This window comes from Paenibacillus wynnii (genome assembly GCF_000757885.1).
Lineage (GTDB): Bacteria > Bacillota > Bacilli > Paenibacillales > Paenibacillaceae > Paenibacillus_AQ > Paenibacillus_AQ wynnii.
On the sequence record NZ_JQCR01000002.1, the window covers coordinates 1,728,439 to 2,189,811 of the forward strand.

Below are 461,373 nucleotides of genomic sequence, written 5' to 3' on the forward strand. Positions count from 1 at the left end.
GAAATGGCCTTCGGGTAATAGAGCTTGTTCACATACCGGTACAAATTGCTTACAAAATCCCTTAACGCTTGAACGGGGCGCATTCTTTCCAGCAGTCCGCTCTGGGAGCGGGTGGAATCCAAGTCGGTCAGGAAAATCCGACCGCTCTCCCGGGAGAATTGGATATTCTCCCAGCCTCCGGAGTGAATGAACAACCCTGATTCCGACAGGCCCCTGACAGCCCTTCCGAACTGCTCCCCGATCTTCTGGGACATTCGCAGCTTCGTTGAAGCCTCCCGGAGATCTCCGCTAATGCCTAGGACCTCCTGAATCTCCTTATAATATTCCAGAACATTCGCGTCAACATAACGATTATCCCAACCCAGAAACAACAGGCGGTAGGGTTCGGCTTCCGAACATAGGCTTAGCACCGCTCCCATCGTTTGGCCTTTGAACAACAGGTCCGGGTACTCTATCACCAGATATGGAAGAATGGAAGGAACTCCATTCCGGCATAGAATTTCCGCATTCTCATATTCCCGTATGGCACGATGATGGCATATCCCCCCATAGGGAGCATCTTCGGAGTAAATTTCTTTCAGGGTTCCATCCGTGTGGAAACCGAAATGAGCTGCCTCCCGCATGTAGACACGGTCGGTCGGCGGGATAGGAACCTTCTGGAATTCGTCCGCATGCCTGCCTTCCGGATTCCATACGCCGACACCCTTCATTTTAACCGCCTTTACCGTAATTCCACCCTCAACGGCAACAGGCTCCTTCAGCTTATACCAAGCTGTCCTGCCCTCCGTCAGAAAGGTCGGCGTTTCCTCCCAACCGGCTAAACGGAGAATCGCCTCAACGTCTTCTTCCGGCAACCGGATCTGTTCATTCCTATGGGTAATTTGATATTGCAGAGACACTTTTTTGCCCTCCCAGCTACCATATGATTTAGAAGAATACATCGAACGCGTCTTGCTCCAAGCCCACGTTCGTTTCCCTCAACTGCGCCCGAGACTCTTTAATCCGAAGCTCCAATCCATGGATCTCCTCCCGGAAAAACTGCTTCAGCTGCATTTCATAACTGGCTTCCCCGCAGATTTCAAGCCCTTTGCGATAACAATGATACGCCTGGGAATCGTAATAGCGGCGCTGATCCGTAACCCACTCCAAATCCGAATAAGCCAAATCCCCTTTCATTACGGCTTTCTCAATCACTCTGTATTTATCCCGCTCCAGAGTATAGAGCTGATAATAACGGGATAGCCAATGATGGAAAAGAGCAACCTGCGGGTCCTTGAAATATCGCTTTCCGGAGAACTCCGGAAACTGTGCAATGATCTTCAAATAAATCTGCCGGTTGTTATCGAAGAGCTCCAGCCGCTTCACCAGCTTCTTGTAAGTGAAATTGTAACGTTCAAAGGCTTCTCCTGAGACTTTCAAACTGTCCAGCCGGGAGAGAGGATGAAAGTTAATATATCCGTAACGGAAACGGTGGCGGGACTGAAAATCAGTTGTGTAGCCCGAAGCCAGCACGGATTGGATCGTCTCTTCCACTTCCGCGCCGGTATAGTTTCGGCCATAGAGCTGCAGGTCCCTGTCGTTCACGGATTCGATGCCCATGAACATGCGGGTCATCCCCGCTTCCTTCAAGGTCTGAAGCAGCGGCAGAGATACATATTCCGGCCGGAACTGCATGAAGAAAGTGATGTTCAAGCCCCTGACAGCCAGCTCGTCCCTTAAAGCCTGTGCCCTCCGCAGGGCCTCCTTCCGGTCGGGAGGGAAGAAATTATCGTCAACGAATTCAAAATCGGTCACTTGAAACCGATCCGTCAACCGCTGGATTTCATCGACGATGCTCTGAACGGATCGGGTTCGATACACCTGCCCCCCCTGTTCCTTCAGGTAATCCGGAGTAGAGCAAAAGCTGCAATGCATGTAACAGCCTCTGCTTCCTTGAATTTGCGGAGAGATGTACTTCTTACTGTATTTCTCGCTGAAGCTCTGATAAATCTCTCTGCTGGGAAACGGGAGGGAGTCCAAATTCCCGATTAGTTGCCTTTGAGCCGTCTTTACTTGATGCCCGTCCGAATTCGTACAGGCGATTCCCGGAATGCTTCTCCAATCGGTTCCGCTGCACAGCTTCTCCGCAAGCTCCAGGAAAGTCACCTCCCCTTCTCCGATAACCGCCGAATCCGCTCCCAGGCCCAGGAAAACCCGCCAATTGGTCGTCGGGCCGTAACCACCAACGGTAATGTGCCCCCAGGCGCCGCCTTTTCGCATTAAATGAATGGTGTCCCGCAGCTCCTTATGGTAATAATCGCTGGCGGTAATCCCGATCATGCCATAGTCATGCAGGCTCGGAAGGAGGGACGCAACGGTCTCCTCCAACCCTGTGCCTTGAATCCGGGGATCGACCAAATCCACTGAAAACCCTCGATTACGAAGAGCTGAAGCAATATAGCAGAGCCCAAGGGGCTCCGTCAGTTTGTAGCTCTTGTAAGCCGGATGAAGCAATAATACCTTCACTCGCTCTCCCCGCTTTCGTGAAAGGCTTGCTGCCACTCCAGCGCCAATAGGTATGGAAAAGAAACTTGATCTAGAACCGGGGTAAGCACATATTCAGCAGCGGCCTTCACTGGATCCAGCCCATACTCGCTTATATCATCCCGGAAGGTTCTGCCCGCAACGATACTGTCATTTAGAGCCGGGAACCGTTCATAGCGGATGAAGGGAACCAGGGAAGAATCCATCCTCACCCCCGGCCAAGGCTGAAAAATATGCAGGAACCTTTTATCGGGATTCAACTGCTCCATCATTTCCAAGGTCATCCTGGCGGTTTCCATCGTTTCATGTGGAATCCCAAGCATGGCGTTCAAGGATAACTTGATTCCGTACTTTCTCAGCAGAGCACTGGCATCCAGAAACTGCTGATCTGTTTCCCCCTTCCGTAGCACTTTGTTCCGCAACCATTCGGAGCCGCTCTCCAGCCCCATCTTGACCAATCGACAGCCCGTCTCCTTCAGGAGCTGAACCAATTCCTCCTCCATTACATCCGCCCTGATATTGACGGTATAAGGCAGCCCTATTTCTTCCGAGTACATAGGCAGGAAAACCTTGGCCCACTGCAAATCCCTTTTGCCGATCACCAGGGGGTCGCGGAAGTGCACCTTCTTAGCACCGCATGTCTTGGTTAATTCTTTGATGGTCCGGATCGAGCATTCCATATCCTGTCTCGGCTTCGTTCTAAGCCCCGTCAATTCTCTGATCTCCTTGTTGCAGCAGAAAGCACAGCCATATTCACATGTGAAGGAGGTCCAATAATCCAGTTTGTTCAGAGATCTCCGGTGTTCCGGGAGCTCGTCCCAGAACAGCCGGTAATCTAATTCTCCGGTCGGCCGGGAAGACCATCCCTTGTCTACCACTGATGAGGATCCGGGGTACATGATATTAACAGCGGGATGTATGCCACTGATATACTGGAGCAGTCCTTCCACCCCTTCTCCAACACATACCGCATCCACGCCTTCTATGCTGGCAGCCAGGTTCCTGTCCAGAATCGGGAACACTCCCCCGAGCAGAACCGGCGCTTCCGTCGCCGACTTTAAGAACTTGGCCAGCTTCCTAACCTGCTCTACAGCCATATGCGTTGCAGATATACAGATGAAGTCGGGATCAAAGTGACGGATCATTCCGGTAAATCTCTCTTCATCGTAATAAAAGTAAGGCTGCAGCTTCGTTTGATACCCATTAGCCTTCAAGGCTGCTGACAGTACCGCCACTCCGGGATGTACTTCGATATCCAGCTTATTGTAAAAAGAGAAGAACAAAATTTTCTTCATGAAACAAGAACACCTTCGTATGCGTCAACCTGAACCTTCATCCCATCTTGAAGCGCCAGTGAACTTCCTCCCAAAGAAATAGCCGGTACACCTGCCTCCCTTAAGATAAGGGACAGGTGGCATAGGTTGGATGCGTTCCGGAATACGATTCCCTTCACCATATGCTTGAAAGGCGCCAAGAAAAGAAAGGGCAAATCCGCATATAGAATGATATCCCCTTCTTCCGACCAACCCTCGAGTAATTCCTTGATCTCCCGTAGCCGGTTCACCTTGGTGCAATCAAATTCGGAATCCCCAACGGAAATGGAGCTGAACATGTTCAGTTCCTTCAATACCTGATCTTCAAACACCGGCAGTCGGCGCAGCGTCCCTTCCGCTTTTCCCTGGGAAATGACAACGGAGCTGTTCCGGGATCCACCAGTCTTCAATAAGGACATATCCGCTGCGTACAAGGTATTGCCCCAAATCCACCATTCCACGCTGCAGTTCTCGAACCGGTCCGCAAAACGTTTGGTCTTCTCGTAGATCTCCCGGATCAATTCCGGCGGCAGTTCCACCCGTTCCTTCTTACCCGCCGGTATCGAATCGATACGACTCTCGTCAAAAACGTATTGCTCCTGCTCACTCACATAAGATTCCAACACATACCCGTCCGCGTCGAGCAGATACCTAGTCGGCTCGGTTAAGCCCGCATTTAACAGGAACATTTTTCCGGTGATGCACTCAATCAGCATGGTTCCGTCTTCATTCAGGTTAGAGATAGCGGCATGTTCGTTAGGCAAATATTCCCGGAAGCTCACGCAGTACTGCTGATCCGAATAAATATCCGTAAAGTGTTCCAGCACTTTAGGTATTTGGCCGATGTGATGGTAACATACCGACTGTCCGTTCAAGTGATAGCATACATATGGTGAATCGTAATCGTGGAAAACCCAGGAATAATCGAAATCCTTCAAATGGTCCTTGTTGAAAACAAACAGCTTCCACTTGTTCGTCTTTATGCCGCTCTGCTCGCAGAAATCGAAAAACTTTGCTTTCTTGGCCCAGCGGGGGTACCTTCTTTGCAGAAATCCCAAGCGGGGATACGTCTCCTCATTCAGTCCGGACATGGAGAATACTTCGGGCCGGTCAATCATCGGCTTCGGTTGAATCGTCGTAATCGGTCTACACTGCAACAAATATATCCGGTTATCCTTCCATGACCACTCGATGTCTACCGGATGCCCGAACGCCTTCTCCGCTTTCACGGCTTGCTCCCGGACCTGCTCCAACATCTCCTTTAGCGATGCTTTTTCTGCTTTGACAGCTCCTTCTCTGGGCAGTAGGTAAGAATTCGCTTTGGACAGGCCCGATACCAGCCGGTCTCCGAGCCCTTCAACCGCTTCCACCCACACCGTTCCCGGGTCCCCGGTCGCAGGATCTGACGAGAATGCCACACCGCTCCACTCCGGTTCCACCATCTCCTGCAGCACGATTCCCATGAAATAGCGGTTGGGATGAAAATCTTGATTCGGGAAAGATAATAAATTCTTCTCGTTATACAATGAACAAATCACATACCTGACGGCATCCATCACACCATCAGGTTCCACCTGCAGCTCTGTGTGGAACGCCCCGGCGGACGATTGCCGTTCCCCGTCTTCTACCGAAGCCGAAGAACGTACGGAAATGGGGAAGCTCAACCCTTGTACCGTATCCTTAATCCTGTTCCCAATCACCGCAGGTATCTCGTGTTTAAGAATTGCGTTTCGAATGGATTCGAACACCCTCATCAGCCAGGCACTCTTAACAGATACCATTTCCGTCTCCTCATAAACGCCGATGGATCGGAGATAATCCTCGAAGAAATCCCGGTCCAACATCCGAAAAGCAGGGACCCGAAAGCCATTCTCCTGCAGCTTCAGCAAACCCTCCGCCTTATTGCCATAATTCATATATATCCTCCTCTGATCACACTTCCCAGCAAGATTAGAAATGACAGGAATCCATGATTTGATATACAGTTTTCTCATTCAAATGATTGTTTCCAGTATGGAAGAACTCTTTCTTATTCCAATCCTCCAAATTGATCCGCTCTAATTCCTCCACGGGCAAATCTCTTAACCTATAAAAAGGGGTAAATGTGGAAGGGCGTACCTTGACGTTATATTTCTTGAGCAACTCCAGCGTGTACTCTACGTCAATCAACTGTTGGTCTTTTAGGCCAAGCATGACAAATCCTTTGTAACGGATGGGAATATGTTTGATTTTGGACATGATATTTTCGAATTCATTCACAGCCACCTTGAAGCCCCGCTGCCGGTCCTGATAAAATGTCTCGATCCCGAAGCCCAGCCCGTAGCAGCCTGCTTCCGCGCACAGCTCCAGCAGTTCAGGCTCCAAGGAATTCAAGCAAACCGTGGATTTCCATTTCACCTTCACGTTCCGGCGCAGCATCTCATGACAGAACTCCCTTACCCATGTTTTGTCCGCGAATAAGTCAGCAGAATGCAGCTTGAATCTGTCAAAGCGGTGCTGATAGGCTTCGAGAAACTCTACCGTATCCTTAACGCTTCTTCGGCGATCCACATAGCCCTCACGTGGACCGCACAGGCAATATGCGCATCTTTGGGCGCAGCCCTTAGATACGTACACCGAACATGCATATGTTGAGTCTTTGAACTCTCTGCTGAATTTCTGATATTCTTCAATCGGAAGCTTATCGATAGGAGGAAGCACCCATTCGCTGGGGTCAATCCTGATATCCGTGGGATAATCTTTGGATTCCCCATTGGCATGAACAACACTGACTCCCTTGAGAACGCCTTCTTCTCCGGTTCTTACGAACTCGATATAAGAATGAATCGCCGCTTCCTGATCACCGCATAGATGGGCTGCATGGAACGGAACCCTTTTGAAATATTGGGGAATTGCCAATGTGGAGTCTCCGTAAATCAAAGTTTTGGTATTTGGACTGATGTAGGAAATTACCTCACACATTTTTCGCGCCATAGCAGCATCGGTGATATCCGTATAAAGAACGATTACGTCGTAGCCTTCTGTAAATTTTCGGTAGAGGCTCCGCATCGTACTGCCGGGAATGGAAGAATCCATGATCGTTACTTCAACATCCGCATGATGTTGATAGGCTTTCATAATATATTGGGCCGTTTCCCCAAAATCCGTACAGCGGTCATGCAAATTTCTGTCATAAACGACTCGCGGGAGAGTCATGAACAAAATCGCAAATTTCTCTTTTCTTCTCACAAAAACCAAAGCCCCTTTCCTTTTTTACTATTCGGATCAACCGAGTACAAAAACCTTGAAATTTGCGCAAACGTTACCACAAATGTGTGCAGATACTGTAAAACCATTTAATCCTGTAATTATGAAATTATGTAATTCACAACCTGCTAAAAAGGGTAAATATCAAACTTTCCGTCTCTGGCTGGTTCTACTATATAGATACAACCGTTGATGCAGTCAAAAACGGCTTGATCATTTTGTGCAAACGTTTGTAATAAAATCCGAAGGAAACCCCCGTGAGTAACCGCTGCAACCACTTGTTGATCATAAGAGCATAAACCTACCTGCATATTCCGCGCCCGCTTCCGGACATCGGGCAAAGCTTCCCCTCCTACTACGGAATAATCGTACCCGTTCGCTCTAAGCAGCTCCAATTCTTTGGTGAACCGCCGCTCCCGTTCGCTTTTATCCAGGCCCTGCAGGAGTCCGTGATCTACTTCCCGAAGCAAGGGTTCAGGAGTTATGTCGCTTCCGTTACCCAATTCAGCCGCGATCAGTTCAGCTGTCTCCTTCGCACGCAAGAGCGGTGACATCAGCAGAAGATCCGGCTTGCACACCTTGATCCGTTCCCCGCATGCCTTCGCTTCTTGCCTCCCCTGCGGGGTAAGGCCGAATGCATCCCACATTCCTTGCTTAATGCCGCGCAAATTCCCTTCACTCTGTCCGTGCCGAATGAGGATCAACTGCTTGAACATTTAAATGATGCCCCTCACAAAGGTCAGTTCCCCGTTTTGTTCAACTAACCTTTTCGCTTTGCTATAGATCTTCTCAATATGCACCAGTACGGCTGCTTGCGGATTGATATTGGGCCTTCCACTCTGAACCCACTGAACCGTTTCCTCAAAAATTTCTCCCTCGAGATAAACGCTCGCCTTTCCCTTCAATTGAAATGATCTGTTATTGTCGGGATTATACAAGGCAATGGATACATTCGGGTTCTTGTTTAGATTTCTCATAGTTTTGTAGAATTTATTGTTCGCGATCAGCAGGGTTTCGTCATCATATACCTTTAGAAAAGTAACAAAAATCAAGTTCACGCTTGATTTTCTTTCTTCATCCGCTTCGCAATCGCAGGTTGCTATCGGAATGGGATTCAATGTTCCTATGAGTTTCTTAATTTCGTCCGTCATTCTCATGAAACAGCATCAGCTCCTTTTGTCATTATGAGATTTTTTTCACATACTTCTTCTGCTTATAGAACCTCCCCTTTTCCCCTAATCCGGATTACTATCGCCGGAAATCTCACATCCAAATCCATTTCGCTCCGATGCTCCTGATTGGCCCATAAACGCTGATATGAATCGCTTTCAACTCTGTGCAATAATTCTGCTTGTAACCTTCATCTTTAGTGAGAATTACATTTAATGAACATGTTAATAAATATTCAAATATTTTACTATGCCATCGAGATCCAAATTGTTACAATTTATTTACAATAAGTTCATTTTAATCCTAAACATAGAGGATTTACTCTAACAAGTAAACTAAAGTAGTATATACAACCATTTGACTCCAATAGTAAGTTTAAGTTAGCTGTGGATATTTAGATAAAGAGGAGTGGAGTCCATGCAAGGATTGTCAGTGGTAATCTGCACGAGGAATCGGGTACAGGATCTGACACGGTGCATTTATTCTATGACTAATCAAAACCTAAGTGCACACCACAACATTGAAGTTATCATCGTAGATGACGGTGAACTACCCATGCAGCAACTTGACGAGTATGAGTCTATCTTAGATGAGAAGGGTTATTCTTTTATCTATTACAGCAAGACGGACCCGGGATTGTGGCTGTCCAGAGTCAAAGCGGTGGAATTAGCCACCATGGATACAATATTGTTCCTGGATGATGACGTTGAGATTCCGGACCATTATTTCTCCACCTTGCTTCAGACCTACCGCGATCATCCGGATTGTGTAGGTGTTGGGGGCGTAGCCATTGGAATGGAGAATAGCTTCCTGGGCACTATTAGATGCCTTCTCTCTTTCCAGCAATCCCTATTCAGCGGAAAACTATCCTTAAGCGGTCAAGCCGGTTCCATGTACAACTGGCACAAGGCGAGAAAAACCTTCAAGACTGAATTTCAGCACGGCTGCAATATGTCTTTTAAGAAAGAGGCTATTCAAGATCTGAAGCCGGTCCCTTGGTTAAAGAGTTACAGCGTCGGCGAGGATATCTTCATGTCCCGAATCGCGTTGAATAAAGGACAGCTCTATATCAACCCTGAACTTAAGCTCATTCATCATGAATCCCCGGCTTCCAGAGATAATCTGGAGGATGTCGCATACACCCGGGTGCTTAACCACGTCCATCTACTCAAAGATAAACACTCGGGACCCATAGGGTACCTCGCATTGTTATGGACAACACTCTACTTGATTCTCAGAGAGCGGCCTAAGAAAAATTATCCTGCTATCAAAGGCTACAAAAAAGGCCTAAAACAAATATTCTCAAGACAACTGATTTAAGGTAATCAAAGAAAGGAGTGTTCAAGTGAATTTAACCATTGTGGTTCCTGTGTACAATCTGGAAAGTCATGTGGCCCCGATGCTGGATTCACTCCTTCACCAAAGTGAGAAGCAATACGAGGTCATTATTGTCGATGACGGATCTACGGATCAGACGTATAACACGATCAATGCCTTTCTGACCGTTCACCCTTCCCTACAGTGCAGGATCTTAAGAACAGACAACCACGGAGTAAGCGCTGCCAGAAATAAAGGCTTATACGCCGCTTCCGGGAAATATGTGATGTTTCTCGACGGTGATGATTACGTTTCAACAGATCTGGTGCAGACCCTCCAGACGAATGTAACAGACCGGGAGCCTGACATTATTTGCTGGGGATATAATCTGGTTAGAGAGGATCAATCAACGATTGTCAGCTTTACTTCAAATTTAAACCACATCTCGGGAATTCAAGCGCTAGAGAAGATTTTTGTCGAAAAAAGTTTGCGGATTTGGACCGGAAGTATTGCTTACAAGAGAGACTTCCTGCTGAAGCATGAAATCCAATATACCGAGCAGTGTATAAACGGCGAAGATCAGGAGTTTATTTATAAAGCCTTATCCAGAGCGTCCAAGGTAACCTCCCTGCCTGAGGTACTATCCTTTTACCTGCAGCGGGGCTCTTCGATCTCCAACAGCTATAATGTCAAAAAATTCGATGTTGTGGATGCCTTTAAGCGGGTGGATGCGTATTTCAGGACCCATTTCTCAGGCGAACTAGAACCCATATCTGATTTACTGCTGAACAGGGAAATGACAGAGAACTACTTTTTCAACCTAAATACCTGTCTCAGCAACACTCAAGGCGTACGGATACAAAAATTACTACAGGATATCGATCAGACCTATCCTAAGCTCACGCAAGAAATGCATGGAATCATGAAGCATTATAACGGAACCGACAAGAAGCTGTCCTTTCAGATCAAGGCCTTCCTGTTCTCCCCCGGGTTATACCAGAGGTTTATTCATTGGGATCGAAGCATTGTTCATCTAAAAAGCAGAATCAAAACAGTGCTCAAGGTTCAAGCAAACAGCTAGGGTGAATGGAGCTGGAAAGGAAATGGAGCGATGAAAAAAATATTAATTTATGCCTATACGGAGTTCAATTTGGGTGATGATTTATTCATTAAGGTTCTGTGCGAGCGATACCCGGATACCCCATTTGCCATCCTCGCCCCGGGGAAGTATAAGCTTTCCTTCAAAGACCTGAAGAATCTCCGGGTATACGCTTCGGATTCCATCTGGATCAGAGGCATTAACTTTCTGTTCAAAAAAATAAAGCAGCCCGATTTCATGCAAAGGTTTCTAGTGAAGCATAGTGATGGAATCGTGCATATCGGCGGCTCCATTTTCATGCAGGGGGAGTACTGGAAAGAGTATTTCCACAAAGCAGAATCGATCCGGAACCCATCGAAGCCCTACTTTTTACTGGGTGCGAACTTCGGTCCCTTTACAGATAACGAGTATTATCAGACACACAAGGAGCTCTTCGCGCAATATACGGATATATGCTTCCGGGAGAAATATTCCTATCAGCTGTTTGAGGATTTAAGAAATGTACGATTGGCGCCAGACATTATATTTCAGCTCACTCCACCGAAAGAACAGGCTAAGGAGAATTACGTGGCTATATCCGTGATCAAGCCGTCTTCCAAGGGTTTGGGCAGTTACGACCTGCTCTATTATGAAAAAATGAAAGATGTTGCAATGTATTGCATTCAACAAGGCTTTGAGGTACATTTCCTGTCCTTTTGTGAGCATGAAGGGGATCATGAAGCGATTGAACACATCGTGAACCGACTGCCGCAGGAGTTCGTTGGTCGAACCCGAACACATTTGTTCACCACAAACATGGAGGAAATTCTGTCCGTGCTTGCCGGGTCAAGCTTTGTTGTAGCCTCTAGGTTTCATGCGATGATTCTAGGCTGGGTATACGAGAAACCTGTCTTCCCTATTGCCTACAGCAACAAAATGGTCAATGTTATGCAGGATGCAGGCTTTACTGGCTTATACACCGACTTCAAAGGCTTGGAAGACCTGCAGCCGGAGCAGGTTTTTAACAGCTTCCATACCAACGGAATTGATGTATCGAAACAAGTTATAGAAGCAGAGAGACACTTTGAGAAGCTGGACTCGTATTTATCGCTTCTGGGCAGGAGGACTTATGAGAGCCAAACGGAGTATTCTTAACTTGTCCTTTGGGCTGGGAAGTCAATTGATCACCATCTTTCTCGGTTTCTTTATTCCTAGGCTGATTATGGTCAACTATGGCTCGGAGGCCAACGGATTAATTGCTTCGATCGTACAGATCATCAGTTATTTGGCTCTTCTGGAAGCGGGTGTCGGGGCAGCCTCTCTACAAGCGCTATATAAACCGATAGCCCAGAATGACCGGAGCCATATTAACTCTATTCTGGCAGCTACCTCTAGCTATTATAAAAAAACAGGTGTGTACTACTTTTTTGCGGTAGTATTGATCGCTATTGTGTATCCGCTGGTGATCCATTCGGAGATTAATAAGCTCAGCATTATGTTCATTATTTTACTAACAGGGCTGGGCGGGGCGATTAATTACTATTTTCAAGGAAAATTTAGAATTCTCCTCATCGCTGAGGGAAAAAGCTATATCGAAACCTCCATCGTTACCGCAGCCAATGTCCTGAACAACGTGGTGCGCATTATCCTGTTATTGCAAGGCGTCAACATCATCGCGGTTCAAGCTTCCTTCTTCGTGCTGACCCTGCTGCAAATTGTCGTATTTTATGTGTATATGAAAAAGAATTACAAATGGATCGATTTAAGTCTAAAGCCTGATTTTGCAGCGATTGGACAAAAGAACTCGGTATTGGTTCATGAAATCTCCTATTTGGTGTTCAGAAATACAGATGTGCTTATCCTAACCCTGCTCACCAATTTAAAAATTGTCAGTATCTATGTCATGTACAACATGATTTTTACAATCGTCGACAACGTCGTTCAGACCGTAAATGGCAGCATGAAATCGGCCCTTGGGCAAAGCTATCACGAGAGCAAAGAGGCCTTCCTTAAGCTCTATGATGCTTTTGAGGTGTATTTCATGGGATTGATCTTTGCTATTCTTACTGTGGCTTACATCCTAATCCTGCCGTTTATGCGGTTGTATACCGCCGGTGTAACCGATGTGAATTATATCAACTTCTGGCTGCCTGTGTTGTTCGTAGCGATTAAGCTGCTGACCAATGTCAGAACTTCTGCCAACAATGTGATTACGATAGCCGGACACTTCCAGAAGACGCAGAATCGTTCGATTCTCGAATCGGCCATTAATTTAATAGCCTCGATTGTATTCGTTCTATTCTTGGGGATATACGGAGTATTGCTCGGGACCATTGCGGCCCTGTTATACCGTTCTATTGATATCGTCATCTATGCTAATAAAGTACTGCTGGACCGGAGCCCATGGGTAACCTTCAAAAGATGGTTCACGAACATAGGCGTCTTTTTAGTTATTATTGCGGTTACCACAACGATGAATATGAACATTACCTCCTATATTGAACTTATCGTCTGGGGGGCGGTTCTGGGGATCGTGATTCTCCCTATTTATTACTTGATCTCCTCCTTGATGGAGAAATCGGTCTTCCTGTATGCTTGGGACCATTTCAAAGGGTATCGAGCGAAATTAAAGCGTAAGGTGAATTCCGGATCTAAAGTAAGCGTGTAGGAGGATTGATTATGAATCATAGCGAAATTTGGCAGCAAGCGTATGACGAGTTACTGGATCAGCTAACGGATACTCTTAACCCTTCTGCGACTGACTTAGAGACTTTATCCGGGGTTGTTCAAGCTTTTTTATGGGGGAGAGCCTCAGAGGATGCCTTGCTTTACTACCTGTCAGAGCAGTTCCATGTGGAGAAAGTGCAGCTTCCTGAGCTGGTGATGGGTCTTGTGGACATGAAACGTAACTTCCCTCCCCCAGAGAGCAACCCACCGGTAGCTAGTCTTGATGCTGAACTTCCGAAAGTCAGTATCATTATAACCACATACAATCGAAAAGAGTTCCTCCAGCAAGCGATTCAAAGCATTCTCATGCAGGACTATCCCCGTAAAGAAATCATTGTGATAGATGATTGTTCTACGGATGGTACAGATATTCTTATGAAACAAAGTTTTGGCGAAAACTCGCGTGTGATCTATATGCGTAACGAAACGAACCGCGGGCCGGGCCATAATCGGCGTTTAGCCTTTGCTGCACATGCTGATGGGGAGTATATCCTCTTTTTGGATGATGACGATTATCTGATTGACCGGAGTTATTTAAGCCAAGCGGTGGATTTCCACATGCTCCATCCTGGAATATCCTTTGTGGCCGCAAATGTATTTCTTAAATACTCGCAGACCGAGCAGTTGAAGATCTCCAGTCTGGGACTTAGTGAACTCATCAACAAACTGGACTATTTCATGAATTTTGAGCAAAAAGGGTTTCCTAAGCCTGCTTCCACCCTAACCACCGTCTTTAAGCGTGAAGCTTTGATCCAAATGGATATCCTGAATATGAATATGGTCAATGACGCCTCCATTTATCTACGTTCATTACTTATTGGAGATGCCGGGTTCATAGATGTGATTGCAGGTGTCTATCGAATTCACGGGAACAATATTACGTTCAACTTAAGTCAAAGTTTTCTCATTGAGAATTTGGAAGAGAAAATGCTTATTAAGAATATGGCGGTTGAACAATACGGCTATAGCGCAAAGAAAATGAATCAGTGGTTCAACCATAATGTCTACGATACCATCTATTATTACCTCATGAATTCCGCCAAAAGCTACAAGGATTTCGAGGCGATGTATGGTTGGGCCCACACCCATTGCCCGGGTATCTACGATAGGTTAAGACGTGAATTCCGCGTGAAATTAATGAAAAAGCAATTGTTAAGGGTGTCTCTAATCCGTACTTTGCTTAAAAAATAAAGAAATACTTCCATTATATTGCCATATAATGGTCACCGTGTTAAAATCGTTTTAACTACAAGGAACGGAGGGGTTAGGTGTGATAGATTATATCCGAGTTAGAACTTTTCGCGGCTAAACAAAATAGCGCTAGAAGCTCTGCCACTGTGCAGAGGACTCAGGATTGGTCTATCCATTTAACCCCATAGAAGCTTACGAATAACCTGCTGCTCGCCGGTAAGATCACGTATGATCTTGCCTTTACGAGCCTTTCTTTGGTGTATTCCTTCTATGTGAATTTCTGAGTCCTCTACAGATACTGTAAGCACAGGCAGATGACCTGTGCTTTTTTGGGTCTACTTTTCAGTACCGAGAGGATGAATAATACTATGGAATCTATACAACAAAAAGCAGTAATTGTGGGTGTCCAGCTCCAAAATGATACCAACTTCGCTTATTCAATGGAGGAACTGCGTAATTTGGCTGCCGCCTGTGATCTAAGGATAGCGGGAGAATTAAGCCAAAAGGCCAGCCGAGTTAATCCTTCCCATTATATTGGAACCGGTAAAATCCAGGAGTTGTCTGCGCTCTTGGAAGCGGAGGATGCCCCCATTGTTATATTTAATGATGAGCTTACTCCTTCCCAGATTCGCAATTTAGAGTCTGCATTAGATCGACAGGTCATTGACCGGACGATTCTAATCTTGAATATCTTTGCGGAACGGGCCAAAACCAAAGAAGCCCAGCTCCAAGTCGAAGTGGCCCAATTGCAATACATGCTGCCCCGCCTGACCGGGCTACGTGAATCTTTGGGCAGACAAGGCGGCGGTGCCGGATTAAAGAATAAAGGCGCAGGTGAAACGAAGCTGGAGCTGGATCGCAGAAGAATTGAAGAACGGATCACAGCCCTTCAAGTGGAGCTTCAGCACCAAGTGTCCAGACGTCAGATTCAGCGGAAGCAGCGCCGCAAGAATGAAGTGCCGGTCGTCTGTCTAGTAGGTTATACCAACACGGGCAAGTCCAGCTTAATGAATGTGATGGTAGAAACCTATCACCCAGGCTCCCATAAACAAGTGTTCGCCAAGGATATGTTATTCGCGACGCTGGAGACATCTGTGCGCAGCATTATGCTGCCCGATCACAAAACGTTTCTGCTGACAGATACCGTCGGATTCGTCAGTCAGCTTCCCCATCATCTAGTTAAAGCCTTTCGCTCTACACTCGAAGAGGTGACGGAAGCGGATCTGCTGATTCACGTAGTCGACTATGCCGATTCTGAGTATAAGCAGCATATGGCGGTAACCGATGAGACTTTAAAGGCGCTGGGCGCGGATCAAATTCCGACGATCTATGCTTACAATAAGGCCGATTTAACGGAGCAGCCCTATCCGCTTATCCAAGGAGACTCTGTCTATCTCTCCGCCAAAGAAAAAAGCGGAGCCGAGGAGCTTACTCAAATGATCCGAAGTCATGTATTTAATGACTATATTCAGTGTGAGATCCTGGTTCCGTTCGACCGCGGCGCAGTCGTCTCCTATTTCAATGAGCATGCCCATGTACAATCGGCCAGCTATGAAGAAGAGGGAACCCGGCTTACATTAGAATGCAGGGTTGCCGATTACGAGAGATTTCGGAACGATTTCATTGAGATTTAAAACCGCTATGGACCTATAAAATTAGAAGAGAGCATTCCTTCGGCCGTACATCGGCTTAGAATGCTCTCTTTGATTTGTGGTCTCATCGTTTCAAATGATGAATATAGCTTTGGGTACCAATTCTGGAGAATATCGTAGACTCCAAATGCCTAGGATCTACTGGTGAAGGCTCTCTTCCTAGAGACAGTGATTGCAAATACGCAAAATCTGGGTGCAAAGCTTCATTGGTCAGATAAGCCGAAGTTAGACTTCCGGGATATCTTTCTTGATTAAGGGAATCAATGATCACCTCTGCGGGTGCTATGCCAATTCCATGCCCGTAATACAGCCCGTCTTCAAGCATAATTGCATTCTCCCCTTGCCATTCGACCTTATCGGGGGCATGGTCAGGATTTTTGAAATACACCACATCTCCGGGGGAAGCTTCAGATATATGATGGGTGGCGATTAACCGCAGATTACTATGATAGTGCCAATCCCACAGGAACAGATCTTGGAAATACGTGTTAAACGCATTCTCACCTATAACCTCAAGCGTGGCCATGTACAATACAATTACCATTGCAGTCCCACACTCAAAGGCATATAAATGCCCATTTCGAAAGATATCGGAAATCCCAACCGAAGGGAGAACTCCCTTCCTCAGCTGCAAACCTCCGTTAGCTGTACGCGTCCATAACTGCGGATTCCCACGGGAGTCTTCATAAACGGCGAAATCTGCTCCGCTCGCATTCAAAGCAGCAGCTGCCTCCATAATGGCAGCCCTCATCTTCCGCTCAAATCCCACCGCACCAGGATGTTGATAATAATACGACACCGCAATTCCCCCTTCATGATGGAGTTCTCTCACTATAGGTTAGTGTACGTGTCGGGCTTTAGGTTGGTGCGGAGTAATAGTTACTTATGGCGTCCATTGATCATGGATAATACCTACAAGTATATGATCTTGGCCGATTTTTTCAAATACCAATCGCAGGCTGCGCCAATCCATCCCTTCGACCTTAGGATCAATTCCAGCAATATGATACTCAACGAAGTCGTAGCTGTCCTTAGGGTACACTTCATTTAAATTATTGATTGTTGTGCCTTGTCCAAGCCCCTTGTTTAATGAAATCTTAGCATCCTTTATAAAATCTGCATCATAGACGAACCGTTTATGGTACTCCGCATACGGAATCTTAATCAGCTCCCCCGAGCCAGCGAACGTCCGCCACACATGGTCCTTTGGATCCTTCAGCAAACCCTCTACCTCATCTCTGGTAAATACGAGATCGGTTTTGGTATCGACATATGCATAAGGAGAAAACCTAACACCCTTATCCCGGTGCACCCAGGATGCAAGTGTGCTCATGTCACCCTTCTTTAGAGCTGAGATTACAGTTTTCGCTGCTTCCAGGGCTGTAGGCGGCTGCCCTTCCTCCGGTGCTTCCTCAGTCTCTTGAGGCTCTACAGTTTTTGAAGGCTCAACAGTTACTTGTGGATCTACAGTTACTTGTGGCTCGGCCGTTGCCTCCGTCACTTCGGGTTGCTCCTGTGTTTGTCCCGTCGGTTCCGGTGTTGCATTTGGCGTTCCGTTGCAGGCAGCAAGCAGCAGTATGATGATTCCCAAGAAAATCCATCCACTTTTTCTCATTCTGTACATGACCGTGCCCCTTTCCCTCACTTTATCTTACCTTTTCAAACGTATATTACCCTAAAAGGTTGCAACCTAATAAGATGTATTCACCTAAGAAGGGGCTGAATTCTTGTATGTTCTACAACTTAAAATCGGGAAATAGTCCCATGAAGCTAAATTGTTGTATGAAATGCAATATTCGGTGCGATAGAGGCATTTTTAGCGAGCGGAAATTGTATTCTATACAACATTTCCGCATTGGAAGACGGGTATGACTTAGGAATGTTGTATTCTATACATCAATTCTCGTTGAAGCAGGAAAAGCCCATCCTTCTTCAGGATGGGCTTTCTCAATGTATGGGTTACAACCGAACCTTCTAGAGTTATTGCATCGACTGTAAATGCTCTTCAAGACGATCCCAAGTTTCCGCAATCCCTTGTTCCATCCCCATATTCATAACGGTTTGGAGTGCTTCTGGAGATGAGTATTTAGACCGGCTGATAAGCTTTGTCTGGCCATCCTGCTCTTCAAAAATCATCGTAATATGCGAGGAAGGCATACCTTCCGTCTCATTGCCCTCTGCATCCGAAAAGTAGTCCACATAAACGACCTTTTCACCCTCCACGATCTCCTCGTAGACAGCCTTCCCCCAAGACTCCATTCCGTAAAATTCACCTTGCTTCTCATCTATACACTTCATGCAGTAATGCCAAATACCTCCGGGGCGAAAATCAACGTTGCAAACCGGAAGGATCCAGCCACGCGGCCCCCACCATTGTTTAAGATGCTCCGCCTCTGAGAATGCCTTGAATACGAGCTCGCGCGGCGCATTAAATACCCGCTCCAGAATCAATTCCTGTCCTTCTACCGTAGTGATCATTTTGTTCGACATCACAAATTCCTCCTGAAAATCGATTTGTAAATCAATGATTCTCTTTGGATTGCAGCTTCTGCAGATAGTCCTCCAGATTGTCAAATCGTTCATTCCAGACCTTTCGGTAGGTTTCTAGCCATACATCAAGGGCTTGAAGCGGCTCAACTCGAAGCTTGTAATTCCGGCGATTGGCGACGGCCTCTACTTCCACTAATCCGGCCTCCAGCAGGACACGCAGATGTTTGGAAGCTTGAGGCTGCTGTAACCCTAGACGATCTGCGATCTCCCCTACAGTCAAGGGACCCTTAACACTAAGCAAGAGCTCCATCATTCGTAAGCGATTTGGTTCAGCCAGTGCACTAAATGTTGTTGTTTCCATGAGTTTTATGTTCCTTTTAACCATACTGTTTTACCCTAAAGTACTTACTTGCAAGTTAAATATACTACTCAAGGAATATTCCAGTCAAGGAATATTAATATCTTTTTATCTCTCTCATCGACTTCCCCTTTAGTCTCCCCTCAACCGCCGATACAAAATATCTTTTCTTTACTAAAAAGTATTGGAGTATAATAGTTACAATACTTTAGGGGGAAGGAAAGTTTGTAACTATGTCGAAAGCAAGGATTTTCGATTTTTTGTTATTTTTCATTTCCATAGCCATTGCCTGGAATTCAGGGCCCATTACGATCCCTGGCAACACTTATCTGATAGCTCTGCTGGTATACTGGGTTTTTTCCAGTATTTATTATCACCTACGCATAGTAAGCACCAACCGCAACTCAAACATAGAATATGGCATTAGCTACACTGCCTCCTTGGGCATATTTTCCGGTCCGCTAGGCGTCTTTATATTTGAATCTCTGTATAGGGTCACTGTATATTTGTATAAAAAACTCACTAAAACAGATGATCCCGAGGAATTTCTGGATACCTTTTACAATATAGGCTCCTTCGCCTTAACAGGTTCGATTTCCTATTACTTGTACCAATATTTGGGCCCTGGTTTTTCAAGCTTTCCATTTGGTTTCTGGCTGCTAATCTTTCTGCTAACTGTATTATCCAGCATGCTATCTTCTACTTTTATTTCGATAACTTGTTGGATCTCAAGAGATATCACTACACGCGGGGAAGTCATTCACCTTTACATTGGAAACAGAAGTTTGCTGGATATCGGGAAAATAGCCATTTCAAACGGACTGCTGCTGTTATTCCTCCAAGAGGGCAATTGGGACAGGCTCATTAGCGTATTCCTGTTGAATTACATCGTTAGCCGTTCCTTTTACTCCAAATCTCAAAGTGTTCAGAACAAGTTCGAACGGGACAAATTCGAGCAAATGGCTTATCAGGATTTCTTGACGGGAACCTTCAACCGTTCTTACATGGATAAAACAATGAAAGAACTGGAACAAGGTGATGAGTGGATTGGCGTTGCAGTCGCAGATATTGATAAATTCAAAAAGATTAATGATGCCTATAATCATGCCGTAGGGGATCGTGTCATCCAACATTTTGCCGATACCTTAACTTCGTTCCTAAATGATGATGATTTCTTATTTAGAAGCGGCGGTGAGGAATTTACTCTTTTTATGAGAAATAAAAGCTATGAGCAAACCCTCTTTTTAGTAGAAGAGATTCTGCATAAAATTGAAAAAAGCACAGTCAAAGCCGAATATAAAGATCAGAATATAGACATTACCTACACAGCCTCTTTCGGTTTATACTACTATAAAATCAATTCAAAGGTATCCATAGAGAAGGCTTACGTCAATGCAGATCAGCTGCTGCTGGAATCCAAGGTGCTTGGCAGAAACCGGGTTTCGTCGAAACTCGAGACTGTAGAGTAGTGCAGCGTTAGGGCTTTTAACAATAAAAGGCGATAGAACCACCTCCGTTAACCGGCTTTGTGGTTTTATCGCCTTTTTAACTATTCCCTGTTTTCCACAAACCACTCGTTCAACTGCCCGGTCTCCTCTGTCAATAGATCCAAATACATCGAGGTTCGGTAATCCGTGTCCTTCAGGCTTTTGCCTGTAATCTCAGCGATCCGGTTCAAACGATACATCAGCGTGTTGGTATGGATATGCAGAAAAGAGGCTGACTCTTTTAGATTGCCGTTTAGGGATAAGTAGACCGCCACTGTTTTTAAGAAATCACTCTTATGCTCGCGGTCATGTTCCTTCAGAAGATGCAACAAAGGGCTTTTACGGGTCTGAATGCGTTTATGGTCCAAAATGGCCGGAAAATAAGCCCATAATCCGATTTCCTCATACAAAAGCAAATCCCGGCCGTGAAAGGGCAGCAGCTTCTTGATTTCAAGGATAGAGACCGCTTCCCGGTAGGCATGGGCAACTGATGTATATTCGTCATAATCAAGACTGCAGCCGGCCAACATAGGACAGCCTTCACTCTTAGATAGGTCCTTCACAAGCTTACTCATAAACGAGGAAAGGGCATGCGTACCTCCGACAGGAAAGGTGAAGGTAAACAGAATAATTAAGCGGTCGTGCTCTGCTGTAAGCAGCAGCAGACGAAGCCCGGCATAAGAGGCCACGGCTTGCCGAACCTTGTGAACTAAGGCATCATTATATACCTTGGTAGTCTCGAATACAGCGATGTAATAACTATTCGGCAATAGGATCGACCATGCCTCCGCTTCCTGCTTAATCGCCGGCTCTGAATCATAATGCGAAGTCAGCAGCTTCCAAAAAAAATCCTCCTGCGTTTTCTCCTGCTTAATCTTCCAGCCCCGCTGCTTCAGCAGATAACGACCAGCAATACCCGCGGCCTTTTCGATAATACTCTCCGCATGTCCTGCTTCTAAATTCCCTGTATCGACTACCCATATGTAACCAAGAATCTCCTTATGATTCTTGATACATATCGCCAGACGAGGACCGAGTCCCACCTCCATAACCGCAGGAATTCGGATCGCATGCGCGGCGGTCTCAAGCTGCTGCATAACACCCTTTTTGCGTAAGCCGATAATCACATGGTTAGGCACACGCTTGCCGATAATCGTAGAAATTCTTGCCGGATCACTTTCAAATTGATGAGAACTATATCCGATGACGTGGTGGTTACTGTCTTCTATGGTGACTTGGGACTGGAGTGCTTCACTGATGGTATCCGCAAGGGATTCCATGCTGTCAAAAAAACGATCAAACGATGGATCTAGTCCTGTCAAATGTCCCCACCCCAACCTGAAGAATAGCCGAATCTCGTATTAAAGAGTGATTTTATTATAGTACGATTTATCCTAAGCTGACTATATGACATGAAAAAAAGAACAGCCCACGTTATGATTGGACTGTTCCTAAGTTACCCTCTTATTCTCTTCTATTTATATTAAAGTAGGCTCTTGCTCCAAGGCCTGCTCTACCGTGTAATACTCTTCCCCAAGAGCTTCTGCCACGGCTTCGCAAGTGATCTTCCCATTAGCTACATTAACACCGCTTTTCAAGCCTTCATTGTCTTCAATAGCCTTAACCACGCCTTTATTAGCAATTTGCAGCGCATATGGAATCGTAACATTCGTTAAGGCAATGGTCGATGTTTTGGCAACTGCACCCGGCATATTGGCTACCGAATAATGAAGTACACCGAATTTCTCGAATACCGGATGATCATGTGTAGTAATTCGATCGATCGTCTCCACGATGCCGCCTTGGTCAATCGCCACATCGACAATAACGGAGCCAGGTTTCATACTCTTGACCATTTCTTCGGTAACCAGTTTAGGAGCCTTCGCACCCGGGATCAGCACAGCGCCTACCAGCAGATCAGCTTCAGCAACCGCTTTGGCAATGTTGAAAGGGTTGGAAATCAGCGTATTGATTTGTGATCCAAAAATATCATCCAGCTGGCGCAGTCTCTCCGCACACAGATCAACAATAGTCACATCTGCTCCCAGGCCGATGGCCATTTTGGCTGCATTAGTACCCACGACACCGCCGCCGATAATGCTGACTTTACCTCTGCTAACCCCGGGAACACCGGAGAGAAGAATGCCTTGTCCGCCGTAATTCTTTTGCAGAAACTGCGCTCCCAGCTGTACGGACATGCGTCCTGCAACTTCGCTCATAGGTGTTAACAGCGGCAAAGTACGTCCATCCACCACCGTTTCGTAGGCAACACCGATCACCCCATGCTGTTGAAGCGCCGCTGCCAGAGCAGGCTCGGGAGCAAGGTGCAAGTAAGTGAACAATATCAGGCCTGGACGGAAATACTCATATTCGCTCTCCAGCGGTTCTTTTACCTTAATGACCATGTCGGAAGCGCCCCAAAGTGTTCCGGCATCCTCAATTAGCTTGGCTCCGGCCAATTCATACTCTTCATTCGGGAATCCACTGCCCAGACCTGCGCCTGCTTCAATCAGAACCTCATGCCCTGCTCTAAGAAGAGTAACTACACCCGCCGGTGTTATGCCTACACGGTTTTCGCTGTTTTTAATTTCTTTAGGAACTCCAATAATCATCCTAATCTCTCCTGTCTTGTGTGTGTCTCTTATGTAAAGAATCATAACATATGAGTCTTTTATTCAATTTGTTAAAAAAGAAAAACATTATCTGTCATGATTGTGTTTTTACACAACGGGACTATTTATCACAAATACTTAAACAAAAATGGATGTCCGGTAACTAGTCGTAACTACGGAGAATGTTTGGACTTTCGGTCGCTGTTGTCTCCATATTTCCTGATTGTACCGCTATCTGCGGTAGAAATCCGGAGACAAAGGCGAACGCTGGCGCTCCTACAGTTCCAAAATTCCCCTTCGCTACTCTTCACCTAGAACCTTTGTTTAAGTATAAAAAGACAAACAACCCGCTCATTGAGCGGGTTGTCGGCAGAACTGAAGCAGCACAGTATTCCTGTGCGCAAAGGTAACATCAAGTTAATAATAAGGTGGATGAGGGTATGTTTAGTTTCACAAACATAACATTAAAAATGGACGGTATCCGTTTCTCATAGAAATATATAAAAGTATACTGAAGACTTATACTTTCTTTTATTTTAACAAACACAGTACCGTTTCCAGCAGGATATTTACACCCTTTTCACAATCCTCATAGGAGGTGAGCTCTTCCTCACAATGGCTTTTCCCTTTAACACTAGGTACAAAAACCATAGCGGATGGAAGAAAACCGGCCACGAACTGCGCATCATGACCCGCACCGCTGGCCATTTTTTTATGAGAATATCCTAAGCTTAATGCTGCTTGCTCTACCCGGTTGCAAATGTTGGGATCAAACCATACCGTATCACGGCCCCACAGCTTGGTTGTCGTAACACCGCACTCCCCTTGCAGCACCGGTAAGCTCTGAATGATAGCTTCAACTTCGCGAACCACACCCATGTCCTTATGTCTGGCTTCCACCGTAAAAATCACTTGATTAGGGATAACGGTATGAATATTAGGCAGGACGTTCATTCGGCCCATGGTATAGACCAGTTCGGAATCGAGCAACCCAAGCTTATTTCGAAGTTCTGTAATAAGGTCGTTCGCCGCGAACAAGGCATCCTTCCGCATCTCCATAGGTGTTGTGCCCGCATGATCGGATTCACCGGTCACTTCAATCTCATAACAAGCCATGCCGACTACACAATCCACTATCCCGATGGATAAATCCTCCCTCTCCAAGACAGGACCCTGCTCAATGTGAAGCTCCAGATATGCGGTGGCTTCCTGAATTCGATTAGCGGCATCACCTGCAAATCCGCTTGCCTCTAGTGCTTCTTGAAACGTAGTCCCTTCCGGATCTTTTTTGCTCATCATTACGGCCTTATCAAACTTTCCGGACAAGACACCAGACGCCATCATCGAAGGTTCAAACCGAGCACCCTCTTCATTGGTGAAATTCATAACGGTAATTGGAATCTCAGGGGTAATCCCTTGATCGACCAGAGTCCGTACGATCTCCAATCCGGCGATAACCCCGAGCACACCATCGAACCGTCCACCTTTTTTGACGGTATCCATGTGTGATCCAATCACGATAGGCGGTTTCTCCTTGGCCCCCGCAAGTGTTGCATACATCGTGCCCATATCATCAACCCTAACGTTCATCCCCAACTCTTTGCAGCAGGAACGGAAGTAACTCCGGACTTTGAGATCTTCTTCTGATAATGATAGCCGTGTCACACCATTGTTGTCCGTACGGCCAAAATCCGCAAAGGTCTCGATGGTATTCTTCAGTCGCTCGCCGTTCACGGTTAATTTTCTCAACTGCATCACATCATCTCCGTTCGAACAATTAGGTGGATTAAAAACAAATAACTGCTTTCTATATATGTTATACCAATAATAAATATTTTCACTTTACATAATGTAATAATTATTTTTTAGAATAAGGTACTTTGTGTTACACGCTGGCGTTTGTGTAACCATTCGGCTCCTCGGGAGCGGTAATGTTGCACGAAGTGCAGGATTTAGTGCGTACTCGGTGGGTTGGGAGCTGTATTGTTGTATAGAGTGCAGGATTTGGTGCGCAATCGGTAGGCAGGGAGCTGTATTGTTGTATAGAGTGCAGGATTTGGCGGGTAAGCGGTGGTTTGGGGGTTGTATTGTTGTATGAAGTGCAGGATTTAATGAGTAATTAGTTGGTTGGGAGCGGTAATGTTGCACGAAGTGCAGGATTTAGTGCGTACTCGGTGGGTTGGGAGCTGTATTGTTGTATAGAGTGCTGGTAGAATAGGATCAATAAACAAAAAGAAAGGGAGTACATTAATGATTACAACTTTAAAAAGTTCAACTGCGACCGCCCAGATCAAATCCATCGGCGCAGAGCTCATCAGCTTCAAAAAAGAAGAAAACGGCGTTGAGTACATTTGGAATGGAGATGCAGCGTATTGGCCAGGCCATTCTCCGGTGCTTTTTCCGATTGTGTGTGCAGTTAATAACGGAGAGATAAGGGTAGACGGCAAATCCTATCCATTAAAAAATCATGGTTTTGTGAGGCATAATGAATTCGAGTTAGTTGAAGCGAGTGAATCACGGGCGATTTATCGTCACACTTACAATGAAACTACATTAGCAATATACCCCTACAAGTTTGATCTATATATTACATACACGCTCGAAGGTAATAAACTGGAGATCGACTATCGGGTGAATAATATCGATGAGCAAGAAATTTTCTTCCAGTTGGGCACACATCCTGCCTTTAATTGCCCGTTAGAAGAGGGGGGTCATATTCAGGATTATTACTTGGAGTTCGAACAAAAGGAAACGCTTGAGCGGCTATTCATGAACAAATCCAATCAACTGGTTAGCGGAAAGTCCGAGGTTATTTTGGAGAATGAGCAGATCCTGCCCTTATCCTATGAAATGTTTGAAGAGGGCGCGTTAGTGTTTCGTAACATCAACTCTCAAAGAGTTGCCTTAAAAAGCAAGGAATCCACTAAAAGTGTAGTTCTGTCCTACGAGAATTTCCCTTACATGGGCTTATGGCAGCCTAAAAATGCCCCTTTCATCTGTGTAGAGCCTTGGCACGGCATTGCGGATGCAGACAATTTCACGGGTGAACTCAAGGATAAGGAAATGATCATCTCCCTGAACCCGGGAGAGAGCTTCAAAAGTTCGCTAACTATCGAGGTTAACTAATATTCTTCTATTAAAAGAAAGGCACCTAGCTAAATTTTCTAGGGTTCCCTTTTGAGGTGCAGAGCATTTGGGTGATTTTAAAATGGGCATGTAAACTGATCAAAGTTTGCATGCCCATTTTTCTTTCTTAATACATAAAGGATCTATTATGCTAATTTACTATTCTTTTTTATATAGTAGTCATCAAAAGGTATAAAGGTGTTATTTTCTATTTTGACAAAATAATTATCCTCTAAGGCTTGAATTCTTTGGATATCATCTGTTGTGGCTTTCGTAATTTCCAATTATTTTATTTAGCTGCTTATAACTTACACTCCATCGAATATAAAATCCGTCGTCAAATTCTTTTTGCCATCCACTAATCCCTTGGCTAACAATATCTATACTGCGACAATCCCATTCGCCACCGCAATTATCATTATTCATATGACCTTTCGTTATCGGGTCGGAATAACATTCAAAGATTTCCTCCCCTAAATCTTGGGTATCTTCAACGTTTGTCTACTTTTTGAGCTTCTCTTATCTTCTCATCCAGCTGTTTAAAAGCTTCGCGCAACTTCTCTTTAGGCACCCCTGCATACCGATCCCCGATACTGGCCTCATAATAGCAGGAGGTTGTTCCTTCGATTTCTCTCAGCACCTGTGTAAAACCAATTCCGGTCGACTCATAAATGGCAATTAGTATAGGCATCAGCTTTTCCTTTGGCAGCTCAAAATGGACATGGAACATGTTGGATACCGGTTCTACAGGCAAGGTGGATACCGCCTCACTCTGATTAAAGAAACTGGCAAGCTCCTTGGCCTCTTCGTAGTACTGCCCCATTTTATGTACTCTCTGTTTGAAATAGTAATCAGCAGCAGTTATGTAAGGATACAAACTGATTAAATCTCCGCCATGCCGCCTTTTCCATATTTTTGATTCCTGTGTGAAATCCTCGCTGCCCGCCAATATAGCTCCGGCAATCCCGCCGATTCCTTTATAAAAAGACACATACACGCTATCAAACAGCGCACAGATTTCAGCAGCGGTTTTCTCATAATAGGGCAGGACTTCAAAGAGCCGCGCACCGTCCAAATGCAGTAAGATCCCTTGTTCACGGCAATACGCCGAAATCGCTTCAAGTTCTGTGTAGTCCGGCAGCTGCCCGCCAATCTCGCGCTGTGGTAATTCAAGCAATAAACAGGCCACTTCCTTATCCATGTTCAAGACGTCTTCTAAATGAATCAGGCGATTCTTATCGGCAAGTAAAACAGGTTCGAGATGATGCAGTTCCTTCAAGCCATCCTGTTCATGGATTTCCAAATGGCATAAGGGATGATAAGCGACCTTTTTGAAACCTTTTCGATCACACCATATCCTTAAAGCAATTTGCTGCGCCATCGTCCCGCTTGGAAAAAATACTGCACTTTCTTTCCCCAAAAACTCAGCCATTTCGGCTTGAAAATCCTCGATCAGCTGCCCTGAGCCATATATATCACTGTCTAGATTCTCATCCACATCCTGAAAAGCTTCCTTTAATACTTGAATGCTTCTTCTCCCATGACCCGATAATGGATAGGTAGTCCGATTAAATGCCTCAACCAGCAATTGATATTCGTTCATCTAAGCTCCTCTCCTGATACCTATGTATTTACCTACAAAAAGTATATCACAATCCACAATATGGAGATTAAGGCTTAGCCTAGCGTTATTATTCCGAATATTGACGAATTTCAAAAAATATTATGCTTTGTTGCCTAGCTGACGGTGTAAAAGTGTACAGGCTATGCTACAATATTGGAATTGCAAAAGCAGTCATTAGGGAGGGTTATTGAAACACCATGCTCATTATTGGTATCGCCGGTGGCACCGGTTCCGGAAAAACTACAGTTGCCCGTTCCGTCATTGATCGTCTTGGATCGAGTAAGGTGACTTTCATATCTCAGGATAACTACTATAAGGACCATTCGCATCTTAGTATGGCTGAACGGGGATCCATCAATTATGATCACCCCTTCGCCTTTGATAACGAATTGTTAATTGAGCATCTCAAATGTCTAAAAGAAGGCAAACCCGCTCAGGCTCCGGTATATGACTTCACAATTCATGCCCGTTCTACTGTTGATTCGGTGAATTTAGAAGCGAATAATATCGTCATTCTCGAAGGACTTCATGTTCTTTCTGACGAAAACCTTCGGGCGCTGCTCGACATTAAGGTATTTGTCGACACCGATCCTGATGTGCGTATCCTTCGCCGGGTACTCCGGGATATTGAAGAACGCGGCCGCACAATTCAATCGATCCATCATCAATATTTAACTACAGTTAAACCGATGCACGAAGCATTCATCGAGCCTTCTAAGAAATACGCCGACCTTATCCTTCCTGAGGGCGGACAAAATGCTGTAGGGATTGAACTCCTTACGGTGTTGACCGAAAAGTACTTAACAGGTGACCAAAAGTGGGCCGAGGTTTAATCGTCGGTATTATAAAGCACCGTACTACGCAGAAGCAATTCTGCAGAGTACGGTGCTTTTGTATGTAGCCCTATCCCCTTCTAATGCATAAAAATACCCTCTCACGATCAAACTACCTTTTAGCGTTCCAGTGAGCGCATTAAATGACCCAGGGGGCGACAACTAATGGCTAAACCGGACAATCGGGCAGATAATGTAGAACATTTGCAGCAGCATATTCAGGATACGATTGAGAACCTGCGTGAAGGGGAAGAATATTTGAACGAATTCTCCTCAGAGATCAGCAGCGAGGAACGCAATCAAATCGAAGAAAAGAATGATCGTCGTAGAGATAGCATCCAAGCTTTCCGCGAAGAAGTTAAAGATGAAGCCGCGCACCAACGCTCCGAAGAATAGGTAAATCGTTTAGCTAATACTCGAACCTATGAAGCGGCCTAGTCCCGGAAAGTGGGGCCGGGCCGCTTTTATTCGTTCATTCTTCAATAAGTTTCTTTAACAGATTCTTCAGACAAATTCTACTGAATATATCCTCAGAATCAGAAGCAAGATATAAACCTGACCACATCACAGATAAGGAGGGTATTTGATGCAAAACCAGCGGGATGAACAGCAGCAGCAACCTATTTTCTCTCAACCCCCTAAGGTTATCACCACTAAAGACACGCTATATTTAAAGGATCAGTTGTCCTGGCAACTGATTGCTATGAAGAAGTGCTACCATTTTGCCCGCGAATGCTCAGACTCTGATATCAGCCATGCCATTGATCAGGCCGGCCAAATGCACCAACGTCATTTCGAGCTGTTGTTAAAACACCTGCAAAACGACAACACCAGTGAAATGAAGACCGTGCAGAAAAAGCTGCAACAATAGAAAGGAGTGACCTGACGCCATGAGTTCAAATGAAAATAAAAATATCATTAAAAATCCAAAGCCTCCTTATGAACCTAAAGTAAAGGGGCCGGAATTAAATGACCGAGATCGTGTAAATGACATCCTTGCTATGGAGAAATACTTAACCGACAGCTTTAATATTTCTGCCAGAGAAGCGAGCCATCCCGAACTTCACGATGACATCCTGACCGTTCTGAACGAGACCCACCAGTGTCAGTATGGGATGTATGAGCTAATGTTCCAGAAAGGCCATTATAAGCTGGAGGCCGAAGAACAAAGAAAACTGGATCAAGCCTACAAGCAATTCGACAACTACTCTAGCCAATTCCCTTACAGCAGTACAAATATCCATTAATTTTATTTAACACAAATGAGAAAGGCACCTACCGTTAATGGTAGGTGCCTTTCTCATTGTCTACACCACGAATACACAAATTTCAACTCTCAAGGATATCACCTTTGTTTTAAACTTGATCATAGTGGGTAAAGAGAACTAATCTTTCATTAAATTAATTTTGCTCTATTTTCCTACGCAAAAATTTTGTATAGTAGTTTTAAAGTGTTCTTTATAACGAAGGGAGGTGGAAAATATGGCTAAAAAGACCTATATCGCTCCTGCAGTTCTAGAGCAACAAGAAATTGTGTTTGAAACGAAGATTTCAGGTCAAAACAACGGTTTGCATAACGGTAACGGTAACGGAAACGGCAATCATTCCGGCGGTCCTAACTTGGGAACCAACCCAGGCAAGGGTAATAAATAAGGCGGCATGAAAACAGGTAATGTACTCAGATGAAGGCGGGGTGTCCCATGGTTTATTCTTTTCTTCAACAGCTCTACATAATGAATGAATTACCAAGAGCAGATGAAACGATGTACCGGGACTATCTCGCCTACATCGAATTACAGGGCCTCTCCCCTCTAATTTATCAACTGCTTACCGATAGCGGGCAGCTTGAACGCACGCCGCAGTTTTTTCAGGAACGGCTGCAGGCCGGGCGTAAAGAAGCTTTGTACCGCAATCTGCTGCTAAAAAAAGAAGGCTCGCTACTATTTGAACGTCTGGATGCTGCCAAGATTGGAGCTATACCTTTAAAGGGAACTCTTTTCGCCGAAACCTATCTCGGTCATTTGGGTGCTCGTTTCACTTCCGATATCGATATTCTGGTACGACCTGAAGATGTAGAGGCCACCATCGCTCTAGTGCATGAAATGGGCTATGATCTGGAAGACCCCATTAATCCGGACCATTTTCACCGCGTCTTCTATAAACAGAGAACATCAGCAAGCCTGCCCTCCATGATTGAAATTCATTGGAATCTAATCAAGAGCAGCAGCGCAAGCCTAAATACCGAAAACTTGTGGTCAGAAGCCCATTCCCTTCACCCCTATACATATATCAAGCAGCTGTCTGTCAGGCATACTTTTTATACCATTTGCCTACACGGCGCCAATCACAGCATGGACTCCGCCAAGCATGTACTGGATATTGCGCACCTGCTGTTCAAACGCGGCGATGAATTGGATTATTCCGAACTATTTAAGCAAGCCCGAGAGGACTTCACTCTAAAAAGAGTCCAAGAAGCTCTAGCTATTGTCTATGAGTTCTTTCCGGCACTTCATAAGGTCAAACCGCTGCCCTTTATACCTAAGATAGGGAGGTTCGCCTCTTGGAACAACCGTTTAATCCGCAATTCAATTCATGTGGAAAATGCAGTTCACTGCTTCATCTTCGCTTGGCGGACAGTAGATCACGGGAAGTACAGACTTAAGCTCGTTCTGAATCTAATTCTGCCCTATCCTTCACTTGCTGTGTATTCCCTAAGACAAGAGCGGAATAATACCTCCGTTAAAGCCATGATTTATATGAAGCTATACCGCCAGCGGATAGGCAGACTTTTCAGATTTCTTACTAAAAGGATAGGAGTCAAAACAAATGGTGGAGCTTAAGCTGGTTATCGCTGAGCAACGTTTGCTCACACATACTTCTGTCCCTTGGATTGCGGAATGGTTGCAAGCCTTTTTCCCCATAGACGGAGCTGATCCCACTGGATTCAGAACCGAACCGCTAATGCCTGCAATGAATGTCCACATTCATGAGGGTGGCTCACCCTTTAATGGAAGCTTTCATGTTGATAAGAGTAAATCTGAAGACGGCTTACTTATTTTTACCCGTCAGGATTATCTAATAACGGTTGATCCTTCTTTTATAGAAGCAGAATTGACTGTGTATGATTCCTTTGCCTTGAAGCATGCCATGATGCACCTGTACAGCTTATACATCGTCCATCTCGGCTGGGGACTGCTCATTCACTCCTCCTGTGTGATCGACCAGGGCAAGGCTTTCCTATTCTCAGGACATTCCGGCGCTGGAAAATCAACGGCTGCCCGCCTGTCTAGTCCAAGGCAGCTGCTCTCGGATGAAGCGAGCATTGTTCGGATTACAGCAGACGAAGTTTCAGTATTTGACTCCCCGTTTCGAAGTGAACTGTTATCCGAAAGAACTTCCGGAAGCTGTTCATTGGCGGGAATATATTTGCTGAACCAATCCGAGCAGATCTACACCCAAGCGATTGCAGACAAAGATGCCTTTATCCGTATTCTTGACAAGGTTTTTTATTGGTCCTACGATGCTGCCGAAACGATGAAAATCATGAAGCTTGGGAAAATGCTTGCTGAGCAAGTTCCTTTTCACGAGCTGTATTTTCAAAAAAATAATTTATTCTGGGAGAAGATATCATGATCATATCAGACAAAATAAAACGCAAACCCGGTCTGGACTTAACGCAAATGGACGGTGAATGGATACTGCTGGACGCAGACCTTTGTGTAGTTACAAGGTTGAATGAAACAGGCGGGAGAATTGTTGAGCTTCTGGATCAGGAGCTGACTCCCGGGGAATTGGCTGAACGACTTGCCTCAGAATATGAGATTACCCTTGAGCAGGCGCAGGCGGATCTGAAGAGATACCTTAGTACTCTGAGCGAAGCAGGACTGCTCGATAAACGTTATGAAGGCTGAATATTATAGCGCTGCAATCTGCCGGGCCATGGATCGTCTAGGTTTCATTGAGCTCCGATCAACGGGTACAAGCATGTTTCCGTTTATCCATGAGAGAGATACCTGCTTCTTTCGCTCATTCGAACCGACGCATGTTAAACCAGGAGATGTACTGCTATTCATCAATGATGAAGGTGCCCTTGTCTGTCACCGGGTCATCAAGGTAAATAAAGAACACAACGAAGCCCCTGCCTTTATCATTTGCAAAGGGGATACGAATCTTCTACCGGATCCACCAGTGCCTTCCGGGCAAGTGATCGGCAAACTAACGCATATACGCAAAAGATGGCTGACTCTATCCCCGGATAACGGTTTAGGTCGGCTGTGGGGCAAACTGATCATCGGTATGCCCCCTTTTGCTTATATACTTCATCGAGTCGCCAGATTGTATCGATGGCGGTCGAACTATTTATCCACCCGCCCTTAAGGGCCGGACCAAGGAGCCAGCCTATATGCGCATCCTCTCTCAAATTACAGCCGGCTTTGCGAAAGCCCTTCCAGGTATACAGGAAAGCCGCCGTTCGTTCGGACGCTTGTTCCCCTACCTTTGGCATTATCGCCGTGCCTATTCCGCGCTCTTTATGACGCTGCTGTTCAATGTGGGCATGACACTGTTCTCAGCATGGATGCTTAAACATTTAACCGATGCTGCATTGAATCGCGACACGGATCTAATTAAGCGGATACTTCTGCTAGGGATTGCCGTGTCTCTGTTACATATAATACTGCAGTATATCCAGGTTCTGCTGCAGAACCGCACGGTGAACCGGATCGCCTTGGACTTAAGGAACGATGTCTTCGCAAAGCTGATGGAAGTAAAGTTTAATTTCTTCGGCACGATGCACACAGGTGAGCTTGTCTCCAGGGTGACCCGCGATGTCCAGCAGACGTGCGGGGCTGCCGGCAGCTATCTGCTCCATTTATTAATAATGCCGATCAGCATTGCCGCGACTTTTGTATATTTACTCTATATTGATTGGAGACTTTCTCTGGTCTGTCTGCTCCTTGCTCCTGCCGCCGGGCTGGCAGGCGGAGTGTTCAGCTTAAAGGTTCGGCAGAACAACAAGCCGATGGGAGAGCTGTTCGGAAGAATGCATGCTTTTCTGCAGGATGCTTTATCCGGGTACACCGTGATTCGCAGCATAGGACTGGAACGTCATATGAAGGGAAAACTGCGTACCTATGGCGAACAAATTATCGGATATGAAGACCGGGAAGCACGCCTCCAAGGCGGATTGTACGCAGGTTCGGCCCTCATCGGGACTTCTTCCTTTCTGGTATGCATCGGCGCCGGATCATTCCTTGTAGCCAATGGTTCCCTCACGGTGGGCTCCCTACTTGCGTTCGTTAGCCTAATGCAGGTTCTGGTCTCTCCCTTCTCCGGTCTGGCCAGCCAGCTTGGCGGACTGCAACGTTCGTTGATCGCCGCTGACCGCCTCTGGACCCTCATGGACCAGCCGGTCGATGAGCCTGCGCTTACCGGAAATGACAAGTCAGCCCCTTCATCCCCAGCGATCGCATCCGAGAGTGTAAGTATCCGGCGGCTTACTGGAATGATTGAATTCGATAACGTCTCCTTCTCCTATCATGACGGAGACGATAATGTGCTCCGCGACATCAGTTTTTCAGTACCCTCCGGTCATACTGTTGCGCTGGTCGGTCCAAGCGGTGCCGGCAAAACAACGCTGTTTCATTTAACCCACGGCTTCCAACAGCCGAAATCGGGACGAATATTCATCCAAGGGCGCGATCTCGCTCTTATGGAACGCACCGAGTCCCAAGCCATGTTTGCTTATGTTCCTCAGGAGACGCATCTGTTCGAGGGAACGATTCGGGATAACATCGCTTTGGGCAGCCTGAATGCATCCAATACCGATATCATCGCAGCGGCTGAAGCTGCCAACGCCGCCCCATTCATCAACGGTCTGCCGAACGGCTACGATACGGACGTTGGAGAGAATGGGTCCAGCCTCTCCGGCGGGCAACGGCAAAGGATCGCCATTGCTAGAGCCATACTGAAGGACTCGCCCATCCTGCTGTTGGACGAGGCTACTTCCTCATTGGACAGCGAAGCCGAGTTCCTTATCCGGGGTGCCCTTCGCCAACTCATGGAAGGACGGACGACTCTGGTCATCGCCCACCGTCTCTCAACGATCCGCCACGCGGATACGATTCTGGTGCTCAATCAGGGACAGATTGTGGAACAGGGACGGCATGACGAGCTCCTTCGCCGTAACGGCCTCTATGCACGAATGTATCGGCTGCAGTCCGATGACCTGCAATGGGCAGAAGGATCTCTGATACCCTTTTAACGAACTAGGGAATAGAATCATCCCAATATGTGAACTGACAAAGAGCAGTAACACGGAATTCTGTGTTACTGCTCTTTCTATGGATCAACCTCAAAATTGGATCAACCTCAAAATCAGCGCTTGACTATGTAGCCAATTCCACTATCCGAGGGCCATTCAATTGCACTTTTACATCTCATTTAGCCAATTCCACTATCCGAGGGCCATTCTTGTTTTGAGCCCTTTTTATTACGCTCTTATTTTTTAGCCGCTAAGAACTCTTTGAACTGCTTAAGGCTTGTCTCCTTTTCCTGGTAACCTACAATAAATCATAGGCAAAACAAGGACGTCCTTATATAATAAATAACGGTAAAAATAAATAATTATGCAGCTTTGGCTGATTGAAGGGGGCATTATCTTGATTGTAATAAGCATTGTTATCTACATGCTCGGCATGCTGGTCATTGGGTACTTTGGTTACAAACGCACCTCCAGCTTATCCGACTTCATGCTTGGCGGCAGAAGTCTTGGACCGGTGGTTACCGCACTAAGTGCAGGAGCTTCGGATATGAGTGGATGGCTGCTGCTCGGTCTACCGGGAGCTATGTTCGCTCAAGGACTTAGCGCATCTTGGATTGTAATCGGACTTACTCTCGGGGCTTACGCCAACTGGCTTTATGTTGCACCGCGTCTGAGGGTGTTTACCGAGGTTGCCGGTAATGCCATGACTATCCCTGAATTTTTCCAGAACCGTTTTGAGGACCGTTCTAATATTCTGCGACTGGTCTCAGGTATAGTCATTCTTGTGTTTTTCACCTTTTATGTCTCGTCCGGTATAGTATCAGGTGCCGTCTTGTTCAATAATGTGCTTGGGTTTGAGTATAATACCGGCTTATGGATCATTACAGGAGTCGTTGTCGCCTATACCTTATTCGGCGGATTCCTGGCCGTGAGCTGGACAGATTCCGTGCAAGGCACCCTCATGTTTCTGGCTTTGATCATTATCCCCGTAGTCATACTAGCCAACACGGGAAGTCTTCCGGTAACGATTGACCGGATTGAACAGATTGATCCTACTCTTTTAGATTTATTCAAGGGTACGACATTTCTTGGAATTGTCTCTCTGTTTGCATGGGGTCTAGGCTATTTTGGCCAGCCTCACATTATCATACGGTTTATGGCTATCTCTTCTGTGAAGGAAATGAAGAAGGCCCGCCGCATCGGTATGGGCTGGATGATTTTTTCAATCTGCGGTGCCATGTTCTCAGGTCTTATTGCCATTGCCTACATGGATAAAAACAATATTTCATTAAAAGACCCTGAAACGGTTCTTCTGGAGCTTAGCAAGCTGTTATTTCATCCACTCATCGGCGGTCTGCTGATGGCAGCTATTTTATCAGCAGTAATGAGCACCATTTCCTCTCAGCTGCTGGTAACATCCAGTTCACTTACAGGTGATTTGTACAAAGCCTTCTTCCGCCGCTCCGCATCTGAACGGGAATTGATGCTTGCGGGACGTCTGTCTGTTCTTACCGTAGCCGTAGTTGCAACAGCCTTGGCTTACTCCCGGAATGAGACGATTCTATCCTTAGTGGGTTATGCCTGGGCAGGCTTCGGCTCTGCCTTTGGTCCGGTAGTCCTGCTCAGCTTATTATGGAAACGAATGAATAAGTGGGGAGCACTGGCCGGTTTGATCGCAGGTTCAGTCACCGTTATCGGATGGAATACATTCGGTCTCAGTGATGTGTTGTATGAGATGATCCCGGGGTTTATTGCCGGAATTCTGGCCATTATCGTCACAAGTCTCATGACCCAGAAACCTACAGCTGAGATGCTGGATACTTTTCAAGAGTATCGTCAATCCCTATAATTTAATTCATAGAAAAGGACCCCTGCATCAATGTAACGGGTTCCGTTTTGAGGTAGAAAGATAACAACTGACATTAAAAATGACACTGTATTTGTCGCAGTAATATTCAAAAGGACAGCCAATAATTGCTGTCCTTTTGACATTTGAACTGGCAAAAAAATGTTCGCTTCTTTTTCAATATGTAGTAATATGTACTGAAATAGGACAGGGGCGATATTCGATGCAAATTGAGGATGTGTTCGGAGATTTTCCGACTTTAGAAACTGAGCGTGTAATCTTAAGGAAGCTGACCATGGATGATGCAGAAGATATGTATGAATACGCTTCAGACTCAGAAGTTGCAAAATATACGACTTGGGAAGCGCATAATTCAATTGAAGATTCTGTCGGTTTCCTAAACTTTCTGATTCAAAAATATAATAATAAGCAACTTGCTCCATGGGGAATTATGTTGAAGAGTAATCAGAAAGTTATTGGTACTTGTGGGTATATGAATTGGATTCCACAAATTAACCGAGCTGAATTGGCTTATGCATTATCAAGGGAGTTTTGGGGCAAAGGAATTATGACCGAGGCAGCCAATGAAATCCTCGAATTTGGTTTTGATAAAATGAAACTAAACAGAATAGAGGCTTTTTGTTTATCTGAAAATGCTGGTTCAAAAGCTTTAATGCGTAAAATTGGAATGAAACATGAAGGAACACTACTTGAATACATTTACTTAAAGGGTGCATATCGTGATGTTGATATCCGAGCATTGTTGCGAAGAGATTATGTAAAACTATAAAATTAGGGCTTGGCAATGGTGCCGAGCCCTTTCATTTGAAATAAACGATATCCATATTTTTTTCTGCGATTGAACTTTGAACAACTTCTAAGTCATCATACCGAAGGTTACCCATTCCCCGCTTAATACGTTTCGGAGCCGATTTCAAGTATTTCGCATGTACGCTTCCTTTTTTTTATATCTAATCTCGCCCTGAGAACTGCAATTATCTTTTTACCACATTAAAATTCTCCTGAATAAGCAGCCAATTTTGCGGAAAAGGGAGTCCTAGCTTCCAGTAGCTGATGCCGCGGAGCCCCAACTCTTTGATAAGATCAAATTTAGCCTGAATGGATCTGGCATCCTCAAACCATACCTTATGGGACTTACCTGAGTCATCCGTATAATTAAAATGTGGAGCTTGATCTTTAGTATCATACTGAATCGCTGCATTTCTATTCCTCGCCAAATCAATCGCTGCTTGCGGACTAAGCGCTCTAGCATAGGCCCCACCTGCAACATAAGGCAAGGTCCAATCATAACCGTATAAATTTTGCCCCATCATGATTTTGGAAGCTGGCATTTCAGTTATGGCGTACTCCAGCACTCTACGCACAGGACCAATAGGCGAGACCGGCATCGGCGGACCTCCGCTGTATCCCCATTCATACGTCATGATGATCACAAAGTCGGCAACTTGCCCGTGCACTTTATAATCATGCGCTGTATACCAGGCTCCGACTTGTGCCGCACTTGTCTTGGGTGCCAAAGCGGTGGATAATAGGAAGCCTTCTTGATGAATGCGGGTCGCTGCTCTTCGCAAGAAGGTGTTGTAAGCTTCACGGTCTTCAGGCCGGAGAAATTCGAAATCAAAATGGATATCTCTGAAATTCAACCTCTTTGCTTGCGCGATAATATTGTCCAACAACCTAGTCTGAACAGCCTGGTCATTTAATATAATCCGCCCCAGCTCTGAGCTAAACTGAGCATTCTCCAGATTGGTTACGACCATCATCAGGGTTACTTGATTCTGCGCAGCAATTGAAGCCAAGTTACCTAAGGGAGGGGCTGCAAGAGAACCGTCCCGCTGGACTTGAAAGCTAAATGGAGCAAGATAAGTGAGGTTCGGTGCAGCTTCTGCCGCAGCATTCCTTAAGCTTGGAGAGACCGTCTCCCCTCTTGGCTCTATGTAGGCATTAATCTCTGCATTCCGCTTCGGTCTAGGCGGAATATACAGACGAAGCCCTATACGCAAAGGCTGATCTAAGGGCACCTGATTAACTTCTGCAAGAGTGTTGACGTTCATCCCGAACCTTTGGGCGATACTATACAAGCTGTCCCCCGAGACCACCCAATAATACATACCGACTATCGGAATAACCAACGTTTGCCCGACCACTAACTGGCTTGGTGCAGACAGTTGATTAGCCTCGGTAATCTCATCCATGGAGATCCCATAGGCATTAGCAATCCCGAATAGAGACTGCCCTGATTGCACAACGTGAATTTGCATAACCCCTCCTCCTCATCCGTCCGTAAACAACGAATATGCCTTATTTTATTCGGATAAATTGGAGGTATGCTAAAAAGACACCCCTAAGGGTGTCTTTGAATTGGAGTGACGAAGATGTAAAATTTCATTAACAGTTCCTTTAGATCAGCCGATGCTGATACCACTTCTCCCCTAGGAAACGCCGTAGGAAAATCACTCCCCGGATGCCCCATTCACAGTTCATTGCTAACCAGAACCCAAGGAGCCCCATATCTAGAACAATCCCCAGAATGTACCCGAGCACTACGCGGAACAGCCACATCGACAGCATGGAGACCATCGAAGTATATTTGGAATCCCCGGCCGCTCGAAGTCCAGAAGGCATGATGAAACTAATGGCCCATAGCGGGATTTGAGCAATCGCGTTAATAAGCACTATGGTGAAAATTTCCCCAACAATCTCCTTAGGCGGATGGAACAACGAAAGAATCGGATGGAACAGAGGCATGATCAGCAGTGCCATCAACACGAACGAAAGTGAGGTCAACCATACAAATGACTTCACGAATTTCCGGGCATCAGCTACATTCCGGCGCCCCATACATTGACCTACGACCGTAATGAGTGTAAGCGACAGCGCACCCGCGGGAACCTGCATTAATCCGGCATAAGTTGAGGCTATTGCATTGGCGGCTATCGCATAGGTACCGAGACCGACGATGAAGATTTGGGTCAGAATTTTGCCTCCGTTGAAGAAAACCTGCTCTGCCGCAAACGGTACGCCGATAAACATTATTTTTTTGAGCATAGAGACTTTAACAATCAATAAATCGCGAAGACGGATATGTAGACTACTGTCCATTCGGAATAGATAAAACAGAGCGCACAGGGCACCCATATACCGGGCTGCATTAATCGAAATAGTCATGCCTAGAACACCCATGTTCAGCAAATTGATAAATACCACATTTAGAATGACATAAGCCAGATTCATTATCAGTGAAAGCATAAGCGATGCTCTTGTTCTTCCAATCCCGCGCAGGGCGCCGCATACCGCCTGTACCACGGCAATCCCCAGGTAGGATACACAACTCCCGATCAAATACGTCCGGGCATTGTCCATAACCTCCGGTGAAGCGGCTCCGAACAACAGACTCAATAGTGGATTATGAAATAAAATACCTAATAAGCCGATAACCAGGGCTATCAATGAGACCGAGGACACCGCCCCGGCGGTCGCATTAGAAACCATAAGATGGTTCCCGCTGCCTTTATACTGAGCGACAACTACCGTTCCTCCGGTTGCAACAGCCACAAATATACTGATCAAAAAAATATTAAGGGAATCAATCATGTTCACCGCACTGATCGCCGCCACTCCGGACGAGCTAATCATTGCCGTATTTACGAGATTCAGCCCCACGATAAATGCCTGATCGACCAAAATGGGGATAAACAACGCGATAATCTCGCGGTAATCCATAGATTCGCCGGAAAAATATTTATCCAGAAAACGGCTGTTCCGCTTCACACGTACGGCGGGTTCCATCATTCTATCACTTCTTTTACATTAGATTTGGACACCTTGTAACATGGGTATGAAAAAGAAAAAAGGCTCTTCGGGCTGAAGAGCTGCAAAATTATTGATATAATCGAGAGTCTATCCCTCACTGGGAATTAGACCCAAATATTACACAAGTTAAATTAAAATATATCACGTTGCCGTTGAAAGAACAACACTGGATACGACTGTTTAATATTGTCACGTAGAGTCACATTAGACTTGAATTGCAATAGGCTGCTGCTCGTTATTTGCCAAATTGTAATATCCTGCGAGGTTTTTATTATATAGACGTTCAATCTGCTGATGAATATAATGTTCTTGCAATGAAAGGAGAGGTCGAGCTCATGTATAAGACAATAGATTTGCAAGGGTTATGGAATTTTCAATTAGATGAAGCCATGCAGGGAGTAGAACTGCCCTATGAAGATACCATCACACTGCCCGGCACCACCTCATACGCTAAAAAAGGAAAACCTAACGATACAGCTGAGACGGGATTTTTAACCGATCAATACAAATTCGAGGGAAGTGCCTGGTTCTCTAGAGAGTTTACGATTAATGAAGAGAATTCGGACAAGAACGGTTTTCTATACTTAGAAAGAACCCGCATAACGACCGTTTGGATCGATGGGAGCGAGGTCGGCACCCAAGACAGTCTGAGTACTCCGCATGTGTATGACGTCACAAAATATATGTCGCAAGGTACACATACCCTTACCATTCGAGTGGACAACACTGGTTATCCGACCAAAGGTGGCCACCTAACGTCCCCTGACACGCAGACGAATTGGAACGGCCTCACAGGCAGAATCGAGCTGCAATTGTACAATCAAGCCTATCTGAGCGATGTTCAAATTTTTCCGAATATCCGCAAAAAGACTTTCACAATCCACGCCAAGGTGCTTGGCACGGATCAAGGGCTTTTATCTGTTTCCGCAGCCTCCTTCAACCTTGCACATGAGCATAAACCTGAACCTATGGATGTTCCTGTTGCACCAGGTGACATTACGGTTACCTACCCTATGGGTGAGGACGCCCTTTTATGGAGTGAATTTGAGCCGAATTTATATAAGCTGAGTCTGAACCTAGTCCTTCAGGGCTCCATAGTGGATACACAGGAGATCATTGTCGGCTTACGTGATTTCCAGGCACAAGGTGATAAATTCACGATAAATGGAACGGCCACTTTTCTTCGCGGCAAGCATGACGGCTTGATTTTCCCATTGACCGGCTTTGCACCCACTACAGTGGAGGAATGGTTCAACGTATTGAGCATCTCAAAATCCTATGGAATCAATCACTACCGCTTCCATACCTGCTGTCCTCCAGATGCTGCTTTTACCGCAGCGGATCTGCTTGGCATTTATATGCAGCCGGAACTGCCGTTCTGGGGCACTATTACCGATGACAAAGATGCAAACCATAATCAGGCGGAACAGGATTATCTGATTCGCGAGGGTTTTGAGATGATGAGAGTCTTCGGGAATCACCCCTCCTTCGCCATGATGTCTCTCGGTAATGAGCTTTGGGGCAGTCAGGAAAGAATTAATGCCATTTTGAAGTCCTACAAGGAAGTTGATAGCCGCCATCTTTACACGCAGGGATCCAATAACTTTCAGTTTGTACCCGTCATTCTGGAGCATGACGATTTCTTCTCGGGCGTCCGATTCTCCAGAGACAGACTGATCAGAGGTTCCTACGCCATGTGCGATGCACCTCTTGGGCATATTCAGACCGATAAACCAAGCACAATGAAAGACTATGATGAGAATATTTCGCCCACACAAAGCGTTGATCTATTGGAATTCAATGCCGAAGGAACGATCCAGATTCAATTCGGTACGGAAACAAAAACAGTGAATGCTTCGGAAGGTCAAGAGTTACTCATCCCGAATATCCCTGTCATTTCTCATGAAATTGGACAGTATCAAACCTTCCCTGACTTCCGGGAAATCGATAAATACACGGGTCCCTTAAAAGCACGAAACTTTGAACTATTCAAACAGCGCCTTGAGGAAAAAGGCTTGGATCATCTGGCTCAATTGTATTTTTCAGCCTCAGGAAAGCTTGCTATGGAATGCTACAAGGAAGAACTGGAGGCCGCATTCCGATCCCGGAAGATGGCGGGGTTCCAGCTGTTGGATTTACAGGACTTCAGCGGACAAGGTACTGCTTTGGTCGGAGTCTTGGATGCATTTATGGATTCGAAGGGGCTTATTTCAGCAAAAGAATGGTGCAGCTTCTGCTCAGATGCCGTACTTCTAGCTAGATTCGACAAGTACAATTACACGGCCGGGGAAGCTTTTCACGCACAGGTCGAATTAGCTTATTACAGACAAGTACCTCTGAACAACTTCAAGGTTTTGTGGAAGCTAACGAAAGATAACGGCAGTGTATATAAAAGCGGAGAACTCCATGTTTCCAATCCTGAAGACACCAACTATCTTGAGATCGGCGAGATTAACATCCCTATGCCGAATCTAGAATCCATGACCAAACTCAGGTTTTCCCTAGAGATAGAAGGACTGGACGTGGAAAAAACTTACGATTTATGGGTGTATCCTGCGGAGGTATCCTTAGACAAAACAGGTGTAAATCTGTTCAATCATTTATCTGAAGAAGCAGTTGCCCAGCTGGAAAAGGGGGAGAATGTCCTCCTTATTCCTCATCTCGGAGATTTAGCCAACTCCATTGAAGGCTTCTATAGTTCAGACTTTTGGTGCTATCCTATGTTCCGGTCCATCTCGGAGAGCATGAACAAGGAGGTTCCCGTGGGAACCATGGGCTTACTGATTGATAATGAGCATCCTGTATTTAAGCATTTTCCTTGCGAGGAGCATTCTACGTACCCATGGTGGAGCATCGTTTCCAACTCCCGATCCATTATTCTAGATGACACTCCAAGGGATTTCCGCCCGATCGTCCAGACGATAGATAACTTCGAGAGAAACCATAAGTTGGGTCTTCTATTTGAGTGCAAGATTGCCAAAGGAAACTTGCTAGTGCTTACTTGTGACATGGAGCAGATAATCCATACACCTGAAGGGAAGCAGCTGTTCTCTAGTATTTTGACTTATGTAAACTCAGAGGACTTCAAGCCGGCGACAACCTGGAGCGTATCTCTATTACAGTCTTATTTTAAGCAGAACGACCTTTAGTCCATTTCTTAATTTTTCTTATATTTTGAAAAAAAACTGGCGCCGATGCTGTATCGACGTCAGTTTTTGCATTTTATTCTTAATTAAAGTAAACAGCTTTGCCTGTACGCGCAGATTCATAAAGGGCCTCCAAAATCAAGGAAACCACATACGCCTGTTCAGGTTTGACCAGCGGATCTTTATCCTGATCAATAGCATCAATCCACTTTCGCATCTCCAAGTCAGGTGCACTTTCCTCATTGCCGTCATAGAAAGCCACTCCACCCGCACTCAGCTCAATTTCATTTGTATACAAGCGTCCAAACTGTTCACCATTAATACGTAAACCATTCTTCATGTCTGCGCCAGCTTCCGTTCCACTCAAGCTGCATTTGGCCTCATCCACTTCTAGAGAATTGAGAGCCCAACTGGATTCCAGCATGATCGTAGCGCCATTCTCCATGACAATCATTCCAAAGGCCGAATCCTCAACCTTGAACTTCTCGGGATCCCAAGGCCCCCATGCATTGGCGGCATTTTCTCTTTGAGACAGCTCATGATATTTGGTTCCCAAGACAACCTTTGGCTTATAATTGTCCATCATCCATAAGGTCAGATCAAGCGCATGGGTTCCGATATCAATCAAAGGTCCTCCGCCTTGCTTTTCCTCATCAAGGAATACGCCCCAGGTCGGTACTGCTCTTCTTCGAATGGCATGGGCTCTCGCATAATAAATATGGCCTAGCTGACCTGCCTCACAGAGTTTTTTCAGATACAAGCTGTCTTCTCTGAATCGATTGTTATAACCAATTGTTAATTTCTTTCCGGTTCTTTCAGCGGCTTCTAGCATTTTTTTGGCATCTGCTGCCGTCTTAGCCATCGGTTTCTCACACATCACATGCTTGCCAGCTTCTAAGGCGGCGATGGAAATTTCGGCATGAGATTCGTTCGGAGTCAGTACATGAATAATATCAATCGTACCGTCTTCAAGTAATGCTGTGTAATCTGTATAGACTTTGGCGTTCTCGCCCCCGTATTGTTTGGCAGCCACTTCAGCCCGTTCCTCCACAATATCGCAGAAGGCAACGATTTCAATATTCTTTAGCTTGCTTAAGCTTGGAAAATGCTTTCCGTTTGCGATTCCACCGCAGCCAATAATCCCTAGACGATAGACTTTACTCATATTATTCATCATCCTCACTTTGTAGTGTACTTCCCGTTACGATAGGTAGCCGGTGTCATGCCTAACCGCTTGCGAAAAACAATATGCAAATAATTTGCATTCGTAAATCCTTCAGATTGAGCAATCCGCTCTATGGAGAGAGCGCTTTCTAATAACTTTCGGCATACGCCTTGCAACCGAATATCTTCAAGAATTCGAGAGAATGTTTGTTCAGGGTTCACCTTTTTAAAAATCCTCTGCAGCTGTCTGGAGCTGATATTCAGTTTCTCCGCTACATTGTCCAAAGTGACCACACCGGAAACATTCGCCTTCATGTATTGAATTGCATAATGGTACCTGTAGTTCAACATATCCCGCGCCGGTGCTTCTGTAACCACTCCACCTGAGTCATAAGCTCTCACTGTCTTCAACAGAATACTGATCACCTGGTGCTTAATAGAGGTATAATATCCGGTTAGCTTCCCATCACACGCCTTATAAGCTTCAAGAAAACATTCCATGGCATAATGACGATCAGGGATTGGAATGAGGGGCAGTTGCCGCAGCTTTTCAACACATTCCTCAGCTTCAGCCACCTCCCAGGGGTCCACTCCATCTCTAAGTTTCTCTTTGATATCGATATGCAGGCAAAGTTCGTCCATGGACTCTTCGCGATCCGCTTCCTGATAGTGCATAACACCGGGGCCGGTTAAATAAAGCATACCCTCCGTTAATGCATACTCCTGCTCACCCAGAATTACCTTCCCCTTGCCTTTGGGGATAAAATGAAATTCATACTCGGAGTGATTATGGAAATCAATAATTCTTCCGGGTGGAAAGGATGTTAGGTGAAACCTGAATACTACAATTTCATAATGTCCCCACTGAATTGAAATATCGAGCCTCTCCAGCATATCTTGCTTTTGAGACATCATTTGAAAGTTCAAGGGCGTACCTCGGATATTGACAGGACACGTCCCTCTTTTGCCGAACGATTCGCAGCTTCCATTAATACTGTAAGTTCAACAGCCGTTTGGATATTCTCCTCAGCGAGTGTATTCAATTGTATATGATTGACCCATTGATGAAAGGCGCTTTCCCGATTGTTTTTCAATTGGATTTCTGTCCAACTATTCGAGGCCTCCGCCAATTTGTTGGTCTTAAGCAACAGCTTCTCCTCCGGTGTTCCGAATAAAAGAGTCCCTTCCGTTCCATGAACTTCGATGGTAAACGGCGAGTGGCTATTCACAAATCCAGCCTCCACCACGCCGATAGCTCCTGATTTCGTAAAGAGAGTGGCTACTGCATTGTCTTCCACTTCTTTGCCAGTGACATAACCAAAATTCGCACTTACACCCGTCACTTCCTGACCTAAAAATAGCCGGGTTAAATACATCGGATGACAACCCAGATCAATCAAAGCGCCGCCTGAGCATTGCTCCAGGTTATAAAAGTGCTCCGGTAGCCAGCCCGCAACAGCTCCATTATGAGATAATCGAACTCTGACATACGTAATTTCACCGAGCAAGCCCTGACTAAGCAGCTCTTGAATGGACAAAGTATATCCGTCATTTAATCGGGGTAAGGAAACGGTCAATTTTAGCTGCTTCTGATGAACCTCCGACAGGATTTCATCAACCTCCCTCACCGTTGGAGCAATAACCTTTTCTGTGAAAATGTGTTTGCCTGCTTGGGCAGCAGCTATCAGTACATCTCTATGCATGTTGGTCGGCGCATCTACGATTACGGCGTCAACATTCTCCTGCGAAAGAAGCTCATCGAGTGAGGTGAAAAAAGGAACACCCATCAATTCAGCAGCCTTCTTTCCACGATCAATATCCTCGTCCCACACCGCCGCTATATACGTATCCTCATGCTCCTGAACTTGCTTAACATAGTCCCATGCATGCACATGCCAAAAGCTGATCACACCTATTCCGATGCTCATTATGTTTACCTCCAACATATATTATTCTGACATCTATCTATAAATTAACACATTTCTCTTAGACATTTTAGTAGGTAAAGAAGACATTATTTATATAAGATTACGACATCCAAACTCTATAAGCGTAATTATACTCCTAAGGATAAGCCAATAGAAACACTTGAGTTCCATCAACAAAAAAAGTGTTCCGCTGCATCCGAAGATGACAAACGGAACACTTTTTTATGTTAGTGTTGCGGTAAATTTAAAATGCCAGAAAGTTTAGGACGCCAGACCCAGCATACGGAAGATAATAACCGCTGCTTGAGCACGGTTGGTGATGCCCTTCGGTCCGAATTCGTCAGCATCAATTCCGTTAATAATCCCAAGGTCAGTCAACTGTGCTACAGATTCCTGTGCGTAGGAGGCAATTTCACCCTTATCGGCAAACTTCTGGAGTGCTGCGTTATGGTTGCCAGACTGCAGAAGTCCCTTAAACTTCAGAGCATTTGCGACCATAATGGCCATTTCTTCACGGGTGATTTCGCGGCCCGGTTCAAACTTACCGTTTCCAGAACCTTTGACGAGCCCGGCATTTACGCCGATGGAAATCGCATCAGTATACCAAACACCTGATTTCACATCACTAAATGTAACTGGTTTACCAGCGGTACTCGGTAAATTCAACGCGCGAACCAGTATAGTTACAAATTCAGCACGTGATACATTTTGGGCCGGCGCGAAATTGTCTCCGCCCACACCTTTGAGAATACCTTGGGCTGCTAGGGCCTTAATGGCTGATTGAGCCCATACCACCTTACCGAGATCCTTGAATTCCACTACCGGTGCAGCAGTCGGAGCCGGTGTAGAACTTGGCGCCGGTGTTGCCGAAGGCGTCGCGGTTGGACTTGGTGTAGGAGTCGGGGCAACAGGTCCCGGATTATATGGCGCTGGCGTTTCTACAGGTGAGGTCGAATTGTTAATACGGCCCTCAATACTCGCCGTAATTACTCCACCCTTAAACATCTTGACGATATAATCGTAGAAAACGTCTAGATCAATCGGTCCAGGTACAGAAGTACTGGCTTGTGTCAGTACGGCGTAGTTATCTCCGCCGGCAGCCATGAAGTTGTTGACAACAGCCGTATAACTTTGGGTCGGATTAATCGGTGTTCCATTCGCAAGCGTTAAGCTTGAAATACGGGTAGCTACCGGAGCTTCCAGATTCGCCGTATACTTCAAGCCTGATATTTGCAGCGTTTTGATATCGTATGTTCCATCAGGTTTCACGAACCATTGCTGTTGGAGCAGGGTTTTAATCTGTGCGCCAGTGAGCGTCAGCTTCACTAAGGTGTTACCGAACGGCTGAATTTTAGCCAGATCACCAAAGGTCACATTCCCACTTGGAAGATCGGCACGAATTCCGCCCGGATTCATGAAGGCAAAGTCCGCAGGACCTTTACCATCGCCAAAGTCGGAGCTGCGCATCGCATCGGCGATTAGATTACCAAGTGAAGATTCCTTCGTGTAAGCATCTGTTCGTGTAATCTTTCCGTCCGTTGTCCCAACGGGTTTGGTCAACTCCGGATGTGAATTCAGATAATGGTTGACCAGAGCAACCGTATCTGCGTCCGGGGTCACACCTTCATGAAATGTAGAGGTAATGACAGCAGATTTGCTCAACACATCACCAGTCTTAGGGTCAATGAGAAGCTTAATGTCCTCAAATGCTGTTCCATAGGAGTACGCTTGAACAATAAGCTTCCCGTTAACTACTCCATTAGCCAGTGCGTGATTGTCACCCGCAACGATTACATCAACAGGAGAGTTCGCCGGAAGTGCAGTTGCCAGATCAGCAGCTTCTCCCGTAGTCACACCACTCCTAGTCGAAGCTGGATCATGCGCCAGGATGATAATGGTTTGAACTCCCTTATCCTGAAGTTCCTTGGCGTAAGCTTCAACCGCAGCAACTTCTTCCTGCGGTGTCAGGAAGCGCACACCTGCTGTGCCTGAAGGAGATACCTTACTTGGCGTAGACTTGGTGACAAGACCGATAAATCCGATCTTCACACCGCCCACTTCCTTAATTACATAAGGGTCGATAATGGGTTTGCCAGTGGTGCTGTCTACAGCATTAGCATTAATGTATGGGAAGTTTACGCCTTCATGGGTTACTTTCGGATCTTTGGGATCTACTCCGCCCTTAAGCTGAGACATCAGAGCCGCAACCCCTTGGTCAAACTCATGGTTACCCAAGGAACCCACATCGAAGCCCATCATATTCATCCATTTCAATGTTGGTTCATCCCGTTCCAGCGAGGATACCGGAGCAGATGCACCTACAGAGTCACCGTTATGGAAAAGCACTGAATTTTCATAGATGGCCCGAGCTTGTTTCAAGTAGGTCGCCAAAATAGCCGCCGTTCCCGCTGGCTTATTACTAACGGTAGATACCGTGTCGAGCTGGCCATGGAAATCGTTGATACCAATTAGGTGAACTTCAACGGGAATATTCACTTTGAAGATGCCGAAGCCTTTAATGTCCTTCTCATTGGTATAAGTCATATTGTTTGGAAGTACACCCTCTGCCTCCGGTGCCGAGATGAAGGTGGTATTAACGTTCTTATTAATAGACAAGAGCGACCAGTTATTATCCGCCGTAGGATTAATTGTTCCTACTTCGGAAATATAATCCATCAGAACCTGCCGGTTCTCTTCCTGAGAATCAATGATCATTTGTGAATCTTTGACACCGGGAAAGTTACCACCACCGCTCGCGCGATAGTTATTCGTAACTACGATGAAATCCATTTTCAGATCCAACGGTTTATTATTATAGGTTATATTCGTCACACGGCTCGAGTCCGCGTTCTTAATGACTCCTTTCGAGTCGTATTTCGCCTCTTTCGTCACATCAAATTTATACTTTATTCCGTCAATCACATCAAAGTTATATACGGCAAAAGAAGGATCAAGCAATGATTGCGGTGTTGTAAGAGTTGGATCAATCTTGTTGAATGCACCCGCACTCATTTCAAGCCATTCTTTTACGGTAGAACCTTTAACCTTGATCGCTTTCAGCGTATTGTCGTACAAGTACAGGTCGCTTGCACTTCGGATCGTTAGGTCACCCGCGGCAATGTTTGTATACTCAGTAGGACCGTTGCGTCCGGCTTTAAAGGGTGCAGCTACACTTAGAATCGGGAGATCCTTGTACTCTGGGAGATTGGTGTTGATATACTTCTCTGCATACCACTTCTGTGCTTGCGTTACGATTTGGACGGTAGGGTCATCCTGAACCATCGCAAAATAGCTGTTCATCGGTGCCGTTGTCACGCCCAGCTTCTGCCCAGTGTAGGCGATAGTAGCGTTATGAGCAGTTTCAACCGCTGCAAATACGCTTGAATCTCCCGTAACCCCAGAGATGGATCGGTTGGAAGCCTTGGTGTTTTCCTTATCCACCTTCCACCCACTGCCATCCTGAACAATCTTAATGTCGATCAGACCCAGATTGCCGCCGCCATATCCGGCTTGAACAGCTGGGGTACCGTTAATGTGCCCATACACATTATCCACAACAGATACACTGCTGTTGTTGTAGGGCAATCCCGTTGCAGGATCTTTGAATGAGACGTCCAATTTGTCGTTGTCGCCCGTAGGGAATACCTTGTGTGTATGCGAGAATGTGATAGCATCAATGCCAGGCACCTTGCTCAGTGCATTGATATCATTCTCGGAGCCATCCCCTTGAACAGCACCTGCATCAAACCCGGTGTGTGCCATGGCGATAATGACTTGCGCTCCATCGGCTTGCATCTCTGGCACGAACTTCGCTGCGGTTTCAGCGATATCCTTAGTAATTACCTTGCCTTCCAGGTTAACCTTATCCCACTCCATAATTTGTGGAGTGACAAGACCGAGCAGACCGACTTTAATCGTCTGATCAACACCATTGCTATCCTTTACTGTCTTATCAATAATAGTGTAGGGTTTGAACTGGTTTGTGAGTCCATCGGTTTTATAAATATTGGCGTTCAAATACTCAAAATTCGCTCCGGTATTTGACTGTCCACTGCCTTTAATTGTTCGATCTAAAAATTCCAGACCATAGTTAAACTCGTGATTACCAAATATCGCCGCATCATATTGCATGGCGTTCATAGCAGCCATCATCGGGTGAATCATGGTTGGAGAATCTAGCAGTCCGGATTTCTTCGCCATATAAGTACCTAGCGGAGTTCCCTGAATTAGATCCCCATTGTCTAGGAGGAGGTTATTTACTTGTTCTGTTCTGGCTTGCTTAACCAGTGTTGCCGTTCGGTCGAGACCGACCGTTGCCGAGGGCGCATTTTTGAAATAATCCCAGCCGGTGACGTTGGTGTGCACATCCGTTGTACTCATAAGCCGTAGATCAATAGTTGACGCAGCAGCGGCAGCCGCTTTTTCAGCAACCCCTATAGTGCCCAAGAAAGTTCCGCCCAAGACCTGCGCAGAGAGTACAGCCGTAGTCAACAAGGAAGCAAAAGGCTTATTCCATCGTGATTTCCATCCCATAAAGTGATTATTCCTCCCTATCATTTTGTTAGTTCCGTGATATTATATCATACACAAATGGTAGAATATCAATAATTTCGTTAAATTAAACCAAAGATATGTAAGGTAACTTTACATAAATACTCATTTATTTTGACATTCACTTAATATATTCATAAATAGAGTCCAATATGTTAATTGTATGTTAAGTTATTCATCAAATATAGATCCCATATATAATCACACCATTTTTCTTCAGCTGAAACACCAATATGGCTGGTTATTAAATAAATTTTCCCAAATAATATATCCGCTCCTATAACTCTCGATTTAATCTATCACTATATAATCAGAGTAATTTATGGGGAAGCAGGCAATGGAGTAAACGGGAATTATCAACCAATTTATGAGGCTGACTCGTGGCAAATAAAGGTTAAAGGGGAAGTTTCCCTTTAAAGCCTATATCTCTGCTCCGCATGAATCGCCACTCACTCCCCTCTTGATGTACGAACACGCGTGAATACTTGCTCAAGATTCATCCGTAAGCTTAACGGACCCAGTGGACGCTATTTACTCCATTTACCTGACTTCCTTATCTATGCTGACTCAGAAGGCCTTATTTACAAAAATCCGTCTATAAATAGCCCATTATTTATAAATAACTGCATCTCTGTCCGCATAACTTATTTATCGAGCAATTTATAGACAATAAGGGATCTGTAGTCCGCATAGAGTTCTTAACCCGATCTACCTTAATATATGTATTTACTTTAGCTGCTGCTATTTGGCTCAAGCTTAATTGCTAGTTTTCACGTATATATGCTGAACAACAGAAAATAACAAAAACCGAAAACTGTAGGAACGATAGCGACCGAAAGCTTTTTACTAGGAAAGCTCGCTTCTAAAGCATAAGCTATATCCGGATTTCAACGCGGCCGGAAGTCCGAATCTTCACTGTAGTGACCCCATATAATCAGGTAGAACAAAAAAGGACACCCCTAGGGGTGTCCTTTCACAATCCGTTTCTATACCTACACTTGCTTAAATTCGATCCAGTCGATCTGCAAGCCGGGTTTGACGAAATCTAGTTTCAATTCATACAGGCCTGCTTCCAGCGCGATCTTCACAAGCTTCTGTCTGATCCATCTACCTTCCGTTCCATTCGTTTGAATGGTCGTCATCAAGTGATCATTTAATGTCACATTACAAGCACTTTGAGCCAACTCAGGTTCTGGAGACATGATATTGACAATGACCCGGTATTGTCCGGCCTGATCCACATTCATAAAGGTCGAACCAGTTACCGAAGGTTTTACCTGTGCATTTTGAGAGAGTGCTTGTGCTTGCTCCACCGAAAGAGATGGGTTCGCTTTAAACGCTTCGACCGTCTCCACAATCTCCTGCTTTCTGGAGAATACCGGTGCGTTCATGATGAATTCGCAAATATTCATAGCGGACCGCTGAAGTTCGCCTCGGGTTAAGGAACCATTTTCTAACGAATCCAAGGTATTGTCTTCATAAGCATTGATTTCCGCCCCATAGTTACTGACAACCATATAAAGATCATTTTGGGCGCGAACCATCCAGTTCGTATACTTGCGATCCGCTGGGCCTCCATGGACAACATCGTTCATAACTGCCCACCAGTCCGTCATCACAATGCCTTTGAAGCCCCATTCCCCGCGAAGAATCGTGGTATTCAAGTCATAATTGGAAGCCGCCCAATGTCCGTTAACGGGATTATAGGAGGTCATAATCGAATTCGCACCGCCTTGCTTCACCGCAATTTCAAAGCCTTTCAGATAAATTTCCCGAAGGGCGCGCTCGGAAACGACCGCATCTACCTTACTCCGATACTTCTCCTGGTTGTTACAGGCGAAATGCTTCAGCGTGGCGTTAGAGCCGCCTTTCATAATTCCCCGAGTGCATGCTGCTGCAAATACCCCGGAAATCAGCGGATCTTCTGAAAAATACTCAAAGTTACGTCCATTAAGCGGACTGCGTCGGATATTCAAGCCGGGTCCAAGCAAGGTATCTACGTTGTTTCTTAATAATTCCCGGCCTTCCATGACATAAAGCTCTTCAACCAGTTCCGTGTTCCACGTTGCCGCCAACAGAGTTCCGATTGCAACCTGGGTCGCTTTTTGCCCGCTATCCATGCGAATTCCGGAGGGTCCGTCTGACGTACAAGCAACAGGGATTCCGTAATTGAACAACTGATCGCTTACGCCTCCGAACGCTGATGCCGTACCCGGTGTCACGAGCGGACTGCTCATGCCTTCTCCTCTGACAATCGTAGCTAAATCCTGATCGCTAAGCTGGGCGATAAAAGCTTCCATGCTGACTTTCTGTTCAAATACATCTCTTAATTTATAGCCTTGATTACCGGTTTGCTCCAACGTTTCAGGAAGACATTGTTCGATTCGATTCGCTAAGGATATCTTTCGCTTAGGTACTTCTACAGAGATGAGTTCATACGAACCATCTTCCTTCCGAACGCCCGGCTTCATTCTTGTAAAGCTTTCGGTCGGCGCCATCGCCTCTTGCAACTGCTCCACAACCTGAAGAGTTTCCACGTTGTAACCGTCTTGTCCTTCCGCGGTTATTTCAACCAGACTTTTGATACTGGATCCCGCATAAAAGCGGTATGTTCCGGCTTCCAGCACATATGCGGATGGATATCCTGTCACCCCGGCGTCATCGTAGGAGGCCATAGAATGAACAGAGAAGCTCACAGTAAGACGCTGAGATTCACCCGGTTGCAGGACTTTTGTCTTCCCGAATGCTGCCAGTGCTTTAGCCGGCTGTCCCAGCTTTCCTTGCGGCGCTTCGTAATAGACCTGTACGACCTCTTTTCCGGCAAAAGCGGTTCCAGTATTGGTTATAGTAACGTCGATTTCAACGTAGGGTTGTCCTTCTTTGGTAGTCAGCTTGGCTTCCTCAGGCTCTATAGTAAAGGTGGTATAAGATAGACCATAACCAAATTCATACTGAACCTTATCCGGAGAAAACGTCTCAAAATAACGATATCCCACATAGATATCTTCCTGATAAAGGTTTTTAAATTCATGGCCGTAATTGCGGGTAGACGGATAATCCTCGATGGAATAAGCGATTGTATCCGTTAATTTGCCACTAGGCGTTACCTCACCAGCCAGAACGTCAGCAATCGCATTGCCCCCTTCCATCCCGCCTTGCCAAGAGTAGATCGCGCACGAAATCGGGTGCACATAACTTTCATCATTCATCCAACTCATATCTATAATATTAGATACATTCAGCACAACGACAGTTTGTTCAAAAAAGGCCGTTACCTGCTTCAGCATTGCTTTCTCATCAGCGGTTAATTGGTAACTCCCCGGCGCATCCGCATTATCCTGATCTTCTCCCGCCGTACGTCCGATCACAATGATCGCCTTGTTCGACTTGTTTCTTGCCTTCGAGACCAGCTCATCAGTTAAAGGCATTTCCTTCTGGTGCCACGGTTCAGCAGCCCAACCTCCGCCACCATTATCAAATGGATTTTGCTCAATCCACTTCTCATAGACAGCCGCCAGTTCTTCATTGACGGTAAGGTTCTTTTTACTGCGAAGACCGTCCAATAGGTTGGTTGTATATGCAACATGGACGCTTCCGCCCGATCCTGTACCGCTTCGGTAGTAATTCACTTGGGTTCTGCCAAATACTGAAACGTTCTCACCGTTTCCCAGCGGAAGGACCTGTCCTTCATTTTTTAACAGCACCGCACCTTCTGCGGCTACCGTTCGACTAAATTCAGCAAAACCTTCTAATGGAACTCCCACATTCTGTGTGCTCAATTTGTTTCCTCCTGATTGTCATATGCATACATGACTCTTCTCTAAATAATCAAAGCGATACTATTAATATACAAGTACTACTCTTAAAAAAGCAAAATATATCCCGTATGACACGAAAAAAGACACCTATTAAAGTGTCCTTTAGTGCCCTATCGGAAGATAACAGCGTCAATTTCATTTGCGGCGGCGGGGCTTCGTCATTCTAGTATACATCACCAAGGCGACAATTATCATGGCGAGTATACCGAGATTACTTGCTGTGTCAGGCGTCATCCCTAGTAGGCTGCAAACGTTGGAAACCAAACTGTTAGTAAGAAACGCAACCGCAATCAGCATCAATGGACGCCAAATGTTATATCCTCTCATCCTGCCACACTCCAGACTCCATTTTCCATCTAGTGTCCATTATATCATCTATCTATTTCAAAATCCTATTCAACTCATCAGCATTTTTCTTACTGCTAACTCTAGCGTAAAAGTAAAAAGCGAGGGTATGCAATACAACGGACAACAACAGCATTCCAGGCCACCAAGGTATTATGTAATGGAACATATCTATTGAGAATAACCATACAACAATAAGCCCGCCTAAGATACTAATCGTTGAAGAAATAAAAATATTCCAAATGGGTTTTAACGTGTAATAATTCCAAAGCGCATTATACATAATTCCGAATAATACGGCAGAAATAACAGTGATCCCCACAATATTCCACAGATATAATACACTGATGGTTTGATCCTTCATAAAAACAGTGAAAAGCAAAGTTACCCATAAGAAAGTCATTGTAAATACTTGAAAAAAAGAGTTTCTTAATTGGTTAATCATTTCAGGTTCCCCCTAAAGTTTTTTAAGTAGAAGCGACTGACAAAGTAGCTGGAATCATCTGTTAATATCACTTTAATTCTTGCATTATCTGTTGATGAGAACTCCTTAATATAGCTTGTGTTAATGATGGTTTGATTATTGATTTTAATAAAATGATTTGAATCAAGGCTTTCTTTAGCTACCTTCAACCGGTTATTCAGTAGATACATTTCACCCGTAATGACACGCACGCTGCACATTCGGTCTTCCGATTCTATGACCACAATGGAACTTAGCGAAATTTGAACACTGCGATTATTTCTAGCGTTGATGACTACCATCTTTTTTTCAGAGTTATCAAGCACTTCTTTGATATGTCCCCAGTGTTCTTTCTCAGCTGGATGGGTTGTTATCTTTGCTACCCTTCGATTTAATTCTGAGTTAGCTTCGAATATAATTTCCAATGTACGCCGCCTCCTTTCACAACTCATATTATAAGCAAAACGTTACTAAAACTACTTTAATTCGTTTTCCTGCATGAACTTGTAGGTTTGTTGCAATGGGTGTGGGATTGTCACCAAATAAAAGCAAAAAAAGCACCTATTAAGGTGCTCCCTGTGGATTAAACCTTAGACTTGCTCCCTCAGCTCATCAAAACCGTGCGATTGTTTGACCATATGAAACGGGACCAGAAAAATAATGAATACGATCCCCAAAACACATCCTATCGGGATCATAATGGTATCTGCTGCTATATTGGTATTCACTTTAAATATGGCACCCAAGGTTATGGTAATCATAAAGATATACAGCCCTAAAGATAGGAACAAGCTTAACAAGAGTGCAAAAATAGACTTCATAGTTAGATATTTATACAGAAATCCTTTGCCTATGCCTAGCGCCCTTATAATTACAGATTCCTTATGTTCATTTAAATAATTCATATAGATGATATTGAGATTGAATAGAATGGAAGAGAAAATACAGATCCAGCATAACCACTTAAAGATGCTCAGAAAATCCTGCATTCGCTTCATGATGGACATGCCCATTATACTGATATGCATCAGTGAGACATTGCTCAAACTGTCTTTAAAATTACTGGAATTGGCCTTTACGAGGAACAATGAACTCCCTTGAGTTTCATTAACTGCAGGCCTAAGAATAAAAGTCTGATTCACTTGACCCGCCTCATAGATTCCTTTGACTCTGTAGTTTTCCACGGATCCGTTTAGCTCCATCTTGAGCGTCTCGCCTAACTTTACTTGAACCTGATCACTGAAGGCAGCGGATATTAGCACGTCATTAGCCGAACCCTCGAATACATCTTCTCCCTCCAAAATTTTGAACTTAATCTTATAGTCACTTTCGTTAATGTCGCAGATTTGAGCGGACTTCAGTGAATCCTTATTATTCAGGATTGTTCCCGCGTGACGGTACAACTTGGTATAGCCTTTAACCTCAGGTGACTCCTTTAGAGCATTCTCCAGTTTAGCCGGCTCATCGCTAACTACTAGATAATTATAATTTACTTTTTGCTCAATGCCGGCGGTGTAGCTGTCGCGGACGGTTTTTTCCAAGGTATAACCTATCAATAAGAAGAGGCTCGTTAGAGTCAAGCTTAATATCGTGATTACAAAAGCATAGCGGTTTGCTTTGATACTTTTGGCAGTGTACATGAACAATTTATTCTTAATAGGAAGGGATGACAGCAGTTGGATACAAAGTAGCGTAACCACAAAAAAAACGGCAATACATACAACAATCAATATGCTGCTGAGCAGCGCTGATCCTCTACCTAAATAGATTGTGTAAATGACCATGGTCAGGAGGGAAAATAAAACGGACAACCAGGCTATCTTCCGCTTAGACTTCTTCCAGGAAACAGCATCACCGCGAATAACAAACATAGGGCTTATGGCTTCCAGAGCCTTGGTAGCTATATTGATAAAAATAAAATAAATCACCAAATATAATAAAAACCCGGCAAACACTTTACCCATCACGGCAGAATCAATAATAGTGTTCCGAATTCCATTCGACAGGAGCAATTGTCTGGCCATAGGAATACTTGCGGCACTGCCAAGCAAAACCGGAAACACAAACACTAAATAGAGCTCCATTCTCAATGCCTTTTTAATTGATTTCATACGGATGGAGAGCATTCTCATAATAGCGATATCCTGCTGACGGTGAACAATAATCATAAAAATACTGCTGAGTACCGACAAAATCGTCATCATATAACTCATCGTATTGAGAATATTCAAGGTAGCGGCATTTGTATTGAGTTCTTCTTGAATAGCTTTTTTCTTATCGTCAATGGTGAAGTATGTATAACCCGGCTCAATATTCTTCAATTCTGTTTTGACCTTGTCGATATCCTTACCATTAATTAAAGTTAAGATTATGCTTGGGATTTCATTGCTGAGTTGATAATAGGACACCTTTCCGTAGCCGATCATTTCCGACTGTCCGTCGACACCCTTTGCGATGTTCTCAATGTCTTTCACCGTGTAAGTTTGGCTACCAATACTGACTTGGTCACTTTGTTTAATGTTTAATTCATCCGCCAAACTCGCGTACAGAATGATTTCATTCTCTTGCAAACCAAAATCACCAATGATTAAGCTGCCGAAGACCTGCCCGTCACCCTGCTTAAAGTTGGTCGAAAATGCACTTTGCTTGTTAACCTGCAGTCCTTTATCTTTCAGTTCATCTAATTTTTGATCAAATGCACTGGAGGCATAAGTGGCCTCAATCTTTAGATCAGCACCATTTAATTCTTCTACTTGTCCCGTCAAGTATCGGTCCGTTTCTGATATGATTTGCGGAATGGCCAACGATATGCTTACGGCTATAGCGACCGAGAGCATAACAAACAGATAGAGTACAAGATTGTTTTTTTGCTTACGACTATTATACAGCTTGAAAATCGTTTTCCACTCCAAGGATTTCACCTCCGCGTAAAACGATTTTCCGCTCCCCTAGATTCCCGATCTCCTTGTCATGGGTCACAATTACCAGTGCACATTGGGTCCGCTTACGGGTTTCGAGTAATAACTCCATCACCTTGCTGCTGTTGTCACTATCGAGTGCCCCCGTAGGTTCGTCACATAATAGTACCTTAGGATTGTTCACAAGTGCTCGGACGATAGCCACCCGCTGCGCTTCCCCCCCGGAAAGTGATTTGACGTTATTCTTCGACTTGTTGCTGATTCCGACCATATCCAGCAACTCCAAAGCTGTGCTTTTTTTCACTTTGTTGCTTAAGCCAGAATTCATCGGTAGGATAACGTTCTCAAGGACGGTCAAACAATTAATTAAATTTGCGTTCTGAAATATCAATCCAATCTTATTTCTTCGCAACTGCTCCAGGCTTTTTTCCTTCTTGAAGTTAACTAGCTGATCATCAAAGTAAACACTGCCCGAAGTAGGCTCCGTTAATAAAGCGGCAATGTTCAACAGAGTGGATTTTCCGCAGCCTGAAGGCCCCATGATCGTAGTAAATTCATGATCATGGATCGTTAGATTGATCCCCTGAAGAATTCTGTTCTCTCCCTCACCATCCACAAAGGTCTTATGTAAATCCATTATCCTTATCATGGTTTTGCTCCCTGCCTATTAGTTGTCTTAGAAAATTAATGACTATCCGGATTAACATATATAAGGTTTATAGATTAGGCGTTTTATTTAGTTAATAATTACAATTATGTATCGTTATAGTACATCATCATTGTTCAATTGTATGTGGAAACTTTGTGAATCAAATAACATATTAAGTAAAATGATGTGAAACTTTATAATATAAACGGGAGAGACCAAGGCTTTCTAAAAAGAGTACCCATTAAGGTACTCTCCCTTACAAATCCAAGCATCGCGATCAAGTTTTGGACATCTATTAAACAGACATCAGACTTCACTACAGCGAGGAAGCAAAAAAATAATTTTATGTAGTATGATATATTTGAAGTGGCTTCTCTTTTATATTAAACAAGGATGTGTGTGCTATTGAAACGTTTACTTACTATAATGTCTCTAGTTCTAATTGTATTTATAGCTGTGTCTTGCACTTCGCAGAACAATATTACAAAAAAAGATCAGGTTGAAGATACTATTCTTAAAAAGATTCAATCATATACACTTAATGAATTAAATTATCTTCTGTTTGTGGAGAGCCCCACAACGGCTAATAAGAAGATCACTCTTTTCCTGCCCTATTCTGTAGACAATATGAGTATTAAGGAAATTTCTCTTATTCAAGATAATGAGCAGGTCACCAATAAAACTACTGTTAATTCTCCTAACACTCTTGATAATGGAGAAACAGTTATAATTAATACGGGTCAATATATTTTACAAAAGTATGTATCACAAGAAAACATACCCGAAAACAAACTTAAGTTCCTTGATTCACTTCAGGTTCATTCAGCACATACCGGATTGCCATCTGTCCCAGTGTGTCCGGGTCGCCTGCTAGCTCAATAAGTCTTTGTCGAACTACGGATAACTCCTCACGGCTATAATCTAGATAGTCTCGTTCTGCCTTGTTCGCCCCTCCAGACGTTAAGATGCCACCTGCAAGCGGACCCCGTGCAATTAAGCCGATCTCATGCTCCATCAGTTGCGGAAGCACCTCCTCCTCAGGACGCCGATCAAGCATACTGTACTGGCTCATCAAGCTTGTAATACTCGAACGATTGACATATTCCTTAATGACATTCGGACGTATGGATGATATCCCGTAATAGCGAATCAACCCGTCTTTCTTTAACTCCTCAAAGGCTTCAATAGTCTCCTCAATAGGATCCTCAATCGTTCCTCCGTGCAACTGATACAAATCAATATAATCTGTGCCAAGTCTTCTGAGACTTTCCCTTACTGCCGACAGAATATACGATTTAGAAGGGTCCCATGTCGAACCCTCTTTGCCCGGTAGTCGACGATTACCAACTTTTGTTGCCACGATAACATCGGAGCGGTGGTTTTTAATCGCTTTTCCGAGAAGCTCCTCGTTTCGCCCATGATCATATAGATCAGCAGTATCGAAAAAATTGATCCCGAGCTCTAACGCTTCTTGAATAATAGATATGGCCTTGGTTTCGTCAGTCCCAACAGTCATACAGCCGAGACCAACTTCACTTACATTAAGGTCCGATTTTCCTAGGCGATTTTGTTTCATCTACATTTCCTCCTTGTAAGCTCCGAGTAGCCGCTTGACTCAAGGTTACAAGTATATCAAAGAAACAATAGGTTCCATAACTCTGCTAAATAGCGAATTGAGGCTACCGTAAAAAGAAAAGACACCCTAAGGTGTCTTCAGTGATATATTAAAAGTCCAAGCGATTTGTTCGTCTGAGCAAGAAAAGCACACTTATCACACTAATTAACGCAAGAATGAATCTAATATTAGATGTACTAAAGCCCGGAATTTGAAGGCTAATCTGACTCGCCCAGAGGACCGCCATAACTAAAGAAGCTATAATGGTAGTCGAAGTTGAGTAACCCCTCATACCAAACGAAACTGACAGTAAAGATGTAATACCAATGTAAATTGCATTCAAAGTTACCAATTCGATAAAAGGTGCAGAAAAGTGGGAGGAAAATGACATTCCTTTCTCAGCATAAGCCATATAGGGTGCTAATATGATTAGTAAGAAGTTTAGAACGAGAGTAGACAGGAGTGTTATGAGCATCCCGATACTCAGAATCAAGAAAAGTTTGACCAAAACGATTCTGTTTCGATCAATCCCGCATACCCAAATGTTCATCATCGTTTTACTTCTAAACTCTTCCACAAAGATTTTGGATGCCCAAACTCCAGTAAATATCAGGCAACTTGGCCAAATGATCGAATTATTGATCTCCCGAAGGGCCGTGGTCATATTTGGAAACATCACCTGTCCACCCGCACTTAGGCCCAATATGGATAGAAAGGCGAATAGGGTCAGAATAAACAGGAGGGAAACCACTGCCATTCTGCCTCTTTTTAATTTCACATTCTCAATACTGAACAGATTCATCCATTTCCTACCTTTCATCTGATATTGTATTCATATAATAATCCTCTAGGTTATCACCTGAAGATTTGAATTCTGTAAATTCAATATCATTATTAATTAAGATCTTAATAGCATCAGTATCCCTAAGGTTAGCTGCTGAAATTTTCACTGTATTTTTGACAATATCCACAACACTAAACAATTTTTCTAATTTTGCAGTCTGTATTTCGATATGGTTAATCTTAATTTCATAGAAGCGAGCGACCGATTTATGAATGTCTTCAATCTCGATTTCTTCGTATAATATTCCTTTACTCATGAACCCTATTTTTTCAGCGATCTGTTCAATCTCATTTAAAATATGACTTGATATAACAATGGTAGTCTTTTTTTCTTTCTTCAAGTACAGAAGCAATTCGCGGATCTCTTTAATTCCTGTAGGATCTAATCCATTAATTGGCTCATCTAAAATAAGCAACTTGGGGTTACCTATAATTGAGCGTGCAATTCCAAGTCTTTGCTTCATTCCCAATGAAAACTGCTTTACACTTTTTTTCCTATGGTCATAAATACCTAACATATTTAAATATTCGTCAATCTCCCCCAAACCGACATTTCTATACCTGCAATGAATTCTCAAATTTTCCTCCGCACTTAGGGAATTATAAAAAACAGGTGTTTCAATCATTGTCCCTACCTGAAGTAATAAATGACTATTCTCCTCCAGTTCCTTGCCGAATAACCGTACCTTTCCCCGCGAGGGCTTTGTAAGTGTTGTAAGCATTTTCATCAGAGTTGTTTTTCCGGCGCCGTTTTCTCCGAGTAGTCCATAAATTTCGCCCTTCTTTATACTTAATTTAGCATTGTTAACGACGGCTTCATCTCCATAGAACTTGGTCAGTCCCTCGGTTTCCAAAATATACTCCATTGTTACCTCAACCTTTCTTTTTATGCCCCACTGTAATTAAGTACATAGAATGTTCGATGATCCCATCCACTTCTATCAATTTATTGATTTCATCATCCACAAACCCCATAAGACAGCAAGAACCCAGATCATACGCAGTGCACATCAAGTGAATATTCTGAGCTAAATGGCCGCAGTCCAACAAAATGACTCGATAACCGCGTTCATGATACTTCCATTGGTTCCTCCAAAAGTTCGCGGCTAGAATAACAGTAAACGCGGCATTCTCAAGCATAACTGAATAACCGCTAACTTCTTTGGAAATATCCTTTATATCATTGTCATTTACCCTAACCAATTGATGATATAAAGGATCATAATAGTAGATGCCAGGCTCCAAGTTATCCACATGATTAATAGATAAGAAAATATCAATCGGATATAATCCACCACCGGATGGTACCGCTCGCAACTCCAGATCCGTGTTTTTCAGCCTCCCCGTTACACCATAGGAGTAATGCAATATATTGCTTAATGTTTGCATATCAATCATTTCCTCCGCATAGTCCCGGAGCGATCTTCTGCGGGCGGCTACCTCCTCAATAGAATAACTGCTCTGTTTAGTAGGTATAGGAAGGGGAATTGATTGTTTATGCATAAATACCTTTCTGCCTCTACTCGTCAGTTTTTTAATTTCCTCATCCATTTCATCTAGTGGCTTCATGAAATCACCCTGTTGATGAAACGAATGCAGCTTCGTGTTTTCATGATACAATCGAGTTAACTGGGTTTCACCAGACAATTCCTTTTCTACAATGTTATGGTCATCCAGCAACAGAACTCCAGGATTTGCTAACGAAAATAAATTGGAGGCCCACTCCATATCCTTAGCCGGCTGTCCTAATACACTTTCTTCCAATTGTAAAATTAGAGCCCCGTACGCTAACTGGGTATTGCTATCCATCATCATTACAATGTCTTCATTTCGTTTCAGCAAATATCTTTGCTGTTCCTCAAGATTGTTCTCACTTCTCAGTAAAAATATAGGCAAGCCGCCATGTGCTGTATCCGTTCTAACGATCTCCAACTTCCTTATTGACTGCTCAATAATATGATTAATATCTTCCATTTCCATATCTTCATTGTAATTTTTAAGAAGACTATATATAAAATTTGCGATTCGAATCGCTTTTTGCCCATTATAAATTTGATGAAATCGTAGTGTCTTTTCTACATTATTCATAGCTCCAAACTGCCCCTCGTTCTCCACCTCTGTTAGAATGGGCAATCTCCGGTCTTTTATTTTTACAAATTGAATGGGCTTTCCTTCCTGTCCCACATTGATGTAATGTTTTCTGCTTTTGTTCATTTCTCCCCATCCCATCTTTTTATATAGAACGCTTTTGGATAACGTGGCAGATAATATACCTTTTCCACATCAAGCATTTTGTCGACGGAATTAAATATAATGGCCCTACCATAGCTGGTTTTGATATTTAACTTCGTAAGAGAAGTAATGATTTCAAGCAGCAGTTCATTAATTCCCATATTTTCAAGCAGCATATTTTTAGATATTCCATGTTGTCCCTGTGGCATTTTGATTTGATCTTTCATACAGGAGTATCCAATATAGTTTTTTTGGTTCAGAATCGGACTAATCATATATGAATCACTGTAAAACAACACAAAGGACCACAGGCATCCTTCCTGATCTCGTACAATCTCATTGATTTCATCCAAAATGTGCATCCGTGTTGAATCCACACCAACCAGCAAGAAATCAGCTTCTGTAAGTTCTGCCAGTTGATCCTTAGCTGTGAGTTTATATTGAAGTCCCAAGGACCCCAATAGCTCTTCCATGATTCTCGTGTAATCTCCGTGAGCGTATATGCAGAAGGTGATATTTTTTAACTGTTCCAAATATTTATGCAAGCTATTTGTATATTGCGATAAGAGTAAGATTAATTTTCTCTCAGGCTCAGCAACAGGTGTTTCAGATAAAAAAATAACTTCATGTTTGTCTAAGAACATTAAGATATCTTGTATTTTTTCTTCACTTAATTTATTATTAAAATGAGCCAAAACAGTTGAAAAAATCGTGTTATCTTCGATAAAAAGTAACAGCTTTTGAACAATGGAGAATAATTCATTATTTCTCATTGTGAATGAACTTTTTTGTGTAATGATTTCCACTTGGTTGTTTGTGCCCGCTTGTTCTTTTATCATGTGTGGCAATGCATAGATATAATTGGGGATCATAATATGCTCCTCTCTCTAATAACAATTTCAAGGTATAAAAAGCGGTAACTTTTTATACCTTGAAATTTAAAGTTGATATTTGTTACTTGATATTATTTGTTATGATTGCCATCTAACTCGATATCATTGACGTCCACAGAAGTACATGTGCATCCGAAGAAACAGTTTTCTTCGTCCACCATGTTTTTGTGGTTTTTTTCTGCTACCACTTCCAGTTCGATATCATTGACGTCCACAGAAGTACATGTGCATCCGAAGAAACAGTTTTCTTCGTCCACCATGTTTTTGTGGGCTTTTTCTGCTACCACTTCCAGTTCGATATCATTGACGTCCACAGAAGTACATGTGCATCCGAAGAAACAGTTTTCTTCGTCCACCATGTTTTTGTGGGCTTTTTCTGCTACCACTTCCAGTTCGATATCATTGACGTCCACAGAAGTACATGTGCATCCGAAGAAACAGTTTTCTTCGTCCACCATATTTTTGTGGGCTTTTTCTGCTACCACTTCTAGTTCGATATCATTGACGTCTACAGAAGTACATGTGCATCCGAAGAAACAGTTTTCTTCGTCCACCATGTTTTTGTGGTTCTTTTCACTCAGTACTTCCAGGTTCATGTTTTTTTCATTCATTTTAAATTCCTCCATTAAATTTAGTTTTTTTTAATATTTATTATTAAAAATGTTATTGAAAACATGGTTAAGCACCCTCCGAATGCGTAGAAATTTGTCTTCAAAAAACATATAATAATCCCTGTTAAATAATCCAATCATTGCAATTATGGGAATGGATGTGGATAATTGTTCAATTCCACCTGCCATCCGTATTTCTTCCTTATTCGATCCATCCGCTTCTCATTTAAGTATCTGAAAGCATGAGCACCATGCAGAGGCTGCAAGCCTGGAATGATCACTCTTGAGGCCCAAGCTCCCAATGGCTCCAACTCTCTACTGGTCAAATCCACATAATACGCGCGAAATCCTGCCTTTTGAAGCGTACTGAGCGCCAACTGTAACTGTTCTTGATCGTTTAATTTTGTAGAGTCAATTTCCACAAACCCCGATTTCCTAATAGGCTTAAATTCATAGTTTTCATCGAGTAAATATTCCACTTCTTTTTTCAACTCTGGATGGATGGAATAAAATGCGGCATGTTTCTGAAATGAATTAATCTTATTAAAATCAGTTGCCAGACCATGGTCTTTATATTTGCTAGTCAGCATATTGACATAAGAAATCCCTTGAGCTGCTTCCAAAAACGCTTTCCCTATTGCCTGTTCGGTATTAAACCTGGTAGCGGCGCCTATCATAATATGATCTGAATGAAGGTCATGTATAGTCACTACAACTGTAGTAAACAAATCATCCACGGTGATATCATAGGCATTACATAAATAGTGTTCTTGATCGTTGTGAGCGAAATTCAAAATATAATCTTCTATTTTCAATTTACGGTTAGGAGTCAATTTTAAAAACCATCCCAATGAAAAAGCGTCTCTTTCTACCACTTCAAAGATGCTGCTAATTATTGATTGTTCCCTGCTTCTCCCTAAGGACAATCCCGTAGAAATCGCTGGCGTTATTCTGGATTCTCCTGAAACGGATCTATAAGGCAATTTAACAAAAGCTGAAGGAATATACGATGCCAAGCCGTCTGCTAGATTATACGATTTTATCCAATTAACTCTGGTATCCTTCGTGAACGGCTGATAAGCGAATTTAGCACTGTTATACTGTTCCTTTGAGAATAGAATAAATTCATCAGGAGATACTCCCTCATCCGATAGCTCACTCCAAGTGGCCAAGTGCTCTTCACCATTGAAGCATCCCGCAGCTAACCGCTCTATGCTTTCGCCAACTGCAGAATACTCGGAACTTTGTTTGTTAAACCCCGCTCCGCTATTTGATTGTGCTAACAAATCAGGACGATAAACGGAATAATCGGTTGTCGAACTGACGGAAACAAATAGCTCTATACCTTTAAAGAATATCGATTCCGTTCGAATATCAGTTATAATTCCAAGTTTGCTATCGACAGCGTTCATCAGATCTTTTTTGACCGGTGACCCGAACTGTTCGGATTCAAAGCCAATAAAGGTATGGCGACACGCTTGCCCTTGATCGATAATCCATACGATGTTCGATGAATCTTCTGTCAATAAGCTTTGTATAGCCATTGTGACCTTCTGTCTATGATCACTGAGTATCTGATTATTGAAATAAAGAATCTCTGTTTTCCCTATATCCAATCCAATCTTAATCTTATCGGCAAGCATCGGATTATTGGCCGCTGCTCTCTTAATAAAGTTTTCATAAGCATTACCGTCTCCGGATAAAGGCCCGATATAAATGGTGTCTCCACTAACTAGAATGGGAATAATCTTCTTATCCGGATACTCGGAAATCATTCTTTGGATATGTCTTATTTCATATGGAGATATAATCACTGGTAAAATCCGGGCGTCCTCTGTCCCTTCCATGAACTCAAAACTCTCGGTGTAGAGGCTAATATCTTGATTCAATTGCATGGTATCCTTCAGCTTCGCCCAGTATAACGACTCATTGGAATCTAGTGTTGCCGAATGTTGTTTTAATTTCCCCACTATGTTCAGCAGAAAGGGACTGTGGTTCATCCCCCATATCTTGTCTTTCGTATCGAACAGGAAGCTGTCTTCTTTAGTCAATACATAGCTTAGCATTCTCATATTCCCTCCAAACCAAAAATATTAGTGCTAGAATCTATCATTTGTGAGATATATGTTTTTAAGGTGTCTGGTTGAATTATGCTTAACTCGGCTTCATAATTGAAGAAGGATTCGGTATTCGTGTGATTAAGCAAATAAGCAGACAAATAGATAAACCTCTGCGCTAAGCTGTCATTAATCCGTTCCCTTCTAATCCTTACCTTCTCTTTAGCCATCTCAATTCTGGGCATATCGAGATTCCGCCGAAGTTTATTCAGCATCTCTCTAAACCTCGGTCCAATCTCATACTTCAATCCAGAATCGGAACAGTGAACATATAGTATTCGGTATCCGAAATGATACAGCTCCCTTGGAAAAAAAGTATGACTGTACGATTTCGATTGTTCTAATGTAAACTCGCGAAACATCTCACCATCTATCCCGGCGATCATAGACCACAGGGTATGTGATAGGTATTTCTGCGGAGAGAATACACTTGAACCAGGCCAAACTTCAATATATTCTGTTGCAAGGAGCAGCGAAGCAATGCTGCGCTCTTCCGTTCGATTCAGAGGAACTTCTAAATCAGTCAAGTGATTGGGTTGGTCATCACTTAGATGTCCCATGAAGTAAGACTTATTGTTTATACTGGTGACAATGGAAACCCCTTCTCTGATCTGTCGAGTTAAACAATTGAGTAGTTCTTGGGAAGATATCACTACAGATTGGCTATAATCCTGTATACTATCGCTGTGTAAGAAATGATCACATATCAGACTCAAACTATGTCCACTTACCCGTTTATCTGATCCGTTATGGAAAAAAGATTGCGCTTCTATGGTGTTAAATTGGAGTATCTTATTGACAGCTTCCATTACTTGGTTCGCCGTTCCGCTAATATACACGCTGATAAGTCCAATCTCACAATTCACTTTTATATCTGCAGGAGATACACTATGTAAATAACAGAGAAGGTTGTTGGTAACCCCCTTTAACCGCTTACGAATCCAACGATCAGGTAAAATACTCACCGCGGCAAAATCAGAAAAATTATCCATGTTCTTAATCAGGCACCAACGATGATTTCCCACTACTCCCATATCTTTAATAGGATTAAAGTCCAGATTATTGGGATGAGAAGTCACATTTATCATTATTTGATTTAGTAGCGCGAAAAATTCCTTAAGCAGAAATTCTGGGTTCCCGTTAATCAGTGTCTCGATCAAATCTTTCTTTATGTAAGGGTTACCCGGAAATACCTTAATGGCATCAATAATTTGCCGCTCGTGTAAATTTATTAGCTGTTGTCTGGCAGGAAAACTCAATTTTAATCTACCTATCGAGCCATAGTAATCAGCTTCTACGTGCTTAATATTATTTTCTTTAGCAATATAAGTCACAAGGGAATACAGAACTTTCTGATATTCATCACCTGACACCATAACCCTATCATTTACAAACTCCGCTGTCAGTTCTTCTAATTTCTCTCTATCTGCCGGATCATTATGAATAAGCATAATCTCGGGGTATGAGAGAGTAAGACTTTTTAATTGAGATGTCAAATCATCGACGCTAATCACTTCTAGACTTGCTTCACTACCTAGAACGGAGTGTTCCAGTCGGGTCCATTTCCACCTTTCCGCAAAATATTCCACACGTTCGTGACGAGAAAGCTGATCGAATTTAAATTTCATCTCACTTCTAATTACACTTTTCTCCTTCATTAGGAAATCATCATTAAGATCAATATATTCCCCTAACAATGCCATGAATTTCACAAAACTCTCATAGAACCGGATAAATTTCCAACGACTTCCCTCAAATTCTAGACAAAGATATTCTTTCGATGTCATTGCTCTCACTTCGAAGCCGAATGTACTACTTAATTCAATTAAGTTACATCCTTTCACATTCGCTTTCATCACAACATGCTCCAACAGGTGAGTAAGACCTTCCTTTCCGTTTGGGTCGTCTTTGCTCCCAATAGGAAAAACTATTCTTAACGAAGAAATCCCTCCTTGACTACCCATCGAGCACACATCGAGTCTTTAGATGTTCCAATAAAGCAGCTATAGTCGAATACTGGGAATGCTGCCACTGCCGCTCTTGTGCATAAGGGTAGTTCCAAACACCGTTATTGTAGGCTTGATGAATATACTCACCTAGAGCATGCATAACTTCTCCATCGTAATTAAAGTAATTTAATCCCCAGTATAATTCTGCTACTAGATCACCCAAGTTAGAGTGGAGCGCATACTCGCAATCCTGTATTAAGGAATCTATATTATTGGTCCTAATCTCTTTAGTAAAATAATCTGATTCTACTAGAAAGAAGTGCGTGTTTACATAAATTTCATCTACTCGACTGCCGATTATATTTTGGACAGAAAGCGGTTGTTTTACATCAATGCCCAGTTTTTCACAAAAGAAATTTACCATATAATCGTAGATTAAAGAGTATCCTTTGACTTTATGAATGACACGATTCAACTCAGCCTCGAATTTCGGGCTTATATCGAACTCAACTTCACTTACTATCTTTCGATAATATTGAAGACCTAAATAGGAAAAGAGAATCTGGCTTCGGTCATAAATCCCTAGTTGATGAAGCTCGCTCACTTTATCATCCATGTCTTTTTTTAGCATGATTTCCAAAGCGTTACGCCTTAACTTCAGTTGATCCAGTCCCTTAGGCAACAACAAATCATTTAATTCCCTACTGTAACGGGTGAGTATGACATGTAGGAAAAACAGTTCATCAAATTGATGTTCTGGGTCATGAATTAAGCTGGTCCTATCTATATAGTGACGAAGTCCACTTGCAAGCCTCTGCTTAATAACGTGGATGATTTCATCTACAGGCTGCAAAGTCATAAAGCATTCCCCTTTCTTCATTGCTATACCTGCAGTACATACTGTGTCATGAGTTTTCCTTCTTGATCAGTGGCTATGACCATCCAAACACCCGAGCACATGTCTTCTAATAAAAGACTACTCTCAAATACGTTATCACTGTTCCTTTGTGCAGATAGCAAAACATGCTGCCCCACATTCTGCCATATATGATTGATTTTAAATTGCTCATCTGGGACAGTTGGCCCAGTAATTGTCTTGAATACTAGCCTCCCATCACTTTCCTTAATCTCGCTACGGATTGAATAAGGTGAAATATCCTTCTCCATAACGGGGTAAGCGACTATATTACTAGCATTGAAGACATAGGTTGTGGAGCTAAAAATATATCCATTTTTATCAGAAAGAACCAGATTGAAATATTCTTTGGGTTCTCTTTTTTCGCATACAAACTCAATGGTGTAGATAGATGACTGCTTGATAAATTCGATTGCATATTTCCTCTCCGGGAAATACACCGTAGCCTTAGATAACAGGTCTTCGTTTCCTTTTGCCGAATGTAGATTAAGACAGCCCTTAACCTTAATGATCTCTGGGCCCATTTCACTAACATCGAATGTGCAGATAACCTCCGTTCCATAATTACTCATGGAGGTCTGCTCGAACGCGCTCATTAACGCGCATCTATCTCCTAGATCCTTATTCTCCAACTTGTGCAACACCTGCATATTTGCGCACACCCTTCTTCTTTTTTCCTTTGATCAACCAAGCAACCCCAAGCAGAAAAAGTATTAGGAAGATCCCCAAAGCGCCAAGATCGCCAGATAGTCTTGCTCCTTGCTTAAATAAGGCCTCCGTCCAGAGATTGTTTATATAATACAGCGGTGAGAATCGAGACAGAATTTGAAGCAATCCGGAACTTTTGTCGATCGGATAGAATACTCCCGAAGTCCCTATGAGCAAAAAATAAATAGCTTGCGATAATCCCAGAGCTGCATTTTGTTTTTTGACAATCCATCCACAGAAAGTCGCAAGTAGTAGAAACACAAACATTGATAATCCAAAGGACAGAACCAGCACTCCCCAATTAACCTGTAGTGTCAAACCCAGTGAGAGTGCTCCCAATACAATCACCAACACGATCTGAACGGTGAGAATAACCACTCTGCTTAAGTAAAATCCGCTCAAAAGTTTAACGGAACTTCCCTTTTGCCTAATAAGAGAGAGTATTCCTTGTTCATTAAATTGGGCCAGACGGTAAGGGAGAGAGAAAATAATACTTTGAAGAAAAAACAAGCTAACTAACCCTGGAAGGATAAACTGGGAGAACTCCTGTGATTTTATAAACAGGCTGAATGCTAATATCATAATCAGTGGAAAAAACCAATCCCAAAACATCAGCTGAGTCATCCTTAAATCAGCTCTTAAAAAATTGATTGTAAGTTTCTTCAAATGTCCTCACATTCCTTTTCCAAGTATTCCATTATCTTATCTTCATTCATATCCATAAGCTCCGACGGCAACGTTATAGGATCATGTTCGTATAACTTTTTATTTGATAAAAAACAAATTCGATCTGCATACTTCAGACCTTCACTGACATGATGGCTGATAGCAATTACGAGTTTTCCGTTAGCTGCGTTTTGCTGCAGAACCTCGGTATAATACATTTTTCGTGAGACAGCGTCCAATGCTGCATCAGCTTCATCATAGAGCTGAATATCATCATCGCTCATCCCCGTGATAGCCAAATATAGTCTTTGTTTCTCTCCACCCGATAGTTTTCTAGCCACTTTGTTTTCAATCTCATCTAATTGGTATTTAGCTTTAAGGTCGGCGTATTGCACATTCGTGTCCAACAGTTCCAAAAAACTTTCTACATTCTCTTTAACCGTCATATCCTCGAAATAAATGGGATTCTGCCTATGCAGTATGATCTCTCCACCCAGCTGAATACTTCCTGTGTCTGGCTTCAAATCCCCGCTTATCAATTGGAACAAGGTACTTTTTCCAGCTCCGTTCTTAGCCAAAAGAAAGTACAATAAACCCGGCTTAAAGCTGAAATTAACGTCCTGCAATATTTCGGTAGAATAGCCAAAACTAACATTTGCAATGTTTAGCATTCTTCTGCTCCTTTAGACGAATAGATTGGACCTTCCTCCTGACAAGAGGTTACATCGGCCATTCGCCTTTCATTGTTTCAATTAATTTGTACACGTTCGTCTTCGACGATTTTTCGAACATTATTTTAAATTTTTCAAACACAGCAGGATCGGCACTCATTTGGATATCGGCTAGTGCAAGAGTACCACCCTTCATTCCCTGTACCCACTGCCAAAGTTTATCGGACATTTCTATCATCGCCTTCGTTTTCTTAAGTTAAATATACGTTAAGAAATCGAAGTTGAAATGAGTATATTGTGCAATAGTACACCACTAATATTTACATTTTTAAAAAATAGTAAACATAACTCTATTATCAACATAAACAAATCAGAAATAAGAGAGTGGCAGCAGCCACCCTCTTATGTTTTATTATTTATTTATATTCAATACTGGAACCATTTGGATTTTCTATGCTCTGTACTTAGTCACATTTTGTATTTCAGCTTCACAATTCCCAATTCAATCCCCCGTACAATAGCAGCAACAGTAGAGTTTACACTGAACTTCTCATTAATCGTTTGTATGTGGTTGTTCACCGTTCTTCGACTGATATAAAGTTTGTCTGCTACCTCTTGTTGCTTCAATCCTTCCGCTGTTAATTGCAGGACTACTTTCTCACGATCAGTTAGCGGCTCAGTTACGGAATCATATTTTGGAAATATCATTCCTCCCCCAGCAACCCATTTAATTTGCTCGACCAATTCATGAATAGAAATGTCTTTATTAATGAAGCCTTTAGCCCCCATCTTGATTGCTTCATTATGGTATTCAATAAAATTGTATCCGGACAAGAATATGATTTTATAGAGCGGATATTTCTTCAAAACAACTTTGGCTAGTTCCAGTCCGTTATATTCTCCCATATGTATATCCATAAGTATGATATCCGGTTGCTTTTTCTCCAATATTTCCATCATATTCTCGGACGATGAGTAGGTTTCAAATTTGCTAACACTGCTTTTCATGGAAATCTCCATACTTTTAGCAAAAAGCTTGTGGTCATCAAACAACATGATGTGCATATTCTTCTCCTGTTCCTTTCATCGGAATTTTGATTTGTATATGTGTACCAGATAATAGGTTACTCTTGATGGAGAATTCTCCGTGCAACGTGTTAATTTCCTGCTTGGCGGACAGCAGTCCGATATGATTGGTATATAGCTTTTCTTCAAGCATATTAACCCCTATGTCGAAACCTTTCCCATCATCAATGACATCAATCAAGAGGATTCGGATATCAGACACCTTGAGTGAAATTATAATCTCAGAAGCCTCTGCGTGCTTAATGGCATTTTGCAGCAGTTCCTTCACAGTTCGAAATACCGTGTACTGCAATTCTTTATCGACCTCTAAATTATAATCCGATTCGAGTCTTATTTTTAAATCAGGCTGCTGAACCGCTTCAATATTCAACTTTTTACATAATATGCCGAGACTTTGATAGAGTCCGAGATCTGTCAATGTGGTCGGGTAAATGTCAAACATTTTGTCTCGTATAGAAGTATTCAAATCACTGAACGTGTTCAAAATAAGTTCTTGAATATCTCTCTGAGGAGTTTGCAATGCCTCCGTCATGTTACGCATTGCAAGAATCGATTGCAGAATATCGTCATGAAGATATAGAGCTAAGCTCTTGCGGATTCCCTCCACCTTTTGTACAAATGAGACATTCAAATAATCTTCATACCTAATATTGGGTAAATGAACATACCGCCGCTGACTCTCATGAAGTATTTCCGTCGTTTTTAAGATCTCACAGATAGTATCAGCCAGAATAATCATTGTGTTCATATCTTCCGATGTGAACTTGTCTTTATCGCTTTTTTGTCCTGTAATTAACCAGCCGTTAACAATTTTTTTATATTTTAAAGGAAAGGAAAAACAGCTCTTTTGCTCAAAAGTAATTGTATCAATCCTTTCTTTTAATTGAGACTGATCAAACTTTTTCAGCGAGAAATGCTCAAAAATTCCGCTTTGCTCCAGAATATAGCTTCTATTGTTCTCCACCCAAATAATCAATGTGCCATTTAAGGAGATCGTTTTATCGATAAATTGCTTGATTAAATTGCTCAAAGTGGACAAATAGTGGTCATACGTCATCTTCTGCAAAATTTCCAGCCGTTCCTTTTCCAGTTTTTCTTTCGTTTGAGTTAATATATATAGTTGTCTGGTGGATAAATGCCTTTGAAACAATAAGTAACAGTAAAAAATAATATAAGCTACAAGCAGTAGTAATAGAGATCGAATTAATGAAATACGAATGACATAAAGGGAAAAGGATAAAAAGAGGGACGTTCCAGCCAAAGCAAGCAACGCAAGTTTGCCTAGAAAAAAACCATCGATACTGGTCTGAAGTCCGTTTCGTTTAATCAGGATATATCCAACGGCGACGGGAAGCGCAATCAAAGTGTAAATGGAATATAACTTTATGGTATCAGGAAGAAATTGTCTCAGGAAAGTATTCGTAATGACAAACGGCATGAATGATATCGCTATTGAGACGTTCAAGATCATACGATCCCTGCTTAGGATTTTGCGCTGTTTGAAATTGTAGTAGATTGAAATCCAACCGCAGCAGAACGCAGCGAATAACAGGTGGAAGAAAAAGGCGTAGCTCAGATAAATTCTAAAACTAAGGAGTGCAAGTGAGGTTGCCAGTGCAGAGAGAAGGAGCAACGAGCTTAATTTATAGTAGAGACGCTTTAGGGGAAGGTTGGTAAAGTGTATGAAAAAAATAAACAATACATTCGGGGCCAGACTCATAAAAACACGACCTATACCGAAATAGAAACGGGATGGACCGTTTAACAGCAAAAGAATCCAAGCCGTCATGTACATTAATACAATAAACCATTTAGCCGATGGTACAGCTGAAGTATTTAGATAAACAACAGTCCCTACACCTGTCAGCAGGCAAGTGAAAACAACATCACTGGCAAACCCAACTGTATTAAAACTGCTAAAATAAACTACGCATACGAACAATAAAAGAGCATTAAATAGAATAAAACTAATCCACCTTTTGTTAATCATACTGTCACCAAGCCAAGATACATTAACAGTCCTGCATTCAAATTCACATTTTCCGGAAAACGCTCGTAAAGCATCTGGCTACATTTATCCTTGCAGAGTTCGCGTGTCAGTATACAGTATTCCAAAGATCCGCTGGCTATGATTGCCTCTCTAAGTGCTGCTATGGAGATGCCTCCTGCCGCATAGGACACAAGAGTCATTTTCATCTCAGCCTTTGTATTTTCATCGGATATCTCCAGCATTTTAAGCAAAGGAAGAGTTGGTTTCAGCTTGGGCAGATCGCTCTTTGTATCATTAAATACAGCGTGCAGATCGTTGGACAGCTGCATCGCAGTCCCTGCATAGGTTAAAAATTTTTCCCAGAAAACTTGCTCCTCTGGATCCGCAAAAGCCGCTACCAATTTCAAAATAGCAACGGTTTTGGGGAGGATCTGATTCAAATACTGCTGCTCGGTAATCCCGTCAATCACCGTTTTATTTACATCCATCCACTCTCCAAGCATTGCACTTTGCAAGTGAACATAGCCACGTTCATTGGATGAATGGGTATGAAGCCTACTAAGAGATTCAATGAGTAAATCAGCAAACAAAAAAATGACATTATTATTGCCAATAGATTCGGCGATTGCCGGTTTATCCTCATCCAGAAGATCATCTAGTATCTTCGAAGATAAACACAGCATTTCAATATTTGCAGCGAGCGTGATATCCTCTTTCACAATCGGTTTATTCCTGAAAGAATATATGTATAAGTATAGTAATCCCCAGCTAAATTGTTTCAGCATATGTCTAAGATCTATAACTTGTAGTATCCCAGCTTCAGAACCATTATTGTATTTATCAAACAACGTCCTCTCGTTGATTTCAGTGAAAATTTCCTCAATTATGGTCTCCGTATTCATAACACCCTCCGTCATGAGAAGTATCTAATTCGTACGTTTAATTACTCCATTTTTTACATATATTTTATTATTAATTGAAGGCATTGTAAATAAATTGTTTGAGTTTCCATTTTCCTTCTCAATGAAATGTCGACTACCGGTTCAGGTTTACCGACCTTGTTACAGTAGCCTTTGAATTCCTCTTAGGTTAGTTGTCTATTTAATATACTTTGATGATTCCTTGCTTCTTCCACAAAGAGACAACGTTACCGAGTAGATTTGAACCACTTAGATTGTTCGACTGTCCGCCGCACCAAAAAAGACACCCTAAGGTGCCTTTTCTCTTTACTCATAAGAGACTACTCATTAAAAGCCTGGTTTCCCAATGATCTCGATTTGAGCGATAAACCTGCATGGTGTTAATATGCGCCCAATATCTCTTTTGCCATTTGGATGGTTTCTTCATCCGGTGGCTTGATATGAAGAAGCGGGTATTTAATACCAAGCTGTTCGTACTTATACTTTCCCATTTCGTGATAAGGCAAGACTTCAACGCGCTCTACATTTCGCAAGGTCTTGATAAAGTCGGCCAGCTTCCGAAGATCTGCTTCATCATCCGATATGCCGGGAACAAGAACATGTCTGATCCATACTGGAATGTTAGCCTCTGAGAGAAAACGGGCAAAGTCGAGAATATGATCGTTTGGCTTACCGGTTAAGTCGAGATGCTTCTGCGGATCCATTTGCTTCAAATCAAGCAGAACGAGGTCGGTAACCTGCATCAATTGCTGTAGCGTCTCAAAGAAATGGCCGCGCCTGCTAAAGCAACCACCTGAAGAATCGATTGCGGTGTGAATGCCAAGTTCTCGTTTTAAAGCCTGGAACAGAGTAAGAAGAAAATCAGTCTGCAATAGAGGCTCTCCGCCACTGACCGTTACTCCACCCCCGGAAAACTGCAGAAAGGGGAGATACCCGCGAATTTCTTCAACCAATTCCTGAACGGTTACCAGTTGGCCTTCTCCAATCGTCCAGGTATCAGGGTTGTGACAATATAGGCAGCGCAGTAAGCATCCCTGCATGAACACAACGAATCGAATACCCGGCCCATCTACCATACCGGATGTTTCAATGGAATGAATGCGACCTTGGTGCTGTTCCATAGCGCTTCCTCCGTTAGATTTTTTCGTGAAAGGTTCTGTTGATGACATCGAGCTGCTGCTCTCTCGTCAATTTGATGAAATTAACCGCATAACCCGACACTCGTACCGTGAGCTGCGGATACTGCTCCGGATGATCCATCGCATCCAGCAAGGTTTCTTTGTCGAACACATTAATATTGAGATGATGACCATCCTTGACTGTATACCCGTCAAGAATCGCCGTCAGATTACGGATTCGATCTTCATCGTTTTTCCCAAGGGCCCCCGGTATAATCGAGAACGTATTGGAAATGCCATCCAAGGCGTATTCATAAGGAAGCTTAGCCACGGATGCCAATGAAGCAATTGCACCTTTCCGGTCCCTGCCGTGCATCGGGTTGGCTCCTGGAGCGAACGGCTCACCTTTCTTTCTCCCATCCGGGGTATTCCCGGTCAGCTTACCGTATACCACATTGGAGGTAATGGTCAGCACCGACATCGTGGTCTTGGCCTCCCTATAAGTCGAATGTTTCTTCAACTTGCGAAAGAACCGTTTGACGAGGTCAATAGCGATATCATCCGCACGGTCATCGTTGTTGCCGTAAGCGGGATATTCCCCTTCAACGATATAGTCAACTGCAAGTCCATTTTCATCTCGAACCGGCCGAACGTTAGCATATTTAATGGCGCTGAGCGAATCGGTTACGACCGACAGCCCGGCAATCCCGGTTGCCATCGTTCGCATCGTTTCCTGATCGTGAAGAGCCATCTCGATACGTTCATAACAGTATTTATCGTGCATGTAGTGGATTATATTCAAGGTGTTAATATAGAGCTCCGCAAGCCATTCCATCATATAGTCAAAGGCGTCCATGACTTCGTCATAATCCAGTTTTTCCGACAGAATAGGCCGCATTGGCGGGGATACTTGCACATTCATTTGTTCATCCATTCCGCCGTTAATTGCATACAGCAGAGCTTTGGCCAGATTTGCCCGAGCGCCGAAATACTGCATTTGCTTTCCGATACGCATGGCAGACACACAGCAGGCAATTCCATAATCGTCACCAAAATAAGTCCGCATTAAATCATCATTCTCATACTGAAGTGAGCTTGTCTGAATCGTCATGCGCGCACAATATTCCTTGAACTGCTGTGGGAGCCGATGGGACCAAAGTATGGTCAAATTCGGTTCTGGCGATGGCCCAAGCGTCTCCAGCGTATGCAGGAACCGGAAGGTGGTCTTGGTGACTAATGGACGACCGTCCAAACCGATGCCTCCGAGCGACTCGGTGACCCATGTCGGATCGCCGCTGAACAGCGCGTTATATTCTGGTGTCCTTGCGAACTTTACCATACGCAGTTTCAGGACAAATTGATCGACGAGCTCCTGTGCCCCTTGCTCCGTTAGCCTCTGCTCCTTTAGATCACGCGCTATATAGATGTCCAGAAAGGTGGAGGTGCGGCCAAGACTCATAGCTGCTCCATTCTGTTCCTTGATTGCGGCAAGATACCCGAAGTACAGCCATTGAAAGGCTTCCTGCGCGGTCTCTGCTGGCTTCGTAATATCGAATCCATAACTGGCCGCCATCTGCTTCAGCTCCGTAAGTGCGCGAAGCTGCTCCGCAATTTCTTCACGTGCCCGAATTACATCTTCAGTCATCGTGCGTTCGTCGAAGAAGGAGCGCTCGTTTTTTTTGCTTTTGGCTAGAAAATCCGTGCCATATAAGGCAACGCGCCGATAATCGCCGATAATTCGTCCCCGGCCATATGCATCCGGAAGCCCTGTAATGATGCCCGCTTTTCTGGCGAGACTCATGGCAGGTGAATAGCCGTCAAATACGCCTTGATTGTGAGTTTTCCGGTAAGTGGAGAAAATATGCTCGATTTCCGGATCCAGTTCATAACCGTAAGATTCACAAGCATTTTTGGCCATTCGGATCCCGCCGTAAGGTTGAAGTGCCCGCTTGAACGGTTTGTCCGTTTGAATACCCACGATTACCTCAAGCTCCTTATTCAAATAGCCGGGTCCATGCGAAATAATGCTGGAAACCACCTCAGTATCCATATCCAGAACTCCGCCTTGTTCACGTTCTTTCTTTGCGAGTTCCATGAACTGCTCCCAGAGTTGCTGCGTGGCTTCCGTGGGACCCACCAGAAAAGACGAATCTCCTACATACGGTTCGTAGTTGAGCTGGATGAACTGGCGAACATCGATCTCTTCCTTCCAGCTTCCTGATTTAAAGCTTTCCCATGCCTGCATCGCGTTGTTCCTCCTTTATCACCTTCGTCATGTATACGAGATGTGCTTAGTATGATCCGTCTTAGCAAATATAAAGGAGGTACATAAATGGGTAATTTGGGGGATATCACCACTTTTAAAAGTATCGTATCGGCAGAGACTGAAAGCGGGATAATAAAACGAAATCAGGAAAAACTGTACTTGTTTATAACGACTTTTATGGCAGGGAGGAAAAATGATGGCTGTCAAACCAATCCAGGCAGATGGTAAGGAAAGCACCACAGAGAAAAATCGTTCCGCAGAGGATGAGGTCAACCGTTTGGTTACCCGTGCGAGGGCTTCACTAGAAACGTTCCTTTCTATGAATCAAGAACAGATTGACCGCATTGTCCAGGCGATGGCACTTGCTGGATTAGACAAGCATATGCTGCTTGCGAAAATGGCGATTGAAGAAACCGGACGCGGCGTGTACGAAGATAAAATCACGAAGAACCTTTTTGCAACAGAATACATTTATAACAGCATCAAACATGACAAAACTGTCGGAATTATTGAGGAAAATCCTTATGAGAATTACCAGCGGGTAGCCGAACCAGTTGGCATTATCGCTGGTGTGACACCCGTGACGAATCCAACCTCCACCACCATTTTTAAAACGCTGATTGCTACGAAGACGCGAAACCCCATCATTTTTGCTTTCCATCCGTCTGCGCAGAAATGCAGTTCCGAATCGGCAAAAACACTGCTCGATGCAGCAGTAGCAGCAGGTGCGCCAGAACACTGTGTGCAGTGGATTGAGAATCCATCGCTCGAAGCCACACAGTTGCTCATGAACCATCCGGATGTAGCTTTGGTTCTCGCCACGGGCGGCTCGGCCATGGTAAAAGCCGCTTATAGTACCGGCAAGCCTGCGCTTGGTGTCGGTCCGGGTAATGTTCCGTGTTTTATTGAGAAAACGGCTGATCCGAGACAAGCGGTCAACGATCTTATTCTTTCCAAAACATTCGATAATGGCATGATCTGCGCTTCCGAGCAAACCGTGATTATTGAAGAACCGATTTATGAGCAGGTGCGGGAAATGATGACGGACAACGGTTGCTATTTTCTAGATAAACCGGAAATAGATGCGGTATCCAGTTTGGTGATTACCGGGGATAGATGTGCCGTCAATGGTGCTATTGTCGGACAATCTGCTTATAAAATTGCTGAGATGGCCGGTCTTCAGGTGCCTAAGGACACCAAAATTCTTATTGCCGAATTAGAAGGCGTGGGAAAGGACTTCCCGCTGTCCGCCGAGAAGCTAAGTCCCGTTCTGGCGTGTTATAAGGTAGCATCAGCCGAACAGGGCATTGATCGTGCATCGGAAATCGTCGCTTTCGGCGGTTTGGGCCACTCTTCTGTCATTCACTCCGAGGACAAATCGGTGATCGAGGCCTTCGCGAAGAGGTTACAGACTGGACGAGTAATTGTTAATTCCCCTTCGACACAAGGGGCTATCGGCGACATTTACAACACCAACTTACCGTCCCTAACTTTAGGCTGCGGTTCCTACGGTAAAAACTCGACGACCTCCAATGTATCTGCCGTCAACCTGATCAACATCAAACGTGTCGCATACCGGACGGTGAATATGCAGTGGTTCAAAATTCCGCCTAAGATCTACTTTGAAAAAGGGTCTACGCAATATCTCGAGAAAATGCCTAATATCTCCAAGGTGCTTATTGTTACCGACGCAATAATGGTGAAGCTTGGCTATGTCGAAAAAATTGAATATCACCTAAGAAAACGTTCGGAGCCGGTTACTATCGAAATCTTTGCCGATGTCGAGCCCGATCCGTCTGTGGAGACGGTTGAACGCGGGGCTCGGATGATGGAAAACTTCAAGCCGGACTGCATTATTGCGCTGGGTGGCGGCTCACCTATGGACGCTGCGAAGGCAATGTGGTTATTTTACGAATACCCAGATACGAGTTTCCATTCGTTGAAGCAGAAATTCCTGGATATCCGCAAACGGGTCTACAAATATCCGCGATTAGGCGTAAAAGCCCAATTCGTCGCGATTCCGACAACGTCAGGGACGGGTTCAGAAGTGACTTCATTCGCGGTTATCACGGATAAAAAAGATGGACATACCAAGTACCCGCTTGCGGATTACGAATTAACGCCGGACGTTGCGATCATTGATCCGGAGCTTGTGTTTTCCCTTCCGAAAACGGCAGTTGCCGATACCGGGATGGACGTGCTGACGCATGCCATTGAAGCCTATGTTTCCGTCATGGCGAGTGACTATACCGATGGTTTGGCACTCCATGCCATCAAGCTTGTATTTCAGTACTTGGAGAAATCGTTTCATACGGGAGACCCCACTGCTCGTGAGAAGATGCATAATGCTTCAACGATCGCCGGAATGGCTTTTGCAAATGCCTTCCTCGGCATTAACCACAGCTTGGCGCATAAATGGGGCGGAGAATATCATACGGCGCATGGACGTACGAACGCGATTCTGCTGCCACACGTCATTCGTTACAATGCCCATAAGCCGTCAAAATTCGCGTCATTCCCGAAATACCGCTATTTTATCGCCGATGAGCGTTATGCGGATATTGCTAAAATGCTGGGAATGCCCGCCAGCACTACGGAAGAAGGGGTTAACAGCTTAATCATAGCTATTCGCAAGCTGAACCAATCGCTCGACATTCCCGAAAAGTTCCAAGATCTCGGCTTCAATCCAACCGATTTTGAATCAAAGGTCGACTTTCTGGCCGACCTCGCCTTCGAGGACCAATGCACAACAGCCAATCCGCAAATGCCCCTAGTCATAGAACTTGCAGAAATATATCGGAATGCGTTTTACGGTAGATTTTAGTAAAAATGATAAAAAGCCTCTCCTAAGAATGATTGCACGAAACAATCATTTACCAGGGAGAGGCTTTTTTGATTTTCGAATCCAGGTTTAAAAATCCATCCAGAAAAATTGAGAGACCGCAAGCAAGAGCCCAATAACATTCACCACGATGAAAAACCACTTTTTGGCCCTTCGGCTTACCGGCTCTCCAGATAACAACGTCCAAAATAAAATTCCATTTAACACAACCATAATAATGAGAGCCAACCACCAATTAGCTGCCATCCAATTTCACCCCCACTATCTGAATCTTACCCCTAGAATAATAATATTACTGTTTACTAACAAAGATGTTGAAGAGGTATTTAAGAATTATTACTCATCGGTGAATCGTGTAACAGTTTGCTCTGGTTACTGTCCGAATTGCATTCCGTTCCTCTGCTGAAAGAGATGTGTCTACCGGATCGCGGTTTGTGCCAGTGTACGAGTATCGCCTACCAGCTCAATAAGCTTTTGTCGAACTTCGGATAACTCCCCACGGCTATAATCGAGATAGTCTCGTTCTGCCTTGTTCGCCCCTCCAGAGGTCAAGATGCCGCCTGCAAGCGGACCGCGTGCAATTAAGCCGATTCCATGTTCCATAAGTTGTGGAAGCTCCTCCTCAGGACGTCGATCAAGCATACTGTACTGGCTCATCAAGCTTGTAATATTCGAGCGACGGACATATTCCCTAATGACATTCGGACGTATGGAAAATATCCCGTAATAACGAATCAGCCCTTCTTTCTTTAGCTCCTCAAAGGCTTCAATCGTTTCCTCAATTGGATCCTCAATCTTTCCTCCGTGCAGCTGATACAAATCGATATAATCTGTACCAAGCCTTTTTAGGCTTTCCTTCACCGCAGATAAAATATGTGCTTTGGACGGGTCCCATATCCAGCCCTCTTTACCCGCCTGCCGGCGATTACCGACTTTTGTGGCAACGATAACGTCAGAGCGGTGGTGCTTGATTGCTTTGCCGAGCAGTTCCTCGTTTCGCCCATCTTCATACAGGTCAGCAGTATCGAAAAAATTCATCCCTAGCTCTAACGCTTCTTGTATGATGGAAACAGCCTTAGTTTCGTTCGTTCCAAGAGACATACAGCCGAGACCGATCTCACTGACATAAAGATCCGAAATTCCTAGGCGATTTTGTTTCATCTACATTTCCTCCTTGTAAGCTTCTCATCTTGTTTTTGGGGTCGTTGAAAGACGCTTCTTGTAGAAGATTATCCTCCAAATCATCAGCGTTAAAATACTGCCAACGGTCAATAATGATATCATGAGATTGCTCCAAACGATAATCAACCTACCCTCACATTCAAAGCTTAAATAGCCCAAGCAGGAACGTCTTGCTCGCAATAAGATATTACAAACTGCTAAATTGAAACCTGTTTAGGAAATGTTAAAAAGGAGTGAACTTCCAATGACATTCCCCAGCCCTTATATAGTCCTGTGGAAAGGACCCATTAACAAACCCTCTGGTCTTGGAATTGCCAGCAGAGAATATGTTAGGGCGTTGAGACAACTTGGAGTAAACGTTGCGATCAGCGCAAAGAGCGCCGCGCCATTTTCAAAGAAGAATAAGGTGTTAATTTATCATCACTCCCTTAATTCTTTGAACATAAAGAAGGAGAGAAAACATTTCAAGACCATTATCATTAACACGGTATGGGAGACAACTCGTATCCCTAAACGATGGATCGGGCAGATTAACCAAGCCGATGCCGTTTGCGTGCCTTCCTATCAGAATAAGCAGGCGCTGCTCAATAGCGGAATTAGAATCCCCATATTTATTGTTCCGCATGGTGTGAATGCTCGGATGTATACCCCTATGACGAAGCTACCTTTGAAAAAAACGAATCGTACATTCACTTTTATCTCCGTATTCGGCTTTCAGCACCGCAAGAATCCTGAAGCTTTGCTAAAGGCTTATTGGGAAGAGTTTTCTGCTGCCGATAATGTTCAACTGATCATCAAAACAAATGGATATGCCCCATATGAGAATGAACGCTGGATCCGAAACCGAATCCTGGCCTATAAACATAGACTGAACATTAAAAAGAGTGTAACTCCCCCCATTCAGCTCATTACCCAACATTTGAATTCCCGCGCTCTCAGAAGTATTTATTCACGAGGAAATGCCTTTGTTCTTCCTACACGGGGTGAAGGCGTAGGTTTACCTTTTCTAGAGTCAATGGCCAGCGGTGTGCCCATAATAGCAACTGGCTGGGGTGGACATATGGACTTCTTAACAAGTAAAAACTCATTTCTTGTTCCTTATAAATTACGCCCCCCTACCACCAGTATGAATCGAAAATCCTCTATCTCACGCCAATTTCGCCATTTGTTTGCGGAAAAGGGACAGCTATGGGCAGAACCCGACATTGGAAGCTTGAGAAAGCAGATGAGAAGAGCGTATGAAAATCCTGGCCTATGTAAACTAAAAGGTCAACAAGCTAGGCACGACGCTCTTCATTTGTCTTGGAACCGGGCGGGTCTATCCTTCAAGAAAGCGATAGAAAGTACGATTAGGTTTAAGAAATAATGTGTATCTAAACTGATGAGATCATAAGAAATACGTGAAAAAGACACCCATTAAGGTGTCTTTTCTTCTCCATATGGAGCGGAACGGTGGCTTGGCAAATCCACAATCCGCCGTCGCCGTGATGCTGTTGCCGCTCACTTAAATTTGGACGGAGCAAAACTTATTTTTGTACTGAATGCTCCTGAAGAATACTCGTAATCTGTTCAAAGGAACACTCGCCTTTTGCAATATCTACTATAAACTCAACAGCAAAATAACGTTCCATTTTTTAACTATATAACATTATAACTGTACATACATTTTGCCAAAACCGAACGAGAAGTCAACAAAAAAGACACCCGTTAAGGTGTCTTCACTGATACTCCATATAGAGCCAAGCTTACACTGTTGATAACCCTGTCAATCCTTTTTGGATCACAATACTAAATCCCTCTACAACCTTGGGTCAATCTCTTTCTCTTTAGCAACCTCGAACAGCAGGTTTGCCGCGATTTGCTTGTAGGTGTCGTTCTCAGGTGCAATGTCGTTCAGCCTCACTTCAAGCATTCGCTTGCCCAGCCGGTGCTCATTTGCAGAAGTGCGCAGTTTGGGGAGGATATTCTTCTGCTTCATCAGCTTTCCATACTTATGTGGAAACTTGTAATCGTATCCGTAGATTATCGACAGGTAGCCGGGATTACGGACCTTCAAGTAAGGGACCACACCCCGCTGCTCTTGCTCCGGTTTAATAACAATGCCCTCCATATGATTCTCCACCGTTAACCTTGAAAAATACTCCTCGGCCCTGATGTATGCATCGGCCTCTTTCAAGTCGAGAACCAAACATTCGTCGTCATTTAAGAAACGGTATTGCTCGGAGGTTGTGCCGGCAGGGAATCGTTCTTCACCATTCTCTAGCACTTCCTTGAGAATTGTAAATGGCTTGTATGCTAATTCCGCATCACCCGCATACCATTCCAATTGCTGCTTGTATACAAGGTAAGCTTCATCACGTTGGTCAAGGTCTACATACGATTCTCTGATCCCTCGGACATGCTTGAAATTTTGATACACATGAGATCCATAGTTGTTGCTAAGCGCCTCTTTCGACAAATGGTGCTGATCCTTTTCAAAGCCGCTTTCTTCAAACTCCTGAACAAGCTTACCAAGTGCCTCCTCAAAGCCATTTTGTCTTAAAAATTCAAGCTCTGTCTCCAACGCCTTTCCAATCGGTCGGAACTGACGCTCAATTAACCCGTCTCCAAGCGCTTTCCAGGGCAAAAGTTCCCCATCCAGAAGGAGCACACTTAACCCTTGTTCAGCCATATAGGTTCCAAATTTGTGAAGCAATTGCTCGTAGATGGGAGTCAAATCGACAGCCTTAACCTTATAACCATTTCGACTAACCGAATAGCACTGCTCTATCTCCCGATAAAGGTACACATTACAGCGTGACCCCATATATTTGGGCTGCAGCACAACTTCTGATACGCCGCGTTCAGCAAAATAATCCAGACCTTTTCTAAGCGACTCTAGTTCTCCGGCAGCCTCATCCTTATCCGCCGGTGACATCGTCCCGGAGATGAAATTGACCCGATTTTTCGAGCAATATTGCAGTCTGCGCACAGCCTCAACATCCAGATCCTGCAAGGATACAGTTTTCTCTTCCCGGAACAGGATCGGAAGTTCTTCCTGCACCGTAGCAACTTGTGACTTATAATTTTTGTAAAAAGGTTTAAACGATATCCGAACAGCAGTCAGCATATTCCCATGCGCACTTCCCGTGTCGAGGTGGATTTTATTCTTGATCCGAAAAGTCTGCTTGGCCGCAATATGCCCGAACAGATGAAAAGGGTGATTAGCCACAGCCTCTTGCTGAAGAAAATCAAGTTGTTCCTCAAAGACAGCCTCACGATCCATCCGAAAGTTACGTTGGTGCCGCAACGAATTCGTATCCAGCTTGCCAATATATTTATTACGGCATGGAGCGTGCGTTACATAAAATGAAGGTCCTTGCATGCCAACATAACGGTAAAACGGCTTAGACATCTCCACCAACACTGAAAATTTACTAAAAAGCGTGGAATCCTCCTTAAGCACTTGAGTCGAATCAAAGTACGTTCGCAGCAGTTCAGGATCCGTACCTTGAATCTCTCCCCTTACGTACTTGTAGACAAAGTTCTCATGATTGCCCATAACAAAGAGGAAATGCTCACGGTTTTCATATAGGAACTCAATCGTCCCGCGTGTTTGCTTACCTTTATCAATCCAGTCCCCGGCAAGAATGATTTTCGTGTTGCTGAGCTTATCCGTTGCGGTCAACTTACCTTCGTCCATCCGGTATCCATAATCACGCAGCAGTCCCTGCAACTCCTGAACACACTCGTGCACATCTCCAACTACAATATACTCTTGTTCTTGCGGAAGTATCGCGGCTACATAATTCTCTACATCTTGAACCACCACCCGATAGTCCGCATTAGGTTGCCCTTCTTCTGGCAGGTAGAAATCCTTAGCGCGTACCTTATAAATTTTGCCATACCCTTCCCGTGACAGAACAGGCAGAACGTCTTTTCTCAGCCGATTCAGATGATTCGAGATCAGTTTCTTCGACCGTTCCGAGTTGTAGTAATCCTCCCGTTTGCGGTAATCAAACAGAATAACCTCTAGATTGTAATGATTTATTTGAGCGATCTCGCGAACCTTATTACGGTAATCTTCAGAGAGTCCAATGGTATCCATCACCACAAACTCTGCATTAATGGGAAAAGAGGTGACCAGCTTCAGCCGCTCAAACAACAGTTGAAAGGCCTGCGAGCTCGACTCCAGCATCACCTGATCATACTTATCGTAGTCATAGCCCAGTATTGCCTGCCGGATTCCATCTGAGGACAAATACTGCACATTCATCCGCAAGCCCCTGGAGGCATCCTCAAATTTCAGCTGTGGAATCAGCACTTCTTTTGCAAAAGTCGACTTCCCGCATTCCGTAGCCCCTACGAGCATAAATATCGTATGTACACGGGTTTGAATTTCCACTGTCTAATCCCCCTTTCTTCGCACAACGGCGCATTGTGTCGTACGGATCTCATCAACCCGGTCACCAACCATCACATACTCGAACTCTACCGCCAGACCTTGGACCGTATCCGCAAACCATTGCTGGAACGTTTCCTGCCCCATTTCCCACTTGTGATCTTCATGCCGGAATCCTTCCAGCTCATAGTAATGGTTAAAATCAGCATTCGGCGTCGTTACAATAAATTGTTCGAAATCAACATGGCTGCACACTTGCTGGACGAGCTTCGCGGCTTCCCCCTCACTCATGTGCTCGATAACTTCCGTTAAAATCACATCAACCTGCTCCCCATTGTACGATTCCAGAAAATGATCCAGAGAATGAGAAGTAACAAGGTTATCAATTTCCTTAGCTTTTGCTTTCCGATTCACGACCTCCAGCAGCTCCTCAGCTACATCCACGGCGTAATAGGTACTGTCTATTTTTGCAGCATACGGAATGGCATAGAATCCTTCGCCGCACCCAATATCCAAGATCGGCTTATTAAATGGAAGCATACTTGATATGAAACTACGCCGCTGTATTGCGGTACTCCCATATTCTAGCCCGATAGAATAGCGCTCCGTTTGTTCAATGTATGCCTTATATTTCTTAAACCGTTCTCTGGAGGTCAGGAAATTCCTCGCAAATAGACTCCGTATATAAAAGGGTGCATCAATCACGTTAAGACTTCGAATATATTTATCCAAAATGGCATCCGAAATGTCGATGTACTCATCTCCAAACATGGACAAGAACAAGCACAATACACTCACAACATGCAAGAGGTGATACAAGCTTTTATGAGTGGTAATAGTCAGCGAATAGCTTTTATGTGCCTGATGCTGCAAGGAAAAGGTATAGTCTTTCAAGTGCTGTTCGAAAAACCTGATATAATGTACCCGCTCCACATGAACCAAGTTGATAAAAAAGGAGTGCTCATACCCTTCCTCGTCCCGATCGTCCTGAGCCTTAAAGGGTGTAGAGAAAAACTCATTCACCGCATTAAGCGCAAATTGGGGTGTATTAAATCGGGATACATTTAGGTATTCAAAATTCTCGCCGTCATTCTGCTTGTAGGATATATCGTTATCCGCATCCTTGAAATATACGTTATAAGTTGCGTCATCCGAATACCATCCGTAAGCCAACCCTTGACGAACCGGACGAAGCTGCATTCCTGTCACTGGATTTTTTTTAATTAAAAAAGTGAAGCTTGGATTCGTAGATTTCAGTTGTACAATAGCCAATGCCCTCTTCCTCCCATCAATCTTTCTACAGGGTCAGTCCCCATACTTCCTGCAAAGCTTCCCGAAACAAGGCATCCAACTGATCATCCCGTTTGTCATCCTTAGCACTTAAGGACGCTGCTGCCTCATCCAACACAACAAACCGCTCTTCTAAGTAAGTATTGATAGCAGATAGTCGTGGCTCGTAGTCCATCTCTTCACCGGCTTTTTTTCGTGACAGTAACTGCTGTATGACTTCCCATAACTCTTCATCCTTTGGAATAAGCCGATCCACCAGTACATCGAACGCCATCGGTGCCATCTCTTCATAACGGTTAATCCACTCGCAGGCCAGAACGGGACGAAGCACATAAAAGTATTTCTTGATCTTGACCTGCTCGCCCTGCAAGTAGTCACGGTAGTTGCCCTTAGCCATGTTCAAATAATGATACATACAAGACTTTGGTGAAAAGGTGTACGGTGAAATCCCTCTAAGTTTCTCGGCTACACTGAATTTCTCTTTATATTGAATGGGCGATTGCAGCCATTCCAGTAACGGAGGATTAGACTTGCGGAATAAATTTAATGCTTTTCGCAAATCCCAGCCGTTGATATCAAGACTATCGTTAATAGGTCGTTCAATGACATCTCGCTTATCAAAAATGGATAAATACCATTCCGGTTTTTGAACATAAATGAACCGTACATCGTAATCGCTATCCTGCGACGGGAATCCCCACGCCCGGCTGCCTGATTCACAGGCATACAATATAGTAACTTGCTCCTCTTGTTCAATCCGGTCTAGCTGTTCACGGATAACCTTATTTATAGGATCCATCATCATCCCTCCAGGTCCATCATTTCAATCTTCTCTACCATCGAACCATAACCCTTTGCTGACTGCGCAATGTAGCTGAGTACGGTATCACTCCATCCATAGATATAAAAGGTATTGCGGTCTGGCTGCGGAACCATCGCATTGCGGTAAGGGGCAATATCGATAATATACGCTTTCACATTAGGGTTTACCTTCGAGCGGTATTTTTGTAAGGCTTCATAAAAAGGGCTGCCGTGGTTCTGCTGTTCGTCCGTGATCATGACGATCTGGTCGACCTTACGCCGCTCATTGAGCAGCTTCCGCACGGGCGCCCCTGTATCCGTGCCGCCGCGGGCTTGAATTCGGTCAGCTTGGGATAAAATACTGTCTCGACGGGACGGTCTGGCATCCTCTACCTCTGTATCAAACAACCAGAACAGGGAGTTTCCTTGCGTTTTCTTGTACAGGGCCAAAGCAAACACCGATCCAATCTGCAAATACTCTCCATTCATTGAGCCTGAAATGTCCAGAAAGATGGCCGTCTGATCCTCCAGATCCGGCAAATTATCAAACGTATATTCGGCTGCATCCCGCAGGGCGTCCTGCAGTACAGGATGTTGTACCTGCCGAAATGCTGCAGCGAATCGGAAAGGTAAAATCTTCGACTTTTTCAATGCCCGCTGATCTGTTAAGCGTTCTACTGCAATCGCCAGATTGTAGCGATCCTCGAAAACACCTGCTCTATCAAGGGCGTTCAAGTGGCGAAGCAGCGCAAATATCGGCATTTGATGCAGAAGCGCCTCCCACACCGCCTTTGTGGGTTTAACCGCTCCTGTTACCACTTCATGCGGTAATTTCCCCGCTTCGATCCACATTAATTGTTCCGCTTCGGAACCCGCACGTTTCAACTGCTCCAGCGCCTCCACTTGTGGAAGCAAAGACAGGTTAGTCTCTTGGCCGATCAAATAACGATATAACGCTTGCTGCTTAAGATCGGCAGGTTTCGGGTGGGCCGTTGCAATCGCATCGCCCAAGCTGTATCCGCGACCTCGGCCGTTGTACTTAATTGCCCAGTACTCGGATATACCTGCCAGAAAACGATTCACTTGCCGTTTCACCGCACGCCCACCTTCGCCGCGACCCAAGCCCTTCAAGATCGTAAGGAAATCCGTCAAATCAGAAGGGATTCGTACGACATTCAAGAAGATCTGCGAAAACAAGTCTGGACGATAAGCCGACAGAATAGCCAATCCGAACAAAGGCTGCAAGCGCATATAGCCTTCATTACGCGCATAGACAATGGCTTTTGCCATAAACAGCGGGTTGACTTGCGCCATTTCCCGGTGTATCTCTTCCGCTTCCGCCAAAAGCTGGCGTTGATCCGCGTAGAAAGTGTTGCCCAATGTGTTGGTTACCAGAGTCTGTATATATTGCTCCTCAGCAGAGCGGGTGTAGGAGGGGTAACCCTCTTTATTTGATGTAGTTGGCCGTAGGGTTGAGAATAATTTTTTAGCAAAGCTCATGGTTATAACCTCCTAGATTTAAAAACCGGCGAAGAAAAAGCAGGGAAGGTTCACTGCAGGACTCGAACCTGCCATAAAGCCCGGGTAAATCTTTGTTGCGCATCAGTAGCGAAGAAACCCTCCCCGGCGCCTCGCCGGTATTCAATTATAATGGTGCCAGGAAAAAGTTAGAGAAGGCATCGGTACAGCGTATATACGCTCATTACCGTCCTTTTTGACGAAGTAGCCCTCTCTGGCGCCTCGCACTTTAAAAAATATGATTGTTGATGTTATGTTGAGGAAAAGGTTCGGAAAGGAACGTGCTGCTCTACCTTCTGAGCTACCTCACCCTGCGGTGAGAGTTGGACTCGAACCAACGACAAGCCGATTAAAAGTCGAAGTAACCCTTCCATGCGCCTCAACAGGATCAACTGCCTCATCCGTATTGAACTCAGCTTCATGGATCTATCTTCGCTCATCCTTACCCAGACGAACAGGGCGGAAGTATGGCGGGAACAAAAAAACTTCCATTTTCTTCAACTGGGTCGCTTGATATAATAAGAACTATAATTTCTAAAGGATTCTCTACATGCTGGAGGAATGCAAATGGCTCGGGAAAGTTTCGATAAGGAGATTCAATTTCTTCGCATGCTGGCTTTAGCTGGGGGCGCCTACAGCAGACAACAATTCGCCGATCGCCTCGGCATTTCTGTACATACGTATGACAAAACGCTGCGTAATCTCAAGGGAATGGTAAGTATTCTGCAACAAGGCCTCCCTGCAGAGCAAGGAAGCGAACTCTCCGATTGGCTCCGCTATAACTACTATGAATCTGCCGATCCACTTCTCCTCTTCTTGTTCCGTGCAAAATCACTTAAAGAAACGGAAAGTATTAGGCTTTCGATATTATTAACAGCACTACAAACGCAGGAGCTAACCGCTAAAGATCTACAGGATGTCTGCAGTGAACAAATGCCAGCTGATGGCCCGCAGCCAGATGAAAAGACCGTCCGGGGGGATTTGAAATACCTCGAGGAGGTTGGCGTTATTTTGCGCGTTAACGAGGGGCGTCCATACCGGTACAGGGCTGCTAACGATCTCATTGACCAATTATCCGACGATGAGCTCTTGGATCTTTACGACTATGTTGATGTCATCGCCAATACGCAGACTCCATCCGTGCAAGGTTACCTGTTGCGCGACACCTTAAAGAAGGTTTTACGTAAGCGGGGCTATCATCCAGAGGCTGCGGAAACCCATCGATACAAGTATAATTACCATTCACGTATACTTGACGAGGCGCATCTCTACACCATATTTGGAGCGATTCAGCAACGAAAAAAGCTAAACTTTCTTTATCTTTCTCCTAAAAAGGGTAAGAATTACGCTTCTCAGAACACAAATCCCCTCTTTGAGCGGGAAACCAAAGGTGTTACAGAAACGGTTCTCCCGATCCGAGTCGTCTATGACCATCAATACGGGCGATGGTATTTAATCGGACATCATTCACGTATGGGAATCATGAAATTCCGTATGGAGGGACTTACTCAGATTGAGGAAGGCGACGCCGTGGAAGAGGAAGAGTTTGCCCAGAAACTAAGCAGTGTAGAAGAACAAATGAGAACCAGTTGGGTTACAGATACCACTCGTAAGATAAAAGTGGTCGCTAGATTTTATAACCCCGGTCGATCCAATGCTAATTTTATTCGGGAGCGGGTGGAGGCGCAGGGACAGTGGGGAATCATTACGGAGAACTCGGATTCTACCTTCCTTTACGAGATTATGGTGAACGGAATTTACGAAATTAAACCTTGGTTACGGAGCTTCGGTTCGAGCTGTGAGGTATTAGAACCCCCTTGGCTTCGTAAGCAATTTATTGCGGAATGGAAGGAGATCCAGAGCTATTATGAATCCATTCGAGAAAATATTTAACTTTCAAATCATTTCCCGCCTCGACGAGATGGGTTCATTGGCTCTGACCTCTCAGGAGCGCTCATGGCTGAAAACGATGCTGATGCACCCGGCTTCCACTGAAGCCTTTACACCGGATACCTTGACTAAGTTGAACTCCTTATTGAATTCTGAATCGTCCACAGAGGTTCGTGACATCATTATAGAGAAAGCCAAAGCTCGGGAGCGGCAAGTCTATCATCCAATACTTCGCACGCTCCGCCGAATAATTATGCAGGATCATGGAATCCTTTTTTCTTATTGCAATAAGCATGGAGAAGTTAAACCCAATCAGTCCGGATTCCCCCACAAGCTGGAATACAACATGTTTAAGAGAGAGTGGTATCTGATATGGTACAATACCCGCCATCATTCCCTCATGTCTACTAAACTCAAAAACATCGTATCGGTCGAAGAAACCATTCTGCCTACCGATCGGGTTGCAGCTTTGAAGGTAACGTTAGAGCGCTTGTTGGAGGAATGGAAAGAAACCGCATGGATTCAAGTCATACCGGCCTTTAATGCTGAGCTGTCACGAATTCTTTACGCCTTCTCCTGTTTTGACAAGTCAGTGACCTTTGATGAAGACTCAGGCATCTACCGAATCAAAGTCATCTACATGAGAAATGAAAGCGAGTTTCTGTTGTCAAAAATCCGTTTCCTTGGGCTGCGAGTAAAAATTGTTGAGGGCGAGCACCTTAAGAGGCGCATGCTAGAATCGGCTTCAAGGGCGCTGGCTCGTTATGCTGATGATTCGGTTGCAGATTAAGCCTTTTAGGAATCTATTCACCTGAAGCGTACATCCAGCAGTTTTGTTTCCGGTAGCTGGAGGGAGAGAGTTCGGTATGCTTTTTAAACATTCTCCAAAAATGAGTGGTGTTGTGAAAGCCGACGCGCTCCATAATCTCCGAGATCGGAAGCAAGGTATCTCTCAGTAATGTGGCGGCTATTTGCACACGGTACTTGATCAAATAGTCAATGACAGACAAATTGGTGAGCTGGGAGAACTGATGGTTCAAGGTGGTCCGGTTAACATGAAACATTCGGCTTAATTCATTCAGCGATATTTTGTTCGAATAGTGGGTATGTAAATAAATCAAAATATCGTTTACCCTATCCCATTTATCAGCATCCTTCTCCTCCGTTAGACTTTTCTCCTGATCGATCAGCTTCGAGAGGAGAATAAGCACTTCCAGTAAGAGCGAGCGGGAGCGACAGGGCCAATTAAAGTCGCTTTGGGCCACAAGCGTGTGGTTCATTTGCCACAAGAGCTTAGAGATATGTTGCGCATTTGCAGTATCTATTGTGAATATGCGGGGATATTCCAGACTCCTCCTAACGAATGGCTGCAGTAGGTAAAGGTCCTGCTCTTCCGTGTCAGAGAAATTAGGGTGAGGATAGTGGACATTCTCGAAGTTGAATTTGCTATTCACAACTAATGGATCAAAATAAACTGATTTCATGGAGATATCCGAGGATACGACAATCTTCACATATTCATGTTCATTGATACACACGATCACAGGCGAAGTAAAAGGTGTTTGCAATCCTCCGCAGGATAGGATGCCTGATCCCTTCTCGATTAGCACAAAGCTCCATCTGCCATAAGTCTGAGTATCTTCTATACTAAATTCATTTTCAGTGAAATATAGAGGCAGGCGGTATCCCGGATGTACTTCTCTACCCATTGTTATAAACTCCACAGCATTCACCTCAGTTGGCCATTGTAAGACATTTTTAAATCCATTTTATAACACCTTTGGTTTGTATGATATACCTACAGCCATTCGAATGTACATGCCAACTTGTATAAAAGCAAACAACTGTTGCGGATACACCATTCTCGCTGCAAACCAGATCAGGTATGATGCCCCTGTAACATAAATCGTTTGAGGGGAGTCATACTATGAAGCTTGAAGCAAGAACTAAAAGAGCGGCTGTATTCCTTACTATAGTTATGTGTTGTACTCTGTTGGGGGCATGTTCGAAAACGGACACAACAACTGATAAGCCTAACTTGGAACCCGCCAAGAATGGTTCCATGACTATCAAATACGTGGGAAATTCCTGCTTCTATTTGACATTTCCTGATGGAACAACCATCTTGACCGATCCATACCCGGCGAAATTAGAAGCATTCTTTGGTCCAGCCCCTGATATGGAGGTGGATGCCTACACCGTCTCTCATTACCATGAGGATCATACTCCGGATATGAAGCAGCTTAAGGGAAAACCCACAACCATTGTCCCCGCTATGATGAAAGAGCCCCTTAAAGTCGGTGATGTAGAAGTAACTGGGTTTCCCTCCAAACATGTATCCACTTTAGGAGAGAATGAAATATTCGTATTTCGCTATGGTGATTTGAAAATCGTACACATGGGGGAGACGGATAAGATAGAGTCCCCAGAGGCACTGGAGGCCGTAAAGGATGCGGATGTTGTGCTGACATATACGGGAGAATACGGTCCGCAAACGTTGGATAATGGCGATATTTTTCAATACCTATATGATCTGAACGTAAAGGTCTTAATTCCACAACATTTCAGTAACCATCCTGAAGCAATATTCTATGGTGAGCCGACAATAGATCAGATTCTGAAAGAAGTACCCCAAGGTATCGAAACAATCAAGTTGGATGAATTGGTTGTGACGAAGGATATGAAAAAACAGTTTGTAGCACTGTCTCAAATGAATGCTAAATAAGGAAAATGTACTGGAGAAAGACGACTTCTGATTTATTTTCAGGGTTGTCTTTTTTTGTTCCATATAGAAACTCTTTTTATGCAGAGAAGCCTCCATCCCCTCCATTAATTAGTGGGTTTTGGAAGCTTCTTCACACATCGTTACTATTAAACTCTATTTCCGGTCGGTATCACCGTAGAACAATAAATATTGTTCAGCCTGGCTGCTCCAATAAGCATCATCGTGATGTCCGCCTTTGATCAAATGGAATTCATACGATTTCGTTTTCTTTTGGCTCAGTACTTCATTCAGCTTCTTCGCTGGGATTTGGAAATCATCCTGATCACCAACGTCGATGTAAATCTCTAGCTTAGCTAAGCTTTGGCTCTCGGCCAAATAAATCGGATCGCGTTCCTTTCTTAACTCATCGGTCGGGAAGATCTCATCTTGAAGTGGCTTCCACATTTTATTACCAAGAAATAATGCAGGAGCGTGTCCACCTACTTTACTAAATAATTGAGGGTTGCGGAAGGCTATGTGCAGAGCAGCAAAGCCCCCCATCGACGCACCGCCGATATAACGTCCTTTTCTGGATGGTATTGTACTAAAGTGCGTATCCACATAATGGATTAAATCTTGGGTAAGATAACTCTCATACAACCCCTCATGCCATGCTTTCGGATCTTCTGGATTACCATTCCAAATACCCGCCTTTTTCGCTGTATTGATTCCCCAGCTGTTGTCAAATTTCGGGGATATGATGATTATAGGCTCTATTTTACCGGTAGAGATTAATTGATCGGCTTTCTCGGTTAATTTCAATGCTTTGAACCAATGATCTTCATCGAATGGATACGCGTGCAGCGCATACAGTACTGGGTATTGGGTATTTTTGTCGTACCCAGGGGGTAAATACACGTTTACGTTCATGTTTTTCTCAAGAGATTCACTGTAGAAGGTTGCCTTCATCGTGGTTGAAGCATCCTTTCCTCCGTACGGTGCTGCTACTACGATTTGCTGCACAAGCAGCAGCAAGGCAACGAGCACAAACAACATCTTTCTCCATTTCATAAAATGCCTCCATTCGTCTATTAACCGCTTAAGTAAGGGGTGATTTCCCTCCTACCTAATGTAACTTGAAATGGATTGGATGTGCATAGCAGATCTACAGCGATTCCCTGCAAATCCGCAACATTACGTGGCTCAGCAAATCCACAATCGCAGGCTGGCAAAAGGATTGGAATAATGTCCGGCCCTCGAATTATACAGATGAGAATTGGGGCAAGCTAGTTATTTCGAATGACTTGAACCCTCAGTTCACTGGAACTGAGGGTTCTCTTGTTTATGTGGCAATAAGCCTACCGGGAAACAGTATTCAAATGAGCCTCAACGAATGGGTGGGCAAGTAACACATCGTAGATCTCATCTACCGGATTATATTCAATAATCACTTTTGTAAAGAAGTCAGAATTTCAATTCCCATGACAGTTGCCGGAATTCTATAACTTGGCGACAAATTTGATAATATCACTACAGCAATTTGATTTTCCTTATCAAATCCAACATAGCTGTTATAATTCCCTGTTCCACCATTATGCCAAATAATATTATTTTCATTATCAATCATCCAGCCAGCACCAACAGCATCTATATGTATTCCCATTTTTCTATAACTTGCAGATGAAGCCTTTACTTCAGCCAATGCTTCATGTGCCATAGATAAATATTCTGGTCTTTCAAGCATATGTATCTGAACATACTGCATCATATCAGTAATGTTAGATAATATTGCACCAGCTGGCATATATGCATCTGATTCAGACCATGCCCAATAATTCTTCAAATCACCAGAACCATCTGAAATTTTTGTATTTGTAAGTCTAAAGTCTTCTATAATATAATCATTCAACAATTTCGTAAAGTCCTCACCATATATTTGTTCAAGCACAGCTCCTACGGTTGCCATGCCAAAGTTAGAATACTTATATGAATAATCAGAATCATCCATATCAATTTTTTCGAGTCTTTTAATCAGCAATTCCTCAGATATTCCATTAAAATCGTTTTCTCTATGCAAAAAGTTAGATATCATAGGCTTTTCAAAATAGTATCCTTTATATCCAGACGTGTGCGTCACTAATCTTCGAATTGTTGGATAATAATCCTTTTTTGGAAGATTTAAATACTCGTCAATAGAATCATCGAGGTTAATTCTGCCTTCACTTATTGCTTTACAAAGCAATGATGTCGTAAATGTTTTTGTAACAGATCCAATTTCATATATATGCTCTTCTGGGGATAATATAGTGCCATTCTCACCATAAACGTTGTATATCATTTGGTCGTTCTGTATAACTCCTACTGTGATGACCGCATCTTTATTATCTTTTGTTGTATGTTTAAGCATTTCTTCAAATGTCATGCTTGATAGTTTATTGATTTTATATAAACCATAAGCACAATAACCACCAAATCCAGCAGCAATAACTAAAACTATTATTAAGATAACAATCAGTATTTTCTTAATGTTCCATATGCGCTTTTTCATTACTATCCCCCTAATCCTGTATTTCACATGCATTTTCAATTGCCTTTAAAATTACTTTTCTATTAACAGGTAGCAGCGAAAACAGCATCTACATGCAATGACCTAGCTTTTACAACCTCGTCAAGAACTGCTTCAGCTGCTGCATCCTTTTCGTTATCATGCTTAATAAGGTCAAATTCAAGAAATTTGATGTGCTTTTATCGACACGGCAACCTCAGCGCTTACCGGGAACAATTCAAAGTTTCCTGCATAAGTAACAACAATAACAACATTATATATAATTATTCTTTTTCTCATAACAACTCACTCTAATTGTTTCCATTCGTTTAATCAATCCTCCTGTTCACGTTGTTCCATTTTTGCTAGATTAGACATCATTCTATGAAGCACAACTCTTGCCTTTGACATTTCATCCTCCTCAATACCCATAAATAGAGCCGCTGTAAAGGTTGCAGCTTTTACTTGTATCATTTCTGAAAACTTATATCTCTCCTCCGTCAGTCTTATTCTTTTAACCCTAGAATCCTTTTTATCCTTTTCTAGGAAAATAAATCCCTTTTGTTCAAGTTTTAAAGCTATTTGCTTTACATTTTGGTGAGAACTTCCCATTGCCTTAGCTGTTTCTTTTAAGGTTGGGGGGGTATCAAATGTGTTTTCTATGACAACCGTCAAGAACCATTGTTTAAACGTTATGTCAAATTCTTTAAGTTCCCTTTCTAGTAAAGTCTCTTTTTTATTCGCTACTATTTGTATTGATCCAAAGACAAATTTCTCGTCCTTCATCAAATCCATTTTATTCAACACATTACCTCCTTTAATTTTACGTAACACATTACTTATATAGATAATATATTACCTTATTTTAAAAAGTTCAATACATTTTCATTAAAATAAACTTCTAAATAACAGCTGCAACCGGAATGCGGGTTTTTCAGGAGAAAAGTACTAGCGACTTATTAGTGTTGATCAAATTAGGTTTAACTTCATTGTAGACAACTCGTCTACGACATTGCAGGAAATCCCGCTAGTAAAATTCTTTCGTCTATAATACGTCTACAATATTCCAAAATGGTTTTGGCACTGGTGAATAGTTTAACGATCTTATCAGGGAACACTTTCGAAGAGGTCTTATTTATATCTGTGTTCGTTTCGCCATATTTCAGCGCATTCACCAGCCAAAGCATGCATCTATGAATCCATGAAGAAATGTAAAGACCTTGGTGCTGATATCGTCTTTGTTGCCCCTGATGAAGAACCTTATCGATGGTACAAAAGTATAGGCTTCAAGCAAATATCGAAGAGTTACTGTTGGTGTAAGTCTTTTTAAGTAAAAGTAATGCTAAGACTCATATTAATATATTTTTATAATAAAGACTGTCCTGGGTTTATACTTCGTCAACCACAGGATAAAAACTAAAACATTAAACAGCCTTATTTCGATACCACATCGGACTAAGGCTATCAGGCAAATCAATAAGGTATATACCCAATGAACGCCACTATCTATTCGTTTTGCTGTTTCTCCAGCTAACATAGATATTGAGTTTGTCTCATTAACTTGTGATATTATATGACCTTTTTCATCTTCAATGTGAAACATTCGCTTTCTATTAGTCACTAATCAAACGGTAAACCAAAGCTTTGGAAATTGAATTTTCTTATTAGAGGTTTGAAGTCAATATGAAAAATAGCAAAACAGTTATTATCTATAATTTTTTATTAAAAATTATATATTTACCATATTTTTCTTTACTTTTAATGGAAGTTAATCTATCGTATTAATAGGATGCGCATCCAAACCTAAAATTTGGAGCTGATAACTTGAAACAATTACTTAAATATTTATCAATATCATTCTTATTATTAGTATTTACTATTACCAATACTTCAGTAGTTTTTGGTTCTGACAAAAGTGAAAATGGAAATGAATTAAATTCCAAAACCTATTCTGCTGAAGTTTTGGGAAGTAAATCTAGTCGCGATACTATAAAGAATACAAGTATTGTCCTAAAGGATGTACTACTTTCTCAATCGAAGGTTTCAGTAGTAGGAGATGTTTATTCAACTGGTGTCCTTAAGTCTTTTAACTTAACAGGCAAATTAACCAAAGCGGAATACCCCGGTAAATTAATAGGAGATGTAGTTGATAACACTAATAACTTTGAAGTTATTTATTTGGGAATTGAAAAAAATCCTGAGAATAATATAACCTTTTTTGGTAATAAAAAGGGGAAAGCAACTTTAAAGATATACCTACTTGAAAAAGACACAAAAAATTTAACAGTATATGAAGATACAGATATAACAAACAGAATAGAAGTGGATGCTATATTTAATAGCAATGATTATGAACTCGCTAATCATGAGAATGAATTCTGGTATGGTAAAGTTTTTAAACCGGTTTCAGCAGAAACTTCAACTGGTTTTTCTACTCTAGCGTTAGCAAGTGGACATTCAGATGCTACTCACACTCTTTCATATAACATAGGTGGTTTGATAATATATGAGGATATCACTTTACGGGCATATATTGAAGGTCCAACTGCACTTGATAATTCCGGGGGAACTTTCACTACAAAATTTTATGTCTTATCAGAAGGAACACACTCAACAGATTACCCTAGTGCGAACTCTAGTCAAACAAATTTCACTATAGGATCTGCTACACCAACCAAAATTGAGGCCTATACGGAACCGGGGGATTACTTTAGATATGTTCAATGGGATGGGAGTTATTATCAAAGCGGCAGCTTAAATTTTACAGTCAAAGTTTCTTATAAAATTCCTGGCACTTTGGTTTCATTTAGTACAGGATATACAAGTTCACAAACCTTTCCTAGCAAGTCCCTCAAAACCTTTGATAACAGTGGTACTAATAAAGCAAGAATTGCTGATGTAGAATATGCAAAGGGTATGCAATTAAAAGATGTTGGAAATACATTTGACACTATCTTTGCGGTTGGACATTATGATACTAATAAATCTAAAAAACTCAATATTAGATGGACATATGATGTATTTAATTCGCAAAACTATTTAGCATTTGGAACACAAACTAAAAATATGTACTTTTCCTATACTTCCCAATAACAGATTAATAACAGTAACAGGGTGAATATTTCCATCTTCAACCCTCTTACACTCCTATCGATAAAGACAATCAATAGAAACAGCTATTAACTAGCATAAGAGGTGATTAAATGTATTTTTTACTTATCTTAATTGTTATTTTATTTTCGATTGTTTTTATAATAAAGGATGAAAATAATCAAATACTAAAAAATCTTTCGTTATTAACAACTATTCTACCTTTAATACTTGCCATTCTTATGTTAATTTCAGTAACCTATGATTCTGGTGTTGTAGGATTTGTATATTTGGGAGTTTTTGATGTCAAAGTAATGAATGTTCCCACGATAATAAAGACGTTCACAACCATTTCACTGATATCATTAACACTCTATTTTTACTCACATACGAAACAAAAATAATCCATGGCCTTCTCCAATTTGCTTTCGGAAAAGGGATTCCTGTATGCTTCTGCAGGATCGGGAATGAGTGATTACGGCACCCAAAAGCATCCTGTGCAGTTAAATGGTTTAGCTTATCTGCCCATCGCAGATGGCCCTACTGCTCCGGAAATACGAGCCTATGAAATACGTTATGAATCGACCGATTTAGCCAAAAAGCCCTACTTCTTCGGATGGACATTAGGAGAATTCCTTCTGGCAGCCTCCCGTATGCAAGATACAGCAGGCTGGCAAAAGGATTGGAATAATGTCAGGTCCTCGAATTATACAGATGAGAATTGGGTGCAAATCTATGAGACCAGCGATGCTACTGTCCAATCCTTCTATGTAACCACTCATGGACTGTTTACCCAAAGTCTGTATAGTAACATCATCAGTGATTATTGGGGCAAGCTGGTTATTGCGCCCTGTAATGTGTATGGAGACAGCAAAGTGAGCTTCGGTAATGTGCATAGCCTATTAGGGTTAAAGCGAGCGGTGAGATAACGGGTCTAGTCGCATCGGTAACCATCGAAGCCTGGAAGGATTGTGAACTGGAGGTCCATGGACATCATCTAAAGCTTCATAAAGGAGAACAAAAGGCGCTGGTACTCCATCTGACGCGCAATGAATGAAAGTTGAAATCAGAGTCACTCAGCCAACTGCGCGTCTGATCCAACGGTTAGAACCATGCACGAAAATCGGTACATGCTTGCAGCATTGAAGAATGACTTGAACCCCCAGTTCACTAGAACTGGGGGTTCTCTTGTTTATGTGGCAATAAAGCTTACCGGGAAAGGTAGGACATTGGCTGTGAATTCTGAGTTGCTGTCCATAATGCACGTGACCTGTCGTGTTTGGCTTTAATCATTACCGCTAATAGGTTTGATTACTGCTAAATTGTAAACACACCTTATATCTATTTTCGTTCTTATGGTGTGATATCATTTTGACTTAAAAACTTCAATAAATCGTTATTAAGCTGCACAATTTCGTTGTGTGCATTATTCGCATATTCCGGCAACAGCATATCCTTCACTATTTTAGTCCGCAGCCACATCATAAAGACGAAATCCAAAATCAAATCTGGACATTTAAGTACAATTTTAAATACAGATGGATTAATGGCAACGCCGGCTTTTTGTATTGCCCTTAAATACATTTTTAAAGTGAAGGTTATTCGGTGTGCCGTTTTTCTGGTTCTAGCTGTTTTTTCGTCAATGATCTTATTTTCAAAATGTAAAGCGCCAACCAATGCAATGTCCGATATTGAATGTGTTATTAGATACGCCTTCATATCCTTATTAATGGCGTAGGGAAGCTTTGCTGTTTTAAATAATTGCGCGAGGTTTTCTACACGTTCTGTCACTAAGCCGCTGATTTCTCCAAACATAGCAGCCATTAGAGCCTTGGGTGGAAATCGGGCATACAAAATTCCCTCTTTAATCTGTCCGCCGGCACCGGGAAAAGCTGGTAAAAGTCTATCTCCAATAATATTCAGCCACGAAGAAAATCCAATTGAATTATTAGTCATTGTAACAATATTTTTGCTTTGATTGTCTTTTAGTGCTAACAACGCTGGTTCGGATTGATCGTAACGAACGGTGACGAAAATAAAATCATACACATCATCATTTCCAAGCGTATCAATGACCTTTACTTTTAAAGATTTGACCACACCTTTTTCATTATATTGCAGGCCATTTTCTTTCAATGTTTTAAATTTATTAGAACGCGCAAACATAGTAACGTCGATCCCTGCTTCAATGAATTTGATTGCGTATGCGCTCCCTATAACACCTGCACCAAAAATTAAAATTCTATTATGTTTTACTGACATATAAATCGCCCCTTTTTTGACATATGTCGATTTATCAACTAACGTCTTGTATAATTATAATCAGAACTCTTAGTTTCCCTCAATGTGTAAACCGTTTGGATTTGTTGATTATTTAACATAATCATCCTATGTGTCTATTAAAGGAGCAAACAATGGATAGACGAATACAAAAAACCAGAAACGCTATTAACGAAGCATTTATAGGACTAATGGCAGAAAAGAATTTTGAACAAATAACGATAAATGAAATTGCAGACAGGGCTGATGTACACCGCGGTACTGTTTATTTGCATTATGTGGACAAGCATGATCTTCTAGAAAAATGTATTGAGATGCATTTAAATCAATTATTTCAGAATCAGTGTCCTCCTGGTGGAGACACCGAACATTTTTCTTCAAAAGATTCTATGCTCCATATGTTCGAGTATTTAGAGCAGCATGCTTTTTTCTATTCCACCATACTAACCAATAAAGGTATCCCTGCTTTTAGAAAGCGACTACTAGATATGGCTAAGAATAGCCTGAGTGAACAAATTAATAAGAGCGGCAGCAATCAAAATATTCAAAATGAGGTACTTATACAATTTTTAGCATCAGCAGGGGTTGGTGTAATAGAATGGTGGATTACGAACTCTATGCCTTATCCCGCGAAGGATATGGTAGAAGAATTCTGGCAACTTCTAGAGCGCTTTCAGCTATGAATAACCTCATTGTGCCACCCCTCCACATAGTGAAATGAAAATGTTTCAATTAAGATGTAATATCTAAATGAACAACAAAAAAGCGCTGAGGGTTTTCTCTCATCGCTTCTTTTTAATTACTATAACCACGCTTTCTCTGGCAGAGGGTAAAGTTCAAGCACTCACTCGCCCTTATAAGCCTTATGCAATGCGGCAAGGTCGAATTTCTTCATCTGCGAAAAATCCTTCGTAACACGTGCAATTTGCTCCGGTGTTCCCTTCTCCAGCATCTCGTCCATCTCGGTCGGAACAATCTGCCACGACACACCAAACTTATCGGTCAGCCAGCCGCATTGTTCAGCCTCGGGAACTGCAGAAAGCTTCTCCCAGTAGTGATCAATCTCCTCTTGCGAATCGCATTTCACCATAAAGGAGATGGCTTCGTTGAAATTGAATTTATGATCGTGCGCGCTGTCCATTACGGTGAACCACTGCTTCTCCAGCATGAAGTCAGAGAACATAATGGTTCCTTCCTGGTCAGGCTCCGAGCCTTTAGGATAACGGGCAATCATTCCCTGCTGCGAGTTGCCAAATACCGATAAATAGTGAGTCATGGCCTCTTCCGCCTTACCACACTTATCACCGACAAACAGTAACGACGGTATAATAGCCGGCCGCTCCTCACCTTCTGGATTTGTAAGGATCAGCTGCCAGGACACGCCATATTTATCCTGAATCCAGCCGTACCGCTCACTGAATGGATACTTGTCTAGCGGCATTAAAGCTTGTCCACCTTCTGATAATTTGTTCCAGACCTCATCTATTTTCTGTGCTGCATCTTTGTCGCGTGACGGATCAAAATTAACGAAGAAAGACACTGACGGATTTAACTTAAAATACGGCCCTGCACTGATGGCCATAAACTTCTGTCCCCATATTTCAAATGAAACTTGATCACAGTCACCTGACGGGGTGTCATGAATTGTCGTAACACTCGTAACCTTGGATTCGGGGAAAACAGAAGCGTAAAAATTAGCTGCTTCTACCGCTTCTTTGTCATACCATATATGCGGCACGATTGTCTGATTCGCGTTTGTCACAAGTCATTCCTCCTCAGCTTCCCTGTCCATCCGGAAACAGTAGGCTGTATTGTGGGGCAGAGTGAAAACTGCATTTAGGTTATCCCTGCGGCGGTTCCCCTGGGACATTCACTTGAAAAGTAACGCCGAACCTGTCCTTAACAATCCCATACAAAGGGCTCCAATCCGTCTTCTGCAATGGCATGACCACTTGACCACCGTCTTCTAGTGCGGCGAAAATCTCCCGTGCAATTGCCTCTTCTGTAGGATGGATGGCAATCTGAACCGTATCACCGTCCGCCTGATGCGACGTACCCGGAAAAGTATCGGAGAACATGAGATCTGCATTACCAACCTTCAAATGCGCATGCATCACAAGAGTTTTCATCTCATCGGTCAGTGGATGATTCGGATCTTCCGGCAAATCCCCGAACGTCATGATCCCGACCACGCTCCCGCGCAGCGCTTTTTCATAAAAATCCAGAGCTTCCCTCGTGTTTCCATTAAATACAAAATACGGGTTCAAACGGATTGACATCATTTTCATCCCCTTTAGAACAAGTTGGACAATCAACTTTATTATACACAAAAATTGAAGGAAATAAACGCTTTTTTACGAACATATGAGCCCCTATATCAACCTGGCTCGGTCATCTCCAGCACCTCCTATTGAGATGTATGATGGATTGTTTGTCGAGTGGATCGTCTTTATCCGTATATGGGTTCATCAATATGATTTCGGTCAATAACTTCAGAAATGAAAAAAGACACCGGTTAAGGTGTCTTTTAGTTTACTCCATATGGAGCCGAGGCGTGGACATGCAGAGCCACAATTCGGCGGGGGTTGCTGCTGGAAATGTACGCAATAGCCGTTTAGCAAACGTTGATTTTCAGTTGTATTTCTCCAGTGTCAATCTCCATGCCATAATCCATGTTTCCGATTTCTACTTGAAATTCCTCAAGCGTCGCATCACCAACTATAATGGAATCCAGGTACTTAGTGTACACATACTCCATACCACCAACACCCCGTTCATCTAGGCCTCACGATCTTTGGAGCTCTTTTATATAGCGGTATCCTTCCAGAAATCCTATCACAAAAGTTTCCTCTTCTTCGAGATCCGGTTATGTGCTGATATGTGTTCGAGAATGTTATTTTCCAACAGATATTAAATGAACTTATGCCAAAATGGATTGTGATGAAGAAAATGAATACCTTTCAGTTCAACCCACAGTTGGAAAATCAACCTCCATACTCATCTTGGTATAACTGGTATTTTTATTTCATGCTCATATAATTAAAGTAACGACGGTCGTAATACAATTTCAGGAGATGTAACTATGTTGAGCAATGAAAAAGTAGGAACCAGGATTTCCACTCTCCGTAAAGAAAAACAATTATCGCAGGAACAATTGGCAGAACAATTAAATGTTAGTGCACAAGCAGTTTCCAAGTGGGAGACAGGTAAATCTTTGCCCGAAACAGCTACTCTTCCTTTGCTTTCTGCTGTACTGGGTCATTCGATTGACAGCATCTTGATACCTCAGCGATTGGTTGTTCTAAATGCAGTATACACAGATGGTCATGAAAGTCATGATGTTACTCATTTTGTTAACCAGTTCGTTGCCGGGAATCATCTGACATTAACTGTAAATGATCAGACTTTCCCTAATCGTATCAATAGTAAGCGAATAAAGCTGCTACTGATCAAATATCAGATACCTTCGGGGACTTATATGACTTTTGTTTTGCAGGATCGCCTATTAATGCTTGATCTTACTATTGAGGGCTACATGGCACAGCCAAAAGAACTGGAATTTGTCTATGCTTCATACGGCAATGAACAGACGAATCGAAATGTTTTAGGCAAAATGAGACATTATCAATATTTTAAGTGGGAGCAGTTCACCGCCAATCACGAACTGTTCCCAAGCCTTATCGACAACCACGGAGACGATTACCTTTTGCTGGTTTATGTAAATGCCACAGGTATACATGCAATGAGCTGCCCGGAAGGAGACAGAATTCATTATACCCCCGACCGAACCCATTTTTTTAGAAGCAATGCCTTGAATGATCACTATATTGTCAAGAACATAGGACGTCTGGGTTTTGGTCAAGGAATGGATTGTTCCTGGGCAGGTGCTCTTTATCTTTCACTAAAAACCATGGGACATGAGACAACCTATGAAACGGTGATGGGTGTTTCCGGAGCGTGCTGGAGAATCGCTTTTACCCCTGTTTGGGATTATAGCTCTGCTGATGCACTTGTAGCTTATGACTATGCCAGCCTGGCATTCAAAGCATACGGACTTCAGGCTAGCTGGGCAGACCGCATTACACCAGAGCAACGTAAATTAGAGATGAAGATGGTTATGGCCAGCATAAAAAAACATCAATTGCCAATAGCTATCAACCTTCGAGTTGCTCCCGAGTGGGGAGTGATTACGGGCTATTTGGATGGCGGAAATACTTTGCTATGCCGAAGCTATTTTGACGAAGAAACCTTTGAAGAGCTTAAAGACAACCCTGAATTCCAGGAGCACATGAAAATGAGCAAGGGGTATCTGAATGTGGATCAATGGCCCTACCTCCTCATTCGTTTTGACGGCGAACCGGTTAAGCCATCCGCTCTGGATAGTCTTTATGCTTCGCTTCAAACCAAAGTGGACTCCATGAACGCCCAAGAACATAGTGAATATAAACTGGGATATCATGCCTTGCAAGAATGGCAAGAAGGATTGCTGGACGATCAGTGGTATCAACATGCGGACGATCAGGATTTTTCCCGGAGGCTCGGCGTCAATCACTTCTGCATAATGGCTCTGACCGATGCTAGAAGAAGTGCGGTAGTTTACTTAATCGATTCCTGCTTATCCATGGGAACATCCGCCACCACCGAATATTTAAGCCAAATGACAGCTGTCTACGAAGAAATGTATTCTCAACTTCAAAACTTCCAAAACAGTCTGACCGCCCCAAATTCTGTGGCAACCTTTAGTTCCCCCAAACAAGCTTGGACAAAGGAACAACGACAGCTGCAGGCCGATTTATTGCAATCTATCATTTCCCTGGAGCATCGTGGAGATGAGTTAGCCAAGAGAATCTTGGAAGTTAGAGAAAATCAATAAGAGATCTAGGGAGGAGCTGTCATCTCAGCTCCTTTTTTTGTCAATATAGGTACTCCAACCTTGGTGGATAGCATTCCCCAGGTGATCACAGGTTGCTTCGCGGCGCCCCTGTCTTCACATAGCCTCAGTGAAACTCACTGTATCATTAACAGCAAGCCTCAAAAACCGTGTCATAACAGGCTTATTTACCACTACGTATAGCCCAAAACAGCCGCTAAAATGAAAAAAGACACCATTTAAGGTGTCTTCACTGATACTCCATATGGAGCCGAGGGGAGTCGAACCCCTGTCCGAAGATAACGGCACATAAGCTTCTACGAGTGTAGTCACAGTTTTGATGTCACCCGAGTATCGCCCCGTAACCGGCTATACGTTGGGTCAGCCTGATTATCTTCTTCAGCTCACCCCAGGCGGAGATGAGACAGCGTATTCCACTATTAGTTAGCCCCTAGCCCTGTCACATGGACGATGCAGAGTAGAAGCACGCACACAGTTTCTTAGGCTGCGAAAGCGTAGTTTGTTTGTGTTTTGCCGTTTAATAGGCTTTAGCGTTGATGAAGCGGACGCGTCCCCACTACTCGCTACTCATGCTCGAACTACCCCCGTCGAATCCAAGAACGGCCCCTCATTAAAAGGGCTTCTTCGGATCAAGCGGACCTCAAGCACATAAAGATCCAATCCACAGCTACTTCATCAGAAGAGGCTGTTCAGAAGTTAAGCATTAAGCTTTTACTTAAACATTATATCACATTTATCAATACTTTAACACGAGGGTTAAAGGAATTGAAGGTTGATTCTGGAACCTTGCGATTTGGTGATCCAGTTTATCTGGCGATCTTTTGCTTATCACGCAGTACACGTTGAATATCGCGCTGTGCATCTCTTTTTGCAGCTGTATCCCGTTTGTCGTACTCTTTCTTACCTTTACCCAGACCGATTAGTAACTTTGCATATCCGTTTCGCACATAAATTTTCAGTGGCACGATAGTGAAACCCTCACGCTTGGAGTGTCCAAGCAGCTTGAGAATCTGCACCTTATGCATCAGTAGCTTGCGCGTACGCGTGGGGTCATCCGGGTTCGCTCGATTGCCCTGTTCAAAAGGACTGATGTGCATATTGTGAATGTGAATCTCGCCGTTCCGAATGGTGGCAAAGGCATCCCCAATGTTAGCACGCCCATTTCGCAGCGACTTAATTTCCGTTCCCGTCAGTACCAGGCCAGCCTCATAAGTGTCCTCGATAAAATAATCATGGGAAGCTTTTTTGTTCTGAGCGAGCACTTTCCCATCTGCTTTTTTGCCCATGAGAATCACTCCTTGAATCAAATTCAGAGCTCTAATTGATAAAAATCCAACCTTTAGGGTTATTAGAACATCAGATCTATATTGTAACAAATGAATTCGAAGTAACGCAAGGACGTCAGCCGTTGAACTCCCCTGTCCTCTTAGGTTTCCTAACCCTTTTTGCTCGCTTCCGCTACTTTAAATGCACTCCATACAACTATTTCCGCATTTGCCTGCCTCAAATACCAGTTAGTTGCACTTCTTACATCTATTTTTGATGGTGGAGGCTCTTTTAGAGGGTGTTGGTAGATTTTAGTTGTATAAAGTGCATCTAAACCGCTAATTTGTTAAAAAGAGAGTCGTTTAGTTGTACAAAGTACAATTAAATCGGAGTCGGGACTTCCGTAGTGGCACAATGGGGAGCGATATGAGTGGTGTGGGCGGTTGGAATGGGAGTGAGCCCTTCAGTAATATTGAAAAGAGCACTGTTCCCCTTGAGAAGGGAAACAGCGCTCTATATTTAGAAGCTCTACGTTACTTTTTCTTCCTACGTCCGTCGCCGTTGCCGCCTGGGGCATCTTCGCTCCGCTTAGCAGCAGCTGGATTGTCGGTATTTTCTCCGTTGCCCGGTGTTACGGACTGGCCGATGAAGACACCGCCGTTCTGGGGTTTCTTCTTGCGGCGGACTTTTCCGCCTTCTGTACCGCTGTTGGCACGTTCAGGGGTTCCACCACCGTTGGGTCCACGATCCTCACGGCTGCGGAATCTGGTGTTACGGTCAAAGCCGAGGGATTCTTCCCCGCCCGGACCTCCGTATCCGCCCTTGCCGGAGCCGAAGCCGAAGTTAATGCCACGGCCTCCGTTGGCACCGGAGCCGTTCGTCGCCGGCACGCCGGCACGCTCACGCGCCGCCGCCGGTCCAGTGCCGCGCTGCGCGCCTGCGCCTTCTATGCCGGGCAGTTGCGCCACGGCACCGCTTGCGCCCTCGCCGGCGCCTTGCACGCGCTTGCGCTTGCCGCGGCCGCCCGGCGTACTGCCTGCGGCGCCACCGGCCGCTCCGCGCGGCCCTTCACCGACGCGGGCTTTGCCCCCCGCGTCCGCTCTGCCCGGGGCTGCGGCCCCGGGCTTGCCCTTACCGCCGCGGCCCTTGCCATTGCCGCCGACTTTACTTCCAGCGGTGGCCTTGCCGTTACCGCCGCCGTTGCGACCGCCATTACCGTTCCGGCCGCCATTACCGTTGCGACCGCCATTGCCCCCGCGGCCGCCGTTAAAGCCACCGCTACGGTGCTCGCCCTCCGCACGCGGTTTCATGTCGACCAACTCGAAGTCTATCGTGTGCTCGTCCATGTTGACCTTAGCGACTCGGATCTTAACCTCGTCCCCAATGCGGAACACCTTCGAGGTGCGCTCGCCTATGAGCGCCATATGAGCTTCGTCGAAGTGGTAGTAATCGTCTGTCAGCGCGCTGAGACGAATGAGTCCTTCGACTGTGTTATCCAGCTCGATGAACATCCCGAAGCTGGTCACACTGCTGATCATGGCATCGAATTCCTCGCCTACCTTGTCCTTCATGTATTCGCACTTCTTCAGTTGCTCTGTATCCCGCTCAGCTTCTACCGCAACACGTTCACGTTCGGATGATTGCTGGGCAATATCCGGCATCCGGCTGGACAAGTACTCGTGCCGCTTCTCGGTCAGAGCACCGCCATTCTCAATAACCTCACGCATTACACGGTGGATCACCAAATCGGGATACCGCCGGATCGGAGAAGTAAAGTGAGAGTAATATTCAGCAGCCAATCCAAAATGGCCTGTACTCTCGGCATCATACTTCGCCTGCTTCATTGAACGCAGCATCATCGTGCTGATAACCGTTTGCTCTTTAGTACCTTGAATCTGTTCCAAAAGATCCTGCAAAGCCCGTGGATGAACCGAGTTGCCCCGACCCTTGACGTGATAGCCAAAGTTAGCGGCAAAGGCCATAAAGTTCTGGAGTTTCTCTGGATCCGGGTCTTCATGTATCCGGTATAGGAATGGAACCTTCAGCCAGTGGAAATGCTCTGCTACCGTCTCGTTAGCTGCAAGCATGAATTCCTCGATAATCTGCTCCGCGACAGAACGCTCACGTTTCACAATATCAATGGCCTTGCCGTTCTCATCTACGATAATTTTGCTTTCTTCAAAGTCAAAATCGACAGCCCCGCGCCGCATTCGTGCATCGCGCAGCTTCATCGCTATCTCCTTCATCAAGCGGAAATCCTCAATTAGCGGGCTGTAGCGTTCCAACAGCTCAGGATCTTCATCCTCCACAATCTTGCGGACATTCGAGTAAGTCATTCTTTCTTTAGTACGAATCACGCTCGTGAAGACATCATGCTTCACAACCTTCATATGTTCATTAAATTCCATCTCACAGGACATCGTCAGCCGATCTACCTGCGGATTCAAGCTGCATATCCCGTTAGACAAACGGTGCGGCAGCATCGGAATTACGCGGTCAACCAAATACACGCTGCAGCCGCGGTCATAAGCTTCTTTATCCAGTTCCGAGCTCTCACGAACATAATACCCAACATCCGCAATGTGAACGCCCAGCTTATAATTTCCATTCTCCAGACGATCTACGTTAACCGCATCATCCAGATCCTTGGCATCTTCGCCATCGATAGTAACAATGTTAAGGCCGCGTAAATCACGCCGTCCCTGTTGAATAATTTCTTCATCCGTAATGGAGTCCGGGGCTTGGTTCGCCTCATTCATGACCTCATCCGGGAATCCCTCCGGCAGTTGGTGCTTACGGATAATGGATAGAATATCCACACCCGGGTCATCCTTGTGCCCTAGAATTTCAACAATTTCACCTTCCGCTGCCGAACGGCCCTCCGGATAATTCACGATTCGGACAACGACCTTCTCGCCGTCTACCGCACCCTTGAATGACTCCCTCGGGATAAAAATATCACGGTTAATCCGCTTGTCATCCGGCAGTACAAAACCGTAGGTCTCAAAGCTTTGGAATACTCCGACGGTTTGCAGCACTCCTCTTTTAACAATCCTTACCACTTCGCCTTCCATCCGGCCACCGGACGGACTTTTACCGGTCACTCGCACTAATACGATATCACCGTTCATCGTTCCTTTTAAATCATTGGCATGAATGTAGACGTCCGGGTGATCCCGATCGTCAGGAATGAGAAAAGCAAAACCTTTGGCATGAGCCTGCAGACGCCCTCTCACTAAATCCATGCGTTCTGGAACACCATAAGTGGCATTACGGGTCAATACAATTCGTCCATCCTGTTCTAGAGCAATCAACAGCTCTTCGAACGCCTTGAACTGAATATCGTCAGTAAGAGCAAAGTGGCTCACCAACTCGTCATAAGGCATTGGCTTATAAGCGGTTTCCCGCATAAAATCAAGTAGTATTTCTTCTGTTATCATGTTCGCACCTCGGCCTCCATGGCAGCTTTAAGCCGCCAGCATATATGTATGTCTTGTCCTACTTCACAAAAAAACCTACAAGCAAATTTTACCTTTATAATACTTCATACCCTAGTATACACGAAATCAATCTCCGGCATCCCTGTTCCTGCAATCTTAAGATGAATCCTTACAAAATTACAACAAAAAAACCTTCACCCATTTCATAAAGAAGAGAGCGAAGGTTTATTTAAATATGAATTAGTCGATAAAAACAGCTGCAAGGATTGCCGTAATAAAAAATCCTGCTGCCAGTCCAACTGTTACACGTTGCAGTACGAGTTCCATACCGCGTGCCTTAGATTTACCGAAGAGATGCTCAGCACCGCCGGAGATGGCGCCGGAAAGACCCGCGCTTTTCCCTTTTTGCAGAAGAACGACCGCAATAAGACCAACGGAAAAAACTAGGAGCATTACTTTCAAAAAGATATCCATTCACTTCCACCTCCTACGCCTAAGCATCAATATCTATGCTAATTTTGATTTTCACGATTCATAAACAGCATTTTTATTTTAACATAAGAAGGAAGGTATTACAACAGCCTAACTACCGATGCTGTCTATAATTTCTCGTAGAAATATAAGCAAGACCTTATATTTTGAAAAAAAAGGCCTGCCGAAATCGGCAGGCCTTTCATAGGCTTTAGTTAAGAAAGCCTATTATCTTTTGAGGTTGTAGAAGGATTTCATGCCGTTGTATTGAGCCAATTCACCCAGTTCGTCTTCGATGCGAAGCAATTGGTTGTATTTAGCAACACGGTCTGTACGGGAAGGAGCACCAGTTTTGATCTGGCCAGCATTAGTCGCAACTGCGATGTCAGCGATTGTGCTATCTTCAGATTCACCTGAACGGTGAGAGATAACTGCTGTGTAACCGGCACGTTTAGCCATTTCAATAGCATCGAAAGTTTCAGTCAATGTACCAATTTGGTTAACCTTAACCAAGATGGAGTTACCGATACCTTTTTCGATACCTGTTGCAAGACGCTCAGTGTTAGTAACGAACAAGTCATCACCAACCAATTGGACTTTGTCACCCAATTTTTCAGTAAGCAGTTTCCAACCATCCCAGTCGTCTTCGGACATACCGTCTTCGATTGTGATGATTGGGTATTTTTCAACCCATGAAACAAGAAGGTCAACATACTCGGCGGAAGTGTAAGATTTACCTTCGCCAGCAAGTGTGTATTTACCGTCTTTGTAGAACTCAGTGGAAGCAACGTCCATACCCAAGAATACGTCAACACCTGGTTTGTAACCAGCTTTTTCGATAGCTTCGATAATTGTAGTGATTGCTTCTTCATTCGAACCAAGGTTCGGTGCGAAACCACCTTCGTCACCTACAGCTGTGTTCAGACCTTTGGCGCTGAGTACGGATTTCAAGTTGTGGAAGATTTCTGCACCTATGCGAAGAGCTTCTTTGAAACTTGGAGCTCCTACAGGAAGAACCATGAACTCTTGAACGTCGATGTTGTTGTCAGCATGCTCACCACCGTTGATGATGTTCATCATTGGTACTGGAAGAGTTTTAGCGTTGAATCCGCCCAGGTATACGTACAAAGGAATATCCAAAGCTGCTGCTGCAGCACGGGCTACGGCCATGGATACTGCCAGGATTGCGTTAGCGCCCAGCTTAGCTTTGTTAGGAGTACCATCAAGAGCGATCATCAATTTGTCGATACCCAGTTGGTCAAGAGCATCCATACCGATTACTTCTGGAGCGATAACTTCATTTACGTTCTCAACAGCTTTCAGAACGCCTTTACCCATGTAACGGGATTTGTCGCCATCACGAAGCTCTACAGCTTCATGAGCGCCAGTGGAAGCGCCGGAAGGAACGATAGCGCGGCCTTTAGCACCGGATTCAAGATAAACGTCAACCTCTACAGTTGGGTTACCGCGGGAGTCGAGGACTTCGCGAGCATACACATCAGAAATAATAGTCATGTAATTTAGTCTCCTTTTAACTTTTGTTTTATTGGTATTGATTGATGAAGCCTATAGGAATTTACTTGCGGCTGGCAATCATGGATTGTCCGGTCATTTCCGCAGGTTGCGGAAGTCCCATCAGATCCAGAATCGTCGGTGCTACGTCTGCAAGAATACCGGAATCGCGCAGTACAACATTCTCAGATGTAAGAATGAAAGGAACTGGGTTAGTAGTATGAGCCGTGAACGGACGACCGTTCTCGTCAAACACCATATCCGCATTACCATGATCCGCGATAATGATTGCAACGCCGCCTTTAGCGACTACTGCATCTACTACCATACCCACACATTCATCCGTAACTTCAACTGCCTTAATTGTTGGCTCCAGCATACCGGAGTGTCCAACCATATCAGGGTTAGCAAAGTTCAGGATAATAGCATCTTGTCTATCCGCTTCGATTTCTGCTACGCAGGCCGCCGCCACTTCGTAAGCACTCATCTCTGGCTGCAAGTCATAAGTTGCCACTTTAGGAGAGTTGATCAGGATGCGAGTTTCACCAGGAAGTTCCTCATCACGTCCACCGCTGAAGAAGAAGGTAACATGCGGGTACTTTTCAGTTTCCGCGATGCGCAACTGCTTCTTGTTCTGCTGTACAAGTACTTCACCTAATGTGTTGTCCAGATTCTTCGGTGAGTAGGCAACGTAGCCTTGCACCGTTTCACTGAACGTGGTCAAGCATACAAAGTGTAGATTTTGTGGGAACAGGGGTCCACGTTCGAAACCGCGGAAATCCTGGTTGGTGAATACTTGCGACAGTTGGATGGCACGGTCAGGACGGAAGTTGAGGAAAATCACGGAATCACCGCTCTCAACTGCTGTTACTGGCTTGCCTTCACTGTCTACGATGACACTTGGCTCAACGAATTCATCGTACACAGAATTCTGATAAGAAGAAGTGATCGCCTGAAGGGCATCGGTATATTTCGGGCCTTCGCCATAAACCATAGCGCGGTAAGCTTTCTCAACACGTTCCCAACGTTTGTCGCGATCCATCGCGAAATAACGTCCGGATACGGTAGCAATTGTTCCTACGCCAATTTCCTCAATCTTGTGAATCAGATCTTGGACGAACTTTTGCCCGCTGTCAGGAGCCACGTCGCGGCCATCCATGAAAGCATGGATATACACTTCATGCATATCTTCTTTCTTGGCAAGATCAAGCATGGCGAACAAGTGTTTAATATGGCTATGTACCCCTCCGTCGGATACAAGCGCATACAGGTGAAGCTTTTTGCCGGTTGCTTTGGCATTTCTTACTGCAGCAACCAGTGTTTCATTTTCAAAGAACTCACCGTCACGGATAGATTTGTCAATGCGAGTCAAATCCTGATATACGATTCGTCCTGCTCCAATATTCAAATGGCCCACTTCGGAGTTGCCCATTTGCCCTTCAGGAAGACCAACAGCTTCACCGCAAGCAGTAAGTGTTGTGTTAGGATATTGAGTCAAATAACGGTCGTAATTAGGTTTGTTAGCTTGGGCAACTGCATTGCCTTCAGCTGTGTTACGCAATCCGAAACCATCCATAATGATTAAAGCAACGGGTCTTGGTGCTGACATCCTTACTTCGCCCCCTCAACTAGTGAAACGAAGGAAGCAGGTTGCAGACTGGCACCGCCAACAAGCGCGCCGTCGATATCGCTTTGGCCCATATATTCAGTTACGTTCTCAGGCTTCACGCTGCCGCCGTATTGAATACGAACAACTTCAGCTGTCGCTTCATCGTACAGACCTTTTACAAGGGTACGGATGTAAGCAATAACTTCGTTAGCATCTTGAGAAGTAGAGGATTTACCTGTGCCAATAGCCCAGATCGGCTCGTAAGCAATAACTACTTGTGAAGCTTGTTCAGCACTGAGTCCTGCGAATGCAGCTTCAGTTTGAACTTTACACACATCTTTAGTCTGATCAGCTTCACGCTCTTCAAGCTTTTCGCCTACACAGACAATTGGAGTGATGCCGTGACGGAATGCCGCATGCATCTTTTTGTTCACGATTTCGTCAGTCTCGCCAAAATAGGCGCGACGCTCGGAGTGTCCGATGATAACATAATCCACACCGAGATCCTTCAGCATTACGCCGCTAATCTCGCCTGTGTAGGCGCCGTTATCTTCGAAGTGTAGGTTTTGTGCGCCAACCTTGATGGTTGTGCCTTTTACTGCTGCTACCAAAGCTGGCAGGTTAGTGAATGGCGCGCAGATTACAGTCTCTACGCCTTCTACTTCTGCTTGGCCTTTGATTTCAGAAATAAAGCTTTCGGCTTCCGGAACCGTTTTGAACATCTTCCAGTTGCCTGCGATAATTGGTGTTCTCATAACTTGATAGCCTCCTTCTACGTCTTACTTGTCGTTCAAAGCTTCTACGCCAGGAAGCGCCTTGCCTTCCATGAACTCGAGTGATGCGCCGCCGCCAGTGGAGATATGATCCATTTGGTCAGCCAGGTGGAATTTTTCTGCTGCAGCTGCGGAGTCTCCGCCGCCGATAACAGTGTAACCTTCAGTAGTTGCACAAGCTTTAGCTACTGCAATCGTACCTTCGGCAAAAATGTCGATTTCGAACACACCCATAGGTCCGTTCCAAACCACCAATTTGGAGTTTTTGATAACATCGGCATACATTGCTGCAGTTTTTGGACCGATATCCAGACCCATCCAGCCTTCTGGGATATCTGCTACATCAACTACTTTAGTGTTAGCATCCGCGCCAAATTTGTCAGCAATAACTGCATCTACTGGAAGCAGGAAGTTTTTGCCGAGTTTTTTCGCTTTTTCAATAAATCCAAGAGCAGTATCAATCTTGTCGTTATCTACAAGGGAATTACCGATTTCGTGACCTTGAGCTTTGGTAAATGTAAATGCAAGGCCGCCGCCAATCAGAACATTGTCAGCCAAAGTCAGCAGGTTATCGATAACATCAATCTTGTCTTTAACTTTCGAACCGCCAATGATAGCCGTGAAAGGACGCTCCGGGGTGGAAAGAGCTTTACCCAGAACAGACAATTCCTTCTCCATCAACAGACCGGATACAGCTGGTAAGAAATGAGCGATACCTTCTGTCGAAGCATGAGCACGGTGAGCTGCGCCGAAAGCGTCATTTACGAACAGATCAGCAAGCTCAGCGAATTGCTTAGCCAGTTCAGGATCATTCTTTTCTTCACCTGGGTAGAAACGAACGTTCTCAAGAACGATTACATCGCCTTCGCCAAGTTCAGCGATTTGAGCTTTTACAGCTTCGCCAATAGCTTCATCAGCTTTAGCTACCGGTTTGCCCAGAAGTTCAGACAGACGAGTTGCTGCAGTTGTCAAACGCATGGAATCTACGAATTCGCCTTTAGGACGGCCCATGTGGCTTGCAAGAATAACCTTTGCACCGTTCTCGATCAAAAATTTAATCGTTGGAAGGGTTTCGCGGATACGTGTATCATCGGTGATTTTGCCATCTTCTACAGGTACATTAAAATCCACCCGTACGAAAACGCGTTTACCCTTAACTTCTACATCACGAACACTTTTCTTATTCATGTCTATTTCCTCCACACCCAAAATTTATACGGTCAGGAATCCAAAGAATGTACTTTCAAGAAATATAAGCAAAGTATGAAGTCAACCTTATACTTTGCTTATTTTCTCAGAAAGAGCGGAAACAAGGACGTTCTGTTTCCGCTCTTGAACTGGACTTATATAAAATCAATATTACTTAGCGATTTTTGCAAAGTGCTCTAAAGTACGAATCAATTGTGCAGTGTAGGACATTTCATTGTCATACCAAGCAACTGTTTTAACCAGTTGTTTGTCGCCAACAGTCAATACTTTAGTTTGTGTAGCATCAAACAGGGAACCGAAAGTGATTCCTTTGATGTCGGAAGATACGATTTCATCTTCAGTGTAGCCATAAGATTCGGAATCAGAAGCGGCTTTCATAGCTGCATTGATTTCTTCAACAGTTACATGTTTCTCAAGAACAGTTACCAATTCAGTCAGGGAACCAGTTGCTACTGGAACACGTTGAGCTGCACCGTCCAATTTGCCTTTAAGTTCAGGAATAACCAAACCGATTGCTTTAGCAGCACCAGTTGTGTTAGGGATAATGTTCTCAGCTGCTGCACGAGCGCGTCTGAAGTCGCCTTTCGCGTGTGGAGCATCCAAAGTGTTTTGGTCGCCAGTGTAAGCATGAATTGTTGTCATCAAACCTTCAACAATACCATAGTTGTCTTGAAGAACTTTTGCCATAGGAGCCAGGCAGTTCGTTGTGCAAGAAGCACCGGAGATTACAGTTTCAGTACCATCAAGAATGTCATGGTTTACGTTGTAAACGACAGTTTTCATATCGCCAGTAGCAGGTGCAGAGATAACTACTTTTTTAGCTCCGCCTTTTAAGTGTTTCTCAGCAGCTTCTTTAGTTGTGAAGAAACCTGTGCATTCCAGTACGATATCAACGCCGAGCTCGCCCCAAGGCAATTCTTCAGGGTTGCGGTTCGCAAGAACCTTAACTTCTTTACCGTTTACTTTGAAGAAACCTTCATGAACTTCAACATCACCCTTGAAAGTTCCTTGAGTTGTATCATATTTCAACAAATGTGCAAGCATCTTAGCATCAGTCAAGTCATTGATTGCTACCACTTCGATACCTTCTACATTTTGAATACGGCGGAATGCAAGGCGTCCAATACGTCCAAAACCATTAATACCAACTTTAACACTCATTGAATAGTTCCTCCTAGAATTCGTTTTATTTATTCAAGACAGGCCGTTAAGCTTGTCAAGACAACAACGTTAAGTATAATGCAAAAAAACAGATTGCGCCCCCCACAAAATGGAAGCTAGTGCACTAATTGTACATGTTCATCAATTTCTCTGCCTATTTCCACTGCAGCCGCCTCGTCCGTCACAAGAATATCCTCTTGCCCAAACCGGAGCATGGCATGAATGGCTTTGGATTTGCGTTTACCCCCAGCTATACCGACTACGACTTCCGTGCGAATGATATCCTCAAGACGCAGTCCCATCGTAAGCATAGTGTGAACAACCTGCCCATCTTCATTAAAATAATAACCGAATGATTCGGCTACCGCGCCTTCTTCCTGAATCTCCAAGACCGTTGCCTCATCCAGCTTCCGGCGTCGAGTCATTTCGATGGCGTCTCCAATTCCGTGAACAATAATACGTGAACGACGGATGATCTGCACAATCTCCCTTGTATTGGAATCCTGGGCAAGGGACTGGTATGCATCCTCACCAAGCAGATCTGGAACATGCAGCAAGCGGTATTGCGCTCCAACTCGTTTTGCCATTGTTGAGGCAATCGTATTGGCTTGTATCTCCATACTTTCTCCTAATCCTCCACGAGCCGGTACGAACCAGGCATCCTTGTAAGATAGAGGTAGCGGCGGTGTAAGCTGATCCGCCATTTCGGCCAATGTGGAGCCGCCAGTTACAGCAATCGTGTCATCGCTCCGAAGCACACTTAGCAATGCTTTGGCACCTGCGCGCCCAAGCTCACGTTTGGTGAACGGGGATGTTTCACAATCACCAGGGACAACAATTACTTTACTCAGACCGTACGTTGACCGTATCTTCTCCTCCAGATCGTCTAGACCAAACAAGCTCTTAGCGATTGGCTCCAACAGATCCAGCAAGCTGCGGCCAGCATCACTGGTTCGCATACCCACACTGTCGATCTCGATAAGCCCCTGCGATTTCAGAAGATCCGTCTCGGCACGCAAGGTGCGCTCCGTCATGTTCAAGGAAGCGGCAAGCGTTCTGCGCCCAATAATATCGGACAGCATGATCTGATGAAGAATCGTATACCGTCTCTTAAGGGTTTCCATGAGATCAGGCAGAAGCTGCTTTTGTATTTCTAATAAGTTACGCATGCTTTCACTCCTGCAACTTCGTCTTTCTCTATTCCCTTTGTCATGGTCTCAAAATGTCCCGGGCTAACTTTTTAAGTCCCACCCATATCTTACCCAAATTTTGCCCTGAAAGCAAGTCTTCCGAGAGTAGAATTCACAACCGCCTTTCTTCTTATACATTAATAACATTAAGGGGTCTCTTATATAGGGTAGTTATCAGCGGATAAGGCTTCTTTATAAAAGACAGCCATCATGTTACTGCTAGAGGAGCACGGAGATATTCCTTGCTTTTGCATCTCATTCGTATTATAATAATTTCTGTTGCGCCCGTGGTCCAATGGATATGACGTAGGCCTCCGAAGCCTGAGATCCAAGTTCGATTCTTGGCGGGCGCGCCATTATTTTTAATAATATGTATTTTTTAGCAACGCCTATAATATGATTTAACCAAAGTGCCAATGAATGGCTCTTTTTTTTTGCAATAAGTTTGACTTTCTTTGACTTTTTGTTTGAATTTGTTTATCATGTGGTTATTACGGTAAGAGTAACTAAGAAAGACATTCTAACAGCCAATCTCAAGGAGGTTTTCCACGTGAGTTATATTCCTATGGTCGTAGAACAAAGCAACCGCGGCGAGCGCGCTTATGACATCTATTCCCGCCTGCTGAAGGACCGCATCATTTTCCTTGGAACAGAGGTTAATGACGTGGTAGCCAATTCCATTATCGCGCAAATGCTATTTCTAGCTGCCGAGGAACCGGATAAGGACATTCATCTATATGTGAACAGTCCGGGTGGTTCCATTACTGCGGGTATGGCTATATTTGATACAATGCAATACATTAAACCTGATGTATCTACCATCTGTGTGGGTATGGCAGCTTCTATGGGAGCCTTCCTGTTAAATGCTGGTGCCAAAGGTAAACGCTTTGCATTGCCGAACAGTGAAATTATGATTCACCAGCCTTTGGGCGGTGCTCAAGGTCAGGCATCGGACATCGAAATCCGTGCACGCCGCATTCTTAAGCTTCGCGACAAGTTGAACCGCATTTTGTCCGAGCGTACCGGCCAGCCGATAGAACGTATCGAGAAAGATACAGATCGTGATTACTTCATGACTGCTGCTGAAGCAGCTGAATATGGTATCGTTGATAAGGTTATTGAGAAAACACTGCCAGTCGGTGTATAAGACACTTGAAATGAATAAGACCCCGTATCTGCCTCAAACGCAGATACGGGGTCTTTTATTAGCAGAATCTTTCATTACAACATACCGTAACCCAGATGGTTTAGCTTCTCGGCAATTACATAGTAACCCCGTTTATTAGGATGAATATGATCTAAGAATAACAATTCTCTTTCATTCCCCGCAAAACTATTGTAAATGGATGCAAACCCACAACTCCGGCTATTGTACTGTGAGGCATGCCGATTGAACTGCATGACCCAATTAGACGCTTCATCAAGTCTTGGATAGGGATTATACAACCCAACAATCCGGATAATATAAGGGCTTGCCGAATTCCTTTTCAACTGCCACAATGTACCCATAATTCCGTCGAAGTTCTTCTGACATTCCTGCAAGGCTTTTCGCAGCACAACCGGGGTACTCCCTTGCTGTCCCGCTGAGGATTTAGCCGCACGAATGAGGTCGTTCCCACCAATAGATAGAGTGATAAGATCAGCTTCCTGAAGTGCCTGACGGTACATACTATTTCCGCGTAATCGCTGTTCCAGTTCTCCTGTTGTTAACCCGTTCACGCCTAGATTCGTATAGACAACCTTGGAGCGAAGCCTCGCCTCAGCCATCCTGCTGTACACCGGCACGAACCCATTACCGGGCAGCGCACCAAATCCTGTTGTCAGTGAATCCCCGATCGCAGTATATCGGTACCTCATGATTCTCCCCTCCCCATTCATATGCTAAATTCATAATTTAGGATATGAGCTGGAGCCGTAATAGGTAACGGGGAGATGTCCATAGCTGGTGCTGAAATTTAACCTTATTTCAACTTGGCAAATGGGCTGGTTCCATCCGGCAGTAGTTCGGTGAAATTGAATGTGTAGGTTGGGAACCCTTGAGCGTAGGCTGTATATTCATATAACTGAAAGAAGATGACGACCTTGCCCTCTTTTAAGTAAAAGTATTTCTCGGTATTCAGACCATTGAATCCACCCAGATAGCCACCCTCAGCCTTAATCAGCTTACTAAGCTTGGCATTAAGCTCTTTCTTGTAGTTGGAATTGGCTCCGAACAGATCACCCAGCAACAGACGCTTGCCATCCTTCAGTGAGAAGGTGAAGGCGTTGCGATAAGTCATTCCGTGGGCGCCGCCTGTATAACTAAACTGCTCCGTAACCAGACTCAAGATGCCATTTTGGTTGTACGTAACTATATAATTACTTTCGAATTCGTATGGGCGATCCTCTTCTGTTTTATTCGCAATTTCTTTCTCAGCTGCCACCGCAAAACTCATTATAGTCTGCTTCAAGGTGTCATTAATCTTCTTTTGCACCTCAGGATTGCTTAACCCGTTGATCTGCGGATACTCCAGTTTGATGTCGGCGCCTTCTTTTAACTTCACATAGCTCCCCGTTGTAACGTTCAAAGCATTTTGCGGTCTGGTGAGTACATTAAGTCTACCGGAAGCTGCATTCCAATCCCCCTGATACCCCAAATAATCACTCAAAAGTTCAAAAGGCACATAGAGACGATTATTAAGGTTCTTTCCTTCATACTCACGGATAAAATAATTATTCACGGCAATGGAATTCCCATATGTGGACACCATGAGCTTGATTTGCTTAATTCCTGATCCTATCGTATAGGTATTCTCCGTCTTATTATAAGAAACCGGCATATGAAGGGTGTCTCGCATAAAGCTTATAGGAATCCATACCTTCCCTTCACGAAAAATACCTTGCTGCGGGGCTATAGTCCCGTTTGATTTTAAGATCACCTGTGAGCTATCGACTTTCTTGACTTGTGCCGTTGAGGATGCCGCTAAGCTTGGTTCTGTTCCCAGAAGTCCTCCTCCAAGTACAATCCCTGCGGCTATCAAACTAACGCCCCATTTGCGGCTGCTTTTCCATGAATAATCCATGATCCATTTCTCCTTTTCGCTGGTGCATTCAATACTTCCTATTATAATGAACCGGCGTAGCCCGGATGTTACAATCCGCTTTACAGTTTCTTAGTAATTTGGAGCTAGATCAAATCATCTTATTACAATACTTTAAACAAAATGAGAGGTTTAACTCACATTCACAGGAAAGGGAAATAAAAAAGGAGGTTCGCCCCGCTATATCAGCAGAAGTAAACCTCCCATCTCACTACGTTCCCTTATGGGTACTTACGATATTATTTCAATTCATAGGTTACGCTAAGCACAGTTGTTAGCTTTACCTCACCCGGTTGTACAGTGGTGCCGCCGGCATTATCCGCCGCAGCCGACTCCATTTTCATATTGTCATAGTAGACAGGGTTGTTGCTTACATCACTTTGAGTAACAGTGACCACTTGACCAAGACTCCGTTTGGCTGCTGTAGCAATAGCTCCTGCTTTAACATCCGCATTGGCCATGGCTTTATTGATAACCTGTGCTTCAAAAGCAGAGGAATCTTCAACCGAGAAGCGGGCATTCCCGATATTATTTGCTCCCGCTGCGGAAGCAGCATCAAGCAGTGCGCCAACCTTGGACAAGTCACGGTAAGCAATTTGCAAGGTATGGTGGGCATTATAGCCTTTAATCTGTTGGCCTTCTTTTTCACTATAGCTGTAGTTAGGTTGTACATAGAACTGAGTGCTTTGAATGTCCTTATCTGCAATCGCCCAAGTCGTCTTGAAAAGCGTTGTCAGCTTCGTGATCTTTGCACCATTACTTTTTTGAGCTTCTTGGGCGGTTGCCGCCGATGTATCCACCCCAATGGACAGGTACACAATATCCGGCTTGATCGATAACTCTCCTTTACCTACTACGTTTACTATATTTTTCTGCACATCCTCGGCAAAAGCCTTTTCAGGACCCTTAAACGCTCCGCTCAGGCCGATCCCCCCCATAATTAAGCTTCCTGCCAGCAGCACCGATCCAAATGATTTAACCCAATTCTTCACACTTGCCATCCCCTTTCACTCTTTTAAAATGTTTGTATTCTCTAGACGAGACCCCCTGGGAAAAGTTGCAGCATTTCTTCATTATATTTAAATATTAAAAAAAGCCCATAAAGGGCTTTTGGTCAATCACAAAGTAAGGCCTTACAATTATTGGTTCTCCAGCTCTTCCTTGCTGACGAGACTCGTCAATGCCGTTACAGCTTGCTCCGCGTCGGCGCCATCTGCACTGATGTAAATCTCCGTGCCCGAACTGATCGCAAGACTCATAATCCCCATGATGCTTTTTGCGTTTACTTTTTTATCGTCTTTTTCCACGAAAATCTCAGACGAAAACTTATTTGCTTCCTGCACGAATAATGCTGCAGGCCGAGCATGGAGCCCCGTCTTTAACCGTACAACTACCGGGTGCTTTGTCATGAAACGCTTACCCCCTATTTGAGATCTTCCCAAAATTTTCACATTAAATTTTATAATATTATATCATTATAACGTAATCCACACTAGAAAAAAAATATTAGCTGCCCCGAACCTTGTCCGCCAGCTCATCAATTTTCCGAAGTCTATGGTTTACGCCTGACTTGCTAACCGTCCCTTTCAGCATCTCCCCGACTTCCTTGAGGTTGATATCAGGGTGGGCCAGTCTAACTTCAGCTACTTCACGCAACTTATCCGGCAAGCTCTCCAGTCCAACTTCTCTCTGCAGCAGCTTGATATTCTCAATCTGCCGCACAGCAGCACTGATGGTTTTGTTCAGATTGGCTGTCTCACAATTAACGATGCGATTCACGGAGTTGCGCATGTCGCGCATAATCCGCACATCCTCGAATTTGAACAGTGCCTGATGCGCCCCGATCAGACTCAAGAATTCGATGATCTTCTCGCCTTCTTTAATATAGAGAATGAAGCCTTTCTTGCGTTCAATACAACGGGCGTTGAGGTGAAATTCACCAGCCAGGTCCACCAGCGCCTTGCAGTGCTCCTCGTACATGGAGGAAATCTCCAGATGGTACGAAGAACCCTCCGGGTTGTTCACTGACCCGCCCGCCATAAAGGCACCACGCAGATATGCGCGTTTACAGCAGTTTTTGCCCACGATTGCGTCGTCAATACCGTCTGTAAAGATAAAGCCCTCGGAAACAATTCTGAGGTCGTTCAGAATTTCCTGCACACGGGAAGGAATCCGAACGATATAAACGTTATTTTTCTTCAAACGCATTTTTTTACGCACGAGAAGCTCAATATGGACCTGGTAATATTTCTTAAGCAAGGAATAAACCCGCCTTGCAATCGCGGCATTCTCTGTCGAAATGTCCAGAACTACCTTTTTGCTTGAAAGCTGCACCGATCCGTTCATCCGAATCAGTGCCGACATTTCCGCTTTCTCACAGCAGGGCTGGCTCTCGACCATCGTCAGCTCTTTTTTTGTCAGTGCCGCAAAAGACAAGGGTCTCACCTCTTTCTAAATCCTGTAGATTTGGCAGGGTTATCTAGATATCCAATCGGTTACGAGCTGAAAAATATGATTGCTTAGTTTGTCTGTATCATGCCGCAAGTATGTCTTAAACAAGACCAGTTTATCCGCAATAACCTTATATCCGGTTCCCGCTAGAGCTTCCCGGTCAAGGCGTACCGGGCGGGCACCCTTCTCCGCATATTTACTCTGCACCTGCGGCGGAATCTCTCCGTCATTGACAATCACATAATCGAACAGATGCAGTCCGATATGGTCATACACTGCTTGCAAATGATCGCTTACGGTATAATTATCTGTTTCACCGGGCTGAGTCATTACATTGCAGACAAAAATTTTGATTGCTTTAGAGGAGACAACCGCTTCTGCCAGCTTCGGCACAAGTAAATTAGGCAGAATACTTGTGTACAGGCTGCCCGGACCAATCAGTATTGCATCTGCATTCTGGATGGCTTCCAGCGCCTCCGGCAGTGGTTCTATATCCGCCGGTTCCAAAAACACACGCTTGATGATACCGCCGGCTTCAGGAATCTTAGACTCCCCTGTTATAAGCGTGCCGTCGGACATTTCCGCGTGAAGCACTACAGCCTCCGCAGCAGCGGGCAGTACCCGTCCGCGAACGGCGAACAATCGGCTCAGTTCACGGACAGCTGTGACGAAATCACCCGATATGTCGGTAAGTGCTGCAAGAATCAGGTTGCCGAGGCTGTGCCCGGCAAGACCTTCACCGCTGCTGAAGCGGTACCTCATAATGTCAGCCATCAACGGCTCTACGTCAGCCATTGCGGTCAACACATTGCGGATATCGCCCGGAGGCGGCATTTGCAGCTCGCTCCTCAAGATGCCGGAGCTGCCCCCGTCATCAGCTACCGTCACGATGGCTGTAATATCCAGCGGCTTTTCCTTCAATCCGCGAAGCATTACAGACAATCCAGTACCCCCGCCCATAACAACGATACGCGGCCGCTCTCTTAGTTCTTCAGCCACTGTAATCCCTTCTCTCGTTAGTGCCGATCGCGTTCGGCATCCCGATGACTAACCGTTACCGATTCTGTCTCGCTGACTCCCAGCATTTTGCCTAAATATTCAGAAATGGCTACAGAGCGGTGTTTCCCCCCTGTACAGCCAATACCGATAATAATCTGGGACTTGCCTTCTTTACGATACTGCGGGATCAGAAAATGAAGCATATCGAGCAATTTAGTCAGGAACGCCTGCGTTTCGGGCCATTTCATCACATATTCATAGACATCATTTTCTTGTCCCGTCTTTGGCCGCAGGTGATCCACATAATGCGGGTTAGGTAAAAAGCGGACATCGAATACAAGATCTGCATCAATGGGTATCCCGTACTTGAATCCAAATGACGTAATATTAACGGAGAGTGTACTTTTGCCTAGATGGGAAAAGCGGGATACAATCTTCTCCTTAAGCTGTACCGGCTTCATGCTGCTGGTGTCCATGACCTGGGTAGCCGAGTTCTTCAGCTCCTCCAGCATCTTGCGCTCCAGCCGGATTCCGTCCAGCGGCATACCCTTCGGCGCGAGCGGATGATGACGACGGCTCTCTTTATAACGTTGTACAAGCACGGAGTCCGTAGCATCCAAAAACAAAATTTCGCAACCTATCGTTGATTCATCCTTAATATAGGTAAGCGATTCCGATAGGGCGGTAAAGAATTCCCGTCCTCGAAGGTCAATCACAAGGGCTACCTTGGCGATTTTCCCTTTGGACTGTTCGATGAGTTCTGCGAACTTAGGGATGAGCACCGGCGGCAAATTATCGACGCAGAAAAAACCAAGATCCTCCAGGCTTTGTACTGCAATCGTTTTTCCTGCTCCAGACATTCCCGTAATAATGATCAGGGTTGCCCCACCGGGCTGTACAGTGTCCAACTCGGTCATAAAAGCGTCCCCTCCCCAAAGTTAGTATATGAATATATAATTTCGTTGTTCGTTCTAAGAACGAAGCAGCAAGCCTGCAGCGCCTACAATACCTGCATCATTACCCAACTTAGCCGGGATGATAGTTACACCCATTTGAAGAGGAGCCGGTGCCAATTTAGCAAATACACGACGAACCTCATCGAACAGAATATCGCCCGCTTTGGATACGCCACCACCTACGATGAATACTTCAGGGTTAAGCACTGCAGCTACTGCCGCCATGGATTTACCCAAGTAAAAAGCCGACCGGTTAATAATACGGATCGCTACCTCGTCGCCCTCTTTTGCCGCATCAAAAACTTCCTTCGCTGCAATCTTTTCTACTAGAGATAGAGTGGTCCGGTCGCCGCGCGCAACTGCATCATTAGCCATACGAATGATACCCGTAGCTGAGGAAACGGTTTCTAAACAGCCCATATTCCCACATCCGCATTGAATCGCTTCCAGATCCGGTACTACAGAGATATGACCCAGTTCACCAGCTAGACCAGCGAAACCTTGATAGATTTTACCGTTGATAATAATACCGCCGCCAACCCCGGTTCCCAGTGTATAGCAGACACAATTATCTATGCCCTGTCCCGCACCGCTCCACGCTTCACCCAGTGCAGCCACATTTGCATCGTTATCTATTTTGACTGGCTTATTCAGTCGTTCCTCCAAAATGGAACGGATCGGCACATCTCTAAATCCTATGTTAGGCGCAAGTATGATGATTCCTTCACGGATATTCGTAAAGCCGGCCACTCCCGCTCCCACGCCAGCAAGCTGGTCCCATGAATAAGGAGAGTCCTCCACAATTTGACGTACATACTTTTCGATGTTATCGATAACGGTATCGACGCCGTCCGCTGTTCCTGTAGGCCCTTCAAACGTATGCAGCAGGTTCCCTTCGGCATTGCAGATTCCAACCTTGATTGCGGTTCCACCCAAATCCACGCCAACGTAGATATTTTCAGACATGTAACAAGCCACCTTTTTCTATGCTAAAATAGTTAATCCTACGTTCCCACTATAATAGAAGCCCACCCTGCGGTCAAGGAAAGGCGACACACCCGGACAAGCATTATTTAATAAGTTTTTGGAAGAGTAAACAGGCTCGGCTCCGCACAGAAAAAACTCCCCTGCCCGACAGGCAAGGAAGTCCATAAAGTCTAAAAACCAATCTATTCCGACAAAATACGTTTTTGTCCCTCTAAAGCGCGGATCGGAGCGATATTTTGCGTAAACTCCAAGGTGCCCATGTAACGTCCTTCCGCATCACGAACTGCAAAGTAACGAATATAGATGAACTTATCTTTGATAGCGATCCAGAAATCCTCAGCATCCTTGCGTCCTGCCTTGAAATCCTCCAAAAGTTTCTCTACGACATGCACGCTTTGCGGCGGATGACAGTTCTGAACGGTACGGCCAATAACGGCTTTTGTCCGGGCAAAAATACGTTCTTTACCATGGGAGAAATAACGCACCACATCATTCTCATCAATAAACGTGAGGTCAACGGGTAAATGGTTCAGGACAGTCTCCAACTGATGAAGGGACAAAAGGCCTGTCTCAAAGCGGATAAAGCCTTGCGGAACCGTTCCAGCTTCTTCTTCCGTCTCCTTGGTTTCTACGGCACCTTCCGGCTCACCCGCACGCTCTGGAACCCACTCCTGATCCGGAGCTGTCAGGCAGAAACCAATCTCATCGCTCTCCCGTGCAATCTTAACCCATTCATCCTCAGTCAGCTTATCCAGCGCCATGGGCAGAAGAATATTCTCTTCCTTGAAAATCATCTCATTAACCTCAGTAATAATAAGTGCCAGAGCTTCACCAATCTCTGTTTTGTTACCTTGATAATCACTTAACGTCGTCTTGGCGGACTTAATCATATTCCGAATACCGTCATCCACGCCCCACATGACCTTGGTAGGTCCATAGATGCCGTACTTTTCGAGGTAAGGAAATACCAGATTTTCTTTCCGGCTATAATGTTTATCGAGGTCCAGCAACAGACTCAAGTCTTCTAACAGCTTGAAAATAATTTCTTCGCTGTCGTTCTTCTGGAACTTATCGGCATGCAGCGCCAGACGGAAATTCACGAGACGTTCGATCTCACGGTTCTCCAGCTTGAAGGTGTGCACCGGGTGACCTGGCTGCTCCTCCGGCTTGGACGAGCGGTGAATCTCCTCAATTGAGCCTTTGAAAATCGCTGTATGCACCGAGCACAAACGCTGTACCTCAGAGACAGGAATGCCTTCCTCTGTCATTAGAGAGTGCTCCATCGCAGAAATTTCAGCCACAGTTACGTCCCCTACCGCTTCTGCAAAACGAGCCTTTACTTCATCCACACTTTTGCCTGCATGCAGCTCCTTAATAATCTCTCTGAGCATAGCTTGCCGGCGGTTTTGTTCCGGTACATCTACTTCACGGTTGTTTATCAGTTCGCTCATTTTATGTCTCTCCTTTTATATATATCAGATCATCTATTCAACAACTTCAAAGCCGTAACTCTGAAACGTTAGCTTAACGGTGTCCATGTTCATTTTTTTAAGCTTGATGCCATTAGACAAGGTCATGAAGCGCCCAGCAGTCTGCAGCATACCCGGTTTGGCGATATCTCGGAATCCTAGCTCTACCATAATGTCGAGCGCTTCTGGATGCCTGCTTACCAGTTCCAAAATGGTCTCTTCCAGCTTCAGCACTTTTTCCATTAGCTTCACTCCTTTGTCATGAGAACTATTCTCAATCTCAGATTATCATAGGCAAAATAGGGGGATTGTGATTCTAGTCACTAACTCAAAAATGATGCACAAAAAAGACTGCCCCTTCGCCTTAATGGCTTGGTAGACAGTCTTTGTTCAAATCATATCACATGCAGCTTGTTATTTATCGAGTGATTCGCTCCAGTCATGTACCATCGTGCCTTCAAGATACTTCTCGGCATCCATGGCTGCCATACAGCCTGTTCCCGCTGCAGATATGGCCTGACGGTAACGGGTATCCTGTACATCTCCGCAAGCGAATACACCCGGAATATTGGTCTCTGTCGTACCAGGGTTTACTACAAGATAACCGTTGGCATCCGTTGTTAGCTGTCCGCCAAGGAAAGACGTGTTAGGCGTATGACCGATAGCGACAAAGACTCCGTCCGCCTCAACAAGCTCTTCCGTTCCTGTCTCATTGTTGCGTACTTTAAGACCATTTACACCAGTATCCCCTACGGAAACCTCAAGCGGTGTGCGGTTAAGCGCCCAAACCACCTTGCTGTTATCGCGCGCACGGTCCTGCATGATTTTGGAGGCACGCAGTTCCGGACGTCGGTGCACCAAGGTAACGCTGGAAGCAAACCGCGTAAGGAAGCTGGCTTCCTCCATGGCAGAGTCTCCTCCACCCACTACGATAATCTTTTTATTACGGAAGAAAAAACCGTCACAGGTAGCACAAGTGCTGACTCCGCGGCCCACATTCTCTTGTTCTCCTGGAATTCCGAGGTATCTAGCGGAAGCGCCTGTCGAGATAATAACAGACTCCGCCTCTAATACTCCTAATCCATCTACAGTTACTTTAAACGGCCGCCCAGAGAAATCCACGGAGTCCACCCAACCATTCTTGAACTCGGCACCGAATCGTTCCGCCTGCTTGCGCATGTTATCCATGAGATCAGGACCTAGAATTCCTTCAGGAAAGCCTGGGAAATTCTCTACTTCAGTCGTAGTTGTCAGTTGTCCTCCTGGCTCCAAACCTTCAATCACCAGCGGACTCAAGTTGGCACGGGCCAAATAAATGGCTGCCGTCAGCCCGGCAGGACCTGTTCCGATTACAATTGTTTTGTACATAGCAGTGCCTCCTCACATGGGTTTTATATATTTTCAGTAAAAGGCGGAAAACTGTCGGTCATGCTTGCTTTAACGTCGCATTCATCCTCAATACGCCGCACGTAGCGGCTTACCATGGAAGGCGATACTCCATAACGCTGTGCCACTTCACGGTAAGTTACCGGTCGATTATGCAGCTTTGCAGTTAAATACTCCAAGGCAGCACACCAACCATCCACATGACGGAAAAAAGGAACATCCGGATATAGATTGCCCACAAATTGCTTCCATAGTAATTCTGCAGCTTTCTTCTGGGCTGAATCGTATCTTCGATCCATTATACCGAGGGTCTGATCGATAATTCGCTGCCAGTCCTCTTTCCATTCCGGCTGCACTTTATGGCGTGGAGGAGAGATTGACTCCTCTCCCAACAGGGGTTCTGTCTCCGTATTCTTACCCGTTAGTCTCTGCAGGCTAAACAGGGCTGCTTCTTGAAGCTTATCTTCCTGGATAGGCTGCTCTTCAATAATTGCTCGTAAGACCTCGGACATCTCTTCGTCCTCAATCCATCGCAATGCCTGTGTAACCTGCAGCTTCGTATTGGAATCCCCGTAGCGGAGTGCCCAGAAGAAGGAGGAACGAATCAGAGGATTGCTCCGAACTTCATCAGAGAAGCTGCCTTTGTTATCTTTCCAAAGCTTCAACTGCTCTTGGAATGGGAGCTGATAGTTATAGCTCACCGGGGGAATCGGCTGGTTGTCTTTCAGCGCTTGCTCCAGCTGTGCCAGATAGAACCGGGGCACCACCGATTCTGGATCCAGCTTGCCGACCTGTCGCCAGCACCGCTCGGCTTCTGTGTATAGTCCGCTGTTGCTGGCAGCTGCCGCACAGTAATGATAGAGACCGGCATCGCCGCCGACCTCTTCATCCTTCAGCAGGCGGCGGAAATGACCGTAAGCTATTCGATGACGGCCCAGAATACCCATTGTAGTCGCCAGCTTAAATACATGCTCCTGATGGAAGGGAATCGTCGCTTCGAGCATTCGCAGCAATCTATCCAGCGATTGGTTATCCCCTTCGTATTGCAGGAAGATGGCCAAATTGCAAAGCGCATGCAAATCACCCGGAGCAAGGTCTAGTACCCGTTCGATAGACTCCTTAGCTTTGGCGAACCGCCCCATATAAAAATATGCCAGCGCCAAGTTGTTATGCGCCGCTAAGAAATCAGGCGTGTTCTTCACGATTTCCTTCAGCAGCTTCACTGCTTCCGTGAACTTGCCTTCCTCAAGAAGCGCCCGGGCACGGTCATGCTCCACTACACCTTCACGGCTTCTGATCCGATGCAGAGGGGCCGGCCGATCAAGCTCATAGTTCAGGAGCTCCATCAGCTCCTCCGATTCCATAAGGAAATCACCGTTGAGATCCTCTTCAAGGTACTTTACCAAAGAACGCTCAGCTTCCTCAAAGTTATCCATATTAGCGTAATTATTAGCCATATAGAAGTGACATTCTGTTAAAGACGAATCAATATTCTCAAGCACATGGGTCAAAATTTCGTTCGAAGCCTCATAATTGCCCATCTCTGAGAATATACCCGCCACATTACAATGATTGACCGGATTGTCCGGCTCATACTCTGCAGCTTTGCGAAAATTTTTTAATGCCTTATCATATTGAAAGCGATCCAGTGACCGGACGGCTCTTTCAAAGAAAAAATTGGCATTCAAAATGATGGGAATAACATTGCCGTTGCCCACATCATTATCTGAAGATCTCTCAATCATGGAAGCAAGGCACCTCCTTGTAAGCTTCCTCCTCACGAAAAATAGGAGGTCGGTGCCTTTCGGCTGCCGGTTCTCCAAACTTTACGCTGCACCGCTTCCATTTTTGGCTGCGGCTGTATTCACACAGTATACCACAAGTGTGGGCAGGATTCTCCAATGCAAGGCTGCATTATGCACACCAAATTCAGAGAAAAAAGCTGTAAACAAAAAAAGACGGGGAATCTTAAATTCCCGCGTCTCTGAACAGCTTGTCTATTGAACCGCCTTCAATAATGATACGTGTAGCTTGCGCCAGCATCGGTGCAACGGATAATACGGTAAAGCGACTTGAATGATCTTCGGGCAGCATGATGGAGTCTGTAATAACGACCTCATCAATGGCCGGATGCTCCAACCGCTCCAAGGCAGGTCCTGAGAACAGTCCATGTGTTGCACAGACAATACTGTTCTTGGCTCCTCTTTCCTTTAAACTCTCTACAACGTTTACGATGGTTGTACCGGTATCGATCAGATCCTCAATAATAATGGGGGTTTTTCCCTCAACATCTCCGATAACATGCGTAATCACCGATTCATTATGGGCAGGTCGGGTCTTAATCATAATCGCAAACGGCGAATTCAGCCGATTGGCTAGCTTCTCAGCCATAGAGGCGCGGCCTGCATCCGGGGAAACAACGACCAGATCGTTTAGACCTTTTAGCTTCAGGTGACCGCTGATCAAATCCAGCGCTGTCATGTGGTCAACTGGAATGTTGAAAAATCCTTGGATAGCGGCAGCATGCAGGTCGAGAGTAATGACCCGGGTAGCCCCGGCTGTGGTTAATACATCGGCAACCATTTTGGCGGAGATAGGCTCCCGCGGTGCAGATTTGCGTTCCTGTCTGGCATATCCATAATACGGTACAATAATGTTGACCGTTCTTGCCGATGCTCTTTTTGCCGCATCAATCATGACCAACAGCTCTACGAACATCTCATTGATGGGATGGGAGAGGGATTGCACCAAAAATACGTCACAGTTCCGGATGCTCTCTTCGTAATGCACATAAATCTCGCCGCTCATGAATCGGGTTAACTTAATTTGCCCCAATTCCACACCTAGCCGCGTCGCAATATCTGCGGCTAGCTTCGGATTCGACGAACCGGAGAAAATACGCAGTTGATGATGCACTATAATGCCCTCCTATAGTTATATTTTATAGCTCAAACGGAACAGTGGTACGGCGGCGGCCTTCAAAGACTGACAACTCTCGAAACCCCGTCTCCCACAACTGCCTGCGGGCTTCCGGCAGTCCCTCACCCAGCTTAGCTGGGTCATGCGCATCGGATCCAAGGGTAAGCGGTATACCTAGCTCCAAGGCCTGCTTCAACACATGTGTTGCCGGGAACATCTCTTTGCATGGCTTCGTTAACCCTGAAGCATTCAGTTCCATAGCAATTCCACTGCTTGCTATCGCTTTCAAAGCGCCAAGCTCAAGCTCTCTAACCTCAGCTTGACCCTCTTCAGTGACCGGACCATATCCAAAGCGTTTGATAACGTCTATATGTCCTATAATATCATATAATCCCGACGCTGCAGATTTACTTACAGCCTCATAGTAACGCCGATATACCTCCAGTACATCCTTACCTTCCCAGCCCTGGACCTGCCGGTAATCCGTAATATCCCATTCTCCCAAGAAATGAACCGACCCGATGAGATAATCCCATGGATAGGGGGCTAGCAGGTCACGGATCACCTCTTCGTAGCCTTCAATATAATCAGCCTCAAGCCCTACCCGCAGGTCAATTACCCCTCGGTATCGTTCTTTCAGCGCGAGACATTCCTCCACATACCGGGGAAGCTCTGCAAGCGGCATAGCCATCTCCGGATAATACTGAGCCGGGTCGACATGAATCAAAGGAAGATGGTCGGACAGCCCCAACTGCTCCAAACCCAGCTCAATGCCGCGCTGGATGTATTCTTCCAGCTTACCTATGGCATGACCGCAGCGCTCATGATGAGTATGATAATCGATATGCATGAAAGAGGCCCCCTCCGTTCTGCTCTAGTCGCGGCGCGGCCGCTCGTGGCGAGCACTAAGCTCTGTCATAATGTCGTCCAGCGGAAGCTTTCTTTCTTGCAGAAGGACCAGTAAGTGATAGATAAGATCGCTGATTTCCAGGCGCAGCTCGGCATTGTCTTTATTTTTAGCGGCAATGATGGTCTCTGACGCTTCTTCGCCTACCTTTTTCAGGATCTTATCGACACCTTTATCAAATAGATAAGTAGTATAAGCGCCTTCGGGACGTTCTATTTCACGCTCAGCGATAACCCGCTCCAACTCACCCAGTACCGCAAAGCGTTCGCTGTCCGATTTGTTCGATGATTTTGCCGAAGTCAGTTCGCCGTTTAAGGGAATCTCTCTATAAAAGCATGAGGTCTCTCCCGTATGACATGCAGGTCCCTCAGGCTTAACCTTAACCAGCAGCGTATCGCTGTCACAATCATAATATACGGATGTAATGGCTTGTGTGTTGCCCGAGGTGCCGCCCTTATTCCACAGTTCACTTCTCGACCGGCTCCAGAACCATGTTTGTCCGCTCTCCAGTGATAACTGAAGTGATTCAGCATTCATATAAGCGAGCATCAGTACTTCAAGACTACTGTCATCCTGAACAATTACAGGCACCAGACCCGCTTCGTTCCAACGTATTCCTCCCAGAATCTCTTCCTGGCTCAGGGCTGTATTCCCTCTCTCTTGACTCATCGGATCTCCACCCCTTTTTGCTTCAAATCTGCTTTTAGATCGTGTATAGCAATTTCTTTATAGTGAAAAATCGTAGCCGCTAATCCGGCATCCGCTTTACCCTTCGTGAATACATCATAAAAATGCTCCTTCTGCCCGGCTCCTCCGGAAGCTATAACCGGTATACCCAGCAGATCACATACAGCCGATGTCAGCTTCAGATCAAAGCCGTCCTTTGTACCGTCCGCATCCATACTGGTCAACAGAATCTCGCCTGCACCTAATTTTTCAGCCTCTTTGACCCAAGTTAGCGCACGTAACCCAGACGGTTTACGTCCTCCGTGGGTGTACACTTCCCACTCGCCCCAACTCTCATTATATTTGGCATCTACCGCTACGACAATACATTGTGAGCCAAAACGGCGCGCGCCTTCCAGAATGAGCTGCGGATTGTTTACAGCCGCTGTATTAATGCCGATTTTATCCGCACCGGCACGTAAAATTCTCTTCATATCCTCAGGTGTCGATATGCCTCCACCAACCGTAAAAGGAATGGCGATTTCGCCCGCTGTCTGCCGTACTACTTCGACCATTGTCGCCCGTCCTTCAACAGATGCGGATATATCCAGAAACACCAGCTCATCGGCACCTTCACGGTCATAGATCGCTGCTAGCTCCACCGGATCCCCGGCATCGCGCAAATTTACAAAGTTGACGCCCTTAACGACCCGTCCATCCTTCACATCTAGACAAGGTATAATGCGTTTTGCCAGCATAAAATCGCTCCTTTCCATGTGTTTTCGACGAAAAACCTTTTCGATCCCCATAAATCCCCCTTAGCCAAGGGGGACCCCAAGGGCCCCGGCCCTCTGGACACCCGGAACATGGGTGTATGCGGGACAGAGGCGCTCCTTAGTTACAAACGGCTATGATCGCTAATCCCTGCGGGACCGCTTGAACTGTCGTGCTCCTGCAAGACGTACATTACAAAACATTACAAAACATTACAAAACATTAAAAAACCTTACACAACCACAAAGACAAAATTCAAACCCAGTAGACCCTCGTGTTACACGTTTTTGGCCCCTTCGGGACGACAAGCTTGCGCTGTCTGCGATAACAATAGGAACCTAGCCCTTATCTTTAATTGCACAATTTACATCTATTTGACCATTTAAACGAGGAAAACGTACTTTAACTGTATTTCGTACAACTAAATCCATGAAACTAGCTCCAAATCAGCTGTTCTCCTGTTTATAGCTGCAGAAAGTACAACTATATGAGCTGGAGGGACCTATTCGGTGTAAATAATTGTACGAAATACAACTAAAACTAACTAAAATTACTCCTCTTAAGGTTTATCGCTGGTGTTACTTTGACCCCAATGCCTGCAATGCTTCGGCAAGGTCGATATTTCCCGTATACAGCGCTTTGCCAACAATGGCTCCGCCAATCCCACTGGCACTATGTACATTTAGGCGCAGCAGATCGTCCAAAGTGGTCACGCCGCCGGAAGCTATCACCGTTTTGCCGCTGGTAGCTGCCATGGAGAGGATACCCTCCACATTCGGGCCCTGCATCATCCCGTCACGGGAAATGTCCGTGTAAATAAAGGTCTCAGCACCTTTGGAAGCCAAATACTTTGCAAGATCCTCTGCTCGGGTCTCCGAAGTGTTCAGCCAACCATGGGTAGCCACGTAACCATTACGGGCATCAATCCCGATGGCAACCTTATCTCCATACTTGGCTAATACAGCCTCCGTAAATTCACGATCGTTGATAGCGGCTGTTCCGATAATCACACGGCTGACTCCGAGTCCGAGCAGCTTTTCGACATCTGCAAGACTGCGCAGGCCGCCTCCTACTTGAACAGGAACATTAGCGTTCGCAGCAATTGCGCCGATAATGGCATCATTGACCGGATAGCCGGCTTTTGCACCGTCCAGATCCACCAAGTGAATAAATTGTCCTCCTTGCTCTTCCCACGATTTTGCCACTTTTATAGGACTGTCGTTATAGACCGTTTCCTGATTGTAATCCCCTTGCTTCAATCTAACGCATTTTCCATCCCGGATATCAATTGCCGGATACACAATAAAAGAAGACATCAACGTTCCCCGCTTTCGTATGCTAACTTTAATAGGCGGTGTGCTTTAACTTTTTGATCCGCCGTATAATTTATCTGAGGCCTTAAGCTTCCTTAAGCTTACATATCAGGCCTTAATCTTCAAAAAATTCCCGAGCAGCTTCATCCCGAGCTCCCCGCTTTTTTCCGGGTGGAACTGCATACCGAACACGTTGCCCCGTCCGACAATCGCTGTAACTGGATATCCGTAATCGGTCACGGCAATCAAATCACTCTCTTGCTCAACAAGCGCGTGATACGAATGGACGAAATACACATGACCCTCTTCAAGACCCTCCAGCAGCGGACTATCACCCTTCATGAAGGTCAGTCTGTTCCAACCCATATGAGGAACCTTGAAGCCCTCTCTTGGCTCAAAACGGACAACCGAACCCGGCACGATCCCCAGCCCTTCATGGGTTCCGTATTCTTCACCGCTGCTGAACAACAGCTGCATACCCAGACAAATTCCAAGCATTGGCTGCTTCCCGGCGGCTACTTTTTTAACTACAGCATCCAGTCCGGTACTGCGAAGATGCTCCATAGCATCGCCAAACGCGCCGACACCGGGCAGAATGACGCTTTCAGCTGCCAGAATCTGCTCCGCATCCCCCGTTACCAGACACTCATAGCCCAGGCGCTCTATCGCTTTGCTTACACTGTGCAGATTGCCCATGCCATAATCAACGATTGCTACAGCCATGCTACAGCACTCCCTTCGTAGAAGGCACACCCTTCACACGAGGATCAATAAGAGTAGCTTCGTCCAGTGCGCGACCAAGGGCCTTGAACACGGCTTCTATCATGTGATGTGTGTTCGTGCCGTAGTGAACGATGACATGCAGTGTAATCCGTGCTTCGAGCGCGAACTTCCACAGAAACTCATGTACCAGCTCCGTCGAGAAGCTTCCCACCTGTTGAGAAGGATACTCGGCACGATACTCAAAATGCGGCCGGTTGCTGATATCAATCACTACCTGAGCCAAAGCCTCGTCCATCGGCACAAATACGCTAGCGTAGCGCTTAATTCCTTTTTTATCACCTAACGCTTCTCGGAGAGCTTGACCCAGACAAATGCCGATATCCTCTACAGTGTGGTGATCATCGATTTCGATATCTCCGCGCGCTTGTACATTTAGATCAAACTGACCGTGCTTCGTGAACAAATCCAGCATATGATTCAAAAAAGGGACATCCGTCTCCAGCTCCGAAACCCCGCTACCGTCTACTGATAAAGACAGCTTGATGTCCGTCTCGTTCGTGGTACGACTAATTCCCGCCTGACGCACCACCTGCTCATTATTGTTCTCCATGGCTGTCTCCACCTTTCCCTTCGTTTTCTAATCGGATTTCAATAGCCCGAGCATGCCCTTCAAGGCCCTCACGTCTTGCCAATTCAATAATACTATGTCCATCACGCAGCAGCGCTTCCTTGCTGTAGTAGATAAGGCTAGACTTCTTAATGAAGTCATCCACATCTACGGGCGAGGAGAAGCGCGCAGTTCCGTTCGTGGGAATAATGTGATTCGGTCCGGCAAAATAGTCACCAACAGGCTCTGAGCTGTAGGGTCCAAGGAATATAGCCCCTGCATTCTCGATGCTCCCGAGGAGCCCCATCGGGTCAGCTGTTACAATTTCCAAATGCTCCGGCGCCAGCCGGTTCACAACGGAAATTCCCTCTTCTATATCCTCTACGATGATGATCGCTCCGTAAGCCTCTACCGAAGCTCGGGCGATACTCTGCCGTGGCAATTCCAGTAGCTGCCGCTCCACTTCCGCGGCTACTGCATAGGCAAGCTCATGCGATGGAGTCACGAGAATGGCTGACGCCATCTCGTCATGCTCCGCCTGAGAGAGCAGGTCCGCTGCGACATACCCCGGCTCGGCAGAATCATCTGCCAGCACTACAATCTCACTCGGACCGGCGATGCTGTCTATGTCCACGGCACCGTATACTTCACGTTTGGCTAACGCCACGTAAATGTTCCCCGGTCCGCAGATTTTATCGACAGGCTCGATGCTTTCAGTACCAAAAGCAAGCGCGGCAATGGCTTGTGCTCCTCCCACGCGGTATATCTCGTGCACACCCGCTTCTGCGGCGGCAACTAGAATGTAAGGATCAATTCCCGCTTTACCACCGGTTGCAGGCGGGGTGACCATTACGATCTCCGGAACACCGGCGATCTGGGCGGGAATCACATTCATCAAGACAGAAGAAGGATATGCCGCTTTCCCGCCGGGAACATATACACCGACACGTTTGAGTGGACGTATGATCTGTCCGAGAATCGTACCGTCCGGTTGAAGGTCCATCCATGAGTTGCGTTTTTGTCTCGCATGGAACGAACGGATGTTAACCGCTGCTGCACGGATAGCCGTCACGAAGGATTCCTCTACGCGGCTGTAGGCTGCCTCGAGCTCCTTGGGTGTCACCCGTAGTGCATCAGGCGTCAATGTAACGCCATCAAACCGCTCTGTGTAGCGGAGGAGCGCTGTATCCCCTTCTTTTTTGATCGCGGCTACAATTTCCTTAACGGTCTGATTCTGCTCCGGTGTCCCGTACTCCACTTCCCGCTGGAGCTTGAATTCACTGCTTGATTGCACTTTCACGACTGTTCCTCCCTAGTCTCTATATCAATCTACAGCTTCGGTACGCTGATAACACTCTGCAAGCGATCGCATAGCTGTTGTATTTCTGCATTCTTCATCCGATAACTGACACGGTTGGCGACAAGGCGGCTCGTGATTTCAAATATGCTTGTCATTTCTACGAGTCCGTTATCACGCAGCGTCTGCCCCGTCTCCACCATATCGACAATACGATCAGCCAAGCCAATCAGGGGAGCAAGCTCAATGGATCCGTTCAGCTTAACGACCTCTACCTGTTGACCCTGTTCCCGGAAATAACGGGAGGCTACATTGGGATACTTCGTTGCAACGCGCTGCTGAATGCCGGGCTGCCAATTCGGCAGACCGATAATTGACATGCGACACCGGGCAATCCCGAGATCAAGTAGTTCGTACACATCCCGTTCCTCTTCCAGCAGGACATCCTTACCTACAATTCCTATATCAGCCACGCCATACTCCACATAGGTGGGAACATCTACGGGTTTGGCTAGTATAAATTCCATGCCTGCCTCAGGCAGCTGAATCACCAGCTTGCGGGAAGCCTCCCCGTCCGGGGGGATAGGAAGACCTGCGGAGCGGAACAGCTCTGCAGCCTTATTGTATATGCGGCCTTTCGGCATTGCTACCTTCAAAATCTGCGCCATTTCAATCGTCTCCGTTTCCGTTACATATATCTATCTAGGGTTCAGGCACAGCCTCAACCGTGCTCACTGATGAATGTGACGAAGGTAAAAATTTCTCCAAAACGTTCGCCTTCGGCTTCTAGCGTACCATTATCCAAACGCTTCACGACCTTCAGATCCTCCGGACCGGCTGTTAAGCGGGTAACTACAGCATGCCCTTCTTCACGCAGGCGTGATGCCTCTTGCAGTCCCTCCCGGCGTCTAGGAACATCATACTGAATCAGTATCGGAAGCTCTTCCTTCTCCGGTGTTCCAGATACACCGTCAAGGATTCGGTTGGTCTTCAGCGAAAAACCTGTCGACGGAATCGGCCGTCCAAACTGCTGGAGCAGATTATCATATCTTCCTCCGCTGCATACCGGGAAACCCAGTTCAGCAGCATATCCCTCAAAGGTCATTCCAGTATAGTAGGAGAAATCACCAATCATCGTAAGGTCAATCAGCACATGCTCTGACACTCCGTAAGACTCCAACACTTCCCACACCTTGCACAGATGCTCTATAGAAGTCCGGGCCAAAGGATGTCTGCTAAGCTCCAGGGCCTGACCGCAGATTTCTTTGCCGCCTCGCAGCCTAAGCAACCCATTCAGTTCACTTTTTTGAACTTCAGGCAGATTGAGCGCTCGCAGCGTTTCACGGAAGGAAACATAATCCCGACTGAGCAGATGGCTCTTGAGCTCCTCTTGGGCTTCCGGTAGCCCCGGTACTGCTTCTTGAAATAGTCCGTTTAGGAATCCGACATGCCCCATAGCTATCTTAAAAGATTTGACACCCGCCGCCTGAAGCGAAGCAATTGCCAGCGCAACCACTTCGGCATCCGCCTCGGGTGAATCATCTCCCACCAATTCTACACCTGTCTGGAAAAATTCAGCTTCACGTCCGGCTTCTTCCTCTATGGCGCGGAATACGTTGGCGTGATAAGACAAACGCAGAGGAAGCGGCTCTTCTTTAAGCAGAGAGGAGACTACCCGTGCCACCGGCGCGGTCATTTCAGAACGAAGCACCAGTGCTTGGCCCCTATTATTCAGCAATTTATATAACTTTTGATCCGATGTAGAACTAGCTACACCAACCGTATCGTAATACTCCAGAGTCGGAGTAATCATCTGGCGATAACCCCAGCGGCTCATACAGTGCAGCACATCATTCTCAATCTTACGCAGCTTCTTCACCGCATGCGGTAGATAATCGCGTACACCCGCCGGCTTCTCGAACCCTTTCGGTTTGGACATGTTCATGATTCACCTCGTCAAATGATCTACAGATCCTATCTATACTTTACTATGGTAAAGTGGTAGCAAACTAAAGCTTTTGAAACATCGTACCATGGACAGTTCTTTTTCGTCAATTGTTACCCTCTAACAGAATAGCATTTATTACTATTGTTAATAATATACCTGTTCTACACTAGGCACGTACAGTTTGTCATGGAGGTTTATGGAACGCTTACAAGTTACTCTTTACAAATTAAGGTGAGCAGGAGTAAGATACAAACTAAGTTGTCGACAAGTATACATTAATGCAAGTGAGAACATTAGAGGAGTGAGTGCTAAATGAAACTCGGTATGATTGGTCTCGGAAAAATGGGCTTTAATCTGGTATTAAATTTGCTAAGTCATGGGCATCAAATTGTGGTAAGTGATCTCAATTTGGAGAGAGGAGAACAGCTCGCTCAGCAGGGTGCATTTCCGGCCTCTAGTGTGGAAGACTTGGTGGCTAAGTTGGAACGGCCCCGAATGGTCTGGGTAATGGTTCCCGCTGGGCCCGTGGTAGAAGGTGTAATTGACACTCTTGCCGGGCTGTTGGATGAAGGCGATATTATTATAGAAGGCGGGAATTCTCATTATAAAGAATCTATCGCCCGCGCAGAACGGCTGGAACCTCTGGGAATCCATTTCTTCGATGCAGGTACTTCCGGGGGAACGGAAGGAGCAGAATTTGGCGCCTGCTTCATGATCGGCGGAAACCGTGAGATCTTTACCACGATTGAGCCTCTATTTAGAGATTTGGCGGTAGATCAGGGATATCTGTATGCAGGAACCAACGGCAGCGGGCATTTCCTGAAAATGATCCATAATGGTATTGAATACGGAATGATGCAATCCATAGCAGAGGGATTTGAGCTTTTAGAAAAAAGCAGCTTTGACTTCAACTATGAAGACGTAGCCCGTGTATGGTCTAACGGTTCCGTGATTCGAGGCTGGCTGATGGAGCTTGCCCAGAGTGCCTTTTCCAAGGATCCGAAGCTGTCCGGCATAAAGGGTGTCATGCAAAGCTCTGGGGAAGGTAAATGGACGGTACAGACTGCACTGGATTTGGAAGCCAGCACGCCGGTCATCGCCCTCTCTCTTCTGATGCGGTATCGATCTTTAGAGGAAAATACGTTCCACGGGAAGGTTGTAGCAGCACTTCGCAATGAATTTGGCGGTCACGCTGTAGTGCCGGATAACTGATTCACTCAGGCTAGTAAAATACTCCGGGAAGAGTGTCGACTCTCAAACCGTTGGAACCGTGAAGACATAGTATGCTAAAATCGATGGAGAACTACATCTTTTGCAGTATACATACCCATCACGCATAGAGGAGTCGAGTCAAAATGCAATACCCTTCCGCCTGGCTTCAAGGATCCTCTCTCGGAGAATCAATCGCCTGTGAGCTCAGGCTGCAAATTATAAATGAAAAGATTAAACCCGGAGAGATTCTATCGGAGAATCGAATTGCTGCAGATTTCGGCACTAGCCGCTCCCCCGTTCGGGAAGCGCTTAAATCATTATCCATAGAGGGATTAATCCGTCTGGAGAGGATGGGTGCTGTGGTTATCGGGTTGAATTTGAAGGATGTTGAGGAACTTTATGATGTACGGTATCTTATTGAAAGCTTTGCACAGCAGAGGCTGGCAGAAGGCAATCATGAAGCATTGATCTCACAGCTTGAGCAGAGTATCGACAAAATGAAGCTCGCCGTTAAGCATAATAATTTTGTGGATTTTGCGCATCAAGATTTTTCCTTTCATGAAGCCATCATTACGGAAGCTAATCATTCACGGATCCTGCATTTATGGAACAGTATTCGCCACATTGTGATGACGGTCATTCTAATTACAACCGAAAAAGGATTTGAAAACGGTGAGGATCGTATGAACTGGGTCGCTGACAAACATCAGACGGTTGTCGATGGACTTCGTTCCAGAGATGCCGAAACTATTCGCAGGGTTGTCCAGGAGTACTTTGCAGACTCTGGGGAAACACTCATTCGCAGTCTGCCTTAACAAGGGCAGGTGTATGCGTAAAGCGCCCTACTTTACCTATAATAACATCTCTTTTTTCAAATTTAGTTGTCGACAAGTATACGATTTACCATTACCGGGTAATCCCTCTTCGTATTGGTAATTATAGCAGTCAAAATTAGATGTAGGAGCGGGACCGCTGAGTTGTAAGGCTGACCCGTACAGCTACATTTGTGAAAGAAGGCTGACGGATGAATCCACCCTATATGATTGGCGTTGATATTGGAACTACAAGCACAAAAGCTGTTTTATTTGAGGAGAATGGAAGTATTGTTGCCGGGGCCGATGAAGGCTACCCGCTCCATAAACCTTCACCATCTATCGCCGAGCAGGACCCCGAGCAAATTCTGCAGGCGGTCATAAATACCATCTCAAAGGTCGTACAACAAAGCGGCTCCCGGGCTGAACAGATTAACTTCGTCTCTTTCAGCTCTGCAATGCATAGTGTTATCGCCGTGGATCAAGAGGGAAATCCCCTTACCCCTTGTATTACCTGGGCAGACAATCGAAGTGCAGAATGTGCCCGGCGCTTGAAGAATGAGCTTAACGGTCATGAGCTTTACCTTCGTACCGGTACACCCATTCATCCTATGTCTCCTATCACCAAGCTAATGTGGCTCCGGGAAGATCAGCCGGAACTTTTTCATAGAGCCTATAAATTTATCTCCATTAAAGAATACGTGTTTGCCAAGCTGTTCGGTGAATATGTAGTGGATCACTCCATTGCATCTTCTACGGGTATGCTCAACCTAGTGAATCTGGACTGGGATGTTGAAGCGTTGGAGATTACGGGCATTACAGAAGAACGTCTCTCCAGGCTCGTGCCCACTACCTACGTATTACAGGGATTATTGCCTGGAAAGGCAGAAGAGCTCGGATTGCTGCCTTCTACAAAATTTGTAATAGGCGCAAGCGATGGTGTCCTCTCCAATCTTGGAGTAGGAGCTATTAAACCGGGTGTTGTAGCAGCTACCATCGGCACAAGCGGTGCTATTCGTACCGTTGTAGACCATCCGGTGGTCGATCCGAAAGGCCGAATCTTCTGTTATGCACTAACGGAGAACCACTGGGTCATTGGCGGACCGGTTAACAACGGTGGAATGCTGTTTCGCTGGGTTCGTGATGAATTCGCTGCCTCCGAAGTGGAGACAGCCAAACGGCTTGGTATTGATCCCTACGATGTCTTGACGCGGATTGCGGAGCAGGTATCCCCAGGGAGTGAAGGACTACTCTTTCACCCCTACCTAACTGGGGAAAGAGCGCCCTTGTGGTACCCCGATGCACGCGGCTCCTTCTTCGGACTAACCATGAGTCACCGGAAGGAGCATATGATCCGCTCCGTACTTGAGGGTGTAATTTTTAATCTATACACAGTCCTCTTGGCCATGGAGGAGCAGATCGGACGGCCTAAGCAGATTCTGGCTACAGGCGGCTTTGCCCGTTCCGCGTTATGGCGGCAGATGATGGCGGATATTTTTGACCAAGAGGTAGTCGTTCCTGAGAGCTTTGAGAGCTCTTGCCTAGGGGCAGCTGTACTCGGAATGTATGCAACCGGAATGACAGATACCCTGGAAATCGTATTTGATATGATCGGGTCCACCCATAAACATGAACCCATCGAGGAACATGCCACCGTATACAAACAACTGCTGCCCATATATATATCCGTTTACCGCAGCTTAGAGAGCCAATATGAAGCCATTGCCAAATTCCAAAGAGACTTCGCCAAGTCATAAAAGAAGCATGAAGAAATGGCTAAGTATACTGAAAACTTGTACTTTCATATATTTACACAAAAAGCGTCAGCTCCCCCACTCAGGCGGAAAGCTGACGCTTTTTGTGTAAATGACCTAATGATTAAATATCAACCACGTATAAACTGTTCCCAACCTTATCCTTGGGCTTTGACTGACATATCCGTAACTATTCTCTTCACCCCGGACTCCGGTTTCGGAGGAACGGATCCGAACAGGATCCAAGAGAGCTTCACATAACGGAAGGCCAAGGCTACAACTAGCCATGAACCGAACAGCGCAACAAGCCAGCCCCCTGCAATCGCGGCCGTATAGGCGAGAGAGCCTCCGTGAAATGGGATTTCTCTATAGAAATAGAGCAGTGCCGGATGCAGCAGATAAATGCCGAAGGAGCAGGCGCCTATTGAGCTTAACCATACAGACAACCTACTCCGTCCGTAACCATATAGAAGAAATGAGAGTTGCATTAACACCAGACATGACAGAAGAGCGTGTACATTCGAAAATGCCTCGTACCACAAGCTGTTAATGACTGTACCCTTTGTATAGCTTCTATACCAGAGTTCAACATGCACTACCCCTGCTACAACCCATGCTGTCCACAGGCTGATCCAGGCCAATCCTTTTCCTGAGCGCCATCCTTCACGCGAGGGGATAAGCCATTTTTTCAATGAGGAATAGTAAATAGCAATGGCAGCCCCCAACAGGAAATAAGAAAAATACGTAATGGCAAGACTGCCCTTAGACAGCTCCCAATAGCCATTTCTAGTCATATATTTATTTAGAAGGACAAATCCCCATTGAAGCAGCAATCCGATTAAGGGCGCCCAAGCGGCAACCCGGCGGCTCTTTTGCATACACCATAAGAATAAGGGAAACAGCACATAGAACTGAAAAATAATAATGACGTAATACAAATGCGTATACGCAGTCCCTTTTAACAAATATTTGCCCAGCTTGTCGATCTGTTCTTCTGCAGGCAGATTCCATGTGTTCCCTGCATACATTTTCAATATAAAATACAGCAGTGAGAAAACAACATAAGGCACGATAATATAAAGCAACCGTTTACCATAGAACTTACCCAGCATTTTCCCATTCAATGGCCGATCTATATAATTGTAGAATAAGACAAACCCACTCAGGAAAACAAAAGAAGGTACAGCAAACTGGTTGAACTTATTAATGAAAAGAAAGGGATGAAATAAAGACGTATCCAGCATCTCACTTAATGTACGCGAGGTGGCATGGATAGCAAGCACTGCTAGAATAGCGACCGCCCGAAAAATATCCAACTGCGGAATCCGTTCTTTTTGACTCAAAGTTCCTTCCTCCTGCTCCACTCCGCATCTGAAGATGAAAGTTTAGTAAATTTAGCTCTTATCCACCAAGTGTTCTCTTAGACCCCTCATCCGTTGCGGGTCCGACACTTCGCTTTTCCTCACCCAGTAATTCAGGTGCCGGCTTACCTCTAGGAGAGGGAGCCAGTGAATGGGGTACACTCCCGAAGATTATCCACGCCGGACGGATCCGACGGAACGCAAACTGCACCATCAGCCAGCTCCCGCCAAGCGCAACCACTAATCCCCCATACACAAAGAGCACATAGGTCAACGAATCTGGGGAGATGTTATAGCGGAAACGCCGGTATATTGCTAACAATAACGGATGAATGAGATAAATAGCAAAGGATAACTCTCCCAGACGTGTTAGAAAAGCAACGAGAGCACGTGGAGCCTTACGGTGAATAAGAAAGGTTAGATACAGTAACACCAGCGCTGACAGCATTGTGTGTACATTCCATAACAGCTCGTACCATAACGAATTGGTCCATACCCCATTATGGCGCCCCTCATACCATAACTGCATATGTATAAAAGCGGCGATTAGCCAACTAGAAAAAAGCAGGCATGTGAGACTCTTTTGCAACTTAGGCAGTTGTCCCCAAGGAGTGAAGAGCCACTTTTTTATCTCTTCGAAATGAATGGCAATATAAGCCCCCATCATGTAATACGCAAAGTACGAAATAGCCAAGCTGCCCTTTTCCACAATATGAAGCTGGTACTTGTTCCATATTATGAATCCCCACTGAAGCCCGAGTCCAATAGGAATCACCCAACGGGTGAGCGGACGCGAACTTTGCAGAAGCTTAAGCACCAGCGGGAACAGTACATAGAACTGGATGCTTATAAACACAAAATACAAGTGGGCATACGCGTTCCCTGTGAACAAAGCTTTTAGAAATCGAAGCAGGTTCTCCCCCGCACTCCATGACAATTGACCGTTTACATATAAAGTTAGCCCATAATAGCCTATAGAAGCTAGTAAATAGGGTAATAGAATAAACATCAGGCGGCGGCGATAAAAATTAGCTATGAGGCTTCGCGTAACAGGCCGACCGTAATAATTATAAAACAAAACAAAGCTGCTGAGAAAAATAAAAGAGGGTGTACCAAACTTGAAGAAGATATTAATAGCATTAATCCAGTAATAATAAGGCGATTGCAGTGCTTGCTCCCCGGCGGCAAAGGAGGAAGAGTGCACATGAAGCACTCCCAAAATGGCTAATGCTCGATAAATATCCAACTGGGGCAGTCTTTCTTGTTTCACAGAATTCAATTAAATTCCCCTTCTCTACTAAGGTGTCCGTTCATAGAGACGTTAATCGGAAGTTGATCTGTTATCAGGAAGCCTGCCCGTGATGAATAACACTCTGATAGTCTGATGTAAGCTGCTACGAGAACCCGCGATTCTATTATGATATGTAAGACGTCAAAAAACCTGCAGGAGTTGCGCTCCAACACGCAAAATAACCTGCAGGGAAGTAAACGTTTCACAAGTCTTCCACATCTTCGTTGGATGATCCTGCTCTTAGTTCACGCAAGGGATTTCCACCGACAAAAGCTCCAGCGGCAACATCCTTATGGACCACCGAACCCGCAGCTACAATCGCACCGTCTCCAATGGTTACCCCGGGGAGTATGGTACAGTTGGCGCCAATCAATACATTTTCACCAATAAGAACCTCGCCCAAGCGATATTCCTTGATCAGGTACTCATGTGCCAGGATAGTTGTGTTATAGCCGATAATTGAATTGTCTCCAACCGTTATTTTCTCCGGAAAAAATACATCAACCATCGCCATCAATCCAAATGCCGTATGCCGCCCAACCTTCATCCCCAGGATCCGGCGGTATATCCAATTCTTCACCGATAATATCGGGCAGTAGCGGGCAATTTGGATGAAAATAAAATTCTTAACACCCTTCCAAGGACTGACCGTGCGGTAGATATACCACAAGGAATTATGGCCTTCTACAGGATAGCGGGTTACTTTTCTCACTATTCATTCGTCCCCTGCTCTACGATAGCTAATATCTCCGCCATATCATGGATGATATAGTCGGGCTCATATTTACGGAGGATCTCCTCACCTTTGAGCGACCAGGCCACACCCGCAGCAACAACACCGGCACTCTTTGCCGATTGGATATCAACAGCGCTATCACCAACCATTAGTGTTTTTCGAAGATCCACTCCCAGGTTATGGACCGCAGTGAGTACAGGCTCGGGATGAGGTTTGGGCTCTGTTACATCGTTAACCGTTACAATGGTATCCATGTACTGCATCAAATCGAACATCTCCAACGCTTTAATCGTTGTCGGGCGAATCTTGGTCGTTACGATGCCCATCTTAATTCCACGCCGGCGCAGCTCTTCCATGGTTTCATTGACCTGCGGAAACGGTCGGACCAGAGCATCGTGATGTTCATAGTTAAACTCACGGTAGGACAGTTCGAGCTTACTTACATCCTCAAGACCTGAAAAAGCTCTCATCTGCTGCTGAAGGGTCGTTCCCATATGGGGGATGATCTGCTCCCGGCTAAGAAGAGGAAGGGAATTCTGCTTCAACGCATGCATGAACGAATTTATAATCAGTTCGTTCGTGTCAACAATGGTTCCGTCCAGATCAAAGAGAACGCATTCTATCATAATAATTTACTACTCCTTTTTGTCTTCCCCATCCGGTTGCTTAGTCTCAGTAGGGCTGTTAGGTAGAACTTTTCGTTGTGTATTTTCCGCACCTTCAGGCATCAATGTATCTGAAGCAGGAGTTTTGGAGCTAATAATCGGGTCTGAGTAGTGCGCCTTGGCCTGTCCAGTAACCCGACGGATAATAATTAGAGCAATAGCTACTAGAATAATGAGCAACGATAACAGTTGGGAAATACGAACATTACCGTAAGCCGGATCCAGATAGCCTTGCTCGAAGCCCAACCATTTCATTGGAGTCCAAAGACCGTTTATAAGAGCTTCCACGCCGCTGTTTCCATTAAACGCCAGGCTGTCTGTACGTAAAGGTTCAATGAAGAAACGCCCGATGGAATACCAGATGAAGTAGGACAGGAACAACTCTCCCGCACGTAAAAATCTCTGGCGCCGCAGTACCAACAGCAGTATGATTCCGATTAGACTCCATAGAGATTCATACAAAAAGGTCGGATGACGAAAGGCTTCCCTTAAGCCATCATTTATGTACATTTGGTTTACGATGAAGTCAGGCAAATGAAGCTTGTCACGCAGGAAAGACTCCTCGACAACTCCGCCGTATGCCTCTTGATTGATAAAATTTCCCCAGCGGCCGATCATTTGCCCTGCCAGCAGTCCAGGTGCACAAATATCAATTATTCGCCAGAAAGGGTATCCTTTGTATCGGAAATAGATAATTCCACAAATGATCGCACCGATTAATGCCCCGTAGATGGCTATGCCACCGTTCCAGATTTTAAATACATCCAGAGGGTTGTCCTTATATTCATTCCATTTAAAAGCTACGTAGTAAATCCGTGCCCCAACAATCGCTGAGGGAAAGCCAAGAAGCAGCATATCCATGAAAAATTCCTGTGGAATACCGTAACGTCTGCCTTCACGGATTACAAGAAATAATCCCACCAATGCGCCAAAACCTAAAATCAAACCGTACCAGTGAACGGGTATTGATCCAACTGAGAAAACAATCGGATCTAAAGCCAGTGGAAACATTCTCTCACTCTCCTAATCCATATCGTCCATATCTTCAGAAATGGTGGCAGTTAGCTTATTGGTAAATTGCAAAGCTGCATTAAAGCCCATTTGCTTCAAGCGATAGTTCATCGCTGCTACTTCAATAATAACGGCAAGGTTACGTCCTGGACGTACAGGAATAGTAACCAACGGAATATCCGTATCAATAATACGTGTAGTCTCTTCATCCAGACCCAGACGGTCATATTGTTTATCTTGCTGCCAGGCTTCCAGTCGAACCACAAGCGTAATACGTTTATGATTACGAATGGCCCCTGCACCAAACAAGGTCATCACATTAATAATACCCACCCCGCGAATTTCCAGCAGGTGGCGAATCAATTCAGGTGCCGTACCATGCAGCTGGTTGTCAGAGGTTTGGCGGATTTCTACCGCATCGTCCGCAATTAGGCGGTGGCCGCGTTTAACAAGCTCCAATGCAGTCTCACTCTTACCAATCCCACTACTTCCTGTAATCAACATACCTACACCATATACGTCACAGAGTACGCCGTGAATAGTGGCTGTTGGCGCTAATTTACCTTCCAGAAAGCTAGTCAGACGGCTGGAAAAAATTGTAGTAGCCATTGCGCTCCGAAGTACAGGCAGGCCCTTCTCATTACTTATATCTATTAACTCCTGCGGGACTTCCAAAGAACGGGTAATGACAATACAGGGTGTATTATCATTGCAGATCCCCCGAATTCGGCTAATTTTTTCTTCCTCTGGCAGCATAGAGAAGAACGCTAGCTCCGTCTTACCGAGCAACTGGACACGTTCTTCTGGATAATATTCAAAATAACCAGCCATCTCCAACCCGGGACGATTCAAGTCGTCAACTGTAATAAGTCTCTTGAGACCCTCCTGTCCGGAAATGACTTCTAATTGAAAATGTTGTACCAATTCAGATACTTTTACTTTCTTAGCCATGTATATTCGTCCTTTCGTCACCTGCGGTTGATGTCCGCTTCTCCTGCACCCTGATCGTGAAGTATCACCAGTCTGTCGGAGGTAATTCTTCTGCTATCTTAATTGATAACGACTATGAATGCAATCATAACGCCCTTTGCTCCGGAGTTCCCGGTTCATTATTCATCCTTCACATTCATCAAAAAAAGCCACCCTTTCGGGTGGCTTTCTGAAAGGAGAAAAGACGTAGGGTCTTATCCCAATAGAATGTTAAGTTCGGAAGTTTTGTCGAAGAAATGTACCTTGTTCATGTCGACTGCCAGCTTAGGCTTGCTACCTTCGCGAGTAGTAGAACGACCGTCTACACGGGCAATAACAGTGCTGTTGCCAAGACCACTCAAGTAGAGCAACATTTCATGACCGAGGTTTTCAGTTACATCAACCAACGATGTGAAGATTGTGTTTGGTGAAGCTTCCAAGAATACTGGTTCTTCATGAATATCTTCTGGGCGAACTCCCATAATAACTTCTTTACCGATGAAACCTTTGCTGCGAATGATTTGAGCTTTTCCGCCCGGCACTTCAACATCAAGGTTCTCTGCGCGGAAACGAACGCTTCCGTTAGCTTCGGACAATGTACCATTGATAAAGTTCATTGTTGGAGAACCGATAAAGCCGGCTACGAACAAGTTTGTCGGTTCATTGTAAAGCACTTCAGGAGTAGCTGCTTGTTGAATGATACCATCATACATAACTACGATACGGTCACCCATTGTCATAGCTTCTGTTTGGTCATGCGTTACATAGATACAAGTAGTTTCAAGGCGCTTAACCAGTTTAGTGATTTCAGCACGCATTTGACCACGAAGTTTAGCATCCAAGTTGGACAAAGGCTCATCCATCAAGAATACTTGTGGATCGCGGACAATCGCACGTCCCAAAGCTACACGTTGGCGTTGACCACCGGAAAGAGCTTTTGGTTTACGCTCAAGCAAATGCTCGATATCGAGAATTTTTGCAGCATCGCGAACCTTTTTATCGATTTCATCTTTTTTAACTTTGCGCAATTTCAAACCAAACGCCATGTTTTGGTATACGCTCATATGCGGATAAAGGGCATAGGATTGGAATACCATCGCGATATCGCGGTCTTTCGGTGCTACGTCATTAACAACGCGGTCGCCGATGAACATTTTACCTTCGGAAATTTCCTCCAAGCCAGCGATCATCCGTAGTGTTGTTGATTTACCGCAACCGGATGGTCCTACCAATACTAGAAATTCCTTATCTTTAATATCAAGATTGATATCTGCTACTGTTGCTTTATCAGAACCTGGGTATTTTTTTGTAATGTGCTCTAAACGTACGCCTGCCATTTAATTTTCCCCCTCGGATCAATTATATTAAAGTTTGTAAAGATTGTATGATTTCGTTTCCGTATACCTATCTTACCTCACACACTGTGGGCTGGCTATTTGTAACCTTCACAAAAAAATTATTTCCTTTTCGTCACTTTATACAAAAGCATGGTCAACTTCACAATTGCAGCATCTCCAAAGCTTCGTACATCCGCACCTGTCTCCTGTTTGATCTTGTCCAGACGGTAAAGCAACGTGTTTCGATGAATATATAATTTCTTAGCGGTTTCGCTTACATTGCATTCCATTTCAAAAAAAGTCTCTAAAGTCTGAAGCATTTCTTTATCCGATAAAACGGACGTGTAATCTCCAATCTGTCCAAGTAACTGTCTACGCCGTGCATCGGGAATACTATTAACCAATCTCTCCAAATGAAGTTCCCATGGCAAATGAATGTATTCCCCCACTTGAAAAATACGGCCCAATATTATAGTCTCACGTAAAAGTGCTACTGCTCCGGTCAAGCCTTTAACAGGTACAATTGCAGGTGCTACTGCCAGATGGAATACACCTACCCACTCATTGGCAATCAGTTCGTGCAGACCCATGCTGGTCTGTGACAGCAGATCATCTTCACTTTCTTCTTCCTCTTCCTTATCATCTCCGTCTGTTAGCAGTTCCTTGCGCGCTAGAATGAGCCACTCCTTTTCCTGCAACGGGATAAGAATAACCGTACTATCAAAATAACTGCGTAGAAGCTTCATCAATGAACGATAGGAGATCGGCGCATTATGTACATTTTCACTTATCAGTAAAAAGGGAATCATGTCCCCAAAAAGTCGGCTTTTCAATGCAATATCATCTGGAAGCTCGGTGTCTTCCCTTTCCTGCTCAAGCTGTAGATTAAGCCATTTGCTCAGCTGAAGGGCCTCCATCTCGCCTTCTTCCTTAACCCCTGTAGCCTTGAGCGCAGTAGCGAAGCTTCTCACGGCAAAATGGACCAGTTGCACCTCCATAGCAGATAAGCCTTCCATCTCCACGGATACAGCGGTAATACGCCCATCGTTCTCATATAATGGCGTCCAAATATTATCATCGAGGATAACCGGCTGATCACTCTCTTGTGAGCCTAGCCCGAATAGAGATTTTGAATCCTGTCTTCCAAATTGCTTAATCCCGGCTTTCTTCCCAGTAAGTTGCTCTAACTTTTGACGTAATATCTCGCTCTCTATAGTCACAATAGTCCACCACTTTTGTTTTTTTGCTTATTTTATCATATTTTTCATCTTCATGCGGACTTGCCTAATTTCTGAGGGGTAAAAGTACTTAATACAACAAAAAAGCCATTACCCTAAGGTAATGACTTTTTCCTAAACGTATGAGCCATGAAGGATTCGAACCTTCGACACCCTGATTAAAAGTCAGGTGCTCTACCAGCTGAGCTAATGGCTCATAGAAAATGGTGGGGGATGATGGATTCGAACCACCGAACACTTACGTGAGCAGATTTACAGTCTGATGCGTTTGGCCGCTTCGCTAATCCCCCAAGAAAAGTGGCTCGAGACGGATTCGAACCGCCGACACGAGGATTTTCAGTCCTCTGCTCTACCGACTGAGCTATCGAGCCATATAAAGTTGCATAAAAATAAAGCGGTAAGTCATACACTTCCCACTTCGTTTGGTGGAAAAAAATGGCGGAACCGACGGGATTCGAACCCGCGATCTCCTGCGTGACAGGCAGGCATGTTAGGCCAACTACACCACGGTTCCTCACTTAATAATAATGGTGCCGGCGAGAGGACTTGAACCCCCAACCTACTGATTACAAGTCAGTTGCTCTACCAGTTGAGCTACACCGGCACGGTGTAAAAAGGACCTAAAGTTTGAAAATGGTGGAGGCTGAGGGGTTCGAACCCCCGACCCTCTGCTTGTAAGGCAGATGCTCTCCCAGCTGAGCTAAGCCTCCGGGTATGTATGGTAGCGGCAGAGGGGATCGAACCCCCGACCTCACGGGTATGAACCGTACGCTCTAGCCAGCTGAGCTACGCCGCCACAATAACAAGGTAATGAATGATTTGAAATGGCGGAGAGAGAGGGATTCGAACCCTCGCACCGCTAACGCAGTCTAACCCCTTAGCAGAGGGTCCCCTTATAGCCACTTGGGTATCTCTCCAAATCAAATTAATCATTCAGGCTTAATCGCCTGAAAACTGAATCCGAAACAAATCTGCGTTTAGATATTTGGATAAGCCCTCGACCGATTAGTATTGGTCAGCTCCATGCATTGCTGCACTTCCACCTCCAACCTATCTACCTCGTCGTCTTCAAGGGGTCTTACTAATTGGGAAATCTCATCTTGAGGGGGGCTTCACGCTTAGATGCTTTCAGCGCTTATCCCGTCCGTACGTAGCTACTCAGCCATGCTCCTGGCGGAACAACTGATGCACCAGCGGTACGTCCATCCCGGTCCTCTCGTACTAAGGACAGCTCCTCTCAAATTTCCTGCGCCCACGACAGATAGGGACCGAACTGTCTCACGACGTTCTGAACCCAGCTCGCGTACCGCTTTAATGGGCGAACAGCCCAACCCTTGGGACCTACTTCAGCCCCAGGATGCGATGAGCCGACATCGAGGTGCCAAACCTCCCCGTCGATGTGGACTCTTGGGGGAGATAAGCCTGTTATCCCCAGGGTAGCTTTTATCCGTTGAGCGATGGCCCTTCCATGCGGTACCACCGGATCACTAAGTCCGACTTTCGTCCCTGCTCGACTTGTAGGTCTCGCAGTCAAGCTCCCTTATGCCTTTGCACTCTTCGAATGATTTCCAACCATTCTGAGGGAACCTTGGAACGCCTCCGTTACTCTTTAGGAGGCGACCGCCCCAGTCAAACTGCCCGCCTGACACGGTCCCCGTACCCGATTAGGGCACTAGGTTAGAACCTAGATACGATCAGGGTGGTATCCCAACGTCGCCTCTGCAGAAGCTTGCGCTCCTGCTTCTCTGGCTCCCACCTATCCTGTACAGATCGTACCCAAATTCAATATCAAGCTGCAGTAAAGCTCCATGGGGTCTTTCCGTCTTGTCGCGGGTAACCTGCATCTTCACAGGTATTAAAATTTCACCGGATCTCTCGTTGAGACAGCGCCCAAGTCGTTACGCCATTCGTGCGGGTCAGAATTTACCTGACAAGGAATTTCGCTACCTTAGGACCGTTATAGTTACGGCCGCCGTTTACTGGGGCTTCGGTTCACAGCTTCGGATTGCTCCTAACCGCTCCCCTTAACCTTCCAGCACCGGGCAGGCGTCAGCCCGTATACTTCGCCTTGCGGCTTCGCACAGACCTGTGTTTTTGCTAAACAGTCGCTTGGGCCTTTTCACTGCGGCCCCCTCGTGCTATTCACACTACCGGGGCACCCCTTCTCCCGAAGTTACGGGGTCATTTTGCCGAGTTCCTTAACGAGAGTTCTTCCGCGCGCCTTAGAATTCTCTTCTCGCCTACCTGTGTCGGTTTGCGGTACGGGCACCTTCTCCTGGCTAGAGGCTTTTCTTGGCAGTGTGAGATCATGACCTTCGCTACTACAATTTTCGCTCCCCATCACAGCCTGGCCTAATAATGTGCGGATTTGCCTACACATTAGCCTCACTGCTTAGACGGACACTTCCATCAGTCCGCGTCACTACCCTCCTGCGTCACCCCATCGCTCATAGCGGATTACGGTGGTACAGTAATTTCAAACTGTTGTCCTTCGACTACGCCTTTCGGCCTCGCCTTAGGTCCCGACTTACCCTGAGCGGACGAGCCTTCCTCAGGAAACCTTGGGCTTTCGGCGGATCAGATTCTCACTGATCTTTTCGTTACTCATACCGGCATTCTCACTTGTATACGCTCCAGCACTCCTCACGGTATACCTTCAACGTATATACAACGCTCCCCTACCCCAGATACAATGTATCTAGCCATAGCTTCGGTGGTGTGTTTAGCCCCGTTACATTTTCGGCGCAGAGTCACTCGACCAGTGAGCTATTACGCACTCTTTCAATGGTGGCTGCTTCTAAGCCAACATCCTGGTTGTCTGTGCAACTCCACATCCTTTCCCACTTAACACACACTTGGGGACCTTAGCTGATGGTCTGGGCTGTTTCCCTTTCGACAATGGATCTTAGCACTCACTGTCTGACTCCCGGCAATAAGTATATGGCATTCGGAGTTTGACTGATCTTGGTAACCCTTGCGGGCCCCGCAACCAATCAGTGCTCTACCTCCACTACTCTAATACCGAGGCTAGCCCTAAAGCTATTTCGGGGAGAACCAGCTATCTCCGAGTTCGATTGGAATTTCTCCGCTACCCCCACCTCATCCCCGCATTTTTCAACATGCGTGGGTTCGGGCCTCCAGTGCGTGTTACCGCACCTTCACCCTGGACAGGGGTAGATCACACGGTTTCGGGTCTACGTCCACATACTCAAATCGCCCTATTCAGACTCGCTTTCGCTGCGGCTCCGTCTTCTCGACTTAACCTTGCATGTTAAACGTAACTCGCCGGTTCATTCTACAAAAGGCACGCCATCACCCATAGATAGGGCTCTGACTTTTTGTAAGCACACGGTTTCAGGTTCTATTTCACTCCCCTTCCGGGGTGCTTTTCACCTTTCCCTCACGGTACTGTTTCACTATCGGTCGCCAGGTAGTATTTAGCCTTAGCAGATGGTCCTGCTGGATTCATACGGGGTTTCACGTGCCCCGCACTACTCGGGATCCGTCTCGGAGAGAACACAGTTTAGATTACAGGGCTTTTACCTCTATCGCGGGCCTTTCCAGACCTCTTCATCTACTGTATTCCTTTGTAACTCCATGTGAGACGTCCCACAACCCCAAGGGGCAAGCCCCTTGGTTTAGGCTGTTCCGCGTTCGCTCGCCGCTACTGACGGAATCACTATTGTTTTCTCTTCCTCAGGGTACTTAGATGTTTCAGTTCCCCTGGTCTGCCTCTACATACCCTATGTATTCAGGTATGAGTAACTGCGAATTACCACAGCTGGGTTTCCCCATTCGGACACCCCCGGATCAAAGCTTGCTTACAGCTCCCCGAGGCAGTTTCGTTGTTCGCCACGTCCTTCGTCGGCTCCTGGCGCCTAGGCATCCTCCGTGTGCTCTTATTAGCTTAACCAACGCTTCGATGTTTCGTTTGTTTACACAATCGAAAATCTCCGCTAAGCCATAATTTCACTTCACTTGTTTGCACAAGTTACAGTAATAAGATGTTCTAAAACGCAAATTCGTTTCGGTATCCAGTTTTCAAGGATCAAGTTTTATCTCATCCGGCTTTAACCCCGGAAGAAGATCATATCATTTTCCGTAACTACTTGGCTACAAGTAAGTTTTGGAAATTAATAAATGAAGTTTTGGTGGAGCCAAGCGGGATCGAACCGCTGACCTCCTGCTTGCAAGGCAGGCGCTCTCCCAGCTGAGCTATGGCCCCATAATGGGATATAAAGGTTTGAATGGTGGGCCTTAGTGGACTCGAACCACCGACCTCACCCTTATCAGGGGTGCGCTCTAACCAGCTGAGCTAAAGGCCCTTATTCAATCATTGCATCTTATGAGAGAACTCATAAGGTTGCGCTTGGCGGCGTCCTACTCTCCCAGGACCCTTCGGTCCAAGTACCATCGGCGCTGGAGGTCTTAACGGTCGTGTTCGGGATGGGTACGTGTGGAACCCCTCCGCTATCGCCACCAAACGCATACGAAAGAGACTTGCTCTTTCAAAACTGAACACGAGTGAGTGTTTTGAACCCGAAGGTTCTATAGAAGCTTACGCTTCTGTTCGAATGTTTCCGTTACAGGAAACGATTCTCCATAGAAAGGAGGTGATCCAGCCGCACCTTCCGATACGGCTACCTTGTTACGACTTCACCCCAATCATCTACCCCACCTTCGGCGGCTGGCTCCCTTGCGGGTTACCCCACCGACTTCGGGTGTTGTAAACTCTCGTGGTGTGACGGGCGGTGTGTACAAGACCCGGGAACGTATTCACCGCGGCATGCTGATCCGCGATTACTAGCAATTCCGACTTCATGCAGGCGAGTTGCAGCCTGCAATCCGAACTGAGACCGGCTTTGTTGGGATTCGCTCCACCTTGCGATTTCGCAGCCCGTTGTACCGGCCATTGTAGTACGTGTGTAGCCCAGGTCATAAGGGGCATGATGATTTGACGTCATCCCCACCTTCCTCCGGTTTGTCACCGGCAGTCTGCTTAGAGTGCCCACCATAATGTGCTGGCAACTAAGCATAAGGGTTGCGCTCGTTGCGGGACTTAACCCAACATCTCACGACACGAGCTGACGACAACCATGCACCACCTGTCTCCGATGCTCCGAAGAGGGGCACTATCTCTAATGCTTACATCGGGATGTCAAGACCTGGTAAGGTTCTTCGCGTTGCTTCGAATTAAACCACATACTCCACTGCTTGTGCGGGTCCCCGTCAATTCCTTTGAGTTTCAGTCTTGCGACCGTACTCCCCAGGCGGAGTGCTTACTGTGTTAACTTCGGCACCAAGGGTATCGAAACCCCTAACACCTAGCACTCATCGTTTACGGCGTGGACTACCAGGGTATCTAATCCTGTTTGCTCCCCACGCTTTCGCGCCTCAGCGTCAGTTACAGCCCAGAAAGTCGCCTTCGCCACTGGTGTTCCTCCACATATCTACGCATTTCACCGCTACACGTGGAATTCCACTTTCCTCTTCTGTACTCAAGCCACCCAGTTTCCAGTGCGACCTTAGGTTGAGCCCAAGGTTTAAACACCAGACTTAAATAGCCGCCTGCGCGCGCTTTACGCCCAATAATTCCGGACAACGCTTGCCCCCTACGTATTACCGCGGCTGCTGGCACGTAGTTAGCCGGGGCTTTCTTCTCAGGTACCGTCACTCCGGTAGCAGTTACTCTACCGGACGTTCTTCCCTGGCAACAGAGCTTTACGATCCGAAAACCTTCATCACTCACGCGGCATTGCTCCGTCAGGCTTTCGCCCATTGCGGAAGATTCCCTACTGCTGCCTCCCGTAGGAGTCTGGGCCGTGTCTCAGTCCCAGTGTGGCCGTTCACCCTCTCAGGTCGGCTACGCATCGTCGCCTTGGTGAGCCGTTACCTCACCAACTAGCTAATGCGCCGCAGGCCCATCCCCCAGTGACAGATTGCTCCGTCTTTCATTCTCTCCTCAGGTGAGGAAAGAAATTATCCGGTATTAGCTACCGTTTCCGGTAGTTATCCCAGTCTAAGGGGCAGGTTGCCTACGTGTTACTCACCCGTCCGCCGCTAAATGATTTTGAAAGCAAGCTTTCAAAATCACTCCGCTCGACTTGCATGTATTAGGCATGCCGCCAGCGTTCGTCCTGAGCCAGGATCAAACTCTCCAAATTGTATTTAGAAAGAGCGATTGCTCATTTTGAAACATCTGACGAGAATTAAAAAATTCTCTGATCATGGTCTTCAAGAAGTCCATGATTTTGGATTTTACTCTCGTAAAATCCCACTCACTCGTTGTTCAGTTTTCAAAGATCAATGTCTCGTTTGTCGCTCATTTTGTCTCAGCAGCGACCTTTATAATATATCACAGCACCCTCGTTCTAGTCAAGCGTTTTTTTAATTTAACTTTTCGCTTTACCATCTTGGCAAGTTATTCGAGAACAACTTGTCCAAAGGGCCGAAAACTAATATATCATATACTTCGAACTCTCGTCAACCCTTAAAACAATGATATTTTAAGTCCCAATAACATAATAACACCGGGCAAGCCAAGAATAGTCACTGTGCCGATGGTTACGGGGTTCAAAGGTACATATACCCCACTGATTAACCCCGAGAAGTTCACCACATAAAGAGCTAAAGCCGCCAGAACCAAGTGGGTGCCAAAGAGGCTGATCCAGCCCCACCCCAACTTTTTTTTCATTACTATAAATATTAGTAAGGCCGCCGATATAATCAATACAGCCATCGCCGCTAACTTCACGTGTGTCCCCCCCTTTAATAACTACCGTTCCTCCGACTGCATTTGACTGCGGTTCAAACCTAACAACTTGGCATGCTTTAAGTGGATCTGATATTTTCGTTCAGCCGCTTCAAGAATATAGATTGCGTAATCAATCTGATCCTCTCCTGCAGCCTCATCAAACATTAGACGGGCTCTTTCCCACTCCCATTGAGCTTTTTGTACTTCTAAGTATGCCCCCCAGTTATCGTCAATCATATGCTTCTGGGCTTCTCTACTACTTCTACGCTTATAACTCCACCAGCCCATTTCGATACCCCCTTCAGATTGAACTCAACGATACTTGCATCGCTAATCTCATTCATATCGGGAAAGGGACAAACTTAGAACCAAAAAAAAAGAAGCCCAAACCGGGCTTCTTTACACACTTAATGGTGAAAGCTTTTTAAGAAACATATCTTTCAGTGAAATTCAAAGTAGCAAGACAATCTCACACTACCCGATAATACCTATTAAAAAAGCTCACGGCGACCTTCCAATGCCTTGGACAATGTAACCTCATCCGCATATTCAAGATCGCCCCCAACGGGCAATCCATGAGCTATTCTGGTAATTCTAATCTCAAAAGGTCTGACAAGCCGGGAAATATACATAGCTGTAGCCTCCCCTTCAATGTTAGGGTTAGTCGCCATGATAAGTTCCTTCACCCTTTCATCACTTAGACGGGCCAGCAGCTCCTTTAGACGGATATCATCAGGTCCAATACCCTCCATTGGGGATATAGCTCCTTGTAGAACGTGATAGTACCCGTTAAATTCCTTAGTTCTCTCTATGGCAACAAGATCTTTGGAATCCTGAACCACGCAAATAACGGAAGGATCACGAGTCTTGTCCTGACACACACGGCAAGGATCCGTGTCAGTTATGTTACAGCAGACCGAGCAATAGTGTAGATTACGCTTAACACTTACGAGTGCCTTGGCAAAATCAATAACCTCGTCCTCTTTCATGTTCAGCACATGAAACGCTAGCCGGGCAGCCGTCTTTGGACCAATCCCCGGCAAACGTGTGAATGCATCGATCAGCTTAGCTAGCGGTTCGGGATAATACACTGTGGTGGTTCTCCTTTGGGTATAGCTTTATTAAGTACGGATTAGAATAATCCAGGGATTTTCATGCCGCCAGTGAATTTGCCCATGTCATTATTAGCAAGCTCTTCCGCCTGGGTAAGCGCATCGTTTACAGCGATAATTACTAGATCTTGCAGCATTTCTACATCTTCCGGATCAACAGCCTCAGGCTTAATTTGAATGGAGAGCAGTTTTTTATGACCATTTACTTGAACTGTTACAACTCCGCCGCCAGAAGTTCCTTCGATTACCTTGCCACCAAGCTCTTCTTGGGCTTTAAGCATTTGCTCTTGCATTTTTTTAACTTGCTTCATCATCTGGTTCATATTATTCATACATCATCTCTCCTCTGGAATACGCATTCGCGTGATAATATATTTTTACTCTTTTATGATAACAAGGTCTTCCCCAAACAGCTGGATCGCCTCATCAATCCAAGGTTCTGATGTTCCGCCTGCCACTTCATGCTCATTTTCCAGCCGCAGTTCTTCCTTACTTGCTTGACTCACAGACTTAAGTGCAGCCTCGTTCCAATCCCGAAGCATTATTGTTACAAGTCGGTATGGTTTGCCTAAACGAGCCGCCAGCACTCCTTCAATAACCTGTCTGTTGACAGGCTTCTCTGTAGTGTCACGGTGAATCGTATTTTTGAAAGCAACGAGGACTGCATCCTCTATAACAGAAACGGGTTCGCCATCCACAAACCATGCATGAACGGTTACCTTCTCCTCTTTCACAGCCTGAAGCACAAAGCTCCACTGCTTATAAACCGCAGCAAAGTCAGGGCTATCCTTGCTTGCAATGAAAAGATCCATATGAGGCGGCATCTTACCAGGAGCAGATATACGAGGAGCCAGGCTTTGTGCAGCCCCTGATCTCGAAGAAGAAGCCCCCGCTTCACGCCCTCCGCCAGAAATGCTGCCGGACTGCATAGCTTGTTCGAGCTTTTTCTCCAACGCAGCGATCTGTCTCTTCAGAATAACCAATTCGCCCTGATCAACAGCCGGTAGTCCGGCTGTTACAGCGACCGAGGCAGATGAATCCATCGTAACTGGGCGATCACCCTGCCGCATACTGCAAAGCTTCATAAGAGCCACCTCAAACAAGGTCTGCGGGTGAGTCGCATATTTCATCTCACCAAGATAACGGTTCAGCGTATCGACGATCTCGAAAAGCCGCTCCCGGGAGAAAGCTGCCGCCATATCCTTGAACTCTGCAGGATTTAAGACTCGGTCTGTTAGTTGATCTGCCCCCGGAACCATTTTGATCATAAGTAGATCGCGGAAATAATGGAGCAAATTCTCCAGACATTTATCGGCACTTTTACCTTCATGCATAAGCTGCTCCACCAACTCCAGGAGAAGCCCCATGTTACCTTCCAGTATGGCCGAAGCCAACCGGGCAAATTGCTCTGCAGGTATCCCTCCTGTCATACCGAGTACCTGCTGATAAGTTACATGTCCATCCGTAAAAGAGGATATCTGATCCAATATACTGAGTGCATCACGCATACCGCCATCTGACAGACGGGCAATATACTGTAATGCGTCAGGGTCCGCTTCAATCCCCTCTTTTTCGCAAATCTCACTAAGCAGACCTGTCTGCTCCTCAAGTGATACTCTACGAAAGTCAAAGCGCTGACAACGCGAAATAATCGTTGCCGGCAATTTATGGGGTTCGGTTGTCGCCAGAATAAACATTACATGCGGTGGCGGTTCTTCAAGAGTCTTAAGAAGAGCATTGAATGCTTCTGTAGTCAGCATATGCACTTCATCAATAATATACACTTTACGGCGTACCTCGGTTGGGGCATATTTCACCTTGTCCCGCAAGTCGCGAATTTCTTCTACACCCCGGTTAGATGCAGCATCTATTTCCTGAACGTCCATTACATTGCCCGCAGTAATCCGCAGACAAGAAGGGCATTCATTACAAGGCTCCGAACCTTGCTGGCGCTCACAGTTAACCGCCTTAGCCAATACCTTCGCAGCACTTGTCTTACCGGTTCCCCGCGGACCGCTGAACAGATAGGCATGCGAAACCCGCTGTTCACGAATAGCATTCTGCAGCGTTTGGATAATGTGCCGTTGTCCTACCATGTCTTTAAACGACTGTGGCCGCCAGGCACGATACAACGCGATATGTTCCACTATGCTTTACCCTCTTTCAACTGCCGCATTCCCGGCGTTTGTCGCTTACTTATTATACTATAATCCTTAGGCTTTGACCAAAAACAAAAAGCATCTTCGCTTATCGCAAAGATGCATTAATTATAAGTATAAACCGTGCACCTGTTATTGATAGCTGCGATCCAAGCGGCAACCCTACGCGACTGCTCGGACTAGGCAACCCTCCGGCACAAGAGTAACTTACTTATGGCTGCTTCCTTCCGGACCTGACCAGGTTCATAAGCACTCATTGCGGAGGACCCAGTCGTCAACACAGCACGTAGGGACCAAGGCCTCACATCGACAGCACCTCTAACAGGAATTCAACCTCGCTACAGCGGATTGCGAGTTACAGGGCACCGCTACCTCCCCGTCTAGCACGGCGAACTCAAGTATAGCTCACACCTAAATAAAAATCAACCATATTGAGCAATCCAAAAACCCCCAACTATAAAAGTCGGGGGTTTGTGTTATCAAGCCGCAAAACGGCTAATTAAATTAGATACCGTATTTCTTCTTAAATTTATCGACACGACCACCAGCATCCAGGAACTTCTGCTTACCAGTAAAGAAAGGGTGGCAGTTGGAGCAGATTTCGACGCGAAGCTCTTGTTTAACAGAGCCAGCTTCAAAATTATTGCCACATGCGCAGGTTACCTTAGTCAAGTTATACTTTGGTTGAATTGCTTCTTGCATTTGAATTTCACCTCTTTTGCCCTGGGCCTCATGCGAGCACAGAGTTATAATGAACAGATATTCATATTCTACCACGAAATAAATGAATCGGCAATATGTTTCAATTTTACATTTTTTGAGTGTTAAATATGGACGTTTCCTGATTTGATACGTGCCATATTAGCCGGCGGAATATGAGTATATGAGCCGATAACGACATCCGGTAGTTCCTCACGAAAAATATCAAGCATGGTTTTCATCCCCAGTATTTCACCTTTGGCCGGAGGAATTAATCCCAAATAGCTCTCCGGGTCAATATTCAGGTTACGCATTTGGATTAGCTTCAGTTCTGTACGTCTAACAAATTCGACCATAGCCTCAATCTCTTCTTCCCGGTCCGTTACTCCCGGAAACACCAGATAGTTAATTGAAGTATAGACACCCTGAGATACAGCGTACTTCAGGGACTTCTCGACATTAGCCAGTGTGTATCCACGCGGCTTGTAATAGGCATTGTAATGGTCATCCAATGCACTTATTGTGCTGACACGCATCAAATCAAGACCCGCATCAACAATTCCGCGGATATGGTCACTTAAACCGGCATTGGTATTGATATTGATATATCCCATATTTGTAGTGGCTCGAACTTCACGCATAGCTTCAATAATGATCTTGGCTTGCGTAGAAGGTTCGCCTTCACAGCCTTGCCCGAAGCTGACAATGGATTCCGGTGTCTTCAGGTGCTCCAACATAACTTGTACCAACTCATCGACTCTTGGACGAAAGTCCATCCGTGTCTGCGGTGAGACAAATCCGCTATCCTCCGGCTGATCGGAAATACAGCCAAAGCAGCCTGCATTACAGGAATGGGAGACAGGTACAGCACCCTCCCAGCGGCCTAAAAAGCTATTGGAAGACGTAAGACATTCATACTCAAGTGCACAGTTGGAGAGATGCTCGTAGAGGCGGTTCTCTGGGTATTTGGTTAAAAGCTCGCTAACACCAGCTTTTACATCCTTAGTATCACAGTTGAGCGGATTCCACTTTTCAGGGTCATCCGTAAGTTCCGCTCCTACGTAAAAACCCCCGTCCTTCCATACAACCGCAGAGTATCCGAACAGTGGAAGCTTATAAGATTTATCCGTCTTCACGTAACCGGGAAGGCACAAGCGTGTAAATCCTTGCGGCAAAAGCGCACCCACAGCCTGAGATCCTACCGGCAAGGGTAGCATTTCACCCGTCTCAGGATTCATGCCTGCCGCCCGTGTATTCGGCAATCCTACAAGCGTAGCACCTTCCGGCAGCGGAATTAACTCTTCTTCTAATATTTCAACAATCATATCTCCACTGCGGGCCAAGCCGTACAGTTCGGGATGATCAAAGACATTTCCTTGCTCATCAGCATATACCAAATACATGGTTAGTCACCTCTTATCATTCTAAGTTGTCGGTATAGATGGGGTCTTTGGTCGTGTAGTCCGTCGTGCAGCCGCACCGCTATTGGAGGTTCCTCCATTGCTGGCGGTTCCGTTTGAAGATTCCTTGGAACCGGCAACATCAAAGGATGCCAAGAATTCAGCGTTCGTCTGGGTGTCACGCAGCTTTTTGATAAACCCTTCCACAAAATCGTAGGATTCATTCATATTTTTACGAATAGTCCAAATTGTATCGAGTTCTTCCTTAGTAAGCAGTACCTCTTCACGACGCGTACCTGAGCGGCGAATATCTATAGCAGGGAAAATCCGGCGTTCGGCCAGTTTGCGATCCAAGTGGAGTTCCATGTTTCCTGTGCCTTTAAACTCTTCATAGATAATATCGTCCATACGGGAACCCGTATCGATTAGTGCAGTTGCCAAAATTGTCAGACTTCCGCCTTCCTCAACATTCCGAGCCGATCCAAAGAAACGTTTAGGCCGATGAAAAGCTGCCGGATCAATACCACCACTTAGTGTACGGCCAGACGGCGGAACCACGAGATTATAAGCACGGGCTAAACGGGTTATGCTATCAAGCAGGATTACGACATCCTTTTTATGCTCTACTAGACGAAGGGCGCGTTGTAAGACGAGCTCGGCCACTTTGATATGGTTCTCAGGAAGCTCATCAAAGGTGGAAGCCACGACTTCACCCTTCACAGAACGTTGCATATCCGTTACTTCTTCAGGACGTTCATCTATAAGAAGCACGAACAATTCAATCTCAGGATTATTAATGGAGATACTGTTGGCAATTTCTTTCAGAAGGAGCGTTTTTCCCGCTTTGGGAGGTGCTACAATTAAACCGCGCTGCCCCAGACCTACAGGAGCAAGTAAATCCATTATTCGAGTAGATAAATGGGTAGGGGATGTTTCGAGCGGCAGCTTAATTTGCGGATAAAGAGGTGTTAGTGCTGGGAAATGGAGACGTTCCGCTGCAGTGGCAGGATTCTCGCCATTTACGGCATTGACCTGTAATAGTCCAAAATATCGTTCATTTTCTTTGGGTGTCCGGCATTTCCCGGAGACAAGATCTCCGCTTCTGAGATCAAACTTACGAATTTGAGAGGCTGAGATGTAGATATCTTCAGCACTGGGCAAATAGTTAATCGGTCTTAGAAAACCATACCCTTCAGGTAGAATTTCCAATACACCTTCCATAAACATAAGCCCACTTTGCTCCGCTTGGGCCCTTAGGATCGCAAAGATCAGTTCCCGCTTCTTCATCTGGCCGTAGTAGGGAATCTGGTATTTTTTAGCCAGCGTATACAGATCGGTCAGCTTCATTACTTCCAAATCGGAAATTTGAAGATCCATGTAATAACCACCTATTCAATTTTTTATATGAGTTCATCTAGCAATCAATACATATTAAGAGTCCAGTAAAATCCTCATTAGGATAGGATTACCCAAAAAAGAAGGAGATATGCAGTAAGTATGCAAATAAACTCCTCCTCTCTAACAGGGTATACGAATTTTATTCGTTCTCACGCCATACTTCAGCGCCTAGCTGACGAAGATTAATGACCAAGTTGTCATAACCACGATCAATATATTCCACACCCGTTACCTCGGTAATACCATCCTCAACTGTCAACCCGGCAATAACAAGCGCCGCGCCAGCCCGCAAATCAGTAGCTTTAACTTTTGCAGCATTAAGCTTATTGCCCTCAATGATCGCAGACCGGCCCTCAACACGGATCTTAGCGCCCATACGTACTAATTCAGGTACATGCTTAAAGCGGCTACTGTAGACAAAATCACTTAGTACACTAACACCTTCCGCCTGAGTTAGCAAGCTTGTCATAGGGGATTGCAAGTCGGTGGGGAATCCTGGATAAATTAGGGCTTTAACGTCGACATGTTCATATCGAGCCTTACCGATTACACGAATGCTCTCGTCCAGTTCTTCGATGCCCACACCCATCTCAAGCAGCTTTGCCGTTAATGCTTCCAAATGCTTAGGAATTACGTTATCTATAACCACGTCACCGCGTGTCGCTGCAGCGGCAATCATATATGTTCCAGCTTGAATCCGGTCAGGAATAATAGAGTGACGGCAACCGTGCATCTCCGTGACACCCTCGATTCGGATAGTTTCAGTACCGGCGCCCTTAATAACAGCGCCCATAGAGTTTAATAGGGTAGCTACATCTATAATCTCAGGCTCTTTAGCCGCATTTTCAATAATTGTAGAGCCTTTGGCCCGTGAAGCAGCCAGCATAATGTTAATAGTGGCACCTACGCTGGATACGTCCAAATAAATCTTCGCACCGCGCAGTTCTTTGGCATAAAGGTGGATTGATCCATGTTCATTGGTAACTGTAGCACCCAGCGCTTCAAATCCCTTGATGTGCTGGTCGATCGGACGGGGCTCAAAGTTACAGCCGCCGGGAAGACCTATGGTTGCTTCCTTGAATCTTCCTAGTAGTGCCCCCATCATATAATAAGAAGCCCGAAGTTTCTTGACGGGCCCGTTGGGCATAGGAATCGATAAAATACGTGAGGGATCAATTCTCATCTGGCTGCCTGACCAGGATACACTTGCGCCTAACTCTTCAAGGATCTCGGAATAGACGGCAACATCGCTAAGGTTTGGCAAATTATCCAGAATAACTTCAGATTCGGCTAAAATCGCCGCAGGAATAAGCGCGATCGCACTATTCTTTGCTCCGCTAATGGTTACAACACCCTGCAGTGGACGTCCACCGTCAATCATTAATTTTTCCATATATTATCTGGTTCCCCCTACGTGTATTGCAACTGATCAACAATACGTGCTGTGGCTTTTTTGGTGATGAAAATGGAAAGACACCGTCTAGGCGGTGTGCTTTCCAAATGATACTATTTAATTAGACTGAGTTAAAGGACGTTTCCTGTGCATACAGACAGTTCTGTGTATGTATCCTGTGAGTATGTTCACTAGGATTAATGTGAAACTGAGTAAAATCTATTACGCTTGGTTGTTAGAACCAAACTCACGAATTTTACCAATAACGGTTTGTTTGATCGCTTCACGACCTGGTACGATGAATACACGTGGGTCATAAGCATCCGGTTTTGCAGCAAGAACTTCGCGAACAGCTTTTGCAAACACGATTTGGTTCTCAGTGTTTACGTTGATTTTGGAAGTACCCAGGGAGATTGCTTTTTTGATGTCATGAGTTGGGATTCCTGTACCGCCGTGAAGAACCATTGGAATGTTAGTAGCGTCACGAATTTCTTCCATTTCTGCGAAGCCCAAGTTAGGCTCTCCCAGGTAAGGTCCGTGTACGGAACCAAGTGCTGGAGCCAGGGTGTCGATGCCGGTTTCTTTTACGATACGTACGCACTCTTCCAGATCAGCATACATGATGCCGCCGATTACGTCGTCTTCTTGTCCACCAACAGTACCTACTTCGGCTTCAACAGAAACGCCTTTAGCATGAGCATATTCAACGACTTTTTTAGTCATATCAATGTTCTCTTCGATTGGGTGGTGGGAGCCGTCGATCATTACAGATGTAAATCCAGCGTCAATTGCAGCTTTACATTTGTCAAAGCTTGAACCGTGATCCAAGTGAATAGCAACTGGAACAGTTATTTTCATATCTTCAATAAGGCCTTCTACCATCTTTACAACAGTGTTGAAGCCGCCCATGTGACGTGCTGCTCCTTCAGAAACTCCAAGAATTACTGGTGACTTCTCTTCTTCTGCTGCACCAAGAATCGCTTGTGTCCACTCCAAGTTGTTGATGTTGTACTGACCTACCGCATATTTTCCTTCAAGTGCTTTTTTTAACATGTCTGTCATAGATACTAATGGCATGGTTTCAATCCTCCTAAGAATGTTGGGTTAATTCTATTTTTAAGCCGACATCACATACAGGATTATTATAACACATCCTGTCTCAAATACTAAATAGGGTCAGCAAAAAAATGTCCCGGTGGGACGTTATTTACCCAGCCCCCTCCGAAACCGGCCTGTATCAATGCAAATCCCCCTAAGTCTGTTAACAAGTAGGAGGATTAAATCGGAAGTCTATTTCATTAATTCGCAGAATCCTGACTTAGCTGCACTGATCAGCCTGCTTGGCATAGAGATGCATATTAACAGCTACCCGCATTTCATCGATATCAAAAGGTTTGGTGAAATGCATAAGGGCCCCTAAGTTTGTCGCTTCCTTAATCATATCGAGCTCACCGTAGGCAGTCATCATGATGACTTTAATAGCAGGATCAATTTCCTTCAGATGCTTCAAGATCTCCAGCCCGTCCATTCCGGGAATCTTCATATCAAGAAGAACCAGGTCAGGTGATTCTGTACGCATAATCTCTAATGCCAATTTACCGTTAGCTGCTTGGAAAGTTGTGTATCCCTCACTGTTGAACACTTCCATAAGTAGAATGCGAATTCCGTTTTGGTCATCAACAATCAACACTTTCTTTTTCATACGCTAAACCCCCTAGAAATTTACGGTAAATTGATTGCACCGCGCTCCCAACAGCTAACGGCTCTTCGGCAATTAAATCCATATCAGAACTATAATTCGTGATTTGTATGCATATTCCTCCTATTTGGATAAAATTGCATAAATAAAAAGAGCCTCCAAAAGGAAGCTCTTCAAGGTGCAGTATTAGGAGTTGTTCTAAAAAATTACAATTGTTCGGAATGTGTCAGCGAAGCCTTGACGAATTCACGGAACAAAGGCTGTGGACGGTTAGGACGGGAAGTAAATTCTGGATGGAATTGTACGGACAAGAACCACGGATGACCCGGCAGCTCAACAATTTCCACCAAACGTCCGTCCGGGGAAGTCCCCGAAATAACCAGGCCTGCTTTTTCGATTTCGTCACGGTATGCATTATTGAACTCATAACGGTGACGGTGACGTTCGTATACAAGCTCGTCTGCATAACACTCCATAGCTAAGGAGTCAGGCAAGAGTTTGCAAGGATACAATCCTAAACGCATCGTCCCACCCATATCTTCAATATCTTTCTGCTCTGGAAGCAGATCGATTACAGGATACGATGTAGTCGGATCAATCTCGGAGCTGTTCGCACCTTCAAGACCCACAATAGAACGAGCATATTCAATAACGGATACCTGCATACCCAGGCAAATCCCAAAGAATGGTATAGACTTCTCACGCGCATAACGAATCGCTGAGATTTTACCTTCAATCCCCCGGTCACCAAAGCCTCCAGGAACCAGAATACCGCCGATACCGCGCAGCATCTCATCTACATTCTCATCGGTAATTTCCTCAGCATTCACCCAACGGAGTTTGACCTCGGCATTAGAGGCGAAGCCGGCGTGAGATAAAGATTCCACTACACTCAGGTAGGCATCATGCAGGGCTACGTACTTACCGACAATTGCAATCTCAACTGTTTTTTCAAGCTTTTGGATGCGTTCCAGCATACTTTCCCATTCCCGCATATCCGGTGCTGGAGTGGTAAGCTTCAGATGATTGACGACAATCTCGTCCAATCCCTCATCACGCAGGTTCAGCGGTACCTCATACAAGGTAGCAGCGTCACGGCATTCCACTACCGCATTAGCGTCAATATCGCAGAAAAGGGCAATTTTCGCCTTCATGTCGGCAGACAACTCATGCTCTGTACGGCAAACAATGACATTGGGTTGAATACCGATGCTGCGAAGCTCTTTAACACTGTGCTGGGTAGGTTTGGTCTTAACTTCACCTGCAGCCTTGATATAAGGAATCAAGGTAACATGGATGTACATCACATTCTCGCGACCAATGTCACTCTTGATTTGGCGAATAGCTTCCAGGAACGGAAGACTCTCTATATCGCCAACGGTTCCGCCGATTTCAGTAATCACGACGTCAGAGCTGGTTTCGCGTCCAGCACGGAATACGCGCTCCTTAATCTCATTGGTAATATGAGGGATGACCTGAACAGTCCCGCCCAAATATTCACCGCGTCTTTCTTTGCTGATTACGGATGAGTAAATTTTACCTGTTGTTACGTTATTGCTTTTTGACAAATTGATGTCAATGAACCGCTCATAGTGACCAAGATCAAGATCGGTCTCGGCACCATCGTCTGTCACAAATACTTCTCCATGCTGATAAGGACTCATCGTTCCGGGGTCAACATTAAGATACGGATCGAATTTTTGAATCGTCACCTTTAAACCTCTGTTCTTAAGCAACCTGCCCAAAGAAGCGGCAGTGATGCCTTTGCCAAGAGAAGACACAACGCCACCCGTTACAAAAATATACTTTGTCACTGTAAAACCCTCCTAATAAAGTTCCAGAAATTCAGGCGACGTTTGAGAAAACCGCGGCTAAATGCCATTTAAAAAAACAAAAAAGTGACACCCGTAGACCCGGGGCACTTTTTATTGTTAGAAAAAAATATTAACCATCATCATAAGCCCATGCAATAGTTTACTCTGACGCTTTCCCTCTGTCAAGGGCAGAATTATGCCATTGGAAAACTACTTTAATTATAGGTGGTCCTCGTCTTCGGCATTCTCATCGACGCCTTCGTCCGAATCTTCCTCATCGTCTCCGTCTCCGTCAATGTCTTCATCATCAATAACGACATCTTCGTCAACTTCCTCTTCGCTGTCGTCGTCAGAATAGAGGTCGTCACGATCGTCATCGATCACATCGAAATCCTCTTCTTCAGCAGCGTAATTCTCTTCTTCTTCAGCAAAGTCGTCATCTTCTAAATCGTCATCTTCATCGTTGATAATACGCGGACGTTTAGAGTTACCAACTGGATCGTCAGAGCGTTCCAGAGGATACCAGCGTTTCAATCCCCATAGGTTGGTGCCGACACAGGCAAAACGCCCGTCAATGTTAATCTCGGTATATAGCTGGGCGATAGTATTGTTAGTTTGTTCTTCAGTCATACCGCGCAGCTTGGCCACCTCGACCATCAAATCACGGTAATAATACGGCGTATTTGCCGCCTTGAGCACCAGAAAAGCCAGATCCACCATCGGCATTTCTTTAAGTTTCTCCGGTTCAAGCTTTAAATTGAGTGGCGTACTCACTAAGGACACTTCCTCTCACACAATGTTCACTTTACTACATTTTAATTCAATATATCCATTAACAAACCTAAGTAAAACCTATTTGGCTACAAATTGCAAGTCAAAAGCAATAAGTAAAGGACTGTACATGGTCAACGGTTATCGTGTTGTAAAGAACAGAACGGCTTGATCCGGTATTCAACACCCCGCAACGTGAAAAAGGCGGAGGAAAATCCTCCGCACATGACTGTATCCACGCCAAGGATCGGCTCCTTACGGGATTGCAAAGAGAGTATCGATCTCTTCTGTTTATTTTATGTGTTCCGCTGTCTTTTGACACGATGGGGTGCCTATTTCGATAAAAAAGGGCAAGTTCCCATTCGTCTCCTCCTCTTCATTCATACAATATGGCACACGGCACCAAGGAGGGGACGGCGAAAAACATGGATTATTACGGATTCTGGCAAAGTCTTCTGGAGGAGCTGTCAGTTGCCCCCAAACGTGGAGAGCGGCGCATCGTTACTTTTTATGATGCCCGTGAGTATGCCGCAGCACTATCAAAGTGGAAATCCTTAAAAACAAAACAACCAGAGCTCCGAAGGGTACAAATATCCCCGATGATCCGGGCTTTTTTTGTACCTGCTGCAGGAGCTGAAAAGCTGATTCGAAAATTCTCAGACACTATAAGTATCGAAGAGGATTTAAGAATGCAAATCCACACCCTTTCTGGTGAGAAGACTGGAACGGTCATGCCTTGGGGGGTGAAAGCGATTCATGCTCCGCAGGCCTGGTCGAAATCAACAGGTGTTCATGTCAAAATCGGTGTTATTGATACCGGTGCTGATTACCGCCATCCGGATTTACGGCACTCGTTGGCATCAGGTATAAACCTGCTGCATCGGGGGATGCTGCCGCTCGATGACAACGGACACGGCACCCATATTGCCGGTACACTGGCGGCCGCCGGCGGCTCCCGAGGGATGATGGGCGTGGCTCCACGGTCCCTTCTGTATCCTGTCAAAGCGTTTGACCATACCGGCTCAGCATATGTCTCCGATATCGTACTTGGTATCGACTGGTGTGTTCAAAATAGAATTGACCTTATCAATATGAGCTTCGGGATGAAAACCAGAAGCAAAGCCCTGCATAATGTTGTTCTTAAAGCCTATCATGCAGGGATTGCCATCATCGCCTCATCCGGCAATGACGGTAAACGGGGCGGTGATTACCCCGCCCGTTATTCTGAAGCCATCGCCGTAGGCGCTGTCGACAAAAAGCGCCAGGTCGCCGGCTTCAGTAATCGCGGCCCGTATATTGACGTATACGGGCCTGGCGAGGGCGTTCCTTCCTGCTGGCTGAGGGAAGGGTATAAAGAGATGAGCGGCACATCCATGGCGACCTCCCATGTGACGGGAGCCGCCGCTCTGCTGCTCGCCCTGCGACCAGGCCTCACGCCACGGGAGCTGAAGCTGCTCCTGCGGCGCACCGCCTCCCCAGTGCGGCTGCGCAAAGGGCAGCGTCGCGCTACGCTGGGAGGCGGAGCAGCGGACGCGCTACGCTTGCTGCGGGCAGGGTCGCGAAGCCAACCGAAACCGCTCAAAGCAAAATCCGCCCCCCGTTAACGGGGGGCGGAGGCTTTGGTGGCTAGGTTAGCTGCTGATTTAACAGCCGCTTACATCTTGTCCGGTGAAGTTACAGCAATCAGACGCAGTACATTGGCAATCGTTGTACGCGTTGCGCCAAGCAATGCCAAACGGGCTAATGTCTGGGCACCATCCTCAGTAATGACACGCTCTGCTTTGTAATAGCTGTGGAAGAGCGCAGCCAAATCATAAACATAACGAACCAAGCGGTGCGGAGCATAACCCTCTGCCGCAACGGCAATCTCGGATGGAAGCTCCCCGATTTTGCGAAGCAAATCATATTCATGAACTGCTGTCAGCTTGGTGTAATCTACCTGAGATAAGTCCGGCAGGGTTATGCCTTGCTCCTCAGCCTGACGGAATATGCTGCAAATACGCGCATGCGCGTATTGTACATAGAATACCGGGTTCTCATTGGATGTTGAAATGGCAAGGTCCATGTCAAAGTCAAGATGAGAGTCCATGCTCCGCATCGTAAAGAAGTAACGGATGGCGTCAATTCCGACCTCTTCCATTAACTCTTCCATCGTTACCGCTTTGCCGGTACGTTTGGACATTTTAACCTTTTCGCCGTCCTGAAACAGGCTTACCATTTGGGCAATCAGCACAACCAGCTTGTCAGGGTCGTTGCCCAGTGCAGACATGGCTGCCTTCATCCGCGGGATATAGCCGTGGTGATCTGCACCCCATATATTAATCATTTTATCGTAGCCGCGGCCGTATTTGTCGCTGTGATAAGCAATATCCGGCGTAAGGTAAGTGTAAGTGCCGTCATTCTTGATGAGTACGCGGTCCTTGTCGTCGCCGTATTTAGTGGTCTGCAGCCAAGTGGCACCTTCTTGTTCATACACTTCTCCGCGTTGACGCAGTTCGTCCAGCGAGTTCAATACTTCTCCATTTTCGTAAAGCGAAGTTTCGCTGAACCAGATATCAAAGGAAACACGGAATCGACCCAAATCACGTTTGATTTTGTCGAGTTCTTTCTCCAGTCCGTAGGTGCGGAAGAAAGCAGCACGGTCTCCCGGAGTCATAGCTAGCAGGGAATCACCCTTTTCAAGTACGAGTTCTCTCGCAAAGCCTTTAATATCCTCGCCATGGTATCCATCTTCAGGCATTTCAGCCGGTTGACCAAGCTCCTGCAAATAACGCGTCTCAATGGATCTGCACAGATTAGCCACTTGGTTGCCCGCATCATTAATGTAATATTCGCGGCTAACCTTATATCCGGCAAAATCCAGTACGTTACACAGGGCATCACCCACCGCCGCACCGCGGGCATGTCCCAAATGCAGACTGCCTGTAGGGTTAGCACTTACAAATTCCACTTCTACCTTTTGCCCTTGTCCTATGTTGATACGGCCATAATCTTCTCCCTGTTCGGCCACAAGGCTGATGACAGGATACAGATAATGCTTGGACAATGTGAAGTTAATGAAACCCGGCCCGGCAATCTCCGCTTTTTCAATTACAGCATGGCTTGAATCCAAATGTTCTACAATGGCCTCGGCAATCTGGCGCGGATTACGCTTGGCAATCTTGGTTAGCTGCATGGCAGCATTTGTTGCCAGGTCTCCATGGGCCTTATCCTTAGGGACTTCCAGTGTAATCGCTGGGAGCTCTTCGCGTGTGACCAGACCGGCAGCAATTACTGCATCGGCAATAGCCTCTTTCACCCGTTCATTAATTAGCTCTAACGGATTTTGAATCTTTGTCATGATTTTGGTTCCTCCTGTATATGCAAACTAATAGCGAACTTTCCAGATAACTCTTCGTAAACGTACAGATCATAATCCAGGGATACCTTCAGGGAACGTCCATCACGTGTAATATCAAGCTCCCGGGTTTCAGTGGCAAGATTAAACTGGGTATAGGGAGAACGGTAAAATCCCGGCAAACGCCGCCCTTCTTGAAAGCTCTGCTCAGATTCTACACCACCATGTCGGATAATCTTCAGCTCATTACCTGCTATCTTTAGGGTTGTTCGAATAGAAACGTCATCTCCCTGTGGTCCCTGCCCCGGTTCAACATACCGGATAAACAACTGGGATTGCTTGGCTATAGCTTCCCCGGAAACGTTCAGAACACTTGATTCGCCTTCATGAAGGCTTACGAGCGAAACGGAGACGCTATATTTGTCAGACGATAATTCAGGCATACTATGCTCCTCAATTCTGCAAGCCTCTGCACAAGAAGAAACGGCTGCACCATCCTTACAAGGCTGCATCCGTCTCTCGGAAAAATATACGGATACAAGTATATTTTTGAGCAAGGGCGTATTCGCTTTCCATTGTACTACTATATCCAGTTCATGCGAGCAATTCAATTCTTATTGTTGATTTTTCCTGCTTTTCGAAAGCGAACTTAATGTCTGATTGAATATCCCGACCCTTCCTTCCCCATAATGAAAGTAGAAAAGACAGCCCGGCTTCTGCAGGTTCATACCATTCATTGTCCGTTTTGAAAAGCGAGAAAAGGAGCATGGTGCCATGACGCGTCATTCAAATTCACCCTTACCTAAACGCCGCTTCCCGCGGATACTCCGACTGCTGGCTACCTTAATTGTTCTATTCCTGCTGGCAGCGGGGGGCTTGCTGGGGTACTTGTATCAAAAAGAGCTTCCGCCTGCCTCGGACGATATCCGCTCCAAGCTGTTAGACTCCAGAGGCAACGTTCTAGCCACCTTTTCCCCGGATGGGAGAAGTCGGGAGCCGGTAGATCTCAAAGATATCTCTCCGCTAGTTATCCAGGCAACACTAGCTGTAGAGGATCGGAAATTTTATGATCACTCCGGATTCGATCTTAAGGGCATGGGTCGTGCCGTACTGGTTAATCTTGAAAACGGAAGCCGCACACAGGGAGCTAGTACGCTAACCCAACAGCTAGCACGGAATCTCTATCTCTCTCATGAGAAAACGTGGACCCGGAAAGCTAAGGAAGCAGTCTATACACTGCAGCTAGAGATGAAATACAGTAAGGATGAAATTCTCCGCATGTATCTTAATGAAATCTATTACGGTCACGGTGCCTACGGGATCGAGGCGGCATCCCAGATGTACTTTGGCAAATCGGCTGCTGATTTGAATCTGGCTGAAAGTGCTATGCTGGCCGGTATTCCGAAGGGCCCCACCTATTATTCTCCTTACAGCCATTTGGACAACGCCAAAAAGCGCCAACGAATTATTTTATCAGTCATGGCTGAGCTAGGGGAAATCACAAAAAGTGAAGCAGAACAGGCCTCAATGGAGACGCTGAACTTGAAGCCTCAGGGAAAGAAGGACACCCTAGTTACTGCACCTTATTTTCGCGACTATGTCCGTGGCCTTACTACGAATCTTCTCCATATCACCAACGATGAGCTGGATCAGGGCGGACTAAACGTATATACAACGCTAGATCAAGATATGCAACGTGCAGCAGAAACCGCAGTAGAGAAAGAAATGGATGGGGATGGGGAGCTTGAAACCGCGCTGGTATCCGTCGATCCTCGGAATGGCTATCTAAAGGCTATGGTTGGGGGTAAAAACTACCGGACGAATCAGTTTAATCATGCACTTTCTTCGACACGTCAGCCCGGCTCGTCTTTTAAGCCGATTATGTACTTGACCGCTTTATCCACCAAGACAATGACCGGCCTATCCGTATTCAACAGTCAGCCGACGCTTTTTCATTATGATAACAACCGAAAGACCTATCAGCCCCGCAACTTTGGGGACAAGTATCTTGGAGAGATTAATATGCGCCAGGCGATAGCAGCCTCGGATAATATATATGCTGTAAATACGATTATGAAGGTAGGGGCGGATAAGGTAGCTGAAATGGCTGCTAAAATGGGCATAGTCAGCCCGCTCCAAAGTGTACCTTCTCTTGCCCTTGGCACTTCACCGGTCAGCCCGCTGGAGATGGCCTCAGCCTTTGCGGTGATTGGAGGCGGGGGAATCCAGACACCCCTCACTGTAATCCTGAAAGTTACTGATGCCAGAGGCGATACTCTCTATGAAGCCCCTAGTCCACAGGGTAAGACTGTGGTGGAGCCGGCAGCAGCCTATGTATTGACTCGATTAATGGAAGGTGTATTTGAAGCAGGGGGTACCGGGAACCGAGTAGCTCCCATTATTAAACGCCCTGTAGCCGGTAAAACTGGAACGACCGACACCGATGCATGGATGGTGGGCTTCACCCCTGAACTTTCCACTGCAGTGTGGGTTGGCTACGATAAGGGGCGCAATATAACTACGGCTGATGGGCGGCGGGCGGCTCCTATTTTTGCGCAGTTTACTGAAAAGGCACTTGAGAATGTACCGCCTAAAATTTTCCCCATTCCTGACGGTGTTGTCAGTGTATATATCAATCCTGAGTCCGGCAAATTAGCCACATCCGGCTGCCCTACAAAGGAGCTGGATACCTTTATCAGCGGCACAGAACCCACTGAATATTGTGATCAGCATGGAAGTGACAGCCCAAACTCCGAGGGAGAAGGCTCTACTACACCTATCGATCCCACCAAGGAGGATGGTTCCCTCTGGGATGATATTAAACGCTGGTGGCTGAACTAGTCTTTGTTGCCAATCGCGTCTGCCGTGGGATACCATGAGACCAACCCACGAGTGGGTCATCTTATACTCATGAACGAGGGGGAGACTGCCATGAATGCCGACAACCATCCCGTAAAAGATCTGCTAACCCCAACCTGCCGCTGCCCCAATCATTCTATAACTATACCGCTCTTGAAGCCGCCCCGCGTCTGTTAGGGCAGCATTTAATCCGCCGTACAGAAGAGGGAGACATCGTTTGCCGTATCGTAGAAACCGAAAGCTATGGCGGGATTGAGGATAAGGGGAGTCACGCTTACGGAGGCCGACGCACAACCCGCACAGAGATTATGTTCAACGCTGGTGGTGCAGCGTACATCTATTTAATTTACGGGATACATTACTGCCTTAATGTGGTGACCGCTGAGCAGGATAATCCCCATGCGGTGCTCATTCGGGCGGTACAGCCGCTCAGTCCCGCTGATGCAGAATATATGGCCGTTAATCGTAATATCAAGATTAAGAGAGCTTCTGACTTGTCCGGTGGGCCGGGTAAGCTCTGTCGGGCACTAAGAATAGATAAGAGTCTTAACGGCACACGTCTTGATGCTCCTGGAGGGTCGCTATGGCTTGAACAAGGTGACGATCCTGCAACTCTTGATATTGTGCAGGCACCCCGCATCAACATTCCTTATGCCGAAGAATATGCTATTCAGCCCTGGCGTTTCTATATTAAAGACAACCCCTACCTTTCTGTAAAAGAGAAAAATGAACAGGTTTTTACATGGACTTAAATTCCACTTTGTGGTTTCGGATCTTAATAATTGGGTATAAAAATAGAGAACCCTAATAAACCTCTCTCGCTGGAACTTATGCTGGAGAGGTTTTCTATGCTTGGTAGAATACCATGGAAATTCTAAATATGTATGCGCTTTCTCCTATACCTTAAATTACATTTACTGTATAATCATTTACGACCACCAAATCTTAAGATTAAATGAGGGACATGGAATGAAGGATACAGGCATGATCCGGAGTTTAGACAGTCTTGGACGAATTGTGGTTCCCGTTGAAATCCGCATGACACGCAATATTGACATTGGGGATCCTATAGAGTTTTTTGTTCTGGATGAGAGCATTATTGTACTAAGAAAGTACACATCGACCGAATGTACGTTTTGCAGAAGTCTGGATAATGTCTCTTACTACAAAGATCAGTTTATTTGCAGCCATTGTCTGAGTGAGTTGAGTCTTCCAGAGCGTCATTTAGAGGATTCTGCACCGCCTCCTAACGCAGGAGAACCTGCCTACGAGGCCAATAGGAAGAAAAGAGCCCGAACCGAAGAGATGAAGGTTCTGCTGGAGCAGGCCATAAAAGATTATCCTCATGCAAATCAAAAAGAGATTGCCGATAAGCTCGGCATCAGCCAGGCAAGAGTAAGCCAGCTTAAAAGAAGGCTTAACCTTTAATATTATAGGATGATCTACTCGTATGTTAAAAAAGGCTACGCTCTTCCTTCATCAGGAGAGCGTAGCCTTTCTATGTTTTATTTAACAGTACCCTATGATACAGATACTACTTTTCACTATTTCTTTAGTCTGAAAGTGCTGCTTTCAGCTCTTGAGGTGAAGCTGCCCACCATTCTGCATTATGAGCTATAAGCAGAGATTGCAGCGCGGCCTTCTCCACATGGCCCAAACCCTCTACAATTACCTTCCGCTTCAAGGAAGCATCGAGCTTATTCACATGATCGGCAAGAATCTTCCAGCCCCGCCGTGCCTCTGTATCTATCCACATTTCACAAGCAGTCAATCCGGCATAGAACTGGCCTTCCACTGTGCGATCTACAGCTACCCATACAAGCCACACTTGTCTGCCTGCAGGAACATCTTCGCGATTCGTTGAGAACTTAATGCCCTTCTCTACCTTACTCTTGGCGTGCATAGCACCAATATCTATTACTGCCTCGCCACCATCGATAATAACAGGCGATACATTGTTCAGATCAATAGAGCCTGCTCCGAACCCTTTATGTTTGCTCTTGGCGTTCACAATATTCAAAGCAATCTGCTTTTTGCCCTCCGGCTGTACGTTATCCATGCTGCACGTCCCTTCTCCTGCGAATAATTTAATTTTAGCTAATAATACAGCGAATGCAAACATATACATCCCGTAGATGCTTGTCAACGGGAGGAATCACAGTATGAAGCTATGGTCACTACGGTTCAAAATCATGACAGGGACTCTGGCAGCCCTCTGTCTGCTGGGAGGAGGAATGTGGGCATTCTCCGGGCATAACCCCTTAAATGAAAACACCTTTGCTCCAGAAAAGGCCAAGTCCCCCATTACCGCCAAAAAAGGAACTCCTGCAAGCCCAATCACCCCGGAGCGAATACCACCTAAGAAAGCTGAAGCCATGAGCCATAGAGTTGTAGAATATCACATTAATGTGCGGTTTGATCCGGATACAAGTGCTTTAAAGGCATCTGAGACGGTGACCTGGACTCACCCGGGCTCCAAACCTGTCAATGAATTGTACTTCCATCTTTACCCTAATGCCTTTTCTTCCATGGATACAACCTTCATGAAAGAGTCGGGAGGCAAGCTGCGCAGTGATTCAATGCCTTCGAACGGATTCGGCAGTATGACTCTAACCGATCTGCGTACCACTGAGGGGGTTTCTCTGCTTCAAAGAATGCAGTATGTACAGCCTGATGATGGGAATGTAAACGACAAATCCTTGGTAAAAGTACATCTTCCACAGTCCGTAAAGGGCGGTCAGAGCATCACGCTTAAACTTCAATACGAGGTAAAGATGCCGAAAATATTTGCACGCATGGGGACTTCTGGCAATTTCGTTATGGCTGGACAGTGGTTCCCCAAGCTTAGTGTTTACGAACCGACGGATACACGCGGGGTCAGAGAAGAAGGCTGGAACTTACATCAATATCACGGCACTTCAGAGTTTTACAGTGACTTCGGTATCTACAATGTAGCCATTTCCGTTCCATCCAACTACACCGTAGCCGCTACTGGTTTTCCTATAAAAAACCCCAAGGTTGTTCAAAACTATAAAACCTATCAGTTCTATGCAGACGATGTACATGACTTTGCTTGGGCGGCCTCTCCTGACTTTGTGGTTGCCCAGCAGGCCTTCTCCTCGCCTGAGGTTCCAGGGGTGCGAATCAAGCTCTACCTTGATCCGCTGCACAAGGACTTACAAGAGCGATATTTTCAGGCTGCCAAAGCGGCTCTAACATATTTCAGTAAATGGTACGGACCTTATCCCTACTCTTCGTTATCTATAGTGGTTCCGCCTGAGCTGGGTAACGGGGCCGGAGGTATGGAGTATCCAACTCTCATTACAGCCTTCGGAGCCAACGGAACATCACCTGACACCTCACTTGAGCGAACCGTCATTCATGAAATCGGTCATCAATACTTCTACGGCATGGTTGCTAACAACGAGTTTGAGGAGGCCTGGCTGGATGAAAGCTTCACCTCCTATGCTGAAGATAAACTGATGGAGAAGGAATATGGTATTGCGCCTAACCTGGCCCTACAAGCAAGCCTCGTAGAAAAGCCGGAGCCGCTGAACCTGGAAACCTGGAGATATAAAGGAAAGGGCGTATACACCCAAAATGTATACATAAGGGGTAAATTGGTGCTGAAGGACATCGAGCTCAGAATTGGCTCCAAGGCGATGGATGCCGTTTTGTCCACGTACGCCAAAAAGTACCGCTTCGGCCATCCCTCAACCTATGATTTTCAAAAAACGGTTGAAAAGGTGACCGGACAGTCCTGGGAAAGTTACTTCGAGCACTATATCTATAGCGGAGGTGCCCCTGACTTTTCGCTTGATCATATATCAAGCATCCGTAAGGAGCTCCAGAACAAGAATGACTCTTACCTTTATGAATCACAGGTGAAGATACGCAATAAAGGAACTCCATATTCAAATGTAAGTCTGAAATTCACCTTTACTGACGGACATACCATGCAGCGGGTATGGGACGGACAGGGTGCAGAGGCTACTTTTCAGTTACTATACAGCGCCCCTCTTCTGTCAGCTGAAATTGATCCCGAGCATTCCATATTGCTTGAGAATAAACATATTAATAATTTTAGATTGGCCGAGCTTGAACGGGATACCGTTTCCCGGTGGACGCTCACTGCAACAAAACTTATAGAGACTGTGCTTGGAACTCTGTCCTGGTGAGGTGAATGATCTTGAGAGTATCGATAACCCGCGGCTTTCACAGCATGAAAGAGCAGTTTTATATTCTAATTTTGTTGTTCATATATCGGTTACTCTGGGGCTACTCTATGTATGGATTCGTGCGGCATGCTATTGTACCCATTCTGCTGCGTTATCCCAACGAGCAAGCTGGCGGCAGTGGAATGAGCAGACTGCTGTTCTACATCGAGGGTCAATTCAGCCTCAGCAGCGATCCTGACGTACAGCGTTGGCTGTGGATGCTGCTGGCCATAACCATACTAAAGTTGCTGCTGTCGCCCTTTATTCGGGCTGGACTGATCCATGAACTGCATCAGGAGTCCAAAGGTGTGCGTGGTCTTTTCTTCTTCCCCGGCATGAAGCTCTATGGCTTACCTGTTCTGATCTTCAGCCTTGTAGAATGGCTACTGGCTCTTGTGCCTCTATACTGGTTGGCCCCGAGAATATACAAGCTGCTCTTGTCCTCATTTCTGGACTATTCGTTGCTGTTAAAGATCAGCCCTTATCTCTTAGTGTGGCTAATTTATATTTTTATCATCCGGTTGTGCCTGTTATATATGCAATTCGGTTACACCAGTGATACGGGCATGTTCTACTCCCTTATTCTCTGTTTGCGGCATATCATCCCTGCACTAGTCACTGCGGCTATCCTAGGGGCAGGCGGATTGCTCATCCTGCTCTTATGTGGATTGACGGGCATCTTTTGCCCCGGATTACCAGCACTCCTTATTCGGCAGATTTCCCCTCTTCCCTCTACCTTCTTCAAAATGTGGGGTTTGGCGGCCCAGTATCACCTGTGGCAAAGCAAGCTTCCAAGTAATAATTAAGATGACCTATGGGCATATATAAGGAGTCTTCGTTCCTAGAACTAGGAGCCGAGACTCTTTTTTGATTAAATATGAATAGAACGTTTGCAAAACAGTAAATCCTTTGTTACAATGATGCCTGTACTGATAGTAACAAGTTTGTAATCTTTTAAGAAATTTCGTAACTATTCAGTACAAAATTGGAGTACCTGTCGCTGTTGTTATGTTACGATTTAGGTGCACAAAACGCCAAATTCCTGAGCACCAGGAAGTGGGGGAACCATATTTTGGGTGAATTGATCTCCTTACAGAGGGATCATAGGGGGCCTTCCACCGAACCCTTAAGCTAACCTCGCCGGCACTAGGAGGAATACATCTTTGAAAAGTCATAACTTTAAGAAAAAATGCACCGCAGCCGCATTGGGGCTTGTGATGGCATTCACCCTTGGTAGCAGCAGCGCTTTTGCTGACTCCAGAATGGATACAGTCATTGCTAAAACCATAGGAACGACGTATAAATTCGGTGGCACCAGTACAGCCGGCTTTGACTGTTCAGGGTTCACCAAATATGTATTCACTAAAGTAGGTCTTACCTTACCCCGTACTTCAAAAGCTCAATTCAAAGTAGGGACTCCCGTCCCGCGCAACAAGCTCCGTTCCGGTGACTTGATTTTCTTCAACACATTCGGAAAAGGCGTGTCCCATGTTGGTATTTATGTCGGCAATGGAAAATTTGCACAATCTTCTTCATCACGCGGTGTAAATATTAGTTCGCTGAGCCAGTCCTACTGGGCCAACCGCTACGTTGGCGCTAAAAGAGTTATGAGTACTACAGCATATAAAGCTGTTGCTTTTGATTGATCTATCCTAGCTAAATAACTAAATACTTAATCGAACATATAGCCCGGAACATGATTATTGCCGTAATCATTTTCGGGTTTTTCTTTATTTCCTTATTCTACCTTTTACACGTATTGAACGATGCTGAAACGCTTTTTTGGATAAAAAATGAAAAAAAACTTAAAAACTTGTCCATTTAGCGCCGCAACAGGATTTAACAGGCTATATAGCTATCAAATATCTCAATATTTTCACATTAATATGTTATAAGTGATTGCCAACTTGGGCTCTGTTTGTTACAATAATCGCAGTGAGTTTTTAGTAACATTTTTGTAATGAATAGCCCGTCCTTTTTGAACCTTTTGTCATGTGTTTCAGATAAGTTTATCTGCATCATCAGTACGTGCCGAGTTTCCTTAATAAAACAAGGAAAACGGGGGAACCACTTTGGGTGAATTGACCTCCTATTCTAAGAGGGGTCATAGGGGACCTTCAACCGAACCCTTAAGCTAACCTCGTAGGCATTTGGAAGGGGTTTACACTTTTGAAGAAAAAGTTAGCAGCCGCAGTACTTAGCTTTTCCATTATTTTTACCGCAATCGGAGCAGGAAGCGCTTTCGCGGATTCCAAGATGGACAAAGTAATCGATAAAGCTATCGGAACTAAATATGTAGCCGGTGGAGTATCGACAAACGGCTTTGATTGCTCTGGTTTTACCATGTACGTCTTCGACAAGATCGGTATTGATTTGCCACACCAATCTGGTTCTCAGTATCAAATGGGTACTGCAGTTTCCCGTAATGAATTAAGAGCTGGAGATCTTCTATTCTTCAATACCAGTGGAAAAGGCGTTTCACATGTCGGCATTTATGTCGGCGATGGTAAATTTGCACATGCTTCATCTTCACGCGGTGTAACCATTAGTACGCTGAGTGACAGTTACTACGTCAACCGCTACGTTGGCGCCAAACGAATTATGAGCACAAGTGCTTATAAGACCGTTGCAAGTGATGTTCAAGAAGACAATGACGATGTACAATAAGTAATACCGATAAGCTCTACTCCGCGATTTTTGCCGAAATCCTGGAGGGGGCTTATTTTTTTTGTCTTATTTTTTCGCCATACTTATTTTTACCCTTCTCATCAACCGTAAAACATCAAATCGCCCCTTAAATCGTTATTTAATAAATTATTTTTTTGTAAATTTTTTCCTTCAATAAAGTTCTTGAGTCGATTATGGCTCTTTTTGTATATAATTAGATATAGATTACTTCCCTGAAAGGAGGTCTTTGACCTATGATTAGTTCTCCTGTAACCTTCCGTGTGGTTCCGATGGAAATCACACATGCAGAAGAGATCTGCCTTTGGAATTATGAACCCCCCTATAACATTTATGGTTGGCAACGCTGGGATCAAATGCAGGCGCTGGGCATAGAATTCGGAGACCCAGAGATACGAAGTCATCAATATGTATCTGTGTTAAATGATCAGGATGTATTTTGCGGTTTTGCTCAGCTCTTCCCAATGGAAGGTGTTGTCAGGCTAGGCATAGGCATGAACCCTGATTTTTGCGGACATGGACTAGGAAAGCTGTTCGTGGATTCTATAGTTAAGGTAGCGTTGAAACGTTATCCTGAATGGGAAATAGATCTCGAAGTCCTCACTTGGAACCAACGTGCTATCCGAACCTATCGCAAATGCGGTTTTACGATTACGGACACCTATGAACGGCGGACACCCACTGGAGATAAGCCATTTTATTGCATGGTCTATGATAAATAGCACCTTAATTTCCACCTTTTTAAGAATAGGCTCTAAATCCGTTCATTTTTTTGCCACAAGTGCTATGATACCGCTTCACCTTCCGTTATAATATAGGAAATAGCTTACATAGAAGGGACGATTGCGGATGCAAAAATGGATAATGAGCGGTTTATTCTTTGCCGCCTGCGCCTTTGCAGTAATACTGATGTTCACTCTACCAGGTAAAGAACAGGTAGCCGAGCAGAACAATCCTACAATGCCCGTAGTCCAACTGGACTCGGCAAAGGCTGAAGCAACAGCACAAAAGGCCCAATGTATCACTTGTCACGGAGACCAATTACAGGGTGGAGTTGGCCCTAGCTTGCAGAACATAGGCAGCGAGCATGATGCTGAAGAAATTTTTAGCATTGTGGCCAAAGGCAGCGGGCAAATGCCTTCCTTTAAGGAAAAACTTGCGCCGGAAGAAATTGCGAACATCGCGATGTGGCTATCGGAAAAGAAATAAACTAACCATCTGAAATCATACTTTCCTTATCGTCCATACAACAAATACGCCTGTGCAGAGGAGCTTTTCTCCTACATGCACAGGCGTATTGTGTGTTCGGGCTTTTATTTTTGGTCATACGGTTACCTAACGGTTCTTCTCAAAGGCTTCATTAAATTGATGGGCTTCACGAATATCAACAGAAGTAATTCCGCCTTCATTATGGGTTGTAAGCCGAAGGGTTACAGCTTTATAGTCAATCGTAATATGAGGGTGGTGGTTAAATGCCTCTGAGATCGTGGCTACTTCATCCACAAATGCAATTCCCTTCATGAATTCATTGAACATGTATTTACGTACCATCGATTCATTATCCAGCTTCCAACCTTCGATCTTGCCTACCTGTTCAAGCAACTCTTGCCCCGTAAATAACAATTTTTGTTTCCTCCCTTATTAAAGGTAGCTTATAAGCAAACATCCCTTAGTTTCTTAGTCCAAGGGATGTACCAAAATCATGGCAATTTTCAGTTAGTGTATTCTTCCCTTGCAACAAATATAACTGAACTAACATTAATTTTACCATGGACTGGGAGCCTCAGGCAACTTAGCACCCGGCTTGCAGCGTCCTTAAACGAGTGGGACGGAGGCTAGATCTTCTTCCCCGACCAAAATATTGATGCGGTGTGTCTCCTTGTCATACATAACAACTCCGCCGCCTACCTGAATCACCGGTTCTTCACCAAGAGCAAAGAATAGATCCTCAGCCAAAGCCTCCCAAACCTCAAGCTTTGATTCCTCAGGCAGCTCCTTCCATTCATCAGATTCCATCTCAAAAAATAGATAACCGTCCGAAATACGTCCTACTGCTACCGTTAATTCATTCAAAATATCAGCGTAATCTCTACCATGCTTTACACCCACAACAATCACTCCGTTTTCTTCACAGATGGATAATTACTTACTTATCTATTATAGCCGAAAAAATGACTTCACAAAAAAGGGAATCCTGTCGATAAATAAGAATATACGTTGGTCGTATCGTGCAAGTGTCCCACCGCCGTTCAAGGATGATAAAAGCGGTATAGTCGGATCACTTCTTAAAACTCATGGACGAGGTGCATAATGGAAATTTCAACAATAATCGGTATAGTTCTCAGCTTGATCGCAGTATTATGGGGGATGGTCCTCAAAGGCGCCCCTCTTTACAGTTTATTGGCCCCGGCAGCTTACGTAATTATCTTGCTAGGTACTGCAGCGTCACTGTTCATGGCTTTTCCAATGAACGAAATGAAGAAGATTCCCAAGCTATTCAAAATCGTTTTTGTCAGCCAAAAGTTAATCAAAAAGAATGATTTAATCACTATGTTTATGGAGTGGGCCTCCATTACACGCCGCGAAGGCTTGCTGGCTCTAGAATCCAAGGTTGATGAAATAGAGGATGCTTTCCTTCGAAACGGTATGCGGATGATCATTGACGGTAATGATCAGGAGTTTGTCCGCGATGTTCTTATGGAAGATATCCATGCTACAGAAGATCGGCATAAAGCAGGAGCACTTATTTTTTCTCAAGCAGGTATGTATGCTCCGACTCTAGGGGTTCTTGGAGCCGTTATCGGTCTGATTGCGGCCATGGCGGATATGGGTGAGATGGAGAAGCTGGCTCATGCCATCGGGGGAGCTTTCATGGCCACAGTGCTTGGTATCTTTACCGGGTACGTGTTATGGCATCCGATTGCAACAAAGCTAAAGCGTTTGTCTAAACGCGAGATTGAAATCCGGCTAATGATGGTTGAAGGCTTGCTTTCCATTCAATCCGGTGTTTCCACAATTGCGATTAATCAAAAGCTCTCCGTATTCCTCACTCCTTCAGAGCGTACCAAGATGAACGAGAAGGAGGCTGGCTCGGGTGAGCAAAAAGATTAGGCACGAGGAACACGAGGAGCATGCCGACGAATCTTGGCTGCTCCCATATTCCGATCTAATGACGCTACTTGTCGCCCTGTTCCTTGTTCTGTATGCCATGAGTGCAACCGACGCCAAAAAGTTCGAAGAGATGAGTCAGGCATTCAGCTCCGCCCTTAATGGTGGAACAGGTATTCTAGACAAAAGCTCTGCGACACCCACAGATAGCAGCCTTGATCAGGGTAAAGGCAAGAAAATGGATAATATCATCCAAGAAAATACCGGTGAGGCCGAGATTGCTAAGCTCCGGAAGCAGGAACAGCAAGATCTTGAGAAGCTTAAGAAGCAGTTCGATCAATACATTAAGAATAACGGATTAACCGATCTTTTGAACACTAAGCTGAATCAATCTCAGCTTATGATTACTATCAGCGATAACGCTTTATTCTCCTCGGGACTAGCCCTTGTCAAAGACGATTCCCGTCAATTAGCAAAATCTATATCAACTATGTTGCAGCAATTCCCGGATTATGAAGTACTCGTACAGGGGCATACCGACAATATCCCTATTTCAAACAGCAGCTATTCTTCCAACTGGGATCTTAGTGTGGACCGGGCACTACATTTTATGAAAATATTATTGTTGAACACTAACCTAAACCCTAGGAAATTCAGTCCTATAGGCTATGGAGAATATCATCCGATCGCCGACAACACAACCGCTGATGGCCGTGCCAAAAACCGACGTGTAGAGGTCTCCATCCTTCGGAAGTACCAGGATCCCAATGCGGTAAATACCGTTGAGGCTTCCTCCAAATAATCAAACTGGTAAAACAATAAGAGCTGTCCCAAAGGTCTCAATAGGCCTCGTGGACAGCTCTTTTCTTTTATTTATTGAAGCTCATAATTCAGCATACTTCCAAGATCGGCCTTCTCTTCCGGCGTCAAATCACGCCATTCTCCCATTTGGAGCGCTCCCAGCCTGATGTTCATAATCCGGATACGCTGGAGCTTTCTGACCTCATAACCAAATGCGCTGCACATACGGCGAATTTGCCTGTTTTTACCCTCTGTTAAAATAATACGGAATACCCGGTCTGTAATACGTGTTACTTCGCAGGGCAGGGTTTTCTCTCCCATGATCTTGACTCCCGTTGACATACCGGCAAGAAAGGAGGATGTAATGGGCCTATCGACGGTAACAACATATTCCTTCTCATGTTGCCCCTCCGCACGTAATATTTTATTAACGATATCTCCATCATTGGTTAATAGAATCAATCCTTCGGAATCTTTGTCTAGCCTCCCGATAGGGAATATACGTTCATGATGACCTATAAAATCAACTATGTTCCCTCTAATATGCTCTTCTGTGGTTGAGGTAATACCGGTAGGCTTGTTGAGTGCAATGTAAACGGTCTGGCTCTCCGTCTCCAAGGTCTGGCCGTCTATTCGGACATCATCTCCCGGAACAGCCTGGCTTCCGAGTACAGCGCGTTCTCCGTTTATGGTGACTCTACCTGCATCCACCAGCTTGTCCGCTTCCCGTCGCGAGCAATAGCCCGTCTCACTGATGAATTTATTAATTCTCACTCTATTTTCACTCCGTTCTCCATTAAATACTCTCCTGTGGAGCAGCTTGCCCGCTGGATGGTATTTTAATTGTAATCTCAGTCCCGCGGCCCACTTCACTTTTAATCTCCAGACTCCCTTTATGGGCCTGAATGATACGCTGGCTAATCATGAGTCCCAGCCCAGTGCCGGTCTCTTTATTCGTAAAAAACGGCTCTCCAAGCTTAGGCAGCATTTCCTTGGATATGCCCTCTCCTTCATCCGTAATAACAATAACTACAGAATCAGGATCATTATATTGCTCAATTAAAATGGTTCCCCCAACCGGCATCGCTTCTATTGCATTCTTGACGATATTAATAAATACTTGCTTCAGTTGATTCTCCTCGCAGTGAACCGAGGCTGGCTGTTCCGACAATTTACTCTCAAACTGAACCCCGCATAGATGCGCCTGACTATCTAACAAAGAAATAACATCACTTAAAATATACCGCAGATCCTTTTGTTGAAAACGTACCGCCTGAGGCTTAGCCAGTATTAAAAATTCACTGACTATTAAGTTAATTCGTTCAAGCTCGGATAACATCAAGTTGATATGCAGTGGTATAAGTAGCTTCTTCTCTTGCTGAAGCTGCAAGAATCCCCGAAGGGTTGTCAGCGGGTTGCGAATTTCATGGGCTACACCGGCTGCCAGCTGGCCTACAGTAGTTAGCTTCTCGGAACGTCTTAGCAACTCTTCCATTCGGTTTCGCTCCGTCATATCGCGGGAGACGTGAATGAAAGACAGCGGATTCCCTTCCTCATCACGAATCACGGAGGTACTGACGCTGACTTCAACAACCGACCCACCTCGCTTAAGTCTAGCTGTCTCAAGCGGCGGAACAGCCCTGCCCTTCTTCAACTCATTCAGCCGGTCCTCTTCCTGCTGCAGGGCCGGAGCGGGTATCAGATAGGGCGCCTTCCCTACCACTTCGGCACCACTCCACCCGTAAAGCTCTTCGAAGGCACGATTAATGCTGATAATCCGTCCATCCATATCCATGGTGTGAATGGCATCGGATGTACCGTTAATCACTGATTCAAGATGCTCCTTCACTGCCCGGTTCTCTTCGAGAGTCTGCCTCAAACGGTTGGTATGCTGCATAAGATTATGAGTCATCGCGTTGATTCGGAGGGCTAACAATCCCAGCTCATCCCGACTGCGTACCACCAAGGGCGGTTCAAACTCCCCCCGGGCTACATTATTAACTTTATTTAGAATCTCCTGAATAGGACGAATTATAAATCCGGCCAATACATGACTCCCTAGTAAAAAAGCTACTAACAGCAATAAGGAAATAGAAAGATTATTTAGAAGCTGTTCTTTGATCACTGAGGAAATAACAGAGTAATCCATCACAACACTAATCACATAAGATCCCATATCAGGCTGGGTAACGGGTATGAAGCTTTTAAGTACTCTTTTGCCAAGAATAACTGTATCTATAGTAACTGGTTTTCCTCGATTCAGAGCATCTGCTATTGCTAATCTGTCTCGTTCCACATTACCATAGATATAGGTCCCGTATTTAATCGGACGGTTCCGAAGCTTTATATTAACATCGTCACTTCCGTCAGGCTTCATTGTTACTGAACCAAATGTGTTTGGATTAAAGCCTGTGACTTCGAGAATTCCGGGATTAACGCCTTTGGTCTGCTCTACAATCTCATTGGGGCTCATTATTTTCACATAGTCACTGACTGAGGTACTGCGGATATAGGGATCAATGATGTAATTACTGCGCCCATCATAATAGTATCCCCATTTCTCGATAAATTCAGGATTAGAGGAAGAGTATTCGAAAGGCCCTGACCAAAAGTTGCCCATCTTCTGCCCTTGAGCTACGGAGACTGTACGTCCTTCGAACAGATCTAAAAAAGCGGTATACCAATATCCCCACTCTTTTGTAGATAAGCCCAGTTCTTTAGGATCGGATGATTTAGCTACTACAACATCATCTTCCGTCTTAACCAATAACGATATATTAGAGATCTCCAGCTTAGCAGCCAGATCCTTAAGCTCGGCATTTCCGATATTGTTAATATCCCGATCTAACTTTTGAGAGATAAGAACCGCGGCCATTCGTAAGTTTCGGGCAATTTGATATTCGACATAGTTGGAGCTATATCTGCTCTGTTCTACAGAAACAGCAATCTGCATAGCAACCATTTCCATATTGCTTTCACTCGATTGGCGCAAATTATCACGGGTAGCATATAGGTTAAGTGTCTGATTCAGCGCAAGAATAAGCACGACTGAACCAAAAATAATACCTGAAAGTTTTGTTTGAATGGACAACCTAATTATTCCCCTCTTATCCGCTGGTAAATCCTAGCGAAGCGTTCAATAATTATCATACCTTCTGCCCACCCATTTGGAAAGACAATTATAGGAAGCCATATTACAAGAAAGATTGATAATTAAAATGTCTTTCTCTACAATATATAAGGAATCATCCACACGTTATGCACATATAAACAAATTATCAAAACGCGATGTGCACAAAATTGTGCATAAGTCGGCTGTTATCCACAGACTTATGCACAATTTGTTAAGAGCGAATATTTGTTCGTTGGACAATAGTTAATATAGAGGAGAAGATTACTTTGAGTAATGTTGTAGATAAATCGGTTAGTGACGATGCCTTGCATGAGTTTTGGATGAGGGAAGCTATTGTAGAAGCACGCAAAGCTGAAGCGCTGGGTGAAGTTCCTATAGGAGCAATCGTAGTCTGCCAAGGGAAAATTATCGGTCGTGGATATAATTTACGTGAAACTACAATGGATTCCACTGCCCACGCAGAGATGGTTGCTATACGGGAGGCAAGCAAAACGCTCAACTCATGGCGTTTACTCGGTTGTCGGCTCTATGTAACCCTTGAACCCTGCCCGATGTGCGCTGGGGCCATTGTACAATCAAGAATACCGTTGACGGTTTACGGTACACCCGATCCAAAAGCAGGCTGTGCCGGGACGTTGATGAATCTTCTGGAAGAACCGCGTTTTAACCACCGTACCGAAGTTATACAGGGAATCCTGCAAGAGGAATGCGCTGAGCTCCTAACTACATTCTTCAGACGCCTACGGCAGAGAGGTAGGGAAATCTAATGCATTTAACTCTATTTAATACGCCCGTAGGCATATACATTTCCCAGCTGTACATAGAGGACGCGGAGCAGCTGCTGGCGATGCGCCTCCGTAACCGCATGGCTCACCAACGGTATGAACCCATACACGATGAGGATTTTTATACACTGGAAGGACAGCGGCAGCTTCTTGACCGCCGCACACTGGAGGCTCAGCAAGACAAAGCTTATATGTTTGGAATTTATCTTCTTGATGGCAGTCTAATCGGTCAAATTACTATTTCCAATATTGTTAGGGGTGTAGGGCAGTTTGCTGATATAGGCTACTTTATGGATCAGGATGTGCAGTCTAAAGGGTATATGACAGCTGCTGTAGGATTAATACTCCAATTTGCCTTCCGCTCTCTAGCGCTGCATCGTGTTCAGGCTGCTATTCTTGTTGAGAATGCTGCATCACGCCGGGTGCTGGAGAAAAATCATTTTCAACCCGAAGGGACGGCCCGTGGCTTTATCAAGATCAATGGGGAATGGCAGGATCACCAAACCTATGCCATTTTGGTTAACGAGGTTCTATAGCATCCATTATATTAATTGAAAAAATCCCGTTTGGGCGTAAACGCTACGCTCAAACGGGATTTTGCAATTATAAAAATTAATATGAACCCATAACACCGAACTGTTCCTGCAGCTCTTCCATACTCACTACATCATCACCTTTAGGAATACCAATCTTAAACACTGGCTTCTCATTGATCTTGCTGTACTGGTTGCTGCCGGTCATTGATATTCCTACATTTGTGCCCTGTTCCGGATCACTCACTTTAATATCCATCACTATATCCTGATAAACCGGAAAATCATCCTTGTTGATAGCTGTATTGAAATGGAATTGATTAATCGTCAAGTATTTACCAAGATCAGCAAGCCCTTTATCCAGCTCAGCTCTGGTATCACCGGACTGCAATTCAGTTTTGGCTTCAGCTAGATCAGCAGCGTCAATCTGAAGCATTTCCTTGTATTCTTCCTTACCCACTATATCGATGATTTTTGGCAAAGCATTGTTTATAAGGATGGTGATTGCTTCTTTAATATTGTCGTTAGTCACTTGGAATTGAATGACCTGTTTAGCATCGACACCCTCTGGCAGTTTAGCATCCTTAACGTCAATATTCTTAAAGTACTTCGCCTCATCGTATTCAGCCATCAAGGTGTCTAGCACCTCATTGGAAAGCTTCTGAGCTTTTTGAGTATCCAATGTGGCCGGGTTAAACTCTGTTCCTTCCTGTTCAGCCAGCGCCTTCAAATCAAGCTCCAGAAATTTACCCACAAGGGTTTCAGGAAGAGGGACTAGCGGAATTGAAGGTATTTTGATAAAAACCTTCTCCGGTGTAATAACCATAGGTACGGTGAAACTCATGGCCATATCGCCCTTCAGGTTCAATACCATTGTCGCTTCTGTCTGCATCGGTTTTGCTTGATAGACACCGTCTACAGTAATCTCAGCATTCTTCATCATGCTCAGAATCTGAGTCGTCATTCCGTCCGCTTCACTAGCACCCTCGTCTATAGTCAGGTTATTCATAACAAATTTACTCTTCATCTCATATGAAGTCATCGTTGTTGCTTTGGTAGCTGCTGCCTTCAAGGCCTCCTTAGGCTCTTGCTTGCTTGAACAAGCCGGTAGTATTACAGCTGCAGTTAACAGCAAGGCTGCTGCAGAAATCCCCCATTTTTTAAACATTATTGATCTCCTCTCCCATGTAAAAAAATATCTCTCCTCCTTAATGATAAACCATTTGTCAAAATAGGGAAACAAATTTAGAAAGAATTTTTTATTTTTCTTTTTTAACCTTCAGGATTAAGATGGCTTACATGGTTGTCCTGTTTCACCTTTTTCGACCCAGAAAGCGGCTCCGGCCCAGGTTTACGGTCTCTCTTCTGATTACCTCCTGAGGGTTGAGCCTCTGGAACAGGTATGGTTTTTGGTTTGCTCATATTATCTCACGCTCCTAGGGATTAGTTAGGCCTTGAAGGGCCTGTGCACACTCATGAATCTGCCTGGTATATTGCTGCGCCAGCCCCTGTACAGTATCCGTACGTTCATCCGTTTGATGTCCACTTTTCTCCACATCGATCAGATCAACGGAAACCTCGCGGCTATCTACATAAGTACAGCGAAAATCAAGTGAGTATTTTTGACGACCCGCTGCATTGAAATGAATAAGCAGTGTCTGCTCATCGGCTTCATCAGCCTGCACTGTAAAGCTGTCTCCATCGTTCATTAAGGCAGGTAGCTGTTCTTTCCAAGCATTAACAAGACTCTCTTGGTCCAATTGCATTTGTCGTTCCATATTATCATCAGCCTCCTTCCCCATTACATTGCGGAGAAAACAAGCTTTTTATTCCCTGTTGGTTCAGGATCTCTATACAATTACGCCTTTTTAGTGTTCTAGAAAATAAAAAAGCCGCTCCCCGAAGGAAACGACTCTATATCTAATTTAAGTATATTTAGGATATGGCGGAGAGGGTGGGATTCGAACCCACGTGAGCTTGCACTCTAACGGTTTTCAAGACCGCCCCGTTATGACCGCTTCGGTACCTCTCCAATGCATCAAAATTTCACATGCAAGAGTATTGTACCATACAACAAAAGTATTGGCAAGTGAATTATAAAGATTTAAGTTGAATGCTTTTCACATTGCGCATATACGGTTGCAAGACTTCCGGAATTAAGACACTTCCATCTTCCTGCTGATAATTTTCAAGGATAGCGGCCACCGTACGACCAACTGCAAGTGCTGATCCGTTCAATGTATGAACGAACTCCGGCTTAGCCTTAGGCTCCGAACGAAAACGAATATTGGCCCGGCGTGCTTGGAAATCCTCTGTATTAGAGCAAGAGGAGATTTCCCGGTACATGCCGCTCTCTGGCAGCCAAACCTCTAAATCATAAGTCTTTGAAGAGGTAAAGCCCATGTCACCAGTACATAGACCCAGCACACGGTAAGGCAACTCCAACAATTGCAGCACACGCTCTGCATCTGCCGTCATTTTCTCCAACTCCTCATAAGAGGATTCCGGTGTTGTGAGCTTAACCAGCTCTACCTTGTTGAATTGATGCTGACGAATCAGTCCGCGAGTATCACGGCCCGCTGAGCCGGCTTCAGAACGAAAACAGGAGCTGTATGCCACATGATACTTCGGTAGATCAGCAGCAGTCAGAATTTCTTCCCGGTAATAATTCGTTACCGGTACTTCTGCCGTAGGAATCAGATAATATTCGGTATCACGCAATTTGAAAAGATCCTCTTCAAACTTAGGCAGCTGTCCTGTGCCATACAGGCTGTCCTTGTTAACGATGTAAGGAGGCAGCATCTCTTCATAGTTATGTTCACCACTGTGTAGGTCCATCATAAAATTAATAAGAGCCCGCTCAAGTCTGGCTCCCAACCCTTTATAAAAAGCAAACCGGGAACCCGTTACTTTGGCAGCGGCTTCAAAATCTATAATGTCCAAATTTTGAGCAAGCTCCCAATGGGACTTAGGTGTGAACCCAAATTCACGCGGATTCGACCAGCGGCGCACTTCCACATTCTCTTCTTCTGATTTGCCTACAGGTACAGAAACATGAGGAATATTCGGAATATTAAGCGTCAATTCGGAAATCTTAGCCTCCAGATCACGCACCTCATCATCGAGCTCTTTAATCCGATCGGATACACTTCGCATCTCAGTGATTAGTTCTTCTGCAGGTTCACCATTCTTCTTACGCTTTGCCACTTCTCCAGAGACGGTATTTCGACGATTCTTCAAGCCTTCCGTTTCCTGCAAAAGCTCACGGCGGCGAAGATCCAATTGTGGGAATTCCGCGATTAAATCAAGCGATTTACCTCGGTTTGCCAATGCTTGCTCCACCCGGGCATAATCACTACGCAATACTTTAACATCTAACACAAAGGGTTCCCTCCTGAAAACAACCTTAACTCTTTCAAGTTGCCGGTAACAGCTTTGAAAGAGTAAGGGTGTCCTTATATGCAGTTCTATTAAGCGGTAGTACCGCTGGCTTCTACCATATCGGTAAAATATTGATGCAGCCGGAAATCATCTGTCAGTTCCGGGTGAAATGATGAAACCAGTAGATTGCCTTGCCGTGCGGTTACTATCTCGTCTTTGTAAACGGAAAGCACCTCGACCTCCGAACCCACTTCATTAATCAGTGGGGCACGGATGAAGACTGCCCGAATCGGCTCCTCAATCCCTTTTACATCCAGATCGCATTCAAAGCTTTCCCGTTGGCGGCCAAAGGCATTTCTGGCTACGGTGATATCCATCAGTTCCAAATGTCCAGTTTCGCCGCCAGCAATTTGCTTGGCTAACACGATCATACCGGCACAGGTTCCGAATATCGGCTTACCCTGATTGGAGAAATCACGGATTGCCTCGATAAAGCCATACTTGCGCATAAGCTTACCGATCGTTGTGCTTTCTCCACCTGGGATAATCAGTCCTTCAACCTCTTCTAGCTGCTCCACGCGCTTGATAGCGAGGCCTTCAGCTCCGGTCTTCTCTATACTGACAATATGCTCTGTTACAGCGCCTTGCAGCGCCAGCACTCCTATTCTCATCCGGTAACCTTCTCTCTATTAACGGCCACGCTCCGACATGCGTTCAGCCGGTGTCAAAGTCGCAATATCAATACCCTTCATTGGTGTACCTAGATTCTTGGATACTTCCGCAATTAATTTGTAATCCGTGTAGTGAGTTGTAGCTTCTACAATCGCACGGGCAAATTTCTCAGGATTGTCCGATTTAAAAATACCAGAACCAACGAATACGCCGTCAGCTCCCAAATGCATCATTAATGCAGCATCAGCTGGAGTAGCTACGCCGCCTGCAGCGAAGTTAACTACCGGCAGTTTGCCGAGTTGGTGCACTTCAAGCAGAAGATCATAAGCAACACCCAAATTTTTTGCTTCATTATAAAGTTCGTCCAAAGACATATTGGTTACTCGGCGGATTTGGCCGTTAATGACACGCATATGACGGACTGCCTCCACAATATTTCCGGTTCCTGGCTCACCTTTTGTACGGATCATTGATGCTCCTTCGCCAATACGACGCAGGGCCTCTCCAAGATCCTTAGCTCCACACACAAAAGGAACGGTGAACTCTCGTTTATTGATATGAAACACTTCATCAGCCGGTGTAAGGACTTCGCTCTCATCCAGATAATCAACACCCAGTGACTCCAGAACTCTCGCTTCTACGTAATGCCCAATACGCGCCTTGGCCATAACAGGAATGCTAACCACTTTGATAACCTCTTCTACAATAGTAGGATCGGCCATCCGTGCTACTCCGCCAGCTGCCCGAATATCGGAAGGTACGCGTTCTAGAGCCATAACGGCTACTGCACCCGCAGCCTCTGCAATTTTTGCTTGCTCAGCATTCATGACGTCCATAATGACGCCGCCCTTTTGCATTTCTGCCATACCTCTTTTAACTCGCGATGTTCCTGTTTCCATGTCCAAGCCTCCCGATTGATCTATCTGAATCTAACTTGTAATTTTACCGCAAGGCGGCTAAATATACAACCCATTTACTCGGAATTTCTACTGTTATCGACAAAATGGCCGATTAAAACAAGTTTTTGATTCCGTTAAACAGATCGCCTAAAAATTCTCCTATCGCTCTAAAGAACAGCTTAAACCAGCCAGCCTTTTCCGCTTCATCTGAAGTGACCAGATTCACCGTCTTTTGCTGTGCTTGTGACATACCTTCAGCCTTGTAGGAATAAGTAACCTTGCCTACTTTTGAGCCTTTAGCAATAGGAGCAACCAGAGTTGCTGGATCATTGATTTGGGCCGTGGCAGTGATTTGAGGAGATGTAGTTCCTTTAGGTACGATAAAAGTAACACCTGCATCGGTAACTACGGAAACCTCTTTTTTCTTGCCTTTCAATACCGGCACCGTTTGATTGCTTTCTACAACGGACTTAGGTGCAATAACCTGCTTGATCTCAAAATTAGTGAACCCATAATCAAGCACCTTTTTGGTTTCTGTAAAGCGATGGGCTTCTGAATCAGCTCCCATAACGACACTAATGAGACGCACTCCATCACGAACTGCTGTACCTGTAAAGCAATTGCCTGCGCTGGCGGTATGCCCGGTCTTTAGACCATCCAGACCCGGATAAGCATAGGCCTTAAAGTTAACGTTATTCTTGTTGGCTTCCAACATCCAGTTATAGTTAATCATCGGAGCTTTATCCCGTGGACGGAATTTGTACGATTGAATGGTTGTGAATTTTGTAAAATCAGGGTGATCTGTAACAATAAATTTAGCAAGAATAGCAGCGTCCATTGCAGACATTACCGTTTCTTTATCTATATCCGGGCGAAAATCAGCAGGCATATCCTCGCGGCTTAGTCCTGTAGAATTGACAAAATAGGCTGTTTTCATTCCCATCTTCTGCGCGGTATCATTCATCATGGCCACAAAGGCCTCTTCGGATCCTCCAACCAGTTCTGCAAGAGCTACTGTGGCATCATTTGCAGATCCAACAGCCATCGCTATGTACAGTTCCTCAACCGTATGTTCGTCCCCTTCAGCAAGAAAAATACGTGAGCCGATTTGCTCAGAAGCATTCTTCTGAACGATAACCTTTTGATCCCAGGCAATCTTACCGGTCTTCACGGCATCGGCTACAATATATTCTGTCATCATTTTCGTCATACTTGCGGGAGGTAAAGGCTCATCTGCATTTAAGGATAATAGCACTTGCCCTGTTGTAGGCTCAATCAGTACCGCTGATTTCAATTCTAAGCCAAGAGATTCCACTGAAGGGATCTTTACGGCAGTTCCTTTAGCTGTAGCTGGCGCTACTGTCCCTGCCTCTGTAGTAGCAGGTGTTTTTTCTCCTTCGGCCATAGCCGGAATAGCAGAAAACATTAGCATATTTATAAGAAGACCTACTGTAGCTGTCTTAATCACGAATTGTTTACTGGTAGATTGCTGCTTGTACTTCAATTGATTTATACTCTCCTTTTAAACTTCATATCCATTGCTTGTTCTATTCTAACACAGGGGTACCTGCAAAAAAAGACAGACAAGGCGAAATTCGTCCTGTCCGTCCGTAAATTAGTGCTAAAGGTCGATTACAAAGAATAATTGGGTGCTTCCTTTGTAATTTGTACATCATGCGGGTGACTTTCACGCAATCCTGCCCCGGTAATACGGATGAACGAAGTGTCGTTTTGCAATTCCAAAAGTGATTTCGTACCGCAATACCCCATACCTGAGCGGAGACCACCAATTAACTGATGAACCGTATCAGAAAGTGGTCCTTTAAAAGCAACACGACCTTCGATACCTTCAGGAACAAGCTTCTTATCGTCATCCTGGAAGTAGCGATCTTTACTTCCTTGCTTCATGGCACTCATGCTGCCCATGCCACGGTAGACTTTAAATTTCCGGCCTTGATAAATCTCAGATTCACCCGGGCTTTCTTCTGTACCTGCAAACAAACTTCCCATCATCACGGCGTGAGCACCTGCAGCAATAGCTTTGGTGATCTCTCCTGAGTACTTAATTCCGCCATCAGCGATGATTGGAATACCGTATTCGCGAGCAACCGTTGCACAATCATAAATAGCTGTAACTTGAGGTACACCGATACCGGCGATTACACGCGTAGTACAGATCGAGCCCGGACCTATACCTACTTTGACTACGGATGCACCGGCTTCAATCAACTCACGAGTCGCATCACCAGTAGCCACGTTACCAGCAACAATTGTCAGGTCTGGATAGAGCTGCCGCAGCTGCCGTACAGCCTCTATAATGTTAATATGGTGACCATGTGCAGAATCAACGGTGATAAGATCTACACCAGCCTGAACTAATGCCTCAGCCCGTTCGAATGTATCCTTAGAAATACCGATAGCTGCCCCTACAAGCAATCGACCTTGAGAATCCTTAGCTCCGTTAGGGAACTGAATAGCCTTCTCAATATCCTTGATCGTAATAAGTCCCTTAAGAATAAAGTTCTCATCTACGAGTGGAAGTTTCTCGATTTTATGACGCTGCAGAATACCCTCTGCTTCATAAAGAGTTGTACCCACAGCAGCAGTAACCAAGTTCTCATGCGTCATAACTTCACTGATACGTATGTTATAGTCATGGATGAATCGCAAGTCTCTGTTAGTCAAAATACCTACCAATTTATTATTCTCGTCAACGATAGGCACGCCTGAAATGCGATACTTACCCATCAGTACTTCAGCATCAGATACCCAGTGGTTTGCGGTAAGAGAGAACGGATTGGTAATGACTCCACTCTCGGAGCGCTTCACGCGGTCCACCTCTTCCGCTTGCTGCTCCACGGACATATTCTTGTGAATGATACCAATGCCACCCTCACGCGCGATAGCAATCGCCATGGCTGCTTCTGTCACCGTATCCATACCTGCACTCATAAGTGGAATATTAAGCTTCACATGCTTACTCAGAACAGTTGTCAGGTCCACTTCCTTCGGTAAAACCTCGGATTTACGCGGCACCAGCAGTACATCATCAAAAGTTAGTCCCTCTTTACCAAACTTATCTTCCCACACCTGGGTCATTCCTCCTCTAATATCTATTTCCGTAGGCCCACAAACTTTATAAAAGAAGAAACTCCGAGTCCAGTCCATTCACGACAGACAATTATAAGAGACGTTGAAGTTGTATCTAATCGTATCTTCATTAAAGGTTTGAGATGCTTGTCCAAAAATATATTATTGCCATCTTAGCAAAGGCTTTTTGCACTGTCAAGAATATTACACGTAGTAGTAAGGTATTCCGTAAACCTTTAACACGAAAGCGAATTCTTGGACTAAAGTCCACCTACGACGGACACCTTTGGTCATTTGAAATATACAAAAAACCACTGTTGAATGAATCAACAGTGGTCTCATGTGCTTGGCAACGTCCTACTCTCCCAGGACCCTTCGGTCCAAGTACCATCGGCGCTGGAGGTCTTAACGGTCGTGTTCGGGATGGGTACGCGTGGAACCCCTCCGCTATCGCCACCAAACGGCAGGCTTAATCGCCTGAAAACTGAATCCGAAACAAATCTGCGTTTAGATATTTGGATAAGCCCTCGACCGATTAGTATTGGTCAGCTCCATGCATTGCTGCACTTCCACCTCCAACCTATCTACCTCGTCGTCTTCAAGGGGTCTTACTAATTGGGAAATCTCATCTTGAGGGGGGCTTCACGCTTAGATGCTTTCAGCGCTTATCCCGTCCGTACGTAGCTACTCAGCCATGCTCCTGGCGGAACAACTGATGCACCAGCGGTACGTCCATCCCGGTCCTCTCGTACTAAGGACAGCTCCTCTCAAATTTCCTGCGCCCACGACAGATAGGGACCGAACTGTCTCACGACGTTCTGAACCCAGCTCGCGTACCGCTTTAATGGGCGAACAGCCCAACCCTTGGGACCTACTTCAGCCCCAGGATGCGATGAGCCGACATCGAGGTGCCAAACCTCCCCGTCGATGTGGACTCTTGGGGGAGATAAGCCTGTTATCCCCAGGGTAGCTTTTATCCGTTGAGCGATGGCCCTTCCATGCGGTACCACCGGATCACTAAGTCCGACTTTCGTCCCTGCTCGACTTGTAGGTCTCGCAGTCAAGCTCCCTTATGCCTTTGCACTCTTCGAATGATTTCCAACCATTCTGAGGGAACCTTGGAACGCCTCCGTTACTCTTTAGGAGGCGACCGCCCCAGTCAAACTGCCCGCCTGACACGGTCCCCGTACCCGATTAGGGCACTAGGTTAGAACCTAGATACGATCAGGGTGGTATCCCAACGTCGCCTCTGCAGAAGCTTGCGCTCCTGCTTCTCTGGCTCCCACCTATCCTGTACAGATCGTACCCAAATTCAATATCAAGCTGCAGTAAAGCTCCATGGGGTCTTTCCGTCTTGTCGCGGGTAACCTGCATCTTCACAGGTATTAAAATTTCACCGGATCTCTCGTTGAGACAGCGCCCAAGTCGTTACGCCATTCGTGCGGGTCAGAATTTACCTGACAAGGAATTTCGCTACCTTAGGACCGTTATAGTTACGGCCGCCGTTTACTGGGGCTTCGGTTCACAGCTTCGGATTGCTCCTAACCGCTCCCCTTAACCTTCCAGCACCGGGCAGGCGTCAGCCCGTATACTTCGCCTTGCGGCTTCGCACAGACCTGTGTTTTTGCTAAACAGTCGCTTGGGCCTTTTCACTGCGGCCCCCTCGTGCTATTCACACTACCGGGGCACCCCTTCTCCCGAAGTTACGGGGTCATTTTGCCGAGTTCCTTAACGAGAGTTCTTCCGCGCGCCTTAGAATTCTCTTCTCGCCTACCTGTGTCGGTTTGCGGTACGGGCACCTTCTCCTGGCTAGAGGCTTTTCTTGGCAGTGTGAGATCATGACCTTCGCTACTACAATTTTCGCTCCCCATCACAGCCTGGCCTAACAATGTGCGGATTTGCCTACACATTAGCCTCACTGCTTAGACGGACACTTCCATCAGTCCGCGTCACTACCCTCCTGCGTCACCCCATCGCTCATAGCGGATTACGGTGGTACAGTAATTTCAAACTGTTGTCCTTCGACTACGCCTTTCGGCCTCGCCTTAGGTCCCGACTTACCCTGAGCGGACGAGCCTTCCTCAGGAAACCTTGGGCTTTCGGCGGATCAGATTCTCACTGATCTTTTCGTTACTCATACCGGCATTCTCACTTGTATACGCTCCAGCACTCCTCACGGTATACCTTCAACGTATATACAACGCTCCCCTACCCCAGATACTAAGTATCTAGCCATAGCTTCGGTGGTGTGTTTAGCCCCGTTACATTTTCGGCGCAGAGTCACTCGACCAGTGAGCTATTACGCACTCTTTCAATGGTGGCTGCTTCTAAGCCAACATCCTGGTTGTCTGTGCAACTCCACATCCTTTCCCACTTAACACACACTTGGGGACCTTAGCTGATGGTCTGGGCTGTTTCCCTTTCGACAATGGATCTTAGCACTCACTGTCTGACTCCCGGCAATAAGTATATGGCATTCGGAGTTTGACTGATCTTGGTAACCCTTGCGGGCCCCGCAACCAATCAGTGCTCTACCTCCACTACTCTAATACCGAGGCTAGCCCTAAAGCTATTTCGGGGAGAACCAGCTATCTCCGAGTTCGATTGGAATTTCTCCGCTACCCCCACCTCATCCCCGCATTTTTCAACATGCGTGGGTTCGGGCCTCCAGTGCGTGTTACCGCACCTTCACCCTGGACAGGGGTAGATCACACGGTTTCGGGTCTACGTCCACATACTCAATCGCCCTATTCAGACTCGCTTTCGCTGCGGCTCCGTCTTCTCGACTTAACCTTGCATGTTAAACGTAACTCGCCGGTTCATTCTACAAAAGGCACGCCATCACCCATAGATAGGGCTCTGACTTTTTGTAAGCACACGGTTTCAGGTTCTATTTCACTCCCCTTCCGGGGTGCTTTTCACCTTTCCCTCACGGTACTGTTTCACTATCGGTCGCCAGGTAGTATTTAGCCTTAGCAGATGGTCCTGCTGGATTCATACGGGGTTTCACGTGCCCCGCACTACTCGGGATCCGTCTCGGAGAGAACACAGTTTAGATTACAGGGCTTTTACCTCTATCGCGGGCCTTTCCAGACCTCTTCATCTACTGTATTCCTTTGTAACTCCATGTGAGACGTCCCACAACCCCAAGGGGCAAGCCCCTTGGTTTAGGCTGTTCCGCGTTCGCTCGCCGCTACTGACGGAATCACTATTGTTTTCTCTTCCTCAGGGTACTTAGATGTTTCAGTTCCCCTGGTCTGCCTCTACATACCCTATGTATTCAGGTATGAGTAACTGCGAATTACCACAGCTGGGTTTCCCCATTCGGACACCCCCGGATCAAAGCTTGCTTACAGCTCCCCGAGGCAGTTTCGTTGTTCGCCACGTCCTTCGTCGGCTCCTGGCGCCTAGGCATCCTCCGTGTGCTCTTATTAGCTTAACCATCACTCCGGTGTTTGGCTTGTTTACACAATCCAAAACCTTCGTTTCCAGCTAATAACTAATTTACTTGTTTGCACAAGTTATAGCTAAAAGATGTTCTAAAACGCAAATTCGTTTCGGTATCCAGTTTTCAAGGATCAAGTTTCTGTTAATTTTGGGTCGATCACGAATGTGTCGATCAAAATTACAGACAAGTTTAAAAATGAGAGCTTAAACTCTCAAAACTGAACAACGAGTGAGTGGTTCGAACCTTCAAGGGTCCTTATAGAAGCTTAACGCTTCTGTTCGAATGTTTCCGTTACAGGAAACGATTCTCCATAGAAAGGAGGTGATCCAGCCGCACCTTCCGATACGGCTACCTTGTTACGACTTCACCCCAATCATCTACCCCACCTTCGGCGGCTGGCTCCCTTGCGGGTTACCCCACCGACTTCGGGTGTTGTAAACTCTCGTGGTGTGACGGGCGGTGTGTACAAGACCCGGGAACGTATTCACCGCGGCATGCTGATCCGCGATTACTAGCAATTCCGACTTCATGCAGGCGAGTTGCAGCCTGCAATCCGAACTGAGACCGGCTTTGTTGGGATTCGCTCCACCTTGCGATTTCGCAGCCCGTTGTACCGGCCATTGTAGTACGTGTGTAGCCCAGGTCATAAGGGGCATGATGATTTGACGTCATCCCCACCTTCCTCCGGTTTGTCACCGGCAGTCTGCTTAGAGTGCCCACCATAATGTGCTGGCAACTAAGCATAAGGGTTGCGCTCGTTGCGGGACTTAACCCAACATCTCACGACACGAGCTGACGACAACCATGCACCACCTGTCTCCGATGCTCCGAAGAGGGGCACTATCTCTAATGCTTACATCGGGATGTCAAGACCTGGTAAGGTTCTTCGCGTTGCTTCGAATTAAACCACATACTCCACTGCTTGTGCGGGTCCCCGTCAATTCCTTTGAGTTTCAGTCTTGCGACCGTACTCCCCAGGCGGAGTGCTTACTGTGTTAACTTCGGCACCAAGGGTATCGAAACCCCTAACACCTAGCACTCATCGTTTACGGCGTGGACTACCAGGGTATCTAATCCTGTTTGCTCCCCACGCTTTCGCGCCTCAGCGTCAGTTACAGCCCAGAAAGTCGCCTTCGCCACTGGTGTTCCTCCACATATCTACGCATTTCACCGCTACACGTGGAATTCCACTTTCCTCTTCTGTACTCAAGCCACCCAGTTTCCAGTGCGACCTCAGGTTGAGCCCAAGGTTTAAACACCAGACTTAAATAGCCGCCTGCGCGCGCTTTACGCCCAATAATTCCGGACAACGCTTGCCCCCTACGTATTACCGCGGCTGCTGGCACGTAGTTAGCCGGGGCTTTCTTCTCAGGTACCGTCACTCCGGTAGCAGTTACTCTACCGGACGTTCTTCCCTGGCAACAGAGCTTTACGATCCGAAAACCTTCATCACTCACGCGGCATTGCTCCGTCAGGCTTTCGCCCATTGCGGAAGATTCCCTACTGCTGCCTCCCGTAGGAGTCTGGGCCGTGTCTCAGTCCCAGTGTGGCCGTTCACCCTCTCAGGTCGGCTACGCATCGTCGCCTTGGTGAGCCGTTACCTCACCAACTAGCTAATGCGCCGCAGGCCCATCCCTCAGTGACAGATTGCTCCGTCTTTCATTCTCTCCTCAGGTGAGGAAAGAAATTATCCGGTATTAGCTACCGTTTCCGGTAGTTATCCCAGTCTAAGGGGCAGGTCGCCTACGTGTTACTCACCCGTCCGCCGCTAAATGATTTTGAAAGCAAGCTTTCAAAATCACTCCGCTCGACTTGCATGTATTAGGCATGCCGCCAGCGTTCGTCCTGAGCCAGGATCAAACTCTCCAAATTGTATTTAGAAAGAGCGATTGCTCATTTTGAAACATCTGACGAGAATTAAAAAATTCTCTGATCATGGTCTTCAAGAAGTCCATGATTTTGGATTTTACTCTCGTAAAATCTCACTCACTCGTTGTTCAGTTTTCAAAGATCAAGTTCTCGTTGTCGGCGGTTAATGTCTCACCAGCAACTCTTATAATATATCATATCCAACCGTGTAATGCAAGCTCTTTTTTCAACTTCTTTTTCGAGCTCGGCATCAACATTTCTTGGCCGGAATAAGAATATATCATGTATAGAAATCAATTGCAAGCTTTTTTTGAAAGTAGATGTATATTATTCGATATTATTGGTTATGCGCGCGACCTTCAACGTTAGCCAAGGGAAATCGCCAAGTGAGCGATCCCTTCCCTTGGTTGCAGTTGTGGTCTTATTAGTGTTCGGTACGGTTACGCATATGCGGGAATAACAATACGTCGCGAATGGAAGCCGAGTTAGTAAGCAGCATAACCAAACGGTCAACCCCGATACCTAGTCCGCCTGTTGGAGGCATCCCGTATTCTAGAGCACGAATGAAATCATCATCCATCTCATGGGCTTCATCGTTGCCTTGCTCTTTCTCATTAATCTGGGCTTCAAAGCGTTGACGCTGATCAATCGGGTCATTCAACTCACTGAACGCATTAGCATGCTCGCGTGCCACGATAAACAGCTCAAAGCGGTCTGTAAAGCGTGGGTCCAGGTCGTTCTTCTTAGCCAATGGTGAAATTTCAACTGGATGACCAGTAACAAAAGTAGGCTGAATCAAGGTCTCCTCAACGAACTGCTCGAAAAAGGCATTAAGGATATGTCCGAAGGTCATATGCTTTTCTACGGGCACACGGTGTTCTTTTGCCAAAGCCTGAGCTTCTTCATTCGTCATTTGAACACTGAAATCAACGCCTGTAACTTCCTTAACCGCATCTACCATGGATACACGGCGCCATTGTGGCGTTAGGTCAATCTCTTGGCCTTGATAATTCACTTTTTGCGTACCAAGTACTTCCTGGGCGATATGAGCGATCATACTCTCAGTCAAATGCATAATATCCTTATAGTCCGCATAAGCCTCATAGAGCTCAATCATCGTAAATTCCGGATTATGTCGGGTTGAAATGCCTTCGTTACGGTATACGCGTCCGATTTCATATACTTTTTCCAGACCGCCAACAATCAGACGCTTCAAGTGAAGCTCAATCGCAATCCGCATGTACAGCTGCATCTCAAGGGTATTGTGGTAAGTGATGAAAGGACGGGCAGCAGCACCGCCGGCAATCGCATGAAGAGTTGGTGTTTCTACTTCTAGATATCCCATTGAATCCAAATAGCGGCGCATCGATTGAATAATACGTGAACGGGCAATAAAGGTCTGTTGAACCTCAGGGTTAATAATAAGATCAACATAACGCTGACGATATCGCAGTTCTACGTCTTTCAGGCCATGGTATTTCTCCGGAAGTGGAAGCAGAGATTTGGACAACACCTCAAGATTATGTACCTTAATAGAGGTCTCACCCGTTTTTGTTTTGAAAAGAGTTCCTCTTACGCCGATAATATCGCCTAAATCCAAAATATTAAACCCAGCATACTGGGCTTCTGGGATACTGTCCTGGCGAACGTAGATTTGAATTCTTCCGCTTAGGTCCTGCAGATGGGCGAAGCTCGCTTTACCCATGACCCGTTTTGCCATAATACGACCAGCTATACTAACTTCAAGTGCCAGTTCGTCGATTTCCTCTTTGTTTAGCGCATCATACTTTGCAATGAGATCTCCGGCATTAGCAGTACGCTCATATTTCTTACCGAAAGGATCAATCCCTAATCCCCGCAGCTCGTCCAATTTCGCACGTCGGATTTGCAGCAGCTCACTTAACTCTTTCTCCTGATGATCCGCGTTATTCACTTCTTCAGTCATGCTTTACATCCCCTTTTATTAACTCAGCGTTACGTGAGAAGAAACGGAATCATCGTTAGAAGACAATCCCGTTCCATTTAAACTATATTTACCTTGTACATCCTTTAACTTTGAAAAAAGCTTCCCTAAGGAAGCTTTCCCAAAACGTCCTTCAACTGCGCAGGTAACCCAGAGGAAGGTTAATGATTACTTCATCTTAATATCGATGATTTTATATTGAATAACGCCAGCAGGTACACTTACATCAACAACGGTTCCCTTTTTCTTACCGATAATAGCTTTGCCTACCGGACTTTCGTTGGAAATCTTATTGTTAAGCGGATCGGATTCAGCGGAGCCGACAATCGTATATTCCATGATATCGCCATACTCCATATCCTGAACATTTACGGTAACACCGATGCTCACCACGTCGGTAACGATCTCGCTGCTATTAATGATACGAGCATTGCGAAGCATCTTCTCTAGAGTGATGACGCGGCCTTCAATAAAAGCCTGTTCATTCTTAGCGTCTTCATATTCCGAGTTCTCACTGATATCACCGTAACCAATCGCAACCTTAATCCGCTCAGCCACCTCGCGGCGTTTAACGGATTTGAGGGTCTCCAATTCATCTTCCAGACGTCTTAGACCGTCCGGTGTAAGGATGACTTCTTTATCGCTCATCTCAACCGATTCTCCTGTCGTTATACATTTATTGAAAACACCATAACTATATGCGAATCTGGAGGGATAAGAACCCTCCTTGCTGCATTGCTGTTACTGTAACGGCGATTTTATACTGAGAAATTATATTGGAACCGCTACAAAATGTCAATGATACCCCATATAATGATTGGTATAATTCAGAAGAACCCGCTTTGGCGTCCTCAAAGCAAAGGAATTAGGTTATACACTCGATAAGACCGCTCCTGTGTCCTCAATACCTTTTTCCTCATCGTAATTCAGTTGTTCGGCAAAATCACTCAAAATCCGCACCATTTCATCGCGCTTGGTTTCTTCCATAATAACATCCTTCACGCGTGCGGCTGCTTTCATGCCCTTCAGGTACCAAGCCAGATGCTTGCGCATTTCACGTACAGCAACGGCCTCACCTTTGAGAGCCACCAGACGGTCCATATGGAGGATAGCGACTTTGATTTTCTCAGCTACGGACGGCTCAGGCACCAGCTCACCCGTGCTCAAATATTGAATTGTACGATACAGCATCCATGGATTTCCGAGTGCGCCGCGCCCGATCATTACACCGTCGCAGCCCGTCTGATCCAGCATGGCCCGAGCATCCTCCGGCGTATTGACATCACCGTTACCGATAACCGGGATAGAGACAGCCTCTTTAGCCATTTTGATATAATTCCAGTCCGCATGACCTGTATACAACTGCTCCCGTGTCCGCCCATGAACACTTACAGCTTGGCCCCCGGCGCGTTCAACTGCACGTGCGTTCTCCTCAACAAATATATGCTCGCTGTCCCAACCGATACGCATTTTTACAGTCACCGGTTTATCTACAGCATCTACTACAGCCGAGACCATCTCGTAAATCTTGTCAGGATCGAGCAGCCATCGAGCCCCTGCATCACATTTGGTTACCTTAGGTACAGGACAACCCATATTAATATCAATGATATCGGCATTGGTCTCTTTATCGACAACTTTAGCTGCTTCGACTAGAGACTCACGGTCACCGCCAAAAATCTGCAGACTGAGCGGTTTCTCACGATCGTCAACAAACAGCATTTCTCGTGTACGTTTATTCCCATGAAGAATCGCTTTATCACTAACCATTTCCGCACAGACCAATCCTGTGCCGAACTCCTTGGCAATAAGTCTGAACGCGGGGTTACATACACCAGCCATCGGAGCCAGAACAACCTGGTTCTTCATCTCAATGTTGCCAATCTTCAACATACCTTTCACTTCCTTTGCTTTATAAATGTTATATAGTCGGGTCTGCCAGCTCTTGGGTTGAAACCTCTAAAACACTCGCAATTTTATTTAAAATTTGATCTTCTAGCCGTCTATTTCCCCTCTCGACTGCGCCAAGCACAGCCAAGGAAATACCGGTACGATCCGCTAGTTCCTGTTGAGTATATCCCTTCAGTTTACGGAATGCCCGAACCCGTCGTCCCAAACGCTTGTTGTCCAAAGCTGAATTCCATCCTTTCCATCTATGTCCTGCAGCGCTGACGTAACGATACTGTGGAGCCCAGAACCTTCATCCTGCGGCACGATATCGCTTAGAGGAAAGAGTACAAATGCGCGCTCCAGCATACGCGGATGCGGTAGCGTTAAATGCGGGGTGTCCATTGACCGCCCTTCCATCCACAACAAATCTAAATCTACCGTTCTCGGGCCGTAACGAATATCGCGTGTACGCCCAAGCCCGTTTTCAATCTCAAGCATGATTTCCAGCAAGGCTTCCGGTGTAAGTACCGTTCTGACTGCTGCCGCCATATTTAAAAACTGCGGTTGATCCAAATAGCCAACCGGCTCTGTCTCGTAAACACCCGAAGTACGAACCACACGGATGGCTTCATGGCTGTTAAGCCGTTTCAAAGCTTCAACCAGTGTGCCTTTTCGATCACCTAAGTTGGCCCCTAAAGCAATATAAGCCTCTGATTCTTCAGAGGTAGAATGTATAGTCATGGGTTAATTCTCACTTTCTAGTTCTGCGCAGCTCAACAGTCACTCCCTGAAAATGAATATCAAACGGCGGATGCGGCTTGGTCACTTGGACCGTTACTGCATTTATAACAGTATAAGTGTCCAGTACAGAGGATGCAATATATTCTCCTAAAGCTTCAATGAGCTTAAAGGACTTTTTTTCGACAATACTTTTGACAAGCTCATGCACTTCGGCATAATTCACCGTAAGTGTCAGATCATCACTCAGGCCTGCTCCTTGCAAATCCAGCTCCAGCTCCAAATCAATGTAATAGCGCTGGCCCAGTTTACGTTCTTCTTCAAATACCCCGTGATATCCGTAATATTCCATTCGGTGCATCTTCATTTTGTCCATCGGAACAACCGCCTTTTCGAAGTATGTTGTCTTATAACTTCACTGCTGAAGATTCCGCATATAACATGGCATCACTCATAACAGTAGTTCGCTTAATTAGGGCTACATCGTGCACGCGTACAATTTGACAGCCTTGGGCTATTCCAAAGGCCACTGTTGCTGCCGTACCTTCCACTACATCATCAACGGGAAGATTCAGCGCTGTGCGAATGAATTTTTTGCGGGATGTGGCTAGTAGAAGCGGAAATCCAAGTCCGGCTAAGGTGTCCAGATTCATCATTGTCTGGAGGTTCTGATGATAATCTTTGGCGAATCCAATCCCCGGATCCAAGATAATGTTCTCATGCCGCACACCTGCGGCTAAAGCCAGGTTGATGCTTTCTTTTAAATCAACGACGATATCGGGTATTAAGTTAATATAATTACGAATATGCCTATTGTGCATCAATATAACGGGGCAATCGGCTGCTGCCATCATGCCTGCCATTTCCGGATCCGCTTTACCGCCCCACACGTCGTTAATTATATGTGCTCCAGCCGCGATGGCTTTGCGTGCAACTTCTGCTTTATAGGTATCTATGGATATAGGAATATGAGGTGCAGCGGAGTGGATACTTTCAATGATAGGCAGTACACGTGCCAATTCCTCATCTAAGCTAACCGGATCATGACCGGGACGAGTGGATTCTCCCCCGATATCAATAATATCCGCTCCCTCAGCAGCCATTCTTAATGCATGCTCTACCGCCCGATCCCGATTATTCCATAAGCCTCCATCCGAAAACGAATCGGGGGTTACATTAAGGATACCCATAATTAAGGTCCGCTTCCCTAACGCAATCTCTGCATCATCGCCGAATCTGTACGTTCGGTTGTATATAGTCGGTTTCATGTGAATATACCCGCCCTTCCCCTATACAGTAAAATCAATTGAGTGGTCACAGGTCCAGACCTTCCTCCACTGACAACGTGCTGTACCTCTTTCTCACAAAGCAAGGTGACAGGCACTATTTCTTGAATGGAATTGGTCAGGAATATCTCATCAGCCGCTTTTAGTTGCTCCCAAGAGTAGCGGCCTTCCTCTACCTGAAGCCCTGTCTGGACGGCGAGTGCTATCACCATTTCCCGGGTAATGCCGGGTAGGATGCCTGTTGATACGTCAGGCGTACAAAGCACATCGTTTTTTATAAAAAAAAGATTGCTGACTATACCCTCCGCTACAACACCCTGAGGAGTTAACATCAGCCCATCTGCCCCACGAGCAGCGGAAGGATAAGTGGAAAGCTCCCGTTTGGCCAATATATTATTCATATAGTGCAGTGATTTAAAGCGAATCGAACCTTCCGGGGTATTACGCGGGAGGTCCAACAGTTGCAGTTCTTTACCATGCGTATAAAGCTGCTCCCGTAATTCAGGCAGCGCTTTGGCATAGAGAATGTGATTGGGATGGGTGTAGTCTCCCGCAGGTAATCCAAGGATATCCTCGCCAGCCGTTACCGTATATCGAATATAGGCTTCCTTTAGTCCGTTTTTTCCCATCAGTCGCTTAATCCAATCCAGCAGCTTCTCGTGGTCCATGTTAAAAGGGATACCTAACTGCTGGCAGCCCGCTTTCATGCGGTCTAAATGCTGATTAAGCAGGAAGGGCACTCCCTCGTAAGTCCTGAATGTCTCAAACAGGCCCATCCCATACAAAAGGCCATGGTCCAAGACAGAAACCACAGCTTCCTTGGCATCAATGACGCCTTCATTCATTCCTATATAATTCATGCCGTTTCTCCGGCTCTCCGTTTCAGGAAATTGCTTAACATGGTGTGTCCATGCGAGGTGATAATAGATTCAGGGTGAAATTGCACGCCTTCAATCGGATAATCCTTGTGACGCAGTGCCATAATCTCTCCCTCTGCAGTCTCCGCTGTGATTTCCAGACAATCCGGCAGACTCTCACGCTCTACAAGCAGGGAGTGATACCTTGTAGCTGTAAATGGAGATTCCAGACCTTCGAATACGGATGTCCCCTTATGATGAATCGGTGACGTTTTGCCATGCATCAATCGCTCTGCACGAATCACATTCCCCCCAAAGGCTTGTCCAATGGCCTGATGACCGAGACAAACACCAAAGATCGGAATGATACCCTTAAAATGATGCAGTACTTCCAAACTTATGCCCGCCTCATTAGGTGTACAAGGCCCTGGAGAAATGAGAATATGATCCGGTGCCAGCTTTTCAATCTCTTCAATACTAATCTCATCATTGCGGTATACCTGTACCTCTTCTCCCAGCTCACCCAAATACTGAACAAGGTTATAGGTAAAGGAATCATAATTGTCGATGACTAAGATCATGGTGTTGCTCCTCCTTCGGCGCCTTCGGTGATCCGGTATTCCTGCGCATGTTCACTGCAGAGTACAGCCTTCACTACCGCTTTGGCTTTATTGTGGCATTCACGGTACTCACGATAGGGATCAGAATCAATAACAATGCCGGCACCTGTCTGGATATATCCAATGCCGTCTTTAACAGCGAGTGTTCTTATAATAATATTTAATTCCATATTGCCGTTATAGTCAATCCAGCCCATCGAACCCGTATAGGGTCCACGACGAACCGGCTCCAGCTCTTCAATAATCTCCATCGTTCTTACCTTCGGCGCTCCTGTAATCGTCCCCCCCGGGAACAAGGCTCCAATAACATCGTATGTGTCCTTGCCTTCCGCGATCTTGCCTTCTACCTGGGAGACTAGATGCATGACATGCGAGTAACGTTCCACAGTCATCAGCTCCGGCACCCGGACGGAGCCGTATGCAGCGACACGGCCGATGTCATTGCGCTCCAGATCGACAAGCATGATATGCTCGGCGATCTCTTTATCGCTCCCGCGCAGCTCCGCCTCCATGGCGGCATCCTCCGCGGGAGTCAGTCCCCGGCGGCGGGTACCGGCGATAGGCCGAGCGCTCACCCGGTCCCCGTGCAGCTTAACAAGCAGCTCCGGCGATGCGCTGCACAGCGTAAAGCCTGGCGACCGCAGAAGCCCCATGTATGGGGACGGATTGAGCTTGCGCAGCCACTCGTAAATATCCTCCGGCGAAGACTTCAACTGCGCCTCCTGACGCAGGGAAAGATTCACTTGGAATACATCCCCTTGGCGAATGTATTCCTGCACTTCAAGTACGGCCTTTTCGAATGGCTCCCGGGAGAAAGCCGAGGTCATACCGGGCCATTCTCCCGAGGCGTCAGTATACAAATCGGAAATTGCCGGCTCTGCCTCCTGCATATTAGAAGGAGCTGTAGATAACAGTTTCCATTCTTTCAGCATTTCTTCGCTGCGTACTATAGCTGTATGATATAGCTTTTCCAATTCCCTTGGTTGATCTACAGGGATTGGAACATGCTGCGCGCAATAAAGCCTGTCTTCCGCATGATCATATATCCATGTTTCTTCCATTCTCATAAAAAGGAAATCCGGAAATCCGGGATTATCCTCGGCGAGATTCGGCAATCGTTCCAGGGAACGCACCACATCATATCCCAGAAAACCGAAGCAACCGCCTGTAAACGGGGGGATCCTCGTCGACTGTATACGCGGAGACGTGAAGGGGGACATCCATGCCTCCAAAATATCCAGCGGTTGTCCATTCAGTCTTGATATCTCCTGTACCCTACCGGTTTCATCGCCAAGCGGTTCCAGAATTACGGCAGTTGTATCCTTTCCTTCAAGAATAGATACCGGAGTTAGACCTAAGTAGGTAAAGCGCCCGCCCTTGCCGCTCTCCAGCACAACAGAATATGGAGAAGCTATTTCCCATGCTTTTTTCCATGAGGAAGGCAACCCTCCCTTTCCCCGCTCCGATTCTATAATAAAGGGCAGCATAGTCCAGCCTTCTGCGGCCCACTGCTCCCATTGTTGCCTTGATGTTAGAATCTCCAAGTCCATCCCCCTAAAACAAGATGTTGTCGCCATTAGTATATTGCCTGTCAGTATACTGTACCCTAAGTACTTTTGAAAAGCCTTATTGCTGAAAGAATCCTATTCATTTTCATTTTTTTCCTAAAAAAGCCCCCGCAGCCACTTATTAGTGATTGCGAAGGCTCTTATTAAACATAATTGCTGTAGTTAATCCACGGGCAATTACACTTCAAAGTTGTACAAAGGTGTGCTCAGGTAACGTTCTCCGTTACTTGGAATAATCACGACTACACGTTTGCCGGCGCCCAGTTCTTTAGCAACCTTGATTGCTGCAGATACTGCCGCTCCTGAAGAGATCCCTGTTAAGATACCTTCTTCTTTGGCAACTCGACGCGCCATTTCGAAGGCTTCATCGTTCTCCACATGGATGATTTCATCATAGATATTCTGATTCAGAATCTCAGGGATGAAGTTAGCACCAATTCCTTGAATCTTGTGAGGTCCCGGCTTGCCACCCGCCAAAATTGGAGATGCAGCAGGTTCTACAGCATAGATCTTCACGTCAGGGAATCTCGCTTTCAACACTTCACCAGCCCCGGTGATAGTACCGCCTGTACCAATACCCGCTACGAAGGCATCCAGTGTTCCTCCGATAGATTCAATCGCTTCCACGATTTCTGGTCCAGTCGTTTCGCGGTGAATCTTAACGTTGGCAGGATTCTTAAATTGTTCAGCAATAAAGAAGCCAGGATTCTCGCTCAGAATTTGCTCTGCTTTCTTAACAGCACCGTTCATACCTTCAGATCCTGGAGTTAGTACCAATTCAGCTCCATAAGCACGCAGCAGATTACGACGCTCCAAGCTCATCGTTTCTGGCATAACAATAACAACTTTATAGCCTTTGGCTGCAGCTACGAGAGCCAAGCCAATTCCTGTGTTACCGCTAGTGGCTTCCACAATGGTGTCGCCCGGTTTCAAGCGTCCGTCTTTCTCCGCTTCTTCGACAATGCTAATTGCGATACGGTCTTTAACGCTGGAGCCCGGGTTCTGATATTCAAGCTTCAGATAGATATCCGCCGCTCCTTCGGGTGTAACCCGGTTTAGGCGTACAAGCGGTGTACCCCCAATCAGTTCTGTTACATTGTTAACGACTTTAGCCATGAGCAAAAACCTCCTTGAAATGATAAATGGGTATAAGTACGTAACTTGTGACGTCGTCTTCAGCATGTGAGTCCGGGTGTATAAAAAAACGGCTTATCCCTCTATATAAAGGATATTATCACCAGGATATTCAATACCGCAGCACACAAGTTGGAGCGCTGCACAGCGGTTGAAGTAACCGGCCGCCGTTGTTATTTCCGAGTAAATCAGTAGGTTTTAGATTAATATCATATTATCAATCTTGTGGACGATTGTCAATATATATTGCCGCATCGTATTTGGCTCGTAAATCACTTTCTACCTGCTGCAAAGGAGCCGCCTGCTCAAGGGCCATTTCACGGCGAATCTGTGCCTTGATTTCTTCATCACTTGGTATTTCCGGCGATGTAATAAGCTCAACACGAATGACGGCGTAGCTGTCATCGTCCTGAAGCGGACCCGCTATATCCCCTGCATCGAGACCCGCAGCTGTCGTGAGCAACTCTTCCGGCCAAAATGGATCATCCTCCTCGACGGCTCCCAGGCTTCCGCCCCGCGCGCCGCTTTCCTCATCGATAGAAAGCTCTTTTGCCAGCGCAGAGAAATCTTCACCACGATCCAGCCGATCCATGACCCCTTCCGCCTCTGCATAGGTTCGGACCTTGATCATGGAGAGATCGATTATTTTTTTAGGACGAAAACGATCCTCGTTCTGCTTCTGATACTCGTTAATATCCGAGTCATTAATGACAATACCAGCAGTAGCAACGGCTTGCAGGGTAAGACGGTAGACCCTTTCTTCGCGAACCTCCTGCCGAGATAATCCTAACTCAGATTGCATTTGAGCGTAGTATTGCTGTTCCGAGCTATAACCGGCCATGGTATTTCTAAGTGCCTGATCAATTTCTTTTGCCGTTACGCTTATTCCCAGTGCCTTGGCTTCCTTTTCAACCGCTATACGGTTCAGTATACCCAATAGCACTTCATCACCATGCTTATTCCTAAGCTCATCCATCCACTGCTGTTCACTAACCGATTGGCCCCCGATGGAAGCAACCTCTACAGGTTCACCGCTTTTTCGGCTATTCTCTTTGTCTCCACCCGCTCGCAAGCTCCAAATAAGCAGTAACCCAAGCAGGAGAGTCGCAGCAGCAAGTATTAGCACCGCCTTACGCAGTGTTCGTTCCTGTCTCGTCATCATCCCATACCCTACGATTTTGCTTGGTCGAGAATGACCTGCATTTCATCCTTATTAAATACATAAGCTTCGTTGCAAAAGTGACATACCACCTCAGCTTGTTCATCCTCTTCAATTAACCGTTCCATTTCCTGCTTACCCAGGCTGACCAGTGTCTGCTCTACTCGTTCACGTGAACACTGACAAGCAAAACGAATATCCAGCTCTTCCATTACAACAGCATCCGGAAAAAGAAACCGCAGCATATCCTCCGGCTCAAGACCTTGATCCAGTAACGTCGTTACCGAAGGCATGGTGCTTATAGTGTGTTCAATCTCTGTAATCTCAGCATCTGTCAGTCCCGGAAGCAGCTGGATGATAAAGCCTCCAGCAACGATAACGGAGTTGTCCGTATCCACAAGCACACCCAAACCAACCGCAGCCGGAGTCTGCTCGGAAACAGCAAAGTAGTACGTGAAGTCATCGCCAAGTTCTCCAGAAATGATAGGAACACTGCCTCTGTAGGGTTCTTTCATTCCAAGATCCTTAACTACATCCAAGTATCCTTCTGTTCCTACGGCGCCTGCCACATCCAGTTTACCTAAGCTGTTGCTTGGCAAATGAACATGCGGATGATGTACATATCCCCGTACTTCTCCCAAAGCATTGGCATCCGCTACAATTTGTCCAAGCGGTCCATTGCCTTTAACTATTATATTCAGCTTTTCTTCACCCTTGAGCATGGCTCCCATTATGGCCGCAGCGGTAACTGTACGGCCGAGGGCTGCTGTAGCCGTCGGGTACGTATCATGTCTGCGCCGCAATTCATCGACGAGCTCTGTTGTACGGACGGCAAAAGCTCTAACCTTACCATTTAGCGCCGTTCCCCGGACCAGCCGATCTTTCTTTTTATCCATGGACCCATACTCCTCCTATTCCTTGTATCTCTAGTGTTCTTTATCTTTATTTATTGCGGTCATAAATGATGCGCAAACCCTCAAGTGTAAGCATTGGATTCACTTCATCTATACTTTCTGTTTCACCGGCAATCAATGAGGCGAGACCTCCTGTTGCAATTACTTTCAGATGCGGAGCATTCATTTCCACCTTTATTCGTCTTACAATGCCTTCGACTTGGCCTGCATAACCAAAAATAATCCCTGCCTGCATGGCATGTACGGTGTTGCGGCCGATAACCTTCTTAGGTTTCTCCAACTCAATGCGCGGCAGCTTGGAAGCCCGTTGGTATAAGGCTTCTGTAGAGATACCAAGCCCGGGAACAATAGCACCGCCGAGATAATTGGCACCCGCATCAATACAGTCAAACGTTGTTGCTGTCCCGAAGTCAACAACAACGAGCGGGCATTTATATTGTTCGATAGCGGCTACTGCATTCACAATTCGATCAGCACCCACTTCCCGTGGATTCTCATAGCGAAGGTTAAGCCCTGTCTTAATTCCAGGCCCTACAAGCAAGGGGTCATGACCAATATATTTTACACACATATCCACGATCACCTGAACCAGCGGGGGAACAACCGAAGAGATAATAACCCCTTCTATATCCTTAGTGGAGAGATCTGACATATGAAATAGATTATGAATCAATACTCCGTATTCATCTACGGTTGATTGACGTGCAGTACTCAGCCGAAAATGATGCAGCAGCTCACGCCCCCGATATACACCGAGCACAATATTCGTGTTGCCGATATCGACTGCGAGCATCATGATAGCGGGCCCTCCTTCTTCTCATTCAGATCCAGACTGATATCCAGGCTGGAGAAAGAATAAGTAAGCCGCCCCACAGAGATGACATCCACTCCTGACTCAGCCATATCGCGTACCGTTTCCAGTGTCACATTTCCCGAAGCCTCTGTTTTAACATGAGGAGCTTTGGCTTTAATTCTTTTGACGGCTTCTCTCATCATATCGGGAGACATATTGTCGAGCATGATGATATCTGCTCCGGCAGCTATCGCCTCTTCAACCTGTTCCAGACTTTCAGTCTCAACTTCAATAGTCATTGTATGCGGAATATTGGCACGGGCACGTCCTACGGCCTGACGGATACCGCCCGCTCCCTTAATATGATTATCTTTGATCATAACGGCATCATACAATCCGAACCGGTGATTAGCTCCACCGCCGACTCGTACTGCATATTTCTCCAGCCTCCTGTGACCCGGTGTTGTCTTACGCGTATCAACCAATCGTGTAGGCAGTCCATCGAGTGCCTGAACGAAAGAGGACGTCCGTGTGGCAACGCCTGACAATCGCTGCATTAGATTAAGCGCAAGCCTTTCCCCGGTCAAAATAGCATGTGTACTGCCTTCTACCTCAGCAAGAACTGTGCCCTTGGCAACCATCTGACCCTCTTGAACCATAGCTGTAAAGGTTAAGGTTGGGTCCACTACCTCGAAAACCAGCTCGGCTACGGGAAGTCCACAGATGACTCCGGCTTCCTTCGCATGAATAATTCCTTTGGACTCATGTCCAGCAACAATTGTAGTTTGGGTAGTCACGTCTCCGGATCCCACATCTTCCTGCAGCCAGCCCTTGATGGATTGCACTAGTTCTTCATTATATCCGTTAAACATCATCGCTTAATTCCTCCACTATTCCCAGATCGCGAATTTGGAGCAAATGCTTACGCCACTGCGTATCATTACGCTGCGGAAAATCCTCACGGTAATGGGCTCCGCGGCTCTCCTCACGCGCCAATGCCGACTCCGTTACCAGTAGACAGCAGGTCAGCATATTTGCAAATTCGTATTCTTCACGTTTTGTCAGTACTGACCCGAAGATCGGCAGCTGCCTTTTCAATTCTTCAAGTCCTTTGGTGAGCATTTCTTCATTACGGCGCAGTCCGACATAGCGGACCATAATCTTTTGCAGCTTCAGCCGCCGTTCCACAATGGCTTGGGTCGGGTGTTCGGTTCGTGCTTCTATGAAGTCAGTCGAGAAGCTGTTACGCGTAAGCGGGGGAAGCTGTCTCACACGTTCAATGATACGACGACCAAATACAATGGCCTCTGAAAGTGAATTCGAGGCCAGACGATTGGCTCCATGTACCCCAGTAGAGGAGACCTCTCCGCAGGCAAAAAGCCGGGAGATGTTGCTCTCTCCGTTCAAATCCGTCTTGATGCCACCCATCATATAATGCGCAGCGGGAGCGACAGGAATCCAATCACTTGTAATATCAAGGCCATAACTCATACATGTCTCATATATAGTCGGGAATCGATGTTTCACCATATCTGGAGATTCGTGCGTTATATCCAAATACACAAACGTGGACTTGGTTATTTCCATCTCACTAACGATAGCTCGAGCGACGATATCGCGCGGGGCCAGCTCCAGCAATTCATGATATCGATCCATAAATCGCTCACCGTGGATATTACGTAACACAGCACCTTCTCCCCGTACCGCCTCCGAAATCAGAAAACGCGGGGCTCCGGGATAACTTAATGCTGTTGGGTGGAATTGAATAAACTCCATATCCCGAATATGAGCTCCAGCCCGGTAGGCAATAGCAACCCCGTCACCGGTGGCCACCTCTGGATTAGTAGTGTAACGATAGAGCTGTCCTGCTCCGCCTGAACAAAGAATGGTTGCATCTGCTTGGAGGAATAAACGGCCTCCTCCGGGCTGCTGCATCAAGACGCCTCTGCATTCGCCTGCATCGGTAATAAGATCAATCACATAGTGATCATCCCATATCTCAATATTGTCATTCTCCTCGACCTGCTCCGCCAACGCCCGGACAATTTCATACCCGGTTGCATCCCCGTTGGCATGCAAAATACGACGGTGGCTATGTGCCCCTTCCTGGGTCAACGCCAACACGCCGTCTTCCTGATCAAATAATGTGCCTAAACGGATAAGTTCATGCACGCCCTCCGGCCCCTCATTAACCAGGACATTAACTGCAGCTGAAGAACAAAGTCCTGCTCCGGCCATTAACGTATCCTGCCGATGATACTCCGGTGAGTCATCCTCAGCTATAACGGCTGCAATTCCCCCCTGTGCGTAACGGGTATTGCTCTCCATTACAGATTTCTTGGTAATCAAAATGACACGCCGATCTCGGCTAGCCTTAATAGCTGCGAATAAACCGGCAATCCCTGAACCGACAATAATACAATCCGTATTAATGGTAGGAATCTCCTGCAGGTCGAAATCTACCAGATATTGTGGAATCATGACCGCTTTTCACCTGTTTCAACGAAAGAGTAGCGCATGCTACCGTACTTGTAGCATGCGCTCTAGGGAAGTTCTGGCTTTGTCGGCGACAGCAGGCGGAACGTAAATTTGCGGTTTCATCGTCTCCAGGCATTTCACCAGTTTTTTTAGATTATTAACTTTCATATTAGGGCATACAAGGAACTTCGTGGCAAAATGGAACTCTTTATCCGGGCTGTCTTTACGCAGTTGGTATCCAGTACCGTCTTCTGTTCCGACGATAAACTGCTTACGGTCCGATTTACGGCAATATTCAAGAATAGATGTAGTGCTCCCCACATAGTCCCCCATAGCAACAACCTCTGGGCGGCATTCAGGGTGAACCACAAATTCTGCTTCAGGATACTTTGCTCTCATCTCATTTACATCCTTGACGGTAAGCATATCATGGGTATTGCAGTAGCCTTCCCAAATGATCAGCTTTTTGCCGGTTTGATCTTGGACATATTGTCCGAGATTTTTATCCGGTACCCATATAATTTCTTCAGCATCCAGCGACTCGATGACTTTTACAGCATTCGCAGAGGTACAGCAAATATCAGTCTCTGCTTTGATTTCAGCCGAGGAATTGATATAGGTAACCACTTTAGCATTAGGATGCTGAGCTTTCAGCTTACGCAAGCCATCTACATTGACCATATCAGCCATAGGGCAGCCTGCACGCTCATCAGGAATGAGCACTATTTTATTAGGTGCAAGAATTTTAGCACTCTCACCCATAAAATGAACACCACAGAACACAATGACTTCTGCATCGGTCTCAGCGGCTTTTTGAGCTAACAAAAATGAGTCACCCCTAAAATCGGCAACCTCTTGAATTTCATCCCGTTGATAATAATGAGCCAAAATGATAGCATTGCGTTCCTTCTTAAGCTGTTCCAGGCGTACACGCAGTTCCCGATTCTGTTCCTGCTTGCGCTCCAGCGCTAGAGCTTCCACTGTTCATTTTCCCCCTTATATCTTCGCCGCAGTTACGCCAGCGCATCATTTAAAATGTAACTAATATATTAATCATTAATGTACACAACGATCTTCGCCCTGTCAATGTAAACGGGTGTGGCGTTAAGCTTAGAATTTTGCCAATTTATAGAGACTAAAAAACCGGAGAACAGTTATGTTCTCCGGTTTTGTGTTCCTGCACATGAGGGATGAGGCACTTTAGACCAGGCTTCCGCCGCCGCCTTTATTGCCGTCTTCTGGATCGTTCTCGCCATCCGTCTCCGATTGGCCAGGAATGTCTTTGGTCAAATCTCCAAGTGGGGACGGGTTCTCGCCAGTCTTACCTTGAATACGAACCCGTACATCGCCGATGGTGTCGATGGTCGCTTCTCCAACCTCAATCGCAACCCCTTCGCCTTCTAGCGAGACACCGTCTTCATTCAGAAATCCTTGCTCAATCAGCTCTTTAATCTGATCTAGTTCAAGAGTTTCTTTCTCTAACAAGGTGTTCGCAATCAGGTGCATTTCTTTGGAATGCTTGATCAGGAGATCTTTACAACGCTCGTAGCTTTGACGAATGAAGTTCTGCATTTCTTGATCAATTTCATAAGCGATAGAATCACTATAGTTCTGTTCATGTCCGATATCACGACCAAGGAATACTTGACCTTGGGATGTGCCGAACTGCATAGGACCAAGCTTCTCACTCATACCATATTCCATAATCATCGCCCGTACAATACGGGTTGCTTGCTGGAAGTCACTATATGCGCCTGTGCCGATTTCACCGATGAATAATTCTTCGGCTACCCGGCCACCCAGGAGACCTGTTACTTTATCAAGCAGTTCCTGCTTGGTAACGATCATCCGATCTTCCTTCGGCAGCATGATTACATATCCACCAGCGCGTCCGCGCGGAATGATAGTTACCTTGTGTACGATATCGGCATGCTCCAGGAAATATCCTACGATAGTATGACCCGCTTCGTGATAAGCTACGATGCGTTTCTCGCGGTCACTAATCACGCGGCTGCGTTTCTCAGTACCTACGATTACACGGTCAATGGCTTCGTCGACTTCTTTCATGGAGATATCCTTACGATTACGACGTGCTGCAAGCAGCGCGGCTTCGTTAAGAAGGTTCTCCAGATCCGCACCCGTAAATCCGGTAGTACGCTTAGCAACAACATCAAGTCTTACATCGTTCGTAAGCGGCTTATTGCGGGAGTGAACCTTAAGTACAGCTTCACGGCCCCTCACATCAGGGCGGTCAACCGTAATTTGTCGGTCAAAACGTCCTGGGCGAAGCAAGGCAGGATCGAGAATATCAGCACGGTTAGTTGCAGCAACGATAATAATACCTTCGTTACCACCGAAACCATCCATCTCAACGAGCAACTGATTAAGGGTCTGCTCGCGTTCGTCATGTCCGCCGCCGAGTCCGGCGCCGCGTTGACGGCCTACTGCATCAATTTCATCGATGAAGATGATACAAGGTGCGTTCTTCTTGGCATTCTCGAACAAGTCGCGAACACGTGAAGCGCCGACACCAACAAACATTTCCACAAAGTCAGAACCTGAGATACTGAAGAATGGAACACCAGCTTCACCTGCTACCGCACGGGCCAGCAATGTTTTACCGGTTCCGGGAGGACCCACAAGCAGTACACCCTTAGGTATACGGGCACCAACAGCAGCAAATTTACGCGGATCCTTTAGGAATTCCACGACCTCCACAAGCTCTTGCTTCTCTTCATCAGCCCCTGCAACATCCTCAAAGCTGATTTTCTTCTTCTCTTCATTATATAACCGGGCTTTGCTCTTGCCGAAGTTCATTACCTTCCCGCCGCCGCCCTGTGTCTGATTGAACAAGAAGAAGAAGAGGGCAAACATAATGACGAGCGGGATAATCGAAGAAAAGAATGTCAGCCAAATGCTGTCACCCTCCATTTTCTTCTGGGTGTATTGCACATTGTGTTCTTCACTGGTTTTAACCAGCTCATTGATAGCGGCATCTGTAGGAGGAATATATGTGGAGAAGCTTTTCGATTTAGAGTCAGCAGGCGCCTTTCTATATTCACCAGTAACCAAAAAGGCATTTTGCTCGAACTGGACCGTCAATTTCTCCACATTGTCACTCTTAATTTCCTGCCTAAGTTCGTCGTATCTAGGGAAATCGGCGGCTTCGTTCCCATTACTTACAAATTGGACTATGCCCACCACGACTAAAAATAAAATCAAATAAAAACCAGAATTCCGGATGAACCGATTCATCCCCTACCTCCTCTCACACGCTTAAGTTATTGTACCATAGCCTGTTGGGACACCTCAAATAGTGGACGTCCCGTTATTAGATCCATATGATCAAAGGCTGTCTATAGGTCACTTGGAATAAATCTCAGGCTTTAGTACTCCGATGTAGGGGAGATTCCGATATAACTCGGCATAATCAAGACCATAGCCCACTACGAACTCGTCAGGAAGAACAAAACCAGTGTAATCCGCTTCGAGATCCACCGTACGTCCAGCTGGTTTATCAAACAGAGTCACCACTGAAATCGAAGCCGCATTGCGGTTGCGAAGCAGTTCAATTAAATAGCTGAGCGTAAGACCGCTGTCGATAATATCTTCAACAATCAGCACGTCGCGTCCTTCAACCGGCACATCTAGATCCTTAATGATCTTAACAACACCGGAGGATTTGGTTGATGCTCCATAACTGGATACGGCCATAAAATCCATTTCAACAGGTACCGTAATAACTTTAACCAAATCGGCCATAAAAATGAATGCTCCCTTTAATACACAAATGACCAAAGGGGTACGTCCCACATATTCTGCACTCAGCACTGCACCGAGCTCTTTAATTCTTTGTTGTATTTCCTCTTCGCTGATCAAGATCTCTTGAATATCGTTCTGCAACTTGCGAACCTCCTAAGTTATACTATGAAAGATTTACTTCAACCATTACGATCCTTCTCCATCTGCCTCTTCAAGGGACAGGAGAAGCACGTCCTGCGTTTGCCGCCCTACTGCGGCATGGATTGAGCGTCTTATGCCCGGAATCCAGACGATATTGCCCACACCATCACAAACCAAGGGAATAAGAGAGCGTTCGGAAGAAGGTATTTTATCATCAATGTAAATATCTTTTACCTTTTTGCTTCCGTTTAATCCCATGACTTTTATGATATCTCCGGGCAGTCTGGAACGAATCGTCAGCGGAAAAACCAGTTCACGAACGTCGAACCATGCCGACATCTTTCCTGAACCTTCCCCTTGAACCAAAAAGCTTTCTCTCTCCAGCACAGTCATCGTCAACACTTTCCCAATTTCACTTAAATTAAGCTGAGATTCGGGTAAAGAAAGCCGATATGTATAGCTTGCCTGCTGCTTCGGAGGCTTGGACGAGAACAAAATGGTGTCATATTGCCGCATACAGGTCAGGCCACCGCCTAAGTCAAGACTCCATGAAGTGGGATGGTCCTGCAGCGCTCCCCGGCGTACAGCTTCGATTTTATTAAAATCAAACACTGGATGGTCCGCCGACAGATAATTTAATATTAGTTTAATCAAACGCCGTTGTAAAGCGGAGGGCACGGGGGCAAAAGAAGCCCTGTCAAAGGCATATTCACCTTTACCGGTTCTGACCAGTTCTTGAAAGCATTTTGCGGTGGCTGCTTCCATAAATTCATCTTCGGCTCCGACAATCTCTGCCAGTTGCGTAAGTGACTGATTCAGTCTTCCGTTATACCTTTCCAGAAAAGGCAGCACCTCAAGCCTGACGGCATTTCGTTTATATTTTACCTGTCTATTACTGGCATCCTCGGCATAGGGAAAGCCGTGGCTCTGACATAGCTCTATAAGAGCTGTTTTGTTAATACGAAGAAAAGGGCGGATGAGTTCCACCTTTTTTTCGGTTCTTTTCCATCGCATACCGGCCAACCCTGACAGACCGCTTCCGCGCAACAAACGCATTAGCACAGTCTCTGCCTGATCATCAGCATGATGTGCCAAAGCCACAGATACCGCTCCGTATTGCTGAGCAGTGTCTATAAGGAATTCATAACGCTTCTTGCGTGCCGCCTCCTGAGCGCCCAATCCGCTCTTCTTAATGTAATCTGGGATATCAAATTCGGCCATCTCAAAAGCAATGCCCAGCTCCTTAGCCAGTTTACGGACAAATTCAGCCTCCTGACGGGACTCCGCTCTAAATCCATGATTCACATGGGCACATACTAAGGTTAAGGGTGTCCTATTTAAGGATATTTCGTGCAATACATGCAAAAGAGCCACAGAATCCGGACCTCCGGAAACTGCGACTACAATGGTATCGTGCGGCTCCCACAGCCCATGCTCCGCTGCAGCGTCAATTACTGCATCCACTAATCCATTCATTTGTTCCATATCCGGCTCCCTTTCCTGAAATATAAGAATATGAGTTTGTTTAACTCTGTGGATTATTCTTATACTTTTTATAATAGATCAGCATACCGGCTGTATGTATGAGTTCTTAGAAACGAATCACCCAATAAATTGTAAAGACCAGTACAAAGAGCGAAAATGCAAAGCTGTTCTTAAGCCAGCGCGGAGTCTTCATGCCCGTCGGCTTAACGGCTCTGGAGTTATATACGTGTTCCTTCCAAACGTCACATGCTTGTTTCGAATCTGAAAAGCCACTCTGCAATGCAAGGTTTAGCCAGGAGGCCAGCTTTCGATTCGGAAGATGTCTGGTCAGCTTAAGCAATTCCTCCACGCTTCGAGTCTGCGGCAGCTGAGAGGCAGCGGTCTTTAACCCGCCCTCATCCAGCAGGCGTAGACACAGCACAGCAAAGGAGAACAAATCATAAGCTTCATCCGCTGTACGGCTTCCTGCGTTCCAGAAACCACGATCATGCCACTCTGTAAACTGCTTCACACTTTTACCGAGGGGACTTACCCCGCCAAAATCAATGAGCTCTGCTTCTCCATAATCGGATACCATGACATTCTCCGGCTTCAAATCTCCGAATACAAAGCCACACTCATGCAGCCCGCGCAGCTTATCCAGCAATTTAAGTCCCACAAGTCCGATCCATGAGGGGCCGTGCTTGGACAGAAAATGATGAAGAGGCCTGCCTTCTATATAGCGCATGACATAAAACGGGACATTGCTGCCATCACTGAAATCATCCGCTTCCAGTAAATAAGAAGATAACGGCGTTTCCCGCCGGGCATGATATTCGTTCCGCTTTCTGCATGATTGCAGCGAGGTCAGCGCATTGATCTCCGATTGCAAATCAAGCGTATCGTATCCAATTTTTAGGGCATATCGATCCCGTCTTCCTTCTCGCTGCACTAGATATACGGTTCCGTTCGCACCTTTACCCAGCACCCGTTCTACAAGATAACGGTTTCCCCGCCACTTGCCTTGAATAACGGTACCGGTTGGATAAGGCGGATTAGACGACATACCCACCAAGCATCCCTTCTCTTTCGCCCTGGCCTTCCGCCAGATAGCGGCCTTGATGTTCATTCAGTGTATCATAACGATAGTGTTCAAGCACCTTGAAAATAGCCGGTCCTGTCGGCGTTGCACCCCTCATCCGTAAACGGGAGAACAGCGAGCGGATGCCTGACAAATCAGAAGTCCAATTCGCATCAAGCACAGCGTCCTCTTCACTGCTGCGTCCAGGGAAATGAAACACGGCAATCTCACTGGTTCCTTCCCGCGCTTCAAGACTCAGCGCCAGATCGCGAATAGCATCTTCTACAGCACCCAGCTTTGGCTTCATGCTTGCACTCGCGTCAATAAGCAGGGCAATCCGCAGGTCTGAAGTTTCTGTAAGATCATCTACTACAGTAACCACCTTTGAACGCTGGATCGGGGGTAAATCCTCCAAGGTGCCTTCACCCAGTATTTTTTTTACCTCTTTATTAACCGCTTGCTGGATCGTCTGAACCACCGTCTTGCGCGTCATCATCTGCATGGTTTGGGCTAGCTGGGGTGTACCGACTATGCGACTAAGTCCGCCACCTGCCTTAGCGATATCTGCGATTTCCCGGCTTCCAAGCTCACCGATGGTACCGTAATCAACCACGCCAACTACATTAACTGTGATTCCCTCCTGCAAGGCATGCGCAGCCGCCATTACCGGACTCTCGCCGACATTGGAACATCCGTCAGTAATAAGCAAGATTTGCTTCATCCGTTATCCACTCCCCTTGGCTCGTTTTGAAATCCTCTATCTCTATCATTTCCAGATATGAGAGATTTCAAACGCCGCTTAGCGGGAGCATAAAAGATTTATAGATCCGTGAATAACCACCACTGCGATAAATACTGGACTTGCGATCGCTGTTGTCCCCAGATTTCCTGAATGAATTTTACAAGGTAGAAATCTGGGGACAAAGGCGAACGCTCACGCTTCTACAGTTCCAGTATTTCTCTTCGTTACGTTATCACATTATAATTTCAAACCTATTATCAGACCGCTAAGTCAGCGGCTTTTGAAACGGGAGTACACAAAATTTTAACTGACGGTACGAGGCCGTTCCATCCGTGAAAGACCCGGTACATGCAGGTTAGACCATTCCGGACGGAAGTGATCCACCCGGCTAACTACTATGGTCATGTCATCCTGGATGTCATTGCCCTGATATCGAATAACCTTGTCAAGCAGGCTATCCGCCATTTCTTGTGGATCATTTCCTTCAAGTTCCTGGATTAATCTTTTCATCCATATTTCTTTATTAACGGCATAACCGGGCGCATCATATATACCATCGGTCATCATAATCAAAATATCACCGGGCTGCAGCTGCATACTCACCAGATCAACCTCTATGTCCTGAATGATCCCTATTGGGAGATTGCTCGCCGATACAGGGATAACTTCACTGCCACGTCTGATAAAGCTTGGAGCCGAAGCAATCTTCATAAACGTAGTCTGGGCGGAATACTGATCAATTAGCGCCATGTCTACGGTTGCATAAAATTCCTCCGGTGAGCGAAGCAGCAGGATTGAGTTCACTGATTTCACTGCCAGCTTCTCATCCATACCCGACTGCAGTAGCTTTTCTAGCATCCCGAGTGCTGCACTGCTCTCCATACGTGCTCTTTCCCCGTTGCCCATCCCGTCGCTAATAGAGACGGCAAATGTGCCATTACCAAGCTCCACCGTGCTGAAGCTGTCTCCTGACAGCATGTCTCCCCCTTTGGCAGCACTCGCCACTCCTGTACTAACTTCGTAAGCCTTAGCAGACCCGAAGATGACCATGGACAACCCTTCGCGGGGATGGACGGAAACTTCACTCGTTACGGCAATATTCTCCTCTAAAATATCAGATAGGAGCGGTGCAATCATTTTTCGGCATTCATCAAAGCCCCTTGTATAAGCATGCATTACTTCAATTTCCACATGCCCAGGGTCCAGGCTTATGATGTCTATGCTGTGAATGGAAAGCCCCAGCTTCTCCAGAGCCTCGCGAATTTGGCCTTCCTGACGATACATGGCCTGACCTTCGCGCTTGATTTCCCGGGCCAGATCCTCCATGACCTGTGATACTCCGGACAGTTGTTCCGCCACAAATTGGCGGCTGTCGTATATTTGTCTTTTCCATCGCATATCATGCTGATATAGACCATATTGACTCTTCATCACATCAAGCACTTCCCCCGTCTTGCCGCAAATCCGGCTCCACTCCGGCGGAAGATTGGTTGCCGTTATATCCGGGCACTCCTCTACAGTGGTCATCATATCTGTCATATATCTATAGGTCTGATAGAACTTTGAATCCCAGCAATGCGAGCGCCGAATACAGCCCGTGCAGGCTTCTTCGGTGACCGCATTCATGAAATGCTCCATCTCCCGATCCGATTTACCCGCCTCTCCGGCACGAGGGATCTGGCCGAAGCTGCTCGATAACTGCTTGAACACCTGAGAGAACTGGGTAACTCGCTCCGCGGTCAGATCCCTAACCCGCCTTGCATATTCATGCTGGGAACGGCTATGGTCGACCGTACCGGGGACATATTTCGCAATGGTAGAAATGAGAACCCGTGGAGTCAGCAAAAACAGCACTACCGCGACGCAGGTCTCCCACGTTGAGGCCATCATATCGCTAGGTCCCGTGAAATACACTGAAAGAATGGTTGACCCCAGCAGCATCCCTATAGATACAGCACCTTTCCGCCCTCCCTGCATCATACCCGCCAGCATCCCTGAAAAGGCCAGGAGACTCATTTGATAAATTGCACTTATATCAGCCAAACTTAGAATGAGTCCAGTTATCACACCGACAGAGGCTCCCAGCGGGGCACCGCCAGCCATGGCAAACAGCAGGATCAGATAGCGGGATAATATATGCTCCAGTGAAAGGCCGTTTACCGTCCAGCCTACAAGTCCGGTCATAACAGATGCCAGTAGAATAATTAAACAAAGAATCTCCTCATTTCGCAGCACCCGGCTCTTCTGCCGATACGTAAGCAGTGGAAGCGCCTGTAAAAATACTAGGGTAAGCACAAAGCCGAGAAGAGAATCCAGCGTCATCATCAGGAGAGGATACCACGATAGAGAAGGACCGATTACCGTCTGGAATAGACCTACCATAAACGAAGCCACAAACACCATCATCGGTGCGTAAGAGAGATCTATCCGTTGGAAGCTCTCCAACCCTTTATAGAGCAGAATAAAAATGATAAGTTCAGCTGCAATAACCAACCCTCCAGGGAATGGAGTAAAAAGACTTCCTGCAATGATGGCAACAGCCACCGGCAATACGGAGTCTCTGCGCATAAAGACAATGATGGCAAAATAGGCTGCAGCAAACGGCGACAGCTCGTCCAATATCATCGCTCGACCAAGAAAGAAACCCATAACAGTAAGCAGCAGCATCCATTTCTTTGAGGCGATAATCTGAAGCATGTGCTGTCTTTGGCTCCAGCCTTTAATACGCTCCCCAAAGGTTTTTTTCACTTCCTCATCTCCGCTTGCTACTCTTGTCCACTCCGGTAAATTAACCACATTGCTTTTGTTCATTCCCCTAAGCACCACCCGTTTGGAATTTATGTTTCCCATTATATAGCGGTTGGTTTGCTAAAGTTTGTCAAAACAGGAGGGGAAGTAGGAATAAATTTCCGACAAAAAAGCCTTCGCCGACATCTCTCGGGAAAGGCTTCTTAACCCTTGCGGGGCAGTTGGTTGAACTGCTTCGAGAGCGATTAGCCGTTAATGAACGACTGCTCACGGTGTACCCATTCGTCAGCGATTGCCCCAATGTTATGTGAAAATACACAGGATGCTGTCGGCAAAAAAATATGAATAGACAAAAAAACCGCATGAGGCCAAAAGCCCCAGCGGTTATTTATGATGTGCTAGATTAGGTTTAATCGCGTTTGGCGCCACGGCCTCCACGCTTACCTTCCGTGTTCTTCTTAATCGAAGATATCCGTTCTTCACTGTCTTTCAGGAAGCGTGACATTTTATCCTCGAATGAAGGTTTACCGGCTGCAGGCTTAAATGCACGCCCTCCCCGTTCACGATTAAATCCACCGCCGCCGCCGCCTTCACGACCGCCACCGCCACCGCCACCGCCGCCACCTTCACGACCACCGCCACCAAAACGGTCTCCACCGCTTGGACGATCTGGTCTTGGAGCTCTAGGGGGACGTACTTCTGACGCGGGCTTGTCAACAGCCTGCTTAATGGAAAGTCCGATCTTACCGTCCTTGTCAACGTTGATCACCTTGACTGTTACGACATCACTAATCTTCAGATGATCATTAACATCCTTAACGTAATTATCGGCGATTTCCGAGATGTGAACGAGTCCTGTGACACCTCCTGACAGATCCACAAATGCTCCGAAATGCGTGATGCCTGTCACTTTGCCTTCTAACTTGGTGCCCACTTCAATTGCCATAGAATAAAATGATCCTCCCTTAAAAATATACAGACGAATATAATGTTCATATAGTCTGCGGTGATTTGATTATACAGTATAGAGCATAGCAAGGCAACAGATTGGTACGTCTTTTAGCCCCTTATTTACTCTGATTGTTCCGTTCGAATTGGCGTTTCGCCTTTAGGATAAATATTATACCATTTACGCGCTAACTGGCCTATATACTCGGTATCATTCAACCTCGATACTTCATATTTCAGCTGCAGCAAGGATTTAGAAACATTCTCATTGGTCGCCTGCTTTTTTGCCAGCTCGTCCTTCTTGTCCGCAATAAGCGCACTCTGAGCAAAGAAAGTAAATCCTGCCCAACCCAAAAACACAGCTACAAAAAGAATCCATATGAACTTCCGCCTCTTGGTTCCAGCGGCCGAAGACTTTATGTAATTATTCTTCTCTTCGGTAGAGAATCTACTCATCTTAGCCCCTCCACTTCAAGGTCAGCGTCTCCATATTTTGGTTAACCATTTAGAACCTTTCACAACCCAGGATCTTGCTTTCAGCCAGAGCAGCCATGCAGAAATCCATCTTGCAGGCAACACCCATAATGGCTTAGTCAGCCACCGCAGTATTTTGAGTACAGACAGAAACATCCGACCCAGCAGGCGAAGAATTCCTACAAAAAGATTCCAAAGCCATAGCAGCGGTAGTCCGATAACGATTACAATCAACCGCCATACCAAACTACATACATATTGAACCGATTGAATTAACATTACCACAAAACGCCGTACCGTAACACTGAAGATCAAAAAATAGATCCATACTCCTAGAAACAAACCCAGGAAGGCATAGAACCGCAGTTGGCCCTGGTTGCCGGCATATAGCATCCGGAATACAAAAAGCGCAGCTGCCATCCAATAAAGCAGATCGAGTGCGGCATTTAACCCTTTGGAAAAATGCAGCTTAACGGAAATCACCCGGTAGCTGTCATAAGCCAGTCCCATCACACTGCCCGCCAGCAGCATATACAGCAGCGTTACCCACTGAACAACCGGGTTCATTTGAACAGCTTCCCGAGGAAGCCTTTATTTTTACCCTGTGTACCGGGATCGAGATAAACTAACGAGTGAACATTCCCCTCCAGAGACAGAATTCCATTCTCCAGACTTAAGTTTTTGATATGTAAATGGGTTCCACGGATGGTAAGATGGCCAAGCTCGGTCTGCAACAAAAACTCCTCACTATCGAAGCTCTCTACATTTTGAATCCCGGTGAGTTCCAACTGCTTGCGGCTGTGCATATGAAGATCATGCTGCTTGTTGACTTTAATCGGTTCGATCATAGCATGTACCCCTCCTCCCTAGTCCTAATCTATGCAAGAAGGGATTCCATTAGAACACAAGAGTAGAAGAATACCTGATATAGAGGGGAATCAAGAAGAAACGGCTTTGCCGTCCTTAATGGGAGCCTATGCTTCTGAAGCAACGATACTCCGTATCGCTTTCAGCCATCCGTTTCTCGTAGAAATATATATTTTAAAAAAGCGCACCTCTACATAACGTAAAGGTACGCTTCTCTTAATCTCTGGCTGTCAACTATTACCAGTCTAGGCCGGTGCTTTTGGCGATCGGCTCTTCCCGTAACAGTGTATACATGCCGGCTGCTTCATCCTTGCGGGTGGTTTCAACCAGCTTTTCCACTTTGACCGTTACCAGCTTCTGACCGAATTGAACGGTAATCTCGTCACCGATCTTTACCGCACTACTCGGCTTGGATTCCCGTCCGTTAATCAGCACCCGGCCTTGTTCGGACACATCCTTGGCAACCGTACGGCGTTTGATCAAACGGGAAACTTTCAGAAATTTATCAAGACGCATTAGTTAACTGCTTCTTTAAGCTTGTTCCCAGCCTTGAAGGCAGGTACTGTAGATTCCGGAATTTCAATGGTTGTGCCCGTTTGTGGATTGCGGCCTGTACGTCCAGCACGTTTACGAGTTTCGAAGGTACCAAAGCCGATCAGTTGAACCTTGTCTCCACCCGCCAAAGCTTCGGTAATTTCGCCCAGAAAACCGTTCAATACGGCTTCTACATCTTTCTTTGCCAATCCGTTTTTCTCGGAAATGTTGTTGATCAGATCTGTCTTGTTCATAATTTAAAGTTCCTCCCAGGATACAAAAAATAAATGAAACGCTAATTTGCAGCCAAGTTCTGCCACTAATCATCATTTCGTCTTTAAGATATTCTTGATGCCGATCCATATTCCTGCCACAACCCGTCATTTTCTACAAGAAAAACGAGAATTTACGTATTTCTTGATCGCTGGACAGAGATTATCCCGATGTAAGTTAGGCACTATTACATTATAAACCTGTAATACAACTTTAAATCAAGCAGTCTAACAAGAAGGGACAATTTCATAGCTTGAGTTGTAGCCCGTTAGAACCCGTAATCTGAAAGGCAGGAATCTCTGAAGCCATATCGAGGCATCGCCAGATCATATCTTCAAGCTCGGAGGCATTACCGGGTTCGATAAAATTGTTCCATAATGGCTCACCAGTTCCGAATATACGTTCGAGATGCGCTTCCATCAAAGATTTATCATTATGGATCGGCATTGCAGTGCACACTTCAGAAGGATATAAGCGGGGATACAGAAATTGCCCGACACTGCATACTACTCCCTTCGATGCGTGTGGAATAATCCTCTTGAACAATTTTGGATCGAAGGCCATTTTATGATCCGTAGACCAAAGATCGTCTTCGGCTGCGGCAATCCGATCTGATAAGTGAAAGGCCGAAACGAGCTCCGGATGCTTCGAAAGTGTACCCAGCCCCAGATGCGGATAGTCAGGCCACCCCGATGCCATAATCTTTCCCTGCTCTGCCCAAAGGAACGTTTTATCCCCGCTCATAAATAAATAGCCATTATTGCTGACCAGTTCCAGAAGCATCGTTGACTTGCCCGCACCTTTAGGCCCGATAATTAAAGTAGCCTGGTCATTTTTGTACGCGCATGCGGCATGGAGAACTGTAACGCCGTGATTCTCTTCGTTTTTTAATATGAGGTCCCTGATAAGTTCGATGTATACTAACTCCTCATGCCGGACATCTACTTCCTGCGTGCATATCAGGATGTCTCTCTTCTGTCTGTCAAAGACAAGAATGGTCTGGGATTTTGTACAAAAAATGAATTCCTTTCCGTCTTTATTAACCCTTATGCCCGGAATTGTAAAAAATTCGGAAGCGCTCATGCGCAAATACATCTCTTCTCCCGATGAGAAATCGACATCATTCACCAGCGACTGATTTTGAGTAATCGTAATATTGGCAACAGCATCCCCTTCCAGTCCTTCTGTTAACGTAAAATGACTTGAAAAGAAATCGAATATGGCTGAAAACGAGATTTGAGGCTCAATGCAAAGTGTTATTTTGGAATGCAGGAACTCAAAGTATACAATTGATTCTGGTTATAACCGTCCACAGCAATCCCCCTTCCTTTTCCTGACTCGGCTTCACAACGTATTACCATTCGTAATAATGCTACCAAGCGTTTCTGCATGCTTGATGGAGCTAAGCAGCCATGGTTCGCATGGATAACCATTCTGGTCCCGAGTTACAAGCTATAACTTGTTAAAATTTAAAATAAAAAAATGAATTTTTTCTATTATCTGGATCTAGATTATAATATACCAGTTTGTAAATCATGGTAAGTAGCGGTAATTTAAGTAGAAACAGAAATCAAAAAAACAGCCTTTCGGCTGCCTTCTGTTGTATATGAATAACTGGCTGTTAAGCCCGTTCTTTATGCTTAGCTTCCTGCCACAATGCTTCCATCTCCTCAAGATTGCTCTCTTCGAGACTGACACCCTTATCCTTAAGGCTTTGCTCAATATACTCAAACCGCTCCACAAACTTGCGGTTAGTGCGTGTTAAGGCTTCTTCCGGATCGGCTCCGATGAACCTTGCAGCATTTGTTGCGGCAAATAATAGATCACCCAGCTCCGAAATTTGCTCCTCAGCCGGTGCGCCTGCATCAATTGCTTCCTGCAGTTCATCTATTTCCTCACGAATCTTGGCAATCACATCCGTAATGTTATCCCAGTCAAAACCAACCTTAGATGCCTTCTTCTGAAGTTTATAAGCCTTCATGAGCGCGGGCAGATCACGCGGAATACCGCTGAGAGCCGATTGAGTCTCAGGCTTCACACCTTTACGGCGCTTCTCCTCTGCCTTCATGCCCTCCCAGTTCTGCAGCGCTTCTTCAGCGTTCCCTGCATTGGTATCCCCAAAGACATGCGGATGGCGGAAGATCAGCTTGTCATTCAACCCCTGAATTACATCAAACACATCGAAGGTTCCAAGCTCCTCTTCCATTTGGGAATGAAGCATGATCTGTAGCAGAAGATCGCCCAGCTCCTCCTTCATGTGCTCCGGGTCATCTTCATCTATGGTTTCCAGCACCTCATAGGTTTCCTCAATCAGGTTCTTGCGCAAAGACTCATGAGTCTGCTCCTGATCCCACGGACAACCTTCCGGGCTGCGCAAAATTCCAACAATCTCATGCAGACGGGAGAAGGTGCGCTTCCGGATATCCCCCTCACGGTTGGCCGGGATATAAATAAGAGACAGATTGCCATAGCCCTCCAGACGATCCAATTCATATAAGGGGACGGTCTGGATGCTCTCTTCGTTCTCCACACCAAGAGCATGTCCGACAACTACCTCGTAATCCGCCGGATACAGCTCCATCAGGCACAGCTTGGTCTCTGAGGCCGTAAAGGTATCATAAACCTGACCAATCAACGTGTGAAGCTCAGGCTGTAGTTGGGATCTGCGAATACCGGACGCGTCCAGCAGTTGGAAGCCTTCGATCGGGTCAAAGCCCAAACGCACAAAGGCTTCGTCCAGAAAGCTTTCTCCACCCAGTACATGTAAGGTTATTCCCGCTGAAGGACAACGCTTTCGGAGTAATGAGACCGCAGATTCCGCGACCATCGGGTGTCCCGGAACAGCATACACGATCTGCGTTCCATCTTCTGCCGTACGAGCCTCCTCAATCAGTCTTGAGGTAATGGCTTCATACACCTCCGGGAAAGAGGACAACGTCTCATACAATCCATCGAAGGATTCTGAGGCGATTCCAAGCTCCGTAAGAGCCGCCATAACCGGATGCTCCTTCGTACGGACATAAACTACGGAGGCCTCCTTCAGCTTTTTAACTATTCCTAATGTCAGCCTGTCCGGATTACCCGAACCAAGACCCACAACGGTTAATGTTGCACTCATGCCTGTTCCTCTTCTCTGCCCGCCTCTACCCTAGTAAGACCGCGGGGCTTGTTATAGGTGCTAATGTGAAGCTAAGTTGTTCCCACCCTTAGGGGAAGAGGCGAAGTTTCTTCATTAGCTTCGCCAAGGAGGGGCCGATGCCCGGCAGCCCCCGCAGCTCATCCTCGCTGAGCATCCGCAGGGCGATAGCGCCTACGGCAAAGACGGCGCAGCCCGCGCTCACGCCGAGCAGGCTCTGCGCCAGGCTTGCGGCGCGTCCGCCGGCCAGGCCGGCTGCTGCCAAGCCAGCGTCAGCGCCCCAGCTGACAGCGGCGGCGGCCAAGCCTAAGCCCGCGACCAGCAGCGCGGGCTTGGCCAAGACATCTGCGAGGCGAAGCCGCAGATGGGCTTTACGGTGCAGCAGCAGCACGTTGAGGGCTGCTGCGAAGAGATGCGCGGCCACACCAGCGATGGCCGCGCCGGTAATGCCCAGCTGCGGGACGAGCAGCAGGTTGAGAGCCGCCTTCAGCAGCGCGGCGGCCAGCAGGTGCAGCGCCGGCGCGCGCACATGCCCCAAGCCCTGCAGCAGCGCGGCAGAAATGATACTGATCGTGCCGCCGGCGGCTGTGAACGCGATCCAGGTCATAGTGACGGTGCCGGCAGCATTGCCGTACAAGGCCACGTTGATCGGCTCAGCAAGCACCGCTAAGCCAGCCGAGGCTGCGAGACCCAGCAGCCAGAACCAGTGAAGAGATTGCTGACAGCGTACTTCTATCAGCTTAGTATCTCCCCTGTAATTAGCCTCTGCCAGTGCCGGGATAAAAACCACCGATAGCGTCGTAGCCAGCATCGTTACAATCTGCACAAGGGGTAAGCCGCGGTTATATACGCCAAACTGTACCATCGCACCACTTTCGGTTGCACTCGCAGACAGCAGGCGGGGCAGTGTGAACACATCCACCAGTCCAATAAGAGGTATAGCAAGGGCTCCCAGCATTACAGGGACTCCGTAAGACAACAGACGTCGGGTATGGATGGCCGCCGGTTTTTCGGCAGGAGCCTTTATAGATACCGAACGACTTCGATGACGCCGCCAATAGAGCAGCATGATAATGAGCCCAGCAGCACCGCCACCGGCTGAGCCGAGCATAGCACCCGCAGCGATAGTCTCTGCACCGGCTCTTCCTGAACTTAAATACAACAGTAGAGTGATCATGACAGCAACACGTACGGACTGCTCTACAATTTGTGACACCGCTGTCGGCACCATATTATGTAGTCCTTGAAAATATCCGCGCAGTGCAGACATTACCGGGACAAAGAGCAGTCCCCATGCGGCAGTACGCAGTGCGGCAGTAATACGGGAGTTACCGACCCAGCCGGCAATATATGGGGCTCCCGTGTAGGTGGCGACACCTATCACTAAGCCGCTAACCCCGGTCAGGACCGCAGACCGCACTAAAATTCGTCGAGCGGCGTCCTGACGTTCGCCCACTGCCGCTTCTGCTACAAACTTGGAAACAGCTGCCGGCAAGCCAAGCATGGCTATTGTTACAAGTAATGTATAAAGCGGATATACGGTGTTATAAATTCCGAACACGCCATCACCGCCCAAGTTTTGCAGCGGAATTTTTTGGAGTGTTCCAATCAGCTTCGAAATAATGGCTGCCGCACTAAGAATAAATGCGCCTTGCAGCAGTTTGGAGCCTGGTGTTGAAGGTTTCATAAATATACCTGCTTCTAGGGCTATAATAGAATGAATTTCTATATTATACCGTAAAGGCCCCAGACAACAAAAGTCCCGCTTCCTCTCTGGATCATAAGTCCAAAGATAAGCGGGGCACATTGTACAGAAGGTATTACTGCTCCATTTGTTTGCCTAGAAAAGCGGCAGCAGTTTCAGCCATTTTAATTTCCATCTGGGACATTTTTACGGCCTCATCCTTATTCATCAATACTACAGAGCCAATAGGGTCACCGCCGGAGATAATCGGTGCGGCTACATAAGAAGACATAGTATCCGGATGATCCTTACAAATCTCATAACTTCCACTGTTCGTTTCCAACACCGTTTTCCGGCTATCCATACAGTTTTCCAATAAGATCCCTACCTGCTTATCCAAATAATCCTTTTTAGATCCGCCCGCTAAAGCAATGAACGTATCCCGGTCCGAAATCATGGTTATATGTCCGATACCTTCAAATAGCGACTCTGCATATTCCTTGGCAAAATCTCCAAGCTCGCCAATCGGAGAGTACTTCTTCAGTATAACTTCACCGTCACGGTCTACGAAAATTTCCAGTGGATCACCCTCACGAATTCTAAGGGTTCGTCTAATTTCTTTAGGGATAACTACTCGTCCGAGGTCATCTATACGGCGTACAATTCCAGTAGCTTTCATTTCACATGTTGCCCCGCTTTCATAAGAAGTATGGTCCAACTACTGCCTCTATGGGAAGGATGATCCCAGTGATTTATCGTGATATCTGACCCTAGTATTCATCTGTTCCCAATTACTTATACATAACATTACTTGATTAGAATAGGACTCCAACGGAGTGCGTGTAAGCACAAAAAAACACCACCCGAAGGTGGTGTCTAAATGATACGAAAATGCCAGTATCTTTAAAAAATGGATGTCCGCAATATTTATTTAGCAGCTTCCGTTGCAGCAGGAGCTTCCGCACTTGGAGCCGTTGTAGGTTCTGTTCCGCCATCCGCTGCAGGGGCAGAGCTCTTCGGCAGGTTGATTTTGACGTCAAGATCCTCCAGACCCTTCTCCATAAACGTCTGCAGATTGGCGGAAGCAATCGAGCCCTTAACGCCTTCCTTCTCATCATCCGTTAGTTGGTCAAAGGTTTTCTCTGTCCGTGATTCCACTTTAATAATGTGGTAACCGTACGAAGTTTTTACTGGATCACTAATGGTGTTAAGGGGCAGGGTTTGAGCAGCCTTTTTAAATTCCTCTACATACGTTCCAAGAGGCTTGTCCGCAATTTCTCCACCCGCATCCTTAGAGCCTGGATCCTCAGAGTATTTCTTGGCGATTTGGGCAAAATCTGCTCCACCATCCAATTGAGTCTTTACTTCCTTGATAAGCTTAAGTGTTTCTTCGTCCGTACGTTCTTTTTCATTAGCATCCGTGAACCCGATCAGAACGTGACGAAGGGTGGCAACTGTGAAATCACCCTTTGTGGCTTCAAATTGCTTTTTGACTTCATCGTCGGTTACTTTGCCCAGCATATCTTGATAAACAGAAAGTACACGGACCATGTAAGTTCGAATGTCTTTTTCCTTAAGGTCCTGCTCCTTCAATGTGCTATCGAAGGTATCACCCATACCCTTTTTAAAGTTAGCAATCTGTACATCTGCTTCCTTCTCAGCCTCTTTCTTCGCGGTATCCGACGCCTTGCCCGCCAGATATTCGAAGGCAATCTCCTGACGCAAAATAGATTCCTTAAACTCATCAATCTCCAAATATTGCGCCTGTTCAGGTGAAAGAACTTTCATAATCCGTTGATCCAGAGCGAATTCATTCTCAGTAATCGTTCCGCCTTTATAGCTAGCTACCGCCTTACTAGTATCATCGGAAACGTTATTATTGTTGTTGTTGCAAGCAGACAGCATGGAAAAGGATACTGCAGCAGCCAGTGACACCAGCAGCAATTTCCATGATTTTTGATTATTTAATGACATTGTGTAGTTCTCCCTTCGATTTTAAAGACTGTTTGACTTCTTCTAGAAATTGTTCTAGTAAGCCAAGCAGCTCCTTATCCTCAAGCCCTTTAGATTTTACCCGGATCGCTGCTTTCGCGTCCCTATCAAATTGTACACGTCTTTCGAATCGATTTCCAACTTTAGCAAGCTTGGCGGTATCAAAAGCCCCGGTACGCCCCTCATGAAAATTCAGGGAAACCTCTTCCCCGCGTCTAACTATGGAATCAATCCCGTACATTTTGCCGTATACCTTCAGCCGAGCCACAGACAAGAGGTTATCAACGGCCTCCGGCAGTTCACCGAATCGGTCTAGCAACTCATCAGCAAGCTCTGAAGCCTCATCAAATGAGGTTACCGCCGCTACTTTTTTATAAATCTCAATCTTCTGAATACTATCGTAAATATACTCGGACGGAAGATAGGCATCAATCGCCAGATCAATAACGGTGTTGCCTTCCTTAAGCGAGGTGTCTTCCTCACCCAGTACCGTCACTTTACGCTTGCGTATTTCTTCAGCCAGCATCTGTGAATACAGGTCGAATCCGACAGAGGCAATGAAGCCATGCTGCTCTGCACCCAGCAGATTTCCTGCTCCGCGGATGGAGAGATCACGCATCGCAATTTTGAAACCGGATCCGAGTTCCGTAAATTCCTTGATGGACTGGAGACGTTTTTCTGCCACTTCTGTCAGAACCTTATCTCGTTGATAAGTGAAATAGGCATATGCAATCCTGTTAGAGCGACCGACACGGCCGCGAAGCTGATACAGCTGGGACAAGCCCATTTTATCGGCATCATGGACAATAAGCGTATTTACATTCGGAATATCTACACCCGTCTCAATAATGCTTGTACTGACGAGTACATCATATTCACCGTCCAGGAAATCAAGAATGGTTTTCTCAAGCTCCGATTCTGACATTTGCCCATGGCCAATCCCCACTCTTGCCTCCGGGACAAGCATCGAGATCTGCGCCGCCATTTCCTGTATCCCCTGAACACGGTTATACAGGTAGTATACCTGACCTCCGCGAGCCAATTCACGTTCTACCGCCTCACGCGTAAGTGTCTGACTATGCTCTACCACATAGGTCTGTACAGGGAAACGATTCTCTGGGGGTGTCTCAATAACAGACAAATCACGAACACCCAACATCGACATATGAAGTGTACGCGGAATAGGTGTGGCCGTTAAGGTAAGAACATCGACATTAGTCTTCAGCTTCTTCAGCTTTTCCTTATGCGTTACACCAAAACGCTGCTCTTCATCCACAATAAGCAGTCCTAAATCTTTGAATACCAAATCCTGTGATAGCAGACGGTGTGTTCCAATGACAACATCTACCGTTCCTTGCCGGACTCCTTTAATCGTATCATTTTGTTCCTTCCGGCTGCGGAAACGGCTGAGCACCTGAATGTTAAGCGGATAATTGGAAAAGCGCTCACGGAAAGTCTCATAATGCTGCTGAGCTAAAATAGTCGTCGGTACCAGCACGGCTACCTGCTTGCCTTCAATAGCCGACTTAAATGCCGCTCTGATGGCGACCTCTGTCTTACCGTAACCAACGTCACCACATAGAAGACGATCCATCGGACGATTTTGTTCCATATCCTTTTTAATTTCTTCAATCGCCCGCAACTGATCACGAGTTTCCTCATAAGGGAAAATCTCTTCGAACTCATGCTGTTCTTGGGTGTCCTTCTCGAAACCATACCCAATGGCACTTTGACGTTCCGCGTACAGTTTAATAAGATCATCAGCGATATCCTGCACCGAGGAACGTACTTTGCTCGTAACTCTAGCCCATTCATTCCCGCCCAGCTTATATACCTTAGGCTCTCTGTCTTCTGAACCTACATATTTTTGAATAAGATCAATCTGTTCAATAGGTACGGAGAGTTTGTCGCCCCCAGCATACAGAATATGCATATAATCACGATGAATTCCGCTAACCTCAAGCGTCCCGATACCCATATACTTGCCTATACCATGATTTTGATGAACGACATAATCCCCAACCTTCAGCTCTGTATAGCTCTTGATGCGCTCAGCGTTGTCTATACCTTTGGACACTTTACGTGCCTTACGCTGTTTCTGAGAGAACATCTCGCCTTCGGTAATAACCGCCAGGTGAATAGAGGGAATCTCAAAGCCCGAACCCAGGTTTCCCTGAACAATCGTAGGCTCATCAATACCGTAATCGTAAAGTATTCTACGAACTCGTTCAATTCGCTCCTCGCCGTTAGCAAGCATCATGACCCGCACACCGGACTTATTCCAACGCTCCATCTCAGACTTCAACACGTTCATTTGACCATGGAAGTCCTGCATGCCGCGACTAATAAAGCCCAGAATGTTCTGAGGCTGAATATGTGGGACCTGTCTTAAAAAGATAGACATAAAAAGGCTCTGGAATGGGCGTTTATACATCACTACATCACTCTCAACGGACAAAGGAAGCTCTGGAAGCATCTTGCCGTTTTGCAGAAGATGAAGATTCCATTCCGACTCATCACGCTCAAGCTGCTTCGCGGTTTCGAGCAACCGTGCAGGCTCGTCTAGAACAAGTATGGTGTCCTCCACCATGTAATCGTACAAATGAGTGCGCTCAGGGTAAAGCAAAGAAATGTATTTGTAGATTTCCGGGAAATAAGTTCCTTCCCTCAGCATCTCAAGCTCTCGTCCCAGTTCTTCACGCAAACGAAGCTTTGCCTGGCGGTCTGTCATTTTCTCCAGTTGACGCTCAAGGATGGCTGCTGCTTCTGAAGCCGCATTCTCTTGGCGGGACTTCTCCGCGATAATTTCCTTCGAGGGTGTAATTTTTACGCTGCGGACTTTGTCAATGGAGCGCTGATCCGCAGGGTCAAAGGTTCGAATGGAATCGACCTCATCGTCGAACAGCTCCACCCGGTACGCCAGTGGAGAAGTCATAGGGAAAAAGTCAATAATTCCACCGCGCACACTCAATTCTCCGCGGTTCTCTACACGTTCTACCCGTTCATAACCCATCTCGATCATAGAGGTTAGGAAATCTTCCAGAACCAGTGTCCCGTCTTGAGAGACTATAATCTGAGCTTGAGCCATAATCTCGGGTGAAGGTAGCAATCTTCGAACCCCAGAATACGGGACTACAACAATTCCACGGAAGCCTTGTGCGCATTTGGTCAGAACATCAATACGCTGTGCCAGCGTCTCCGGACTGGAGACAGCTGCTTCGGCAGCAACAAGTTCATTGGCAGGATAGAGCAGTACCCGATCCGCAGAAAGCGCTTCCTGTAGGTCTTCAGCCATTTTCTGGGCTGAAAACATATTATGTGTGACTATGAGCAGCGGTCGGGAAGTCTCCTCGTGCAGAGCCGCAAGCATAATCTGCCTCGCGGAGCCGGACAAGCCCGATATCAGCTGTTCTTTCATTCCTGCAGCAACACCCCGGGTGACGGATTGAAAATCGGGGTCTTTGGAAAAAGCTTCTATAAGACCTTGCAACAAAAGGCGCACCTCTCTTACTGGACAGATCTCGGCGGCACTAATCGCCGCCACCCCTGTCATTATTAAAATCGAAAAGAAGCCTCAGCTGTGAGGCCAAGGCTTGCGGATGACGATAAAACAAGTACCGCCTCCATACTACTGAAGCGGACTGGCCAGAAGGCAAAGTTCTGGATTGTTTTCAAAGGCTTCCTTGCAGTAATCACAAGTTACCTTTACCGTTATCTCGCCTTCTGAATCATACGCAATTATATCTCTGCGCTCCGCAGGGGTCAAGGAATGAAGGCCGAGCTGCATTTCGGTAGCATCATTTTTATTGATGCTTCCGAGAAATGTACGGCAGTGCCTGCAAACATAGTTTATTGCCATCTATATGCCTCCTGAAGATAGTATATACCTTCATTATGCCCACTAGCTCCGGACTTTAGCCTTTGGCAACTAAACCAGTCAGCTCTAACCGTTAAACTTGGCCATGGTTTGCTCAAAAGTATGATGAAGACTGAACTCAATCGCATCACACGTATCAGCCAGCATAGATTTGAGTTTGTCTCCTTCCTTCTTAGGGAATGAAGAGAGTACATAATCCACTACAGCGAACCCCGGCTCAGGACGTGATATACCCAACCGCACTCGATTGAAGGATTGTGTACCTGTATGCTGAATAATGGACTTGATGCCGTTATGGCCGCCTGGGCTGCCTTGATAGCGCAAACGAACCTTTCCGATTTCAGTATCCAGGTCATCATAAACTACGATCATGTCTTCAAGCTTTACCTTATAATAATCCATGTATGCTCGAACCGCTTCACCAGAAAGGTTCATAAACGTCATCGGTTTAATCAGTACGGTCTTGACCCCGTCGATGACACCTTCACCGATCACAGATTTACATTTACTCTGATTAAGAGCGATACCGTGTCTGCTAGCCAGCTCATCCAGAGCCATAAAGCCAACGTTATGCCTTGTTTTCGAGTATTGCGAACCCGGATTTCCTAACCCGACAATCCATTTCATGAACGAACCTTCCCTTTCGATGCAGACTCTCCGGCAGGAGAAGTGTGTTTTTGGTACAATAAAAGTATTCATAAACCCATTGACTGAATTATACTCCGAAAACAGGTGATCAATATGTTACATCAGGGTGAGACTTTGACGCTTCAGCGCCATTTCCAATATCACATACAAAATGCTATACCTGTAGAAGTCTGTAGAGACACCGTGCATGTGGATATTGGCGTGCTGACCGCCGCAGATGACAGCTTTGCAGAGCTGCAGGGAACGCTCTATAACCGTAAAGTGTTTACATTTATATCACGACCCGGCTACTGAATAACAAACCAGCATCACGCCGACAAGGGTTACATCTCCATAAACGGAGGTGTAACCCTTTTATATTCTCAGCAGCTTATTCGATCTCGAACAATTTACTGATGGAAAGCTCTTCGTGAACGCGGATAATAGCCTCACCCATAAGCGGAGCTACAGACAGCACCGTAAGCTTAGAGGTCGGATTTTCGCTACGAATAGGAATCGTATCCGTCACAATAATTTCCTTAATTGGAGAATTCTCAAGACGTTCATGGGCAGGACCTGACAAGACAGGATGCGTACAGCAAGCATATACTTCCTTCACGCCGCCTTCCATAAGAGCGTTGGCTCCAAGAACAATTGTGCCTGCCGTATCAATAATATCATCAATAAGGATGGCGGTTTTACCTTCAATATTCCCGATAATATTCATAACTTCACTGACATTTGGTTCTGGGCGGCGCTTGTCAATAATTGCCAAAGGAGCATTAAGGAAATCAGCCAGCTTTCTTGCGCGTACAACCCCGCCATGATCCGGTGATACAACAACAGGGTTCTGGATTTGTTTGGAACGGAAATACTGGGCCAAGATAGGAACACCTAGCAGGTGATCTACCGGAATATCGAAGAATCCTTGAATTTGCATAGCATGAAGGTCCATCGTAATAACACGGTGAGCGCCGGCTTTTTCAATCAGGTTAGCAACCAGCTTGGCCGTAATTGGATCACGCGAACGTGCTTTACGGTCTTGTCGGGCATATCCATAGTAGGGAATAACCACATTGATACTCTTAGCGGATGCACGTTTCAAGGCATCTACCATAACAAGTAGTTCCATCAGGTTGTCATTAACAGGACCACAGGTAGACTGCACAATATATACATGGCAGCCTCTCACACTCTCCGACAGCTTGACCTGAATTTCTCCGTCACTAAAGCTGGTGGTATGGGATTCACCCATAGGAATACCGATGTAATCAGCAATTTGATGGGCGAGCTTAGGGTTGGAGTTACAGGTAAAGATTTTTAATTTGGAATCGCAATAAGTCATAAAATTTAAACCCTCCGTGACGGAATTTAACTTTTCAAAGGCGCCGGCGCGGAATATTCAAAGAAATCAGTGCCTGCAACGATACGAGGTATCCCAACTCGATGCAGGCGTCTGTTCTAGTCCGTGTGGCGTTACAGCATGCTTTACGATGGACTCGACTGGTTTTTTTTAGCTTTCGCACGGGAGCGGATCTTTTCCGCATACCCCGGTTTATTCTCTTGCCGCACTCTGGCAATGGCAAGATCATTCTCAGACACCGAACGTGTAATGGTTGACCCGGCGACAACAAAAGCGCCTTTACCCACAGTGACCGGAGCAATAAGGTTTACGTTGCTGCCAATAAAGGCATCATCCTGAATTTCAGTTCTAGCTTTATTATATCCATCATAATTAACGGTGATTGCTCCGCAGCCAACATTTACATTCCGGCCAACAGACGCGTCACCGATGTAGCTCAGATGCGAAACTTTAGAACCGTCACCAATGGTAGCATTCTTAATTTCCACAAAATCACCAATCTTTACCTCATCACCAAGAACAGCACCTGGGCGTAAATAGGCAAAAGGCCCAACGGTAGTCCGTGCGCCGACTTGTGCCTGACTTAGTACGGAGTGCTTAATCACTGCTCCGTCCAATACTTGGCAGTCTTCGATTTCACTCGCAGGTCCAATCTCACAATTGTCCCCAATCACGGTATTACCTTTAAGAAGCGTTCCTGGATAAAGAATGGTATCGGCTCCAATAACAACATCGGCTCCAATATAAGTAGCTGTAGGATCAATAATAGTCACACCATTCAGCATATGCTGCCGATTGATGCGTTGTCTCATATGACCTTCGGCTTCTGATAATGCGAGACGGTCATTTACTCCAATAGACTCAGCAGGATCCTTCGCCTGGTATCCCAGAACAATATCACCTTGTGTCTTTAGGATGCCGATGACATCGGTTAAATAATATTCCTGTTGGTTGTTGCTGTTCGTAACCTTATCAAGCGCGGCGAACAATTGGGAGTTGTTAAAACAATAAGTGCCGGTATTAATTTCGCATATAGCATCTTCTTCCGCAGTGCAATCCTTCTGCTCTACGATCTTTAGAACGCCGCCGTCTTCTCCGCAAATAATTCGTCCATAACCTGCTGGATGTTCCATCACAGCTGTCAGTACGGTTGCGGCTGCCTTGCGTTGTTCATGAAGAGCCATAAGGCCTTCCAGTGTTTCCTTTGTTACGAGTGGTGTATCCCCGCAAATAACAATGGTTGTGCCTTCTTCCTTGCCAAGCAAATCCTTCGCCTGCTTCACGGCGTGACCGGTACCTAGCTGCACTTCCTGCAGCACATATTCCGCCTTCTCGCCCAAATAAGCTTGAACCGCTTCTGCGCCGTGCCCAACGATGACAATACTTCGTTCGCATCCGGTCGCTTTTACTGTATCAAGCACGTGCCCTACCATCGGCTTACCGCAAACGGGGTGCAGCACTTTATATAATTTAGATTTCATACGCTTGCCTTGACCTGCGGCAAGTACTACAGCCATTCTTTTCAAGAATGCCAACCTCCTACTCTTGAACTCACTACTGAATATATCTCATTCCGGGCAAAAAGAAAAGAGAACCATTAAGGCATGGCTCCCTTTTCTTCGAACCCCAATAAGAAAAACATTTATCACTGCACTCTCGAAGATTTCGTGCATTCCTTCAATAGCGGCAGCTTCTCTTGCAAGATCAGGATGAAATTCAAGAAGTTAGAACAGTCTGATCTTATAAAAATGGCATGACCTTAATGCCGCCAGTAAGGGCAGCAGTCTTTCAAGAGCACTTAAGCTCCCTCTTCAATAACTTCTTCTTCTTCCTCTTCCGTAGCGGCGCGATCGTACTCGGCCAAAACAGCGGATTGGATCTTCTCGCGTGTTCCCGACGAAATCGGGTGTGCGATGTCGCGGAATTCGCCGTCCGGTGTACGTTTGCTGGGCATAGCAACAAACATCCCGTTGTTACCGTCGATCACTCGAATGTCATGAACAACAAACTCGTTATCGATGGTAATGGATGCAATTGCTTTCATTCTCCCCTCAGAGTTGACGCGGCGGAGTCTGACATCCGTAATTTGCATGTGTGTGTTCACCACCTTTTTCCATCAGAGACTTGGTGTATAATTCCACACAGCAAAGCGAATTCCTTCTTTTTCATTCCAAAAAATGACTGTTAAAGAAGAATATTTTTGCGATACCAATAGTTTCGACATAAACCGAGGAGGTCCTTCAATATTCCTCACCGATTCGACAAATTTCCTGTTGCCTATACTTTTCTTATGTTGCGAAATAATTGCCGGGATGAGCCGAGATACGCTTCTCCTTGGAGTCGACCTCGCTCAGCTTCACAAGTGATACATAATCATGAAGTAGACGCTCTTCCCATTCCACCGCACCTGATTCTACCAGGACACCCACACCAGCCACCTGACATTTGAACTCACCCAGCAGATCAACCATGCCCCTTACGGTTCCCCCCGCCTTCATAAAGTCATCTACGATAAGAACACGTGATTTCTCTGGAAGTGCACGTCTGGATAATGACATCGTATGAATACTCTTATGTGAACCGGATACATAATTGATGCTTACGGCTGAGCCTTCTGTTACTTGATGATCCCTGCGAACCAGTACTACCGGTAGCCCTAATTGGGCAGCTGTTGCATAAGCAAGAGGTATACCTTTGGTCTCTACGGTCATTACGGCGTCTATTTCTGCTCCATAAAAAGCCGTAGCAATTATTTTACCCGCCTGTTCCATTAAAGAGGGCAGTCCCAGCAGGTCTGACATATACAGATATCCGCCGGGTAAGATCCGATCGCTTTGTTCCAATTGGACACATAGTCCTCGGACGAAGGAAAGTGCCATATCTTTCGGCATTCTAGGAATAAAGCGTACACCGCCTGCTGCGCCGGCAAATGTCTGTAGCTCTCCCATGCCTTCTCCTTCAAATACTTCTTTTATAATAGCCAAATCCTCACTAATAGACGATTTAGCCGATCCGTATCGGTCGGCAAATGTAGACAGTGGTAACAGGTCATGCGGCTTTTCAAGTAAAAATTGAGTCATATCTACCAAACGCTGACTTCGCTTAAGTTTTTTCACGGAACGCTCCTCGCCAAAACCGAATAATATAGAAAAATATATCACTTTTGTACGGGTTTATACAAGAAGAAACAACTTCATCGTCCATTAAGGAACATTTCCGTTTCACGTAGACAGGAGAAATACTAAGTCAACATCCGTACAGCATAGACTTCCTTACAAAATCCCCGCAGCCCGTTGTAAATTCTGGCTACCTTGGATTGCTTGGATACCAGACCAAATACAGTTGGACCGCTTCCGGACATCAGTACCCCATCTGCGCCTAATTTGATCATAGCTTCCTTCAGTTGTTGCACCTCAGGGTGCAGCTTAAGGGTCACTTCCTCCAACACATTTCCGAGCTTATCGCATACGTCTTGGAAGTCCCCTTCCTCAATAGCTTTTCGCATGAGGAGGGATGAAGGATGCACACCAATGTTGTTGCTGCGAAATCGTCCGTACACCTCTGCTGTAGACACATTAATTGGAGGCTTCGCCAGAACGACCCAACATTGCGGCGGGCTTCCGATGGGTGTCAGCTTCTCACCGCGTCCCGTCGCCAGTGCGGTTCCGCCGGTAATACAAAACGGCACATCCGAACCCAACTCAGCTCCGAGCGACAAGAGCTCTTGAGTGGGAATACCGAGCCCCCACAGACGATTTAATCCCCGCAGGGTAGCTGCCGCATCACTGCTTCCGCCAGCCAGTCCGGCGGCTACTGGAATTCTTTTATCCAGATGAATATGTACACCACTCTTTACATCGTAACGGTCTTTAATAAGCCTGGCAGCCTGGAATGCCAAGTTTTTCTCATCCAGCGGAATATAGCCGGCTTGACTTGATATTATAATCGAATCCCGCGGCATCTCTGAAAGTTCCAGACGGTCCGCCAGATCGACCATGGTCATAATCATTTCCACCTCATGAAAGCCATCCGGGCGCTTATGCAGCACATCCAGCATTAAATTGATTTTGGCCGGCGCTTTTTCATACATCTTCAAGGCGTTCACCCACCTTCACTTTTCCCTCAAAAAACAACTTAACATATTATATGAGAAACTTGTACCTAAGTCCATTCTAAAGTAAAACGCACAAAAGAACACCGCTATTTATAGCCGGTGCCCTTCGATTCATTAAAAAACGTGGCATAAATGAGAACTAGGATTTACGTGCGGCCTCTTCTGCCATCTGAATGGCTCTCTTCACCATATTTCCTGCATCCTTCGCCTTAATACCTCCCCAGCCTTCACGCTCAACGGTATCATAGAAGCCCAGATCCTTGGCCAGCTCCGTCTTAAGCTCATCGGACATCACACTCCGTCTTCTGCGGCTCATAATCGGTCCCTCCTTATGGTATTGGATAACGTACGTAATTCCCCATTAGTATGGTTGCTGTTCACAGGAATCATGCAAGGTTTACTTAGGCCTCAACTCCAAATAAATCATAAAAAAACAGCCCTCCCGAAGGAAGACTGTTTCTGATTCATTTAAGCTTTAATATACATAACTCGCATCTGTCCGTCATCTTCGCAGACTGTGATTTCCACAGATTCAGTAAGTATATCGGTATAACTGTAGGAGACTCGTTTGAACGTCTGTTGCTCCTGGTCTAGTTTGACAATGAATACAGAAGGGTACGTTTCTTCCAGGACTCCGGTACGCTCGACGGTTTTACGACGACCACCGTTTGCACGTAGCGTAATCTTATGACCGACATGAGCTTCGAGACTGCGTTTAATTTCCAACAGCGCGTTATTAGCCATTCCTGACGACCACCTCTTTCCTTGTCCATTATACATCTTTATATAGAACATGTCAAATCAAATAAATAATTATAGATGATGTAAAAAAGGTTGTCAACGGATTTTTTTTGTCCATAGGTAATTGCTCAGATTCGTCCTTGTTATCGGAAACAAAGCTTGTATGTATACAAATTAAAAATAAGAAAGGCAGGCCTTTAGCCCTCCTTTCTTAATAGAACTTAACGCTGCAACACTCTTTACATTACTGAGGGTGTAACCTTTAATGTGGATAGATTTTGCAGCCTTGGCATCCCGATGCGAAAGGCTCCGCGTGTCTCAATTCCGCCCACTCCTTGGATGCCACTGATCGTATGGTTCAGTACGTCGTTCAGGTTAACGGTATCCCGAATAGAGGTGAAGGAAGCTTTGGCCGCTATATATACCGGATCTAACGCATGAATTAAAATTCGCCCCGGGGAACTGGCAAAATTCGCCCCTGCGCCAAGCAGAGCTTCGAAATGGGACTGGCAGGCCCCGGCTACTATAGTGAGTGCATCAAAGTTCCGCTCATAATCCCGGGCAATTTGAATCGCTGCTACAAAGTTTTGCGAGTTTTTATAGCTGCTCAGACTATATAAATCATATGCAGCATGATGTTGCTTCAGTACTCCATCATGGCCCGTGATTACCAGAATATCCGGACGGACACGGGGAAGTAGTCTGAACAAGGTATCCGCCATCGCAGATTCATGAACATGATGTCCTTCAGCAGGAATTCTCAATTGCTCGTATAAGCTAAGACTTTTATTCAAATACGCCGGATCTCCGTCCAGATGCAGCACTTTCCCGGGGACTTCAAAATGAGCCGCTTCTTTAGGAACTTGCTGAGTCCAAGCGCCAATTGCAGCCCCTAGGCTCCGCTGGCTTTGTTCCAGCCTATCCTTCTGCAGCAGTGTCAATGATTCTCTAGCCTTAATCTGCGCTCGTTGTCCACGCTCCGTAGTACGGGAAGGAGGCACTTGAATCAAGTCGTGGAGCGGAGAGTCTGCCAGCAGACGGAACTCTGTCCCTTTGATGACGGCCTTATTTTGTACTATATGTTCCACGCGAAAAGTCACATCGCCGCCATAGGATTTACGAACGACTAGGTCTCCCAAATTCATTACAGCATCACCTCTACCCCATCCTATGGGCAAAGGTCACGGTTGGTTCTTATTCTGATATGTTTTTAGCCTAAGCAATCCCTGCTGCCAACAGAACGCCGCTGAGACGGGCATATTCCTCGATGCTAAGCGTTTCACCTCTGCGGGTTGGTTCAATTCCGGCCTCCGCTAGCAATGCCTCCAGGCGCTCTCGGCCCTCTTGCGGAAAATAACGGGCTTTAATATTATTGGCAATGGTCTTGCGGCGTTGAACGAAACAAGCCTGTACCACTTCAAAGAAGTGCTTCTCATCGGCAACCTCAACGGGTGGATGCTGTCTTACCTTCAAGCGGATAACCGCTGATTCCACATTCGGCTCGGGAATAAATACGGTTCTAGGCACTTTACAGACCAGTTCAGGCTCACTGTAGTATTGCACTGCAATGCTAAGACTTCCATATTCTTTGCCGCCTGGTGAGGCTGCCATTCGCTCTGCAACTTCTTTTTGAATCATGACCACAATATTATCTAAAGGCAGTTTCTCCTCCAGCAGCTTCATGAGTATGGGTGTAGTTACATAGTAGGGCAAATTGGCTACTACGCTGACTCTCTCTACCCCAGCAAAGTCTTCCGCGAACAATTCCTTAAGGTCCACTTTCAACACGTCATCATTTCGCACTTTAACATGAGGATAAGGGGACAATACATCCCGTAAAATAGGAATTAGCCTGCGGTCAATCTCTACAGCGGTTACTGCGCCGGCAGTCTGAGCCAAACGCTCGGTTAAAGCCCCGATTCCCGGGCCTATTTCCAATGCCCCTGCGCTGCTGTCCAGTTCTGCTGCATCTACAATTTTGTCGAGAATATTTTGATCAATCAAAAAGTTTTGACCTAGACTTTTTTTGAATGAGAATTTATAGCGTTGAATAATTTCCTTAGTTCTCTTTGGGGATGATATTTGCTCTCTGCCGTTCATGAAGTGAGACCTCCTAATTCAATTTGGGCGAGAGCCTGAGTAAATTCCTCCCGCGTAATGCCAAACATCGCCAGTCGTTTATACAACTGCTTGCCGTTGCAATAACCGATTCCAAGTAAATTCCCCAGTACCATTCTTCTCTCTGCGGCATGAGGGTGAACCAGCATTCCCGCCTCCATCAGATCATCGATCCCAATAACAGGGATGGATCCTTCAAAAGCGGTGTGCACATGCGCCAGTGCATGTCTTATCGCCTCCGGTGAGGCGTTCTCCACACCGATGTCACCTTTGCGGGTTGCATCCTTCTCTGGAATAAAGGCATGCTTGCAGCCAGGTACTTTTGCGGCGACGATCTTACGTATGCGTTCTCCCGCATGGTCCGGGTCTGTCAGGATAATGACGCCTCTCCGTTCCATAGCTAGCGCAATTTTGGCGATGATGCTATTGTTCACGGCTGAACCACCCGTCTCAATCGTATCCGCCTCTACCGCCCGTTTCACTGCCACTGTATCGCTTTTCCCTTCAACGACAATCATTTCCTTAATCATAATATCTTCCTTTCGGTACAACTCCATACAACGCAAAAAGAAGAGGATTCGCCCCTCTTCTTTTTGGCTAAAGAATGTATAAGTGATGAGCGACAGCTCTGCGATCTTTGACGTTCCATATTCTGCTACTCATCACTATAGCTTATAAGACGTTTTTTTGCAAAAAGTAACGCTTAATCCAATTGCGGCTTTACCGGTCCAATCACATACACGGTACGGGACTTGCGGCCGAAATTACGTGCATTGCTTAATGAATCATAATACACGTCGATCTTATTGCCATTAATGGCACCACCGGTATCTTCAGCACGGCGGAAACCTAACCCTTCAATATAAACCCACCATCCCATGGGAATAATATCTGGATCAACTGCAATCGTCCGACCTTCCGTTACGCGTGTTCCGGAGGCAGTACGTGTACCGATGCCTGGTTCTTCTGAAGAATAAGCCGTCATCGAGACATTTTTAATTACTTTTTTGTAATCGAAGTCTACGCCTGCTTTACTTGCGACGTTAGTGCTGCTTGCAGACACTTTAGTTGATTTGGAGGTAGTTGTAATAGTTTTTACAGCAACAACAGGCTTAGGAATAGCTTTGGTTCCTATAGCAATGACTTTATCTTTGGTCACCAGTTGAACTTCTTTGCCAATCATACGCATAGAGGCTAGTTCTCCATCTTGGTAGACCTTTTCGATATGTTGAATCATGATGCCTGGTTTACCGGCCTGTGCCACTCTAACTGTTCCCTTAGGTAGGGAGGGGTCCGCTGTCTTGATGATCCTGAAAGGTAAACTTTCTGTCCGCTCTACGGTTTGCTTGTTGATGCGGACAATCTTGATCTCCATATTTGCGGCTACTGTGGTGTCTAACGAAGGAAAAATCTTATCAGAGCCCTTTAATTCAATTCCAAGCTTGTTAATCGCATGGCCAATGGTGCTTTCGGTTGTATAGAGTGTCTTGGTCTCTCCATCAGCAGTAAGATTAAGCTGCTTCGCACGGGTAATGACGACACGGTCACCATCCTGTAACTTATCACTAAGTCCTAGAGAAATTTCATCGTGCGGCTGCAGCGAAATCTGTTCCTTCGCCAGCACATCACCTAGAAGCGATTCCCGGGTTTCCAGCGCCTGGACTTGCCCGTCTATTACTAAAACAAATTGTTTGCTGCTTTGACCGTGTACGTACAGCAGAATTAGTAGCGCGATAGCGATTGAAACCACGCCTGCAAGTGAAAGTACGCGCAAATTCACTTGATCCCACCGTAATGCGTAAGACCTGCTGGATGATTGTGAATCATGGGATACCTCTGGTTGGAATACGCCCATTCTCTCCATCCTCCTTACATAGCCTCGTCGTCTACAAGTTTAAACAAGCTGACTGAATATGTTCTGACGATAACTATTTGAGATTGTCACAGGACACGCCTACATTTTCTTTGCGTCTCCTGCTCATGGATCGCCTGCCCGGCATAGCTTCTCCCACTCCTGTTGTATAACAGTATGTCGGAAACATTCACTTTATTCAAAACAAAAGAAGCCTAAAAGAGTACTTATGAGGACTCTTTCGTGGCTTCTCCGGTGTCAGAATACGCGAGAATGTGTATGCACGAGGTTTCCTCTCTTACTTGCGCTTACGGGGTTAGCTGTCGGGTTCGGGCGAAAGAGAGACGCCCTATTTCAGGTCACCCGCTCACGGCGGTTGCCCTTAAATTCACCCCAAAGACCACGAAAAGAAATCAAATATTGTCTGCGGCATGCTTCTTGTGTACTCTATGTACGGTGATACAGTACGGCATGACAATATTGGTTCCCCCGTTCTCCATACGGAGACTCAGCGAGACGATCCATGAATCAATGGCTGTTTACAAATATCAACAGCTCACTGCACTGAAAAGATGATAACGTGTTTTGATGCATGTTGTAAAGTCCACTTCAAGCACGTTTACGTAAAAAAATGATTAAAATATTGTAATATTCGGCCGTTTTTTCATTAAAAAAGTTTAATATATCGTCTATACTCTTTTTTTCGCCCTATTTACTCCCGTTTTCAGACAATACCAAATCGTTCCAGTGCGTTCGCATACGTGATTTGAGCCATTTCCTCCCAGGTTATTCCTTTTATTTCCGCTGCTGCCTCCGCTACAAGCTTCACATGTGCACTCTCATTTCGCTTTCCTCGAAAAGGGTGAGGGGTTAGATATGGAGAATCGGTTTCGATAAGTAACCGGTCTAAAGGAGTCTGAGCAAGCACCTCTTTAGGAACTCTGGCATTCTTAAACGTGATGGGTCCCCCGAAAGACAAATGGAAGCCTAAGTCCAGGCACATTTTGGCAGTTTCCCAGCTGCCTGAGAAGGAGTGCATGACACCTCCAACCTCATTGGCCTTCTCTTCCCGCAGAATTCTAACCACATCTTCATGTGCGTCCCGATTATGAATGGCTATCGGCATCCCGAGTTCGCGCGCCAACCCAATCTGTTGTCTAAATACACGCTGCTGCACATCCTTGGGAGATGTATCCCAATGGTAATCAAGGCCAATTTCCCCAATAGCCACCACTTTTTTATGGCTGCACAAGGAAGCAATCCATTCCAGATCGTTTTCTGTCATGTTGATGGCATCTACGGGATGCCATCCCACGGCTGCATATATAAAATCATAAGATTCTGCAAGCTTCATCGTGGAGGGAATCGTCTCCCTGTTGAATCCAATATTTATCATTTTGCTAACTCCGGCTTCCACTGCCCGATTGATGATTTCCTCGCGGTCTTCGTCAAATTCTGGAGCATCCAAATGAGTATGTGTGTCAAAAAGAAACATGTTTTGCTCCCCTTCCCGCTTGTATACTTCTATAAAAATTTCATATTAATTTTGTATTACCTTCTAAATAAGTCTGCGATCGACGAAGGTAGCTGCGCCATTGCTTTATCCAGCTTGTCCTGCGGAAAATAGAGGTGATATTTTCCACGATGAATGCCGCTTATAGAGCGCACAATATCAGAAACCTCTGATATTTCCCGAAGTCGCTCCTGCCGGTCTAACAGCAATATTTGCTTGCTGTCAAAGCCCTCTCCTGGACGAAACACGTCATACGGAAGATCCGTGGGAAAATCCACTTCCAAGTCATACTCCGGATGGAGTCCTGCGGCGCCAAAGCTTCGGCGGATTTCGTCAATGGTCTCTAGATCAAGGTTCTCCATTTCCACATATTTATACAGTTTACGATGGATGAATCGGTTGCACAAGTCACTCAGTAATTCATCTTCTTCAAGAGTCCATTGCATAAAAGCCGTTTGTACAAGCGCCTCATCTAATAACAAATATTGCTCCACGGTCAGCTCACCGCGAAACAAATCACTGAGCGGTTCTATCATGAACTTGAAATTAAATTCCTCTTGAACAAGCTCCTTAGCCCGTCGGAAGATCTGACGCAAAATAATTTCAGAGCTTCGTGTAACCGGATGAAAATAGACCTGCCAATACATCTGATATCTGGACATTAAATAATCCTCAATGGCATGCATCCCCGATTCCTTCACTACAACCCGTCCATTATAGGGGCGAAGCACCCGCAAAATACGATCAATATCAATAGTTCCATAATTCACACCTGTATAGTATGCATCCCTGAGCAAATAATCCATACGGTCAGCATCTAGAGGGCTTGAGACCAAATTCACTACAATGGCATGTTCATAGGTTTTAGAAATCACCGAAGCTACTTTATTTGGAAAATCCTCTTCTACATCCCGCAAGATTTCGGTAATCTCCGTGTTTTCTAAAATAATTCTGCAAGTCCAATCCTCATGGTTCATATCAAAGGCTTCTTCAATAGAATGTGAAAACGGACCATGTCCTAAATCATGAAGCAAAGCTGCACATAAAGTGAGCAATCTCTCCTCCGGTATCCAGTCGCCATAGCCGCTTCTTTCAAATTGGGAAATAATTCGTCTTGTAATTTCGTACACACCGAGAGAATGTGAGAATCGGCTATGCTCCGCACCGTGGAAGGTAAAATAGGAGGTGCCTAGTTGGCGAATCCGGCGTAAACGTTGGAATTCCTTCGTATTAATTAAGCGCCAAATGATGGTATCCTGCACGTGTATATAATTATGAACCGGATCTTTGAAAACCTTTTCTTCAGTGAGCGGTTGTTTCATGGAATCAGCTCCTTAGTATCCTTATAATTTGAACGATTCGCGGTGACTTTTAAAATGACCGTTAGAGTCTTTGAATAGCATTTAGTGTCTTAGAATAGCAGTTAGTGTCTTTTAATGTCGAATAATGTCGAAATAAGGGTTTCCAAATTTTTTACCTAGTTTTTTACAATATATTGGCTACTTTACGAAGAAATAAGCGATATACAGAGAAAAGTATTAAATAAACTTAAAATTTCTAGAAAAACAGGTTGACTGTTTTGGGAATGGTTGGTATTATAAGTATCATAAAACAGAGAACAATGTCGAATAATGACACTTTTGATTATTTATTATAATGAATACTTTAATATTTTTATGATTTTGAGAGGAGCAATAATATAATGATGAAATCAACCGGTATTGTGAGAAAAGTAGATGAACTTGGACGGGTAGTTATTCCAATCGAATTGCGTCGTACACTAAGCATTGGAGAAAAAGACGCCCTCGAAATTTACGTAGACGGTGAGCGTATCATGCTTAAAAAGTACGAACCAGCTTGTATTTTCTGTGGTAATGCTGAAAATGTTACCTATTTTAAGGGGAAAATAGTTTGTCACGAATGCATCTCTGCTATCCCTACCCCTGTGACAAATTAGAACTAATAGTATATAATAGGACTTATTAATTTGTTAATTCTAACCTTTTTATATCTCCTTAACCTCCCGTATATGCGGGAGGTATTTTTTTGCTTTTTTCACCCTCCCAAACCCTCCCTCTAGGGAGGGCCCCAAGGGCTCCGCCCTCTGGACACCCGGAATTTTCGGTTGAACAAGGGAGTGCGAGGACAGAAGTAAGTACTGGCGAGGGAATCGGTTCTTATCGGGTTCCCCTTACGGGGACCACCCTCAGAACCTTACATACTTACATACTTACATACTTACATACGAATGCAAAGGCGCTCTGTGCAAGCACAATCGCTGCTCTCCCTGTGGGAATCGCCAACTACTTCAAGGGAATTGCAACTACTTCAAGTCAATAGCGCTCTCCCTTTGGGAATTGCTAACCATTTTACTCCTTTGACAGCAGGGAATTGTAGATATCTCTTTTCGAAACACCGCGGTCAGAGGCCACTTTTTTCATGGCTTCCTTGCGTGGAATATCTGATGCCTCATAATGTGTTACGTGTTCCTCGACGCTTAGCTTACGCCACCATGCAGACTCGGCGCTCTCTGCCTCCTCCTTGCTCTCACCTTCTACAACGATGACATATTCCCCAAGTGGCGGATGCTCTACCAGCCATTCACTGCATTCCTCAATAGTTCCCCGTACGAACTCCTCATACCGCTTGGTAAGTTCGCGGGCTAGAACAACCCTACGGTTGCCGAATGCTTCCAGTAGATGGGCAAGGGTCTTGATGACCCGATGAGGGGATTCATAAAATAATAATGTCCCTTGTGTGGATCGAAGTGTGGCTAGTACCGAACGAATGTCCTTGCGCTCCCGAGGCAGGAATCCGGCAAAAGTAAAAGTGGCGGTAGGCAGTCCCGATGATATCAAAGCCGAAAGAGCTGCGTTTGCTCCGGGTATGGGAATGACCGGAATCCCCTCTTGAATTGCGAGTGCTACAAGATCAGCCCCAGGGTCAGAAATCGCCGGCAGACCGGCATCGCTGACAAGCGCCAAATTTTTTCCTTCTATTATATACCGAATTAATTCAGGCCCGCTCGCCCCCTTATTATGCTCATGATAGCTGAATAACAAAGAGGGTGAAATTTCGAAATGACTCAACAATTTACGGGTTTGCCGCGTATCTTCCGCAGCGATAATATCGCATTCCTTCAACGTTCGAACGGCTCGGAAGGTCATATCCTCCAAATTCCCAATAGGTGTAGCTACGAGGTATAGTGAACCCGTTCCTTCCGGTCGGTGTCCATCATCTCTAACATAAAAACTGCTTTGGCGTGTTATTGTCATGATTTACCCTCTTTAGCTCCGTAGTAGATATCTAAAATCTCCTGGCAGTATTGATTGTCTTCATTATATACGATCAATGGAGGCTGTAGACGCGACTCAGGTTTGCCGTCACGTATGGCTTCAATAAGGACCATATTAGCTTCCATATGAGCACGAGGGTGTACAAACCGAATAACTTTCGGCTCCAGCCTATATTGTCTCATCAAACTCATAATATCCACCAGCCTTTGCGGCTTATGAACCATACTCACCTTACCTCCGGTACGGACTAGTCGGACACAGGCCTGAATAACCTCTTCCAAGGTACAGCCCAACTCGTGACGTGCCATTGCCTGGTGTGTATTCAGCTTAAGGTCACTTCCGTTAAGCGGCATGTAGGGTGGATTAACCGTAATAGCATCATAAACGCCATGACCTTCCACCTTATATAGCTCACGTAAATCTCCTTCATGTATGATCACTCGCTCTTGGAGTCCATTAATAGCTACACTTCTACGAGCCATATCCGCCAGCCGTGGCTGAATTTCAATCCCTTCTATAGCTGCTTTGGTACGTGTAGTAAGCAGCATTGGAATAACACCGTTGCCCGTACAGAGGTCAAGAACACGGCCTCGTGGCGGAATACTCGCAAAACGCGCCAACAGCACTGCATCCATGGAGAAACTGAATACTTCATCACTTTGGATAATGCGTAAATCGTGAGTCAACAAATCATCTATCCGCTCAGACGGCAATAAAGCAATAGGCACTTGATTTAATGGGTTCATTCTTATAATCTCCTAAAAAAGTTATATTAAATCTGATGAATCTTATCAAAAAAACCGTAGGCATGGTTCTCCCTACGGCTGAATATCCTTATTTATTAAGAAAAGACAGACAGAACAGACAATCGCCCTCCGTACGCAAATGTCCAAAATAGACATTGCAAATATGGAACCCTTCATGATAAAGTCGGGCTAAATTATCATAACCTTCCCCGACAACCTCTCCAGTACCTTCACCAGTAGTCAAAATCGCTGCCGGATCCGCAGAGTCTGCTGCGGGTGAGTCAGAGGGTATCGGTGCTTCTCTTTTTAAAATCTTGCGTAGCTGCTCGTTCTCCAGACTAAGTCTTTGATTAGCTTCCATCAATTCTTTTACAGTCTGTTTCCAATTACTAAGATTGGTTCGCATGCTCTCCATCTGAGCTTCCATATCCTGCATGTGTGCAAATATATTTTTTTTCTCCAAGTTTCCACCCCGAAAGTAACCTTTAATGGTTTACTTGACGACAACATCATCCATTGGAAGTTCTTTAACTTTGCCCACTTCAAACAACTGTACATGAACTGTGCGGCTTCCAGCATTAATTCCTACAACTTTGCCATCCCCAAGAGAGGTTATGACCACTTTACCTACCGCAGGCATTTCTTCCTTCACACTTTCATAGTTATCATGCTCAAATTTCAAGCAACACATGAGTCGTCCACAAAGTCCGGAAATCTTTGTTGGATTAAGCGAAAGATTTTGATCCTTGGCCATTTTGATCGACACGGGTTCGAAATCACCCAGCCACGATGAACAACACAGAACTCGTCCGCAAGGGCCTAAGCCTCCAAGCATTTTCGCCTCATCACGAACACCAATTTGGCGCAGTTCGATTCGAGTACGGAAGATACTGGCTAAATCCTTTACCAATTCCCGAAAATCAACGCGACCCTCGGCTGTAAAGTAAAAGATAATCTTATTACGGTCGAATGTGAATTCCACATCTACAAGCTTCATTTTGAGCGCATGGTCACGAATTTTATTCAAACAGACCGTGAATGCGTCCTTTGCTGCCCCTTTATTCTCTTCCACTACACGCGCGTCAGTATCACCAGCGATACGCATAACCTTCTTAAGCGGAAGAACAACATCAGATTCTTGTACTACTTTTTTACCTATGACGACTCTACCATATTCGATCCCGCGCGCCGTTTCAACAATGACGCACTGATCCCTTTCAATGGGGAAATCAACTGGATCAAAATAATATATTTTACCCGCTTTTTTAAAGCGGACACCTACTACGCTATACAAAAACTAACCCCCTTGTATGCCGGTAAAAGGAACCCGCGCCGTCCGCTCCCCGATGATTCATGCTTGTCCTTCCTCATCCGTTAAACCGATACTTCTGGTTAAAGCGACATCCGGAGGATAATGCAAAGCACAAATAATAATTATACATCAACTTTCCAGACGAATTAAAAACTGTTCCAAACACAACTGGGCATTGGCATTAGACCGCAGCTTTTTTGTGCTTTCAGCTGCAAAGTCCATATAAGCTACCCACTCTGTTGCATCGCGGAGATCTGCGTGTCTGGAGATGAAGTCTAACTGATCTATAAAAACAATGCTTTCGTGCTTTTGGTACAGGAAGTAGAGCATATCTTTGAACCATAGGTGGAACATACTGAAAAGGATGTCCAAATGATCACCAAGCCCGGTCTTGAACAGCTTCTGCCCCACAGTCGCCACCGCGGAACTACCCTTGCCCAAAGACTCCTTTGCTAATTGTAACATTAGATTTCTCATTTCTGCAAACCAATTCTGTTGCAAAAGCTCTCTGCAGCCCTCTAATCCCGAAGTAAGGGATACCGCACAACGGGCCAGAGGAGCAGGAACGCCCTCACTTGCCAATGCCTGAAGCATAATTTCCGGATGCAAGGGACTAAAAGGAATACGTTGAGTTCGCGATTGAACGGTTGGCAGTAGGGAACGGCTGTTGTCAGCTATTAGTATACCAACAGCTGGTGCAGGCGGTTCTTCTAAAAATTTCAACAGACTGTTGGCGGCTTGTACCGTCATTTTATCTGCTTCATCTATAATATACACCTTTGGGTTTGGACTCCCGGATCGGTAGGAAAAGGCCCGCTGAAGATCTCGGATCTGATCTATTTTGATACTGGCTCCATCTGGTTTAAGAAGCTGAAGATCCGGATGGTTGCCATGCTCTACCTTTCGACATTCCAGACATTCCCCGCAAGCATCATCCTGAGACTTTATACAAAAAATAGCCTGTGCAAACGTAAGGGCGGTCTTCATCTGTCCACTGCCGGCTGGTCCACTGAATAAATACGCATGGCTTACAGCTTCTTTGCGCAGAGCATTTTGAAGCAGCCGTTTGGCATTCTCCTGGCCCAATATATCATGAAAAGGCATAAATTCCTCCTGAACTTTTAAAAAGAAAGGTTAATCAACATTCCACGTATTTCCCCAACCCGTCCTAATAAATCTATACGGCCCTCTTCGCTTTCCAGCAAATCGTCCGCTAAAGATAGCAAAGCCTCATCTATTTCATCGAGCAGTTTATAACGCTTGCCGCGGCCGCGGCGATCCCAGCCCCGTGTTTCCTTCAGAACAACACCTCGTCGGGCTGTTTCTTCCAGAAAGCGTTTGATCATCGTCCGATAAATGGTTAACTCACGTATGGTCATCGATTTAGACAACCGATCACCCTGCACCTGAATATCCTTAATCTGCCGGGTTAACTCATCACGAGTTGCCTGTTCACCCTGTTGCTGAAATACGTCAGAGAAATTCTTCTGCTGAACTGGCCTATTTGCGCCTTCGACATTAGTCAGATCACTCTTAAGGGGCCTATAGCCCGGATTTATTTTCACAGGAATTCCCCCATAACTCATTCTTCGGCGTATTTAGGCTCCCGTCACGCAGAAACGGTCTGTACAGTTGACTTACTAACGTAGACAACCGTTTCTGCGGATATTTGAGTTTAATAATGCTCAAAACGATCGACAGGAAGCACGAATACGGTCGCTCCGCCAACCTGTACTTCTACGGGCAGCGGCAAATATGAATCGGTCGTTCCACTCATTGGAGTCACCGGAGTTACAAGCTGCTCACGAACCTTACAACTATTACGGATGACATTCAGTACACTCTCAACCTGGATGTCCTCGATCCCTATCATAAACGTGGTATTCCCTGCCCGCAAAAATCCACCGGTACTTGCCAGTTTTGTGGCGCGGAAATTAGCCTTTACAAGCTCACTCGACAAACGGTTGCTGTCCTTATCCTGGATAATCGCAATGATTAATTTCATCTTTGCTTCCCCTCCTTGAAGTTTGTAGTATCCTGTAATTCTTTATCATATGAATTTCTGCCCATAATGTACTGATGTTATATATTAGACAAAACTCATTGAAAATCCTTTAATATCCTGACTTCCAGCATACGTATAATATCCTGTTCTACGCTGTGAAGAGGGCGATTGGCATCCAAAACAACTATACGCTCAGGATAAGCTGCTGCCACCATCTGATACCCTTCCCTAACCTTTTGGTGGAATTCGACACTCTCCAAATCCAAACGATTCACTTCACGTTCCTGATTCGCAGCAATTCGGGACAAGCCAATCTCAGGCTCAATATCCAGATAGAATGTAATGTCGGGCATCCGGCTACCTATCGCAAAGCGATTAATGTTCCAGACTTCCTCTATTCCTAGTCCTCTGGCATACCCTTGATACACAAGACTGCTGTCCACAAAACGATCACAGAGTACAGTCAGCCCCTCTTTTAGAGCCGGCTCGACACGTTCCGATAAATGTTGGCTTCTGGAAGCTGCATAGAGCAGGGCTTCTGTCCGTGCATCCATAGCTGTATGGGCAGGATCTAGAATAATGGACCGTATTTTCTCTGCGATCTCAATTCCACCAGGCTCGCGGGTAATCAGGTAAGGCATGGATCTATTTTGCAAATAGGCGGCTAGTCTTCCCATCAATGTGGTCTTACCGGAGCCCTCGCCACCTTCTAATGTAATAAATAATCCTTCGCGGGCCACTTATACCTCTCCGCCTTTCCTAATGTTGTACACTACTATACTTCCTAATGACGGATCAGCTGCTGCTTGAAACTTGGCCCCTACACGAGATAAAGCTGTTAGTCTGCTGCATATCCCGCTGGTAATCATTTCACCAGGGTACACTAAGGGGATGCCAGGGGGATAGGGAGTGACCATTTCTGCAGCAATTCTACCTACGCTGTCCTTCAGCGGAATACTTTCTTTCTCCGCAGCAGCCACAGGTTTAAGGGAAAAGGGGATCGGGGCCGAAATGATATTATTTTTGTAATTGTTCCACGTGGAAATATTCACTTTGTCCGATTTTTTGTTCGATATGAGTTCTTCCACCGTTGAGCTCTGGTCAAAAGCAAGCGAGGATACAGCTGATATCGTACTTCCTGTAAGCTCGGATTCTATTTCGGTATCTATCTCTCTCAGGGCATCCAGCAGACGAGTCGCATCTTCCTCTCTGGATCCTAGGCTGAAAGCTAACACCACGTGCCGTTCGTCGCTCATCTCCGGCACACAGCCCCAAGCTTCGAGCCGGCGCTGCAGCTCGAACCCGTCCAGGACCCCGGTGGCGTCATAAATGACGGCCTTGAAAGGGTCCTGTGTGACATACGCCGCTTCACCCGGCGGCGTAATTGCTATGGCGGAGGCTGCACGGCCTCCGCCGGAGTGCTGCAGCGGCGGTGCCGGCTGCAGCAACCCATAGCGCGGCAGCTCCGCCAAGCCGCGCCGTAGAGTATCCACGGCGGCGAGCCCCGCCGTGAAAGCCTCTGGCCCCTGGCTGTGCACCAGCCGCCGAGCCAAATCGAGCGAAGCCATCACGGGGTATGATGGGCTGGAGCTCTGCACCATGGCGAGCCGCTGCCGCAGCAGGGCGCGGTCGATCCGCGGCCCTTGAATATGCAGCATAGCGCCCATGGTCAGCGCTGGAAGCATCTTATGCGTGGACTGCACTACGCCGTCCGCGCCACAGAGAAGCGCCCCAGCTGGCAGCGCGGGGTGCAGCCCATAATGCGCCCCGTGGGCCTCGTCAACCAGCAGCGGCACACCGCAGCTGTGGCAGGCCTCTGCTAGGGGCGCAAGATCAGTTCCCATGCCGTAATAATTAGGCATGGTGATCAGGACACCTGCGGCATCAGGGTGGGCTGCCAAAGCAGCCTTCACGGACTCCACCGCCGGAGCTACGGCAATGCCGCTGTCAGAATCCAGCAGCGGTTCCAAAAACACAGCCTTCACCCCACCCAGCATCAACCCGTGAATCACAGATTTATGCACATTCCGCTGCAGAATCAAGGTCGTCCCCGGTTCCGAGCATACCGTTAGAATCAAGGCAAGATTACCCGCTGTGCTTCCCCCAACCATAAAAAAGCTTTCCTCGGCTCCAAAGCAATCTGCCGCCAGTTCCTGCGCTTCCTTTATAACTCCTTCTGGGTGATGCAGATCATCCGTACCGGTAATCTCTGTAACGTCAGACCTCATAACTTCGCTTAGAAAGCCTGCGCTGTAAGCGTCACTATATGCCCGTCCGTTTTTATGCCCGGGTACATGATAAGAAGTATTACCCTTTTCTCTATATAGTTCCAGCATTTCATATAAAGGCGCTGTATTGCGCTGTTCGTCGTTCATCAATCTATTCCTTCCACAGCAGGCTTCCTTCTATTTTAACGCAAATGTATGAAAACGCCTATTCTTCAATAGAAAACACAGCCATAAACATAATAAAACGGCCTCTCCCGCAGGTAGCACGGTGAAGCCGCTTATGGAACATACCTTTATTCAACCGATGTGGCACCGTTTTCTCCACCGCCCACTCTTTTTTCGCTGCAAATATATGAATCGCAGCTTCTGTAGTCACGCGTTCTTTTGCAGGCCGATCTTTTTCATACGCCCAATAAAAAAGCGGTACTTAGCATCTTCAGCCTCTGTGCGCACCATTTCCGCCTCGCAATCCTCACAAATAAAATGCGAGACAATCACAATACCTTCTTCTTTAACCTGCCCGCAAATGATACAGGCTTGCCCGTTTTGTTCTTCCATAGCCATCCCACCTTGACTCTTTTAAGAACAGTATGATACACCTTCTATCATTTTAAACCTTTTCATAGTTTTTTCATATCCTAGGGTATCTAATATATATATATTCTATTGTTGTTTAGTTGGTGATTTTCACTACCATTAAATAAAAAGCCTTAAAATGCCGATATTAGGTACAAGACAACTTGTAAGGAGGTCAGCCTTTTTGTATGGAAGCCAATCCCAAAGGTTCAGCTACATTTTATCAATATAAGCTCATTCAAAAAATTAATATCTCAAATAGGATGCTGCGACTGTATCTCACACTTCCTCTTGTGATTCTTCTGCTGGAAACCTTATTTCTCTCCCGGCTGAGCTTACTCTATTTTATTATAGCAGCGCCTGTCGTTTTATGGATTCAGTATGTTATCTCACATTCAGTGTTGATTATTACGGGAAACCGGGTAACAAAGAAATGGAGATATTCATTCAGGCTTCCGTGGATAGGTTATATGCCTGATCAATATATCAGCTTCAGTCTGTTTAAAAGGGTTCAATTGCATAATTTCTGGATCGGCCTTTGTATTCCGGCACTCTTTATTGTATGGGCACCGCCCGCTTTTACCCTTTCGATGGCTTTATTCCATTTGTGGTTGTTACTTCCACGGTTTTTCGCTCTGTTTCGTCTAAATCTCGGTCATGAGCAAGGAATGTTGAAGTTCAGTCCTACCGATGCCTCCTACTATTCTCAATAAATTAATGCATTTTTACATAGCCTCAAATAAAAATGAACGCCATCCGGGAGATGGCGTTCATTTTATTTACTTTCTAGTCCTTTAATAGAGGCTTTTTTTTCTTTGGGTACCATAACTATGAAATAGTCGTCATGTACAGTTACATGAACATTCAGTCCATCCTTCTGAAAAACCCGGGAAGCGCTAACCTCAGTCTTCTCCTGTTCACTCCATCCCCATGCCTTAATTGCCTCTATATAAGGCTTAGGGATACTTTCTTTTTCCTTCAACCCTGGTAAAGAATAGCGTACATAATCCATAGCTACATTCGTAGTCATCCTATCTGGGGAGTTTGCTTCTTTAGGAACCGGGAAACTCTTCTCATTTAATGCACCTTCAAACGCTTGCCATGTGGGTTCCTTCGTTCCGCAGCCTGCTATTAGTCCAACCACTATACAAAGAATGAATAGCGTCCAGAACCGTCTTGTTCGCATCATACCTTAAATCCTCCTTACCTCTACCATGCATCTAAAGACACAAAAAAATTCGGAATTAGAATTTTTGAGAGTAGTTCATTCGTATTAAGGTTTTGCTTAATATTTGCACAATCCTATTATACTTGTATCCAACGACCTGTCGGTAACAAAAATGTCACCCTATTTTGCTAGTAAATATTCCCCTACATAACAAAAAAACCACTGTTGAATGAATCAACAGTGGTCTCATGTGCTTGGCAACGTCCTACTCTCCCAGGACCCTTCGGTCCAAGTACCATCGGCGCTGGAGGTCTTAACGGTCGTGTTCGGGATGGGTACGCGTGGAACCCCTCCGCTATCGCCACCAAACGGCAGGCTTAATCGCCTGAAAACTGGATCCGAAACAAATCTGCGTTTAGATATTTGGATAAGCCCTCGACCGATTAGTATTGGTCAGCTCCATGCATTGCTGCACTTCCACCTCCAACCTATCTACCTCGTCGTCTTCAAGGGGTCTTACTAATTGGGAAATCTCATCTTGAGGGGGGCTTCACGCTTAGATGCTTTCAGCGCTTATCCCGTCCGTACGTAGCTACTCAGCCATGCTCCTGGCGGAACAACTGATGCACCAGCGGTACGTCCATCCCGGTCCTCTCGTACTAAGGACAGCTCCTCTCAAATTTCCTGCGCCCACGACAGATAGGGACCGAACTGTCTCACGACGTTCTGAACCCAGCTCGCGTACCGCTTTAATGGGCGAACAGCCCAACCCTTGGGACCTACTTCAGCCCCAGGATGCGATGAGCCGACATCGAGGTGCCAAACCTCCCCGTCGATGTGGACTCTTGGGGGAGATAAGCCTGTTATCCCCAGGGTAGCTTTTATCCGTTGAGCGATGGCCCTTCCATGCGGTACCACCGGATCACTAAGTCCGACTTTCGTCCCTGCTCGACTTGTAGGTCTCGCAGTCAAGCTCCCTTATGCCTTTGCACTCTTCGAATGATTTCCAACCATTCTGAGGGAACCTTGGAACGCCTCCGTTACTCTTTAGGAGGCGACCGCCCCAGTCAAACTGCCCGCCTGACACGGTCCCCGTACCCGATTAGGGCACTAGGTTAGAACCTAGATACGATCAGGGTGGTATCCCAACGTCGCCTCTGCAGAAGCTTGCGCTCCTGCTTCTCAGGCTCCCACCTATCCTGTACAGATCGTACCCAAATTCAATATCAAGCTGCAGTAAAGCTCCATGGGGTCTTTCCGTCTTGTCGCGGGTAACCTGCATCTTCACAGGTATTAAAATTTCACCGGATCTCTCGTTGAGACAGCGCCCAAGTCGTTACGCCATTCGTGCGGGTCAGAATTTACCTGACAAGGAATTTCGCTACCTTAGGACCGTTATAGTTACGGCCGCCGTTTACTGGGGCTTCGGTTCACAGCTTCGGATTGCTCCTAACCGCTCCCCTTAACCTTCCAGCACCGGGCAGGCGTCAGCCCGTATACTTCGCCTTGCGGCTTCGCACAGACCTGTGTTTTTGCTAAACAGTCGCTTGGGCCTTTTCACTGCGGCCCCCTCGTGCTATTCACACTACCGGGGCACCCCTTCTCCCGAAGTTACGGGGTCATTTTGCCGAGTTCCTTAACGAGAGTTCTTCCGCGCGCCTTAGAATTCTCTTCTCGCCTACCTGTGTCGGTTTGCGGTACGGGCACCTTCTCCTGGCTAGAGGCTTTTCTTGGCAGTGTGAGATCATGACCTTCGCTACTATAATTTTCGCTCCCCATCACAGCCTGGCCTAACAATGTGCGGATTTGCCTACACATTAGCCTCACTGCTTAGACGGACACTTCCATCAGTCCGCGTCACTACCCTCCTGCGTCACCCCATCGCTCATAGCGGATTACGGTGGTACAGTAATTTCAAACTGTTGTCCTTCGACTACGCCTTTCGGCCTCGCCTTAGGTCCCGACTTACCCTGAGCGGACGAGCCTTCCTCAGGAAACCTTGGGCTTTCGGCGGATCAGATTCTCACTGATCTTTTCGTTACTCATACCGGCATTCTCACTTGTATACGCTCCAGCACTCCTCACGGTATACCTTCAACGTATATACAACGCTCCCCTACCCCAGATACTAAGTATCTAGCCATAGCTTCGGTGGTGTGTTTAGCCCCGTTACATTTTCGGCGCAGAGTCACTCGACCAGTGAGCTATTACGCACTCTTTCAATGGTGGCTGCTTCTAAGCCAACATCCTGGTTGTCTGTGCAACTCCACATCCTTTCCCACTTAACACACACTTGGGGACCTTAGCTGATGGTCTGGGCTGTTTCCCTTTCGACAATGGATCTTAGCACTCACTGTCTGACTCCCGGCAATAAGTATATGGCATTCGGAGTTTGACTGATCTTGGTAACCCTTGCGGGCCCCGCAACCAATCAGTGCTCTACCTCCACTACTCTAATACCGAGGCTAGCCCTAAAGCTATTTCGGGGAGAACCAGCTATCTCCGAGTTCGATTGGAATTTCTCCGCTACCCCCACCTCATCCCCGCATTTTTCAACATGCGTGGGTTCGGGCCTCCAGTGCGTGTTACCGCACCTTCACCCTGGACAGGGGTAGATCACACGGTTTCGGGTCTACGTCCACATACTCAAATCGCCCTATTCAGACTCGCTTTCGCTGCGGCTCCGTCTTCTCGACTTAACCTTGCATGTTAAACGTAACTCGCCGGTTCATTCTACAAAAGGCACGCCATCACCCATAGATAGGGCTCTGACTTTTTGTAAGCACACGGTTTCAGGTTCTATTTCACTCCCCTTCCGGGGTGCTTTTCACCTTTCCCTCACGGTACTGTTTCACTATCGGTCGCCAGGTAGTATTTAGCCTTAGCAGATGGTCCTGCTGGATTCATACGGGGTTTCACGTGCCCCGCACTACTCGGGATCCGTCTCGGAGAGAACACAGTTTAGATTACAGGGCTTTTACCTCTATCGCGGGCCTTTCCAGACCTCTTCATCTACTGTATTCCTTTGTAACTCCATGTGAGACGTCCCACAACCCCAAGGGGCAAGCCCCTTGGTTTAGGCTGTTCCGCGTTCGCTCGCCGCTACTGACGGAATCACTATTGTTTTCTCTTCCTCAGGGTACTTAGATGTTTCAGTTCCCCTGGTCTGCCTCTACATACCCTATGTATTCAGGTATGAGTAACTGCGAATTACCACAGCTGGGTTTCCCCATTCGGACACCCCCGGATCAAAGCTTGCTTACAGCTCCCCGAGGCAGTTTCGTTGTTCGCCACGTCCTTCGTCGGCTCCTGGCGCCTAGGCATCCTCCGTGTGCTCTTATTAGCTTAACCATCACTCCGGTGTTTGGCTTGTTCGCTCATCTTGTTTTGAATGATGCTCGTGGAAAACCACTCGCAAGGTATTCAAAGCCAAAGGTCGCTTCACAATCCAAAACCTTCGTTTCCAGCTAATAACTAATTTACTTGTTTGCACAAGTTATAGCTAAAAGATGTTCTAAAACGCAAATTCGTTTCGGTATCCAGTTTTCAAGGATCAAGTTTCTGTTAATTTTGGGTCGATCACGAATGTGTCGATCAAAATTACAGACAAGTTTAAAAATGAGAGCTTAAACTCTCAAAACTGAACAACGAGTGAGTGGTTCGAACCTTCAAGGGTCCTTATAGAAGCTTAACGCTTCTGTTCGAATGTTTCCGTTACAGGAAACGATTCTCCATAGAAAGGAGGTGATCCAGCCGCACCTTCCGATACGGCTACCTTGTTACGACTTCACCCCAATCATCTACCCCACCTTCGGCGGCTGGCTCCCTTGCGGGTTACCCCACCGACTTCGGGTGTTGTAAACTCTCGTGGTGTGACGGGCGGTGTGTACAAGACCCGGGAACGTATTCACCGCGGCATGCTGATCCGCGATTACTAGCAATTCCGACTTCATGCAGGCGAGTTGCAGCCTGCAATCCGAACTGAGACCGGCTTTGTTGGGATTCGCTCCACCTTGCGATTTCGCAGCCCGTTGTACCGGCCATTGTAGTACGTGTGTAGCCCAGGTCATAAGGGGCATGATGATTTGACGTCATCCCCACCTTCCTCCGGTTTGTCACCGGCAGTCTGCTTAGAGTGCCCACCATAATGTGCTGGCAACTAAGCATAAGGGTTGCGCTCGTTGCGGGACTTAACCCAACATCTCACGACACGAGCTGACGACAACCATGCACCACCTGTCTCCGATGCTCCGAAGAGGGGCACTATCTCTAATGCTTACATCGGGATGTCAAGACCTGGTAAGGTTCTTCGCGTTGCTTCGAATTAAACCACATACTCCACTGCTTGTGCGGGTCCCCGTCAATTCCTTTGAGTTTCAGTCTTGCGACCGTACTCCCCAGGCGGAGTGCTTACTGTGTTAACTTCGGCACCAAGGGTATCGAAACCCCTAACACCTAGCACTCATCGTTTACGGCGTGGACTACCAGGGTATCTAATCCTGTTTGCTCCCCACGCTTTCGCGCCTCAGCGTCAGTTACAGCCCAGAAAGTCGCCTTCGCCACTGGTGTTCCTCCACATATCTACGCATTTCACCGCTACACGTGGAATTCCACTTTCCTCTTCTGTACTCAAGCCACCCAGTTTCCAGTGCGACCTCAGGTTGAGCCCAAGGTTTAAACACCAGACTTAAATAGCCGCCTGCGCGCGCTTTACGCCCAATAATTCCGGACAACGCTTGCCCCCTACGTATTACCGCGGCTGCTGGCACGTAGTTAGCCGGGGCTTTCTTCTCAGGTACCGTCACTCCGGTAGCAGTTACTCTACCGGACGTTCTTCCCTGGCAACAGAGCTTTACGATCCGAAAACCTTCATCACTCACGCGGCATTGCTCCGTCAGGCTTTCGCCCATTGCGGAAGATTCCCTACTGCTGCCTCCCGTAGGAGTCTGGGCCGTGTCTCAGTCCCAGTGTGGCCGTTCACCCTCTCAGGTCGGCTACGCATCGTCGCCTTGGTGAGCCGTTACCTCACCAACTAGCTAATGCGCCGCAGGCCCATCCCTCAGTGACAGATTGCTCCGTCTTTCATTCTCTCCTCAGGTGAGGAAAGAAATTATCCGGTATTAGCTACCGTTTCCGGTAGTTATCCCAGTCTAAGGGGCAGGTTGCCTACGTGTTACTCACCCGTCCGCCGCTAAATGATTTTGAAAGCAAGCTTTCAAAATCACTCCGCTCGACTTGCATGTATTAGGCATGCCGCCAGCGTTCGTCCTGAGCCAGGATCAAACTCTCCAAATTGTATTTAGAAAGAGCGATTGCTCATTTTGAAACATCTGACGAGAATTAAAAAATTCTCTGATCATGGTCTTCAAGAAGTCCATGATTTTGGATTTTACTCTCGTAAAATCCCACTCACTCGTTGTTCAGTTTTCAAAGATCAAGTTCTCGTTGTCGGCGGTTAATGTCTCACCAGCAACTCTTATAATATATCATATCCAACCGTGTAATGCAAGCTCTTTTTTCAACTTCTTTTTCGAGCTCGGCATCAACATTTCTTGGCCGGAATAAGAATATATCATGTATAGAAATCAATTGCAAGCTTTTTTTATAAGTACTTATTATTTAGTGCCAGACTACTTCCACGTTCCCAGATCCGCTATATGAGGTAGTCCAGCATCCTAGATATCCTTCAACAACAACTATGAAATAATCTCCTGGATGTTCAGCTCGCGTTCCATTGCCAGGTTGACTATCTTACCGCCTTCAACCTGCACCATTGGTCGCGTTGGGTTGCTTCGGTCCGTGAATATAATCTCCCCTTTACGTCCATCACTTAGTCTTATTTTAGTTCCGGTGTAAAGCTCCGTTGTTTTTTGGATGAAGGTTTGAACAATCACCGGGTCCAGCTTACCGAAGCTTTCCTTGAGAATCTGTTCTAAAACCAAATAAGGAGACTCGGCTTTTCTGTAGGCTCTCGCTCGAGTCATGGCATGGTAAATGTCAGCAACCGCAACAATCTTGGCGTAGAAGTGAATTTGGCTCCCTTCCAGCCGGAGTGGATATCCTGAACCGTCTATTTTTTCGTGATGCTGTAATGCAGCCAACCTGACACCTTCATTAATTGCAGTTACATTACGTAAAAATTGATATCCGTAAGTTGTGTGCATTCGCATCTCCTCTTTCTCACCACTGCTCAGAGGCTCAGCTTTATGGAGAAGAGAGGGATCAACCTTGGCATTCCCAATATCGTGAAGCAGTCCCGCTATAGCAGCCTGCATCCAGTCCTTCTGCGGATAATTGCACCATTGGGCAATCTTATATGATGTCAAAGCAGACAACACCGCATTATGGTAGTTATAATCCTGTTCATTTAGCATACGGGGAACGAACTTCAAAACATGATAATCTTTAATATGTATTACCAAAGCTTCTAACTGACTGCGCAGCTCATAGATGGGTAGCGTTACTGCAGTAACTGACCGATAGCTTTTCTTAATGAGAGCCAGCATCTTGTCGTATTCATCATGAAGAGGGGTGCTATTTCTATCTTTAACTATTGCAGCCGCTTTTGTGGAAGTTGTTTTGGCAGAACCCTTATTCGAATCAGTTGTTTTATGCTCTGCGTCGCTACCTTCAATCTCTACCAGTTCTATCATAAAAGCCTGAAGGATTTCCATATCACGCGGTAATATAACTTTTCCCTTAGCGAACAGAACTCCCCCAAAAGGTGTAACAACATCTTTAATAATCTTTGAACCTGGTTTCACATCCGCAACGGATAAACTCGGCATCTTTACTCAGCCCCTTAATTTCTTTAACGCTATAAGCTTAGGGACGCTCTTCTTATATAAGAACGTTTATGTAACAGCGCACCCAATTAGTCTCACAGAACAGGATAACTCTATTCCTCTAATTATAGTATGGATGGATTCAAGCGACTAGTGTGGAGGAGTGCATTCGCTAATTTAATTATTTGCAAAAAAAAGAGCACGGATCTCTAATTAAAGAAACCCATGCTCTTCCTATGAATACTATTCCAGCGTATCTACTTCGCCTTCAACATCTGTTTCGGGTTCGGTTGAATCGCTTATCTCTTCCACTACTAGTCCGCCCTCTTCAATATCGGACAGTTCTTCTTCCTCATTCTTGTCAGCTCGACAAAGGGTAGCTACCGCATCATCCTCACGAATGTTAATCAGTTTAACCCCCTGAGCATAACGTCCCATTGTCGAAATTCCATCCATGCTGGTACGGATTAAGGTACCACTGGTCGTAATGATCATAAGGTCTTCGTCACTCTTAACAACTTTTAAGCCCACTACAGGACCATTCTTCTCGGTAAGGTTGATTGTCTTAATTCCTTTACCACCACGAGTCTGTGAACGGTAATCACCAGCTGGTGTCCGTTTACCGTAACCCTTGGAAGTAACGATTAGAACTTCAAGCTCTTCATCAACACAATCCATTCCGATAACTTGATCATTTCCGGTAAGAGTTATGCCTTTGACACCCGTAGCACTCCGGCCCATTGATCTTACGTCATTCTCAGAGAATGTGATCGACATACCGCGTGCGGTACCGATAATTAAATTCTGCTGCCCGTCTGTAAGCTTGACCTCAATTAGAGAATCATCCTCACGAAGATTAATAGCAATCAGTCCGCCTTTGCGGATATTGTTATAGTCTTCAAGCGGCGTTTTCTTCACAATACCCTGGCGGGTGGAGAAGAACAGATATTTATCGATGTCGCTATCCTCGACCTGGATCACAGCACTAATCTTCTCACCTTGTTCAATCTGAAGCAGATTGATAATCGGTGTTCCCCGTGCAGTTCGTCCAAGCTCCGGAATCTCATAGGCTTTAATCCGGTAGACCTTACCCTTATCGGTAAAGAACATCAAGTAATTATGGGAATTACTTACGAATAAATGCTCCACAAAATCCGTGTCCTTCGTATCCATACCGATAACGCCGCGTCCTCCCCGCTTCTGACTGCGGTAGGTGCTTACTGGCAGGCGTTTGATATATCCGGTATGAGTAATTGTAACTATAACCTCTTCGCGTGGAATAAGGTCCTCATCCAGAATGCTCTCTTCACCTACAGTAATCTCCGTACGGCGCTCATCTGCAAATTTATCGCGGATTTCCTGCAGTTCATTACTGATAATTTCCAGTACAAGAGATTCATTTGCCAAAATCGCTTTATATTCTGCAATTTTAGCCAAGAGCTCGTTATACTCGTTCTCAATCTTTTCACGTTCCAGACCTGTAAGACGCTGCATACGCATGTCGAGGATGGCCTGGGACTGCTCAATACTGAGACTAAAAGTACTCATTAAGCCTTCACGGGCAATATCCGTTGTACGGGATGCACGAATCAAGGCGATAACCTCATCTAGATTATCGAGCGCGATACGAAGACCTTCCAAGATATGAGCGCGTGCTTCCGCCTTTTTCAGATCAAATTCAGTCCGGCGGCGAATAACAACCATTTGATGCTGCAAATAGTGATACAACACATCACGCAGGTTAAGCACCTTAGGCTCATTGTTCACGATAGCAAGCATATTGATACCGAATGTCGACTGCATAGAAGTATGCTTGTAAAGATTATTTAGGACCACACTAGGGTTAACATCCCGTCTCATCTCAACTACTACACGCATACCGTTACGGTCGGATTCATCACGAAGATCAGTGATACCGTCAATCCGCTTCTCACGAACCAATTCGGCAATCTTCTCAACCAGACGTGCTTTGTTCACCTGGTATGGAAGTTCATGAACAATAATACGAGCTTTCCCGTTATTCTCCTCGATGGTAGCTTTGGCTCGCATAGTAACAGAACCACGTCCTGTGCGGTAAGCCTGACGAATACCTTCTCGACCCAAAATGAATCCAGACGTAGGGAAATCAGGGCCTTGAATAAATTCCATTAATTCCATAGGTGTAATATCAGGGTTGCGGATCATCGCTTGCACTCCATCAATAACCTCACCTAGATTATGTGGTGGAATATTAGTCGCCATACCAACAGCAATACCCGACACACCATTTACAAGCAAGTTCGGATAACGAGATGGCAATACAACCGGCTCATTCTCTTCACCGTCATAGTTGGGTGCAAAGTCTACTGTCTCTTTATTAAGATCCCGAAGCATTTCCATTGCGATCTTGGAAAGACGTGCTTCCGTATACCGCATCGCTGCTGCCATATCACCGTCCACAGAACCGAAGTTACCATGTCCATCAACAAGCATGTAGCGCATAGAAAAGTCCTGAGCCATACGTACCATGGTCTCATAAACAGCTGAGTCGCCGTGGGGATGATACTTACCAATAACTTCACCGACGATTCTCGCCGATTTCTTGTGAGGCTTATCCGGAGACATTCCAAGTTCAGACATCGCAAACAAAATGCGTCGGTGAACCGGTTTTAGTCCGTCCCGCACATCCGGTAAAGCTCGGCTAACAATGATGCTCATTGCATAATCCATAAAGGAATCACGCATTTCTACACTGATGTCCCGATCTTTAACTTGCGGGTTATTTTGTTCAGCCATGAGTTGCTGGACCTCCTTCATTTAAGAAGAAACGGCTTCATCGTCCTTGAAAGAACGTAGATCCGCTTCAAGTAAAGAATATAAGGAAAAAGTGTAGATAGAAACTCTATACTTTCTTATATTTTAAAAAAATCGCTACCCTTTATTATATTACTTTCTTAAAAGTAGCACAATTAAACATGATAGCCTTATATCGTCTAAATTTAATTTCTTTTTTGTCCAGATAAGGGTATTTGCCCTTTCCGCACATGCCTTTAGTACATAGACTGTATAGGCAAGAACAAACGGGTACATCAGCTGTTATACGAATGGAATCGTCCTATATCAATCAAAAAGGGCTTAATCCCATATCCTCTTATTATACCATTGTTTAGATTACTTGTCCTGACATTTCAGCAGCAAAAGGGGGAAATACGATGAGGATTCAACGGGTCTCCAGTAAGTGGGCTAAAACTAAGGCTATCTTGCGAAATCGCGATCTCGCTGTTTACATCCCAGATACCCGTAAATATTCACTTGATACTCTTGAAGAAATGCTTATCTTATATGATATGGTGTACATTAAACCGGATCGGGGTACTTACGGCAGCGGGGTAATGAGAGTAGAACAGCGAGTCGTCACACTAAGCGCAAGTACTCAAGGTGATCAAGAGAATCAAGAGGACCCGCCAGAGAATCTAGAAGTAAAGGTAGAGAACACGAAGCTCATGTATATTTTGAGATACCTCAAGTCAGCAGAGGTATTCTCTTCCCCGGAGGAACTCGATAGGGCTTTAATTAAAATAATTCAAAATCAGCCCTATCTCATTCAGAAAGGGATTAATCTTTTAACACACAAGCAGCGGCCTTTCGATCTACGGGTGCTCACGCAGAAAAATTTAGATGGGCTTTGGGAGACTACAGGGATGTTAAGCAGAGTTGCCGCTCCTCATAAAATTATTACTAATTATCATAGTGGCGGTAAGATCAAGTCTGTTAAAGCAGTACTTGAAGATCATATGAACACCTTTGAGGTCGATTCCACCATAAACCAGTTAAAAGCACTCGGCGTCCTTATGGCGAGGCAATTAGAGAGAACATACCCTGGAATAAAGGAAATCGGCCTGGATGTGGCCCTTGATCCCCATCATAATTTGTGGTTGTTGGAGATTAATACGTTACCCTCCATTGTTGTCTTTAAATTATTTTCTGACAAATCTATTTATCGAAGAATCCATCGATATGCTGCAGCCTACGGTCGTGTTAAGAATAATCGCTCTGCTATTTCTTCAAGACGTAAAGGTATTTCAAGAATTTCTGGGTAAAATAAAAGCATTCTAACCAAAAAAACCTCCAGTATTACTATCCCGTAAGAGAAGTAACACTGGAGGTTTCTAAATATTGTCTTCTTTTACACGTCAAGATTCTTGACCATCTTTGCATGCTCCTGAATGAATTCGCGTCGTGGTTCAACGTTGTCACCCATAAGTGTGTCAAAAATACTATCGGCCAGCATGGCATCGTCAATCGTTACCTGAAGCATCATGCGGCTCTCAGGATCCATTGTAGTGTCCCATAATTGCGTCGCGTTCATTTCGCCGAGACCTTTATAGCGTTGAACATTAACTTTTACATTCTCGCCGAATCCAGCAATAATTTCGTCGCGTTCCTTCTCGGAATTCGCATAACGAATTACTTTATTGCGTTCCACTTTGAATAGTGGCGGCTGAGCGATATAAATATACCCGGCATCGACCAGTTTTCTCATGTAGCGGTAGAAGAAGGTCAGAAGCAGCGTTCTAATGTGCGCTCCATCAACATCGGCATCCGTCATGATAACTACTTTGTGATAACGAGCTTTTGACAGATCAAAGTCATCACTGATACTGGTACCCAAAGCTGTAATAATAGCCCGAATCTCAGCATTGGACAAAATACGATCCAAACGAGCTTTCTCAACGTTCAGGATCTTGCCGCGCAGCGGAAGAATGGCTTGAAAATGACGGTCACGGCCCTGCTTGGCCGATCCACCGGCAGAGTCACCTTCGACGATGAACAATTCGCTGATGGAGGCATCCTTGGAAGAGCAGTCAGCAAGCTTACCCGGCAGGGCACTTACTTCTAGAGCACTCTTACGGCGTGTTAGTTCCCGTGCTTTGCGAGCAGCCTCACGTGCCCGGGAAGCTTGTAAAGACTTCTCTAGAACCCGGCGTGAGACCGCTGGATTTTCCTCAAGGAATTCCTGTAGTTTCTCTCCAAAAAGTGATTCCACAATCCCGCGAACTTCACTGTTACCAAGCTTCGTCTTCGTTTGACCTTCGAACTGCGGCTCAGGTATTTTAACGGAAATAATCGCCGTCAAACCTTCACGCACGTCATCCCCCGTTAAGTTAGAGCTGCTGTCCTTGATTACTCCAGCTTTACGAGCATAATCGTTGATTATACGTGTCAGTGCACTCTTAAAGCCGGATTCATGCGTTCCGCCTTCATGCGTATTAATATTATTAGCAAAAGAATAAATATTCTCTGTGTAAGAATCATTATATTGGAGAGCCACTTCCACATGAATCATATCCCGTGAGCCTTCAACATAGATAGGATCTTCATGTAGAGCTTCTCTTTTTTCGTTCAAATATTTCACATACTCAACAATTCCGCCCTCATATTTGAACGTATTGGATACATCCGTCCGTTCATCATGAAGCGAAAGCTCGATCCCCTTGTTAAGAAAAGCTAACTCACGGACACGGGTAAGCAGTGTTGAATATTCAAAAGTTGTAGTTTCGGTGAAAATCTCCGGGTCTGGGTGGAATGTTGTAGTCGTTCCTGTCTCATCCGTATCACCGATAACCTTGATGTCATACTGCGGTGCTCCACGTCTGTACTCCTGCTGGTATACATGCCCATCACGTTTGACGGTAACGACAACCTTCTCGGACAAAGCGTTGACAACCGATATACCTACGCCATGCAGACCGCCAGATACTTTATATCCACCGCCACCGAACTTACCTCCTGCATGCAGGACAGTCATAACTACTTCGAGTGTGGATTTTTTCAGCTTAGCATTCTCCCCTACAGGGATACCGCGTCCATTATCAATAACAGTTACACTATTATTCTCGTGGATAATTACTTGGATACGGTCGCAATAACCGGCTAGGGCTTCATCGATACTATTATCTACTACTTCCCACACCAAATGGTGCAGACCTTTAGCGCTAGTGGAACCAATATACATGCCGGGACGCTTTCGGACCGCTTCGAGCCCTTCCAGCACCTGAATCTGGCTCTCATCATATGTCGGTTGATTCATTGACATGCCTTCACCTACTTCTTTCTGATTATCTCTTTTACAGGGTGTGATGCTAAATCTCTAATAAAATTTTGGCTCTTTTTTTAAGAGTGGAGGAGGAGATGGGGGAGTAGTATACGATATTTTTTGTCACTACAATTGATTTTGCTTCCTCTTCGCCAATTCGCTCCAGCCCTTTACTTTCTTGAGCATGAACGACAAATTGCTTGGATATCTTGGAGGATTTCTCAATCGAAATATCAAATATGGCAATCAATTCTGAAGAACGAATAATCTTCTCCCCGCCCAAATGAATATACATGCACGTCCTCCGCTCTGTTAAACATCCACTCTTCCGTCGTGGACATGGTATAGGTTCGCACCCTTTAATTTATCAGCTTTCAGAGTTTCAACCCCTGTAGCTGTTATGAAAGTTTGTACTTTGCTTTGAAAGGTTTCTATAAGCTGGGTTTGACGATAGGGATCAAGCTCGGACAACACATCATCAAGAAGCAGAACAGGATACTCTCCTATTTCCTCATGAATAAGCTCGATTTCAGCCAGCTTCAGGGACAGGGCTGTCGTGCGCTGCTGACCTTGGGAGCCATAGACTTGTGCCTCTCTTCCGTTGATAAAAAAGGACAGATCATCCCTATGGGGACCCGTAAGCGTCATGCCGCGCCGTATTTCCTGATCTCTGGTTTGTGATAACTTTAACATAAAATTGTTTAATAAGACAGCTTCATCTTCCTCATCCCTCTCTCCAAAAGAGGGGACATACAGTAATTTAAGCTCTTCACCGCCATTTGTAATACCCCGGTGGATGCTTTCTGCCCATATTTGCAGCTTCTTTATGAATTGTTTCCTTTTTTTGACGATTTTAACACCGTGCTCTATAAGTTGGGCATCCCAGACTTCCAGCAGATCTTTTGCCGAGGATCCCTTACCCCATATTTGTTTCAGCAGGTTGCCTCTTTGAAGCAATATCTTTTGGTACTGCTGAAGATGGAACAAGTAACTAGGCTGTACCTGTCCTATCTCCATATCAAGGAACCTCCGTCTAATACCGGGGGTTCCTTTGACAATCTCTAAGTCTTCTGGTGCAAACATGACAACATTCAAAGAGCCAACAAATTCGCTTAACCGTCGTTGTTCTAGACCGTTAATCTTGGCTTTTTTGCCTTGGCCTGACAACATAAGCTCCAGCTTCAAATCACCGTATTTCCGTTTCACTTCAGCGTAAATGTGGGCAGCCCCTTGCGGGGCTTCAAAGGAGATCAGCTCACGATCTTTAGAGGTACGGTGGCTTTTGGTCATGGCTAGAACGAACAAAGCCTCCATGAGGTTTGTCTTGCCCTGGGCATTCTGACCCAAAATTAGATTCACGTCACCGAGGCTTTCCAGACGCAGCTGCCCATAATTTCGATAATGCTGCAGACCGATATTTTTAACAAACACGTAATGGTTCCTCCTGACGCTATTTAAAGCCCAAACCTATTCTTTAACTCCACCGCCGACAACTTCAAAAGACCCGGCATCCTGCACTTCAATCTTATCCCCAGGGTATAACTTTCTACCCCGACGCTCTTCTTTTTCTCCGTTAACACGAACATATCCTTCTTGCAGCAATGCCTTGGCCATTCCGCCTGTGGATACACATTCAGAAAGCTTCAGAAACTGATCGAGTTTGATATATCCACTGTGGATAACAATTTGATTCATGGTTTTTTGTCCCTTCGCCCACTTATCCACAGCCACGTGAATGGTGGAATTAATTTGTTGTTCGGTAAGGCAAAATCACATACATGCTTTGGCTTTCATCGAGGGGCTTAAGAATAATAGGACTCATCATTCCAGTAAATGCGATAACAAGCTGCTCGCTTTCCACAACTTTTAACACATCAAGCATATATTTGGAGTTGAAAGAAATCTTAAGTGGCTCACCTTTGAAGTCAATAACTTCGAGTTCTTCACGAACCTTACCCAGCTCAGAGGAACTGGAGGAAATTTCAATCGCCCCATTCTCGAGTGTTTGCAGACGAACAATATTCGTTTTTTCTTCCCGGGACAGCAAATAAGCCCGATCTATGGATTCACTTAATTTTTTAGTGTCTAAAGTTAGTTCTGTTTTGTAGGCAGTGGGAATAATCCTAGAAGTATCCGGATAAATTCCGTCCAATATACGCGAATAAAATAAGACCTTGTCGATTTTGAACAATACCTGGTTATCCGCAACCACAATATCTACGAGCATATTTTGATCCGGAATGATTTTACTAAGCTCATTCAGCGTTTTACCGGCAATCACTACATTTCCAAAACGAACATTCTCTGTTCCTTCGAGACGCGCAGCTCTAGTAGCCAGGCGGTGACGGTCAGTAGCCGTAAATTTGAATTCACCATCGGCTAGATTCCACAGAATCCCTGTGAGAATTGGTGTCGTTTCTTGGGTTGAAATGGAGAATGCGGTTTGTTTGATCATATTTTTGAGCAGGTCTCCCGGTAGGGAAATCGTCTCGTTCTCTTCAATGTTTGGTAATACCGGAAATTCCTCAGGATCAAGTCCCACTATCTGAATCTCAGTAGCTCCGGAAGAAATATAGGTTTGGAAGCCTTCTTTGACTTCCATGTGAATTTCTTTGGAGGGCAGCTTCTTGATGATTTCAACGAAAAATTTAGCCGGCAGGACAACACTTCCCGGCTGCTCCACCTTCACAATAGTATGGCTGTCATTCTCCGCAGGAATAAAGGATTGGATGGATATATCAGTATCGCTTGCGGTTAGTGTCACACCTTGATGACTGACCTCCAGTTTAATACCGGTAAGGATAGGGATCGTTGTTCTGCTGGATATAGCCTTTGATACGTGTTGGATGGATTCGTTAAGTTCATTTTTAAGAATGCTGATTTTCATAACTTCACTCCTAGCTGAAAAATTGGGGAAACCTGTATGGGTTACGTTGTTTTGGGACGTGCTTATAGATGATGAATTATTATAGTTATTTAATAGTATTAGTAGTAGGGGCACTGAATATGTGGATAACCCCTTGAACCCCCATAAAATTAAGCCTATTCACATGTGTATAGATTGTGCATAGGCTCTTTACATCCTTAGGAAGGATTTTTAATTTTTTCGGCAAGATTATTGACCACTTTGTACAGCTCCTGATCAACCTTTAATGCCTGCGTGATTTTGTCATGGGCGTGAATGACCGTTGTATGGTCGCGTCCCCCGAAGGCTTCCCCGATCTTAGGTAAGGAATAGTCGGTTAATTCCCTGGATAGGTACATCGCGATCTGACGCGGAAAAGCAACGGCTTTGGTACGTTTGCGTGCTTTGAAATCTTCCATGCGAAGGTTGTAATATTCGCCGACTTTGGCTTGAATATCCCCGATCGTGATCATCTTAGGACGACTGGAAGGAATAATATCCTTCAGCGCTTCTGAAGCCAAATGAGTGGTAACATCCTGATTTGTTAGGGATGAGTAGGCTACAACCCTTATGAGCGCACCTTCAAGCTCCCGAATGTTGGAATCAATCTGACTGGCAATGTACATCATTGCCTCATTAGGGATATCCAGGTTCTCCGCTTTGGCTTTTTTACGCAAAATTGCAATTCGTGTCTCCAAATCTGGCGGTTGAATATCGGTTATAAGCCCCCATTCAAACCGGGAACGCAGCCGTTCTTCCAATGTTGGTATTTCCTTAGGCGGGCGGTCACTGGAGATAATAATTTGCTTTCGTTCTTCGTGCAGTGCATTGAACGTGTGAAAAAATTCCTCCTGTGTCGACTCTTTGCCGGCCAGAAATTGAATATCGTCAATAAGCAAGATATCAACGTTGCGATATTTGTTGCGAAAGCTTTCACCGCGGTTATCACGGATGGAGTTAATAAATTCGTTAGTGAATTTCTCAGAAGAGATATAAATCACCTTATTACTAGGGTTATGCTCCAAAACGTAATGGCCGATGGCATGCATTAAATGGGTTTTGCCCAGACCAACGCCTCCGTATAAAAATAAGGGATTATAGGCTTTGGCCGGCGCTTCAGCTACAGCAAGGGATGCCGCATGCGCAAAACGGTTGCCGGAACCAATCACGAACGTATCAAACGTATATTTTGGATTGAGCAAATGAGTCTGTGCTTCTTCACGCGATACAGGAGGCTGCGGGGCGGATAGTTGCACTACAGGCTCGGAGGGCTTGCTTTCTTCAATAACAAATTTGACGTCAACCTGTTTCCCGGTGACTTCGAAAACCGTAGCACCTACCAGCTTGGTGTAACGGCTCTCAAGCCATTCCACAGCAAACGTTGTAGGGGCCGAAATTATGAGAACCTGTGAGCCGAAAGTCATGGCTTTCGTAGCTTTAAACCAGGTATCAAAGCTCGGTTTGCTTAATTTGGTTTGAATAATTGATAAAATTTGTTGCCATAATTCGGAAGTATGGCTGTCCACAGACTGTCACTCCTTTAAATCTTCCAAATGTGGCATCAGCCATGAAGTGGAAATGTCGAAGAAAATAAATTGATGGTGAACTTTATCCCCAGTACGCAATATGCGGAGACAAAAAAACATGGATAAATTTGAATTGTTCACAACGTTATCCACAGCTTGTTGATAATATAGCGAACAAACAAATCTATTCACATTCAAAAGTAATACCATCATAGCAAAACAACCCCTGTTTTTCAATGACTGAGGACATTTTATCCACAAATTCAATCACTTGTGTATAAATATTAGGAACAACACTACATATTGTTGATAATATGTTTATGGTTCGACAGCATACGTCAAGTTATCGATTTTTTTATACACAGGTTGTGCCCATGTGCGGATAGTCGACTTTATTTTTTAGTAACAGGTGGATAACTGTTTAACCCTGTGGATTAGTTTTTTATTTCAAAAGGCTGTGGATAATTGCTTCTCTATATAGAAGGAGCGTCTCCGTCTGTATGGTTGACTTTTCTCGATAAAATATGTTTTAATATATAAAGGTGTTTTCTGTGGTGATTTGTCTCCAAATGAAATGATGATACTGTAGATACTGTCCCTACTAAAGGATGGCATAGCCCGTTTTTGCTTATAAGACAGTAAAGTAATTTAGTTCCTGTAAGGGAGGTGCAATACATGAGACCGACGTTCAGACCGAATGTTAGCAAACGCAAAAAGGTGCATGGTTTTCGCAAAAGAATGAGCACGAAAAACGGCCGCAAAGTGCTGGCAGCCCGCCGCTTGAAAGGCAGAAAATCTTTGAGTGCGTAAGTTAGGCCACTAATGGACCACTACGGTGGTCTTTTTTACTGTATAAGGTTGAAAATTCCCCGCAGAGTTTGGTTTACGCTTCCAGCGTTTGCGCCACTTTGTGGGGATATTTCATTTAAGAATAGAAATTTTAGGATTTCTCATTAAAAAAGAGGTAGGAAGATGATCCACCGTCTGAGGCGTTTATCCCTAACCTTGAATGACTATACTAATTAGAAGGAAAAATTCCGGAGGGCTATAATTCGGTCTTTTAATAAGGAGATTCTCGTGCAGAAAAGCTTGCGTTTGCGAAACCGCGCCGACTTTAGCCGCGTATACCGCCATGGGAAGTCTTTTGCGAATCATCAATTTGTGGTTTATTGGTTCAGCAAAAAAGAGGTGGAGCGATTCCGGCTGGGTGTTTCGGTAAGTAAAAAGGTTGGAAATGCTGTTGTCCGCAACCGGATGAGGAGATTGGTGAAGGAAATTGTCCGTCATCATGAAACTGAAATCGCTGATGGGCTGGATATGGTTTTTATAGTAAGGAAAGGCGCTCTCACTATGGAATATAAAGAGCTCGAAAAAAGTGCTCTTCATGTGTTGCGCAAAGCCAAGCTGTTAAAGGCTTCACGTAAATAAGTAGTGCTTAATAGGCTTGTTTATTTGTAGGAATTATTATGGTATGATTTACGGTGCAAAGGAATGTTTATGAGAGGGGTTTTAAAGTGTCTGTAATGAAGACTAGACGGGGAAAATGGATCCTCGTCATTGCTGTGTTGATGTTGTCGTTGCTTGTTTTATCAGGATGCTCGTCAGCGACTACTGTGACGCACACAACGGAGGATTTGAAGACAGGGAGTTTCTGGCAGAGTAATGTAGTTTATTATTTTGCGGTGTCTCTTGATACGTTCGCTAAGTGGTTTAATGGGCAATATGGATTAGCCGTACTCGTGATGGTTATGATTGTCCGCACGTTGATTTTGCCGCTTACTATGAAACAAGTAAAAAGCTCGCGTGCGATGCAAGCCATTCAGCCGGAACTCCAGAAGATCCAGAAAAAATATAAAGACACACCTGAGAAGGTACAGCAAGAAACCATGAGATTGTTCCAGGAGAACAAAGTTAATCCTATGGCTGGTTGTCTTCCTTTAATTGTTCAGATGCCGATTTTTATCGCTCTCTACAACTCTATTTATTACAACCCAAGCTTGCGGGAACATGACTTCCTGTGGCTGCAGCTTGGTGAACCGGATAAGTTGTTTATACTGCCGGTACTTGCTGCTCTGACAACATTTATTCAAACTAAAATGATGACAAAAATGAACCCGATGCAACAACAGGGTCCGATGCAGTTCATGATGATGATATACCCGGTACTGATTTTCGTTATGTCTTACAATTTCCCAGCAGCGTTACCTTTGTACTGGGTATACAGTAATATCTACACCATTGTTCAGAACTATTTCTTATACCGCAATAACGACAAGATTCAATTGGCTGTTGCAGGAGTTGGAACCGTCCAAGACGGTCCAAATCTAGTGAAGAGCAAGAATAATTCCAACAAAGGTACTGCAGGCGCTGCTAAGAATAGCAGTGGCAAAGGACCCAAGGAGGCCAAAAAGTCAAAATGAGCAAAGCCGTCGCGACAGGGAAAACCATTGAAGAAGCTGTAGAACGTGGACTTACTGAACTTAAAGTGAACAGGGACCGGGTAACGGTCAACGTACTAGAGCAACCGTCAAGAGGATTCCTGGGATTGATCGGTGTAAAAGCAGCTAAGGTGGAACTTACCTTACTGCCTAATACACCGCTCTCAGCGGCGAGTTCTCCGTCACTGCCTCAGCAGTCAACCAGAGAGAGCAAACAAGAGGTCGTGGGCGGTGTGCCGCGGCAAGATTCCGGACATCCGGCAGAGGAAGCTTATCAAGAAGCAATCAATTTCATAGTTGATGTTGCGAAGAGCATGGGACTTACCGTAGAAGTAGAAATCGTCCATACTAAGGAATCAACTACTCTGCAAATATCAGGCCCCGATTTGGGATTGCTGATTGGCAGAAGAGGACAAACTCTCGATGCTTTGCAATACTTGGCTAATATTGTAGCCAATAGATATTCGGACAGCTTCATTCGGTTAGTACTGGATGCAGAAAATTTCCGGGAACGTCGTAAGAAAACGTTGGAAGAACTGGCTGATCGGCTGGCCGGTCGCGTAGTCCGGACACGTAAAGAGGTTGTACTTGAACCTATGTCACCACAAGAGCGCAAGATTATTCATTCCAGACTGCAGGATCACCGGCAAGTGAATACCCTGAGTAAGGGTGAAGACCCAAATCGTCGCGTCGTAATAACTTTGAAGTAAGACTATAATGCTGCAATGACTCCTTGACCACTGTAAGGGGTCATTGTTTTTTTAGAAATATCAGAAAGTATAAGTTTTCAGTATACTTTGCTTATATTTCTACGAGAAACGGATACCTGAAAGCGATACGGAGTATCGCTGCTTCGGAAGCATAAGCTCCCATTTAGGACGGCAAAGCCGTTTCTTCTTGAATATGAGAAAGATTTAACACGTTAAGTTATAGATAGATATAGGGGTGAATGACATTATGCTTAGTGACACTATTGCTGCTGTATCCACAGCGTTGGGCGAGGGAGGAATAGCCATCATCCGAATAAGCGGACCCGAGGCTATTGCTCAGGTAGCACCTTTGTTCCGCAGCAGGATTTCATTGAATGATGTGGAATCTCATACCGTTCATTACGGGCATATCGTTAGCCCCGATGATGGAGAAAATATAGAAGAAGTATTAGTAACTGTAATGAAAGCTCCGCGGTCTTTTACCACAGAAGATGTTGTAGAAATTAGTGCTCATGGTGGGGTTATATCCGTAAGGAGAGTCATGGATCTGCTGCTTCAGCAGGATATTAGACTTGCCGAACCAGGAGAGTTTACCAAGCGGGCATTTTTAAATGGACGTATCGATTTGTCACAAGCGGAAGCTGTAATTGATCTGATTCGCTCTAAGTCGGATCGGGCCTTTTCCATTGCGTTGAAGCAGGTAAGCGGCTCTTTGTCACAACGTATCCATGCTTTAAGACATAGTCTGATTGAGACCTTGGCTCATATTGAAGTAAATATTGATTATCCGGAGCATGATGTGGAATCAGTTACTTCTGAGTTCATCAAAACGAAAAGCCGTGAAGGTATGGATGGCATTAATAAACTGCTTAAGACAGCAAATGAAGGTAAAATTCTTCGTGAGGGTATCACGACAGCTATTATTGGCCGACCCAATGTAGGTAAATCCTCATTGCTAAATGCTCTTGCCCGTGATAATAAAGCGATCGTGACCGATATTCCAGGAACGACCCGAGATGTTATTGAAGAATACGTTACCATTAATAATATACCGCTTAAGCTACTTGATACTGCCGGGATACGCGAAACAATGGACGTAGTTGAAAAGATAGGTGTTGAACGTTCAAGAGCTGCTTTTAGTGAGGCGGACTTAATTTTGCTAGTGCTAAATGCTAATGAACCACTTCATGAGGATGAATTGGCTTTAATGGAACAAATCAGCGGTAGACAAGTCTTAGTCATCATGAATAAAATGGACTTACCGTCCAGACTGGATCAGGATGTTCTGCATCGATATTTTGAAGCTGCAAATATTGTGCCTATGTCTGTTATTGAAGAGGAAGGTCTCGACAAACTGGAAGACGCCATTTCGGCACTCTTTTTCGGCGGAAAGCTGGAATCGGGTGACTTGACATATGTTAGTAACGTAAGACACATTGCATTGCTTAAAAAAGCGCACCAATCTCTACAGGATGCTTATGAAGCAGCCGAAATGCTTGTCCCTATTGATATGATTCAGATCGATGTAAGACTGGCTTGGGAACAGTTAGGTGAGATTGTAGGGGATACGGCTGCGGATTCACTGCTTGATCAGATTTTCTCGCAATTTTGTTTAGGTAAATAATATAAATTAGAAGCTTTGCTTCATAAAACCACTTTTAGGAGGAGACAGGACATGAGTTATGATGGAGGCAACTATGACGTAATCGTCATTGGCGCCGGTCATGCCGGCTGTGAAGCAGCATTGGCAGCGGCTCGGATGGGCTGCAGTACGCTGATGATTACTATTAACCTGGATATGGTTGCATTTATGCCCTGCAATCCATCCATAGGCGGACCTGCGAAAGGTCATGTAGTACGCGAGATTGACGCGCTCGGTGGAGAAATGGGTCGCAATATTGATAAGACCTTCATTCAACTTCGTATGCTGAATACAGGAAAAGGCCCAGCAGTTCATGCTCTGCGTGCTCAAGCCGATAAGTTTCTCTATCAGCATGCGATGAAAGAAACGATGGAAAAAACACCAAACCTGACTCTACGCCAAGGAATGGTTGAGACGCTGATTGTAGAAGATGGACGTTGTGCCGGAGTTGTAACGAAAACCGGAACTTCCTATCATAGTAAAACGGTTATTCTAACCACCGGAACTTATCTACGGGGCAAGGTTATCATGGGTGAACTGACTTACGAGAGCGGACCAAACAACCAACAGCCTTCCGTTCGATTGGCAGAAAATTTGCGCGAATTAGGTTTTGATCTGGTTCGATTTAAGACCGGTACGCCACCTCGTGTGCATAGAGACACCATTGATTTTAGTAAAACTGAAATTCAACCGGGAGACGATAAGCCTAAATTTTTCTCATTTGAGACAAAGTCTTCCCAGAATGAACAGCTCCCATGCTGGTTAACCTATACCTCTGAAGTCACGCACCAGATCATTAATGATAACCTGCACCGAGCACCTATGTTCACAGGTATTATTGAAGGAACCGGTCCGCGTTACTGTCCTTCTATTGAAGATAAAGTAGTGCGTTTTAGTGATAAATCCAAGCATCAGATCTTTCTCGAGCCAGAAGGAAAAAACACATCGGAATACTATGTACAAGGGTTGTCTACCAGTCTTCCTGAAGATGTGCAGCTAGCCATTCTTCGTTCTATTCCGGGTATGGAGAAGGTAGAAATGATGCGCAATGGTTACGCTATTGAGTATGATGCTATGGTTCCAACTCAGCTCTGGCCTTCACTAGAAACCAAACGTCTCCCAGGGTTGTTTACAGCGGGACAAATTAATGGCACCTCCGGTTATGAGGAAGCAGCGGGACAAGGTGTCATGGCTGGTATTAATGCAGCTCGTAAAGTACAAGATAAAGAACCAATCGTTCTTGATCGTGCACAAGGATATATTGGTGTATTAATAGATGACCTTGTTACAAAAGGGACGAATGAACCTTACCGTCTACTCACGTCCCGTGCGGAGTATCGTCTATTGCTGCGTCATGACAATGCAGACTTACGTTTAACTCCTATTGGCTATGACATTGGTCTGATTCCTCAACAACGTTATGATACCTTTACCGAGAAAAAGGAACGGGTAGATCAAGAAGTGAAAAGACTACAAGAAACAAAAGTGAAGCCTATTGAGGTTAACTCTATATTAGAAGGAATGCAATCTGCATCTATTGTAGATGGAAGCAATCTGCTCACATTAATGCGTCGTCCAGAGTTAGACTATAGCTTCGTTGATGCAGTGGCACCTTCACCGGTTGAATTAGACGATGAAATGAAAGAACAGGTAGGCATTCAAATCAAGTATGCGGGTTACATTGAAAAGCAGCTGCAGCATGTTGAGCGTTTACAAAAGATGGAGAAGAAGAAAATACCGGATGATATCGATTATACGGATATACACGGACTGGCTATTGAAGCGAAACAAAAGCTCACCAAAATTCGTCCAATATCTATCGGTCAAGCATCGCGGATCTCTGGGGTAACACCTGCAGATGTATCCATTCTTCTCGTTTACTTGGAACACTATAATCGAGTTACGGCGGCGAAAGGATAAATAATGGATGCTACAGTAATGCAATTCACACAGCTTTTGCAAGACAAAGGAATTACCCTTACACCCTTACAGCTGGAGCAATTCGAGACCTATTATAAGGAGTTAGTATCCTGGAATGAAAAGATGAATCTTACGGGGATAACTGAGCGGGATCAAGTATATACGAAACATTTCTATGATTCTATCTCCTTAGCCTTTCATTTTAATATCAACGATATAAAGAGTTTGGCGGATATCGGCTCAGGCGCTGGCTTTCCGGGGATTCCTCTAAAGATATGTTTCCCGCATCTTAAGTTAACTATTGTTGATTCTTTGAGCAAAAGAATATCTTTCCTACAGCATGTAACTAACGAACTTAAGCTGGATGGAGTGCAATTGATACACGGTCGGGCTGAAGATGTGGCTCGTCAATCCGGACATCGCGATGCCTATGATTTGGTTACCGCCCGCGCTGTAGCCAGACTTTCACTGTTGAATGAGTTTTGTCTTCCATTTGTTCGCAAGGATGGATGGTTTGCAGCTATGAAAGGCAGTGATCCTTCAGAGGAATTGACAGAAGCAAAATATAGCCTTAAAGAATTACGTGGTCGATTAGAGAAGGTAGAGTCTTTTAGTCTGCCTGTCGAAGAGTCGGCTCGTCATATTATTTTGATTCAAAAAACGGGAATTACACCGGCAAAATATCCGCGTAAAGCCGGCTTACCGGCCAAAACACCTTTGATCTAAATGTTTCACGTGAAACAATTATTTGTATACAAAAAGATTGAAAGAGCACTTCTACCATGGTTCTTCATGGATGGGAGTGCTCTTTTTCAAATAATAGGGTTTGTGCTCAGGCAGGAAAAAATGGTCCTCATGGAGAATAGGATTATGAGTAGAAAAGTGATAGAATGATAGAGTAGGTCAAGAAATGCGTAGATCCGCTGCTCTTCTGAGATTTACATAGAGTAGCAGACTGTTCTGAAGCCGTACGATGTGCTTTTCCCGGGATGAAGGTCAAGAAGATCGTACTATAACGAAATTAGGTGGTTATGAACGGAATGAAAGATCAATTCACCAAACTTTTTGGATTCACTGAGCGGAGCAGCGGAGAAGAAATCAAACAGATCCCAGTTCATGAAATTATCAGCAGTCCATATCAGCCTCGGACCATTTTTGATGATGATAAGATAGATGAGCTATGCCAGACTATTAAAACGCATGGAATAATTCAGCCTATAGTTGTGCGCATGCGTGACTCGCAGTATGAGATTATTGCCGGGGAACGACGCTGGCGTGCGGTTAAAAAGCTGGGTATGGAGACGATTCCCGCTATTGTTCGTGAATTCAATAATTCTCAGGCTGCGTCTATTGCACTCATTGAGAATCTGCAGCGAGAGGGCTTGACCTCTATTGAAGAAGCCTACGCTTATCAGAAGCTGATAGATCTTCATAACCTTACTCAGGAAAGCTTGGCACAAAGACTTGGGAAAAGTCAGTCAACCATTGCAAACAAGATTCGTCTACTTCACCTGCCTGAACAAGTAAAGACAGCATTGATGGAACGTAAAATCACGGAGAGACATGCAAGATCGCTTTTATCTTTGGACAGTGAAGAAATGCAATTAAAGGTTTTGGCAGAAATCATCACAAAAGAACTGAATGTAAAACAAACAGAAGCTCGAATAGCATTTTACAAAGAAGTTACCAAAAACAAAAAATCAAAACGGATTTCCTTTACCAAGGATGTTCGTCTAGCTCTGAATACAATTCGTCAATCCATTGATATGGTCTCAGGCTCGGGTCTGGAAATTAAAACATCAGAGAACGACCGCGGCGATCATTACGAGATAGTCATTCAAATCCCAAAAAGATAAATGTTATCAAAGCTGAAGGCGGCCCTGAGGTGAACGGCCGCTTTTTTCATGGATTGGCTCCTGTTATACTTACCGTCAAAAAATATCAGCAGATATAACGACCTACAGAAGATTGTTCCTAACTATTCGAGGTGAATTAAGTGTCCAAGATTATTGCCATAGCAAATCAAAAAGGCGGTGTCGGTAAAACAACGACCTCTGTGAACCTAGGTGCCGGTATGGCTACCTTAGGGAAGAGAGTGCTTCTTGTTGATATCGATCCACAAGGTAACACGACCAGCGGGGTTGGCGTCAATAAAGCGGATGTAGCAAACTGCATATATGACATCTTAATTAATGAAGTGGAACCAGCAGAAACAATTTTAGAAACCATGATTGATGGATTGCATATTATTCCAGCTACCATACAACTAGCAGGTGCGGAAATTGAATTAGTATCCACTATATCTAGAGAATTACGTCTGAAAAAGGCGTTGAATGCGGTTAAAGGTAAGTATGATTACGTAATCATTGATTGTCCGCCTTCATTGGGGATATTAACCATCAACTCACTTACAGCAGCAGACTCCGTAATTATCCCAATACAATGTGAGTACTACGCGCTAGAAGGACTTAGCCAATTACTAAATACCGTTCGATTAGTCCAGAAAAATCTAAACCCTCATCTAATGATAGAAGGGGTATTATTAACCATGCTTGATGCCCGTACTAATCTAGGGATACAAGTAATAGAAGAGGTAAAAAAGTATTTCCAAGAAAAGGTATACCGGACGATTATCCCTCGCAATATCCGTCTAAGTGAGGCACCCTCCCATGGACAATCGATCATTACCTATGACCCCCGTTCCAAAGGAGCGGAAGTATATTTAGAGTTGGCGAAGGAAGTGATATCTTATGAGTAAACGTTTGGGAAAAGGACTTGATGCACTTATTCCATCCTTGTCCATTAACGAAGATGATAAGGTAGTGGAGATTCCACTTGGACAACTTCGAGCCAATCCATATCAGCCCCGTAAGGATTTTAATGAAGAGGCGATCCAAGAGTTAGCCGAATCTATCCGTCAGCATGGCGTAATACAGCCTATCATCGTAAGAAGTGTATTGAAAGGTTATGAAATCATAGCTGGGGAACGTAGATTCCGTGCTTCCCAATATTGTGGAAAAGCGACGATACCAGCAGTGGTAAGAAGTCTCAGTGACCAGCAGGTTATGGAAATTGCACTCATTGAGAATCTGCAGCGTGAGAATCTAAATGCAATGGAAATTGCAGTAGCCTATCAAGGTTTAATGGATCAGTTCTCACTAACACAAGAAGAACTATCACTTAAGGTGGGGAAATCGAGACCACATATCGCTAACTTTCTGCGGCTACTTACTTTACCCGAAGAGGTTAAAGATTATGTTTCACGTGGAACAATTTCGATGGGTCATGCCCGTGCAATTGTAGCTTTGAAAGATGTGGAATTAGTGAAGCAGCTTGCAGACCAATGTGTTGAACAGCAGTGGAGTGTGAGAGAGCTTGAAGAAACGGTTAAGAACCTTGATCGTAAACCTGCTAATGGAATAAAAGCCAAGATCGTAAAACGGGATCCTTACATTGATAATGTTGAAGAAACATTGCGGGAAAGATTCAAAACTACGGTTAAAATAAAACAGGGTAAAGAAAAAGGAAAAATTGAACTTAATTATTACAGTGCTCAAGACTTAGAGAGACTTTTGGAGTTATTGGGGAACTAATAAATGGATGAACTTAGAACATATCCTGAGATATCCTTATTGGATAACGAAGGGTATGTTTTTTAAACGGAAAGTTATGAAAAAGTATGCAGAGGGGGGATCGAGTTGACAGAACTCCTGTACTTGGATCATGCGGCTACTTCTTGGCCGAAACCGCCAGAGGTAGCGGAGGCCATGCTGAATGCGCTGAATGTATCCGGAGCAAATGCCGGAAGAGGAAACCACACCCTAGCGATGGGGGCGGGGAGAGTACTTGTCAGAGCGCGAAGTGTATTGGCTGAACTGTTTGCAGTCGCAAATGCACAGGATATTGCCTTCACACATAACACAACGGTAGCTTTAAATATGGCTATTAAAGGAAGTTTGGGCAGAGGAGACCATGTCATTTCTACAATGTCTGAACACAACTCTGTTCGTAGACCGCTTGAATACTTGCGTAGAACTATGGGGATCACCGTTGATTATTTACAAGTTGATGAAGAAGGGCGACTCGATTTACGGGAGCTGGAGCAAACCTTTAGACTCAACACAAAAATGGTTATTTGCAGTCACAGTTCAAATCTCCTTGGAAGTATTCTGCCTGTAGGAGATATAGGTGATATATCGAAATCTCACGGGGCAATATTTCTGGTGGATGCGGCTCAAAGTGCAGGGTCATTGGATATCAATGTGGGTACAATGAATATTGACCTTCTTGCTTTTCCTGGACATAAAGGGCTGCTTGGCCCGCAAGGGACGGGGGGGCTCTATATTTCTCCACGGATAGACCTGGAACCATTAGTGCACGGGGGAACAGGGAGTCAGTCGGAGAATAGTGAACAACCAACCGTACGCCCGGATAGATATGAAGCAGGTACTCAAAATACAGTAGGGATTGCCGGGCTTTTGGCAGGTGTGCAAAAAGTGAAGGCAATAGGATTAGACCATATTCATGAACGGGAATGGGAGTTGACGCAAATATTGATGGAGGGACTGGCAGGTATTTCAGGGATAAGATTACTTGGCCCGGCACTTGGAAGTCCCCGAACCGGTATTGTTTCATTTGTAATTGAAGGGCAGGAGTCTTCACAAATTGCTCATCGATTGGATAGAGAATATCAAATAGCGGTTCGTGCAGGACTGCATTGCACACCTTTAGCGCATAAGGCTGTCAACACACTAGAAAGTGGTGCTGTAAGAGCCAGCGTAGGTGTAAGTTCAACCAAGGATGATATTAGTAGAATGCTGGCCGCTATGGATGATTTATATGGTAAAGGTAGTAACAGATAATATAGAAGGATGGTCAACCCATGTCTGAAATGAATCAATTCATAAATGAGCAATTGTCGTGGTTTGTTATAGGTTTTTTCGTTTTTATTACTTTGCTGCTAATCATAGTGCTGCTGCAAGGAAGTAAGCTCCGTAAAGTGAAGCGCAGATATGAGGCTATGATGACTGAGAGCGGAGTAGAGGATCTAGAAGGCCTGCTTGTACAACTGAGAAATCAAGGTGATATGCTGGAAGAAGAACAACGCAAACATAAAGACATGCTGCAATCTGCACAGGAAAAAATCCGTGGAATGAAATCAAATGTCGCCATGAAGCGTTACAATGCATTTGGAGAACGTGGAAATGACCTCAGCTTTTCAATGGCAATCATTGACGATAACCGTAACGGAGTAGTGCTTACAAGTTTGCATAACCGAGAGAATTCATATATATATTCCAAACCCCTGTTAGCGGGTGAATCACAGTATTCTCTTTCTCCTGAAGAAAAAGAGGTTATAGCTCTCGCGCTGCAGCGGGTTTAGAGGAATGGTGATGCCATTGCTTCAATGCCGAATAGAGGCTGGAAGCAATGATATCTGACAAACGCATGACTAGGCTTAATCTGGTGTTCTGAAGTACAAAGTATTCCATAAAGCCGCCGACATTGACGATTCCCGTTAAGTGGATATTGCCGACCGGCGGCAATTGTTTGTTTACACCTGCACCGGGTTTCAGAGGTCCTTCAACTACCTGAATACACCCTACGCTCGTAGAATGTCCAAGGCAAGCATCGATACCTATTATGAAAGGGTTAGTATATCTCTGATTAATTAGGGCTAATGTCTCTTCAAGATTAACAGCATGGACAGGCTCTTCCAGTGTTCCATACAAATGAAATAACGGACTATGGAAACGAGACAAAGCCGTCCCAACCAAAGGACCGAGAGAGTCACCTGTAGAACGGTCTGTACCGATGCAAACAATAACAATTTGAGTCCCTGGACGATTACGTGAAAAATGGAAAAGTAATCTGTGTATGATCGCTGAATAGATTTCGGGATCAGCATGTGATATTTTTAAACCAGAAGGTTCTTGCAAAGGTGAGGTGTTTGGAGAATAAGTCATGTCATCTTCCTTTCCAGGCTAATTCTATTTCGTTGATATATGTTTCCTTCTCATATCTAGTATATGGATGAAAGAGCCATTTTATACTTAGGTTGACTAGAGATAGGACAAGAAACCTATGGGGGGCGTTGTATTGGATAATGAGATGTTAATTGCTTTTGACTCTACCCAGCAGGCGCTTCGCGCCGAAATGCTGCTTGAATATGCAGAGATCGAGATAGATATTTTTCCGACACCCAAAGAGATCACGGCTGGATGTGCGATGTCGATTCAATTTTTCCAGTCAGGACTTGAAGAAGTGAAAAAAATAGTGGTAGAGCAGGATATTGAAATCCGTGGGATCTTCAGTAAAAATGCTATGGAGGGATACACGTTGGTTTGGGAATAAGGAGGAGAGAAGTCAATGAATATGTGGTTGTTCGAAAACACTTCGTCTGTGGGGGCGGTGAAGCAAGCTCTCCAGTTCAAGGATAAGCTTTGGAACTGGTTAACCGATGTCGATATGTGGATGCATGTACTTTTTTCAGGAATACGGATCATAATCATACTTATACTTTCCAGAATAATTATTAGAGTAGTCGATAATATGATTGATCGTTCTTTACAGCGTAAAATTAGTACGCGATTGCTATCTAATAGCCGAAGGTTTCAAACCGTAGGTGGGCTGCTGAAGAATGTAGTGTCTATCATTTGTAACTTTGTTGTGGTTTTTCTTATATTATCAGAATTTAACTTTAATCTCGGGCCCCTATTAGCTGGAGCAAGTGTATTAGGATTAGCCGTAGGTTTCGGTGCGCAAAGTCTCGTTAAGGATGTTATTTCCGGATTCTTTATTATCCTCGAGGATCAATTCGCCGTTGGAGATGTTATTCAGACGGGTACGTACAAGGGAACTGTAGAAATGATTGGTTTGCGCACGACCCGGCTTCTTAGCAGTACAGGTGAAGTACATATTCTCCCGAATGGTACCATTATTAATGTGACGAATTATTCGCTGGCTAACGCACTGGCTGTGGTAGATGTCCCTGTAAAGATAGAGCGGGGCCTGGAGGTTACGCTGGGAATAATAGGTGAGGCTCTCAGGGGGATTGAAGAGCGCAGCGAGAGTATATTGGCTTATCCAAGTGTGCTGGGGATACAGTCCATGAGTACTTCAGAATATGTTATACGCGTGGCCGTGAGCTGCAGGCCCAATGCCCGTGATGTAGCTGAACGTCAAATCCAGAGCGATATCAAGCAAGCGCTGGAGCGGCAAGGTGGCTTAGAGACAGGGCAGGTGTAACAAATTATCTTCTAGTTAAGGGCGGGGCACATATAGACTCCTAGGGGCAGTACAGCTTATCGGCCTAGGTGGGGTCAGTAAGTAATTGTGAGAAAGAAATCAGGAGAGGGGGCGAATGATGTGGTGGAGCGAAAGACCTTTCAGTTAGGGGATATCGTGCAGATGAAAAAGCAGCATCCATGCGGCACGAATGAGATGGAGATTATCCGTATGGGAATGGATATCCGGATTAAATGTACGGGTTGTCAGCATAGCGTCTTGATTCCCCGGGCTAAATTTGAGAAAAATATGAAGAAGGTTCTACGATCGGTAGAAGGGCCTTTAGGGCAATAATTAACTTGCAAATTAACATGCTCCATGATACAATAATTCTTGCTGCGGAGAGGTACCCAAGAGGCCCAAGGGGGCTGACTCGAAATCAGTTAGGCGTGTCACAGCGTGCGTGGGTTCGAATCCCACCCTCTCCGCCATCTTTATTCTACATAACAAATAATCTATCCTTCGTCTCTAAGGCGGAGGATTTTTGATGTCTAAAGAGCACTGTCGAACCAAAAGAAGGGCCCCTTTCGGGACCCTCCTCAGAGGCAGTACATTAATGATGTTGGAATTTCTCTGTATAAGCCGCTAATGTTACTAGGACTGCTCAGGAGTATTGCTTTTTTAAGACAATACTCTTATTACACTTCCTTGCTGACAATAGGTGCCAAATCAGAATTCCTGTGTTCGTGTTCGACTAAAACGTCCAACGGAACCACACCTCTCTTTTGTACTGCCTGAGAATAGTATGGGTTCAATAGCTGTGATTTATACATGAACCCCAAAATTAGTGCACTCGAGCTTTCTCAGCCTTTTTCCACTTACGGTTCTTGTTCGTTGTATGAGGAAAGGTGTCGCCCTTTTCCATTTCAATACGGTTTGGATGTGTGATTTGGGTATGGAAGCTCCGTGCTTCGCCTACTTCCGTATAAATTCCGGGATTTGGAGCCTTATCGCCCGCTTCATATTCTGTTTTCTCACCCATGTTATCCCTCCTCCCTTTAGAAGATAATATCCTCTATATTGTGTGTTTCCAGAGTGATCTTCATGTACTAAACCGAGTGGATATTAAAGACTGTATAATATAGCTTGCATTGACTTGTACATTTTGTTATATTCATATGGTACGAGTTTGTGTTTGTGCTCGTTCCTTGCTCCTAACATGTTTAGGGGCCTCAGACCATAAGGAGGTGAAAATTATGCGCAAATATGAAGTGATGTACATTATTCGTCCTGACATTGAGCAAGAAGTCGTTCAAGCAGCAGTCGAAAAATTCCAAGGCATCATCTCCAATGGCGGGGAAATTACAAAGCACGATGTGCAAGGTAAACGCCGTCTTGCGTATGAGATCAAGAAATTCCGTGATGGATTCTACGTTTTGGTTAACTTTACTGCAGAACCTGCAGTAGTTACTGAATTAGAACGTCTCATGAAGATTTCTGACGAAGTTATTCGTTATCTCATTACGAACGATGTAGCTTAAGATCTTGTAACGCTTTGTAACCAAAACGCTCAAAAGGAGGAGACCCTATTGTTGAACCGTATCATTCTGATTGGTCGGTTGACCCGTGACCCGGAACTTCGCTATACACCCCAAGGTGTGGCTGTAACTCAGTTTACGCTTGCCGTAGACCGTCAGTTCACAACTCAAGGCGGCGAACGCGAGGCGGACTTCATCCCGGTAGTTACCTGGAGACAGCTGGCGGAAACCTGTGCCAATTATTTGCGCAAAGGCCGACTGACAGCAGTAGAAGGACGTATCCAAGTTCGGAATTACGAGAATAATGAAGGCAAACGTGTATACGTTACTGAAGTTATTGCCGATAATGTCCGTTTCCTGGAATCTACGCAGAACCGTGAAGGTGGAAATGCTCCAAGTGGTGGCAGTGCTCCAGAAGAGCCTTCCTTCGGTGGCGGCGGCAACAGTGGACGTGGAAATAGTAACAACAATTTCCCACGTAACACCAACAATAATCAAGATCCTTTTTCGGGCGATGGAAAACCGATCGATATATCGGACGATGATTTGCCATTTTAATAAGGAAGGACTGAACAGAACATGGCTTTTAAACCAAGAGAAGGCGCTGACAACGACAAAAGACCGGCACGTCGTGGTGGACGCAACAAGCGTAAGAAAGTTTGCTTTTTCACTGTGAACAAAATTACTCACATTGATTATAAAGATACTGAGCTTCTTAAGAAGTTCATCAGCGAACGCGGAAAGATTTTGCCGCGTCGTGTAACAGGAACTAGTGCAAAATATCAACGTGCTCTGACAATCGCTGTTAAGCGCTCGCGTCAAATCGCGCTGCTGCCTTACACAACGGAATAGGATGCTCGTTCAAGACAGCCGGGAAGTCGGCTGTCTTTTTATTTTCTCCCATAAGAACCGATTCTGCCCCTTAAAGGGGTTTTTTGCGCGTCTGATGTAAATTGAATATAATAACGGAGTGTACGGTATAATTTGGGTGCTGAATTGCTTTGTATCTGTTTGACCTCAGCATAGGAATGTAGTAAATTACAAGTATCCTATAACTAAAGGGGAAATTTTGATGTTGGTGACCGTTCTTAACTAAGCAATTTCATATCACCTTAAAGTAATAGCAGAAGACTCTTTTTTTGGCGACATTACATGCCTTGTTTGAGTCTGTGTCACTGCAAAGCTTTGTTACTTGAAGGGTGGATGATTAGTTAAGAACACGCGAAGCGTCAAATGGCCTCTTTACGGCTGTTTCTCTTTGTGATAAACCGTGCTCTTGCAGCACGGTTTTTTCTGTTTTCAGGTGACTTTGGGGCATCCGTTCAGGGAAAACTTGAAAAGACAAGAGAAACACTTAACAAATGAGGGCGAAGACTGCCGTAGTGGCATTCTTTGCCCTTTTTTTGTGCTATCGGAGAATTGCGAGGGTTGATAACAGGAACAGAGCCAAAGGAGGAAATAATGATGAATTCACAAAGCTTACGTACCCTTGAATACCAACAAATTAAAGAGGACTTGGCGCGCTATGCCGTATCTTATGCCGGGAAAGAGCATATCAGCAATTTACACCCTATGAAGTACCTGACGTCCATACACAGGGCCATGGAAGAGACGGCGGAGGCTAAGGAACTGCTTGAAAAGGGATCCAGTATCCCGCTTCCTTCTCTGGATGGGATTGAATGGATCATGTCGCTGATGGGAACAGGATATCTCTATAATGAGCAGGATTTCACGGCCGTTGGGACTTTTCTAAAGAGCTGCACGCAACTCCGTAAATACATGGCCTCCAAGGAACATACTGCGCCACGGATAGGGGCCTATGCTTCCTCACTGCTAGAGCTGAGTCATGTGAAGGATGAAATTACCCGCTGTATCCGCTTTGGATCTATTGATGACGGGGCCAGTAAGGGATTGGAAAAAGTTCGCAAGAGGCTGACCGTAGCCAAAGAGCGGCTCTATAAGAAGATTGAAGGTGTCATGTCGCGGCATCAGTCCATTCTTCAGGAGAATATCTACAGCATGCGGAATGGACGCTACGTAATTCCTGTGAAACGTGAATATCATAAGCAGGTAAAGGGTTTCGTACTGGATCAATCGACAAGTGGGCAAACGGTGTTCGTAGAGCCGGATGAGATTGCTGTCTTACAAGGAGATCTGGATTTGTTGCTTGCTGATGAGGCTCGGGAAGAAGCGATAATCTTAGGTCATTTAACGGATCTGGTTGAGCGTGAGGGGGTCTCTCTACGGCTTAACATTGAAGTGACGGGTACGTATGACTTTATATTTGCCAAAGCAAAGTATGCCCGTTCTCTGGGTGCCATAGCGGTTGCGTTAAATGAACGTGGATTTATGCGGATGAATGGGGGAAGACACCCCATGCTGCAAGGAATGGTACCGATTAGTCTGGAATTTGGAAAAGGATATAAATCCCTCATTGTAACCGGGCCAAACACCGGTGGAAAGACTGTAGTCCTCAAAACTCTCGGTATCCTAACCCTGATGGCCCAATCTGGAATGCTCATTCCGGTGGAAGAGGGTAGCGAATTTACCATTTTCTCAGAGGTTATGAGTGTTATCGGTGACGGTCAGAGCTTGGCTCAGTCACTAAGTACTTTTTCTGCACAGATGAAGAGCATAGAGGAAATGCTTCGCGGCGCCGGTAAGGGTGTGCTGCTGCTCATTGATGAATTGGCCGCTGGTACGGACCCTGGTGAAGGTATAGCGCTATCTACCGCTCTTCTGGAGGAGCTAAGCCGCAGAGGTGCGAATATTATTGTCACAACTCATTTTAATGAGTTAAAAGCCTTCGCGGCTGCCACGCCGGGATTCCAAAATGCGCGAATGGAGTTTGACAAGGATACTCTACAGCCTTTATATCGGTTGACCATTGGTGAAGCAGGTGAGAGCTACGCACTGCAAATTGCCGAGAAGCTGGGAATTGATCTGTCCGTTATTGAGCGCTCACGGCAAATTGTAAAAGAACAGCGTGAAGGGCAGCGGGATCGGGAAGCTTATTTGCAGCGAAGACCATTGACCGAGCATACAACGTATAATGAGGCTGAAAAGGAGCCGCTGCTCCAACCAACGGATACAGGAATTGTTGACGTTGAAGTCCAAGCCGAAGATGTCGATGAGAAAGAACCGGATGAGAAGGCGCTGCCGCACTCTTTTAAGGTTGGGGATGCGGTGTACGTCAGCTCAATGGGGAGAACGGGAATTGTTTTTGAGAGAAAAAACAGTCTAGGTATGGTTGGTGTCATGATTCAGAAGCAAAAAATGTTCGTCAACCACAAGCGACTAAAACCGTATATTTCTAAAGATGAGCTGTACCCGGACGATTATGATTTCGATATTATTTTTGAGAGCAAGGAGAATCGGAAGAAAAAGAAGCTGATGCAGCGGAAATATGTAGAGGGATTAAGTATTGTTTATGATGGAGATGACAGCTGAACAACCCCACTAATACTCAGGAGAGTCTGTCCATGCGGCAGGCTCTTTTTGAGATATGCAATAATTTACAAATTGTAGGATGTTAAATTTTTTGTTAAGGTTAATATTTATTCCACCCGTAGGATAAAAAAGATATTCAATTTACCATTGGTTTATTATAGTAACTATAGGCAGTATTCACTAAGTTTCTGATCAGTAACGGAAGGGAAGGAACACATGAACAATAAGATAAGAAGTGGAGCCATGCTGATGTTACTCTGGGTGCTGGTGCTATCGGCATGTTCCGGAACTGTAACCCCAGGGAATTCGGCAGGTGGAGACGGGGCTCCCGGAATGACAGATTCTAAGGGAAACGCTCAACCGGAGGCTGGCGGCATCATTACTTATGGTTACTCCTCCCCGTTTCAGGGATTGTTCGAGCCTGCTTTTTACGAAGGGGATGACGATCTTTACGCACTGGAATTCACTACAGAATCTATGTTTGCGGTAAAAGATGATTTAACCACAGTACCTAACATTGCGACTTGGCAGGAATCCGAGGATCACAGAACATTCACTTTTAAAATCAAACCCGGTGTTCGATGGCATAATGGGGATGAATTGACGGTGGAGGATTGGAAATTTGCGTTTGAAGTGATTGCTAGTCCTGATTATTCCGGGCCGCGTTATTATAGTGTGGAAATGATCCAGGGTGTAGAGGCTTACCATACAGGAAAAGCTACAACCATTAGCGGTTTAACCGTTATTGACCCTTATACCTTAAGAATTACAGTAACTTCCGCGCGCGTGAACACCATTGATAACCTATGGTCTTATCCGATGAACAAAAAATATTATACGGGCATACCTGTTAAAGAAATGGAAGACAGCAGTCAGATGAGGGTCAATCCTATCGGAATTGGACCTTTTATGATTACAAGCATTAAGCCGGGTGAATACGTTGAGATGAAGCGTTTCGACGATTACTACAAGGGGAAGCCTCTGCTTGACGGAGTTCTTTACAAGGTGTTCGATGACAAACAGATCGTAGAGCTCTTTAAACAAGGCGCCATTGATATGGAGGATGCTCCCCGTGATGCCTATGAGCAGCTTAAGAATCTGGAAAATGTGAATCTGCTGCAGACCCCCGAGCTGTCGTATGAATATATAGGCTTCAAATTCGGGTCTTGGGATAATAAAGAGGAAATCATTAAGATGGACAACCCTAAATTTGCTGATAAAAGATTACGCCAGGCGATGTATTATTCGCTCGACCGGGCCAGTCTGATTAAAAATTATTCTTACGGCTTAGGTAAACTTGTCGAGACCCCGATCCCAGGGACGAGCTGGGCTAAAATTCCTGATGACCAAATTAATCAATATCCTTATAATCCAGCTAAAGCTAAAGATCTGCTCAATGAAGCGGGCTATATCGATACTAATAAAGACGGGTTGCGTGAAGATCCTAAAGGGAACCCCTTCGTAATTAACTATGACGGTATGATAGGCAGCGCCATGGCTGAGTCACGTACAGAGGCTATTCTACAGAACTGGCGAGAAGTGGGTTTGGATGTAAGACTAAATGGAGGAAACCTTAAGGAACTAAATCCTTTCTATGATGCTGTGGAGAACGACGACCCCACTGTAGAGTTATTTAATGGAGTATGGGGATTAGCAAGCGATCCAGATCCATCCGGACTCTGGAGAAAGGACGATCCGTGGAATTACCCGCGTTGGTCCTCCGAAAGAAATGAAGAACTGATCCGTGCCGGTGTGAACATGAAGTCATTTGACAAGGAATACCGGAAGCAAGTGTATTATGACTGGCAGAAATATATTAATGAGGAAGTGCCGATGATTTTTGTTGCTGAACGTGAATCTATAATCCCTGTGAATAAGCGTCTTCAGGGGGTTCATGTTAATTCTATGAGCACTATTATTGAACCTGCAAAATGGTGGATTAAGGATGTGGATTAGCGGAGGTTTCTTCCTTAGCTTTTGTGGTGATAGGACTAATATAAAGAAAAATTAATATTTTTTCGGAAAATGAAATCAAAACGCTGTTTCATTCGTCATATATAATATGGGGGAATTTATTTGATGAAGAGACGGAATGTAATTTGGGGTTCAGCAGTTCTGTTGATCGCAACCCTGTTCATAGTTTACAAGACGGGCGTATTTGATTATAAACCTAATATTAAGTCTAGCGCGGCAGTGCTCATGGATATGAATACCGGCCATATTTGGATGGATGTGAACGGGGATGCCTCTATGCCTCCAGCCAGTATGTCTAAGATGATGACCGAGTTGATTGTACTTGACCGTATATCCGAAGGCAAAAGCCGCTGGGAAGAAAGAGTTCCAATTAGTTTATATGCCAGCAGTGTCGGTGGTGTAACGCTGTCTCTCTATCACGGTGAAACGTACACAGTGCGTGAGCTCTTTCAGGGAATAGCTGTATATTCAGCGAATGATGCGGCTGTAGCCCTAGCAGAGCATATAGCGGGATCGGAGAACTCTTTTGTAGTTATGATGAATAATAAAGCCCGCAGCCTGGGATTGTCCCCAAGGTCTTCATTCGCGAACGCTTCGGGACTTTCGGGTAAAGATTTAGGTCCGAATCGCCCGCCCGGGTATGTTACCGGAGAGACTATGCTGACTGCTAAAGACGCGGCTAGACTTGCCATGGCTCTAATTCATACGCATCCCGAAGTGCTCAACACCTCCAGTCTGACTCAAATGAAACTAACGGGCAAAGGCTTGTATGTAAGCAATATGAACTCTATGCTCCCTGAGATGGGCGGTGCGTATGCCTATGAAGGAAATGACGGGTTAAAAACTGGTTTTGATAGCCGAACCGGTTACTGCTTTGCAGGAACTGCTCACCGGGACGGACAACGTTTGGTAGCCGTAGTGATGGGCGCTAAAACCAACCAGGAGCGTTTTGAAGAGACAGCCAAACTGTTCGATTACGGATTTTACCTAAGTATGTCTTGGGAATCAAGAGTCAAACATATACTGTACAAATTGTAATCATGAATAGATATGAAGAATCGGCCTGTCGATTTTTGTTGTTTCTTTTTATTTAAGTGATTACAATAGAAATGTTGTTTATCATCCCTAGTCCTTATTTTTATTTCAGAACAAAGAAGGAATTAATCCAATGAAAAAAATGAAAAAAAGATACATTGCTCTTATTGTTGTTCTGCTGATTGCAGCCGGAGCTTTTCTCTTCCGCAAACCGTTGACTGTGCTGGCTTTTGATTTATTCTTGTCAGACCAAGTCAAGGCAACGCTGGAAAGTAAATCCTACGTACCATTGGTCAACGAGAACAATTCAATTAAGCCCGAGCCCATTGCGTACAAAAATGAGCCGTTTTCTCTAATGCTGTTGGGTACGGATCAGCGTGGCAACGAAACGGCGCGTTCGGATACTATGATTTATGCTGTTGTCCGCCCAGAGGATGCTAAGGTCCTGCTGATCTCGATTCCGCGGGATACGTACACAGAGATTATAGGACATGATGACAATAAGAAGGATAAAATCACTCATTCCTATGCCTTCGGAGGGCAACAAATGGCTAAAGATACACTCGAAGCTCTTCTCGGCCATGATATTGAGTATTATGCCACCATTAACTTTCAAGGGTTGAAGGATGTAGTAGATGCGATTGGCGGCGTTCCGCTGCCGATTAAGAAAGATATCGTTAATAAAGGCAAGGATCACGAAAAGTTTACGATTGTCGGTGGGAAATCCAGCTATAGTGGTGTAGATGCTCTAAACTACGTAAGATACCGTGAGGATAGCGATTTCAACCGCACGAAGCGACAACAGGTATTTCTTGATGTAGCCGCGAATAAGATGTTATCATTCAATCAAATTGCAAATATCTCATCACTGCTCGACATTATGGGTGAAAACTTCAAGACCGACATGCAGCCTTCTATGATAATTAGTCTAGCTAAAAAAATCATGGGCGGTAAAGAGATGGATATCTCCAGCTTCACGGTAATGGGAGAAGGTACCCGTATTGGCGGAGTATTCTATGATATCGTTAATGAAGAGGATTTGAGTAATGCCAAGCTGTTGATTGATAACTGGATGAACGCCGGAACACCTATCGATCAGCTAATTGAACCCGGAAAAGCAGGGGACGCACTAGAGCCTACCTCAACGCCGGGAGCACAATAGTACGGTTTAATCGTATAATAGAGTATGCCATCTGCAGCAGCATGGGGAATGTTACCGGCTGCTGCTTGTTGTCTTTATGGTATAATATTCTGGAACTATTTATCAGTCTCTACGTATAAATACAAAGGCTCTTATGGTTAGAGTAAGGTAAGGAACGGAAATTCCTTCGTAATTCTTTGGGGAGGACTAGACATGAATATTGCATTTTTTCTACTTCCTAAACAGGAAGTAACCTGTGTAACCCTGGATTCAACGTTGCGGCAGACGCTGGAGCGGATGGAATATCATCGTTACACCGCAATTCCCATCCTAAATCGGAATGGTGAGTACGCAGGTACAGTAACTGAGGGTGATTTACTCTGGTACATGAAAGACTCAAATGGGAAGGTTACCTTTGAGACCGCTTCTAGGTTTCTGCTAAAGGATGTGCCGCTTAGAATGAATAATAAGCAGGTATCAATTGATGCGGATATGGAAGATTTGATTAATCTGGCAAAGGTCCAGAATTTTGTCCCCGTAGTTGATGATATGAATCGGTTTATAGGTATTGTGCGCCGGAGTCAAATCATTGAATATTGTGAGAAATTTGTTTCAAGGCAATCCATGGAATCGATATAATGATCTCGGTGATGGAAACAGAAGTAAAGTAAGCCCAGGCCTGTATTTCCGGCAATAACGGAATGCGGGCCTTTTTTGAAAAAAAGAGGGGTATTATGCTGCCGGGGGGCGCTTGCGCCTATGCAAAATTTTTATGCTATAATGGAGAATAAAGCTTTTTGCCGGAGGTAGAGAACCGTGTCAAATGTGCCGAAGGATTTAGATGTTGCCAAAAGGGCCAAGGTTATTGAATGGCTAAAGACGGAAGTTATTGATCAAGTATCCCGATTATTTAAGGCTTTATGGGAGGGCAGTACTGCCCGAGTGGGTGACAGCTTGGCCAGTTTGATGATGAGCTCTTATATTCTGGGGAGAAGACTTGGGATTCCCTATCGTGAGCTTGACGATTTACTGCTAGAGAAGCTTAGGAAGCACAAGCAAGAAGGCCACCAATTGGAAGAGTCCTACAAAGATATATCTGCTTTAGAAGAACATATGCGTAAGAGGTGAATACTGTTGAAATTTCGTTGGACATCCATGGCATGGAGCATTGCATACCTGCTTCTGCTGCTATCCTTGTCAACCCCATTGCTTATTATTACAACCCTGTTTCTGATCATTCCACCGGTAGTGCTGTTCACAACTTTGAACACACGGCAATTCATATTGCACATCCTTCCGGTATGGCTCATTGTTGGCCTTATTTCACCTGTGTACGTATTGATGGCAGTGTATCTGTTGGTTCCGGCGCTAGTGATGGGCCGATGGTACAGGAAACGTGATTCTGCGCAATCCACTGTAATCGCGGGCATGTTGGCCATTCTCTGCGAATTTCTGCTGTTGCTATTCATCGGAAAGACTGTATTTAATTTTGATCTTTACAATTATGTAAATGAAGTATTAGCGGTAACTCCCTTGATCGGTATGGGTATGGGAGACTTAGGCTGGACCTCCGAAGAAATTCGGGAGCTTAGTGTCATGACCATCCAGATGATTCCAATGACGCTAATCATTAGTTCGGCTATGATTGCTGTAATAACCCACTCTATTGTCCGTCCAATTCTGAACAGTATGAACTATGCGGTACCAAAGATGAAGCCATTACGGGACTGGAGACTTCCAAGATCATTTATTTGGTACTATCTGGTCGGTTTTATTGTTCTTATGATCTTCTCCGGCTCCGATAACAGCTACATGTTAATGATTTCTGCTAACCTGCTACCGTTATTACAGCTAGGATTCAAGATTCAAGCAATTGGATTTTTCTTTTTTGTAGCGCATGAACGGAAATGGAACAAGGTATTCCCGATTTTGCTGGCGATCCCAGTTGTTTTGCTACCATCGCTATGGATCATCGGTATTATTGATTTGGTCTTTCCGCTGCGCGAGCGTGTCACGAAATCGAAACGATAGGGTGAGGGTTCATGCCTAAATTTCTACAAAAACGCTGGCACGGCTATCACACCGTATGGGCGTTTATGCTGCTGCTTGTGCTTATTATAGTTATCAGCATTTATAACTGGGTTCTTGGCGTGACCAGCTTGTTTCTAGCCGGTACCTTCTGCTTCACTATGTTGAAAACGGAAATCTCCTTCCGGCGCAGCCTTGTGGAATATATAAATGGCCTATCTTTTCGTATCAAGCGGGTAGAGGGCGAAGCGGTCAGCATGCTGCCGCTAGGGATTATTCTCTACAGTGAGGATCGAACGGTCGAATGGAATAATCGTCATGCAGGTGACATCTTCTCTAGAAAATCGCTGGTAGGTGAATCACTTCAGGAAATACTGCCCGAAGTGATCGCCTCCTTTCAAGCGACTGTACCGAATAAAAGGGAATTGAATAAGGATTCCGTAAAGGACCTTTCGTTAAAGGATCAAAGGGTAGAAATTACAGTAGATGAGTGCCACTATCAAGCTGTAGTGATTCCTAGTGAACGGCTCCTATATCTGTATGATATTACAGAGCTTGTGGTGCTCCGTGAACGGTACGAGGAAGAGAAGCTGGCTCTGGGTATTCTTCTTATGGACAATCTCGATGAATCGGCGCAGGGGATGGATGATCAGCAGCGCACCTCGCTAATTGCCAAAGTCACCAGCGAGATCACCGATTGGGCCAAGCAATTTGATGTTTACTTGCGCCGTCTATCCTCGGAGCGTTATCTAATGATGCTCAACCACCGGAATCTACAGGCTCTGGAAGAAAGCCGCTTTGTTATTCTAGATGAAGTGCGGGAAATGACAGCCGATCTAAAAGTGCCTATGACGCTGAGTATTGGGCTGGCGTTTGGGGCCGAATCCGCTAGTGAGCTGGGTGCCCTGGCACAGTCGAGTCTAGATATGGCTCTTGGCCGTGGGGGCGATCAGGCGGCAGTTAAAGCCGGTCAGCGGCTGTCCTTCTACGGCGGCAAGAGCAACGCTGCGGAGAAGCGGACCCGGGTTAGAGCTCGCGTTATTGCACATGCTCTACGCGATTTGATGCAAGAGAGTGACCGGGTGCTCATTATGGGACATCGGACTCCGGACATTGATTCGGTGGGTGCTGCAATCGGATTGTTAAAAGCTGCACAAATGTACAATGTAGAAGCAAATATCGTCATGGAAGGTCCTAATCCTTCGATCACCCGGATGATTGACGAGATCCGTAAGGATGAGGAGCTGTACAAGTCCTTCATCCCGACGGAGCAAGCCCTGCAGATCATGACTGAGCATACTTTGCTGATTGTTGTGGATACCCATAAGGCCTCTATGACTATGGAGCCTCGGCTTGTTCAATATGCCAGTCGGATTGTAGTGGTGGACCATCATCGCAGAGGTGAGGAATTCATAAACGATGCTGTATTGGTCTATCTGGAGCCTTATGCATCGTCCACCTGTGAGCTTGTTACGGAGCTGCTGCAATATATTCATGAAAAGGTAAAGCTCACTCCGTTGGAGGCGACAATGCTGCTTGCCGGCATTACGGTAGATACGAAGCAGTTCGCTCTTCATACCGGATCAAGAACCTTTGAAGCAGCCGGATTTCTACGGAGGATTGGTGCGGATACGATTTTAATTCAGCGTATGCTGAAGGAGGATTTACAGGAGTATCTCTCCAAAGCTGAAATTATCAAGCATGCCCGTATGGTATATGATCATATAGCGCTGTGTGTTACGGTCCCCGGAATGAAAATTCCGCAGCTGTTGATTGCACAGACCGCTGACACGCTGCTAGGGATGACGAATGTTTTTGCTTCGTTCGTAATCAGTGAGCGGCCGGACGGCTTGATAGGCATTAGTGCTAGGTCTTTGGGGCGAATGAATGTCCAGGTGGTTATGGAGAAGCTGGGCGGTGGCGGGCATTTGTCTAATGCAGCGGTGCAGCTAGAAGGAACAGGCAAAGAAGCGGAAGCCAGACTGCTGAGTGTGCTGGCCGAAATTGAAGCGAAAGAGGGGCTATTCGAATGAAGGTCATTTTTATGAAAGATGTTAAAGGGCAAGGTAAGAAAGGTCAGGTTAAAGAGGTATCTGAAGGATACGCAGCTAATTTCCTGCTGCCGCGGGGCTTGGTACGTCCAGCAACTGACGGTAATGTAAAGACGTTGGAGAATCAGGCTGCAGCCGAACAACGTAAAAAGGATAACGAGAAGGAAGAAGCACAGAATCTTGCGAACAAATTGAACGAGCTAACCCTGAACATGAAGGCAAAAGCCGGTGAGGGCGGCCGTTTATTCGGGGCTATTACGAGCAAACAAATTGCTGAGACCTTGGCTTCGGTACAAGGAATTGTTATTGATAAAAGAAAAATTGAGCTAAGTGAGCCGATTCGCCATCTGGGTGTAATTCAAGTGATTGTGAAGCTGCATACCGAGGTAAAGGCTACGCTTAAGGTTCAGGTAACGGAGGAATAATATGGGTGGTGATCTCTTTTTCGATCGGATTCCACCGCAAAATCTGGAGGCAGAGCAGGCGGTAATCGGTGCGGTTCTTTTGCAGGACGAAGCGTTAATCACCGCCATGGAGCGTGTGGATACCGAAGACTTCTACGATAAGCCGCATCAATTGATTTTTGAGGCGATGGTACAACTCGGAGAAGAGAGCCAGCCGATAGATCTGGTTACGCTGACGTCCAGACTGCAGGATAAAGGTCAGTTGGAGGAAATCGGTGGAGTAAGCTACCTAGCGAAGTTGGCGCATGCCGTGCCTACAGCAGCGAATGTAGAATATTACGCGCAGATTATTGAGGAAAAAGCCATGCTGCGGAGGCTGATCCGCACAGCAACACAGATTGTAAGCGAAGGCTACACCGGCGGCGAAGATGTCGGGAATATGCTGAGTGACGCCGAACGCCGGATCTTGGAAATATCCAACCGGAGAAGCGGTAGTGGCTTTGTCAACATCCGTGATGTATTAATGCAGGTATTTGATCGTGTGGAGCTGCTTCATCAGAACAAAGGGGGGACCTCCGGTATCCCTACGGGCTTCGCAGATTTGGATAAGATGACCAATGGTTTTCAACGCAATGATCTTATCATTGTAGCAGCACGTCCTTCGGTTGGTAAAACGGCCTTTGCGCTCAATATCGCTCAGAATGTAGGGGTGAGAGCCAAGGAAACCGTAGCTATATTCAGTCTGGAAATGTCCGCGCCTCAGCTAGTACAGCGGATGATTTGTGCCGAAGCGAATCTGGACGCTAACATTATGCGTACAGGTGACTTCAAAAGTGATGATGATTGGTCAAAGCTGACGATGGGGATTCAATCCTTATCTGAATCGGAGATTTACATTGATGATACACCTGGTATCACGGTTACAGATATTCGTGCCAAATGCCGCCGGCTTAAGAAAGAGAAAGGGCTAGGCATGATCGTCATTGACTATTTGCAGCTCATTCAAGGCCGTGGCAAAGGCGGAGAGAACCGTCAGCAGGAGGTTTCTGAAATCTCCCGTACACTTAAGCAGATTGCCCGTGAGCTAGATGTCCCGGTTATTGCATTGTCACAGCTTAGCCGTGGAGTGGAGCAGCGTCAGGATAAACGTCCAATGATGAGTGACTTGCGTGAGTCGGGTTCGATCGAGCAGGATGCCGATATCGTAGCCTTCCTGTATCGGGATGATTACTACGACAAGGAATCGGAAAAGAAAAATATTATTGAAATTATCCTTGCTAAACAGCGTAACGGTCCCGTGGGGACGGTCGAGTTAGTGTTTTTGAAAAATTTCAACAAGTTCGTTAACTACGAGCGGGCACATGCCGAACCATTTGCTGGCTAAGCTAATAATTGACGATTTCCGAACGATTGCACATTTGACTGTGTAATCGTTCGTTTTTATTTGACTTTGAAAATAACGGCTGTTACACTGGTAATTGTGCTTTAGCGGGGTAAAACTTGCTGGCGTCCGGGGGGCTGCGTACATAAGTGTGACGTAAAAAGCCCATATTATGAAAAATAATGGTGCTTTAGCTAGCACCTACGGAGGAATGAAAATTATGTCAACGGTTGTCGTGGTGGGAACACAATGGGGAGACGAAGGCAAAGGTAAAATCACTGACTTTCTGGCAGAGAGCGCAGATGTGGTCGCCCGTTATCAAGGGGGGAACAATGCCGGTCACACGATTCTGATTGACGGTAAGAAGTATAAGCTCAGCCTGATTCCTTCAGGTGTATTTTATAAAGAGAAGACTTGTGTAATCGGTAATGGTATGGTTATCAATCCGGCTGCCCTAATCCAAGAAATCAATTATATCCATGAGAATGGATTCGATACGAAGAACCTGGTCATCAGCGACCGTGCTCATGTTATTATGCCTTATCATATGCTGCTTGATGCTCTGGAAGAGGATCGTAAAGGTCCGAACAAGATTGGTACAACACGTAAAGGTATCGGCCCTTGTTATATGGATAAAGCTGCACGTAACGGTATCCGTATTTCAGATCTGATGGATGCAGAAGAGTTCGAACTTAGACTTCGCCATCTGATGGAAGAGAAGAATCAAGTGATTACTCAGGTCTATGGTGCGGAAGCCTTGGATGTTGAAGAGATTTTGACTCAGTATCTGGAGTATGCAGAAGTGCTGCGTGATTATGTAACTGATACATCGGTCGTGCTGAATGATGCTATTGATGCAGATGCAAGAGTACTGTTTGAAGGTGCGCAAGGAGTTATGTTGGATATTGACCAAGGAACATACCCGTTCGTTACTTCATCTAACCCATCTGCCGGCGGTGTGTGTATCGGATCTGGCGTTGGCCCTTCCAAGATCAAACAGGTTATCGGAGTAGCTAAAGCCTACACTACCCGTGTGGGTGACGGTCCTTTCCCTACAGAATTGAATGATGAGATTGGTGATTACATCCGTGAGACAGGACATGAGTATGGTACTGTAACAGGACGTGCTCGCCGTGTAGGCTGGTTCGACAGTGTTGTTGTGCGCCATGCCCGCCGTGTCAGCGGTATCACTGGTCTATCCCTGAACTCTCTTGATGTACTGAGTGGATTGGAAACCGTGAAGATCTGCACAGGCTACAAATTCCGTGGAGAGATCATCACTACTTACCCGGCAAGCCTTAAAAAGCTGGCTGAATGTGAAGCGGTATACGAGGAACTGCCAGGTTGGAGCGAGGATATCACATCCGCAAAAACTTTGGAGGATCTACCGGAGAACACTCGTAAATACGTAGAACGTGTATCCGAGTTAACAGGGATTCCAATCGCTATTTTCTCCGTAGGACGTAACCGTGAACAGACAAATCAAGTAATGCCAATGTACGTATAATATTTTTTGGATGATTGAAGAGGCCCATCGGGGTCTCTTTTTTTTTATAAAATAGCATACTTACTATATTTAGAGGTTTCCCGAAGTCAGTAACGGTCAATACTAAGAAAAGTGGATAGCAACGGTATTCGCTGCTCTTATCCTATGGACAAGAACCGACGCAAGGGAGAGATGAAGATGAAGGTCCTAAAACGTGCGCTTGGGGTGCTCCTAATCACCGTATTGGCGAGCAGTCTTTCCGTATTAACGACAGGGATAGTAGTGAATGCATATATTCAGTCGGTGCTGAAAAGCTTCGATATTAAGCTGGATAGTCCGGTATCTGGAATTAGCGGAATGATTAAGAGCCTTACAGGGATGGACAACAACAGTAAAGAGACCGAGAACACAGAAGCTAATCTGGCAGGCAGCGAATCGAACTCATCAGATACAGCGGATCCTAAGGATGGAAGCGTATCAAAGACCGCCGAGGAAGATGTCCCGGCACCCGAGGATGCACTCCCCGTTATGGGGCAGGCCCAGCAGGATTCGGAGACATCGGGGAGCGGGAGTGGAGACGCACTTGATCAACAGCTGGTTATGACGCCGGAAGCTATGAATAATCTAAAGAATAATTTGCCCTCTGGAGAAAAGGTGAATATTTTTAATATTCTTATGACGAAGGTACCTCAGGAGGAAATGCAAAAAATATCTACAGCGATGGAGAATGGATTAACCGAAAATGAAGTGACAGAGATCCAGGAGGTCATCTCCAAGTATGTGGATAAAGAAGAATACGACGATCTTATGAAAATGCTTACACCCACGCCCAGCACGAATCCCTGAAAATAAAAAGAGTCATATTTTGGACACCTTGGGTGGAAAAAAATGATATAAAATGGAAAAAAACCCGCCAAAAATGCGGGTTTTTTTCCATTAACAAAGTTGAAACTTTTCGCTGAAGTATGTTAAAGTAAACAAGGATGTCAATGGGTTAAAATTTTGTAACCTTTTTGTTATCTATGACAGCACAGATTCTTATACTAATGGATACAGAATTTATTTGCACCAGACTATATATACGGGGTCGTAATACAAGCTTATTTGCTGCAACTGGCGATTAAGCAAGCTGAAAGGGAGAGTTTCATGAAGGGATTTAAGTTTACGCGCGGGATGGGGAAACTGCGGAACGGCCAAACGGCGGCGGCAGAATCCAGCGTGGAAGATCAGCAGGACAGGATGACCGCAAAGGTGGACGGGATTGCAGGAACCTTAGGATTGCGGCGGAACTGGCTTTTGGCAACAGCAGGGATCGTACTTGTCACCACCTTTTTAGTAGGCGCAGGGAAACAGTATGTGGGGGCGAATACAGAACCCTATTATCGAGTAATGGTTCAAGGGCAAGAGATTGGGACGTTGAGTGACAAGGCCGCACTGGATCAGCTATTTGCAAAAAAACAACAGGAGTATCAGGCGAAATACCCCGGTACGGATATGATCCTCCAGACGGAAGGCATTACTACTGAGGTTGATAAAGCCTACAAACCAGAGATTAACAACGAAGCTACGTTGGCGAAGCTGGATGGTATGCTGAAAGCCTATGCTGTTGGCGTACAACTGATAGTAGACGGTAAAGCAGTAGGGGTTGTAAAGGATCAGGAGACGGCCACTGCGGTATTAAATAAGGTTAAGCAGCATTACATACCTGGACAGACCGCTGAGGTCGCCGGGGCTAAACTAATGAAAACTGCATCAAGCACCAAGAATATAACAACAGCGTCACCGATATCCAAGAAGGTAGAGGGGGCCAACATTCGTGAAGATGTATCCCTTCTACCCATAAAAGCGGATCCAAACAAAATATTGGATCTGGATGAAGCCGTTAAGCTGCTGACAGAAGGCGTAGAGTCTCCTCTGCTCTATACTGTTCAAGAAGGTGATACCATTTCCGGTATTGCCAAACGCTTCGAGACCACACAGAAGGAAATATTCAACAACAATCCAACTGTGAAAGAATTGACGTTGCAAATCGGGGACCAGCTTCAGCTATCCGTACCCCAGCCTGCTATAACCGTAGTAACAGTAGAGCAGATATCAGAAAAGGTTATTATTGAGCCGGAAGTGATCGTACGTAAAAGTGACCAGTTGGCAGCCGGTAAAAGCAAGGTGGTCCGTCCAGGTCAGACTGGTGAAAAAGAAATGCAATACCGTCTTACGAAGGAGAACGGTCTGGTTGTTCAAGAGGAGTGGCTGGGTCAGACTGTCCTAAAGGCTTCGCTTCCAGAAGTAGTCTACCGGGGAACTAAAATTGTAGGTGAAGGTTCGGGTATGTTCAACTGGCCCGTATCTGGTGCTAGGATCTCAAGCAGTTTCGGTGCACGTTGGGGCCGTACCCATAAAGGTGTGGATTTAGTATCAGGCAATCGTACGATTATGGCTGCTGATGCCGGCACAGTAACTTTCGCAGGTGTTCAGAGCGGCTACGGCAACGTTGTCATTATTAATCATCGTAATGGATATGAGACTTATTACGGTCACTTGAGCAAAATCTCTGTGAGTCAGGGTCAAAAGCTGGAGCAAGGGGCAAAGATTGGTGTTATGGGCAATACCGGCCGATCAACCGGAACCCATCTTCATTTTGAAATCCGTAAGAATGGCTCGGCAGCCAATCCCATGAAATACTTGCGATAATCTACTTTTTATACCTACTACCGTCCAGATTCTATCTGGGCGGTTTCTTTCTTCTGAAGAAGGGTGTGACGCCCTGATAGGTATGGTAAAATAAAAGGAACAATGCACTAGTAAGAATAGAAAGGTGAAGCAGAGACATGCAGATGGGGACGATTTTGGTAGTGGACGATGAACAGCCTATTGCCGATATTTTAAAATTTAATTTGGAAAAAGAGGGCTACGAGGTGATCTGCGCGTTCGATGGGAATAGCGCGGTTGAGCTTGCTCTGTCCAAACGGCCCGACCTAATGCTGCTTGATCTGATGCTGCCGGGTAAGGACGGGATGGATGTATGCCGCGAGGTACGTGCTGCCCATCTGGATATTCCTATTATTATGCTTACTGCTAAGGATGGAGAAATTGATAAGGTGCTGGGACTGGAGCTCGGTGCTGATGACTATGTAACTAAGCCGTTCAGTACGCGGGAGCTGCTTGCCCGGGTAAAAGCACAGATGAGGCGGCAGCATAAGCCATCTCCTGCGGAGACTCAAAGCGAACCTGTGGAGAGTAAACAGGGAACTCAGCATTTCGACTTATTTATAGATACGGATATGTATATGGTATACAAAGACGGGGAACCTCTGGATCTGACACATCGTGAGTATGAGCTGCTCTATTATATGATTCGGCATGCGGGCAAGGTAATGACTCGTGAGCATTTGCTGCAGGCTGTATGGGGATTTGAATACTTCGGTGATGTGCGGACCGTGGATGTAACGATTCGGCGGTTGCGGGAGAAAATCGAGGAGAATCCGAGCAAGCCTGAATATATTTTTACGCGGCGCGGACTCGGCTATTTGATGCATAGTCCCAAAAGCGGAGGGCTATGATGAAACGGTTGTCCTTTTTTCGGACGATTCAGGCCAAACTTATTATCATTTACGTGCTGCTTATTCTAATTGCTATGCAGTTGATCGGGGTTTATTTTGTAAGCTCCATGAAGAACTCTTTAACGGAGAATTTCACGAAGGATTTGAAAGCCAGGGCCGAGATGCTCTCTATTCTGACGGCAGACAAGTTCAGTACGGATACAGCAAACTCAGATAATGAGAGTTCTGTAGACAGTCTGCGCGGAATGGTTAACAATTTGTACATTAACGGTGCGGAGATTCAAGTACTGGATGCCAGCGGCAAAATCATTACAACCTCAGTTCCCTCGCAGAATGACTACGTGGGGCAACGCAACACACAAACGGTAGTAAGCCGAGCCCTGCAGGGCATTAGTGATAATGAGGAATATATTATCGGTGACGATAACGTGCGGAAGAAGGTTGTGGCCAAGCCGGTAGTCTCCGGTGGCAAAATAGTTGGCGCTATATATATCGCTGCCGACATGAAGGACCTGTATGCTACGATGAGCCGAATCAATAGTGTGTTTATTACCGGGCTGTTGCTGGCACTAGCACTTACGGCCGTACTAGGGGTTATTCTGGCACATACGATTACCCAGCCTATCAAAGAGATGACCCGCCATGCCACGGCAGTTGCTGAAGGGCGGTTTAATCGCAAAATGCCGGTGTTCGGCAATGATGAAATCGGTCAGCTTAGCCAGGCGTTCAATTATATGACCGGAAGACTGCGCGAGGCGCTCTCGCAGAATGAGGAAGAGAAGGAGAAATTGGCTTCTATCCTGACGAATATGAGCGACGGTGTAGTAGCCACCGATGAACGGGGTATTGTAATTCTGATGAACCGCCGAGCTGCGCTTATGCTGGGAGAAGAAGGGCCGTTGCCGGAAGGGGCAAAGCTGGAAGTGCTGCTTGGATTAGATGCTGAGCAGGCAGGAGCTTTGTCCGGAGGCAGTGCCCAATCGTCGTTGCTGCGACTTTCTCATCAAGATCTTGAGGACCCTAATATTGTACGTGTGACTTTCACTCCGATACACCGTCGTGAAGGTGGAATAGCGGGAACCATTGCCGTACTCCAGGATGTTACCGATCAGGAGAATTTGGAGGAATCGCGCCGTGAGTTCGTTGCTAACGTTTCCCATGAGCTGCGTACACCGCTGACGACTATCAAAAGCTATGCAGAGGCGCTGGATGACGGGGCACTGGATGATCCGCAGTTGGCTGCGCGATTTGTAGGGGTTATTCGCAATGAGACGGAACGTATGATACGTCTGGTTACGGATCTGCTCCATCTGTCTCGATTGGATTCCAAGGAAGCAAGGCTGCGGATGCAGCACACGGATATTGCTGAGATGCTAGAGGATGTGGCTGACCGGTTCTCTTTTCAAATTCGTCAGAAGCGTATTGATATCAGCACGAGAGTCCGCCGCGGAATCTCCAATGCATGGCTTGACCGTGATCAAATCGATCAGGTGCTGGGCAATCTCGTCTCGAATGCGCTGAAGTACACACCGGAAGGTGGTACGATCGAGCTTGAGGCCAGCCGCAATGAGGAAGGAATGCTGGCCATTTCCGTCCGGGACTCCGGAATAGGAATCCCTAAGAAAGACATTGAACGTATATTTGAACGCTTTTACCGTGTCGATAAGGCACGTTCACGTAATATGGGCGGAACCGGTCTTGGGCTGTCCATTGCCCGGGAAATTGTGAAGGCGCACGGAGGTTCAATTTCTCTGCAATCTGAACTGGACCAAGGCTCTAAGGTAACCTTTACCCTGCCTCTGGACGAGCAAAGGAGGGGGCAAGCGTGAAGGAAAGAGTAAAATCATGGATCCTTGCCCTGTTGGTGCTTAGCAGTCTTATTGAGAGTTATTACTTGATCTATCGCCTGCCGGGCAGTGACACAGCAGTCCTCTCGAAGAATCTGTATGTGAAGACTGATAACATGGGCCCGGAAGAGAAAGTCGAAGATTTGCTTTACCCTGACAAGATGATTATTCATCTGGGGGACAGTAAGCACACCCTTTTCTACCCCAGCTCGACTTTCTATAATCTAATCCTGAATCGGCTGAAGGGGCGCGGGTTTGAAAGCTTCCAGCGGCGATCCGTGCAGGACTTTGATTGGTCCAAGCTTCGGAGCGAGAATCCCGGTATTGAGCTGAGCTACGGTGCAGGCATTCCAGTGACGCTGCTGCAAAGGGTAATGCAGCTGACACCCGATTCTTTGTTTGCCGGGGAAAGTATTGACCGGATTTGGATCTATAACCTTAAGAATGACTCTAAGGCGCATGCCCTCTTTTTTAGTACCAGAGGAGATATAGTGTATGAAGCAGCAAAAGCCGATCTTACCGTACAGGATGTGCAGCAGCATGTGGACTTCGGCAAAAATTGGACACCGTATACGACAATTAACGGGGATTACTATGTACCAGACAGTAATGTAACCATTGTGGAAGCGGAAATCCCTTCAGATATGTATACCATCGAACAAATGCAGAGAAACCTTTTCCGCGATGCGGGGAGTACTCGATATATCCGTGAAAAAGACGGCTCGGAAATATACACAGATAGCAAGCGAAGCCTTCAGGTAGATCAAGAACAAAATTGGATGAGCTATAGTGATCCTACGGCTCTGCCTGTGGGAGAAAGTACACCTGCCAAGGATGTCCTTGAAGCTGTAGATTTTGTTAACAAGCATGGCGGATGGAGCGGGAGTTATCGGCTTGCAGCTGCTAAAGAAACCTCACTGGATCAGTTGGCGGCAACTGAAGAGGGGATAGAGGAAAGGCTGATTTCTTTTCAGCAGTATTATGGTTCCTACCCTTACGGGTCCTATCCCATCATGAATAAGCCGCAGCTTCAGTACGGGGTTATAAATCTGGATCTGCAGCAAGGGACGGTTTCTTCTTATGAAAGATCTTTGATGTATGTGGATGAGTCCAAGGCTATCAAGAAAATCGTCGAGCTGTCAGGCGGAGAAGTGTTGAAGAACCAGCTGGTTCAAATCGGCAAGGCGTCAGCAGTGAAGGATTTGGCACCAGCCTATGTTCCCGGGATAAAGGGTGACAAGCTGCAGCTGCATCCGGTATGGAAGGTTACGCTCAGTGACGGGACGATACTTACACTGAATTAGGTTATTCAATATGAGGGGGTTGGGGTATGGATTGGGGAAGAGCTAAAAATGTGCTGATTTATGCTTTCTTGCTGCTGAATCTGCTGCTGTGCTATCAGCTGTGGATGGATCTGCGGGATCAGGTCAGTGCCAATCTAGACTTCACTTCCCTCTCTGAAGAAACCCAGCAAATTATGGAGCAAAAAGGGATCCGTGTGCTGTCTCCCATCCCGGCAGCCACTCCTCAACTGCCCGATATAACTTATCGTTATTCAGGCGGGGAGCAGGATCAGAAGCCTGTGCAGCTGAAGCAGCCGATAGACAGCAAGCTTATCTATTCCTCTTTCTCGGAGTTAAGCAGTCTGCTCGAGAGCGAGATTCCGGACATCGCGAGCTATGAGCTTGATTCTCAGGAAAGCGAGGTCGGAAAGTACGTTCTCCATCCGCTTGTCCAGAAGCAGTGGCCGTTGTTCAGAGTAAGTCTGGAACTGATAAACAGCAATCAGAAGATTGTAGCTTACCGAAGACCCCAGATTGAAATTGGGCCGAGCAGCAACCAAGAGGTTCAGAAGGTACTTCCGGCTTCCCAGGCGCTTAGCAGTTTAATAGAGAAGTATTTTGCACCGAATACGGTAGTGAAAGATATTGAGCTCGGTTATTACGGTGAATTGTTCAACTCCGAGAGCCAAGTGGCGGCCCCGATGTGGCGCTTCGTGCTGGAGAATGGAAAGTCGTATTATGTACATGGCATCAGTGCGGACATCATCAGTCCGAAGACAACAGAGTAGAAGGAGTAGGGGCTTTATGGGGATTTCATTTACAGTGCTGTCTAGCGGATCTACCGGCAACGTTACTGTAGTACGCAATGGCGAGACTACTCTAATGATAGATGCAGGACTTAGCGCGAAAAGAATAGATGAATTACTGAGCATGCGAGAGGTAACTGGCGAGGAAATTGACGGCATTTTGGTAACACATGAGCACTCAGACCATATTAAAGGACTGGGCGCAATGGCGCGCAAGTATGACCTTCCGATCTATGCCAACACCAATACTTGGGCGGCTATTGAAAAAGGAGTCGGGAAAATACAGGAGCATAATAAGATCATCATGGAAACCGGTCAGTACCGCGACTTTGGCAGTATGCGTGTAGAATCGTTTGCCATTTCTCATGATGCTGCGGAGCCGGTAGGTTATAATTTTTATGATGGCAAGGAGAAGCTGTGCGTAGCTACGGACTTGGGTTATGTGAGTGAAAAGGTGAAGCTGGCTATATCAGATGCAGATGTACTGGTACTAGAAGCTAATCATGATATTGAGCTGCTGCGAATGGGTAGATATCCGTGGAATACCAAACGGCGTATCCTTGGAGATATGGGGCATTTATCGAATGATGCTGCAGGAGCTGCTCTAAGTGAGATTCTTACCGGTCGTACAAAAAGGACCTATTTGGCCCATTTAAGCAGAGATCACAATATGATGGATTTGGCTAGAATGTCGGTTCGCGCTGCGATGGAGGATTTAGGCTGCTTCTTCAAAGACGGTGAATTTAAATTGTGTGATACGTATTATGACCGTCCTACGCCATGGGATAAGGTGAGCCAGTCATAAGCCCGTCTAACTCGGCGGCCTTACGTTCCAGTTCTTGACGGGAGATGAGTCCTTTCTCAATAAGCAATTCAACTAGGGCGCTGACAGTAAGCATCATGTGATAGTGTTCGTCTTTTAAATCACCCAGCTTGCCAATAAACTGGACCAGATCCATGCTTGTAGAGAATGAGTCCATAGGATATCCTCCCTTAAAATGTTTAACCATAATCTTGCCAAAATTATGCAGAAATTTTACATTGGAAAACCAACGTCCCGGCTTCAGCCTGTGATACAATCATAAAGAGAAACGAGAGTTTTAACGGTAGGCACTTCTACGCTTAAGAGTTATTTGATTTCTACTATTGTAGTCTTATAAGACATTAAATATTCCACTATATTGAAAGAATATGAGAGTTGCGGAGTGAAACCTTTTAGTACTTTGAGGAGTCTAAAAGAGTGATAGAGGGGAGAGGATTTCAAGGTGGGACTGTTTGATGATGATTTCTATTCAACCAAAGTATCTCGACGCAAAGAGCGTAAAGCATTGAAGCCATCTTCAACCCGCGGCTGGCCGGTAAGAAAACCGCGCCTGAGTCTGTCAACTCTTCAAATTTCTGCGATCAGCTCTTTGATCAGTGCAGTAGTTGCAGTGCTCTTATTCAGTTTAGTTACAGGACAACTGGGCCATGAAACCACAGCTGTACCTGCAATGATACAGAATGTTACACCGAGCAGCGGTGATCCGTATGATCGAATTATTCAGGCAGCTGCAATGGTTCGCCCGGCAGTGGTCAGCATAATTAATCACAAAGAGGATAATAAGGAACTTAATATTCTTAATGAGTCGGCACTCGGGTCCGGTGTTATCTATAAAAAAACAGATGCCAAGGCATTCATAATTACGAATAACCACGTTATTGACGGTCCGGGCAAGCTTGAAGTCGTTACGGTTGACGGTGAGACTCGACCGGCCACCCTTGTGGGCACAGATCGGGTAAGTGATATCGCGGTGCTGTCCATTGATGCTAAAGGTATCAATATGGTGGCACAAATTGGCGATTCCTCCAAGCTTCGTCTGGGAGAGACGGTCATAGCTATCGGTAATCCCTTGGGTCTGGGCGATACGCTTACGTCCGGGATTGTCAGCTATACAGAACGAAAGATTCCGGTATCCCTTAATCAGGATGGTGTATATGACTGGGAGCAAGAAGTCATTCAGACAGATGCAGCTATCAATGAAGGTAATAGCGGCGGTGCTCTAGTGGATTTGAACGGTCAGGTCATTGGTATAAATACAATGAAAATTTCAGATACAGGTGTGGAAGGATTGGGATTTGCTATTCCGGCCAACCATGTGATGAAAACGGCAAATGAGCTAGCGGAGAAAGGGCGAATTGCCCGATCCTATCTGGGTGTATATTCGGTTGATCTGAATAATCCCTATATACCGCTTGCTGAAGAACAACTGAAGAAATTGAACCTTCCTGATAGCATTAAGGATGGTGCGGTTGTACTGGATGTGGTTGGACCGGCTAAAGAGGCAGGCCTGAAATTCAATGATGTAATCACCAAGTTCAATAGCGAGCCGATTACGTCAACCCTATCTCTGCGGAAGTATTTATATGATCATACGGAGATTGGGACCCAGCTGAAGATCACCTTTTACCGTAATGGAGTCATGAAAGAAGTCTCCGTAACTCTCCAGGAAAAACCACAGGAATAAAAAAAATCAGGGCAGCATATACTGGATATAGCAGTGTTGTACAAACGGGCTGATAACCCTTACATTGGGAAGTCAGCCTTATATGGGGAAAAACGGAGAAATACGGATAGGACATCTTGCCTTTGAATCTTAGGTGTGGTAATATGATAATACTCATACAGCTGATGAATAATTTTCTTATTGAAAAGGGCTGTTATTTCAAATAAAACCCTTTTCAATGTGTTAATTTTTTCTTTGTTTGAAGATAAAAAGAACATATTAATTTAAATTTGTGGAGGTAACACACATGCAAACAGGTACAGTTAAATGGTTCAACGCAGAAAAAGGTTTCGGATTCATCGAGGTTGAAGGCGGAAGCGACGTATTCGTTCACTTCAGCGCAATTACTGGCGACGGCTTCAAAACTTTGGACGAAGGCCAACGCGTTGAATTCAACGTTGTTCAAGGCAACCGTGGACCACAAGCCGAAAACGTTGTAAAACTGTAATATAGAAGGCACCGTCCCCGCTTGTGAAAGTTGGGACGGTCTTTTTTTATTTCGTTTAGCCAACTTGTGACATAAAGGAAGGGAGGAACGGTAATGAACTACCGGAAGAAGCCTTTGGAGGAAATACCGGAAGAAAATACTGCAATATGGGCCTGTACCAGTGAGGGCTGTAATGGATGGATGAGAGATAATTTCGCATTTGAACATGCGCCTTCTTGCCGTCTCTGTGACTCCCCAATGGAACGAAGCATGAAGATGCTTCCAATATTGCTTAATTCGAATGGCGATCTCAAATCGCTGAAGAAGGGTATTTCCATTCCCTAACCAACGCCTTTATGGGCCAAGATTTTTATAGATCCAATTAAAACTCCAAGACGGTAAAACCGTCTTATTTTTTTTGCTTTTTATCGATAATTTGTGATATTTGTCACAAATTTATACTTTTTAAGCCCGAAACAGGGTGTATAATGTGATTAATATCACACTTTATTCCTTCAATTTTTGACAGAATATAAATACTGAATTGGGAAAAAGGAAGGGGAGAATTATGGATATAGTAGCGCTGTCGCGTTTGCAATTTGCATCAACGACGATTTTTCACTATTTCTTTGTGCCAGTATCGATTGGTTTAGCACTGATAATTGCAATTATGGAGACTATGTATGTAAGAAAAGGCGATGAAGAGTACAAAAGAATGGCGCAGTTCTGGGGTAAGTTGTTCCTCATCAACTTTGCGGTTGGTGTAGTTACAGGGATATTACAGGAATTCCAGTTCGGCATGAACTGGTCTGATTATTCCCGCTTTGTCGGGGACGTATTTGGTGCTCCGCTTGCTATTGAAGCGCTGTTGGCCTTCTTCTTGGAATCTACGTTTATCGGTTTGTGGATTTTTGGCTGGGATAAGGTATCCAAGAGAATTCACCTGCTGTCCATATGGATGGTAGCGATCGGAACGATGCTATCAGCCTTCTGGATTCTAGCGGCTAACTCCTTTATGCAGCACCCTGTAGGCTTCGCTATTAATAATGGCCGAGCAGAAATGAATGACTTCTTTGCCTTGATTACCAACGGGCAATTGATCGTTGAGTTCCCGCACACCGTGCTCGCTGCTTATGCAACCGGTGCATTCCTTATCACGGGAATCAGTGCATATAAACTGTTGAAGAAGCAGGATGTATCTTTTTTCAAGAAATCGTTCGAGATTGCAGCTATTGTAGGTATTATCTCTTCCATTGGTGTAGCTGTAGCAGGACATGCACAGGCTCAATACCTGGTTGAGACCCAGCCGATGAAGATGGCAGCCTCTGAAGGATTATGGGGTAAAAGTGGCGATCCGGCACCTTGGACCGTTTGGGCGAATATTGATCCCGAGAACAAAGTAAGCAGTGGCGAATTCAAAATCCCGTACTTACTCAGCTTTCTATCTTATAGTAAGTTCTCAGGTGAAGTTAAAGGAATGAATGAGCTGCAGGCTGAGTATGAGCAAAAATATGGTCCCGGGGATTACATTCCTCCGGTACGTACAACGTTCTGGAGTTTCCGCATCATGGTTGCCGCAGGTACAGCTATGATCTTCCTGGGCATGTATGCCATTTATCTGATGTGGCGTAAACAAATGGACCGTCCGAACACTTGGTTTATGCGGTTCATGTTCTGGGGCTTGCTGCTTCCTCCGATCGCAAACACTGCCGGTTGGGTAATGACAGAGTTTGGACGTCAACCTTGGACTGTATTTGGACTTATGCAGACTAAAGATAGCGTATCACCTAATATTACGACGGGTCAGGTGTTGTTCTCAGTAATTTCATTTACAGTTATTTATGCAATACTCGGAGCAATACTAGTGGGCTTATTCATTAAGGTGATCAAAAAAGGCCCTTATAACATGGATAACGATCACGATCACGGCTCTTCGCATGACCCATATAACAAGGAGGGATCCCATGCTTTCTCTTAATGAACTGTGGTTTGTGCTGATTGCAGTGCTTTTTATAGGATTTTTCTTTCTGGAGGGCTTTGATTTTGGTGTAGGGATGCAAACGCAGTTGTTGGCTAAGAATGATACAGAACGCCGGGTTCTTATTAACTCCATTGGACCTTTCTGGGATGCTAATGAAGTGTGGCTGATAACCGGTGCCGGTGCGATGTTCGCTGCTTTTCCGGACTGGTATGCTACATTGTTCAGCGGATTCTATATTCCATTTGTATTCGCTCTACTGGCATTGATTGCCCGCGGTGTGGCCTTCGAATTCAGAGGCAAACGGGATTCGCTGGCTTGGAGAAGAACTTGGGATGCCTGCATCTTCTTCGGAAGCATTGTCCCCCCGTTCCTGCTGGCTGTAGTGTTCGCAAGCTTCATTAAGGGCTTGCCAATTGATGCTGATATGCAGATGTACGCCGGATTTACGGATATTGTTAACGTGTATACAGTGGTAGCCGGAATTACAGTAGTTATGCTGTGCTTAGTACATGGACTGATGTTCACCACTCTTCGTACAGTTGGCGGCCTGCAAGTTCGGGCACGCAAGCTGGCTCAGAAGTTACTGCTTCCATTGGGCGCGCTGTTGCTTACGTTTGTAATCATGACCTATTTCATGACTGATGTATTCGAAGTTCGCGGTACTGTGCTTCTAATTGTAGTGATATTGGGTATTATTGCTTATGTGCTCGGCGGATACTTCATGACGAAGAAGAAAGACGGCTGGGCGTTTGGAATGACGGGGGCTGTAATGGCCTTATCGGTGGCTTCGATCTTTATCGGGTTGTTCCCAAGAGTGATGATCAGCTCCATTGATCAAGCCTACAATCTGACCATTACCAATGCAGCCTCGGGACAATACTCTCTGAAGGTAATGACGATTGTAGCACTTACAATGCTCCCGTTCGTTCTGGGATATCAAATTTGGAGTTACTTTATTTTTCACAAACGGATTAATGAGAAGGAGCATCTTGAATACTAATGGATAAAAATTTGCTTGGGTACAAAGGAGTTAAGCCGGTCTTTCTGATCGTGGGCTTCCTTACCCTGGTGCAAAGCTTGTCTATTCTTCTGCTGGCTAAATGGCTGGCAGAAGTCATCTCTGCGCTGTTTGCGGGAGAACCGCTGAAGGAACAATGGGGCATTGCGCTGTTGTTCCTTCTTGCATTTCTAGTGCGACATGCGTGTGCCATGCTGATGAGTCATGTCTCTTACCGCTTCGCGGAAGCGACTGGCAGCAGTATGCGGAAGGAAATGATGGATAAGCTGTTCCAGCTGGGGCCTCGAATGGTCGGTGACCGTGGAACCGGGAATCTAGTTACGCTTGTATTGGAAGGCGTCACGAAGTTCCGAACATACCTGGAGCTTATCATTCCACGGATGGTAGGCATGTCGGTTACACCAGTTCTGCTGCTTTTGTATATCTTTACGCTGGATACGACGAGCGGCATTGTCCTTACGGTAACGATGCCCATTATTATTGTTTTTATGATTTTGATCGGATTGACGGCACGTAAGCAAATGGATCGGCAGTTGAAGTCTTACCGTACCCTGTCCAATCATTTTGTGGATTCGCTGCGCGGATTAGAGACGCTGAAATTTCTGGGACGCAGCCGCAGCCACAGCGAGAGCATTGCCGCGGTAAGTGATCGTTATCGTTCGGCTACTATGCGCACATTGCGCGTAGCTTTCTTATCCTCGTTCGCACTAGACTTTTTCACGATGCTGTCGGTCGCTTCGGTAGCGGTTAGCTTGGGGCTGCGGTTGGTCAATGATCAGATGACGCTGGTTACGGGTCTCACGATTCTAATTCTCGCACCTGAATATTTCCTGCCCGTTCGATTGGTAGGTGCAGATTTCCATGCCACCTTGGACGGGAAGGAAGCCGGGGAAGCCATGAAGAGCATCATAGATAGAGATACGGTTAAGGCGGAGGTTCTAGATCGTTCTGTTTCCTCTATGGACTCGGTATTTGCATGGCATAAAGATAGTGAATTAATGCTGAATGATGTGGGTATGGATTATGAGGAAGGCGGCGTTTCTTCACTCGCAGGGATTAACCTTAAGTTTACAGGTACCCGTACAGTGGGGATCATCGGAGAGAGCGGCGCCGGCAAGTCCACGCTAGTCGATATATTGGGGGGATTCCTGCATCCAACTTCCGGAAGCATTACGGTCAATGGAACTCGTGTCAGTGCTTTGACGGATGAGGAGTGGCGGAAACAGACCTCCTATATCCCGCAAAGGCCGTATATCTTCAGTGGTACTTTGGCGGACAATGTGCGGTTCTATTATCCCGATGCCTCCATGGATGAAGTAAGCAGAGTAGTAGACGCAGCTGGACTATCAAAGCTCGTGTCCTCACTGCCGAACGGACTGGACGAAATGATAGGCGGCGGCGGTCGCTCTCTCAGTGGAGGGCAGGAGCAGCGCGTCGCCTTGGCCCGTGCCCTGCTTAGCAGCCGTCCAATTATACTGTTAGACGAGCCGACTGCCCATCTGGACATCGAGACGGAGTATGAGCTGAAGGAAACGATGCTGCCGCTGTTCGCAGGGAAGCTGGTATTCTTGGCTACGCACCGCCTGCATTGGATGATCCATATGGACATCATTATTGTGATGCATCTAGGTCAAGTGGCTGAGGTGGGTACTCACAAAGAATTGATAGCCCGCAAGGGTGTATATTATGAGCTTATTCAATCGCAATTGGAGGGAATCCATTGAAACGTGAAGGATGGTTTGCTCCGTATATATCGCCGTATTTCTGGCGCTTTGTACTTATAATCGTGCTTGGAGCGCTGACAGTTTTCTCAGCATCGTCCCTGATGTATACGTCAGGATTTCTGATCTCGAAAGCGTCCACGCCTATTGAAAATATTTTAATGATCTATGTGCCGATAGTGGGGGTACGAACCTTTGGAACCAGCCGGGCAGTAATTCACTATGTGGAACGTCTGGTAGGGCATGATACAATCCTGCGGATTCTCTCCAAAATGCGTATTCGTCTCTATAATATTCTGGAGCCGCAGGCGCTGTTTCTGTCCTCGCGTTTCCGTACGGGTGACATTCTCGGCATGCTGGCTGACGACATTGAGTATTTGCAAAATGTATATCTGCGTACGGTATTTCCTAGTGTAATCGCTTTGTTGCTGTATGCGGCTGTGGTCATTTCATTGGGAACGTTCGATATTGCCTTTGCGCTGCTGATGGCGTTGTATATTCTTGTATTGGTTGTGGTGCTTCCGCTCATTTCGCTGCTGTTCACGCAAAAGCGTCAGCGGGAAGTCAAGCAGGAGCGCAATAGTCTCTATCAAAAGCTGACGGATGCTGTACTAGGCATGGGTGATTGGGTGATTAGCGGACGGCAAGCTCAGTTCGTGGATACCTATGAAGCGGATGAGAAAAGAGTTGCCCGTACCGACGCTGCCCTGCGGGGGTGGGCTAGACTTCGTATGTTCATTGGACAGGCGATTGTGGGTGTTGGCGTTGTATCCCTGCTGTTCTGGGCGGCGGGACAATACGCTAGCGGTGCGATTGTGGGCACCCTAATTGCTGCCTTTGTATTGGTGGTATTCCCGGTAGCAGATGCATTTCTGCCGGTATCCGAAGCGGTAGAGAAGATTCCGCAATACCGCAACTCCCTGGAGCGTTTGGCCGGAGTAGAAGCCGATGAGGAGCATGCAATGGCTGCTGGGTTGACGCTGGACAATGCGACTGCGGCGGCAATGGATGTACAATCTGTTCATATTCAGCTGAAAAATGCCGGATACCGCTATGGAGCGAGTGAAAGTGAAGAATGGTCGATACGCGATTTGAATCTCGACATTCCACAAGGTAAAAAGATTGCTATTATCGGCCGTAGTGGAGCTGGTAAATCAACACTGCTGAAGGTCATTCAAGGCGTGATTAAGCCTTCCATGGGGTCGACTGTGATTAACGGGATGGATGCAGCGGCGTATGGGGAAAGAATTCCTTCGATTATTTCGGTGCTGAACCAAAGTCCGCATCTGTTCGATACTACGGTAGCTAATAATATCCGTTTGGGAGATCCAGACGCGTCAGACGAGGCCATTAAGAAAGCTGGAGCACTTGCGAAACTGGATACACTCATCTCTTCACTGCCAGAGGGCTATAATACACCTGTGCGTGAAGCGGGGCAACGGTTTTCCGGTGGGGAAAGACAACGGATCGCACTCGCGCGTATTTTGCTGCAGAATACACCGGTTGTTGTACTCGATGAGCCAACCGTTGGATTAGATCCGCGGACGGAGCGTGAGCTGCTGGCTACGATTTTTGAGGCGATGGCTGAAAAAACGTTAGTCTGGGTGACGCATCATCTGGTGGGTGCGGAGCAAATGGACGAAGTCATTTTCATGGAGAATGGTTCTGTGGAAATGCGCGGCACGCATGCGGAGCTGATGGAACGGGAGCCGAGATATCGCCGATTGTATGAGCTGGATCGACCGGTGGAGTTTCTGAGTGTATAGATGACAATAAGATTCCTTCTAACTCCTGAGCGGGGTGAGGGAATCTTTTTTTTGTAAGGAGAAATAAATTGAAAAAACAAAAAGATCATGGTAGGGTTTATTTATTATGGGAATTATTAACTTTCCGTATTATAAGCTAGGGGGATGTTTACCAATGAATCTAACCTGGAATTTGGACAGCCTATATACTTCATTTTATTCAGAGGGATGGAAAGCGGATCGTGAACGACTCAAGCATCATATACATGCTTTAAACGAATGGGCAGATCTAAGTCTTAACGATAGGAGTCAGCCTTCTACTCTCATAGAGGAGTTTCTAAAGCGGTATAATGGATTCAAAAGCGTATACGCTTGTTTGTCTTGTTACTTGGAACTAATCCTAAGTGCGGATAGCAGAAATACGGAAGCAATGGATATGTTGGATGATATTGAGTGTGAAGGTGCAGATATAGTGAATGTTTGTGTAATCTTCAACAAATGGCTTAATTCCATAGATGGCTTGGATGAAGTTATAGACCGTTCGCCCTATCTTATGGAGCACCGGTTTTATTTGAATGAGCTTCTGAGGCAATCCAAATATGTATTGAGTGAAGAGGTAGAGGTGGTTATTGCAAGGCTGCAAAGCACAGGGTCCAAAGCATGGCAAAGGTTGTATATGAATAGTGTCTCCAATGTACTTGTGGATGTTGAGGTTGAAGGGGAATCCCGTCGATTGTCACTCTCCGAACTGCGGAATATGGCCTACGACACAAACTCTACGTTGAGAAAAGCAGCATATCATGGGGAATGGGAAGCCTATAGGGACATAGCAGAGGTAAGCGCGGCCTGTATAAATGGAATCAGCGGTGAGGCCCTTACGATTTATGGGATGAGAGGGTATGAGTCTCCTTTAGCAAAGGTTCTTGCCTCCTCGAGAATGGACCGTGAAACCTTAGAGGTCATGTTATCCGCTATAAAAGAGAGCCTGCCTGCATTTCATACCTATTATTTGAAGAAAGCTCAAAGGTTAGGGCATACCGCGAGCCTTCCCTTTTATGATATTTTCGCCCCAATAAATGAAGGTATTAAAGTCCTAACATATGCAGAGGCTAGGGATTGTATTGTCGACAGCTTCCGAACCTTTAGTGATGAGCTTGCCGATTTTGCCCAGAAGGTCTTTGATAATCACTGGATTGATGCCGAGCCGAGAGCGGGAAAAGGAAATTACGGCATGTGTGTCGACATTTTCCCCATACAAGAAAGCCGTATCATGACCACCTTTACCGGGAGTTACACGGATGTAGGGGTACTCGCTCATGAAATTGGACACGCTTACCATAGTTCCTGCCTTTCCGGCGAAAAGATGATAAACACGGATTACCCTACTCCTATTGCCGAGACCGCTTCGATCTTCTGTGAAACCATAATCAATCATGAGTTACTTAAGCTCGCACCCACGGAAGACGGTATTTCCCTCCTGGAGCGAAGTATTTCGGATGCGGGTTATTATGTTGTTGATTTTTATGGAAGGTATTTATTCGAGAATCAGTTATACGAAAAAAGACAGCACGGCACCTTGTCTGTGGAGGAGCTGAACGAGCTAATGCTTGCTTGTATGCAGGAAGCTTACGGGCAGAGTATTGACCCTGCAACAATCCATCCTTATATGTGGATTAATAAAGTGGGATATTATATGGCGGGCAACGAGTTTTTGAATTTCCCCTATTCGTTCGGGTTATTGTTCTCCAAAGGTCTTTATGCGCAATATAAAAAACAGGGAAGAGATTTCGTTGCCCGATACCATTCGTTCTTAAGCGCTACGAGCAAAAATAATATTGTTGATGCTGCACAACTCATGGAGATTGATGTTCACTCTCTGCAATTTTGGAGAGATGCTTTAGCGCTTATTGCGGAAGAGATCGAAGATTTCGTTAACAGAGCTTAAAGTTTGCGATCCGGACGTAAAGAGAGTTCCCTTTTCCCTAGAATTATGGTAGAACAGTAGTAGTAGTATTACACCGTAGCGGCACAGAAAGGGATGCTTGGTTGATGTATGTAGTGTGTAAGGAACATGTGGAATTAGCTATTGATATGTTTGTGGATGAGTATGAGGATGCACCTGACATTGTGGATTTGAAGGATACGGAATTCTCGGATTGGGATCCGCCGGCAAAATGTGCAGAATGCGATAATAATGCGGAGTATTTGGTGGTCTAAGGATTGAAATTAGGCAGACGAAGATGATCTAACATATAGAAAAATGTAGGATGAAGGGCGTGAATCACGTCCTTTTTTTAATTATAAGAAAGTGTAAGTTTTCAGTATACTTTGCTTTCCCTATTGGTTGATGGAGACAGACCTTGAAATTTGATTAATTTTGTAGGATGAAAAGCGATGCTCCGAATCATGACTCGGAGCATCGCTTTTTTTCGTTGAATTCCCGCATTCCAGCGACTAAACTAAAGAAACTCCTTGGATTGGGTAATAACTATAAAGAACGCATTCATTTGGATCTATAGATGAAATTCACCGGGAGGTATTTATATGACACAAACAATATATCTGCACATTTGGAGACACCGGATCAACTGCGGGCAGCACTTGCCGAAGTAGCAAGGTGGGAGAAGTCACAGAACCAGTTAATGATATGGGATCGCGTTATGCGCCTCCCGTTCAAGCTGCTGGATAAGATTACACCCAAGGTCATTAGCGATAAAATAGGTCTGGTATTGGACGAGCTGGGCAACTATATCCAGAACGGCGGGAATTACTTGGTCGCTGGTCGCAAGGTAGGCAAGATAATGGCTGCTCAAAGTGTAGCCGCTGGCGGTCTGGAGACGGGGCCATACCCTCTGTCTGTTATGAATGCCGCTTCCCTGCAGTTATCTAAAAGTCGCCGCAATTTCGCTACTGCTCAAGGAGCAACTACCGGATTTGGCGGTCTGTTCACACTTGCTGCTGATATTCCAGCCTCCCTGGGGTTATCCCTAAAGGTTATTCAGGAGATCGGCCTGTGTTATGGTTATGATCCTACCGAGAAGACGGAGCGAATATTTACGGTGAAGGTTATGCAGTTTGCTCTATCGGACATTGTAGGCAAAAAGACTATCCTTGATGAGTTAAATTTGCAGACAGGTGGAGACGGTGATATTACGGCCGGTACGAATGCAGCCATCTCCAAAATTCAAGGCTGGAGAGAGGTGATCACCGTCTACCGCGACAACTGGGGCTTGAAGAAAATGCTGCAGGCCATTCCGGTAGCGGGGATGTTTTTCGGTGCTTACACCAATCGGAAAACGCTGGAGGAAGTAGCGGAAGCCGCACGTATGCTGTATCGTAAGAGAAGGATTTTGGATAGGCTGGCGAGTAGCGAAGAGTTCGCGAAGTGAAAGAAAATAACTATCTTTATAAGGGAATCAGGTGGAGGGTTTTATGCTTATTCAAATTATCGGCGTAGGCAAATTGAAGGAAAAGTATTTGATGGACGGCATCGCGGAGTATGCCAAGAGGCTTACGCCATACCTCAAGTTCCAAGTGATTGAGGTGGCGGATGAAAAAGCACCCGACTCTCTAAGCGAAGCTGAGGTCGGGATGGTAAAAGCGCGCGAGGGCGAACGTATCCTCGCGCACATTAAGAGCGAGGCGCATGTTATTGCGCTCGCGATCGACGGCAAGCTCTGGAGCTCGGAAGAGCTTGCCGGAGAGATCGACAGGCTCGGCACCTACGGGACGAGCCATGTCGTCTTCGTCATCGGAGGGAGCCACGGCCTCTCCGATGACGTCATGCGCCGCGCGCAGCAGCGCATGAGCTTCGGGCGCATGACGCTGCCTCATCAGCTCATGCGGCTGGTGCTGGTGGAGCAGGTCTACCGGGCCACTACAATAAATAAAGGGCTTAAGTACCATAAATAATTCTAGTTGGGGGCGGATTGGGGACGGAATTTTTCGAGCCTGTCTGAGGCTTCATCGGCTAATTTCTTCGTAACGTGGGAATAAGTGTTGGCCGTTGTCTGGTAATCAGCGTGGCCGTGACGCTCTTGGATTACCTTAAGGCTGATTCCTTCTTCAAGTAGTAGAGTAGCAGAGGTGTGCCGGAGATCGTGTAAACGGATATGCGGTAACTCATGTTTAGTGGTAAACTCTTTCCATCGATGAGATGGCACAACTCTATAGAATGGCTTGCCTATCCCGTTATGGAATACATACTGAAAATCACCGCCTTGCCATATCTCTTTGTTTTTATCTTTGCGGATATCCCATTCTGTTTTAAAAATAGCTAGGTCGTCCATAAACCATTGTGGCATTTTAACAATTCTAGTTGAGTCATCGGATTTAGGGTCTTTTATAATTTGTCCTGCGGCAAGGGATTTGCTAATACTGATTAATCGTGACTCGAAGTTGATATCATCCCACTCTAAAGCCAACATTTCTCCTCTTCTAAACCCCCCGATCATGCAAGCAGTAAAGAACATCCTCCAGTTGTTTGGCTCACTCTGCAGAGCGGTTAACGCGGCGGCAGCCTGGTCTGCGTCATAATATTTCTTTGAACGGGTATCCCCTTTTGGACGATCTACTCCGTCCATTGGATTAACCTTTATAATTTTCCATTGCTTCGCTTTTCCGAATATGCTTCTCAAAATCGAGTGATTGCATCGTTGTAGGCTAACCGAGTATGCCGAAAGTGACTCAATAAAATCTACACAGTGCATGGTTCTAATATCTTGAATCTGTCGGTGGCCAAAGAAAGGGATGATGTGTTTATTCAAATGTCCTTTATAGGTCGCAATCGTATTCGGCGACAGCTTCATTAGGTATTTTTCGTATTTCTGCTCAACAAATTCACTAAATGTGAATCTCCCTGGTTGAATATATTCACCGGACTCCACTTCTACTTTGAAGGCGGCCAACTCACTATCCAGGTGATCCTTGAGCTTTTTCGTGGTCTTCAGCAAGGCAGTATCTTCTACGGTGACCGTCTTCCTGCGTCGGTCCCTTGTGCCATCAGGCAATTCACCCACATCAATAGTAAGCCGCCAGGAACGTTCTCCTCTCTTCTCTATACTACCTTTCAATTACAGCACCCCCTTGTTCTTCTTAAGTTGCCGTTTCAATTTTAGAATTTCTTTGAATTCATCGATATCCCGGAGTTCATCTTCTGTCCAACCATCCTCCTCGTGATGGGGCACAATAGTTTCATTTCCATCGCTTAATTGCTCATAACTATTTTGTGCAGTTTCTTCTTCGTGTTTCAAATAATCTAAGTAAGCATTTATATCACCGTTATAGTATTGAGTGATTGCGTCTTCGTACATTTCATATTTAATTAAAAATTCTTGGACCGTCATTCCAAAATTATCGGTAATATTTCTCAATAATTCGGAAGTTAAAGGGATATTATCATTTTCTATTAGGAAAAGAGATTCAGACGAAATCTGAATTGCTGTGGATAAATCTTCCAGAGAAATATTTCGATCTTCTCTTTCATCTTTAATATAACAACCGATTTTATAGATCTGTCCCCAGCCCACAAGGTTGTCAATGGACACTTTAAAAAATGCGGCCACTTTTTGTAATTTTTCTAGTGAAGGTGAACTTTTTATCCAGTTGTAAATTGTGCCGTTGCCGAAACCAAGTTCTTTTTCCAGTTTCGGAATCGTCGTGCCGTTTTTATAACAGAGATTTTTTATGTTATCAACTATTCCCAATTCACACACTCCTAAAATAGATTATAATCAAACAAACAACCGATTATAATCAAAATTGATATTGACCTACCGATTATAATCGGTTAGTATTAACTCAACAGCTTAATTAATAGCAAAAAAGGCGACAAAAAGAACAGGTCAAATGACCATATTTAAAAATCGTTCCCCAACGACGTTTATTTTGTTTTGCCTTCATGTCTGATATTAGATTATTTTCAGTCGAGTGTCAACAATTAAGCTGTATTTTTTACAAAGCTTTACAAAGGAGGTTGATAAAATGCAGTACTATACGGAGTTTGGAGCTGAAGCCAGGAAAGTCATGCTTCAGAAAAGTATCAAGATGAAGGACGTAGCGCAGGAGCTTGGCGTTTCTGTTACTTACGTTTCTGAAATATTCAAAGGGACGCGTCCAGGAGAAAAACAAAAGCCCCGTATTGCTGAGATGCTTGGGCTGGAATGCGAGGTGTAAGAATGACAGCACTTGAAAAGGCAATCTCCGACATTGTATCCGTGCATGTCGCAGAAGCTGAAAAACGCATCTTGGAGCGGATGTCCGCAGCGTCGGACCGGACACTTAATGTACCTGGTGCCTGCGAATATCTCTCCATAAGTGACTATACTCTTCGGCAGCTTTGCAAAGCAAAGCGTATCCCCCACCGGATTGTCGGTGCAGAAGGTAGTAAGAATCCACGTTACCTTTTCAGTACTTCCAGCCTTGATCGGTGGAAACGAGAAGAGGAAGAACAGAATTATCATCGGGGAGGAACTTACCCATGAACATTAATATTCAAGCCGAATTGACTGCGGCCAAACTCCACTTGGAACGTGCCATCGAGGGCATGCTGCAGCAGCGCGACATCAAGCATGTGACTGGACTCGGCCGTGCCAAGCACACCGTGCAGGAGACGCTGACCCAGATCCAGCGGGAGGAGGCAGGCCATGTTAGCCACTTCAAAGTTTGCTGACCCTGTGTTTGATGCCTTGTCCCACAAGCTGCAGTTGATGCGTGACCGCTGGGCCATCCAAAACGGCCGACTGATCGTCGCAGATCCAGAAGCTGCTATCTGGTGGCTGGATAAGGAGATCGCTGAAATGGAGGCAGGTCAGTGAGGAACAAGTATCCAGGCGTATGTTACCGCTGCGGACAATGGGTAGATGCCGGCAAAGGACACTTTGAGCGCTATTCCGGCCAGTTCCGCGTCCAGCACGCCGAGTGCGCCATCAAGTACCGCGGCACTAATCAGAATTACCTGAAGGGAGGTGAGAAAAATAATGAGTGAACCTGTAACGAAGCCGCTAGGCTGGGGAATGGTCGCTGTAATGATCGACAACCAGATCATAGGCAAGCAACTGCACCTGTTTGAAGCAGAAACCACCATGTCGGGCGTCTACGTCCCACCGAAGCAGATCAAAGTCGAAGAGGTTGAAAAGCTGCGGGACTTCCTGATCGAGCAGATGCCGCCAGATGACTTGCTGTCCCTGCTGGCTACACTGGAGAAGGCTGTAAACGAAAAAGACGACTCAACGGATCCTACCCCGTGAATCGTCCACATTTAAAACATCATTTGAGGTCAGTGTACCACTGGCCAGAAGGAGATGCAATATGAAATCTACTGGAATTGTTCGCCGCATTGATGAATTGGGCCGTGTCGTGCTGCCGAAGGAGCTTCGCCGTACGCTGGGAATCGCTCCATTGGATCCGCTTGAAGTGTTTGTCGATGGCGACAAGATCGTCCTGAAGAAGTATACCCCCGGCTGCACCTTGTGCGGCAGCATTGAAGAACTGAAGCATCTGTCTGGCAAGCCGATCTGCACCACCTGCATCACTGAAGTAATTCGCCTGCAGGAGAATGCCTAATGTTGGCCATCCATAAGGTTCACCGGAAACTGGCTGAAATCGTCGAGATGAACCTGGATCTGAACGGGAACTTGCTTATCGGAAAAGTTGAGCTGCAGCTGATCCTGAAGTTGCTTCGGGAAAATTACGCGCTGGTGTACACATTGGATGGTCTGAAAGAGCTTGCCCTTCATGCTTACGAAATGGGTGACATGGATTGGCAGATGGATTTGTGCGCTCAAATTGATGAACTGGAAGCGCAAATGATATAGAAAGGGGCGCGGCATCATGCCCAAAGTAATAAAGCTGGCTCAGTTCTGCCGGTGCGAAGTCTGCGGCCATCCAAAGGCCATCAAGCAGATCCGGCAATGGAACGATCGCAACGTCTGTACTTATTGCATTTCATCCATATTATCCGAGGAGGAATCGTTTTGAAGGGATACAAGGTTTTTAACAAGGACTGGACTTGCCGGGGATTTCAATATGAAGTAGGCAAAACATTTACCCATGAGGGCCACTTCGGCCTGTGTAACGCCGGGCTTCACTTTTGCCAACAACTGAATGATTGCTTCGATTACTACCCGTTCAACCCTGAGAACAAGGTGGCTGAAGTGGAAGCGCTCGGCGAGGTTGAGTCGGGCGATGATAAGTCAGTTACCAATAAGCTGGCCATCATCAGGGAATTGACCTGGCAGGAAGTGCTGGACATGTTGAACACCGGTAAAGGAAATACAGGACGTGGCAACAGTGGCCACTACAACAGTGGCGACAGCAACAGTGGCCACTACAACAGTGGCCACTACAACAGTGGCAACCGCAACAGTGGCAACCGCAACAGTGGCCACTACAACAGTGGCAACCGCAACAGTGGCCACTACAACAGTGGCGACAGCAACAGTGGCCACTACAACAGTGGCGACAGCAACAGTGGCGACAGCAACAGTGGCAATTTTAATTCCACTGATTACTCTTCCGGTTCGTTCTGCTCCGAGGAGCAGCCTTTCATTCTGTTTAATAAACCGAGCCCAATTACCCGCGATGAATTTAAATGGTCGGATGGTGCCCGGATCTGCCGCAGGCTGAAGCTGGTAGATGACGAAGGGACGAAGATCGAATACAAGGCTGCCTGGACTACGCTGTGGGATGAATTATCCAATCCGGAGAAGATCACGGTTCAATCAATTCCTAACTTTGACGCTGATGTATTCGAAGTGATAACAGGCATTCGGGTGTAACAATATCGCTTAATGGGCGGCCGCTGTGTCGCCCTTCACACACAAAGGAGGAACGTTCGTGATCAAAATTAGCAAGCTTGAAATTGAGAACGTGAAACGGGTCAAGGCCGTCAAGATTGAACCGAGCAGCGCGGGACTGACGGTTGTCGGCGGCCGGAATGGCCAGGGCAAGACCAGCGTGCTGGACTCTATCGCCTGGGCGCTGGGCGGTAACAAGTATCGTCCTTCGCAAGCTGAACGGGAAGGATCAGCGATACCACCTTTTCTGAGCCTTACACTCTCCAACGGACTTGTTGTAGAGCGGAAGGGTAAAAATAGCGACCTGAAGGTAATTGATCCAAATGGCCAGAAGGGCGGACAGCAGCTCTTGGACAGCTTCGTGGAGGAGTTGGCCATTAACCTTCCCAAGTTTATGAATGCTTCCAATAAGGAGAAGGCCAGTATTCTACTTCAGATCATAGGCGTGGGGCAGCAGCTTCATGAACTGGAGGTTAAGGAGCAGGAGATTTATAACCGCCGACATGCCATCGGGCAGATCGCGGATCAGAAGTCCAAGTTTGCCAAGGAGCAGGCGTATTTCCCAGATGCTCCGAAGGAACCTATCTCTGCATCAGAGATGATCCAGCAGCAGCAGGCAATTCTTGCCCGTAACGGTGAGAATCAGCTGAAGCGACAGCGCCTGAGCCAGTTCCAGGCGCTGTATGCCCAGCAAGGTCAAGAGGTTGAGCGCCTGAAAGCCATGCTGAAGGATGCCGAAGCTAAGCGGACACAAACCGGCTTAGATCTGGCGACAGCTCAAAAAGACACGCTGCAGCTCTTGGATGAGTCAACAGAGGAGTTGGAGGCCAACATCCGGCAGATTGACGAGATCAACCGCAAGGTCCGGACGAACCTGGACAAAGACAAGGCGGAGACGGATGCCGGAGAATATCGGCAGCAGTATGAGACACTGACCACCGAGATCGACGCTATCCGGCAGCAGAAGACAGACCTGCTAACCAATGCGAATTTACCGTTGCCGGGATTGTCTGTTGATGATGGGAATCTGATTTACAATGGCCAACGCTGGGATAACATGAGCGGCGCGGATCAGCTTAAAGTCTCCACGGCCATTGTTCGCAAGCTTAAGCCCGAATGTGGATTCATTTTGCTTGATAAGCTGGAGCAGATGGACCTGGAAACCTTGAAAGAGTTCGGCAGCTGGCTGGAGCAGGAAGGTCTGCAGGCCATTGCAACACGGGTCAGCACCGGCGAAGAATGCAGCATTATCATAGAGGACGGGTATGTCGCCGGGCAGGAAGGAATTACCCTTCAGCAGTCGCCGGGCGAGATTGATCCAGGTGAAGGGTGGAGCGCGCCTTCCGCACCTTCATCCTCTACAACTTGGAAAGCAGGTGAATTCTAATGCAAATCATTAGTGGCCGGGTTCAAAAGGCGAAGAAAGTAGTTTTGTATGGACCGGAGGGGATTGGCAAGTCTTCGTTTGCTGCTAACTTCCCGCGGCCTGTATTCATTGATACCGAAGGATCAACGACTGAAATGGATGTATCTCGCCTGCCCAAACCATCAAGCTGGGAAATGCTCAAGCAACAAGTGAATTGGGTGAAACAGCAGGCGGGACAGATTGGCACACTCATCATTGATACTATCGATTGGGCGGAAATGCTCTGCGTAGAAGGCATATGCGCAGCACATCAGAAAAATGGTGTCGAGGATTTCGGCTACGGAAAAGGCTATATCTTCGTAGCCGAGGAGATTGGTCGCTTTCTCAATCTGCTGAGTGATGTTATCGAAGCTGGCATTCATGTCGTACTGACTGCTCACGCGCAGATCGTCAAATTCGAGCAACCGGATGAGATGGGCGCCTATGATCGGTATCAGCTCAAGCTCGGTCAGAAGACAGGAAGCCGGACTGCGGCGCTGGTAAAGGAATGGGCTGATATGGTGCTGTTCATTAATTATAAAACCTTCTCCATTTCCACGGATAAAGACGGGAAGAAGAATAAGGCGCAAGGTGGTGCCCGTACTGTCTATGCCACCCATCATCCAGCATGGGATGCAAAGAATCGCCAGGGGCTGCCGGACGACTTCCCGCTGGACTTTAATTATATTGCTCATATCTTCAATGTAGCAGCAACAACAGCCAGCGCACCATCTGCACCGCCACAGCAGTCAGCGCCAACCGTAAATCCAACAGAAATTATTCCAAATATTATTCCGAATCAGCAGGCTGCCAATTTTTCAGCGCCTGTAACAACGGCTCCACCGGCAGCTGGACTTAATCCAAACATTCCGCAATCCTTGCGGGATCTGATGGAGCAGCACCAAGTCACCGAAGCAGAAATCCAGATTGTGGTCAGCAACAAAGGCTACTACCCGTATGATACGCCGATTGCCAATTATGACCCGGGATTCGTTGAAGGGGTATTGGTCGGCGCTTGGCAGACGGTGTTCGGCGTGATTCAAAATACTAGAAACGAATTTCCGTTTTAACCAAACAACAGGAGGTTTCATAAATGGATCAAAATACAGAACGTGAGCTTGGTTGGGACGACACAATTGAGAAAGACGGTGGAGAATTTATTGTTCTGCCGGCAGGAGACTACAACTTCACTGTCACAAAGTTTGAACGCGCACGGTTCAGTGGCAGCGAAAAAATGCCAGCATGCAATCAGGCAAAGATCGAATTGACTGTTCATTCAGATCAAGGCGACGTCGTCATATTCCACAATTTGTTCCTGCATACGAAGACGGAGGGCTTATTATCCAACTTCTTCGCTGGGATCGGCCAGAAACGTAAGGGAGAGAAGCTTCGCATGAACTGGCAGACTGTTATTGGCTCCAAAGGTCGGCTAAAGCTTGAGATCAATAATTTCAAGGGTCGCGACGGAGTCGACAAGACTAACAATCAGGTGAAGACATTCTACGCTGCAGATGAGCTGCCACCAGGACAGCCGCCTCAGCAATATCAACAACCTCCACAGCAGTACCAGCAGCCACAATATCAACAGGCGCCGTTCCCTGGGTCGCCTCCTCCTCAAGGCGGCGGATTCACGCCGGGCCAGTTTTAGGGGGCTGCCACTATGGCGATGGAGCTCCGGCAATATCAACAAGATTCCCGCCAATCAATTCAGGCGGAGTGGGAGAAGGGCGTCCAACGGACGCTCCTGGTCCTCCCTACAGGCTGCGGAAAAACTATTGTATTTAGTAAGGTAATCGAGGACCGGGTGAGGCTGGGCGAGCGTGTGCTTGTCCTGGCGCACCGTGGGGAGCTTCTGGATCAGGCGGCCGATAAGCTGTCTAAGTCCACCGGATTGGGATGCGCTACGGAAAAGGCAGAGCAGACCTCCATCGGGAGTTGGTTCCGGGTTGTGGTTGGTTCCGTACAGACCCTTATGCGGGATAAAAGGCTGCGGCAGTTCGCAGCGGACCACTTTGACACCATTATCATTGACGAGGCGCACCATTGTTTGTCAGATAGCTACCAGCGTGTACTGGCCTATTTTGAGAAAGCGAATGTGCTGGGCGTAACAGCCACGCCGGACCGTGGCGATATGCGTAACCTGGGATCATATTTCGAGTCCCTGGCCTACGAATACACGCTACCAAAGGCAATCAAGGAAGGGTTCCTAAGTCCGATTAAGGCAATGACCATTCCGTTGAAGCTGGATTTATCCACAGTGGGTCAACAGGCTGGGGATTTCAAGAGCAGTGATCTGGGGACGGCGCTGGACCCGTATCTGGATTCAATTGCTGGAGAGATGTGGAGAGTGGCCAATGACCGAAAAATTGTCGTTTTCCTCCCGCTGGTTAAAACCAGCAAAAAATTCACTTCTATATTAAATGCTATTGGCTTCCGGGCTGCCGAAGTCAACGGTGACTCTCAAGATCGGGCAGAGATACTGGCCGATTACGATTCAGGCAAATACAACGTGCTTTGTAACAGCATGCTGCTAACAGAAGGCTGGGATTGCCCCAGCGTGGATTGCATCGTCGTGCTGCGGCCGACAAAGGTCCGCAGCTTATATAGCCAGATGGTTGGGCGAGGTACCCGGCTGTTTCCCGGCAAGACGGATCTTTTGCTGTTGGACTTCCTCTGGCATACAGAGCGGCACGAACTGTGTCACCCAGCTCACTTGATCGCGGAGAATGAGGAAGTCGCTCAGGCGATGACCAAGCAGATCGAAGAGGCAGGCATTGCTCTTGATCTGGAGACCGTGGAGAAACAGGCGACTGAGGACGTGATTGCGCAGCGCGAGGAAGCACTGGCAAAGATGCTTCATGAGATGAAGCGCCGGAAAGCGAAACTGGTGGATCCGCTTCAGTTTGAAATGAGTATACAGGCCGAGGACTTATCCAGCTATGTTCCTTCCTTCGGATGGGAAATGTCGCCGCCTTCTGAAGCACAGGTCAAGACACTGGAGAAGCTGGGTATCTTGCCGGAAGCCATCGATAATGCCGGCAAAGCCACGAAGCTACTGGAACGCCTGGATAAACGTCGTACAGAAGGACTGACCACGCCGAAGCAGATTCGATTCTTGGAGAACCGCGGCTTTGAGCATGTCGGTACCTGGTCATTCGATTCTGCGAAGCGCCTCATTGACCGGATCGCCGGCAACGGGTGGCATGTTCCAGATGACATCAATCCAAAGGAATATCGTGGGGAGTAATCAACATGGAGGTGTTCGGCATGAAGACAGTTATTCGCCTGCGGGATGATCAAGGCAACATCATCGGCACGATCCGCGAGGAGAGGCAGCTTGAGCCAATAGAAGTCCTTCGTAATTTCTGTGTTGCCTGGTTGATTCTTGGCCTAGTGCTCTTGCGGCTGATATAGATCACTGTTGACGCATAAGGCGTAGGAGGGCTGGGTTTGAAAGAACGGTGTAGAACATGCAACGGAGTCAAGAGTGTGCCAAAGGGGGTGGGGGAATTTGGACGAAAGCCTTGCCCTGAATGCATGGTATTAATGCTTATTGAACGTAAAGTGTCGGACGTTCCCTCCAATCCGAAAAAGCAGCCTAGATGAGCAGTACGAAGATACTTGTCATTTTTAACGTAAATTATTCCGGAAATTATTCCTGAGGAGGTTTTATCCATGAACTATGAACTCCGACTTTACGACAGTTTGAACATGAAGCGCGGGGAAGTGGCTTTCCCTAATATGCCGCGGAGGAAGCAGATCACTGCGGAGATTAAAAAGCTTGCTGAAGCAGGCGTAAATATCTGCTTCGTGGAGATCGAGCTGCCTAACGCGCCAAAATATTAATAGTAAGGGTGTGTAACCTGTGGAGCATAAATTGGATTTGGTTGCCCTGCTTGGCCACGTGGACCCCGTCTTCCTAAATTACCAGGAATGGGTCAATGTCGGTATGGCACTGAAATATGAAGGATACACGGCCAGCGACTGGGACGAGTGGAGCCGGCGGGACAGCGGGCGCTACCGTCCAGGTGAGTGCTTCAAAAAGTGGACTACGTTCGAGGGTACTGGTAATCCGGTGACCGGCGCGACCATTACGCAGATGGCCAAGGACAATGGCTGGCTGCCGCGGTCTGCGAATGACCACGAACTGGACTGGGACGATGAGATTGCCGGCGGGGATTACGTGGTGATCGACAAAAACTGGATTGAAGGCAAAGAGATCCATGAACCGGCTGATTGGAATCCCGTTCAGCAGCTAACAACGTATTTGAGCGCTTTGTTTGAAGCATCTGAGCAGGTTGGCTATGTCACGGACACCTGGCAGAACGAGGAAGGAAAATTTCTTCCCACGAAGGGCGCCTATGACCGGACCGCTGGAGAGCTGATTCAAGCCCTGAATCAATGTGGCGGTGATATCGGGGCGGTCATAGGGGATTATGACACCGCAGCTGGCGCCTGGATCCGGTTCAATCCTTTGGACGGTAAAGGCGTGAAGAACGATAACGTGACCGAGTTTCGGTATGCGCTGGTCGAATCAGACACCATGGATATTGAAAAACAAAACGCCGTGATGCGGGAACTGGAGCTGCCGATCGCCGTCATGGTCTACAGCGGCGGCAAGAGCCTGCACGCTATCGTCAAGGTTGATGCACCCAACTATGACGAGTACCGTAAGCGGGTGGATTACCTGTATACGGTATGTAAGAAAAACGGCTTGTCCGTGGACAATCAGAACCGAAACCCTTCCCGGTTATCCCGCATGCCTGGTATCGAGCGAAACGGGAACAAGCAGTTCATCGTGGACACGAATCTGGGGAAAGTCTCCTGGGCCGAGTGGCATGAATGGATTGAGGGCATCAATGATGACCTGCCGGATCCAGAGAACCTGACAGATACCTGGCATAACATGCCGAAGCTAGCTCCTCCACTAATTGAAGGAATGCTACGGCAGGGCCATAAGATGCTCATGGCTGGGCCGTCAAAGGCCGGGAAGAGCTTCGCGCTGATCGAGCTGAGCATTGCCATAGCCGAGGGGATCAAATGGTTAGCCTGGCAATGTACGAAGGGCAAGGTTCTGTATGTCAATTTGGAGTTGGACCGGGCCAGCGCCTTGCATCGCTTCAAGGATGTGTATCAGGCGCTGGGGCTGCCCCCGAGCAATATCAGTAACATCGACATTTGGAACCTGCGGGGGAAGACGGTACCGATGGATAAGCTGGCTCCGAAGTTGATCCGGCGAGCTGCCAAGAAAAATTATATTGCCGTCATTATCGATCCCATTTATAAGGTTCTGACCGGTGACGAAAACAGTGCCGATCAGATGGCTCACTTCACGAATCAGTTTGACAAGATTTGTACGGAGCTAGGTTCAGGCGTTATCTACTGTCATCATCACAGCAAAGGCTCCCAGGGTGGCAAGAAGTCGATGGACCGGGCATCCGGTAGCGGCGTGTTCGCCCGGGATCCAGACGCGCTGATTGACCTGGTGGAGCTGGAGATCACCGAGGCGCTGCTGAAGCAGGAAGAGAACAAGGTTATCTGCAGCATATACCAGCGCTACTTCGAGCGGCATAACCCGGTGTACCTACGGGATTCGGTATCCCAGGACGACCTGCTCAGTGCGAAGCAGATGGAGGATCACTCCCGGCGGGCGATTTACAACACGGAGCAAGACGCCGCGCAGGCCGAGATCAAGCAGGCGTTGGAAGCTGTCCGGATCCGTTCCGCCTGGCGTGTGGAAGGGACGCTGCGCGAGTATCCGAAGTTCAAGCCGGTCAATATGTGGTTCCAGTATCCGGTCCATAAGGTGGATGAGGTCGGCAGCCTGAAGGACATCGATCCGGAGGGGGAGGCAGCACCGCCGTGGAAAAAGGCAACAGGGAAACGGAAGGACAAGGCGGGCGAGCAACGCCGGAGCAAAGCCGAAGAGTTTGAGGACGCCGTGAACAATTGCAATATGGGTGAGCCGCCTACTCTCAAGGATCTGACGGAGTGGTTCTCATCGACAGGCAAACAGGTCGCAGAGCGGACGATTCGGGACTGGATCAATAAATACGGATTTATGATCGACAAAAATAACGGCAGTGTTGTGGTCAAAAAAGACGGCGACGACCATTGAATTCCCCGCAATCAATTTCCGCAATGCGGCGGCGGTCATCATGTTTTTATGGTCATTGCAACATTGCGGACATACGTAAAACATGGTCGCCGCAATGTTGCGGAGTTTTTGCGGGGATTTGGTACGTCATGGTGGACGCCACAATGCGGCGGGGACCCTATATATAAATATATAAGGAATAAGGGAGGGGGTATAACAATCCCCCTCCCCCTTCCCCTAATTTATCACCTCGAGAAAAACGAGAAAGTTAAAAAATGGAAGTTGGTGTTACGATGACGACTGCATTTTTTATGCCGATGAAAAAGGTTCCGACGATCACACACCAACAGAAGCAAGACACCGTGATCAATGACAAGCCGGTCTTTTATGAGCCGGATGAGCTTAAGGCTGCCCGAGCGAAGTTGATGGCACATCTGGGACAGCACGTTCCTAACCGCGCTTATGTAGGTCCGGTCCGAGTGATTGTGAAGTGGTGCTTCCCGATCAAGGGCAAGCATGAGGACGGGGAGTACAAGACAACCAAGCCTGATATTGACAACAGCCAGAAGCTTCTGTTCGACTGCATGACGGATTTGAGGTTCTGGAAGGATGATGCATTGGTTGTTAGCCTTGTGGCGGAAAAGTTCTGGGCCAGTCTACCGGGGATCTATATCAAGATTGAGGAGCTGTAAGCCATGGACTACGGAGTGTTCTTCGCGGATGTGCAGGCGTGGATCAGTCAGGCGAATCAGGCAGCTGCTCATTACGGCATGAGTAGTCCGGAGTTTTGGCAATGGGTTTCCGGTTCTGCTGGCAGTATCTGCAGCAAATATCAAGACCACCCGCTCGCTATCAAGCAGATGCAGATGCTGGCGGAGTGGCTGGAGGAAGTCTACGAGAAACAGCAGAGAGGGTGAGGGCGTGATCTTGATTTGCCTGGAGTGCTCTGCTGATATGACGGAAATTGCACCGGATATATTTTGCTGTCCATGCTGCGGCTGGATGGCAGAGCAGTTAACAATAAGCGGAGAGGATGATCCGGATGAGGCATGACCCAATCTTTCAAGAGATACCATGGGATATCATTACGGACGATTGCGGAGCAGTGATCGGAGAAGTATTTATTCTTCTGCCAGCATCTCCTCCAAGGAAGCGACAGCGCAAGTGGGGAACCACGGGAAAGCGAGGCGAACCGTATGGGAAACACACCTATCCCAAGCAGAGCTATTGAGTATAGCAGCACAGGAACCAGCGGGGTCAGAGAATACACCCTGACGCCGGAGCAACTGGAAGAGGTCAGACGGATGTATCCGGCCACTAAGCGGGATAAGACATTCAAAAAGCCAGTGGCGCATAATCACAGTGAAGACAGGCTTCCAGCGAAGCAGCGAAACCAAAAGCCAGAGGAGGACAACGAAATGAGCGGAAGACCCGAAAAGCAGGGACCCAACAACGGACTGACTAAGCAGATATTCCTGGAGCAGATTGCTTCAGGGGAGACGGTGGCCAGCATCGAAAAGGCATGGGGCATGAAATACAACACCCTATCCTTCTGGGTGAAGAAGTGGGATGTGAGGGGCATTGACGCAGCCAAGGCGCAGGAGCTGCTTGCAGGAGGCACGCCCAAGCAAACCCAATTGCTCCGCGAGAAGGAGGCGCAGCCCGGGCCGATCACAGAGCTGGAACAACTAGATAAGGCCCTTCAGGAGATTGAGGAGTTAAAAGCAGCGTTGTCAGCTACGCAGCCGATATCTCATGACATGCTTAAGGGTTATAAGGCAGAAGCCGAACACTGGAAAGCCCAGGCGACAGAAGTGGTGGCGCTTGCCGGCAAGGCTGCTGAGGAGTCTATGGCTAAGATCGAACAGCTCCAGGCAGCGCGCCGGGGAGAAGCGGCCAAAAACGATGAGCTTCGGCTGGAGCTAGATCAGGCCGTTGCTGTACGGGAAACCGCCGAGCTTGATTTGGGGCTGGCTGAGACCCGATGCGTCCAGTATGTGGAGACCATCGATCAGCTGGCAACGCAATGTGATGGGCTTCAGGAAGAGGTCAATCGGCTGATCACAGAGCGGGATGACCTAGTAGCCGAAGTGGAAGACCTGCGTGACGATATCCGGCGGTTACGAGAAATTCAAACTCTAGCAGCTGCGCCACCCAGCGATGCGCATCTGTTGGACCGGAGTATTGCGGACCTGACTCGGGCACGTTGGATTCTGGAGCGGTTGTCCGCTTCGGGTGAATAAAATATCAAGGGGGTCAGGCAGCATGACAGAGCAGCAAGTAATTGAGCATTTGAGCAGCTATCGGCAGAAGCAGGCCCGCATCCAGGCGCTGGGGTCGTACAAGGTGGGGAGCGGGATACAGATTAGCCGGCTTAACGAGGAGGATCATCTGCAGCAGCTTCACCGGCGGCTGCGCGGGCTGCCCAGTTACCTGTACCTGAGCAAACGGGAGCAGGCACTGGAAGCGACAGCACACGCATACCTGACATTCTACCCGGCGGGCGTTAAGGCCCAGAGGAATGCGATCCCGGACATTGGAGCCTATCAAGAGGACGACGAGCTGCTACAGGAGCTGAGGGCCAGCATTGCCAAGGTGATTGATGCCCGAGGCGGATGCAAATATGATCTGGACGAGGTGCTTGAGCGGCTGAGCGAGCTTCAGGATTTGCAGGCGGAGGTCAAGCGGATTGATGAGTTGCTTTCTCTGCTGGAGGAGTACAAGCCGGACTACGCTAAACTGCTTCGCCTGAAGTATATTCAGGATATGGATGTTCCGGAAACCTGCAAGCGGTTGGCTGTGGTCGAGAAGACATATTACCGCTGGAGAAGACGGGCGATAGATGAATTTTCAAAGTTGTCCAGTTAAATGTCCAGTAGGGTGTCCTGTTTTTCTGAAATTTCCGTGTTATTATGATATTGTGCGATACATGTAAAGAGCCGCACCGATGCCGGGCGTTGCCTGCATAGGGCGCGGCTTTCTGTCACTGACATAGCTCAAGGGTAGAGCGCTGCGGGGCCCCGTCAAAACGGAGAGCAGAATGATCCGGGTTCAATTCCCGGGGTCAGTGCTTATACACGGATGTGGAGAAGTTTGGCCGTTCTCGCCTGTCTTGGACACAGGAGATCACAGGTTCAAATCCTGTCATTCGTATTGATTCATAACCATTCCCTCACTCAGCCGCTACCGGATTCCGGAGCGGTATTTTTTATGTCGAAAGGATGATCTGCTTGCCTAAGTTTCGCAAGAAGCCGGTTGTGATTGAAGCTTTCAGAATAGGGATAGATCCAAGGCCAGACTGGTTCCAGGACAAGGTAACTTCAAACGAAATCGTTACTTACACTGCTGTCGCGAATCCTGAAAATCTGAGAAGCGGTATCCGAGATCAGGAGGGTGTATGGTGCGACATTCAAACGCTTGAAGGTGTGATGCGCGGGAATCACGGCGATTACATCATCCAAGGTGTGAATGGGGAAGTGTATCCTTGCAAGCTTGGTATCTTTGAGAAAACTTACGAGGAGGTAGCTGAATGATTCCAACTGTCGGAAGAATCGTGTACTACAAGAGCTACGGCACGCCGAATGGGGAATACAAGCCTGAGGATCGGGCGGCTATTGTAACCGGTGTTGTGGATGATACTACCGTTCACCTGTGCGTACTGAATCCAACCGGCATGTTCTTCAACCTGAACGTGAAGCAGGGATCTGAAGGCGGTCAGTGGGACTGGATGCCATACCAGAAGCAAGTTGAGGCTGAGCGGAAGAATCCGTTCTTCAAAGGATTTAACTAAACCTGAAAGGAGCTGCTTGTGATGGCACTGACGGCCAGACACAAATTGTTTGTGAAAGAATACCTGGTCGATCTGAACGCCAAGCAGGCAGCGATCAGAGCCGGGTACAGCGCTAAGACGGCAGAACAGCAAGCTAGTCGTTTGTTAAGTAATGTTAAGGTGCAGGAAGCCATCAGAGCAGCACAGGACAAGCGTGCAGCCAAGGTCGAGATCACGGCCGAGATGGTCATGCAGCGCTGGTGGGACATCGCCACAGCTAACCCTAATGACCTGATCCACACGCGCCGCCTGGCCTGCCGATACTGTCATGGCATCGAGCACCAGTATCAATGGCTGGATGAGGCAGAGTACGCCCAGGCAGTCAAGCTGGCCCTGGATCACGCAGAGGCCGAAGCGAAGAAGCAGGACCGGCCCATTGATGCCGTGCTGCCGTCGGAGGACGGGGGTTACGGCTATGACCGGCTGGCTGACCCTCATCCCGAGTGTCCCAAGTGTCGCGGCGAAGGTCACCTGGACCTGCATATCGAGGATACCCGCAAGCTCCAGGGCGGTGCCAAGTTCCTGTACGCCGGTATCAAGGAGAACAAGAACGGTATCGAGGTGGTCATGCATGACCAGATGAAGGCGCTGGAGAATGTGGCCCGGCACCTGGGTATGTTCAAGGATAAGCTGGAGCTTAGCGGTGATTTAACGGTGAAAAAGCTGGAAGATTTGATGTGATTATGCGGTGTTATTCATGCCTAATATTGCATAAAAGTATCGTTGTATTTGCATGTGCTGCATTAATATACGATGGATACAACATGTAGTGCGGATGCCGCATCAGGCATACCACCTACATACATATGTACAAAACACCAAGTTTTGTGAACAAGTCTGGAGGCGAGTACATGTTAACCTGTCCGCAGATCATTGCTCGCCGCCGTGAACGGTGGGAAGAGCATCATAGCATCGAACAGGATCGAGAATTCCGAGAGTCTACCGCTCAATACCTGATTGATAATCCAGCAGCTCGCGCAGAGGTCCGGGAACATCCGGAGTATCTGATCGAGCTGCTGTTTGTCATTGTCGATAAAGATAAGCAGACCGTGCCGTTCATCATCAACGATGCGCAAGCGCTATTTCTCCAGAAGCTGAATGCAGCCATTGCAGCATATAAAGCCGGAACACGGCTGCATCTGAAGTTCCTGGTGCTGAAAGGACGGCAGCAGGGTTTTACCAGCTTCATCACAGCTTACCAGTTAGCCTGCACCATCACACGTAAGAACTTCGAGGGCTTCACCGCAGCGGACGAGGACGGCAACGCGACAGCTATCTTCGAGAACAAGGCGAAGTACCCGTATGGCGCTTTGCCCGACTCGATTAAACCTACTGAGAAGTTTAATAACCGCAAGCAGCTCCTGTTCGATAAGCTTCATTCTAGCTGGGAGATCAAGACGGCATCGAAGAATATGGGCCGCTCCCGCACCATTAACTTCTTTCACGGCTCTGAGACGGCGTTCTGGAAGGACGGCATCAGCGGTGTACAGGCAGGGCTTGGTGAGGCGTTGACCAAGGACGCCATACAGATCTATGAGTCTACGGCAAACGGCTACAACGAGTACAAGGATCTGTGGGACAGCGGCAGCTGGGAGAACTGCTTCTTTGCCTGGTGGCTGACCAGCGAGTACCGGATGCACTTCGAGAGCTCCGAGCGAGAGTCCTGGTTCCGTGTGCAGGTCGCTGCGGGATCAGGAGAGCGCGCCCCGTGGATCTGGGAGCGGTGTCACTGGCTGCTCCATACCATCGGGCTGGAGATCTCTCAGGTCTATTGGTATTACGTGAAGTGGGAAGGGTACATCGACAAAGAAAAGATCAAGCAGGAGTACCCCTGCTCCCCACATGAGGCGTTCCTGGCTTCTGGACGCTGTGTGTTTGACCAGGAGCGCCTGGTCATGCGAATCGAATATCTGAAGCGAGTATACCAAGAGCTGCCGCCGAGACGGGGCTCTTTTCGCTATAAGTGGGCTGACGGTGAGACACAGGACCGGATTCTGGACGACAGCATTGAGTGGGTGGACCAGAAGGACGGATTCATTACGCTATATGAAGATGCGCGGCTCGGCTACCCCTACGTGATCGGCGGAGACACCAAGGGTGAGGGCAAGGACAAATATGCAGCAACGGTCATCAATAACGTCACCGGCAAGCGCTGCGCCACACTGCACATGGAGCTCAGCAACAGTAAGCCGTTCTCCTGGCAGATGTACTGCATGGGCCGCTACTTCAACAATGCCTTAATCGGTGTGGAGATGAACTTCAACACAGCACCCATTGAGGAACTGGAGCGCCTGCGGTATCCGAAGCAATACGTCCGACAGAAGTACGACAGCATGGGCAAGCCTGCGGAGAAGAAGTTCGGGTGGAAGACGGACGGTAATACGCGCCCGCTCATCATTGATAAGGAGATCGGGCTGATCGAGGACAACATCGAGCTGTTCCAGGATATCACTTTCCTGCAGGAGTGCCTGACCTTTGTGTATGACGACAAAGGCAGACCCGATGCAGAGAGTGGCAAGCACGATGACGTACTGATCAGCGACATGATTGCCAATGAGATCCGGCAGCAGCAGAGCTTCATCGTGACGGCGCCGGTGATCGAGGCCAAGCCGCTACCGTTCCCGTTCCGTAGTGACGACGATAACGAAGGAGGTTATTTGACATGGTAGAACAGCACCCGATTGCTATCATAGGCAATTTACTTCAGCTTCCGAACCTGGAAGAGCAGACAGTCAAGGACGTCAATCAGGCGCTGCGGTCCATGATTGTACCGTATATCCGCGCCAAGCCTCCTGACGAACCTAACAGTGCGGACCCGTTCACTCAAGCACAGCAGGCCGCTATGGCTTTCTTGGGGTCAGGCGTATACGAGGAGTGGACAGAAGGTAAGGTGAAACAAGATGGCTGAGGCACAGAAACAGCTTGGTGAGGAGACACAGATCCAGAAACAGTACAGCGAGTGCTTGAATTACATGAGGCGTATGGGCTTCTTGGATGCCTGGCCGATGTATGAGCGCTTCAAAGCTGGAGACCAATGGCCTCCAATCACAGAGCGGACGAAGACTCTGCCCCGCCCTGTATTCAATATCATAGAATATATCCAGAATCATAAGGTCAGCAGCGTCATGAATGAGAATGTCAAGATGCTGTTCAGTCCGCAGGAGTTTCTGGCTGATGCGGATATGGACCAGATGGATCAACAGATCGTCCAGCAGGCCCAGCTCGCTCAGGAAGCCAGCGAGAAGTTTACCCGTTACTCCGACACCACATGGGAGCTGATCGAGCAGGATGAGATCAACGAAGAAGTGCTGGAGTCGGGTAGTAACAGCGGTACTGGCATCGCTCACTACTATTGGGACACCGGCAGTAATGGCGGCATTGTACGCCCCTGGATCGGTGATATCGCCGGAGAGATGCTGGACCCAATCAATGTATTTTTCGGCAATCCGCAGCAGCGCAAGGTGCAGCGGCAGCCTTATATCATCATTAGCAGCCGAGAGGATCTGGCTGAGGTCAAGCGTATGGCGAAGGAAGCTAAGCTGAGTCAGGATAAGATCGAGCTGATCAAGGCAGACAGCGATGTCCAGGTCGAAGGTTATGATCGGGCGAAAGTCGAAGTGACCGGATCTGAGAAAGTTACGGTGCTGACGAAGTACTGGCGCAAAGACGGTAAGATATGGCTTTGTCGGGAGGCTTCAGGTCAGATGATTAAACCTGAAGTTGATACCGGATTTCGAAAGTACCCGCTCGCAGTTATGCAATGGAAACGCCGGAAGAAATCCATTCATGGCGGCAGTGATACGGAGGGCATTATCCCGAATCAGAAGGCAATCAATAACCTGATGGCAATGCAGCTCCTGTCCGTGCAGCTCACAGGCTGGCCTAAGCTGGTCTATAACCCGAACTATATCGATGCCAAGGCTCTCAACAATGACCCATCACAGCCCATTGTGGACACCTCTCCACCAGGCCAGTCCACGGTCCGTTATTTGACTCCCGGTGCTGTATCAAGCCTGGCTAGCGGACTGGTAGAGTCGTTTATGGATTATACCAAGCAGCTCTCCAGTGCTCAGGACGCAGCCACAGGGGACATGCAGAAGGGTGAGCTGAACGCCACTGCTATTATGCTCCTGCAAAAGGCAGCGGGGGTGCCGATTGAATCCATTAAGAAGAGATTCTATCGCTTCATCAAGGATGTCGGCGAGATATGGGAGGAGTTCTGGAAGGTGAAGTATAACACCTCCCGGCAGATCACCCTGAAGGACGATGACGGCCAGGAGTATTCCGAGGAGTTCACCGGCAGCAAATACGCTGAAATCAGCCTGAACCTGAAGATCAATGTCGGTCCCGCTTCCACATACTCAGAAGAGTTGATGATGGCGAGCTTGGATAAGCTCTTCGACAAGGGAGATCTCGATCTGGAGGACTACCTTGAGTATGCGCCTCAGAACGTTATTCCGTTCAAGGACAGGTTGCTCAAGAAGGTCAGGGAGCGCAAGGAGATGGCCGCCCAGCAACAGGCGCAGCAGGAAGCTATGATGTCTCAGCAGCCACAGGTAGACCCGGCAGCAGAGCAGCAGGCCAAGCTTGAGCAGCAGCTGGCCCTGAAGCAGGCAGATCACCAGAATAAACTGGAGGTTGAACAGATCAAATCTCAGACAGCACTACAGCAAGCCGCGATGCGGCAACCGGCAGGCCGAGGGTGAGAATCCTTCGGCCTATTACTCATTCCACAGCGCCAACCATAGCGCGAAAGGGGATTTATCATGTCAACATTTGAAGAGGGCGCCAACCAGAGCGCCGAGCAACAGCCGAACGTAACAGCTACACCAGATACAACCGTTGCCGCACCTGCTACCACACAGGAAACGCCGGTTGAAGGGATACGCGTCAAGTACAACAAGGAAGAGCGCATTATCCCGAATGAAGAAGCTCCGAACTGGATTCAGAAGGGGCTTAATTACGACAAGCTGCAGGAGCGTTCTACCCAACTGGAGACGCAGGCGAAGAACCTAGAGCGCGTAGCAAAGGCTTACGGCTTTCCCGATGTCGACTCTTATATGACTGCGCTGGACGAGTTCGAGCAGCAGCAGCAACTGGAGCAAGAAGCCCGCAGGCTTGGGGTGGATGTCGATGTGGTTGCCCGCTTCCGTGAGGAGCTTAACCCGATCAAGTCTGAGCTGGATCAGTACAAGACGGAGATGCAGACCGTCCGGGAGGAAAAGGCGGCTCTGGCAGTAGAGCGTGAGCTTACGGATCTGAAAGGACGCTATCCCGATTTCGACAAGTACAAGGACCGCGCTTTCGACTTGGCTATCGAATCCGGCTACAAGTTGGAGGATGCCTACAAGCTTGCTTCCTATGAGGACAAGATTGCCAAGACTGCTCAACAGACTGAAGCGGAGACGATCCGCAAGCTGCAAAATAACGCTTTATCTACACCGGGAGCGCTTGGCGCTGAAGGCGCTGAACACAAAACGGGATTCTCATCGCTCAGCAAGGACGAACAGCGCAAAATGATCGCCGAGGTCAAAGCAGGAACAAGGAAAACACTATGAGGAGATGATTTAAATGGCTACAAACGTACAGTCCTATAACAATACAGCAGGTACAAATCAGCTTTCAGCGGAAAATGCAACATTCTACCAGACGGCCATGCTGGACCGCCTGCTGCCGGAATTGGTATACATGAAATATGGTGAACCGAAGAACATCCCTAAGCGTCACGGGGCTACCGCTCAATGGAGACGCCTGAACAGCTTGGCTGTGTCCACTACAGCTGTGACTGAAGGCGTGACACCTGATGGGGTCGACCTGGTAATCACGGCCGTAACAGCTACGGTGCAGATGTACGGTAACTGGACCAAGATTTCTGATTTCTTGGATCTGACCGGGCTGGACCCGCTCTTGACCGAAACGTCCGAGCTTATGGGTGAAAACGCCGGTGAGTCGATTGATACTATCGTCCGTGATGTGATCTATGCCGGTACCAACGTCCAGTATGCCAATAGTAAGGCATCCCGTGTGACCGTAGCATCTACAGACAAGATCACGGCGCTGGAGATTCTTAAGGCTCGCCGGACACTCAGACGCAGCAAGGTTAAGCAAGTCAACATCCCTGGACGCGGTAAAGGCTGGTTGGCGTTCATCCACACGGATGTAGCTATGGACCTGATGCAGACGGACGAGTGGAAGAAAGCCAATGTCGAGAATGGAACGAAGAACTTCGAGGATGGTATCATCGGCAAGCTCTATGGTATCTACTTCATTGAAGTGGATAACGGTGTGAAGTATACCGGTGCAGGTGCATCTTCGGCTGACGTATACGCTACCCTGTTTGTCGGCCGTGGCGCTTATGGGGTGCCGGATATTGAGGGCAGTTCCAAGCCGGATATCATCGTTAAGGGTGCGGGCTCCGCAGGTACAGCCGATCCGCTGGAACAGTTCAACACTGTGGCCTGGAAAGCTATTTTGGCGGCTTTGCGAATCAACGAGCTTTGCCTGGTCCGTCTGGAGTCTGCTGCAAGCGTGTAATCTATCACATTTGGAGGGGCTTCGGCCTCTCCTTTCAACTATAAGGAGGGCTTTATATGACGGATCAGAATGCAGCGCAGGAAAAGAAGCTGGAAAGCAAGATTGCCAAAGAGGAAAGAACACTGAAGGCGCAGCTTGATGCTATGCCGAAAGTGAAGATCATCATCCCGGAAGATTCACTTAATCCAGACGACATTGTTCCCGTGGGCTGGAACGGTATCATCTATGCGATTCCGCGCGGGATAGAGTTTGAGGTGCCAGAAGTGATCCGGGATATCTGGCAGGAGAGCTATACCAAGACGCAGGCAGTCAATAAGCGCGTGCGCGAAAATGCCAACAAAGAAATCAAGATTATGTAATTGTGAGGGCTCCGGGTTAGGGGCCTTCTTTTCTTATGAGGAGGTGATCCCGTGACGCTTCAGGAGATCCTGGACGAGATCGCGGAAAAATATCCCCACGGGCTGAGCAATGCGAGCGTCATCCGGAAGATTAACCAGGTGCAGAACGAGCTGTTTCGGACTACCTTCCGGGAGCGGGCGACAGCCATTTACACACTGGCAAAGAACGTATTCGTCTACACGCTGCCGATCCCGCGCACGAATGTGGATGCTGTACTGGTGCAAGGCCGGGTATATTTGCATCAAAGCGTGGAGAAGCGGTCCAACGTGCCCTTCTATTATTTCGAGGGGAAGACGGGGCTGGGTATCTACCCCACGCCAACGGAGAACATTGTGGACGGTCTGACTCTATTTTATTTCCGCTATCCTGCTCAGCTCAGTGAGGCTGCGCTGACGGCCGTACCAGAGCTGGATGCTGACTTTCATATGCTGCTGGTGTACGGAGCGCTGGCGCAGATCTGCGAGGTGTTTCAGGACGCGGGCATGGTCAATAACTATACGAGCAAATACAACGGACTGATCGATGAGTTTCAGAAGGCGCTGAATAAGGCGCCGAATGATGACCGAATCGAAGATGTTATGGGAGGTGGATGGATGTGAGCGAGGGATCACAGGATATTAACCAGCAGTTTATCGATGGCGGGGTGATCCCTGGGCAGCTTGTCGGCCAGGAGGCTGTTTCCAAGACGTACGTGGACGGGCAGAATGCAGGGCTAGCTGGGAACATATCTACCGTTGCTGCTTCCGCTGCTGCTGCTCAAGCCACGGCAAACACCGGGGTTAGTGCTGCTGGTGCCGCTCAGTCCACGGCAAATACGGCTGTGGGGCTTGCCAACAATGCACAAGGTTCCGCTAATACCGCTCAGTCTACCGTTGATCTTCATAAGGTCTCCACCGCTGCCCACTCGGCGGCGAACATCACTTATGCGGGACCCGTAGAAGGTGCAGCTACTACCAAGCAGGCAATTGACCTGGTCAAGCAGAGGGTGGATACCATTGTTGCCGGAGCCGGGGAGAGTAATACGGAAATCCTTGATGCCCGGCAGCCTGCGACAGGCCCGGCTTACCCGATATTGGGGGCCCGGCTTAACGGTGTTGATGCGCAGTTGGCGGAGAATATGCTGTATACAAAAGTCAGCCTGTCTAAAACGGTGGCGCCTGTAACAGGGAGTGGGAATTCAGGAGCAACGACAATTACACTCAGTGGCTCCAGCACATTTGTAACAGGAGATAAAATTGCAATTGCAGGCGCAGGCATCCGAAAGAACAATGTTGTATTCTCCCTTCGTGCATCAACGCTGCCAACATCTAACGGAAACATAACCATTACAATTAACGAGAGTGCTTATGTGATATCTGTTACCACATCAGATACAGCAACTACAATTGCAGATAAAATAGACGCTGCGGGACTTCCTTACACTCTGGTTTCAAAAGGTGCTTATGTGTTGTATGACACAGTTAGCCCGAACGCCATCAGCATCAGCGTAAACGTTGCGTCAACGGGCGCTGTGATCAGCAATGTAATCGATAATAACATTCAGTACAATTACTTGCGAACAACGGTAACAAATGTGTCGGGCAATCAACTTACTATCCAAAATGCGCTCCAGCGTACGGTTTCAGGCGCAGCAGTTAAGATTGACCACACTGAACAAATCCGCCAGGCATTGATTACAGCTGCCGATACAAGCTATCGGATGTACTTTAAAGCCGGAACCTATAATATATTTGATAAACTTGATCCGGTCGTAGGGGTAACCGGCATTTACATGATGGGAGATGGAAGTGCAACAGTCCTTGACTGCTCCAATATTGTGGGGGTATATACGCCGTATTTTTTCAGCAATGATATTTTTTATTATACGGACGGTCAGGCATTCACGTTCACAAACAGTGATTCTCTGCTAGTTGAGAACATCAAGATTATCGGCAACTACCAGTCTCTGTTCATCTTTCACAATACTTCAAATGTTACGTTCAACAAGGTAGCTTTTAGAATGCTAGTTGCAAATAAGGTGAATCACACGGCTTTCGGAGTTTACTCTGATTTCGGCCAAAACGCTCCCGAAAACTACCTTTTGACAAATTGCTCATTTATTACTGGCGGGAATGGATTGATTGTCCTTGGGGATTTGGATAACCCGGTAAAAGATTTTGTCATAGATAGTTGCTATTTTAATTCCTTGGAATCAGGAAATTTCGGTTCTTATGAATTGACCGAAATGGTGAAGTTTGATACTAAAACAAAAAATATTAAAATATCAAACAGCACTTTTGACGGCGGTCATCTGTCAGCACTGACCATTGAAGAAGGTTGTGAGTATGTAGACATTAATCACGTCACTTTCCGTAAAGCGACAAGTCAATTTATCAGGCTCGGCAGCGGACAGACGAGTGTATCATGCAAGCACATCAGCATCAGTCACTGTACATTTGATACCGCCATTTATGCAATACGTGCATCGGCAGTAGGTAGCGGATATAACGCGGAGGATGTTTTAATTGAATCATGTACTTCTAATATGTGTGAAGTGTTCTCGAATCTCAACAACTGCCGCAGCGTAAGGTTCAGAGACAACAAGATTAATGATGCCAACCTCACCGCATCGCAGTCAATCAGTTTTGCGAACTGCTCGGGTATTGAGGTATCCGATACTCGAATCCCGAACTTTGCATCAGAGAACATATTTCAACTTTACCTCTCCGGGTGTTCCGATGTTGTTGTCAAAGATAATTTTATATACACGCTGTATATGACACTAACTACAAACGGACTGGTAATCAACAATGACATATTGTGCCGGCAAAGCTTGCTTAATAATTACTCTGTAGGCATGTACGGAAATAGGTACGATAAGGCGGCAGTGTCTACATCACAATGTCTTAAAATCGAATCGGCATTAAGTGAAACGGACACAGGAGTATATGACGTGTACTCCAACAAATTTTACACTTCCCCGGGGCTGGTTATTGCCGTTGGTTCTGGACTTCAGACAGTACGAACCGGGTACAACATCGAAGCGGTTGACGCGGTCATATCATACACCTGGAACCCTGCGAGTATTGCGTCTGGGGCTTCGCTGGCATCGTCCGGTATTAGCGTCCCGGGCGCTGTATTCGGTGACCTTATAGACGTTGTGGCCCCGTATAGCCTGCTCGGTATGGGCTGCACTGCGTACGTCAGTAACTCAAACTTTGTTCAAATCGTGCTGACGAATTTAACCGGTGCCGCAGTAGATTTGGCAAACGGTGTGTGGAAGTTGAAAATACGGAAGATATGAGGTGCTTAAATGGCTCTTTCAAAGAAAATAACTCTTGAATATGATTCCGGCGTTAGCTTACCCGTGGAATCAGCTTACATTGTGATTACGAGCATACTGATTGAAAAAAACATAGTAACTCTTTATGTGTCTTCGTATGTGTCGAGGCAGCATTATCATGATGGAAAAGCTTCGCTCGAAGCTACCAAAACAATCGTATTCCAACATGATATTTCGGATACTGCTTCTAATACAACTAAACAAGGATACGAGCACCTTAAGACGTTGCCGGAGTACGCAGGAGCTGCTGACGTTCTTGAAGAGTAGGACCATACTGCGCAGTAAGGAGGTGTTACCATGCAAGGCTGGACAGCATCACCAGACAAGACGAAGCCCGTCACCATTACTCTGGCAGACGGGCTTAACCAGGCGGCAGAGCCTATTGAGATCGGAGAAGGCCAGGCGGTCAGTGTGATCAATCTGGACTCCGCGCTCTATCCCACGCTTCAGACCCGGGAGGGCTTCACGCTGCTGAGCCAACATACCGGGTACATTAACCGTCTGTGCCGTTTCAAAGGTGAATGGTACTGCGGCAATCAGCGCGGCTTATACAGGCTCACAGGTGTCGTATGGGCGGCAGTTTATGATTATGGTAACGATGATAATAACCGGCTGTGGGATGTGTCGATGTTCTTCGATGGCAGCAAGTTATACTTCATTGATGGCAGCCTTCAGCTTCACCAGTGGGACGGCGCAACGCTGACGGCTCTCGGATCAGCTCCAGCGGGCAGTGCGTTCCTGACCACTCATGCGAACCGATTCTACTTAGCCAACCGGAATGATAACCTGCTGAGCTTCTCCGGCCTGCGCGATGCAGCGGATTGGACCAGTACTGATAAGTACACCGGCACCGGGAAGATCACGGTGGAAACGGCAGACGGCGAGCTGCCAACAGGGCTGACCTCATTCAGCGATCATGTCATCCTGTTTAAACGCTACACCTTACATGAGCTGTTCGGTGAGGACAGCACAAACTTTACGATGACCGCCCCGTATCCCGTGGGCTGCATTTCTGACCGGTCTGTCGTGCAGAACCGGACTGCGCTGTACTGGCTCGGGCCGGACGGCGTGTATGAGTATCAAGGCGGTTCCTCCCCGGTGCGGATCAGCGAGCCGATCAAGGACTATATCGAATCCATTAATCAGGCAAACGCCCGTCACTGCTGCTTCGGCACAGATGGGCGTTTTTTATATATCTCGCTGGTAACCGGCGGGAGTCAGCTCCCGAACGTCACCCTGAAGTACGACATCCAGGGGCGCCGCTGGTGGCCGTGTAGCTTCGTGGCTACGTCTTATTACCTGGACGGCCAGACACTCTATATGGGCACGGCAGACGGCCGTATCCTGCAAGCGGGTGGCACAACGGATGCCGGTGTAGCGATTAACTGGAGTATTGATCTAAAGCCATGGAGTGATGGAGCGGAGACCGGCAGAGCCGCGCTGCACAAGCTGACCGTTATCGCGGAACTGTCTTCTGGGGCCGTTCTGAATATCGCCTATGCCCCGGGACTGGCGGGCGGCAGCTTCACGACTGTGCGGACTCTTGTGAACAGTGATGGGGCTACACAGTCTTACCGGATACCGGTTGTGGTCCACACGCCGGAGACCTGGTTCCGGCCGAGGATATGGGGCAGCGGACAGGTGAAGATTCACCGGATCATACGCGAAGTGACAAGGAGGAAAGTGTAGTGGCGAATGTACAATTACCGAATATAGATACAGTTGAGACAGACATCAAGGTGCTGGTGTCTCAGCTCCTGAACGCCTATGCGAAGTTGACCAAGGAATTGACTTGGCTGTTGAACAATTTGGATACGCGGAATGTGAATGAGCTGAACGCGGAGAAGATTGTTGCAGGCAGCATCATGACGGATAAGCTGGCTGCCGGTGCGGTGACTGCCGATAAGATCAGCGTCAATGAGCTGTCCGCGATTACGGCTGACCTGGGGCATATTACGGCCGGTCTCATTGAATCCATTGAGATTTTTGGTTCCTACATCGCCACTCGCCGGAATGACTTCCCGCGGGCTGAGATGAACAATAGCGGGGACCTACTGGCCGTTTATACTGACGCCAGCAATTACATGACCATTGAACCTGGGTTGTTTGATGAACCGACCATAGTCTTCCGAAAAAGCGGATTGCCTTCGTTGGTACTTGGCCCGGTTGGTATATTTGCAGGCTTGGTTTCCTCAAGCTTGAGTTTATTAGTAGGCTCAGAGAATGGTTCTCTTCAATTAATGTGTGGTTCAGACACTTTTGATAATGTTACAGTACCTTCTTGGTCAAAATTTAGGAGTTTAGAATCGGGAACTTCTCTACAATCTGAGTTGGACGCTATATGGGCTGCTCTGGCAGGTAAAGCGAGTATTTCGCACAGTCATTCGGTTACTATTCCTAATCACAATCATGGAAACCCAGACAACCTTAATAGTGGCGGCGGAACTTTCATAGTTTCCTGATTGCAAAATATGCCAGCTTTCGCCGATAATAGAAGTAACATATTCCAAAAGGGGCGGTTACTTTGAAAAAATTCATCTCGGGCGTTATCGTTGGCTTGTTTTTGTTTGCGGGAGCTTCAGTATTCGCTGATTCGTCCAGTCTGATCGGTCAGAAGGTTCAAGGATTGTTCAGTGTCGAGAAGAGTGGTACGAAGATCGCTGATGCAGTCATTATCAACGGGTCAGCCTACGCGCCGGTACGTGCGGTAGCTCAAGCTGCGGGAGTAGAATTGACAGTAGAAGGGAAGACGATAAAAATGAGCCAGGAACCCCAAGTGGTTTCTTCATCAGTGTCAGCAACTCCTGCTCCGTCGGTGGAACCAGCTACAAGCAAGCCAACACCTTCCCCAGAGAAGGAAAAAGAGAATAAAATAGTTTCGCTAAACGGTAAATTAGCCACAATTTCAGTGAGTATCACTATGGCTGAGATACAGCTCAAGGATGATCCAGCAAATGAGACCTTGAAGCAGAAGGTGACTGATTTAAAGGCTCAATACGCAGAGATAGAAGCGCAGCTGGCGGAATTGCAGAAATGATCAAAAAAGCTGCGGTTGTCGTTGTCGTCGGGTTGGTTCTTATGGCTGCTTTTGCGATCCTGATCTATCCAACGCCTTATCGATATCTGGAATTTAGAAGCGGAGATAGGACAGTACCTGTAAAGACGAATGTTATTACCGGAGAATCAAAGTACTTCATGACTTCAAGTGGTTGGATAACTGTTGAAAATAATGACCAATGAGTCCTCACTAAGAGGGCTCTTTTTTATGCACAGAAAGGAGGCTGACCTCATGGCTACAGGCTCAACGGGCGTATATGGTGGGGTGGACTATAACACCGCCGATGCCGCCACAAAGAAACGATTGCTTGCCCAGGCACAGCAGCTCAAGGCAGATAGTGGATTCAAGCAGAGTGAGACCAATCGGGCATTGGAGGCTTACCGCTCCCGACAGGCAGCAGGGCAGGATACCTCGGCGCAGGCCAAGTATTTGACCAGTCAACTCGGGTACACAGGAGCGCTTCCTGGAGCGGCCCCGGTCTCTCCTGCTGCTACTGCAATGCCGACCGCTTCTCCAGCGGCATCACCGGCTAAGACGAATACCGGACAGAGCAGTGAACTGATGGATCTCATGAAGGCGTATGCCACTAAACAGGCGACGCCTTTTTCTTATGACGCCAACAGCGATCCGGCTTATCAAGCTGCACTTCAGCGGGCAAGGGCCAATATCCAGACCGGTAATAATCAGGTGCAGGCCGACACCAACCGGCGCGGCATCCTGAACAGTACCATCACCACGGACCGGGGATCAGAGATTGCCGCTCAGGAAATGGGGAACGTGGAGACAACCGTGCTGCCGCAGCTCATGCAGCAGGCATACCAGCGCTATGCGGACCAGCAGAATCAGGAGCAGCAGCAATTTGCGAATCAAGGCAACCTGGCGCAGATGTACACCAGCGAGGACCAGCGCGGCATCGACAACACCAATACTCGCGCCGGACTGACAGGTAACTTACCGGGAGACGAGCAGGCGCAGCAGCTCTACTCTCAACTTCTGGCCCTCAAACAGCAGGCTGAGGCTACCGGCATCACGGCCGCAGAGCGTACGAAGCTGAGTAACCAGGCGAATGGCATTCGGGCGATGCTATCCAACATGGGAGTAGACGTCAGCCAACTCGGAGCGAATTCCAGCTACGGAACCGCGAGTCAGGTTACACCATCCATCCGGACGCTTCAGGGGCAGCAGCTTGACACGCAGAAGCAGGCCCAGGCACAGCAGCAGGAGCAGCAGCAGTGGGAGAACCGGTTTAACTATGGGCAGGCTATCGGGAAGTTTGGTAACGGCCAGCAGACGCTCCAGGCACAGCAAATGGATACAGCCAACAAGCAGTATGCGGAACAGCAGGCGTATAAGGTCGCCCGGGACGCCATATCGGATAAGCAGTGGCAATCTCAGTTTGACGAGAGTGTCCGGCAGTACGGCCTCGGGTACGGCCTGCAGCAGCTTTCACAGTCTGATGATTCTGCCTACCGGCAGGCGCAGCTGGCGCTCTCGCAAGATGATAACGCCCGGCAATGGGTGCAGTTGGACTATCAGCAGTCCCAGCCCGGCGCCGGTCAGAAGTATGTCGGCATGACGGCTAATCAGGTGCTTGATAATATCAAGTCATTGTACACGGAACCTGTCATGGTACAAGACCCAGACTATCCTAACGATCCGAATAGACAGATTAAGTCTGGTACTCAGCTGACCAAAGACCCGACGAAGCGAACGGAAATGTTTGAATCCGTTGTCGATGCAGGGCTGTCCGAAGCGGAGACTAAGCAGGTGCTACTCGGCTTGGGCTATACCATGAAGGATATCGAAGCTCGGGTTAAACAATACTCGGGAAACTGAGTAGCCCCACAGCTTCGGCGGGTGGGGCTTATAACAACTATTACAAGGCTGCTGGAGACGCTAAGGCTAATCCCAAAAACTATTCTGTTGCCTCCTCTGCCATATCGCAGTCTTTAAAAGCGGCAGGCAAGCCGATGGAATGGCAACAGCCTCTTGAAGAACTCGTGGCCCGAGAGAGTAGTTTCAATCCAAATGCCAAGAATCCAACATCGACAGCAGCGGGGCTATACCAATTTTTAAATGGCACCCGTAAAAACTATGGAGGGAATAGCGTAGATTGGTCTGATCCCTATCAACAAGCCAGCAAGGGGCTTCAATATGTGATAGACCGTTACGGAGATCCATATAAGGCGTTGAAATTCTGGGATAAAAATAAGTGGTATTGAGGAGGAAGCTTGATGTCCATGTTTGATATAGTGAGGAACCGTCAGCGCGGGAAGGATGCCAAACAGCGAGTGCTTGACCGGACCTATTCACCGGAGCCGATTGCTTCGGCGTCCCCCGCTGACGACATGTTTGCGGCTGTACGTAACCGCAGCCTTGCGAATACCATTACTCCTCCATCCTCAGATCCCATTACCTCCGAGTTGCTGCGAAGTACGCTGGCGGGCGTAGGGGTCAATGCCGGGCAGCCGACAATCGACATGAGCCCGAAACCACCTGTTGTGCAGCCGGGCATTGATTTTAGGGCCGATCAGAAAAAGTCTCCTTTAACAGGTCGGTTACCCGCACCGGAGCTACTACAGACGCCACAGCAGACAATTCAGGCTGCGCTTGCTGATAAGGTGCCAGCGGCATCCCTGCTCCAGCAAACGGAGCGCGGTCCAGCTAACGCCTCGCAGATTCCGGAGCTCTCCCAGTATGAAATCAACAAGAAGGAGATTGAGAGTGCGCCGCCTGTGATCAAGCAGTACGCACAGGCCATGAATTATCTGACGGAGGGCAATCCGCTGGGTATCGCTATCGGCAACGCATTTAGTGGGAATAGTGGAGCTACTCGGCGTGACAGCTCTGGTAATGAAACCGTGGACAAGATCGCCGACCTGGTCAACGACTTTATCACGCCGATGCTAATCCCTACCGGGGCGCCTGTGGGCATGGGGCCGAATGTGGGCACATATGAAGTGGCCGGCAAGGCTCTCAGCAAAGGCATGGGGCAGTCTGCGGTTAATAAGATTGCCCAGGGCATCGGCAAGATTGCTCCAAAGGTCAGTCCGAATACCGCTCAAACCATCGCCCGGCAAGGGTTGACGGAGACGGTAGCCGGGCCGCTACAAGGTGTAGGTATAGGGTTAGCCAATCAGCAGGACAGTAATGAGCAGATCGGCATGAATGCCCTGTACGGAGCAGCAGGCGGCGCTGTGCTGGGCTTTGGCGGTGCGGCTGCTGGCGCCGGGCTTCGCAACCTATTCAAACGGAACGGTATCCCCGCTGCTGAGATCGAGGAGCTGCTGGCACTGCCTGAAGGTCGGGGCACCGTGCGTCAAGCGGCTGCAGCGGACCGCGGGCTGAATGCTCCCGGAACTGATCCGATTGCTAATCCATACACCTATGAGCTGCCGGAAGCTTCGGCAGGCACGCGAGCTACTGCAGATAATGCTGCCGGGGGACGTAGTGGGTTACGTGAGATTGACCAATCTATCCGAACGTTACAGACCAACTACGAGCAAGCCGTCATTGACGAGTATAAGCTGCTAAAGTCACAGATGGATAATCGTGGTGGTGTTCAGCAGGGAGCCTTACAGCGGACCCCAGAGGGCGAGGTGACCGGGCGTACTGGTCGCCAGTCCAACAACCCGCGCTGGTATCAGGAGTTTTATGCTGCCAATGGTAAGCGGCCTACCCTTAAGGACTTGTACACACTGGCCCGTAACCGGGTGGATAATGGCTTCGCCGATGAGGCGGGGCAGATACCTTCCTGGCGGGAGCGGACCGGTTACGACGAGCAGTTGGCAGGCTATCAGCAGGCGCGGAATACACTGGCCGGTAGTGTCCGAGACATTGATCCCGCGCTGAGAGTAACGGATTCCCCCTTGGTGGGCCAGGAGCTGAGGGATTTACGTCATACAGGGCCAAAACAGGCACGCAGACCCGTGGGCGAGTCGATTGTCGCTCCCCCATCTGTAGAACCTACATTGCCGCGTGCTTCATCCGTCGAGGCACCGGTGACGGCCAAGGAGCAGGCCATCAATGCCAAACCATTGTCTGAGCTGACGCAGGACGATATTGATTATCTGCTGGAGGTTTCTAAAGGACGAGAGGTGCCTATCCCGCCACAAGAGCCTGCGCCTCAGCCCATCGGCGATCCGATCCTGCGCCCTGGACAGTTTGACGATAAGTCAGGGTTAGGCATCGCGGCAGGGCAACGGATTAAGCCGTATGATTCCCTAAGTACCGAGACACGGTCACAACTGGTTACGCGGCAGCAGCGTGACCCAGCAAACTTGAAGGGTACGAGTGACCGAGCTTACACCGCCCTGGTGGATGATCTTCATCCGCTGAATAAGCAGGACAAGATCCTGAATGATCTCATGGAGGAGCCGCTGAAAGCTTCAGAGCGGATTCATACACTCGGCTTGGCTTCACGTGGAGCTGACGTCATCTCCAAGCGAATCATCACTGACGGGCTGGTCGATTCGCAGGGGCAGGTAGTAGGCGAATCCTTGAAGAGTATCCTTAAGCCGCTGAAGTCTTTAATGAAGAAAAACAAGGCCATCTATGTGGACTTTGAGGACTACCTGCTTAACAAACACGCCGTTACCCGGGCAGAGCGCGGGGAGAAAGTATTCCGCGACGATCTGGCATGGACGCCTGAATTCGGTGCCCAGAAGGCAGCAGAATACGAGCAGCAGTTTCCTGAGTTTGCCGAAGCAGCAGACAAGTTTTATGAGTTTAACCGGCAGATGGTGCAATCTTGGCTTGTCGATACTGGAATCATCACGCAGGACATGGCGGATGCTTGGCTTAAGGCTAACCCGTATTACGTGCCGAACAAGCGCCAGTTCACCCAGCTGGAGAAGACAGGTAAGGGCCCGGGCGGCGGCAAAAAGGGATTTGGCAATCAGGGGAACCCGGTCAAAGGCTATCAGAAGGGCGGCTCTCAGCGAAAGATCATATCTCCAATTGAAGCGACCATTGAGAACGTCGATGCTTATGTTAAGGCTGCTAAGCGTAACCAGGTCATGCAGCAGTACGTCCGCAACATCGAGCAGGCACCAGACGCTTTCCGTGACTGGGCTGAGATCGTTAAGCAGCCGGAGAAGCCTGCTGACATCAAGAAGCTATTGTTATCAGATGTAACCGATGAATCGGGAGCTGTGGTAACTGACGGCATAGTCAATCTTCTCAGTCGGTTCACGGATGATTTTGATAAGGCTATGCAGCGGACGAAGTTGGACAAAGACAATATCGTCCGGGCTATGGTGGATGGTGAGCCGGTGCACGTGCTGATTAAGGATAAGCAGCTGCTGTCCGCGATAACGGCGCTCGGGCCGGAGTCGGCAGGCTGGATGCTTAATCTGGTCGGTAAGGTGACGAACAACATGAAGCTGCTGACCACGGGTAGTAACCCGGTGTTCTCGCTAACTCGTAACTTATTCCGCGACATTCCGCAGGCTTATGTTGCATCGACAACCCGAGATAACCCGATTGCATTTGTTGCTGACCTGGTCAGTGCGGCCGTAGACATCGGCGGACGTCGAGGTGCGTATAAGCAGTTCCTGGATGTCGGCGGCGGTCATGCTTCATCTATTGCGGCGGACCGTAACCTCTTAGCACAAAGCAAACGGGCTGCTTTGCCGCAGTCTGGTGTTCGTACGAAGCTCGCCCGTGCAAAGGAAGGGTATGAGAATCTACTCAACGCTGTGGAAATCGCGCCGCGTCTTGCAGAGTTTAAGCGTAGCTTTGATCAGACAGGAGATCTGCAGGCGGCGCTTGCGGCTGCTCAGGACATCACGGTCAACTTTAAACGGCGCGGAGCATTGTCCCGGGAGATCGACAAGGTGTTTCCGTATTTTAACGCGGCAGCTCAGGGGCTTGATAAGACAATCCGCACCTATAAGGATAACCCAGCCAAAGCGCTGACCAAGTCTATCCTGGCAATTACGATCCCAACTCTGGCCTTATACGCCATCAATCACGATGATCCGGCTTACCAGCAGCTCAGTAGCCGGACGAAGGATGCGTTCCTAATGATCCCTAAGGGCGACGGCACGTTCTTCAAAATTGCCAAGCCGCAGGAGCAAGGAACCATATTCAGCGACATCCCAGAACGCTTAATGCGTCTGTTTGCGGAAGAAGATCCCGCAGCCTTCCGGGACTTTGCCGACCGTCTCCGGACTACTTTTACTCCGCCAGGAGTTCAGGGGGCCCTGAAGAAAGGAGGGGTCACCGATAAACTGCTGGGGGCTGCTGGGGACACTATCTTCGGTCCTATCGCGGATCTCGCTGCAAACAAGACTTTTAGCGGGGCTCCTATCGTACCGGGTTATCTGGAAAATCTTTCGCCGGAACTTCAGTACGATGCAAAGACAACCACGGTATCGAAGAAACTCGGCGAGCTGACAGGGACATCGCCGAAGCAACTCGACTACCTAGCCCGGCAGTATACCGGGTTCCTTGGCCAGTTTGGGCAGCCGCTGCTCTCTCCCGGGGGGGACGTTGGCAGCGCACTAACTCAGCAGGTTACCGCCGATCCAGTGTTCACAAACGATACCTCTACTGAGTTTTACCGGCTGAAGGGTAAGCTTGATCAGGCTAATCTGGATAAAGATCAGAAGGACCTGCCCGATTGGTACAGTAACGGACTCCGAAAGCGGATGGACAAAATCAGCAAGCAGATGTCTGCAATTCGGAAACAGCAACGAGACGTCCAGAGCGATAAGAGCCTGAGTAACAAAAACAAGCGCGATGAGCTCCGCAAGCTGCAACAGTCCATCAACGACATGGCTGAGCGCGGGAATGAGCTGGCAAGAGACACAGTTCCATACTAATTCTGGCACGTCCTCCAGGGCGTGTCTTTTATATGCCAATAGATGCTGAAGGGGGAAACAACTATGCCAGGAGGAGGCGGAGCTATGGGTACTGAGGATAAGTTGGTGGAGATCCAGATACAACTTGCGCGGATTGAGAAGACACTGGAGGTGGTGCCGGCGCTGACATCGACTGTGGAGTCGGCGAGAGACACCGCCCGGGATGCCGTTCAGAGCGCTAAATCTGCGCATCACCGGCTAGACCGGATCGAGGACGCGCAGCGCTGGCTGTGGCGCACGGTCGGCGGGGCAATCATTACCGGTATTATCGGCATAATCATTGCGGCTATTAAACTTACTGGAGGTTAAACCATGCTTACATTGGATCAGGTTAAAAGTAAATCAGCTACCCGTCTTAAAGGTCTTCATCCCGCTGTACTGGCTGCTGCTACGGCTCTGATCGAGCGGAGCTATACCCGCGGGGTACCGATTCTCATTACACAGGGGCTGCGAACCATTGCAGAGCAAGAAGGGCTGTATGCGCAGGGTCGCACCAAGCCCGGGAAGATTGTCACCAATGCCCGGGGAGGTTACAGCTATCATAACTTTGGTTTATCTATCGATTTTGCTTTGCTGCTGCCGAATGGCTCCAGCGTGTCCTGGGATACGACTCGGGATGGAGACAGCGACAAAACAACGGATTGGATGGAGGTGGTGCAGGAGGCAAAGGCGCTCGGGTTTGAGTGGGGCGGGGACTGGACTACATTTAAGGACTATCCGCATTTCCAGATGAGCTTCGGGCTTAACACGGCTCAGCTCCGGGCAGGTGTGAAGCCTACGGAGACTCAGATTGCGGTTGTGCTCGCTAAAATCGATAGATATCTGAAGGAGGCGGAGAAAGTGAACAAAGATGTGAAGGTTGATGTGTATGTCAATGGAGTAAAAGTCGGTGACGGTGTGCTGGATGCTGGGGTCACTTACACGCCGACACGTGCCGTAGCAGAGGCTTTAGGCGCTACGGTGGCATGGGACAAGGATAAACTGCGAGTCGATATCAACAAGGGGGCTAAATAATATGGAAGTCTTAAATAACGTATTGGCGTTTGCCACTCTGATCTCTGTATTTGTGCTGGCACTGGTGCAGCTGGTGAAGAATACAGCCAACGTGCCGAAGAACCTGCTGCCGTGGATTGGCTTGCTGATCGGCTTGCTGATCGGCTGGTGGGCATACCCGTTTTCTGATCTGGACCTCACGCTGCGGCTATGGGGCGGCGGGCTGGCCGGACTCTCTGCAACCGGTCTGTTCGAGTTGGTGCTGAGTAATCGGCCGGGATCAACAAAGGAGTAGTAACCTAAATCAAATTGAGTTGAGTAAGCCCCTGTCGGCCTCCATGGTCCGCAGGGGCTTTTATATGAATATGGTCTTAACTGTTAAACATTGTATATAATTACCGTTAGCTAGTTCGACATATAGCGACAGCGTTTGCCCTGAATCAATATTACAATAATCGAACATACCTTCTATAAATATATAGAAAAGAGGTGGATCCTATAGGTAACTGTAACTAATAAAAGGTATATTTTCTATAGTCATGGCTATAGACTTTCCCGGAGAGAGCCGACCGGCTCAGGGCAATAGCATTAGCTCGTATAGGTCCTCCATTTGGCAGCCTAGCGCGTAAGATACTGTGGCAGCAGCGTCGTAAGACATCGGCTCTCGGTTATTAACCCAGTTTGATATCTGCTGCGGTGAATATTCAGTTCTACGGGATAATTCAGCTTGCGTCATTTTGGCTTTGGCTAATAGGTATCGCAGTCGGCATCTCCCACGGGAGAGCTTCACCCAATCGATCCTCCTTCTAGAGGTTTTTCGAGCGAATTATATCACATAATTCTACGGCTACCAACATTCATTATATGAGATTAATTTAGTTCGAAATTAATGCGAACAAACGTTCTGTGACATACAACAAATCTATGCTATAATCCTATTACGGAATTGATATCAACGGAGGTGCCGACAGATGCGAGCTATTGATTTAGGGGATCTATCGCAGGCAGCAGGTATAAAATCCGCCTGCATGATTATTGTGTGGAAAATGGATCGAGGTTTGTACGAAGGACAGGATTTAGAATCTGAGTTGAAAGAGCTGCTAACCAACATTGTAGAATTTGAATATATTCTGTCCAGTGGAGTAGTTGATGATCTTAATGTACAGATTAAGAGGTGATTAATTGAGCATTTGAGGAAAACAATAAAAGAACCGTCACGGAGTGAATTGTACGGTTCTTTTTTATTTGGGGTCATTCTGGGGACAAAAGCCTTTCTGAACGCCAAAAATTAACCATAAAGTGTTCGGAACATAAAGGGAAGACCCTTGATCTACAAGGGTCTGAAAAGTGTGCGTGTATTCTAAAACGAATTTAATCGAATCATGCGCCTGGTTCTGGTGGAGCAGATTTATCGCGCGGTGAAGATAAATCGGGGGGAACCGTATCATAAGTGAGTATATCACTATCTTTTTGATTATCAGGGTGGAGCGGGTTAGGCACTTCAAAATTAAAGACAATCTCTTTTATTGAACTATCAGATTGAATGTCTATCCGCTCAATCAAGGATTCAATGAGATACTTCTTCATCTGTACATCGGCATTGTCCATTAGTTCGTCAAAATTCTCAAGGACGAATAAAACATCCGATGGTTCAATTGCAGTGTTGCAAGCTTTAGCATATTCTAAAGTTATTTGTTCTTGACGAGCATTCAAATCAGTGATTTTTATATTCAGATCACTTTTGAATTCCCTGTGTTCTTCAATTGTGATATCGCCGTTAAGAAATTGCTCTTTTATAACGGTCATGCGTTCATTATATTTCTGAATTTGCTTTTCTACATCCGTTAATTGTTTCTCAATTACCTTAGAATCAATGCTGTTATCAGAGTTAATCTCACTAACAATATCCTCAATAACATGAGTGTTTGTAATGATGGATTTAATGCGTTGCAACACATCTCTTTCAATATGTTTTGCTCTATATAGCTTTGAACTACATGTACGTATATTTTTGTAGTTAAAGCATGTGTAATAACCACCGTGATTTCTTAAATTACGGTTACCTGCAGGTTGAAAGTTCATTCTGCCACCGCATAAAGGACATTTTAGAATGCCGGACAGTAGATGAGGATTTGAAGGCATTCTAGGGGATTTTCTTTGATTTTGCAAAGTGATTTGTTGAGCTTTATCAAATATTTCTTCATCTACGATTGAATCATGGATACCAATTACCAAAATAATTTCATCTTGTGGTTTTCGCTTTTTATTTTCGCCAGTTGTTCTTCCATGACGAATGAACCCTTTATAAGTTGGATTTTCAAGTATCGTAAGTATTGCAATATGTGTAAGAGGTTTGCCGTTTTTTGTTTTTAAATTTAATTCCTTTAGTTTGTCCCTGATATAGATACAACCCTTGCCACTAACATACATATTGAAAATTATTCTTATAATGTTTGCTTCATCGGTATTTACAATAAGTTCTTTGTTACTGATATCGTAGCCAAAGATTCTTCCTCCCACTTACCTAGCTTAGCACGCTGGTTCATACCTAATTTCACATTTTCAACAATTGTACTTCTTTTAAATTCTGCAAATCCACCAACCATACTAAGCATGAGCTTATTGGTTGAATTGTTCTTTGAATTATAAAATTGTTCGCTATAGCTAAGAAAACTTACATCGTGCTTCTCGAAATCCTCAATTAATTGCAGTGTATCTTTAAGCTTACGAGAAAGCCTTGATAATTTCCAAACAAGAACTATATCAAACTTCTTTTGTGAGCAATCTTTTAAAAGTTCCTGCAATGCTGGGCGATTCATGTCCGTGCCACTTTTACCGTTATCTATATATTTCCCAAAAACAATGTAACCTAGATTTTCACAATGCTGAATTAGTGTGACTTCTTGAGCTTCAAGACTAAACCTGTCTATGAATGCGATCTGACTTAAATACAACGATTGCGTTGATTTCATTGCTTTGATCACAAGCAAAATTAAGCATTCTTGCATACTCAATTCTTTCGTCAATCTTAGAGCCAGACTTTGCTTCATAGACAAAAATTTCTTCTGATTTCCAGCCCTGACTGGTACAATATGCCTGTATTCGTTTCTTTTGTTCTGCTACTGAAGTATTATCTTTTTGAGAATCAGAACTGATACGTACATAGCCAACAACGTTTTTAATCATGTGTTTCATAGAAGTAACCTCCTGCAAGTGGTTTCCATATAAACCATATGGAGATTGTACTTAGCAGAATATTTTTTTAACATAAAATTGCTATTTGGACAATCTGTTAAATCATAGAGGGGGATATAAGTCGATGAGTAACTTTGTAGATGAGACACCTGCTAATATTAAGGAGTTAGTGAAGCAAGCTGGTGATAAAACAAGCTGGAGAAATAGAGTGCAAGCTGTAAATGAATTGGGAAAATGGCGCTGTCAGCAATCAAAGGATGTGCTTTGGAGATTAAGTGTAAACGATCTAGTATATGATGTTCGAGAAGAAGCTTTTAGGAAACTGCAAGCTTTCGGGGAAAAAGTGTTTTTAGGGAAAAAGAAAAAGGGGCATATAATCAAAGACATCAATAAAAAGGTTCTACGTGTTCGTGATAGTTTTAAAGCAGAGTTCACGATTGAGGAATTTAAGGAAAAATTTAAGCAACTACTTCCAGAGGCCTATGACGTATACCAATATGAAAAGGGCGAAAAATTTGAAGAGTGGATAAACAATGTTTTAAATTCAGCTCCTAAGAAAAATTAACATAGGGGGGAGAAACAATGGCTGATCAAGAGTATTTAAAATGTCCAAAATGTAATGCGCCTATGGTATTTAGAGAAGGGTCGCCTGATTTTTATGGCTGTTCCAGATATCCTGAGTGTAGAGGAACTAGGCAATTAAACGAAGCCAAAGGAAAGCAAGTATATTTTGATGTATCAACAGGTGGTTGGGGAGAATGTAATCGTTGCGGAGCGAATCGTGTTATAGGTCCAATGGGACTTTGTGAACGTTGCAACGAATGGTTTGAAGACCAATAGTTAGCACATTTAATTACAAAGATACAAACAAAATGAACAGGGGTCTATAAATTGAACCTACAGGATTTTATAAAATTATTTACGGACAATAGCATACTGATGGCCATTTTCGTTATTTCTGCTTTTGGAATAATCACTGGTAAATGGCTTGGTTTTTTTAGGACATGGAAAAATACTGCTACTATAATAAAGCTTTTGGGTTATTCAATCCTCCTGTACGTATTTATAAAGAATGATTCCGGAGTAAAACTAGATGCAGTAACGCTTTTCACTATCTTTGTATGTGCTGCTGAAATATTAGGGAACACTTTTGAAATCATTATGACCTATGCAGAGAAAATATTTGGTAAGACTACACGTGAAGAAGTTAATGACATATTGAGAGAGAAAGATGAGTGGCGAAGTGAATCTCGTCACAGTATTTCAAATTCATTTTATGAAGTAAGTGATAAAATTTACAAGAATCTTGAAGAAAAATTACGTGATATACGATGCCAAAAATGCTCAGCAAAACTAGAGAAGAATAATATGAATCTCGTTAGCTTAAAGGGAGAGCGAACATACACCATTTCAGAGTATATTGTATTCACTTGTAAAATTTGTGGGCATGAGGAATTCTACTCATCTCATATTTGTGGGCTAAGTATCTATGGGGGCAAATGCTATGTAAAGGACTAATTGTACAATTAATTAGAATTAGATGTTTTTTCTTCTGGTATTTGATTTAATCCTTTCAGAAGCTTTACTTAAGAAAAAGTTTATCCACACTACCAAAAACTGGGTTTTTTTTGCTTATTTACTATTGTTCCTCTTCTATTGGCGCTATGGAGCTACTGGTACATTGGACTAATCATACTATGTTGTATTTTCATATACGTTTATTACGCTACTAGTTATAGTATTAAAAACATGGGTAGAAATAGGTCTTCTTAATTTGTGATAAATAAAAGAGGTGAAGGAAGGCAATGAAAAAACAAAAGCCAAAAAAGACAAATAATAAACGTCTTCGTGATATTGCAAGCATGAAAGAGTTATCTAAAACAACGAATGATATGAAGAACTTTAAACGAGCTATGCCTATTTTAGCCCCACTTCTAAAAGTGGCAGGGGTAGATGTAAGTAAAATCCAGGACGCTCTAGGGCAGTTAGAAGGTTTGGCAGAACAAACAAATGAGTTAATAGGTATGCCAGACCGGTTTAACGATCTCCTCGCTGAACATGGTTGGATTATGTACAAAATGATGGACTTTACAGTTGCTAAGACAGCTGTACAGAAAGCTGAGTCCGGTGATATTAATGGAGCGGAACAAGAACTAATTAATTACTACAATGTGGAAACTATTCGGCGGCAGTTGAGGGTACTGGGACCTCTAAAGGCGTTCAGACCAAGAATGGATTTAACGAATAAAGCTTTGCTTGATTACGAGGAAGAACGGTATCATGCTTGCGTTCCTGTTGTACTGGCACTTACAGACGGCTTGGTAAATGATCTCCATGAAGATCATAAAGGTCTATCTGCTGAATCAACTGAATTAGAGGCTTGGGATTCTATCGCTGCACACACCCAAGGACTTGGAAGACTTGTAAAAATCCTCCGAAAAGGGCGCTACAAAACGACAACAGAAAAGATTAGTCTTCCATATAGAAATGGCATTTTGCATGGAACCGATTTGGGATACGACAATAGAATTGTTGCAGCAAAAACATGGGCAACACTTTTCGCTGTTGGTGAATGGGCGACTAAGGTAGAACGTGGAGAGGCAAATAGCCCCACTGAAAAGCCTAAAGAAACTTTTCGAGATTTATTAACAAAAATTCAAGAGAATGAGCAAACTAAGAAAGAAATAGAGGAGTGGAAGCCGCGTGAGCAGAAGTCCACTAATGCCGAATCATTTACTTCAGATTCGCCAGAGCATGTGTTGAAAGAGTTTTTATTATGTTGGTCCCGAAAAAACTACGGTGGAATGACTAAAATACTCCCCTCTAAAACATTTGTGGCAAAAGAAGCACCCGCACGAATCAGAGAATATTATGCAGATAAGTTACTTAAGTCCTTTGAATTTGTTTCAATTGTTGATGTAGCTCTTGCCAATACAACAATTGATGTTCGGTTACAAGTGGATGAATACGGTAGAATAAACGAAAAACAGCATACATTTATTTTGATAAATGAGGATGACAAAGGTAATCCTATAGGAAGAACTAAAGCAGATTCGAGATGGGTAAGCTATACTTGGCGTGTATATTAATAAGATAGCATTCGAATCTGAATGTCTTCTGGAATCACTTAAATAAGCAATTAGATTAAATAGTTAATAAAAGCTATAAGAGTAGGCTTGGACTTTGCCTACTCTTATAGCTTTTAATTTAAACAACAAAGCGAACTTCAATTTTCTCCAAAATGTTATACTGAGACACAATACGGTGAACCGTATCATAAGTAGGGCGAAGTTTTCAACATGAAAAACTTCATAATATAGTCTGAAATTTAAAAACCTTCTTATATTCTTTTCCCCAACTTAATTGAAGTTTAAAATTTTTTAAAATATTGATAATTTCATTTTTATTAGTGCTTTTGGTTTTAATGATGATTGTAATAGCAGTAGTTGAATTAGAAAAAGGAGAAATCTCAACATATTGAACATCTCTTGAATAAAGGATGATCTGATCATTAATTTTGGATAAAGGTAAAATATCAAGGGTTAAATTGGTTACAGTTTTATAATTTATATTTTTTAAAGTTGTGGTAATGGTAGCGAAGATATACTCTGAACTATTTCCTAAATTTGTAGGGTTTTGTAATAATACAAAACCATCTGGAATTTGCGTTTCAACTTTTGTTTTCAAATCGATAAATGCTTGTTCATCAGCTGAAGCGGACTCAATGATCAGGCTAGTCTCTTTAACAACTGGCTTTAGAAATTTGAAAGTTATAAAACCATTGTTTAAAGAATCTATAACACCGAATATTACTATAATTGAAAGTAAAGCAATAATTACTCGTTTGATTGGAATCCCTCCTTAATTATAAAAGAGGTGCAATTTATGCACCCCTTTATATTATATTATTCAAAAGAAATAAGCCAAAAATCTCTTCCATTAAAATCAGAACTTGAAATAGGCTTGTCCACAATATCTAAATTATTTGGGCCTGAGTGATATGTTAAATAGATATCGCTACTTGTTTTTTTAGTAACAATCATAGAATGAGTTCTATCGTATTTATCTCCACTACTATACGATAATTGAATAATATCGCCAGGTTGTGCCTTAGCTATAACTGAAGATTTTTGTGCATTTGTGTAATATGACCCTGTCAATCCTTGATTAGACCAATAAGTATAGAAGTCATCCACATTTACCCAAGAAGAGGACTCAGACCATAAACTTGGATAAAAAGTAGATCGTTCACTGTACCAAAAGGAATTATTATTATATACCATACCATCATATCCATTATCTACATAGTTTGCCTTGCGTTCGTAATGCCCACCTGCATACCAAGCTTGCGATATGAAATTTGTACAGTCATTTGACCATCTATTACTATAGGTGGAATTTCTTTTTGCGCTTCCAGCAGATGCCCAAGCATACGCGTAGTTGACGGCCTGTTGTCGATTATAGGATATCGCTAAAGGAGTAATAAGGCTATCCAATCCTATGTTATTTTGTGGAAGAGTCGGGTTTATTAACTGTCCCTCAGTAGCTAAGTGTTTTTTATTGTAATCTAAAACATATTTAACAAGTTGGGTGAAATTTCTATCTTTTGTAAGCTGTCCATCTATATCCCATAGATAGTTGTTTAAATAATTTGAGTATTCGCTTGACCCTGGTTCATAGTCTAATCCTGAGTTATAAATTTTATTTTTAAATATAGTTTCTGCCTTAATATAGTTGGCTTCACTTAATTTAAAGCTATTCTGCTTTAAATCATATTGAAATGTGCTACTTTGAAGGTTCGAATCCTGCTGATAGGTATCCTTACTAACTGATCCACTCTCTGCATATATAGTTTGGCTACCTGCCAGCAAAGCTAACGACACTACTGATAAACCTATGACTCTTTTCATGATAACTCTCCTTTGTTAGTGTAATAACGACAATATTAATAATATACAATAAAGTATAATATTGGAATGGTGTTAAATGCCTATATTTTAAAAGTTTAGTAAAAATATTCAAGCAAAATATTCCGCCTATTTAAGGAGAATAAAGTGCTATGGACCTTCACTTCCAAGCGAAAACTGAAGAGTTTGTTTTAATTGAGGGACTTTCCTAGATAGAAGGAAAGCCCCTTCCGCCATTTTCTCGGCAGAAGGGGCTACGCTTAAAAATGTATTTCGGTCTCCGAATTGAAGCTGAGTTCCACATCCTTGACCCTTCTCTTGTCATCTAGGGTGATCTTCTTGACGATCAGATGCAGTAACGTCTTTCGCTGTAGAAAGGGTGACTCTAGATGTAATTTTTCGAATCTTACCGTCAAGGAGCGCACAAGTTCGTAGGAGACTGGTTCAGCCGCTTTATCTTGTAACTCTAGCTGTAGCCTAGAGTTACGGGTCAGGTACAAATAGTGTGGTGTACCGTATCATAAGTAGAGTGGAATTTGTAGAAATTAACAACAACTTTCTTTATTTTGAGAAAAGTACAATATGAGTGGGTTCGCCTATATATTTAATATTCAATTTTCTCGAATTTAATAAAGAAATAGATTATGTAATCTTAAAGATGAATTAATTAACTTAGATTTACCTACTATTTTGTAAGAAGTCATTATACAATGTTGTTGTTCGATAAAGGAGTCAGACCTTATAATGATTGTCCAAGACACCAATTATTTTTTGTAATGTAATAATATCTAAGTAATAAATTTACAAATGGAGGGAGAAATTATGAAAAATCCAATTATAAAGGGATTTCTAAGAGATTTTAAAGAAAAATATGAAATAGAAGAAAAAGATGAGGATTTAATATTTGAAGACTTTGTTAATTATTGTGTTTTAAATAATCACGTAGTAGATTCAGAAAGGAATTTTCAAGAATTAGATACTGGAACTGCTAAAGCAATTGATGGTATTGCTATAATAGTTAACAATAAAATAGTTTTAAATGAGGAAGATATAAAGATTCTAGTACAAGAGAAACAAATTCTGTCTGTTGAATTTATATTTGTGCAATCTAAAACCTCTGAAAAGTTTAATGATTCCCAAGTATCTTATTTTTTCAGGCATGTTAAGCAGTTTGTTTGTAATGAAGAATGTACAATTCCTGAAATATCAAAATTTTGGGAATTAAGAAATATAATATATGCTAATTCAAATTTATTTAGAAAAGAAAATCCTAAATGCATTATGTATTATGCTACTACTTCACCAACTACACAAATAAGCTCTGATATAAATGAAACAATAAACGATGGTAAAAATGCGTTGTTGGAAAGTGGATTTTTATCAGATGATGTAAAATTTATACCGCTTGGTGTAAGAGAGATTCAAAAGTTATATCGTAAAATAGATTCTGATTTAGAGGCAACTTTTAAATTTCCTAAAAATGTAACTTTTCCGTACGAAGGCTCCAAAATTAAATCGGCTTATTTTGGATTAGTAGAAATACAAGAATATATGAATTTGCTATTAGATAGTGAAACTAATGGAGTAAAAAATGTGTTTGATGATAATATTAGAGATTATTTAGGAATAGATAATAATGATGTTAATAAAAATATGCATGATTGTCTTAAAAGTTCAAATGCACAATTATTTGGTATTTTAAATAATGGTATAACGATTGTTGCCGATGAAATTAAACCTGTAGGAGAGAAGTTTACATTACATAACTACCAAATTGTTAATGGATGTCAAACTAGTAACGTAATTTTTGAGACTTATAATTATTTAGAGCAAAAAAATATTTCTATTCCTTTGAAAATTATTGCAACAGTGGATGAAAATACGAAAAATGAAATAGTTAAATCTACAAATAGTCAAACAGGTCTAAAACCAGAGCAATTAGACGCTTTAAATAATTTCCACAAAATGCTAGAGGAGTTTTATAAATCTCAACATGCTGTTTATAAAGATCTACAACTATATTATGAAAGACGATCTAATCAATATAGAAATAAGGATATAACACAAACTAAAATCATTAATATTCCCAAACAAATTAAAACAGTTACTTCAATGTTTTTAGATAATCCACACGGGGTATCCGGTCATTACGGAACAGTTGCTAGAAAAGTCAAAGATGAAATATTTAAAGAAAATGATAAGTTAGAACCATATTTTGTTAGTTCAATATTGTTTTATAGAGTAGAGGCTTTTTTCAGAAAAAATAAGGAATACAAAGAATTTACTAGAATGAAATGGCATATTTTGATGACTATTAAATATATCATAGTTGAAGATAATAAGTTTAGTCCTAAATTAAACTCAAGTGAAATTCAAAAATTGTCATTGAGTATATTAAGAAAATTAAGGGATGAAGATACAACCAATACATTAATAATTAAATCAATAGAAGCAATAAAGACAATGATAGAAGAAGAGGGTTTAGAATTTGAAGATCGTAAACTATTTGAGAGAAAAGAAACTACAGATAAATTGAAAACATTTATAATACAAAATCATTCTTTAGTGCTTTCAATTTAAGAACTCGGTTATACAAGTTCTTACAGATGTATCATAAGATTATTATGTGAATAGTTAAATGCCGTAAGTAAAACCAAATAGTGAGTTAGGTAACCTAATACACGAAATAGTGAAAAAGTAAGCCACTTTAAATTTCGCCCTATAGATGTTACGGTGAACCGTATCATAAGTAGGGGCAAGTTTTTTTAACAAAAACTCGCAGGAGCCTGTATTTACAGCATATCGAAGATAGGAGCAGGGTAGTGACACTGCAGTCGGAATGATGCGTAAACGGGCTTCTGCGAGCTTATTTGTGCTATAAAATGATAATGTATCTGGAAGGAAACTTTTGCTGATTCACAGCAAAAGCCCCCTCCACCAGTTTTGTAGAAGGGGCCAGTTCAAAAAATGCTGTTGCACCTGCGGGTTGAATTCCAATTCAATGCTTATCAGTGTCCTTTTACTACCTGGATATTATTAATGAACCCAGCTGTGGGTGTAAATAGAGCAGTGAATTTCTTGCTCTTCACATCATATTCGAATAACCCACGTTTATTTTTAACGATAGCTAGCGCATAAATCTTGCTACCATCGTTCGAGTAATTGGCCTCTCCTCTTTGTAATCTTGTAGTTCCCCAATTACTCACACTGGAGGTCTTGCTGACAGTATCATAGTCAACAACCATAGAGGGCACTTGCCCCTTATTATATTCCTTGTCACCAAATGCAATAACATGCCCCTCTTTATTCATCAGCATACGAATCCAGTAATTTTTACTAAAGAGCTTTGTTTTCTCCTTCAAATCGTAATCCGTTTCGTATATGGTATACGTAGGCATTTTGAAATTGTTCTGTCCCACGGGTCCATCTTGATGGGCCAGACTATAATTCCTTTCCTTCAACGAATAACCAGAAGCATAAATTTTTTTGTTTTTATGATCTAATGTAATCGCTTCTACGAGCATGTCATCATCACCCCAGAGTGTCATCCCATTGGTATTGAGATCAATAGCGCCTAATCGTATAGATTGCTCTCCTTTTACATTAGCCACAAAAAATAATTGATCTCCTGAGGGAATAATATAGTTGACTGCAAATAAGTTATCTGTTAATTGAGTGCTTTCTTCATTCGATAAATCTCTGACAAAGATTTGGTCTCCATAATCCTCGTCTGTTCCTACCCTTTGGGTATAGTACACTAATTGATTAGGCTTATCATAATAGCCCAATGGATATTGAGCTGTATAATCGAATTGAAAGACCGTTTTCATTTGCTTTGTAGCTGTATCGTAGCTTAGTATTTGTGTTTTTATGGCTCCATTTTCATCTGTAGTTGCATATTCTGAATAAGTCATCGTAATGTAATCCGCTGCAGGTACTATTGATTTCACCTCTGAACTAGCCGTAGGAGTAGAATTGGCTGTGCTTGTTGTTTCCGAACCAGCGTCCTTAGACGAGCATGAAATCAGTAGTATTGCTATCAACATCAAACACATTAAAGTCCTTGATTTTTTTTTCAAAGCACTCTCTCCTTAATATCTGGTTCTATAATCAATTATGCCTATGCCTATGCCTATGCCTATGGCTATAAGCCATAGGCATAATCTCTAACTTAAAACTGATAATAGTATCTACCCGGGAAGGATAAAGTATCACTGTAAGTATAACCGAATTGTACATTATTCCAGCCCCAGAAATAGTTATCCATTACTGCATCAGGAAGTGAACCAATATCATTCTTATATACAGTTTTAGAAATATTAGTATCTAACGCTCTAGCAGTGATTGGAGTTCCATGAATTGCATTATCAATTTGTCGTTTTGTTGCAATATCACCTGCCCCTAATGTCTTACCGCTTGATCCTACTGTTCCAGATCCACCAACACCAGCCCGGAAAACAGTAAACCTACCCTCACCTGTTACAGCACCTGCCGAAATAATTACTGTTTGTCCAGATCCATATGTGTATGTACCTGCAGGTAAACGTCCTGGATAAGGGACTGATGAACTTGGAATATCGGCTGCCGCCGCTGCTTGTATCGAAGCAATACTTTCATCTACATAGACACGATTGATATGTCCATCAGAACCATAGATAACCACAGTACCTGGAGATGGTTCTGGAAGATCATATCCAAGATCTGTAACTGGTAAATCCTTAACAGATTCTGCTACGGCTTTGAAAAATTCATCCTCAGCAGCTCTTCCATTAATATCTGGCACTTCTTCATAAGCTTGTAATGAACGTAATATGCCTTTTGTATCCCCAGCATGATCTGCTGCACTTGTATCATAGGTTATGATTGGTTCTTGCTCTGCATTATAATTCAAAATTGCCCCTGGCACAAAAGCTGTTGGTATCTGATTCTTCACTGCTTCCAAATCAATTCGTGATTCTTTTGAAGTATTGCCATTCAGCTGAGAATTTCCAGTAGCATTTACTATCACAGCACCAGATGATAGCAATAAGGCCGTAGACATGCTTACGGTAATCCATTTCATAATTTTCTTAGATTTCATCTTTACTTCCTCCTCTAATTAATAATTTAATAATTTACCATAATAATGAAATTATAATAGTTTTTTGGGAAAATTGATTCTTTATTCCTATTAAAATATAAATTTTCCACAAAAACCGACAATAATCTTAATTGAGCAAGTGATTGTTTTAATATCAAAATGAATTATATATAAAAAAAGTAATGGTCCACGACAATGTACGGTCAATATTAATTCACAAAAAAGGTTTATCTAAATCACTGTAGCGTGAAATAGGTTTCACAGCGCACGATTGATTAGGGAGGCATCAATTAAGATTGGATATCCTCGTCAGTGATATTTACTTTAACGAAATCCTTTAAAACCTAAGTCTTTTAAGAATGTATACTGAGCGCAGTGTACTGAAATATCATAAATTATTAAAGCTCGCAGGGGCCTGTATTTACATCATGCCGACCATAGGAATAGGTTGGGTCATACTCCGGTCAGAACGATGCGTAAACAGGCGTCTGTGAGTTTTTTTGTGTTACAAAATGATGATGTACCTCGAACGGAACTTTTGCCGATTCACAGCAAAATCCCCTTCCGCCATTTCAGTAGAAGGGGCCAATTCAATAGAATGCTGTTGCACCTGCGGGTTGAATTCCAGTTCAATGCTTCGAATGTCCTTCGGTACGCCGAAGTGAATTTACCTGATGACGCTCTGGAAGAGGGTCTTTTGTGTCTCCGGGGGAGAAAAGTGCAGCAGCGAGTGGAATTGGCCCAGCAACTTCTGAATGATCTCCTTGGGGAAGAAAATCTGAAGGGCTATCTTTGTCTTGTTGAAAACGAGTTATTATGGTAAAACTACCTATGGTTGACTCTATGTTGGAGCTCAACGATAACATCATGAAAAGGGAGAATTAATATGGCATCAAAGATAAAGACAAAGACAACGAAAAAATTAAATCTAGTGTCCGTGGTCTTAATGATTTTTACTTCTGTTTATGGATTCAATAACATCCCAAGATCGTTCTATAAGATGGGTTATGCGGCTATTCCTTGGTACATTCTTGCTGCAATAACTTTCTTTGTTCCGTTTGCAATAATGGTAGCTGAATTTGGTTCCGCCTTCAAAGAGGAGAAGGGAGGAATCCATTCATGGATGGAAAAATCCATTGGTCCAAGATTTGCATTTGTAGGAACGTTCATGTGGTATTTTGCCTATATCACTTGGATGGTTAATGTCGCATCCGGTATGTGGGTTCCTGTATCAAACGCTATATTCGGAGAAGATACGACACAAAACTGGACTTTTTTAAACCTTCATGGAACACAGACTCTAGGTATCTTGGGAATGATATGGATTCTTGTAGTAACTTACATATCAACTAAGGGACTGGATAAGATCAGAAAAGTAACTTCTATAGGTGGTACTGCAGTCGTGTTATTGAATGTATTTCTATGGGTTGGTGCAATAGCAGTCCTTATAGGCAACCATGGACATTTGGCACAGCCGATTGAAGGATTACATTCATTTACTCAAACACCAAATCCTAAATATGCGGGAGATATGATTGCCGCATTTGCATTTGTCGTATATGCTCTATTCGCTTATGGCGGACTTGAAGCAGTAGGTGGGTTGGTGGATGAAACAGAAAATCCAGAAAAAACCTTTCCCAAAGGAATTCTTATAACAGCAGCCATCATTTCTGTAGGATATTCATTAGGAATACTGCTAGTTGGCGTATTTACAAACTGGTCAGCTGTAATGGGTATCAAAAATGTTAACCTGGGAAACGCAAGTTATATCGTTATGGCTAATTTAGGTCAATCACTGGGTTCAGCTTTTGGAGCAAGTCAAGAGACAGCTTCAGCTTTAGGTGCTGGCGTCGCAAGATTCGTCGGAATCTCGATGTTCCTAGCATTGTCCGGTGCGTTCTTTACCTTGATGTTTTCGCCTCTAAAGCAATTGATTGAGGGTACGCCGGCAAAGATATGGCCTGGAAAAATCGGTGAAACTAAGAATGGGCTTCCTATTAACGCAATGTGGATTCAAGCTGCCATTGTTTGTGTGATGATCGCACTTATTGCTTTTGGTGGAAGTACAATGGCCGCATTCTTTAACATACTTGTTTCGATGACTAATGTTGCTATGACGATCCCCTATGTATTTATAGGACTTGCATTCCCCTATTTCAGAAAAAGAAAGGAAATACAAAAGCCGTTTATCATTCTTAAATCGCAATGGAGCGTTAATTTTTGGGCGTGGACAGTTGTTCTAACCATCGGACTAGCAAATTTCTTTAGTATTATACAGCCAGCTTTAGAAGGGGATATGCAAACAACAATTTGGAGTGTGGCCGGACCCATTATTTTCTCAGTTGTTGCATGGTTAATGTATAGCAAATATGAAAAAATGCGTGCTAAAGAAATGCCGATGCAAAAAAAATGGTGAAAATCATCAAAGGGCAGATGAAGTAATAGTGACCGTGACAACGAAAGAGCCATCCCGCAAAGGATGGCTCTAATTATTTCTGCGTCGAACTGTAACGTATGGTTGTTGAACTGCCGTTATTGATGGGGCTTAAACTTCGACTTTTCCAATCTATTATGTTCACGCATGGCTCTCATCTGCCTTGCATGTCTTACATCACGGCGGCGTTCTCTCGCTTTGAGTTGGCTCAACATAATGAGCAACCCCAAAGTGCCCAACACATAAGAAACCATATGATTCACTTCATTCCACATGTTTGCAGCAGTCAGAAGGGATACCGCTCCAATGATTGTTGCAATAATTCGTTGTGTATTCTTATTTTGCGTCTCTATCAATTTTTTCTCAAAGGAACTCGATAGCTTTACCCGTAAATTTCCGCTATCCATTTTATCTACTGTAGAAATGAACTTCTTGGTCGTAGGAAGGATTCCTTTTAGAATATTCTTGCCTTCATCAACAACGTTGGAAAAGACACTTCCCCTTAGATCGCTACGCACGACCTCTTCAACATAAGGCTTAACGGTCCCAATCAAATCAAGCTCAGGGTCCAGTCCAGTACAAAGTCCATATACCGTGCCTATGGCTTTTCCCAAAAATGTTGTATTTGCAGGTAACTGAAAGGGCTGAGAATAGAGGAAATTACGTAACTCTTCAGCATTATCACCTGACGTAACAAAACTCAAGTCAAACGTATCACCGTTGATTTGTTCAAATAATAACGTAAGATTCCTTGAAAATACCTCTAAATCTACATTCCGTCTTAAAAATCTCAAACGAGTAAGGGCATCAATTGCACCGTGAGCATCTTTTAAATACACGGCCATTACAAGGGCTACCATTTGCGCCTTCATATCATTTGCAATTCGTCCAACCATTCCAAAATCGATTAATGCGATGGTGCCGTCAGGCTGCACGAGAACATTTCCCGGGTGCGGGTCTGCGTGAAAGAAGCCTTCTAATAGAATCTGTTCTACGAAAATTTCTATCAGTGACTTCGCTAATTTAGTCCGATCCACACCCCAAGCATCAAGCTGGGCAAAATCGTTGATTTTAACACCTTCCAAAAACTCCATGGTTAAAACCTTTGAAGTTGTATAGGACCAATGAATGCCCGGAACAACGACATCATCCCGATGGATAAACTGCAGCTGAAATTCTTCTGAATTTCGCCCCTCTTTTTGATAATCGAGCTCATCCATAACGGTATCGTAAAACTCATCATACACCGCATCAAGGTCCATGAAGTCTGAAATCTTCGTCCAGCGTTTTAATAATCGAATAGCAACTTGTATGGATCTCCAATCAATGGCGATAATGTCCTCGACCCCAGGACGCATAACTTTCACTGCGACGTCTTCACCTGTTCGTAATGTCGCCCGATGTACCTGTCCTAAGGAAGCCGCTGCGATAGGCGTTGTACTAAACTCAGCAAAAGTCTCGCTTATAGATCGTCCGAGTTCACTCTCTACCTTTTGCTGTATCTCGGAAAAATCTACGGAATCTACGGAATCCTGCAGCTTGGACAATTCATCAATAATTTCCTTCGGCAAAATATCCACTTGCGCACTAACATGCTGCCCAAGTTTGATAATTAATCCACCCATATCCATAGCGGTCTTCGTAAAATACGTTGCCTGTTTTCGATATATTGCTTTTGTTTTCGCTTCTAAGCGCCGGCTCGGGATAAAATTCTTTTGCTTGTCCAGCCACCAGAAATTCCAAGCGAACTTAAAAATCATTTGCATGGTTCTTCTGAATCGGACATCCTTCATCAATTTAAAGAATTCTCTCATTCTTTTTCATCGACCCCAGGCCCTTTATCATCGACCCCAGGTTCAATATCGTCATCTTCATCTTCAGAAATAGTATTGCTTTTATCAAAGATTGCTTGGGCCATACTTTCAAACTTTTTCGAAGCGCTCATGAAGAAATCCGCAAATTTGTTGAACATTTCTGCTTTGACTAGAATCACAGCTCCCTTGCGCTTATTGCCGAAAACTATGAATTTCTCACCTGGCTTGATATCAAGTTCTTCCCTTGCTTCTCTAGGAATAACAATTTGACCTCTCTCACCCATTGATGTTGTTCCCAGCACTTTGCCATGCCCAAATCCATGACTATTTTCTTTTTTATGATTCATCATAATCTCTCCTTTTATAATCAATCTACATAATAGTATGATATTTCGTACTAATCATATTATCAATGATTGTGGTGACTTTTTTCTAATCGTTAAGGAGAGCTGACCCATGAATCATTCCATTGGAATAGCCGACCCAGCGTCAGCTTCATCATAAATCTCACAGCATCAGCGTTTCACAGGTCCCCAGGTTTTTGACGATTACTGGTAATAAGGCACATGCCCTTTAAAAAGTTGAATTTCATTATACTTAAAGTTTACCTAGAATTTTCATGGTATTTTAGGTAAAATATGCCTAAAGGAGTGATATTTCAATGTTAAACAAGGTGTTTATCATTTAAGTCCACAGAAGGACTTTTCATTTTTGGATCACAAGAATTTTTACTGGAGGAGATATTATAAATTATAACGAGGTTGTTAAAATCAGTAATGCATGTATACTTCCATTTGTATCAGAGTTGTACGGATTAGAAGGCTATGAATTTAATCCGGTTAAGGAACATAAAAGAGGACGTAATGTCGTTTATACCTGTGTGAAGGAAGGCATCGATGCAAAAATACTCAGAATCGCCTTCTTAAATGACAGAAGCCGGGAAGATTTTCTAGGTGAACTTGAGTATGTCAGGTATTTATTTGACCATGGCGGCAGTGTCTCGAATGTAGTCAGTTCCCAGAAGGGGAATCTGCTGGAAGAGATAACTCATAATAATCACACCTTTTTTGTCTGCCTGTTTGAAAAGGCTAGAGGAAAAATGCTTGTGGAAAATCATTATCGGTATCGGGAAGGCGTTCCTCTTTCTGAATACTATTATAACTGCGGTAAAGTTCTGGGGAAGCTGCACCAATTGTCGAAAGGGTATGCTCCAGTCCATCCCCGTTACAGTTTTTTTGATAAATACAATGCCGAATATATCGATAAACTGATACCCAGCTCTTTATCTTTGCTTAAAGAGAAGTTGTTAGGGCTCCTTAAAACCTTGGGAGGGTTGGGAAGGAACCATGAGTCGTTCGGTATGATTCATTTTGATTACAACGATGGGAATTATTCGATAGATTTTGATACCGGGCAAATAACCGTATACGATTTCGATAATTCTTGTTACGGCTGGTATATGTTCGACTTGGCCAGTATCTGGGGAAACGGAATGGGCTGGATACAATCTGAACCAGACGCCGATAAACGTAAAAAGTTTATGGAGGATTATTTTGAGGGAGTGCTCGCGGATACAGATCCGAAACCAGGCTTGATCATTCGATGTTGAATAGATTGCCCTTGCTTATTCAAGCAAACCTCATGGAGGGTATTATAGATGCATTCGAGGTAATGCGAAACAACGGCGAAGGGCCGGAGTATGATGAGGAGCTGTCGTATTATATAAAATGCCTGGAAGACGATATCCCGTATTTCGGTTTTTTCCATGAGATTTATTCGTGTGAAAAACCCTTTGAGTATGAAAAACGAAATATTTAGTCTTTTTGTAGCATCCTTTAACTGAACTAACGGCGAACGATAGTTGAACAAAGCGAGATCAAAGAAAGGGCCATCCCGCAAAGGATGGCCCTAAAACTTGCCGTTACAGACAGCGCGGTGAACCCTATCACAAATAGGGCGAACTTCTTAGCTTAATATCATTTCCTGCACATAAACTGCAATACCTTATGGTGGATCACGCACCCATTATCAAAGAACTATAGAGGCGGTGATCACCCCAACGCGTGAGAATCGAACCTTAAGTGGGTCCCTCAATGTTCTTTGGGGCGTGAGATGCGTTCCATTATCATAGCTACTCTGTGCCGGGGAAGAAAACGACCCATCTGAGCGGCCATGTGATTATTTCGCCCGTCGATGATATAACTTCTACCTTTATCGACTCCGCGAAATCCAGCTTGAACGACTTTCTCCGGAGTGGACAATGCGCTACCCGCCGCCATGTCCTTGTTGCCGACAGCATCGAAAAATCCTGTATCCGTCGCACCCGGGCACAGGGTAAGGACGCGCACACCGCGTCCACGGGTTTCGGCCCACAACGCTTCGGAGAAAGATAACACGAAAGCCTTGGTTGCACCGTAAACAGCCGAATAGGCGCAAGGTGCAAACGCGGCCATTGAAGCCACGTTGACGACGACTCCGTCCTTGCGTTCCAGCATGCCGGGAAGAAAATGATGCGTCAGGTCGACAAGAGCAGCGGTGTTCAGCATAATTTCCTCCTGCTCGCGCTCTGGATCGATCTCCTCAAAGCGGCCATGCGTGCCAAAGCCTGCGTTATTGATTAAAATATCTACCGTTAGGCCGAGCTCGGCGATGGATTCGGCTAGTTGGCGCGGGGCACCTGCTTTGGACAAATCGCAGGGCAGGGCATACGCCTGCACTCCATGATTACGTTGAATTTCGCCGGCCAATGCTTTCAGCTTCTTTTCTGAGCGTGCAGCTAGTACGACATGGCAGCCTCGTGCAGCCAGCGCCCCAGCATACACTTCGCCAATTCCGGATGAAGCACCGGTGACCACTGCCAGCTTGCCCTGATATGGATATGTATTCATGACACAGCCCCCTCGTCTTGATATTATTATGATAATACCAACGATAGAAGGGGCTAACCACTGTGCCTTTATACTATTAACGGAACTAACAGGCTAAGATTGCGGCGGCCATTCGGCGTCTTGCTTCAGCAAGATCGCTAGTCGCTCTTCCGTTCCTGAACCTGGTGTAGGAACGAAGAAGCACCATTGCAGTCCCGGATTATTGTCGATGGCAGCGCAATGGATCGTGAACGCCAATTCCTGTTCGTCTGGAAGGAGATAATGAACCGGGGCAGAGCTTTTTTGCCGAATCTCATGCCACTCCCACAAACGTACGAAGTCTTCGCTGTTCCGTCTAAGACGCTCATATCGTTCCATGTACATTGGGTTGTTTTTGTTACTGTCGAAGCCTGCCCGGATTAACGCCGTCATGTAACGAGCAAATTCTTCCCAGTTTACAAGCCTCTTTGGGTACTCCGGATCCAGAAACAGCAGCGTCACCATGTTTCGTTCGCTTTCCGGCAATCGGGCGAAGTCCGCGACAACGAGCTCCGCTCCTCGATTCCAGACGATCATATCGGCAAACTCATTGGCAATGAAAGAAGGATAACGCATTTGATCCACAAGGTTTTGCAAAAATCCGGTATCGGGTTTATCTGATCTCTGGGTCATGCTGAAGCTGATTGGATCAGGTGCAGCCAGGTCGAATAAGTGCTTCCGCTCGTCTGCATCCAGTTGCAGCGCTTGGCTGATGTGGGACAAGATTTCTGGGGAAGGATTCCTCTATCGGCCCTGCTCCAGCCAGGTATAGTAAGTTACGCTGACATTGGCCAGATAGGCGACTTCTTCCCTCCGAAGTCCCGGAGTACGTCTTCGGCCAGGCAAGGGCTTGATTCCCGCATTTTCAGGCTGAAGCCGATGTCTGCGCGATTTGATGAATTCCCCCAAAGCGGATGAAAAATCATGGTTCTCCATATAGGCTCTGCCTCCTCTATTAACTATGAAGTAAGGTCAATTATAAGGAAAGTTTTAAGATTTCTCAAAATTGTTGTTCAAGAGAGGATCATCCCACAAAGGGTGTCCTTAGAAAAAACTTGCTGCTAAAGAAAGTGCGGTAAACCTTACCATAAGTAACGGCAAAAAAGGGAGTGTGCGGACACTCCCTTTGAGCTAACATTGTCTGTTATCAAATGTCTACTTCACATTAATCCAATAAGGCGAACCACATAGACCACTTAATTCGCCGTCTTATTGACAAAATCAATTTCATTTCTGATCCCTTTATGGGCGTCATTCCACAGGCCCTTTGTAAGGCGAATGCGCAGCAGGCATGTGTTAGGGTCTTCGTCGTTATTGGCTTCGTTATACCACTCGGCGAATATGGTGCGCAGCTTTGTCATCATCTCTGCGTTTTTCTCGTCACATACCCAGCCCAGGTTTTCACCGATACCATTGGCCGTAAAGTTTTCGACGATGATACAAACGGCGACTTCGGGGTTTTGGGAGATCTGCTGCATCTTGCCTGAGGTCGCGTAAGTGACGGTGTAGAACGCGCCGTCCTCATAATAGGCGTCCACAATGCGGGCGGCGGGACGGCTTTTGTCATTGGCCCCCGGTTCCAGCGCGATGGTGGACAGAGAGATCAGGCCGTCCTTGTTACCCACTTGTTCTTCCAGCAGCTTCATGGCTTCGTCGTACTTGCTCATTATATTACCTCCTAAAGTTTCATAAGGCATACATTATTAAGCTTATCATTGTAAAATCTTAGTGCATGTGAAGAATAATACGAAAAAATATTAAATCGCTACTGATAGAGTCTTAAAATAGTACACTTAGCCTCGATATGAAACTATATGTCGTACAAAGGTGACTAGAGCATAAATTCAATCCAAACCAAGAGGCAATACAATTAGGATGTAGCACATACACAGTCAGACAAGGGTCTGGAAATATAGTGGAGAGAAGACTATTATGTGAAGAACTAACTTCCCGCTGGAGATAATGATTGACGAACCAGGGTAGCAAACACGGTAACGTATAGGAGGTCTGGAAACATGGAGTTTGAAGAAATATTAACGGTACATGTTCAAATAGAGAATACGATCGAACTGAACAATAACGATGGAGATTCAGTAATAATGATTTCTTTTAAAGGTCGTGCCACAGGTAAGTATTTTAATGGAGAGATTCTCGACGGAGGAGTTGATACGCAAATCATTGGAAAATACGGGGATCAACATACTTTATCCAAAAGTCATTACGAATAGTAAGGCGTTAGCTTTTTTGAATGATGAAATTTTAGTTGCAGAAGGACTACCATCGGAATCCAGTTTAGATATTAAGATATATAAAGTAATATAAAAAATATAACTGGATAAGTAATTTACACTTCTATGTCATGGAGGGAAAAAATGAGCAGTTATCAAAAAGAAATGGTCAAGATTAAACATCATGAGAGGGAAATTTATGGCGTCTCTTACATACCGAATAAGATGAAGAAGTATCCTGTCGTGATCTTCAGCCATGGTTTTAATGGAACAAATGTAGATTTTGCTATGCATAGTGACTATTTGGCCAAGAATGGTGTGGGCGCCTACTGTTTTGACTTTTGTGGGGGCTCCGTAAATTCAAAGAGTGACCTTAAGACTAACGAAATGTCTATATTCACAGAAAAAGAAGATCTGCGCGCTGTTGTTGAAAACATAAAAAATTGGGACCATATTGATCCTGATCGTATCTACTTATTTGGAGGAAGTCAGGGAGGATTAGTCTCAGCATTAGTAGCCGATGAATGTATGGAGGAGATTAAAGGGCTCTTGTTGCTGTTTCCAGCGCTTTGTATTGCAGATAACTGGAATGAAAGGTTTCCAACACGTGAGAGCATCCCTGATCTGGAAGAGTTATGGGGAGTTCAATTGGGGAGGATTTTTTTTGAATCGATTCACGAATATAAGGTGTTTGACCATATTGGCAAATTCGATAAAAATGTTTTGATTTTTCATGGGGATCAGGATGACATTGTGGCACTTGAATATGGAAAGAAGGCATCCATGTTATATCTTCATGCTAGAATTGAAGTGTTTCCAGGAGAAGGTCATGGTTTTTCAGAGGCGGGTAATACAAGAGTCGCTGAGATGACATATGAATTTATAATAGCCAATATGTAACATAACCAACATTGCGAATAGCTGAAATTCATCAGCATAGTGGCGATAAAGCAGATAGATTCCCATATGCTGGGGGTTGATCCGTCCTTGGCAAGCAACCAGCCGAAAATCATTGTATCACCACTGGGTATCGGCGACCCCGAAAGATCCTGCCCGTCTTGTATTCGATGGCAAAGCCGATGAAGGCGTTGTTGTATCCATGGCGGACTTAGGTTCCCCGGTAGGTCACGATTTGGTCTTTCGTCAAGTTCAATGAAACAACGGTATGGTGGCCGCCGCCATTCTCGACCAACCTCGAAAAGGGTCTAGACTCTAGGTCACGAATAAGATATATGTACCAAAAATTTCTTAAACTGGTTTTAAGTCAAGGGGGGGAACTATGGATTGGGTTGAGGAGAGCAAACGATTTGATGAGGCTGCCGAATACTATGATCATTATCGCCCGAGCTATCCCGATGAACTGGTTGAATGTATTGAATCCAATGCGGGGCTTGGGCCAAGTTCTAAAATCCTGGAGATTGGTGCAGGCAGCGGCAAAGCCTCTGAACTGTTTTTGAACAAAGGGTATGAACTGTTATGTATTGAACCTGGCGCCCAGTTGGCAGAAGTGGGGAGGAGGAAGCATCGGGATAAAAAACTGGAATATCTCGTCACCCGCTTTGAGCATTGGGATGAACCTGAGAATCACTTTGATTTGATCTTCTCTGCCACCGCATATCATTGGGTACCGCAGCCGATTGGATACAAAAAGTGTGCTAGCACCCTAAAAGTAGATGGTAATTTGGCGCTGTTTTGGAATATGTACTTTGGTGAAGGCGACCCCCTCTATCAGGAACTCGTCTCTTTATGTAATCAGTATGGTCTTGTTTACTTTCAGAATGGCAAGGATATGGAGATAAGAATACAGACAATTGCAAAAGAAATGACGGACAGTGGATATTTTCACAACCCTGAGATCATTCGATATCCCTGGAAGCAATCCTATAATACGGAGAGCTTCTTAGGGTTTATAAAGACCGGAAACGGCTTTCTCGGGAAATCGAGTAAAGAAAAATCAGAAATCGAAGCCGAGATCATAGCTGTTTTGGACAAAATGGACGGTAGTGTTGATATTGAGTTTGTTAGTACTTTATTTATTTCGCAAAAGATACCATATGTAATGAGAAATGAGCATAATAAGTTTTCCTTGTTTCTCTGCGATCTACATGGCACCAGCCAACAAGGTACCCAATTTCTGCAAGGCTAAGGCTCTAACAGTAGTTTGTTTTAATGTATCCATCAATAGCAAATAGGGATGCGGGCCGTAGCTGATGCGAGCGACGATCAGCATCTCGTTACACAAACCCGGCACGAAGATTCCGTCAGCGCCGGCTTCCACATAGGCGTGTACCCTTTGAAGGGCATCTTCCATCTGGAGTATAGTTAAGATGACTCTAATATTTACAATTCATGATACGATACTGCCAAATAGCAAACTATTATGACTCTGAAGAATGGGGGGTAATATATGTCATTATTTAATGAAAAAGACGAGTGTTTTCTTATCCAGACTTTAAAATCGCATATACCAAACGTTGAGGATTTACTTAATTCAGCAGTTGAGGAAGCAGAAATAGACCTTCTTGAGAGCAGGATGAATTGCAAATTTCCAAAAGATTTCAGAAGCTTATACATGAATTTTAATGGAGAAGGAGAGCAGATTTTTGGCGTTATGGCTGGGCTTGCTTGGATGAACATTGAATCGATAGTAAGCAACTGGAAGTCGCTTTTGGAATCAGCTTACGATATTATATCCAGCAAACCAGATGTAATAAAAGATGGGAACTACAGAGAAGGCTGGATTCCTTTTGCTGAAGATGGTGGAGGCTCATTTTGGGCAATTGATTTAGACCCCGGAGAAAAGGGGATACATGGGCAAATTATAACGATAGATCGCAATTCTGATTTTTCATATGTTATTGCGGAAAGTTTGGGACATTTCTTCAAATTTATCGATTCTAGCCTCAGAAATAGTAGTATTGCTATTAGAGAAGAAGATGATGATGTAATCGTATTATCCCGTAAAAGTGGAAGTTTGTTGGATGATATTTTGGCTTTGACTAAAATGGATATCGAAGAGAACAGCCTTATCCCTGTAAGCGGATTTTGGGGAGAGTATTTTAAAGACGATGTTGAGAGTGGTTTTGTATCTTCAAAAACATTGGCAAAAGAGAGAATGGTATTTATTAGAGCTGATCAAGCTAAAAAATACGGAGTAATATCTTTGGATATTTTAACCCATATGGTAAATCTTAAAGAACTTATTATACATGCGGATGAAATTACTAATTTTGATGTACTTAAACGGTTGCCTTCTTTAGCAGAACTTGTGATAGGATCAGAAGCTTTTAAAGAGTCTGATTTGGAGTACTTAGTTTCTTTAGATGGGTTAAGGCAGCTAACGTTAATAGGACTTTCATTAAAAGATATACATAAACTGAAAGATATAAAGAAATTAAAGAGTTTGAGATTATGTAGAATGAACTCAATGGATAGCGAATCAATAGGAACTATAAACAATTTGAAGGAACTAAGTTTAGAAGAAATGGAGGTTGGCGACCTGCTTTATATTTCAAACCTTAGTAAGTTAATAAAACTAGAGCTCAAACAAGTGACAATACCACATTTATCATTCTTAAAAGGTTTAAAAAATATAACGTTTTTTGAGACGGATAGCTGTGCAAAAGATGAATCACATATAGAGGTTATAAGTGAATTGAAGAAATTAAAGCAATTTACTTATCCGGTTGGAGATTTAACAATATTCAAAGATTGTATGAGTCTAAAGCAGGTTGGAGTAGATGCATCAAGACTTAAAGGGTTGGAGGAGATTTCAGACTGTAATATAGTCGACTTAACTATATTTAATGCAGCATCTGAGGAAAATGCAAAGTCTGTAGTTACTGAGTTTGAAAAATACTTTAAACTTCAGTCATATGGATGGCGGGTAACATGGGAGAATTGTTAGAACTGATAAGAAAGTTGTTTATTTATCAGATTAAAACCTTTAGGGCACACTCACTTTGAGGATGCTCTATTTCGATTTTCAATATCTACATCCCATCTGGTAGAATAGGGGAAATAATAGTTCTCAATATTCTAGTAACTTGATTATATGCTTGGGGAGGTAGACCATGGACAAAGAACTAATCGCGCAACTGACGCAGTGGCATGAAGATGGTGAACACCAGAAGATTGTAGACACTCTGATGGAGATTCCTCCAGTGGATAGAGATTATGAGGGGATCAGCAGTCTGGCAAGAGCGTATAACAATCTGGGACATTATGAGGAAGCACTTGAACAGTTTGCGATGATTGCGGAACAGGGGCAGAATGACCTTCTGTGGTATGATCATAATAGTATTCAAGGGTGATGGTAACAGGCTGCTATTCCATAGACACTAAAAAGACCCCAAGGCTATAAGCTGCTTCTGGTACTCAACCGGAGGCAGCTTATTTAGCCTTCGTTGGGTCGATGTTGTGGAGATCTGCTGAGCCCCTACAGGGATGTGCCGTGCTTAAAGGAAAGAGTTAATGTAAAATAATAAGATACTGCAGTAAGCTCTTTTATTTGTAATTTTTGTCTATGCTTAGATTACAGTATCCGGCGGTGAACAAATAGCAATACTTGCAGGAAGAGGGATCAAGTGAAAAAGATACTCGTGATTGATGATGAAGCGGCCCTTAGGGACTTAATAGAGCTTGTGCTCAAAAGAGAAAACTTTCGGGTAAAAACCGCAGAAAATGGCAGTACGGGACTTGCGGAGCTGGATTCCTTTCAGCCGGATCTGGTTTTACTGGATTTAATGCTGCCAGATTACTCTGGCTATGATCTGTGCAAGGAAATTATCAAGAAACAAGCAATTCCCGTTATTATGCTGTCGGCGAAGAATGAAATTATAGATAAAGTATTGGGACTTGAGCTCGGGGCGGAGGATTATATTACCAAGCCGTTTGATAACCGGGAGCTCATAGCCAGAATCAAAGTTGTGCTTAGAAGATACGAGAATAATGATCTGAAAAAAGAAGAAGACCGGATTATCTATGGCGAACTGGCTTTTGATCTGGAAACCAAAGTGGTGCTGAAAAACGGAATCCCAATTTCGCTGACAGCCAAAGAATTTAAAATTCTGGAAACGCTGCTGAAAAGACCGGGTAAGATTTTTACAAGGGATGAGCTTCTGGAGATCGTATGGGGATATGATTTCTTGGGTGACAGCCGCAGCGTGGATATGACCATCATGCGGTTAAGAAAGAAGCTGGAAGAGGACGCTGAAAGTCCAAAGTACGTTAAGACCATTTATGGATTTGGTTACCAGCTTGGAGGTGACTTGGTCTGAAATATGCAACCCGGCTGTTGTTGAATTACTTACTTTTCTCGGTGTTGTCCTTTGCCGTGATTATTGTTTCTGTGAATAAAGCGATCGATTACTTCAGTTTTGTGACTATTGAAAAGCAAATGATGGAAAAGGCTGATTTATGTGAGTTGTCCTTTAGAGAGATACTCGCCAAGCATGAAAAAGCAGAAGGTGAGGGACAAGTCTCGAATGTGCCGAGAAGCGCTCTGGAAACGCTGAAAGCTTCAGGCCAGGAAGTGCGGATCTATGACAGTAATCAGAAGCTTCTGGGCCTCGCGGTGAATGGAATCATCGTTTATGACGGAAATCCTTTGATTTTTAAGGGGAATATTGAGAATGCGCTCAAGGGGAATTATTCTTACTCGGTCACCGATAATAAATTACTGTATTTCGCCATACCGATTCAAGATATGTATTATCAGAATATCTATGTATTCGAGTTTGTGGAGGACATCTCTTACTTTTACGAGATCATGAATCAGATCCGTTATATCTTGTTTGCCAGTGCAGGAGGCTTTCTTGTTCCGATTACTCTTTCCAGCTTATTCATTGCCCGCAATACGACAAAACCGATTAAATATCTGCTTGGGGCTACAGAAAAGTTCTCCAAACAGCAGTTCGAGCAGGTTGAATTGAACAGGAAAGATGAGCTGGGGATGCTGGCAGCGGGATTAAACCGGATGGGTATCCAATTGAATGACTATATTCAGTACCAGAAGCAGTTTGTCTCGAACGTGTCTCATGAGCTAAAAACACCGCTCGCTGCCATCCGGGGTTTCTCCCAATATTTATATGAGGGCGATAATGAGGATAAAGAGCTGCAAAAGATATATTTTCATCTTGTGAATGAATCCGACCGCCTTACCCTGCTCATCAATGAGTTATTGATGCTGTCCCGCTTTGATAAAGCAGGTCCGGATGAGATTGGCACGGAAAAGACGGATTTATCCGAATTAACCGGTCAAGTGATTGCAGATATGAGAGCCAAAGCTGAGGGCAAAGCAATATCGCTGGAAGTAAAGCTGGAAAAAGGGGCTTTTGCCTATGTAAATCAAATATTGATGTCACACGCTATTGCGAATATTCTAGATAACGCCATCAAGTATTCTAATGCCAACACTCATATACAGATTGAGACGTTGATCAGACAGAAGGAAGCCGTTATACAAATAAGGGATCAGGGCATTGGGATCGGCGAGGACGAGATTGCACAAGTTCAGGAGAGATTTTATAGAGCGAGGAATTCAAATGAAGCCAAAGGTTCGGGCCTGGGACTGTCCATGTGCAAGGAAATAGCCGAAAAATTCAATGGGTATTTGGTTATTGAGAGCAAAATTGATGTAGGAAGCACCGTTTCCATCGTTCTTCCGTTGGTGTGAAGTGAAGTTACAAGAATGATACAAGTCTGTTATAACACTAATAAATTGTTTTTCTATAATAACCTCATAAGATTAAAACATTAAATTTTTGGAGGGGTAAAGATGAAAGCATTAAGAAAATCAGCAATCTTCCTGTTGCTCACAGTATTTCTGATGACACTTTTGGCGGGATGCCAAAAAAACCAGGCCGATTCGCCTACGGCAACAACCACTGCCAATGAAGCAACGGAGGCACCGAGCGAGGCTCCGACTGAGGCGCCAACCACGGCACCAACCGATCCATCATCCGGGAACAACTCCGGTTCCGAGGTAATCAAGGAAGGCACTATTCAAAAGGACGGGAATGTGATCCTAAAGCAGCTATCCTTTGTCTATAAAGACCATACTGTGGCCATTTCTGATATTGTTGACGATGAAAAGCTCGAAAGCATGCTGGGAACAGCGGTAGAGAAGAAAGCCCACACCTATTCCTTAGACGATGGGTTGAATATGGATACGCTGATCGGTTTCACCGAGAAACAATACAAATTTCCGGGGGTAGAAATCAAAACCATCGATGCGGCTGAAGGCAAGAAGTTCTATATCTTCAATATTAAAATTACCGATCCCAAATATACTACAATACGAAATATCAAAGTCGGCGACAGTGTGGAAAAGCTTAAGGGAGCCTACCCCGAAGGAAATCTAATCGGGAATGGAGCACCTAATGAAGAGGATGATTTCCGGTATGCGCCGGCAAATTATGTGGATGCAATGATATTTCATATAAAAGATGCCAAGATTGAAAGTATTCTCATGTACACGCTTCTGGACTGATTTTAAAAAGCCTCTTTGTTTTGAGTAATGTCCGTAATTTATTTCATAACGGTAGGGCAAGTTATTCCCAAGTTGTTTTTCTAAAAATAATTATAACCCTGCTGTAGTCTTTCGATTACATGTTCCGCATGGCGGTAATATTAGAAACTATGGTTTACACTTTCCTGGGCAAGACCGCTATGGAGCAGTCCCCAAGCACACTCCCTCATCATATTCATGTATTTCATATCATGGAGAATGGTATACTGTTCCTCTTCGTATTCGCCGAAATACGATTGTAACCAAAGTTTCTCTTGCTGCGGTGTAAACCCGTTAGTGAAGGGATTGGAGGCCAAGTCAAAAAAAACGTCGCCAACCCCGCATAGCTCCCAATCAACGACATGAAGCTGTTGATCTGGTTGGGATCATAGCAAATTAAATAAGTAATAGTCATTGTGGCAAAACTTATGGCTGTATATCAAGCTGGAAACGAATTTTATTACCGCCAACGTCATCGAATCCAACATCAGATGAATGAAAGGATCTATGTAGGGCTGACACGTTATCAGTGGGTAAATGGTCAATTTGCAACAACCTATCTGCTTTCGGTTCAGGTATTATCGGGTAAGGATTTACCACAAGACCTAACATATGATCGCATCCCTAGAAGCAAATATGTTGTATTCACCTATATCGGAGGGTTTCATGCCAGGAACCTCACGATCAAGCATTTAGAGCAAATGTGGAAGTGTATCGAAAACAGGAGAGATTCCTATCACCAGTCTCAACCGTTTCATTTTGAGGTCATCAATGAGGATCATGTCACAGAAGAGTATTGCGAGGTAGAGATCTATAAGCTACCGGAAAAGAAGGTTGAATAGAGCGAAATCTAATGTCCAATGTGGGGATTTGTAGGATCATTAGATATATAGAAAGAAGGATAGTCCTATAGATTCATGGACTATCCTTCTTTATTAAATCTTTATTCAAGAGTACATTTTCATTTTATTATGATGTCGTCCAATCGGTACCACAGAAGGAGAGCCCGAAACGAAGTCTTTGATTATAGTGCACTGGAGACAGAAAATGTCTTGGATCAATTTGCTTGTAATAACCTTTGATGGCTCGCCTTCGGTTACAAGCTTTCCTTCATGAAGAGCAAAAATATGATCTGCATAGCGTGCGGACAAATTAATATCATGAAGAACCATTACAATGGTTGTACCACGTTTACGGTTCAGGTCTGTCAGCAGATCAAGAATCTCGACTTGATAGGTGATATCTAAGTAGGTGGTGGGTTCATCCAGAAACAAGATGTCTGTTTGTTGTGCCAGAGCCATCGCAATCCAGACACGCTGTCTTTGACCACCTGAGAGCTCATCGATATTCCGATCGGCAAATTCAGTAATATTCATTATTTCCATGGCCTCAGCAACAGCTTCATAATCCTTTTTTGTCCAACCCCTCAGAAATGTTTGGTGTGGGTATCTTCCTCGTCCAACCAAATCTGCAACCGTTATTCCCTCTGGAACAATAGGAGATTGAGGCAAAAGCCCTAACACACGTGCCAATTGTTTTGGAGGAATTTTGTGAATGGGTACTCCATCCAAGGTAACCTGCCCGGAAGTAGGTTTAATAAGCCTAGCCATCGTTTTAAGTAGTGTAGATTTACCACAGCCGTTGGCTCCAATAATAATGCTTATTTTATTACTTGGAATGGAAATACTCACATCATGCAGAATGGTTTTATTATCGTATCCAGCGGTGATGGTTTCAGCTTGAAAAGTATGTGTTGGGTTCATTATAAATCACCCTTTCGATTGATTCGGATCAGCAAGTAGATCAAGTAAGGCGCACCTAGAATGCCTGTAATTACACCTACAGGGTATCTAGTAACGAATGCGAATTGCCCAATAAGATCTGATGCTAAAACTAAAATGATTCCAACAAGACCCGCTGGGATAATGCTTGAAAAACCTACACCAACAAGTCTTTTTGCGATAGGTCCAGCAAGGAATGCGACAAATGCAATGGGTCCTGTTGTAGCTGTAGCTAATGCAATGATAAGTACAGAACTGATAATAAGTGCAATTCTTGTCTTATCCGTATCGACTCCAAGTGAAGTTGCTGCTTGCTCTCCAAGTTCTAACATATCTAATTGTTTCCTAAGTGCCATGATGATAGGTGTGAAGATAAGAACTGTAATGATCAGAGGATAAAGATTCTCCATCTTGGCACCATTTAGACTACCGCTTAGCCATCTCATGGCAGTAGGCACATCTTGTTGTCGACCAATAAGTAAAAAGTAGGAAATTACAGCGTTTAGCATAGCTTGAATGCCAATTCCGATTAAGATGAGTCTACCAATCGAAAAAGAGGACCCTTTGGACAATAGGAAAATTACGAACACAGTTGCAAGTCCACCCACAACAGAAGCAATAGAAACAACCATATTACTGGCCTGTAATACAATGATACAAAAAACAGCGGACGCACTAGAACCAGCCGTTATTCCTATTACATTTGGGTTTGCTAAAGGATTTCGTAACATGGTCTGGAATATATATCCGCCAACACCGAAAGCAAATCCAGAGAAAACACCTGCGATCATCCTCGGAAAACGTATCGTACCCACTGCAAATGTGGCACCTTTTACATCCTCACCCAGTAGAACACGAACTACATCCTGAACGGGATAAATTGTATTTCCTAGCATAAGCATCGTGCAGCACAATGCGAAAGCGATACTTGCAAATAAGGAAGTCATGAGTATAAAACGACGACGTCTTTTGGCTCTACCTAAAATAATATAGTTCAAGTTTTCATTCATCATAACGTCCGCATTTTCGCTTTCATAGTTAATAGGATGAGAATAGGAGCACCAATAAATGCTGTAACTATACCCACTTCGAGCTCCCCAGGACTACCGATAAGCCTCCCGAATATATCTGATATCGTTAGAATGATTGCCCCTGAAAGAGCTGACATCGGGATAACAAAGCGTAAATCAGGTCCAATAACGAGTCGTACTACATGGGTGGCTAAAAGACCAATAAAGCCAATAGGACCAGCTAATGCTGTTGCTGCACCGCATAATAGAATACCGGCAAAAGCAGCAATTAGTCTAATCATTCCAGTGCGTACTCCCAACCCTGTAGCCACTTCATCACCTAAAGCCAATGCATTTAGTGCCGGTGCTGTGAACAATGCGATTAGTATTCCAACAATTAGAAAAGGAATAAAAGTAGAGATAGAACTCCAGTTTCCTGATCCAACACTGCCTACTTGCCAAAATCTGAATTGATCCATAACGTTTGTACGGGGGATCATAATTGCGATTACTAGAGATGATAATGCAGCACTGGTAGCAGCACCTGCTAAAACGAGTTTAAGGGGGGTGGCACCACCACTCCCCATAGACCCAATTCCGAATACAAAAATGGCAGTTATGATTGCTCCTAGTAGTGCAAGCCATATATATTGACTAGCAGTACTGATATTCAAGAAGGAAATTCCACAAACTACAAATAGAGCTGCTCCGGTGTTGACTCCTAATATACTAGGATCTGCAATAGGATTACGAGTGACGGATTGCATTAGAGCCCCGGAAACTCCTAATGCAGCACCGCACATTAAACTAAATATAGTTCTAGAAATTCTTTGGCGAACAACATTTGCTTCGTGGGACTGTACATCAGGGTGGAACAAACCATCCATAAGTTGTGTCCATCCAATGGTACGAGAGCCAAAGGCAAGCGACGCCAATACACATATACCGAGTAATATAACAAGGAGTATGAGTACTTTTATGAAATTCTTCGGAACGTTTAACTGCTTATTTTCTGAAACGGATGTGTTCATCATTTATTTCAACTTGCCAACAGCTTCTGAGAGTAATTTTAAGTATTCATCAATGGAATAGTTAATCGCAAGCGGGTTTGGAGTTCCTGCCGCTGCAAGTGGAGTGTTATCTCCAATAATGACAACAGATCCTCTTTGAACGGCTGGGACTTTACCGAGAATGGGATCAGCTTGGAGTGCTTTTAACGTATTCTCATCTCCATAAGATACGAAGATATCAAGATCGTTAAGAATATCTGCATTTTCAGCACTTAATTCTAAATAGAAACTGCTTGGATCCGTAATTTTACTAGTAATGCTTTCAGGGTATTCCATTCCTAACTCCTTAATAAACTCACCACGAGAATCGGTTGGTGTGTAAACGTAGAATTTAGATAAATCTGTAGCTGTAAGGCTAACAAATGCAGCTTTTTTACCTTTAATTTCAGGGTATTCATTTGCTTTATCTTGAATTAACTTCTCGGTATCGGCAATAAGTTGTGCACCTTCTGCTTCCATTCCCATTCCCATGGAATTGTACTTAATTTGTTCGCGCCACGAAGCTAACCAAGGGCTAGTCTGATAAGCTACAACCGGAGCAATTTCACTTAAAGTAGCGTATTCTTCTTGTGTGATTCCTGAATACGCTGCAAGAATTACATCTGGATTAGCATCTGAAATGGCTTCAAGATCTAAGCCGTCCGTATCTTGGAATATAGTTGGTGTTTCTCCACCCAGTTCTTTTAATTTCTCAGCCGTCCAAGGCAACATACCGCTCTTATCTTGAACACCGTAGTTTGCAGCTGAGAAACCTACAGGAACAACGCCAAGTGCAAGAACAACGTCATGGTTTGCCCATGAAATAGTAACCACACGTTCAGGTTTCTTTTCAATCACGGTTTCCCCTAATGCGTGCTTGATCTTGATTGGATATACAGTTTCTGACTCTTTGGAATCCGTAGCCTCTGCTTTTGACCCTTCGTTTGAGGCTGATTCAGAACTTGATTGCTGGTTTGAGCAACCAACCAATGCCAACATGAGCATAGCAATGATTAGTGTTGTGATTAATAAGATTTTTCTTTTTGCATTCATTTATATACCAGTCCTCACCACGATTTTATTTGATAACAATTATCATTATCATTAATATAAGTTGTCTTTTGGTGGGTTGTCAATCAATTATATAAAATGCACTCAGAATATATGAATCGTAAAGGGGATAAAAGTGCAGGCTTACCTATCAAGGATGGAGAAATGCCGCGTGGCAGCTCCTTTAGAAAAAGAATGGTGGACTAATCCAACCGACAAAAAAGGAGCACCCACAGTATAGGGGTGCTCCTCACTAATCTAGACAAGTTCTTTTACTGTATCCCTTTCATATATCCCTGTATTTTCGAGGAGAACGAGTAGAGAAGAATACTGAGGAGGATTGCTGCTCCCCCAATGACACCAAAGTATATCATCTCGGTAGCAGGTGAATAAAATCTAACAATCTGCGCATTAATCGCTTGGGCAGCCGCATTGGACAAGAACCATAAGCTCATGGTCTGGGCTGAGAAGGCGGAGGGTGCTAATTTAGTCGTAGCTGATAGTCCTACAGGAGACAAGCATAATTCCCCCAACACAACGATGAAATAGCTAAGAACGAGCCATAAAGGATTAACCATGGAATTCTCACCGACAAAGTAAGCCGGCAAGAGGATAACAAGGAAGGATAATCCGGCGAACAATAGACCTAAGGCAAATTTCTTCGGTATCGTGGGCTGCCGTTTTCCAAGCTTCACCCAAGCCCAAGCAAATAGGGGGGCTAAAGTGATAACAAACAAAGGATTTAAAGACTGGAACCAGGCTGGCGAAATATGAAGTCCGGCAAAATTGAGTTGCGTACGTTTATCTGCATAACTGGCAAGGATGGTTGACCCTTGTTCTTGAATAGCCCAGAACATAATCGCTGCAATAAACAGCGGAATATAAGCAATGAGTCTTGAGCGCTCAACACTTGTTGTTCGCGGACTACGGAACATAACAATAAAATATAGGGTTGGAATTAGAATTCCCAGAATACCTACGACCACGATAAAGGATTTAAACGTTAACAGACCTAACGGAATCGTAATAGCAACGATAATAGCGAGAACCACTGCACTGATACCGAATAAAAGGAACACCTTTTTCCGTTCCGCTCTTGATAACGGACTTGCTACTAAAGTGCCTGCAAGGCCGAGGTTCTTTTTCTTGGTATAGATAAAGACGAGTAATCCTAGGAACATGCCAACGGCTGCAATGCTGAAGCCCAGGTGGAAATTGTAATCCATACCGATGGTTCCTATAATTAGCGGAGCAATAAATGCCCCTAGGTTGATGCCCATGTAGAATATACTGAATCCTGCATCCCGGCGCCCATCATGTTCGCTGTAAAGTTCACCTACAATACTGGATACATTAGGCTTCAGCAAGCCCGTACCTAGCACGATCAGAACCATGGAAACAAAAAATAATGAAATACTTCCCGGGATGGCCAAGGTGATATGCCCCAGCATAATTAATATCCCGCCGTAGAATACAGCTTTTGACGCTCCAAATATCCGATCCGCTAACCAACCGCCAATAATCCCAGACATATAAACTAGTGAACCATAGATAGACATAATGGCGAGAGCGGTGCTCTCATCCATGCCGAGTCCACCTTGACTCAGTTCGTAATACATATAATAAACAAGGATAGCTTTCATACCATAGTAGGAAAATCGCTCCCAAAACTCTGTGAAGAATAGAGTAAACAACCCTTTAGGATGTCCAAAAAATCCCCGTTGCGGAACACTCTCTACAATTTTTTGTTTGTCTAAATCAGCCATGCTGCTACTTCCTCCCTAGATGGTAATAAAATTCTTCTGCTAAAGTATCATCCCTTAGTAAGAGTACCCATTATGAGTCGGTTTCAACTTACCAAACGCATATTAGACTTTACAGCGGACGAAAATAAATAGTATACAACATAGGTGGAAGGTTGGATATGACATAACTCCAAGAATGGATTTACACACCTTATCTAAATGAACCGAATTTCATGAAAAGAGCAACACATAGTGGTAGTCACTAGTGTTGCTCTTTGTACCACTCTGTCCATCGGGGTAGAGTCCGGTTGAGAAAGTTGCGTAAGCTTGATCAGTCATATGTTATTGTAAGAAAGTACAACAACACCAATTAACCGAACTTTTCAAATCTTGTGCAGGAGGCGATTCTAGAGTATGCAGGAACCCGATAAAATTTACAATACTGCGGTAGAAGCCACTCTTGAAGTGATTGGGGGCAAGTGGAAGCCGGTTATTTTGTTCCACCTCACGTTTGGGAAAAAGCGCAATGGCGAGCTGAAGCGTCTGATACCTACCCTAACGCAAAAAGTGTTGACTCAGCAGCTAGGGGAACTAGTAGATGCTGGCATCGTGTTCCGTATTTCGTATAACCAAGTGCCGCCGAAGGTCGAATATGAGCTGACGGACTATGGTTGGAGTCTGAAAGATATCCTTCATCTCATGTGCAGATGGGGGGACACGCATATTGAAAAAGTGTACGGCGACAGGGGAAGGGTGTTATTCCAACCGCCACGATCGGACGTATGAGACGTTAGGGGATTACTTTACGTTGGCGGAATTCCTCAAAGATGTCCATGAACATCTTTTCTGTATCGATGAAGTCATGGAATCCGAGGCGACGGGCTTTTGAGCTGTCAGAGAAAAAGTCGTAATCCCAAGAAAACACGAAATCTCCAAACCGCCACGATGAAACGTCCTTATAGCTATTCCTCGATAAATCATATTTCTTAACCATAAAATTCCACAGCGATTCCTTGTCCGCCATTACTACCTCTAAAGACATCGGTAACGGAGGAGCCGTATCGAGCTCAAAAAATGTCGCAATCTTCGGCCAAAGCTCGTTCCATCTGAACAAGTCGCCGTTCGTGATGTTAAAAGCCTGATTTGCGCAACGTTCATCGGTTGCCGCCCAGACTGTTGCGCGAGCCAGCAAGTTTGCATCGGTCATTTCCAGTAGGCTATTGTAAGCGCCAGGCTTCCCGGGAAAGCGGAGTGGCAGTCCGAGTTCCTTGGACATGGAAGCATAAATTGCGATAACCATCGCGAGGTTCATCGGATTGCCCAGTGCAAACCCGCTAACAACTGACGGACGAAGGGCCGACCAAGTCCATGGGGTTCCCGGTTGCCGTTGTTCAAGGAATTGCTGTTGGTCGATATTGAACTCGGGCGGCATATGGTTGGCATCCGTCTCCCGCGCTGGCGTTTTGAAGGGGCCGAGATGCGCTCCGTACACCTTGAAACCTTGCATCAGACTGATATGCTGCAGGTTCGGGGCAATGGGTTCAATCGCGTTAACCACGTTCACGAGCATAGCTAAGTTGGGCGGAACTAGTTCAGCCCATGTTGGACGATCTTGATAAGCGGCGTAGAAGATATGGGTGACTGTGGTAAGTTTGCCGAGTTCCGTGAAGGCGTCCTCTTCATTGAGCAGATCTACCGCCACATATCGTAACCGGCCAGCGTCCTCTCCGCCACGTCGCGAGACACCTATGATATTCCATTCTGGAAGTGTCATTAGATAGTCAATGAGATTCCGTCCGATCACTCCGTTAGCTCCAACGACAAGGGCTGTTTTATTTGGCATAAATTCATCTGGTTTCATAGGGTATTCCTCCTTCTCTTATAACGATTATTATGAGTAGGAGGAAAGATATTGAAAAGTACGCACTTTGAACTCATATAGTTACTTGAAAGTAACATATGGCGCCATATGAGATGGAACTTGAAAAGAATTTGGAAAAAAATCCGATAGAAGTAAGGATGGCCTAATCGAATTACATAGAAGGAGAGTATATATGCCTACTCAATTAGTAAAAAAAATCATCGTGTTATGTTTGGTTCTAGTATTCATACCGGCAACATCTATTTGGGCCGCATCCGTCATTACAGACCCGGCTTTGGCGAAAGCCATTCGAGTGGAATTAAAGCTGTCGGCTAATAAAGAGTTGAAGGCTGCTGATATGCAGAAGTTGGAATCTTTGTACCCTATGAATGGAAAAGCTAAGATTACCAATTTGCAAGGACTGGAGTATGCCGTTAACATGCAGAGCTTATTTCTGCCCGGCCAAAATATAAAGTATATTACACCACTCAGCAAATTGAAAAAACTGACGTTTTTAGCTCTTGAGGGGAATCAGATTACAGATCTTTCACCGCTTTCCGGGTTAAGTTCTCTGCAAAACCTGGTAGTTGACGGTAACATGATAAAAAGTCTATTGCCCTTGAAAAATTTACATAAGCTAACCGATCTTTTTGCCAGCAATAATCAGATAGCAGATTTAGGTCCCATTCGAAAATTGAAGTTGAACTGGATCATTATGAACGGAAATAAAATTCAAGATTTACAGCCGTTAAAAAATCATCCTACACTGGAGTATCTTTATCTAGACGATAACCTTATCCAGGATATTAAAGTGCTCGAAACAATACCGCACTTAAGAGAAGTATCTTTGGCAAACAACCCGCTGAATGAGCTGTCGCAACAGGTTATCCAAAAACTAGAGGACAATGGCGTCAGTGTAAATTTGGAGAATGAAGATGAGGCCAAGCCAGAGTAGGATCTAGCAATAAGTGGTCTTAGGAAAAGAGACATATGTCACTGATCTAATTCTCACATCGCAAGTAATATGTTAGAATACAAAAAGTATTAACGCTTTATTAACTGCATAATACGCAAGCTATGATTGCTATGGATCACACTATAGCAGGAGCAGCTTCTGGAGAGACCGTGGGAAACCGCGGCGCCGAAGGGTTCACAATCTCAGGCAAAAGGACAGAAGAGTACTGAATATTTATTTGTCATGCTGATCGTTATTAGCAGGGCAAGTACTATTTAATATTCTTATGAACTGAGAGATTGGATGACATCCAATCTCTTTTTTTTATGGGCATTAACGTGTTGCATTCAGAAGGGGGAACTAGGTAATGGCACAACAAGAATTAAAAAGAGAGCTGGCCAATCGGCATGTTCAACTCATCGCCATCGGCGGCACCATCGGTACGGGATTATTCTTAGGATCCGGTAGAGCGATCCAACAGGCAGGACCCTCTATCATGATTACGTATTTGATCGTGGGTATCGCCGTGTTTTTTGTAATGAGAGCGCTAGGAGAACTCCTGTTGTCTAATGCAGGTTATCAATCTTTTACAGATATTGCTGAAGACTATCTTGGACCTCGGGCTGCATTCATAACCGGTTGGACGTATTGGTTTTGTTGGATCATGACAGCTATGGCTGATGTTATTGCCGTTGGTGTATATGTACAGTATTGGTTTGATATTCCTCAGTGGGTACCTGCCATCGTCTGCTTAATCATCTTATTAGGATTCAATCTATTAGATGTGAAACATTTCGGAGAACTCGAGTTTTGGTTTGCTTTAATCAAAGTTATTACGATTCTCGCATTAATTGGCACTGGGGTCGTTTTGCTAGTGATGGGATTAAAGACGGATGCAGGAACGGTGACGGTCAAAAACCTTTGGGAGCATGGGGGAGTTTTTCCGAACGGAATTACAGGCTTTTTACTTTCCTTTCAAATGGTTGTGTTCGCGTATGTCGGTGTGGAATTAGTGGGTGTATCAGCAGCGGAAACAGCGAATCCTGAAAAAAGCATTCCATCGGCTATTAATAAAATTCCTCTACGAATTCTATTTTTCTACGTTGGTGCGCTTTTCGTCTTGCTATGCATTAACCCATGGACGGAGCTCAATCCGTCAGAGAGTCCTTTTGTTAAGACATTTAGCTTAGTGGGGATTCCAATCGCCGCAGGGATTATTAATTTTGTCGTATTAACTTCTGCCGCTTCCGCTTGTAACAGCGGGATGTTCTCAACAAGCCGGATTCTCTATAGCTTAAGCAAGAAAGATCAGGCTTCATCTCATTTTGCAAAACTGAACAAAAATCATGTGCCAGGAAACTCGTTATTCATTTCTACACTAGTCATATCCGTGGGAGCACTCTTGAGTAAACTCATTCCGGGGCAGGCTTTTGGCATAGTGACAACCATAAGTGCAATTTGTTTTATCTGGGTTTGGGGTGTCGTTCTCGTATGCCATATCAAGTATAAGAAGACCCGGCCGGAATTACAGGCTAAGTCCAAATTCAAAGCCCCTTTTACGCCATTGATTAACTTTGTGGTCTTAGCGTTGTTTGCCGGAATTCTCATCATTATGCTGTTCGCTAAAGATACACGTCCGGCTTTATTGTTTACACCGCTATGGTTTATTCTACTATTTGTGCTTTATTCAATTCGGAACAAAAAGGTGGTAGACGAGAAAAAAGCAGCATAAAAAATGGCGGCACAGGGATGAACTCCTGTGCCGCCATTCTATTTAATAGACTATAACGCGCCTCACTTATGCGTATCTGCGAATCGTAGCTGCCAGCTGTTCGGCGATGTGATGTGCTCCTGAGGCAAGATCGCTGCGTTCAAAACGCTGTTTTACCAAACGTTCATCTGTATCAAGCGCTTCAGAGAACAGGCCAGCGAGACCACGTGCCTTGCGGTCGACCTGCATCAGCAAGCTGACACCATTTTCATCCGGATAAAAGATGATTTCGAGTTCGTCCAGTTGGCCGCGGAACATGGAGGTAGGAACAAATTCAAATTCTTGGACAAACGACATTCCGTTTGTTTTGCCGTGATGGGGCGCATATTCACAGCTGACCTCACGAAGTCTAAATCCAAGTTGATTGACTGCATCAAGAATAATAGCAGAATGTGGATGTGGCATGACTTGAAGATGATCCTCATCCGTTGGATCAATCGCTTCCTTGATATCAAGGCCGGTGTGTATCCACACGGGTGTTCTGCCCATAGTCACCGGGGTAAACGCCGGAATCTGAAAGGAGACAGGGAATTCATAGGCTTTTCCTGCTTCTGCAGTAAACTTCTCAGCGAGCAGGAATTTGGCTAGGGTTGCTTCCACTTTTGACTTTGTATCATTATGTTCCTTTACATAAGTCGTTCTTACAAAAGCGTAAACGTCATCGACTTCCTGATCTACGCGACCGCTTTCGATCCGAACGACACCACTGAGAGTATCCCCGGCGCTCACCGTATCTTGATGAAGCATAAGATCAACCTTGGCGGCACCAATTCCGGCGCTCGCCAGCATACGTTTGAACATAGACAATATAAATCTCTCCTCTCATTTCGTAACTTACCCATCATACGCAAAGATATTATCTGAGGTTTCAGCCAGGTCAGGAACAGATTAACCGAATTCTCTACATGAATGAGAAAAAAGAACGTAGAAGACCGCGCTTCCTTGGCGGTACCTGAAGCATGACAACGGCAGACGGGTGGTTCTCTTCATAGGATGAGTGTATTTGGGTATTTGGCTTCTGAATGGTTTCTAAGGATGCAGCTAATTGTGTGATCATTTGGCGTAAATCCTCGAGTTCTTCGCGCTGCTGGAACAGCTGGATCGAGACTACTTCATCTGCTTTATGATGAAGTGAGCGTTCAATGTGATCGATGCGTGAAACCATATCTTCTATAGACTTATCATGAGTGTGCAGGCGGGTCTTTTCTTGCGGTAGCTCTGGTGGCTGATTGTAAGTCGAGAGATCAATACAATCCAACGTTACCCCGTGTTCGATACGGTCTTTAATATGAGTGAGCAGGCCAATTTCCTGCTCCGAGAATATATAATGGCCAAACCGGTCTTTTTTAAAGAAATTAGGAAACATAGAGATCCAACGTTTGATAGTAGTTGGGCTAACAGACAGCAGATCAGCAGCATCCTTCGTTTTCAAAATATCCACTTTGATTCCTCCACTTCGGATGTTCTTTTATAAATGATTCGCTGTTATTAAGCGCCTCCCTGCATGGGTGACAAAGGAAGTGCTGATTCGATAAACAAAGTGTTATTACGAGTAATCTTGCGGTTTGAGTGTCTGAATTAAAGTAAAGGACTTCCTAAAGGAGTACAAGCTTGTCCTTTATCCACGAGATGATCGATTCTTTATCTCGATAGATAGGATTGATTTGCTCCCAGATGTCATTAAAGTATTCTTGAAAAGCATTCACGATCGTACCTTCTTTAATTGCGATTAATTCAACCTTCGGATGGATATCATTTCTAGGATTGACCCCGATCGCGACGGTGTGATCTCCCTTAATATCGAATTGGGCTCTATGGATGAGATCATATTTGTGATCATCGATGAGAGCAATTTCAAATCGATCATAGGTTTGTATCAACTCTATAAGATAGAGGAGGTGAACCTTAATATCCTCGCGAGTAGGCCGGAAATAGGGATTCTGAACATATTTCTCCGTTCTGACGAGTTCTTCGATGGCTTTCATTGGATAGATATGACGCATCTGGAAATGCTGGATATCTCTATAAAATGATTGAACAGTATCCTCAATCCGTTTCCAATGAATAAGACGTTCATGCTCATCTGGTATCGATAGACGCATATACATCTCCATGGTTTCAAGAGGAACGGTTAAATACGAAAGATCATGTGCGCACATGTAATGACTTCCTGGTTTTCTATCTTTGGATACATTCAATTCGAAATAGTCATTTTGGCTCAAAATATGAATTAATGGCTCGGTGTTGTGAAGCATCTGCTCTACATATTTCTCAATGACGCGTACGGCTCCAATCTCATTCAAATAGAGACCCGCATCCACTTCTTTGTATTGCTCCGTGGCGTAACCCATGATTGCGCCTTTTCTTTTTATGAGAATAATTTCTTGGGCAGGATAATCGATTCCGTATTTATTGAAGTAATAAAGGGTATAAGCGCCTGAATAGTTCGTCCACGCCAGAATTTGATTAACTAACTGGAGGGAGCGCTCTACATTTTTATTTAATCGGCATAAATGACTAACAGACCAACCTAAACGTAAAGCTTGAATGATCGTTTGCTGCCATTCGTGGTGAAGCTCGGGATATCCGTCGAAATAATCAAGTTCACTTTGAAAGGTTAGGTAGATTGCTCTTTCATTTCCTGCTTCCTGATCCTGCAAAGCGCTCTTAAGCATGGTGATTGCAGCGGATAGGATGGCTTCCTTATGTGGGAGGACAGGTGGAATGTGGGTTGTCGCAGACACCTTCATGGATGTCTGATTAGGGGATAGACCCTTGGGTTCGCGATGGGTGATCTCTAATAATTTCGAGACGACCGCTTGCGCTTCGGTTTGCTTACGGTTTTTCCTCGATACGGAATCTAGAGTTAAAGTATACACTTGGGATTCATGAAGAAACTGCCTCACTCTATTCTGGAGCGTTGTCGCTTCATCCAACGATTCATCAGTCATGCCTAAGAGAATGAATAGAGCAGCTCTTGTTGCCTTTTTATAGTCTCGATCAAGTCCATCACATAGTGCTTCCGCGATATTGTCAATATAGCTGGTATGTAAAGCAGGCGTTCGGTTTCCTTGAATCCATCTCCGAACATAGGAAGCATCGATATTTAGGGTTTTGGCAAGTCGTGCCGCAGACCACCCGCGTATGAGAAGCAGTTCCTGCAGAGACTGTCCGAATTTCATTGAATGAATCATTTGATCACCTCTTCATAAGACTACCATATTGGCAAGGACATTTGTGTCCTGTCCTGCCATGAAGTGAGATTATGAGTGCTATACTCTTTTCATCATAAGAGGAGGTTTATTGATGATGAAGAGGCGATTGTCTTTCATGGGAGCGATTATATGTATGGTTGCTGTGTTAACGGTGGGCTGTTCCAAGACGAGTCAAAGTGAAGGATCCATGTTCCGAGGAGATCTGAAACACACGGGTCTATACGCATCGAAAGGACCTGACCAGTTCCATAAAGTCAAATGGAAGTTCCAAACGAAAGATCGAATTCGCACGTCACCAGTAATTGCCAACCAAATGGTGTATTTCGGAAGCGAGGATCGGAACTTCTATGCGGTTGATGTGACAACGGGCGAGCAGAAGTGGACCTATCAGACGGATGGGGCGATCAAGTCAACGTCTGCGGTTTCGAATCAGGCGGTGTATTTTCTGAGTGGGGATGGGAAGCTGTATGCGCTGAATGCAGAGGATGGAAAGCTGAATTGGAGCTATGAGACCGATCAGAAAGATGAACCTCGCGATCAAGTTGACTATTGGCAATCATCGCCGGCAGTCTCGGATGGGATCGTATATTTCGGTGGGGGAGGGGGGAATTTCTATGCTGTAAATGCAAGCACCGGAAAGCTGGCATGGAAGAAAAAGTTGTCCCTTAATGGTTATGTCTCTGATGATCTTATACCCATTTTGCACTCTTCACCTGCGGTTGATCAGGGGGTGATCTACATGGGTATATCCGGATATGACGTGTCTAGGCAAGCTGAACCGGGTAATGTCGTTGCTTTAGACGCCAAGTCTGGAGAGCAAATATGGATATCGCCAACGATGAATGCAGTAGATTCATCTATCGTGGTGGATGATAATAAATTGTATTTCGGGATGCGTAACGGTGGCATTGGAGCACTGGACAAGAAGACAGGGGGATTCGTATGGAAAAATAACGCGGTTCCTTATTTGCTCGGATCCATGGCCCTATCTGGAAATACGCTTTTCTCTGGAAGCTCGGATAGCCATAAGCTTATTTCGCTAGATGCAGCAACAGGGGAGCAGAAGTGGGCTTTGGACACCATTGATGCCATTCACGCCTCTCCTTCAACAGATGGTAAGACGGTATTTGTCGCTTGTGGCAATCATTATTCGGATGAAAATCACGGGATGATTTACGCAGTAGATGCAGAGACAGGAACGGAGTTATGGAAGTATCAAGCGGCTGGCAACATTTATTCATCACCTGCCATCAATCAAGGTGTACTATTTGTTGGGTCTGATGACGGCTATATGTATGCTATAGAATGAAGGTATTTCTTGTGTTGCATATTGTGAGTTATATTGGACTTATTTTGCTCAGTGGCTGTACGGGCAAGACTGATACACCAGAAAGCACTGTACTATCCGCCGATGAAAGCTCTCAGGTCGTTACGGTTAGCATGCACCGTATAGTATTAGATCGTGAAATGAAGATGTCCATTTACCTTCCGCCTGCGTACAGCAGTGATGTTGCATATCCTGTTCTTTACTTGTTGTATGGCTATGGGGGCAAGCATGATACTTGGTTTGAGTATCTTCATATTAACGGTGTCGCGGATAGGCTTATTGAACAAGGGAAGATGGCTCCGGTGATTATAGTGTCTCCCGATTATGGGAACAGCTTCGGGGTCAATTCTCAGGTGGGGGAAGGGCGTGATCCCGGGAGTGTGGACATCGGACCGTATGAGGATTATTTGACTCAAGAAGTAATTCCTTACGTGGACAGTCAGTACAGCACAGTTATGGGCAAGGAGGGCAGGTATGTGGGGGGCGCATCCATGGGGGGGTATGCCGCACTTTATCTGGGGTTCAACTATCCTGAGCTGTTCAGTAAAGTCGGGGCTCATAGTGCTGCTCTCTGGGACTACACATCAACGGATCAATTTATCGGTCAGCGGGATTGGCTGTATGCGAACGAGGCCTTGCGAGAAATTCGGGACCCGTTCAAGCTGGCAGAGAGTCAGAGACTGGATGAGATGCAAGTTTACTTGGATAGTGGAACTGAAGATGCGTTGACAGAAAAAGATTATCTCCTATATATGCTACTGCGGATGAAGGGGATTGACGCACAATGGGTATCTCATTTGGGGGGACATAACAGCTCGTATTGGTCTAGTCAGCTGGAGAATTATTTAATCTTTTATAATGGATCGATATAATTCAAGATAGCGAAGAAATGGGGGGATATGATCCCAGCAGCCATTTTCAGGGCTTAGGGTACACCCCCGTTTAACTCCTGTTAGCTTTTAATTCATGCCCGGTGTAATAAGGCTCGCTTTATATTGAATGAGTGGTGCTAACCATACCATGCCTGTCCCCCGATATACATTGACCAATCCCTCACCAGATGCCGCAGAACCCATTCGAGTTTTCCCGGATTTCTCCACGGTGAAGTCTAGTGAATTCGACCACATCAACGCAAAATTCCCATCGACCTTCAGCACATCATTCTGCAATTCGACTACTACGGCTTCTTCGGTAGGAATGGGTGCTTCAAGAGCCAGAATCCCTTTACCTTTGGCACTTAGATTAAAAAGACCTTCTCCACCGAGTGCGGCAGAAGAAAGGTTCTTGCGGGCAGCGACAGCAATTTCCAGGGTTGTCTCGCAAGCTAAGAACATGCCATCGTCAATTACAATATGGTCGTTGTCGACATCAATCAACCATAGATATTTATAGGTGGTTTCCAGCAGAATCGTACCTGTACCTTTGTAGAGGGGTTTGATCGCACTGGTACCGGTCACTGCACTGGATACTAGATTTCTCATCAAACCTCCGACACCTTTAACACCTGATGTCATTTCGATATTACCAACCATATACTGCATAGCCCCAGCACTCAGCATAACCTCACTGTTGTTTAGTTCGACCATAAGCTGTTTATTTCGCATATTACTCTTGGTCATGAAGAAATTAGATTGTGCCTCTAGGAATGTTGTAGTGCTCAAATCCTCCTTATACTCGATAACCGTAAATCCGCCAAGCTGTTCCTTAATCACAACATTGTCGTTATCTTTTAGATTATTTATTGTGTAAGCCATTATGATTCCCTCCTCCAGTTATTCCTTCAAGGCGTATATATTCGACAAAAAAAGGTCGGTATCCTTGCCTTTAATAGAATACATTTTAAATGATTATAAGAATTGTGATAAAGTTATTAGAATTCTTATGGGATGGTCGCGGTAAAAATTATGGAAATAATAAATGTACCGTTCAACACAATGGATTGGAGTTCCATTGAGCCTAGTGAACACGCTGGAGAGACAGGTAAAGCGTTGTGGAGGACTCTTGAAATTGGCAATATACGAGTACGAATGGTGGAGTATACCCCTGGATATCTTGCCGATCATTGGTGTAAACGAGGACATGTACTATTAGTACTTGAAGGGGAGTTGAACACTGAATTAAGTGATGGGCGAAACTTCCTGTTAAAGTCTGGAATGAGCTATCAAGTAGCAGATGATGCTGAACCGCATAGATCATCTACTGCCACAGGAGCTAAATTGTTTATTGTAGATTAGTATGTAGGATGAAACTTTGTGACTCCGGGTATGTTAGGGGAAAAGACAACAAGGGAGTGCATCAGGATGGCCAGAAGAAGAAAATATGCGGTACCAGGGGTCGAGCGGCAAATGCAGACATTCAAAGCAGATGTAATGAAGCGCGAAGGATATGACGTTGATCCAAATCACCCGGACGATGTGAAATTCGAAGTGGCTAAGGAGCTTGGTGTTCCTCTGCAGTCAGGTGATAATGGCGGTCTGACTACGGAAGAGGTGGGCCATATCGGCGGTACAATCGGCGGGTCCATGGTTCGGGAAATGGTTCGTCTCGCTCAAGAGCACCTGGCGAATAAGAAGCAACCATAAGCCGATTCTTAAGACAAAAGTATCCGTTAAGGACTATTAACGTAGAGAGGGAGCTCAACTCGAATATCGAGAACTCCGTCTTGTAAGGAAGCACTTGTGCTGCCATTCATCTGTTCCGCCAATAACCTCACAATAGACAGGCCCAACCCTGTACCTGTGTTTCTTGCTTTATCGCCTGTATAGAAACGATCAAACAGTCGTGTTATATCTACACTGGCTGTAGGCTTGACCGGATTCTTAAAGGAGATAATGGCTTTATCGGTAACCTCTAAGCGTACTTCGATATCTCCATGGGAGTATTGAACACAATTATGAATTTCCTTGAAGTTCACAGCCAACTGATGTTCCTCCAATGCAGTTACCGATGCTGCGAGGCATTCTGCAACCCAATTGTCGTCAGTCAGCACACTATTTTGGATAAGCTGCTGATTAGCTCCTTAAAGTTCTTTTCCTCTTGAATGCCTTAAGACGGAGATTTCCCTCCGCCTTAAGGCATTTGTTAATATGGATGGCCTCTGCCGCTGAAGAAACACGTTGTACGCCGCTATAACCTGCATGGATCAATGCTTCTGCCAGCATTAAATTAACATCCTCATGATCTTCGATAATTAGAATGGATTCCACCGGCAGTGACTAGCTTATGAGGGAACAAAAAGTTGGAGAGTCATCCCGTCTGTTGACAATGATAATCATTTTCATTTATAGTTAAATAAAATTTAAAAGGTTAAGAGAAGAGAGGGATTTCTTTGCTCATTCAAACCCGAACCATCGTGGTGGAAAAGGGGAATGCGGATCAAGTTGTTGATCGCTTCACCCAGAAGAGTCCGATAGATTCTATGGAAGGTCTATTGGATAAAACCGTTATGGTGAACAAGAGGAAGCAGGATCATGAGGAAGTTGTAGTTATGATCCGCTGGGAATCTATAGAAGCCTGGAAGAATTGGGAGAAGAGTGACGTTCATATCCAAGGTCATCGGGAGAATAAGGGAAAGCCAACCCCCGAGTATGTCATCAGCTCAACGGTAAATATGTATGAAGTGAAAGCCGTCACTAAAGGATAAGGAAAGCCCATGAAACTAAAATACTTGCTCCTTCTGCTATTATTGTTCTCATTTACTTCCTTGTTTATTGGGATTAAAGACATTTCACCGCTTGATTTGTTCCATCTCTCCGAATCACAGATACAAGTCTTAATGGTTAGCAGATTGCCACGACTTGCATCGTTAGTCATTGCGGGAGTGGGCATGAGCATAGCTGGATTAATCATGCAGCAGCTCACACGTAACAAATTCGTGTCTCCGACTACGGCTGGGACCATGGATTCTGCGAAATTCGGTATTTTGGTAGCCTTGATGGTTTTTTCCGGGGCGACTCCGATGCAAAAGCTGCTGGTAGCCTTCGGCTTCGCCTTGTTAGGCACTTTTATTTTCATGCGAATTCTGGATCGGATTAAATTCAAAGATAGTATATTTATCCCTCTCGTAGGGCTGATGTTCGGTAACATAATTGGTTCAATCACTACTTTTTTCGCGTACCGTAATGATTTGGTTCAGAATATATCATCATGGCTGCTAGGAGACTTCTCCTCCATTATTAAAGGACAGTACGAACTAATCTATATCAGTCTGCCGCTGGTGGTGCTTGCCTATCTGTTCGCCAATAAATTTACTGTAGCTGGAATGGGTGAGGATTTCGCCATTAATCTCGGGATGAACTACAAAGCGGTGGTGAACATAGGGTTGGTTATTGTAGCCCTGATCTCTTCTGTTGTTATTTTAACTGTAGGAACGATTCCTTTTCTAGGATTGGTTGTACCCAATATCGTAACCCTATACATAGGTGATCATTTGAAAAAAAGCCTGGTGCATACAGCTGTATTGGGAGCGGTGTTTCTCTTGTTCTGTGATATCCTGGGCAGACTCATCATTTACCCTTACGAGATTTCCATCAGTTTAATGGTGGGAGTGATCGGTAGCGGATTGTTCATTTACCTACTGATGAGAAGAAAGGCGTATATGTCATGAGGATGAAGCTTACTGTACTGTCTGTAGCCGCTGTCGCACTTATCGTATTGTTTATGATCTATCAGGCAGGAGGCAACTGGGATTATGTGCTGCCGAGCCGGGGGAAAAAGCTTGTTGCGATCTTGATCACTGGAGCCGTAATTGCGGTCTCTACCATCGTTTTTCAAAGCATAACCAATAATCGTATTTTGACACCAAGTATTCTAGGTCTCGATTCTCTCTATATGCTCATTCAGACGTTCGGTGTATTCGCTCTCGGTTCTGCCAATATGACCTTCATGAACAAGAACATTAACTTTATGTTTTCTGCTACGCTGATGGTGCTCTTCTCTGGCTTGCTGTATAAGCTTATGTTTCGCCGGGAAGGACAGAATATTTACTTCTTGCTTCTCGTAGGGCTCATTATGGGCACGATGTTCCAGAGCGCTTCGTCCTTTATGGAGGTCTTGATTGATCCGAATGAATTTCTGGTTTTACAAGGAAAAATGTTCGCCAGCTTCAACAATGTAAGCAGTGATTTATTGATTCTTTCTACGGTTATCCTTGCGCTCACCACGCTTTATTTCATGCGGTTTACCAAGTATTTAGATGTAATTTCTTTGGGTAGAGATGAGGCTATTAATTTGGGACTGGATTACGAGTATATTGTCAAAAGATTGCTCATGGTGATCGCTATCTTCGTATCGATTTCAACAGCGCTAGTAGGTCCCATCACATTCCTAGGTCTGTTGGTAGCTAATGTGGCTCACCAGTTATTCCGCACTTATAAGCATCAATATCTGATACCCGGAGCTATTCTGCTAAGTATCGTAGCTCTTGTCGGCGGGCAGTTTTTGGTGGAGAGAGTGTTTGGCTTCACAACTACAGTCAGTGTCATTATTAATTTTGCAGGCGGCGTCTATTTCGTCCATTTGCTGCTAAAGGAGAACAAGTCGTGGTAGAAGTCCGAAATGTATCCAAGCGTTATGGCGGAACAACCGTTGTTGATAATGTGTCCTTGACCATTGCTAAAGGTAAAATAACTTCCTTCATAGGCCCGAACGGAGCGGGTAAAAGTACATTGCTCTCCATGATCAGCCGTCTCATTACTAAAGATGAGGGTCAGGTGCTCATCGAAGGCAAGGAAATAGGGACCTGTAACAGCAAAGATCTTGCCCGTAAAATATCGGTGCTGAAGCAGTCCAATCATATCAATGTAAGACTTACGGTACAGGAGCTGGTATCCTTCGGCAGGTTCCCTTATTCACAGGGAAGACTGACGCCTGAAGACCGGGTTCAGATTAGTGAAGCTATTTCCTTCATGGAGCTTACAGAGATGCAGGATAAATACATTGACCAACTTAGCGGCGGTCAGCGGCAGCGGGCTTACATCGCAATGGTGATGGCTCAGGATACCGACTATATTCTGCTGGATGAACCGCTTAATAATCTGGATATGAAGCACTCCGTGCAGATTATGAAAGTACTCCGACGGCTGGTGGATGAAAGAGGCAAGACGGTTGTGCTGGTCATCCACGATATCAACTTCGCCTCCTGTTATTCCGATTACATTGTTGCGCTCAAGAATGGGCGGATTATAAGAGAAGGAACTGTAGATGAGATTATCGATTCGGCTGTTCTTGGAGATGTGTATGATATGGACATTCCCATTGAAAACTTTGGCGGGAAAAAGATAGGCGTTTATTTTGGAACTTAGTAAATTCGCAGCCTCCTTTGGTAAATTATTATGACGCGGTTGCAGGAAGTGTAAAGGCGCCAGCTTCCCGCGATCAGCAATTATAATTTAAATAGCTTTACTATTAAATTTAGGGGTGAATATATTGAAGAAGAATATACTTATTACGGTTATGGCTCTATTCATGGTAGTTGCTCTAGCAGCCTGTGGAAATAATAAGGCTGCAACGTCAGGCAACAATACATCAGCTAACAACGCTTCAGAGACAGTGCAGCCGTCTGCTGAACCCACTGTTGCACCGACTACTGAACCGACTGAGCTTACGTTCAAGCATGCTTTGGGAGAGACTATTGTTCAGAAAAATCCGCAGAAGGTTGTTGTATTCGATTTTGGCTCCCTTGACACACTGGATAAGCTGGGTGTAGAAATTGCTGCCTTACCTAAAGGAAGTATTCCTTCTTATCTATCCAAATACAGCGATGCTAAATACGAGGATATTGGAGATTTGTTCGAACCCGATTTCGAAAAAATAAACAGTCTTTCACCTGATCTAATTATTATTTCTGCCAGACAGCAGGAGATTTACGAAGAGCTTAGTAAGATTGCTCCAACCTTATATGTGGCTGTGGATAATGCCAACTACATGCAGTCCTTTTCAGGAAATGTGAAGACGCTTGGTGAAATTTTCGGGAAAGAAACCGAAGTCGATGCAGAACTGGCTACGATTAACGCAGATATCCAAAAGCTGCATGATACAGCTTCAGCGACCGGTAAGAAAGCCCTTATTGTTCTGGCTAATGAAGGCAAGATCAGTGCCTATGGTACAGGCTCCCGCTTTGGTGTCATTCATGATGTGTTTGGATTTACACCTGCGGATGCCAAAATTGAAGTGTCGAATCATGGACAAAGCGTGTCCTATGAATACGTGTTGGAGAAGAACCCAGATTATTTGTTCGTTATTGACAGAGGTGCTGTGGTGAAAAGTGAGAACGGTCAGGCATCACCGGCAAAAGAGGCGGTCGAGAACGATCTGGTGAAGAAAACCAATGCTTTTAAAGAAGGCAAAATCGTCTATCTGGACCCTAACTATTGGTATCTATCCGGCGGCGGCCTTGTTTCCGTTAGCGAAATGATTAAGGAAGCTCAAAGTATTGTAGCGGAATAATCATAGAATATAGAATGAATTCAATTTACGAACCCTTAGGCAGATGGTTGCCTGAGGGTATTTTTGTAGAGGAGGGAAGGAACGCCTTCAATATTGAACAGAGCATAAGTTCTTCGGCACTGGAGACGTTGAGGCTCTAAATGGTATAATTTCTTTATTAGGCAGATAGTATCGCACTAGGAGGCGGAAATGTTGAGAGATGATCTTTTGGATCAACTGGGTTCGTGGCATGAAGAAGATGAATATCAAGAAATAATAGATGCGATTATGGAGATTCCTCCGGGAGACAGGGATTATGTGCTGACTAGTCATTTGGGTCGAGCGTTGAATAACCTCGGACGTTATGAAGATGGGCTTGAACAGTTTTTGACCATTGCAGAAGAGGGCAAGGAAGATCCGCTCTGGCATTACCGCATCGGGGTTTCCTATTACTATCTGGAGCAATATGATCAAGCCCTAAAAGAATTTAAAATGGCTGATAAACTGGAACCCGATGACGAGGATACCTTGGAGTTCATAGATTGGTGCCGGCGTGAAAAAGCTAAGAAACCTGCAAAAGTAGTAAAAGCAGCAATAGCAGCGTTCGATTCTTCAAACTTTTGGAATGACAGTGAGGATGCGTTAGAACAATACGTTTCTGAACCGCCCACACCTGAGTTAATTGCATCCGTTGAGGAAGAGCTGGTGTTTAAACTGCCCGCTTTTTATATTGATATGATGAAGTTACATAATGGGGGTATTCCTAACAATACGCATTACCCTATAGAGGGAGATGCTTCCGGGGCAAAAAGCCATATTTCGGTTTCAGGTATCCTAGGCATTGGGCGAGAAAAGAGTCTTTCGTTATGCGGAGATCTTGGCAGCCGGTATAGGATTGAAAATGGGGGTTATCCCGAATTTGGTGTGGTTATTTGTGATTGTTCTTCAGAGCATGAGGTAGTGATGCTGGATTATCGTTCATGCGGCAATGATGGTGAGCCAGAGGTTGTTCATGTGGACCGGGAGAATAATTATAAGATTACCTACTTGGCCAAAAACTTTGAGACCTTTATTCGCGGATTAGTGAATGAGGAGACTTACGTTACCAAGCAATAGAAGAATGGATGAAAGTCTAAAAGGACACCTGACATGGTGTCCTTTTTTTCTTTACCGATTCGTTTTGTTCGCAGTATGTTTCTTACCCCACTCTCCCATACTCTCCAGTATGGGTATAAAACTTTCACCTGCATCTGTCAGGGAATACTCCACTTTTGGAGGAACTTCTGCATATACCTTCCTAAGTATCATTTGATCTGCTTCTAATTCCCTCAGTTGATGGGTCAGTATCCCTTTTGAAATTCCAGGCACCAATCTTTGAAGCTCCCCAAATCTTCGGGTCTGCCTCAAATGCCATAGAATAATTATTTTCCACTTTCCTGCAATTACATTTTGGGTATCAGTGACGGGGCAAACCTCTATTTGTTCCACTGGAATTTCGCCCTCAAATGAAGTCCGAGCCATAATAAACCCCCTCTCTTCCTAATGGTACTGTTTTTGTGACTATGTTATAAAACAGTGACTACTTACAAATATACAACTACTATAATAATATAAGAGTATCGTTAAATATCAAGCCTTATAAGGTGAACAAAAGAAAATAACAATGAGCGAAAAGGAACGAGGGAAGTTTGGAACTGTAGGAGCGATAGCGACCGCCCGAAAGCTTTCCGTAGGAAAGCTCGCTTCGAAAGCATTAGCTGTATCCGGATTTCAACCGCTAAAAGCGGGTTAAATCAAAAAAATCTGGATACAACAGCGGCCGGAAGTCCAAATCTTCACGGTAGTGACGCCTGAGCCAGCCATAAGTTAATATCTTAATTCATCGTATATAACAATTTATTTATAGGAGGATATACAATATGTCTAAAATCGTGGTTACTGCAGCAACAGGAGAATTGGGTCAATTGGTGGTTAAACATTTGCTTGAGAAAGTCCCTGCCAGCCAAATCGCTGTTAGTATTCGAAATGTTGAAAAAGCATCCGCTTTAGCTGAATTAGGGGTAGAAATTCGTTATAGTGATTTCGATGATCCGGCATCGATGGAAAAGGCTTTTGCAGGAGCTTCAAAACTCTTGTTGATTTCAACGCCGCAAGATGAGTCCATCAGCCGCATTCGTAAACACGTGTCTGCCATTGAGGCCGCTAGAAAAGCTGGGGTTAAACATATTATCTACACCAGTTTTGCATTTGCGGATGTGGATGCTTTTGCTCCTTTGGCTAATGTACATTTAGCAACGGAATATAGCCTCCAGGCTAGTGAAATACCAACGACTATTCTACGCAACACATGGTATCAAGAATTGCATGTGAATCCTAGCCTTCAAACCTACATTGAGGGTGGAGTAATCATTAATTCTGCAGGAGAAGGCAAAATTAACACCGCAACACGCGATGACTTAGCTCTAGCTACTGCAGTTGTACTTACTGAAGAAGGACATGAAAATCAGGTGTATGAGCTGGCTTCTTCACAATCTTGGAGTTATCCAGACTTAGCAGAGATATTATCGAAGGTATCCGGTAAAAATGTTTCTTACCAAGCCGTTTCAGATGCTGAATCTTTAGAAGGTATGATTAAGGCGGGATTGCCTGAGGGGCTTGCACAGTTCTTAGTGGCCATCGATAGTAAAATGGCTGCCGGAACGGAAGGACACACCTCCACAGACCTCGAAAAACTAATTGGCAAAAAACCTACTTCCATTCAGGAAAGTATTACTCAATGGTTTGTTTCATAAATAATAAATAGGGGGTTCCAAACCATGAAAATGGCTCTGGGATCCCCTTTTTTCGTTAAAGATGACACTATAAACCCTTTAAGCCTCGATGTTATTCGAAATTTAGCTCGATTATATATTTAAGTAGCTTAATGTTTTATAATAAGTCTAAAACATGGTATATATTCTTTATTTGTAACCGGCCGAAAGGAAAGTGTCTCTTGTTTGAAACGTTACTTTTGAATTTCTTGTTTATGTTGTTTCCAGTATTAATCGTTCTCATTTTCTTTGAAAATAGGCCACTCTCCTATAATGGGAAGATTCTTGTTTTACTATCCGCAGTGACGATGATCCTTTGTATTGCCAAACCTATAAAACTTGAAATGGGATTTATTTTTGATTTAAGATACATCCCATTTATTATCGTGGCTCTTTATGGGGGTTACAAGAATGTACTCCCGTTATATTTGATATTAAATATTTACCGGTTTTATTTAGGTGGGGGCGGAGCGGTTCAATCCTTTCTATTTTCGACGGCTGTAGTGATCTTGGTACCCTTACTCAGTAAAAGGTTTATAAAATTAAATCCCAGAAATCGAATCATATGCGCAACTGCTGTTTCTTTTCTAACCATGGGATCTTATCTGATTATACTGAGTATTATTATGGGGACTTTAGACAGGAAATTCTGGATACTCACCTTCAATGTATTAACGACTTGTGTTGGGGTGATGAGCATCATTATGATTTTTATAGAGCAGATCATTGCCAATATCAAAAATCGCGACCGGATTCTACATTCGGAAAGATTAAATGTTGTCAGTGAGTTAGCAGCTAGTGTCTCACACGAAATAAGAAATCCACTCACGGTAACCAGCGGGTTTCTACAGCTATTAAATAAATCCAAAACGTTAACACCTGAGGAAAAAGGATATGTGGAATTATCTTTACTAGAACTTAACCGCGCGGAGAAAATAGTGAGCGATTATCTCTCCTTTGCCAAGCCGCAGTCTGAGAATATGGTTTATTCCAACATGAGAGAGGAATCAGAGTACACCAAAAATATCATTATGCCTTATGCCTCCATTCATAATGTCGAGGTGCAATTTGGTTTCGATAACACGTTGAATAAAGACTATGACAGGAACCAAATCCAGCAATGTCTAATTAATTTGTATAAGAACGGTATTGAGGCGATGAGAGAAAAGGGCGGCGGTACTCTTTTTATCGATATAACGGAGAGTAAGCAAAATATTATTATCAGCATCCAAGACACTGGCATTGGAATGACAAGGGAAGAAATATCACGTCTAGGTAAGCCCTATTATTCTACAAAAGAAGAAGGAACGGGCCTTGGTATGCTCATGGCCTACAGTGCAATCAATAAAGTCAAAGGGAATATCGAAGTCGATAGTGAAAAAGGGAAGGGTACAACATTCCTCATCACAATCCCTACTTAATCATCCTATTATGTTCAGACGAAAGGGCACCCGGAGGGGTGCCCTTATTTGCGTCCTATAGATACTAGCCTGAACCTATAGAGGTTGAATTTGCGGTAAGTTTTCAGTTTCCACCCGAGACCGTTAGTTTCCCCAGCAAAAAACGTCCATCCGGTTGACGGCCATTGATGGCGAAATCGACGCCCGGCTTTCCAGTGCTTGGATCGAGAATGGCGGCTTGTAAGGTGTACTGGCCGGGTGTCAGTCGTTTGGGTAGCTTCAGAAAGACGGTGGCGGGGGTAGTTCCGGGCAGCCACTTACGGATGTCTGTCGAGCTGCTTACAGAAGCCAGAGTATTCCCCTGTGTATCAGCCAATGATATTTCAAGAGGCCATTTGAAATAGAAGGGCGCCGTGCCGCGGTTGGCAATAAGCAGTCTAACATGCACTGTCCCTCCGGGTATGATCTCCTTTTCGTATACCGCCTTCTGTATGACAAAGCGGTAGCCGATTGTCCGCAGAAAACGATCTATATTGGCTTGAAGCATCCCTCCTTGCTCTTCATTCCATGGAGCAGAGGGGCCTAGCCAGGAAACATGGGTAAGTTTAGCCTGCAAAATCGATTCATCAATGGTTGAATCCTGGAGATAGGCTTTTGGATCCGAAAATTCCCCTCCGCTGGGTGAGGTCGTCCAGAAATTGCGCATTGCCGGCTCCTCGTCCTGCGTCAGCCACGAAGTATATCCCTTGGTGAACCAGCTTAAAAAACCGTCAATCGTGGCATTATGTTTGCCGAAGGCATCGTTATATAATCCCATTCCGTAACGCGAAGCAGCTAGGGTTGGGCGGCGCATTAGCATCTGTTTTCCGGTAAAGGAACGTACATAATGCTCGACGTACTGATCAGTGATACTTCGAGATGGAAAAGGGATATAACCGGGTTCAGAATCCATCGTATGCCATTCTCCCCAATGGCCGATACTTCCGAGCTGGATGAATGCAACAAAGGGATCGCTGTTGTAATGCTCGGCCAGCGCGGCAATCAACTTCTTATGGGATGCAATCAGCACTGTATTGGAATAGTCGGGGCTGAAACCCTTGCCATAAGTCAGATCGTACCAGGTGCCCGTTTTGTTGATTTTCTCGTACAGCCAGTCCGGAATATCCATATGGCTTTCTTCCCCAGGGTAATCCAGCACAACTCGAAGCACGATACGGGCGCCTTGGTCTTTCCAATGATCGAAATGGAATTTTTCTTCCAAACCGGCGAAATCGTAGCTGCCCTCCTCAGGTTCCAAATCTCTCCAAATTAAATTGGCATGAACGAGAGAAATCTTTTGCTTGACCCTTTGGGGGTCACGAGCATCAGCTACAAAACCGATATATGGATTATTAAGCACCGCTTGCGTTTCGGTGGGGTAGTTTACGGCCATGGCAGGTGCAGCTTTTCCTACGGAACCCGATCCCCCGCAGAAAAGAAGAAGGGCACATATCTGTATTAATTTGGCGGTCAACCCCTGTGGTTTTTTTAGCATAGCAGTCTACCTTTCTCTTGCTTTTTTGACTTTTTCCGCTACTTTTCATCTGGTTCAAAAGTCCTTAGTCCTGTATAATGATAGACCGTAGGGCTCCTAAGACTATTAAAACACACCCAGACCTATGTGCTAATGAGTTACATCAAAGACAGAACGGAGGGCAGCTATGAAAGTATTGATTACCGGTGGTTATGGATTTATAGGCTCTACTGTGGCAGAACGATTCCACAAAGAGGGCTATGACGTGTATATTATCGACAATATGTCTTCAGGAAGCAAGAAAAATATCAATTTTAAACATAAAGGTTATGTTCTTTCCGTGGAGGACACAAAATGTGAAGAAGTGTTCCGTAGTAATCGCTTTGATGCCGTTATTCACTTGGCTGCTCAAGTTAGTGTGTCTGTCTCATTAAAAAATCCTTACCAGGATGCCCAATCTAATGTACTTGGATTGAGCAATATGCTGTCACTATCAAGCCGGTATGGTGCCCGCAAATTTATTTTTGCTTCTTCGGCTGCTGTTTATGGCTTAACTGAAGAGGTACCAATTCTTGAAACTTCACCTTTCGGACCTATTTCACCCTATGGAATGAATAAAATGGTGGGAGAAACGTACTGCTCTAATTGGAAGGAAATGTACGGGTTAGACACTTTGTGTTTCCGCTTTTCCAACGTATATGGGCCTAGGCAGGGTAATAGCGGCGAGGGTGGCGTAGTCTCCATATTTATGAAGCAAATATTGGAGAACCAAGAAATTACGGTGCATGGTGACGGCAATCAGACTCGTGACTTCATCTATGTAGAAGATATTGCTGATGCCCTATTCCGAGCTTCTTATTCCTCCCTTGATGGAGTCTACAATTTGTCCACCTGCCAAGAAAATTCTATCAATGATTTAATTCGAGAGCTCCAGCAGTTACAAGGTGATGCTGCTCTCATCAAATATGTTCCGTCCCGCGAAGGCGATATCTATCGTTCTACTTTGGATAACGGCCGGATTATGCATGCTCTGGATTGGGCTCCTAAATATACGCTGCAGTCCGGTCTTCGCAAAATGTATACCTGGGCCAGCGAGGTTAAGGAAACTAAGCCTGTTGTCAAACCTATAGAAGAAAAACCATCAATGATTCGCCAAAAGTTGAAGACCGCGCTTCCCTATGCTGAGAATCTACTTGCTTTTTCTGCTGTGTATGGACTGAATGAGATATTAGAGCGTTCGGACTATGCCGGGATGGATTTCAAGCTTGTCTATATCACGATCATCGGCATCCTCTACGGAAGTCGCCAATCCATGCTGGCTGTACTGCTGTCCATCCTTCTCTTCATTCGGCAGCAAACCGAAAACGGCCGGGATATCGTGTCTTTGTTATATGATTCGACATTGTTTTTCCAGTTAGCCCTATATCTTTTCGTGGGTTTAGTTGTCGGCTATAGCATCGAACGACGTACTAATCGCTTGAACAACGCCGAGCAGCAGCTGCAGCAGGCTTCAGACAAATATGCTTTTCTGTACGAGGTGTATGAGGAGACACGTTCAGTTAAGGACGAACTCCATCAACAGATTATTACAACGGAGGACAGCTTCGGCAAGATACATACGGTTACCAGAGAGTTAGAGAGTCTGGAGCCAGAACGAATCTTCTTGGCAGCTATCGGTGTACTAGAGAAGATTATGCAAACAGATCAGGTGACCATCTATACAGTTAACAAGACTAAAAGCTATTTGCGTCTTGCGGGCTGTTCAGCAGTAGACACTCTTGAGTTCCCGCGCTCTCTAAAGGCGGATCAACATGAATATCTTATGTCCCTGCTGTATGACAAGCAATTATATGTTAATAAGGAACTGAACCTGGAGTTCCCGCTGCTCTCTGCCCCTGTGGTCAGTAGGGGGGAAGTAGTAGCGATTGTATCCCTTCATGCTGTTGAGTTCTATCGCTTTACCCTATACTATCAGAACCTATTCAAAACAGTTGTCGAACTCATCTCTTCCTCACTGTCCCGCGCGCATACGTATATTGACGCCGCTGCCAGCCAGCGATATGTGGATCCCGAAGAAGGAAGAGTACTACAGACCGAGGCATTCATGGAGATACTGGCCAGTAAACAGGCTGCAAGCGAGCAGTTCGGTGTGAATTATGTACTGCTTCCTACAGGGCTAAAGAATGTAACCTCTGAAATAATCGAACGAATCCACGGCTCCCTGCGTGAAACCGACTATCTGGGAATGAGCGCTGATGGAGAGCTGCTAATGCTGCTCAGTAATTCGACCCAAAGCGATGTCGAGCATATCGTACGCCGCTTACGTGGCCAATCCGTCTTTCTTCATTTGGAGGAGGAGCCGAAATATGCTTAAATATTTTTATTTGATCTATGCTGCGGTCTGTGCCTGTTACTTTGGCTTTCGGTACCGTCATTCTCTACCGGAAGCAGCTGTCCGCTTCGTATTTGCTGTAGCCTTTCCGTTTGTAGGCTTTCTATTTCCTCTATTCTGGCGGCATAATGCAAACTTGAATTCACCACGGGTGGAGAAATTGGAATCTTATTTACGACAGGACGCGCAGACTGATTTATCCAAAGTATCACGTATTGTGGATGCTACCAAAGAGGTAAATATCATACCTTTAGAGGAAGCGCTGTTGGTCAACGATCTAACCACCCGTCGTCGGACCATGATTGATCTGTTGAAGCAGGATGCAACCGATTATTTGGAGGTGTTGCGCTTGGCAGTGACCAATGAAGATACGGAAACTTCTCATTATGCAGTGAGTGCGATTGTTGAGGTCAAACGCAAGCTGAACCATTCCCTGCAGGATCTCTCCGTCCAGTATGAAAGCCGCCGTGACGATGCTTCTTTTTTGGAAGCCTATGCCGAGTTGCTGAAGAATTATATGCGCAGCGGATTTTTGGACAAGGGGACGATGCAGAGACTTAAATACAACCTGGCAGAGGTGCTTGAGAATTGGATAGCAGCCGATCCAGACGCCTTTGATGTATACGGGCAGAAGGTGCAGATTGAACTTGAACTTGGAAATTATCTCGATGCCGAGCAGGTAAGCCGATTATTTCAGGATCGGTTTCCAACCCGCGAGGAACCTTATTTGGCGCTGATGAACCTGTATTTTACCACTAGGTCTCCACAGCAATTTAACCAGGCGCTGCTATCTTTGAAGCAGTCAAACGTACGGCTGTCGCATGAGGGTCTGAGATTCGTACGGTTCTGGTCGGAAGGGGCTTGAAGATTGACTTATGGATGAACAGACTATGAAATTGAATTTCCGCATTTATACTATCATCGCGGGCATCGTACTGCTTACAGCAGTCATGTATCTTACACATATACGGTATTTCCAGCAATTCAGTCATAACCGCAAGCTCGAAACGCAGATCGAAGGCTGGAAGAACGGAGCCATAGCACCTGCTGATTCCTCCGGAGCTCCATTCTGTCTAGCCTATGACAGTGAAGATCCATTCAGTGCTCAGGTCAATGAACAGACTAACAGGGTGCTGAGGGATATGAGAAAAACAGTAGGCGTAACAGATCTCCGCAAAAACAAGCTCGAGGTGTCCGGCTGTACTGCCGTGATTCTCTCCGTGCAGGATCTTTCACTTCTACGGGAACCGAGTCTGCTGACTGGCTATGCGGAGCATGGTGGGCGCATCTTTCTGACCAACCTGCCGGAACAGAATGATGCCTTTTTCCAGCTTTATCGGAAGCTCGGTATTATTAATATCGGGGGCGTAAAGGATGAGGTCGGCGTCCATTTAATTGACGAGGTGTTACTGGGTGAAGCGGGTCTGCAAATTGACGACAGTTTTATCAATAATACAGTGATGCAGGTGGAATTGGATTCCTCTGCACGTATTCATGCCACAACATTAGCAGGTACACCTCTGTTATGGAGCTTTTCCGTAGGGGAAGGAGAGGTTATGGTCTTCAATGGAACGATGCTTCAAGAGAAGATTAGCCGGGGGATTATTGCAGGCGGAGTTTCAATGCTGATGCCGGACTTTATCTATCCTATTTTTAACTCCAAGCTAATGTACATTGACGACTGGCCAGCTCCATATGGTAACTCCATTGATCCGCACATCTATGAAATTTATAAATTAAACCGGCAGGATTTTTTCAAACAGATTTGGTGGCCGGATATGCTGAAGGCCGCCACGCGTTACGGCCTGAAATATACGGCTGTAACCATCGAATCCTATGAGGATCAGGTGAAACCACCTTTTAATTCTCCCACCGATGCGGATGCACAAGGACTAATCAGCTATGGGAGAGAGATAATCAAAAGCGGCGGTGAGATTGGTCTTCATGGTTATAATCACCAGTCGCTGACCACAGATTCCAGCAAGAGCGCAGTTTTTGATTATGTTCCTTGGGGGAGTGAAGGGGATATGGCTCAATCGGTTAAGGAAGCTGTGAGCTTCGTCAAGCGGAGCTTTCCGGGATATACCATGTTCTCGTACGTACCCCCTTCTAATGTATTAAGCCCAGAGGGACGTGAAGCACTCAAGCAAGGCTGGGGCGAAATGGCCATTATTTCCTCTGTGTTTGGGGACGATGCTTCAGGTAGTTCTTATGTACAGGAATTTGAACAGGCGGAGGATGGGATTCTGGAAATGCCGCGCGTTACTTCCGGATATGGCCAAGGAGATTTTGAACGTTGGACAGCGGCTAACGTTCTAACCCTCAACGGATTTTTCTCCCACTTTGTCCATCCGGACGATGTGTTGGACAATGAACGCAGCTCAGGAAAGACCTGGGAGGAGATGTACGACTCTTATTCCGCTGTATTGTCCCATTTACAGAAATCTTACCCCTGGTTGCGTGCTAAAACTTCTATAGAAGCGGCCATTGAGATGGAGAACCTACTGTCGAGCCATGTGGAATTGCAACAAAGTGCGGAAGAAATCAAGGGTAAGGTAACCCCGTTTCATAATGAGACCTTCTTTGTTCTTCGGACCGCTAAAAAAATCGATCAAATAAAAGGCTGTGAAGCCAAAAAAATCGGTGAAGGCATCCTACTGATTACGGTGACCGAATCTAGTTTTACAATTCACTTTAGTGAGGCTTAAACTTATGAAAATTTGCATCGTGGCGGAGGGCTCTTATCCTTATATTACCGGCGGGGTCTCAAGCTGGATTCACTCACTGACTACACATCTGCCGGAGCATGAATTTATTATTCTGGCGATTGGGGCAGATGAGAAGCAACGAGGCGTGTACAAATACAATCTTCCAGCCAACATTATAGAAGTGAAAGAGATATTTCTAAATAGTTATATGAACGAGGATGCACCAAGCAGAGACCGCCTACGTCTAAGTCCTAGTGAACGGGAAGCACTGAGTTCCTTTCTTGGCGGTGGGAAACAGGTGGACTGGGGATGTCTATTTGATCTGATTCGCTCTGATCGCGTAACTACCGCGGGCCATCTACTGATGAGTCGCGAATTTTTCAAAGTACTCACTGAACGCTGCCGTGAAGATTATGCCCATGTACCATTCACTGAAATGTACTGGACTATTCGATCTATGATGCTTCCGCTGCTTCTTACGATACGCGGGGATATTCCCGAGGCGGATCTCTATCACAGCGTATCGACCGGATATGCCGGGTTATTGGGTGCACTTGGCAAGCACTTATATGGTAAGCCTACTCTCCTCACTGAGCACGGTATCTACTCTCGGGAAAGAGAAGAGGAGATTATTAAAGCCGACTGGGTTCAGGGATATTTCAAGGATTTATGGATCCAATATTTTTACCGTTTATCAGAAGCAGCTTACACCACGAGTGATGAGGTCATTACGTTATTTGGTCGCAACCGTGAGGTACAAATAGAGATCGGCTGCGATGAACGCAAAATAAAAATCATTCCTAATGGCGTAAATGTCGCCGATTACTCATCTGTCGCTGGCCCCCCTACAGAGGGTGGACCGCTCCGGATTGGGGCTATCGTCCGACTGGTTCCAATTAAGGACATCAAAACGATGATTCAGAGCTTTGCTCTGGTGAAGAAAGAACTGGCTGGTGCAGAGCTCCATATCATGGGCCCTTGGGATGAAGACGAGGGCTATTTCCGGGAATGCCGCCAGCTGATAGATACACTGCTGCTTCAGGATGTCTTTTTTACAGGGGAAGTCAACGTTCGCGAATACTTAGGTCGTCTAGATTTAGTTATTCTCTCCAGTGTCAGCGAGGGCATGCCCTTAGCCATCCTCGAAGCTATGGCTGCGGGCAAACCGTGTGTTACGACCGATGTCGGCAGCTGCCGTGACCTACTTCAGGGTCGGGAGGATAACTTCGGTCCAGCCGGGTTCATTGTCCCTGTCATGCATTACGATAAGATGGCCGACGCTGTAATTCGGCTTGGAAGCAGCAGGGAGCTTCGAGAGCAAATGGGACGCAGTGGCCTTGCCCGGGCTGAGGCGCTCTATACTCATTCGCAGTTTATCCGCAGCTATCGTGAGCTTTATCATGATTATAAGGAGGAGCAGACATGGCAGGTATCGGCTTTGAACTAAGGAAGCTTTACCGTGAGCACGGACTGCTCCATCATTTCCGGGCCTATGCGTACTCCTCTATGTCAACCATAGGCCCTATGGTGTTATGCATGGCAATGGTGGCCGGAATTCAGCAATTGATGATGTTTTCCGGTGCGGCTTACTTGGAACGTGAACTCTTTTTGTCCACTATTGTATATGCCTTCATTTTTTCTGTACTGATTACAGGCGGTGTCTCTATGGTGCTGACCCGCTTTCTGGCGGATATGCTATTCCAGAAAAGATATGAGCATGCACTCTCTTCCTATTATGGTGCCGCTGCAATATGTCTTCCGGGTGGTGCGGTAGCAGCGCTGCTCTTTCTAAAGGGAGTGGAAGCAGGCTTCACCTATAAAGCAACCGCGTTTTTCTTGTTTATGGAGCTAATTCTGATCTGGATACAGTCCGTTCACCTTACGGCGCTCAAGGATTACAAGCGAATATTTCGCAGCTTCCTGATAGGCGCCTGCACCGCGGGACTTGGAGCTTGGGCGGTCAGCGAGTTGACGACACATCAGACGGCGGCGGGTATGATCGCTGCAGTGGATGCAGGTTTTTTTCTTGTGCTGGTGCTGACGAATCGTCACTTTGAACAAGTCTTTCCGAGCAGAGATGCCCGTTTATTTTTCAGCTTTCTTTCCTATTTCCGAAAATATCCCACTCTGCTCGGCATAGGGACATTTCTGTACGCCGGTGTGTACATGCATAGCTTTGTGTACTGGTTTGGCCCTTATCATAAGTTGGTAGCCGGCCGATTCCTCATCTCTCCTTTTTACGATACACCGGTCTTCTACGCTTACCTAAGCGTCATTCCTACTTTAATCGTCTTCACGGTTGCTGTTGAAACGAACTTTTACGAGAAGTTCAGGGGTTATTACGATTTGATTCGGCAGAGCGGAACCTGGGATGAAATTTCGGAGGCCAGAGGTGAAATGCAACGGTCACTAATCAAAGAGCTGACCTTCTTAATGGAAATTCAGCTTATGTTTACGGTTATATCCCTGGCGTTAGGAATCAAAATGCTTCCCATGATTGGGTTCAGTATGGAGCAGCTAGATGTGTTTATCATTTTACTACTAGGCTATTACCTATTTATCATCACGTTTGTCATCCTGCTGCTCTTGCTGTATTACGATGACCGGAAAGGTGTTTTTATGATCAGCGGTAGTTATCTTTTGCTTAATATTGCCTTCAGCACACTCTCTATGCTGTACGGATACCACGGTTTTGGGATGCTCTTAGCGTCATTTGTGGTACTACTAGTAGCCTTAACGCGACTAAGGCGTTATGTCCGCAGTATTGATTACCATACGTTCTGTGCTCAGCCGCTCCTACCCACCCGTTCCAAACGCAAGCGTCTCCCGCTTTCAAACACCTTGTCAATGACACTGGGTCTGATCGCTGCAGCGATTGTGTTGTCTTCTTGTTCCGGTAGTTCTGCGGCTACAGCCACTACCCCGAGTGCCACACCTGTTACTGCAACGTACTCTTCAGTGACGGAAGACAAGCTATCCGAGGATAAGCGTATCTATGAACGAGACAACGACACTAACGTTGACACCTTATATCTTACTGTACTTGCTGATGAGTTAACCGAAGGTGAAACGCCTTTGGATTGGTATCAATTGAACCGGATCGTCAATCGGATGGATGAAGGGTCAATGAAAGTCATCCTGCAGGAAGGGGCAGCGGACGGCAGTGGACCGAAGCCCGGTTTCTTCGGCTATTCGTCAACGGAGGCAAACGCGAATATCTGGCTGCGGGGTAACACGGCGCGTTATGCTTCCCAGCGCTCCTACAAGATCAAGCTGTTAGATCAAGCAGGAGTATGGAATGACCAAAGTACATTGGATCTTAATAAGCACTCCTATGACCCTTCTCGTCTGCGAAACAAGCTCAGCTTCGATATATTCGAGACCATGCCGAATATGACAAGCCTACGTACTAGATTCGTACACCTGTACGTGAAGGACTTAAGCGAGGGCGGAACACAGGCTCAGGCGAAGTATGAAGACTATGGCCTGTATACCCAAATAGAGCAGCCCAATAAGAAGTTTCTCAAGAACCACTGGCTGGATCCCTACGGACAGCTCTACAAAGCTACCATGTTCGAATTTCTCCGTTATCCAGAGGACTTGAAGGCGCAGGACGACCCGACCTATGACAAGGCAAAATTCGAGACCCACCTGGAAATTAACGGGTGGGAGGATCACACCAAGCTGTTGTCCATGCTGGATGATGTGAATAATTTATCCATACCGATCAATGAAGTGATCCGTAAGCACTTCGATCTTGATAATTATCTGACTTGGCTAGCCTCCAATATTCTAATGGACAACATGGATACGAGTGCTCACAATTATCTTCTGTATTCTCCATTAAATTCTAATAGGTGGTATTTCCTTCCTTGGGATTATGACGGAGGCTGGGAGATTGCACGGAATGTGAAAAGTATTGGGCCGTATAACAGCGGCATCAGTAACTACTGGGGCGTAAAACTTCATAACCGTTTCTTTCGAAGCCAGGAGAATGTTCAGCTTCTCAAGGATAAGATAGACGAGTTGTACCGGGATTATATCAACAGCGATACCCTTACTAAGCAAATCGCCCTGTACTACCCGATTACTAAGAAGTTTTCAAACCAAAATCCTGATCGGAACTTCTTCCCTATTCCCGTCGCTGAGATATCCGAAGACGTGAAAGCGATAAGCGGGGTTCCGCTTCGCTCTCTCAAACGGTTCAAAGAAGATATAGAGAGGCCTAAACCTTTCTTTCTGGGTGACCTTCAACAAGAGGGAACATCTTCTACTTTCAACTGGGATACCTCATTCGATCTGCAGGGGGACAATCTTCAGTACGAATTCGTGTTGGCCAGAGACCCGCAATTCACAAGTATCGTAAAAAAGGTCAGCACGCCGAATACCACATTGAAGTTCGGTGATTTGAAGCCGGGTATTTATTACTGGAAGGCAACCGTTAGCGATGGCAACGGTCATTCGCAGGTAGCTTTCGATATATATTTTGACGAGGATGACCTTCCTTACTACGGTGTTAGAAAGGTTAAGGTGAACTAAGATGGAATTTAGGGGACGCCCGCTCCGGCATGAGTATAAATATTACCTGCACCCTCATGAATATTTGTCGATCCGTCAGCGCGTCTCGGCATTGCTTCCGCTTGATCCGTATTCCCAAAGCCCTGAAGGGTACGGGATCCGCAGTCTGTATTTCGACAGCCCCGTGGATTATGCATTGTACGACAAGGTTAACGGAGTGTTTTCACGGGAAAAGTTCAGGATCCGCATCTATAATGGAAGCGACCATACGATCAAACTCGAGCGCAAAAGCAAATTCGGAGACTATGTGCATAAGGAAAGTGCTCCACTGACGCGTGCGCAGTATGATGCTATCTTACAGGGGGATTATTCGGCAGTCGATGGATCAACCTCTTCCCTAATCCGGGAATTCTACTTGGCACTGGCACATAAGGGCTACCGTCCCATTACCATAGTCGACTATTTGCGGGAGGCCTATGTGTATGATCATGGAGACGTGCGGATCACGTTTGACAAAAGGCTTGTTGCCGGCGTGAACAGCATTGATCTTTTCTATCCCGGGCTTATTTTGAAGGAGACGCTGGACCCGGCACAAACAATCCTTGAAATGAAGTACAATAACTTCCTTGCTGAAGATATACGTTTTGCTGCTAGCCCGACGTTAAGTAACCGCTCCACCATTTCTAAATATGTGATTTGCCGAGAAGCGAACATGCTTCATTTCAAACGATAAGGGGACCCGCATTAGAATGAACGAGAATCTTAACTTCCAGGATTTATTTAAAAAAAGTGTCACTCATCTCGATGCCTTCCGCACGATTTCATATATCGATGTGGTGCTTGGACTCGCCGCTTCTCTGGGAATCGGGATGTTCATCTTCTTCATCTACCGCAAAACGTTTCGCGGGGTTGTGTACAGCTATAATTATAATGCCGCTTTTGTACTTATGTGCATGATTACAAGCATGGTTATAATGACGATCAGCTCTAATATTGTATTGTCCCTCGGGATGGTCGGGGCGCTCAGTATTGTACGTTTCCGTACCGCAGTCAAGGATCCCCTTGATATCGTATATATGTTCTGGGCCATTGCCGGAGGCATCGCCACAGGGGCTAAGCTTTACCCCCTTGCCCTTATCGGCTCGCTTGTAATTGGACTGACGCTCATATGGCTCTCCCGCCATAAAATTCGTGAGCAGCAATATCTGCTTATTATCCGTCATTCCGATAGCGCTACTGCATCCGTAAGGGTTCAATTGCAAAAATTGGTTTACACCTTGAAATCTAAGACCGTACGCAAAGACTATGTAGAAATGACTGTGGAGCTAAGACTACGTGATGATAACACCGCATTTGTCCATGATTTATCTGTTTTGGATGGGGTTATGGATGTTTCTCTAATTAACTACACCGGGGATTATGCACAATAAGGAAGTAAACAAATATTAAAGAAGAGGGGTGTCCCAGCAGCCATGCAAATGGTTGTGTTGGGACACCCCCTTCCCTTTGAAGTGAGATTTATGATAACTATTCAAACCGCCGGATTCAGCGCGGATTTAGTTTCACCTGTGAGCCTTTGCCGCCCGTCTGAATGCCGGAGTCCTTCATTCCTGACTCTTTCAAATCGGCCAACAGCCGTTCCAGCACGGCTTTGGCGGCGAGTCCTTCTTTGGCGCCGGATGCTTTCACGACTAGCTGTACCGGTTTGCCGGAGCGGAGATGCTTGTCCGCCTGGCGGAGCTTCGTATCGTAATCATGCTCCTCGATATGGGCAGTGAACCTAAGCTCCTTGACCTTCTCCTTGCTGCCGGCTCCCGTCGTCCGTCCTGGGCCCGACTTACCCGACTTGCCAGCTGCAGCTTCCTTCCCAGCTACCGCTTTTCCTTTGCCTTTCGGAACTAGGCTGCAGGGCGGCGGACTGCTCATCAGCGAGGTGCAGACCAAGTCTACCCCTTGGGCTCGGGCCATAGCCAGCGCCTCTTCTCTGGAGACGAAGCCGAGCTTTTCTCCTCTGAGTCCGGTCAGTGCCACCTCGGATGCCCGGATCTGCTCATTAATTAATACTGCCACGTAAACGCAACCTCCCCTTAAATATCATATACGGATGCTTCTGAACTATATTTTAATTTTTTTAATACAAAAAGGGAATCAGAAGCGTCCAATTCCCTTAGGTGTAGTCCGAAATGGCTATGTTATGTGTATCTCTTTGAAATTTCATAAGTGTGTCAATACTTTTTACTTTTGCCACGATATAACCTCCTCTATTAAAAATTATATTATGTAACTTGCCTTACCGATTCTGAGGAGAAGGAAACTATAAACCTTGACCCGAGAAAATAATTAAATTTAAGGTGAACAAAAAAATAACAAAAAGCGAAAAGGAACGAGGGAGGGAAATTTGGAACTGTAGGAGCGATAGCGACCGCCTTTGTATCCGGATTTCAACCACTAAAAATGGGTTAAATCAAAGAAATCTGGATACAACAGCGGCCGGAAGTCCAAATCTTCACGGTAGTGACGCATTAGCCTTAAGTTAATATCTTAAGTACCATCTTAATTTGACCGATTTTTCGACGCCATCTTCGGGGTTTCAATCCTTAGTCCAGATGATGTAATTGGGCCATAATTCATTAGGTTTGTCATTATAGCTGAAAGCTCGAGAGGTGTTTGCTTCATTCCGGATTGTAGCCAGTGCAGCACTACTCCCAGGTTAGCTGAAGCCATATAAGAAATCAGGAATTCCAAAGGAACTAATCGATTCTCTTCTTGGGGCTGTGCATAAGAAAGGTTCTTAAAAATACGGGTTTCCATCAGATCCTTAAATCGGTTGATATAAGATACATCCCCATGAGGTCCGAACATGACCTTGAAAAATTTTGCCTGACGTTTAACCTCCTCGAATATAAGGGTTATCTTTGGGTAGGGCTCATTTTTGTCGGCATAAACCATTAATTCCTTAGGATTAAGCTGCTGGATGGTGTTCTGAATATGCTCAAAGGCTTCTTCCTTCATTTGATCTAACATGCCAGCTACGTCCCGGTAATGCAGGTAGAAGGTGCCTCTATTAATATCCGCGCGGTTGGCGATGTCTGTAACGGTAATTCCTTCGATACTTCTCTCTTCGATTATAGAGAGGAGAGCGTCGCGCATTAATTGTTTGGTTCGAGCTTGTCTTCGATCCATTTTTTCAGACATAAGGAGCCCCTTTCAATTAAATAATTCGAGGTAGTGAACAGTTTTGCAGAGTAGTGTTGAATAGTTAACAGAATGGGGTAAAGCTGATTATTGTATTCTATATGCCTCTCATTATAATTAACACTATGGTCATTAATCAACAAATTGTTAATTAAAAATAGAGATGAGGTAGAGTGGAATGGCTCTCATAAAACAAAAGAAGCTGTGGATAGGGATAGTTGCTGTATTTGTTGTGTTAGTTGTCTTCGGGGCTGCTATGATGGGTTCGATTGTCGGGGCAAAGCCTAAAAATTTACCAGTTGCTATTGTGGTTCTAGATCAACAGGTAGGGCTGCCGACAGGTGAATCTCTAGCCGTGGGTGAGAAGATACGGGAGAAGTTACTGTCTAATAAACAGCTTCCTATTGTATGGAAGGTTGTTGGTTCAGAGGCGGAAGTAAGAGCGGGTTTGGATCATCAAGAGTATTATGGGGCATTGGTGCTACCCACAGACCTCAGCAGCGGATTGCTATCGTTGGCTAGTCCAGATCGTAAACCGGCAACAGTAAAGATTATTACGAATGAAGGTGCGAATACACAAGCCTCGTCCGCCGTAAAGCAGATGCTAGGAGCTGCAATGAAGGGTGCTAGTCTGGAGCTGTCTGCACAGTTGCTTGGACAGATTAGTCAGCAATCAGAGCAAATAACGGTAGGAGCAGCTAAAGCTTTATTATCTCCAATAATTATAGAAGAAGAGACGGTTCATGCTGTGGGTATCAATAATGCGAGTGGTAATGCACCGGGTATGCTCACTCAGATCCAATGGATTGGCAGCTTGGTGGCTGGGTTAATGCTGTTTATAATATCCAAGGGGGTAGCTGCTAAGGGAACTCGGAGATGGGGTGTTATTCTTAGTCAGCTAGGGGTTGGACTCGTCTTATTAATGGCTGTATCGGGGTTCTTGGTATGGATGGCTTCGTCATGGTACGGAATGGAGCTAACACATGCTGTAGATACCTGGTTATTCCTTTGGCTGGCTGGCTCGGCATTCTTCTTCATACAATCGTCGTTACTGAACTGGATTGGCCTCCCTACTATGGGGATTCTCGTGCTGCTTATGTTCTTCTCCATGCCAGTGCTTAATATTGCACCTGAATTCCTGTCGCAGGCGACACAGGATTGGCTATACTCATGGGTACCGTTGAAGTTTGTTGCAGTAGGACTTCGAGAGGTTATGTATTTCGGCGGATTTAAGTCGGGTAGTATGAACGTAGAGGTGTTATGGGGTATTTTAGTCTTTTTCCTTATTGTGTTGGTGGCATCCGGGGTTAAAAAAGCTAAGCCTCAGGATGTTGCTGTTACTGCTATTGCCAATCCAGTTTTATAGACAACACTGTTTAAACAAACGTTCGTGAGTAGGATAATATATAGAAAAGACACTTGAGCAGCTGCTCAAGTGTCTTTTTTCCTCACCTTAGCTATACACTCCTGAATAGCCTGCTTTACGACTTCTGGCTCCGACATCTGCGGAAAATGTCCGCTTCGGAAAGCTATGATATGTTTACCCTGAGGGTTCCGCTGCACAAAGTCTAGTTGATTGGCTTTTCTTAATTGATAGGCATGCTCTGGGAGCATTGGTGGTTTTTTGCCCCCAGATACCACAAATAAAGGGACATCCGGGAAAGGAGCAGCCTGCCCAATTTGCTCTACGGTCTTCTCTACAAAGTGAACCTCGTTCCATTGGTTATGAGGAGAGAAAGAGTCGAATTTCCGAAGGATTCGATTAATGCCCCGGATGAATCCATTTTGAGTTTCATTAATTTTTAGATCTTGCGGGTGGCTGGAATCCAGCAGTACGACTCCCGCTATATCATCTGGATATTGCCTAGCAAACAGGTTAGCATATAACCCGCCTAGAGAGTGCCCGACTAGAATATAAGGAGGATGGAGGTTTACTTCCTGGAGCAATTCTCTGAGTGAGTTCACAATTGCATTTCCATGTTGAGGAGTGGATGGCTTATCGCTGCCTCCTACACCGAATCGATTATAAGCAAATACCGTGGTCTCCTCAGCGAGTTCATGGAACACTTTGTACCAGCCTTCAATCGGACCGCTTCCTCCATTAATGAGAATAACGGCAGGTATACCCTCACCAGATTGAGAATATTCCAGATTGCCGCTTGTCGTAGACATCTTTTTCTTAGGAATAGGCTTCATTGTTCCACCTCTTCATTATTGTTTATTTATAGTTCCTGATACGATATCACCGCGGATCGGTTCCAAGCCATCCTTAAAGGTGATAGGCAGGGTAGTCAACTTATTTTCGTCCGTTCCTGATGATACTTGAAAATGAATATGAGGCTCAGAGGAGTTTCCTGAATTACCGCATAACCCGATAAGTTGGCCGGTAGTCACGGTATCCCCTGTCTTTACTTTGACTGAACCCTTTTTCAGATGAGCTATTGTGCTATATTCTCCATTGGTATGTTGAATAAGGACCATATTTCCTGCAGGTTGTTCTTCATTCATCTTGCCTACGGGCTCATTATCTAAAATGCCATCAATGGCCTCAACAACTACACCTTCTGCCGGGGCATAAATCTCTTCATTGAAAGCGAAATAACTATCATTGAGCTTTGGGTTGCCTTCGTAGGTATAGCCGTTTTTTTCTTTTAGAAAATCATAAGCATAGCGTATTTGTTCATATTCGTAGTGATAATTAACAAATCTACTTTTTCCACCCCAATAGACAAGCCATTCCCCTCCAAAAGGTAGATTAAATAGAGTCTTAGAGTAAGCGTCATCCGTCTCTGGATGGGGTTCATGAGGCAGGATTTGGATTCCGATGATGGTCCCTTTTGCATCTACAGTGGCTGTAAGCTCCTTACTCTCTGAGATATCGTTCCAAACCAAGGATTCGGCCCCATTTACCTGCATGTTCGACAGGAGCTGGAAAGAATCAATGTCCTTTGTAAATTCTTCACCCAATGAACGGAATTCCTCAAGCTTGACCATCTTCTTCAGATCTTCACTAAACTGGACGTAGAGTCGTTCATATTCACCCGCAAGAATCATGGGAGCAATGTCTTCGCCGCCAATTCTTTTCATATCACTAGTGTCTCCCTTCGGATTACCTTGATTGTTACCACTGCAGCTTGCCATAACTAGGACAATCATGAGCAGAGAGATTAGGGTACGCCCCATATGAGTTAAATTCCGCCTCTTATTGTTAAGCATTCAACAGATCCTCCTTTGCTTAATAGGTTAGATCTAGCATACTGGACTAAACTTACGACCCGTTTAATTAAAGATTACTTGTTCATAAACTATTCTTGCATGTCGGATTAAAAGTTAAGATTGCGGTAAGGTTCCGTTACTCGTGAGGTAATGCTGACATGCTACAATAAGAGGAAATTATTGATGGGGTGATGAGGCTTGAAGGATGTCAAGATACTGCTCGTTGATGATGAACGCGCCATTGTGGAAATGATGGTCACGGTGCTTCGAAAAGAGGGATTTTCTCATATCGATACAGCCTTTAACGGAGAAGCGGCGCTTGCTGCATGTGCAAATAAAAAATATGATATTGTACTGCTGGATGTTATGATGCCGGGTGCCAGCGGTCTTGATATTTGTCCATTCATTCGTCGCACTACGGATGCTCCAATCCTGTTTATAACCGCTAGAACATCGGATTTTGATACTTTATCAGGGTTTGCGGTGGGCGGAGATGACTACATTACTAAACCTTTTAACCCACTGGAAGTCGTTGCGAGGATGCGGGCACAACTGCGCAGATACCTGCAGGCTCAACCAGAAGAGCGGAGTTCTGCTCGTAGCTATGATTTTGGCCGCTTTCAACTGGATGAAGTGGAAGGAACACTGACCGTAGAAGGACACACTTCTCATTGTCCGGCACAAGTATTCCAGCTGCTTTTGTTCCTTTGTAAACATCCCAACCGGATATTCAGTAAGAGTGAGCTGTATCAACGGGTATGGGGAGAGGACCTATATAATGATGACAACACCGTTATGGTTCATGTCCATCGTGTTCGTGAGAGAATTGAGATCAATCCCTCGAAGCCCCAATACCTTGTGAATGTAAGAGGGATGGGGTATAAGCTGATCCTGCCAAAAGGGGAGAGTTAAGATGATTCGGAGGCGTTTTGCGGTAAGATTTGCATGGCAGATGGCTGTGACTGGAGTGATGTTGGCGGTGTTGGCCATCATCATTGTGATATGGATGTTAAAAAAATTTGAGGACATCGAGATTAGCCGTAATTTTGCGCCTATGGGCATATCGCGCCTTATCTCAGAAGCGGACATTGACTCCAATGGGTTGATTGTTAATTCAGTTTTGTTACAGCGGTTAAAGGAAGATGGGGGGTGGCTGCAAAGTTTGGATGAGAAAGGCAATGTCCTTCAGTCCTTCAATACGCCGAACGACTTGCCTGCCCGTTATGTCCCAGGGCAACTTATAGATTATTGGTTAGGAAATGAGCCGTTTCCTTATCGACTCGGGCTTTGGATACAAGAGAAGGACAAGCATTTATATACGATGCTTTATGGTGAACGGTCTACAAAGGTAGATTTAATGCAGCGATTAATAGCTGATGGCAAGATCATGGACGACCAGATTCAATTTTCCAACAGCACTATTGTTCAGTTAGATCAAATGGGGAGTTGGGTTCAAGTCCTTGATCGTGAGGGGGTTGAAGTAGCTTCTTGGAGGAAGCCGGGGAATACACCCTCGTCTTATACGCTGCAGGAACTGGCAATGAGAACTCATAATCAAGCCCTTGATGGATTAGGGATGGATACCCAATATGACCCTATAACCGGGCTGACTTGGGCTGTACAATACCCGATGGACATTACTAAGAATCAAGCCGCACGAATCCCAATGCTTAATTCAGAGTCGGGTGTAATGATTTTCGGGATCGGTGCTTTCCTGCTGTCGGCTTTTGTACTCTTTATCCTGCTGTCCCTTTGGTATGCCAATCGATTTGGATCGCCGGTCCTTTATATTCTCAATTGGATTCAGAGGTTGGGGAAGGGGGATTACAGTGAGCATGTGCGCGCGAACAACGAAAGACGTAATCGAAAAGGAGATTGGAAGCGCGGATACCGTATCTTTGGTGAAGTGATGGATTCGATCGATTCTCTGGCTATCGAGCTCCGTACAGCGAAGGATGCTGAAGAGCAAACTCAGAGAAATCGAGAAGAGTGGATCGCAGGGGTTACGCATGATATGAAGACGCCGCTTTCTTCTATTCAGGGATATGCGCATATGCTGGAGGCGGAGAAATATAGCTGGTCTGAGGAGGAAGTACGCCAATTTGCCTCAACGATATTGGAGAAAACGGTCTATATGAATAAACTCATCAACGATCTTACTTTGACTTACAGACTAAGAAACGGGGTAATCCCTGTTACCTTTGAGGAGTTGGACATCTGTGTCCTATTATCCGAATCTGTAGTACTGGCCACTTCACACCTACAATACGAGGGGAGTCAGATTCGTTGTATAACACCATCCACTTCCATTATGGCAGCCGTATATCCTCCATGGTTCGAACGCGTAGTTGACAATATCATAGCTAATGCGATTTTTCATAACTCTTCAGGTACGGGGATGATTATTGAATTGATCGAAATGCCAGAGAAAGGTTGGCGCATAGACTTCAGAGATGACGGTCAAGGAATGGATCCACAGACCATTGCACGCTTATTTGACCGTTATTATCGGGGAACAAATACGGATAGCTCCATAGAAGGCAGTGGTCTCGGAATGGTTATAACTAAGGAATTGGTCCAAGCGATGGGTGGGCGAATTGCCGTGAGCTCGCAAGTAGGTGAAGGGACGGTAATAAGTACTATCTATACTGGCGCATAAAATTAATTGAATATAGTGAAGCGAAGTAAAGATTGACATGGAATTATTTTGCTGCGGAGGCACGAATAGTGTTACCTATAAGGCAGACACTGTTTTAGCTGTTCAGGAAGGTAATCTTGCGATTTGCCGGGAGGAATAGATGCGGTGGGTGTCATAAACACTTAGATGTACTTTGTACAATTAAAATCGGGTGTTTTGAGCGAAAAGGTGGTTTAGTTGCACTATCTGCAGTTATATTTCTACAAGATGGAGATATAGGTCTTTAAGATAGTTTTTAGCTGCAGAAAGTGCAATTAAAGTTCATCCTAAGCGGATTTCAAGGTAAATAAGTGTATAAAGTACAATTAAACTAACATCTTATCTTAAACAACTAATTAATTAAGTCGTATTCAGAAAAGAGAGGCTGTCCCAGCAGCCATTTGCATGGCTTTAGGACAGCCTCTTAATTTTGCTCTCTAACTAATGAGCATATCATAATTACTAGTGACTCGGTTTTAAGGTTTCTGCCTCGTTTCCTTTATTACGGGGGCGAAGTAGTCCCCCGACAAGACGAAGCACTTGTTTATGCGATAACAAACGGGAAACTTGGGCAGTCATATAGTTTTGGAAGCCAGGCACGACATAAGGCTGTCCCTTTTCCAATGCTTTCAGTGCTGTCTTCACGACATGTTCAGGAGTGCTCCTCTTACCAACAGAGGCTTCATCGGATCCCACGACGTTGAAAAATTCGGTTTGTGTTGAACCGGGGCATAGTGCGAGGAATTGTACACCACGTGTTCTATTCTCCTCCCATAACGCCTGTGTAAATGACAATACAAAAGCTTTTGAGGCACCGTATACGGCCATGTATGGATCGGGTTGGAAGCCCGCAGTGGAAGAAACGTTGATAACCGCTCCACTACCCTTTTCCAACAAACCTGGTAAAAATAGATGCGTAATATCCACAACAGACATTATATTTAACATCACTTCTTCATGCTGCCGTTCGCCAGACAACTGCTCAAAAAATCCGTGAGTCCCGAAACCGGCATTGTTGATGACCATATCCACGCTCAATCGACGTTGTTGACATTCCTCGTACAACTTCAAAGGTGCGCCTTCTTTGGATAAGTCGTTGACGATAACCTCTACCTGAATGCCAAGCTCCATTCTTAGCTGCTTAGCCAAAGCCTCAAGCTTGTTTTCTGAGCGGGCAACTAAAATCAAATGGTTTCCCCTTACGGCAAGCTCTCGAGCAAATACCTCACCAATACCTGAAGAAGCCCCTGTAATCAATATCCACTTATCTCGTAATCTTATCATTGTTAACCTCCTTGGAATCTATGTTTTTATACGGTAACAACGTTACCCAGTGGATACATTGTATTACCGGAGGTATTTTATGTCAACATTCAGATTAATATTTCTGCAAATTGACTCTTCTGAATGCACACAGTACAATAACCAAACAGGGTCGGAAACGTTGTTTCCGTAAGAAAACATTAGAATCAGGTGAGTGAAATTCGAATAATTAAAACTTATGTGGAAGCAAGACTTCAAAATAACGAAAATTTAAAGCAAAGCGTTGTTGAGGCCGCAGCCAATATTCTGCAAGAACATGGGCCGGAGGCGGTGACCGTTCGTCGCGTCGCTGACACCATGGCCTGCTCCACCAAGATTATCTACAGCTTGTTCGGCAGCAAGGATGGGCTGGCTAAATACCTTTATTTAGAGGGTTGTAAGCTATTGGCAGAAACCTTTGAAGCTGTTCCGAAGCAAGAGAATCTCGAACAATACTTCAGGGATCTCGGCAATGCTTATTGGAGCTTCGGACTGAACTACTCAAGCTATTACAGAATGATGTTTGGAGGAGCCATTAGCTTCAAACAGGACGAAGAAAGTTTACAAGGGAGCGTAACTGCTTTACAACAAGTTATGAATGTTCTAGAGGAAGCATCGAAGCAGGAACTTATTAAGGTTGAGGACCTGACGCTTACTACTTTAAAAATCTGGGCTTCTCTGCATGGAGTGATTCACCTTCATCTAGGGGGGCATTTTAAGCCTAATGAGGAATCGGCGAGAGTTGTGTATGATCAGGTGCTGTCAGATTTAATACGAATTCTTTTTGTCGGAAGGTGAGTATGTGAATATTGAGTTTTTAAAGGGTTTTGTGGAGACGGTTCGAACAAAAAGCATAGCAAAAGCCAGTGAGAATTTACATATATCGCATACTGCACTCAGCAAACAGTTGAGAAGTTTGGAAAAACACTTTGATGTCCAGCTTTTTATCCGTTCCTCTCAGGGAGTGGAGCTCACTGAAGCGGGGAAGGTATTATACGATTCCTCCACGATATTATTCGATCAATTGGCTTCCATAAAGAATCAGCTTGAACCCTATAAAGTGTGGCATCGTATTCGAATGGCTGCAGTTCCGGATATCGCTGCTCGTTATTTGATGCCCGCTTTGCCTAAATTACAAGAACAGGGCCATGAAGTCGAGTTGTTATACCGACAGTCAACGAAGGAAGTTTACAAGCTGCTGCTTAATGGTGAGGTGGATCTAATCGTTGCTGAACGGATTTCCATGCATCCTTCCATTTGGATAGAGGATCTGAATCAGGAGCCTTTGTATGTCGTAATGTCGAAAGAAAATCCGTTATCTGGGCAGCCCATGGTTACATTGACGGAACTAAGCAATCAACCGCTAGTTCTTTATACCGAGGGGTGTACCATTCGCGCCAAATTGACGGAGTTGTTCGCGACAATGGAGCGGCCTATGCACATAAAAACCGAGGTAGACTTCAGTGAAGTCATCCTCGGTTATGTGGGGAACGGTGATGGAGTTACGGTATTGCCGGAAGCGTCCATCATTCCATTTTCAGACCGGTTAGTTTTTGTTCCATTACATCATCCAGAGGCCCAAAGAACGATTTCTATATTTAGCAGGAACCGCACGAAAGGTCAGAAGATTCGACGATTTATAAGTTAGCTTATCGGTAACGTGTCCTTGATACCAAACAATTGGAGAGAAATATAGGGATACGTATTGTAGCGAACAGCAAGCTCTAATTCAAGTAGAGTGAAACGTTCAATGGTTCGATTATTAACCAGCTTGCCCGCATGAATGAACCGGAATGGGAGAGGTTTAAAGTGCTCCAAAAATTGCTGGACGGCAACTTCATCATCCCCGGTAACAAGTACATCGCTGATTTGATCTTGAAATACAGGTTCCTCAACCACTTTGAAGAAAGTGTTTTTAAAAGCCCCTAATACTGTGGAGTCTGGCAATAGGGCCTGAATATTCTCAGCAGATGATTCCCCCCAAGGGGTAGTGAAATCACTGTAATCATTGTTAAAAGGATTCGAAATATCAACCACAATCTTACCTTTAAGCTGCTCTTTATAAGCGAGTGCCCACTCCACTAATATAGGAACATGAAATGCTGGGATGATGAGATCTGCCTGAAGTGCATCTTCATAGCTGCATGTCATTATGTTACCGAGTTGAAATTCCTTTGCCAATCGGGCAGCCTCGCCGGGATTTCGTGAACCCCACAAGATTTGACCCTCAGAATGGGTAGCTAGTTGTTTGACCAAAGCTTTGCCCATGTTGCCCGTTCCCATAACACTGATATTCATGACACTCACTCCTTCTTTTGTTTGAATTGAGCTTAGCTTAACAAGAGAAAGGAGTTTGCAGAAGTTCCCAAATATCGTAGCCATGCAACTTATGGTTTCATCTAAAGAGGATAAAAAAGGCGATGAGCTCCCCATGCCCTTTTAGTTTT

General features: G+C 45.4%; 420 protein-coding genes, 16 tRNA genes, 9 rRNA genes, 2 other RNA genes, 5 pseudogenes and 4 riboswitches (1 of these 456 only partly in view). Of the genes and pseudogenes, 196 read left to right on the top strand and 256 right to left on the bottom strand.

Annotation, left to right across the window (positions count from 1 at the left end; translation table 11 throughout):
• The 7 genes from PWYN_RS10280 to PWYN_RS10310 all read right to left on the bottom strand — a co-directional run.
• Positions 1–899, bottom strand: the 5' portion of a protein-coding gene (locus PWYN_RS10280; RefSeq protein WP_157261127.1) for a hypothetical protein. Its footprint begins 406 nt before the window's first position; the window shows 899 of its 1,305 coding nt (coding positions 1–899); its start codon is at positions 897–899; its stop codon lies beyond the left edge, outside the window.
• 28 nt (positions 900–927) lie between these two features.
• The gene (locus PWYN_RS10285) at positions 928–2,505 is read right to left on the bottom strand and encodes a B12-binding domain-containing radical SAM protein (RefSeq protein ID WP_036651077.1); all 1,578 of its coding nucleotides are present in this window, start codon (positions 2,503–2,505) and stop codon (positions 928–930) included.
• Positions 2,502–3,818, bottom strand: coding sequence for a B12-binding domain-containing radical SAM protein (locus PWYN_RS10290; protein WP_036651080.1), 1,317 nt, complete (start codon positions 3,816–3,818; stop codon positions 2,502–2,504). Before PWYN_RS10290 ends, PWYN_RS10285 begins: the two co-directional genes overlap by 4 nt.
• Positions 3,815–5,752: a PEP/pyruvate-binding domain-containing protein gene (locus PWYN_RS10295; protein WP_036651083.1), complete on the bottom strand. Its 1,938-nt coding sequence runs from the start codon at positions 5,750–5,752 to the stop codon at positions 3,815–3,817. The genes PWYN_RS10290 and PWYN_RS10295 overlap by 4 nt, the downstream gene beginning before the upstream one ends.
• Positions 5,753–5,786: 34 nt before the next feature.
• A complete protein-coding gene (locus PWYN_RS10300) occupies positions 5,787–7,064 on the bottom strand; it encodes a B12-binding domain-containing radical SAM protein (RefSeq protein WP_036651088.1) in 1,278 nt (425 codons plus the stop codon).
• A 146-nt stretch (positions 7,065–7,210) separates the two neighbouring features.
• Complete coding sequence (locus tag PWYN_RS10305; RefSeq protein WP_052087883.1) at positions 7,211–7,798, bottom strand: histidine phosphatase family protein; 588 nt, start codon at positions 7,796–7,798, stop codon at positions 7,211–7,213.
• Positions 7,799–8,239: a pyridoxamine 5'-phosphate oxidase family protein gene (locus PWYN_RS10310; protein WP_052087884.1), complete on the bottom strand. Its 441-nt coding sequence runs from the start codon at positions 8,237–8,239 to the stop codon at positions 7,799–7,801.
• Between the two features lie 430 nt (positions 8,240–8,669).
• On the opposite strand from PWYN_RS10310, the gene PWYN_RS10315 reads away from it, so the two are divergent.
• From PWYN_RS10315 to hflX, 6 genes are all read left to right on the top strand, one after another.
• The gene (locus PWYN_RS10315) at positions 8,670–9,572 is read left to right on the top strand and encodes a glycosyltransferase family A protein (protein ID WP_036651091.1); all 903 of its coding nucleotides are present in this window, start codon (positions 8,670–8,672) and stop codon (positions 9,570–9,572) included.
• Between the two features lie 25 nt (positions 9,573–9,597).
• Positions 9,598–10,650 (top strand): glycosyltransferase family 2 protein, encoded by a 1,053-nt coding sequence (locus PWYN_RS10320; RefSeq protein WP_036651095.1) that lies wholly within the window; start codon positions 9,598–9,600, stop codon positions 10,648–10,650.
• Positions 10,651–10,680: 30 nt separating this feature from the next.
• Positions 10,681–11,802, top strand: a complete 1,122-nt coding sequence (locus tag PWYN_RS10325; protein WP_036651097.1) for a polysaccharide pyruvyl transferase family protein — start codon at positions 10,681–10,683, stop codon at positions 11,800–11,802.
• Entirely contained in the window at positions 11,777–13,315 is a 1,539-nt protein-coding gene (locus PWYN_RS10330; protein ID WP_036651100.1) for a lipopolysaccharide biosynthesis protein, read from the top strand. Before PWYN_RS10325 ends, PWYN_RS10330 begins: the two co-directional genes overlap by 26 nt.
• An 11-nt stretch (positions 13,316–13,326) precedes the next feature.
• A complete protein-coding gene (locus PWYN_RS28015; RefSeq protein ID WP_052087885.1) occupies positions 13,327–14,565 on the top strand; it encodes a glycosyltransferase family 2 protein in 1,239 nt (412 codons plus the stop codon).
• A 368-nt stretch (positions 14,566–14,933) separates the two neighbouring features.
• Positions 14,934–16,199 carry a GTPase HflX gene (hflX, locus tag PWYN_RS10340; protein WP_036651103.1) on the top strand — a complete coding sequence of 422 codons (1,266 nt, stop codon included), beginning with the start codon at positions 14,934–14,936 and terminating at the stop codon, positions 16,197–16,199.
• An 82-nt stretch (positions 16,200–16,281) separates the two neighbouring features.
• Here hflX and PWYN_RS10345 read toward each other — a convergent pair whose 3' ends face one another.
• The 4 genes from PWYN_RS10345 to PWYN_RS10360 all read right to left on the bottom strand — a co-directional run bounded on the left by PWYN_RS10345 (position 16,282) and on the right by PWYN_RS10360 (position 19,068).
• Entirely contained in the window at positions 16,282–17,016 is a 735-nt protein-coding gene (locus PWYN_RS10345) for a hypothetical protein (RefSeq protein ID WP_036651106.1), read from the bottom strand.
• Positions 17,017–17,100: 84 nt separating this feature from the next.
• The gene (locus PWYN_RS10350; RefSeq protein ID WP_052087886.1) at positions 17,101–17,841 is read right to left on the bottom strand and encodes a hypothetical protein; all 741 of its coding nucleotides are present in this window, start codon (positions 17,839–17,841) and stop codon (positions 17,101–17,103) included.
• A 356-nt stretch (positions 17,842–18,197) separates the two neighbouring features.
• Positions 18,198–18,707 carry an SRPBCC domain-containing protein gene (locus tag PWYN_RS10355; protein ID WP_036651109.1) on the bottom strand — a complete coding sequence of 170 codons (510 nt, stop codon included), beginning with the start codon at positions 18,705–18,707 and terminating at the stop codon, positions 18,198–18,200.
• A 31-nt stretch (positions 18,708–18,738) separates the two neighbouring features.
• Positions 18,739–19,068 (bottom strand): ArsR/SmtB family transcription factor, encoded by a 330-nt coding sequence (locus PWYN_RS10360; RefSeq protein ID WP_084146675.1) that lies wholly within the window; start codon positions 19,066–19,068, stop codon positions 18,739–18,741.
• A gap of 503 nt (positions 19,069–19,571) precedes the next feature.
• Here PWYN_RS10360 and PWYN_RS10365 point away from each other — a divergent pair.
• Positions 19,572–20,534, top strand: a complete 963-nt coding sequence (locus PWYN_RS10365; RefSeq protein ID WP_240479714.1) for a GGDEF domain-containing protein — start codon at positions 19,572–19,574, stop codon at positions 20,532–20,534.
• Between the two features lie 80 nt (positions 20,535–20,614).
• On the opposite strand, the gene PWYN_RS10370 is transcribed toward PWYN_RS10365, so the two are convergent.
• The 3 genes from PWYN_RS10370 to PWYN_RS10380 form a co-directional block, all read right to left on the bottom strand.
• Positions 20,615–21,874 (bottom strand): PucR family transcriptional regulator, encoded by a 1,260-nt coding sequence (locus tag PWYN_RS10370; RefSeq protein WP_052087887.1) that lies wholly within the window; start codon positions 21,872–21,874, stop codon positions 20,615–20,617.
• A 156-nt stretch (positions 21,875–22,030) separates the two neighbouring features.
• The gene (gene ald / locus PWYN_RS10375; protein ID WP_036651116.1) at positions 22,031–23,164 is read right to left on the bottom strand and encodes an alanine dehydrogenase; all 1,134 of its coding nucleotides are present in this window, start codon (positions 23,162–23,164) and stop codon (positions 22,031–22,033) included.
• Positions 23,165–23,695: 531 nt separating this feature from the next.
• Positions 23,696–24,919, bottom strand: a complete 1,224-nt coding sequence (locus PWYN_RS10380) for a Zn-dependent hydrolase (RefSeq protein ID WP_036651118.1) — start codon at positions 24,917–24,919, stop codon at positions 23,696–23,698.
• A 495-nt stretch (positions 24,920–25,414) separates the two neighbouring features.
• Here PWYN_RS10380 and PWYN_RS10385 point away from each other — a divergent pair, with 495 nt between their 5' ends.
• Complete coding sequence (locus PWYN_RS10385) at positions 25,415–26,290, top strand: aldose 1-epimerase family protein (RefSeq protein ID WP_036651120.1); 876 nt, start codon at positions 25,415–25,417, stop codon at positions 26,288–26,290.
• Positions 26,291–26,780: 490 nt separating this feature from the next.
• Here the strand turns inward: PWYN_RS10385 and PWYN_RS10390 are convergent, their stop codons facing one another.
• Positions 26,781–27,893 (bottom strand): threonine aldolase family protein, encoded by a 1,113-nt coding sequence (locus tag PWYN_RS10390; protein ID WP_036651122.1) that lies wholly within the window; start codon positions 27,891–27,893, stop codon positions 26,781–26,783.
• 218 nt (positions 27,894–28,111) lie between these two features.
• Between PWYN_RS10390 and udk the strand changes: the two genes are divergently transcribed.
• The 12 genes from udk (at position 28,112) to PWYN_RS10445 (ending at position 37,645) form a co-directional block, all read left to right on the top strand.
• Positions 28,112–28,747 (top strand): uridine kinase, encoded by a 636-nt coding sequence (gene udk / locus PWYN_RS10395; protein ID WP_036651124.1) that lies wholly within the window; start codon positions 28,112–28,114, stop codon positions 28,745–28,747.
• Between the two features lie 165 nt (positions 28,748–28,912).
• Entirely contained in the window at positions 28,913–29,143 is a 231-nt protein-coding gene (gene tlp, locus PWYN_RS10400) for a small acid-soluble spore protein Tlp (RefSeq protein ID WP_036651127.1), read from the top strand.
• A gap of 190 nt (positions 29,144–29,333) precedes the next feature.
• A complete protein-coding gene (locus PWYN_RS10405) occupies positions 29,334–29,618 on the top strand; it encodes a hypothetical protein (protein WP_036651131.1) in 285 nt (94 codons plus the stop codon).
• Between the two features lie 19 nt (positions 29,619–29,637).
• Positions 29,638–29,994 carry a spore coat protein gene (locus PWYN_RS10410; RefSeq protein ID WP_036651133.1) on the top strand — a complete coding sequence of 119 codons (357 nt, stop codon included), beginning with the start codon at positions 29,638–29,640 and terminating at the stop codon, positions 29,992–29,994.
• 235 nt (positions 29,995–30,229) lie between these two features.
• Positions 30,230–30,400 (top strand): hypothetical protein, encoded by a 171-nt coding sequence (locus PWYN_RS29200; protein ID WP_157261128.1) that lies wholly within the window; start codon positions 30,230–30,232, stop codon positions 30,398–30,400.
• 47 nt (positions 30,401–30,447) lie between these two features.
• Positions 30,448–31,587 carry a nucleotidyltransferase domain-containing protein gene (locus PWYN_RS10415; RefSeq protein ID WP_052087888.1) on the top strand — a complete coding sequence of 380 codons (1,140 nt, stop codon included), beginning with the start codon at positions 30,448–30,450 and terminating at the stop codon, positions 31,585–31,587.
• Positions 31,574–32,380 carry a P-loop nucleotide/nucleoside kinase family protein gene (locus tag PWYN_RS10420; protein ID WP_052087889.1) on the top strand — a complete coding sequence of 269 codons (807 nt, stop codon included), beginning with the start codon at positions 31,574–31,576 and terminating at the stop codon, positions 32,378–32,380. The genes PWYN_RS10415 and PWYN_RS10420 overlap by 14 nt, the downstream gene beginning before the upstream one ends.
• A complete protein-coding gene (locus tag PWYN_RS10425) occupies positions 32,377–32,658 on the top strand; it encodes a PqqD family protein (RefSeq protein ID WP_036651136.1) in 282 nt (93 codons plus the stop codon). The genes PWYN_RS10420 and PWYN_RS10425 overlap by 4 nt, the downstream gene beginning before the upstream one ends.
• Entirely contained in the window at positions 32,648–33,124 is a 477-nt protein-coding gene (locus tag PWYN_RS10430; RefSeq protein ID WP_052087890.1) for a signal peptidase I, read from the top strand. Before PWYN_RS10425 ends, PWYN_RS10430 begins: the two co-directional genes overlap by 11 nt.
• 25 nt (positions 33,125–33,149) lie before the next feature.
• Complete coding sequence (locus PWYN_RS10435) at positions 33,150–35,009, top strand: ABC transporter ATP-binding protein (RefSeq protein WP_036651138.1); 1,860 nt, start codon at positions 33,150–33,152, stop codon at positions 35,007–35,009.
• A gap of 397 nt (positions 35,010–35,406) precedes the next feature.
• Positions 35,407–36,858 carry a sodium/proline symporter PutP gene (gene putP, locus PWYN_RS10440; protein ID WP_036651141.1) on the top strand — a complete coding sequence of 484 codons (1,452 nt, stop codon included), beginning with the start codon at positions 35,407–35,409 and terminating at the stop codon, positions 36,856–36,858.
• Between the two features lie 220 nt (positions 36,859–37,078).
• A complete protein-coding gene (locus tag PWYN_RS10445; RefSeq protein ID WP_036651144.1) occupies positions 37,079–37,645 on the top strand; it encodes a GNAT family N-acetyltransferase in 567 nt (188 codons plus the stop codon).
• A 205-nt stretch (positions 37,646–37,850) separates the two neighbouring features.
• Here the strand turns inward: PWYN_RS10445 and PWYN_RS10450 are convergent, their stop codons facing one another.
• Entirely contained in the window at positions 37,851–39,137 is a 1,287-nt protein-coding gene (locus tag PWYN_RS10450) for a glycoside hydrolase family 18 protein (RefSeq protein ID WP_036651146.1), read from the bottom strand.
• A gap of 139 nt (positions 39,138–39,276) precedes the next feature.
• Positions 39,277–40,668 carry an MATE family efflux transporter gene (locus PWYN_RS10455; RefSeq protein ID WP_036651148.1) on the bottom strand — a complete coding sequence of 464 codons (1,392 nt, stop codon included), beginning with the start codon at positions 40,666–40,668 and terminating at the stop codon, positions 39,277–39,279.
• A gap of 356 nt (positions 40,669–41,024) precedes the next feature.
• On the opposite strand from PWYN_RS10455, the gene PWYN_RS10460 reads away from it, so the two are divergent.
• The gene (locus tag PWYN_RS10460; protein ID WP_036651151.1) at positions 41,025–43,838 is read left to right on the top strand and encodes a sugar-binding domain-containing protein; all 2,814 of its coding nucleotides are present in this window, start codon (positions 41,025–41,027) and stop codon (positions 43,836–43,838) included.
• Between the two features lie 79 nt (positions 43,839–43,917).
• On the opposite strand, the gene PWYN_RS10465 is transcribed toward PWYN_RS10460, so the two are convergent.
• The 28 genes from PWYN_RS10465 to pflB form a co-directional block, all read right to left on the bottom strand.
• The gene (locus PWYN_RS10465; RefSeq protein ID WP_036651154.1) at positions 43,918–45,000 is read right to left on the bottom strand and encodes a Gfo/Idh/MocA family protein; all 1,083 of its coding nucleotides are present in this window, start codon (positions 44,998–45,000) and stop codon (positions 43,918–43,920) included.
• A gap of 14 nt (positions 45,001–45,014) precedes the next feature.
• Positions 45,015–45,914 carry an AraC family transcriptional regulator gene (locus tag PWYN_RS10470; RefSeq protein WP_036653691.1) on the bottom strand — a complete coding sequence of 300 codons (900 nt, stop codon included), beginning with the start codon at positions 45,912–45,914 and terminating at the stop codon, positions 45,015–45,017.
• An 8-nt stretch (positions 45,915–45,922) separates the two neighbouring features.
• On the bottom strand, positions 45,923–46,927 hold the full coding sequence (locus tag PWYN_RS10475) for a Gfo/Idh/MocA family protein (RefSeq protein WP_036651156.1): 1,005 nt from the start codon (positions 46,925–46,927) through the stop codon (positions 45,923–45,925).
• A 261-nt stretch (positions 46,928–47,188) separates the two neighbouring features.
• Positions 47,189–51,460: a bifunctional 2',3'-cyclic-nucleotide 2'-phosphodiesterase/3'-nucleotidase gene (locus PWYN_RS10480; protein ID WP_036651158.1), complete on the bottom strand. Its 4,272-nt coding sequence runs from the start codon at positions 51,458–51,460 to the stop codon at positions 47,189–47,191.
• Positions 51,461–52,470: 1,010 nt separating this feature from the next.
• Positions 52,471–55,257 (bottom strand): glycoside hydrolase family 3 C-terminal domain-containing protein, encoded by a 2,787-nt coding sequence (locus PWYN_RS10485; protein WP_036651160.1) that lies wholly within the window; start codon positions 55,255–55,257, stop codon positions 52,471–52,473.
• A gap of 174 nt (positions 55,258–55,431) precedes the next feature.
• On the bottom strand, positions 55,432–55,623 hold the full coding sequence (locus PWYN_RS10490; RefSeq protein ID WP_036651162.1) for a hypothetical protein: 192 nt from the start codon (positions 55,621–55,623) through the stop codon (positions 55,432–55,434).
• A 52-nt stretch (positions 55,624–55,675) separates the two neighbouring features.
• A complete protein-coding gene (locus PWYN_RS10495; protein ID WP_036651165.1) occupies positions 55,676–56,086 on the bottom strand; it encodes a hypothetical protein in 411 nt (136 codons plus the stop codon).
• The gene (locus tag PWYN_RS10500; RefSeq protein ID WP_036651166.1) at positions 56,083–56,529 is read right to left on the bottom strand and encodes a LytTR family DNA-binding domain-containing protein; all 447 of its coding nucleotides are present in this window, start codon (positions 56,527–56,529) and stop codon (positions 56,083–56,085) included. Before PWYN_RS10500 ends, PWYN_RS10495 begins: the two co-directional genes overlap by 4 nt.
• A 165-nt stretch (positions 56,530–56,694) precedes the next feature.
• On the bottom strand, positions 56,695–59,016 hold the full coding sequence (locus PWYN_RS10505) for an ABC transporter permease family protein (protein ID WP_036651168.1): 2,322 nt from the start codon (positions 59,014–59,016) through the stop codon (positions 56,695–56,697).
• Complete coding sequence (locus PWYN_RS10510) at positions 58,985–59,671, bottom strand: ABC transporter ATP-binding protein (protein ID WP_036651171.1); 687 nt, start codon at positions 59,669–59,671, stop codon at positions 58,985–58,987. The genes PWYN_RS10505 and PWYN_RS10510 overlap by 32 nt, the downstream gene beginning before the upstream one ends.
• Before the next feature lie 793 nt (positions 59,672–60,464).
• The gene (locus tag PWYN_RS10515) at positions 60,465–61,247 is read right to left on the bottom strand and encodes an aldo/keto reductase (protein ID WP_084146678.1); all 783 of its coding nucleotides are present in this window, start codon (positions 61,245–61,247) and stop codon (positions 60,465–60,467) included.
• Positions 61,248–61,395: 148 nt separating this feature from the next.
• The gene (locus tag PWYN_RS10520; protein ID WP_169744102.1) at positions 61,396–62,088 is read right to left on the bottom strand and encodes an ABC transporter permease; all 693 of its coding nucleotides are present in this window, start codon (positions 62,086–62,088) and stop codon (positions 61,396–61,398) included.
• Between the two features lie 7 nt (positions 62,089–62,095).
• On the bottom strand, positions 62,096–62,995 hold the full coding sequence (locus PWYN_RS10525) for an ATP-binding cassette domain-containing protein (protein WP_036651178.1): 900 nt from the start codon (positions 62,993–62,995) through the stop codon (positions 62,096–62,098).
• Positions 62,996–63,002: 7 nt separating this feature from the next.
• Positions 63,003–64,343, bottom strand: coding sequence for a SagB/ThcOx family dehydrogenase (locus PWYN_RS10530; RefSeq protein ID WP_036651180.1), 1,341 nt, complete (start codon positions 64,341–64,343; stop codon positions 63,003–63,005).
• Complete coding sequence (locus PWYN_RS10535) at positions 64,340–65,233, bottom strand: hypothetical protein (protein ID WP_036651183.1); 894 nt, start codon at positions 65,231–65,233, stop codon at positions 64,340–64,342. Before PWYN_RS10535 ends, PWYN_RS10530 begins: the two co-directional genes overlap by 4 nt.
• A gap of 92 nt (positions 65,234–65,325) precedes the next feature.
• Complete coding sequence (locus PWYN_RS10540; protein ID WP_036651185.1) at positions 65,326–65,865, bottom strand: hypothetical protein; 540 nt, start codon at positions 65,863–65,865, stop codon at positions 65,326–65,328.
• Between the two features lie 146 nt (positions 65,866–66,011).
• Positions 66,012–67,937 carry a YcaO-like family protein gene (locus PWYN_RS10545; protein ID WP_084146680.1) on the bottom strand — a complete coding sequence of 642 codons (1,926 nt, stop codon included), beginning with the start codon at positions 67,935–67,937 and terminating at the stop codon, positions 66,012–66,014.
• Entirely contained in the window at positions 67,934–69,946 is a 2,013-nt protein-coding gene (locus tag PWYN_RS10550; RefSeq protein WP_084146681.1) for an insulinase family protein, read from the bottom strand. Before PWYN_RS10550 ends, PWYN_RS10545 begins: the two co-directional genes overlap by 4 nt.
• A complete protein-coding gene (locus PWYN_RS10555) occupies positions 69,939–70,790 on the bottom strand; it encodes a hypothetical protein (protein WP_036651196.1) in 852 nt (283 codons plus the stop codon). Before PWYN_RS10555 ends, PWYN_RS10550 begins: the two co-directional genes overlap by 8 nt.
• Before the next feature lie 23 nt (positions 70,791–70,813).
• Positions 70,814–71,443, bottom strand: coding sequence for a DUF5944 family protein (locus PWYN_RS10560; protein ID WP_157261129.1), 630 nt, complete (start codon positions 71,441–71,443; stop codon positions 70,814–70,816).
• Between the two features lie 25 nt (positions 71,444–71,468).
• Complete coding sequence (locus PWYN_RS10565) at positions 71,469–72,221, bottom strand: ABC transporter permease (protein WP_157261130.1); 753 nt, start codon at positions 72,219–72,221, stop codon at positions 71,469–71,471.
• The gene (locus PWYN_RS10570; protein WP_036651203.1) at positions 72,218–72,892 is read right to left on the bottom strand and encodes an ATP-binding cassette domain-containing protein; all 675 of its coding nucleotides are present in this window, start codon (positions 72,890–72,892) and stop codon (positions 72,218–72,220) included. The genes PWYN_RS10565 and PWYN_RS10570 overlap by 4 nt, the downstream gene beginning before the upstream one ends.
• A gap of 49 nt (positions 72,893–72,941) precedes the next feature.
• Positions 72,942–73,121, bottom strand: a complete 180-nt coding sequence (locus PWYN_RS10575; RefSeq protein WP_036651206.1) for a hypothetical protein — start codon at positions 73,119–73,121, stop codon at positions 72,942–72,944.
• 239 nt (positions 73,122–73,360) lie between these two features.
• Positions 73,361–73,957: a response regulator transcription factor gene (locus tag PWYN_RS10580; protein ID WP_036651208.1), complete on the bottom strand. Its 597-nt coding sequence runs from the start codon at positions 73,955–73,957 to the stop codon at positions 73,361–73,363.
• Positions 73,938–75,968: a sensor histidine kinase gene (locus PWYN_RS10585; protein WP_036651210.1), complete on the bottom strand. Its 2,031-nt coding sequence runs from the start codon at positions 75,966–75,968 to the stop codon at positions 73,938–73,940. Before PWYN_RS10585 ends, PWYN_RS10580 begins: the two co-directional genes overlap by 20 nt.
• Positions 75,965–76,870 (bottom strand): polyprenyl synthetase family protein, encoded by a 906-nt coding sequence (locus PWYN_RS10590; RefSeq protein ID WP_036651212.1) that lies wholly within the window; start codon positions 76,868–76,870, stop codon positions 75,965–75,967. The genes PWYN_RS10585 and PWYN_RS10590 overlap by 4 nt, the downstream gene beginning before the upstream one ends.
• A 398-nt stretch (positions 76,871–77,268) precedes the next feature.
• Positions 77,269–78,009, bottom strand: a complete 741-nt coding sequence (pflA, locus tag PWYN_RS10595) for a pyruvate formate-lyase-activating protein (RefSeq protein ID WP_036651214.1) — start codon at positions 78,007–78,009, stop codon at positions 77,269–77,271.
• 13 nt (positions 78,010–78,022) lie between these two features.
• Positions 78,023–80,251, bottom strand: coding sequence for a formate C-acetyltransferase (gene pflB / locus PWYN_RS10600; RefSeq protein ID WP_036651217.1), 2,229 nt, complete (start codon positions 80,249–80,251; stop codon positions 78,023–78,025).
• 87 nt (positions 80,252–80,338) lie between these two features.
• Here pflB and PWYN_RS29205 point away from each other — a divergent pair, with 87 nt between their 5' ends.
• Both PWYN_RS29205 and adhE read left to right on the top strand, forming a co-directional pair.
• Complete coding sequence (locus PWYN_RS29205) at positions 80,339–80,500, top strand: hypothetical protein (RefSeq protein WP_157261132.1); 162 nt, start codon at positions 80,339–80,341, stop codon at positions 80,498–80,500.
• On the top strand, positions 80,469–83,096 hold the full coding sequence (adhE, locus tag PWYN_RS10605) for a bifunctional acetaldehyde-CoA/alcohol dehydrogenase (protein WP_036651220.1): 2,628 nt from the start codon (positions 80,469–80,471) through the stop codon (positions 83,094–83,096). The genes PWYN_RS29205 and adhE overlap by 32 nt, the downstream gene beginning before the upstream one ends.
• A gap of 87 nt (positions 83,097–83,183) precedes the next feature.
• Here the strand turns inward: adhE and PWYN_RS29210 are convergent, their stop codons facing one another.
• Complete coding sequence (locus PWYN_RS29210; protein WP_157261133.1) at positions 83,184–83,360, bottom strand: hypothetical protein; 177 nt, start codon at positions 83,358–83,360, stop codon at positions 83,184–83,186.
• A gap of 174 nt (positions 83,361–83,534) precedes the next feature.
• Positions 83,535–84,275, bottom strand: a pseudogene (locus PWYN_RS10610) (aldo/keto reductase); the annotation flags it as partial.
• A 265-nt stretch (positions 84,276–84,540) separates the two neighbouring features.
• Between PWYN_RS10610 and PWYN_RS10615 the strand changes: the two are divergent.
• The gene (locus PWYN_RS10615; RefSeq protein ID WP_036651223.1) at positions 84,541–85,662 is read left to right on the top strand and encodes a glycosyltransferase family 4 protein; all 1,122 of its coding nucleotides are present in this window, start codon (positions 84,541–84,543) and stop codon (positions 85,660–85,662) included.
• A 432-nt stretch (positions 85,663–86,094) separates the two neighbouring features.
• Here PWYN_RS10615 and PWYN_RS10620 read toward each other — a convergent pair whose 3' ends face one another.
• From PWYN_RS10620 to PWYN_RS29215, 5 genes are all read right to left on the bottom strand, one after another.
• Complete coding sequence (locus PWYN_RS10620; RefSeq protein WP_036651227.1) at positions 86,095–88,680, bottom strand: metallophosphoesterase; 2,586 nt, start codon at positions 88,678–88,680, stop codon at positions 86,095–86,097.
• Positions 88,681–88,683: 3 nt separating this feature from the next.
• A complete protein-coding gene (locus PWYN_RS10625; protein WP_036651230.1) occupies positions 88,684–89,949 on the bottom strand; it encodes a methyltransferase domain-containing protein in 1,266 nt (421 codons plus the stop codon).
• A 25-nt stretch (positions 89,950–89,974) separates the two neighbouring features.
• Positions 89,975–90,766: a nucleotidyltransferase domain-containing protein gene (locus tag PWYN_RS10630; RefSeq protein ID WP_036651233.1), complete on the bottom strand. Its 792-nt coding sequence runs from the start codon at positions 90,764–90,766 to the stop codon at positions 89,975–89,977.
• A gap of 2 nt (positions 90,767–90,768) precedes the next feature.
• Positions 90,769–92,268, bottom strand: coding sequence for a TROVE domain-containing protein (locus PWYN_RS10635; RefSeq protein WP_036651238.1), 1,500 nt, complete (start codon positions 92,266–92,268; stop codon positions 90,769–90,771).
• 332 nt (positions 92,269–92,600) lie between these two features.
• Positions 92,601–92,670: transfer RNA gene (locus PWYN_RS29215), tRNA-Ser, on the bottom strand.
• Between the two features lie 183 nt (positions 92,671–92,853).
• Between PWYN_RS29215 and PWYN_RS10640 the strand changes: the two genes are divergently transcribed.
• Positions 92,854–94,179 carry a helix-turn-helix transcriptional regulator gene (locus tag PWYN_RS10640; RefSeq protein ID WP_036651241.1) on the top strand — a complete coding sequence of 442 codons (1,326 nt, stop codon included), beginning with the start codon at positions 92,854–92,856 and terminating at the stop codon, positions 94,177–94,179.
• Positions 94,154–94,966, top strand: coding sequence for a WYL domain-containing protein (locus PWYN_RS10645; RefSeq protein ID WP_036651244.1), 813 nt, complete (start codon positions 94,154–94,156; stop codon positions 94,964–94,966). The genes PWYN_RS10640 and PWYN_RS10645 overlap by 26 nt, the downstream gene beginning before the upstream one ends.
• A 13-nt stretch (positions 94,967–94,979) precedes the next feature.
• Here PWYN_RS10645 and PWYN_RS10650 read toward each other — a convergent pair whose 3' ends face one another.
• Complete coding sequence (locus tag PWYN_RS10650; protein WP_036651248.1) at positions 94,980–95,885, bottom strand: helix-turn-helix domain-containing protein; 906 nt, start codon at positions 95,883–95,885, stop codon at positions 94,980–94,982.
• A 218-nt stretch (positions 95,886–96,103) separates the two neighbouring features.
• Here PWYN_RS10650 and PWYN_RS10655 point away from each other — a divergent pair, with 218 nt between their 5' ends.
• The gene (locus tag PWYN_RS10655; RefSeq protein WP_036651251.1) at positions 96,104–96,901 is read left to right on the top strand and encodes an MBL fold metallo-hydrolase; all 798 of its coding nucleotides are present in this window, start codon (positions 96,104–96,106) and stop codon (positions 96,899–96,901) included.
• A gap of 153 nt (positions 96,902–97,054) precedes the next feature.
• Here the strand turns inward: PWYN_RS10655 and PWYN_RS10660 are convergent, their stop codons facing one another.
• From PWYN_RS10660 to PWYN_RS10670, 3 genes are all read right to left on the bottom strand, one after another.
• The gene (locus PWYN_RS10660; RefSeq protein ID WP_052087891.1) at positions 97,055–97,951 is read right to left on the bottom strand and encodes an alpha/beta hydrolase; all 897 of its coding nucleotides are present in this window, start codon (positions 97,949–97,951) and stop codon (positions 97,055–97,057) included.
• Positions 97,952–98,327: 376 nt separating this feature from the next.
• On the bottom strand, positions 98,328–99,428 hold the full coding sequence (locus PWYN_RS10665) for a serine hydrolase domain-containing protein (RefSeq protein ID WP_036651254.1): 1,101 nt from the start codon (positions 99,426–99,428) through the stop codon (positions 98,328–98,330).
• Between the two features lie 330 nt (positions 99,429–99,758).
• Positions 99,759–100,229, bottom strand: a complete 471-nt coding sequence (locus PWYN_RS10670; protein WP_205622742.1) for a helix-turn-helix domain-containing protein — start codon at positions 100,227–100,229, stop codon at positions 99,759–99,761.
• Between the two features lie 1,020 nt (positions 100,230–101,249).
• Here PWYN_RS10670 and PWYN_RS10675 point away from each other — a divergent pair.
• Together PWYN_RS10675 and PWYN_RS10685 are read left to right on the top strand one after the other, a co-directional pair.
• Entirely contained in the window at positions 101,250–102,518 is a 1,269-nt protein-coding gene (locus PWYN_RS10675; protein WP_036651258.1) for a hypothetical protein, read from the top strand.
• A gap of 464 nt (positions 102,519–102,982) precedes the next feature.
• On the top strand, positions 102,983–103,444 hold the full coding sequence (locus PWYN_RS10685; protein ID WP_157261135.1) for a hypothetical protein: 462 nt from the start codon (positions 102,983–102,985) through the stop codon (positions 103,442–103,444).
• A gap of 424 nt (positions 103,445–103,868) precedes the next feature.
• On the opposite strand, the gene PWYN_RS10690 is transcribed toward PWYN_RS10685, so the two are convergent.
• Positions 103,869–104,777: a ketopantoate reductase family protein gene (locus PWYN_RS10690; protein WP_036651267.1), complete on the bottom strand. Its 909-nt coding sequence runs from the start codon at positions 104,775–104,777 to the stop codon at positions 103,869–103,871.
• A gap of 152 nt (positions 104,778–104,929) precedes the next feature.
• On the opposite strand from PWYN_RS10690, the gene PWYN_RS10695 reads away from it, so the two are divergent.
• Positions 104,930–105,478 (top strand): TetR/AcrR family transcriptional regulator, encoded by a 549-nt coding sequence (locus PWYN_RS10695; RefSeq protein WP_036651269.1) that lies wholly within the window; start codon positions 104,930–104,932, stop codon positions 105,476–105,478.
• A gap of 161 nt (positions 105,479–105,639) precedes the next feature.
• Here PWYN_RS10695 and PWYN_RS10700 read toward each other — a convergent pair whose 3' ends face one another.
• The 3 genes from PWYN_RS10700 to PWYN_RS29220 all read right to left on the bottom strand — a co-directional run bounded on the left by PWYN_RS10700 (position 105,640) and on the right by PWYN_RS29220 (position 107,553).
• On the bottom strand, positions 105,640–106,557 hold the full coding sequence (locus tag PWYN_RS10700; protein ID WP_036651273.1) for a VOC family protein: 918 nt from the start codon (positions 106,555–106,557) through the stop codon (positions 105,640–105,642).
• 79 nt (positions 106,558–106,636) lie between these two features.
• Positions 106,637–107,074, bottom strand: a complete 438-nt coding sequence (locus PWYN_RS10705; RefSeq protein WP_036651277.1) for a VOC family protein — start codon at positions 107,072–107,074, stop codon at positions 106,637–106,639.
• A 335-nt stretch (positions 107,075–107,409) separates the two neighbouring features.
• Positions 107,410–107,553: a hypothetical protein gene (locus tag PWYN_RS29220; protein ID WP_157261136.1), complete on the bottom strand. Its 144-nt coding sequence runs from the start codon at positions 107,551–107,553 to the stop codon at positions 107,410–107,412.
• Positions 107,554–107,877: 324 nt separating this feature from the next.
• On the opposite strand from PWYN_RS29220, the gene PWYN_RS28020 reads away from it, so the two are divergent.
• Complete coding sequence (locus tag PWYN_RS28020; protein WP_052087892.1) at positions 107,878–109,668, top strand: helix-turn-helix domain-containing protein; 1,791 nt, start codon at positions 107,878–107,880, stop codon at positions 109,666–109,668.
• 260 nt (positions 109,669–109,928) lie between these two features.
• On the opposite strand, the gene ssrA is transcribed toward PWYN_RS28020, so the two are convergent.
• From ssrA to PWYN_RS10755, 10 genes are all read right to left on the bottom strand, one after another.
• Positions 109,929–110,293: a transfer-messenger RNA gene (gene ssrA, locus PWYN_RS28670) on the bottom strand.
• 199 nt (positions 110,294–110,492) lie between these two features.
• Positions 110,493–110,972, bottom strand: coding sequence for an SsrA-binding protein SmpB (gene smpB / locus PWYN_RS10715; protein WP_036651280.1), 480 nt, complete (start codon positions 110,970–110,972; stop codon positions 110,493–110,495).
• Positions 110,973–111,485: 513 nt separating this feature from the next.
• On the bottom strand, positions 111,486–114,392 hold the full coding sequence (gene rnr / locus PWYN_RS10720; RefSeq protein ID WP_036651284.1) for a ribonuclease R: 2,907 nt from the start codon (positions 114,390–114,392) through the stop codon (positions 111,486–111,488).
• A 240-nt stretch (positions 114,393–114,632) separates the two neighbouring features.
• On the bottom strand, positions 114,633–114,866 hold the full coding sequence (gene secG, locus PWYN_RS10725) for a preprotein translocase subunit SecG (protein ID WP_036651286.1): 234 nt from the start codon (positions 114,864–114,866) through the stop codon (positions 114,633–114,635).
• Positions 114,867–115,091: 225 nt separating this feature from the next.
• A complete protein-coding gene (gene eno / locus PWYN_RS10730) occupies positions 115,092–116,378 on the bottom strand; it encodes a phosphopyruvate hydratase (RefSeq protein ID WP_036651288.1) in 1,287 nt (428 codons plus the stop codon).
• Positions 116,379–116,439: 61 nt separating this feature from the next.
• A complete protein-coding gene (gene gpmI / locus PWYN_RS10735; protein WP_036651291.1) occupies positions 116,440–117,984 on the bottom strand; it encodes a 2,3-bisphosphoglycerate-independent phosphoglycerate mutase in 1,545 nt (514 codons plus the stop codon).
• Between the two features lie 2 nt (positions 117,985–117,986).
• Positions 117,987–118,739, bottom strand: coding sequence for a triose-phosphate isomerase (gene tpiA / locus PWYN_RS10740; RefSeq protein WP_036651292.1), 753 nt, complete (start codon positions 118,737–118,739; stop codon positions 117,987–117,989).
• Positions 118,740–118,763: 24 nt separating this feature from the next.
• Complete coding sequence (locus PWYN_RS10745; RefSeq protein WP_036651294.1) at positions 118,764–119,945, bottom strand: phosphoglycerate kinase; 1,182 nt, start codon at positions 119,943–119,945, stop codon at positions 118,764–118,766.
• Positions 119,946–120,116: 171 nt separating this feature from the next.
• A complete protein-coding gene (gene gap, locus PWYN_RS10750; protein ID WP_036651297.1) occupies positions 120,117–121,127 on the bottom strand; it encodes a type I glyceraldehyde-3-phosphate dehydrogenase in 1,011 nt (336 codons plus the stop codon).
• Between the two features lie 116 nt (positions 121,128–121,243).
• Positions 121,244–122,296, bottom strand: coding sequence for a sugar-binding transcriptional regulator (locus PWYN_RS10755; RefSeq protein ID WP_036651299.1), 1,053 nt, complete (start codon positions 122,294–122,296; stop codon positions 121,244–121,246).
• A 302-nt stretch (positions 122,297–122,598) separates the two neighbouring features.
• Here PWYN_RS10755 and PWYN_RS10760 point away from each other — a divergent pair.
• A tRNA-Arg gene (locus PWYN_RS10760) sits at positions 122,599–122,673 on the top strand.
• Between the two features lie 194 nt (positions 122,674–122,867).
• Positions 122,868–123,464: an ATP-dependent Clp endopeptidase proteolytic subunit ClpP gene (gene clpP, locus PWYN_RS10765; RefSeq protein ID WP_036651302.1), complete on the top strand. Its 597-nt coding sequence runs from the start codon at positions 122,868–122,870 to the stop codon at positions 123,462–123,464.
• Between the two features lie 74 nt (positions 123,465–123,538).
• Here clpP and PWYN_RS10770 read toward each other — a convergent pair whose 3' ends face one another.
• From PWYN_RS10770 to PWYN_RS10875, 22 genes are all read right to left on the bottom strand, one after another.
• Positions 123,539–124,174: a GDSL-type esterase/lipase family protein gene (locus PWYN_RS10770; RefSeq protein ID WP_205622743.1), complete on the bottom strand. Its 636-nt coding sequence runs from the start codon at positions 124,172–124,174 to the stop codon at positions 123,539–123,541.
• 104 nt (positions 124,175–124,278) lie between these two features.
• Positions 124,279–125,379 carry a PdaC/SigV domain-containing protein gene (locus PWYN_RS10775; RefSeq protein ID WP_036651309.1) on the bottom strand — a complete coding sequence of 367 codons (1,101 nt, stop codon included), beginning with the start codon at positions 125,377–125,379 and terminating at the stop codon, positions 124,279–124,281.
• Positions 125,380–125,636: 257 nt separating this feature from the next.
• The gene (locus tag PWYN_RS10780) at positions 125,637–126,389 is read right to left on the bottom strand and encodes an SIMPL domain-containing protein (protein ID WP_036653703.1); all 753 of its coding nucleotides are present in this window, start codon (positions 126,387–126,389) and stop codon (positions 125,637–125,639) included.
• Between the two features lie 147 nt (positions 126,390–126,536).
• Positions 126,537–126,806, bottom strand: coding sequence for an HPr family phosphocarrier protein (locus PWYN_RS10785; protein ID WP_036651317.1), 270 nt, complete (start codon positions 126,804–126,806; stop codon positions 126,537–126,539).
• 97 nt (positions 126,807–126,903) lie between these two features.
• Positions 126,904–127,833: a DNA-binding protein WhiA gene (whiA, locus tag PWYN_RS10790; RefSeq protein WP_036651320.1), complete on the bottom strand. Its 930-nt coding sequence runs from the start codon at positions 127,831–127,833 to the stop codon at positions 126,904–126,906.
• A 39-nt stretch (positions 127,834–127,872) separates the two neighbouring features.
• Positions 127,873–128,808, bottom strand: coding sequence for a gluconeogenesis factor YvcK family protein (locus PWYN_RS10795; RefSeq protein ID WP_169744118.1), 936 nt, complete (start codon positions 128,806–128,808; stop codon positions 127,873–127,875).
• A gap of 56 nt (positions 128,809–128,864) precedes the next feature.
• Positions 128,865–129,764 (bottom strand): RNase adapter RapZ, encoded by a 900-nt coding sequence (gene rapZ / locus PWYN_RS10800; RefSeq protein ID WP_036651328.1) that lies wholly within the window; start codon positions 129,762–129,764, stop codon positions 128,865–128,867.
• A gap of 54 nt (positions 129,765–129,818) precedes the next feature.
• On the bottom strand, positions 129,819–130,769 hold the full coding sequence (locus tag PWYN_RS10805; RefSeq protein WP_036651332.1) for an ROK family glucokinase: 951 nt from the start codon (positions 130,767–130,769) through the stop codon (positions 129,819–129,821).
• Between the two features lie 203 nt (positions 130,770–130,972).
• Positions 130,973–132,241: a DUF438 domain-containing protein gene (locus tag PWYN_RS10810; protein WP_036651336.1), complete on the bottom strand. Its 1,269-nt coding sequence runs from the start codon at positions 132,239–132,241 to the stop codon at positions 130,973–130,975.
• Between the two features lie 33 nt (positions 132,242–132,274).
• A complete protein-coding gene (locus PWYN_RS10815) occupies positions 132,275–132,502 on the bottom strand; it encodes a DUF1858 domain-containing protein (RefSeq protein WP_036651339.1) in 228 nt (75 codons plus the stop codon).
• A gap of 171 nt (positions 132,503–132,673) precedes the next feature.
• Positions 132,674–133,627 (bottom strand): thioredoxin-disulfide reductase, encoded by a 954-nt coding sequence (gene trxB / locus PWYN_RS10820; RefSeq protein WP_036651341.1) that lies wholly within the window; start codon positions 133,625–133,627, stop codon positions 132,674–132,676.
• Between the two features lie 23 nt (positions 133,628–133,650).
• Entirely contained in the window at positions 133,651–135,390 is a 1,740-nt protein-coding gene (locus PWYN_RS10825; protein ID WP_052087893.1) for a tetratricopeptide repeat protein, read from the bottom strand.
• Positions 135,391–135,613: 223 nt separating this feature from the next.
• On the bottom strand, positions 135,614–136,561 hold the full coding sequence (locus PWYN_RS10830; protein ID WP_036651345.1) for a ribose-phosphate diphosphokinase: 948 nt from the start codon (positions 136,559–136,561) through the stop codon (positions 135,614–135,616).
• Between the two features lie 25 nt (positions 136,562–136,586).
• Positions 136,587–137,414, bottom strand: a complete 828-nt coding sequence (gene hisJ / locus PWYN_RS10835) for a histidinol-phosphatase HisJ (RefSeq protein WP_036651348.1) — start codon at positions 137,412–137,414, stop codon at positions 136,587–136,589.
• Positions 137,415–137,438: 24 nt separating this feature from the next.
• Entirely contained in the window at positions 137,439–138,140 is a 702-nt protein-coding gene (gene hisIE / locus PWYN_RS10840) for a bifunctional phosphoribosyl-AMP cyclohydrolase/phosphoribosyl-ATP diphosphatase HisIE (protein WP_036651351.1), read from the bottom strand.
• Positions 138,137–138,895: an imidazole glycerol phosphate synthase subunit HisF gene (gene hisF, locus PWYN_RS10845; RefSeq protein ID WP_036653706.1), complete on the bottom strand. Its 759-nt coding sequence runs from the start codon at positions 138,893–138,895 to the stop codon at positions 138,137–138,139. Before hisF ends, hisIE begins: the two co-directional genes overlap by 4 nt.
• Before the next feature lie 594 nt (positions 138,896–139,489).
• Entirely contained in the window at positions 139,490–140,227 is a 738-nt protein-coding gene (gene hisA, locus PWYN_RS10850; RefSeq protein ID WP_036651354.1) for a 1-(5-phosphoribosyl)-5-[(5-phosphoribosylamino)methylideneamino]imidazole-4-carboxamide isomerase, read from the bottom strand.
• A 105-nt stretch (positions 140,228–140,332) separates the two neighbouring features.
• Positions 140,333–140,947 carry an imidazole glycerol phosphate synthase subunit HisH gene (gene hisH, locus PWYN_RS10855; RefSeq protein WP_036651356.1) on the bottom strand — a complete coding sequence of 205 codons (615 nt, stop codon included), beginning with the start codon at positions 140,945–140,947 and terminating at the stop codon, positions 140,333–140,335.
• A 1-nt stretch (position 140,948) separates the two neighbouring features.
• Complete coding sequence (hisB, locus tag PWYN_RS10860; protein ID WP_036651358.1) at positions 140,949–141,557, bottom strand: imidazoleglycerol-phosphate dehydratase HisB; 609 nt, start codon at positions 141,555–141,557, stop codon at positions 140,949–140,951.
• On the bottom strand, positions 141,544–142,854 hold the full coding sequence (gene hisD, locus PWYN_RS10865; RefSeq protein WP_036651360.1) for a histidinol dehydrogenase: 1,311 nt from the start codon (positions 142,852–142,854) through the stop codon (positions 141,544–141,546). Before hisD ends, hisB begins: the two co-directional genes overlap by 14 nt.
• A gap of 29 nt (positions 142,855–142,883) precedes the next feature.
• The gene (gene hisG, locus PWYN_RS10870) at positions 142,884–143,519 is read right to left on the bottom strand and encodes an ATP phosphoribosyltransferase (protein ID WP_036651363.1); all 636 of its coding nucleotides are present in this window, start codon (positions 143,517–143,519) and stop codon (positions 142,884–142,886) included.
• A 53-nt stretch (positions 143,520–143,572) separates the two neighbouring features.
• Positions 143,573–144,790: an ATP phosphoribosyltransferase regulatory subunit gene (locus PWYN_RS10875; protein WP_036651365.1), complete on the bottom strand. Its 1,218-nt coding sequence runs from the start codon at positions 144,788–144,790 to the stop codon at positions 143,573–143,575.
• A gap of 321 nt (positions 144,791–145,111) precedes the next feature.
• On the opposite strand from PWYN_RS10875, the gene gnd reads away from it, so the two are divergent.
• From gnd to gntK, 3 genes are all read left to right on the top strand, one after another.
• Entirely contained in the window at positions 145,112–146,011 is a 900-nt protein-coding gene (gene gnd / locus PWYN_RS10880; RefSeq protein WP_036651367.1) for a phosphogluconate dehydrogenase (NAD(+)-dependent, decarboxylating), read from the top strand.
• Positions 146,012–146,154: 143 nt separating this feature from the next.
• Positions 146,155–146,826: a GntR family transcriptional regulator gene (locus tag PWYN_RS10885; RefSeq protein ID WP_036651368.1), complete on the top strand. Its 672-nt coding sequence runs from the start codon at positions 146,155–146,157 to the stop codon at positions 146,824–146,826.
• Positions 146,827–147,035: 209 nt separating this feature from the next.
• On the top strand, positions 147,036–148,580 hold the full coding sequence (gene gntK, locus PWYN_RS10890) for a gluconokinase (RefSeq protein ID WP_036651371.1): 1,545 nt from the start codon (positions 147,036–147,038) through the stop codon (positions 148,578–148,580).
• A gap of 155 nt (positions 148,581–148,735) precedes the next feature.
• Here the strand turns inward: gntK and PWYN_RS10895 are convergent, their stop codons facing one another.
• From PWYN_RS10895 to rpoE, 35 genes are all read right to left on the bottom strand, one after another.
• The gene (locus PWYN_RS10895; protein WP_036651373.1) at positions 148,736–149,920 is read right to left on the bottom strand and encodes an acyltransferase; all 1,185 of its coding nucleotides are present in this window, start codon (positions 149,918–149,920) and stop codon (positions 148,736–148,738) included.
• Positions 149,921–149,978: 58 nt separating this feature from the next.
• Positions 149,979–151,208, bottom strand: a complete 1,230-nt coding sequence (locus PWYN_RS10900; protein WP_240479765.1) for an acyltransferase — start codon at positions 151,206–151,208, stop codon at positions 149,979–149,981.
• Between the two features lie 223 nt (positions 151,209–151,431).
• A complete protein-coding gene (locus PWYN_RS10905; RefSeq protein ID WP_036651378.1) occupies positions 151,432–151,944 on the bottom strand; it encodes an acyltransferase in 513 nt (170 codons plus the stop codon).
• Positions 151,941–152,591 (bottom strand): pyrophosphatase PpaX, encoded by a 651-nt coding sequence (gene ppaX / locus PWYN_RS10910; protein ID WP_036651382.1) that lies wholly within the window; start codon positions 152,589–152,591, stop codon positions 151,941–151,943. The genes PWYN_RS10905 and ppaX overlap by 4 nt, the downstream gene beginning before the upstream one ends.
• Positions 152,592–152,600: 9 nt before the next feature.
• Positions 152,601–153,641: a prolipoprotein diacylglyceryl transferase gene (gene lgt, locus PWYN_RS10915; protein ID WP_036651385.1), complete on the bottom strand. Its 1,041-nt coding sequence runs from the start codon at positions 153,639–153,641 to the stop codon at positions 152,601–152,603.
• Between the two features lie 12 nt (positions 153,642–153,653).
• Positions 153,654–154,592 (bottom strand): HPr(Ser) kinase/phosphatase, encoded by a 939-nt coding sequence (gene hprK, locus PWYN_RS10920; RefSeq protein ID WP_036651389.1) that lies wholly within the window; start codon positions 154,590–154,592, stop codon positions 153,654–153,656.
• Positions 154,593–154,825: 233 nt separating this feature from the next.
• The gene (locus PWYN_RS10925; RefSeq protein ID WP_036651392.1) at positions 154,826–155,947 is read right to left on the bottom strand and encodes an ABC transporter ATP-binding protein; all 1,122 of its coding nucleotides are present in this window, start codon (positions 155,945–155,947) and stop codon (positions 154,826–154,828) included.
• A gap of 119 nt (positions 155,948–156,066) precedes the next feature.
• Positions 156,067–157,167 (bottom strand): PucR family transcriptional regulator, encoded by a 1,101-nt coding sequence (locus PWYN_RS10930; protein WP_240479715.1) that lies wholly within the window; start codon positions 157,165–157,167, stop codon positions 156,067–156,069.
• Positions 157,168–157,308: 141 nt separating this feature from the next.
• A tRNA-Lys gene (locus PWYN_RS10935) sits at positions 157,309–157,381 on the bottom strand.
• Between the two features lie 8 nt (positions 157,382–157,389).
• Positions 157,390–157,475, bottom strand: a tRNA-Tyr gene (locus PWYN_RS10940).
• An 8-nt stretch (positions 157,476–157,483) separates the two neighbouring features.
• Positions 157,484–157,556 (bottom strand) — tRNA-Phe (locus tag PWYN_RS10945).
• 65 nt (positions 157,557–157,621) lie between these two features.
• A tRNA-Asp gene (locus PWYN_RS10950) sits at positions 157,622–157,699 on the bottom strand.
• A 14-nt stretch (positions 157,700–157,713) separates the two neighbouring features.
• Positions 157,714–157,789, bottom strand: a tRNA-Thr gene (locus PWYN_RS10955).
• Between the two features lie 30 nt (positions 157,790–157,819).
• Positions 157,820–157,895, bottom strand: a tRNA-Val gene (locus tag PWYN_RS10960).
• A 9-nt stretch (positions 157,896–157,904) separates the two neighbouring features.
• A tRNA-Met gene (locus PWYN_RS10965) sits at positions 157,905–157,981 on the bottom strand.
• Between the two features lie 29 nt (positions 157,982–158,010).
• Positions 158,011–158,102: transfer RNA gene (locus PWYN_RS10970), tRNA-Ser, on the bottom strand.
• A 68-nt stretch (positions 158,103–158,170) separates the two neighbouring features.
• A 23S ribosomal RNA gene (locus PWYN_RS10975) occupies positions 158,171–161,098 on the bottom strand.
• A 236-nt stretch (positions 161,099–161,334) separates the two neighbouring features.
• Positions 161,335–161,410 (bottom strand) — tRNA-Ala (locus PWYN_RS10980).
• 23 nt (positions 161,411–161,433) lie between these two features.
• Positions 161,434–161,510: transfer RNA gene (locus tag PWYN_RS10985), tRNA-Ile, on the bottom strand.
• Positions 161,511–161,552: 42 nt separating this feature from the next.
• Positions 161,553–161,669: ribosomal RNA gene (gene rrf, locus PWYN_RS10990) — 5S ribosomal RNA — on the bottom strand.
• Between the two features lie 122 nt (positions 161,670–161,791).
• A 16S ribosomal RNA gene (locus PWYN_RS10995) occupies positions 161,792–163,349 on the bottom strand.
• Together the 16S, 23S and 5S rRNA genes with 10 tRNA genes alongside form the textbook arrangement of a ribosomal RNA operon.
• A 326-nt stretch (positions 163,350–163,675) precedes the next feature.
• Positions 163,676–163,939, bottom strand: coding sequence for a pro-sigmaK processing inhibitor BofA family protein (locus PWYN_RS11000; RefSeq protein ID WP_036651394.1), 264 nt, complete (start codon positions 163,937–163,939; stop codon positions 163,676–163,678).
• Positions 163,940–163,960: 21 nt separating this feature from the next.
• Complete coding sequence (locus tag PWYN_RS11005) at positions 163,961–164,227, bottom strand: hypothetical protein (protein ID WP_036651396.1); 267 nt, start codon at positions 164,225–164,227, stop codon at positions 163,961–163,963.
• 203 nt (positions 164,228–164,430) lie between these two features.
• Positions 164,431–165,030 (bottom strand): recombination mediator RecR, encoded by a 600-nt coding sequence (recR, locus tag PWYN_RS11010; protein ID WP_036651398.1) that lies wholly within the window; start codon positions 165,028–165,030, stop codon positions 164,431–164,433.
• A 41-nt stretch (positions 165,031–165,071) separates the two neighbouring features.
• Complete coding sequence (locus PWYN_RS11015) at positions 165,072–165,383, bottom strand: YbaB/EbfC family nucleoid-associated protein (RefSeq protein WP_036651400.1); 312 nt, start codon at positions 165,381–165,383, stop codon at positions 165,072–165,074.
• Positions 165,384–165,428: 45 nt separating this feature from the next.
• Positions 165,429–167,198, bottom strand: a complete 1,770-nt coding sequence (gene dnaX / locus PWYN_RS11020; RefSeq protein ID WP_036651402.1) for a DNA polymerase III subunit gamma/tau — start codon at positions 167,196–167,198, stop codon at positions 165,429–165,431.
• Between the two features lie 133 nt (positions 167,199–167,331).
• An RNA gene (gene ffs / locus PWYN_RS28675) (signal recognition particle sRNA large type) lies at positions 167,332–167,599 on the bottom strand.
• A gap of 115 nt (positions 167,600–167,714) precedes the next feature.
• On the bottom strand, positions 167,715–167,912 hold the full coding sequence (rpmE, locus tag PWYN_RS11025; RefSeq protein ID WP_036651404.1) for a 50S ribosomal protein L31: 198 nt from the start codon (positions 167,910–167,912) through the stop codon (positions 167,715–167,717).
• A 122-nt stretch (positions 167,913–168,034) separates the two neighbouring features.
• Positions 168,035–169,312, bottom strand: a complete 1,278-nt coding sequence (locus PWYN_RS11030; RefSeq protein ID WP_036651407.1) for a radical SAM family protein — start codon at positions 169,310–169,312, stop codon at positions 168,035–168,037.
• Positions 169,313–169,333: 21 nt separating this feature from the next.
• Positions 169,334–170,686, bottom strand: a complete 1,353-nt coding sequence (gene rho, locus PWYN_RS11035) for a transcription termination factor Rho (protein ID WP_036651410.1) — start codon at positions 170,684–170,686, stop codon at positions 169,334–169,336.
• 160 nt (positions 170,687–170,846) lie between these two features.
• Positions 170,847–172,100 (bottom strand): UDP-N-acetylglucosamine 1-carboxyvinyltransferase, encoded by a 1,254-nt coding sequence (locus PWYN_RS11040; protein WP_036651413.1) that lies wholly within the window; start codon positions 172,098–172,100, stop codon positions 170,847–170,849.
• Between the two features lie 222 nt (positions 172,101–172,322).
• On the bottom strand, positions 172,323–173,177 hold the full coding sequence (gene fba / locus PWYN_RS11045; RefSeq protein ID WP_036651415.1) for a class II fructose-1,6-bisphosphate aldolase: 855 nt from the start codon (positions 173,175–173,177) through the stop codon (positions 172,323–172,325).
• Between the two features lie 241 nt (positions 173,178–173,418).
• A complete protein-coding gene (locus PWYN_RS11050; protein ID WP_036651419.1) occupies positions 173,419–173,802 on the bottom strand; it encodes a response regulator in 384 nt (127 codons plus the stop codon).
• Between the two features lie 203 nt (positions 173,803–174,005).
• Complete coding sequence (locus PWYN_RS11055) at positions 174,006–175,613, bottom strand: CTP synthase (protein WP_036651422.1); 1,608 nt, start codon at positions 175,611–175,613, stop codon at positions 174,006–174,008.
• Between the two features lie 219 nt (positions 175,614–175,832).
• The gene (gene rpoE, locus PWYN_RS11060; RefSeq protein WP_036651425.1) at positions 175,833–176,387 is read right to left on the bottom strand and encodes a DNA-directed RNA polymerase subunit delta; all 555 of its coding nucleotides are present in this window, start codon (positions 176,385–176,387) and stop codon (positions 175,833–175,835) included.
• A 422-nt stretch (positions 176,388–176,809) separates the two neighbouring features.
• Here rpoE and PWYN_RS11065 point away from each other — a divergent pair, with 422 nt between their 5' ends.
• Positions 176,810–177,988 (top strand): S8 family peptidase, encoded by a 1,179-nt coding sequence (locus tag PWYN_RS11065; RefSeq protein WP_036651429.1) that lies wholly within the window; start codon positions 176,810–176,812, stop codon positions 177,986–177,988.
• 50 nt (positions 177,989–178,038) lie between these two features.
• Here PWYN_RS11065 and argS read toward each other — a convergent pair whose 3' ends face one another.
• Together argS and PWYN_RS11075 are read right to left on the bottom strand one after the other, a co-directional pair.
• Complete coding sequence (gene argS, locus PWYN_RS11070) at positions 178,039–179,724, bottom strand: arginine--tRNA ligase (RefSeq protein WP_036651431.1); 1,686 nt, start codon at positions 179,722–179,724, stop codon at positions 178,039–178,041.
• Entirely contained in the window at positions 179,721–180,164 is a 444-nt protein-coding gene (locus PWYN_RS11075) for a YwiB family protein (RefSeq protein WP_036651433.1), read from the bottom strand. The genes argS and PWYN_RS11075 overlap by 4 nt, the downstream gene beginning before the upstream one ends.
• A 331-nt stretch (positions 180,165–180,495) precedes the next feature.
• On the opposite strand from PWYN_RS11075, the gene PWYN_RS11085 reads away from it, so the two are divergent.
• From PWYN_RS11085 to PWYN_RS11095, 3 genes are all read left to right on the top strand, one after another.
• A complete protein-coding gene (locus tag PWYN_RS11085; RefSeq protein ID WP_036651437.1) occupies positions 180,496–182,562 on the top strand; it encodes a transglycosylase domain-containing protein in 2,067 nt (688 codons plus the stop codon).
• A gap of 140 nt (positions 182,563–182,702) precedes the next feature.
• On the top strand, positions 182,703–183,332 hold the full coding sequence (locus tag PWYN_RS11090; RefSeq protein WP_276203421.1) for a DNA-3-methyladenine glycosylase: 630 nt from the start codon (positions 182,703–182,705) through the stop codon (positions 183,330–183,332).
• A gap of 217 nt (positions 183,333–183,549) precedes the next feature.
• Positions 183,550–184,008: an AbrB/MazE/SpoVT family DNA-binding domain-containing protein gene (locus tag PWYN_RS11095; protein ID WP_036651443.1), complete on the top strand. Its 459-nt coding sequence runs from the start codon at positions 183,550–183,552 to the stop codon at positions 184,006–184,008.
• A gap of 124 nt (positions 184,009–184,132) precedes the next feature.
• Here the strand turns inward: PWYN_RS11095 and PWYN_RS11100 are convergent, their stop codons facing one another.
• Entirely contained in the window at positions 184,133–184,639 is a 507-nt protein-coding gene (locus tag PWYN_RS11100; protein ID WP_036651446.1) for a YwhD family protein, read from the bottom strand.
• A gap of 103 nt (positions 184,640–184,742) precedes the next feature.
• On the opposite strand from PWYN_RS11100, the gene PWYN_RS11105 reads away from it, so the two are divergent.
• The 6 genes from PWYN_RS11105 (at position 184,743) to PWYN_RS11130 (ending at position 190,691) form a co-directional block, all read left to right on the top strand.
• Positions 184,743–186,758: a M1 family metallopeptidase gene (locus tag PWYN_RS11105; protein ID WP_036651449.1), complete on the top strand. Its 2,016-nt coding sequence runs from the start codon at positions 184,743–184,745 to the stop codon at positions 186,756–186,758.
• 11 nt (positions 186,759–186,769) lie between these two features.
• Positions 186,770–187,603, top strand: coding sequence for a hypothetical protein (locus tag PWYN_RS11110; protein ID WP_052087894.1), 834 nt, complete (start codon positions 186,770–186,772; stop codon positions 187,601–187,603).
• 216 nt (positions 187,604–187,819) lie between these two features.
• A riboswitch (cyclic di-AMP (ydaO/yuaA leader) is annotated at positions 187,820–187,958 on the top strand.
• Between the two features lie 56 nt (positions 187,959–188,014).
• Positions 188,015–188,443, top strand: coding sequence for a C40 family peptidase (locus tag PWYN_RS11115; RefSeq protein ID WP_052088002.1), 429 nt, complete (start codon positions 188,015–188,017; stop codon positions 188,441–188,443).
• Between the two features lie 373 nt (positions 188,444–188,816).
• Positions 188,817–188,961, top strand: a riboswitch (cyclic di-AMP (ydaO/yuaA leader).
• A gap of 5 nt (positions 188,962–188,966) precedes the next feature.
• Complete coding sequence (locus PWYN_RS11120; RefSeq protein WP_036651460.1) at positions 188,967–189,464, top strand: C40 family peptidase; 498 nt, start codon at positions 188,967–188,969, stop codon at positions 189,462–189,464.
• A 254-nt stretch (positions 189,465–189,718) separates the two neighbouring features.
• A complete protein-coding gene (locus PWYN_RS11125; protein ID WP_036651462.1) occupies positions 189,719–190,204 on the top strand; it encodes a GNAT family N-acetyltransferase in 486 nt (161 codons plus the stop codon).
• A gap of 127 nt (positions 190,205–190,331) precedes the next feature.
• The gene (locus PWYN_RS11130; protein ID WP_036651465.1) at positions 190,332–190,691 is read left to right on the top strand and encodes a c-type cytochrome; all 360 of its coding nucleotides are present in this window, start codon (positions 190,332–190,334) and stop codon (positions 190,689–190,691) included.
• Between the two features lie 126 nt (positions 190,692–190,817).
• On the opposite strand, the gene PWYN_RS11135 is transcribed toward PWYN_RS11130, so the two are convergent.
• Both PWYN_RS11135 and PWYN_RS11140 read right to left on the bottom strand, forming a co-directional pair.
• Positions 190,818–191,105, bottom strand: a complete 288-nt coding sequence (locus tag PWYN_RS11135) for a 4a-hydroxytetrahydrobiopterin dehydratase (protein ID WP_036651468.1) — start codon at positions 191,103–191,105, stop codon at positions 190,818–190,820.
• A 192-nt stretch (positions 191,106–191,297) separates the two neighbouring features.
• Positions 191,298–191,591: a hypothetical protein gene (locus PWYN_RS11140; protein ID WP_036651471.1), complete on the bottom strand. Its 294-nt coding sequence runs from the start codon at positions 191,589–191,591 to the stop codon at positions 191,298–191,300.
• Between the two features lie 201 nt (positions 191,592–191,792).
• Between PWYN_RS11140 and motA the strand changes: the two genes are divergently transcribed.
• Positions 191,793–192,593: a flagellar motor stator protein MotA gene (motA, locus tag PWYN_RS11145; RefSeq protein WP_036651473.1), complete on the top strand. Its 801-nt coding sequence runs from the start codon at positions 191,793–191,795 to the stop codon at positions 192,591–192,593.
• Positions 192,577–193,392, top strand: coding sequence for a flagellar motor protein MotB (gene motB / locus PWYN_RS11150; RefSeq protein WP_036651475.1), 816 nt, complete (start codon positions 192,577–192,579; stop codon positions 193,390–193,392). Before motA ends, motB begins: the two co-directional genes overlap by 17 nt.
• A 71-nt stretch (positions 193,393–193,463) precedes the next feature.
• On the opposite strand, the gene rluF is transcribed toward motB, so the two are convergent.
• Both rluF and PWYN_RS11160 read right to left on the bottom strand, forming a co-directional pair.
• A complete protein-coding gene (gene rluF / locus PWYN_RS11155; RefSeq protein WP_036651477.1) occupies positions 193,464–194,165 on the bottom strand; it encodes a 23S rRNA pseudouridine(2604) synthase RluF in 702 nt (233 codons plus the stop codon).
• Positions 194,166–194,187: 22 nt separating this feature from the next.
• Complete coding sequence (locus PWYN_RS11160) at positions 194,188–196,482, bottom strand: sensor histidine kinase (RefSeq protein ID WP_036651479.1); 2,295 nt, start codon at positions 196,480–196,482, stop codon at positions 194,188–194,190.
• Between the two features lie 308 nt (positions 196,483–196,790).
• Here PWYN_RS11160 and tadA point away from each other — a divergent pair, with 308 nt between their 5' ends.
• Positions 196,791–197,291, top strand: coding sequence for a tRNA adenosine(34) deaminase TadA (tadA, locus tag PWYN_RS11165; protein ID WP_036651481.1), 501 nt, complete (start codon positions 196,791–196,793; stop codon positions 197,289–197,291).
• The gene (locus tag PWYN_RS11170) at positions 197,291–197,845 is read left to right on the top strand and encodes a GNAT family N-acetyltransferase (RefSeq protein WP_036651484.1); all 555 of its coding nucleotides are present in this window, start codon (positions 197,291–197,293) and stop codon (positions 197,843–197,845) included. Before tadA ends, PWYN_RS11170 begins: the two co-directional genes overlap by 1 nt.
• Positions 197,846–197,921: 76 nt before the next feature.
• Here PWYN_RS11170 and PWYN_RS11175 read toward each other — a convergent pair whose 3' ends face one another.
• The 49 genes from PWYN_RS11175 to pth form a co-directional block, all read right to left on the bottom strand.
• Positions 197,922–199,010 (bottom strand): hypothetical protein, encoded by a 1,089-nt coding sequence (locus PWYN_RS11175; protein WP_036651485.1) that lies wholly within the window; start codon positions 199,008–199,010, stop codon positions 197,922–197,924.
• A gap of 104 nt (positions 199,011–199,114) precedes the next feature.
• A complete protein-coding gene (locus tag PWYN_RS11180; RefSeq protein WP_036651488.1) occupies positions 199,115–199,264 on the bottom strand; it encodes a small acid-soluble spore protein P in 150 nt (49 codons plus the stop codon).
• A 14-nt stretch (positions 199,265–199,278) separates the two neighbouring features.
• A complete protein-coding gene (locus tag PWYN_RS11185; protein WP_036651490.1) occupies positions 199,279–199,620 on the bottom strand; it encodes a KH domain-containing protein in 342 nt (113 codons plus the stop codon).
• 165 nt (positions 199,621–199,785) lie between these two features.
• Positions 199,786–199,874, bottom strand: a tRNA-Ser gene (locus PWYN_RS11190).
• 62 nt (positions 199,875–199,936) lie between these two features.
• Positions 199,937–201,223 (bottom strand): serine--tRNA ligase, encoded by a 1,287-nt coding sequence (serS, locus tag PWYN_RS11195; protein WP_036651493.1) that lies wholly within the window; start codon positions 201,221–201,223, stop codon positions 199,937–199,939.
• A gap of 89 nt (positions 201,224–201,312) precedes the next feature.
• Complete coding sequence (gene pdxT / locus PWYN_RS11200; protein WP_036651495.1) at positions 201,313–201,894, bottom strand: pyridoxal 5'-phosphate synthase glutaminase subunit PdxT; 582 nt, start codon at positions 201,892–201,894, stop codon at positions 201,313–201,315.
• 18 nt (positions 201,895–201,912) lie between these two features.
• Positions 201,913–202,794: a pyridoxal 5'-phosphate synthase lyase subunit PdxS gene (pdxS, locus tag PWYN_RS11205; RefSeq protein ID WP_036651498.1), complete on the bottom strand. Its 882-nt coding sequence runs from the start codon at positions 202,792–202,794 to the stop codon at positions 201,913–201,915.
• Positions 202,795–202,906: 112 nt separating this feature from the next.
• Positions 202,907–204,298 (bottom strand): D-alanyl-D-alanine carboxypeptidase family protein, encoded by a 1,392-nt coding sequence (locus PWYN_RS11210; RefSeq protein ID WP_036651503.1) that lies wholly within the window; start codon positions 204,296–204,298, stop codon positions 202,907–202,909.
• A gap of 128 nt (positions 204,299–204,426) precedes the next feature.
• A complete protein-coding gene (guaB, locus tag PWYN_RS11215) occupies positions 204,427–205,884 on the bottom strand; it encodes an IMP dehydrogenase (RefSeq protein ID WP_036651507.1) in 1,458 nt (485 codons plus the stop codon).
• Between the two features lie 344 nt (positions 205,885–206,228).
• Positions 206,229–206,345: ribosomal RNA gene (rrf, locus tag PWYN_RS11220) — 5S ribosomal RNA — on the bottom strand.
• A 54-nt stretch (positions 206,346–206,399) separates the two neighbouring features.
• Positions 206,400–209,326, bottom strand: a 23S ribosomal RNA gene (locus PWYN_RS11225).
• A 320-nt stretch (positions 209,327–209,646) separates the two neighbouring features.
• A 16S ribosomal RNA gene (locus PWYN_RS11230) occupies positions 209,647–211,204 on the bottom strand.
• A 421-nt stretch (positions 211,205–211,625) separates the two neighbouring features.
• Complete coding sequence (lysS, locus tag PWYN_RS11235; RefSeq protein ID WP_036651510.1) at positions 211,626–213,146, bottom strand: lysine--tRNA ligase; 1,521 nt, start codon at positions 213,144–213,146, stop codon at positions 211,626–211,628.
• A gap of 186 nt (positions 213,147–213,332) precedes the next feature.
• The gene (greA, locus tag PWYN_RS11240; RefSeq protein ID WP_036651513.1) at positions 213,333–213,812 is read right to left on the bottom strand and encodes a transcription elongation factor GreA; all 480 of its coding nucleotides are present in this window, start codon (positions 213,810–213,812) and stop codon (positions 213,333–213,335) included.
• Positions 213,813–214,034: 222 nt separating this feature from the next.
• On the bottom strand, positions 214,035–215,057 hold the full coding sequence (gene dusB / locus PWYN_RS11245) for a tRNA dihydrouridine synthase DusB (RefSeq protein WP_036651516.1): 1,023 nt from the start codon (positions 215,055–215,057) through the stop codon (positions 214,035–214,037).
• 28 nt (positions 215,058–215,085) lie between these two features.
• Complete coding sequence (locus tag PWYN_RS28680; RefSeq protein WP_036651520.1) at positions 215,086–215,295, bottom strand: helix-turn-helix domain-containing protein; 210 nt, start codon at positions 215,293–215,295, stop codon at positions 215,086–215,088.
• Complete coding sequence (gene folK, locus PWYN_RS11255; RefSeq protein WP_036651522.1) at positions 215,247–215,795, bottom strand: 2-amino-4-hydroxy-6-hydroxymethyldihydropteridine diphosphokinase; 549 nt, start codon at positions 215,793–215,795, stop codon at positions 215,247–215,249. Before folK ends, PWYN_RS28680 begins: the two co-directional genes overlap by 49 nt.
• A 10-nt stretch (positions 215,796–215,805) precedes the next feature.
• Positions 215,806–216,168, bottom strand: a complete 363-nt coding sequence (gene folB / locus PWYN_RS11260) for a dihydroneopterin aldolase (protein ID WP_036651524.1) — start codon at positions 216,166–216,168, stop codon at positions 215,806–215,808.
• 31 nt (positions 216,169–216,199) lie between these two features.
• A complete protein-coding gene (gene folP, locus PWYN_RS11265; RefSeq protein ID WP_036651526.1) occupies positions 216,200–217,060 on the bottom strand; it encodes a dihydropteroate synthase in 861 nt (286 codons plus the stop codon).
• Positions 217,057–217,938 (bottom strand): aminodeoxychorismate lyase, encoded by an 882-nt coding sequence (gene pabC / locus PWYN_RS11270; protein WP_036651529.1) that lies wholly within the window; start codon positions 217,936–217,938, stop codon positions 217,057–217,059. Before pabC ends, folP begins: the two co-directional genes overlap by 4 nt.
• A complete protein-coding gene (gene pabA / locus PWYN_RS11275) occupies positions 217,935–218,516 on the bottom strand; it encodes an aminodeoxychorismate/anthranilate synthase component II (protein WP_036651531.1) in 582 nt (193 codons plus the stop codon). The genes pabC and pabA overlap by 4 nt, the downstream gene beginning before the upstream one ends.
• Positions 218,513–220,105 carry an anthranilate synthase component I family protein gene (locus tag PWYN_RS11280; protein WP_036651534.1) on the bottom strand — a complete coding sequence of 531 codons (1,593 nt, stop codon included), beginning with the start codon at positions 220,103–220,105 and terminating at the stop codon, positions 218,513–218,515. The genes pabA and PWYN_RS11280 overlap by 4 nt, the downstream gene beginning before the upstream one ends.
• A gap of 195 nt (positions 220,106–220,300) precedes the next feature.
• Entirely contained in the window at positions 220,301–221,239 is a 939-nt protein-coding gene (gene cysK, locus PWYN_RS11285) for a cysteine synthase A (RefSeq protein WP_036651538.1), read from the bottom strand.
• 235 nt (positions 221,240–221,474) lie between these two features.
• Positions 221,475–222,419, bottom strand: a complete 945-nt coding sequence (locus PWYN_RS11290) for a peptidylprolyl isomerase (protein WP_084146684.1) — start codon at positions 222,417–222,419, stop codon at positions 221,475–221,477.
• An 8-nt stretch (positions 222,420–222,427) separates the two neighbouring features.
• A complete protein-coding gene (gene hslO, locus PWYN_RS11295; protein ID WP_036651544.1) occupies positions 222,428–223,312 on the bottom strand; it encodes an Hsp33 family molecular chaperone HslO in 885 nt (294 codons plus the stop codon).
• A 46-nt stretch (positions 223,313–223,358) separates the two neighbouring features.
• Complete coding sequence (locus PWYN_RS11300) at positions 223,359–224,126, bottom strand: type III pantothenate kinase (protein ID WP_036651548.1); 768 nt, start codon at positions 224,124–224,126, stop codon at positions 223,359–223,361.
• A complete protein-coding gene (nadC, locus tag PWYN_RS11305) occupies positions 224,123–224,998 on the bottom strand; it encodes a carboxylating nicotinate-nucleotide diphosphorylase (RefSeq protein WP_036651552.1) in 876 nt (291 codons plus the stop codon). The genes PWYN_RS11300 and nadC overlap by 4 nt, the downstream gene beginning before the upstream one ends.
• A complete protein-coding gene (gene nadB, locus PWYN_RS11310) occupies positions 224,988–226,604 on the bottom strand; it encodes an L-aspartate oxidase (RefSeq protein ID WP_036651557.1) in 1,617 nt (538 codons plus the stop codon). The genes nadC and nadB overlap by 11 nt, the downstream gene beginning before the upstream one ends.
• Positions 226,605–226,643: 39 nt before the next feature.
• Positions 226,644–227,582 carry a quinolinate synthase NadA gene (nadA, locus tag PWYN_RS11315; protein ID WP_036651560.1) on the bottom strand — a complete coding sequence of 313 codons (939 nt, stop codon included), beginning with the start codon at positions 227,580–227,582 and terminating at the stop codon, positions 226,644–226,646.
• Positions 227,583–227,801: 219 nt separating this feature from the next.
• A complete protein-coding gene (gene ftsH, locus PWYN_RS11320; RefSeq protein ID WP_036651562.1) occupies positions 227,802–229,856 on the bottom strand; it encodes an ATP-dependent zinc metalloprotease FtsH in 2,055 nt (684 codons plus the stop codon).
• A gap of 108 nt (positions 229,857–229,964) precedes the next feature.
• Entirely contained in the window at positions 229,965–230,504 is a 540-nt protein-coding gene (gene hpt / locus PWYN_RS11325; protein WP_036651565.1) for a hypoxanthine phosphoribosyltransferase, read from the bottom strand.
• 45 nt (positions 230,505–230,549) lie between these two features.
• On the bottom strand, positions 230,550–231,989 hold the full coding sequence (gene tilS, locus PWYN_RS11330; RefSeq protein WP_036651567.1) for a tRNA lysidine(34) synthetase TilS: 1,440 nt from the start codon (positions 231,987–231,989) through the stop codon (positions 230,550–230,552).
• Between the two features lie 106 nt (positions 231,990–232,095).
• The gene (locus tag PWYN_RS11335; protein WP_036653710.1) at positions 232,096–233,034 is read right to left on the bottom strand and encodes a serine/threonine protein kinase; all 939 of its coding nucleotides are present in this window, start codon (positions 233,032–233,034) and stop codon (positions 232,096–232,098) included.
• Positions 233,024–233,770: a vWA domain-containing protein gene (locus PWYN_RS11340; RefSeq protein WP_036651569.1), complete on the bottom strand. Its 747-nt coding sequence runs from the start codon at positions 233,768–233,770 to the stop codon at positions 233,024–233,026. The genes PWYN_RS11335 and PWYN_RS11340 overlap by 11 nt, the downstream gene beginning before the upstream one ends.
• A gap of 324 nt (positions 233,771–234,094) precedes the next feature.
• Positions 234,095–236,602, bottom strand: coding sequence for a stage II sporulation protein E (gene spoIIE / locus PWYN_RS11345; RefSeq protein WP_036651571.1), 2,508 nt, complete (start codon positions 236,600–236,602; stop codon positions 234,095–234,097).
• Between the two features lie 346 nt (positions 236,603–236,948).
• A complete protein-coding gene (locus PWYN_RS11350) occupies positions 236,949–237,485 on the bottom strand; it encodes a S1 domain-containing RNA-binding protein (RefSeq protein WP_036651573.1) in 537 nt (178 codons plus the stop codon).
• A gap of 125 nt (positions 237,486–237,610) precedes the next feature.
• Positions 237,611–237,943: an FtsB family cell division protein gene (locus PWYN_RS11355; RefSeq protein ID WP_036651574.1), complete on the bottom strand. Its 333-nt coding sequence runs from the start codon at positions 237,941–237,943 to the stop codon at positions 237,611–237,613.
• A gap of 21 nt (positions 237,944–237,964) precedes the next feature.
• Positions 237,965–238,528, bottom strand: coding sequence for a spore cortex biosynthesis protein YabQ (yabQ, locus tag PWYN_RS11360; RefSeq protein ID WP_036651576.1), 564 nt, complete (start codon positions 238,526–238,528; stop codon positions 237,965–237,967).
• Positions 238,525–238,809 (bottom strand): sporulation protein YabP, encoded by a 285-nt coding sequence (yabP, locus tag PWYN_RS11365; RefSeq protein WP_036651577.1) that lies wholly within the window; start codon positions 238,807–238,809, stop codon positions 238,525–238,527. Before yabP ends, yabQ begins: the two co-directional genes overlap by 4 nt.
• A gap of 256 nt (positions 238,810–239,065) precedes the next feature.
• Positions 239,066–239,344 (bottom strand): RNA-binding S4 domain-containing protein, encoded by a 279-nt coding sequence (locus tag PWYN_RS11370; RefSeq protein ID WP_036651580.1) that lies wholly within the window; start codon positions 239,342–239,344, stop codon positions 239,066–239,068.
• The gene (locus tag PWYN_RS11375; protein ID WP_036651582.1) at positions 239,344–239,616 is read right to left on the bottom strand and encodes an HU family DNA-binding protein; all 273 of its coding nucleotides are present in this window, start codon (positions 239,614–239,616) and stop codon (positions 239,344–239,346) included. Before PWYN_RS11375 ends, PWYN_RS11370 begins: the two co-directional genes overlap by 1 nt.
• A 265-nt stretch (positions 239,617–239,881) precedes the next feature.
• Positions 239,882–240,730, bottom strand: a complete 849-nt coding sequence (locus PWYN_RS11380; protein ID WP_240479716.1) for a phosphoenolpyruvate carboxykinase (ATP) — start codon at positions 240,728–240,730, stop codon at positions 239,882–239,884.
• A 526-nt stretch (positions 240,731–241,256) separates the two neighbouring features.
• Positions 241,257–242,753, bottom strand: coding sequence for a bifunctional methyltransferase/pyrophosphohydrolase YabN (gene yabN / locus PWYN_RS11385; protein WP_036651587.1), 1,497 nt, complete (start codon positions 242,751–242,753; stop codon positions 241,257–241,259).
• An 88-nt stretch (positions 242,754–242,841) separates the two neighbouring features.
• Positions 242,842–244,458 (bottom strand): putative polysaccharide biosynthesis protein, encoded by a 1,617-nt coding sequence (locus PWYN_RS11390; protein ID WP_036651590.1) that lies wholly within the window; start codon positions 244,456–244,458, stop codon positions 242,842–242,844.
• A gap of 133 nt (positions 244,459–244,591) precedes the next feature.
• Positions 244,592–245,134 (bottom strand): stage V sporulation protein T, encoded by a 543-nt coding sequence (spoVT, locus tag PWYN_RS11395; RefSeq protein ID WP_036653712.1) that lies wholly within the window; start codon positions 245,132–245,134, stop codon positions 244,592–244,594.
• A gap of 248 nt (positions 245,135–245,382) precedes the next feature.
• Complete coding sequence (locus tag PWYN_RS11400) at positions 245,383–246,429, bottom strand: peptidylprolyl isomerase (RefSeq protein WP_036651592.1); 1,047 nt, start codon at positions 246,427–246,429, stop codon at positions 245,383–245,385.
• Positions 246,416–249,940 (bottom strand): transcription-repair coupling factor, encoded by a 3,525-nt coding sequence (mfd, locus tag PWYN_RS11405; RefSeq protein ID WP_036651595.1) that lies wholly within the window; start codon positions 249,938–249,940, stop codon positions 246,416–246,418. The genes PWYN_RS11400 and mfd overlap by 14 nt, the downstream gene beginning before the upstream one ends.
• Before the next feature lie 135 nt (positions 249,941–250,075).
• Positions 250,076–250,306 carry an anti-sigma-F factor Fin family protein gene (locus tag PWYN_RS11410; protein WP_036651597.1) on the bottom strand — a complete coding sequence of 77 codons (231 nt, stop codon included), beginning with the start codon at positions 250,304–250,306 and terminating at the stop codon, positions 250,076–250,078.
• 84 nt (positions 250,307–250,390) lie between these two features.
• The gene (gene pth / locus PWYN_RS11415) at positions 250,391–250,951 is read right to left on the bottom strand and encodes an aminoacyl-tRNA hydrolase (protein WP_036651601.1); all 561 of its coding nucleotides are present in this window, start codon (positions 250,949–250,951) and stop codon (positions 250,391–250,393) included.
• Positions 250,952–251,065: 114 nt separating this feature from the next.
• Here pth and PWYN_RS11420 point away from each other — a divergent pair, with 114 nt between their 5' ends.
• Positions 251,066–251,266, top strand: coding sequence for a hypothetical protein (locus PWYN_RS11420; protein WP_036651604.1), 201 nt, complete (start codon positions 251,066–251,068; stop codon positions 251,264–251,266).
• A 76-nt stretch (positions 251,267–251,342) separates the two neighbouring features.
• On the opposite strand, the gene PWYN_RS11425 is transcribed toward PWYN_RS11420, so the two are convergent.
• The 13 genes from PWYN_RS11425 to PWYN_RS11485 all read right to left on the bottom strand — a co-directional run bounded on the left by PWYN_RS11425 (position 251,343) and on the right by PWYN_RS11485 (position 263,974).
• The gene (locus PWYN_RS11425) at positions 251,343–252,296 is read right to left on the bottom strand and encodes a ribose-phosphate diphosphokinase (RefSeq protein WP_036651607.1); all 954 of its coding nucleotides are present in this window, start codon (positions 252,294–252,296) and stop codon (positions 251,343–251,345) included.
• A gap of 143 nt (positions 252,297–252,439) precedes the next feature.
• Positions 252,440–253,840, bottom strand: coding sequence for a bifunctional UDP-N-acetylglucosamine diphosphorylase/glucosamine-1-phosphate N-acetyltransferase GlmU (gene glmU / locus PWYN_RS11430; protein ID WP_036651610.1), 1,401 nt, complete (start codon positions 253,838–253,840; stop codon positions 252,440–252,442).
• Positions 253,841–254,112: 272 nt separating this feature from the next.
• Positions 254,113–254,406, bottom strand: a complete 294-nt coding sequence (spoVG, locus tag PWYN_RS11435; protein ID WP_036651612.1) for a septation regulator SpoVG — start codon at positions 254,404–254,406, stop codon at positions 254,113–254,115.
• Positions 254,407–254,602: 196 nt separating this feature from the next.
• Positions 254,603–255,430 (bottom strand): pur operon repressor, encoded by an 828-nt coding sequence (gene purR, locus PWYN_RS11440; protein ID WP_036651615.1) that lies wholly within the window; start codon positions 255,428–255,430, stop codon positions 254,603–254,605.
• Between the two features lie 125 nt (positions 255,431–255,555).
• On the bottom strand, positions 255,556–256,410 hold the full coding sequence (ispE, locus tag PWYN_RS11445; protein WP_036651619.1) for a 4-(cytidine 5'-diphospho)-2-C-methyl-D-erythritol kinase: 855 nt from the start codon (positions 256,408–256,410) through the stop codon (positions 255,556–255,558).
• A gap of 157 nt (positions 256,411–256,567) precedes the next feature.
• Positions 256,568–256,744 carry a small, acid-soluble spore protein, alpha/beta type gene (locus tag PWYN_RS11450; RefSeq protein WP_036651623.1) on the bottom strand — a complete coding sequence of 59 codons (177 nt, stop codon included), beginning with the start codon at positions 256,742–256,744 and terminating at the stop codon, positions 256,568–256,570.
• Between the two features lie 152 nt (positions 256,745–256,896).
• On the bottom strand, positions 256,897–257,172 hold the full coding sequence (gene veg, locus PWYN_RS11455) for a biofilm formation stimulator Veg (RefSeq protein WP_036651625.1): 276 nt from the start codon (positions 257,170–257,172) through the stop codon (positions 256,897–256,899).
• Between the two features lie 236 nt (positions 257,173–257,408).
• Positions 257,409–258,314, bottom strand: coding sequence for a sporulation peptidase YabG (gene yabG / locus PWYN_RS11460; protein ID WP_036651628.1), 906 nt, complete (start codon positions 258,312–258,314; stop codon positions 257,409–257,411).
• A gap of 70 nt (positions 258,315–258,384) precedes the next feature.
• A complete protein-coding gene (rsmA, locus tag PWYN_RS11465) occupies positions 258,385–259,269 on the bottom strand; it encodes a 16S rRNA (adenine(1518)-N(6)/adenine(1519)-N(6))-dimethyltransferase RsmA (protein WP_036651631.1) in 885 nt (294 codons plus the stop codon).
• Complete coding sequence (gene rnmV, locus PWYN_RS11470) at positions 259,266–259,817, bottom strand: ribonuclease M5 (RefSeq protein WP_036653715.1); 552 nt, start codon at positions 259,815–259,817, stop codon at positions 259,266–259,268. Before rnmV ends, rsmA begins: the two co-directional genes overlap by 4 nt.
• A 173-nt stretch (positions 259,818–259,990) precedes the next feature.
• Positions 259,991–261,142, bottom strand: a complete 1,152-nt coding sequence (locus PWYN_RS11475; protein ID WP_036651634.1) for a 3D domain-containing protein — start codon at positions 261,140–261,142, stop codon at positions 259,991–259,993.
• A gap of 287 nt (positions 261,143–261,429) precedes the next feature.
• A riboswitch (cyclic di-AMP (ydaO/yuaA leader) is annotated at positions 261,430–261,663 on the bottom strand.
• 200 nt (positions 261,664–261,863) lie between these two features.
• On the bottom strand, positions 261,864–262,634 hold the full coding sequence (locus tag PWYN_RS11480) for a TatD family hydrolase (protein WP_036651637.1): 771 nt from the start codon (positions 262,632–262,634) through the stop codon (positions 261,864–261,866).
• A gap of 56 nt (positions 262,635–262,690) precedes the next feature.
• Positions 262,691–263,974 (bottom strand): HD domain-containing protein, encoded by a 1,284-nt coding sequence (locus tag PWYN_RS11485; RefSeq protein ID WP_036651642.1) that lies wholly within the window; start codon positions 263,972–263,974, stop codon positions 262,691–262,693.
• Positions 263,975–264,354: 380 nt separating this feature from the next.
• Between PWYN_RS11485 and PWYN_RS11490 the strand changes: the two genes are divergently transcribed.
• On the top strand, positions 264,355–264,609 hold the full coding sequence (locus PWYN_RS11490) for an AbrB/MazE/SpoVT family DNA-binding domain-containing protein (RefSeq protein ID WP_036651645.1): 255 nt from the start codon (positions 264,355–264,357) through the stop codon (positions 264,607–264,609).
• 412 nt (positions 264,610–265,021) lie between these two features.
• Here PWYN_RS11490 and rsmI read toward each other — a convergent pair whose 3' ends face one another.
• From rsmI to PWYN_RS11545, 10 genes are all read right to left on the bottom strand, one after another.
• Positions 265,022–265,927, bottom strand: coding sequence for a 16S rRNA (cytidine(1402)-2'-O)-methyltransferase (rsmI, locus tag PWYN_RS11500; RefSeq protein ID WP_036651651.1), 906 nt, complete (start codon positions 265,925–265,927; stop codon positions 265,022–265,024).
• Entirely contained in the window at positions 265,924–266,694 is a 771-nt protein-coding gene (locus PWYN_RS11505) for a tRNA1(Val) (adenine(37)-N6)-methyltransferase (protein ID WP_052087895.1), read from the bottom strand. Before PWYN_RS11505 ends, rsmI begins: the two co-directional genes overlap by 4 nt.
• A gap of 88 nt (positions 266,695–266,782) precedes the next feature.
• Positions 266,783–267,157 (bottom strand): initiation-control protein YabA, encoded by a 375-nt coding sequence (locus PWYN_RS11510; RefSeq protein ID WP_036651655.1) that lies wholly within the window; start codon positions 267,155–267,157, stop codon positions 266,783–266,785.
• 30 nt (positions 267,158–267,187) lie between these two features.
• Positions 267,188–267,988 (bottom strand): PSP1 domain-containing protein, encoded by an 801-nt coding sequence (locus PWYN_RS11515; RefSeq protein WP_036651657.1) that lies wholly within the window; start codon positions 267,986–267,988, stop codon positions 267,188–267,190.
• Positions 267,989–268,135: 147 nt separating this feature from the next.
• The gene (holB, locus tag PWYN_RS11520; RefSeq protein ID WP_036651659.1) at positions 268,136–269,110 is read right to left on the bottom strand and encodes a DNA polymerase III subunit delta'; all 975 of its coding nucleotides are present in this window, start codon (positions 269,108–269,110) and stop codon (positions 268,136–268,138) included.
• A gap of 17 nt (positions 269,111–269,127) precedes the next feature.
• Positions 269,128–269,571, bottom strand: coding sequence for a YaaR family protein (locus PWYN_RS11525; RefSeq protein ID WP_036651662.1), 444 nt, complete (start codon positions 269,569–269,571; stop codon positions 269,128–269,130).
• A 110-nt stretch (positions 269,572–269,681) separates the two neighbouring features.
• On the bottom strand, positions 269,682–270,011 hold the full coding sequence (locus PWYN_RS11530; RefSeq protein ID WP_036651664.1) for a cyclic-di-AMP receptor: 330 nt from the start codon (positions 270,009–270,011) through the stop codon (positions 269,682–269,684).
• Positions 270,012–270,106: 95 nt separating this feature from the next.
• Positions 270,107–270,751 carry a dTMP kinase gene (gene tmk, locus PWYN_RS11535; RefSeq protein ID WP_036651666.1) on the bottom strand — a complete coding sequence of 215 codons (645 nt, stop codon included), beginning with the start codon at positions 270,749–270,751 and terminating at the stop codon, positions 270,107–270,109.
• Positions 270,752–272,386 carry an aminotransferase class I/II-fold pyridoxal phosphate-dependent enzyme gene (locus tag PWYN_RS11540; protein WP_036651669.1) on the bottom strand — a complete coding sequence of 545 codons (1,635 nt, stop codon included), beginning with the start codon at positions 272,384–272,386 and terminating at the stop codon, positions 270,752–270,754.
• A gap of 225 nt (positions 272,387–272,611) precedes the next feature.
• Positions 272,612–272,797, bottom strand: a complete 186-nt coding sequence (locus PWYN_RS11545) for a sigma factor G inhibitor Gin (protein WP_036651672.1) — start codon at positions 272,795–272,797, stop codon at positions 272,612–272,614.
• Between the two features lie 206 nt (positions 272,798–273,003).
• Between PWYN_RS11545 and PWYN_RS11550 the strand changes: the two genes are divergently transcribed.
• Complete coding sequence (locus PWYN_RS11550) at positions 273,004–273,528, top strand: hypothetical protein (RefSeq protein WP_036651674.1); 525 nt, start codon at positions 273,004–273,006, stop codon at positions 273,526–273,528.
• A 62-nt stretch (positions 273,529–273,590) separates the two neighbouring features.
• On the opposite strand, the gene PWYN_RS11555 is transcribed toward PWYN_RS11550, so the two are convergent.
• The 6 genes from PWYN_RS11555 to gyrA form a co-directional block, all read right to left on the bottom strand.
• On the bottom strand, positions 273,591–274,004 hold the full coding sequence (locus PWYN_RS11555) for a hypothetical protein (protein WP_036651678.1): 414 nt from the start codon (positions 274,002–274,004) through the stop codon (positions 273,591–273,593).
• Positions 274,005–274,235: 231 nt separating this feature from the next.
• Positions 274,236–274,352 (bottom strand): 5S ribosomal RNA (rrf, locus tag PWYN_RS11560).
• 54 nt (positions 274,353–274,406) lie between these two features.
• Positions 274,407–277,334: ribosomal RNA gene (locus tag PWYN_RS11565) — 23S ribosomal RNA — on the bottom strand.
• 386 nt (positions 277,335–277,720) lie between these two features.
• A 16S ribosomal RNA gene (locus PWYN_RS11570) occupies positions 277,721–279,278 on the bottom strand.
• Between the two features lie 401 nt (positions 279,279–279,679).
• Entirely contained in the window at positions 279,680–280,771 is a 1,092-nt protein-coding gene (locus PWYN_RS11575) for an HD-GYP domain-containing protein (RefSeq protein WP_036651682.1), read from the bottom strand.
• Positions 280,772–281,011: 240 nt separating this feature from the next.
• The gene (gyrA, locus tag PWYN_RS11580) at positions 281,012–283,543 is read right to left on the bottom strand and encodes a DNA gyrase subunit A (RefSeq protein WP_036651685.1); all 2,532 of its coding nucleotides are present in this window, start codon (positions 283,541–283,543) and stop codon (positions 281,012–281,014) included.
• Between the two features lie 416 nt (positions 283,544–283,959).
• Between gyrA and PWYN_RS11585 the strand changes: the two genes are divergently transcribed.
• Positions 283,960–284,847, top strand: a complete 888-nt coding sequence (locus PWYN_RS11585) for a YheC/YheD family protein (RefSeq protein ID WP_036651686.1) — start codon at positions 283,960–283,962, stop codon at positions 284,845–284,847.
• A gap of 86 nt (positions 284,848–284,933) precedes the next feature.
• Here the strand turns inward: PWYN_RS11585 and gyrB are convergent, their stop codons facing one another.
• The 6 genes from gyrB to dnaA form a co-directional block, all read right to left on the bottom strand.
• Positions 284,934–286,844 carry a DNA topoisomerase (ATP-hydrolyzing) subunit B gene (gene gyrB / locus PWYN_RS11590; RefSeq protein WP_036651689.1) on the bottom strand — a complete coding sequence of 637 codons (1,911 nt, stop codon included), beginning with the start codon at positions 286,842–286,844 and terminating at the stop codon, positions 284,934–284,936.
• Positions 286,845–286,890: 46 nt separating this feature from the next.
• Positions 286,891–287,139, bottom strand: coding sequence for an extracellular matrix regulator RemB (gene remB, locus PWYN_RS11595; protein ID WP_036651691.1), 249 nt, complete (start codon positions 287,137–287,139; stop codon positions 286,891–286,893).
• Positions 287,140–287,156: 17 nt separating this feature from the next.
• Positions 287,157–288,275, bottom strand: a complete 1,119-nt coding sequence (recF, locus tag PWYN_RS11600) for a DNA replication/repair protein RecF (protein WP_036651694.1) — start codon at positions 288,273–288,275, stop codon at positions 287,157–287,159.
• A 36-nt stretch (positions 288,276–288,311) separates the two neighbouring features.
• Positions 288,312–288,539, bottom strand: coding sequence for a S4 domain-containing protein YaaA (gene yaaA, locus PWYN_RS11605; RefSeq protein WP_036651699.1), 228 nt, complete (start codon positions 288,537–288,539; stop codon positions 288,312–288,314).
• A gap of 49 nt (positions 288,540–288,588) precedes the next feature.
• The gene (dnaN, locus tag PWYN_RS11610; protein WP_036651702.1) at positions 288,589–289,731 is read right to left on the bottom strand and encodes a DNA polymerase III subunit beta; all 1,143 of its coding nucleotides are present in this window, start codon (positions 289,729–289,731) and stop codon (positions 288,589–288,591) included.
• A gap of 197 nt (positions 289,732–289,928) precedes the next feature.
• Complete coding sequence (gene dnaA / locus PWYN_RS11615; protein ID WP_036651707.1) at positions 289,929–291,275, bottom strand: chromosomal replication initiator protein DnaA; 1,347 nt, start codon at positions 291,273–291,275, stop codon at positions 289,929–289,931.
• Positions 291,276–291,950: 675 nt separating this feature from the next.
• On the opposite strand from dnaA, the gene rpmH reads away from it, so the two are divergent.
• From rpmH to PWYN_RS11675, 12 genes are all read left to right on the top strand, one after another.
• Positions 291,951–292,085, top strand: a complete 135-nt coding sequence (gene rpmH, locus PWYN_RS11620; RefSeq protein ID WP_036651710.1) for a 50S ribosomal protein L34 — start codon at positions 291,951–291,953, stop codon at positions 292,083–292,085.
• 267 nt (positions 292,086–292,352) lie between these two features.
• Positions 292,353–292,703 carry a ribonuclease P protein component gene (gene rnpA / locus PWYN_RS11625; RefSeq protein ID WP_036651713.1) on the top strand — a complete coding sequence of 117 codons (351 nt, stop codon included), beginning with the start codon at positions 292,353–292,355 and terminating at the stop codon, positions 292,701–292,703.
• An 86-nt stretch (positions 292,704–292,789) separates the two neighbouring features.
• Positions 292,790–293,695: a YidC/Oxa1 family membrane protein insertase gene (locus PWYN_RS11630; RefSeq protein ID WP_036651716.1), complete on the top strand. Its 906-nt coding sequence runs from the start codon at positions 292,790–292,792 to the stop codon at positions 293,693–293,695.
• On the top strand, positions 293,692–294,423 hold the full coding sequence (gene jag / locus PWYN_RS11635; protein ID WP_036651719.1) for an RNA-binding cell elongation regulator Jag/EloR: 732 nt from the start codon (positions 293,692–293,694) through the stop codon (positions 294,421–294,423). Before PWYN_RS11630 ends, jag begins: the two co-directional genes overlap by 4 nt.
• A gap of 247 nt (positions 294,424–294,670) precedes the next feature.
• Positions 294,671–296,047: a tRNA uridine-5-carboxymethylaminomethyl(34) synthesis GTPase MnmE gene (gene mnmE, locus PWYN_RS11640; protein WP_036651722.1), complete on the top strand. Its 1,377-nt coding sequence runs from the start codon at positions 294,671–294,673 to the stop codon at positions 296,045–296,047.
• A gap of 51 nt (positions 296,048–296,098) precedes the next feature.
• Positions 296,099–297,985 carry a tRNA uridine-5-carboxymethylaminomethyl(34) synthesis enzyme MnmG gene (mnmG, locus tag PWYN_RS11645; RefSeq protein ID WP_036651725.1) on the top strand — a complete coding sequence of 629 codons (1,887 nt, stop codon included), beginning with the start codon at positions 296,099–296,101 and terminating at the stop codon, positions 297,983–297,985.
• A gap of 3 nt (positions 297,986–297,988) precedes the next feature.
• The gene (rsmG, locus tag PWYN_RS11650) at positions 297,989–298,711 is read left to right on the top strand and encodes a 16S rRNA (guanine(527)-N(7))-methyltransferase RsmG (protein ID WP_036651729.1); all 723 of its coding nucleotides are present in this window, start codon (positions 297,989–297,991) and stop codon (positions 298,709–298,711) included.
• Between the two features lie 314 nt (positions 298,712–299,025).
• A complete protein-coding gene (noc, locus tag PWYN_RS11655; RefSeq protein WP_036651731.1) occupies positions 299,026–299,841 on the top strand; it encodes a nucleoid occlusion protein in 816 nt (271 codons plus the stop codon).
• A 140-nt stretch (positions 299,842–299,981) separates the two neighbouring features.
• A complete protein-coding gene (locus tag PWYN_RS11660) occupies positions 299,982–300,743 on the top strand; it encodes a ParA family protein (protein ID WP_036651735.1) in 762 nt (253 codons plus the stop codon).
• Positions 300,736–301,578 (top strand): ParB/RepB/Spo0J family partition protein, encoded by an 843-nt coding sequence (locus PWYN_RS11665; RefSeq protein WP_036651738.1) that lies wholly within the window; start codon positions 300,736–300,738, stop codon positions 301,576–301,578. Before PWYN_RS11660 ends, PWYN_RS11665 begins: the two co-directional genes overlap by 8 nt.
• Positions 301,579–301,683: 105 nt before the next feature.
• Positions 301,684–302,847 (top strand): aminotransferase class V-fold PLP-dependent enzyme, encoded by a 1,164-nt coding sequence (locus PWYN_RS11670; RefSeq protein WP_036651742.1) that lies wholly within the window; start codon positions 301,684–301,686, stop codon positions 302,845–302,847.
• 20 nt (positions 302,848–302,867) lie between these two features.
• Positions 302,868–303,368, top strand: a complete 501-nt coding sequence (locus tag PWYN_RS11675) for a DUF4446 family protein (RefSeq protein WP_036651746.1) — start codon at positions 302,868–302,870, stop codon at positions 303,366–303,368.
• On the opposite strand, the gene yyaC is transcribed toward PWYN_RS11675, so the two are convergent.
• Complete coding sequence (gene yyaC, locus PWYN_RS11680) at positions 303,340–303,951, bottom strand: spore protease YyaC (protein ID WP_036651751.1); 612 nt, start codon at positions 303,949–303,951, stop codon at positions 303,340–303,342. The two genes, PWYN_RS11675 and yyaC, sit on opposite strands and share 29 nt — an antisense overlap.
• A gap of 133 nt (positions 303,952–304,084) precedes the next feature.
• On the opposite strand from yyaC, the gene PWYN_RS11685 reads away from it, so the two are divergent.
• The 4 genes from PWYN_RS11685 (at position 304,085) to PWYN_RS11700 (ending at position 305,703) form a co-directional block, all read left to right on the top strand.
• On the top strand, positions 304,085–304,339 hold the full coding sequence (locus PWYN_RS11685; RefSeq protein WP_036651755.1) for a putative Se/S carrier protein: 255 nt from the start codon (positions 304,085–304,087) through the stop codon (positions 304,337–304,339).
• A 15-nt stretch (positions 304,340–304,354) separates the two neighbouring features.
• Positions 304,355–305,233 carry a mechanosensitive ion channel family protein gene (locus tag PWYN_RS11690; protein WP_052087896.1) on the top strand — a complete coding sequence of 293 codons (879 nt, stop codon included), beginning with the start codon at positions 304,355–304,357 and terminating at the stop codon, positions 305,231–305,233.
• A gap of 123 nt (positions 305,234–305,356) precedes the next feature.
• Positions 305,357–305,566, top strand: a complete 210-nt coding sequence (locus PWYN_RS11695; protein ID WP_036653721.1) for a DUF951 domain-containing protein — start codon at positions 305,357–305,359, stop codon at positions 305,564–305,566.
• Between the two features lie 46 nt (positions 305,567–305,612).
• Positions 305,613–305,703, top strand: a tRNA-Ser gene (locus PWYN_RS11700).
• Between the two features lie 353 nt (positions 305,704–306,056).
• Here PWYN_RS11700 and PWYN_RS11705 read toward each other — a convergent pair.
• The gene (locus tag PWYN_RS11705) at positions 306,057–306,254 is read right to left on the bottom strand and encodes a YjzC family protein (protein WP_036651758.1); all 198 of its coding nucleotides are present in this window, start codon (positions 306,252–306,254) and stop codon (positions 306,057–306,059) included.
• A gap of 214 nt (positions 306,255–306,468) precedes the next feature.
• On the opposite strand from PWYN_RS11705, the gene rpsF reads away from it, so the two are divergent.
• The 21 genes from rpsF (at position 306,469) to PWYN_RS11810 (ending at position 330,001) form a co-directional block, all read left to right on the top strand.
• The gene (gene rpsF / locus PWYN_RS11710; RefSeq protein WP_036651761.1) at positions 306,469–306,753 is read left to right on the top strand and encodes a 30S ribosomal protein S6; all 285 of its coding nucleotides are present in this window, start codon (positions 306,469–306,471) and stop codon (positions 306,751–306,753) included.
• Between the two features lie 48 nt (positions 306,754–306,801).
• Complete coding sequence (ssb, locus tag PWYN_RS11715; RefSeq protein ID WP_036651764.1) at positions 306,802–307,308, top strand: single-stranded DNA-binding protein; 507 nt, start codon at positions 306,802–306,804, stop codon at positions 307,306–307,308.
• Positions 307,309–307,329: 21 nt separating this feature from the next.
• Entirely contained in the window at positions 307,330–307,602 is a 273-nt protein-coding gene (gene rpsR, locus PWYN_RS11720) for a 30S ribosomal protein S18 (RefSeq protein ID WP_036651767.1), read from the top strand.
• A gap of 612 nt (positions 307,603–308,214) precedes the next feature.
• On the top strand, positions 308,215–310,200 hold the full coding sequence (locus PWYN_RS11725; protein WP_036651770.1) for an endonuclease MutS2: 1,986 nt from the start codon (positions 308,215–308,217) through the stop codon (positions 310,198–310,200).
• Between the two features lie 216 nt (positions 310,201–310,416).
• Positions 310,417–312,156, top strand: coding sequence for an oligopeptide ABC transporter substrate-binding protein (opp4A, locus tag PWYN_RS11730; protein ID WP_036651772.1), 1,740 nt, complete (start codon positions 310,417–310,419; stop codon positions 312,154–312,156).
• Positions 312,157–312,279: 123 nt separating this feature from the next.
• Positions 312,280–313,212, top strand: a complete 933-nt coding sequence (locus PWYN_RS11735) for a D-alanyl-D-alanine carboxypeptidase family protein (RefSeq protein ID WP_036651774.1) — start codon at positions 312,280–312,282, stop codon at positions 313,210–313,212.
• 130 nt (positions 313,213–313,342) lie between these two features.
• On the top strand, positions 313,343–314,371 hold the full coding sequence (locus PWYN_RS11740) for an LCP family protein (protein WP_036651776.1): 1,029 nt from the start codon (positions 313,343–313,345) through the stop codon (positions 314,369–314,371).
• A gap of 192 nt (positions 314,372–314,563) precedes the next feature.
• Complete coding sequence (locus PWYN_RS11745) at positions 314,564–314,989, top strand: CBS domain-containing protein (RefSeq protein ID WP_036651778.1); 426 nt, start codon at positions 314,564–314,566, stop codon at positions 314,987–314,989.
• Positions 314,990–315,175: 186 nt separating this feature from the next.
• Positions 315,176–315,478, top strand: coding sequence for a MazG-like family protein (locus PWYN_RS11750; RefSeq protein WP_205622762.1), 303 nt, complete (start codon positions 315,176–315,178; stop codon positions 315,476–315,478).
• A gap of 6 nt (positions 315,479–315,484) precedes the next feature.
• Positions 315,485–316,381, top strand: a complete 897-nt coding sequence (locus PWYN_RS11755) for a DUF2232 domain-containing protein (protein ID WP_036651782.1) — start codon at positions 315,485–315,487, stop codon at positions 316,379–316,381.
• Between the two features lie 11 nt (positions 316,382–316,392).
• Positions 316,393–318,411: a DHH family phosphoesterase gene (locus PWYN_RS11760; protein WP_036651784.1), complete on the top strand. Its 2,019-nt coding sequence runs from the start codon at positions 316,393–316,395 to the stop codon at positions 318,409–318,411.
• A complete protein-coding gene (rplI, locus tag PWYN_RS11765) occupies positions 318,408–318,854 on the top strand; it encodes a 50S ribosomal protein L9 (protein ID WP_036651787.1) in 447 nt (148 codons plus the stop codon). Before PWYN_RS11760 ends, rplI begins: the two co-directional genes overlap by 4 nt.
• A gap of 1 nt (position 318,855) precedes the next feature.
• Positions 318,856–320,217: a replicative DNA helicase gene (dnaB, locus tag PWYN_RS11770; RefSeq protein ID WP_036651788.1), complete on the top strand. Its 1,362-nt coding sequence runs from the start codon at positions 318,856–318,858 to the stop codon at positions 320,215–320,217.
• A gap of 217 nt (positions 320,218–320,434) precedes the next feature.
• The gene (locus PWYN_RS11775) at positions 320,435–321,721 is read left to right on the top strand and encodes an adenylosuccinate synthase (protein WP_036651790.1); all 1,287 of its coding nucleotides are present in this window, start codon (positions 320,435–320,437) and stop codon (positions 321,719–321,721) included.
• Between the two features lie 177 nt (positions 321,722–321,898).
• Complete coding sequence (locus PWYN_RS11780; protein ID WP_036651792.1) at positions 321,899–322,546, top strand: hypothetical protein; 648 nt, start codon at positions 321,899–321,901, stop codon at positions 322,544–322,546.
• Positions 322,547–322,846: 300 nt separating this feature from the next.
• Positions 322,847–324,391: a M23 family metallopeptidase gene (locus PWYN_RS11785; protein ID WP_036651794.1), complete on the top strand. Its 1,545-nt coding sequence runs from the start codon at positions 322,847–322,849 to the stop codon at positions 324,389–324,391.
• Positions 324,392–324,528: 137 nt separating this feature from the next.
• The gene (yycF, locus tag PWYN_RS11790) at positions 324,529–325,260 is read left to right on the top strand and encodes a response regulator YycF (protein ID WP_036651797.1); all 732 of its coding nucleotides are present in this window, start codon (positions 324,529–324,531) and stop codon (positions 325,258–325,260) included.
• Entirely contained in the window at positions 325,260–327,089 is a 1,830-nt protein-coding gene (gene walK / locus PWYN_RS11795) for a cell wall metabolism sensor histidine kinase WalK (protein ID WP_036651799.1), read from the top strand. Before yycF ends, walK begins: the two co-directional genes overlap by 1 nt.
• Complete coding sequence (locus PWYN_RS11800) at positions 327,086–328,411, top strand: YycH family regulatory protein (RefSeq protein ID WP_036651803.1); 1,326 nt, start codon at positions 327,086–327,088, stop codon at positions 328,409–328,411. Before walK ends, PWYN_RS11800 begins: the two co-directional genes overlap by 4 nt.
• A gap of 26 nt (positions 328,412–328,437) precedes the next feature.
• The gene (yycI, locus tag PWYN_RS11805; protein ID WP_036651806.1) at positions 328,438–329,178 is read left to right on the top strand and encodes a two-component system regulatory protein YycI; all 741 of its coding nucleotides are present in this window, start codon (positions 328,438–328,440) and stop codon (positions 329,176–329,178) included.
• A 16-nt stretch (positions 329,179–329,194) separates the two neighbouring features.
• On the top strand, positions 329,195–330,001 hold the full coding sequence (locus PWYN_RS11810; RefSeq protein WP_036651809.1) for an MBL fold metallo-hydrolase: 807 nt from the start codon (positions 329,195–329,197) through the stop codon (positions 329,999–330,001).
• On the opposite strand, the gene PWYN_RS11815 is transcribed toward PWYN_RS11810, so the two are convergent.
• On the bottom strand, positions 329,970–330,176 hold the full coding sequence (locus PWYN_RS11815; RefSeq protein ID WP_036651812.1) for a hypothetical protein: 207 nt from the start codon (positions 330,174–330,176) through the stop codon (positions 329,970–329,972). The two genes, PWYN_RS11810 and PWYN_RS11815, sit on opposite strands and share 32 nt — an antisense overlap.
• Positions 330,177–330,461: 285 nt before the next feature.
• Between PWYN_RS11815 and PWYN_RS11820 the strand changes: the two genes are divergently transcribed.
• The 11 genes from PWYN_RS11820 to rlmH all read left to right on the top strand — a co-directional run bounded on the left by PWYN_RS11820 (position 330,462) and on the right by rlmH (position 342,546).
• Entirely contained in the window at positions 330,462–331,703 is a 1,242-nt protein-coding gene (locus PWYN_RS11820) for a S1C family serine protease (protein ID WP_036651814.1), read from the top strand.
• 286 nt (positions 331,704–331,989) lie between these two features.
• A complete protein-coding gene (locus PWYN_RS11825; RefSeq protein WP_019914582.1) occupies positions 331,990–332,190 on the top strand; it encodes a cold-shock protein in 201 nt (66 codons plus the stop codon).
• Positions 332,191–332,283: 93 nt separating this feature from the next.
• Positions 332,284–332,514 carry a cold-shock protein gene (locus PWYN_RS11830; RefSeq protein WP_036651818.1) on the top strand — a complete coding sequence of 77 codons (231 nt, stop codon included), beginning with the start codon at positions 332,284–332,286 and terminating at the stop codon, positions 332,512–332,514.
• A 223-nt stretch (positions 332,515–332,737) separates the two neighbouring features.
• Positions 332,738–334,147: a cytochrome ubiquinol oxidase subunit I gene (locus tag PWYN_RS11835; protein WP_036651821.1), complete on the top strand. Its 1,410-nt coding sequence runs from the start codon at positions 332,738–332,740 to the stop codon at positions 334,145–334,147.
• A complete protein-coding gene (gene cydB / locus PWYN_RS11840; RefSeq protein ID WP_036651823.1) occupies positions 334,134–335,150 on the top strand; it encodes a cytochrome d ubiquinol oxidase subunit II in 1,017 nt (338 codons plus the stop codon). Before PWYN_RS11835 ends, cydB begins: the two co-directional genes overlap by 14 nt.
• Positions 335,150–336,892 carry a thiol reductant ABC exporter subunit CydD gene (cydD, locus tag PWYN_RS11845; protein ID WP_036651827.1) on the top strand — a complete coding sequence of 581 codons (1,743 nt, stop codon included), beginning with the start codon at positions 335,150–335,152 and terminating at the stop codon, positions 336,890–336,892. Before cydB ends, cydD begins: the two co-directional genes overlap by 1 nt.
• Positions 336,889–338,655, top strand: coding sequence for a thiol reductant ABC exporter subunit CydC (cydC, locus tag PWYN_RS11850; protein WP_036651829.1), 1,767 nt, complete (start codon positions 336,889–336,891; stop codon positions 338,653–338,655). Before cydD ends, cydC begins: the two co-directional genes overlap by 4 nt.
• Positions 338,656–338,809: 154 nt before the next feature.
• Positions 338,810–340,579: a M3 family oligoendopeptidase gene (locus tag PWYN_RS11855; RefSeq protein ID WP_036651831.1), complete on the top strand. Its 1,770-nt coding sequence runs from the start codon at positions 338,810–338,812 to the stop codon at positions 340,577–340,579.
• Positions 340,580–340,683: 104 nt separating this feature from the next.
• The gene (locus PWYN_RS28685) at positions 340,684–340,851 is read left to right on the top strand and encodes a CxxH/CxxC protein (protein WP_084146687.1); all 168 of its coding nucleotides are present in this window, start codon (positions 340,684–340,686) and stop codon (positions 340,849–340,851) included.
• 302 nt (positions 340,852–341,153) lie between these two features.
• Positions 341,154–342,023 (top strand): EcsC family protein, encoded by an 870-nt coding sequence (locus PWYN_RS11860; protein ID WP_052087898.1) that lies wholly within the window; start codon positions 341,154–341,156, stop codon positions 342,021–342,023.
• A gap of 43 nt (positions 342,024–342,066) precedes the next feature.
• Positions 342,067–342,546: a 23S rRNA (pseudouridine(1915)-N(3))-methyltransferase RlmH gene (gene rlmH / locus PWYN_RS11865; RefSeq protein ID WP_036651832.1), complete on the top strand. Its 480-nt coding sequence runs from the start codon at positions 342,067–342,069 to the stop codon at positions 342,544–342,546.
• Between the two features lie 2 nt (positions 342,547–342,548).
• On the opposite strand, the gene PWYN_RS11870 is transcribed toward rlmH, so the two are convergent.
• A complete protein-coding gene (locus tag PWYN_RS11870; protein WP_036651834.1) occupies positions 342,549–343,706 on the bottom strand; it encodes a tyrosine-type recombinase/integrase in 1,158 nt (385 codons plus the stop codon).
• 576 nt (positions 343,707–344,282) lie between these two features.
• Between PWYN_RS11870 and PWYN_RS30650 the strand changes: the two are divergent.
• The 47 genes and pseudogenes from PWYN_RS30650 to PWYN_RS12075 all read left to right on the top strand — a co-directional run.
• Positions 344,283–344,354 (top strand): annotated as a pseudogene (locus PWYN_RS30650) (hypothetical protein); the annotation flags it as partial.
• A gap of 262 nt (positions 344,355–344,616) precedes the next feature.
• Positions 344,617–344,808, top strand: coding sequence for a helix-turn-helix domain-containing protein (locus PWYN_RS11880; protein ID WP_036651837.1), 192 nt, complete (start codon positions 344,617–344,619; stop codon positions 344,806–344,808).
• Positions 344,809–344,810: 2 nt separating this feature from the next.
• A complete protein-coding gene (locus PWYN_RS11885; protein ID WP_036651839.1) occupies positions 344,811–345,116 on the top strand; it encodes a helix-turn-helix domain-containing protein in 306 nt (101 codons plus the stop codon).
• A complete protein-coding gene (locus PWYN_RS11890; protein WP_036651840.1) occupies positions 345,113–345,304 on the top strand; it encodes a hypothetical protein in 192 nt (63 codons plus the stop codon). The genes PWYN_RS11885 and PWYN_RS11890 overlap by 4 nt, the downstream gene beginning before the upstream one ends.
• Entirely contained in the window at positions 345,279–345,449 is a 171-nt protein-coding gene (locus PWYN_RS29230; protein WP_157261139.1) for a hypothetical protein, read from the top strand. The genes PWYN_RS11890 and PWYN_RS29230 overlap by 26 nt, the downstream gene beginning before the upstream one ends.
• A complete protein-coding gene (locus PWYN_RS29235) occupies positions 345,446–345,619 on the top strand; it encodes a hypothetical protein (protein WP_157261140.1) in 174 nt (57 codons plus the stop codon). The genes PWYN_RS29230 and PWYN_RS29235 overlap by 4 nt, the downstream gene beginning before the upstream one ends.
• Positions 345,600–345,881 (top strand): hypothetical protein, encoded by a 282-nt coding sequence (locus tag PWYN_RS11895; protein WP_157261141.1) that lies wholly within the window; start codon positions 345,600–345,602, stop codon positions 345,879–345,881. The genes PWYN_RS29235 and PWYN_RS11895 overlap by 20 nt, the downstream gene beginning before the upstream one ends.
• Positions 345,882–345,942: 61 nt before the next feature.
• Positions 345,943–346,197, top strand: coding sequence for an AbrB/MazE/SpoVT family DNA-binding domain-containing protein (locus tag PWYN_RS11900; RefSeq protein WP_036651847.1), 255 nt, complete (start codon positions 345,943–345,945; stop codon positions 346,195–346,197).
• Complete coding sequence (locus PWYN_RS11905; protein ID WP_036651850.1) at positions 346,197–346,448, top strand: DUF7667 family protein; 252 nt, start codon at positions 346,197–346,199, stop codon at positions 346,446–346,448. The genes PWYN_RS11900 and PWYN_RS11905 overlap by 1 nt, the downstream gene beginning before the upstream one ends.
• Positions 346,449–346,464: 16 nt before the next feature.
• Complete coding sequence (locus tag PWYN_RS29600) at positions 346,465–346,611, top strand: hypothetical protein (RefSeq protein WP_169744104.1); 147 nt, start codon at positions 346,465–346,467, stop codon at positions 346,609–346,611.
• Complete coding sequence (locus PWYN_RS11910) at positions 346,608–347,411, top strand: DUF7666 domain-containing protein (protein WP_036651852.1); 804 nt, start codon at positions 346,608–346,610, stop codon at positions 347,409–347,411. Before PWYN_RS29600 ends, PWYN_RS11910 begins: the two co-directional genes overlap by 4 nt.
• 58 nt (positions 347,412–347,469) lie before the next feature.
• Positions 347,470–348,816: an AAA family ATPase gene (locus PWYN_RS11915; protein ID WP_084146689.1), complete on the top strand. Its 1,347-nt coding sequence runs from the start codon at positions 347,470–347,472 to the stop codon at positions 348,814–348,816.
• On the top strand, positions 348,816–349,904 hold the full coding sequence (locus PWYN_RS11920; protein WP_036651856.1) for an ATP-binding protein: 1,089 nt from the start codon (positions 348,816–348,818) through the stop codon (positions 349,902–349,904). The genes PWYN_RS11915 and PWYN_RS11920 overlap by 1 nt, the downstream gene beginning before the upstream one ends.
• 23 nt (positions 349,905–349,927) lie before the next feature.
• Positions 349,928–350,482 (top strand): hypothetical protein, encoded by a 555-nt coding sequence (locus PWYN_RS11925; protein ID WP_036651858.1) that lies wholly within the window; start codon positions 349,928–349,930, stop codon positions 350,480–350,482.
• A 12-nt stretch (positions 350,483–350,494) separates the two neighbouring features.
• Positions 350,495–352,081 carry a DEAD/DEAH box helicase gene (locus PWYN_RS11930; RefSeq protein WP_240479717.1) on the top strand — a complete coding sequence of 529 codons (1,587 nt, stop codon included), beginning with the start codon at positions 350,495–350,497 and terminating at the stop codon, positions 352,079–352,081.
• A 20-nt stretch (positions 352,082–352,101) separates the two neighbouring features.
• On the top strand, positions 352,102–352,248 hold the full coding sequence (locus tag PWYN_RS29240; RefSeq protein WP_157261142.1) for a hypothetical protein: 147 nt from the start codon (positions 352,102–352,104) through the stop codon (positions 352,246–352,248).
• Positions 352,249–352,509: 261 nt separating this feature from the next.
• Positions 352,510–352,680, top strand: coding sequence for a hypothetical protein (locus tag PWYN_RS29245; protein ID WP_157261143.1), 171 nt, complete (start codon positions 352,510–352,512; stop codon positions 352,678–352,680).
• A gap of 19 nt (positions 352,681–352,699) precedes the next feature.
• Positions 352,700–354,952: an AAA family ATPase gene (locus PWYN_RS11935; protein ID WP_036651861.1), complete on the top strand. Its 2,253-nt coding sequence runs from the start codon at positions 352,700–352,702 to the stop codon at positions 354,950–354,952.
• A 254-nt stretch (positions 354,953–355,206) separates the two neighbouring features.
• Positions 355,207–355,623 (top strand): RusA family crossover junction endodeoxyribonuclease, encoded by a 417-nt coding sequence (locus PWYN_RS11940; RefSeq protein ID WP_240479718.1) that lies wholly within the window; start codon positions 355,207–355,209, stop codon positions 355,621–355,623.
• A gap of 3 nt (positions 355,624–355,626) precedes the next feature.
• A complete protein-coding gene (locus tag PWYN_RS11945; protein ID WP_036651863.1) occupies positions 355,627–355,848 on the top strand; it encodes a hypothetical protein in 222 nt (73 codons plus the stop codon).
• Between the two features lie 4 nt (positions 355,849–355,852).
• Positions 355,853–355,984 (top strand): hypothetical protein, encoded by a 132-nt coding sequence (locus tag PWYN_RS30295; RefSeq protein WP_276203411.1) that lies wholly within the window; start codon positions 355,853–355,855, stop codon positions 355,982–355,984.
• Positions 355,985–356,127: 143 nt separating this feature from the next.
• Positions 356,128–357,174, top strand: coding sequence for a hypothetical protein (locus PWYN_RS11955; RefSeq protein ID WP_157261144.1), 1,047 nt, complete (start codon positions 356,128–356,130; stop codon positions 357,172–357,174).
• Entirely contained in the window at positions 357,167–357,799 is a 633-nt protein-coding gene (locus PWYN_RS11960) for a DUF1492 domain-containing protein (RefSeq protein ID WP_240479719.1), read from the top strand. The genes PWYN_RS11955 and PWYN_RS11960 overlap by 8 nt, the downstream gene beginning before the upstream one ends.
• 117 nt (positions 357,800–357,916) lie before the next feature.
• Positions 357,917–358,001, top strand: a tRNA-OTHER gene (locus PWYN_RS29250).
• A 7-nt stretch (positions 358,002–358,008) separates the two neighbouring features.
• Positions 358,009–358,084: transfer RNA gene (locus PWYN_RS11965), tRNA-Pro, on the top strand.
• A gap of 77 nt (positions 358,085–358,161) precedes the next feature.
• On the top strand, positions 358,162–358,464 hold the full coding sequence (locus PWYN_RS11970) for a hypothetical protein (protein ID WP_052087900.1): 303 nt from the start codon (positions 358,162–358,164) through the stop codon (positions 358,462–358,464).
• A complete protein-coding gene (locus tag PWYN_RS11975; protein ID WP_036651878.1) occupies positions 358,461–358,721 on the top strand; it encodes a hypothetical protein in 261 nt (86 codons plus the stop codon). The genes PWYN_RS11970 and PWYN_RS11975 overlap by 4 nt, the downstream gene beginning before the upstream one ends.
• Before the next feature lie 21 nt (positions 358,722–358,742).
• Positions 358,743–359,441: a terminase small subunit gene (locus PWYN_RS11980; RefSeq protein ID WP_036651880.1), complete on the top strand. Its 699-nt coding sequence runs from the start codon at positions 358,743–358,745 to the stop codon at positions 359,439–359,441.
• A gap of 170 nt (positions 359,442–359,611) precedes the next feature.
• Positions 359,612–361,429: a terminase large subunit gene (locus tag PWYN_RS28030; protein WP_052087901.1), complete on the top strand. Its 1,818-nt coding sequence runs from the start codon at positions 359,612–359,614 to the stop codon at positions 361,427–361,429.
• Complete coding sequence (locus tag PWYN_RS11990; protein WP_036651884.1) at positions 361,423–361,668, top strand: hypothetical protein; 246 nt, start codon at positions 361,423–361,425, stop codon at positions 361,666–361,668. Before PWYN_RS28030 ends, PWYN_RS11990 begins: the two co-directional genes overlap by 7 nt.
• Complete coding sequence (locus PWYN_RS11995) at positions 361,661–363,466, top strand: portal protein (protein WP_036651885.1); 1,806 nt, start codon at positions 361,661–361,663, stop codon at positions 363,464–363,466. Before PWYN_RS11990 ends, PWYN_RS11995 begins: the two co-directional genes overlap by 8 nt.
• 60 nt (positions 363,467–363,526) lie before the next feature.
• Positions 363,527–364,318, top strand: coding sequence for a hypothetical protein (locus PWYN_RS12000; protein WP_036651889.1), 792 nt, complete (start codon positions 363,527–363,529; stop codon positions 364,316–364,318).
• 13 nt (positions 364,319–364,331) lie between these two features.
• The gene (locus tag PWYN_RS12005) at positions 364,332–365,294 is read left to right on the top strand and encodes a N4-gp56 family major capsid protein (protein ID WP_036651890.1); all 963 of its coding nucleotides are present in this window, start codon (positions 364,332–364,334) and stop codon (positions 365,292–365,294) included.
• A gap of 56 nt (positions 365,295–365,350) precedes the next feature.
• Complete coding sequence (locus PWYN_RS12010) at positions 365,351–365,653, top strand: hypothetical protein (RefSeq protein WP_036651894.1); 303 nt, start codon at positions 365,351–365,353, stop codon at positions 365,651–365,653.
• Positions 365,654–365,704: 51 nt separating this feature from the next.
• Positions 365,705–366,292 carry a phage adaptor protein gene (locus tag PWYN_RS12015; protein ID WP_036651896.1) on the top strand — a complete coding sequence of 196 codons (588 nt, stop codon included), beginning with the start codon at positions 365,705–365,707 and terminating at the stop codon, positions 366,290–366,292.
• Entirely contained in the window at positions 366,289–368,976 is a 2,688-nt protein-coding gene (locus PWYN_RS12020) for a hypothetical protein (protein WP_036651899.1), read from the top strand. The genes PWYN_RS12015 and PWYN_RS12020 overlap by 4 nt, the downstream gene beginning before the upstream one ends.
• Positions 368,977–368,985: 9 nt before the next feature.
• On the top strand, positions 368,986–369,282 hold the full coding sequence (locus PWYN_RS12025; protein WP_036651902.1) for a hypothetical protein: 297 nt from the start codon (positions 368,986–368,988) through the stop codon (positions 369,280–369,282).
• A gap of 30 nt (positions 369,283–369,312) precedes the next feature.
• A complete protein-coding gene (locus tag PWYN_RS12030) occupies positions 369,313–370,704 on the top strand; it encodes a hypothetical protein (RefSeq protein WP_036651906.1) in 1,392 nt (463 codons plus the stop codon).
• Positions 370,704–371,477: a hypothetical protein gene (locus PWYN_RS12035; RefSeq protein WP_036651908.1), complete on the top strand. Its 774-nt coding sequence runs from the start codon at positions 370,704–370,706 to the stop codon at positions 371,475–371,477. The genes PWYN_RS12030 and PWYN_RS12035 overlap by 1 nt, the downstream gene beginning before the upstream one ends.
• Positions 371,478–371,539: 62 nt before the next feature.
• On the top strand, positions 371,540–372,052 hold the full coding sequence (locus PWYN_RS12040; protein WP_036651910.1) for a hypothetical protein: 513 nt from the start codon (positions 371,540–371,542) through the stop codon (positions 372,050–372,052).
• On the top strand, positions 372,049–372,255 hold the full coding sequence (locus PWYN_RS12045; RefSeq protein WP_036651912.1) for a hypothetical protein: 207 nt from the start codon (positions 372,049–372,051) through the stop codon (positions 372,253–372,255). Before PWYN_RS12040 ends, PWYN_RS12045 begins: the two co-directional genes overlap by 4 nt.
• 49 nt (positions 372,256–372,304) lie before the next feature.
• On the top strand, positions 372,305–373,909 hold the full coding sequence (locus PWYN_RS12050) for a hypothetical protein (RefSeq protein WP_036651915.1): 1,605 nt from the start codon (positions 372,305–372,307) through the stop codon (positions 373,907–373,909).
• A 101-nt stretch (positions 373,910–374,010) separates the two neighbouring features.
• The gene (locus tag PWYN_RS12055; protein ID WP_276203422.1) at positions 374,011–374,295 is read left to right on the top strand and encodes an aggregation-promoting factor C-terminal-like domain-containing protein; all 285 of its coding nucleotides are present in this window, start codon (positions 374,011–374,013) and stop codon (positions 374,293–374,295) included.
• Between the two features lie 30 nt (positions 374,296–374,325).
• Positions 374,326–378,900, top strand: a complete 4,575-nt coding sequence (locus PWYN_RS12060; protein ID WP_157261146.1) for an LPD38 domain-containing protein — start codon at positions 374,326–374,328, stop codon at positions 378,898–378,900.
• Positions 378,901–378,963: 63 nt separating this feature from the next.
• The gene (locus PWYN_RS12065; protein ID WP_052087903.1) at positions 378,964–379,248 is read left to right on the top strand and encodes a hemolysin XhlA family protein; all 285 of its coding nucleotides are present in this window, start codon (positions 378,964–378,966) and stop codon (positions 379,246–379,248) included.
• A 3-nt stretch (positions 379,249–379,251) separates the two neighbouring features.
• Entirely contained in the window at positions 379,252–379,953 is a 702-nt protein-coding gene (locus PWYN_RS12070; RefSeq protein WP_052087904.1) for a M15 family metallopeptidase, read from the top strand.
• A gap of 1 nt (position 379,954) precedes the next feature.
• Positions 379,955–380,227: a holin gene (locus PWYN_RS12075; RefSeq protein WP_036651920.1), complete on the top strand. Its 273-nt coding sequence runs from the start codon at positions 379,955–379,957 to the stop codon at positions 380,225–380,227.
• A 279-nt stretch (positions 380,228–380,506) separates the two neighbouring features.
• On the opposite strand, the gene PWYN_RS12080 is transcribed toward PWYN_RS12075, so the two are convergent.
• Complete coding sequence (locus tag PWYN_RS12080) at positions 380,507–380,722, bottom strand: helix-turn-helix domain-containing protein (RefSeq protein WP_036651922.1); 216 nt, start codon at positions 380,720–380,722, stop codon at positions 380,507–380,509.
• A 181-nt stretch (positions 380,723–380,903) separates the two neighbouring features.
• Between PWYN_RS12080 and PWYN_RS12085 the strand changes: the two genes are divergently transcribed.
• Entirely contained in the window at positions 380,904–381,110 is a 207-nt protein-coding gene (locus tag PWYN_RS12085; RefSeq protein WP_036651926.1) for a hypothetical protein, read from the top strand.
• Between the two features lie 195 nt (positions 381,111–381,305).
• A pseudogene (locus tag PWYN_RS30000) lies at positions 381,306–381,386 on the top strand (23S rRNA (pseudouridine(1915)-N(3))-methyltransferase RlmH); the annotation flags it as partial.
• A gap of 496 nt (positions 381,387–381,882) precedes the next feature.
• Here the strand turns inward: PWYN_RS30000 and PWYN_RS30005 are convergent.
• From PWYN_RS30005 to PWYN_RS12100, 3 genes and pseudogenes are all read right to left on the bottom strand, one after another.
• A pseudogene (locus tag PWYN_RS30005) lies at positions 381,883–382,452 on the bottom strand (recombinase family protein); the annotation flags it as partial.
• Positions 382,401–382,751 (bottom strand): recombinase family protein, encoded by a 351-nt coding sequence (locus tag PWYN_RS12095; protein ID WP_036651932.1) that lies wholly within the window; start codon positions 382,749–382,751, stop codon positions 382,401–382,403. The gene PWYN_RS12095 and the pseudogene PWYN_RS30005, both read right to left, overlap by 52 nt.
• Positions 382,752–382,848: 97 nt before the next feature.
• Complete coding sequence (locus tag PWYN_RS12100; RefSeq protein WP_036651934.1) at positions 382,849–383,127, bottom strand: recombinase family protein; 279 nt, start codon at positions 383,125–383,127, stop codon at positions 382,849–382,851.
• A gap of 124 nt (positions 383,128–383,251) precedes the next feature.
• Between PWYN_RS12100 and PWYN_RS12105 the strand changes: the two genes are divergently transcribed.
• The 4 genes from PWYN_RS12105 (at position 383,252) to PWYN_RS12120 (ending at position 386,216) form a co-directional block, all read left to right on the top strand.
• Entirely contained in the window at positions 383,252–383,692 is a 441-nt protein-coding gene (locus PWYN_RS12105) for a HEAT repeat domain-containing protein (protein ID WP_036651935.1), read from the top strand.
• A 17-nt stretch (positions 383,693–383,709) separates the two neighbouring features.
• Complete coding sequence (locus tag PWYN_RS12110; protein ID WP_036651938.1) at positions 383,710–383,967, top strand: topoisomerase DNA-binding C4 zinc finger domain-containing protein; 258 nt, start codon at positions 383,710–383,712, stop codon at positions 383,965–383,967.
• A gap of 51 nt (positions 383,968–384,018) precedes the next feature.
• Entirely contained in the window at positions 384,019–384,645 is a 627-nt protein-coding gene (locus tag PWYN_RS12115; RefSeq protein WP_036651940.1) for a hypothetical protein, read from the top strand.
• Between the two features lie 287 nt (positions 384,646–384,932).
• On the top strand, positions 384,933–386,216 hold the full coding sequence (locus PWYN_RS12120; RefSeq protein WP_157261147.1) for a hypothetical protein: 1,284 nt from the start codon (positions 384,933–384,935) through the stop codon (positions 386,214–386,216).
• Between the two features lie 220 nt (positions 386,217–386,436).
• On the opposite strand, the gene PWYN_RS12125 is transcribed toward PWYN_RS12120, so the two are convergent.
• Together PWYN_RS12125 and PWYN_RS12130 are read right to left on the bottom strand one after the other, a co-directional pair.
• Positions 386,437–386,814, bottom strand: a complete 378-nt coding sequence (locus PWYN_RS12125; RefSeq protein WP_036651941.1) for a hypothetical protein — start codon at positions 386,812–386,814, stop codon at positions 386,437–386,439.
• Positions 386,815–387,032: 218 nt separating this feature from the next.
• A complete protein-coding gene (locus PWYN_RS12130) occupies positions 387,033–388,037 on the bottom strand; it encodes an amidase domain-containing protein (RefSeq protein WP_036651944.1) in 1,005 nt (334 codons plus the stop codon).
• Between the two features lie 819 nt (positions 388,038–388,856).
• Between PWYN_RS12130 and PWYN_RS12135 the strand changes: the two genes are divergently transcribed.
• Complete coding sequence (locus PWYN_RS12135; RefSeq protein WP_052087905.1) at positions 388,857–390,614, top strand: AIPR family protein; 1,758 nt, start codon at positions 388,857–388,859, stop codon at positions 390,612–390,614.
• Between the two features lie 428 nt (positions 390,615–391,042).
• Here PWYN_RS12135 and PWYN_RS12140 read toward each other — a convergent pair whose 3' ends face one another.
• Complete coding sequence (locus tag PWYN_RS12140) at positions 391,043–392,113, bottom strand: hypothetical protein (RefSeq protein WP_036651950.1); 1,071 nt, start codon at positions 392,111–392,113, stop codon at positions 391,043–391,045.
• 92 nt (positions 392,114–392,205) lie between these two features.
• Complete coding sequence (locus tag PWYN_RS12145; protein WP_036651953.1) at positions 392,206–393,114, bottom strand: hypothetical protein; 909 nt, start codon at positions 393,112–393,114, stop codon at positions 392,206–392,208.
• Positions 393,115–393,712: 598 nt separating this feature from the next.
• Here PWYN_RS12145 and PWYN_RS12150 point away from each other — a divergent pair.
• Positions 393,713–393,937: a hypothetical protein gene (locus tag PWYN_RS12150; RefSeq protein WP_036651955.1), complete on the top strand. Its 225-nt coding sequence runs from the start codon at positions 393,713–393,715 to the stop codon at positions 393,935–393,937.
• A 63-nt stretch (positions 393,938–394,000) separates the two neighbouring features.
• Positions 394,001–395,530, top strand: a complete 1,530-nt coding sequence (gene yjeM / locus PWYN_RS12155; RefSeq protein ID WP_036651958.1) for a glutamate/gamma-aminobutyrate family transporter YjeM — start codon at positions 394,001–394,003, stop codon at positions 395,528–395,530.
• A 116-nt stretch (positions 395,531–395,646) separates the two neighbouring features.
• Here the strand turns inward: yjeM and PWYN_RS12160 are convergent, their stop codons facing one another.
• Together PWYN_RS12160 and PWYN_RS28035 are read right to left on the bottom strand one after the other, a co-directional pair.
• Entirely contained in the window at positions 395,647–397,362 is a 1,716-nt protein-coding gene (locus tag PWYN_RS12160) for an ABC1 kinase family protein (RefSeq protein ID WP_052087906.1), read from the bottom strand.
• Positions 397,359–397,712 carry an AbrB/MazE/SpoVT family DNA-binding domain-containing protein gene (locus PWYN_RS28035; protein WP_240479720.1) on the bottom strand — a complete coding sequence of 118 codons (354 nt, stop codon included), beginning with the start codon at positions 397,710–397,712 and terminating at the stop codon, positions 397,359–397,361. Before PWYN_RS28035 ends, PWYN_RS12160 begins: the two co-directional genes overlap by 4 nt.
• Positions 397,713–398,167: 455 nt before the next feature.
• Here PWYN_RS28035 and PWYN_RS12170 point away from each other — a divergent pair, with 455 nt between their 5' ends.
• On the top strand, positions 398,168–398,971 hold the full coding sequence (locus tag PWYN_RS12170) for a phosphotransferase enzyme family protein (protein ID WP_240479721.1): 804 nt from the start codon (positions 398,168–398,170) through the stop codon (positions 398,969–398,971).
• A gap of 481 nt (positions 398,972–399,452) precedes the next feature.
• Here the strand turns inward: PWYN_RS12170 and PWYN_RS12175 are convergent, their stop codons facing one another.
• The 4 genes from PWYN_RS12175 to PWYN_RS12185 all read right to left on the bottom strand — a co-directional run bounded on the left by PWYN_RS12175 (position 399,453) and on the right by PWYN_RS12185 (position 401,935).
• Positions 399,453–400,250, bottom strand: a complete 798-nt coding sequence (locus tag PWYN_RS12175; RefSeq protein WP_036651960.1) for an SDR family NAD(P)-dependent oxidoreductase — start codon at positions 400,248–400,250, stop codon at positions 399,453–399,455.
• Positions 400,251–400,343: 93 nt separating this feature from the next.
• Complete coding sequence (locus tag PWYN_RS12180) at positions 400,344–400,991, bottom strand: MmyB family transcriptional regulator (RefSeq protein WP_240479722.1); 648 nt, start codon at positions 400,989–400,991, stop codon at positions 400,344–400,346.
• A gap of 21 nt (positions 400,992–401,012) precedes the next feature.
• The gene (locus PWYN_RS30010) at positions 401,013–401,204 is read right to left on the bottom strand and encodes a helix-turn-helix domain-containing protein (protein ID WP_240479723.1); all 192 of its coding nucleotides are present in this window, start codon (positions 401,202–401,204) and stop codon (positions 401,013–401,015) included.
• Between the two features lie 260 nt (positions 401,205–401,464).
• Positions 401,465–401,935 carry a pyridoxamine 5'-phosphate oxidase family protein gene (locus PWYN_RS12185; protein ID WP_036651962.1) on the bottom strand — a complete coding sequence of 157 codons (471 nt, stop codon included), beginning with the start codon at positions 401,933–401,935 and terminating at the stop codon, positions 401,465–401,467.
• A gap of 348 nt (positions 401,936–402,283) precedes the next feature.
• Between PWYN_RS12185 and PWYN_RS12190 the strand changes: the two genes are divergently transcribed.
• The 10 genes and pseudogenes from PWYN_RS12190 (at position 402,284) to PWYN_RS12235 (ending at position 410,848) form a co-directional block, all read left to right on the top strand.
• Entirely contained in the window at positions 402,284–402,496 is a 213-nt protein-coding gene (locus PWYN_RS12190) for a DUF3237 family protein (RefSeq protein WP_052087908.1), read from the top strand.
• A gap of 144 nt (positions 402,497–402,640) precedes the next feature.
• Positions 402,641–403,396, top strand: a complete 756-nt coding sequence (locus PWYN_RS12195; RefSeq protein ID WP_084146691.1) for an alpha/beta hydrolase family protein — start codon at positions 402,641–402,643, stop codon at positions 403,394–403,396.
• A 54-nt stretch (positions 403,397–403,450) separates the two neighbouring features.
• Positions 403,451–403,613: pseudogene (locus tag PWYN_RS29255) on the top strand (L-arabinose isomerase); the annotation flags it as partial.
• 162 nt (positions 403,614–403,775) lie between these two features.
• Positions 403,776–404,642 (top strand): class I SAM-dependent methyltransferase, encoded by an 867-nt coding sequence (locus tag PWYN_RS28040; protein WP_052087909.1) that lies wholly within the window; start codon positions 403,776–403,778, stop codon positions 404,640–404,642.
• Positions 404,643–404,903: 261 nt separating this feature from the next.
• The gene (locus PWYN_RS12210) at positions 404,904–406,403 is read left to right on the top strand and encodes an SMI1/KNR4 family protein (protein ID WP_036651970.1); all 1,500 of its coding nucleotides are present in this window, start codon (positions 404,904–404,906) and stop codon (positions 406,401–406,403) included.
• Between the two features lie 166 nt (positions 406,404–406,569).
• A complete protein-coding gene (locus PWYN_RS12215; protein ID WP_036651972.1) occupies positions 406,570–406,809 on the top strand; it encodes a hypothetical protein in 240 nt (79 codons plus the stop codon).
• A gap of 273 nt (positions 406,810–407,082) precedes the next feature.
• Complete coding sequence (locus PWYN_RS12220; RefSeq protein ID WP_036651975.1) at positions 407,083–407,775, top strand: response regulator transcription factor; 693 nt, start codon at positions 407,083–407,085, stop codon at positions 407,773–407,775.
• A 56-nt stretch (positions 407,776–407,831) separates the two neighbouring features.
• Positions 407,832–409,172, top strand: coding sequence for a sensor histidine kinase (locus PWYN_RS12225; protein ID WP_240479724.1), 1,341 nt, complete (start codon positions 407,832–407,834; stop codon positions 409,170–409,172).
• Positions 409,173–409,274: 102 nt separating this feature from the next.
• A complete protein-coding gene (locus PWYN_RS12230) occupies positions 409,275–409,988 on the top strand; it encodes a hypothetical protein (protein ID WP_036651978.1) in 714 nt (237 codons plus the stop codon).
• Positions 409,989–410,434: 446 nt separating this feature from the next.
• Positions 410,435–410,848, top strand: a complete 414-nt coding sequence (locus PWYN_RS12235) for a GyrI-like domain-containing protein (protein ID WP_036651980.1) — start codon at positions 410,435–410,437, stop codon at positions 410,846–410,848.
• A gap of 105 nt (positions 410,849–410,953) precedes the next feature.
• Here PWYN_RS12235 and PWYN_RS12240 read toward each other — a convergent pair whose 3' ends face one another.
• The 5 genes from PWYN_RS12240 to PWYN_RS12260 form a co-directional block, all read right to left on the bottom strand.
• Positions 410,954–411,769: an ABC transporter ATP-binding protein gene (locus PWYN_RS12240; RefSeq protein WP_036651983.1), complete on the bottom strand. Its 816-nt coding sequence runs from the start codon at positions 411,767–411,769 to the stop codon at positions 410,954–410,956.
• A complete protein-coding gene (locus tag PWYN_RS12245) occupies positions 411,769–412,800 on the bottom strand; it encodes a FecCD family ABC transporter permease (RefSeq protein WP_036651985.1) in 1,032 nt (343 codons plus the stop codon). Before PWYN_RS12245 ends, PWYN_RS12240 begins: the two co-directional genes overlap by 1 nt.
• Positions 412,797–413,831, bottom strand: a complete 1,035-nt coding sequence (locus PWYN_RS12250) for a FecCD family ABC transporter permease (protein ID WP_036651987.1) — start codon at positions 413,829–413,831, stop codon at positions 412,797–412,799. Before PWYN_RS12250 ends, PWYN_RS12245 begins: the two co-directional genes overlap by 4 nt.
• A complete protein-coding gene (locus PWYN_RS12255) occupies positions 413,832–414,899 on the bottom strand; it encodes an iron-siderophore ABC transporter substrate-binding protein (RefSeq protein ID WP_036651989.1) in 1,068 nt (355 codons plus the stop codon).
• Positions 414,900–415,168: 269 nt separating this feature from the next.
• On the bottom strand, positions 415,169–416,662 hold the full coding sequence (locus tag PWYN_RS12260) for a peptide MFS transporter (protein WP_036651992.1): 1,494 nt from the start codon (positions 416,660–416,662) through the stop codon (positions 415,169–415,171).
• Positions 416,663–417,055: 393 nt separating this feature from the next.
• Here PWYN_RS12260 and PWYN_RS12265 point away from each other — a divergent pair, with 393 nt between their 5' ends.
• A complete protein-coding gene (locus PWYN_RS12265) occupies positions 417,056–417,427 on the top strand; it encodes a winged helix-turn-helix transcriptional regulator (protein ID WP_036651995.1) in 372 nt (123 codons plus the stop codon).
• 4 nt (positions 417,428–417,431) lie between these two features.
• On the opposite strand, the gene PWYN_RS12270 is transcribed toward PWYN_RS12265, so the two are convergent.
• Entirely contained in the window at positions 417,432–418,502 is a 1,071-nt protein-coding gene (locus tag PWYN_RS12270) for an SDR family oxidoreductase (RefSeq protein WP_036651997.1), read from the bottom strand.
• Between the two features lie 193 nt (positions 418,503–418,695).
• Here PWYN_RS12270 and PWYN_RS28045 point away from each other — a divergent pair, with 193 nt between their 5' ends.
• Positions 418,696–419,457 (top strand): leucine-rich repeat domain-containing protein, encoded by a 762-nt coding sequence (locus PWYN_RS28045; protein WP_052087910.1) that lies wholly within the window; start codon positions 418,696–418,698, stop codon positions 419,455–419,457.
• Positions 419,458–419,606: 149 nt separating this feature from the next.
• Positions 419,607–419,686, top strand: a riboswitch (glycine riboswitch).
• 138 nt (positions 419,687–419,824) lie between these two features.
• Entirely contained in the window at positions 419,825–421,189 is a 1,365-nt protein-coding gene (locus tag PWYN_RS12280; protein ID WP_036651999.1) for an amino acid permease, read from the top strand.
• A gap of 66 nt (positions 421,190–421,255) precedes the next feature.
• On the opposite strand, the gene PWYN_RS12285 is transcribed toward PWYN_RS12280, so the two are convergent.
• From PWYN_RS12285 to PWYN_RS12295, 3 genes are all read right to left on the bottom strand, one after another.
• Entirely contained in the window at positions 421,256–422,029 is a 774-nt protein-coding gene (locus tag PWYN_RS12285; protein WP_240479768.1) for a sporulation protein, read from the bottom strand.
• Between the two features lie 100 nt (positions 422,030–422,129).
• Positions 422,130–422,669, bottom strand: coding sequence for a MerR family transcriptional regulator (locus PWYN_RS12290; RefSeq protein WP_036652003.1), 540 nt, complete (start codon positions 422,667–422,669; stop codon positions 422,130–422,132).
• Between the two features lie 154 nt (positions 422,670–422,823).
• Positions 422,824–424,422 carry a helix-turn-helix domain-containing protein gene (locus PWYN_RS12295; RefSeq protein WP_036652004.1) on the bottom strand — a complete coding sequence of 533 codons (1,599 nt, stop codon included), beginning with the start codon at positions 424,420–424,422 and terminating at the stop codon, positions 422,824–422,826.
• Between the two features lie 112 nt (positions 424,423–424,534).
• Between PWYN_RS12295 and PWYN_RS12300 the strand changes: the two genes are divergently transcribed.
• Both PWYN_RS12300 and PWYN_RS12305 read left to right on the top strand, forming a co-directional pair.
• Positions 424,535–425,752 (top strand): outer membrane protein assembly factor BamB family protein, encoded by a 1,218-nt coding sequence (locus tag PWYN_RS12300; RefSeq protein WP_036652005.1) that lies wholly within the window; start codon positions 424,535–424,537, stop codon positions 425,750–425,752.
• A gap of 11 nt (positions 425,753–425,763) precedes the next feature.
• Positions 425,764–426,642 (top strand): alpha/beta hydrolase, encoded by an 879-nt coding sequence (locus tag PWYN_RS12305; RefSeq protein ID WP_052087911.1) that lies wholly within the window; start codon positions 425,764–425,766, stop codon positions 426,640–426,642.
• An 87-nt stretch (positions 426,643–426,729) separates the two neighbouring features.
• Here the strand turns inward: PWYN_RS12305 and PWYN_RS12310 are convergent, their stop codons facing one another.
• The gene (locus PWYN_RS12310; protein ID WP_036652007.1) at positions 426,730–427,524 is read right to left on the bottom strand and encodes an AIM24 family protein; all 795 of its coding nucleotides are present in this window, start codon (positions 427,522–427,524) and stop codon (positions 426,730–426,732) included.
• A gap of 150 nt (positions 427,525–427,674) precedes the next feature.
• Here PWYN_RS12310 and PWYN_RS12315 point away from each other — a divergent pair, with 150 nt between their 5' ends.
• Together PWYN_RS12315 and PWYN_RS12320 are read left to right on the top strand one after the other, a co-directional pair.
• On the top strand, positions 427,675–428,004 hold the full coding sequence (locus PWYN_RS12315) for a DHCW motif cupin fold protein (protein WP_036653756.1): 330 nt from the start codon (positions 427,675–427,677) through the stop codon (positions 428,002–428,004).
• A gap of 66 nt (positions 428,005–428,070) precedes the next feature.
• Positions 428,071–428,352 (top strand): alpha/beta-type small acid-soluble spore protein, encoded by a 282-nt coding sequence (locus PWYN_RS12320; protein WP_036652008.1) that lies wholly within the window; start codon positions 428,071–428,073, stop codon positions 428,350–428,352.
• Between the two features lie 26 nt (positions 428,353–428,378).
• Here the strand turns inward: PWYN_RS12320 and PWYN_RS12325 are convergent, their stop codons facing one another.
• Positions 428,379–428,684 carry an ATP-binding protein gene (locus PWYN_RS12325; RefSeq protein WP_240479769.1) on the bottom strand — a complete coding sequence of 102 codons (306 nt, stop codon included), beginning with the start codon at positions 428,682–428,684 and terminating at the stop codon, positions 428,379–428,381.
• 97 nt (positions 428,685–428,781) lie between these two features.
• Entirely contained in the window at positions 428,782–428,931 is a 150-nt protein-coding gene (locus PWYN_RS29765) for a hypothetical protein (RefSeq protein WP_205622745.1), read from the bottom strand.
• A 167-nt stretch (positions 428,932–429,098) separates the two neighbouring features.
• Between PWYN_RS29765 and PWYN_RS12330 the strand changes: the two genes are divergently transcribed.
• The 6 genes from PWYN_RS12330 to PWYN_RS12355 all read left to right on the top strand — a co-directional run bounded on the left by PWYN_RS12330 (position 429,099) and on the right by PWYN_RS12355 (position 434,311).
• A complete protein-coding gene (locus tag PWYN_RS12330) occupies positions 429,099–429,413 on the top strand; it encodes an antibiotic biosynthesis monooxygenase (protein WP_036652011.1) in 315 nt (104 codons plus the stop codon).
• Positions 429,414–429,422: 9 nt separating this feature from the next.
• A complete protein-coding gene (locus tag PWYN_RS12335; RefSeq protein ID WP_036652013.1) occupies positions 429,423–430,376 on the top strand; it encodes an ABC transporter permease in 954 nt (317 codons plus the stop codon).
• Complete coding sequence (locus tag PWYN_RS12340) at positions 430,373–431,317, top strand: iron chelate uptake ABC transporter family permease subunit (RefSeq protein WP_036652016.1); 945 nt, start codon at positions 430,373–430,375, stop codon at positions 431,315–431,317. The genes PWYN_RS12335 and PWYN_RS12340 overlap by 4 nt, the downstream gene beginning before the upstream one ends.
• Positions 431,311–432,072: an iron ABC transporter ATP-binding protein gene (locus PWYN_RS12345; RefSeq protein ID WP_036652018.1), complete on the top strand. Its 762-nt coding sequence runs from the start codon at positions 431,311–431,313 to the stop codon at positions 432,070–432,072. Before PWYN_RS12340 ends, PWYN_RS12345 begins: the two co-directional genes overlap by 7 nt.
• Before the next feature lie 124 nt (positions 432,073–432,196).
• On the top strand, positions 432,197–433,216 hold the full coding sequence (locus tag PWYN_RS12350; RefSeq protein WP_036652020.1) for a siderophore ABC transporter substrate-binding protein: 1,020 nt from the start codon (positions 432,197–432,199) through the stop codon (positions 433,214–433,216).
• Positions 433,217–433,408: 192 nt separating this feature from the next.
• The gene (locus tag PWYN_RS12355; protein ID WP_036653760.1) at positions 433,409–434,311 is read left to right on the top strand and encodes an SMI1/KNR4 family protein; all 903 of its coding nucleotides are present in this window, start codon (positions 433,409–433,411) and stop codon (positions 434,309–434,311) included.
• A gap of 51 nt (positions 434,312–434,362) precedes the next feature.
• Here the strand turns inward: PWYN_RS12355 and PWYN_RS12360 are convergent, their stop codons facing one another.
• Positions 434,363–434,716: a winged helix-turn-helix transcriptional regulator gene (locus PWYN_RS12360; protein WP_036652022.1), complete on the bottom strand. Its 354-nt coding sequence runs from the start codon at positions 434,714–434,716 to the stop codon at positions 434,363–434,365.
• 398 nt (positions 434,717–435,114) lie between these two features.
• Between PWYN_RS12360 and PWYN_RS12365 the strand changes: the two genes are divergently transcribed.
• Positions 435,115–435,987, top strand: coding sequence for an SDR family oxidoreductase (locus tag PWYN_RS12365; protein ID WP_036652025.1), 873 nt, complete (start codon positions 435,115–435,117; stop codon positions 435,985–435,987).
• 233 nt (positions 435,988–436,220) lie between these two features.
• Positions 436,221–437,426, top strand: a complete 1,206-nt coding sequence (locus tag PWYN_RS30300; RefSeq protein WP_276203423.1) for an ATP-binding protein — start codon at positions 436,221–436,223, stop codon at positions 437,424–437,426.
• A gap of 103 nt (positions 437,427–437,529) precedes the next feature.
• Here the strand turns inward: PWYN_RS30300 and PWYN_RS12375 are convergent, their stop codons facing one another.
• Positions 437,530–438,939 carry a DUF4832 domain-containing protein gene (locus PWYN_RS12375; RefSeq protein ID WP_052087913.1) on the bottom strand — a complete coding sequence of 470 codons (1,410 nt, stop codon included), beginning with the start codon at positions 438,937–438,939 and terminating at the stop codon, positions 437,530–437,532.
• Between the two features lie 166 nt (positions 438,940–439,105).
• On the opposite strand from PWYN_RS12375, the gene PWYN_RS12380 reads away from it, so the two are divergent.
• The 7 genes from PWYN_RS12380 to PWYN_RS12415 are packed head-to-tail and all read left to right on the top strand — an operon-like array spanning position 439,106 to position 449,966.
• Positions 439,106–441,292: an NAD-dependent epimerase/dehydratase family protein gene (locus PWYN_RS12380; protein WP_036652031.1), complete on the top strand. Its 2,187-nt coding sequence runs from the start codon at positions 439,106–439,108 to the stop codon at positions 441,290–441,292.
• Complete coding sequence (locus PWYN_RS12385) at positions 441,285–442,175, top strand: tetratricopeptide repeat protein (protein ID WP_036652035.1); 891 nt, start codon at positions 441,285–441,287, stop codon at positions 442,173–442,175. The genes PWYN_RS12380 and PWYN_RS12385 overlap by 8 nt, the downstream gene beginning before the upstream one ends.
• 25 nt (positions 442,176–442,200) lie before the next feature.
• Positions 442,201–444,018 carry a DUF2194 domain-containing protein gene (locus PWYN_RS12390; protein WP_169744108.1) on the top strand — a complete coding sequence of 606 codons (1,818 nt, stop codon included), beginning with the start codon at positions 442,201–442,203 and terminating at the stop codon, positions 444,016–444,018.
• A 4-nt stretch (positions 444,019–444,022) separates the two neighbouring features.
• The gene (gene pelF, locus PWYN_RS12395; protein ID WP_052087915.1) at positions 444,023–445,465 is read left to right on the top strand and encodes a GT4 family glycosyltransferase PelF; all 1,443 of its coding nucleotides are present in this window, start codon (positions 444,023–444,025) and stop codon (positions 445,463–445,465) included.
• Complete coding sequence (pelG, locus tag PWYN_RS28050) at positions 445,441–448,557, top strand: exopolysaccharide Pel transporter PelG (protein ID WP_084146696.1); 3,117 nt, start codon at positions 445,441–445,443, stop codon at positions 448,555–448,557. The genes pelF and pelG overlap by 25 nt, the downstream gene beginning before the upstream one ends.
• Before the next feature lies 1 nt (position 448,558).
• Positions 448,559–449,269: a polyphosphate polymerase domain-containing protein gene (locus tag PWYN_RS12410; RefSeq protein WP_036652039.1), complete on the top strand. Its 711-nt coding sequence runs from the start codon at positions 448,559–448,561 to the stop codon at positions 449,267–449,269.
• A gap of 16 nt (positions 449,270–449,285) precedes the next feature.
• Positions 449,286–449,966, top strand: a complete 681-nt coding sequence (locus PWYN_RS12415) for a DUF4956 domain-containing protein (protein ID WP_036652041.1) — start codon at positions 449,286–449,288, stop codon at positions 449,964–449,966.
• A gap of 115 nt (positions 449,967–450,081) precedes the next feature.
• On the opposite strand, the gene infC is transcribed toward PWYN_RS12415, so the two are convergent.
• Together infC and PWYN_RS12425 are read right to left on the bottom strand one after the other, a co-directional pair.
• Positions 450,082–450,606: a translation initiation factor IF-3 gene (infC, locus tag PWYN_RS12420; protein ID WP_036652045.1), complete on the bottom strand. Its 525-nt coding sequence runs from the start codon at positions 450,604–450,606 to the stop codon at positions 450,082–450,084.
• Positions 450,607–451,089: 483 nt separating this feature from the next.
• A complete protein-coding gene (locus PWYN_RS12425; RefSeq protein WP_036652047.1) occupies positions 451,090–451,731 on the bottom strand; it encodes a TetR/AcrR family transcriptional regulator in 642 nt (213 codons plus the stop codon).
• A 178-nt stretch (positions 451,732–451,909) separates the two neighbouring features.
• On the opposite strand from PWYN_RS12425, the gene PWYN_RS12430 reads away from it, so the two are divergent.
• Positions 451,910–453,097 (top strand): YhgE/Pip domain-containing protein, encoded by a 1,188-nt coding sequence (locus PWYN_RS12430; RefSeq protein WP_036652050.1) that lies wholly within the window; start codon positions 451,910–451,912, stop codon positions 453,095–453,097.
• A 65-nt stretch (positions 453,098–453,162) separates the two neighbouring features.
• Here PWYN_RS12430 and PWYN_RS12435 read toward each other — a convergent pair whose 3' ends face one another.
• A complete protein-coding gene (locus tag PWYN_RS12435; protein ID WP_036652053.1) occupies positions 453,163–453,927 on the bottom strand; it encodes an alpha/beta fold hydrolase in 765 nt (254 codons plus the stop codon).
• A gap of 15 nt (positions 453,928–453,942) precedes the next feature.
• On the bottom strand, positions 453,943–454,947 hold the full coding sequence (locus PWYN_RS12440) for a M23 family metallopeptidase (RefSeq protein WP_052087917.1): 1,005 nt from the start codon (positions 454,945–454,947) through the stop codon (positions 453,943–453,945).
• Positions 454,948–455,145: 198 nt separating this feature from the next.
• Between PWYN_RS12440 and PWYN_RS12445 the strand changes: the two genes are divergently transcribed.
• Complete coding sequence (locus tag PWYN_RS12445; protein WP_036652056.1) at positions 455,146–455,859, top strand: response regulator transcription factor; 714 nt, start codon at positions 455,146–455,148, stop codon at positions 455,857–455,859.
• 1 nt (position 455,860) lies between these two features.
• Positions 455,861–457,606, top strand: coding sequence for a sensor histidine kinase (locus PWYN_RS12450; RefSeq protein WP_036652059.1), 1,746 nt, complete (start codon positions 455,861–455,863; stop codon positions 457,604–457,606).
• A 480-nt stretch (positions 457,607–458,086) separates the two neighbouring features.
• Here PWYN_RS12450 and PWYN_RS12455 read toward each other — a convergent pair whose 3' ends face one another.
• Complete coding sequence (locus tag PWYN_RS12455; protein WP_036652062.1) at positions 458,087–458,908, bottom strand: SDR family NAD(P)-dependent oxidoreductase; 822 nt, start codon at positions 458,906–458,908, stop codon at positions 458,087–458,089.
• A 189-nt stretch (positions 458,909–459,097) separates the two neighbouring features.
• On the opposite strand from PWYN_RS12455, the gene PWYN_RS12460 reads away from it, so the two are divergent.
• Both PWYN_RS12460 and PWYN_RS12465 read left to right on the top strand, forming a co-directional pair.
• The gene (locus tag PWYN_RS12460) at positions 459,098–459,724 is read left to right on the top strand and encodes a TetR/AcrR family transcriptional regulator (protein ID WP_036652065.1); all 627 of its coding nucleotides are present in this window, start codon (positions 459,098–459,100) and stop codon (positions 459,722–459,724) included.
• A 4-nt stretch (positions 459,725–459,728) separates the two neighbouring features.
• The gene (locus tag PWYN_RS12465) at positions 459,729–460,574 is read left to right on the top strand and encodes a LysR family transcriptional regulator (RefSeq protein WP_036652066.1); all 846 of its coding nucleotides are present in this window, start codon (positions 459,729–459,731) and stop codon (positions 460,572–460,574) included.
• Here the strand turns inward: PWYN_RS12465 and PWYN_RS12470 are convergent.
• Positions 460,571–461,224, bottom strand: a complete 654-nt coding sequence (locus tag PWYN_RS12470; protein WP_036652070.1) for an NADPH-dependent F420 reductase — start codon at positions 461,222–461,224, stop codon at positions 460,571–460,573. The two genes, PWYN_RS12465 and PWYN_RS12470, sit on opposite strands and share 4 nt — an antisense overlap.
• Positions 461,225–461,373: the final 149 nt, after the last annotated feature.

What these genes read in the sequence shown, in the direction of transcription:
- udk (WP_036651124.1), top strand. Translation starts at nt 28,112, where the DNA reads ATGCTCATTATTGGTATCGCCGGTGGCACCGGTTCCGGAAAAACTACA.
- PWYN_RS11690 (WP_052087896.1), top strand. Translation starts at nt 304,355, where the DNA reads ATGAATATGTGGTTGTTCGAAAACACTTCGTCTGTGGGGGCGGTGAAG.
- PWYN_RS12005 (WP_036651890.1), top strand. Translation starts at nt 364,332, where the DNA reads ATGGCTACAAACGTACAGTCCTATAACAATACAGCAGGTACAAATCAG.
- PWYN_RS12120 (WP_157261147.1), top strand. Translation starts at nt 384,933, where the DNA reads ATGAAAAAACAAAAGCCAAAAAAGACAAATAATAAACGTCTTCGTGAT.
- PWYN_RS12045 (WP_036651912.1), top strand. Translation starts at nt 372,049, where the DNA reads ATGATCAAAAAAGCTGCGGTTGTCGTTGTCGTCGGGTTGGTTCTTATG.
- PWYN_RS12030 (WP_036651906.1), top strand. Translation starts at nt 369,313, where the DNA reads ATGCAAGGCTGGACAGCATCACCAGACAAGACGAAGCCCGTCACCATT.
- PWYN_RS12320 (WP_036652008.1), top strand. Translation starts at nt 428,071, where the DNA reads ATGGCCAGAAGAAGAAAATATGCGGTACCAGGGGTCGAGCGGCAAATG.
- PWYN_RS12380 (WP_036652031.1), top strand. Translation starts at nt 439,106, where the DNA reads ATGAAAGTATTGATTACCGGTGGTTATGGATTTATAGGCTCTACTGTG.
- folK (WP_036651522.1), bottom strand. Translation starts at nt 215,795, where the DNA reads ATGACTATACATTCTACCTCTGAAGAATCAGAGGCTTATATTGCTTTA.
- rapZ (WP_036651328.1), bottom strand. Translation starts at nt 129,764, where the DNA reads ATGACCGAGTTGGACACTGTACAGCCCGGTGGGGCAACCCTGATCATT.
- ftsH (WP_036651562.1), bottom strand. Translation starts at nt 229,856, where the DNA reads ATGAATCGGTTCATCCGGAATTCTGGTTTTTATTTGATTTTATTTTTA.
- PWYN_RS12245 (WP_036651985.1), bottom strand. Translation starts at nt 412,800, where the DNA reads ATGATGAATGAAAACTTGAACTATATTATTTTAGGTAGAGCCAAAAGA.
- PWYN_RS12450 (WP_036652059.1), top strand. Translation starts at nt 455,861, where the DNA reads ATGATTCGGAGGCGTTTTGCGGTAAGATTTGCATGGCAGATGGCTGTG.
- rpmE (WP_036651404.1), bottom strand. Translation starts at nt 167,912, where the DNA reads ATGCAAGAAGCAATTCAACCAAAGTATAACTTGACTAAGGTAACCTGC.
- lysS (WP_036651510.1), bottom strand. Translation starts at nt 213,146, where the DNA reads ATGACTGAAGAAGTGAATAACGCGGATCATCAGGAGAAAGAGTTAAGT.
- PWYN_RS10330 (WP_036651100.1), top strand. Translation starts at nt 11,777, where the DNA reads ATGAGAGCCAAACGGAGTATTCTTAACTTGTCCTTTGGGCTGGGAAGT.
- PWYN_RS28045 (WP_052087910.1), top strand. Translation starts at nt 418,696, where the DNA reads ATGCCTACTCAATTAGTAAAAAAAATCATCGTGTTATGTTTGGTTCTA.
- PWYN_RS12425 (WP_036652047.1), bottom strand. Translation starts at nt 451,731, where the DNA reads ATGTCTGAAAAAATGGATCGAAGACAAGCTCGAACCAAACAATTAATG.
- PWYN_RS11825 (WP_019914582.1), top strand. Translation starts at nt 331,990, where the DNA reads ATGCAAACAGGTACAGTTAAATGGTTCAACGCAGAAAAAGGTTTCGGA.
- PWYN_RS10390 (WP_036651122.1), bottom strand. Translation starts at nt 27,893, where the DNA reads ATGAACGAATATCAATTGCTGGTTGAGGCATTTAATCGGACTACCTAT.
- PWYN_RS10695 (WP_036651269.1), top strand. Translation starts at nt 104,930, where the DNA reads ATGGATAGACGAATACAAAAAACCAGAAACGCTATTAACGAAGCATTT.
- rlmH (WP_036651832.1), top strand. Translation starts at nt 342,067, where the DNA reads ATGCTTATTCAAATTATCGGCGTAGGCAAATTGAAGGAAAAGTATTTG.
- PWYN_RS10455 (WP_036651148.1), bottom strand. Translation starts at nt 40,668, where the DNA reads ATGATGGAACCCGCCGTACGTGTGAAGCGGAACAGCCGTTTTCTGGAT.
- hisJ (WP_036651348.1), bottom strand. Translation starts at nt 137,414, where the DNA reads ATGCATATCGATTATCATACTCATCATGAGCGCTGCGGTCATGCCATA.
- PWYN_RS10795 (WP_169744118.1), bottom strand. Translation starts at nt 128,808, where the DNA reads ATGGGCGGGGGTACTGGATTGTCTGTAATGCTTCGCGGATTGAAGGAA.
- PWYN_RS10530 (WP_036651180.1), bottom strand. Translation starts at nt 64,343, where the DNA reads ATGAACAAAAGCAGAAAACATTACATCAATGTGGGACAGGAAGGAAAG.
- PWYN_RS29245 (WP_157261143.1), top strand. Translation starts at nt 352,510, where the DNA reads ATGAACTATGAACTCCGACTTTACGACAGTTTGAACATGAAGCGCGGG.
- PWYN_RS11290 (WP_084146684.1), bottom strand. Translation starts at nt 222,419, where the DNA reads ATGATGACGAGACAGGAACGAACACTGCGTAAGGCGGTGCTAATACTT.
- hslO (WP_036651544.1), bottom strand. Translation starts at nt 223,312, where the DNA reads ATGGATAAAAAGAAAGATCGGCTGGTCCGGGGAACGGCGCTAAATGGT.
- PWYN_RS10515 (WP_084146678.1), bottom strand. Translation starts at nt 61,247, where the DNA reads ATGAAACAAAATCGCCTAGGAAAATCGGACCTTAATGTAAGTGAAGTT.
- nadC (WP_036651552.1), bottom strand. Translation starts at nt 224,998, where the DNA reads ATGATGTTTAACGGATATAATGAAGAACTAGTGCAATCCATCAAGGGC.
- PWYN_RS29220 (WP_157261136.1), bottom strand. Translation starts at nt 107,553, where the DNA reads ATGGAGTATGTGTACACTAAGTACCTGGATTCCATTATAGTTGGTGAT.
- pdxS (WP_036651498.1), bottom strand. Translation starts at nt 202,794, where the DNA reads ATGGAAACAGGAACATCGCGAGTTAAAAGAGGTATGGCAGAAATGCAA.
- PWYN_RS11830 (WP_036651818.1), top strand. Translation starts at nt 332,284, where the DNA reads ATGAACTACCGGAAGAAGCCTTTGGAGGAAATACCGGAAGAAAATACT.
- PWYN_RS10685 (WP_157261135.1), top strand. Translation starts at nt 102,983, where the DNA reads ATGAGTGATTACGGCACCCAAAAGCATCCTGTGCAGTTAAATGGTTTA.
- cysK (WP_036651538.1), bottom strand. Translation starts at nt 221,239, where the DNA reads ATGGCTAAAGTCGTTAACAATGTAACAGAACTGATTGGGGGTACACCG.
- PWYN_RS12135 (WP_052087905.1), top strand. Translation starts at nt 388,857, where the DNA reads ATGAAAAATCCAATTATAAAGGGATTTCTAAGAGATTTTAAAGAAAAA.
- rplI (WP_036651787.1), top strand. Translation starts at nt 318,408, where the DNA reads ATGAAGGTCATTTTTATGAAAGATGTTAAAGGGCAAGGTAAGAAAGGT.
- PWYN_RS11050 (WP_036651419.1), bottom strand. Translation starts at nt 173,802, where the DNA reads ATGAAAAAGAAAGTGTTGATTGTTGATGACCAAAACGGAATTCGCATT.
- PWYN_RS12240 (WP_036651983.1), bottom strand. Translation starts at nt 411,769, where the DNA reads ATGAACCCAACACATACTTTTCAAGCTGAAACCATCACCGCTGGATAC.
- PWYN_RS11065 (WP_036651429.1), top strand. Translation starts at nt 176,810, where the DNA reads ATGGATTATTACGGATTCTGGCAAAGTCTTCTGGAGGAGCTGTCAGTT.
- PWYN_RS10785 (WP_036651317.1), bottom strand. Translation starts at nt 126,806, where the DNA reads ATGACAAAGCACCCGGTAGTTGTACGGTTAAAGACGGGGCTCCATGCT.
- PWYN_RS10535 (WP_036651183.1), bottom strand. Translation starts at nt 65,233, where the DNA reads ATGATCCCCAATTATATCTATGCATTGCCACACATGATAAAAGAACAA.
- PWYN_RS11400 (WP_036651592.1), bottom strand. Translation starts at nt 246,429, where the DNA reads ATGTCATTAAATAATCAAAAATCATGGAAATTGCTGCTGGTGTCACTG.
- PWYN_RS28035 (WP_240479720.1), bottom strand. Translation starts at nt 397,712, where the DNA reads ATGATGAATCATAAAAAAGAAAATAGTCATGGATTTGGGCATGGCAAA.
- PWYN_RS10520 (WP_169744102.1), bottom strand. Translation starts at nt 62,088, where the DNA reads ATGAATCTGTTCAGTATTGAGAATGTGAAATTAAAAAGAGGCAGAATG.
- ald (WP_036651116.1), bottom strand. Translation starts at nt 23,164, where the DNA reads ATGATTATTGGAGTTCCTAAAGAAATTAAAAACAGCGAAAACCGTGTA.
- PWYN_RS12470 (WP_036652070.1), bottom strand. Translation starts at nt 461,224, where the DNA reads ATGAATATCAGTGTTATGGGAACGGGCAACATGGGCAAAGCTTTGGTC.
- PWYN_RS11550 (WP_036651674.1), top strand. Translation starts at nt 273,004, where the DNA reads ATGGAAGCCAATCCCAAAGGTTCAGCTACATTTTATCAATATAAGCTC.
- PWYN_RS11485 (WP_036651642.1), bottom strand. Translation starts at nt 263,974, where the DNA reads ATGAAACAACCGCTCACTGAAGAAAAGGTTTTCAAAGATCCGGTTCAT.
- PWYN_RS12025 (WP_036651902.1), top strand. Translation starts at nt 368,986, where the DNA reads ATGGCTCTTTCAAAGAAAATAACTCTTGAATATGATTCCGGCGTTAGC.
- PWYN_RS11740 (WP_036651776.1), top strand. Translation starts at nt 313,343, where the DNA reads ATGAAAAAAATGAAAAAAAGATACATTGCTCTTATTGTTGTTCTGCTG.
- PWYN_RS12430 (WP_036652050.1), top strand. Translation starts at nt 451,910, where the DNA reads ATGGCTCTCATAAAACAAAAGAAGCTGTGGATAGGGATAGTTGCTGTA.
- rho (WP_036651410.1), bottom strand. Translation starts at nt 170,686, where the DNA reads ATGGATCTTCAAATTTCCGATTTGGAAGTAATGAAGCTGACCGATCTG.
- PWYN_RS11015 (WP_036651400.1), bottom strand. Translation starts at nt 165,383, where the DNA reads ATGAATAATATGAACCAGATGATGAAGCAAGTTAAAAAAATGCAAGAG.
- PWYN_RS11175 (WP_036651485.1), bottom strand. Translation starts at nt 199,010, where the DNA reads ATGTTTAAAAAATGGGGGATTTCTGCAGCAGCCTTGCTGTTAACTGCA.
- PWYN_RS10805 (WP_036651332.1), bottom strand. Translation starts at nt 130,769, where the DNA reads ATGTCTGAAAATATCTACGTTGGCGTGGATTTGGGTGGAACCGCAATC.
- PWYN_RS11085 (WP_036651437.1), top strand. Translation starts at nt 180,496, where the DNA reads ATGACGCGTCATTCAAATTCACCCTTACCTAAACGCCGCTTCCCGCGG.
- secG (WP_036651286.1), bottom strand. Translation starts at nt 114,866, where the DNA reads ATGGATATCTTTTTGAAAGTAATGCTCCTAGTTTTTTCCGTTGGTCTT.
- PWYN_RS28685 (WP_084146687.1), top strand. Translation starts at nt 340,684, where the DNA reads ATGTATGTAGTGTGTAAGGAACATGTGGAATTAGCTATTGATATGTTT.
- PWYN_RS10815 (WP_036651339.1), bottom strand. Translation starts at nt 132,502, where the DNA reads ATGGAAAAAGTGCTGAAGCTGGAAGAGACCATTTTGGAACTGGTAAGC.
- PWYN_RS11905 (WP_036651850.1), top strand. Translation starts at nt 346,197, where the DNA reads ATGTTGGCCATCCATAAGGTTCACCGGAAACTGGCTGAAATCGTCGAG.
- PWYN_RS11075 (WP_036651433.1), bottom strand. Translation starts at nt 180,164, where the DNA reads ATGCCTGAATTATCGTCTGACAAATATAGCGTCTCCGTTTCGCTCGTA.
- gyrB (WP_036651689.1), bottom strand. Translation starts at nt 286,844, where the DNA reads ATGTCAATGAATCAACCGACATATGATGAGAGCCAGATTCAGGTGCTG.
- PWYN_RS11480 (WP_036651637.1), bottom strand. Translation starts at nt 262,634, where the DNA reads ATGTTTCTTTTTGACACACATACTCATTTGGATGCTCCAGAATTTGAC.
- PWYN_RS12075 (WP_036651920.1), top strand. Translation starts at nt 379,955, where the DNA reads ATGGAAGTCTTAAATAACGTATTGGCGTTTGCCACTCTGATCTCTGTA.
- ppaX (WP_036651382.1), bottom strand. Translation starts at nt 152,591, where the DNA reads ATGATAGAATGCGTTCTCTTTGATCTGGACGGAACCATTGTTGACACG.
- PWYN_RS12295 (WP_036652004.1), bottom strand. Translation starts at nt 424,422, where the DNA reads ATGATTCATTCAATGAAATTCGGACAGTCTCTGCAGGAACTGCTTCTC.
- PWYN_RS29600 (WP_169744104.1), top strand. Translation starts at nt 346,465, where the DNA reads ATGCCCAAAGTAATAAAGCTGGCTCAGTTCTGCCGGTGCGAAGTCTGC.
- PWYN_RS12065 (WP_052087903.1), top strand. Translation starts at nt 378,964, where the DNA reads ATGCCAGGAGGAGGCGGAGCTATGGGTACTGAGGATAAGTTGGTGGAG.
- PWYN_RS10645 (WP_036651244.1), top strand. Translation starts at nt 94,154, where the DNA reads ATGAATCCATTCGAGAAAATATTTAACTTTCAAATCATTTCCCGCCTC.
- hprK (WP_036651389.1), bottom strand. Translation starts at nt 154,592, where the DNA reads ATGGCTAAGAAAGTAAAAGTATCTGAATTGGTACAACATTTTCAATTA.
- PWYN_RS11100 (WP_036651446.1), bottom strand. Translation starts at nt 184,639, where the DNA reads ATGGATAACGTACAGCCGGAGGGCAAAAAGCAGATTGCTTTGAATATT.
- tpiA (WP_036651292.1), bottom strand. Translation starts at nt 118,739, where the DNA reads ATGAGAACACCAATTATCGCAGGCAACTGGAAGATGTTCAAAACGGTT.
- trxB (WP_036651341.1), bottom strand. Translation starts at nt 133,627, where the DNA reads ATGTACAAAACAATTGTAATCGGAACAGGTCCTGCCGGGCTGACGGCA.
- hisG (WP_036651363.1), bottom strand. Translation starts at nt 143,519, where the DNA reads ATGGCGCAGATTTTGAAGGTAGCAATGCCGAAAGGCCGCATATACAAT.
- PWYN_RS11585 (WP_036651686.1), top strand. Translation starts at nt 283,960, where the DNA reads ATGAGGATTCAACGGGTCTCCAGTAAGTGGGCTAAAACTAAGGCTATC.
- PWYN_RS12385 (WP_036652035.1), top strand. Translation starts at nt 441,285, where the DNA reads ATGCTTAAATATTTTTATTTGATCTATGCTGCGGTCTGTGCCTGTTAC.
- PWYN_RS11130 (WP_036651465.1), top strand. Translation starts at nt 190,332, where the DNA reads ATGCAAAAATGGATAATGAGCGGTTTATTCTTTGCCGCCTGCGCCTTT.
- PWYN_RS11300 (WP_036651548.1), bottom strand. Translation starts at nt 224,126, where the DNA reads ATGATGCTCGCAGTCGATATCGGCAACACGAATATTGTGCTCGGTGTA.
- PWYN_RS11735 (WP_036651774.1), top strand. Translation starts at nt 312,280, where the DNA reads ATGAAGAGACGGAATGTAATTTGGGGTTCAGCAGTTCTGTTGATCGCA.
- PWYN_RS10305 (WP_052087883.1), bottom strand. Translation starts at nt 7,798, where the DNA reads ATGTTCAAGCAGTTGATCCTCATTCGGCACGGACAGAGTGAAGGGAAT.
- PWYN_RS11040 (WP_036651413.1), bottom strand. Translation starts at nt 172,100, where the DNA reads ATGGAAAAATTAATGATTGACGGTGGACGTCCACTGCAGGGTGTTGTA.
- PWYN_RS11170 (WP_036651484.1), top strand. Translation starts at nt 197,291, where the DNA reads ATGCATTTAACTCTATTTAATACGCCCGTAGGCATATACATTTCCCAG.
- eno (WP_036651288.1), bottom strand. Translation starts at nt 116,378, where the DNA reads ATGACTATTATTTCTGATGTGTATGCTCGCGAAGTCCTCGACTCCCGC.
- PWYN_RS10635 (WP_036651238.1), bottom strand. Translation starts at nt 92,268, where the DNA reads ATGAGCTTTGCTAAAAAATTATTCTCAACCCTACGGCCAACTACATCA.
- PWYN_RS11725 (WP_036651770.1), top strand. Translation starts at nt 308,215, where the DNA reads ATGAATTCACAAAGCTTACGTACCCTTGAATACCAACAAATTAAAGAG.
- PWYN_RS10480 (WP_036651158.1), bottom strand. Translation starts at nt 51,460, where the DNA reads ATGGGATGGAAATCACGATGGAATAAGCCTTTTGCTTCCTTGTTGACT.
- PWYN_RS10550 (WP_084146681.1), bottom strand. Translation starts at nt 69,946, where the DNA reads ATGGGTAGTCAAGGAGGGATTTCTTCGTTAAGAATAGTTTTTCCTATT.
- tilS (WP_036651567.1), bottom strand. Translation starts at nt 231,989, where the DNA reads ATGGAACAAATGAATGGATTAGTGGATGCAGTAATTGACGCTGCAGCG.
- PWYN_RS29210 (WP_157261133.1), bottom strand. Translation starts at nt 83,360, where the DNA reads ATGGCAGCTAATTGGTGGTTGGCTCTCATTATTATGGTTGTGTTAAAT.
- PWYN_RS12145 (WP_036651953.1), bottom strand. Translation starts at nt 393,114, where the DNA reads ATGAAATCTAAGAAAATTATGAAATGGATTACCGTAAGCATGTCTACG.
- PWYN_RS10690 (WP_036651267.1), bottom strand. Translation starts at nt 104,777, where the DNA reads ATGTCAGTAAAACATAATAGAATTTTAATTTTTGGTGCAGGTGTTATA.
- PWYN_RS10525 (WP_036651178.1), bottom strand. Translation starts at nt 62,995, where the DNA reads ATGGAGTATATTTTGGAAACCGAGGGACTGACCAAGTTCTATGGAGAT.
- rsmI (WP_036651651.1), bottom strand. Translation starts at nt 265,927, where the DNA reads ATGACAATAACACGCCAAAGCAGTTTTTATGTTAGAGATGATGGACAC.
- yaaA (WP_036651699.1), bottom strand. Translation starts at nt 288,539, where the DNA reads ATGAATCAAATTGTTATCCACAGTGGATATATCAAACTCGATCAGTTT.
- PWYN_RS12105 (WP_036651935.1), top strand. Translation starts at nt 383,252, where the DNA reads ATGAGTAACTTTGTAGATGAGACACCTGCTAATATTAAGGAGTTAGTG.
- cydB (WP_036651823.1), top strand. Translation starts at nt 334,134, where the DNA reads ATGCTTTCTCTTAATGAACTGTGGTTTGTGCTGATTGCAGTGCTTTTT.
- PWYN_RS29240 (WP_157261142.1), top strand. Translation starts at nt 352,102, where the DNA reads ATGAAGACAGTTATTCGCCTGCGGGATGATCAAGGCAACATCATCGGC.
- PWYN_RS10585 (WP_036651210.1), bottom strand. Translation starts at nt 75,968, where the DNA reads ATGATTAACAAAAGGTGGATTAGTTTTATTCTATTTAATGCTCTTTTA.
- rpsR (WP_036651767.1), top strand. Translation starts at nt 307,330, where the DNA reads ATGGCTTTTAAACCAAGAGAAGGCGCTGACAACGACAAAAGACCGGCA.
- PWYN_RS28030 (WP_052087901.1), top strand. Translation starts at nt 359,612, where the DNA reads ATGTTAACCTGTCCGCAGATCATTGCTCGCCGCCGTGAACGGTGGGAA.
- PWYN_RS11665 (WP_036651738.1), top strand. Translation starts at nt 300,736, where the DNA reads ATGAGTAAACGTTTGGGAAAAGGACTTGATGCACTTATTCCATCCTTG.
- PWYN_RS10755 (WP_036651299.1), bottom strand. Translation starts at nt 122,296, where the DNA reads ATGCGTAACTTATTAGAAATACAAAAGCAGCTTCTGCCTGATCTCATG.
- PWYN_RS10380 (WP_036651118.1), bottom strand. Translation starts at nt 24,919, where the DNA reads ATGCAGTTGAGAAAATTAACCGTGAACGGCGAGCGACTGAAGAATACC.
- PWYN_RS11505 (WP_052087895.1), bottom strand. Translation starts at nt 266,694, where the DNA reads ATGAACCCATTAAATCAAGTGCCTATTGCTTTATTGCCGTCTGAGCGG.
- PWYN_RS29765 (WP_205622745.1), bottom strand. Translation starts at nt 428,931, where the DNA reads ATGCTGGCAGAAGCATTGATCCATGCAGGTTATAGCGGCGTACAACGT.
- PWYN_RS12010 (WP_036651894.1), top strand. Translation starts at nt 365,351, where the DNA reads ATGACGGATCAGAATGCAGCGCAGGAAAAGAAGCTGGAAAGCAAGATT.
- nadB (WP_036651557.1), bottom strand. Translation starts at nt 226,604, where the DNA reads ATGATTCCACAATATCTGGTAGATTTCGACCTGCAGGAGATTCCTACC.
- PWYN_RS12270 (WP_036651997.1), bottom strand. Translation starts at nt 418,502, where the DNA reads ATGAAACCAGATGAATTTATGCCAAATAAAACAGCCCTTGTCGTTGGA.
- PWYN_RS11775 (WP_036651790.1), top strand. Translation starts at nt 320,435, where the DNA reads ATGTCAACGGTTGTCGTGGTGGGAACACAATGGGGAGACGAAGGCAAA.
- pabC (WP_036651529.1), bottom strand. Translation starts at nt 217,938, where the DNA reads ATGAATTATATAGGAATGAATGAAGGCGTCATTGATGCCAAGGAAGCT.
- PWYN_RS11370 (WP_036651580.1), bottom strand. Translation starts at nt 239,344, where the DNA reads ATGCGTCTTGATAAATTTCTGAAAGTTTCCCGTTTGATCAAACGCCGT.
- PWYN_RS10770 (WP_205622743.1), bottom strand. Translation starts at nt 124,174, where the DNA reads ATGAGGTACCGATATACTGCGATCGGGGATTCACTGACAACAGGATTT.
- walK (WP_036651799.1), top strand. Translation starts at nt 325,260, where the DNA reads ATGAAACGGTTGTCCTTTTTTCGGACGATTCAGGCCAAACTTATTATC.
- PWYN_RS12375 (WP_052087913.1), bottom strand. Translation starts at nt 438,939, where the DNA reads ATGCTAAAAAAACCACAGGGGTTGACCGCCAAATTAATACAGATATGT.
- PWYN_RS12255 (WP_036651989.1), bottom strand. Translation starts at nt 414,899, where the DNA reads ATGAATGCAAAAAGAAAAATCTTATTAATCACAACACTAATCATTGCT.
- yjeM (WP_036651958.1), top strand. Translation starts at nt 394,001, where the DNA reads ATGGCATCAAAGATAAAGACAAAGACAACGAAAAAATTAAATCTAGTG.
- dnaN (WP_036651702.1), bottom strand. Translation starts at nt 289,731, where the DNA reads ATGAAAATCAGCATTCTTAAAAATGAACTTAACGAATCCATCCAACAC.
- PWYN_RS10640 (WP_036651241.1), top strand. Translation starts at nt 92,854, where the DNA reads ATGGCTCGGGAAAGTTTCGATAAGGAGATTCAATTTCTTCGCATGCTG.
- PWYN_RS11540 (WP_036651669.1), bottom strand. Translation starts at nt 272,386, where the DNA reads ATGAACGACGAACAGCGCAATACAGCGCCTTTATATGAAATGCTGGAA.
- yycF (WP_036651797.1), top strand. Translation starts at nt 324,529, where the DNA reads ATGCAGATGGGGACGATTTTGGTAGTGGACGATGAACAGCCTATTGCC.
- PWYN_RS30010 (WP_240479723.1), bottom strand. Translation starts at nt 401,204, where the DNA reads ATGGAGAACCATGATTTTTCATCCGCTTTGGGGGAATTCATCAAATCG.
- PWYN_RS12315 (WP_036653756.1), top strand. Translation starts at nt 427,675, where the DNA reads ATGGAAATAATAAATGTACCGTTCAACACAATGGATTGGAGTTCCATT.
- PWYN_RS10360 (WP_084146675.1), bottom strand. Translation starts at nt 19,068, where the DNA reads ATGGAAACAACAACATTTAGTGCACTGGCTGAACCAAATCGCTTACGA.
- PWYN_RS11920 (WP_036651856.1), top strand. Translation starts at nt 348,816, where the DNA reads ATGCAAATCATTAGTGGCCGGGTTCAAAAGGCGAAGAAAGTAGTTTTG.
- PWYN_RS11880 (WP_036651837.1), top strand. Translation starts at nt 344,617, where the DNA reads ATGCAGTACTATACGGAGTTTGGAGCTGAAGCCAGGAAAGTCATGCTT.
- remB (WP_036651691.1), bottom strand. Translation starts at nt 287,139, where the DNA reads ATGTATATTCATTTGGGCGGGGAGAAGATTATTCGTTCTTCAGAATTG.
- PWYN_RS11185 (WP_036651490.1), bottom strand. Translation starts at nt 199,620, where the DNA reads ATGGAACGACAAATGCAATTGGACCAAGAGAGTCTTGTTAATGCTTGG.
- PWYN_RS11410 (WP_036651597.1), bottom strand. Translation starts at nt 250,306, where the DNA reads ATGGCAATAAACTATGTTTGCAGGCACTGCCGTACATTTCTCGGAAGC.
- PWYN_RS11945 (WP_036651863.1), top strand. Translation starts at nt 355,627, where the DNA reads ATGGACTACGGAGTGTTCTTCGCGGATGTGCAGGCGTGGATCAGTCAG.
- PWYN_RS12365 (WP_036652025.1), top strand. Translation starts at nt 435,115, where the DNA reads ATGTCTAAAATCGTGGTTACTGCAGCAACAGGAGAATTGGGTCAATTG.
- hflX (WP_036651103.1), top strand. Translation starts at nt 14,934, where the DNA reads ATGGAATCTATACAACAAAAAGCAGTAATTGTGGGTGTCCAGCTCCAA.
- PWYN_RS11980 (WP_036651880.1), top strand. Translation starts at nt 358,743, where the DNA reads ATGGCACTGACGGCCAGACACAAATTGTTTGTGAAAGAATACCTGGTC.
- fba (WP_036651415.1), bottom strand. Translation starts at nt 173,177, where the DNA reads ATGCCATTAGTATCTATGACAGACATGTTAAAAAAAGCACTTGAAGGA.
- pelG (WP_084146696.1), top strand. Translation starts at nt 445,441, where the DNA reads ATGGCAGGTATCGGCTTTGAACTAAGGAAGCTTTACCGTGAGCACGGA.
- PWYN_RS10445 (WP_036651144.1), top strand. Translation starts at nt 37,079, where the DNA reads ATGCAAATTGAGGATGTGTTCGGAGATTTTCCGACTTTAGAAACTGAG.
- PWYN_RS10570 (WP_036651203.1), bottom strand. Translation starts at nt 72,892, where the DNA reads ATGCTAAACATTGCAAATGTTAGTTTTGGCTATTCTACCGAAATATTG.
- PWYN_RS10590 (WP_036651212.1), bottom strand. Translation starts at nt 76,870, where the DNA reads ATGAATACGGAGACCATAATTGAGGAAATTTTCACTGAAATCAACGAG.
- PWYN_RS12110 (WP_036651938.1), top strand. Translation starts at nt 383,710, where the DNA reads ATGGCTGATCAAGAGTATTTAAAATGTCCAAAATGTAATGCGCCTATG.
- tlp (WP_036651127.1), top strand. Translation starts at nt 28,913, where the DNA reads ATGGCTAAACCGGACAATCGGGCAGATAATGTAGAACATTTGCAGCAG.
- PWYN_RS12095 (WP_036651932.1), bottom strand. Translation starts at nt 382,751, where the DNA reads ATGAATCGCCCAGCATTGCAGGAACTTTTAAAAGATTGCTCACAAAAG.
- dusB (WP_036651516.1), bottom strand. Translation starts at nt 215,057, where the DNA reads ATGTTGAAGATTGGCAACATTGAGATGAAGAACCAGGTTGTTCTGGCT.
- PWYN_RS12215 (WP_036651972.1), top strand. Translation starts at nt 406,570, where the DNA reads ATGGACAAAGAACTAATCGCGCAACTGACGCAGTGGCATGAAGATGGT.
- veg (WP_036651625.1), bottom strand. Translation starts at nt 257,172, where the DNA reads ATGGCTAATAACGCGCTGTTGGAAATTAAACGCAGTCTCGAAGCTCAT.
- PWYN_RS10290 (WP_036651080.1), bottom strand. Translation starts at nt 3,818, where the DNA reads ATGAAGAAAATTTTGTTCTTCTCTTTTTACAATAAGCTGGATATCGAA.
- PWYN_RS12265 (WP_036651995.1), top strand. Translation starts at nt 417,056, where the DNA reads ATGCAGGAACCCGATAAAATTTACAATACTGCGGTAGAAGCCACTCTT.
- adhE (WP_036651220.1), top strand. Translation starts at nt 80,469, where the DNA reads ATGGCTGTCAAACCAATCCAGGCAGATGGTAAGGAAAGCACCACAGAG.
- PWYN_RS11890 (WP_036651840.1), top strand. Translation starts at nt 345,113, where the DNA reads ATGAACATTAATATTCAAGCCGAATTGACTGCGGCCAAACTCCACTTG.
- PWYN_RS10385 (WP_036651120.1), top strand. Translation starts at nt 25,415, where the DNA reads ATGATTACAACTTTAAAAAGTTCAACTGCGACCGCCCAGATCAAATCC.
- PWYN_RS11350 (WP_036651573.1), bottom strand. Translation starts at nt 237,485, where the DNA reads ATGGCAATTGAAGTGGGCACCAAGTTAGAAGGCAAAGTGACAGGCATC.
- PWYN_RS11815 (WP_036651812.1), bottom strand. Translation starts at nt 330,176, where the DNA reads ATGGACTCATTCTCTACAAGCATGGATCTGGTCCAGTTTATTGGCAAG.
- lgt (WP_036651385.1), bottom strand. Translation starts at nt 153,641, where the DNA reads ATGTTTCCACTGGCTTTAGATCCGATTGTTTTCTCAGTTGGATCAATA.
- PWYN_RS10325 (WP_036651097.1), top strand. Translation starts at nt 10,681, where the DNA reads ATGAAAAAAATATTAATTTATGCCTATACGGAGTTCAATTTGGGTGAT.
- pth (WP_036651601.1), bottom strand. Translation starts at nt 250,951, where the DNA reads ATGAAATGGATTGTCGGGTTAGGAAATCCGGGTTCGCAATACTCGAAA.
- gap (WP_036651297.1), bottom strand. Translation starts at nt 121,127, where the DNA reads ATGAGTGTTAAAGTTGGTATTAATGGTTTTGGACGTATTGGACGCCTT.
- PWYN_RS11475 (WP_036651634.1), bottom strand. Translation starts at nt 261,142, where the DNA reads ATGGGCGTATTCCAACCAGAGGTATCCCATGATTCACAATCATCCAGC.
- rnr (WP_036651284.1), bottom strand. Translation starts at nt 114,392, where the DNA reads ATGATAACAGAAGAAATACTACTTGATTTTATGCGGGAAACCGCTTAT.
- PWYN_RS10430 (WP_052087890.1), top strand. Translation starts at nt 32,648, where the DNA reads ATGAAGGCTGAATATTATAGCGCTGCAATCTGCCGGGCCATGGATCGT.
- PWYN_RS11745 (WP_036651778.1), top strand. Translation starts at nt 314,564, where the DNA reads ATGAATATTGCATTTTTTCTACTTCCTAAACAGGAAGTAACCTGTGTA.
- PWYN_RS11420 (WP_036651604.1), top strand. Translation starts at nt 251,066, where the DNA reads ATGTTACATCAGGGTGAGACTTTGACGCTTCAGCGCCATTTCCAATAT.
- PWYN_RS10580 (WP_036651208.1), bottom strand. Translation starts at nt 73,957, where the DNA reads ATGCACATCATGTTGTTTGATGACCACAAGCTTTTTGCTAAAAGTATG.
- pelF (WP_052087915.1), top strand. Translation starts at nt 444,023, where the DNA reads ATGAAAATTTGCATCGTGGCGGAGGGCTCTTATCCTTATATTACCGGC.
- yabP (WP_036651577.1), bottom strand. Translation starts at nt 238,809, where the DNA reads ATGATCGAACCGATTAAAGTCAACAAGCAGCATGATCTTCATATGCAC.
- PWYN_RS12300 (WP_036652005.1), top strand. Translation starts at nt 424,535, where the DNA reads ATGATGAAGAGGCGATTGTCTTTCATGGGAGCGATTATATGTATGGTT.
- PWYN_RS12230 (WP_036651978.1), top strand. Translation starts at nt 409,275, where the DNA reads ATGAAAGCATTAAGAAAATCAGCAATCTTCCTGTTGCTCACAGTATTT.
- noc (WP_036651731.1), top strand. Translation starts at nt 299,026, where the DNA reads ATGAAAGATCAATTCACCAAACTTTTTGGATTCACTGAGCGGAGCAGC.
- mnmG (WP_036651725.1), top strand. Translation starts at nt 296,099, where the DNA reads ATGAGTTATGATGGAGGCAACTATGACGTAATCGTCATTGGCGCCGGT.
- PWYN_RS11125 (WP_036651462.1), top strand. Translation starts at nt 189,719, where the DNA reads ATGATTAGTTCTCCTGTAACCTTCCGTGTGGTTCCGATGGAAATCACA.
- PWYN_RS11180 (WP_036651488.1), bottom strand. Translation starts at nt 199,264, where the DNA reads ATGAGCAAACCAAAAACCATACCTGTTCCAGAGGCTCAACCCTCAGGA.
- PWYN_RS11940 (WP_240479718.1), top strand. Translation starts at nt 355,207, where the DNA reads ATGGAAGTTGGTGTTACGATGACGACTGCATTTTTTATGCCGATGAAA.
- gpmI (WP_036651291.1), bottom strand. Translation starts at nt 117,984, where the DNA reads ATGTCAGCACCAAGACCCGTTGCTTTAATCATTATGGATGGTTTCGGA.
- PWYN_RS11760 (WP_036651784.1), top strand. Translation starts at nt 316,393, where the DNA reads ATGCCTAAATTTCTACAAAAACGCTGGCACGGCTATCACACCGTATGG.
- PWYN_RS30300 (WP_276203423.1), top strand. Translation starts at nt 436,221, where the DNA reads ATGTTGTTTCCAGTATTAATCGTTCTCATTTTCTTTGAAAATAGGCCA.
- holB (WP_036651659.1), bottom strand. Translation starts at nt 269,110, where the DNA reads ATGCCTTTTCATGATATATTGGGCCAGGAGAATGCCAAACGGCTGCTT.
- PWYN_RS10495 (WP_036651165.1), bottom strand. Translation starts at nt 56,086, where the DNA reads ATGATTAACCAATTAAGAAACTCTTTTTTTCAAGTATTTACAATGACT.
- PWYN_RS10355 (WP_036651109.1), bottom strand. Translation starts at nt 18,707, where the DNA reads ATGTCGAACAAAATGATCACTACGGTAGAAGGACAGGAATTGATTCTG.
- PWYN_RS12390 (WP_169744108.1), top strand. Translation starts at nt 442,201, where the DNA reads ATGAAATTGAATTTCCGCATTTATACTATCATCGCGGGCATCGTACTG.
- PWYN_RS10925 (WP_036651392.1), bottom strand. Translation starts at nt 155,947, where the DNA reads ATGGCAGGCGTACGTTTAGAGCACATTACAAAAAAATACCCAGGTTCT.
- PWYN_RS11780 (WP_036651792.1), top strand. Translation starts at nt 321,899, where the DNA reads ATGAAGGTCCTAAAACGTGCGCTTGGGGTGCTCCTAATCACCGTATTG.
- pflA (WP_036651214.1), bottom strand. Translation starts at nt 78,009, where the DNA reads ATGGAACAGCACCAAGGTCGCATTCATTCCATTGAAACATCCGGTATG.
- PWYN_RS11530 (WP_036651664.1), bottom strand. Translation starts at nt 270,011, where the DNA reads ATGAAATTAATCATTGCGATTATCCAGGATAAGGACAGCAACCGTTTG.
- PWYN_RS12195 (WP_084146691.1), top strand. Translation starts at nt 402,641, where the DNA reads ATGAGCAGTTATCAAAAAGAAATGGTCAAGATTAAACATCATGAGAGG.
- PWYN_RS28040 (WP_052087909.1), top strand. Translation starts at nt 403,776, where the DNA reads ATGGATTGGGTTGAGGAGAGCAAACGATTTGATGAGGCTGCCGAATAC.
- PWYN_RS10435 (WP_036651138.1), top strand. Translation starts at nt 33,150, where the DNA reads ATGCGCATCCTCTCTCAAATTACAGCCGGCTTTGCGAAAGCCCTTCCA.
- opp4A (WP_036651772.1), top strand. Translation starts at nt 310,417, where the DNA reads ATGAACAATAAGATAAGAAGTGGAGCCATGCTGATGTTACTCTGGGTG.
- PWYN_RS11925 (WP_036651858.1), top strand. Translation starts at nt 349,928, where the DNA reads ATGGATCAAAATACAGAACGTGAGCTTGGTTGGGACGACACAATTGAG.
- PWYN_RS11885 (WP_036651839.1), top strand. Translation starts at nt 344,811, where the DNA reads ATGACAGCACTTGAAAAGGCAATCTCCGACATTGTATCCGTGCATGTC.
- PWYN_RS10295 (WP_036651083.1), bottom strand. Translation starts at nt 5,752, where the DNA reads ATGAATTATGGCAATAAGGCGGAGGGTTTGCTGAAGCTGCAGGAGAAT.
- PWYN_RS10350 (WP_052087886.1), bottom strand. Translation starts at nt 17,841, where the DNA reads ATGTACAGAATGAGAAAAAGTGGATGGATTTTCTTGGGAATCATCATA.
- gnd (WP_036651367.1), top strand. Translation starts at nt 145,112, where the DNA reads ATGAAACTCGGTATGATTGGTCTCGGAAAAATGGGCTTTAATCTGGTA.
- PWYN_RS10575 (WP_036651206.1), bottom strand. Translation starts at nt 73,121, where the DNA reads ATGTCCGATAAACTTTGGCAGTGGGTACAGGGAATGAAGGGTGGTACT.
- mnmE (WP_036651722.1), top strand. Translation starts at nt 294,671, where the DNA reads ATGCTTAGTGACACTATTGCTGCTGTATCCACAGCGTTGGGCGAGGGA.
- rsmG (WP_036651729.1), top strand. Translation starts at nt 297,989, where the DNA reads ATGGATGCTACAGTAATGCAATTCACACAGCTTTTGCAAGACAAAGGA.
- PWYN_RS12340 (WP_036652016.1), top strand. Translation starts at nt 430,373, where the DNA reads ATGAGGATGAAGCTTACTGTACTGTCTGTAGCCGCTGTCGCACTTATC.
- hisA (WP_036651354.1), bottom strand. Translation starts at nt 140,227, where the DNA reads ATGTCTTCTTTTATTGTGTATCCGGCAATTGATATCCGGGATGGAAAA.
- PWYN_RS12435 (WP_036652053.1), bottom strand. Translation starts at nt 453,927, where the DNA reads ATGAAGCCTATTCCTAAGAAAAAGATGTCTACGACAAGCGGCAATCTG.
- PWYN_RS10560 (WP_157261129.1), bottom strand. Translation starts at nt 71,443, where the DNA reads ATGAGCGCGTTCGAGCAGACCTCCATGAGTAATTATGGAACGGAGGTT.
- PWYN_RS12280 (WP_036651999.1), top strand. Translation starts at nt 419,825, where the DNA reads ATGGCACAACAAGAATTAAAAAGAGAGCTGGCCAATCGGCATGTTCAA.
- PWYN_RS10405 (WP_036651131.1), top strand. Translation starts at nt 29,334, where the DNA reads ATGCAAAACCAGCGGGATGAACAGCAGCAGCAACCTATTTTCTCTCAA.
- PWYN_RS11335 (WP_036653710.1), bottom strand. Translation starts at nt 233,034, where the DNA reads ATGTCGTCTAATCCGCCTTATCCAACCGGTACCGTTATTCAAGGCAAG.
- rpsF (WP_036651761.1), top strand. Translation starts at nt 306,469, where the DNA reads ATGCGCAAATATGAAGTGATGTACATTATTCGTCCTGACATTGAGCAA.
- PWYN_RS10315 (WP_036651091.1), top strand. Translation starts at nt 8,670, where the DNA reads ATGCAAGGATTGTCAGTGGTAATCTGCACGAGGAATCGGGTACAGGAT.
- PWYN_RS29230 (WP_157261139.1), top strand. Translation starts at nt 345,279, where the DNA reads ATGTTAGCCACTTCAAAGTTTGCTGACCCTGTGTTTGATGCCTTGTCC.
- PWYN_RS11490 (WP_036651645.1), top strand. Translation starts at nt 264,355, where the DNA reads ATGATGAAATCAACCGGTATTGTGAGAAAAGTAGATGAACTTGGACGG.
- PWYN_RS10410 (WP_036651133.1), top strand. Translation starts at nt 29,638, where the DNA reads ATGAGTTCAAATGAAAATAAAAATATCATTAAAAATCCAAAGCCTCCT.
- PWYN_RS11955 (WP_157261144.1), top strand. Translation starts at nt 356,128, where the DNA reads ATGGGAAACACACCTATCCCAAGCAGAGCTATTGAGTATAGCAGCACA.
- PWYN_RS11575 (WP_036651682.1), bottom strand. Translation starts at nt 280,771, where the DNA reads ATGCCGAGTTTATCCGTTGCGGATGTGAAACCAGGTTCAAAGATTATT.
- PWYN_RS11340 (WP_036651569.1), bottom strand. Translation starts at nt 233,770, where the DNA reads ATGAAGCAAATCTTGCTTATTACTGACGGATGTTCCAATGTCGGCGAG.
- PWYN_RS11005 (WP_036651396.1), bottom strand. Translation starts at nt 164,227, where the DNA reads ATGGGCTGGTGGAGTTATAAGCGTAGAAGTAGTAGAGAAGCCCAGAAG.
- PWYN_RS11975 (WP_036651878.1), top strand. Translation starts at nt 358,461, where the DNA reads ATGATTCCAACTGTCGGAAGAATCGTGTACTACAAGAGCTACGGCACG.
- PWYN_RS10660 (WP_052087891.1), bottom strand. Translation starts at nt 97,951, where the DNA reads ATGAAATGGAGAAAGATGTTGTTTGTGCTCGTTGCCTTGCTGCTGCTT.
- rpmH (WP_036651710.1), top strand. Translation starts at nt 291,951, where the DNA reads ATGAGACCGACGTTCAGACCGAATGTTAGCAAACGCAAAAAGGTGCAT.
- PWYN_RS10450 (WP_036651146.1), bottom strand. Translation starts at nt 39,137, where the DNA reads ATGCAAATTCACGTTGTGCAATCAGGGCAGTCTCTATTCGGGATTGCT.
- PWYN_RS11425 (WP_036651607.1), bottom strand. Translation starts at nt 252,296, where the DNA reads ATGACTTATTGCGATTCCAAATTAAAAATCTTTACCTGTAACTCCAAC.
- yabQ (WP_036651576.1), bottom strand. Translation starts at nt 238,528, where the DNA reads ATGAACCCGGTTGTTCAGTGGGTAACGCTGCTGTATATGCTGCTGGCG.
- greA (WP_036651513.1), bottom strand. Translation starts at nt 213,812, where the DNA reads ATGAGCGATAAAGAAGTCATCCTTACACCGGACGGTCTAAGACGTCTG.
- PWYN_RS11930 (WP_240479717.1), top strand. Translation starts at nt 350,495, where the DNA reads ATGGCGATGGAGCTCCGGCAATATCAACAAGATTCCCGCCAATCAATT.
- folP (WP_036651526.1), bottom strand. Translation starts at nt 217,060, where the DNA reads ATGAAACCGACTATATACAACCGAACGTACAGATTCGGCGATGATGCA.
- PWYN_RS12285 (WP_240479768.1), bottom strand. Translation starts at nt 422,029, where the DNA reads ATGTTCAAACGTATGCTGGCGAGCGCCGGAATTGGTGCCGCCAAGGTT.
- pdxT (WP_036651495.1), bottom strand. Translation starts at nt 201,894, where the DNA reads ATGAGAATAGGAGTGCTGGCGCTGCAAGGCGCTGTAACAGAGCATATT.
- yycI (WP_036651806.1), top strand. Translation starts at nt 328,438, where the DNA reads ATGGATTGGGGAAGAGCTAAAAATGTGCTGATTTATGCTTTCTTGCTG.
- rnmV (WP_036653715.1), bottom strand. Translation starts at nt 259,817, where the DNA reads ATGATTAAGGAAATGATTGTCGTTGAAGGGAAAAGCGATACAGTGGCA.
- PWYN_RS11555 (WP_036651678.1), bottom strand. Translation starts at nt 274,004, where the DNA reads ATGATGCGAACAAGACGGTTCTGGACGCTATTCATTCTTTGTATAGTG.
- PWYN_RS11860 (WP_052087898.1), top strand. Translation starts at nt 341,154, where the DNA reads ATGAAATTCACCGGGAGGTATTTATATGACACAAACAATATATCTGCA.
- PWYN_RS11280 (WP_036651534.1), bottom strand. Translation starts at nt 220,105, where the DNA reads ATGGACTTGGAGATTCTAACATCAAGGCAACAATGGGAGCAGTGGGCC.
- PWYN_RS12085 (WP_036651926.1), top strand. Translation starts at nt 380,904, where the DNA reads ATGCGAGCTATTGATTTAGGGGATCTATCGCAGGCAGCAGGTATAAAA.
- PWYN_RS12050 (WP_036651915.1), top strand. Translation starts at nt 372,305, where the DNA reads ATGGCTACAGGCTCAACGGGCGTATATGGTGGGGTGGACTATAACACC.
- smpB (WP_036651280.1), bottom strand. Translation starts at nt 110,972, where the DNA reads ATGGGCAAAAAAGCAGATGGGAAAGTGCTCGCTCAGAACAAAAAAGCT.
- PWYN_RS11810 (WP_036651809.1), top strand. Translation starts at nt 329,195, where the DNA reads ATGGGGATTTCATTTACAGTGCTGTCTAGCGGATCTACCGGCAACGTT.
- PWYN_RS10655 (WP_036651251.1), top strand. Translation starts at nt 96,104, where the DNA reads ATGAAGCTTGAAGCAAGAACTAAAAGAGCGGCTGTATTCCTTACTATA.
- PWYN_RS12185 (WP_036651962.1), bottom strand. Translation starts at nt 401,935, where the DNA reads ATGAGCAAGTACGACGAAGCCATGAAGCTGCTGGAAGAACAAGTGGGT.
- PWYN_RS11855 (WP_036651831.1), top strand. Translation starts at nt 338,810, where the DNA reads ATGAATCTAACCTGGAATTTGGACAGCCTATATACTTCATTTTATTCA.
- PWYN_RS11450 (WP_036651623.1), bottom strand. Translation starts at nt 256,744, where the DNA reads ATGAGCCGCAGAAGACGGAGTGTGATGTCCGATGAGCTTAAGACGGAG.
- PWYN_RS11545 (WP_036651672.1), bottom strand. Translation starts at nt 272,797, where the DNA reads ATGGAAGAACAAAACGGGCAAGCCTGTATCATTTGCGGGCAGGTTAAA.
- PWYN_RS12335 (WP_036652013.1), top strand. Translation starts at nt 429,423, where the DNA reads ATGAAACTAAAATACTTGCTCCTTCTGCTATTATTGTTCTCATTTACT.
- PWYN_RS29200 (WP_157261128.1), top strand. Translation starts at nt 30,230, where the DNA reads ATGGCTAAAAAGACCTATATCGCTCCTGCAGTTCTAGAGCAACAAGAA.
- PWYN_RS11390 (WP_036651590.1), bottom strand. Translation starts at nt 244,458, where the DNA reads ATGAAACCTTCAACACCAGGCTCCAAACTGCTGCAAGGCGCATTTATT.
- spoVG (WP_036651612.1), bottom strand. Translation starts at nt 254,406, where the DNA reads ATGCAAATTACGGATGTCAGACTCCGCCGCGTCAACTCTGAGGGGAGA.
- PWYN_RS12000 (WP_036651889.1), top strand. Translation starts at nt 363,527, where the DNA reads ATGTCAACATTTGAAGAGGGCGCCAACCAGAGCGCCGAGCAACAGCCG.
- PWYN_RS12250 (WP_036651987.1), bottom strand. Translation starts at nt 413,831, where the DNA reads ATGATGAACACATCCGTTTCAGAAAATAAGCAGTTAAACGTTCCGAAG.
- PWYN_RS10555 (WP_036651196.1), bottom strand. Translation starts at nt 70,790, where the DNA reads ATGACTTTGCAGCCTGTAGATGAAATCATCCACGTTATTAAGCAGAGG.
- PWYN_RS12160 (WP_052087906.1), bottom strand. Translation starts at nt 397,362, where the DNA reads ATGAGAGAATTCTTTAAATTGATGAAGGATGTCCGATTCAGAAGAACC.
- PWYN_RS12235 (WP_036651980.1), top strand. Translation starts at nt 410,435, where the DNA reads ATGGCTGTATATCAAGCTGGAAACGAATTTTATTACCGCCAACGTCAT.
- PWYN_RS12190 (WP_052087908.1), top strand. Translation starts at nt 402,284, where the DNA reads ATGGAGTTTGAAGAAATATTAACGGTACATGTTCAAATAGAGAATACG.
- pabA (WP_036651531.1), bottom strand. Translation starts at nt 218,516, where the DNA reads ATGATCTTAGTCATCGACAATTATGATTCCTTTACCTATAACCTTGTT.
- PWYN_RS10745 (WP_036651294.1), bottom strand. Translation starts at nt 119,945, where the DNA reads ATGAATAAGAAAAGTGTTCGTGATGTAGAAGTTAAGGGTAAACGCGTT.
- argS (WP_036651431.1), bottom strand. Translation starts at nt 179,724, where the DNA reads ATGACAAAGATTCAAAATCCGTTAGAGCTAATTAATGAACGGGTGAAA.
- hisB (WP_036651358.1), bottom strand. Translation starts at nt 141,557, where the DNA reads ATGGAGAACAATAATGAGCAGGTGGTGCGTCAGGCGGGAATTAGTCGT.
- PWYN_RS10825 (WP_052087893.1), bottom strand. Translation starts at nt 135,390, where the DNA reads ATGATTGAGAGATCTTCAGATAATGATGTGGGCAACGGCAATGTTATT.
- PWYN_RS12410 (WP_036652039.1), top strand. Translation starts at nt 448,559, where the DNA reads ATGGAATTTAGGGGACGCCCGCTCCGGCATGAGTATAAATATTACCTG.
- PWYN_RS10540 (WP_036651185.1), bottom strand. Translation starts at nt 65,865, where the DNA reads ATGAATGAAAAAAACATGAACCTGGAAGTACTGAGTGAAAAGAACCAC.
- PWYN_RS12150 (WP_036651955.1), top strand. Translation starts at nt 393,713, where the DNA reads ATGCTGTTGCACCTGCGGGTTGAATTCCAGTTCAATGCTTCGAATGTC.
- hisF (WP_036653706.1), bottom strand. Translation starts at nt 138,895, where the DNA reads ATGCTGGCAAAACGCATTATACCTTGTCTAGATGTGAAGGATGGACGG.
- PWYN_RS11375 (WP_036651582.1), bottom strand. Translation starts at nt 239,616, where the DNA reads ATGAACAAGACAGATCTGATCAACAACATTTCCGAGAAAAACGGATTG.
- PWYN_RS10665 (WP_036651254.1), bottom strand. Translation starts at nt 99,428, where the DNA reads ATGAAAAAGCGCATATGGAACATTAAGAAAATACTGATTGTTATCTTA.
- yyaC (WP_036651751.1), bottom strand. Translation starts at nt 303,951, where the DNA reads ATGACTTATTCTCCAAACACCTCACCTTTGCAAGAACCTTCTGGTTTA.
- folB (WP_036651524.1), bottom strand. Translation starts at nt 216,168, where the DNA reads ATGGACAAAATGAAGATGCACCGAATGGAATATTACGGATATCACGGG.
- PWYN_RS11990 (WP_036651884.1), top strand. Translation starts at nt 361,423, where the DNA reads ATGGTAGAACAGCACCCGATTGCTATCATAGGCAATTTACTTCAGCTT.
- PWYN_RS29205 (WP_157261132.1), top strand. Translation starts at nt 80,339, where the DNA reads ATGGGTAATTTGGGGGATATCACCACTTTTAAAAGTATCGTATCGGCA.
- PWYN_RS12440 (WP_052087917.1), bottom strand. Translation starts at nt 454,947, where the DNA reads ATGCTTAACAATAAGAGGCGGAATTTAACTCATATGGGGCGTACCCTA.
- PWYN_RS10885 (WP_036651368.1), top strand. Translation starts at nt 146,155, where the DNA reads ATGCAATACCCTTCCGCCTGGCTTCAAGGATCCTCTCTCGGAGAATCA.
- PWYN_RS10460 (WP_036651151.1), top strand. Translation starts at nt 41,025, where the DNA reads ATGTATAAGACAATAGATTTGCAAGGGTTATGGAATTTTCAATTAGAT.
- PWYN_RS10650 (WP_036651248.1), bottom strand. Translation starts at nt 95,885, where the DNA reads ATGGGTAGAGAAGTACATCCGGGATACCGCCTGCCTCTATATTTCACT.
- PWYN_RS10615 (WP_036651223.1), top strand. Translation starts at nt 84,541, where the DNA reads ATGACATTCCCCAGCCCTTATATAGTCCTGTGGAAAGGACCCATTAAC.
- motA (WP_036651473.1), top strand. Translation starts at nt 191,793, where the DNA reads ATGGAAATTTCAACAATAATCGGTATAGTTCTCAGCTTGATCGCAGTA.
- spoVT (WP_036653712.1), bottom strand. Translation starts at nt 245,134, where the DNA reads ATGAAAGCTACTGGAATTGTACGCCGTATAGATGACCTCGGACGAGTA.
- dnaB (WP_036651788.1), top strand. Translation starts at nt 318,856, where the DNA reads ATGGGTGGTGATCTCTTTTTCGATCGGATTCCACCGCAAAATCTGGAG.
- rsmA (WP_036651631.1), bottom strand. Translation starts at nt 259,269, where the DNA reads ATGAACGGCAGAGAGCAAATATCATCCCCAAAGAGAACTAAGGAAATT.
- PWYN_RS12455 (WP_036652062.1), bottom strand. Translation starts at nt 458,908, where the DNA reads ATGATAAGATTACGAGATAAGTGGATATTGATTACAGGGGCTTCTTCA.
- PWYN_RS10875 (WP_036651365.1), bottom strand. Translation starts at nt 144,790, where the DNA reads ATGTCCAAACCGAAAGGGTTCGAGAAGCCGGCGGGTGTACGCGATTAT.
- PWYN_RS11705 (WP_036651758.1), bottom strand. Translation starts at nt 306,254, where the DNA reads ATGGGTGAGAAAACAGAATATGAAGCGGGCGATAAGGCTCCAAATCCC.
- hisH (WP_036651356.1), bottom strand. Translation starts at nt 140,947, where the DNA reads ATGGCTGTAGCAATCGTTGATTATGGCATGGGCAATCTGCACAGTGTA.
- PWYN_RS10705 (WP_036651277.1), bottom strand. Translation starts at nt 107,074, where the DNA reads ATGTCAATCCGTTTGAACCCGTATTTTGTATTTAATGGAAACACGAGG.
- PWYN_RS10465 (WP_036651154.1), bottom strand. Translation starts at nt 45,000, where the DNA reads ATGAGTAAAGTCTATCGTCTAGGGATTATTGGCTGCGGTGGAATCGCA.
- PWYN_RS12175 (WP_036651960.1), bottom strand. Translation starts at nt 400,250, where the DNA reads ATGAATACATATCCATATCAGGGCAAGCTGGCAGTGGTCACCGGTGCT.
- PWYN_RS11105 (WP_036651449.1), top strand. Translation starts at nt 184,743, where the DNA reads ATGAAGCTATGGTCACTACGGTTCAAAATCATGACAGGGACTCTGGCA.
- PWYN_RS28020 (WP_052087892.1), top strand. Translation starts at nt 107,878, where the DNA reads ATGTTGAGCAATGAAAAAGTAGGAACCAGGATTTCCACTCTCCGTAAA.
- PWYN_RS12130 (WP_036651944.1), bottom strand. Translation starts at nt 388,037, where the DNA reads ATGAAAAGAGTCATAGGTTTATCAGTAGTGTCGTTAGCTTTGCTGGCA.
- PWYN_RS11995 (WP_036651885.1), top strand. Translation starts at nt 361,661, where the DNA reads ATGGCTGAGGCACAGAAACAGCTTGGTGAGGAGACACAGATCCAGAAA.
- PWYN_RS12260 (WP_036651992.1), bottom strand. Translation starts at nt 416,662, where the DNA reads ATGGCTGATTTAGACAAACAAAAAATTGTAGAGAGTGTTCCGCAACGG.
- PWYN_RS12415 (WP_036652041.1), top strand. Translation starts at nt 449,286, where the DNA reads ATGAACGAGAATCTTAACTTCCAGGATTTATTTAAAAAAAGTGTCACT.
- PWYN_RS11095 (WP_036651443.1), top strand. Translation starts at nt 183,550, where the DNA reads ATGAAGGATACAGGCATGATCCGGAGTTTAGACAGTCTTGGACGAATT.
- jag (WP_036651719.1), top strand. Translation starts at nt 293,692, where the DNA reads ATGAGCAAAGCCGTCGCGACAGGGAAAACCATTGAAGAAGCTGTAGAA.
- PWYN_RS10415 (WP_052087888.1), top strand. Translation starts at nt 30,448, where the DNA reads ATGGTTTATTCTTTTCTTCAACAGCTCTACATAATGAATGAATTACCA.
- PWYN_RS10475 (WP_036651156.1), bottom strand. Translation starts at nt 46,927, where the DNA reads ATGAGCATCGGAATAGGTGTGATCAGCTTTTGGCATGTGCATGCATGG.
- PWYN_RS10310 (WP_052087884.1), bottom strand. Translation starts at nt 8,239, where the DNA reads ATGAGAATGACGGACGAAATTAAGAAACTCATAGGAACATTGAATCCC.
- PWYN_RS10810 (WP_036651336.1), bottom strand. Translation starts at nt 132,241, where the DNA reads ATGAGCGAACTGATAAACAACCGTGAAGTAGATGTACCGGAACAAAAC.
- PWYN_RS11380 (WP_240479716.1), bottom strand. Translation starts at nt 240,730, where the DNA reads ATGTATTTGCGCATGAGCGCTTCCGAATTTTTTACAATTCCGGGCATA.
- yabN (WP_036651587.1), bottom strand. Translation starts at nt 242,753, where the DNA reads ATGAGTGCAACATTAACCGTTGTGGGTCTTGGTTCGGGTAATCCGGAC.
- PWYN_RS11835 (WP_036651821.1), top strand. Translation starts at nt 332,738, where the DNA reads ATGGATATAGTAGCGCTGTCGCGTTTGCAATTTGCATCAACGACGATT.
- PWYN_RS11785 (WP_036651794.1), top strand. Translation starts at nt 322,847, where the DNA reads ATGAAGGGATTTAAGTTTACGCGCGGGATGGGGAAACTGCGGAACGGC.
- PWYN_RS11030 (WP_036651407.1), bottom strand. Translation starts at nt 169,312, where the DNA reads ATGTATTTGGTATATGCTGATGAGCAAGGAAATGTCTTTGATCATCCC.
- PWYN_RS11675 (WP_036651746.1), top strand. Translation starts at nt 302,868, where the DNA reads ATGTCTGAAATGAATCAATTCATAAATGAGCAATTGTCGTGGTTTGTT.
- PWYN_RS10630 (WP_036651233.1), bottom strand. Translation starts at nt 90,766, where the DNA reads ATGGATCCTATAAATAAGGTTATCCGTGAACAGCTAGACCGGATTGAA.
- PWYN_RS10775 (WP_036651309.1), bottom strand. Translation starts at nt 125,379, where the DNA reads ATGGATTATTCATGGAAAAGCAGCCGCAAATGGGGCGTTAGTTTGATA.
- pflB (WP_036651217.1), bottom strand. Translation starts at nt 80,251, where the DNA reads ATGCAGGCATGGGAAAGCTTTAAATCAGGAAGCTGGAAGGAAGAGATC.
- PWYN_RS11900 (WP_036651847.1), top strand. Translation starts at nt 345,943, where the DNA reads ATGAAATCTACTGGAATTGTTCGCCGCATTGATGAATTGGGCCGTGTC.
- PWYN_RS10545 (WP_084146680.1), bottom strand. Translation starts at nt 67,937, where the DNA reads ATGAGAATGCTAAGCTATGTATTGACTAAAGAAGACAGCTTCCTGTTC.
- cydD (WP_036651827.1), top strand. Translation starts at nt 335,150, where the DNA reads ATGGATAAAAATTTGCTTGGGTACAAAGGAGTTAAGCCGGTCTTTCTG.
- hisIE (WP_036651351.1), bottom strand. Translation starts at nt 138,140, where the DNA reads ATGAGTCAAGAGAGAGGGAATACAGCCCTGAGCCAGGAAGAGATTCTG.
- PWYN_RS11355 (WP_036651574.1), bottom strand. Translation starts at nt 237,943, where the DNA reads ATGAGTAGATTCTCTACCGAAGAGAAGAATAATTACATAAAGTCTTCG.
- yabG (WP_036651628.1), bottom strand. Translation starts at nt 258,314, where the DNA reads ATGAATTTGGGAGACCTAGTCGTTCGTAAATCCTATGGCGGCGATGTG.
- PWYN_RS28015 (WP_052087885.1), top strand. Translation starts at nt 13,327, where the DNA reads ATGAATCATAGCGAAATTTGGCAGCAAGCGTATGACGAGTTACTGGAT.
- PWYN_RS10510 (WP_036651171.1), bottom strand. Translation starts at nt 59,671, where the DNA reads ATGATAAGGATAATGGATTTACATAAGACCTTTGTGGATGGTGAGGGA.
- PWYN_RS12210 (WP_036651970.1), top strand. Translation starts at nt 404,904, where the DNA reads ATGTCATTATTTAATGAAAAAGACGAGTGTTTTCTTATCCAGACTTTA.
- PWYN_RS10490 (WP_036651162.1), bottom strand. Translation starts at nt 55,623, where the DNA reads ATGAGAGGATATAACATTTGGCGTCCATTGATGCTGATTGCGGTTGCG.
- gyrA (WP_036651685.1), bottom strand. Translation starts at nt 283,543, where the DNA reads ATGGCTGAACAAAATAACCCGCAAGTTAAAGATCGGGACATCAGTGTA.
- PWYN_RS12360 (WP_036652022.1), bottom strand. Translation starts at nt 434,716, where the DNA reads ATGGCTCGGACTTCATTTGAGGGCGAAATTCCAGTGGAACAAATAGAG.
- PWYN_RS10425 (WP_036651136.1), top strand. Translation starts at nt 32,377, where the DNA reads ATGATCATATCAGACAAAATAAAACGCAAACCCGGTCTGGACTTAACG.
- PWYN_RS10470 (WP_036653691.1), bottom strand. Translation starts at nt 45,914, where the DNA reads ATGATGTCTCAAAAGCAAGATATGCTGGAGAGGCTCGATATTTCAATT.
- PWYN_RS12070 (WP_052087904.1), top strand. Translation starts at nt 379,252, where the DNA reads ATGCTTACATTGGATCAGGTTAAAAGTAAATCAGCTACCCGTCTTAAA.
- gntK (WP_036651371.1), top strand. Translation starts at nt 147,036, where the DNA reads ATGAATCCACCCTATATGATTGGCGTTGATATTGGAACTACAAGCACA.
- PWYN_RS12100 (WP_036651934.1), bottom strand. Translation starts at nt 383,127, where the DNA reads ATGAAACACATGATTAAAAACGTTGTTGGCTATGTACGTATCAGTTCT.
- PWYN_RS12310 (WP_036652007.1), bottom strand. Translation starts at nt 427,524, where the DNA reads ATGGCTTACACAATAAATAATCTAAAAGATAACGACAATGTTGTGATT.
- PWYN_RS11115 (WP_052088002.1), top strand. Translation starts at nt 188,015, where the DNA reads ATGGCATTCACCCTTGGTAGCAGCAGCGCTTTTGCTGACTCCAGAATG.
- PWYN_RS10420 (WP_052087889.1), top strand. Translation starts at nt 31,574, where the DNA reads ATGGTGGAGCTTAAGCTGGTTATCGCTGAGCAACGTTTGCTCACACAT.
- spoIIE (WP_036651571.1), bottom strand. Translation starts at nt 236,602, where the DNA reads ATGAACAAAAGCAATGTGGTTAATTTACCGGAGTGGACAAGAGTAGCA.